Annotated in this window: 424 protein-coding genes, 3 tRNA genes, 1 other RNA gene, 7 pseudogenes and 2 riboswitches (2 of these 437 cut by a window edge); of the genes and pseudogenes, 190 read left to right on the top strand and 245 right to left on the bottom strand. The window is 67.3% G+C overall.

All coding sequences use genetic code 11. The annotated features are described in order from the left end of the window. The 3 genes from kdsB to K307_RS28655 form a co-directional block, all read left to right on the top strand. Positions 1-607: the 3' portion of a 3-deoxy-manno-octulosonate cytidylyltransferase gene (gene kdsB, locus K307_RS28665; protein ID WP_042884240.1), read on the top strand. It extends 203 nt beyond the left edge of the window; 607 of the gene's 810 nt are visible here — the last part of the coding sequence; the start codon falls outside the window, past its left edge; the stop codon is at positions 605-607. Between the two features lie 383 nt (positions 608-990). Then, on the top strand, positions 991-1,656 hold the full coding sequence (gene adk / locus K307_RS28660; RefSeq protein WP_042884239.1) for an adenylate kinase: 666 nt from the start codon (positions 991-993) through the stop codon (positions 1,654-1,656). Between the two features lie 170 nt (positions 1,657-1,826). Next, positions 1,827-2,585: a 3-hydroxyacyl-CoA dehydrogenase gene (locus K307_RS28655; RefSeq protein ID WP_042884238.1), complete on the top strand. Its 759-nt coding sequence runs from the start codon at positions 1,827-1,829 to the stop codon at positions 2,583-2,585. A gap of 18 nt (positions 2,586-2,603) precedes the next feature. Here the strand turns inward: K307_RS28655 and K307_RS28650 are convergent, their stop codons facing one another. Further along, positions 2,604-3,416 (bottom strand): helix-turn-helix domain-containing protein, encoded by an 813-nt coding sequence (locus K307_RS28650; RefSeq protein ID WP_042884237.1) that lies wholly within the window; start codon positions 3,414-3,416, stop codon positions 2,604-2,606. 153 nt (positions 3,417-3,569) lie between these two features. On the opposite strand from K307_RS28650, the gene K307_RS28645 reads away from it, so the two are divergent. Further along, positions 3,570-4,349 carry a class I SAM-dependent methyltransferase gene (locus K307_RS28645; RefSeq protein ID WP_042884236.1) on the top strand — a complete coding sequence of 260 codons (780 nt, stop codon included), beginning with the start codon at positions 3,570-3,572 and terminating at the stop codon, positions 4,347-4,349. 35 nt (positions 4,350-4,384) lie between these two features. Here the strand turns inward: K307_RS28645 and K307_RS28640 are convergent, their stop codons facing one another. Further along, positions 4,385-5,302, bottom strand: a complete 918-nt coding sequence (locus tag K307_RS28640) for a LysR family transcriptional regulator (RefSeq protein WP_042884235.1) — start codon at positions 5,300-5,302, stop codon at positions 4,385-4,387. A gap of 93 nt (positions 5,303-5,395) precedes the next feature. On the opposite strand from K307_RS28640, the gene K307_RS28635 reads away from it, so the two are divergent. Next, positions 5,396-6,421: a bile acid:sodium symporter family protein gene (locus K307_RS28635; RefSeq protein ID WP_042884234.1), complete on the top strand. Its 1,026-nt coding sequence runs from the start codon at positions 5,396-5,398 to the stop codon at positions 6,419-6,421. A gap of 72 nt (positions 6,422-6,493) precedes the next feature. Here K307_RS28635 and K307_RS28630 read toward each other — a convergent pair whose 3' ends face one another. Both K307_RS28630 and tsaE read right to left on the bottom strand, forming a co-directional pair. Next, on the bottom strand, positions 6,494-7,993 hold the full coding sequence (locus tag K307_RS28630; RefSeq protein ID WP_042884233.1) for an N-acetylmuramoyl-L-alanine amidase: 1,500 nt from the start codon (positions 7,991-7,993) through the stop codon (positions 6,494-6,496). Further along, positions 7,987-8,511 carry a tRNA (adenosine(37)-N6)-threonylcarbamoyltransferase complex ATPase subunit type 1 TsaE gene (tsaE, locus tag K307_RS28625; protein WP_042884232.1) on the bottom strand — a complete coding sequence of 175 codons (525 nt, stop codon included), beginning with the start codon at positions 8,509-8,511 and terminating at the stop codon, positions 7,987-7,989. Before tsaE ends, K307_RS28630 begins: the two co-directional genes overlap by 7 nt. 16 nt (positions 8,512-8,527) lie before the next feature. Between tsaE and queG the strand changes: the two genes are divergently transcribed. Continuing rightward, a complete protein-coding gene (queG, locus tag K307_RS28620) occupies positions 8,528-9,757 on the top strand; it encodes a tRNA epoxyqueuosine(34) reductase QueG (RefSeq protein ID WP_042884231.1) in 1,230 nt (409 codons plus the stop codon). Here the strand turns inward: queG and K307_RS28615 are convergent. After that, complete coding sequence (locus K307_RS28615) at positions 9,750-10,643, bottom strand: AEC family transporter (RefSeq protein ID WP_042884229.1); 894 nt, start codon at positions 10,641-10,643, stop codon at positions 9,750-9,752. The two genes, queG and K307_RS28615, sit on opposite strands and share 8 nt — an antisense overlap. A 218-nt stretch (positions 10,644-10,861) precedes the next feature. Here K307_RS28615 and K307_RS28610 point away from each other — a divergent pair, with 218 nt between their 5' ends. The 5 genes from K307_RS28610 to K307_RS28590 all read left to right on the top strand — a co-directional run bounded on the left by K307_RS28610 (position 10,862) and on the right by K307_RS28590 (position 14,902). Next, the gene (locus tag K307_RS28610) at positions 10,862-11,530 is read left to right on the top strand and encodes a chalcone isomerase family protein (RefSeq protein ID WP_230626151.1); all 669 of its coding nucleotides are present in this window, start codon (positions 10,862-10,864) and stop codon (positions 11,528-11,530) included. 138 nt (positions 11,531-11,668) lie between these two features. Continuing rightward, positions 11,669-12,637 carry a tripartite tricarboxylate transporter substrate binding protein BugE gene (locus K307_RS28605; protein ID WP_042884228.1) on the top strand — a complete coding sequence of 323 codons (969 nt, stop codon included), beginning with the start codon at positions 11,669-11,671 and terminating at the stop codon, positions 12,635-12,637. 341 nt (positions 12,638-12,978) lie between these two features. Next, on the top strand, positions 12,979-13,458 hold the full coding sequence (locus tag K307_RS28600) for a methylated-DNA--[protein]-cysteine S-methyltransferase (protein ID WP_042884226.1): 480 nt from the start codon (positions 12,979-12,981) through the stop codon (positions 13,456-13,458). Continuing rightward, positions 13,455-14,396, top strand: a complete 942-nt coding sequence (xerD, locus tag K307_RS28595) for a site-specific tyrosine recombinase XerD (protein ID WP_042884224.1) — start codon at positions 13,455-13,457, stop codon at positions 14,394-14,396. The genes K307_RS28600 and xerD overlap by 4 nt, the downstream gene beginning before the upstream one ends. Before the next feature lie 14 nt (positions 14,397-14,410). Then, positions 14,411-14,902: an aminoacyl-tRNA deacylase gene (locus K307_RS28590; RefSeq protein ID WP_042884222.1), complete on the top strand. Its 492-nt coding sequence runs from the start codon at positions 14,411-14,413 to the stop codon at positions 14,900-14,902. Positions 14,903-14,922: 20 nt separating this feature from the next. Here the strand turns inward: K307_RS28590 and K307_RS49895 are convergent, their stop codons facing one another. Beyond that, a complete protein-coding gene (locus K307_RS49895) occupies positions 14,923-15,126 on the bottom strand; it encodes a YadA-like family protein (RefSeq protein WP_042884221.1) in 204 nt (67 codons plus the stop codon). A gap of 99 nt (positions 15,127-15,225) precedes the next feature. On the opposite strand from K307_RS49895, the gene K307_RS49890 reads away from it, so the two are divergent. Then, positions 15,226-15,381: a hypothetical protein gene (locus K307_RS49890; RefSeq protein WP_230626150.1), complete on the top strand. Its 156-nt coding sequence runs from the start codon at positions 15,226-15,228 to the stop codon at positions 15,379-15,381. 488 nt (positions 15,382-15,869) lie between these two features. Then, on the top strand, positions 15,870-16,478 hold the full coding sequence (gene plsY, locus K307_RS28580) for a glycerol-3-phosphate 1-O-acyltransferase PlsY (protein WP_042884220.1): 609 nt from the start codon (positions 15,870-15,872) through the stop codon (positions 16,476-16,478). Between the two features lie 130 nt (positions 16,479-16,608). Here the strand turns inward: plsY and K307_RS28575 are convergent, their stop codons facing one another. Together K307_RS28575 and K307_RS28570 are read right to left on the bottom strand one after the other, a co-directional pair. Beyond that, positions 16,609-17,880 carry an ATP-binding protein gene (locus K307_RS28575; RefSeq protein WP_042884218.1) on the bottom strand — a complete coding sequence of 424 codons (1,272 nt, stop codon included), beginning with the start codon at positions 17,878-17,880 and terminating at the stop codon, positions 16,609-16,611. Between the two features lie 52 nt (positions 17,881-17,932). Next, positions 17,933-18,676, bottom strand: coding sequence for a response regulator (locus K307_RS28570; RefSeq protein ID WP_022533669.1), 744 nt, complete (start codon positions 18,674-18,676; stop codon positions 17,933-17,935). Positions 18,677-19,015: 339 nt separating this feature from the next. Between K307_RS28570 and K307_RS28565 the strand changes: the two genes are divergently transcribed. From K307_RS28565 to K307_RS28550, 4 genes are read left to right on the top strand one after another with little or no spacing between them, the layout of a single operon-like run. Beyond that, positions 19,016-20,467, top strand: a complete 1,452-nt coding sequence (locus K307_RS28565; RefSeq protein WP_042884217.1) for an MdtA/MuxA family multidrug efflux RND transporter periplasmic adaptor subunit — start codon at positions 19,016-19,018, stop codon at positions 20,465-20,467. Between the two features lie 9 nt (positions 20,468-20,476). Continuing rightward, positions 20,477-23,623 (top strand): MdtB/MuxB family multidrug efflux RND transporter permease subunit, encoded by a 3,147-nt coding sequence (locus K307_RS28560; RefSeq protein WP_042884216.1) that lies wholly within the window; start codon positions 20,477-20,479, stop codon positions 23,621-23,623. Next, positions 23,620-26,919, top strand: coding sequence for an efflux RND transporter permease subunit (locus tag K307_RS28555; RefSeq protein WP_042884214.1), 3,300 nt, complete (start codon positions 23,620-23,622; stop codon positions 26,917-26,919). The genes K307_RS28560 and K307_RS28555 overlap by 4 nt, the downstream gene beginning before the upstream one ends. A gap of 17 nt (positions 26,920-26,936) precedes the next feature. Beyond that, positions 26,937-28,439: an efflux transporter outer membrane subunit gene (locus tag K307_RS28550; RefSeq protein WP_051975209.1), complete on the top strand. Its 1,503-nt coding sequence runs from the start codon at positions 26,937-26,939 to the stop codon at positions 28,437-28,439. On the opposite strand, the gene K307_RS28545 is transcribed toward K307_RS28550, so the two are convergent. Continuing rightward, on the bottom strand, positions 28,436-29,362 hold the full coding sequence (locus tag K307_RS28545) for a LysR family transcriptional regulator (RefSeq protein ID WP_051975208.1): 927 nt from the start codon (positions 29,360-29,362) through the stop codon (positions 28,436-28,438). The genes K307_RS28550 and K307_RS28545 overlap by 4 nt on opposite strands. Before the next feature lie 114 nt (positions 29,363-29,476). Here K307_RS28545 and K307_RS28540 point away from each other — a divergent pair, with 114 nt between their 5' ends. From K307_RS28540 to K307_RS28510, 7 genes are all read left to right on the top strand, one after another. Beyond that, the gene (locus K307_RS28540) at positions 29,477-29,932 is read left to right on the top strand and encodes a PACE efflux transporter (protein WP_042884213.1); all 456 of its coding nucleotides are present in this window, start codon (positions 29,477-29,479) and stop codon (positions 29,930-29,932) included. Between the two features lie 157 nt (positions 29,933-30,089). Beyond that, positions 30,090-31,343 carry a flavin-dependent oxidoreductase gene (locus K307_RS28535; protein ID WP_042884212.1) on the top strand — a complete coding sequence of 418 codons (1,254 nt, stop codon included), beginning with the start codon at positions 30,090-30,092 and terminating at the stop codon, positions 31,341-31,343. A 228-nt stretch (positions 31,344-31,571) separates the two neighbouring features. Further along, positions 31,572-32,723 carry an ABC transporter substrate-binding protein gene (locus K307_RS28530; RefSeq protein WP_051975207.1) on the top strand — a complete coding sequence of 384 codons (1,152 nt, stop codon included), beginning with the start codon at positions 31,572-31,574 and terminating at the stop codon, positions 32,721-32,723. Then, complete coding sequence (locus K307_RS28525) at positions 32,720-33,304, top strand: MarR family winged helix-turn-helix transcriptional regulator (protein ID WP_042884211.1); 585 nt, start codon at positions 32,720-32,722, stop codon at positions 33,302-33,304. The genes K307_RS28530 and K307_RS28525 overlap by 4 nt, the downstream gene beginning before the upstream one ends. Positions 33,305-33,357: 53 nt before the next feature. Further along, on the top strand, positions 33,358-34,977 hold the full coding sequence (gene dacB, locus K307_RS28520; protein ID WP_042884210.1) for a D-alanyl-D-alanine carboxypeptidase/D-alanyl-D-alanine-endopeptidase: 1,620 nt from the start codon (positions 33,358-33,360) through the stop codon (positions 34,975-34,977). Between the two features lie 189 nt (positions 34,978-35,166). Further along, positions 35,167-35,991, top strand: coding sequence for an AzlC family ABC transporter permease (locus K307_RS28515; RefSeq protein ID WP_042884209.1), 825 nt, complete (start codon positions 35,167-35,169; stop codon positions 35,989-35,991). After that, positions 35,988-36,314, top strand: coding sequence for an AzlD domain-containing protein (locus tag K307_RS28510; protein WP_042884208.1), 327 nt, complete (start codon positions 35,988-35,990; stop codon positions 36,312-36,314). The genes K307_RS28515 and K307_RS28510 overlap by 4 nt, the downstream gene beginning before the upstream one ends. 32 nt (positions 36,315-36,346) lie before the next feature. On the opposite strand, the gene K307_RS28505 is transcribed toward K307_RS28510, so the two are convergent. The 7 genes from K307_RS28505 to K307_RS28475 form a co-directional block, all read right to left on the bottom strand. Continuing rightward, a complete protein-coding gene (locus K307_RS28505; RefSeq protein WP_042884205.1) occupies positions 36,347-37,336 on the bottom strand; it encodes an L-threonylcarbamoyladenylate synthase in 990 nt (329 codons plus the stop codon). Between the two features lie 21 nt (positions 37,337-37,357). Next, positions 37,358-38,602 (bottom strand): 5-(carboxyamino)imidazole ribonucleotide synthase, encoded by a 1,245-nt coding sequence (locus tag K307_RS28500; protein ID WP_042884203.1) that lies wholly within the window; start codon positions 38,600-38,602, stop codon positions 37,358-37,360. Positions 38,603-38,629: 27 nt separating this feature from the next. Then, on the bottom strand, positions 38,630-39,127 hold the full coding sequence (gene purE / locus K307_RS28495; RefSeq protein ID WP_042884202.1) for a 5-(carboxyamino)imidazole ribonucleotide mutase: 498 nt from the start codon (positions 39,125-39,127) through the stop codon (positions 38,630-38,632). 146 nt (positions 39,128-39,273) lie between these two features. After that, positions 39,274-40,182: a phosphoribosylaminoimidazolesuccinocarboxamide synthase gene (locus tag K307_RS28490; protein WP_042884200.1), complete on the bottom strand. Its 909-nt coding sequence runs from the start codon at positions 40,180-40,182 to the stop codon at positions 39,274-39,276. A 103-nt stretch (positions 40,183-40,285) separates the two neighbouring features. Continuing rightward, the gene (gene fba / locus K307_RS28485; RefSeq protein ID WP_042884198.1) at positions 40,286-41,350 is read right to left on the bottom strand and encodes a class II fructose-bisphosphate aldolase; all 1,065 of its coding nucleotides are present in this window, start codon (positions 41,348-41,350) and stop codon (positions 40,286-40,288) included. A 135-nt stretch (positions 41,351-41,485) separates the two neighbouring features. Next, positions 41,486-42,922 (bottom strand): pyruvate kinase, encoded by a 1,437-nt coding sequence (pyk, locus tag K307_RS28480; protein ID WP_042884196.1) that lies wholly within the window; start codon positions 42,920-42,922, stop codon positions 41,486-41,488. Positions 42,923-43,004: 82 nt separating this feature from the next. Then, positions 43,005-44,201: a phosphoglycerate kinase gene (locus K307_RS28475; protein ID WP_042884194.1), complete on the bottom strand. Its 1,197-nt coding sequence runs from the start codon at positions 44,199-44,201 to the stop codon at positions 43,005-43,007. Between the two features lie 369 nt (positions 44,202-44,570). Here K307_RS28475 and K307_RS28470 point away from each other — a divergent pair, with 369 nt between their 5' ends. Together K307_RS28470 and K307_RS28465 are read left to right on the top strand one after the other, a co-directional pair. Then, the gene (locus K307_RS28470; protein ID WP_042884191.1) at positions 44,571-45,689 is read left to right on the top strand and encodes a helix-turn-helix transcriptional regulator; all 1,119 of its coding nucleotides are present in this window, start codon (positions 44,571-44,573) and stop codon (positions 45,687-45,689) included. Positions 45,690-45,817: 128 nt separating this feature from the next. Beyond that, complete coding sequence (locus tag K307_RS28465) at positions 45,818-46,957, top strand: helix-turn-helix transcriptional regulator (RefSeq protein WP_042884189.1); 1,140 nt, start codon at positions 45,818-45,820, stop codon at positions 46,955-46,957. A gap of 110 nt (positions 46,958-47,067) precedes the next feature. Here K307_RS28465 and K307_RS28460 read toward each other — a convergent pair whose 3' ends face one another. Further along, on the bottom strand, positions 47,068-48,096 hold the full coding sequence (locus tag K307_RS28460) for a Bug family tripartite tricarboxylate transporter substrate binding protein (RefSeq protein ID WP_042884186.1): 1,029 nt from the start codon (positions 48,094-48,096) through the stop codon (positions 47,068-47,070). Between the two features lie 173 nt (positions 48,097-48,269). Next, on the bottom strand, positions 48,270-51,275 hold the full coding sequence (locus tag K307_RS28455) for a DEAD/DEAH box helicase (protein WP_042884183.1): 3,006 nt from the start codon (positions 51,273-51,275) through the stop codon (positions 48,270-48,272). 181 nt (positions 51,276-51,456) lie between these two features. On the opposite strand from K307_RS28455, the gene K307_RS28450 reads away from it, so the two are divergent. The 6 genes from K307_RS28450 (at position 51,457) to K307_RS28425 (ending at position 56,043) form a co-directional block, all read left to right on the top strand. Beyond that, complete coding sequence (locus K307_RS28450) at positions 51,457-52,377, top strand: branched-chain amino acid transaminase (protein ID WP_042884182.1); 921 nt, start codon at positions 51,457-51,459, stop codon at positions 52,375-52,377. A gap of 97 nt (positions 52,378-52,474) precedes the next feature. Continuing rightward, complete coding sequence (locus tag K307_RS28445) at positions 52,475-52,669, top strand: zinc-finger domain-containing protein (protein WP_042884180.1); 195 nt, start codon at positions 52,475-52,477, stop codon at positions 52,667-52,669. A gap of 112 nt (positions 52,670-52,781) precedes the next feature. Continuing rightward, positions 52,782-53,816 (top strand): lipopolysaccharide heptosyltransferase II, encoded by a 1,035-nt coding sequence (gene waaF, locus K307_RS28440; protein ID WP_042884177.1) that lies wholly within the window; start codon positions 52,782-52,784, stop codon positions 53,814-53,816. 20 nt (positions 53,817-53,836) lie between these two features. After that, positions 53,837-54,277, top strand: a complete 441-nt coding sequence (locus tag K307_RS28435) for a YybH family protein (RefSeq protein WP_022533642.1) — start codon at positions 53,837-53,839, stop codon at positions 54,275-54,277. Between the two features lie 43 nt (positions 54,278-54,320). Continuing rightward, positions 54,321-55,406 carry a YheT family hydrolase gene (locus tag K307_RS28430; protein WP_042884176.1) on the top strand — a complete coding sequence of 362 codons (1,086 nt, stop codon included), beginning with the start codon at positions 54,321-54,323 and terminating at the stop codon, positions 55,404-55,406. A gap of 46 nt (positions 55,407-55,452) precedes the next feature. Continuing rightward, on the top strand, positions 55,453-56,043 hold the full coding sequence (locus K307_RS28425) for a DUF2946 family protein (RefSeq protein WP_042884174.1): 591 nt from the start codon (positions 55,453-55,455) through the stop codon (positions 56,041-56,043). 28 nt (positions 56,044-56,071) lie between these two features. Here the strand turns inward: K307_RS28425 and K307_RS28420 are convergent, their stop codons facing one another. Then, positions 56,072-57,910, bottom strand: a complete 1,839-nt coding sequence (locus tag K307_RS28420; RefSeq protein ID WP_042884171.1) for a M48 family metalloprotease — start codon at positions 57,908-57,910, stop codon at positions 56,072-56,074. A 95-nt stretch (positions 57,911-58,005) separates the two neighbouring features. Here K307_RS28420 and moaC point away from each other — a divergent pair, with 95 nt between their 5' ends. The 4 genes from moaC to K307_RS28400 all read left to right on the top strand — a co-directional run bounded on the left by moaC (position 58,006) and on the right by K307_RS28400 (position 61,327). Further along, positions 58,006-58,491, top strand: a complete 486-nt coding sequence (gene moaC, locus K307_RS28415; RefSeq protein WP_042884170.1) for a cyclic pyranopterin monophosphate synthase MoaC — start codon at positions 58,006-58,008, stop codon at positions 58,489-58,491. A gap of 384 nt (positions 58,492-58,875) precedes the next feature. Then, entirely contained in the window at positions 58,876-60,087 is a 1,212-nt protein-coding gene (gene hmpA, locus K307_RS28410; protein ID WP_042884169.1) for an NO-inducible flavohemoprotein, read from the top strand. 274 nt (positions 60,088-60,361) lie between these two features. Further along, positions 60,362-60,799, top strand: a complete 438-nt coding sequence (locus K307_RS28405) for a hypothetical protein (protein ID WP_042884168.1) — start codon at positions 60,362-60,364, stop codon at positions 60,797-60,799. Positions 60,800-60,814: 15 nt separating this feature from the next. Beyond that, positions 60,815-61,327 carry a glycine zipper family protein gene (locus K307_RS28400; protein ID WP_042884167.1) on the top strand — a complete coding sequence of 171 codons (513 nt, stop codon included), beginning with the start codon at positions 60,815-60,817 and terminating at the stop codon, positions 61,325-61,327. Here K307_RS28400 and K307_RS28395 read toward each other — a convergent pair. From K307_RS28395 to recA, 8 genes are all read right to left on the bottom strand, one after another. Then, the gene (locus K307_RS28395) at positions 61,324-63,135 is read right to left on the bottom strand and encodes a PglL family O-oligosaccharyltransferase (RefSeq protein WP_042884165.1); all 1,812 of its coding nucleotides are present in this window, start codon (positions 63,133-63,135) and stop codon (positions 61,324-61,326) included. The two genes, K307_RS28400 and K307_RS28395, sit on opposite strands and share 4 nt — an antisense overlap. A gap of 94 nt (positions 63,136-63,229) precedes the next feature. Then, complete coding sequence (locus tag K307_RS28390) at positions 63,230-63,724, bottom strand: pilin (protein ID WP_042887496.1); 495 nt, start codon at positions 63,722-63,724, stop codon at positions 63,230-63,232. Positions 63,725-64,043: 319 nt separating this feature from the next. Further along, on the bottom strand, positions 64,044-64,739 hold the full coding sequence (locus tag K307_RS28385; protein WP_042884164.1) for a TerC family protein: 696 nt from the start codon (positions 64,737-64,739) through the stop codon (positions 64,044-64,046). Positions 64,740-64,987: 248 nt separating this feature from the next. Then, on the bottom strand, positions 64,988-65,869 hold the full coding sequence (sucD, locus tag K307_RS28380; protein WP_042884163.1) for a succinate--CoA ligase subunit alpha: 882 nt from the start codon (positions 65,867-65,869) through the stop codon (positions 64,988-64,990). 98 nt (positions 65,870-65,967) lie between these two features. Next, positions 65,968-67,134 (bottom strand): ADP-forming succinate--CoA ligase subunit beta, encoded by a 1,167-nt coding sequence (gene sucC, locus K307_RS28375; RefSeq protein ID WP_042884162.1) that lies wholly within the window; start codon positions 67,132-67,134, stop codon positions 65,968-65,970. A 91-nt stretch (positions 67,135-67,225) separates the two neighbouring features. After that, on the bottom strand, positions 67,226-67,930 hold the full coding sequence (locus K307_RS28370) for a DUF2889 domain-containing protein (protein ID WP_042884161.1): 705 nt from the start codon (positions 67,928-67,930) through the stop codon (positions 67,226-67,228). Between the two features lie 341 nt (positions 67,931-68,271). After that, on the bottom strand, positions 68,272-68,748 hold the full coding sequence (gene recX / locus K307_RS28365) for a recombination regulator RecX (protein ID WP_042884160.1): 477 nt from the start codon (positions 68,746-68,748) through the stop codon (positions 68,272-68,274). Between the two features lie 114 nt (positions 68,749-68,862). Beyond that, positions 68,863-69,921 carry a recombinase RecA gene (gene recA, locus K307_RS28360; RefSeq protein ID WP_042884159.1) on the bottom strand — a complete coding sequence of 353 codons (1,059 nt, stop codon included), beginning with the start codon at positions 69,919-69,921 and terminating at the stop codon, positions 68,863-68,865. 237 nt (positions 69,922-70,158) lie between these two features. Here recA and K307_RS28355 point away from each other — a divergent pair, with 237 nt between their 5' ends. The 5 genes from K307_RS28355 (at position 70,159) to K307_RS28335 (ending at position 74,977) form a co-directional block, all read left to right on the top strand. After that, positions 70,159-70,848: a response regulator transcription factor gene (locus K307_RS28355; RefSeq protein ID WP_042884157.1), complete on the top strand. Its 690-nt coding sequence runs from the start codon at positions 70,159-70,161 to the stop codon at positions 70,846-70,848. 70 nt (positions 70,849-70,918) lie between these two features. Beyond that, positions 70,919-72,478: a sensor histidine kinase gene (locus tag K307_RS28350; protein ID WP_042884155.1), complete on the top strand. Its 1,560-nt coding sequence runs from the start codon at positions 70,919-70,921 to the stop codon at positions 72,476-72,478. Further along, positions 72,475-72,810: a DUF4212 domain-containing protein gene (locus K307_RS28345; protein ID WP_042884154.1), complete on the top strand. Its 336-nt coding sequence runs from the start codon at positions 72,475-72,477 to the stop codon at positions 72,808-72,810. The genes K307_RS28350 and K307_RS28345 overlap by 4 nt, the downstream gene beginning before the upstream one ends. Positions 72,811-73,057: 247 nt before the next feature. Further along, positions 73,058-74,755, top strand: a complete 1,698-nt coding sequence (locus K307_RS28340) for an MFS transporter (protein ID WP_042884153.1) — start codon at positions 73,058-73,060, stop codon at positions 74,753-74,755. A 145-nt stretch (positions 74,756-74,900) separates the two neighbouring features. Further along, positions 74,901-74,977, top strand: a tRNA-Met gene (locus tag K307_RS28335). Positions 74,978-74,982: 5 nt separating this feature from the next. On the opposite strand, the gene K307_RS50435 is transcribed toward K307_RS28335, so the two are convergent. Then, positions 74,983-75,117: a hypothetical protein gene (locus K307_RS50435; RefSeq protein ID WP_268989228.1), complete on the bottom strand. Its 135-nt coding sequence runs from the start codon at positions 75,115-75,117 to the stop codon at positions 74,983-74,985. Positions 75,118-75,170: 53 nt separating this feature from the next. On the opposite strand from K307_RS50435, the gene K307_RS49885 reads away from it, so the two are divergent. Then, positions 75,171-76,409 (top strand): fimbrial protein, encoded by a 1,239-nt coding sequence (locus K307_RS49885; protein ID WP_230626148.1) that lies wholly within the window; start codon positions 75,171-75,173, stop codon positions 76,407-76,409. Between the two features lie 64 nt (positions 76,410-76,473). Here the strand turns inward: K307_RS49885 and K307_RS28325 are convergent, their stop codons facing one another. The 4 genes from K307_RS28325 to K307_RS28305 all read right to left on the bottom strand — a co-directional run bounded on the left by K307_RS28325 (position 76,474) and on the right by K307_RS28305 (position 80,967). Then, positions 76,474-77,061 (bottom strand): YcbK family protein, encoded by a 588-nt coding sequence (locus K307_RS28325; protein ID WP_042884151.1) that lies wholly within the window; start codon positions 77,059-77,061, stop codon positions 76,474-76,476. Positions 77,062-77,091: 30 nt separating this feature from the next. Beyond that, complete coding sequence (locus K307_RS28320) at positions 77,092-78,795, bottom strand: L,D-transpeptidase family protein (RefSeq protein ID WP_080745255.1); 1,704 nt, start codon at positions 78,793-78,795, stop codon at positions 77,092-77,094. Between the two features lie 615 nt (positions 78,796-79,410). Next, positions 79,411-79,821, bottom strand: coding sequence for a carboxymuconolactone decarboxylase family protein (locus K307_RS28310; RefSeq protein ID WP_042884149.1), 411 nt, complete (start codon positions 79,819-79,821; stop codon positions 79,411-79,413). A gap of 81 nt (positions 79,822-79,902) precedes the next feature. Then, positions 79,903-80,967, bottom strand: a complete 1,065-nt coding sequence (locus K307_RS28305) for a CaiB/BaiF CoA transferase family protein (protein WP_042884148.1) — start codon at positions 80,965-80,967, stop codon at positions 79,903-79,905. Between the two features lie 388 nt (positions 80,968-81,355). Here K307_RS28305 and K307_RS28300 point away from each other — a divergent pair, with 388 nt between their 5' ends. Then, positions 81,356-81,796 carry a universal stress protein gene (locus K307_RS28300; protein ID WP_042884147.1) on the top strand — a complete coding sequence of 147 codons (441 nt, stop codon included), beginning with the start codon at positions 81,356-81,358 and terminating at the stop codon, positions 81,794-81,796. A gap of 48 nt (positions 81,797-81,844) precedes the next feature. Here the strand turns inward: K307_RS28300 and K307_RS28295 are convergent, their stop codons facing one another. Both K307_RS28295 and K307_RS28290 read right to left on the bottom strand, forming a co-directional pair. Continuing rightward, positions 81,845-82,891: a serine/threonine protein kinase gene (locus K307_RS28295; protein ID WP_042884145.1), complete on the bottom strand. Its 1,047-nt coding sequence runs from the start codon at positions 82,889-82,891 to the stop codon at positions 81,845-81,847. 18 nt (positions 82,892-82,909) lie between these two features. Next, positions 82,910-84,516 (bottom strand): annotated as a pseudogene (locus tag K307_RS28290) (DEAD/DEAH box helicase). A 315-nt stretch (positions 84,517-84,831) separates the two neighbouring features. Here K307_RS28290 and K307_RS28285 point away from each other — a divergent pair. The 15 genes from K307_RS28285 (at position 84,832) to K307_RS28215 (ending at position 100,909) form a co-directional block, all read left to right on the top strand. After that, positions 84,832-86,517, top strand: coding sequence for a ClcB-like voltage-gated chloride channel protein (locus tag K307_RS28285; protein WP_042884144.1), 1,686 nt, complete (start codon positions 84,832-84,834; stop codon positions 86,515-86,517). 124 nt (positions 86,518-86,641) lie between these two features. Continuing rightward, positions 86,642-87,037 (top strand): hypothetical protein, encoded by a 396-nt coding sequence (locus tag K307_RS28280; protein WP_042884142.1) that lies wholly within the window; start codon positions 86,642-86,644, stop codon positions 87,035-87,037. 90 nt (positions 87,038-87,127) lie between these two features. Then, positions 87,128-88,480 carry a tRNA (N6-isopentenyl adenosine(37)-C2)-methylthiotransferase MiaB gene (gene miaB / locus K307_RS28275; protein WP_042884141.1) on the top strand — a complete coding sequence of 451 codons (1,353 nt, stop codon included), beginning with the start codon at positions 87,128-87,130 and terminating at the stop codon, positions 88,478-88,480. 34 nt (positions 88,481-88,514) lie between these two features. Beyond that, complete coding sequence (locus K307_RS28270; RefSeq protein WP_042884140.1) at positions 88,515-89,513, top strand: PhoH family protein; 999 nt, start codon at positions 88,515-88,517, stop codon at positions 89,511-89,513. After that, entirely contained in the window at positions 89,514-90,266 is a 753-nt protein-coding gene (gene ybeY / locus K307_RS28265; protein WP_042884139.1) for an rRNA maturation RNase YbeY, read from the top strand. Between the two features lie 133 nt (positions 90,267-90,399). Further along, a complete protein-coding gene (locus tag K307_RS28260) occupies positions 90,400-91,287 on the top strand; it encodes an HlyC/CorC family transporter (RefSeq protein ID WP_042884137.1) in 888 nt (295 codons plus the stop codon). Continuing rightward, positions 91,284-92,885 carry an apolipoprotein N-acyltransferase gene (gene lnt, locus K307_RS28255; protein WP_042884136.1) on the top strand — a complete coding sequence of 534 codons (1,602 nt, stop codon included), beginning with the start codon at positions 91,284-91,286 and terminating at the stop codon, positions 92,883-92,885. The genes K307_RS28260 and lnt overlap by 4 nt, the downstream gene beginning before the upstream one ends. A gap of 569 nt (positions 92,886-93,454) precedes the next feature. Further along, positions 93,455-94,417 (top strand): glycine--tRNA ligase subunit alpha, encoded by a 963-nt coding sequence (glyQ, locus tag K307_RS28250; protein ID WP_042884135.1) that lies wholly within the window; start codon positions 93,455-93,457, stop codon positions 94,415-94,417. Continuing rightward, positions 94,414-95,049 (top strand): hypothetical protein, encoded by a 636-nt coding sequence (locus tag K307_RS28245; RefSeq protein WP_042884134.1) that lies wholly within the window; start codon positions 94,414-94,416, stop codon positions 95,047-95,049. The genes glyQ and K307_RS28245 overlap by 4 nt, the downstream gene beginning before the upstream one ends. A gap of 37 nt (positions 95,050-95,086) precedes the next feature. Further along, positions 95,087-97,210, top strand: a complete 2,124-nt coding sequence (gene glyS, locus K307_RS28240; RefSeq protein WP_042884133.1) for a glycine--tRNA ligase subunit beta — start codon at positions 95,087-95,089, stop codon at positions 97,208-97,210. Between the two features lie 33 nt (positions 97,211-97,243). Then, the gene (gmhB, locus tag K307_RS28235; protein ID WP_042884132.1) at positions 97,244-97,831 is read left to right on the top strand and encodes a D-glycero-beta-D-manno-heptose 1,7-bisphosphate 7-phosphatase; all 588 of its coding nucleotides are present in this window, start codon (positions 97,244-97,246) and stop codon (positions 97,829-97,831) included. Between the two features lie 34 nt (positions 97,832-97,865). Next, on the top strand, positions 97,866-98,630 hold the full coding sequence (locus tag K307_RS28230) for a lysophospholipid acyltransferase family protein (RefSeq protein ID WP_042884131.1): 765 nt from the start codon (positions 97,866-97,868) through the stop codon (positions 98,628-98,630). Continuing rightward, positions 98,627-99,487, top strand: coding sequence for a M48 family metallopeptidase (locus tag K307_RS28225; protein ID WP_042884129.1), 861 nt, complete (start codon positions 98,627-98,629; stop codon positions 99,485-99,487). Before K307_RS28230 ends, K307_RS28225 begins: the two co-directional genes overlap by 4 nt. Before the next feature lie 96 nt (positions 99,488-99,583). Next, entirely contained in the window at positions 99,584-99,991 is a 408-nt protein-coding gene (gene gloA / locus K307_RS28220) for a lactoylglutathione lyase (RefSeq protein WP_042884128.1), read from the top strand. Between the two features lie 51 nt (positions 99,992-100,042). Beyond that, the gene (locus K307_RS28215) at positions 100,043-100,909 is read left to right on the top strand and encodes a DMT family transporter (RefSeq protein WP_051975456.1); all 867 of its coding nucleotides are present in this window, start codon (positions 100,043-100,045) and stop codon (positions 100,907-100,909) included. Positions 100,910-101,064: 155 nt separating this feature from the next. On the opposite strand, the gene trpS is transcribed toward K307_RS28215, so the two are convergent. From trpS to K307_RS28190, 5 genes are read right to left on the bottom strand one after another with little or no spacing between them, the layout of a single operon-like run. Beyond that, complete coding sequence (gene trpS, locus K307_RS28210; RefSeq protein ID WP_042884125.1) at positions 101,065-102,099, bottom strand: tryptophan--tRNA ligase; 1,035 nt, start codon at positions 102,097-102,099, stop codon at positions 101,065-101,067. A 48-nt stretch (positions 102,100-102,147) separates the two neighbouring features. Continuing rightward, complete coding sequence (rsmA, locus tag K307_RS28205) at positions 102,148-102,990, bottom strand: 16S rRNA (adenine(1518)-N(6)/adenine(1519)-N(6))-dimethyltransferase RsmA (protein ID WP_042884124.1); 843 nt, start codon at positions 102,988-102,990, stop codon at positions 102,148-102,150. 18 nt (positions 102,991-103,008) lie between these two features. Then, positions 103,009-104,115 (bottom strand): 4-hydroxythreonine-4-phosphate dehydrogenase PdxA, encoded by a 1,107-nt coding sequence (pdxA, locus tag K307_RS28200; RefSeq protein WP_042884122.1) that lies wholly within the window; start codon positions 104,113-104,115, stop codon positions 103,009-103,011. A gap of 29 nt (positions 104,116-104,144) precedes the next feature. Next, complete coding sequence (locus tag K307_RS28195; RefSeq protein ID WP_042884120.1) at positions 104,145-105,617, bottom strand: peptidylprolyl isomerase; 1,473 nt, start codon at positions 105,615-105,617, stop codon at positions 104,145-104,147. Positions 105,618-105,626: 9 nt separating this feature from the next. Then, positions 105,627-108,065, bottom strand: coding sequence for an LPS-assembly protein LptD (locus tag K307_RS28190; protein WP_042884118.1), 2,439 nt, complete (start codon positions 108,063-108,065; stop codon positions 105,627-105,629). Positions 108,066-108,266: 201 nt separating this feature from the next. Here K307_RS28190 and K307_RS28185 point away from each other — a divergent pair, with 201 nt between their 5' ends. From K307_RS28185 to K307_RS28105, 17 genes are all read left to right on the top strand, one after another. Beyond that, a complete protein-coding gene (locus K307_RS28185; protein ID WP_042884116.1) occupies positions 108,267-109,301 on the top strand; it encodes an aminoglycoside phosphotransferase family protein in 1,035 nt (344 codons plus the stop codon). Positions 109,302-109,397: 96 nt separating this feature from the next. Further along, positions 109,398-110,090 carry an AzlC family ABC transporter permease gene (locus tag K307_RS28180; RefSeq protein WP_230626371.1) on the top strand — a complete coding sequence of 231 codons (693 nt, stop codon included), beginning with the start codon at positions 109,398-109,400 and terminating at the stop codon, positions 110,088-110,090. Then, complete coding sequence (locus K307_RS28175; RefSeq protein WP_042884112.1) at positions 110,087-110,410, top strand: AzlD domain-containing protein; 324 nt, start codon at positions 110,087-110,089, stop codon at positions 110,408-110,410. Before K307_RS28180 ends, K307_RS28175 begins: the two co-directional genes overlap by 4 nt. Continuing rightward, positions 110,410-111,147: an N-acetylmuramate alpha-1-phosphate uridylyltransferase MurU gene (murU, locus tag K307_RS28170; RefSeq protein ID WP_042887492.1), complete on the top strand. Its 738-nt coding sequence runs from the start codon at positions 110,410-110,412 to the stop codon at positions 111,145-111,147. The genes K307_RS28175 and murU overlap by 1 nt, the downstream gene beginning before the upstream one ends. A 106-nt stretch (positions 111,148-111,253) precedes the next feature. Next, positions 111,254-112,666 carry an aminopeptidase P N-terminal domain-containing protein gene (locus K307_RS28165; protein WP_042884111.1) on the top strand — a complete coding sequence of 471 codons (1,413 nt, stop codon included), beginning with the start codon at positions 111,254-111,256 and terminating at the stop codon, positions 112,664-112,666. Further along, positions 112,663-113,142 carry a hypothetical protein gene (locus K307_RS28160; protein WP_042884110.1) on the top strand — a complete coding sequence of 160 codons (480 nt, stop codon included), beginning with the start codon at positions 112,663-112,665 and terminating at the stop codon, positions 113,140-113,142. The genes K307_RS28165 and K307_RS28160 overlap by 4 nt, the downstream gene beginning before the upstream one ends. Continuing rightward, a complete protein-coding gene (locus tag K307_RS28155; RefSeq protein ID WP_042884108.1) occupies positions 113,123-114,352 on the top strand; it encodes a UbiH/UbiF/VisC/COQ6 family ubiquinone biosynthesis hydroxylase in 1,230 nt (409 codons plus the stop codon). Before K307_RS28160 ends, K307_RS28155 begins: the two co-directional genes overlap by 20 nt. 370 nt (positions 114,353-114,722) lie before the next feature. Next, entirely contained in the window at positions 114,723-115,793 is a 1,071-nt protein-coding gene (gene dusB, locus K307_RS28150) for a tRNA dihydrouridine synthase DusB (protein ID WP_042884106.1), read from the top strand. Then, positions 115,790-116,023 carry a Fis family transcriptional regulator gene (locus K307_RS28145; protein ID WP_022533577.1) on the top strand — a complete coding sequence of 78 codons (234 nt, stop codon included), beginning with the start codon at positions 115,790-115,792 and terminating at the stop codon, positions 116,021-116,023. Before dusB ends, K307_RS28145 begins: the two co-directional genes overlap by 4 nt. 22 nt (positions 116,024-116,045) lie before the next feature. Continuing rightward, on the top strand, positions 116,046-117,620 hold the full coding sequence (purH, locus tag K307_RS28140; RefSeq protein WP_042884104.1) for a bifunctional phosphoribosylaminoimidazolecarboxamide formyltransferase/IMP cyclohydrolase: 1,575 nt from the start codon (positions 116,046-116,048) through the stop codon (positions 117,618-117,620). 149 nt (positions 117,621-117,769) lie between these two features. After that, on the top strand, positions 117,770-118,315 hold the full coding sequence (ruvC, locus tag K307_RS28135) for a crossover junction endodeoxyribonuclease RuvC (RefSeq protein WP_022533575.1): 546 nt from the start codon (positions 117,770-117,772) through the stop codon (positions 118,313-118,315). Positions 118,316-118,378: 63 nt separating this feature from the next. After that, complete coding sequence (locus tag K307_RS28130; protein WP_196251626.1) at positions 118,379-119,617, top strand: glycerophosphodiester phosphodiesterase; 1,239 nt, start codon at positions 118,379-118,381, stop codon at positions 119,615-119,617. 69 nt (positions 119,618-119,686) lie between these two features. Continuing rightward, positions 119,687-120,268, top strand: coding sequence for a Holliday junction branch migration protein RuvA (ruvA, locus tag K307_RS28125; RefSeq protein WP_042884102.1), 582 nt, complete (start codon positions 119,687-119,689; stop codon positions 120,266-120,268). Positions 120,269-120,314: 46 nt separating this feature from the next. Beyond that, a complete protein-coding gene (ruvB, locus tag K307_RS28120; RefSeq protein ID WP_022533572.1) occupies positions 120,315-121,373 on the top strand; it encodes a Holliday junction branch migration DNA helicase RuvB in 1,059 nt (352 codons plus the stop codon). A 234-nt stretch (positions 121,374-121,607) separates the two neighbouring features. Beyond that, entirely contained in the window at positions 121,608-122,207 is a 600-nt protein-coding gene (locus tag K307_RS28115; RefSeq protein ID WP_042884100.1) for a hypothetical protein, read from the top strand. A 43-nt stretch (positions 122,208-122,250) separates the two neighbouring features. Continuing rightward, positions 122,251-122,835 carry a YSC84-related protein gene (locus tag K307_RS28110; protein WP_042884098.1) on the top strand — a complete coding sequence of 195 codons (585 nt, stop codon included), beginning with the start codon at positions 122,251-122,253 and terminating at the stop codon, positions 122,833-122,835. A gap of 177 nt (positions 122,836-123,012) precedes the next feature. After that, entirely contained in the window at positions 123,013-123,738 is a 726-nt protein-coding gene (locus K307_RS28105) for a queuosine precursor transporter (RefSeq protein ID WP_042884096.1), read from the top strand. Positions 123,739-124,027: 289 nt separating this feature from the next. On the opposite strand, the gene K307_RS28100 is transcribed toward K307_RS28105, so the two are convergent. The 4 genes from K307_RS28100 to tyrS all read right to left on the bottom strand — a co-directional run bounded on the left by K307_RS28100 (position 124,028) and on the right by tyrS (position 127,207). Then, positions 124,028-124,702 carry a histidine phosphatase family protein gene (locus K307_RS28100; protein ID WP_042884095.1) on the bottom strand — a complete coding sequence of 225 codons (675 nt, stop codon included), beginning with the start codon at positions 124,700-124,702 and terminating at the stop codon, positions 124,028-124,030. A gap of 62 nt (positions 124,703-124,764) precedes the next feature. Then, positions 124,765-125,412 carry a YbhB/YbcL family Raf kinase inhibitor-like protein gene (locus K307_RS28095; protein WP_042884093.1) on the bottom strand — a complete coding sequence of 216 codons (648 nt, stop codon included), beginning with the start codon at positions 125,410-125,412 and terminating at the stop codon, positions 124,765-124,767. 66 nt (positions 125,413-125,478) lie between these two features. Further along, complete coding sequence (gene dtd, locus K307_RS28090) at positions 125,479-125,955, bottom strand: D-aminoacyl-tRNA deacylase (protein WP_042884091.1); 477 nt, start codon at positions 125,953-125,955, stop codon at positions 125,479-125,481. Positions 125,956-125,965: 10 nt separating this feature from the next. Continuing rightward, a complete protein-coding gene (gene tyrS, locus K307_RS28085) occupies positions 125,966-127,207 on the bottom strand; it encodes a tyrosine--tRNA ligase (protein ID WP_042884090.1) in 1,242 nt (413 codons plus the stop codon). Positions 127,208-127,448: 241 nt separating this feature from the next. Between tyrS and K307_RS28080 the strand changes: the two genes are divergently transcribed. Both K307_RS28080 and K307_RS28075 read left to right on the top strand, forming a co-directional pair. Further along, positions 127,449-128,843: a M23 family metallopeptidase gene (locus tag K307_RS28080; RefSeq protein WP_042884088.1), complete on the top strand. Its 1,395-nt coding sequence runs from the start codon at positions 127,449-127,451 to the stop codon at positions 128,841-128,843. A 2-nt stretch (positions 128,844-128,845) separates the two neighbouring features. Beyond that, the gene (locus tag K307_RS28075) at positions 128,846-129,976 is read left to right on the top strand and encodes an anhydro-N-acetylmuramic acid kinase (protein WP_419187185.1); all 1,131 of its coding nucleotides are present in this window, start codon (positions 128,846-128,848) and stop codon (positions 129,974-129,976) included. 3 nt (positions 129,977-129,979) lie between these two features. Here the strand turns inward: K307_RS28075 and K307_RS28070 are convergent, their stop codons facing one another. Next, the gene (locus K307_RS28070; protein WP_042884087.1) at positions 129,980-130,882 is read right to left on the bottom strand and encodes a LysR family transcriptional regulator; all 903 of its coding nucleotides are present in this window, start codon (positions 130,880-130,882) and stop codon (positions 129,980-129,982) included. Positions 130,883-130,972: 90 nt separating this feature from the next. On the opposite strand from K307_RS28070, the gene K307_RS28065 reads away from it, so the two are divergent. Then, a complete protein-coding gene (locus K307_RS28065; RefSeq protein WP_042884086.1) occupies positions 130,973-131,770 on the top strand; it encodes a phytanoyl-CoA dioxygenase family protein in 798 nt (265 codons plus the stop codon). A gap of 59 nt (positions 131,771-131,829) precedes the next feature. On the opposite strand, the gene erpA is transcribed toward K307_RS28065, so the two are convergent. The 4 genes from erpA to rplM form a co-directional block, all read right to left on the bottom strand. Further along, positions 131,830-132,198, bottom strand: a complete 369-nt coding sequence (gene erpA, locus K307_RS28060) for an iron-sulfur cluster insertion protein ErpA (RefSeq protein WP_010813904.1) — start codon at positions 132,196-132,198, stop codon at positions 131,830-131,832. A 101-nt stretch (positions 132,199-132,299) separates the two neighbouring features. Next, positions 132,300-132,788, bottom strand: a complete 489-nt coding sequence (locus tag K307_RS28055; protein WP_042884085.1) for a bactofilin family protein — start codon at positions 132,786-132,788, stop codon at positions 132,300-132,302. A 257-nt stretch (positions 132,789-133,045) separates the two neighbouring features. Beyond that, complete coding sequence (rpsI, locus tag K307_RS28050) at positions 133,046-133,438, bottom strand: 30S ribosomal protein S9 (RefSeq protein WP_019447061.1); 393 nt, start codon at positions 133,436-133,438, stop codon at positions 133,046-133,048. Positions 133,439-133,450: 12 nt separating this feature from the next. Beyond that, the gene (rplM, locus tag K307_RS28045) at positions 133,451-133,879 is read right to left on the bottom strand and encodes a 50S ribosomal protein L13 (protein WP_010813907.1); all 429 of its coding nucleotides are present in this window, start codon (positions 133,877-133,879) and stop codon (positions 133,451-133,453) included. Between the two features lie 727 nt (positions 133,880-134,606). Between rplM and K307_RS28040 the strand changes: the two genes are divergently transcribed. Next, the gene (locus tag K307_RS28040) at positions 134,607-135,029 is read left to right on the top strand and encodes an OsmC family protein (RefSeq protein ID WP_018008793.1); all 423 of its coding nucleotides are present in this window, start codon (positions 134,607-134,609) and stop codon (positions 135,027-135,029) included. A gap of 51 nt (positions 135,030-135,080) precedes the next feature. Here K307_RS28040 and rnpB read toward each other — a convergent pair. The 5 genes from rnpB to K307_RS28020 all read right to left on the bottom strand — a co-directional run bounded on the left by rnpB (position 135,081) and on the right by K307_RS28020 (position 139,770). Beyond that, positions 135,081-135,421, bottom strand: an RNA gene (rnpB, locus tag K307_RS44760) — RNase P RNA component class A. A 44-nt stretch (positions 135,422-135,465) separates the two neighbouring features. After that, positions 135,466-136,293 carry a DUF3025 domain-containing protein gene (locus K307_RS28035; RefSeq protein ID WP_042884084.1) on the bottom strand — a complete coding sequence of 276 codons (828 nt, stop codon included), beginning with the start codon at positions 136,291-136,293 and terminating at the stop codon, positions 135,466-135,468. A gap of 21 nt (positions 136,294-136,314) precedes the next feature. Continuing rightward, a complete protein-coding gene (gene pyrC, locus K307_RS28030; RefSeq protein WP_022533558.1) occupies positions 136,315-137,349 on the bottom strand; it encodes a dihydroorotase in 1,035 nt (344 codons plus the stop codon). Between the two features lie 46 nt (positions 137,350-137,395). Then, positions 137,396-138,700 (bottom strand): glycerate kinase type-2 family protein, encoded by a 1,305-nt coding sequence (locus K307_RS28025; protein ID WP_042884083.1) that lies wholly within the window; start codon positions 138,698-138,700, stop codon positions 137,396-137,398. Beyond that, entirely contained in the window at positions 138,697-139,770 is a 1,074-nt protein-coding gene (locus K307_RS28020) for a tartrate dehydrogenase (RefSeq protein WP_042884082.1), read from the bottom strand. Before K307_RS28020 ends, K307_RS28025 begins: the two co-directional genes overlap by 4 nt. Before the next feature lie 134 nt (positions 139,771-139,904). On the opposite strand from K307_RS28020, the gene K307_RS28015 reads away from it, so the two are divergent. Continuing rightward, the gene (locus K307_RS28015) at positions 139,905-140,735 is read left to right on the top strand and encodes a class II glutamine amidotransferase (protein ID WP_042884080.1); all 831 of its coding nucleotides are present in this window, start codon (positions 139,905-139,907) and stop codon (positions 140,733-140,735) included. Positions 140,736-140,795: 60 nt separating this feature from the next. On the opposite strand, the gene K307_RS28010 is transcribed toward K307_RS28015, so the two are convergent. The 7 genes from K307_RS28010 to K307_RS27980 all read right to left on the bottom strand — a co-directional run bounded on the left by K307_RS28010 (position 140,796) and on the right by K307_RS27980 (position 148,561). After that, positions 140,796-141,530: an amino acid ABC transporter ATP-binding protein gene (locus K307_RS28010; RefSeq protein WP_042884079.1), complete on the bottom strand. Its 735-nt coding sequence runs from the start codon at positions 141,528-141,530 to the stop codon at positions 140,796-140,798. Further along, positions 141,527-142,210, bottom strand: coding sequence for a glutamate/aspartate ABC transporter permease GltK (gene gltK / locus K307_RS28005; RefSeq protein ID WP_042884078.1), 684 nt, complete (start codon positions 142,208-142,210; stop codon positions 141,527-141,529). The genes K307_RS28010 and gltK overlap by 4 nt, the downstream gene beginning before the upstream one ends. A 9-nt stretch (positions 142,211-142,219) precedes the next feature. Continuing rightward, positions 142,220-142,948 (bottom strand): amino acid ABC transporter permease, encoded by a 729-nt coding sequence (locus K307_RS28000; protein ID WP_042884077.1) that lies wholly within the window; start codon positions 142,946-142,948, stop codon positions 142,220-142,222. A gap of 63 nt (positions 142,949-143,011) precedes the next feature. Next, positions 143,012-143,911 (bottom strand): glutamate/aspartate ABC transporter substrate-binding protein, encoded by a 900-nt coding sequence (locus K307_RS27995; RefSeq protein ID WP_042884076.1) that lies wholly within the window; start codon positions 143,909-143,911, stop codon positions 143,012-143,014. Between the two features lie 278 nt (positions 143,912-144,189). Then, a complete protein-coding gene (locus K307_RS27990; RefSeq protein ID WP_042884075.1) occupies positions 144,190-145,497 on the bottom strand; it encodes a Glu/Leu/Phe/Val family dehydrogenase in 1,308 nt (435 codons plus the stop codon). A 104-nt stretch (positions 145,498-145,601) separates the two neighbouring features. Then, positions 145,602-146,579 (bottom strand): LysR family transcriptional regulator, encoded by a 978-nt coding sequence (locus K307_RS27985; protein WP_042884074.1) that lies wholly within the window; start codon positions 146,577-146,579, stop codon positions 145,602-145,604. 83 nt (positions 146,580-146,662) lie between these two features. Then, positions 146,663-148,561, bottom strand: coding sequence for an ABCB family ABC transporter ATP-binding protein/permease (locus tag K307_RS27980; protein ID WP_042884071.1), 1,899 nt, complete (start codon positions 148,559-148,561; stop codon positions 146,663-146,665). Positions 148,562-148,675: 114 nt separating this feature from the next. Between K307_RS27980 and K307_RS27975 the strand changes: the two genes are divergently transcribed. After that, complete coding sequence (locus K307_RS27975) at positions 148,676-149,080, top strand: acyl-CoA thioesterase (RefSeq protein WP_022533547.1); 405 nt, start codon at positions 148,676-148,678, stop codon at positions 149,078-149,080. 253 nt (positions 149,081-149,333) lie between these two features. Here the strand turns inward: K307_RS27975 and K307_RS27970 are convergent, their stop codons facing one another. The 7 genes from K307_RS27970 to clsB form a co-directional block, all read right to left on the bottom strand. Further along, positions 149,334-150,110 carry an enoyl-CoA hydratase gene (locus K307_RS27970; protein ID WP_042884070.1) on the bottom strand — a complete coding sequence of 259 codons (777 nt, stop codon included), beginning with the start codon at positions 150,108-150,110 and terminating at the stop codon, positions 149,334-149,336. Positions 150,111-150,143: 33 nt separating this feature from the next. Beyond that, positions 150,144-151,100 (bottom strand): DegV family protein, encoded by a 957-nt coding sequence (locus K307_RS27965; RefSeq protein WP_042884068.1) that lies wholly within the window; start codon positions 151,098-151,100, stop codon positions 150,144-150,146. A 114-nt stretch (positions 151,101-151,214) separates the two neighbouring features. Next, positions 151,215-152,414: an acetyl-CoA C-acyltransferase gene (locus K307_RS27960; protein ID WP_042884066.1), complete on the bottom strand. Its 1,200-nt coding sequence runs from the start codon at positions 152,412-152,414 to the stop codon at positions 151,215-151,217. Positions 152,415-152,434: 20 nt separating this feature from the next. Beyond that, positions 152,435-154,858: a 3-hydroxyacyl-CoA dehydrogenase/enoyl-CoA hydratase family protein gene (locus tag K307_RS27955; protein ID WP_042884065.1), complete on the bottom strand. Its 2,424-nt coding sequence runs from the start codon at positions 154,856-154,858 to the stop codon at positions 152,435-152,437. Between the two features lie 220 nt (positions 154,859-155,078). Next, positions 155,079-156,866, bottom strand: coding sequence for an acyl-CoA dehydrogenase C-terminal domain-containing protein (locus K307_RS27950; protein WP_042884064.1), 1,788 nt, complete (start codon positions 156,864-156,866; stop codon positions 155,079-155,081). Between the two features lie 75 nt (positions 156,867-156,941). Then, positions 156,942-157,532: a TetR/AcrR family transcriptional regulator gene (locus K307_RS27945; RefSeq protein WP_041680939.1), complete on the bottom strand. Its 591-nt coding sequence runs from the start codon at positions 157,530-157,532 to the stop codon at positions 156,942-156,944. Positions 157,533-157,887: 355 nt separating this feature from the next. Then, a complete protein-coding gene (gene clsB, locus K307_RS27940; protein WP_419187184.1) occupies positions 157,888-159,246 on the bottom strand; it encodes a cardiolipin synthase ClsB in 1,359 nt (452 codons plus the stop codon). A 114-nt stretch (positions 159,247-159,360) separates the two neighbouring features. Here clsB and mobB point away from each other — a divergent pair, with 114 nt between their 5' ends. Further along, positions 159,361-159,882: a molybdopterin-guanine dinucleotide biosynthesis protein B gene (mobB, locus tag K307_RS27935; protein WP_042884062.1), complete on the top strand. Its 522-nt coding sequence runs from the start codon at positions 159,361-159,363 to the stop codon at positions 159,880-159,882. Positions 159,883-160,051: 169 nt separating this feature from the next. On the opposite strand, the gene K307_RS27930 is transcribed toward mobB, so the two are convergent. The 17 genes from K307_RS27930 to K307_RS27850 all read right to left on the bottom strand — a co-directional run bounded on the left by K307_RS27930 (position 160,052) and on the right by K307_RS27850 (position 180,042). Further along, entirely contained in the window at positions 160,052-160,819 is a 768-nt protein-coding gene (locus K307_RS27930) for an endonuclease/exonuclease/phosphatase family protein (protein WP_042884061.1), read from the bottom strand. Then, complete coding sequence (nudB, locus tag K307_RS27925; protein ID WP_042884059.1) at positions 160,816-161,307, bottom strand: dihydroneopterin triphosphate diphosphatase; 492 nt, start codon at positions 161,305-161,307, stop codon at positions 160,816-160,818. Before nudB ends, K307_RS27930 begins: the two co-directional genes overlap by 4 nt. A 93-nt stretch (positions 161,308-161,400) precedes the next feature. Next, positions 161,401-162,327: a hypothetical protein gene (locus K307_RS27920; RefSeq protein ID WP_051975454.1), complete on the bottom strand. Its 927-nt coding sequence runs from the start codon at positions 162,325-162,327 to the stop codon at positions 161,401-161,403. Positions 162,328-162,549: 222 nt separating this feature from the next. Continuing rightward, the gene (gene aspS, locus K307_RS27915; RefSeq protein ID WP_042884058.1) at positions 162,550-164,358 is read right to left on the bottom strand and encodes an aspartate--tRNA ligase; all 1,809 of its coding nucleotides are present in this window, start codon (positions 164,356-164,358) and stop codon (positions 162,550-162,552) included. A gap of 75 nt (positions 164,359-164,433) precedes the next feature. Beyond that, a complete protein-coding gene (locus tag K307_RS27910) occupies positions 164,434-165,156 on the bottom strand; it encodes a DUF502 domain-containing protein (protein ID WP_042884056.1) in 723 nt (240 codons plus the stop codon). A gap of 14 nt (positions 165,157-165,170) precedes the next feature. Next, positions 165,171-165,515, bottom strand: coding sequence for an FmdB family zinc ribbon protein (locus K307_RS27905; protein ID WP_042884055.1), 345 nt, complete (start codon positions 165,513-165,515; stop codon positions 165,171-165,173). Between the two features lie 220 nt (positions 165,516-165,735). Next, entirely contained in the window at positions 165,736-167,172 is a 1,437-nt protein-coding gene (locus K307_RS27900) for a sodium:solute symporter family protein (protein ID WP_042884051.1), read from the bottom strand. A gap of 283 nt (positions 167,173-167,455) precedes the next feature. Beyond that, complete coding sequence (locus K307_RS27895) at positions 167,456-168,079, bottom strand: methyltransferase domain-containing protein (RefSeq protein ID WP_042884050.1); 624 nt, start codon at positions 168,077-168,079, stop codon at positions 167,456-167,458. Positions 168,080-168,104: 25 nt separating this feature from the next. Continuing rightward, the gene (gene ubiB, locus K307_RS27890; RefSeq protein ID WP_042884048.1) at positions 168,105-169,682 is read right to left on the bottom strand and encodes a ubiquinone biosynthesis regulatory protein kinase UbiB; all 1,578 of its coding nucleotides are present in this window, start codon (positions 169,680-169,682) and stop codon (positions 168,105-168,107) included. A 68-nt stretch (positions 169,683-169,750) separates the two neighbouring features. Further along, positions 169,751-170,422: a ubiquinone biosynthesis accessory factor UbiJ gene (locus tag K307_RS27885; RefSeq protein WP_042884046.1), complete on the bottom strand. Its 672-nt coding sequence runs from the start codon at positions 170,420-170,422 to the stop codon at positions 169,751-169,753. 133 nt (positions 170,423-170,555) lie between these two features. Continuing rightward, positions 170,556-171,536, bottom strand: coding sequence for a Tim44 domain-containing protein (locus K307_RS27880; protein ID WP_042884045.1), 981 nt, complete (start codon positions 171,534-171,536; stop codon positions 170,556-170,558). Between the two features lie 63 nt (positions 171,537-171,599). Further along, positions 171,600-172,331 (bottom strand): bifunctional demethylmenaquinone methyltransferase/2-methoxy-6-polyprenyl-1,4-benzoquinol methylase UbiE, encoded by a 732-nt coding sequence (ubiE, locus tag K307_RS27875; RefSeq protein WP_042884044.1) that lies wholly within the window; start codon positions 172,329-172,331, stop codon positions 171,600-171,602. Positions 172,332-172,362: 31 nt separating this feature from the next. Next, on the bottom strand, positions 172,363-172,785 hold the full coding sequence (locus K307_RS27870) for a gamma-butyrobetaine hydroxylase-like domain-containing protein (protein WP_042887486.1): 423 nt from the start codon (positions 172,783-172,785) through the stop codon (positions 172,363-172,365). An 86-nt stretch (positions 172,786-172,871) separates the two neighbouring features. Further along, on the bottom strand, positions 172,872-174,737 hold the full coding sequence (locus K307_RS27865; protein ID WP_042884043.1) for an ABC transporter ATP-binding protein/permease: 1,866 nt from the start codon (positions 174,735-174,737) through the stop codon (positions 172,872-172,874). Positions 174,738-174,861: 124 nt separating this feature from the next. Next, complete coding sequence (locus tag K307_RS27860; protein WP_042884042.1) at positions 174,862-175,299, bottom strand: HIT family protein; 438 nt, start codon at positions 175,297-175,299, stop codon at positions 174,862-174,864. An 8-nt stretch (positions 175,300-175,307) separates the two neighbouring features. Then, positions 175,308-179,282: a DUF3683 domain-containing protein gene (locus K307_RS27855; RefSeq protein WP_042884040.1), complete on the bottom strand. Its 3,975-nt coding sequence runs from the start codon at positions 179,280-179,282 to the stop codon at positions 175,308-175,310. Between the two features lie 181 nt (positions 179,283-179,463). Then, positions 179,464-180,042: a YqaA family protein gene (locus K307_RS27850; RefSeq protein ID WP_042884039.1), complete on the bottom strand. Its 579-nt coding sequence runs from the start codon at positions 180,040-180,042 to the stop codon at positions 179,464-179,466. A 346-nt stretch (positions 180,043-180,388) separates the two neighbouring features. Between K307_RS27850 and K307_RS27845 the strand changes: the two genes are divergently transcribed. The 8 genes from K307_RS27845 (at position 180,389) to K307_RS27810 (ending at position 188,533) form a co-directional block, all read left to right on the top strand. Beyond that, complete coding sequence (locus K307_RS27845; RefSeq protein ID WP_042884038.1) at positions 180,389-180,877, top strand: (2Fe-2S)-binding protein; 489 nt, start codon at positions 180,389-180,391, stop codon at positions 180,875-180,877. A 12-nt stretch (positions 180,878-180,889) separates the two neighbouring features. Further along, positions 180,890-183,265 (top strand): xanthine dehydrogenase family protein molybdopterin-binding subunit, encoded by a 2,376-nt coding sequence (locus K307_RS27840; RefSeq protein ID WP_042884037.1) that lies wholly within the window; start codon positions 180,890-180,892, stop codon positions 183,263-183,265. Positions 183,266-183,300: 35 nt separating this feature from the next. Continuing rightward, positions 183,301-184,101: an FAD binding domain-containing protein gene (locus K307_RS27835; protein ID WP_042884036.1), complete on the top strand. Its 801-nt coding sequence runs from the start codon at positions 183,301-183,303 to the stop codon at positions 184,099-184,101. Between the two features lie 96 nt (positions 184,102-184,197). Then, positions 184,198-185,094, top strand: a complete 897-nt coding sequence (locus tag K307_RS27830; RefSeq protein ID WP_042884035.1) for an AAA family ATPase — start codon at positions 184,198-184,200, stop codon at positions 185,092-185,094. Positions 185,095-185,097: 3 nt separating this feature from the next. Next, a complete protein-coding gene (locus K307_RS27825) occupies positions 185,098-186,351 on the top strand; it encodes a vWA domain-containing protein (RefSeq protein WP_042884033.1) in 1,254 nt (417 codons plus the stop codon). After that, positions 186,342-186,899 carry a CoxG family protein gene (locus K307_RS27820; RefSeq protein ID WP_042884032.1) on the top strand — a complete coding sequence of 186 codons (558 nt, stop codon included), beginning with the start codon at positions 186,342-186,344 and terminating at the stop codon, positions 186,897-186,899. Before K307_RS27825 ends, K307_RS27820 begins: the two co-directional genes overlap by 10 nt. Then, on the top strand, positions 186,872-187,912 hold the full coding sequence (locus tag K307_RS27815; RefSeq protein WP_042884031.1) for an XdhC family protein: 1,041 nt from the start codon (positions 186,872-186,874) through the stop codon (positions 187,910-187,912). The genes K307_RS27820 and K307_RS27815 overlap by 28 nt, the downstream gene beginning before the upstream one ends. 15 nt (positions 187,913-187,927) lie before the next feature. Then, positions 187,928-188,533, top strand: coding sequence for a nucleotidyltransferase family protein (locus tag K307_RS27810; protein WP_042884029.1), 606 nt, complete (start codon positions 187,928-187,930; stop codon positions 188,531-188,533). A gap of 113 nt (positions 188,534-188,646) precedes the next feature. Here the strand turns inward: K307_RS27810 and K307_RS27805 are convergent, their stop codons facing one another. The 4 genes from K307_RS27805 to otsB all read right to left on the bottom strand — a co-directional run bounded on the left by K307_RS27805 (position 188,647) and on the right by otsB (position 193,131). Continuing rightward, positions 188,647-189,000 carry a 4a-hydroxytetrahydrobiopterin dehydratase gene (locus tag K307_RS27805; protein WP_042884028.1) on the bottom strand — a complete coding sequence of 118 codons (354 nt, stop codon included), beginning with the start codon at positions 188,998-189,000 and terminating at the stop codon, positions 188,647-188,649. Between the two features lie 23 nt (positions 189,001-189,023). Continuing rightward, positions 189,024-190,415 (bottom strand): alpha,alpha-trehalose-phosphate synthase (UDP-forming), encoded by a 1,392-nt coding sequence (gene otsA / locus K307_RS27800; RefSeq protein ID WP_042884026.1) that lies wholly within the window; start codon positions 190,413-190,415, stop codon positions 189,024-189,026. A gap of 51 nt (positions 190,416-190,466) precedes the next feature. Further along, positions 190,467-192,281, bottom strand: a complete 1,815-nt coding sequence (locus K307_RS27795) for a glycoside hydrolase family 15 protein (RefSeq protein WP_196251671.1) — start codon at positions 192,279-192,281, stop codon at positions 190,467-190,469. Positions 192,282-192,348: 67 nt separating this feature from the next. Further along, positions 192,349-193,131 carry a trehalose-phosphatase gene (gene otsB, locus K307_RS27790; protein WP_042884024.1) on the bottom strand — a complete coding sequence of 261 codons (783 nt, stop codon included), beginning with the start codon at positions 193,129-193,131 and terminating at the stop codon, positions 192,349-192,351. A gap of 317 nt (positions 193,132-193,448) precedes the next feature. Between otsB and ilvA the strand changes: the two genes are divergently transcribed. Next, positions 193,449-194,996 (top strand): threonine ammonia-lyase, biosynthetic, encoded by a 1,548-nt coding sequence (ilvA, locus tag K307_RS27785; protein ID WP_042884023.1) that lies wholly within the window; start codon positions 193,449-193,451, stop codon positions 194,994-194,996. A gap of 14 nt (positions 194,997-195,010) precedes the next feature. Beyond that, the gene (gene queF / locus K307_RS27780) at positions 195,011-195,844 is read left to right on the top strand and encodes an NADPH-dependent 7-cyano-7-deazaguanine reductase QueF (protein ID WP_042884021.1); all 834 of its coding nucleotides are present in this window, start codon (positions 195,011-195,013) and stop codon (positions 195,842-195,844) included. A 107-nt stretch (positions 195,845-195,951) separates the two neighbouring features. On the opposite strand, the gene K307_RS27775 is transcribed toward queF, so the two are convergent. Beyond that, positions 195,952-197,328: a carbohydrate porin gene (locus tag K307_RS27775; RefSeq protein ID WP_155301396.1), complete on the bottom strand. Its 1,377-nt coding sequence runs from the start codon at positions 197,326-197,328 to the stop codon at positions 195,952-195,954. Positions 197,329-197,515: 187 nt separating this feature from the next. On the opposite strand from K307_RS27775, the gene K307_RS27770 reads away from it, so the two are divergent. From K307_RS27770 to K307_RS27750, 5 genes are read left to right on the top strand one after another with little or no spacing between them, the layout of a single operon-like run. Next, entirely contained in the window at positions 197,516-198,220 is a 705-nt protein-coding gene (locus K307_RS27770) for a TetR/AcrR family transcriptional regulator (RefSeq protein ID WP_042884020.1), read from the top strand. Then, positions 198,217-199,188, top strand: a complete 972-nt coding sequence (locus K307_RS27765) for an HlyD family secretion protein (protein ID WP_042884019.1) — start codon at positions 198,217-198,219, stop codon at positions 199,186-199,188. The genes K307_RS27770 and K307_RS27765 overlap by 4 nt, the downstream gene beginning before the upstream one ends. After that, positions 199,185-200,165 carry an ABC transporter ATP-binding protein gene (locus K307_RS27760; RefSeq protein ID WP_042884018.1) on the top strand — a complete coding sequence of 327 codons (981 nt, stop codon included), beginning with the start codon at positions 199,185-199,187 and terminating at the stop codon, positions 200,163-200,165. Before K307_RS27765 ends, K307_RS27760 begins: the two co-directional genes overlap by 4 nt. Next, entirely contained in the window at positions 200,162-201,325 is a 1,164-nt protein-coding gene (locus K307_RS27755; protein ID WP_042884017.1) for an ABC transporter permease, read from the top strand. The genes K307_RS27760 and K307_RS27755 overlap by 4 nt, the downstream gene beginning before the upstream one ends. 11 nt (positions 201,326-201,336) lie before the next feature. After that, a complete protein-coding gene (locus K307_RS27750) occupies positions 201,337-202,824 on the top strand; it encodes an efflux transporter outer membrane subunit (protein ID WP_042884016.1) in 1,488 nt (495 codons plus the stop codon). Positions 202,825-202,831: 7 nt separating this feature from the next. On the opposite strand, the gene K307_RS27745 is transcribed toward K307_RS27750, so the two are convergent. Genes K307_RS27745 through K307_RS27720 form a run of 6 tightly spaced genes read right to left on the bottom strand, consistent with a single transcriptional unit; the run spans position 202,832 to position 209,290 of the window. Then, on the bottom strand, positions 202,832-206,074 hold the full coding sequence (locus K307_RS27745) for a pilus assembly protein (protein ID WP_042884015.1): 3,243 nt from the start codon (positions 206,072-206,074) through the stop codon (positions 202,832-202,834). A 49-nt stretch (positions 206,075-206,123) separates the two neighbouring features. Then, on the bottom strand, positions 206,124-206,690 hold the full coding sequence (locus tag K307_RS27740) for a PilX N-terminal domain-containing pilus assembly protein (RefSeq protein WP_042884014.1): 567 nt from the start codon (positions 206,688-206,690) through the stop codon (positions 206,124-206,126). Positions 206,691-206,713: 23 nt separating this feature from the next. Next, positions 206,714-207,760, bottom strand: a complete 1,047-nt coding sequence (locus K307_RS27735) for a PilW family protein (RefSeq protein ID WP_042884013.1) — start codon at positions 207,758-207,760, stop codon at positions 206,714-206,716. After that, positions 207,757-208,377 (bottom strand): type IV pilus modification protein PilV, encoded by a 621-nt coding sequence (gene pilV / locus K307_RS27730; protein WP_051975205.1) that lies wholly within the window; start codon positions 208,375-208,377, stop codon positions 207,757-207,759. The genes K307_RS27735 and pilV overlap by 4 nt, the downstream gene beginning before the upstream one ends. Beyond that, entirely contained in the window at positions 208,374-208,868 is a 495-nt protein-coding gene (locus tag K307_RS27725; protein WP_042884012.1) for a GspH/FimT family pseudopilin, read from the bottom strand. The genes pilV and K307_RS27725 overlap by 4 nt, the downstream gene beginning before the upstream one ends. A gap of 2 nt (positions 208,869-208,870) precedes the next feature. After that, positions 208,871-209,290: a type IV pilin protein gene (locus tag K307_RS27720; protein WP_042887483.1), complete on the bottom strand. Its 420-nt coding sequence runs from the start codon at positions 209,288-209,290 to the stop codon at positions 208,871-208,873. Positions 209,291-209,730: 440 nt separating this feature from the next. Between K307_RS27720 and K307_RS27715 the strand changes: the two genes are divergently transcribed. Next, on the top strand, positions 209,731-210,639 hold the full coding sequence (locus K307_RS27715; protein ID WP_042884011.1) for a MurR/RpiR family transcriptional regulator: 909 nt from the start codon (positions 209,731-209,733) through the stop codon (positions 210,637-210,639). 16 nt (positions 210,640-210,655) lie between these two features. Here the strand turns inward: K307_RS27715 and K307_RS27710 are convergent, their stop codons facing one another. The 4 genes from K307_RS27710 to K307_RS27695 all read right to left on the bottom strand — a co-directional run bounded on the left by K307_RS27710 (position 210,656) and on the right by K307_RS27695 (position 214,264). Beyond that, positions 210,656-211,612, bottom strand: a complete 957-nt coding sequence (locus K307_RS27710; RefSeq protein WP_080745252.1) for a glutamate/aspartate ABC transporter substrate-binding protein — start codon at positions 211,610-211,612, stop codon at positions 210,656-210,658. Between the two features lie 304 nt (positions 211,613-211,916). Further along, positions 211,917-212,267 (bottom strand): hypothetical protein, encoded by a 351-nt coding sequence (locus tag K307_RS27705; protein WP_042884010.1) that lies wholly within the window; start codon positions 212,265-212,267, stop codon positions 211,917-211,919. A gap of 158 nt (positions 212,268-212,425) precedes the next feature. Then, positions 212,426-212,926: a hypothetical protein gene (locus tag K307_RS27700; protein ID WP_042884009.1), complete on the bottom strand. Its 501-nt coding sequence runs from the start codon at positions 212,924-212,926 to the stop codon at positions 212,426-212,428. A gap of 261 nt (positions 212,927-213,187) precedes the next feature. Beyond that, positions 213,188-214,264, bottom strand: a complete 1,077-nt coding sequence (locus tag K307_RS27695; RefSeq protein ID WP_042884008.1) for a collagen-like protein — start codon at positions 214,262-214,264, stop codon at positions 213,188-213,190. A gap of 585 nt (positions 214,265-214,849) precedes the next feature. On the opposite strand from K307_RS27695, the gene K307_RS27690 reads away from it, so the two are divergent. Next, positions 214,850-215,098 (top strand): hypothetical protein, encoded by a 249-nt coding sequence (locus tag K307_RS27690; protein WP_042887480.1) that lies wholly within the window; start codon positions 214,850-214,852, stop codon positions 215,096-215,098. 97 nt (positions 215,099-215,195) lie between these two features. Here K307_RS27690 and K307_RS51180 read toward each other — a convergent pair whose 3' ends face one another. The 6 genes from K307_RS51180 to K307_RS27660 form a co-directional block, all read right to left on the bottom strand. Continuing rightward, entirely contained in the window at positions 215,196-215,747 is a 552-nt protein-coding gene (locus K307_RS51180; RefSeq protein WP_230626144.1) for an RcnB family protein, read from the bottom strand. 130 nt (positions 215,748-215,877) lie between these two features. Further along, positions 215,878-216,303: a hypothetical protein gene (locus tag K307_RS27680; protein ID WP_042884007.1), complete on the bottom strand. Its 426-nt coding sequence runs from the start codon at positions 216,301-216,303 to the stop codon at positions 215,878-215,880. A gap of 60 nt (positions 216,304-216,363) precedes the next feature. Further along, positions 216,364-216,606 carry a hypothetical protein gene (locus K307_RS27675; protein WP_042884006.1) on the bottom strand — a complete coding sequence of 81 codons (243 nt, stop codon included), beginning with the start codon at positions 216,604-216,606 and terminating at the stop codon, positions 216,364-216,366. Then, positions 216,599-216,943, bottom strand: a complete 345-nt coding sequence (locus K307_RS27670) for a FimD/PapC N-terminal domain-containing protein (RefSeq protein WP_042884005.1) — start codon at positions 216,941-216,943, stop codon at positions 216,599-216,601. The genes K307_RS27675 and K307_RS27670 overlap by 8 nt, the downstream gene beginning before the upstream one ends. 64 nt (positions 216,944-217,007) lie before the next feature. Then, entirely contained in the window at positions 217,008-217,742 is a 735-nt protein-coding gene (locus tag K307_RS27665; RefSeq protein WP_080745251.1) for a fimbria/pilus chaperone family protein, read from the bottom strand. Between the two features lie 72 nt (positions 217,743-217,814). Beyond that, positions 217,815-218,537: a histidine kinase dimerization/phospho-acceptor domain-containing protein gene (locus K307_RS27660; RefSeq protein WP_080745250.1), complete on the bottom strand. Its 723-nt coding sequence runs from the start codon at positions 218,535-218,537 to the stop codon at positions 217,815-217,817. Positions 218,538-219,048: 511 nt separating this feature from the next. Here K307_RS27660 and K307_RS27655 point away from each other — a divergent pair. The 3 genes from K307_RS27655 (at position 219,049) to K307_RS27645 (ending at position 223,069) form a co-directional block, all read left to right on the top strand. Continuing rightward, positions 219,049-219,627 (top strand): TetR/AcrR family transcriptional regulator, encoded by a 579-nt coding sequence (locus K307_RS27655; RefSeq protein ID WP_042884002.1) that lies wholly within the window; start codon positions 219,049-219,051, stop codon positions 219,625-219,627. A gap of 245 nt (positions 219,628-219,872) precedes the next feature. Beyond that, positions 219,873-222,032, top strand: coding sequence for a di-heme oxidoredictase family protein (locus K307_RS27650; RefSeq protein WP_196251625.1), 2,160 nt, complete (start codon positions 219,873-219,875; stop codon positions 222,030-222,032). A gap of 89 nt (positions 222,033-222,121) precedes the next feature. Next, positions 222,122-223,069, top strand: coding sequence for a glycosyl hydrolase (locus K307_RS27645; protein WP_042884001.1), 948 nt, complete (start codon positions 222,122-222,124; stop codon positions 223,067-223,069). 55 nt (positions 223,070-223,124) lie between these two features. Here K307_RS27645 and K307_RS27640 read toward each other — a convergent pair whose 3' ends face one another. From K307_RS27640 to K307_RS27590, 11 genes are all read right to left on the bottom strand, one after another. Beyond that, positions 223,125-223,463: a copper-binding protein gene (locus K307_RS27640; protein WP_042884000.1), complete on the bottom strand. Its 339-nt coding sequence runs from the start codon at positions 223,461-223,463 to the stop codon at positions 223,125-223,127. Further along, a complete protein-coding gene (locus K307_RS27635) occupies positions 223,460-226,630 on the bottom strand; it encodes an efflux RND transporter permease subunit (RefSeq protein WP_042883999.1) in 3,171 nt (1,056 codons plus the stop codon). The genes K307_RS27640 and K307_RS27635 overlap by 4 nt, the downstream gene beginning before the upstream one ends. After that, positions 226,627-228,162 carry an efflux RND transporter periplasmic adaptor subunit gene (locus tag K307_RS27630; protein ID WP_042883998.1) on the bottom strand — a complete coding sequence of 512 codons (1,536 nt, stop codon included), beginning with the start codon at positions 228,160-228,162 and terminating at the stop codon, positions 226,627-226,629. Before K307_RS27630 ends, K307_RS27635 begins: the two co-directional genes overlap by 4 nt. Then, positions 228,159-229,460, bottom strand: coding sequence for a TolC family protein (locus tag K307_RS27625; RefSeq protein ID WP_042883997.1), 1,302 nt, complete (start codon positions 229,458-229,460; stop codon positions 228,159-228,161). The genes K307_RS27630 and K307_RS27625 overlap by 4 nt, the downstream gene beginning before the upstream one ends. Positions 229,461-229,529: 69 nt before the next feature. Further along, positions 229,530-229,940, bottom strand: coding sequence for a hypothetical protein (locus tag K307_RS27620; RefSeq protein WP_042883996.1), 411 nt, complete (start codon positions 229,938-229,940; stop codon positions 229,530-229,532). A 288-nt stretch (positions 229,941-230,228) separates the two neighbouring features. Beyond that, positions 230,229-230,993, bottom strand: a complete 765-nt coding sequence (locus K307_RS27615) for a fumarylacetoacetate hydrolase family protein (RefSeq protein WP_042883995.1) — start codon at positions 230,991-230,993, stop codon at positions 230,229-230,231. Then, positions 230,990-231,703, bottom strand: coding sequence for an aspartate/glutamate racemase family protein (locus tag K307_RS27610; RefSeq protein WP_042887476.1), 714 nt, complete (start codon positions 231,701-231,703; stop codon positions 230,990-230,992). Before K307_RS27610 ends, K307_RS27615 begins: the two co-directional genes overlap by 4 nt. 13 nt (positions 231,704-231,716) lie before the next feature. After that, positions 231,717-233,165 carry an MFS transporter gene (locus K307_RS27605; RefSeq protein ID WP_042883994.1) on the bottom strand — a complete coding sequence of 483 codons (1,449 nt, stop codon included), beginning with the start codon at positions 233,163-233,165 and terminating at the stop codon, positions 231,717-231,719. Between the two features lie 105 nt (positions 233,166-233,270). Beyond that, positions 233,271-234,797, bottom strand: a complete 1,527-nt coding sequence (locus tag K307_RS27600) for an amidase family protein (RefSeq protein WP_042883993.1) — start codon at positions 234,795-234,797, stop codon at positions 233,271-233,273. Between the two features lie 82 nt (positions 234,798-234,879). After that, a complete protein-coding gene (locus K307_RS27595) occupies positions 234,880-236,184 on the bottom strand; it encodes an MFS transporter (protein ID WP_042883992.1) in 1,305 nt (434 codons plus the stop codon). A gap of 158 nt (positions 236,185-236,342) precedes the next feature. Then, a complete protein-coding gene (locus K307_RS27590) occupies positions 236,343-237,563 on the bottom strand; it encodes a pyridoxal-phosphate-dependent aminotransferase family protein (RefSeq protein ID WP_042883991.1) in 1,221 nt (406 codons plus the stop codon). 191 nt (positions 237,564-237,754) lie between these two features. On the opposite strand from K307_RS27590, the gene K307_RS27585 reads away from it, so the two are divergent. From K307_RS27585 to K307_RS49875, 4 genes are all read left to right on the top strand, one after another. Continuing rightward, positions 237,755-238,474, top strand: a complete 720-nt coding sequence (locus K307_RS27585; protein ID WP_042883990.1) for a GntR family transcriptional regulator — start codon at positions 237,755-237,757, stop codon at positions 238,472-238,474. A gap of 74 nt (positions 238,475-238,548) precedes the next feature. Beyond that, positions 238,549-238,884 (top strand): ArsR/SmtB family transcription factor, encoded by a 336-nt coding sequence (locus K307_RS27580; RefSeq protein WP_042883989.1) that lies wholly within the window; start codon positions 238,549-238,551, stop codon positions 238,882-238,884. Further along, on the top strand, positions 238,881-239,363 hold the full coding sequence (locus K307_RS27575) for an ArsI/CadI family heavy metal resistance metalloenzyme (RefSeq protein WP_042883988.1): 483 nt from the start codon (positions 238,881-238,883) through the stop codon (positions 239,361-239,363). The genes K307_RS27580 and K307_RS27575 overlap by 4 nt, the downstream gene beginning before the upstream one ends. A 22-nt stretch (positions 239,364-239,385) precedes the next feature. Continuing rightward, positions 239,386-239,859, top strand: coding sequence for a hypothetical protein (locus K307_RS49875; RefSeq protein ID WP_230626141.1), 474 nt, complete (start codon positions 239,386-239,388; stop codon positions 239,857-239,859). A gap of 172 nt (positions 239,860-240,031) precedes the next feature. Here K307_RS49875 and K307_RS27565 read toward each other — a convergent pair whose 3' ends face one another. Then, complete coding sequence (locus K307_RS27565; protein WP_042883987.1) at positions 240,032-240,592, bottom strand: single-stranded DNA-binding protein; 561 nt, start codon at positions 240,590-240,592, stop codon at positions 240,032-240,034. A gap of 277 nt (positions 240,593-240,869) precedes the next feature. Continuing rightward, positions 240,870-242,120 (bottom strand): MFS transporter, encoded by a 1,251-nt coding sequence (locus tag K307_RS27560; RefSeq protein ID WP_042883986.1) that lies wholly within the window; start codon positions 242,118-242,120, stop codon positions 240,870-240,872. 384 nt (positions 242,121-242,504) lie between these two features. Between K307_RS27560 and uvrA the strand changes: the two genes are divergently transcribed. Beyond that, positions 242,505-245,366 (top strand): excinuclease ABC subunit UvrA, encoded by a 2,862-nt coding sequence (uvrA, locus tag K307_RS27555; RefSeq protein ID WP_042883985.1) that lies wholly within the window; start codon positions 242,505-242,507, stop codon positions 245,364-245,366. A gap of 86 nt (positions 245,367-245,452) precedes the next feature. Here the strand turns inward: uvrA and K307_RS27550 are convergent. After that, positions 245,453-246,588, bottom strand: a pseudogene (locus tag K307_RS27550) (IS630 family transposase). A 48-nt stretch (positions 246,589-246,636) separates the two neighbouring features. Between K307_RS27550 and K307_RS27545 the strand changes: the two are divergent. Beyond that, the gene (locus K307_RS27545; RefSeq protein WP_022540044.1) at positions 246,637-246,951 is read left to right on the top strand and encodes a LexA family protein; all 315 of its coding nucleotides are present in this window, start codon (positions 246,637-246,639) and stop codon (positions 246,949-246,951) included. A 442-nt stretch (positions 246,952-247,393) separates the two neighbouring features. Here the strand turns inward: K307_RS27545 and K307_RS27540 are convergent, their stop codons facing one another. Together K307_RS27540 and K307_RS27535 are read right to left on the bottom strand one after the other, a co-directional pair. Beyond that, on the bottom strand, positions 247,394-248,935 hold the full coding sequence (locus tag K307_RS27540; protein ID WP_051975202.1) for an RNA-guided endonuclease InsQ/TnpB family protein: 1,542 nt from the start codon (positions 248,933-248,935) through the stop codon (positions 247,394-247,396). Further along, positions 248,916-249,557, bottom strand: coding sequence for an IS607 family transposase (locus K307_RS27535; protein WP_042883984.1), 642 nt, complete (start codon positions 249,555-249,557; stop codon positions 248,916-248,918). The genes K307_RS27540 and K307_RS27535 overlap by 20 nt, the downstream gene beginning before the upstream one ends. Positions 249,558-249,904: 347 nt before the next feature. On the opposite strand from K307_RS27535, the gene K307_RS27530 reads away from it, so the two are divergent. Further along, positions 249,905-250,390, top strand: a complete 486-nt coding sequence (locus K307_RS27530; RefSeq protein ID WP_042883983.1) for an adenosine-specific kinase — start codon at positions 249,905-249,907, stop codon at positions 250,388-250,390. Here K307_RS27530 and K307_RS27525 read toward each other — a convergent pair. The 3 genes from K307_RS27525 to K307_RS27515 form a co-directional block, all read right to left on the bottom strand. Then, positions 250,387-252,078: a Na/Pi cotransporter family protein gene (locus K307_RS27525; RefSeq protein WP_042883982.1), complete on the bottom strand. Its 1,692-nt coding sequence runs from the start codon at positions 252,076-252,078 to the stop codon at positions 250,387-250,389. The genes K307_RS27530 and K307_RS27525 overlap by 4 nt on opposite strands. Positions 252,079-252,301: 223 nt before the next feature. Further along, a complete protein-coding gene (locus K307_RS27520; protein WP_042883981.1) occupies positions 252,302-252,913 on the bottom strand; it encodes a LysE family translocator in 612 nt (203 codons plus the stop codon). A 43-nt stretch (positions 252,914-252,956) separates the two neighbouring features. After that, entirely contained in the window at positions 252,957-253,529 is a 573-nt protein-coding gene (locus K307_RS27515) for an adenine phosphoribosyltransferase (protein ID WP_042883980.1), read from the bottom strand. Between the two features lie 201 nt (positions 253,530-253,730). Between K307_RS27515 and K307_RS27510 the strand changes: the two genes are divergently transcribed. Together K307_RS27510 and K307_RS27505 are read left to right on the top strand one after the other, a co-directional pair. Beyond that, a complete protein-coding gene (locus tag K307_RS27510) occupies positions 253,731-254,309 on the top strand; it encodes a DJ-1/PfpI family protein (protein WP_042883979.1) in 579 nt (192 codons plus the stop codon). Between the two features lie 103 nt (positions 254,310-254,412). After that, positions 254,413-254,787, top strand: a complete 375-nt coding sequence (locus K307_RS27505; RefSeq protein WP_042883978.1) for a ribbon-helix-helix domain-containing protein — start codon at positions 254,413-254,415, stop codon at positions 254,785-254,787. 18 nt (positions 254,788-254,805) lie between these two features. On the opposite strand, the gene K307_RS27500 is transcribed toward K307_RS27505, so the two are convergent. Next, positions 254,806-256,785 carry a monovalent cation:proton antiporter-2 (CPA2) family protein gene (locus K307_RS27500; protein WP_042883977.1) on the bottom strand — a complete coding sequence of 660 codons (1,980 nt, stop codon included), beginning with the start codon at positions 256,783-256,785 and terminating at the stop codon, positions 254,806-254,808. 176 nt (positions 256,786-256,961) lie between these two features. Between K307_RS27500 and K307_RS27495 the strand changes: the two genes are divergently transcribed. The 11 genes from K307_RS27495 (at position 256,962) to K307_RS27445 (ending at position 266,486) form a co-directional block, all read left to right on the top strand. Further along, positions 256,962-257,945: a KpsF/GutQ family sugar-phosphate isomerase gene (locus K307_RS27495; protein WP_042887472.1), complete on the top strand. Its 984-nt coding sequence runs from the start codon at positions 256,962-256,964 to the stop codon at positions 257,943-257,945. 23 nt (positions 257,946-257,968) lie between these two features. Next, on the top strand, positions 257,969-258,586 hold the full coding sequence (gene lptC / locus K307_RS27490; RefSeq protein ID WP_042883976.1) for an LPS export ABC transporter periplasmic protein LptC: 618 nt from the start codon (positions 257,969-257,971) through the stop codon (positions 258,584-258,586). Between the two features lie 113 nt (positions 258,587-258,699). Further along, positions 258,700-259,353: a lipopolysaccharide transport periplasmic protein LptA gene (gene lptA / locus K307_RS27485; protein WP_042883975.1), complete on the top strand. Its 654-nt coding sequence runs from the start codon at positions 258,700-258,702 to the stop codon at positions 259,351-259,353. Positions 259,354-259,423: 70 nt separating this feature from the next. Then, positions 259,424-260,224: an LPS export ABC transporter ATP-binding protein gene (gene lptB, locus K307_RS27480; RefSeq protein WP_042883974.1), complete on the top strand. Its 801-nt coding sequence runs from the start codon at positions 259,424-259,426 to the stop codon at positions 260,222-260,224. 167 nt (positions 260,225-260,391) lie between these two features. After that, complete coding sequence (locus K307_RS27475; protein ID WP_042883973.1) at positions 260,392-261,870, top strand: RNA polymerase factor sigma-54; 1,479 nt, start codon at positions 260,392-260,394, stop codon at positions 261,868-261,870. Positions 261,871-261,918: 48 nt separating this feature from the next. Continuing rightward, positions 261,919-262,269, top strand: coding sequence for a ribosome hibernation-promoting factor, HPF/YfiA family (gene hpf, locus K307_RS27470; RefSeq protein WP_022533456.1), 351 nt, complete (start codon positions 261,919-261,921; stop codon positions 262,267-262,269). A gap of 425 nt (positions 262,270-262,694) precedes the next feature. Further along, complete coding sequence (gene ptsN / locus K307_RS27465; protein ID WP_022533455.1) at positions 262,695-263,150, top strand: PTS IIA-like nitrogen regulatory protein PtsN; 456 nt, start codon at positions 262,695-262,697, stop codon at positions 263,148-263,150. Between the two features lie 80 nt (positions 263,151-263,230). Beyond that, positions 263,231-264,202, top strand: a complete 972-nt coding sequence (hprK, locus tag K307_RS27460) for an HPr(Ser) kinase/phosphatase (RefSeq protein ID WP_012351664.1) — start codon at positions 263,231-263,233, stop codon at positions 264,200-264,202. A gap of 168 nt (positions 264,203-264,370) precedes the next feature. Then, the gene (locus tag K307_RS27455; RefSeq protein WP_042883972.1) at positions 264,371-264,724 is read left to right on the top strand and encodes a PsiF family protein; all 354 of its coding nucleotides are present in this window, start codon (positions 264,371-264,373) and stop codon (positions 264,722-264,724) included. A 107-nt stretch (positions 264,725-264,831) separates the two neighbouring features. Continuing rightward, entirely contained in the window at positions 264,832-265,716 is an 885-nt protein-coding gene (gene rapZ, locus K307_RS27450) for an RNase adapter RapZ (RefSeq protein ID WP_022533453.1), read from the top strand. A 101-nt stretch (positions 265,717-265,817) separates the two neighbouring features. Next, positions 265,818-266,486 (top strand): LON peptidase substrate-binding domain-containing protein, encoded by a 669-nt coding sequence (locus K307_RS27445; RefSeq protein WP_042887471.1) that lies wholly within the window; start codon positions 265,818-265,820, stop codon positions 266,484-266,486. A 49-nt stretch (positions 266,487-266,535) separates the two neighbouring features. Here K307_RS27445 and mutY read toward each other — a convergent pair whose 3' ends face one another. From mutY to mutM, 3 genes are all read right to left on the bottom strand, one after another. Further along, entirely contained in the window at positions 266,536-267,714 is a 1,179-nt protein-coding gene (gene mutY / locus K307_RS27440; RefSeq protein ID WP_042883971.1) for an A/G-specific adenine glycosylase, read from the bottom strand. 179 nt (positions 267,715-267,893) lie between these two features. Further along, on the bottom strand, positions 267,894-269,846 hold the full coding sequence (locus K307_RS27435) for a dynamin family protein (protein WP_042883970.1): 1,953 nt from the start codon (positions 269,844-269,846) through the stop codon (positions 267,894-267,896). Positions 269,847-270,117: 271 nt separating this feature from the next. Continuing rightward, a complete protein-coding gene (gene mutM / locus K307_RS27430; protein ID WP_042883969.1) occupies positions 270,118-270,984 on the bottom strand; it encodes a bifunctional DNA-formamidopyrimidine glycosylase/DNA-(apurinic or apyrimidinic site) lyase in 867 nt (288 codons plus the stop codon). Between the two features lie 141 nt (positions 270,985-271,125). Between mutM and K307_RS27425 the strand changes: the two genes are divergently transcribed. The 8 genes from K307_RS27425 to K307_RS27390 all read left to right on the top strand — a co-directional run bounded on the left by K307_RS27425 (position 271,126) and on the right by K307_RS27390 (position 279,428). Next, positions 271,126-273,105, top strand: coding sequence for a tetratricopeptide repeat protein (locus K307_RS27425; RefSeq protein ID WP_042887470.1), 1,980 nt, complete (start codon positions 271,126-271,128; stop codon positions 273,103-273,105). A gap of 93 nt (positions 273,106-273,198) precedes the next feature. Continuing rightward, positions 273,199-273,810: a lipoprotein insertase outer membrane protein LolB gene (gene lolB, locus K307_RS27420; protein ID WP_042883968.1), complete on the top strand. Its 612-nt coding sequence runs from the start codon at positions 273,199-273,201 to the stop codon at positions 273,808-273,810. Beyond that, the gene (gene ispE, locus K307_RS27415; RefSeq protein ID WP_042883967.1) at positions 273,807-274,685 is read left to right on the top strand and encodes a 4-(cytidine 5'-diphospho)-2-C-methyl-D-erythritol kinase; all 879 of its coding nucleotides are present in this window, start codon (positions 273,807-273,809) and stop codon (positions 274,683-274,685) included. Before lolB ends, ispE begins: the two co-directional genes overlap by 4 nt. Before the next feature lie 59 nt (positions 274,686-274,744). Continuing rightward, positions 274,745-274,821: transfer RNA gene (locus K307_RS27410), tRNA-Gln, on the top strand. 94 nt (positions 274,822-274,915) lie between these two features. Continuing rightward, a complete protein-coding gene (locus K307_RS27405; protein ID WP_042883966.1) occupies positions 274,916-275,869 on the top strand; it encodes a ribose-phosphate pyrophosphokinase in 954 nt (317 codons plus the stop codon). A gap of 130 nt (positions 275,870-275,999) precedes the next feature. After that, positions 276,000-276,623 carry a 50S ribosomal protein L25/general stress protein Ctc gene (locus tag K307_RS27400; RefSeq protein ID WP_042883965.1) on the top strand — a complete coding sequence of 208 codons (624 nt, stop codon included), beginning with the start codon at positions 276,000-276,002 and terminating at the stop codon, positions 276,621-276,623. A gap of 148 nt (positions 276,624-276,771) precedes the next feature. Next, complete coding sequence (gene pth / locus K307_RS27395; RefSeq protein WP_042883964.1) at positions 276,772-277,368, top strand: aminoacyl-tRNA hydrolase; 597 nt, start codon at positions 276,772-276,774, stop codon at positions 277,366-277,368. Positions 277,369-277,583: 215 nt separating this feature from the next. Further along, positions 277,584-279,428, top strand: coding sequence for a PhoX family protein (locus K307_RS27390; RefSeq protein WP_042883963.1), 1,845 nt, complete (start codon positions 277,584-277,586; stop codon positions 279,426-279,428). Between the two features lie 100 nt (positions 279,429-279,528). Here the strand turns inward: K307_RS27390 and K307_RS27385 are convergent, their stop codons facing one another. The 5 genes from K307_RS27385 to K307_RS27365 all read right to left on the bottom strand — a co-directional run bounded on the left by K307_RS27385 (position 279,529) and on the right by K307_RS27365 (position 284,294). After that, positions 279,529-279,789, bottom strand: coding sequence for a YfhL family 4Fe-4S dicluster ferredoxin (locus K307_RS27385; RefSeq protein ID WP_010814370.1), 261 nt, complete (start codon positions 279,787-279,789; stop codon positions 279,529-279,531). 68 nt (positions 279,790-279,857) lie between these two features. Then, a complete protein-coding gene (gene coaD / locus K307_RS27380; protein WP_042883962.1) occupies positions 279,858-280,343 on the bottom strand; it encodes a pantetheine-phosphate adenylyltransferase in 486 nt (161 codons plus the stop codon). Positions 280,344-280,570: 227 nt separating this feature from the next. Then, complete coding sequence (gene rsmD / locus K307_RS27375) at positions 280,571-281,257, bottom strand: 16S rRNA (guanine(966)-N(2))-methyltransferase RsmD (protein WP_196251624.1); 687 nt, start codon at positions 281,255-281,257, stop codon at positions 280,571-280,573. A gap of 88 nt (positions 281,258-281,345) precedes the next feature. Further along, complete coding sequence (locus K307_RS27370; RefSeq protein WP_042883961.1) at positions 281,346-282,737, bottom strand: M16 family metallopeptidase; 1,392 nt, start codon at positions 282,735-282,737, stop codon at positions 281,346-281,348. 9 nt (positions 282,738-282,746) lie between these two features. Further along, positions 282,747-284,294, bottom strand: a complete 1,548-nt coding sequence (locus K307_RS27365) for a M16 family metallopeptidase (RefSeq protein WP_042883960.1) — start codon at positions 284,292-284,294, stop codon at positions 282,747-282,749. Positions 284,295-284,511: 217 nt separating this feature from the next. Between K307_RS27365 and ftsY the strand changes: the two genes are divergently transcribed. Continuing rightward, positions 284,512-285,696 (top strand): signal recognition particle-docking protein FtsY, encoded by a 1,185-nt coding sequence (gene ftsY / locus K307_RS27360; RefSeq protein ID WP_042883959.1) that lies wholly within the window; start codon positions 284,512-284,514, stop codon positions 285,694-285,696. A gap of 73 nt (positions 285,697-285,769) precedes the next feature. On the opposite strand, the gene maiA is transcribed toward ftsY, so the two are convergent. Next, positions 285,770-286,417 carry a maleylacetoacetate isomerase gene (maiA, locus tag K307_RS27355; protein WP_042883958.1) on the bottom strand — a complete coding sequence of 216 codons (648 nt, stop codon included), beginning with the start codon at positions 286,415-286,417 and terminating at the stop codon, positions 285,770-285,772. Positions 286,418-286,421: 4 nt separating this feature from the next. Further along, on the bottom strand, positions 286,422-287,123 hold the full coding sequence (locus tag K307_RS27350) for a fumarylacetoacetate hydrolase family protein (RefSeq protein WP_042883957.1): 702 nt from the start codon (positions 287,121-287,123) through the stop codon (positions 286,422-286,424). A 241-nt stretch (positions 287,124-287,364) separates the two neighbouring features. On the opposite strand from K307_RS27350, the gene K307_RS27345 reads away from it, so the two are divergent. The 5 genes from K307_RS27345 to ybiB all read left to right on the top strand — a co-directional run bounded on the left by K307_RS27345 (position 287,365) and on the right by ybiB (position 292,603). After that, positions 287,365-288,012, top strand: coding sequence for an ANTAR domain-containing response regulator (locus K307_RS27345; protein ID WP_042883956.1), 648 nt, complete (start codon positions 287,365-287,367; stop codon positions 288,010-288,012). A gap of 390 nt (positions 288,013-288,402) precedes the next feature. Beyond that, positions 288,403-289,713: a CmpA/NrtA family ABC transporter substrate-binding protein gene (locus K307_RS27340; RefSeq protein WP_042883955.1), complete on the top strand. Its 1,311-nt coding sequence runs from the start codon at positions 288,403-288,405 to the stop codon at positions 289,711-289,713. Positions 289,714-289,770: 57 nt separating this feature from the next. After that, positions 289,771-290,676 carry a nitrate ABC transporter permease gene (gene ntrB, locus K307_RS27335; RefSeq protein WP_042887468.1) on the top strand — a complete coding sequence of 302 codons (906 nt, stop codon included), beginning with the start codon at positions 289,771-289,773 and terminating at the stop codon, positions 290,674-290,676. Between the two features lie 25 nt (positions 290,677-290,701). After that, on the top strand, positions 290,702-291,505 hold the full coding sequence (locus K307_RS27330; protein WP_042883954.1) for an ABC transporter ATP-binding protein: 804 nt from the start codon (positions 290,702-290,704) through the stop codon (positions 291,503-291,505). Between the two features lie 93 nt (positions 291,506-291,598). Next, positions 291,599-292,603 (top strand): DNA-binding protein YbiB, encoded by a 1,005-nt coding sequence (gene ybiB / locus K307_RS27325; RefSeq protein WP_042883953.1) that lies wholly within the window; start codon positions 291,599-291,601, stop codon positions 292,601-292,603. 170 nt (positions 292,604-292,773) lie between these two features. Here the strand turns inward: ybiB and K307_RS27320 are convergent, their stop codons facing one another. Continuing rightward, the gene (locus tag K307_RS27320) at positions 292,774-293,652 is read right to left on the bottom strand and encodes a pirin family protein (protein WP_042883952.1); all 879 of its coding nucleotides are present in this window, start codon (positions 293,650-293,652) and stop codon (positions 292,774-292,776) included. A 349-nt stretch (positions 293,653-294,001) separates the two neighbouring features. On the opposite strand from K307_RS27320, the gene rpoH reads away from it, so the two are divergent. Then, positions 294,002-294,931, top strand: a complete 930-nt coding sequence (gene rpoH, locus K307_RS27315) for an RNA polymerase sigma factor RpoH (protein ID WP_042883951.1) — start codon at positions 294,002-294,004, stop codon at positions 294,929-294,931. 100 nt (positions 294,932-295,031) lie between these two features. Here the strand turns inward: rpoH and K307_RS27310 are convergent, their stop codons facing one another. The 5 genes from K307_RS27310 to K307_RS27290 all read right to left on the bottom strand — a co-directional run bounded on the left by K307_RS27310 (position 295,032) and on the right by K307_RS27290 (position 299,346). After that, a complete protein-coding gene (locus tag K307_RS27310) occupies positions 295,032-295,652 on the bottom strand; it encodes an SCO family protein (RefSeq protein WP_042887467.1) in 621 nt (206 codons plus the stop codon). A gap of 134 nt (positions 295,653-295,786) precedes the next feature. After that, on the bottom strand, positions 295,787-296,731 hold the full coding sequence (cyoE, locus tag K307_RS27305; RefSeq protein WP_042883950.1) for a heme o synthase: 945 nt from the start codon (positions 296,729-296,731) through the stop codon (positions 295,787-295,789). Then, a complete protein-coding gene (locus K307_RS27300; RefSeq protein WP_042883949.1) occupies positions 296,728-297,831 on the bottom strand; it encodes a COX15/CtaA family protein in 1,104 nt (367 codons plus the stop codon). Before K307_RS27300 ends, cyoE begins: the two co-directional genes overlap by 4 nt. A 10-nt stretch (positions 297,832-297,841) precedes the next feature. Then, on the bottom strand, positions 297,842-298,498 hold the full coding sequence (locus tag K307_RS27295; protein ID WP_042883948.1) for an SCO family protein: 657 nt from the start codon (positions 298,496-298,498) through the stop codon (positions 297,842-297,844). 68 nt (positions 298,499-298,566) lie between these two features. Continuing rightward, positions 298,567-299,346: an SURF1 family protein gene (locus tag K307_RS27290; RefSeq protein ID WP_042883946.1), complete on the bottom strand. Its 780-nt coding sequence runs from the start codon at positions 299,344-299,346 to the stop codon at positions 298,567-298,569. Positions 299,347-299,466: 120 nt separating this feature from the next. Here K307_RS27290 and K307_RS27285 point away from each other — a divergent pair, with 120 nt between their 5' ends. Then, positions 299,467-299,679: a twin transmembrane helix small protein gene (locus K307_RS27285; RefSeq protein ID WP_042883945.1), complete on the top strand. Its 213-nt coding sequence runs from the start codon at positions 299,467-299,469 to the stop codon at positions 299,677-299,679. 116 nt (positions 299,680-299,795) lie between these two features. On the opposite strand, the gene K307_RS27280 is transcribed toward K307_RS27285, so the two are convergent. The 8 genes from K307_RS27280 to K307_RS27250 all read right to left on the bottom strand — a co-directional run bounded on the left by K307_RS27280 (position 299,796) and on the right by K307_RS27250 (position 306,617). Then, on the bottom strand, positions 299,796-300,656 hold the full coding sequence (locus tag K307_RS27280; RefSeq protein WP_042883944.1) for a cytochrome c oxidase subunit 3: 861 nt from the start codon (positions 300,654-300,656) through the stop codon (positions 299,796-299,798). A gap of 155 nt (positions 300,657-300,811) precedes the next feature. After that, the gene (locus K307_RS27275) at positions 300,812-301,036 is read right to left on the bottom strand and encodes a DUF2970 domain-containing protein (RefSeq protein ID WP_042883943.1); all 225 of its coding nucleotides are present in this window, start codon (positions 301,034-301,036) and stop codon (positions 300,812-300,814) included. Between the two features lie 41 nt (positions 301,037-301,077). Next, positions 301,078-301,686, bottom strand: coding sequence for a cytochrome c oxidase assembly protein (locus K307_RS27270; RefSeq protein WP_042883942.1), 609 nt, complete (start codon positions 301,684-301,686; stop codon positions 301,078-301,080). Positions 301,687-301,714: 28 nt separating this feature from the next. Then, on the bottom strand, positions 301,715-301,846 hold the full coding sequence (locus K307_RS49870) for a cytochrome oxidase small assembly protein (protein ID WP_230626368.1): 132 nt from the start codon (positions 301,844-301,846) through the stop codon (positions 301,715-301,717). A 70-nt stretch (positions 301,847-301,916) separates the two neighbouring features. Next, complete coding sequence (gene ctaD / locus K307_RS27265; RefSeq protein WP_042883941.1) at positions 301,917-303,524, bottom strand: cytochrome c oxidase subunit I; 1,608 nt, start codon at positions 303,522-303,524, stop codon at positions 301,917-301,919. A gap of 38 nt (positions 303,525-303,562) precedes the next feature. Continuing rightward, the gene (gene coxB / locus K307_RS27260; RefSeq protein ID WP_042883940.1) at positions 303,563-304,816 is read right to left on the bottom strand and encodes a cytochrome c oxidase subunit II; all 1,254 of its coding nucleotides are present in this window, start codon (positions 304,814-304,816) and stop codon (positions 303,563-303,565) included. A gap of 59 nt (positions 304,817-304,875) precedes the next feature. Continuing rightward, the gene (locus K307_RS27255; protein WP_042883939.1) at positions 304,876-305,385 is read right to left on the bottom strand and encodes a DUF2244 domain-containing protein; all 510 of its coding nucleotides are present in this window, start codon (positions 305,383-305,385) and stop codon (positions 304,876-304,878) included. A gap of 272 nt (positions 305,386-305,657) precedes the next feature. Beyond that, entirely contained in the window at positions 305,658-306,617 is a 960-nt protein-coding gene (locus tag K307_RS27250; protein ID WP_196251623.1) for a methyltransferase domain-containing protein, read from the bottom strand. On the opposite strand from K307_RS27250, the pseudogene K307_RS27245 reads away from it, so the two are divergent. Beyond that, positions 306,606-307,455 (top strand): annotated as a pseudogene (locus tag K307_RS27245) (ComF family protein). The gene K307_RS27250 and the pseudogene K307_RS27245 overlap by 12 nt on opposite strands. Before the next feature lie 87 nt (positions 307,456-307,542). Continuing rightward, the gene (gene trmL, locus K307_RS27240) at positions 307,543-308,013 is read left to right on the top strand and encodes a tRNA (uridine(34)/cytosine(34)/5-carboxymethylaminomethyluridine(34)-2'-O)-methyltransferase TrmL (RefSeq protein WP_042887462.1); all 471 of its coding nucleotides are present in this window, start codon (positions 307,543-307,545) and stop codon (positions 308,011-308,013) included. Between the two features lie 15 nt (positions 308,014-308,028). On the opposite strand, the gene K307_RS27235 is transcribed toward trmL, so the two are convergent. The 5 genes from K307_RS27235 to K307_RS27215 form a co-directional block, all read right to left on the bottom strand. Next, positions 308,029-309,006 (bottom strand): Bug family tripartite tricarboxylate transporter substrate binding protein, encoded by a 978-nt coding sequence (locus tag K307_RS27235; protein ID WP_042883938.1) that lies wholly within the window; start codon positions 309,004-309,006, stop codon positions 308,029-308,031. Between the two features lie 39 nt (positions 309,007-309,045). Continuing rightward, the gene (locus tag K307_RS27230; RefSeq protein WP_042883937.1) at positions 309,046-310,062 is read right to left on the bottom strand and encodes an NAD(P)H-dependent glycerol-3-phosphate dehydrogenase; all 1,017 of its coding nucleotides are present in this window, start codon (positions 310,060-310,062) and stop codon (positions 309,046-309,048) included. A 103-nt stretch (positions 310,063-310,165) separates the two neighbouring features. Further along, the gene (gene secB, locus K307_RS27225; RefSeq protein WP_022533409.1) at positions 310,166-310,684 is read right to left on the bottom strand and encodes a protein-export chaperone SecB; all 519 of its coding nucleotides are present in this window, start codon (positions 310,682-310,684) and stop codon (positions 310,166-310,168) included. A gap of 190 nt (positions 310,685-310,874) precedes the next feature. After that, positions 310,875-311,132: a glutaredoxin 3 gene (grxC, locus tag K307_RS27220; RefSeq protein ID WP_042883936.1), complete on the bottom strand. Its 258-nt coding sequence runs from the start codon at positions 311,130-311,132 to the stop codon at positions 310,875-310,877. Positions 311,133-311,225: 93 nt separating this feature from the next. Continuing rightward, positions 311,226-311,639 (bottom strand): rhodanese-like domain-containing protein, encoded by a 414-nt coding sequence (locus K307_RS27215; protein ID WP_042883935.1) that lies wholly within the window; start codon positions 311,637-311,639, stop codon positions 311,226-311,228. Between the two features lie 189 nt (positions 311,640-311,828). Here K307_RS27215 and gpmA point away from each other — a divergent pair, with 189 nt between their 5' ends. The 3 genes from gpmA to K307_RS27200 all read left to right on the top strand — a co-directional run bounded on the left by gpmA (position 311,829) and on the right by K307_RS27200 (position 315,408). Further along, the gene (gene gpmA, locus K307_RS27210) at positions 311,829-312,575 is read left to right on the top strand and encodes a 2,3-diphosphoglycerate-dependent phosphoglycerate mutase (protein ID WP_042883934.1); all 747 of its coding nucleotides are present in this window, start codon (positions 311,829-311,831) and stop codon (positions 312,573-312,575) included. Positions 312,576-312,781: 206 nt separating this feature from the next. Continuing rightward, a complete protein-coding gene (locus K307_RS27205) occupies positions 312,782-314,392 on the top strand; it encodes a S41 family peptidase (protein WP_042883933.1) in 1,611 nt (536 codons plus the stop codon). Positions 314,393-314,643: 251 nt separating this feature from the next. Beyond that, the gene (locus K307_RS27200; RefSeq protein ID WP_042883932.1) at positions 314,644-315,408 is read left to right on the top strand and encodes a HesA/MoeB/ThiF family protein; all 765 of its coding nucleotides are present in this window, start codon (positions 314,644-314,646) and stop codon (positions 315,406-315,408) included. A gap of 9 nt (positions 315,409-315,417) precedes the next feature. Here K307_RS27200 and mnmH read toward each other — a convergent pair whose 3' ends face one another. The 12 genes from mnmH to K307_RS27140 form a co-directional block, all read right to left on the bottom strand. Beyond that, on the bottom strand, positions 315,418-316,521 hold the full coding sequence (mnmH, locus tag K307_RS27195) for a tRNA 2-selenouridine(34) synthase MnmH (protein ID WP_042883931.1): 1,104 nt from the start codon (positions 316,519-316,521) through the stop codon (positions 315,418-315,420). Further along, positions 316,521-317,564 (bottom strand): selenide, water dikinase SelD, encoded by a 1,044-nt coding sequence (selD, locus tag K307_RS27190; protein WP_042883930.1) that lies wholly within the window; start codon positions 317,562-317,564, stop codon positions 316,521-316,523. Before selD ends, mnmH begins: the two co-directional genes overlap by 1 nt. Before the next feature lie 195 nt (positions 317,565-317,759). Then, the gene (gene bfr, locus K307_RS27185; RefSeq protein WP_010814835.1) at positions 317,760-318,239 is read right to left on the bottom strand and encodes a bacterioferritin; all 480 of its coding nucleotides are present in this window, start codon (positions 318,237-318,239) and stop codon (positions 317,760-317,762) included. 127 nt (positions 318,240-318,366) lie between these two features. Beyond that, positions 318,367-318,672 carry a (2Fe-2S)-binding protein gene (locus K307_RS27180; protein WP_042883929.1) on the bottom strand — a complete coding sequence of 102 codons (306 nt, stop codon included), beginning with the start codon at positions 318,670-318,672 and terminating at the stop codon, positions 318,367-318,369. Between the two features lie 214 nt (positions 318,673-318,886). Then, complete coding sequence (ptsP, locus tag K307_RS27175; RefSeq protein WP_042883928.1) at positions 318,887-320,656, bottom strand: phosphoenolpyruvate--protein phosphotransferase; 1,770 nt, start codon at positions 320,654-320,656, stop codon at positions 318,887-318,889. A gap of 49 nt (positions 320,657-320,705) precedes the next feature. Continuing rightward, positions 320,706-320,975: an HPr family phosphocarrier protein gene (locus K307_RS27170; protein WP_022533398.1), complete on the bottom strand. Its 270-nt coding sequence runs from the start codon at positions 320,973-320,975 to the stop codon at positions 320,706-320,708. Further along, positions 320,944-321,399: a PTS sugar transporter subunit IIA gene (locus K307_RS27165; protein WP_022533397.1), complete on the bottom strand. Its 456-nt coding sequence runs from the start codon at positions 321,397-321,399 to the stop codon at positions 320,944-320,946. Before K307_RS27165 ends, K307_RS27170 begins: the two co-directional genes overlap by 32 nt. A gap of 77 nt (positions 321,400-321,476) precedes the next feature. Then, positions 321,477-322,430: a glutathione synthase gene (gene gshB / locus K307_RS27160; protein WP_042883927.1), complete on the bottom strand. Its 954-nt coding sequence runs from the start codon at positions 322,428-322,430 to the stop codon at positions 321,477-321,479. A gap of 8 nt (positions 322,431-322,438) precedes the next feature. Further along, positions 322,439-323,734 carry a glutamate--cysteine ligase gene (gshA, locus tag K307_RS27155; RefSeq protein WP_042887459.1) on the bottom strand — a complete coding sequence of 432 codons (1,296 nt, stop codon included), beginning with the start codon at positions 323,732-323,734 and terminating at the stop codon, positions 322,439-322,441. 649 nt (positions 323,735-324,383) lie between these two features. Continuing rightward, the gene (gene amt / locus K307_RS27150) at positions 324,384-325,943 is read right to left on the bottom strand and encodes an ammonium transporter (protein ID WP_042883926.1); all 1,560 of its coding nucleotides are present in this window, start codon (positions 325,941-325,943) and stop codon (positions 324,384-324,386) included. Positions 325,944-325,976: 33 nt separating this feature from the next. Beyond that, positions 325,977-326,315 (bottom strand): P-II family nitrogen regulator, encoded by a 339-nt coding sequence (locus tag K307_RS27145; RefSeq protein WP_010814843.1) that lies wholly within the window; start codon positions 326,313-326,315, stop codon positions 325,977-325,979. A 52-nt stretch (positions 326,316-326,367) separates the two neighbouring features. After that, positions 326,368-327,165 (bottom strand): TorF family putative porin, encoded by a 798-nt coding sequence (locus K307_RS27140; protein WP_042883925.1) that lies wholly within the window; start codon positions 327,163-327,165, stop codon positions 326,368-326,370. 383 nt (positions 327,166-327,548) lie between these two features. Between K307_RS27140 and K307_RS27135 the strand changes: the two genes are divergently transcribed. Next, the gene (locus K307_RS27135; protein WP_042883924.1) at positions 327,549-327,827 is read left to right on the top strand and encodes an accessory factor UbiK family protein; all 279 of its coding nucleotides are present in this window, start codon (positions 327,549-327,551) and stop codon (positions 327,825-327,827) included. Between the two features lie 83 nt (positions 327,828-327,910). After that, positions 327,911-329,349 (top strand): annotated as a pseudogene (locus tag K307_RS27130) (YifB family Mg chelatase-like AAA ATPase). A 4-nt stretch (positions 329,350-329,353) separates the two neighbouring features. Here K307_RS27130 and K307_RS44590 read toward each other — a convergent pair. The 5 genes from K307_RS44590 to K307_RS27105 form a co-directional block, all read right to left on the bottom strand. After that, positions 329,354-329,905 carry a GNAT family N-acetyltransferase gene (locus K307_RS44590; RefSeq protein WP_051975201.1) on the bottom strand — a complete coding sequence of 184 codons (552 nt, stop codon included), beginning with the start codon at positions 329,903-329,905 and terminating at the stop codon, positions 329,354-329,356. A gap of 38 nt (positions 329,906-329,943) precedes the next feature. Then, positions 329,944-331,431 (bottom strand): glucose-6-phosphate dehydrogenase, encoded by a 1,488-nt coding sequence (gene zwf, locus K307_RS27120; RefSeq protein ID WP_042883923.1) that lies wholly within the window; start codon positions 331,429-331,431, stop codon positions 329,944-329,946. Between the two features lie 69 nt (positions 331,432-331,500). Further along, positions 331,501-332,532 carry an SIS domain-containing protein gene (locus K307_RS27115; protein WP_042883922.1) on the bottom strand — a complete coding sequence of 344 codons (1,032 nt, stop codon included), beginning with the start codon at positions 332,530-332,532 and terminating at the stop codon, positions 331,501-331,503. Then, complete coding sequence (gene nagA, locus K307_RS27110) at positions 332,525-333,628, bottom strand: N-acetylglucosamine-6-phosphate deacetylase (protein ID WP_042883921.1); 1,104 nt, start codon at positions 333,626-333,628, stop codon at positions 332,525-332,527. The genes K307_RS27115 and nagA overlap by 8 nt, the downstream gene beginning before the upstream one ends. A 42-nt stretch (positions 333,629-333,670) precedes the next feature. Continuing rightward, complete coding sequence (locus K307_RS27105) at positions 333,671-333,946, bottom strand: porin (protein WP_042883920.1); 276 nt, start codon at positions 333,944-333,946, stop codon at positions 333,671-333,673. A 59-nt stretch (positions 333,947-334,005) separates the two neighbouring features. Here K307_RS27105 and K307_RS27100 point away from each other — a divergent pair, with 59 nt between their 5' ends. Further along, complete coding sequence (locus tag K307_RS27100; protein WP_230626139.1) at positions 334,006-334,587, top strand: GntR family transcriptional regulator; 582 nt, start codon at positions 334,006-334,008, stop codon at positions 334,585-334,587. Here K307_RS27100 and K307_RS27095 read toward each other — a convergent pair. From K307_RS27095 to K307_RS27085, 3 genes are all read right to left on the bottom strand, one after another. Continuing rightward, the gene (locus K307_RS27095) at positions 334,569-334,748 is read right to left on the bottom strand and encodes a hypothetical protein (RefSeq protein WP_042883919.1); all 180 of its coding nucleotides are present in this window, start codon (positions 334,746-334,748) and stop codon (positions 334,569-334,571) included. The genes K307_RS27100 and K307_RS27095 overlap by 19 nt on opposite strands. Before the next feature lie 83 nt (positions 334,749-334,831). Further along, positions 334,832-335,479: a LysE family transporter gene (locus tag K307_RS27090; protein ID WP_042883918.1), complete on the bottom strand. Its 648-nt coding sequence runs from the start codon at positions 335,477-335,479 to the stop codon at positions 334,832-334,834. Between the two features lie 85 nt (positions 335,480-335,564). Next, positions 335,565-336,119: a hypothetical protein gene (locus K307_RS27085; protein ID WP_419187183.1), complete on the bottom strand. Its 555-nt coding sequence runs from the start codon at positions 336,117-336,119 to the stop codon at positions 335,565-335,567. Positions 336,120-336,325: 206 nt separating this feature from the next. On the opposite strand from K307_RS27085, the gene K307_RS27080 reads away from it, so the two are divergent. The 3 genes from K307_RS27080 (at position 336,326) to K307_RS27070 (ending at position 339,789) form a co-directional block, all read left to right on the top strand. Continuing rightward, positions 336,326-336,829, top strand: a complete 504-nt coding sequence (locus K307_RS27080) for a SoxW family protein (RefSeq protein WP_042887451.1) — start codon at positions 336,326-336,328, stop codon at positions 336,827-336,829. 101 nt (positions 336,830-336,930) lie between these two features. Beyond that, entirely contained in the window at positions 336,931-337,467 is a 537-nt protein-coding gene (locus K307_RS27075; RefSeq protein ID WP_042883917.1) for a TlpA disulfide reductase family protein, read from the top strand. Positions 337,468-337,680: 213 nt separating this feature from the next. After that, entirely contained in the window at positions 337,681-339,789 is a 2,109-nt protein-coding gene (locus K307_RS27070; protein ID WP_419187182.1) for an ATP-dependent helicase, read from the top strand. 117 nt (positions 339,790-339,906) lie between these two features. Here the strand turns inward: K307_RS27070 and K307_RS27065 are convergent, their stop codons facing one another. The 5 genes from K307_RS27065 to K307_RS27045 all read right to left on the bottom strand — a co-directional run bounded on the left by K307_RS27065 (position 339,907) and on the right by K307_RS27045 (position 344,004). Further along, positions 339,907-341,103 carry a class I SAM-dependent rRNA methyltransferase gene (locus tag K307_RS27065; RefSeq protein WP_042883915.1) on the bottom strand — a complete coding sequence of 399 codons (1,197 nt, stop codon included), beginning with the start codon at positions 341,101-341,103 and terminating at the stop codon, positions 339,907-339,909. 113 nt (positions 341,104-341,216) lie between these two features. After that, positions 341,217-341,525 carry a YbeD family protein gene (locus K307_RS27060; protein ID WP_042883914.1) on the bottom strand — a complete coding sequence of 103 codons (309 nt, stop codon included), beginning with the start codon at positions 341,523-341,525 and terminating at the stop codon, positions 341,217-341,219. A 60-nt stretch (positions 341,526-341,585) separates the two neighbouring features. Further along, positions 341,586-342,785, bottom strand: coding sequence for a D-alanyl-D-alanine carboxypeptidase family protein (locus K307_RS27055; RefSeq protein ID WP_042883913.1), 1,200 nt, complete (start codon positions 342,783-342,785; stop codon positions 341,586-341,588). Positions 342,786-342,852: 67 nt separating this feature from the next. Beyond that, entirely contained in the window at positions 342,853-343,494 is a 642-nt protein-coding gene (locus K307_RS27050; RefSeq protein ID WP_022533374.1) for an alpha/beta hydrolase, read from the bottom strand. 189 nt (positions 343,495-343,683) lie between these two features. Then, a complete protein-coding gene (locus K307_RS27045) occupies positions 343,684-344,004 on the bottom strand; it encodes a (2Fe-2S) ferredoxin domain-containing protein (RefSeq protein ID WP_022533373.1) in 321 nt (106 codons plus the stop codon). 393 nt (positions 344,005-344,397) lie between these two features. On the opposite strand from K307_RS27045, the gene K307_RS27040 reads away from it, so the two are divergent. The 8 genes from K307_RS27040 (at position 344,398) to K307_RS27005 (ending at position 354,208) form a co-directional block, all read left to right on the top strand. After that, positions 344,398-345,696, top strand: a complete 1,299-nt coding sequence (locus K307_RS27040) for a dicarboxylate/amino acid:cation symporter (protein ID WP_042883912.1) — start codon at positions 344,398-344,400, stop codon at positions 345,694-345,696. A gap of 79 nt (positions 345,697-345,775) precedes the next feature. Then, positions 345,776-347,782 carry a sensor histidine kinase gene (locus tag K307_RS27035; RefSeq protein ID WP_042883911.1) on the top strand — a complete coding sequence of 669 codons (2,007 nt, stop codon included), beginning with the start codon at positions 345,776-345,778 and terminating at the stop codon, positions 347,780-347,782. 8 nt (positions 347,783-347,790) lie between these two features. Continuing rightward, positions 347,791-349,116 (top strand): sigma-54-dependent transcriptional regulator, encoded by a 1,326-nt coding sequence (locus K307_RS27030; protein WP_042883910.1) that lies wholly within the window; start codon positions 347,791-347,793, stop codon positions 349,114-349,116. 237 nt (positions 349,117-349,353) lie between these two features. Continuing rightward, on the top strand, positions 349,354-350,487 hold the full coding sequence (locus tag K307_RS27025) for an NAD(P)/FAD-dependent oxidoreductase (RefSeq protein WP_042883909.1): 1,134 nt from the start codon (positions 349,354-349,356) through the stop codon (positions 350,485-350,487). A gap of 1 nt (position 350,488) precedes the next feature. Then, positions 350,489-351,187: a two-component system response regulator CreB gene (gene creB, locus K307_RS27020; RefSeq protein ID WP_329955930.1), complete on the top strand. Its 699-nt coding sequence runs from the start codon at positions 350,489-350,491 to the stop codon at positions 351,185-351,187. A 9-nt stretch (positions 351,188-351,196) separates the two neighbouring features. Then, positions 351,197-352,627: a two-component system sensor histidine kinase CreC gene (creC, locus tag K307_RS27015; RefSeq protein WP_042883908.1), complete on the top strand. Its 1,431-nt coding sequence runs from the start codon at positions 351,197-351,199 to the stop codon at positions 352,625-352,627. Positions 352,628-352,744: 117 nt separating this feature from the next. After that, the gene (locus K307_RS27010; RefSeq protein ID WP_042883907.1) at positions 352,745-353,722 is read left to right on the top strand and encodes an NAD(P)H-dependent flavin oxidoreductase; all 978 of its coding nucleotides are present in this window, start codon (positions 352,745-352,747) and stop codon (positions 353,720-353,722) included. A 48-nt stretch (positions 353,723-353,770) separates the two neighbouring features. Then, on the top strand, positions 353,771-354,208 hold the full coding sequence (locus K307_RS27005; RefSeq protein ID WP_230626367.1) for a YbaN family protein: 438 nt from the start codon (positions 353,771-353,773) through the stop codon (positions 354,206-354,208). 220 nt (positions 354,209-354,428) lie between these two features. Here the strand turns inward: K307_RS27005 and K307_RS27000 are convergent, their stop codons facing one another. The 7 genes from K307_RS27000 to K307_RS26970 all read right to left on the bottom strand — a co-directional run bounded on the left by K307_RS27000 (position 354,429) and on the right by K307_RS26970 (position 363,217). After that, on the bottom strand, positions 354,429-355,679 hold the full coding sequence (locus tag K307_RS27000; RefSeq protein ID WP_042883906.1) for a phenylacetate--CoA ligase family protein: 1,251 nt from the start codon (positions 355,677-355,679) through the stop codon (positions 354,429-354,431). A gap of 85 nt (positions 355,680-355,764) precedes the next feature. Continuing rightward, the gene (locus K307_RS26995; RefSeq protein ID WP_042883905.1) at positions 355,765-356,580 is read right to left on the bottom strand and encodes an ABC transporter ATP-binding protein; all 816 of its coding nucleotides are present in this window, start codon (positions 356,578-356,580) and stop codon (positions 355,765-355,767) included. A gap of 205 nt (positions 356,581-356,785) precedes the next feature. Continuing rightward, on the bottom strand, positions 356,786-358,123 hold the full coding sequence (locus K307_RS26990; RefSeq protein ID WP_042883904.1) for an ABC transporter substrate-binding protein: 1,338 nt from the start codon (positions 358,121-358,123) through the stop codon (positions 356,786-356,788). Between the two features lie 100 nt (positions 358,124-358,223). Continuing rightward, positions 358,224-359,300, bottom strand: a complete 1,077-nt coding sequence (locus K307_RS26985; protein WP_042883903.1) for a branched-chain amino acid ABC transporter permease — start codon at positions 359,298-359,300, stop codon at positions 358,224-358,226. Positions 359,301-359,324: 24 nt separating this feature from the next. Beyond that, positions 359,325-360,239 carry a branched-chain amino acid ABC transporter permease gene (locus tag K307_RS26980; RefSeq protein WP_042883902.1) on the bottom strand — a complete coding sequence of 305 codons (915 nt, stop codon included), beginning with the start codon at positions 360,237-360,239 and terminating at the stop codon, positions 359,325-359,327. Between the two features lie 32 nt (positions 360,240-360,271). After that, positions 360,272-361,234 carry an ABC transporter ATP-binding protein gene (locus K307_RS26975; RefSeq protein ID WP_042883901.1) on the bottom strand — a complete coding sequence of 321 codons (963 nt, stop codon included), beginning with the start codon at positions 361,232-361,234 and terminating at the stop codon, positions 360,272-360,274. Between the two features lie 24 nt (positions 361,235-361,258). Next, a complete protein-coding gene (locus tag K307_RS26970) occupies positions 361,259-363,217 on the bottom strand; it encodes an AMP-dependent synthetase/ligase (protein ID WP_042883900.1) in 1,959 nt (652 codons plus the stop codon). 278 nt (positions 363,218-363,495) lie between these two features. Between K307_RS26970 and K307_RS26965 the strand changes: the two genes are divergently transcribed. Both K307_RS26965 and K307_RS26960 read left to right on the top strand, forming a co-directional pair. Then, a complete protein-coding gene (locus K307_RS26965; RefSeq protein ID WP_022533357.1) occupies positions 363,496-364,164 on the top strand; it encodes a Crp/Fnr family transcriptional regulator in 669 nt (222 codons plus the stop codon). Position 364,165: 1 nt separating this feature from the next. Then, complete coding sequence (locus K307_RS26960; protein WP_042883899.1) at positions 364,166-364,588, top strand: DUF3293 domain-containing protein; 423 nt, start codon at positions 364,166-364,168, stop codon at positions 364,586-364,588. 49 nt (positions 364,589-364,637) lie between these two features. Here the strand turns inward: K307_RS26960 and K307_RS46610 are convergent, their stop codons facing one another. The 5 genes from K307_RS46610 to K307_RS26940 all read right to left on the bottom strand — a co-directional run bounded on the left by K307_RS46610 (position 364,638) and on the right by K307_RS26940 (position 370,572). Beyond that, entirely contained in the window at positions 364,638-364,970 is a 333-nt protein-coding gene (locus K307_RS46610) for a hypothetical protein (RefSeq protein ID WP_080745245.1), read from the bottom strand. A 218-nt stretch (positions 364,971-365,188) separates the two neighbouring features. Then, complete coding sequence (locus K307_RS26955; RefSeq protein ID WP_230626366.1) at positions 365,189-366,091, bottom strand: 3-hydroxybutyryl-CoA dehydrogenase; 903 nt, start codon at positions 366,089-366,091, stop codon at positions 365,189-365,191. After that, on the bottom strand, positions 366,091-366,528 hold the full coding sequence (locus K307_RS26950; RefSeq protein ID WP_042883897.1) for an HIT family protein: 438 nt from the start codon (positions 366,526-366,528) through the stop codon (positions 366,091-366,093). The genes K307_RS26955 and K307_RS26950 overlap by 1 nt, the downstream gene beginning before the upstream one ends. Positions 366,529-366,667: 139 nt before the next feature. Then, the gene (gene icmF / locus K307_RS26945) at positions 366,668-369,958 is read right to left on the bottom strand and encodes a fused isobutyryl-CoA mutase/GTPase IcmF (RefSeq protein ID WP_042883896.1); all 3,291 of its coding nucleotides are present in this window, start codon (positions 369,956-369,958) and stop codon (positions 366,668-366,670) included. A gap of 266 nt (positions 369,959-370,224) precedes the next feature. Further along, positions 370,225-370,572 (bottom strand): DUF2917 domain-containing protein, encoded by a 348-nt coding sequence (locus K307_RS26940; RefSeq protein ID WP_042883895.1) that lies wholly within the window; start codon positions 370,570-370,572, stop codon positions 370,225-370,227. A gap of 209 nt (positions 370,573-370,781) precedes the next feature. Between K307_RS26940 and K307_RS26935 the strand changes: the two genes are divergently transcribed. Further along, positions 370,782-372,185, top strand: a complete 1,404-nt coding sequence (locus K307_RS26935; protein ID WP_042883894.1) for a PLP-dependent aminotransferase family protein — start codon at positions 370,782-370,784, stop codon at positions 372,183-372,185. 6 nt (positions 372,186-372,191) lie between these two features. Here K307_RS26935 and K307_RS26930 read toward each other — a convergent pair whose 3' ends face one another. The 3 genes from K307_RS26930 to K307_RS26920 form a co-directional block, all read right to left on the bottom strand. Further along, positions 372,192-373,589, bottom strand: a complete 1,398-nt coding sequence (locus K307_RS26930; protein ID WP_042883893.1) for an amino acid permease — start codon at positions 373,587-373,589, stop codon at positions 372,192-372,194. Positions 373,590-373,759: 170 nt separating this feature from the next. Continuing rightward, positions 373,760-373,975 carry a hypothetical protein gene (locus K307_RS26925; RefSeq protein WP_042883892.1) on the bottom strand — a complete coding sequence of 72 codons (216 nt, stop codon included), beginning with the start codon at positions 373,973-373,975 and terminating at the stop codon, positions 373,760-373,762. Between the two features lie 10 nt (positions 373,976-373,985). After that, positions 373,986-375,221 (bottom strand): MFS transporter, encoded by a 1,236-nt coding sequence (locus K307_RS26920; RefSeq protein ID WP_042883891.1) that lies wholly within the window; start codon positions 375,219-375,221, stop codon positions 373,986-373,988. Positions 375,222-375,387: 166 nt separating this feature from the next. Between K307_RS26920 and K307_RS26915 the strand changes: the two genes are divergently transcribed. Continuing rightward, positions 375,388-376,365: a GlxA family transcriptional regulator gene (locus tag K307_RS26915; RefSeq protein ID WP_063771721.1), complete on the top strand. Its 978-nt coding sequence runs from the start codon at positions 375,388-375,390 to the stop codon at positions 376,363-376,365. Between the two features lie 6 nt (positions 376,366-376,371). Here the strand turns inward: K307_RS26915 and K307_RS26910 are convergent, their stop codons facing one another. The 3 genes from K307_RS26910 to K307_RS26900 all read right to left on the bottom strand — a co-directional run bounded on the left by K307_RS26910 (position 376,372) and on the right by K307_RS26900 (position 379,691). Further along, a complete protein-coding gene (locus K307_RS26910; protein WP_042883890.1) occupies positions 376,372-376,722 on the bottom strand; it encodes a glyoxalase superfamily protein in 351 nt (116 codons plus the stop codon). 13 nt (positions 376,723-376,735) lie between these two features. Further along, a complete protein-coding gene (locus K307_RS26905; protein ID WP_042883889.1) occupies positions 376,736-378,253 on the bottom strand; it encodes a CoA-acylating methylmalonate-semialdehyde dehydrogenase in 1,518 nt (505 codons plus the stop codon). Between the two features lie 106 nt (positions 378,254-378,359). Next, positions 378,360-379,691: an aspartate aminotransferase family protein gene (locus K307_RS26900; RefSeq protein ID WP_042883888.1), complete on the bottom strand. Its 1,332-nt coding sequence runs from the start codon at positions 379,689-379,691 to the stop codon at positions 378,360-378,362. A gap of 368 nt (positions 379,692-380,059) precedes the next feature. Here K307_RS26900 and K307_RS26895 point away from each other — a divergent pair, with 368 nt between their 5' ends. Then, positions 380,060-381,526, top strand: a complete 1,467-nt coding sequence (locus K307_RS26895; protein ID WP_042883887.1) for a PLP-dependent aminotransferase family protein — start codon at positions 380,060-380,062, stop codon at positions 381,524-381,526. Between the two features lie 485 nt (positions 381,527-382,011). Here K307_RS26895 and K307_RS26890 read toward each other — a convergent pair whose 3' ends face one another. Continuing rightward, complete coding sequence (locus K307_RS26890; protein WP_042883886.1) at positions 382,012-382,890, bottom strand: alpha/beta fold hydrolase; 879 nt, start codon at positions 382,888-382,890, stop codon at positions 382,012-382,014. A gap of 248 nt (positions 382,891-383,138) precedes the next feature. Here K307_RS26890 and dmeF point away from each other — a divergent pair, with 248 nt between their 5' ends. After that, positions 383,139-384,146: a CDF family Co(II)/Ni(II) efflux transporter DmeF gene (gene dmeF, locus K307_RS26885; protein WP_042883885.1), complete on the top strand. Its 1,008-nt coding sequence runs from the start codon at positions 383,139-383,141 to the stop codon at positions 384,144-384,146. 36 nt (positions 384,147-384,182) lie between these two features. Here dmeF and K307_RS26880 read toward each other — a convergent pair whose 3' ends face one another. The 4 genes from K307_RS26880 to K307_RS26865 all read right to left on the bottom strand — a co-directional run bounded on the left by K307_RS26880 (position 384,183) and on the right by K307_RS26865 (position 386,889). Next, complete coding sequence (locus K307_RS26880) at positions 384,183-384,626, bottom strand: GNAT family N-acetyltransferase (RefSeq protein ID WP_042883884.1); 444 nt, start codon at positions 384,624-384,626, stop codon at positions 384,183-384,185. 346 nt (positions 384,627-384,972) lie between these two features. Continuing rightward, positions 384,973-385,047: transfer RNA gene (locus tag K307_RS26875), tRNA-Cys, on the bottom strand. 100 nt (positions 385,048-385,147) lie between these two features. Continuing rightward, positions 385,148-385,624, bottom strand: coding sequence for a bacterioferritin (gene bfr, locus K307_RS26870; protein ID WP_042883883.1), 477 nt, complete (start codon positions 385,622-385,624; stop codon positions 385,148-385,150). A gap of 284 nt (positions 385,625-385,908) precedes the next feature. After that, on the bottom strand, positions 385,909-386,889 hold the full coding sequence (locus tag K307_RS26865; protein WP_042883882.1) for a Bug family tripartite tricarboxylate transporter substrate binding protein: 981 nt from the start codon (positions 386,887-386,889) through the stop codon (positions 385,909-385,911). 119 nt (positions 386,890-387,008) lie between these two features. On the opposite strand from K307_RS26865, the gene K307_RS26860 reads away from it, so the two are divergent. Further along, a complete protein-coding gene (locus tag K307_RS26860; protein ID WP_042887447.1) occupies positions 387,009-387,959 on the top strand; it encodes a LysR family transcriptional regulator in 951 nt (316 codons plus the stop codon). Positions 387,960-388,103: 144 nt separating this feature from the next. Then, positions 388,104-389,052 (top strand): annotated as a pseudogene (locus K307_RS26855) (SphA family protein). Between the two features lie 109 nt (positions 389,053-389,161). Here the strand turns inward: K307_RS26855 and glmS are convergent. Further along, on the bottom strand, positions 389,162-391,000 hold the full coding sequence (glmS, locus tag K307_RS26850) for a glutamine--fructose-6-phosphate transaminase (isomerizing) (RefSeq protein ID WP_042883881.1): 1,839 nt from the start codon (positions 390,998-391,000) through the stop codon (positions 389,162-389,164). A 112-nt stretch (positions 391,001-391,112) separates the two neighbouring features. Continuing rightward, complete coding sequence (gene glmU, locus K307_RS26845; protein WP_042883880.1) at positions 391,113-392,477, bottom strand: bifunctional UDP-N-acetylglucosamine diphosphorylase/glucosamine-1-phosphate N-acetyltransferase GlmU; 1,365 nt, start codon at positions 392,475-392,477, stop codon at positions 391,113-391,115. Between the two features lie 290 nt (positions 392,478-392,767). On the opposite strand from glmU, the gene K307_RS26840 reads away from it, so the two are divergent. Further along, entirely contained in the window at positions 392,768-393,595 is an 828-nt protein-coding gene (locus K307_RS26840) for a DUF6279 family lipoprotein (protein ID WP_042883879.1), read from the top strand. A 67-nt stretch (positions 393,596-393,662) separates the two neighbouring features. Here the strand turns inward: K307_RS26840 and ttcA are convergent, their stop codons facing one another. The 3 genes from ttcA to K307_RS26825 form a co-directional block, all read right to left on the bottom strand. Next, positions 393,663-394,604 (bottom strand): tRNA 2-thiocytidine(32) synthetase TtcA, encoded by a 942-nt coding sequence (ttcA, locus tag K307_RS26835; protein WP_042883878.1) that lies wholly within the window; start codon positions 394,602-394,604, stop codon positions 393,663-393,665. A 109-nt stretch (positions 394,605-394,713) separates the two neighbouring features. Next, positions 394,714-395,115: a dihydroneopterin aldolase gene (locus K307_RS26830; protein ID WP_042883877.1), complete on the bottom strand. Its 402-nt coding sequence runs from the start codon at positions 395,113-395,115 to the stop codon at positions 394,714-394,716. A gap of 103 nt (positions 395,116-395,218) precedes the next feature. Further along, entirely contained in the window at positions 395,219-396,070 is an 852-nt protein-coding gene (locus K307_RS26825) for an SDR family oxidoreductase (protein ID WP_042883876.1), read from the bottom strand. A 15-nt stretch (positions 396,071-396,085) separates the two neighbouring features. Between K307_RS26825 and K307_RS26820 the strand changes: the two genes are divergently transcribed. Together K307_RS26820 and K307_RS26815 are read left to right on the top strand one after the other, a co-directional pair. Further along, on the top strand, positions 396,086-397,273 hold the full coding sequence (locus K307_RS26820; protein WP_042883875.1) for a class I SAM-dependent methyltransferase: 1,188 nt from the start codon (positions 396,086-396,088) through the stop codon (positions 397,271-397,273). A 16-nt stretch (positions 397,274-397,289) separates the two neighbouring features. Continuing rightward, entirely contained in the window at positions 397,290-397,484 is a 195-nt protein-coding gene (locus tag K307_RS26815) for a DUF2905 domain-containing protein (protein ID WP_022533324.1), read from the top strand. Positions 397,485-397,493: 9 nt separating this feature from the next. Here the strand turns inward: K307_RS26815 and K307_RS26810 are convergent, their stop codons facing one another. Genes K307_RS26810 through K307_RS26795 form a run of 4 tightly spaced genes read right to left on the bottom strand, consistent with a single transcriptional unit; the run spans position 397,494 to position 401,739 of the window. After that, complete coding sequence (locus K307_RS26810) at positions 397,494-398,348, bottom strand: carbohydrate ABC transporter permease (protein ID WP_042883874.1); 855 nt, start codon at positions 398,346-398,348, stop codon at positions 397,494-397,496. Between the two features lies 1 nt (position 398,349). Continuing rightward, a complete protein-coding gene (locus K307_RS26805) occupies positions 398,350-399,297 on the bottom strand; it encodes a carbohydrate ABC transporter permease (protein WP_042883873.1) in 948 nt (315 codons plus the stop codon). After that, on the bottom strand, positions 399,294-400,322 hold the full coding sequence (locus tag K307_RS26800) for an ABC transporter ATP-binding protein (RefSeq protein WP_042883872.1): 1,029 nt from the start codon (positions 400,320-400,322) through the stop codon (positions 399,294-399,296). Before K307_RS26800 ends, K307_RS26805 begins: the two co-directional genes overlap by 4 nt. Positions 400,323-400,347: 25 nt before the next feature. Then, on the bottom strand, positions 400,348-401,739 hold the full coding sequence (locus K307_RS26795) for an ABC transporter substrate-binding protein (protein ID WP_051975198.1): 1,392 nt from the start codon (positions 401,737-401,739) through the stop codon (positions 400,348-400,350). Positions 401,740-401,931: 192 nt separating this feature from the next. Here K307_RS26795 and K307_RS26790 point away from each other — a divergent pair, with 192 nt between their 5' ends. The 6 genes from K307_RS26790 to K307_RS26765 are packed head-to-tail and all read left to right on the top strand — an operon-like array spanning position 401,932 to position 407,217. Then, a complete protein-coding gene (locus K307_RS26790; protein ID WP_155301287.1) occupies positions 401,932-403,215 on the top strand; it encodes an amino acid ABC transporter substrate-binding protein in 1,284 nt (427 codons plus the stop codon). A gap of 25 nt (positions 403,216-403,240) precedes the next feature. After that, entirely contained in the window at positions 403,241-404,137 is an 897-nt protein-coding gene (locus K307_RS26785) for a branched-chain amino acid ABC transporter permease (RefSeq protein ID WP_042883871.1), read from the top strand. After that, entirely contained in the window at positions 404,134-405,156 is a 1,023-nt protein-coding gene (locus K307_RS26780) for a branched-chain amino acid ABC transporter permease (protein WP_230626136.1), read from the top strand. The genes K307_RS26785 and K307_RS26780 overlap by 4 nt, the downstream gene beginning before the upstream one ends. Then, positions 405,153-405,899, top strand: a complete 747-nt coding sequence (locus tag K307_RS26775) for an ABC transporter ATP-binding protein (RefSeq protein WP_042883870.1) — start codon at positions 405,153-405,155, stop codon at positions 405,897-405,899. The genes K307_RS26780 and K307_RS26775 overlap by 4 nt, the downstream gene beginning before the upstream one ends. Then, complete coding sequence (locus tag K307_RS26770; RefSeq protein ID WP_042883869.1) at positions 405,896-406,738, top strand: ABC transporter ATP-binding protein; 843 nt, start codon at positions 405,896-405,898, stop codon at positions 406,736-406,738. Before K307_RS26775 ends, K307_RS26770 begins: the two co-directional genes overlap by 4 nt. A gap of 41 nt (positions 406,739-406,779) precedes the next feature. Next, the gene (locus K307_RS26765; RefSeq protein WP_042883868.1) at positions 406,780-407,217 is read left to right on the top strand and encodes a universal stress protein; all 438 of its coding nucleotides are present in this window, start codon (positions 406,780-406,782) and stop codon (positions 407,215-407,217) included. Here the strand turns inward: K307_RS26765 and K307_RS26760 are convergent. The 4 genes from K307_RS26760 to K307_RS26745 all read right to left on the bottom strand — a co-directional run bounded on the left by K307_RS26760 (position 407,214) and on the right by K307_RS26745 (position 412,489). Beyond that, positions 407,214-408,449, bottom strand: a complete 1,236-nt coding sequence (locus K307_RS26760; RefSeq protein WP_042883867.1) for a multifunctional CCA addition/repair protein — start codon at positions 408,447-408,449, stop codon at positions 407,214-407,216. The two genes, K307_RS26765 and K307_RS26760, sit on opposite strands and share 4 nt — an antisense overlap. 58 nt (positions 408,450-408,507) lie before the next feature. Continuing rightward, entirely contained in the window at positions 408,508-409,206 is a 699-nt protein-coding gene (locus K307_RS26755) for a glutathione S-transferase family protein (protein WP_042883866.1), read from the bottom strand. A 220-nt stretch (positions 409,207-409,426) separates the two neighbouring features. Further along, positions 409,427-410,449 carry a complex I NDUFA9 subunit family protein gene (locus tag K307_RS26750; RefSeq protein ID WP_042883865.1) on the bottom strand — a complete coding sequence of 341 codons (1,023 nt, stop codon included), beginning with the start codon at positions 410,447-410,449 and terminating at the stop codon, positions 409,427-409,429. Between the two features lie 87 nt (positions 410,450-410,536). After that, positions 410,537-412,489 carry a lytic transglycosylase domain-containing protein gene (locus K307_RS26745; protein WP_042883864.1) on the bottom strand — a complete coding sequence of 651 codons (1,953 nt, stop codon included), beginning with the start codon at positions 412,487-412,489 and terminating at the stop codon, positions 410,537-410,539. Positions 412,490-412,594: 105 nt separating this feature from the next. On the opposite strand from K307_RS26745, the gene K307_RS26740 reads away from it, so the two are divergent. Beyond that, positions 412,595-413,179, top strand: coding sequence for a 5-formyltetrahydrofolate cyclo-ligase (locus K307_RS26740; protein ID WP_042883863.1), 585 nt, complete (start codon positions 412,595-412,597; stop codon positions 413,177-413,179). 50 nt (positions 413,180-413,229) lie between these two features. On the opposite strand, the gene K307_RS26735 is transcribed toward K307_RS26740, so the two are convergent. The 5 genes from K307_RS26735 to ahcY form a co-directional block, all read right to left on the bottom strand. Then, positions 413,230-413,973 (bottom strand): Mut7-C RNAse domain-containing protein, encoded by a 744-nt coding sequence (locus tag K307_RS26735; RefSeq protein ID WP_042883862.1) that lies wholly within the window; start codon positions 413,971-413,973, stop codon positions 413,230-413,232. 41 nt (positions 413,974-414,014) lie between these two features. Then, positions 414,015-414,377: a TfoX/Sxy family protein gene (locus K307_RS26730; protein WP_042883861.1), complete on the bottom strand. Its 363-nt coding sequence runs from the start codon at positions 414,375-414,377 to the stop codon at positions 414,015-414,017. 7 nt (positions 414,378-414,384) lie between these two features. After that, on the bottom strand, positions 414,385-415,215 hold the full coding sequence (gene metF / locus K307_RS26725) for a methylenetetrahydrofolate reductase [NAD(P)H] (RefSeq protein WP_042883860.1): 831 nt from the start codon (positions 415,213-415,215) through the stop codon (positions 414,385-414,387). A gap of 52 nt (positions 415,216-415,267) precedes the next feature. Continuing rightward, entirely contained in the window at positions 415,268-415,618 is a 351-nt protein-coding gene (locus K307_RS26720) for a phage holin family protein (protein ID WP_022533305.1), read from the bottom strand. 79 nt (positions 415,619-415,697) lie between these two features. Next, on the bottom strand, positions 415,698-417,116 hold the full coding sequence (gene ahcY / locus K307_RS26715) for an adenosylhomocysteinase (protein ID WP_042883859.1): 1,419 nt from the start codon (positions 417,114-417,116) through the stop codon (positions 415,698-415,700). 121 nt (positions 417,117-417,237) lie between these two features. Continuing rightward, a riboswitch (S-adenosyl-L-homocysteine riboswitch) is annotated at positions 417,238-417,353 on the bottom strand. 82 nt (positions 417,354-417,435) lie between these two features. Between ahcY and thiD the strand changes: the two genes are divergently transcribed. Both thiD and K307_RS26705 read left to right on the top strand, forming a co-directional pair. After that, a complete protein-coding gene (gene thiD / locus K307_RS26710) occupies positions 417,436-418,272 on the top strand; it encodes a bifunctional hydroxymethylpyrimidine kinase/phosphomethylpyrimidine kinase (RefSeq protein WP_051975197.1) in 837 nt (278 codons plus the stop codon). Between the two features lie 7 nt (positions 418,273-418,279). Next, positions 418,280-418,714 (top strand): PGDYG domain-containing protein, encoded by a 435-nt coding sequence (locus K307_RS26705; protein WP_042883858.1) that lies wholly within the window; start codon positions 418,280-418,282, stop codon positions 418,712-418,714. Between the two features lie 15 nt (positions 418,715-418,729). On the opposite strand, the gene K307_RS26700 is transcribed toward K307_RS26705, so the two are convergent. The 9 genes from K307_RS26700 to thiC form a co-directional block, all read right to left on the bottom strand. Beyond that, positions 418,730-419,182, bottom strand: a complete 453-nt coding sequence (locus tag K307_RS26700; RefSeq protein ID WP_042887442.1) for a PaaI family thioesterase — start codon at positions 419,180-419,182, stop codon at positions 418,730-418,732. 105 nt (positions 419,183-419,287) lie between these two features. Next, a complete protein-coding gene (locus tag K307_RS26695; RefSeq protein WP_042883857.1) occupies positions 419,288-419,557 on the bottom strand; it encodes a type II toxin-antitoxin system RelE family toxin in 270 nt (89 codons plus the stop codon). Further along, on the bottom strand, positions 419,541-419,765 hold the full coding sequence (locus K307_RS26690; protein ID WP_042883856.1) for a TraY domain-containing protein: 225 nt from the start codon (positions 419,763-419,765) through the stop codon (positions 419,541-419,543). The genes K307_RS26695 and K307_RS26690 overlap by 17 nt, the downstream gene beginning before the upstream one ends. Before the next feature lie 73 nt (positions 419,766-419,838). Next, positions 419,839-420,027, bottom strand: coding sequence for a hypothetical protein (locus K307_RS26685; protein ID WP_042883855.1), 189 nt, complete (start codon positions 420,025-420,027; stop codon positions 419,839-419,841). 14 nt (positions 420,028-420,041) lie between these two features. Continuing rightward, entirely contained in the window at positions 420,042-421,178 is a 1,137-nt protein-coding gene (locus K307_RS26680; RefSeq protein WP_042883854.1) for a thiamine phosphate synthase, read from the bottom strand. Beyond that, complete coding sequence (locus K307_RS26675; RefSeq protein WP_042883853.1) at positions 421,175-422,011, bottom strand: thiazole synthase; 837 nt, start codon at positions 422,009-422,011, stop codon at positions 421,175-421,177. The genes K307_RS26680 and K307_RS26675 overlap by 4 nt, the downstream gene beginning before the upstream one ends. Before the next feature lie 3 nt (positions 422,012-422,014). Continuing rightward, entirely contained in the window at positions 422,015-422,212 is a 198-nt protein-coding gene (gene thiS, locus K307_RS26670) for a sulfur carrier protein ThiS (RefSeq protein ID WP_042883852.1), read from the bottom strand. Between the two features lie 12 nt (positions 422,213-422,224). Further along, a complete protein-coding gene (locus K307_RS26665) occupies positions 422,225-423,415 on the bottom strand; it encodes an FAD-dependent oxidoreductase (protein WP_042883851.1) in 1,191 nt (396 codons plus the stop codon). Between the two features lie 136 nt (positions 423,416-423,551). Next, complete coding sequence (gene thiC, locus K307_RS26660; RefSeq protein WP_042883850.1) at positions 423,552-425,432, bottom strand: phosphomethylpyrimidine synthase ThiC; 1,881 nt, start codon at positions 425,430-425,432, stop codon at positions 423,552-423,554. Positions 425,433-425,530: 98 nt separating this feature from the next. Then, positions 425,531-425,632: riboswitch (TPP riboswitch) on the bottom strand. A gap of 216 nt (positions 425,633-425,848) precedes the next feature. Here thiC and K307_RS26655 point away from each other — a divergent pair. After that, a complete protein-coding gene (locus K307_RS26655) occupies positions 425,849-427,510 on the top strand; it encodes an acyl-CoA dehydrogenase family protein (protein WP_042883849.1) in 1,662 nt (553 codons plus the stop codon). A gap of 85 nt (positions 427,511-427,595) precedes the next feature. Here the strand turns inward: K307_RS26655 and K307_RS26650 are convergent, their stop codons facing one another. Further along, entirely contained in the window at positions 427,596-429,275 is a 1,680-nt protein-coding gene (locus K307_RS26650) for a GMC family oxidoreductase (protein WP_042883848.1), read from the bottom strand. A 374-nt stretch (positions 429,276-429,649) separates the two neighbouring features. Here K307_RS26650 and K307_RS26645 point away from each other — a divergent pair, with 374 nt between their 5' ends. Continuing rightward, entirely contained in the window at positions 429,650-431,053 is a 1,404-nt protein-coding gene (locus tag K307_RS26645; RefSeq protein ID WP_042883847.1) for a coniferyl aldehyde dehydrogenase, read from the top strand. A 21-nt stretch (positions 431,054-431,074) separates the two neighbouring features. Here the strand turns inward: K307_RS26645 and K307_RS26640 are convergent, their stop codons facing one another. Both K307_RS26640 and metK read right to left on the bottom strand, forming a co-directional pair. Continuing rightward, the gene (locus tag K307_RS26640) at positions 431,075-432,019 is read right to left on the bottom strand and encodes a Kdo hydroxylase family protein (protein WP_042883846.1); all 945 of its coding nucleotides are present in this window, start codon (positions 432,017-432,019) and stop codon (positions 431,075-431,077) included. 204 nt (positions 432,020-432,223) lie between these two features. Beyond that, positions 432,224-433,387, bottom strand: a complete 1,164-nt coding sequence (metK, locus tag K307_RS26635) for a methionine adenosyltransferase (protein WP_042887441.1) — start codon at positions 433,385-433,387, stop codon at positions 432,224-432,226. A 321-nt stretch (positions 433,388-433,708) separates the two neighbouring features. Here metK and K307_RS26630 point away from each other — a divergent pair, with 321 nt between their 5' ends. The 5 genes and pseudogenes from K307_RS26630 to K307_RS26615 all read left to right on the top strand — a co-directional run bounded on the left by K307_RS26630 (position 433,709) and on the right by K307_RS26615 (position 437,805). Continuing rightward, positions 433,709-434,611, top strand: coding sequence for a lysophospholipid acyltransferase family protein (locus K307_RS26630; RefSeq protein WP_042883845.1), 903 nt, complete (start codon positions 433,709-433,711; stop codon positions 434,609-434,611). Continuing rightward, positions 434,608-435,501, top strand: coding sequence for a lipid A biosynthesis lauroyl acyltransferase (locus K307_RS26625; RefSeq protein ID WP_042883844.1), 894 nt, complete (start codon positions 434,608-434,610; stop codon positions 435,499-435,501). The genes K307_RS26630 and K307_RS26625 overlap by 4 nt, the downstream gene beginning before the upstream one ends. Positions 435,502-435,739: 238 nt before the next feature. Continuing rightward, a pseudogene (locus K307_RS48070) lies at positions 435,740-435,936 on the top strand (IS110 family transposase); the annotation flags it as partial. A gap of 82 nt (positions 435,937-436,018) precedes the next feature. Continuing rightward, the gene (gene dapF / locus K307_RS26620) at positions 436,019-436,885 is read left to right on the top strand and encodes a diaminopimelate epimerase (protein WP_042887440.1); all 867 of its coding nucleotides are present in this window, start codon (positions 436,019-436,021) and stop codon (positions 436,883-436,885) included. A gap of 110 nt (positions 436,886-436,995) precedes the next feature. Then, a complete protein-coding gene (locus K307_RS26615) occupies positions 436,996-437,805 on the top strand; it encodes a polyphosphate kinase 2 family protein (RefSeq protein ID WP_042883843.1) in 810 nt (269 codons plus the stop codon). Between the two features lie 22 nt (positions 437,806-437,827). Here K307_RS26615 and K307_RS26610 read toward each other — a convergent pair whose 3' ends face one another. Further along, positions 437,828-439,159 (bottom strand): patatin-like phospholipase family protein, encoded by a 1,332-nt coding sequence (locus tag K307_RS26610; RefSeq protein ID WP_042883842.1) that lies wholly within the window; start codon positions 439,157-439,159, stop codon positions 437,828-437,830. Between the two features lie 86 nt (positions 439,160-439,245). Then, entirely contained in the window at positions 439,246-439,941 is a 696-nt protein-coding gene (gene pyrE, locus K307_RS26605) for an orotate phosphoribosyltransferase (RefSeq protein ID WP_042883841.1), read from the bottom strand. 27 nt (positions 439,942-439,968) lie between these two features. Between pyrE and K307_RS26600 the strand changes: the two genes are divergently transcribed. Continuing rightward, on the top strand, positions 439,969-440,745 hold the full coding sequence (locus K307_RS26600) for an exodeoxyribonuclease III (protein WP_042883840.1): 777 nt from the start codon (positions 439,969-439,971) through the stop codon (positions 440,743-440,745). 9 nt (positions 440,746-440,754) lie between these two features. On the opposite strand, the gene K307_RS26595 is transcribed toward K307_RS26600, so the two are convergent. Both K307_RS26595 and K307_RS26590 read right to left on the bottom strand, forming a co-directional pair. After that, entirely contained in the window at positions 440,755-441,156 is a 402-nt protein-coding gene (locus K307_RS26595) for a type II TA system antitoxin MqsA family protein (RefSeq protein ID WP_042883839.1), read from the bottom strand. Then, complete coding sequence (locus tag K307_RS26590; protein ID WP_042883838.1) at positions 441,153-441,476, bottom strand: type II toxin-antitoxin system MqsR family toxin; 324 nt, start codon at positions 441,474-441,476, stop codon at positions 441,153-441,155. Before K307_RS26590 ends, K307_RS26595 begins: the two co-directional genes overlap by 4 nt. Positions 441,477-441,657: 181 nt before the next feature. Between K307_RS26590 and argC the strand changes: the two genes are divergently transcribed. After that, positions 441,658-442,605, top strand: coding sequence for an N-acetyl-gamma-glutamyl-phosphate reductase (gene argC, locus K307_RS26585; RefSeq protein WP_042883837.1), 948 nt, complete (start codon positions 441,658-441,660; stop codon positions 442,603-442,605). 68 nt (positions 442,606-442,673) lie between these two features. Here the strand turns inward: argC and K307_RS26580 are convergent, their stop codons facing one another. Next, a complete protein-coding gene (locus K307_RS26580; RefSeq protein ID WP_042883836.1) occupies positions 442,674-443,636 on the bottom strand; it encodes a M48 family metallopeptidase in 963 nt (320 codons plus the stop codon). 134 nt (positions 443,637-443,770) lie between these two features. Here K307_RS26580 and K307_RS26575 point away from each other — a divergent pair, with 134 nt between their 5' ends. Beyond that, positions 443,771-445,030 carry a muropeptide transporter gene (locus K307_RS26575; protein ID WP_042883835.1) on the top strand — a complete coding sequence of 420 codons (1,260 nt, stop codon included), beginning with the start codon at positions 443,771-443,773 and terminating at the stop codon, positions 445,028-445,030. Positions 445,031-445,043: 13 nt separating this feature from the next. On the opposite strand, the gene K307_RS26570 is transcribed toward K307_RS26575, so the two are convergent. Together K307_RS26570 and K307_RS26565 are read right to left on the bottom strand one after the other, a co-directional pair. Continuing rightward, the gene (locus K307_RS26570; protein ID WP_051975196.1) at positions 445,044-445,889 is read right to left on the bottom strand and encodes an acyl-CoA thioesterase; all 846 of its coding nucleotides are present in this window, start codon (positions 445,887-445,889) and stop codon (positions 445,044-445,046) included. A gap of 115 nt (positions 445,890-446,004) precedes the next feature. Next, positions 446,005-446,892 (bottom strand): DMT family transporter, encoded by an 888-nt coding sequence (locus K307_RS26565; RefSeq protein ID WP_042883834.1) that lies wholly within the window; start codon positions 446,890-446,892, stop codon positions 446,005-446,007. Between the two features lie 110 nt (positions 446,893-447,002). On the opposite strand from K307_RS26565, the gene K307_RS26560 reads away from it, so the two are divergent. Next, the gene (locus K307_RS26560) at positions 447,003-447,917 is read left to right on the top strand and encodes a LysR family transcriptional regulator (protein ID WP_042883833.1); all 915 of its coding nucleotides are present in this window, start codon (positions 447,003-447,005) and stop codon (positions 447,915-447,917) included. Here the strand turns inward: K307_RS26560 and metW are convergent, their stop codons facing one another. From metW to argB, 5 genes are all read right to left on the bottom strand, one after another. Continuing rightward, positions 447,918-448,529 carry a methionine biosynthesis protein MetW gene (gene metW / locus K307_RS26555; RefSeq protein WP_042883832.1) on the bottom strand — a complete coding sequence of 204 codons (612 nt, stop codon included), beginning with the start codon at positions 448,527-448,529 and terminating at the stop codon, positions 447,918-447,920. It abuts the gene before it with no gap. Next, positions 448,526-449,707 (bottom strand): homoserine O-succinyltransferase MetX, encoded by a 1,182-nt coding sequence (gene metX, locus K307_RS26550; RefSeq protein ID WP_042887437.1) that lies wholly within the window; start codon positions 449,705-449,707, stop codon positions 448,526-448,528. The genes metW and metX overlap by 4 nt, the downstream gene beginning before the upstream one ends. Positions 449,708-449,980: 273 nt before the next feature. Then, on the bottom strand, positions 449,981-450,658 hold the full coding sequence (slmA, locus tag K307_RS26545; RefSeq protein WP_022533270.1) for a nucleoid occlusion factor SlmA: 678 nt from the start codon (positions 450,656-450,658) through the stop codon (positions 449,981-449,983). Further along, entirely contained in the window at positions 450,655-451,593 is a 939-nt protein-coding gene (locus K307_RS26540; protein WP_042887435.1) for a pyrimidine 5'-nucleotidase, read from the bottom strand. The genes slmA and K307_RS26540 overlap by 4 nt, the downstream gene beginning before the upstream one ends. A gap of 72 nt (positions 451,594-451,665) precedes the next feature. After that, positions 451,666-452,583, bottom strand: a complete 918-nt coding sequence (gene argB, locus K307_RS26535) for an acetylglutamate kinase (protein ID WP_080745243.1) — start codon at positions 452,581-452,583, stop codon at positions 451,666-451,668. A 374-nt stretch (positions 452,584-452,957) separates the two neighbouring features. On the opposite strand from argB, the gene K307_RS26530 reads away from it, so the two are divergent. Then, positions 452,958-453,200 carry a cysteine-rich CWC family protein gene (locus tag K307_RS26530; protein WP_042883831.1) on the top strand — a complete coding sequence of 81 codons (243 nt, stop codon included), beginning with the start codon at positions 452,958-452,960 and terminating at the stop codon, positions 453,198-453,200. Here K307_RS26530 and K307_RS26525 read toward each other — a convergent pair. Next, positions 453,161-453,689 (bottom strand): annotated as a pseudogene (locus K307_RS26525) (DMT family transporter). The gene K307_RS26530 and the pseudogene K307_RS26525 overlap by 40 nt on opposite strands. A gap of 94 nt (positions 453,690-453,783) precedes the next feature. Here K307_RS26525 and K307_RS26520 point away from each other — a divergent pair. Then, positions 453,784-454,404, top strand: the 5' portion of a protein-coding gene (locus K307_RS26520) for a LysR family transcriptional regulator (RefSeq protein WP_042883830.1). 315 nt of this gene lie beyond the right edge of the window; 621 of the gene's 936 nt are visible here — the first part of the coding sequence; the start codon lies at positions 453,784-453,786; the stop codon falls past the right edge of the window.

Here is a 454,404-nt window from a genome sequence, read left to right as displayed (position 1 = left end):
CGTGCTGACGCGCGCCGACCACCCTTCCGGCACGGACCGCCTGGCCGAAGTGGCCGCGCAGCTGGGCCTGGCCGACGACGCCATCGTCGTCAACGTCCAGGGCGACGAGCCCCTGATCGAGCCGGCGCTGATCGACGAGGTGGCGCTGCACCTGGCGCACCACGCCGATTGCGCCATCGCCACCGCGGCGCACCCGCTGCATGAGATCGCCGAGGTCTTCAATCCCAACGTGGTCAAGGTGGTGTGCGACGCCGCCGGCCGCGCGCTGTATTTCTCGCGGGCGCCGATCCCGTGGGCGCGCGATGCCTGGTCGGGCGTGCCGGCCGTGCCCGCGGCGATGGCGCAGGTGCCGCTGCCGGCCATGCCGGTGCTGCGCCATATCGGGCTGTATGCCTACCGCGCGGGCTTCCTGCGCCGCTTTCCGACGCTGGCGGCGGCGCCGCTGGAGCAGGTCGAGGCGCTGGAGCAGCTGCGCGCCATGTGGCATGGCGAGCGCATTGCGGTGCTCGAGACCAATGCGGCGCCCGCGCCCGGCGTCGACACCCTGGTCGACCTGGAGCGCGTGCGCGCGTTGTGGGCGCAGTCGATGGCGCAGGAAGGCCCCTGACGGGCTGACCCGGCACCCGCGCCAAGGCGCCTGCCCGCTCCGGTTCAAACTGCTGCAACCTGAACAGGGGGGCGGATTTCGGGCCGATTTCGCGCCGCCTCATGGCATAATGCTTGCCGATACAGAGCCGCCCGGCTGGCGCGAAGCAACGCGCCGCCTGGCCAAGGCTCGGTGGGGAGATAAAGATAGAGCCCGTCCGGTGCGCCGCGCCGCCATCCCCCTGGCAGCCGCCGCCGGCCGTATGCGCGAGGCATGCATGAGCATTGCCCGCGTTGAACGCAGTCAGAACGCATCAGGACAGCAGTAAGTCTTGCGTCAAGTTACGGCGTTACCCTCCTTCTGATCTCCCGCCACACCAGATTCAAAACTCTGAGGACCCGTAAATGCGTTTGATCCTGTTGGGCGCGCCTGGCGCCGGCAAAGGCACGCAAGCCAAGTTCATCTGCGAGAAGTTCGGCATTCCGCAAATCTCCACCGGCGACATGCTGCGCGCCGCGGTGAAGGCCGGCACGCCCCTGGGCGTGGAGGCCAAGAAGGTCATGGACGCGGGCGGACTGGTGTCGGATGACATCATTATCGGCCTGGTGAAGGACCGGCTTAAGGAAGACGACTGCAAGAACGGCTACCTGTTCGACGGCTTCCCGCGCACGATTCCGCAAGCCGAGGCGATGAAGGAAGCCGGCGTGGCGATCGATTACGTGCTGGAGATCGATGTGCCGTTCGACGCCATCATCGAGCGCATGAGCGGTCGTCGCGTGCACGTGGCGTCGGGCCGTACCTACCACGTCAAGTACAACCCGCCCAAGGCGGAAGGCGTGGACGACGAGACCGGCGAGCCGCTGATCCAGCGCGACGACGACAAGGAAGAGACCGTCAAGAAGCGCCTGGACGTGTACTCGCAGCAAACCCGGCCGCTGGTGGATTACTACTCGGACTGGGCGGCCAAGGGTGACGCGTCGGCCAAGGTTGCGCCGCCGAAGTATCGGAAGATCACGGGGCTGGGCAATGTGGATGAGATTACCGCGCGGGTGTTTGAGGCGCTGAAGTAATCGCTTCGCCATCTCGCGACGTGAAAAGCGGCCTTCGGGCCGCTTTTTGTTTTTGGCCTGCTTACGCGTTCCGCTTGCACATCCGCTGTCACGCCGTAAAATACGCTCGATCAAATTGACGTTTACGTAAACGGCAACAAAGAATCCACCTGACAGCGAGGAGACAGGCAATGCAGATCCAGGGCAACGTATTCATCGTCACCGGCGGCGCCTCCGGGCTTGGCGCGGGCACCGCGCGCATGCTGGCCGAAGCCGGCGCCAAGGTCGTGATCGCCGACCTGAACGAGTCGGTCGGCCAGGCGCTGGCTACCGAACTGGGCGGCACGTTCGTGCGCTGCGATGTCACCTCCGAGGGAGATGGCCAGGCCGTGGTTGCGGCCGCACAGGCCCTGGGCCGGCTGTCGGGCATCGTCAACTGCGCCGGCATCGCCACGGCCAACAAGACCGTCGGCAAGAACGGCCCGCATCCGCTCGATGCCTTCGACAAGACCATCCGCATCAACCTGGTCGGCACCTTCAACATGATCCGGCTGGCGGCCGCGGCGATGGTGCAGAACACGCCGGACAGCGAGGGCGAGCGCGGCGTGATCATCAATACCGCGTCGGTGGCGGCCTTCGACGGCCAGATCGGCCAGGCGGCCTATGCCGCTTCCAAGGGCGGCGTGGTGGCGATGACGCTGGCGATCGCGCGCGACTTGTCGCGCGATGGCGTGCGCTGCATGACGATCGCCCCGGGCATCTTCGAGACGCCGATGCTGCTGGGCATGCCGCAGGAAGTGCAGGACGCGCTCGGCAAGATGGTGCCGTTCCCGCCGCGCCTCGGTCGCCCGGCGGAGTATGCCAAGCTGGCCCGCTCGATCATCGAGAACACCATGCTCAACGGCGAAGTGATCCGCCTGGACGGCGCGATCCGGATGCAGCCCAAGTAACTGCCAGGCGTTGCCCGCTCAGCCGGGCAGCAGCATCACCAGCATCAAACCCGGCGCCGCCGCCGGCACCAGCGTCAGCTGCTCGAACTGCAGCGCGCCCAGCACCGGATGGCGAAAGCCGCGGCGGCCGCCCTCGCGGTCTTCCACGTCCTGCGACAGCCAGGCATCGCGGAAGGCCGCGCTCTCTTCCATCAGTCCATCGATCAATGCACGCGTCGGCGCCTCGTCGGCGTGACGGATGCTGTGCGCGCGGAATTCGGCCACCAGGCGCGCGGCGCGGTGGGGCCAGTCTTCCACCAGCGCCTGCAGCGCCGGCGACAGGAACATGGCGCGCAGCAGGTTGCGCTCGCTGCCGGCGGCGTCGAGCCAGCCGGTGAACAGGCGCGCGGCGGCGTCGTTCCAGGCCAGCGCAGTCCATTGCCGGTCGAGCAGGTAGGCCGGGCCCGCCACCGCGTGCACGCTGGCCAGCACCGTGGGCGGCACGGTCTCGTCGGCGGCCTGCTGCGGGTCGCGCCGGCCGGCCAGCTCGAACAGGTAGGCGCGCTCGGCCCGCGACAGGCGCAGCGCCGCGGCGAGGCTGGCCAGCGCGCGGGCCGACAGCGAGACTGGCCGGCCCTGCTCCAGCCAAGTCACCCACGTGGTGCTCAAACCCGCCAGCTGCGCCACTTCCTCGCGGCGCAGCCCTGGCGTGCGGCGGCGGCGGCCGGGCGCGAGGCCGACGTCGGCCGGCACCAGCCGTTCGCGGTGCGCGCGCAGGAAGGCGCCGAGCACGGCTTCGCGCGACGATGGCGATGCGGGCAAGGAATCGGCGAGATCGGCAGACAGAGGCATGGCAGGCTGGTGGCGCTTATACCAGGATAAAACGCTGACTTGTACCGGGAAAACGGCCCATCTACAGTATGCCGAACCCGCCTCGCGGGCAAGTCCCCACCCCTTCAACCTCCGGACAAGCAAGCCGACTTCCGGCCCCAAGGAGCCAGCACCATGCAACAACAGCAACTCGTTGCCGCCCAGTTCGGCGCCACCGCCAGCGCCTACCTCACCAGTGCCGTCCATGCCCAGGGCGCGGACCTGCAACAGCTGAAGGACGAACTCGCCGCGCTGATCCCCGAAGCCAAACGGCCGGGCAGCCGGGTGCTCGACCTGGGCTGCGGCGCCGGCCACGCCAGCTTTGCCGCCGCGGCGGTCGTGGGCGAAGTGACGGCTTACGACCTGTCGGCCGAGATGCTGGCCGTGGTCGACGCCGCGGCGCAAGCGCGCGGACTGGCCAATGTGCGCACGCGCCAGGGCGTGGCGGAGCAGCTGCCGTTCGAGGATGCCAGCTTCTGCGCGGTGGTTTCGCGCATGAGCGCGCACCACTGGCGCGACGTGCCGGCGGCGCTGGCCGAGATCCGCCGCGTGCTGCGGCCGGGCGGCAAGGTGGTGCTGATCGATATCGCCGGTGCGCCGGACTCGTTGCGCGATACCTGGCTGCAATCGGTCGAGTTGCTGCGCGATCCCTCGCACGTGCGCGACTACACGCCGGATGGCTGGCGCGCGATGTTCGAGGCGGCGGGCTTTGCTGCCGAGGGTATCAAGGTGTCCGATACCTGGCGCATCGGCATCGAGTTCGACAGCTGGGTCAAGCGCATGCGCACCCCACAGGTGGCGATCGAGGCGATCCGCCACCTGTGGCAGGTGGCGCCGGCCGAAGTGCGCGAGCACTATCGCGTGCGGGACGATGGCAGCTTCGAGCTGGAAGCGGTGATGGTCACCGCGCGTTGAGGCGCGTTTAGGCGCGTTTAGGTTGCTGGAGCCGGTCAGGCCGCGGCGTCCATCGCGGGCGCCTCGGCGCGCACGGTCAGGCGCCGCACCAGCTCCCACACTGCCGCCGCGGCGGGCGACAGCGAACGGTCCTCGCGCCGGACCATGACGATGCTGCGCTCCTCGCGCGGCACCAGCGGGCGCCACACCAGCGGCGACGCCGCCGGCAGCGGCAGCGAGAACGACGGCAGCACCGAGGCGCCGATGCCGGCCTCGACCATGCCGAACACGCTGGCCGAGTGGCCCAGCTCCTGCACCACCTGCGGCACCACGCCGTGCCGGCCGAACACGCGGTCGATCAGCGGCCGGCTGCCAGACGCGAAGTCCAGCAGCACCAGCCGCATGCCGTCCAGCGCCGACCAGGGCACCGAGGGCGACTGCGCCAGCGGATGGTCGCGCCGGCAGACAAAGCAGAACGGGTCAGTCGCCACCGGTTCGACCACCAGCCCGTCGCGCACCAGCGGATCGATCACCACGCCGAAGTCCACCGCGCCCGCGCGCACCTGTTCCAGGCCGTCGGCCTGCACGTTGTCGCGCACGGTCAGGCGGATTTCCGGGTATTGGGCGGCGCAGGCGGCGACGTACATCGGCATCAGCCGGGCGGAGATGGTCGGTGCGCCGGCGATCACCACGCGGCCGCTATAGCGTTCACCCAGCTGCCGCGTTTCTTCGAGCGTGTCGTCCAGCTGCCCCAGCAGCCGCTCCAGCGCCGGCGCCAGCGTGTGGCCGGCTTCGGTCAACACGACCTCGCGGGTGGTGCGATCGAGCAGGCGCACGCCAAGTGCCTCTTCCAGCTCAGCCACGCCGCGACTGACGGCGGGCTGGGTCAGGCCGACTGTGTCGGCGGCCCGGCTGAACCCGCCGGTATTCGCCACTGCCAGGAAGACGCGCAGCTGGCGCAGTGTGTAATTCATGCAACGACAGGATAAATAGATTCTATAAATGAATTTGCATTCTAGACCCGGCTGGCGTCCAATACTAGGCAAAACCCTAGCCCACCAGCAGTCATGTCCCGCATTGTCCGCAATCTGAAAAAGCTCTATGACCTGATCGACGGCTTCGTCCTCATCATGCTGACCGCCATCGCCATCGCGCTGGCCGCCCCCGACCTCGGCAGCGGCAAAGGGCCGCTGCACCTGGGCGTGATCACCAGCGTGGGCGTGGCGCTGGTCTTCTTCCTGCACGGCGCGGCGCTGTCGCGCGACAAGCTGGTGGCGGGCGCCAAGCACTGGCGCCTGCATGTGTTCGTGCAGGCCTTCACCTACGTGGTGTTCCCGATCGTCGGCGCGCTGCTAATGCTGTCGCTGCGCAACCAACTGCCGGCCGACCTGCTGCTGGGCGTGTTCTTCCTGTGCGCGCTGCCGTCGACGGTGTCGTCGTCGGTGGCGATGACCTCGATGGCGCGCGGCAATGTGTCCGGCGCGATCTTCAATGCCACCATCTCGGGCCTGATCGGCATGCTGGTCACGCCGCTGCTGATGGGGCTGGTGATCAGCGCCAGCGGCGCGTCGATGCCGCTGGGCAAGGCGCTCACCGGCGTGGCGCTGCAGCTGCTGCTGCCGTTCGCGCTGGGCCAGCTGCTGCGTCCGCTGATCGGCAGCTGGCTGGCGAAGAAGAAGCACATCACCACCAAGATCGACCGCGGCGTGATCGTGCTGATCGTCTATTCCTCGTTCTGCGACGCCACCGCGGAAGGCCTGTGGCACCAGTACCAGTGGCAGACCATCGGCGCGGTGATGCTGATCGCCGCGATCCTGCTGTTCGTGGTGCTGGGCATCACCACCTTCACCGCGCGCCGGCTCGGGTTCTCGGTCGAGGACGAGATCACCGCGGTGTTCTGCGGCTCCAAGAAGAGCCTGGCCAACGGCATCCCGATGGCCAAGATCCTGTTCGCCGGCCATCCCGCGCTGGGGCTGCTGGTGCTGCCGCTGATGGTCTACCACCAGTTGCAGCTGATCGTGTGTTCGGTGATGGCGTCGCGCTATGCCAACCGCGATGCGTTGCTGGAGGATCGCGCCGCGGCGCGGGCCTGAACCGCGCGGCGATAAAAAACCCGGGGCATGCCCGAGGGGCATGCCCGGGTTTTTTTTATGCGTTGTCGGCGATCACACCGACGGATTCTTCGACAACGGCGGATTGCGGGCGAAGTAAGCGCGGATCCCCTTCAGGATCGCGTTGGCCAGCTGCTCCTGGTGCGCGTCGTCGTTGAGCTTGCGCTCTTCCTCCGGGTTGCTGATGAAGGCGGTCTCGATCAGGATCGATGGGATGTCCGGCGCCTTCAGCACGGCAAACCCCGCCTGCTCGACGCTGCCCTTGTGCAGCTTGTTGATGCCACCGATCTCGCCCAGCACGGCCTTGCCGACCTGCAGGCTGTCGTTGATCTGCGCGGTGGTGGACAGGTCCAGCAGCACGCGCGCGACCTGCGCATCCTTGTTGCCCATATTGGCGCCGCCGATCAGGTCGGAGGCGTTTTCCTTGTTGGCCAGCCAGCGCGCCGCGGTACTCGACGCGCCGCGCTCGGACAGCGCGAACACCGACGCGCCCTTCGCCTCCGGCGACAAGAAGGCATCGGCGTGGATCGACACGAACAGGTCGGCCTGCACCCGCCGCGCCTTCTGCACGCGCACGTTCAGCGGCACGAAGAAGTCGGCGTCGCGCGTCATCATCGCGCGCATATTGGGCTGGGCGTCGATCTTGGCGCGCAGCCGGTGCGCGATCTGCAGCACCACGTCCTTCTCGCGCGAGCCCGCCGCGCCGGTCGCGCCGGGGTCTTCGCCGCCGTGGCCGGGATCGATCGCCACGGTCAGCAGGCGGCGCATCTTGAACGGGCGCTCGGCGGTGGGATTGTCGCGTGCCACCGGGGGCACCGACGGGGCGTTGGGCGTCGGCACCACCGGTGCGGACGGCTTGGGCCGGGCCGCGACCACCGGCGGCGGCGGCGCTGTGGTCGGGGGCACCTCGCCCTTCTCATCGAACTTGCGCACCAGCGCGCCGATCGCGTCTTCCTCGGCACCAGCGGGCGCCCCGGCCACGCCTTCGGCGCCCGGCGCGGGATCGGTGGTGGCGAAGCGGCGCTGCTTTTCCTCGGTCTCGCGCACCAGCTTCCACAGCGGGTCGGGCGGGTTGACCGGGTACAGGTCGAACACCAGCCGGTTGCGGTAGCTGCCGATCGGCAACAGCGTGAACACCTGCGGCGCCACGCTCTCCTTCAGGTCGAACACCATGCGGACCACGCGCGGGCGGTTCTGGCCGACGCGCACGGTCTGGATATACGGGTCATTCGGGGTGATCTTGGCGACCAGCTCGCGCAGCGTGGGCGAGAGGTCCAGGCCGTCGATGTCCACCACCAGCCGGTCGGGGTCGCGAATCATCTGGTGGACCGCGGCCAGCGGCGCATCGGACTCGATGGTGACGCGGGTGTATTCCTCGGCGGGCCAGACGCGCACGGCGACGATGCCGGCGCCGAACACGATCTGCGGGCCGGCCAGCGTCAATACCGCCGTCCCGGCGCCTAGCTTCAGGGCCTGCGCCATCCATTTGCGGCGCGCCTGCAGCACTCCGTCGGGTCCATCGGGGCGGTCGGTGGCAAGTCGCTTGATCAGCATGCGTTCAGCAGGGTAAGTCCAGTGTGAGTATAGGCGCGCATCGTCGCGATCCGCCGCTCGCCGGCATCGTTTTCGATGTCATCCGTCCCGGCCATGTCCGATTGGAGCAACACATGCAGATCCGGTTCCCCGAGCAGCCTGCCGGCCTTCTCCGGCCATTCGACCAGGTTGAAGGCCGGCTCGGCAAAGCAGTCGCGAAATCCCGCGTCAATCCACTCCTCCGGGTCGGCAAAGCGGTACAGGTCGAAGTGGTAGGCGGTCAGCGGCGAGCCGTCGGCACGGGCGACCTCGTAGGGCTCGCACAGCGTATAGGTGGGGCTGCGGACCTTGCCCGCGTGGCCCAGCGCGCGCAGGATCGCGCGCGACAGCGTGGTCTTGCCGGCGCCCAGGTCGCCGGACAGCTGCACATGCACCGTGCGCGGCGGCATGGCCTGCACGGCGGCGGCCAGTGCGGCGCCCAGGCGCGCGGTGGCGGCTTCGTCGGACAGCGTCAGGGTGCGTTCTTCGAGCAAGGGCATTGCGTACAATTCAGGGATGATCGACCCAGCAGTCAAGGCGCCGGCCAGTGCGCCAGGCGAACCCACCGCCGTCCCCACCCCCAGCCACTCAAGCCTGCCGGCCGCGGGCCCGGGTGAACTGGCGGCGCTCGCGGCGTCGATCCGCGCATGGGGCGCCGGGCTGGGTTTTGCGTCGGTGCGCATTGCCGATGTCGATCTGAGCCATGCCGAGCCGGGTCTGTTGGCGTGGCTCGGGCAGGGTTACCACGGCGACATGGATTATATGGCGAACCACGGCCTGCGGCGCGCCCGTCCGGCCGAACTGGTGCCCGGTACGGTGCGCGCCATCGTGGCGCGCATGCCGTACATTCCTGCCGCCGGGGTTGCGGCGGATGCCGGCGACTGGCGCCGCCATGAGCTGGCCCGGCTGGACGATCCGGCCACCGCGGTGGTGTCGCTGTACGCGCGCGGCCGCGACTATCACAAGGTGCTGCGCAGCCGTCTCCAGCAACTGGCCAGCCGGATCGAGGCCGAAATCGGAAAGTTCGGCTACCGCGTCTTTACCGATTCCGCGCCCGTGATGGAAGTGGCGCTGGCCAGCCAGGGCGGACTCGGCTGGCGCGGCAAGCATACGCTGCTGCTGGACCGCGACGGCGGCTCGATGTTCTTCCTCGGCGAGATTCTAGTCGACATCCCACTGCCCGCCGATCCGCCCGAATCCAACCACTGCGGCAACTGCCACCGCTGCCTCGATATCTGCCCGACGCGCGCCATCGTGGCGCCCTACCGGCTGGATGCACGCCGCTGCATTTCCTACCTGACCATCGAGCACAAGGGCCCGATCCCGGTTGAGTTCCGTGCGCCGATGGGCAACCGCGTCTACGGCTGCGACGACTGCCAGTTGGCCTGCCCGTGGAACAAGTTCGCGCACGTGGCCACGGTGCCGGACTTCGACGTGCGCAACGGGCTGGATGCGCCCGACATGGTCGGCCTGTTCGAATGGACGGAGGGGGAATTCAACCAGCGGCTGGAAGGCAGCCCGATCCGGCGCATCGGCCATGAGCGCTGGCTGCGCAACCTGGCGGTCGGGCTGGGCAACAGCCTGCGCGCGGCGGTTTCCGGCACGCGCCCGGAGGATGCCGCATTGGCCGCGCGCATCCGCGCAGCGCTGCTGGCACAGCGCCAAGCCGCTACGCCGCTGGTGCGCGAGCATATCGACTGGGCGCTGGCGCAGGGCGAGCCGCCCCCGGCAGCGGCAGCTAACTGACCAGCGCCAGCCACAGCGGCGTAGTCACGATCGCCGCTACCGTCATCACCGAGATCGTCGCCGCCACCATCGGCCCGTTGCCTCCCATCCGCACCGCCAGGATATAGGCGCTGGACGCGGTGGGCAGCGAAGCGTACAGCACCACGATCTGGTACTGCAGCGCGGTCAGCGGCAGGTGGCGCCCGACCAGCCACGCCACACACGGCATCGCCAGCAGCTTGACGCCGGTCCACCAGGCCACCGGCCCGACCGTGCCCGTGGCGCCGCTCATCTGCAGCCCCGCGCCCACCGTCATCAGCCCCAGCGCGGTGGAGGCCGAGCCCAGCCGGTTCAGCGTCATCGCCAGCACCTCGGGCGCGTGCAGCCCCATCAGGTTGGTCAGCAGGCCGCCGGCGGTGGCCAGGATCAGCGGGTTACGTGCCAGTTCCTTCCACAGCGCGGTCTCGCCGTGGCGCGCCAGCGCCCACACCGCCGCCACGTTGCACAACGGCACCGTACAGCCGACGATCACCGCCATCAGCGCCAGCCCCTCGCTGCCGCCCAGGCGCGAGGCCAGGGCCAGCCCGATATACGAATTGAAGCGGAACGCGGTCTGCACGCCCGAGGCAAAGCTCAGCGCGTCGGGCCGCAACACCCATTTGACGGCGTAGCCGCCGGCCATGCCGGAGGCCATCACCAGCAGCGCCAGGCCCAGCATGGCCGAGGTCGACGAGAAATCGAACACCGCGCTATTGGTCGACTGCAGCAGCAGCGCCGGGAACAGCACGAAGTACACCAGCCGCTCCACGCCAGACCAGAAGGCGCGATCGAAAGGGGAATAGCGCACCAGCAGCCAGCCGATCAGGATCAGGCTGAAATCCGGCACCAGCAGCAGGGCAGGAGACATTGTCGTTGTTGTAATGAGGGTGGCAGCATGGCGCGACATCTGCCCACGCCGCCCTGCGGTGCCCTATGGTGCCATCCGGCCGCCGCCATCCTGTAGCGAAAGCGAGGCTGGGGGAAGATAACGGCGAAAAAAACCGAATGTGCAGGCTAGGGCAGATACGGATAGGTATTTTTCCAGATTTGCGCCAGCATGGCATGCCAAGTTGTACGTCCGCCGCCATGTTGTCCCGCACCCGTTCCGCGCCGCCGCGCCCGGACACCCACCTCCGCTCCCGCTCCCACACTGGCCGTCCCGGCCTGCGCCTGCGCGTTGCCGCCCTGCTGATCGCGCTGTGCGCCACCACCGCGGCGGGCGCCGTGCCGTCGCCGGCGCGCGCGGTGGAGGTCGAGGGCATGCGCTTCGACGACGCCGCGCGCGTGGGCGGCAAGGAACTGCAGCTCAACGGCACCGCGCTGCGCGCGGGCTTTCTCGCCAAAGGCTACGTCGCGGCGTTGTACCTGCAGGAAAAGGCCCGCAACGCGACCGTGGTATTGGGCACCTCCGGGGCCAAGCGGCTACAGTTGCGCATGCTGCGCGAGACCGAGCCGCCGGCGATCGTGCGTTCGCTGCGCCGGGGCATCAGCGACAACCACAGCGAAACGCAGGTGCAGGGGCTCGCCGCGCGGCTGGCACAGTTCGAGCGCACCCTGGCAGAGCTTGGCACCGCGCACAAGGGCGACGTGATCAACCTCGATTTCTCGCCGCAGACGGGTACCGTCATCGCCATCAACGGCACGCCGCGCGGCCGTCCGATCCCGGGCGAAGACTTCTACCAGGCCGTGCTGCGGGTGTTCCTGGGCGAGCGGCCGGTGGACCCGGACGTCAAGCGGGGGCTGCTGGGCGGCTGATAAGCGGGCGGCTGAAACAAGCGCGGCGCGCCCCGATCGATTACGCTGCCGACGCACTGCCCCACCTGTGGCACTGCGACGGTTTTCTTGCTTCCGGGCGGCACCCTGCCCGGATTTCCTGACGGGAGACATGATCTCATGCAAGCTGGCAAACTCGCACTGACCCTGGCCCTGGCGGCCGCCGCTGGCGCGGCGCAAGCGCAGAGCTACCCCACCAAGCCGATCCGCCTGATCATTCCGTTCGCACCCGGTGGCACCACCGACATCGTCGGCCGCGGCGCCGCGGACCAGATGAGCCGCATCCTGGGCCAGCCGGTGGTGGTGGAGAACCGCGCCGGCGGGGGCGGCTCGATCGGTGCCGACGCGATCGCCAAGGCCGCGCCGGACGGCTACACCATCGGCATCTCGACGGTGTCGACCATGGCCGTGAACCCGGCCTGCAACCCCAAGCTGTCGTATGACCCGATCAAGGACTTCAAGCCCATCACCAACCTGGCCAACGTGGCCAACGTGATCGCAGTGAACCCGAACTTCCCGGCCAAGGACTACAAGGAGTTCCTGGCCGTGCTGAAGGCCAACCCGGGCAAGTACTCGTACGCCTCGTCGGGCACCTGCGGCTTCGGCCATATGCTGGGCGAGCAGTTCAAGGTCTCGACCAAGACCTTCATGGTCCATATCCCCTACCGCGGCGCGGGCCCGGCGCTGAACGACGTGCTCGCCGGCCAGGTGCCGATCATGGTCGACAACCTGCCGTCGTCGATGCCCTACATCAAGGCCGGCAAGCTGCGCCCGCTGGTGGTGGCCTGGAACAAGCGCATCGACACGCTGCCCAATGTGCCGACCTTCGGCGAGATGGGCCTGAAGGAGCCGAACGACCCGGCCTGGTACGGCCTGGTGGCGCCGGCCGGCACGCCTGACGACGTCATCAAGAAACTCAACGACGCCGCCGTCAAGGCGCTGCAGGACAAGGACTTCCAGCAGCGCCTGCGCACCGCCGGCGCCGAGCCGTCGGGCAATACGCCGGCGCAGCATGCGGCGGAGATCAAGAAGGAATTTGACAAGATGAAGAATCTTGTGAAGGTGCAGAATATCAAGCTGGAGCAGTAAGAAGAGAACAGCGGCTTTGGATGGGGAGAGCGGTTTTGGGTGCTCCCAAGCCGCCCGAACTAGCCTAAGCAAGGTGTTCTCCCTCTCCCCTCAGGGCCTCAGGGGGAGAGGGTTGGGGTGAGGGGTGGTTTAGCAAGAAACCACATCAAGCGGGGCCAACGGTTTAAACCCACGGACGTCAGCCTTTGACACTCCTGCCCCCACCCCTCTCCCGCACGCGGGAGAGGGGAGCCTGCTGCAAGACACCGTAGAAGGGCCGCCACCAAGGCGGCCCTTTTTTCTCGCCGCCCAAAAAGCACTAAAATCCAGCATCCGTCCCACTCGCCTGCAGCTGGAATCCCATGCCCGCCACCTACGACGCCATCCTCCCTGCCCCGTTCGGCAAGATCGGCGTGCGCACGGACGGCGAACGCATCCATGCGATCGTGTACCTGCCTGAGCACGTCGAGGCCCGCGCGCCCGCCGACGCACTGACGCAACGGCTGGAGGCGCAACTAGAGGCCTACTACGCCGATCCCGACGCCCGCTTCGACCTGCCGCTGGCCCCGGCCGGCAGTGACTTCCAGCAGCGCGTCTGGCAAGCCATTTCCGCGGTGCCGCGCGGCGCGGTGACCACCTACGGCACCATCGCCGACGCCATCGGCGCGATGCCGCGCGCGGTGGGCCAGGCCTGCGGGCAGAACCCCTTCCCCATCGTGATCCCCTGTCATCGCGTGGTCTCCGCGCGCGGCATCGGCGGTTTCTCCCATCATGCCGAAGACGGCTTCTACCTCGACGTCAAACGCTGGCTGCTGCGCCACGAGGGCGCCATGCTGATATGAGCGGCGCCCACGCGATACAGCCAGACAGTACCGCCGCCCCCAGCGACGCCGACGTGGCGCTGGTCGGCCGCTTCTGCGACGCGCTGTGGCTGGAAGACGGCCTCTCGCGCAACACCATCGACGCGTACCGGCGCGACCTCACGCTGCTGGCGCGCTGGCTGCAGCATGATGGCCGCGGCGAGCTGCTGGGCGTGGACGACAGCGTGCTGTCGGCCTACTTCAACGCGCGCCACACGCAGACGCGCGCGTCGTCGGCCAATCGCCGCCTGGCGGTATTCCGCCGCTTCTACCAGTGGGCACTGCGCGAGCACATGATCGAAGCCGATCCCTGCCTGCTGCTGCGCCCCGCCAAGCAGCCGCCGCGCTATCCCAAGACGCTGACCGAGGCCCAGGTCGACGCGCTGCTCGAAGCGCCCGACACCGGCACGCCGCTGGGCCTGCGCGACCGCACCATGCTCGAGCTGATGTATGCCAGCGGCCTGCGCGTGTCGGAGCTGACACAGATGAAGACCATCGAGATCGGGCTGAACGAAGGCGTGGCGCGCGTGGTCGGCGGCAAGGGCGACAAGGAGCGGCTGGTGCCGTTCGGCCAGCAGGCCGGCGACTGGCTGCGCCGCTACCTGGCGAGCGCGCGCCCCGCGCTGCTGGCCGGGCGCGCCTGCGACGCGCTCTTCGTCACGCAACGCGGCGAAGGAATGACGCGGCAGGCGTTCTGGCACCTGATCAAGCGCCATGCGCGCGATGCCGGCGTGCATGCGCCACTGTCGCCGCATACGCTGCGGCACGCCTTTGCCACGCACCTGCTCAACCACGGCGCCGACCTGCGCGTGGTGCAGCTGCTGCTGGGCCACGCCGATATCTCCACCACCCAGATCTACACGCACGTCGCGCGCGAACGCCTGCGCGAGCTGCACCAGCAGCACCACCCGCGCGGCTGAGCGGCATCCATGACATGAGCAAGAACAAGCACGTCTCCGAAACCCCGGCCACGCAATACCTGCGCAAGCACGGCGTGGCCTTCGGCGAGCATCCCTACGAATACGTCGAGCACGGCGGCACCGGCGAATCGGCCCGCCAGCTCGGCGTACCCGAGCACGATGTCATCAAGACGCTGGTGATGGAAGACGAGCGCGCGCAGCCGCTGGTGGTGCTGATGCACGGCGACTGCTCGGTCTCGACCAAGAACCTGGCGCGCCAGATCGGCTGCAAGAGCGTGCAGCCGTGCAAGCCCGAGGTGGCGCAGCGCCACAGCGGCTACATGGTGGGCGGCACCTCGCCGTTCGGCACGCGCAAGCGCATGCCGGTGTATGTGGAAGCGACCGTGCTGGAGCTGGAACGCATCTACATCAACGGCGGGCGGCGCGGCTACCTGGTCAGCCTGGATCCAAAGCTGCTGCCGGGGCTGGTCGATGCCAAACCCGTGCAATGCGCGCTGCCCGACTGAGCAGCCGCCCGGTCGGCGCGCTACCAGTGAAAGCCGGCCCCCACCCCGACGCCATACCGGCCTTGCGTAGCCGCGGTGGCGTTGGCCTTGAAGACCCAGTTGCCGCTGTCTGACATGCGCGAGGCGCCGAGCGCCATCGCGGACTGTCCGCCATAGGTGCTGCCGGCCATGGTGAGCATGCCCCGGCCCGGCAGCACCGCCTGCGGCAGGCTGGCCATCGCCATGGCTGATGCGATGCCGGCGTAGCTGTCGCGGCCATGGATGCGGTGGAGTAGTAGCCCAGGGCGAGGCCGCGTTGGCCGATCGCCCAGGCGCCGGTGCCGATGGCTACGGTGGCCTCGTCGGTGGACCTGCTGTCCACGCCAATAGCGATGCTTGGCTGGCTGGTGCCGTTGGTCGAACTCGCGCCGGTGCCGATGGCGATATTGGTGTTGTTGCCGCTGACGGTGCCACCGTCCAGGGCGCCGGCCACCGCGTAGCCGGAGGTGAGCAAGGTGGTGGCGGCAGACAGGGCCAGCGTGCGCCGGCCGAACCGGGCCGTGATGGAAAGTAGCGGAAGTGGCCGCGCGGCCAGGGCGCGACATGCCAGGGACCGACTGGCAAGCCGGCGTAAGGCGTGATTCATGATGGGGATGTCTGGGAAATCAGGAAAAGGAACCGGCACCGATGCGAGACTTCGCACTGGGCACGCGGGCCATACAGCGGCGCACATGATGAAACGGCCGCCAATAGCCGGGATTCGGAAACTTCAGATGCTATGGTCTGAATGTTTGACGTATGTCAGCGATATCTCGCACGCCACCGCGCAAGCGGACGCCACGCCACTCCGGAGAACGAGCGCCCGGCGGCGTACGGCGCAGCCGCCAGACATTCGAAGGACCCCTTCGATGCCAATCCGGGAAGTCACGGACGTAGCGACCCCGCCGCCGCGCTACAATCGCGCCAGCCCGAAAACACCCCACTACACATGGCCAACCTGCTTTTCGCTCTCGCCGCCTACCTGATCGGCTCCGTTTCCTTCGCTGTCGTCGTCAGCAAGCTGATGGGCCTGCCCGACCCGCATTCCTACGGCTCGGGCAACCCTGGCGCCACCAACGTGCTGCGCACCGGCAACAAGAAGGCCGCGATTTTCACGCTGATCGGGGATGCACTGAAGGGATGGCTGGCAGTGTGGCTGGCGGCGCGCTTCGGCCCGGCCTACGGCCTGAACGAGACCGGCCTGGCCATGGTGGCGCTGGCGGTATTCCTGGGGCACCTGTTCCCGGTGTACCACCGCTTTGCCGGTGGCAAGGGCGTGGCCACCGCGGCCGGCATCCTGCTGGCGATCAACCCGATCCTGGGCCTGGGCACGCTGGCCACGTGGCTGATCATTGCGTTCTTCTTCCGCTATTCGTCGCTGGCGGCACTGGTGGCGGCGATCTTCGCGCCGTTTTTCCATGTGCTGATGAATGGCGTGGACATCATGGCCGGGGCGATCTTCCTGATCAGCGTGCTGCTGATTGCGCGGCATCGGCAGAATATCGCCAAGCTGCTGGCCGGGAAGGAAAGCCGGATCGGGGAGAAGAAGAAGGTTTGAGCGTGAATTCACACTGCTGACGGCATTTGCCTGCTGGCGGTTTGCTCCCCTCTCCTGCTTGCGGGAGAGGGGAGCCTTTGCCAAGGGTGGCAGCAAGCTCCGGCCGTGCAGCACACGCACGGTTTTCTCTTTAGGCCTCGGCTGCCCCAAACAACATCTCCACCCTGAACCCGCCCCCATCGGCATTCACCAGGTTCAGCTTTCCCCCAGCCTGCCGCACCAGGCGATCGACGATCGCCAGCCCCAACCCGGAGTGCGCGTTCCCCCCGCGCGCCGGGTCCAGCCGCACGAACGGCAGCGTGACCCGCTCCTTGTCTTCCTCGGGAATCCCGGCCCCGTGGTCCTCTACCACCAGCAGGTAGCCGTCAGGCGTGCGCGTGGTGGCGATGCATACCGGCGGCTCGCCATACGCATAGGCGTTGTCGACCAGGTTGCCGACGATGCGGTCGAGCTGCGTGGCGATCATGCGAAAGCCTTCGCCCGCGCCCAATGACAACACCACCTGCCGCTCCTGCTCCGCCAGCGACGCGGCCAGCTCGTTGACACGCTTGTCCACCGGCACCGGCCGCGCGGTCGGCTCGCTGGTCTGGGCAAAGCTCAGGAACTGCTCGACGATGGCCGCCATCGACTCCACGTCGCGTGTCACGCCCGCGGCGGCCTTGGGATCGGCCAGCATCTCCGCGCGCAGCCGCAGCCGCGCCAGCGGCGTCTTCAAATCATGCGCGATGCCGGCCAGCATGGTGTTGCGCTCCTGATCGATGCGCGCCAGGTCCGCCACCATGCGGTTGAAGCGCTCGATCAGCTGGCGCAGCTCGTGCGGCCCGCGCTCGCGCAAGGGCGGCACCGCGTGCTGGCGCGACAGCAGCTCGGCCGCATTGGCCATGTCGCGCACCGGCCGCTGGATCTGCCACGCAATCAGCACCGCGAACACGATCGCCACGCCCACCACCAGCATCACGCCCGGCACCAGCCGGTTGTCCGGCGGCGGGTTGTGGACCCACAGGATCGGCATGGCGATCCAGTTGGCGCGCTCCGGCAGCTTGATCCAGATGCGCGGCGTGGTCTCGTCCTCGAGGCGGATCTCGGTGCCTTGCGGCAGCCGCGAGATGAACTGCTCGACCAGCCGGCGCGAGCGCCCGCCCTTGGGCACGGTGGCGTGCTCCTCGGCGCTGGCGGTGCTGGCGGTCTCCACCAGGCTCGGCAGCTTCGCCGGCGGGCGCGCGTCGAGCGCGCGCTCGATGCTGTCGAGCTGGAACAGCATCTGCTCGACGGAGTAGTCGACCTGCTGCTGGCGCCGGTCCATGCGCAGGATGGCGAGCCAGGAGAAATGGCTGATCACGAGCACGGCGGCAATCAGCAGGGCAATGCGGCCGAACAGGGTGTCGATACGTCGCAACTTCATCGGGAAGCAGGGTCTGGTGGCATGCGGCGCCAGGGGGCGGGCGCCGCGGCCATTATTCGGGGAGCCCCGCGGACATCTCTTCCGCTTCGTCGGGCACGAAGGTGTAGCCGCGCCCGCGCACGGTCTGGATATAGCGCGGGCGCTGCGCGTCTTCATCGAGCAGGCGGCGCAGGCGCCAGATCTGCACGTCGATGCCGCGGTCGCTGATGCCGCTGGCGCTGCCGTACATCAGCTCGACGATGCGCTCGCGCGACAGCACTTCGAGCGGATGCATCAGCAGCAGCTTGAGCAGCGCGAACTCGGTATCGCTGATCGACAGCGGCTGGCCCGCGCGCTGCAGCGTGCGCTGACGGAAATTGACGCGGAAGGGGCCGAAGGCGACCGACTCGCGGTCCTCGGGCGCGGCCGCGGGACGCGCCAGCTTGCGGCGCAGCACGGCGTTGATGCGCGCCAGCAGCTCGCGCGGCGAGAACGGCTTGCCGAGGTAGTCGTCGGCGCCGATCTCCAGGCCGACGATGCGGTCGATCTCGTCGCTGCGCGCGGTCAGCAGGATCACCGGGATATCGTCGTTCTTGGCGCGCAGGTTGCGCAGCGCGGTCAGGCCGTCGACCTTGGGCATCATCAGGTCCAGCACGATCAGCGCCGGACGCTCGCGCTCCAGGCGCGCCTGCAGGCCGTCGCCGTCATGCATCACCGAGACGGCAAAGCCCTGCTGGGTCAGGTATTCGCGCAGCAGGTCGCGGAGTTCGGGATCGTCGTCGACGACGAGGATCTGGGTAGGCTGGTTCGTTCGCATAGGCACATGATAGTCAGCCCGGGCGGCGCACACGCCGGATTGGCCGGGCGGTTTTGTTTCCGGAGGTTACACCCGGGGCGCTGGTAATCCGCTGTAATAAAACCGCCGGGCGCCGAAATACGGGCCCCCGGGCCCGCACATTATCCTTGCCACATGACTTGCCTCCGGCGCCACGCGTATGCGCGCCGCACGGCACTTGCCGGCCCGCCGCCGGCCCCGCGTAGCACCGAGGCGCGCGCCCGGGCCGGCGCTGTTTGCGTTGCGGCATACTGCTGCATCGCCACTTGCCAGCCGAACACTGCCGGCGCGCCGCGCGCGCCGCTCCCAGGATTTGCGGACATGTCCAACCCCGAACAAGGCCAACCTACCCCCTCCCCGTCGTCTCCGTCCCCCCGCCCGCCTGAAAGCGAGCCGCCGCGGCGCGCCTCGCGCCGCCGGCTCTACGCCGCCGTGCTGGTACTGGTGCTGGCGGGCGGTGTCTGGTACTGGTACGCCCACCGCAGCCCGACACCTGCCAGCACTGCGGGCGCGCCGGGTGGCGCCAGCGGTCCCGGCGCACACGGGGGCCCGGGCGGTGCAGGCATGCCGCGCTCGCCGGTGGTGGTGGCCGAGGTCGCCAGGCGCGACATGGACGTGGTGCTCAACGGCCTCGGCAACGTCACGCCGGTCTCCAACGTGACCGTGCGCGCGCAGGTGTCCGGACCGCTGCTGAAGGTGCTGTTCAAGGAAGGCCAGATGGTCAAGGCCGGCGACGTGCTGGCCGAGATCGACCCGCGCCCGTTCCAGGCGGCGCTGGACCAGGCGGTCGGCCAGCTGGCGCGCGACCAGGCGCTGTTGCAGAACGCGAGGCTCGACCAGCAGCGCTACCGCACGCTGCTGGGCCAGGACTCGATCTCCAAGCAGCAGGTCGACACCCAGGACGCGCTGGTGCGCCAGTATGAGGGCGTGGTCAAGACCGACCAGGGCAACGTCGCCAACGCGCGCCTGCAGCTGGGCTATACGAAGATCGTGGCGCCGGTGTCGGGCCGCATCGGCCTGCGCCAGGTCGACCCGGGCAATATCGTCAACACCAGCGACACCAACGGCATCGCGCTGATCACGCAGATCCAGCCCATCGCCGTGATGTACACCATCCCCGAAGACAACCTGCCCTCGGTGCTGAAGAAGCTCAACGCCGGCGAAGAGCTGCCGGTACAGGCGTGGGACCGCCAGGTGCGCAACCAGCTCGGCGAAGGCACGCTGCTGACCACCGACAACCAGATCGACACCACCACCGGCACGGTCAAGCTCAAGGCGGTCTTCCCCAATGCCGACGGCATGCTGTTCCCCAACCAGTTCGTCAACGTGCGCACGCGCGTCGATACGCTCAAGGACGCCACCGTGATCCCGGTGGCGGCGATCCAGCGCGGCCAGCAAGGCACGTTCGTCTACACGGTCGACGACAACAGCAAGGTCAAGGTGCAGGTGGTCACGCTCGGGCCGGGCGACGGCAGCCGCAACGCGGTGCTCAAGGGCCTGGAGCCTGGCCAGCGCGTGGTGATCGACGGTGCCGACCGGCTCAAGGAAGGCATGACGGTCGAAGCCGTGGACCCGGCCGCGCGCGCCGCCGCGGTGGTGCCGGCCAGCCAGCCGCGCGCACGCGGCCGGCGCCGCGATGGTGGCGGCGGGGGCGGCGCCAGCGGTGCGCACGGCGATGCCAGCGGCGCGGCAGCGTCGGGCGCGGCGGCCGAGCACCGCCGCCACCGCCAGGCCGGCGCCAGCGCCCCGCCGGCCGGCGGCGCGCAGCAGTAAGGACAACGCATGAACCCCTCACGCCTCTTCATCGAGCGCCCGGTCGCCACGGCGTTGCTGATGCTGGCCATCCTGCTGTCCGGGCTGGTGGCCTACCGGCTGCTGCCGCTGTCGGCGCTGCCCGAAGTGGACTACCCGACCATCCAGGTCACCACGCTCTACCCCGGCGCCAGCCCGGACGTGATGACTTCGTCGGTGACCGCGCCGCTGGAGCGCCAGTTTGGCCAGATGCCGGGCCTGAAGCAGATGTCGTCGTCCTCGTCGGGCGGCGCCTCGGTGATCACGCTGCAGTTCGAGCTGACGCTGCCGCTGGACGTGGCCGAGCAGGAAGTCCAGGCCGCGATCAATGCAGGCAGCAACCTACTGCCGTCCGACCTGCCGATGCCGCCGGTCTACAGCAAGGTCAACCCGGCCGACGCGCCGATCATGACCATCGCCATGACCTCCGACACCATGCCGCTGCCCAAGCTGCAGGACATGGTCGACACGCGCGTGGCGCAGAAGATCTCGCAGATCCAGGGCGTGGGGCTGGTCACCATCAGCGGCGGCCAGCGCCCCGCGGTGCGCATCCAGGCCAACCCGACCGCGCTGGCTTCGCTGGACATGTCGATCGACGACCTGCGCACCGCGATCGGGTCGTCCAACGTCAATGGCGCCAAGGGCAGCTTCGACGGGCCCGCGCGCGCCTCCACCATCGACGCCAACGACCAGCTTCGCTCCGCCGACGAGTACCGCCAGATCATCCTGGGCTACAAGAACGGCGCGCCGATCCGCATCACCGACGTGGCCGACATCGTCGACGGCCCCGAGAACAGCCGCCTGGCCGCGTGGGCCAACGACAAGCCCGCGATCGTGCTGAATATCCAGCGCCAGCCCGGGGCGAACGTGATCGAGGTGGTGGACCGCATCAAGACCCTGCTGCCGCAACTGCAGAGTGCGCTACCGGCGTCGGTCCACGTGCAGCTGCTGACCGACCGCACCACCACCATCCGCGCCTCGGTCGAGGACGTGCAGTTCGAGCTACTGCTGGCGATCGCGCTGGTGGTGCTGGTGATCTTCCTGTTCCTGCGCAACGTGCCCGCCACCATCATCCCGGGCGTGGCGGTGCCGCTGTCGCTGGTGGGCACCTTCGGCGTGATGTACCTGGCCGGGTTCTCGATCAACAACCTGACGCTGATGGCGCTGACGATCGCCACCGGCTTCGTGGTCGATGATGCGATCGTGATGATCGAGAACATCATGCGCTACATCGAGAAAGGCGATTCGCCGATGGAGGCGGCGCTCAAGGGCTCGAAACAGATCGGCTTCACCATCATCTCGCTGACCTTCTCGCTGGTGGCGGTGCTGATCCCGCTGCTGTTCATGGGCGACGTGGTCGGCCGGCTGTTCCGCGAGTTCGCGATCACGCTGGCGGTGTCGATCCTGATCTCGGCGGTGGTGTCGCTGACGCTCACGCCGATGATGTGCGCGCGCCTGCTGCACCATGTGCCGGAAGAAAAGCTGTCGCGGTTCCACCGCACCACCGGCCGCTTCTTCGACAACGTGATCGAGCGCTACGGCCGCGCGCTGGACTGGGTGCTCGATCGCCAGAAGGCGACGCTGGTGGTGGCAGTGGCCACGCTGGTGCTGACCGTGCTGCTTTACCTGCTGGTGCCCAAGGGCTTCTTCCCGGTGCAGGACACCGGCGTGATCCAGGGCATTACCGAGGCCGCGCAGACCACCTCATTCGACGCCATGGCACGCAAGCAGCAGGCAGTGGCCAAGGTGGTGATGCAGGACCCGGCGGTGGAGAGCATGTCGTCGTTTATCGGCGTGGACGGCACCAACACCACGCTCAACGCCGGGCGCATGCTGATCAACCTCAAGCCCAAGGGCGATCGCGATCCGATCGAGGTGGTGACACAGCGCCTGCAGCAGGCGGTGCATGAACTCGGTGGCGTGTCGCTGTTCACGCAGCCGGTGCAGGACCTGACCATCGAAGACAAGGTATCGCGCACGCAGTACCAGTTCACGGTGGAAGATCCCGATCCCGAGACGCTGGCCACGTGGGTACCGAAGCTGGTGGAACGCCTGCGCCAGGAACCCGAGTTGCGCGACGTCACCAGCGACCAGCAGAACAACGGCCTGCGCGCCTATGTCGAAATCGACCGCGACGCCGCGGCGCGCTTCGGCATCACCACCGCGGTGATCGACAGCGCGCTGTACAGCGCCTTCGGCCAGCGGCTGGTGTCGACCATCTTCACGCAGTCGAGCCAGTACCGCGTGGTGCTGGAAACCATGCCCGAGTTCCGCAAGAGCCCGCAGTCGCTGGCCGACCTGCGCCTGCCCTCCTCCTCGGGCGGCCAGGTGCCGCTGGGCTCATTCGCGCGCATCACCGAGCGCACCGGCCCGCTGGTGGTCAACCACCAGGGCCAGTTCCCGGCGGCGACGATCTCGTTCAACCTGGCGCATGGCGAATCGCTGGGCGCCGCGGTCGACAAGATCACCCAGGTCGAGCACGAGCTGGGCCTGCCGATCTCGATGCAAACCAGCTTCCAGGGCGCCGCGCTGGCGTTCCGCGCCTCGCTGTCGAACACACTGTGGCTGATCCTGGCGGCGGTGGTGACGATGTATATCGTGCTGGGCGTGCTGTATGAAAGCACCATCCACCCGGTCACCATCCTGTCGACGCTGCCGTCGGCGGGCGTGGGCGCGCTGCTGGCGCTGCTGGTGGCAGGCCAGGACCTGGGCATCATTGCGATCATCGGCATCATCCTGCTGATCGGTATCGTCAAGAAGAACGCGATCATGATGATCGACTTCGCGCTCGAGGCAGAGCGCGAAGGCGGCATGCGCCCGCGCGACGCGATCTTCCAGGCCTGCCTGCTGCGCTTCCGCCCGATCCTGATGACCACCATGGCGGCCCTGCTGGCGGCACTGCCGCTGATGCTGGGTTCCGGCATCGGCAGCGAGCTGCGCCGGCCGCTGGGTGTGACCATGGTGGGCGGCCTGCTGGTCAGCCAGGTGCTGACGCTGTTCACCACGCCGGTGATCTACCTGGCGTTCGACCGCGTGGCCACGCGCGTGAAGGGCTGGCGCAAGCGGCGCTTTGGCGATCCTGAGGAAGGCGGCACGGGCGACGAACCGCCTGGCCCGCAGGAGCCGGTGCAGCGATGAACCTCTCGGCTGCCTTTATCCACCGGCCGGTCGCGACCGCGCTGCTGACGCTCGGCATCCTGCTGGCGGGGCTGGCCGCGCTGCGGCTGCTGCCGGTGTCGCCGCTGCCGCAGGTGGACTTCCCGACCATCTCGGTGTCGGCCTCGCTGCCCGGCGCCAGCCCCGAGACCATGGCCGCTACCGTGGCCACGCCGCTGGAGCGGGCGCTCGGCACGATCGCCGGCGTGACCGAGATCACGTCGAGCAGTTCGCTCGGCTCGACCCGCGTGACGCTGCAGTTCGACCTGTCGCGCAATATCGACGGCGCCGCGCGCGACGTGCAGGCCGCGATCAATGCCTCGCGCGCCACGCTGCCGACCAGCCTGCCCAACAACCCGACCTACCGCAAGGTCAACCCGGCCGACGCGCCGATCATGATCATCGCGCTCACGTCCCCGACGATGACGCGCGGCCAGCTGTACGACGCGGCCTCGACCATCCTGGCGCAGAAGCTGTCGCAGGTGGACGGCGTGGGCCAGGTCACCATCGGCGGCGCCTCGCTGCCGGCGGTGCGGGTCGAACTGAACCCCACCGCGCTGAACAACTATGGCATCTCGCTGGAGGACGTGCGCAACACCATCAGCGCGACCAACGCCAACCGGCCGCTGGGCACGCTGGAAAACGCTACCAGCAACTGGCAGGTCTACGCCAACGACCAGGCGATGAAGGCGGAAGACTACATGCCGCTGATCATCCGCTACGCCACGCCGGGGACCTTCTCGTCGACATCGGCGGGCGCGCTGATTGCCAGCACCGCCAACGCCGCCGCCAGCGGCGGCGTCAGCACCAAGGTGGTCAACGGCGTCACCGTGACCACGCTGACCACCAGCAGCGGTACCACCACCATTACCAGCGGCGCCACCGGTGGCACCAGCGCCACCAGCGGGCCAAACTCGTTCGCGGTGCCGGTGCGGCTGCGCGACGTGGCCAATGTGGTCGACTCGGTGCAGGACATCCGCAACGCCGGTTCGGCCAACGGCAAGCCGTCGGTGCTGCTGGTGCTGAACCGCTCGCCGGGCGCCAACATCATCGAGACCGTCGACCGCGTCAACGAGATGCTGCCGCAGCTGCAGAAAATGATCCCGGCGGCGATCTCGATGGACGTGATGATGGACCGCACGCCCACCATCCGCGCCTCGCTGCGCGAGGTCGAGCACACGCTGATGATCTCGGTGGCGCTGGTGATCATGGTGGTGTTCGTGTTCCTGCGCAATGTGCGCGCGACCTTTATCCCAAGCGTGGCGGTGCCGGTGTCGCTGATCGGCACCTTCTCGGTGATGTACCTGGCGGGGTTCTCGCTGAACAACCTGTCGCTGATGGCGCTGACGATTGCCACCGGTTTCGTGGTCGACGATGCCATCGTGGTGCTGGAGAACATCTCGCGCCATATCGAGGAAGGCATGAAGCCACTCGCCGCGGCGCTGCGCGGTGCGCGCGAAGTGGGCTTCACGGTGCTGTCGATGAGCCTGTCGCTGATCGCGGTATTCATTCCGCTGCTGATGATGGGCGGCATCGTCGGGCGGCTGTTCCAGGAGTTCGCGATCACGCTGTCGGTGGCGATTCTGGTGTCGCTGGTGGTGTCGCTGACTACCACGCCCATGATGTGCGCGCGCCTGCTGCGCCCTGCCGAACCGGAGAAGCAGGGACGCTTCTTCCGCGCCACCGAGCGCATGTTCCAGTGGCTGCACGACGGCTATGCGCGCTCGCTGTCCACGGCGCTGCGCCTGAGCCCGCTGGTGTGGCTGGTGCTGATCGCCACCATCGCGCTCAACGTGTACCTGTACGTGATCGTGCCCAAGGGCTTCTTCCCGCAGCAGGACACCGGCCGGCTGATCGGCTTTATCCGCGCCGACCAGGCCACCTCGTTCCAGGCCATGCAGGGCAAGCTCGACAGCTTTATCAAGATCGTGCGCTCGGATCCGGCGGTGGACAACGTGACCGGCTTTACCGGCGGCTCGCAGCGCAATACCGGGCAGATGTTCGTCACGCTCAAGCCGCTGTCCGAGCGCAAGGAATCCGCCGACGCGATCATTGCGCGGCTGCGCGGCAAGCTGGCCAAGGAGCCGGGTGCGAGCCTGTTCCTGCAGTCGGTGCAGGACATTCGCATCGGCGGGCGGCAGAGCAGCTCGCAGTACCAGTTCACGCTGCAGTCCGACGACCTTGAGGTGCTGCGAGTGTGGGAGCCCAAGGTGCGGGCGGCGCTGTCCAACCTGAAAGGGCTGGAGGATATCGATACCGATACCAACGACAAGGGCCTGCAGACCTCGGTGATCATCGACCGCGATGCGGCCTCGCGCCTGGGCGTGACCGCGCAGCAGATCGATGCGGTGCTCAACGATGCCTTCGGCCAGCGGCTGGTGTCCACAATCTACCACCCGCTCAACCAGTACCGCGTGGTGATGGAGCTGAGCCAGGAATACCTGCAGGGCCCGAACGCGCTCAAGGACATCTACGTGGTCACCGGCAACGGCAACCGCGTGCCGCTGGCGGCGTTCTCGCGCGTGGTGCCGACCAGCACGCCGCTGGGCGTGAACCACCAGGGGCAGTTCGCGGCGTCGACGATCTCGTTCAACCTGGCCGAGGGCATGTCGCTGTCGCAGGCGACCGATGCCGTCACGCGCGAGATGGCGCGCATCGGCGTGCCGGAGACCCTGCGCGCCAACTTCCAGGGCGGCGCCAAGGCGTTCCAGGACTCGCTCAAGAGCCAGCCGGTCCTGATCCTGGCGGCGCTGATCACGATCTATATCGTGCTGGGCGTGCTGTATGAAAGCTATGTGCACCCGCTGACGATCCTGTCGACGCTGCCGTCGGCGGGCGTCGGCGCGCTGCTGGCGCTGCTGGCGTCGAAGACCGACTTCAGCATCATCGCGCTGATCGGCGTGATCCTGCTGATCGGCATCGTCAAGAAGAACGCCATCATGATGATCGACTTCGCCATCGATGCCGAACGGCGCGAGGGGCTGTCGCCGCGCGACGCCATCTACCGCGCCTGCCTGCTGCGCTTCCGCCCGATCCTGATGACCACCATGGCCGCGCTGCTGGGTGCGGTGCCGCTGGCGATCGGCCGCGGCGACGGCGCCGAGCTGCGCGCGCCGCTGGGCATCTCCATTGTCGGCGGGCTGGTGGTAAGCCAGCTGCTGACGCTGTACACCACGCCGGTGGTCTACCTGACGCTGGACCGCTGGCGCCTGAAGGTCAAGGCCTGGCGCCAGCGCCGCCGTGGTACTGGCACGCCGGACCAGCCGGCTGCCGTCTAGATTTGCGAAGACTCGACATGAATGCTTTTACCCGTTTCCTGACCCATGCCCTGCCGGTGCCGCTGGCCTGCACGCTGCTGCTGGCCGGCTGTGCGGTGGGCCCCGACTACAAGCGCCCGGACGCACCCGTGTCGGAGGCGTTCAAGGAGGCCGATGGCACGGCGGGCACGGCCGATGCCACCACCTGGCGCGGCGACTGGAAGACCGCCGAGCCGCAGGACGCGACCGCACGCGCCGACTGGTGGAAGGTGTTCGGCGACAGCCAGCTCGATGCGCTGATGTCCGAGGTGCAGATCTCGAACCAGAACATCAAGGCCGCCGAGGCGCAGTACCGCCAGGCCGTGGCCGCGCTGCAGGCGGCGCGCGCCGGCTTTTTCCCGATCGTCGACGCGCAGGCCGGCGCTTCGCGCGCGCGAAGCGCCAGCGGCAATACGCTAAACGGGCAGAGTGTGACGCTGGGCGCGACGTGGGAAATCGATGTGTGGGGCCGCGTGCGACGCCAGGTGGAGAGCAGCGAAGCGAGCGCGCAAGCGAGCCAGGCCGATCTGGCATCGGCGCTGCTATCGACGCAGGCAACGCTGGCGCAGAGCTATTTCCTGCTGCGCGTGGCCGATGCGCAGAAGGCGCTGCTGGACCGCACCGTGGCGGACTACGCGAAGTCCTTGCAGCTGGTGCAGAACCAGTACGCCGCCGGCACCGCGCAGCGCTCGGACGTGCTGCAGTCAGAGACCCAGCTCAAGAGCGCGCAGGCGCAGCAGATCGACATCCAGATTACGCGCGCGCAGCTCGAGCACGCCATCGCCATCCTGGTCGGCAAGCCACCCGCGGCGCTGTCGCTGGACGCCGACGAGTTTCGTGCAGCGCCACCGCTTGTCCCCGCGGCGGTGCCGTCGGAACTGCTGGAGCGCCGCCCCGACATCGGCGCGGCCGAGCGCCGCATGGCGTCGGCCAATGCGCAGATCGGCGTGGCGCAGGCGGCTTACTACCCGACGCTGTCGCTGTCGGCCAGCGGCGGGCTGACCGCCAGCACGCTGGCGCGCTGGGTATCGCTGCCCGACCGCATCTGGTCGATCGGCGCCGGCCTGGCGGGCACGCTGTTCGACGGTGGCCTGCGCAGCGCGGCCAAGTCACAGGCGGTGGCGGTCTACGACCAGACCGTCGCCAACTACCGCCAGACCGTGCTGACGGCGTTCCAGGAAGTCGAGGACAACCTCGCCGCGCAGCGGCTGCTGGAGCAGGAAGCGGTGGTGCAGAACGACGCGCTGCGCTCGGCGCGCGAGGCGCTGGTGCTGGTCAACAATCGCTACCGCGCCGGCACCGCCGGCCTGCTCGACGTGTTGACGGCGCAGACCAGCGCCTACACTGCCGAACGCACGGCACTGACGATCACCGGGCGCCAGTACACGGCGGCGGTGGTGCTGATCAAGGCGCTGGGCGGAGGCTGGCATCCGCAGGCGCTTGGGGATGCCACCACAGGAAGCACCGGGGACGCGGCCACCGCCACGGTGGGCCAGCGCTAGGCCGAAGCGCCGCGGTTCTCTTCCCGCTCCTCGGCCGGCGCACGTGGCAGCGGCTGCCGGCAGATCCGTTCGCGCAGCCAGGTGGCGGCCTTGCCCAGCGGCCGCTGCTTGTGCCACACCAGCTCCATCGCCACCGGCCAGTCCTGCTGCTGGAACGCCAGCGGCGGCGACACTAGCCGCGCCGCGGCCGGCGAATTGGCCACCACGTGCCACGGCACGAAGGCCCAGCCCAGCCCGCGCTTGACCAGTTCCACGATCACCCACTGGCTTTCCACCCACCACACGTCGGCGGCGACACGCAGGCGCATCTTCTCTTCGCTGTCGGTGCGGGTTGCGACCATCAGCTGGCGATAGCGCTTGAGCTCTTCCCAGTCGACGCGCTGCCCCGCCAGCGGATGGTCGGGCGCGCACAGGATCTGCATCGGCACCCAGCCCAGCGCATGGAAGCCCAGCGCGGGCGGCAGCACCTCCTGCCGCCACATGATGCCGAGGTCGGCACCGCCCTCCAGCACCAGGCGGCTGACGTCTTCCATCAGTGGGAACAGCAGTTCCAGCTCAACCGCGGGGAAGCGGCTGGAAAACTCCTCCAGCAGCATGCCCAGCGTCTCTTCGGGATAGAGCTCGTCGACCGCCAGCACCAGCCGCGTCTCCACGCCCTCGCCCAGGCTCTTGGCGACACCGCGAAAGTGTTCGCATCGCTCCAGGATCACGCGTGCCTCGGCCAGCAGGCGTTCGCCGGCGGGCGTCAGCACCGGGTAGCGGCCGCTGCGGTCGAACAGCGCGTTGCCGGCGTCGATCTCCAGGTTGGACACGGCCGCGCTGACCACCGACTGGGCCTTGCCCAGCCTGCGCGCGGCGGCGGAGAAAGAGCCGGTGTCGGCGGCGGCAACGAAGGCCTGTAGTTGATCGAGAGAGAGACTCATGAGGCGCCTCATTCGGGCATCTATCGGAAATACCGATAGTATCCAACTTGGCAATCCCTGCCCAGCAGATAGACTCGGCCCGGTCTGTACTTCTGCCCCGCAAGGAGAAACCCAATGCGCAACACCCGGGACCGTATCCGCCACGCCATCGGCTTTGAGGCGATCGGCCTGCTGCTCTTCGCTCCGCTGGCGAGCTGGGCGTTCGGCTACGAACTGCACCAGATGGGCCTGATCGGCGCGGTCGCCTCGCTGATTGCCACCGGCTGGAACTACCTGTACAACCTGCTGTTCGACAAGGCGATGCTGCGCATCACCGGCCAGGTGCGCAAGTCGGTGCTGGTGCGCGTGCTGCACGCGATCCTGTTCGAACTGGGCCTGCTGGTGGTGTTCCTGCCGTCGTTGGCGTGGTACCTCGATATCAGCCTGCTCGACGCGCTGATCATGGATATCGCGGTGGCCGGCTTCTACATGGTCTATGCGCTGGTGTACAACTGGCTGTATGACATCGTCTTCCCGGTGCCGTCGCTGAAGCGCGCGGCGGCCAAACCCGACGGCGCGGCGCTGGGCTGAGCGCGGGTTTTTCCTGACCCCGGACAGGTCACTTCCGGGGCTTTCCCCGCCTTGCCGCGCGCGGTCGCATTGTTATACTCCATAACAAATATCGATTCGACCGGACGCGATACCGTTGCACCAGCGCACCGGCATCGCCTGCAAGCGGGGAGACACAATGAAGATCGCAATCGCCGGCGGCGGCATCGGCGGACTAACGCTGGCGCTGCTGTGCCACCGCCACGGCATCGACGCCGAGGTCTGGGAAGCCAGCGAATCGCTGCGCCCGCTGGGCGTGGGCATCAACCTGCTGCCGCACGCCGTGCGCACCCTGTCCGAGCTGGGGCTGCGCGACGCGCTGGCGGAACTCGCCATCGAAACCTCGTCCCTGTCCTACTACAACAAGCTCGGCCAGCGCATCTGGCATGAGCCGCGCGGCCTCGCGGCCGGCTACGACTGGCCGCAGTTCTCGATCCATCGCGGCGAGTTCCAGATGCTGCTGCATCGCACCGTTGTCGAACGGCTGGGCGCGGACGCCGTGCATACCGGGCATGCGTTCGAGACCGTGCTGGATACCGGCAAAGGCGGCCCGGTACGCTTCGGCCTGCGCCGCCGCGGCGACGGCGCCGAGATCGAGGCCAGCGCCGATGTGCTGGTCGGCGCCGACGGCATCCACTCCGCGGTGCGCCGGCACTTCTACCCCGCCGGCGACGCGCCGCGCTTCTCGCGCCGCATGCTGTGGCGCGCGGTCACCGAGGCGCCGCCCTACCTGGACGGCCGCTCGATGTTCATGGCCGGGCACCAGGACCAGAAGTTCGTTGCCTATCCGATCTCGGAACCGCTGCGCCGCCAGGGCCGCTCGCTGGTCAACTGGATCGCCGAGCTGCGCGTGCCCGACAGCGTGCCCGACACCCCGCCGCGCAGCGACTGGAACAAGCAGGTCGACAAGTCCGTGTTCCGCGCCGCCTTCGCCGATTGGCGGTGGGACTGGATCGACATCCCCGCGCTGATCGACGGCGCCGAAGCGATCTATGAATTCCCGATGGTCGACAAGGACCCGCTGCCGCGCTGGACCTTCGATCGCGTCACGCTGCTGGGCGATGCCGCGCACCCGATGTACCCGATCGGCTCGAACGGCAGCGCGCAGGCGATCCTGGACGCGCGCTACCTGGTCGACAGCCTGCTGGGCACGCCCGACACCGGCTACGCGTTGCGCGAGTACGAGGCCGAGCGGCTGCCGCGCACCGCGGGTATTGTGCTGCGCAACCGGATGAACGGGCCGGAGCAGGTGATGCAGTTGGCGGAGGAACGCGCGCCGCAGGGCTTTGCCGATATCGAGCAGGTGATTCCGCGTGCGGAGCTGGAGGCGATTTCGCTGCGGTATAAGCAGTTGGCGGGGTTCGACAGGCAGTCGATGCAGGGCAACACATAGGTCGACGCCAACGTTTTTGGGTGCACCAAAGCCGCCCGAGCTGGCCTAAGCAAGGTGTTCTCCCTCTCCCCTCAAGGAACCACATGAAGCGGGGCCAACTGTTTTAACCCACCGCCCTCAGCCTTTGACCCTCCTGCGCTCTCCCCCGCCCCTCTCCCGCAAGCGGGAGAGGGGCGCAAACAAGCGGTTGAGAAACACATACAAGACCATTCAGACAGAGGAGACAACATGGCGCCCATGACCCCAACCAAGCTGGCCCGCCTGGCGCTTGCGGCCGCCCTCGCCTTCGCCACCGGCACCGCCCTGGCCGACATCACCGTAGGCATCAGCCTGTCCACCACCGGCCCTTCCGCCTCGCTCGGCATCCCGCAGAAAAACTCCCTGCCCTACCTGCCCCAGCGCATCGGCAGTGAAGCGGTGCGCTACATCGTGCTGGACGACGCCTCCGACCCCACGCAAGGCGCCAAGGTCGCACGCCGCTTCGTCGCCGAGGACAAGGTCGACATCATCCTCGGCTCGTCAGCCGTCGCACCCTCGATCGCCATCGCCGAAGTGGCGGACGAAAGCCAGACCGTGCAGCTCGCGTTCTCGCCGATCGAACTCAAGCCCGGCCGCGGCGCCTGGACCTTCCGCCTGGCGCAGCCGGTGCGGCTGATGGCCAATGCCGTGGCCGCCACGGCCAAGACCAACGGCGTCAAGACCATCGGCTTTATCGGCTTTGCCGACGCCTATGGCGAGACCTGGCTGAAGGACTTCACCGCCGCCGCCATGGCCAACGGCATCCGCCTGGTCGCGACCGAGCGCTACGGCCGCGCCGACACCAGCGTGACCGCGCAGGCGATCAAGCTGATCGCCGCCAAGCCCGACGCCATCCTGATCGCCGGCGCGGGCACCGGCGCCGCGCTGCCGCACACTACGCTGCGCGAGCGCGGCTACGGCGGGACCATCTACCACACGCACGGCGCGGCCACCAAGGACCTGATCCGCATCGGCGGGCGCATGGTCAATGGTGCGATCCTTCCGGCCGGGCCGGTGATCGTGCCGGAGCAGCTGCCCGCTGGCGACCCGGTGCGCAAGCCGGGCCTGGACTACGTCACCCGCTACGAGAAGCAGTACGGCGCCGACACCCGCACCCAGTTCGGCGCGCATGCCTACGATGCCGGGCTGGTGCTGGAGCGGATCGTGCCGGTGGCGCTCAGGCACGCCAAGCCGGGCACGCCGGCGTTCCGCCAGGCGCTGCGCCACGCGCTGGAGACCGAGAAGGACATCGTGGTCTCGCACGGTGTGCTGAACTTCAGCGCGCAAGACCACTATGGCTTTGACCAGCGCGGCCGCGTTATGCTGACCATCGATAACGGCAACTGGAAGCTCCTGAAATGAATCCCGATGCATCCGGCGACCCACCCGCCGCCGCAGGCAAGAGCGGTGGCGCAGGCGCCGCCGGCACGCGGCGCAAGGCGCGGGACCCGCTCGCCCCCGATCCCGCGGGCACGGAGGCCGACACCGGCTTCGATCCCCATGTGCCGAACGTGGACTATGGCGTGCTCGACAGCCTGGTCGGCTACGCCATCCGCCGCGCGCAGATCCGCATCTACGAAGACTTCGTGGTGTCGCTGAGGCAGTGGCAGATCACGCCGCCGCGCTTCTCGGCGCTGGTGATCATCTCGCGCAACCCGCACCTGAAGCTGACCGAGCTGGCGCGCATCCTCGGCATTGCGCGCTCGGGCGCGGTGCTGCTGGTCGATGCGCTGGAAGAGATGAAGCTGGTGGCGCGCCGCCCGGCGCCGGGCGACCGCCGCGCCTACAGCCTGGTGCTGACCCCGGCCGGGCGCCGCACGCTGGAAGCCGCCACGCAGGCGGTGGTCAAGCACGATGCGCATGTCGGCTCGGCGCTGACCGAGTCGGAACAGGCGACGCTGAAGTCGCTGCTGGCACGGCTGGCACCGCCGCGCGCCGGCTGACGGCGTAGCGGGCAAGCCTGCTGTCATCCGGCTGGCGGTTTGCATGCGTTAACATGGCCGCCATGCCAAGAACAACCGCCACGCGAACCGCATCTCGACCTGGCGCGCTGCTGCGCCGCCTGTCGCCCCTCCTTGCCGCCGCCCTGCTGCTGGCGGCGGGCCCCGCCCTCTCGCCGGCGTTGGCCAAGCCGCCGGCCAAGGCGGCTACTGCCACCAAAGCCACCAAGGCCGCCAAGGCAGAGCGGGCGACAAAGACAGGAAAACCGGCCCGCGCCGCCGCCAACCCGGCGCTGGTGCACGCCGGCGTGCCGGCACAGGTGGCCGCCGCGCTGCGTCGCGCCGGTGTGCCGGCCTCGGCCGCCAGCTTCTACGTGATCCGGCTGGGCGCGCCCGCCGCGCGCGCCAGCTGGAATGCGCAGGAGCCGATGAACCCGGCCTCGACCATGAAACTGGTCACCACCTTCGCCGGCCTGCAACTGCTGGGCCCGGACTACCGCTGGCAGACCTCGCTCTACGCCGATGCCCAACCCACCGGCGACGGCACCGTCAACGGCAACGTCTACCTGCGCGGCCGCGGCGATCCCAAGCTGGTGCCGGAAGAGATGGCAAAGCTGGTGGCCAGCGCGCGTGCCGGCGGCACCACCACCATCAACGGCGACCTGGTGCTCGACCGCAGCTACTTTGCCGATGGCCTGGACGGCAACGGCACCATCGACGGCGAGGTCCAGCGCGCCTACAACGTCGGCCCGGATGCGCTGCTCTATGCCTTCAAGACGCTGTCGTTCACGCTGACGCCGGACCCGGCCAGCCAGACCGTGGCGGTCAACGTCACGCCCGAGCTGGCGCAACTGAAGCTCGACAACCGGCTAACGCTGACCAACGGCCGCTGCGGCGACTGGCAATCGAGCGCCAGCCCGACCGTGGCGCCCCAGCCGGACGGCACCGTGCTGGCGTCCTTTGCCGGCGACTATTCCAGCGGCTGCGGCGAGCAGGTGCTGAATATCGCCACGCTCTCCCATGCGGAATTCACCTGGGGCGGCTTCGTCGCCGAATGGCAGCGCGCCGGCGGGCGCTTTACCCACGTGCCCGCGCTGCGCAGCGGCCAGGTGCCGCGCGGCGCGGTGCTGCTGGCGCGCCACTACGGGCTGCCGCTGGCCGACATCGTGCGCGACATCAACAAGTTCTCGAACAATGTGATGGCGCGCCAGCTGTTCCTGACCATCGGCGCCGAGATCGACCGCGGCGGCCCGGCCAGTACCGAGCGCTCCGTGCGCGTGGTGCGGCGCTGGCTGGCGCGCCAGGGTCTCGATATGCCCGGCCTGGTGCTGGACAACGGCTCGGGCCTGTCGCGCGAGGAACGCATCAGCGCCTATGACATGGCGCGTATGCTGCAGCAGGCCGCGGCCAGCAACGTGGGCCCGGTGCTGATCGATTCGCTGCCGGTGCTGGGCGTCGACGGCACGCTGCGCAACCGGCTGACGCGCGCCGATGCGGCCGGCAGCGGCTACCTGAAGACCGGCACGCTGGCCGACGTGCGCGCGCTGGCCGGCTATGTCGATTCGGCCCAGGGCGGCCGCTATGTGGTGGTGAGCATGATCAACCACCCCAACGCGTCGCAGGCGCAGGAGGCGCACGACGCGCTGATGCAGTGGGTGTACCGCGGCGCACCCTGACGCCGCAGGACGACAGGCCGCGGCGGATGGCCGTGGCCTGCCGCCAACGCCGGGCGGCATTTTGTTAAGCGGCCACTTACCACGCTGCGATCGACCCCTATAATGGCATGATGCCGACCGCGTCCTGCGGCGGCAGCCTTCCGGGCCGGCCCTCGGCCCCGGGCCTGCACTGCCCCCTCTTCCTCAGACATGACTTCCCGACAACCCTCGGTGTGGTTGCGCCTCTGGCATCGCTTCGCACCCGCCGAACGCGCCGGCTTTATCGCCGGCGCACGCTACTTTGCCCCGTCCCTGCCCGCGGTGTTTTCCTGGGGCCTGGTCACCGGCGTGGCGATGAGTAAATCCGTGATGACCGTCCCCGAAGCCATCGGCATGTCGCTGCTGGTCTACGCCGGCTCGGCGCAGCTGGCGGTACTGCCGCTGTTCGCGGCCGGCCTGCCGCTGTGGACCGTCTGGCTGACCGCGACCATGGTCAACCTGCGCTTCGTGATCTTCAGCGCAGCGATGCAGCCGCACTTCAGCTATCTGACGCTGCCGCGGCGCACGGTGTTGGGCTTCTTCAACGGCGACCTGCATTTCGTCTACTTCATGCAGAAGTACAGCACGCCGGGCTATGAGCCCGGCAAGGAAGGCTACTTCTGGGGCATGGCGCTGACCAACTTCGCGATGTGGCAGGTGTCGTCGATCATCGGCATCGTGCTGGCCAGCCTCTTCCCCGATAGCTGGGGGCTGGGCGTGGCGGGCACCCTGGCGCTGATCCCGGTGATGATCGCCACCATCAGTTCGCGCTCGACGCTGATGGCGGTGGTGATTTCGGCGGTGCTGGCGCTGCTGTGCTTTGACTTGCCTTACCGGCTTGGGCTGGTGGTGGCGGTGGTGGGGGCGATTGCTGCCGGCATGGCCAGCGATGACCTGGCCGCGCGCGCGGCGCTGCGCGGGATCCGCCGCCGGCGCAAGACCAGGGCGATCGCGCGGGCAGCCTCGACGCAGACAACACCGGGAGACCGCGCATGAGCCATGGCGAGATCTGGATTGCCATTGTCGGCATGGGCGTCGTGACCGTGGTGACGCGGGCGCTGTTCCTGATGGCCGGCGAGCATGTCACCGTGCCGGATCGGCTCCAGCGCGCGTTGCGTTATGCGCCGGCGGCGGCGCTGGCGGCGATCATCCTGCCGGACCTGATGACGTGGCAGGGACACTTCACGGTGGCGTTGTCGAACTACAAGCTGATGGCGGGGGTTGCGGCGACGTTGTTCTACCTGCTGACCAGGAAGATGGTGGGGATGATTGCGGTGGGGATGGCGGTTTATACGGGGTTGCGGCTGTTTGGGGGGTGAGGTGACGGCAGCGTGCTTGGCATGTGCCCGCCCTACTCTCCAAACGCCGCCGCCGCCCGCTCCAGCCGGTCGCGCACGCCGGCCCAGTCGGGCCCTTCGGGCAGCGGCTCGAACATCAGCTGCGTGTAGCCCTGCTTGTCCAGCTTGCGCAGCAGCCGATACAACTCCCGCGCATAGGCGGCAGCATCCGCAGGCGCCTGCACCCAGGTACAGCGCTGGTCCGCCAAGGGCGCGCGCCCGACCCATGCCACACGGGCGTCCTCCGGCAGCGCTGCGAGATGCGCGGAAGCGGACTGCGCATCGGCCAGCAACAACGGCGTGTGCGGGGCGTAGTGGGCCTTCAGCGTGCCGGAAGCACGCGGCGCCGCAGCGTCGGGCGGCAACGGCGCCTCCCCCAACACCTCGGCCATCATCGCGGCAGTAATCGCACCAGGGCGCAGCAACACCGGCCCAATCCCCTGGTCCAGCCGCGACAGGTCGACGATGGTCGATTCGATCCCGACTTCGACGCCGTCGCCTTCCAGCACATACACCGCATCGCCGAACTCGTCGCGCACATGTTGCGCGGTGGTCGGGCTGACCTGCCCGAACTTGTTCGCCGAAGGCGCCGCGATGCCGCCACGGCCGCGCTTGAAGCGCGAGAGCAGTGTCTGCGCCACTGGGTGGGACGGGCAGCGCAGGCCGATGCTGTCCTGCCCCCCTGCCACCGCCGCGTGGATATGGGCGGCGCGCTTGAGGATCAGCGTCAGCGGACCGGGCCAGAAGGCGTCGATCAGTTTCTGCGCGGCCTCGGGGACCTCTTCGGTCCAGTAGCCGATGTCGGCGCCGTCGACCACGTGAACGATCAGCGGGTGGTTCGGGGGCCGGCCCTTGAGCGCGAAGATGCGGGCGACCGCCTCCGGGTTCTCCGCGTCGGCGCCGAGGCCGTAGACGGTCTCGGTGGGAAAGGCGACCAGTTGCCCGGCCTCAAGCAGGCGGACGGCTTCGTCCAGTTCGGCGGCCGAGGGCATGCGCGGCGACATCGTGTTCCTTGGAGTCTGGCTTCAGAGCGGGATATGCAGCGCCTGCGCGGCAGCGGCAAAGGCGGCGTCGGCCGCTTCGGCATGCTCGCCCACGCAGTTGATATGGCCCATCTTGCGCGACGGGCGTGCGTCGCTCTTGCCGTACAGGTGCAGCTTGGCGCCGGGCTGTGCGACCACTTCGTCCCAGGCCGGCGTGCGCTCCAGGCCGAACTCGAACCACACATCGCCCAGCAGGTTCAGCATCTTGCCGGCCGAGTGCTGGCGCGTGTTGCCCAGCGGCAGGCGCGCCATCGCGCGTACCTGCTGCTCGAACTGGCTGGTCTCGCACGCGTCCATGGTGATGTGGCCGGAGTTGTGCGGGCGCGGCGCCATCTCGTTGGCGACCAGCGAGCCGTCGGTCAGCACGAAGAACTCGATGCACAGCACGCCCACGTAGCCCATCTCGGTGGCGATCGCCGCGGCGGCGGCGCGCGCGCGGTCCGCGATCTCCGGCGAGACACTGGTCGACGGCATTTCCGTCGAGAACAGGATGCCGTCGCGGTGCACGTTCTCTGCGAGCGGCCAGGTGGCGGTGGAACCATTCGCGGCACGCGCGGCCAGCACCGACACTTCATATTCCAGCGGCAGCATCTGCTCCAGCACGCACGGCACGTGCTGCATCGCCTTCCACGCGGCGCGCACGTCGTCGCGCGTCTTCACGCGCGCCTGGCCCTTGCCGTCGTAGCCCATGCGCGCGGTCTTGAGGATGCCGGGAAGCACGTGGTCGGGCAGCTGGTCGACGTCGGCGTCGTGCTGGATCACCCAGTGCGGGGCCGGCGGCACGCCGGTGCGCTCGGCACAAGCGGCGAAGAACTTCTTCTCGCCGATGCGGTTCTGCGCGATCGACACGCAGTAGCCGCGCGGCGCGACGAAGGCGCCGAGCTGCTCGAGGCGGTCCAGCGACAGCGACGGCACGTTCTCGAACTCGGTGCTCACCGCCTGGCACAGCTTGCCCATCTCGGCCAGCGCGGCCTCGTCGGTGTACTGCGCGCAGATATGCTTGTCCGCCACCACGCCCGCCGGGCTGTCCTGGTCGGGATCGAGCACGCACACGCGATAGCCCATCGCTTGCGCCGCATGCGTGAACATGCGGCCAAGCTGGCCGCCGCCCAGCATGCCGAGCCAGGCGCCGGGCAGGATGGGCGCGTCGGGGCGGTCGACGCCGAACTCGGCGCGCGATTCCGGCGTGTGGGCTTCGGAGAGGTAGGGATGGATATCGGTGGGCATTGCTCGGTTCCGTTTGAGTCCGAAGGGTTACAGCGGCAGCGTCATCGCGCGCGCGGCTTCGGTCTGCTTCGCGCGGAAGGCTTCCAGCGCGGCGGCCAGCGCTTCATCAGTGGTGGCCAGCGTGGCGATCGCGTGCAGCGCGGCGTTGGCGGCACCGGCCTCGCCGATGGCGAAGGTGGCGACCGGCACACCCTTGGGCATCTGCACGATCGACAGCAGCGAATCCTCGCCTCGCAGGTACTTGGACGGCACCGGCACGCCGAACACCGGCACGATGGTCTTGGCGGCGATCATGCCCGGCAGATGCGCGGCACCGCCGGCACCGGCGATGATGGCCCGCAGGCCGCGGCTGCGCGCGCTTTCAGCATAGCGGAACATGTCGTCGGCCATGCGGTGCGCGGACACCACCTGGGCCTCGAACGGCACGCCGAAATCCTTCAGCATGGCCACCGCGTGCTGCATCACGTCCCAGTCGGAACTGCTGCCCATCACCACGCCGACCAGCGGCTTGTCTTGCTTGCTCACGTTTGATCCTTCCTTGTTTGCTCCCCTCTCCCGCTTGCGGGAGAGGAGCGGGGGTGAGGGCCCGGCGCTTCTCGACGCGTGGTGCCTTGCTAAACCACCCCTCACCCTGCCCTCTCCCCATGAGGGGAGAGGGAACACCATTTTGGTTACTGCAGTTCTTCGCCCGTCAGCCGCGTCAGCGCCTCGCGGTACTTGGCCGAGGTCTTCTCGACCACGTCGTCCGGCAGCTTCGGCGCCGGCGCGGTCTTGCCCCACGGCTTGCCGTCGATGCGCACGGCTTCCAGCCAGTCGCGCACGAACTGCTTGTCGAACGACGGCGGGTTGGTGCCCACCTGGTACGAATCGGCCGGCCAGAAGCGCGACGAATCGGCGGTCAGCACCTCGTCCATCAGCGTCAGCACGCCGTTGTCGTCCAGGCCGAACTCGAATTTGGTGTCGGCGATGATGATGCCGCGCGTGGCGGCGTACTCGGCCGCTTCCTTGTACAGGCGGATCGAGATCTCGCGCATCTGGCGCGCCAGCGCGATGCCGATGCGGGCCTCGACCTCGGCGAACGAGATGTTCTCGTCGTGCTCGCCCATCTCGGCCTTGGCGGCCGGGGTGAAGATCGGCTCGGGGAGCTTCTGCGCGTTCTGCAGGCCCGGCGGCAGCTGGATGCCGCACACCTTGCCGGTGGCCTGGTAGTCCTTCCAGCCGCTACCGGCGAGGTAGCCGCGCACCACCGCTTCCACCAGGATCGGCTTCAGGCGCTTGACCACCACGGCGCGGCCCTTGACCTGCTCCACTTCCTCGGGCGCGACCACGGTTTCCGGGGCGATGCCGGTCTCGTGGTTCGGCACGATATGCGCCAGCTTCTTGAACCAGAAGTTCGCCATCTGGTTCAGCACGCGGCCCTTGGCCGGAATCGGTTCGCCCAGGATGACGTCGAAGGCCGACAGCCGGTCGGTGGTTACGATCAGCAGCTTGTCGGCGCCGACGGCGTAGTTGTCGCGCACCTTGCCGTGGCCCAGCAGCGGCAGCGAGTTGATGGAGGACTGGTAGAGAGCGTTGGACATGATGGTTCCGATAAAACGGCGAAGCCGCCGGGCGCTGGATGCGTGCCGCGGCGGCCGGAACTGCAATCCGCCTTCCGCTTGCGTGGAAGGCGGACCGGGGACATTACTGCACGACCTGCGCCAGCTTGCCCGACTGGTACTGCTGTGCGATGTCGGTCAGGCCGATCGGCTTGATCTTGCTGGCCTGGCCTTCGCAGCCGAAGGCGATGTAGCGCGCCTTGCACACTTGCTTGGCGGCTTCGCGGGCCGGCTTCAGGTATTCGCGCGGGTCGAACTTGCTCGGGTTCTCAACAAAGAAGCGACGGATCGCGCCGGTCATGGCCAGGCGGATGTCGGTATCGATGTTGATCTTGCGCACGCCGTACTTGATCGCTTCCTGGATTTCCTCGACCGGCACGCCGTAGGTTTCCTTCATGTCGCCGCCGAACTTGCGGATTTCTTCCAGCAGCTCTTGCGGAACCGACGACGAGCCGTGCATCACCAGGTGGGTGTTGGGGATGCGGGCGTGGATTTCCTTGATGCGGCCGATCGCCAGGATGTCGCCGGTGGGCTTGCGGGTGAACTTGTAGGCGCCGTGCGAGGTACCGATGGCAATCGCCAGGGCGTCGAGCTGGGTGGCCTTGACGAAGTCGGCAGCCTGCTCCGGATCGGTCAGCAGCATGGAGTGGTCCAGCACGCCTGCGGCGCCGATGCCGTCTTCTTCGCCGGCTTCACCGGTTTCGAGCGAGCCCAGGCAGCCCAGTTCGCCTTCGACGGTCACGCCGACGGCGTGGGCCAGCTGCACCACCTTGCGGGTCACGTCGATGTTGTAGTCGTACTCGGCCGGGGTCTTGCCGTCTTCACGCAGCGAACCGTCCATCATCACCGACGAGAAGCCCAGGTCGATCGCGCCCTGGCAGATGGCCGGCGACTGGCCGTGGTCCTGGTGCATTACCACCGGAATATGGGGATAAGCCTCTACCGCGGCTTCGATCAGGTGGCGCAGGAAGTGCTCGCCGGCGTATTTGCGCGCGCCGGCCGAAGCTTGCATGATCACCGGAGCGTTGACCTCATCGGCAGCCTGCATGATGGCCTGCACTTGCTCGAGGTTGTTGACGTTGAAGGCCGGCAGGCCGTAGCTGTTCTCGGCCGCGTGGTCCAGCAGTTGGCGCATCGATACGAGTGGCATGTCTAACTCCTAAATAAAAATGGGGTGTCTCTGCGTATTCTTCTGTCGGCGCTTATTGCCCAAGCCTGCTGGCGGCGCCATCTTCGCGCATTTCGCGCGGACATTCAGTCCGGCATGGCACACACTGCTTCACCATCAGCTACCTACCCTGACGATCTTCAGGGTATTGGTACCGCCCGGCTGGCCCATCGGCTCGCCGATGGTCAGCACGATGAAATCACCACGCTGCACCACGCCCTGGGCCAGCAGCAGTTCTTCCGCCTGCTCCAGCGCGGTGTCGCGGTCGGCGCTGGACTGCAGCGGCAACGGCACCACGTTGCGGTACAGCTGCATCTTGCGCTGCGAGGCCAGGTTGGGCGTCATCGCATAGATCGGCACATGGATGCGGTGACGGCTCATCCACAACGCGGTGGCGCCGGAATCGGTCAGTGCGGCAATCGCCTTCACCTGCAAATGATAGGCGGTGAACAGCGCACCCATCGCCACGGACTGGTCGATGCGCGAAAAGGTCTGGTTCAGGAAATCGGTGTCGAGCTGCACCACCTCGGACTTCTCGGCCTCGACGCAGACCGCGGCCATGGCTTCGACGGTCTCCACCGGGTAGCGCCCGGCGGCGGTCTCGGCCGACAGCATCACGGCATCGGTGCCGTCCAGCACGGCGTTGGCCACGTCGGAGACCTCGGCGCGGGTCGGCACCGGGTTGACGATCATGCTCTCCATCATCTGCGTGGCGGTGATGGTGAGCTTGTTGGCCTCGCGCGCCAGCTTGATCATGCGCTTCTGCAGCGCCGGCACGGCGGCATTGCCCACTTCCACGGCCAGGTCGCCGCGCGCCACCATGATGCCGTCGGAGGCCTGCAGGATCTCTTCCAGCACGCCCGGGTGGATGGCCTCGGCGCGCTCGATCTTGGCGATCATGCGGGCCTTGTGGCCGTGCGGCTGGCCGGCCACGGCGGCGAGCTGGCGCGCCATTTCCATGTCGGTGGCGTTCTTGGGGAAGCTGACGGCAACGTAGTCCGCGCCCAGGGCCATGGCGGTCTTGATGTCGTCCATGTCCTTGGCGGTCAGCGCCGGCGCCGACAGCCCGCCGCCCTGGCGGTTGATGCCCTTGTTGTTGGACAGCTCGCCGCCCACGCGCACGGTGGTGAAGATCTCGGTGCCGAACACGCGGTCCACCACCAGCACGATCAGGCCGTCGTTGAGCAGCAGCAGGTCGCCCGGCCCGACGTCGCGCGGCAGGTCCTGGTAGTCCAGGCCGGCGCGCTCCTCGTTGCCGAGCGTGCAGTTGGAATCGAGGACGAAGGGATCGCCCGGCTTCAGCGTGATCTTGCCGTGCTCGAACTTGCCCACGCGGATCTTGGGGCCTTGCAGGTCGGCCATGATGGCGACTTCGCGCCCGCACGCCTGCGCGGCCTCGCGCACCATGCTGGCCCGGTCGATATGGTCCTGCGCGGTGCCGTGCGAGAAATTCAGCCGCACCACGTCGACCCCCGCCGCGATCATGCGCGTGAGGACTTCCAGCGAGCTGGAGGCGGGGCCGATGGTGGCGACGATCTTGGTAGAACGGGTCATGCGCGACAATTCCTTGTTCAGAGCTCGATGGCCCGGGGACCCGACAGCGTGCCGGGGCCGGCTGATGCGTCAAACTGCGGCGTCAGCCTGCGGCGCGCTGTTCCAGCACTTCGAACGCGGGCAGCTTCTTGCCTTCCAGGAATTCCAGGAACGCGCCGCCGCCGGTCGAGATATAGCCCACGCGGTCAGCGATGCCGTATTTGGCGATGGCGGCCAGCGTGTCGCCGCCGCCGGCGATCGAGAACGCCTTGGAATCGGCGATGGCCTGGGCCAGCACCTTGGTGCCGTTGCCGAACTGGTCAAACTCGAACACGCCCACCGGGCCGTTCCAGACGACGGTGCCGGCGGCCTTGAGCTGCCCGGCCAGTTGCGCGGCGGTCTTGGGGCCGATGTCCAGGATCATGTCGTCGTCGGCCACGTCCTTGACGTCCTTGACGGTGGCCGCGGCGGTGGCGCTGAATTCCTTGGCGCACACCACGTCGACCGGGATCGGCACCGAGGCGCCGCGCTTGGCCATGATGTCGATGATGGCCTTGGCGTCGCCGACAAGGTCGGCTTCGGCCAGCGACTTGCCGATCTTCAGGCCGGCGGCCAGCATGAAGGTATTGGCGATGCCGCCGCCGACGATCAGGTTGTCGACCTTGTCGGCCAGCGACTTCAGGATGGTCAGCTTGGTCGAGACCTTGGAGCCGGCCACGATCGCCACCAGCGGACGCGCCGGCTGGCCCAGCGCCTTGCCCAGCGCGTCGATCTCGGCGGCCAGCAGCGGGCCGGCGCAGGCGATCGGGGCGTATTTGGCGATGCCGTGGGTGGTGGCTTCAGCGCGGTGGGCGGTGCCGAAGGCGTCATTGACGTAGACGTCGCACAGCCTGGCCATCTTCTGCGCCAGTTCGTCGCTGTTTTTCTTCTCGCCCTTGTTCACGCGGCAGTTTTCCAGCAGCACCACCTGGCCCGGTGCCACTTCGACGCCGTCGACCCAGTCCTGCACCAGCTTGACCGGCTTGCCCAGCAGTTCGGACAGGCGCGTGGCGATCGGCGCCAGCGAATCCTCGGGCTTGAGCTCGCCCTCGATCGGGCGGCCCAGGTGAGACGTGACCATCACCGCCGCGCCGGCGTCCAGGCACGCCTGGATGGCGGGCACCGAGGCGCGGATGCGGGTGTCCTCGGTGATATTGCCGGCGTCGTCCTGTGGCACGTTCAGGTCGGCGCGGATAAACACCCGCTTGCCGGAGATTTTGCCTTGGGAAATCAGATCGGAAAGACGCAGGACAGAGGTCATGGCGGTGGTTAGCGCGAGATTTCGCTGAAAAATCGGGAAAACGGGGATTTTACCTGATCGCGGTCAACGCTTTGCCGATTCCGGGCTGAATCCGCCTCCCGTGTGCCGCCCCCAGCACAACCGTAACGACCTTCCGCACCGGCGGGTACCCCCATCCCCACCGAAGAAGGGTCTTGGCGATGTCCCCGTGTTCCCCCGAGTGCGGTAATGTATGCAACGTCTGCTAGACCAGACACGTAGTCAAGCCAGAGCCGACCCGATAGCGGCCACAAAAACAAAGAAGCGGAAATAACAATAATCATCCGGGCGTGCGCGGGGGCGCACCGCCGGGACCGCGCATATTTTGTCGCGAATGCAGGGGGTAGTCAGATGAAAGAAGCCGACATGCACGGAGCGATCCGTGGCTTGTACGAGGGCATTCTCGATCCCGGTGCCTGGCAGCAGAGCCTGCGCACCCTGACGGAACTGGCCGGCACGGCCCATGCCTCGATGATGGTCTGGGACACCGTGCGCGACCAAGTCACGGTCAACGAAATCGTCAATCCGGTAGTGGAGCTGTTTTCCGAATACGAGTCGGACTACCAGGCCATCGATCCGGCCAAGCATTTCGCACCGCGCATGCGGCCGGGCGACTGGTATATCGACGCGCGCGAACTGGGCGAAGGCGCGATGGCGCGCCACCCGTTCTACCGCGATTTCTTCCACCGCTTCGACCTGCACTCCTACGTGGCCTGCCTGGTCGCACGCCAGCCGCACTATGAGGTCTATTTCTCGATGCAGCGCGCGCGCACGCAGCCGCTGTTCTCGGCTGGCGATACCAGCTGCCTGGACTGGATCATCCCGCATATGCGCAGCGCCATGGCGATGCGCGACCGCACGCTGGGGCTGACGACGCTGGCGCGCCTGTCGACGCAGCTGGTGGAGCGCCTGAATTTTGCACTGCTGGTGTTCTCGCCACAGCGCCAGGTGCTGCTGAGCAACCGCGCCGGCGAGCGCTGGGTGCGGCGCCTGGACCCGGCCGGTAAGGTCTCCGAATGGACGCTGTCGCGCCCCTTCGCCGAGATGCTGCAGGCCGCCTGCGACCCGCAGCGCACGGTAGCCGCGCAGGCCGCGCGCGCCAGCGACCGCAACGGCACCACCGCGCAGGTGATCGTGCTGCCGTTGCCGCCATCGCATGCCTTTGCCACGCAGTGGCAGGAGCCGGCGGCGCTGGTGGTCGTGCATGAGGCGGACAGCGCGCCGCTGTTGCTGGCGCCCGTGCTGCGTGACCTCTACGGCCTGACCCCGGCGGAAACCCGGCTGGCCACGCAACTGGCCAGCGGCCAGGGCCTGCCCGAAGCGAGCCAGCAGCTGAACATCCGCCATGAAACGGCGCGCACGCAGCTCAAGGCCGTGTTCCACAAGACCGGCACCAACAGCCAGGCCCAGCTCACGCACCTGTTGGCGCGCCTGGGCGCGGCGCTGGACGGGGGGGCGCCACCTGCCTGAAGGGGCAGCCCCAGCTCACCACCTGGGGCCCGCCTAGCGTGCCAGCCGGCGCCGATCCGGCGGCCGGCCCCCGGCGCGTTACCAGGCACGAGAAGTACCAAAAGTACAAAAAAAGAAGAAGGGAAGCCATGAGCGACACACAGATGCACGAGACCATTCGCGCGCTGTACGAGGGAGTCTTTGATGCCGAGGCCTGGCAGCGCAGCCTCGGCGCACTGTGCCAGGCCAGCGGCAGCGTGCATGCCGCGCTGGTGGTGCTGGACACCGTCCACGAGCGCGTGCTGGTCAACCAGGTGGTCAACCAAGTGCCGGAAGAAGTGGCCGCCTATCACGAGTACTACGAAGCCATCGACCCGGCGCTGCCGTTTGCGCCGCGCATGGCGGTGGGCAGCTGGTATATAGACTCGCGCGAGCTGGGCGCTTATGCGATGCGGCAGTCGCCCTTCTATGGCGAGTTCTTCCGCCAGTTCGGGCTGTCGTCGCTGATGGCCTGCCTGGTCGAGCGCAAGCCGCACTACGAGGTGTTCCTGTCGCTGCAGCGCCCGCAGGGCCGCGACCACTATTCGCCCGAGGATGCGCGCGCGCTCGACTGGGTGATCCCGCACGTGCGCAACGCCATCGCGCTGCGCGACCGCACCCACCAGGTGTCGGCCCTGGCGCACGCCTCGTCGCAGCTGATGGAGCGGCTGCCGTTTGGTGTGATCGTGTTCCAGGACGATGGCAAGGCCTTGCTGACCAACAGCATCGGCGAAGCCTGGGTGCGCCGGCTGCTGCCCGCGGTGTCGATCGAGACCAGCGCTGCGGCTATGTCTGCCACGGGCCTGCGCCAGGAAGAATGGCGCCTGTCGCGTCCGTTCGCCGAGGCGCTGCGCGCCGTGTCCGACCCGGCCAACCCGCAGCCGGCGCAGGCGCTGCGCGCGGTGGACGGCGCCGGCCGCCAGGCGCAGATCATCCTGCTGCCGCTGCCGCCGGCCCATCACCTGGCCATCGACTGGCAGCGCCCGACCGTGATGGTGGCGATCCATGAGCCCGGCATCGCACCGGTGACGCTGCCGGCGGTGCTGCGCGATCTCTACGGGCTGACGCCGGCGGAAACGCGGCTGGCGATGCAGTTGTCATCGGGCATCGGGCTGCCCGAGGCGTGTGAGTTGATTGGCATCCGGCGGGAGACTGGGCGTACGCAGTTGAAGGCGATTTTTACCAAGACTGCGACGGGGACGCAGGCGCAGTTGGCGCATTTGTTGACGCGGTTGGGGGTTAGGGGGTAGGGGGTAGGGAGGGTTGGGTGCCGGGGTGAAGCTGTGCCTGCAACATGTCACCCAGCCGCGAGAGCCGTCGAGCATCTACCAACTGCAAACCGCAGGCAACCCGCCCCCCTTCAATCAACCGACGCCCCCACCGTCTTAACCACCCCCGCCCACTTCTGCCGATCCGCCTTCACCGTAGCCTTGAACTGATCCACCGTCTCAACCCGCGGCGTGTTGCCAGCATCGACCAGCTTCTGCCGGATCGCCGGCGTTTCCAGCGCCACCTTGACCGCGTCATTGATCTTGCGCGCGATCTTGGGATCCAGGCCCTTGGGGCCGAAGAAGCCGAACCAGATGGTGCTGTTGAAGCCCGGCACGCCGCTCTCGGCGATGGTCGGCACGTCGGGGATCACCTGCACGCGCTGTTTGGTGGTCACGCCCAGCAGGCGCACCTTGCCGGCGCGGTACTGCGGCAGCACGCTCTGCACCTGGTTGAAGATGCAGCAGACCTCGCCCTTCACCACCGCCTGCAGCGCATCGGGGCCGCCCTTGTACGGCACGTGGACCATGTCGAGCCCGGCGCGTGCATTGAATTCGGCAAACGCCAGGTGAGTGCCGGTGCCGTTGCCGGTGGACGCGAAGTTGTACTTGCCGGGGTTGGCCTTGACCTTCTCGATGAATTCCTTGACCGATTTCACGTCGATCACGGCCGGGTTGACGGTCAGCACGTTGGAGACCTCGACCAGCGGCGCCACCGGGGTGAAGTCGGCCTCGGCGTCGAACGGCAGGTTCTTGTACAGCGCCGGGTTAATGCCGTGGGTGGCAGCGGTGCCGAGCAGCAGCGTGTAGCCGTCCGGCTTGGCGTGCGCCACCACTTCGGAAGCGACGTTGCCGCCGGCACCGGGCCGATAGTCATAGATGATGGTGGTCTTGAGCGACTTCTGCAGCGATTCCTGCAGCGTGCGGCCAACGATGTCGACGCCCGAACCGGCGGTGAAGCCCATCAGGATCGTCACCGGCTGCGTCGGCCACTCGCCCGGGCCCTGGGCGCGGGCCGGACCGGTCACGGCGGCAGCGACGCACAGTGCGGCCAGGCCAGCGCCCAGGCGGGAAGCGGAACAGAAGGACAAGCGCGGAAGCAGGCGGGTCGAAATAGGCATGGGGGCACCGTCGGAAAGAGTCAGGACTGAACATGGGGCCGGCCGGGATCTGAGCCCCGGGCCAGCGCCACAAGATAACAAGGTTCCTGCCAAAACCAAACGACCGAGTTCGCTTGAGAGTATGCCGTGCGGGCATATGGTGCACCACACCACGCCGCCCCGCCCCGCACCGGTCAGCGCCGCAGCAGCCCCACCAGCTCGTCGATCTCCGGCAACGGCGCGCCCGTGCCCGCCACGCTGTTGTCGTCGGCTTCCAGCAGGCCGTCGGCCAGCGCGCGCTTGTCGCGGTGCAGGTCGACGATGCGCTCTTCGATGGTGCCGGCATTGATCAGCCGGTACACCGTCACCGGGCGCTGCTGGCCGATGCGGTGCGCGCGGCCCATGGCCTGGTCTTCGGCGGCGGGGTTCCACCACGGGTCGGCGATGATCACATAGTCGGCCGCGGTCAGGTTCAGGCCGAAGCCGCCGGCCTTCAGGCTGATCAGGAAGACATCGCCCTCGCCGGCCTGGAAGGCGGCCACGCGGCGCGTGCGCTCGGCCGCGGGGGTAGCGCCGTCCAGGTATTGCAGCGCTAGCCCGGCGCGCTCCAGCCCCTGGCGCAGCAACTGCAGGAAATCGACGAACTGGCTGAACACCAGCGTCTTGTGGCCGCTGGCCGCCAGCTCGCCGGCCAGCTCGACAAAGGCGCGCAGCTTGGCGCCCTCCGATAGCTGGCCGCTGAGCTCGGGCGTGACCAGGCGCGGATCGCAGGCCGCGCGGCGCAGCCGCATCAGCTGCGCCAGCACGTGGATGCGTGCCTGCGCCTGGTGCTGGGCCTGCGCCAAGGCGCGCGCCCGCGCCCCGGCCGGCGCGCCGCGGATGGCCTTGCGCGCGGCATCCACGCGCGCCAGCGCGGCCTCGGCCTCGGTCTGGGCCTGGCGGCGCAGCGCCTCGTAGTGGGCAGCCTCGACCGGCTCGGGCTCGACCCGGATCACCAGCTCCGTGCGCGGCGGCAGTTCGTCCAGCACCTGCGCCTTGGTCCGGCGCAGCACGAAGGGCGCGATCATGCGGCGCAGGCGCTGGCGCGCCTCGCGCACGCCGCCGCGCTCGATCGGGTTGGCGAAGTGTTCGTTGAAGCGGGCCAGCGAGCCCAGCAAACCCGGGTTGCAGAAGCGCATCACCGACCAGAGCTCGGCCAGCCGGTTTTCCACCGGCGTGCCGGTCAGCGCCATGCGGAAGCCCGACGGCAACTCGTACATCGCCTGCGCGCGCCGCGTGACCGCGTTCTTGAACGCCTGCGCCTCGTCGGCGACCACGGTGTGCCAGTCGCGCGCGCAGAAGTCCTTGCGCGCCTGCTGCAGCAACGTGTAGGAGACGATCACGAGGTCATGCGAGCCGGCATGGGCCAGCAGGGTTTCGCGCTCATTGTCGGCACCCTCGGCATAGACATGGACGTTGAGCGTGGGCGCGAAGCGGCGCGCCTCGGCGGCCCAGTTGCCGCACACCGAGGTCGGCGCGATCACCAGCGCGGCACCGCCGCCGGCGCGCGCCACCAGCACCGCCAGCGCCTGCAGCGTCTTGCCCAGGCCCATGTCGTCGGCCAGGCAGGCGCCGAGGCCCGAGGCGGCCAGCGTCATGGCCCAGCGGTAGCCGGCCTCCTGGTAGGGGCGCAGTTCGGCCGCCAGCGTCGGGGGCAGCGCGATCTCGGTTTCCCGTGCCGCGCGCAGGCGCGCGATGCGCTGGCGGAAGTGCGCATCGGGGTCGATGCCAACGCCGGCCAGCACATCGTCCAGCCACGGGGTGGCCATCTGCGGCACGCGGATGCCGTCGGGCACACGCTCGGCCACGCCGGCGAGGTCGCGCAGCCGGCCGCGCAGCGCGCGCGTCAGCGCCACATAGACACCCTGCCCCATCGGCACGAAGCGCCCGGCGTGGCTGCCGGTCCAGTCGATCAGCTTGCCCAGCTCCAGCACCAGCCCCTCGGCCACGCGCAGCTCGCCCGCCAGCCGGTACCACGCGCCGCGGCTTTCGATCTGCACGCCGAGTTGCGGCAGGTCGGCCGGCAGCACGCGGATCTCCTTGCCGCGCGGCCATTCCACGGCCTGCACCGCGGGCAGTCCGGGCAGTGCTTCCAGCACGGCCAGCGCGTCCTCGGGATCGTCCAGGGTCCAGGTGTACTCGCCGCCCGGCGGCGACTGGGTCACCAGCACCGGCAGCGCGGCGAAGACCTCGGCCACGCTCGCCAGCTCCGCATCGAGGTCGCGCTGCGTGGCCAGCGTCTCGCCGCGCACGGCGGCCATCAGGCGTTCGCGCCCGGCGCCGGGCGCCAGCCGGGGCCCGAGCGGGCCCAGCGGCGTCACCACCAGCCGCAGCGAGATGCCGCGCGCCACCGGCGCCACCTCGGCGCGCAGCCGCGTCTCGGCCTCCACCGCGCGCGTGCCGACGGCCTGGTCGGCATGGACCTGGAAGTGGCCGGCCAGCGCGCGCAGGGTCTGGTCGAGCTGCCCCTGGCCGTCCTCGGGGATCGCCAGGCCGTCGCCGACCAGCCGCGCGGCATCGAACTGCGCCGGGGTGTAGCGGATCACCCGCAGCCGGTGCGGGCCGTCGCGCACCACCGTGACCTGGCGCAGCGCCTCGGCCTCCTGGCGCGCGACGGCCGGCAGGTAGGCTTCCATCGCCGGCGCCTCGCGCACCGGCGGGAAGATGCGCAGCACGTAGCGGCCGGCGCTGTGGACGGCTTCCAGCGCGGGCGCGTCCTCCACCACCTCCAACGTCTGCGACGGCGCATGCGCCAGCACCACGCCCGGGTGGCCCACCAACGCCATCACCGCCGCGGCACGGTCCAGCACGTAGCGCCGGTTGTGCGACTGGTCGCGGCGGATGGCGCGCGCCACGCGGGCATCCCACGGCTCGAGCCGGTCGTCCTCGGCCACCCGGGCCAGCGGCACCGGCCTGGGCTTGCCCCAGCCGCGCGCGCCGCGCCCCTGCTCGAGCGGCTCGATCGTGCCCGGCGCGCCGTCGGCGTCCAGCGTGAGCGCCCACAGGAGGCGCCGGGCCTCGGCGCCGGCCGCGGGTTCGGCGCCGGCCAGCGCGCGCAGCGCTGCCAGCGCCTGCTGCCAGTCCGGGCCGGGCGCGGGGCTGGCGCCGTCCTCGCCGGGTTCGGGCAGGGCGTCAGGGCCGGGATGTGTGGTCAAAGGCACGACGGGTCTGGGATGGGGTTACCGGCAACAACGGTGGGAGCAGCAAGAAATGGCGTCCGAAATGCGGCAAACGCCCGGAAAAGAGGATTCTAGACCGCCACAACGCCTGCATCGCGTTGTGACCCATGCCCCCGCGGCTTACAATGTTGTTTTTGCTAATTTGACGGCAGGGAGAACAGATATGTCGATGGCGGATCGCGACGGCAAGATTTGGATGGACGGCAAGCTGATCGAATGGCGCGACGCCAAGATCCACGTGCTGACGCATACGCTGCACTACGGCATGGGCGTGTTCGAGGGCGTGCGCGCCTACAAGACCCCCGAAGGCACCGCCATCTTCCGCCTGAAGGAGCACACCCGCCGCCTATTCAACTCGGCCAAGATCTTCCAGATGGTCATGCCCTTCGACGAGGCCACCCTGGAAGCCGCGCAGCGCGAAGTGGTGCGCGCCAACAACCTGGAATCCTGCTATATCCGCCCGCTGGTGTGGATCGGCTCGGAAAAGCTGGGCGTGTCGGCCAAGGGCAACACCATCCACGTGGCGATCGCGGCCTGGCCGTGGGGCGCCTACCTGGGCGAGGAAGGCATGGAGCGCGGCATCCGCGTGAAGACCTCGTCCTTCACCCGCCACCACGTCAACGTGTCGCTGGTGCGCGCCAAGGCGAGCGGCTACTACATCAACTCGATCCTGGCCAACCAGGAAGCCACCGGCCTGGGCTACGACGAGGCGCTGCTGCTCGACACCGAGGGCTATGTCAGCGAAGGCTCGGGCGAGAACGTGTTTATCGTGCGCAACGGCGTGATCTACACTCCGGACCTGGCCTCGTGCCTGGACGGCATCACCCGCGACGCCACGCTGACCATCGCGCGCGACCTCGGCATCGAGGTGCGTGAAAAGCGCATCACCCGCGACGAGATGTACTGCGCCGACGAGGCCTTCTTCACCGGCACCGCCGCTGAAGTCACGCCGATCCGCGAACTGGACGACCGCATCATCGGCGAAGGCCGCCGCGGCCCGGTGACCAAGCAGATCCAGGACTCGTTCTTTGCCGCCGTGGGCGGCACCGAAGAAAAGTACAAGAAGTGGCTGACGCTGGTGTGAGCACCGGCCGGCAGCCTTTTCACGCCATGCGCCCGTGCTTGCGGGCGCGGCACACCCGCTGTTTCATCGAACAATAAGCTTCACTCCCTGCAACACCATGACGCAAACCGCCACCATCATCGAAATCGGCGCTGAAGACATTCCGCTGCACTGCCCCACCGCCAACACCCCGGCATGGAACTACCATCCGCGCGTGTTCCTCGACGTGGTCGACACCGGCGAGGCCAAGTGCCCCTACTGCGGTACCGTCTACAAGCTCAAGCCGGGCACCGTACTGAAGGGCCACCACTGACCCGAGCCGCCGGTTTTCGCACGACCCCGACGCTCCGGGCCGCCCACAGGCGCCCCGGAGCGTCGGCGTTGCCGGCGTCCGCGCCGGCGTGCCGGCTCCAAGCGCCCCGCCCATGAAGAAAGCCCTCGTCATCGCCCCCAACTGGATCGGCGACGCCCTGATGGCGCAGCCGCTGTTCGCGCTGCTCAAGGCGCGCCATCCGCGCCTGGTCATCGACGCCCTCGCGCCCAAGTGGGTGGCGCCCGTGCTCGCGCGCATGCCCGAGATCGGCCGCGTGTTCCCGTCAGACCTGGCGCACGGCAAGCTGCAGCTGTCGGCGCGGCTGATGTTCGCCCAGCAGCTCAAGAACGAAGGCTACGACCTCGCCTACGTGCTGCCGAACTCGCTCAAGTCGGCGCTGATCCCGTGGCTGGCCGGCATCCCGCTGCGCATCGGCTATCGCGGCGAAGCGCGCTTTGGCATGCTCAACATCCGCCACGCCAACCCGCCGCGCGACAAGCGCCCGCCGATGGTGGAGCATTACGCCCGCCTGGCGCTCAAGCCCGGCGCGCGCCTGCCTGAAAACCTGACCGAGCCGCGCCTGCGCGTCGACCCGGCGCGCGTGGCGGCCACCGCCGAGCGCTTCGGCATCGCCCCGCACGCGCGCGTGATCGCGTTCTGCCCGGGCGCCGAGTTCGGCCCCGCCAAGCGCTGGCCGGCCGACCACTTTGCCAAGCTGGCGCAGATGCTGCGGCGCTCCTACCCGTACGCGCAGATGATCACGCTGGGCTCGGCCAAGGACGCCGAGATCGCCAGCGAGATCGTCAAGGAAGCGCCGTTCGTGCGCAACCTGTGCGGCCAGACTTCGCTGGACGACGCCGTCGACCTGCTGGCGCTGTCCGAGGCCGCGGTCTGCAACGACTCCGGCCTGATGCACGTCACCGCGGCCCTGAACCGGCCCCAGGTGGCCGTTTTCGGCTCGAGCGATCCGCGCCACACGCCGCCGCTGTCACAGGCTGCGAGTATCATGTGGCTGCAGCTGGAGTGCAGTCCGTGCTTCAAGCGCGAGTGCCCGCTGGGGCACCTGCGCTGCCTGAAAGAAATCGAACCAGAAATGGTCTTCGTCGAGCTGCGCAAGCTGCTGCACCAGCCCCGGCCGCAGCCCTGAAGACCCCTGACACTGCCACCATGCCTCGTTTTGCCCGCCTGTTCGATTCCGCCGAAGACATCGTCGAAGCCTTTCGCGAAGCGCTCAAGCTGCGCGATGCCGACGGCGCGCTGCGCCTGTGGCTGGACGAGGACTCGATCACCTGCGTGCTGCCCGACGGGCAGCGCCTGATCGGCCACGAACAGCTGCGCCAGGCGTTCTCGCAGCTGCTCGAAGAGCAGCCGGTGCTGGTCGATGCCATCGAAACCAGCAGCCACGCCTCGATGGCCGTGTCGATCTTCGACGTGACCGAGGCGCTGCGCTTTGGCAGCGACCGCGTCGAGGCCGACCTGTTCGTGCACACCACCTATGTGCTGATGCAGAACCACGAAGGCTGGCGCCTGGCGCATATCCACTGCAGCCCGGCCAACGCGGTGCAGGTCGCCGCGGTGGCGGCCGCGCCGGGGCAGGCGCTGCACTGAACCCGCACGGCCGCGCCGCGGCCTGTTGCAACACCGAGCTGGCATGACGCAGCTTCCGCACCATCGCCTGCCGCCCGTCGTGCAGGCCGATCCTTCCGCCCCGCCGGCGCATGGCTACGGCGACGGCATGACGATGCCCTGGTGGCTGCGCGGCGGCCATGCCCAGACCATCATCCCCGCCCGCTTCACCCGCCGCCCGCCGCGTGTGACGTTCCGCCGCGAGCGCTGGGACACACCCGACCAGGATTTCATCGATCTGGACTGGACTACCCACGCCGTCGAGCCCAATTCGCCCCTGGTAGTGATGTTCCACGGCCTCGAGGGTGACTCGGGCAGCCACTACGCGCAGGCACTGATGCATGCGCTGTCCGTGCGCGGCTGGCAGGGCGTGATCCCGCACTTCCGCGGCTGCTCGGGCGAGCTCAACGTGGCGCCGCGCTTCTACCATTCGGGCGATTCCGCCGAGATCCGCTGGGTGCTGGAGCGCATGCGCCGGCATCACTGCGCCGAAGGGCGCAAACTGCTGGTGGTGGGCATCTCGCTGGGCGGCAACGCGCTGCTGCGCTACCTGGGCGAGGAAGGTGGCGCCGCCCGCCATGTGCATGCGGCGGCGGCCATTTCCGCGCCGCTGGACCTGGCGGCAGGCGGGGCGGCGCTGTCGGTGGGCTTCAACATGGTCTATACGCGCATGTTCCTGCAGACGCTCAAGCGCAAGTCGCTGGCCAAGCTGGAGCAGTTCCCCGGCCTGTTCGACCGCGACACGATGCTGGCCAGCCGCGACCTGTATGCCTTTGACAACGTGGTCACCGCGCCGCTGCACGGCTTTGTCGATACCGACGACTACTGGCGCCGCGCCGCCAGCAAACCCGTGCTGCGCGAGATCGCCGTGCCCACACTGGTGCTCAACGCGCGCAACGACCCGTTCCTGCCGGGCCGGCACCTGCCCGGTCCGGCGGATGTCAGCCCGCAGGTGTGGCTGGAGCAGCCCGAGCACGGCGGCCATGTCGGCTTCATGACCCCGGACGCCGGCTGGCAGCGCCACCTGCCGCTGTTGCCCGCCGGGCAGTTCGGCGGCCATATCGAATGGCTGCCGGCGCGGATCCTGCGCTTTTTCGACAGCATGATGTAAGGGCGGGCGCGGCATGCGCAGCACCCGGCCGCAGAGGAGACAGAACATGGACGAGATCGTCAGGCAAGCCATGGCGCGCTGGCCCAACGTGCCCAACGCCTACGGCTGGCTCGCGCTGGACCGGCGCGGCCAGTGGCGCCTGCGCAACGAGTACGCCCAGGAGCACGGGCTCTCGGGCGACCCGATCCGCCACGAGGCACTGGTCGGCTTTATCGAACGCAACTACCTGTGCGACGAGCGCGGCGCCTGGTTCTTCCAGAACGGGCCGCAGCGGGTATTCGTGTCGCTGGCCTATGCGCCGTGGATCGTGCGGCTGCATGAGGGCGTGTTACAGACGACCACGCAGCAGGCGTTTGCGCTGCAAGCCTGCTATGCCGACGAGCATGGCAACGTGGTGCTGGCCGGCACCGTGGAAGGCATGGCGGCAGATGCCGCGCCGGCGCTGCAGGCCGCGCTGCTGCACGACCACGACCTGGAGCTGTTCAGCGGCGCCAGCACGTGGCACGGGGAAGCGTGCGGCACTGAGCTGGGGGTGTTCCACCACGCCGGCCGCGACCTCCCGATCGAGCCGATCGCCGAAGACGAGGTGCCGAAGCGCTTCGGCTTCGTGCGCCAACCGGAGCCGCCGGCGGTGTAAAGCCAACCAGGGCGTCCGGGGCCGGCCGTCAGTTCGGCATGCCCTTGCTGTCCTGCTTGTCCTCGCGGTACTGGCGCTCCAGCTGGTGCAGCCGCGCATCGACTTCGGACAGCGTATAGAAATCGCCGTCGCTGGCCTTGCGCGCGATCTGCAGCTGTTCGATGGCAGCCTGGTAGGCACCGTCCATCGCATACTTCTCGGCCAGCGCCTGGTGCTGCTGCAGCCGCTTGCCCTGGCCCGCGTAGGCGCGCGCCAGCATCTCCCACCATTCGCTGCGAGTGGTTTCCTGGCGCGTGCGTTCGCGCAGGAAGCGTACCGCGTCCTCATAGCGGCCTGAGCCGACCAGGGTCTCGGCATAAACCACGGACACCGCGTGCGACAGCGGGAAGGCCTTCATCGACGCGCTGGCCTGGCTGAGCGCCTCGGGCACGCGGCCCTGCGCGCGCGCCAGCTCGACCGCCATCACATCCAGCATCGGGCTACCGGAGCTGGCGCCGGGGATGGTGCCGTAGAGCCGCCGGGCCTCGGCAAGCTCCTGCTCGGCGGCGGGGTAGCGGCCCAGCCGTTGCTCGGCAAAGGCGATGCCGTAGTGCAGCGCCGGCGCCCGCACCGTCGACGCGCCCGGCAACTGCGCACGCAGCGCGGAACGCAGGTTCTGCAACTCGCTCGGCGACGATTCCTGGATCACGCGCGCGCGCATCCGCGCGAACTCGTACTCGGGCGTATTGGCGACCTTGCGCTCGCTGACATGCCTGACGCGGTCCTGCATGTCGGCAATCCGCTCCGAGGTCAGCGGGTGGGTGCGCACATAGGACGGCACAGAGCTCTCGGCGGTGCCGGCCACGCGTTGCAGCCGCATGAAGAAGTCCGGCATGCCCTGCGGATCGAAGCCCGCCGCGGTCATGATCTGGAAGCCGACGCGGTCGGCCTCGCGCTCGGCGCCGCGCGAGAACGACAGCTGGTTGGCGATGGCCGCGCCCTGCCCGCCCATCGCCAGCGCCGCCGCCGCATCGGGGCTGCGCGTGGCGGCCAGTCCCGCCAACACCATCGACGCCAGCGCGATCCACATCGACTGGTCCTGCGAGGTGATGCCGCGCGCGATATGGCGCTGCATCACGTGGCCGATTTCATGGCCTAGCACCGAGGCCAGTTCCGATTCGGTGTCGGACTGCACCAACAGCCCCGTATGCACGCCGATATAGCCGCCCGGCATGGCAAAGGCGTTGATGCTGCGGTCGCGCACCGCGAACAGGTCGAAGCCGGTGGCAAAGGTGCCGGCACCGGTCGAACCGGAAATATTCTGGCGCCGCGCAGCCTGCACCAGCCGATAGCCGAGCGCGTTCAGGTAGTCGGACAGCAGCGGGTCCGACACGTACAGCGGGTCGCGGCGGATCTCGCGCATGTAGCGGTCGCCCAGCCGCTTTTCCATATCGGGCGAGAGCGAGGCGGTGGACGGGTCGCCCATGTCCGGCAGCTGCACGCCGCCGGCTTCCACCACGGCATTGTTGGTGCGCAGGCCAAACTCGGATTTCTGGCCGGCCTTGATGCTGCGGTTCAGGTTGTCGTAGACCTGGTCGCTGGCTTCCGACGAGACCGTCGGTGCCGGTGCCGGGGGGCGGGTGACGGCTGTCGTCGGGGCGGTCGTGCCGGCTGCCGTCGGCGTGCGGGTGGTTCCCTGCGGCCAGGCCGGCGCCGCGAAAGTCAGCGCCAGCAGCGCCGCCAGCGGCCGCCGCCAGGGCGCCCATGTGCCGCCAGCGCGGCAATGACCCCCGTCGCCACGATGTGACGCGCAGCCGCCAGGAACGGCGTCCGCCGCGGCGTCACGGCCGCGTGCGGCAGACCTGCGAAGCGATCGGTGTTTTGGCATGTTGCTATGATAGCGGCCTCCAGTAGCCGTTCCCATCGGATGGTTCCCCCACACACCGAAGGCCACCTGCCCCAAGTCCCGCCGGAAATTCTGCCATGTCCCAGCTCACCCACTTCGATACCGCCGGACAAGCCCATATGGTCGACGTCGGCGACAAGGCCAGCACGCACCGCGTGGCCGTGGCCACCGGCACCATCACCATGCAACCCGCCACCTTCGCGCTGGTGCGCGACGGCAGCGCCAGGAAGGGCGACGTGCTGGGCATCGCGCGCGTCGCGGCAATCATGGCCACCAAGCGCACCGCCGACCTGATCCCGCTGTGCCACCCGATCGGGCTGACCAAGGTCGCGGTCGAGTTCGCGCTGGACGAGGCCGCCGCCACCGTCGCCTGCACCGTGCGCACCGAGACCCGCGGCCAGACCGGCGTGGAAATGGAGGCGCTGACCGGCGTGCAGGTGGCGCTGCTGACGATCTACGACATGTGCAAGGCGGTGGATCGGGGCATGGTAATGGGCAATGTGAAGCTGCTGGAGAAGCACGGGGGCAAGTCGGGCGACTGGGTGGCGGGCGACACCAAGTAATTGATACGGCGAACACCAGGCACGCGGCAAAACCAGGAAGCGCAAACAAGAAACCCGCCGGAGCGGGTTGGTGGGTCGGGAGTCGGAACGAAGTAGACGTGGGGTTGCGGCCCGTATGGGTGGCCGCCTTTGACTATGTTCGTTCCGACTTGGACTCAGTCTACGGGAAGCGGCTTACGTCCCGTATCGGGGTAAATCGTAATGGCGAGACGCGGAAGTGCTTCAGCGTAGCCGGCTTCGATCTCGTCAGCGTTGCGCACAGCTTCGCGTTGCTCCGTCAGGAACCTCTCACCTAGACTACATCGATCAAACCGACGAGGCAGGCCACCGTCCAGCCCCGCGCGATTTGGCGCCCCCGCCACGCCCGCGCAAAGGAGATCGACCATGTTGACTCAGAAGACGAAGGACATCGTAAAGGCCACTGCACCGGTGCTGGCCGAACACGGCTACGACATCATCAAGTGCTTCTACAAACGCATGTTTGAAGCGCACCCCGAACTGAAGAACGTGTTCAACATGGCCCACCAGGAACAGGGCCAGCAGCAGCAGGCGCTGGCACGGGCGGTTTACGCGTATGCGGAGAATATCGAGGACCCGGGCAGCCTGATGGCCGTGTTGAAGAACATTGCCAACAAGCATGCGAGCCTCGGCGTCAAACCGGAACAGTACCCGATTGTTGGGGAACACCTGCTGGCGGCCATCAAGGAAATCCTGGGCGACGCCGCAAACGAAGAAATCATTTCGGCATGGGCACAAGCCTACGGGAACCTTGCCGATGTCCTGATGGGCATGGAGAGCGAGTTATACGACCGTTCTTCGGAACAACCGGGTGGCTGGAAGGGATGGCGCACCTTTGTGGTTCGCGAGAAGCGCCCCGAAAGCGACGTGATCACGTCATTCATCCTCGAGCCGGTCGATGGTGGTCCGGTGTTGAATTTCGAGCCCGGCCAATACACCAGCGTCGCGATCGATGTGCCCGCGCTCGGATTGCAGCAAATTCGCCAGTACAGCCTGTCGGACATGCCAAACGGGCGCAGCTATCGCATCTCCGTCAAACGTGAAGCTGGCGGAACACAGCCACCGGGCCATGTCTCGAACCTGCTGCATGATCACGTCAATGTCGGGGACGAAGTCAGGCTGGCTGCGCCGTATGGGAGCTTCCATATCGATGTCGACGCCAAGACACCGATTGTCCTGATCAGCGGCGGCGTGGGGCTGACACCGATGATCAGCATGCTCAAGCGGGCAATACAGGATCCACAGCGCCACGTGGTGTTCGTTCATGGCGCACGCAATAGTGCTGTGCACGCCATGCGCGACCGACTGCGTGAGGCGGCCAAGGCGAACGAGAATTTCGATCTCTTTGTGTTCTATGACCAGCCGCTGCCTCAGGATACGCAGGGACGGGATTATGACTACCCAGGACTGGTCGATGTGAAGCTGATTGAGAAAGCGGTTTCCCTGCCCGATGCCGACTACTACATCTGCGGTCCGATCCCGTTTATGCGAATGCAGCATGATGCCCTCAAGAACCTGGGCGTCCATGAGGCACGCATTCACTACGAGGTGTTTGGTCCAGACCTGTTTGCTGAATAGCAGGAGGGCCGTGGGAAGCATTCAGGGGCAAACCAGCCGCCAGCGATGCTTCCCATTTGCCGGAGACTCACGCGCACCGTTGCGCGGTATCACACCGTCTTACGCCACTGTCGTTCCCCGGTAATAAAGGTAACGCCGCATTTCCACGTACGCCGCGCCGGCGCCGGCGCGTGACAATTTGGTATTCAATACGATTGCGGGCCGGCGCATTTCGCGGCCGGCGGTCTCTGCCCGTGGCGCGCCGTGCGGTGCGTGCGGGGATGAGGTGAATACCATGAACGGGCGCATGCTCTGCCAGCTGGCCCTGGCACTGGCGGCGACGGCCGCGAGCGGCGCCGCCCTCGCCGGGCGGGCCGAATTCCACAATGCCGTTTGGCACGATAGCGACACACGCGGCGGCTTTGTCCAGACGCGCACGCGCGTCGGCGTGGGCCTCTATTTCGGGCCCGGCGTGTTCTACGGTGGCTCCCCCTACGCCTACCCGGCTCCGTACTACTACCCGGCCCCGATGGTCGCCGTGCCTGCGGCGCCGCAGGAGTACATCGAACAGGGCCCGAACGGCCCGGTGCCGGCCCCCAGCCCGGACAACGCCGTGCCGCAGGATCAGGGTTGGTGGTACCACTGCAACCAGCCCGAAGGCTACTACCCCTACGTGCAGTCCTGTCCCGGCGGATGGCAGCGCGTACCGGCCCAACCGCCACCCAACTCCTGACGCGGGGTGACCACCATGCATGCCCTGACCCGGGCCACGCTGGCCGTGGCCACCCTGACCCTCGGCGCCTGCGCCGTGATGCCCTCCGGCCCCAGCGTGATGGCGCTGCCGGGCACCGGCAAGAGCTTCGACCAGTTCCGCGCCGACGACTACAACTGCCGCCAGTTCGCGCTTGGCCAGGTGGGCGGCGTCTCGTCGTCGCAGGCCGCCAATAATGCGGCGGTCGGCAGCGCCGTGGTCGGCACCGCGCTGGGCGCGGCGGCCGGCGCGGCCTTCGATGGCGGATCGGGTGCGGCGGTAGGCGCGGGCCTGGGCCTGCTGACCGGCGCCGCGTTCGGGGCCGGCAATGCGCAGTACGCAGGCTACGGCACGCAACGGCAATACGATGCCGCCTACGTGCAGTGCATGTACGCCAGCGGCAACCGCGTGCCGGTCGCCGGGCGCGTGGCCGCGGCGCCGGCTCAGGCTCCGGCGCCGCGTTACTACTACGCGCCCCCGCCGCCGGCCTACTACGTCCCGTACTACTAGTCCCGGCGGCCCCACTCCGACAGCCGGCGAGAGCGGTCGCTGACCCACGCGCAGAACGCCTGCGGGCGCTGGTCCGGCTTGACTTCCCGGCACGCCTGCGCGATCGCGGCGTACTGCGCCACTTCATCGCCGAGGTAGTACCAGCGCAGCCGCTCCATCCACAGGCGGCCCTGCGCGGGATCGCCGGTCAGCGCCAGCAGCCATGCGGTGCGCGAGATCATCGTCGGCGTCGGCAGCAGGTGCACCGCAGCGATATGCGCGGGCAGCAGCTCAGCCGCGTTGTCCGGCGTGATGGCGGCCTGCCCCGCGGCGTCGGCCTGCGCATGCTGGCGGAACCAGAAGCGCGGCATCGGCAGTGTGTTGCGGGCCGCGCCGGTCGCGTATTCGCGGGCCTCTGCGCGGCGATAGTCCTGCCACATCGTCGCCAGCACCGTCACGGCAACCACGGCGAACGTGAGCGTGAGCCCCCGCGCCAACGTTGCCGGCATGCGCCAGTGCCCGAAGCCCGATGGCTCGAGCCAGCCGAGCAGGAAGCAGAACGGCAGGAAGAAATACAGGTAGTGCAGCGGGTATTCGAGCATCGAATGCGCGCACAGCATCGCCAGCCAGGCGAGCATCAGCACGGTCTGGCGGCGCTCGTCGGCATCGGCCTTCCACAGCCTCGCCCGCACCACGCGCCACAGCCACACGGCAAGAATGATCGCGACGCCGGCCGTCCCGGCGATACCGGTCTTGGCCAGCAGGTCGAGCACGGCGTTGTGGGCATGCAGGGCCATCTCGACCTTCACGCCGACCTGCGACAGCTGCAGGAACTGTGACCAGCCGAATTCGCCCCAGCCCACGCCGAACCACGGGTGCGCGCGGAACATTGCCACGGCATGCGCCCACAGTGCGCTGCGCGCGGACATCTGGTCCTCGGCTTCGAGCTGCGCGATGGTGTCGAACAGGCGCCAGTCCAGCAGCTGGCCAGCAACGCGGATCGCCGGTTGCAGGATCAGCAGCATCACGAGCATCACGACAGCGGCTACCACCAGCCCGGAAGCACGTCGCATCGGGTCCGCCTCGCGCGGTGTGCCGCGCGCCAGCCATGCGGCCACCAGCGCGTAGACCGCGGCCAGGCCGACGTGCAGCACGCCGGTGCGCGAGCCAGACAAAACGATGCCGCTCTCCAGCAGTGCGACTGCCGTGAGCCACATCGGAAAACGAAGCTTGCCGCGCGAAGCCAGCCAGACGGATGCCACCAGTGCGAGCCCGTGCACCGTGGCCTGGTGGTTGGGCTGGTTCAGGTTGCCCCACAGGCGGCGGTTGTCGTCGTAGAAGTATGTGGAGACGAGGCCGAAGGCGCGGGGTTCGAGATGGAACAGTTGCACCCACTGCGTAACGGTGCCTAGCAGGCCGGCAATGAGGAAGGCGGTGGCGAAGGCATCGCCGATATCCTGCGTGCTCGTTGCTGTCGCGCGGCGGTGCCACCATCCGGCGCATGTCACTGTGGCGCCGAGGATCAGCGTGAGGACCGTGATGGTGCGGCTGCCGGTGATGTCAGGGTGGCCGAGGCCGACGAGTACCAGGCTGATGACGGTTAGCCAGAGGAACAGCAAGGATACCCACGGTAGCGACACGGCGGCTGCCGGGGTCGATGCGGCGGGCTTGCGGATCGCCGGGATCGCGAAGACGGCGATGACACAGAGTGCTGCGATCCATTCGCCATAGAACGTCGCGAGCGGCAGCGTATGCCGGGAGACTAGCAGCGGGACGACGATTGCTGCGATGAGGGCGGCCGACGGTAGGAAGGGCCTGGACGGCTGCATCGGGGCGCCTGTTTAGGGGAAAAGGCGCATGATAGCTTGGGGGCTGGGCAAAGAAAAAGCGCCCGAAGGCGCTTTTTCTTGTGGCAGTCGGTACTTAGATACCCGTCTGCGCACGCGTGCAAGTACCGCCCGTAGTCACACCGGCCCAAGTAATCGAGTTCGCATTGCTGGTGCCGGTCAGAGTCACCACACATCCGTTCGCCAGACCCAGGTTGTTGGCCGTTGCAGTCAGCTGAATGGTAGTTGTAGTAACGGTGGGTGCCGTGGGCGCGCCTGCGCCAAACAGCAAGGTGACGCCGACGGGCGCGGGTACTGCCGGGTAACCGGTCGCAGCGGTGAGCTGGACGAGAGTTCCGCAAGCGGTCAGGTCCCCACCCGAGACTTGCGCACACTGGGCGATCGCCTGCTTCAACGGCGCAATCTCCGTCAGAGGACTCGACCACCGGCTACGCGTCACGTAATCCTGATACTGCGGAATCGCGATCGCCGCCAAAATACCAATGATCGCCACCACGATCATCAGTTCGATCAGCGTAAAGCCCTTCTGGACTCGACGGCCCAGCTTCTTCAGTTGTTGTACCCGTTGCATGATTTGACCCCTCGAAGAGATTTTGGTTAAGCGTTGCACGTCTTCGGTTTCGTGACGCGGGAACCATTGAGCAGTAAGTGTGCCAGCCGCCTCCCCCATCCGAAGGGGGTAAAAAGCGACAAATTTCGTCAGCCGGCAGGGGGTTGCCAGCGGCAAGCGCCAAAATTTGTCACCTATGCCCGCTACCACCAGGCAAAACGACAAAATGTGCGATCACTCACATGAGTTAGTTGGCCAGGCCACCGACAGCGGCGGTACCCGGACACCAACAAAAAAGGGCGGCCAGCAGGCCGCCCTTCTCGGCTAGGGAAAGACCCCGTCAGGCCGTCTGCGCCGACCGGCGGCTCAGCAGCTTGCCCAGGATCACCACCAGAATCGCGCCCGCAGCGCCAAATACCAGGTGGGCATGCGGCACGTGGACCTCGAACCAGGCTGCGTCAACCGGATCGCTTACCAGCATCTCGCCAGCCAGGTAGCCCAGCAGCGCGGCGCCCAGCACAATGATGACCGGGAAGCGTTCCATCACCTTCAGCAGCAGCGTGCTGCCGAACACGATCAGCGGAATCGACAGGCCCAGGCCGATGATCAGCAGCATCAGCTGGCTGCCCTCGGGGCCCTTCTGCGCGGCGGCGGCCACGGCGACCACGTTGTCCAGCGACATCACCAGGTCGGCGATCAGGATGGTGCGGACCGCGGCCCAGATATTGTCCTTGGCGTCGTGGCCTTCCTCGTCGTCATCGCCGGTCAGCAGCTGCACGCCGATATAGACCAGCAGCACGGCGCCGATGATCTTCAGGTACGGCAGGCTCAGCAGCTTGACCGCGGCCACGGTCAGCACCACGCGCATGATGATGGCGGCAGCGCTGCCCCAGAAGATGGCTTTCTTCTGCTGGGCGGGCGGCAGGTTGCGCGAGGCGAGCGCGATCACCACCGCGTTGTCGCCGGACAGGACGATGTTGGTCAGGATGATCGATCCCAACGCAATCCAGAATGTGGTGGAAGACAGCAGTTCCACGGGGAGGCTCCTCGAGTTCTATCTATTGGCCCGAACGCGTCATGTGACGGCGATTCGGATGTCTGAAAACACAGACATGACTATTTAACGCACGAACCTTTCGATTCCATTTCAAACCCCGGCCGGGGCGGCTTGGGACATACCCTAAGAAGCGGCGCGCCAGAACGACATTGCCCCCGCACGGGGCGGGGGCAAATGTCTCGTCATTGCCGCGCGGCGGCGACGACGTGCTCGAAAGCACTCAGCAATTACAGCATTGCCTTCAGCAGGCGGCCCATTTCGGACGGGTTCTTGGTCACCTTGATACCGCAGGCTTCCATGATCTCCAGCTTGGCCTGGGCGGTGTCGGCACCGCCCGAGATCAGCGCGCCGGCGTGGCCCATGCGCTTGCCCGGAGGCGCGGTCACGCCAGCGATGAAGCCAACCACCGGCTTCTTCATGTTGTCCTTGATCCAGTTGGCCGCGTTGGCTTCGTCCGGACCGCCGATCTCACCGATCATGACCACGGCGTCCGTTTCCGGATCGTCGTTGAACATCTTCATCACGTCGATGTGCTTCAGGCCGTTGATGGGGTCGCCACCGATGCCGACAGCCGACGACTGGCCCAGGCCCAGCGCGGTCAGCTGGCCCACGGCTTCATACGTCAGCGTGCCCGAGCGCGACACCACGCCGATGCGGCCCTTCTTGTGGATGTGACCCGGCATGATGCCGATCTTGATTTCGTCCGGCGTGATCAGGCCCGGGCAGTTCGGTCCCAGCAGCAGGGTCTTCTTCTTCTCGCGGCGCATGCGGTCCTTGACTTCCATCATGTCGCGCACGGGGATGCCTTCGGTAATGCAGACCACCAGGTCCAGGTCGGCGTCAACGGCTTCCCAGATTGCGGCAGCGGCGCCTGCGGGCGGCACGTAGATGACCGACACGGTGGCGCCGGTCTGGGCCTTGGCGTCCTTGACGCTGGCGTAGATGGGAATGCCTTCGAAGTCTTCGCCGGCCTTCTTGGGGTTCACGCCTGCTACGAAGGCGTTCTTGCCGTTGGCGTAGTCGCGGCAGCCACGGGTGTGGAACTGGCCGGTCTTGCCGGTGATGCCCTGGGTGATGACCTTGGTGTCTTTGTTGATCAGAATCGACATGCTGTAATCCTTTGCTTGGCTACGAGCGGCGCGCGCAAGGGCTCAAGGAGCGCCTGCGCACCGCTCGCGTTCGCGTATGGTTGCGTTCGTGCGACGGCTTACTTGCCAGCGGCAGCGGCCACCACCTTCTGGGCGGCTTCTTCCATCGTGTCGGCCGAGATGATGGGCAGGCCCGAGTCGGCCAGCATCTTCTTGCCGAGGTCTTCGTTGGTGCCCTTCATGCGCACGACCAGCGGCACCGTCAGGTGCACGGCCTTGGACGCGGAGATCACGCCTTCGGCGATCACGTCGCAACGCATGATGCCGCCGAAGATGTTGACCAGGATGGCCTGCACGTTCGGGTTGCTCAGCATCAGCTTGAAGGCTTCGGTCACCTTCTCGGTGGTGGCACCGCCGCCCACGTCGAGGAAGTTGGCCGGCTCGCCGCCGAACAGCTTGATGGTGTCCATGGTGGCCATGGCCAAGCCGGCGCCGTTCACCAGGCAGCCGATGTTGCCGTCCAGCGAGATGTAGGCCAGGTCGAACTTCGAGGCTTCGATTTCGTTGGCGTCTTCTTCATCCAGGTCGCGGTAGGCGACGATTTCCGGGTGACGGAACAGCGCGTTCGAGTCGAAGTTGAACTTGGCGTCCAGCGCGATGACCTTGCCGTCGCCGGTCAGGATCAGCGGGTTGATTTCAGCCAGCGAAGCGTCGGTTTCATAGAACGCCTTGTACAGGCCTTGCAGGGCCTGGCGGGCTTGCGCCACGCTCGCGTCGGGCACGCCGATCTTGCGGGCGATGTCGTCGGCTTCAGCGTCGGTCAGGCCGACCGACGGCTCGATGATCAGGGTGTGGATCTTTTCCGGGGTGTGGGCAGCGACTTCTTCGATGTCCATGCCGCCTTCGCTCGAGGCCATCAGCGCGACCTTCTGCGAAACGCGGTCCACCACCAGCGAAACGTACAGTTCCTTCTTGATGTCGGCGCCTTCTTCGATCAGCAGGCGGTTGACCTTCTTGCCTTCCGGGCCGGTCTGGTGCGTGACCAGTTGCATGCCCAGGATGTTCGAAGCATAGGTCTTGACGTCCTCGATGCTCTTGGCAACCTTGACGCCGCCGCCCTTGCCGCGGCCACCCGCATGAATCTGCGCCTTGACAACCCACACCGGGCCGCCGAGTTGTTCTGCGGCCTTCAGGGCCTCGTCAACCGAGAACGCGGGGATGCCGCGCGGAACCGGCACATTGTATTTGCGCAGGATTTCCTTGCCTTGATACTCATGGATATTCATGCGTGTTTCCTTTCGGGTAGGCGTAAAAGGTAGAAGGGAAGAATCTGAAAAAGGAGACGAACTCTCTCGTCTGGCTGGCCGATCCTGAGAATCAGCCGGAGGTGCCGGTTGGCCGGTCGGCCGGGACAGCGTCGTTGCCGTCGTTTGGGTGACCACCGCGGTCGCCATTGGCCGCGGGCGGCGCCTGAGGCGCAGTCGCGACGGCAGGCGCTGCCTCGGCCCGTGCCTTGGGCGTCGGCTGGTGACCATACCAGCGCGGGTAAAACTCTCGGACCACCTCGCCATCGAAACGCAGGGCGTGGCAGCCGTTCAACTGATAGGGCGGCTCCGGATTCGGATCGTCCTCGCCGTTGTCGCGGATATTGATGACCTCGCCGGCAAAGGCCTGGATCGCCGTACTGGGCAGCACGCCGGCGGCCTCGGTCAGGTGCGAGCAGCCCTTCATGCCGCCCAGGCGTTCGCGCACCGCCTTGCGGAAGCCCTTGAGCAGGTTCAGCCCGATCAGCTCGCGGTAGGCCGGGCCGATGGTGTCGCAATGCGACGGGTACGGCACCCAGTCCGAGCAAGCCTCGGCGTCCAGTACCGTCATGTCCTCGTCGATCGTGATGCGCAGCCACAGGTCGTGCAGGGGCTGGCCCACCGGGCGGATGCGGTCGCCGGCAAGTTCGATGTCGCGGGGCTTGGTGTCGGTCAGGCGCACCTCGATATCCCACAGGCCGTCCTCCCTCTGGTACGCATCGGCCGTGATGGTACGGCGGTGGCGCGGGGAGCGGTTGACGGGCTGGGACAGAGGCATGGCCAGGCTGGAATAACGGAACGCTGGGGGGCTCGGGAACGGCGGTGCCGGAGCACCGAATAACCCGGGGAGTTTAACATGCCGCGCCGCGTTGCCCGGGAACATCCTTGCGCCGCGACTGTCGCCGCGCATTGTCGGGCGACCATGGGCGCAGTAGAAGTCGTGATGGTATTGCCGCAACGCACCAGCGGCAGCGGCCATAAACGCCTTGATCAGGGCGCTGCCGCGCAGCGCCGAGCCAACGGCCGATGGCGCAATGCAGCGCGCGGTGCAGCCAATACACCCTTACGGCAGTGCAGGTAATCGAGCGGAAAATGGCGCGTACGCCACCCCACGGCGGGTCAGCCGGCGTCGCCTTCGTCGCCGTAGTCGTCGTCCGCGCCCTGGATGATCTTGCCGACCACGGAACGCGAGAACCCCCGCGCCACCATGAAGCGGACCTGTTTGGCCCGCTCCTCGGGCGTCGCCGGCGGCGACCCGAAACGCTTGCGCCAGACCTCGCGCGCGCGCTCGGTCTCGGTGGCGCGCAGCCGGTCCTGCAGTTCGCCGAGCTGTTCGCTGCCCAGCTTGTGGGTCTTGGCTTCCTGCATGACCCGGGCGGTGCCATAGCGGGCGCCGCGGCGATGCACCAGGCTGTCGGCAAAGCGCTGGTTGGACAGCCAGTTCTCGCGCTCGAGCGCGTCCAGCAGCTGCTCGAGCTGCTCGGGCGACTCGGCATGCGGCGCGAGCTTGCGCGCCAGCTCGGCACGGCTGTGCTCGCGGCGCGACAGGTAGCCGACGGCGCGGGCCTTCAGGGAAAGCGGGGGACGGGTTGCCATCGAAGGGTCAGGGCATTGGCATGGGCTGGCGCTGCGTCATGCAGCCAAAGCAAAAAGGCCGGCGCATCGGCGATGCTCCGGCCTTTCCGGCTGCTGCAGCGGCCGCTGGCGGGATCAGTTTTCCACCGCTTCCGCTGCTGCCACGGGGTTCATCGCCACCACGCCCAGCGCCGCGCGCACCTTGTTTTCGATCTCGTCGGCAATGTCCGGGTTCTCGCGCAGGTACTCGCGCGCGTTGTCCTTGCCCTGGCCGATCTTGTCGCCGTTGTAGCTGTACCAGGCGCCCGACTTCTCGACGATCTTGGCGTCCACGCCCAGGTCGATGATCTCGCCCTGGCGCGAAATGCCCTGTCCGTAGAGGATGTCGAAGAAGGCTTCGCGGAACGGCGGCGACACCTTGTTCTTGACCACCTTGACCTTGGTCTCGTTGCCGATCACGTCGTCGCCCTTCTTGATCGAGCCGATGCGGCGGATATCCAGGCGCACCGAGGCGTAGAACTTGAGCGCGTTGCCGCCGGTGGTGGTTTCCGGCGAACCGAACATCACGCCGATCTTCATGCGGATCTGGTTGATGAAGATCACCAGGCAGTTGGTGCGCTTGATGGTGCCGGTCAGCTTGCGCAGCGCCTGGCTCATCAGGCGGGCCTGCAGGCCGGGCAGGGAATCGCCCATTTCGCCTTCGATTTCGGCCTTGGGCACCAGTGCGGCCACCGAGTCGATCACGATCAGGTCGATCGAGCCCGAGCGCACCAGCGCGTCGGTGATTTCCAGCGCCTGCTCGCCGGTGTCCGGCTGCGAGATCAGCAGGTCGCCGACGTTGACGCCCAGCTTGTTGGCGTAGCTGACGTCCAGCGCGTGCTCGGCGTCGATAAAGGCGCAGGTGCCGCCCAGCTTCTGCATCTCGGCCACGACCTGCAGCGTCAGCGTGGTCTTGCCCGACGATTCCGGACCATAGATCTCGACCACGCGGCCGCGCGGCAGGCCGCCGACGCCCAGCGCGATGTCCAGGCCGAGCGAGCCGGTGGATACCACCTGGATGTCCTTCTCGACCTCGCCGTCGCCCAGGCGCATGATCGAGCCCTTGCCGAACTGCTTCTCGATCTGGGAGAGCGCGGCGGCAAGCGCCTTCTGCTTCTCGGCGCTCACGCCGGCACCTGCCTTCTTGTCGTCCATGGTCGTCCTTGAATCAATGGTGTATAAATAGGCCGCATGTGGCGCGGCCCCGGCTTTTCCGGAGTCAGCGCCGCGGGCCCGACTATCTGCGCGGCCACGCTGCGGACATGCAAATTATGACGCGCCCGGCAGCCCGTGTGGAATTGCGGGTACTGTATAAAAAAACAGTATGCTTGGCAAGCCCCATCGCGCCCATTCCGGTGGCGCCGGCTATGCCGGCCACGGGTGGAGACAACCATGCGCATTTTGATTGCCGAAGATGACGACGTGCTGGCCGACGGCCTGACGCGCTCGTTACGCCACTCGGGTTATGCCGTCGACCACGTCGCCAGCGGCCTCGAAGCCGATTCGGCGCTGTCGACCCAGACCTTCGACCTGCTGATCCTGGACCTGGGCCTGCCGCGCATGTCCGGGCTGGAGGTGCTCAAGCGCCTGCGCGCGCGCGGCGCGATGCTGCCGGTGCTGATCCTGACCGCCGCCGACAGCGTCGACGAGCGCGTCAAGGGCCTGGACCTGGGCGCCGACGACTACATGGCCAAGCCCTTCGCGCTGTCCGAGCTGGAGGCGCGCGTGCGCGCGCTGGTGCGGCGCGGTGCCGGCGGCGGCGCCACGCTGATGCGCCACGGGCCGCTGTCCTACGACCAGGTCGGGCGCATCGCCTACCTGAACGACCAGATGCTGGACCTGTCCGCGCGCGAGACCGGCCTGCTGGAAATCCTGCTGACCCGCAGCGGCCGGCTGGTATCCAAGGAGCAGCTGGTGGACCACCTGTGCGAGTGGGGCGAGGAAGTCAGCAACAACGCGATCGAGGTCTACGTGCACCGGCTGCGCAAGAAGATCGAGGTGGGCGGCATCCGCATCGCCACGGTGCGCGGGCTGGGCTACTGCCTGGAGAAATTCCAGCCAGCCGTCGCTGCCCAACCCTGACAAACTCCGTCCGCCGATTTCATTTCTCCGCAGGCGAACCCGCGACCGGACCTGAGCCCACACCGTCGAGATGAGCCTGCTGCGACTGCCCTGGCGGCGCCCGCACCGCGCGGTGCCGCCCCCCTCCCCCACCGCGGCGCCCGACGCCGATGCCGCCGACCAGGAACTGGCCGACGCGCTGCCGCACCTGGAAGAAAGCACCGCGCATCCGGCGCCGCGCTCGCTGTTCGGCGAGATCCTCGACTGGATGCTGGCGCCGCTGTTGCTGCTCTGGCCAATGAGCATCGCGGTGACCTACCTGGTGGCCAAGTCGATCGCCAACGGCCCCTTCGACCGCGCGCTGGAGGCCAGCGCCATCGTGCTGTCCCAGCAGGTGCGCGAGGTCAACGGCCGCGTCACGCTGCAGCTGCCGCTGTCGGCGCGCGAGATCCTGCGCGCCGACGAGACCGACAACATCTACTACCAGGTGGTGGGCAAGCGCGGCGAGTACATCGCCGGCGACCACGACCTGCCACTGCCGTCCGAGGAGGACCAGGGCCATGCGGGCCTGGTGTCCCTGCGGGATGACCGCGTGGCGGGCAACGACGTGCGCGTCGCCTATACCTATATCGACCTCAAGCAAGTCAGCGGTACGCAGCCGGTGCTGGTACAGGTGGCAGAGACCCTGGACAAACGCGCGCGGCTGGCCAACGAGATCATCAAGGGCGTGATCCTGCCGCAGTTCGTAATCCTGCCGCTGGCGGTGGTGCTGGTGTGGTTCGGGCTGTCGCGCGGCCTCGCGCCGCTCACTGCGATCCAGCAGCGCATCCGCACGCGCAACCCGGGCGACACCAGCCCCATCGACGAACGCGCCGCGCCGCAGGAAATCACGCCGCTGGTGGGCTCGTTCAACGAATTGCTGGCGCGACTGGACCAGTCGGTGCAGACGCAGAAGCGCTTTATCGCCGATGCCGCGCACCAGATGAAGACGCCGCTGGCGGGGCTGCGCATGCAGGCCGAGCTGGCGCAGCGCGAGCAGTCGCCGGAAGAGCTGCGGCGCTCGCTGGCGCAGATCGCCGGCAGCTCGGAGCGCACCGCGCACCTGGTCACGCAGCTGCTGTCGCTGGCGCGCATGGAGAACCTGGCCGGCACCGGCGGCATGGCGGCGCTGGACCTGTCGGCGCTGGCGCGCGAGGTGGTCAAGGACTGGCTGCCGCAGGCCTGGGCGCGCGAGATCGACCTGGGGCTGGATGCGGACGACCATCCGGTGATGGTGCAGGGCAACCGGCTGATGCTGACCGAGATGCTGAACAACCTGCTCGACAACGCCATCCGCTACACGCCGCGCGGCGGCCATGCCACCGTGCGTGTCAGCGCCGATGCATTCGAGCCCTTCGCCTACCTGGACGTGGAAGACACCGGGCCGGGCATCCCGCCGGCCGAGCGCGAACGCGTGATGGAGCGGTTCTACCGCGTGCTCGGCACCAATACCGAAGGCAGCGGCCTGGGCCTGGCCATCGTGCGCGAGATCGTGCATCAGCACGGCGGCGATGTGCAGATTTCCGACCACGTCTACCAGCAATCGCCGCGGCTCGCGGGCGCGCATTTCCGCGTGACGCTGCGCCGCCCCACCGAGCCGCCAGCAGAATGAGCCAGCCCCCCTATCGTCCCGATGCCCGCCAGCGCCAGGCCTGGCATCGCAACCTGCGCTGGATCGCCGGCCTGCTGTGCGTCTGGTTCGTGGTCACCTTCGTGGTGGCCTGGTTCGCGCGCGAGCTGCGCTTCGATTTCTTCGGCTGGCCGTTCTCGTTCTGGGTCGGGGCCCAGGGCGCGCTGGTGGTGTACGTGCTGATGGCCGCGCTCTACGCCTGGCGCATGAACCGCGCCGACGACGAAGCTGACAGGGCGACCGACAGCGCGGACGCGCCCGCTCCCCTGCCTTCGCAGGGTGCTTCGCGCGGTGCAGGCATCGATGCTGCATAGCCGCACGCCGGCAAAGCGCTTGGCGAAGCCATCCCGCGGCGGAAAGCGCGTGCGTCGCAGCATGCCAGGCACCCCGCACCGCTAGCGTATACCCCGACAATTTCGGCCTTTTTGCGCACGAATCTGTCAGAACTCAGTAAGTTTCGCCTCCCACAATCCACTGCAACTCAGGCTCCCGGCCAGCGGCACGGGCCTTTCCCGCGTTGCCGCGCCTTGCCCGAGATCCATTCCAGACGGAGGAGACAAAATGGCAAACGTGCAGAACGTCGCGGTGCCCGGAGGGGGCGCGCAGAACGCACCGATGACCCACGAAGAACGCAAGGTGATCCTTGCCTCGTCGCTGGGCACGGTGTTCGAGTGGTACGACTTTTACCTCTACGGCTCGCTGGCGGCGATCGTCGCCAAGCAGTTCTTCGCGGGCCTGGATCCGACCTCGGCCTTCATCTTCGCGCTGCTCGCGTTTGCCGCCGGCTTTATCGTGCGGCCGTTCGGCGCACTGGTGTTCGGCCGCCTGGGCGACATGATCGGGCGCAAGTACACCTTCCTGGTGACGATCCTGATCATGGGCATGTCGACCTTTATCGTCGGCCTGCTGCCCGGCTACGCCACCATCGGCTGGGCCGCGCCGATCATCCTGATCGCACTGCGCATGCTGCAGGGCCTGGCGCTCGGCGGCGAGTACGGCGGTGCCGCCACCTACGTGGCCGAGCACGCGCCGCACGGAAAGCGCGGCGCCTACACGGCCTGGATCCAGACCACCGCCACGCTGGGCCTGTTCCTGTCGTTGATCATAATCCTGCTGTGCCGCGAATTCACCGGCCCCAACTTCGAGGTCTGGGGCTGGCGCATCCCGTTCCTGCTGTCGATCCTGCTGCTGGGCATGTCGGTGTATATCCGCCTGTCGATGAACGAGTCGCCGGCGTTCCAGCGCATGAAGGCCGAAGGCAAGACCTCCAAGGCCCCGCTGACCGAGTCCTTCGCCCAGTGGCGCAACCTGAAGATCGTGATCCTGGCCCTGCTCGGCCTGACCGCCGGCCAGGCCGTGGTCTGGTACACCGGCCAGTTCTACTCGCTGTTCTTTCTTACGCAGGTGCTCAAAGTCGATGCCAAGACGGCCAACCTGCTGATCGCCGGCGCACTGGTGATCGGCACGCCGTTCTTTATCTTCTTCGGCTCGCTGTCGGACAAGATCGGCCGCAAGTGGATCATCATGCTGGGCTGCGCGCTGGCGGTGCTGACCTACTTCCCGCTGTTCAAGGCGCTGACCCACTACGCCAACCCGGCGCTGGAGCGTGCCCAGCACACCGCGCAGATCGTGGTGACCGCCGACCCGAAGCAGTGCTCGTTCCAGGGCAGCCCGATCGCCCGCGAGATCGACTTCCGCAGCTCGTGCGACATCGCCAAGCGCACGCTGGCGCAGGCATCGGCCAGCTATGACGTGGTCGAGGCGCCGGCTGGCACCATGGCCTCGGTCAAGATCGGCGACAAGGAGATCAAGGCCCTCGATGCCCAGGTGACGAACGGCCACAGCTTCGACGACGCCAGCAAGAAGCAAATCGCGGCGTTCAAGAAGGAAGTGGGCGACTCGATGGCCGCGGCGGGCTACCCGACCAAGGCCGACCCGGCGCAGATGAACACGATCATGGTGCTGGTGATCCTGGTCATCCTGGTGATCTACGTCACCATGGTGTACGGGCCGATCGCCGCCATGCTGGTGGAGATGTTCCCGACCCGCATCCGCTACACCTCGATGTCGCTGCCGTATCACGTCGGCAACGGCTGGTTCGGCGGCCTGCTGCCCACCATCTCGTTCGCGCTGGTGGCCCAGAACGGCAACATCTACTACGGCCTCTGGTACCCGATCATCATCGCGGCGTTCACCTTCGTGATCGGTGCGCTGTTCGTGCGGGAAACCAAGGACGTGGACATCTACGCCCACGACTGACGCCGGTCCGGCGGGCAACGACGACGGCAGGCCATCCGGCCTGCCGTTTTTTTTGGCACTGGCCTGGCGGCCGCACGCTCTCGAAAAATCCTTGCACGAAGGTGTTGACAGCCTCGAAAGCCCAGGTATAATCTCAGTCTTCGTTGGCGAATTAGCTCAGTCGGTTAGAGCGACGGAATCATAATCCGCAGGTCCGGGGTTCGAGTCCCTGATTCGCCACCATCTATTTAAAAAGCCGCGATCCCCCACGGGATCGCGGCTTTTTGCTTTGGCGATTCGCTGAAGATGCCACGCACGGGCACGGCAAACCCGCCGGCCTGCCACGTGACGATGATGGGCTGAGATGCGATGCGGCATTTCATCACGTCATCGTGACCAACGGATTGGGTAGACCAAGCCTGATCAGCGGGATCTAGTGGCAGTGCGCTTCCGCTTGCTGTTTCGTGCCTTCCTTGGCTTTCAGAAGATTTTCATCCTGAGCCAGTTCTACACTCGCTGCTTCCAAAAACTGGCAAGCCGGCGCAGGGCCGCCGGCCATCGGAGGGCTTCGATGCAGCATCCACACCGACTTCCTGTCATGCAAATAGCTGCTGGCACCCGGGATCGCCACGCATTGCCGCGCCGGCGTCCACACCGATGCCTTCCGCCGGCATGCCTGGCCGCACTCGCATGGCTGGCCATGACGGGCAGCGCGCATGCTGCAGGATGTACCACGTCTGCCAATCCCCTGAGCTTCAGCCTGCCCGCCGGCAACTTTGCCGTGCCCCGCGACGCGCCCGTCGGCACCCGCCTGACACCCTTCCCCATCGCCCCCACTGGCTCGCCATACCGCAATACCTGGTTGTGCGATCTGCCCGCCAACAACTGGGCCGGTCCCGAGGTGCGCACTGTGCTGGCACCGGCGGGCATGGACTTTACCGAGGACGGTGTGCGGCACGCCGTTTTCCAGACCGACCTGCCGGGCGTCGGCATCATCATTGGCAAGAAGGTGGCCACTCCTTCGGGATGGACCACGGAAACGACCATCATGACCTCCTGGAATGAGGTCATCAGTTGGGTCAACAGCGGAGCCCGTCGAAGGCGGCGCAGTTCGGCGTCACCACACGGGCCGCCTTCGTCAAGACCGGTCCGATCGCCGGTGGGGCCGTCAATCTACGAAACGTCGGCCAGGCGCAGATGGATAGGGCCGCGGGTGGGCTTGCTGGATCTGGTCTTCACCGGTGGCCCGACATTCACCGCCGCGGCATGCACCACCTCGAACGTGCTCGTCGACCTGCGCTCGCACAAGAACATGGGGTTCAGCGGCACCGGCACGACGACCGCACCCACCGGTTTCCAGATCGGACTGAACCACTGCCCCGCCGGGCTGAACCGCATCCAGTACCGCGCGGATGCCGTCACCGCCGTTGCCGATGCGAACCGCTCTGTGGTTTCGCTGGACGCGGCCTCGGGTGCACGCGGTGTCGGGGTGCAGTTGCTGGATGGACAAGGCAACGTGCTGCCCCTGGGCAGCAACCTGACGCTTGCCGGCTACAACCCGGCAGTGGGCGGCAACCACGCCATTCCGCTGCAGGCGCGCTACTACCAGACCGCGGCGCCGGTGACGGCGGGCTCGGCCAACACATCGGTGACGTTCACGCTGACGTATCAGTGAGCCGGAGAACCGGTCCGTTCCAGTGAGGACGGTCCGTCGCCGGCCCAGCGGAGGCGAGGCGAACTTACCAGTAGCGCACGCGGCCGGTATCGAGGTGGACGAATTGCTCGCCCTGGTAGAAACCCACGCCGCCGGCCTGCAATGACTTGGCCGCGTCGCGGACATCGGACAGAGAGACGCCCGGCACGCGAATATCGATGGCCTTGCCGTCCATATGCAGGCTGTGCTTGGCCACGCCGCCGCCGCGCGTGTTGCGCAGCTTCGAGTTGGTGGCCGCGCTGCGGTAGCCGGAAATGACCTGGAACGGCTTGTCGGTGGCGAGTTCGCGGCGCACCCGGAACAACACTTCGAACAACTGCGGGTCGATCACGCCGACATCGCCCGAATAGTGGTCGCGCAGGAAGCCGTTAAGCGAGGTCAGCGCATCCGGCAGGAAGCGGTCGCCCACGGCGTACACCAGCGAAATATGCTCGCCGGTATGGGTATGGTCGAAAGTGAGCTTGCGGGCGTCTGGCAGGCTTGCCAGCGAGTGTCCATCCGGCAGGCTTGCCAGCGCCTTGCGCGGCGCCAGCGGCATCAGTCCGGCGGCCAGCGCCAATGTCCCGGTGGTATGAAGAAAGCGGCGGCGTGCCTTGCGCGTCGCATCAGTCATGGTACTTCCTCTAGATGTGCGAGCCGCGCCTTATGGCGTGGAGCCCCTGGCGCGTGCGAGTGCTGGCAGCGTGGCGCGCCCGGTGCGTTGCCGCAGCGCGTTGTCCAGCAATTTATCGTGACCGTAGATGTCTGGGAGAAAGGATACACGACCATCGGCCCGCGCGATGACCGTGCCGTAGGCCAGCACCACGGGCAAGGGCTGCTGCAGGCGCACGGTTTTCGACTTGCCGCGCGTCATCGCTTCGTGGATGCGCGCTTCGGTCCACTCCGGCATGTCCTGCATCACGAACTGCGCCAGCGCCACCGGCGTCTCGACGCGGATGCAGCCGTGGCTGAAGTCGCGCCGGTCGCGCTTGAACAGCTGCGGCGTGGGCGTGTGGTGCAGGTAGATGTTCTCGTTGTTGGGGAACGCGAACTTGATGTCGCCCAGCGCATTCGTCGGGCCCGGGCGCTGGCGGATGCGCATGCGGCCATTGAGCACCGCGTCCAGGTTCTCCTCTGACAGCGTGGTCACCGCCTTGCCGTCGCCGGTCACGAATTCCAGCCCTTGCCGGTTGAAGTAGCCAGGATCCTGGCGCAGGCGCGGGATGGTCTCGCGTTTGGCGATCGACGGCGGCACGTTCCAGTACGGGCTGAACTCGATATAGCGCATGTCCTCACTGAACAGCGGCGTGCGCGTATCGAGCGCCTTGCCGACGATCACCTTCATTTCCAGCTTGATGTCGAGCTTGCCGTCGCGCACTTCATACGCGCGCAGCATGAACTCGGGGACGTTGACAACGACCATGCGCGGACCGTCCAGCGGCGTCCAGCGCATGCGCTCCATGGTCAGTTCAATCTGCCGCACACGGCTGGCGATGGGTGCGTTGAGCTGCGCCAGCGTGGCCTGCCCGATCACGCCGTCGGGCTGCAGGCCGTGCCGCGACTGGAACGCCTTGACCCCTTCGACCAGCGCGCCTTCATAGCGCGGCGGCACCGGCGTCCCCGCCGGCAGGTCGCCCAGTCCGGCCAGGCGGCCGGCCAGCGCCGCGATGCCCGCCCACCGCTGGCCCGGCGTGAGCTTGCTGTCGGGCAGCGCTGGCAGTGGCTGCAACCAGACCGGCTGCCTGGCGATCTCGCGATACCGGGCCAGCGCCTGGCGCAGCGTGCCATACAGCGGGAATGACGGCGCGGCCTGCTGGACGGCGTCGGGCAGCCGGTGCTGTGCCACGGCATCACGCAGCACCGTGGCGACATCGAAGGGGCGGTCGGCTTGCGGGCTGAAGTTGGCGTGGACGGCGCGCGGGTTGACGCGGCCGGCGTGCAGGTCGGCCACCATCCGCTCCATTGCGGCAGTCAGCGCCGCATCGAGGCGCGCCGCGGCGTCGGGTGGCAGCACGGGGCCGGTTGCCGCCTGGGTCACCGCCTGGCGCAGCGCGTCGGCATCGTAGTCGCGGGGATCCAGGCCATCGGCGGCGACACCGCCGAGCGCGTCGACCGCCTGGCGGGCTTCCGGCACCGGGCGTCCCTGGGCGAACCACAGTGGCCCTTGCGCCGGCGCCGGCGCTTGCGCGAATGCGGCCGGCAGCGCCGCCGCGCAGGCCAGCACTGCGGCGCCAAGACTGCGCGCGAGCCACGCGCCGCGACCATGTATGGCGGCCTCGCGCACGGCCAGAACGGAAGGTTTTCGGGCAGGCGTGGCCGCTGGGGTCGCGCCGGTCCGGTGTGCTGCAGCAGTCAGGATCAGAGGCATCGAGCGGATGGGTCACATTCGTCGTACACGACCACAGTCTACCCGCGTTGGCGCGATGGCGCGGCCCACCGCAGCATCACCGGGCAGTCGTGCACGATCAACGGCAATGACACCGGCGCCAAGCCTTCACGGTGGCGCTGCCGGCAGTGCGAAACAAGCTCGTCATCAACGCGCCACCGCATCACAGTTCGCAGGAGTGTGGCCACTGCGGTCACACTCACCCGGACAACCGGCCGCCGCAGGCCGTATTTGTTTAACCAACGCTGCGACTTCCGTGCCAACGCGGACCACAACGCAAGCCTGGTGATTCGCGACCGCGGCGTGGCTATGGTCCTGTCGGGTGAGTTCTCGACCAAGACCCGGAAGAAGACGATGCGCCTGAGAACCAAGGTAGGGGCGGGATGCTCCGAACCGGGGGCCGAAGGGCTCCCTACGTCAGGGAAGACCCAGTCAGTCGACGCGCGGGTCACCGCACGGCGCATGAGTCACTGAATCTGGAAACCCCCGCTACAAGCCGAAGGCTTTAGCGGCGGGAGTATTCATGCGCCGAATCCTCGCTACGCGGCTGCAGCAATCTCTGCGCCGCCCTCGGATGGTTCCGTAGCGGACGATGCGCTAGCCATTGGTGGCGTCGAGCACTTCAGTGAGCTTGCGGCTGGCGTCCAGCGCCGCAGGGAAGCCGCAGTAGACCGCGCTGTGCACCATCAGCTCACGCAGTTCCTGCGGCGTGACGCCGTTGGCAAGCGCGCCGCGCAGGTGCCCGGCCAGTTCCTGCGGCCGGTTCAGCGCGATCAGCATCGACACCGTGGCCAGGCTGCGCTGCTTGCGGTCCAGCCCTTCGCGGGTCCAGACCGTGCCCCAGGCGAATTCCGTGACGAGCTGCTGCAGGCTGGTGTCGCCCTGCTGCGCGGCGGCGTCCAGCGCGCGCTGTACATGGGTGGGCCCGAGCACCTCGGTGCGCACGTCAAGGCCGGCCTCGAAGGCGGGCGTCGGGCTATAGGCGGGAGGTTGGGTGGGTTCGGCCATGGTATGTGTCTCCGGTGCAAGGGGATGACGCATGGTAGCCGAACCGGTGCGGATGCCCGCGGCGCGCGGCCGCGGGGCCGGTCACTCCGTGCCGGCGGGCAGGAAGCGCGGCGCCGGCGCCGAGCGCGGCACCTCGCGCTCGCCCTGCTGGTACAGGCGATAGGTGCCACGCGCCTGGTTGTGCGGATGGCGTGCGGCCTCGTCAAGCGTCAGCACGCGCGCGAAGCATACGTCGGTGCCGCCCAGCACCGCTTCCCAGTGCGTGCTCGGCTGCGCCGCGACGCAGGCGGCAATGTGCGCCTTCACCGCGGGCCACTGGGCGCGGTCGTATTGCGCGGCAGGATCGATGTCGGTCAGTTCGAGCCGCTCGAGCAGCTCACGGTAGAACTGCGGCTCGAGCGCGCCCAGCGTGATGGCGCGGCCGTCGGCGCAACGGTAGACGTCATAGAACGGCGAATCGTGGAAGGGGCTGGGCTGTGGACCACCCAGCGTGCCCGCGGCGCGCGAGACCTGCACCAGAGAGCCCAGCATGGCGACGATATCGGTGATCGCGGCATCGACCACGCAGCCCTCGCCGCTCGCGCGAGCGCTCAGGATCGCGCTGGTGAGGCCGAAGGCGAGGCCGAGCGCGCCGGTGGCATCGCCCATCACCGTCGGCGGCACCATCGGCAGCGCGTCGTCGCGCGCGGCCATCGACAGCAGCCCGGTCAGCGCGATGTAGTTCAGGTCATGGCCGGCGCTCTGCGACAGCGGGCCGGTCTGGCCCCAGCCGGTCATGCGGCCGTAGACCAGGCGCGGGTTGCGCGCGTGGCAGGCCTTGGGGCCCAGGCCGAGCCGCTCCATCGCACCGGGGCGCAGCCCTTCGATCAGCGCATCGGCGCCGGCCACCAGGTCCAGCGCGGCGGCCACGCCTTCGGGCGACTTCAGGTTCAGCTGCACCACACTCTTGCCATGCTCGAGTTCCATCTCGGGCGGCACGGGCTGGCCGCGCAGGATGCGGCGCGCGTCCGGCGCGACCGGGCGCGTCACCAGCGTGACGTCGGCGCCCAGGCCGGCCAGCATCGCACCGCACAAGGGGCCGGGGCCGATGCCTTCGAACTCCACCACCTTGATGCCGCGCAGGGGCAGCATGCCTTGCTCACTCATGATCGTCGTCTCCGGGGTCGCCGTCCGCCCGTGCCGTGGGCGCGGTGGCGGCTTGTATTCGCTATGTTGGCTGATCGGGCGTGCCGCGGCAAAGGCGCGCGCGGGCTCGGGAGCATGCTACGCGCCACGGCGCCGGCGCGGCAATGGCCAAATGTTTCAGGCAGGTTGACGCATTTATCCTGCCGAAGGCGGCGGCCGGCAATCGCACTGCCGCATCGCCGATTTCCGAACCAACTTGATCCAAGTCGTGTCCGAGCAGGAAACAACCTGCCATGATGGTTCCAGATGGCGGCGGCGCACCGCGCCGCCCGATTTCACCGATCCCCGCCATGCGGCGGTGTTCCTCAACCTGGCTCGTCCGACAGCCCCCATCCAGGAGATTTCCGTCATGACCAATATCGTGCTCGCCACCGACGGCTCGGCCTTCAGCGACGCCGCGGCGCGCTTTATCGCCGAAGGCAAGCTGCTGCAGAGCGGTTTTACCGTGCATGTCGTGCATGTGGCGCCGGAAGTGAGCGGCCAGGTGCGCGCCTTCGTCAGCAAGGAAACCATCGACGACTGGCACAGGGAAGCCAGCGACAAGGCGATGGCTGGCGTGTGCGACATCCTGGCGGCGGCCAATGTGTCATTCGAGCGGCACGCACTGCACGGCTTTGCGCCGGAGAAGATCGTCGCCTATGCGCGCTCGGTCGGTGCACAGGCCATCGTGATGGGCACGCATGGGCGCGGCTCGTTCTTCGATGCGGTGATTGGTTCGGTGGCGGGGCGCGTGCTGGCGCAGGCGGAATGCCCGGTGCTGCTGGTGAAGGCGCCGGAGAAAAAGGGGTGATCTGAGCGGGAGAAAACCGGCGCCCTCAGGGGCGCCAGTGACTCAACCTCAAGCGCCCCACAGGGGCGCTTCGTCCATCAGCGCCACCTGTTCGCGCAACTCCAGGATCCGGTCCTGCCAGTAGCGCGCCGTGCCGAACCACGGGAAGGCGGCGGGAAACGCCGGGTCGGCCCAGCGGCTGGCAAGCCAGGCGCTGTAGTGCAGCAGCCGCAGTGTGCGCAGCGCCTCCACCAGCCATAGCTCGCGCTCGCGGAACTCGGCAAAGTCCTCATAGCCGGCAACGATATCGGCCAGCTGGTCCTGCATGGCCGCGCGGTCGCCTTCGAGCAGCATCCAGATGTCCTGGATGGCGGGCGCCATGCGGCTGTCGTCGAAATCCACGAAATGCGGGCCCGGCGCGCCGTGGGTACCGCCGCGCGCGTCGTCCTCGTCGATCCACAGCACGTTGCCGCGGTGGCAGTCGCCATGCACGCGCAGCAGGCGCACCTCGCCGGCGCGCTCGTAGCAGCGGCGCACGCCGTCCAGCGCCAGGTCCGCCACCGACTGCCATGCGGGCAGCAGGTCGGCGGGGATGCAGCCGCTGGCCAGCAGCCAGTCACGCGGGGCGATGCCGAAGGTGTCGAGGTCGAGTGCGGGGCGCGCCTCGTAAGGCTGCGCAGCGCCGAGCGCGTGGATGCGGCCGATGAAGCGGCCGAGCCAGGTCAGCGTGTCGGAGCGGTCCAGCGCGGGATCACGGCCGCCGCAGCGGGGAAATACCGCGAAGCGGAAGCCGGCGTGGTGCAGCAGCGTACCGGCCTCGCCCGGCGCCAGCGCCATGGCGGGCACGGCCGGGATCTCGGCATCGGCCAGTTGCTGCACGAAGGCGTGTTCTTCGAGGATGGCCGCGTCGGTCCAGCGGCCGGGGCGGTAGAACTTGGCGACGACCGGCGCGGCATCCTCGATGCCCACCTGCCAGACGCGGTTCTCGTAGCTGTTGAGCGCCAGCAGGCGCCCATCGGGGCGCAGGCCGGCGCCTTCGAGCGCGTCCAGCATCAGCTCCGGCGTCAGGCCGGCGTAGGGTACGCCGGGGTCGGCCGGGGCGTCGGACGCGTGCATGGTGTCAGCCTAGTCAGCTCAGCGCGCCGGCTTGCGGTTGCCGCCGAGCAGCGCGGCCTGCGGCGCGGGGCGGCGGTTGCGTGCGGGGCCGGCGCGGCGTCGTGCGCCGGGCGCGCGGGCTGGGCCGCGGCGCGCTGCTGGCCGCGCGCCGGGTCCTGGCCGTCGCGGCGCGGTGCGGGGTTGCGCGCGCCGGCGGGCTGGCCGCTGCGGCTGCCGTTGCCCGAACTGTTGCCGGAACCGTTGCCGCGCGAGCCGCCTTCGGCGGCGCGGGTGCGCGGCTGGCCTTGCGGCTGGCCGCCCTGACCCTGGCGCGGCTCGCGCGCGGGACGCTGGCGTTGGACGCCCTCGCCTTCGGCGCCATTGCCGGCCGGACGTGCCTGGCCGCGTCCGCGCCCCTGGCTTGGGGCCTGGCCGCCACCGCCGCGCTGCTGGCGGCCCTTCTGGATCGGCTCGGGCGCGATGCTCGGATCGACCTCGAAGCCAGGCAGCACGGTCTGCTCGAGCTTGCGCTTGATCAGCCGTTCAATATCGCGCAGCAGCGCATGCTCGTCCACGCAGACCAGCGAGATCGCCTCGCCCTCGGCGCCGGCGCGGCCGGTGCGGCCGATGCGGTGCACGTAGTCTTCCGGCACGTTGGGCAGGTCGAAGTTGACCACGTGCGGCAGCTGGTCGATATCGATGCCGCGCGCGGCGATATCGGTCGCCACCAGCAGGCGCAGCGTGCCGGCCTTGAACTCGGACAGCGCGCGCGTGCGCGCCGACTGGCTCTTGTTGCCGTGGATCGCCAGCGCCGACAGGCCGTCCTTGGTCAGCTGCTCGGCCAGGCGATTGGCGCCGTGCTTGGTGCGCGTGAACACCAGCACCTGGTGCCAGTCATGCTGGCGCACCAGGTGGGCCAGCAGTTCGCGCTTGCGCTCGCGGTCCACCGGGTAGACGCGCTGGTCCACGGTTTCGGCGGTGGTGTTGCGGCGTGCCACCTCGATCGAGGCCGGGTTGTTCAGCAGCCGGTCGGCCAGTGCGCGGATATCGTCCGAGAACGTTGCCGAGAACAGCAGGTTCTGGCGCTTGGCCGGCAGCACGTTGAGGATCTTGCGGATGTCATGGATGAAGCCCATGTCGAGCATGCGGTCGGCTTCATCGAGCACCAGCAGTTCCACCTGCGACAGGTCGATGGTGCGCTGGGACACGTGGTCCAGCAGGCGGCCGGGCGTGGCCACCACGATCTCGACGCCGCGCTTGAGCTGCTCGATCTGCGGGTTGATGCCGACGCCGCCGAACATCACCATGGAGCGCAGGCGCAGGTACTTGCCGTAGTTGCGCACGCTCTCCTCAACCTGGGCGGCCAGTTCGCGCGTGGGGGTCAGCACCAGCGCGCGTACCGGCAGCCGGGCCGGGCGCTGCGCGCCGTTGGCGGCACGGGCGGCGGCGGTGTCGGACAGCAGCTGCAGCATCGGCAGCGTAAAGCCGGCGGTCTTGCCAGTGCCGGTCTGGGCGCCGGCGAGCAGGTCGCCGCCCTTGAGGATGGCGGGGATCGCCTGGGCCTGGATGGGGGTCGGCGTGGTGTAGCCCTGTTCGGCCACGGCACGCACAATCTTGTCGGACAAACCGAGTTCAGAGAAAGACATGAATTGCTGCTTCGGCCATCGCTGCGCACGTGGTGCGCCTAACGCCGGATGGCTCGTGTAATCGATAGCGCTATCGGATCAGAAAAGGGCGAAAGTGGCCGGGGGCCAGCCTGGGGGGACCACCGGGGCCCGGCCGCGCAAGAAAGGTCGCTAGTGTACCAGTCCGGGGCGAGCCGGTTCTGCACATGGCCCGGGCCCGCATGCACGGTGGCGCACACTGGTCCGGGGCGGGTGGCGCTGCGCTATCATGGCTGCCTCCCCCGGCCACCATCCCGGCCCCCTGCCCGGCCCTGCCCGGCGCCCCGGAAAGCCGCCATGCGCTTGCGATTCCTCGAAGACCAGGAAGTCACCCTGTTCGCGGCCATCCCGGTCGGGATCGTCGCGGCCATCGCCACCACTTTATTCAAGGAGGCGCTGGAAGGCGCCGGCGTGGTGCTGTTTTCCAGCCACGCCGACGTGGTTGCCGTCTTCGCCACGCTGGCGCTGGTGTGGCGCGTGGTGGTGCCGGCGCTCGGCGGAGCGCTGGCCGGCGCGCTGCTGGTGCTGGCCAACCGGCTCGCCAGCAGCCATGGCGGCGCCACCGACTATATGGAAGCGGTAGCCAACGGCAGCGGCCGCCTGCCGGTGCGCATCACGCTGCTGCGCGCGCTGTCGTCGTTCTTCTCGATCGTCAGCGGCAGCTCGGTCGGCAAGGAAGGCGCCATGATCCAGCTGGCGGCGCTGTGCGGCTCGCTGTTCCCGTCGACGCGGCTGGAGCGCGGCGGCGGCTCCAATATGCGGCGCATGCTGACCGCGTGCGGTGCTGCGGCGGGCCTCGCCACCGTCTATCACACCCCTTTTTCCGCCGCCGTCTTCGTTGCCGAAGTGGTGTTCGGGGCACTGGCGGTGCAGCGACTGATGCCGCTGTTCCTCGCATCGGTGGCCGGAGCGATGGTCAGCCAGTGGCACGGCGGCCTGCAGCCGCTCTATCCCGGTCTGGACATTGCGCCCGACCTGCGCCCCCACATCTTGCTGGCCGCGGCCGCACTGGGCGTGGCCGCCGGCATCGCGGGGGCGCTCTTCATGCGCGCGGCCGGCTTTGCGCGCAGCCGCTTCGCCGGCGTGCCGGGCGGGCCGGTAGCGCGGCTGGCGCTGGGCGGGGCGCTGGTCGGCGTGCTGGCGATGGCGGTGCCAGAGGTAGTGGGCAACGGCTACTCCACCATCCAGACCATCCTGCAGGAGCAGCCGCTGAGCGTGCCGGTGGCCGGCGTGCTGCTGGCCAAGCTGGTGGCGACCGTGATCAGCATGGGCTCGGGCGCGGTCGGCGGAGTGTTCACGCCATCGCTGTTCGTCGGCGCGGCGCTCGGGCAGTTGCTGGCGATCGGGATGCAGGGGTCGGCGGCCGGCGCCGCGCCACTGCTGCCGCTGGTCGGCATGAGCGCCTTCCTGGCCGCCACCAGCCAGGCGCCGCTGATGTCGGTGCTGATGGTGTTCGAGATGACGCTGGCGCCGGCGCTGCTGCTGCCGTCGATGATCGGCGCGGTGGCGGCCTACTACACGGCGTCGCGCTGCCAGACGCTGTCGCTGTACAGCGTGATCGCCGAGCGCGCGCAGGCCTCGGCCGCGGCCGAGCATGCGCGCACGCTGACGCTGGCGGGCCTGTGCGACCCGACCGACACGGTGCTCGATCCCAACGCCACGCTGGCCGCGGCGGCGGACAAGTTCGCCGAGGCCGGCACGCGCTATCTCTACCTGGTGGAACCGGACGGCCGCCTGCTGGGCGCGTTGTCGATCCATGCCTTGCAGCGCGCCCAGCGCGAGGGCGCGCCGGATGACGTGCTGGCGCTGGCCGAGCGCGATTTTCCGGCGCTCACGCCCGATTCGCGGCTGCGCGACGCGCTGGCGGTGTTTGCCGAGCACGCCATCAACCGCATCCCGCTTGTGCGCGACACCACCAGCCGCGAACTGATGGGCACGGTGTCCAAGCAGCGTGTGCTGCAAGAGGCATCCTGCCTATTCTGAGCACAAACCCGCCCCGCGCGCCGCGAGGCTGGCGAGCGGGTAAAATGGCGGGTTGCGCCCGCCTTCGGGCCGTCCCCCGCTTCGTCCTACTTAACGCTTCGTCCTTTTTGCCGGAGTTCTCCCCATGCCAGCAGGTCGTGATGCGCGCCGCCAGGCGCCGGAGTCTGTCAAACCCTTGCGCGGGCGCTTGCGTGCGCTGGCCTGTGCCGGCGCCCTGCTGCTCGGCGCAGCCAGCGCGGCGGCCCAGCCGGTGCGGGTGATCCCGGACGATGCGCAGGCGGCAAAGCTGGTCATCGCCACGCCATCGGCCGGCGCGCCGCAGACGGCCACGCTGGACGGCAAGACCGTGGGCGTGGCGCCGGGTCTGCGCCTGTTCGGCACCGAAAACCAGTTGCTGGCCACTGCCGCGGTGGCGGGCCAGAAGCTGCCGGTGCGGTACAAGCTGGACCTGTACGGCCAGCTGCTGACGGCCTGGGTGCTGAGCGAGCCCGAACAGAAGGCGCTGAAAGCAAAATCGTAGTCCCCCCAGAAGTGCGACCGGCGTGCCCCACGCGCCGGCCGCGTTGTTGCAACCCCCTGATGCCCCCAGGTCAACCACTGAGATCGGCATATGAAAAAAGTTTTCGTCAAGACGTACGGCTGCCAGATGAACGAGTACGACTCGGACAAGATGGTCGACGTCCTCAACGCCAGCCAGGGGCTGGAGCCCACCGACAACGTCGAAGATGCCGACGTGATCCTGTTCAACACCTGCTCGGTGCGCGAAAAAGCGCAGGAGAAGGTGTTCTCCGAACTCGGCCGGATGAAGGCGCTCAAGGCCATCAAGCCTGACCTGGTGATCGGCGTGGGCGGCTGCGTGGCCAGCCAGGAAGGCGCCAGCATCGTCTCGCGCGCGCCCTATGTCGACGTGGTGTTCGGCCCGCAGACGCTGCACCGCCTGCCCGACCTGATCGCGCGCCGCCAGCGCACCGGCCAGTCGCAGGTGGATATCTCCTTCCCCGAGATCGAGAAGTTCGACCACCTGCCGCCGGCACGCGTCGAAGGCCCGAGCGCCTTTGTCTCGATCATGGAAGGCTGCTCCAAGTACTGCAGCTACTGCGTGGTGCCCTACACCCGCGGCGAAGAGGTGTCGCGCCCGTTCGAGGACGTGCTGGCCGAAGTCGCCGGCCTGGCCGAACAGGGCGTGCGCGAGGTCACGCTCCTGGGCCAGAACGTCAACGCCTACCGCGGCAAGATGGGCGACACCAGCGAGATCGCCGACTTTGCGCTGCTGATCGAATACGTGGCCGAGATCCCGGGTATCGAGCGCATCCGCTACACCACCAGCCACCCGAAGGAATTCACCTCGCGCCTGGTCGAGCTGTACGGCCGCTGCGGAAAGTTGGTCAACCATTTGCACCTGCCGGTGCAGCATGCGTCCGACCGTATCCTGATGGCGATGAAGCGCGGCTACAGCGTGCTGGAGTACAAGAGCATCATCCGCAAGCTTCGCGTGCTGCGCCCGGACATGTCGATGTCGTCGGACTTCATCGTCGGCTTCCCGGGCGAGACCGATGCCGACTTTGAGAAGCTGATGGCGATGATCGAGGAGATCGGCTACGACACCTCGTTCTCGTTCATCTTCAGCCCGCGCCCCGGCACGCCGGCGGCCAACCTGCACGACGACACCCCGCACGAAGTCAAGCTGCGCCGGCTGCAACGGCTGCAGGCCACCATCGAGGAAAACGTGCAGCGCATCAGCCAGAACATGGTCGGCACGGTGCAGCGCATCCTGGTGGAAGGCCCCGCGCGCAAGGATCCGACCGAGCTGCACGGGCGCACCGAGAACAACCGCGTGGTCAACTTCGCGCTGCCGGGCGTGCCCCAGGCGGGCCGCGACCGGCTCATCGGCCAGCTGGTCGATGTCAGCATCACGCAGGCGTTCCCGCACTCGCTGCGCGGCGAGATCGTGGTGCGCCAGTAATCCAGCCAGCATTCAGCGAGGCCAGCGCCAACAGATGAAGATTCCATCGGCAGAATTCGTCGCACCCAAGGACGACAACACCCGGCTGCAGAACCTGTGCGGGCCGCTCGACGAAAACCTGCGCCAGATCGAGCAGGCGCTTGACGTGAACATCCAGCGGCGCGGCCACCGCATGACGGTGCGCGGCAACAACGCGCAGGACGCGGCGACGGCGCTGGAGCGCTTCTACAACCAGGCGCGCACGCCGCTGTCGATCGACGACGTGCAGCTGGGCCTGGTGGAAACGCGCCAGCTCTCCGCGCATGGCAGCTACCTGCCCGGCAACGGCGACGATGTCGAGGAGCGCGAGATCGGCGACGAATCGCCGGTGCTGCACACGCGCCGCCCCGGCCTGCAGGGCCGCACCGTGGCGCAGCGCGACTACCTGCGCAATATCCTGCAGCACGACCTGACGATGGGTGTCGGCCCGGCCGGCACCGGCAAGACCTACCTGGCGGTGGCGTGCGCGGTCGATGCGCTGGAGCGCGACTCGGTCAAGCGCATCGTGCTGACGCGCCCGGCGGTGGAAGCCGGCGAGCGCCTGGGCTTCCTGCCCGGTGACCTGGCGCAGAAGGTCGATCCCTATCTGCGCCCGCTGTATGACGCGCTCTATGACCTGCTCGGCTTCGACCGCACGCAGAAGATGTTCGAGCGCCAGATGATCGAGATCGCGCCGCTGGCCTATATGCGCGGGCGCACGCTGAACCATGCCTTCATCATCCTGGATGAGGCGCAGAACACCACGCCCGAGCAGATGAAGATGTTCCTCACCCGGATCGGCTTCGGCTCCAAGGCGGTGATCACCGGCGACATCACCCAGATCGACCTGCCCAAGGGGCAGAAGAGCGGTCTGGTGGAAGCGCAGCACGTGCTGCGCGACGTACGCGGCATCGCCTGCACCCGCTTTACCAGCATCGACGTGGTGCGCCATCCGCTGGTGGCGCGCATCGTCGATGCCTATGACGAATACCACGCCCAGCACAAGGACGCGTAATTGAAATCCCAGAAATCCAAGTCTTCCGGCGTCAGCCTGACCCTGTTCGACAATGAAGGCCGCGCACGCAAGAGCGCCGCGCACGCGCTGCGCGTGCAACTGCCCGACGGCCGCAGCATCACGCTGGACCTGTCGCAGGCGGCCGACGGCGTGCTCGCGCTGCTGGCCGAGCATACCGATCCCAACCAGCAGGCCGGCCTGCTGGTGCGCCCGGACAACCATGACGCGCTGTCGGTCGCGGTGACCGCCACGCCGGTGGTCACCACCACGGGCACCCCGGCCACCCCGCCCGCGCTGGAACTCGAGATCCAGAACGGCGACGGCGTCGCCAAGCGCGCCGGCCTGCCGCCGCGCCGCAAGATCGAAACCTGGGTCAAGTCGGCGCTGTACGCCGACGCCGCGCTGACCATCCGCTTTGTCGGCGAGGAAGAAGGCCGCACGCTGAACCGCACCTATCGCGGCAAGGACTACGCCACCAACGTGCTGACCTTTGCCTATGCGGAGAAAGAGGAAGACCCGGTCACGGGCGATATCGTGCTGTGCTGCCCGGTGGTGGAAGCCGAGGCGCGCGAGCAGCGCAAGCCGCTCGAAGCGCACTATGCGCACATGATCGTGCACGGCGTGCTGCATGCGCAGGGCTATGAACACGAGGATGACGCCGAGGCCGAGGAAATGGAGGCGATCGAGACCGAGACGCTGCAGGCGCTGGGTTATGCCGATCCTTATCTTGTGGAGCGCACCGCCACGGCGTGATTCGGCCCGCACGGCGGCGTCCTGACGGGCGCCGCATGCATCACATGCTGCGCCGACGCCCCGCCCGCCGTCACGGGACGGTCAGGCTTTTAGTGTATCCTTCAGACGATCTCCACCACGCGCTCGCCGCGAAATGAACGACCCCTATCCCAGTTCGAAGCCCGCCTATCTGAGGCAGACTGATCGTCCCAGATCGCTTCTCGAACGCCTGTCAGACCTGATTTCCCCCGAGCCGGACACCCGCGCGGAATTGCTCGAAGTGCTTCAGGAAGCGCATGAGCGCAACCTGATCGATGCCGATTCGCTGTCGATGATCGAGGGCGTGTTCCAGGTCTCCGAACTGACCGCGGGCGACATCATGGTGCCGCGCGCGCAGATGGATATGGTCAATATCGCCGACGCGCCGGAGACCTTCATCCCCTTCATGCAGCAGACCGCGCACTCGCGCTTTCCGGTCTACGAAGGCAGCCGTGACAACATCATCGGCATCCTGCTGGCCAAGGACCTGCTGCGCTACTACACCGACCCCGCCTTCGACCTGCGCGAAACGCTGCGCCCGGCGGTGTTCATCCCCGAATCCAAGCGCCTGAACATCCTGCTGCGCGACTTCCGCATCAACCGCAACCATATCGCCATCGTCGTCGACGAATACGGCGGCGTGGCCGGGCTGGTGACGATCGAAGACGTGCTGGAGCAGATCGTGGGCGACATCGAGGACGAGTTCGACCTCGACGAGGACCAGGACAATATCCTGCCGATGCCTGACGGCAGCTGGCGCGTGCACGGCCTGACCGAGATCGCCCAGTTCAACGAGGCCTTCGGCACCGCCTTCTCCGACCACGACGTCGATACCGTGGGCGGGCTACTGTCCAACCACGTGGGCCACGTGCCCCACCGCGGCGAAGTCATCACCCTGCCGCCGATCCGCTTCGAAGTACTGCGCGCCGACGCGCGGCAGGTACACCTGCTGCAGGTGCACCGCGAACCCCAATCCGACAGCTTGAGCGTGGCCGGCGCATGAAGCGTCCCGCCCCGATCCTCAACGGCGCCGCCGCTGCCGACGCCGACACGGCCGGCGTGCCTGGCACGCAAGCGCGGTCGCGCACTGCCGCCATGGTGCGGCTGCTGCTGGCCGGCGTGCTCGGCATCGCCCATACGCAGGCTTTTGCCCCGCATGACTGGTGGTGGCTGCAGATCCTGTCGCTGGCCGGCCTGGCCGCGCTGATGGCCGACGCGCCGCGCGCGCGCATGGCCGCGGCCACCGGTTTTGCCTTCGGGCTGGGCTGGTTCCTGTCCGGCATCTGGTGGCTCTATATCAGCATGCACGTCTACGGCGAGATGCCGGCGTGGATGGCGGCGCTGGCGGTTGTGCTGTTCTCGGGCTACCTGTCGCTGTGGCCCGCGCTGGCCGGCGCGCTGTGGCACCGGCTGGCGGCGCGCCTGCCCCAGGCCGGACTGCTGGCGGCGCTGGCCTTTGGCGCCGCCTGGGGCCTGACGGAATGGCTGCGCGGCGTGGTGTTCACCGGATTCCCGTGGCTGTCGGGCGGCTATGCCCATACCGACGGCCCGCTGGCGGGCTTTGCGCCGCTGGCCGGCGTCTACGGCATCGGCGCGCTGGCGGCCGCGGTCGCGGCGCTGCTGGCAGCCGCCGTGCGCGGCCTGGGCCAGGGTGCGCGCGGCCGCGCGCTGGCGGCGCTGGCGCTCGCGCTGATCCTGCCCGCGGCGGGCGCGGCACTGGCACCGCTGGCGTGGACCACGCCCGCCGGCAAGCCGCTGTCGGTGCGGCTGCTGCAGGGCAATGTGGCGCAGGACATCAAGTTCGAGGCCGCGGGCATCCAGCGTTCGCTCGAGCTGTACCGCGACATGATCACCGCGCAGCCGGCCGACCTGGTGGTCACGCCCGAGACCGCCTTCCCGGTGATCCTGCAGGAGCTGCCGGTCGAGGTGGCGGTGGCGGTGCGCGACTTCGCGCTGGGCAGCGGCACCTCGGTGCTGTTCGGCGCGGCGGGCGCGGATTCGCCGGTGGACTTCACCAACAGCGTGTTCGGCATCGGGCCGCAGACCGAGCGGCTGTACCGCTACAACAAGCACCACCTGGTGCCGTTCGGCGAGTTCATCCCGCTGGGCTTCCGCTGGTTCGTCGACATGATGAAGATGCCGCTGGGCGACTTCCGCCGCGGCGGGCTCGACCAGGAGCCGCTGCCGGTGCGCGGCGTGCGCGTGGCGCCCAATATCTGCTATGAGGATTTGTTCGGCGAGGAGATTGCGCAAACACTGCGCCAACAGGTGGTGCCGGCCAATATCCTGGCCAACCTGACCAACCTGGCCTGGTTCGGCGACACCATCGCGCTGGACCAGCACCTGCAGATCTCGCGCATGCGCGCACTGGAGACGCGCCGGCCGATGCTGCGTTCGACCAATACCGGCATGACCGCGGTGGTGCGCCCGGACGGCACGGTGCAGGCGCGGCTGCCGACCTTCACGGTCGGCACGCTCACTGCCGAGGTGCAGGGCATGCAGGGGCTGACGCCCTATATCCGCTGGGGGAATGCGCCGGTGCTGGCGCTGTTTGCGCTGGTGCTTGGAGTGGCTGCCTGGCGGGTGCGCCGGGCAAGCTGAGAGAGCCGGAGGCGGCGGGATCGCCGCCGCGCTTCCGGGTCCGCTATGCGCGCAAGACGCGCAATATGTGCTGCACGCGTAGGCCGCTTCAGCCCATCAGGCCGGTGACCACCGACAAGGCGGCCGCGGCGATCATGACCGCGATTGCGACCAGGTAAGGTTTGCGAGAAAGGAGTGTCATGATCAGTCCCCATCAATAATCAGTCACCGACAAACGGCCGCTGCCCGAAACAGTCAGCCGGCCGTGCCCGCCATGCCGGCACGGACTGTCAATCGCAACGCTCGAACGGGTTGCTTACTCATACTGTATACAAAAACGTTATCGGTAAGCGCCCGCATAACTTGAAAAACGGGTCGGTATTTTCCCGAGGCGTTGCGTAAGACCGACATCGGCCGGCATCGCGCAGGATCGATCCGCCCCCTGCCCGTCCTCGCCAGCGGGGCGCCCGCCCAAAAAGCCGATAGAATTCAGGGTTTGGCGAAATCCGTATGCGGCGGCCCCGGCACGCGCTGCGCGGCCACCATGCCGGGCGGCGCCATCGCGCCGGGCGCCTCTACCTAGTCTTCATATGCTGACCTTCCAACAAATGATTCTGACCCTGCACGCCTACTGGGACCGGCAGGGCTGCGCGCTGTTGCAACCCATTGATCTGGAGGTCGGCGCCGGGACTTCGCACGTGCACACCTTCCTGCGCGCGATCGGCCCCGAGCCGTGGCGCGCCGCCTACGTGCAGCCGTCGCGCCGCCCGAAGGACGGGCGCTATGGCGAGAACCCCAACCGCCTGCAGCACTACTACCAGTACCAGGTGGTGCTCAAGCCCGCGCCGGAGAACATCCTGGAGCTGTACCTGGGCTCGCTCGAGGCGCTGGGCCTGGACCTGAAGCAGAACGACATCCGCTTCGTCGAGGACGACTGGGAGAACCCCACGCTGGGCGCCTGGGGCCTGGGCTGGGAAGTCTGGCTCAACGGCATGGAAGTGACCCAGTTCACCTACTTCCAGCAAGTCGGCGGCATCGACTGCAAGCCCATCACCGGCGAGATCACCTACGGCATCGAGCGCCTGGCGATGTACCTGCAGAAGGTCGAGAACGTCTACGACCTGGTCTGGACCGAATGGGTCGAGAACGGCGAGACGCGCCGCCTGACGTACGGCGACGTGTACCACCAGAACGAGGTCGAGCAGTCGACCTACAACTTCGAGCACAGCAATACCGAAATCCTGTTCCGCCATTTCGCCGAGCACGAAGGCGAGGCCAAGCGCCTGATGGGCAATGGCGAAGGCGGCGAGGAAGGCCAGGCCGCGTCCGGCACGCGCCTGGCGCTGCCCGCCTACGAGCAGGTGCTCAAGGCCGCGCACACCTTCAACCTGCTGGATGCGCGCGGCGCGATCTCGGTGACCGAGCGCGCGGCGTATATCGGCCGCATCCGCAACCTGTCGCGCGCGGTGGCGCAGGCCTACTACGACTCGCGCGAAGCCCTCGGCTTCCCGATGTGTGGCGGGAACAGCGCCAACGGCGGAGCCAAGGCATGAAGCAACTGGCGCGCAGCGCGCTGTGCTGCGCCATGGCGCTTGCGGCGCTGGCCGCCGCGGGCAATGCCGCCGGCGCGCGTGCCACCGCGCAGCCCGCACCCGCCCCGCAGGCGCTGCTGCTGCCGGCGGAACTGAGCAATGTGTGCGAGGCCGACCCGCAGGCGCTGCAGCTGGCCATGGCGCGCCACTGGCGCCCGTCGCTGAATTCGCTCGACCAGTGGACGCAGCTGGTGCGCTCGTTCTCGTGCGACCTGTCCGGCCAGCGCGACCTGGGCTGGCACCGCGTGCCGCTGCGCGCCTATGAGAGCGCGATCCGCTACCCGCTGACCTGGGTCGAGGTGGAAACACGCGACGGCCGCGCCCGCCGCAAGGTCAAGACGTATTACTCGGCCGCGCAGCTACCGCCGAAGATCGATTTCTGGGTGGGCGGGCGCATCGACGAGATCCGCTACGACAAGCGCCTGCGCCGCATCGATGCGCGCTTCCCGGCCGCGGGCAGCCGCGGCGGCAGCAACGGCGCGGCCAGCGCCGCGGCGGCCGCGCAATGCGCCTACACCACGCTGCAATTCCGGCAACAGAACGGCCTGTGGCTGCTGTCCGGAGTGGAACCTAATCTTTCGCCGCGCTGCTGACTGAGCGGCGCGCGCTACAACCTGTTGGATACGATTCATGTCGCAACCCATGACCGACTCGCTGCTGATCGAACTGTTCACCGAAGAGCTGCCCCCCAAGGCGCTGGCGCGCCTGGGCGACGCCTTCGCGCAGGGCCTGTTCGCCGGCCTGGGCGAGCGCGACCTGCTTGAGCCGGGCGCCACCGTGACGCCGTTCGCCACGCCGCGCCGCCTGGCCGCGCTGGTTTCCGGCGTGCGCCGCAGCGCGCCGGACCGCGAGCAGCGCGAGAAGGTCCTGCCGCTGTCGGTGGCGCTTGGCGCCAACGGCGAGCCCACCCCGCCGCTGGCCAAGAAGCTGGCCGCGCTGGCCAAGTCCGTCGGCGTGGCCGAGATCGACTGGCAGTCGCTGGAACGCGCCTCCGACGGCAAGGCCGAGGCCCTCTTCTACCGCTACACGGCGCGCGGCGCCGAGCTCGCCGCCGGGCTGCAGGCGGCGCTGGAAGACACCATCGCCAAACTGCCGATCCCCAAGGTGATGAGCTACCAGCGCCCGGACGGCACCACGGTGAATTTCGTGCGCCCGGCGCACAGCCTGATCGCACTGTTCGGCAGCGAGATCCTGCCGGTGTCGGTGCTGGGCCTGCAAGCGAGCAACCTGACCCAGGGCCACCGCTTCCTGTCGCACGGCGCGATCGAGATCGCGCATGCCAATGACTATGCGAAGCAACTGGAATCCGCCGGCCGCGTGGTGGCCAGCTATGCCGAGCGCCGCGAACGCATGCGCACCGCGCTGCTGGCCGAAGCCGGCGCCGACCAGGTGATCATGCCCGAGTCGCTGCTGGACGAGGTCAATTCGCTGGTGGAATGGCCGGTGGTCTACGCCTGCCACTTCGAGGAAGCCTTCCTGGCGGTGCCGCAGGAATGCCTGATCCTGACCATGCAGACCAACCAGAAGTACTTTGCGCTGACCGATGCCGACGGGCACCTGCGCAACCGCTTCCTGATCGTGTCCAACCTGGCTACCGAGACGCCGCAATCGATCATCACCGGCAACGAGCGCGTGGTGCGCCCGCGCCTGGCCGACGCCAAGTTCTTCTTCGACCAGGACCGCAAGAAGACGCTCGCCTCGCGCGTGCCGCAGCTGGCCAGCGTGGTCTACCACAACAAGATCGGCACGCAGCTGGATCGCGTGCAGCGCCTGCAGCAGATCGCCGGCCATATCGCCGACGCGCTCAACGCCGCCGGCGTGCCCGCCGACAAGGCTGCCGCGATGCGCGGCGCCGAACTGGCCAAGGCCGACCTGCTGACCGACATGGTCGGCGAGTTCCCCGAGCTGCAGGGCACCATGGGCACCTACTACGCCCGCCACGACGACGAAGCCGACGACGTGGCGCTGGCCTGCTCCGAACACTACCGCCCGCGCTTTGCCGGCGACGCGCTGCCCGAGGGCGCGGTCAGCACCGCCGTGGCGCTGGCCGACAAGCTCGAAACCCTGGTCGGGATCTGGGGCATCGGCCTGCAGCCCACCGGCGAGAAGGACCCGTTCGCGCTGCGCCGCCACGCGCTGGGCATCCTGCGCATGCTGATCGAGAAGCCGCTGGCGCTGTCGATTGCCTCGCTGCTGGCGCTGACGCAGCAGTCCTTTGCCGGCGTCGCCGCGGTCAAGCTGGCGCCCGAGGCCATTACCGACTTCCTGTACGACCGCGTGCGCGGCTACCTGAAGGACAAGGGCTACACCACCAACGAGGTCGAGGCCGTGGTCAGCCTGCGCCCGGACCAGCTGCATGACATCCTGGGCCGCATGGAAGCGGTGCGCACCTTTGCCGCGCTGCCCGAGGCCGAGGCCCTGGCCGCCGCCAACAAGCGCATCACCAATATCCTGCGCAAGGACACCGAGCCGGTCGGTGCGGTCAACCCGGCGCTGTTCCTGGAAGAGGCTGAAGGCGTGCTGCATGCCGCCATCGAGCGCGTGCGCCCGGCGGTGGAAGCGGCCTTTGCCAGCGGCGACTTCACCGCCGCGCTGCGCGACCTGGCCCAGCTGCGCGAAGCGGTCGACCGCTTCTTCGACGACGTGATGGTGATGGCCGAGGACGCGCAGTTGCGCGCCAACCGCCTGGCGCTGCTGGCCTCGCTGCATGCGCTGGCCAACCGCGTGGCCGACATCTCCATGCTGGCCGCCTGAGCGGCGCCAGCCTCAGCCACACCGGAGCCGCACATGCCGCAGACGCCGCCCAAGTTCGTCATCCTGGACCGCGACGGGGTCATCAACCTCGACAGCGACCAGTTCATCAAGTCGCCCGATGAATGGGTGCCCATCGACGGCAGCCTGGAAGCCATCGCCGCGCTGAACCAGGCCGGCTTTCGCGTGGTGATCGCCAGCAACCAGTCCGGCATCGGCCGCGGGCTGTTCGAGATGAGCGCGCTCAACGCCATGCACGAGAAGATGCACACCTCGCTCGCGCGCGTGGGCGGGCGTGTCGACGCGGTGTTTTTCTGCCCGCATACGGCGGCCGACGGCTGCGACTGCCGCAAGCCCAAGCCGGGCATGCTCGAGGAAATCAGCGAGCGCTTCGGCATCGAACTCCGGGGCGTGCCGATCGTGGGCGATTCGCTGCGCGACCTGGAGGCCGGCGTTGCGATCGGCTGCGCGCCGCACCTGGTGCTCAGCGGCAAGGGCAGCAAGACCCTCGACAAGGGCGGCCTGCCGCCCGGCACGCGGGTGCACGACGACCTGCGCGCGTTCGCGCGCTGGCTGACCGGCAACGACGGCGCCGAGCGCCCGCCTGCACAGAACGCCGGCTGACCGCCCGCACCTATTTTCTATTCGCGCCCCCCGCATGACGTTTCTCCGTTCCCTGTTGTTTGCGCTGTACCTGCTGGTGCTGACGCCGCCCTACGCGTGCGCCTGCTTCCTGGTGTTCCCCTTCATGAACGCCGACCAGCGCTTCCGCTTCGTGCGCGGCTGGCCGCGGATGGTGATCCGGGCCGCGCGCGGCATCTGCGGCATCGACTACCGCATCGAAGGGCATGAGCATATGGACCGCATGCTCGACAAGCCGGTGGTGCTGCTGTCCAAGCACCAGTCGGCCTGGGAGACGGTGGCCTACGTGGCGCTGATGCCCAGGCCGCTGTGCTTCGTGTTCAAGCGCGAGCTGCTGCTGGTGCCGTTCTTCGGCTGGGCGCTGGGCATGCTGAAGATGGTCCATATCAACCGCAAGGAAGGCACGCGCGCCTTTGCCTCGGCCGTGCGCCAGGGCCGCGAGCGGCTCGCCGAAGGCGCCTGGATCATCATGTTCCCGGAGGGCACGCGCACGCCGTCGGGCGAGGAAAAGCCGCGCTACAAGAGCGGCGGCGCGCGCCTGGCGGTGGAAACCGGTGCCTGGGTGCTGCCGATGGCCGTCAACTCGGGCCGCGTGTGGCCGCGCAATTCGTTCATGAAGTACCCGGGCACGGTGACGATCTCGGTCGGCCCGCCGATCGCCTCGGCCAACAAGACCGCCGACCAGCTCAACCAGGAAGTCGCGGCTTGGATCGAGCGCGACATGCGCCGCATCGACGCCGAGAGCTACCGTAGCGAACTCCGGAGCGAGCCGGCCGCATGAAGCTGCTGCGCCCCGCCACCGACGCCGACGGCGCGCAGCTGGAACTGCCGCTGGCGGAATCCGGCCATGCGCCGCAGCCTGCTGCCCCGCTCGCCCAGGAACCGCCGGAACGGCCGGCCTGGCCGGTGCCGCAACCCAACGCACGCCTGCTGCATATCGGCGAGCGCCCGCTGCACTACACGCTCAAGCGCTCGTCGCGCCGCACCATCGGCTTCACCATCGACGACCGCGGGCTGTCGATCACCGCTCCGCGCTGGGTCACGCTGGCCGATATCGAAGCGGCCATCCTGGAAAAGCAGCGCTGGATCTTCAACAAGATGGGTGAATGGCACCACCGCGAGTCGCGCCGCATCCTGCCCACGGTACAGTGGCGCGACGGCGCCAGCCTGCCCTTCCTCGGGCAGCCGCTGACGCTGGCGCTGGAATCGCCGATCGGCGCGCTGCTGTTCGACGCCGACCGCCGCGTGCTGCACCTGGCGCTGCCCGGGCATGCCGACGAGCAGCAGATCAAGGACCGCGTGCAGGGCTGGCTGCAGCAGCAGGCGCGCCGGCTGCTGCCCGAGCGGCTGGAGGTCTATGCCAACAAGCTCGGCGTGCGCCATACCGGCTTTGCACTGACCTCGGCCGCGACGCGCTGGGGCAGCTGCACCGCCGATGGCAAGATCCGGCTGAACTGGCGGCTGATGCATTTCCCGCTGTCGATGATCGACTATGTCGCGGCGCATGAGCTGGCCCACCTGAAGGAGATGAACCACGGCCCGCGTTTCTGGGAGACCGTGGAATCGATCTTCCCGGAGTTCCGCGATGCGCGGGCGCAGCTGCGTGCGCATCCGCCGGAGCTGTTGCCGTCGTTCTGAGCGGGCCGGGCGCGTGGCGCCCCGCTCGCCGGTGCGTTTCACGCAAACGCACTAAAATGGCGCCTTCCAATACCTACAACAGTTGAAGGCCCTCAAATGCGACTCCTCCATACCATGCTGCGCGTCGGCGACCTGCAGCGCTCGATCGATTTCTACACCCGCATTCTCGGCATGCAGCTGCTGCGCGAGAGCGACAACCCCGAATACAAGTACCGCCTCGCCTTCGTCGGCTACGGCCCGGAGAGCGAGACCGCGGTGCTGGAGCTGACCTACAACTACGGCGTCGACAGGTACGACCTGGGCACCGCCTATGGCCATATCGCGCTGGAAACCGACAACGCCGCGGCAGCCTGCGAGCGCATCCGCGCCGCTGGCGGCAAGGTCACGCGTGAAGCCGGCCCGGTCAAGGGCGGCACCACCGTGATCGCCTTTGTCGAAGACCCGGACGGCTACAAAATCGAGCTGATCGAGCGCCACTCCACCCGCGACGCCAGCCGTCCCTGAGCGGTCCCGGCGGTGGACGCCCAGACCCTGATCCGCCGGCCGCTCGACGGCATGGCGGTGAGCCTGATGGTGGTGCTGTGCGCCGCCTGGGGCCTGCAACAGGTGGTGATCAAGGTGACCGCGCCGCTGATGGGCGCGGTGCTGCAGGCCGGCGTGCGCTCGGCGGTGGCGGCGCTGCTGGTGTTCGGCTTTGCCGCCTGGCGCGGCACGCCGATCTGGCGGCGCGACGGCACGCTCAACGCCGGGCTGCTTGCCGGGTTGCTGTTCGGCGCCGAGTTCTTCTGCATCTTCGTCGGGCTGGGGCATACCACGGCCTCGCGCATGGCGGTGTTCCTGTACACCGCGCCGATCTTTACCGCGCTGGGGCTGCATTTCGTGGTGCCGGGCGAGCGGCTGCAGACCGGGCAATGGCTGGGCGTGGCGCTGGCTTTCGTGGGCATGGCGCTGGCCTTTGCCGATGGCATCGCCTCACCTTCGGCCCATGGCAGTACGCTACTGGGCGATGGGCTGGGCATCCTGGCGGGCGCGCTGTGGGCGGCCACCACCGTGGTGGTGCGCGCCAGCCCGCTGGCAAGCGCGCCGGCGAGCAAGACGCTGCTCTATCAACTTGCGGTATCCGCGGTGATGTTGCTGGCGATGGCGGTGGCCGCGGGCCAGACCGCGACCGTGCAGATCGACGGCGTGGTGCTGGCGAGCCTGTTCTACCAGTCGGTGCTGATCGCCTTTGCCAGCTACCTGACCTGGTTCTGGCTGCTGCGGCGCTACCTGGCGTCGCGGCTGTCGGTGTTTTCCTTCCTGACACCGCTGTTTGGCGTGGCCTTCGGCGTGGTGCTGATGCACGACGCGGTGGGGCCGCGCTTTGCGGTGGCGGCGTTGCTGGTGCTGGCGGGGATCGTGCTGGTCAATCGGCGGGACTGAGAGCCGCGTCGGCCTTTGGCGCGCTATGACGCAAGCCGACGTCCCCGGTGAACGCTCCCCTCCCCCTGAGGGGAGCGGGAGATCACCTTGCTTAGGCTAGCTCAAGCGGCTTGGGAGCACCCAGCACTGCCCTCCTCTTCCGCGCAGCGGGCGCTTTATCGGCGCCCCTCGAACGAGAACATCCCCAGCGCATCCCGCACCTCCTCCAGCGTCTGCTGGGTCAGCGCCCGCGCCTTTGCGGTGCCCTTGCGCAGGATGTCAAACACATAATCCGGATCCTTGGCCAGCTCCTCGCGGCGCGCACGGATCGGGGCCAGCATGTCCTGCAGGATGCCTTCGATGCGGCGCTTGAGCACCATGTCGCCCAGGCCGCCTTTCTGGTAGTGCTCCTTCAGCGCCTTGACTTCCTCGGTGTTGGGATCGAACGCATCCAGGTACGTGAACACCACGTTGCCCTCGATCTGGCCCGGATCCGACACGCGCAGGTGATTGGGGTCGGTGTACATGCTGTGCACCGCGGCCTTGATCTGCTCGGGCGAGGCGCCCAGCGCGATCGCGTTGCCCATCGACTTGCTCATCTTCGCCTTGCCGTCCACGCCGGGCAGGCGGCCGAACTCGGGGATGAGCGCCTTGCACTCGGGCAGCACTTCGCGGCCGACCTGGTGGTTGATGCGGCGCACGATCTCGTTGGTCTGCTCGATCAGCGGCGCCTGGTCTTCGCCCACCGGCACCACGTGGGCCTTGAAGGCGGTGATGTCCGCGGCCTGCGAGGCCGGGTAGCACAGGAAGCCGGCCGGGATATCGCGGCCGAAGCCGCGCGCCTGGATCTCTTCCTTGATGGTCGGGTTGCGCTCGAGCCGCGCCACCGTGACGAAGTTCAGGTACATGAGCGTCAGCTCGGCCAGCGCGGGCAGGTGCGACTGCACGGTGATGGTGGTCTTTTCCGGGTCGATGCCGACGGCCAGGTAGTCCAGCGCCACTTCCAGCACGTTGCGGCGCACCTTGTCCGGATCGTGCGCGTTGTCGGTCATGGCCTGGGTGTCGGCTAGCAGCAAGTACTGCTCATGCGAGTCCTGCAGCGCCAAACGGCTCTTCAGCGAGCCGACATAGTGGCCGAGGTGCAGCGGGCCGGTGGGACGGTCGCCGGTCAGGATCACGGGACGCCGGTTGGTTTGGGTCTGGGCTGTCATGGGACGGTCTTGCACGAAAGGTCGCGGGAAATTCAGAATTCGGGTGTGTCAGGCGGCCTGCCCGGCCTGTCCTGGCGCTGCGCCACCAAGGCGCCGGGCCAGTTCGACATACTCGCCGACGGGCACTTCCTCGGCACGGCGGCCCAGGTCGAAGCCCATCGCGGCGAAGTCGACCTGGTCGCGCAGGAACGACAGCGTATTGCGCAGCACCTTGCGCCGCTGCGAGAACGCCGCGGTAACCACGTCGCCCAGTACGGTGATGTCGCAATCGGCATGTGGCGAGCGCAGGCGGCCGTCAATGTGGCGCGGCCAGGGGATCATGCGCACCACGGCGGAATCGACCTTGGGCGGCGGGTTGAAGCTGCCGGGCGGCACGTCCAGCACATGCTCCATGTAATAACGGACCTGCAGCATGATCGACAGCCGCCCGAAGGCCTTGCTGCCGGGCTCGGCCACCATGCGCTCGACCACTTCCTTCTGCAGCATGAAGTGCTGGTCGCGCACCTGGTCGGCGAACTCCATCAAGTGGAACAAGAGCGGGCTGGAAATGTTGTACGGCAGGTTGCCGACGATGCGCAGTGGCCGCCCCGGCACCTCCAGCTTGCCGAAGTCGAAGTCCAGCGCGTCGCCGGCGTGGACCTGCAGGCGCTCGCCGTAGCGGCGGCGCAGGCGCTCGACCAGGTCGCGGTCGAGCTCCACCACCTGCATCTGCGGGATCCGTTCGAGCAGCGGGGTGGTCAGCGCGCCCAGGCCGGGCCCGATCTCGACCAGCACGTCGTCGGCCTGCGGGCTGATGGCATTGACGATGCCGTGGATGATGGTGTCGTCGACCAGGAAGTTCTGCCCGAATCGTTTGCGGGCCACATGGCCCTGGTGCACGTTTGAACGCATGGGTTTATTTGTCCGGCGTCAGCATGGCGGCTGCGTGCCGGAAATGGTGTGGCCGGAATGGCCCGTGGCGCCGTTGCTGCCCGGGTGCCGGCCGTTGGCGTGGCCGGCCATGGTGACCGCGCTGCGGATGGCCTCGATCATGCTGCCGTGCTCGGCTTGCCCGGTGCCGGCCAGGTCCAGCGCGGTGCCGTGGTCCACCGAGGTGCGGATAAAGGGCAACCCCAGCGTGATGTTCACGCCGTGGCCGAAGGTGCCGTATTTCAGCGGCGCCAGCCCCTGGTCATGGTACATCGCCAGCACGCAGTCGGCATCGCGCAGGTGGCGCGGCTGGAACAGCGTGTCGGCCGGATACGGGCCGCGCGCGTCGATGCCGACGTCGCGCGCCTGCGCCAGCGCCGGCTCGATGATGTCGATCTCTTCGCGGCCCATATGGCCGCTTTCGCCGGCGTGCGGGTTCAGCCCCGTCACCAGGATGCGCGGACGCCCGATGCCGAAGTAGCGGCGCAGGTCGGCATCGACGATCGCCAGCGTCTGCAGCAGCAGCGGGATGGAAAGCGCGTCGGGCACCGCGCGCAGCGGCAGGTGGGTGGTGGCCAGCGCCACGCGCAGCATGGCGCCGTCGTGCGCGGGCTGCGGGCCGGCCAGCATCATCACCACGCGCGGCACGCGGGCGCTCTCGGCCAAGTATTCGGTATGGCCGGTGAAGGGCACGCCGGCGTCGTTGATGGTGCTCTTCTGCACCGGTGCCGTGACCATCGCGGCATATCGGGGCGCGCGCTTGCCATGCGCGCGGCAGCCGGCGATGGCGGCATCCAGCAGCGCCAGCACATAGCGGCCGTTGCGCGCATCGAGCCGTCCGGGATCGCACGCGACCGCCAGCGGGATGTGCTCGATCACCACATCGCCGTCGGCGATGCGCCGCTCCCAGGCGTGTGTGGCGCCCAGCGCCGCGGCGCGATCGGCCAGCAGGCGGGCATCTCCCAGCACATGGAAGCGGTAGTGCCCGCTGCCGCCATTGCCGCCGTTGTTGGCGCCGGTGAGCTGCAGCAACGCCCCGATGGTGATATCGGGGCCGATGCCGGCGGGTTCACCGGTCGAGATGGCCAGGGCTAGGGGGTCGGGCATGGCAAGTTGGGGCAGATCCGGCACGCGCTTCAGCGCTGCCGGTTGACGCGGTACTCCACGTACGCCTGCGAGCGCAGCTGGCGTACCCAGTCATCATACGCGGCGCGCAGCTTCTGTTCGCGGACTTCTGCGCGGGCAAAGTCGCGCTGCTTCTCGGGCGAGAGCTCGGTCTCGCGGCGGTTCAGCACCTGGATCAGGTGCACGCCGAACTGCGTGACCACCGGCTCCGAGATCTCGTTCGGGCGCAGCCGGCTCATGGCCTGCTCGAACTCGGGCACCAGCTCGCCCGGCGAGACCCAGCCGAGGTCGCCGCCGTTCTGCGCCGAGCCGTCCTGCGAGAAACGCTTGGCCGCGTCGGCAAAGTCGCCGCCGTGGGTGATGCGGTCGCGCAGCGTGCTGAGCTGGCGGCGCGCCTCGGCCTCAGGCATGTTGGGGCCGGTGCGGATGAGGATATGGCGCACCTGGGTCTGGGTGATCTTCCCTGCCGCGGCCGGACCGGACGCCGGTGCCGCGCGCTTGGCCACCAGCTTGACCACGTGGAAGCCGGCGGCGCTCTCCACCACTTGCGGCGCCACGGCGCCGGCCTGCAGGTCGACCACCGCATTGGCGAACTGCGTCGGCAGGCGGCCGATCTCGCGGAAGCCCATCGAGCCGCCCTGGGCAGCCTCGGCGCCTTCGGAATTGGCCTGCGCCAGCTGCGCGAAGTCGGCGCCGCCCTGGGCCTGCTTGAGCAGCCCTTCGGCCTTGGCGCGCAGTGCCTGCTTCTGCGCGTCCGAGGCGTTCTCGGGCACGCGCACGAGGATCTGCGCCACGTTGTATTCGGTCGGGCCGCTGGCCGTGCCCTGGCCGCCGCGGGCTGCCAGGTAGTTGTCAATCTCGCCGTCGTAGACCTGCACCTTGGAATCGACCTCGCGCTCGCGCAGGCGGATCACCTGCACCTGCTTGCGCAGCTCGTCGCGGTACTTGGTCCAGGTCATGCCGCTGGCTTCCACGCGGCGTCGCAGCTCGGTGGCGTTCATGCGGTTCTGTTGCGCCACCGATTCGATGGCGCGGTCGACTTCCTGGTCGGTCACGCGGATGCCGGCGTCCTGCGCGGCCTGGACCTGCACGCGCTCCATCACCAGGCGCTCCAGCACCTCGCCCAGCAGGTCGGCGCGCGCCGGCACCGGGCGGCCGGCGCCGCGCAGCTGGCCTTCGATCTCGTCGGCGCGGTCGAGCAGCTCGCGCCGCGTGATCACGCTGTTGTTGACCACCGCGACCACTTCGTCGACCAGTTGCGAACGCTTCTCGCCGCCGGCCTGCGGCACGCCCAGCTTGGGCTGGCTCGCCGGCGCGGTGACGTCGGATGACTGCGGCACGAAGATGCCGGTGGCGCGCGACGCCCCGGGCGCCTTGAGCTGGGCGGCGGCGGGCACGGCCAGCGCCGCCAGCACGGCCGGCAGCAGCAGGCGGTGCCACGACGTCAGGAGAAAGGAAAACACAGCGAATTCTTGACGTTTCATCTTAATCCGTCATTCATAGTGATCGAACTGGGTCGTCGGCACCGGCTTGGCGGTCACGGGCTCGTAGCCCGGCACGTTCAGGCGCAGGATATTCAACGGGTTGGAACCGATCTTGGAAAGGCCACGGAACTCCACCTGCAGGAAGACCCGCCCGGTGTAGCCCTGCGTGGTGTTGCGGAAACGCTGGTACACGACGCGGCCGACCCAGCAGTCCGCCGCGTATTCGATGCCGGCCAGCGTGTCGACCATCTGGCTGGCGGCCAGGTCGAAGGCAAAGCGCGCGATACCATAGGCCCGGCGCGTGATCGGCCACTGACCCGACACCTCGAACTGGTCGATCGCGGTATTGTCCGTCACCATGGTCGGGCGGCGATAGCGGTAACCGACGTTGATCAGCTTGCGCGGCTCCGGGCGGTAGGCAAACGCGACGTTGCCATAGTTGATCCGGTCCGTATCCAGGTTGTACTGCACACCCATGTCCAGATAGTAACCACGGAACATCTGGATAGTGGTGGCCGCCAGCAGGTCGGAGGCACCCGGCTTGGGATCGGCCACGGTGCCGTTGATCTGCACGCGCTGGCCGGTGAAGTCATAGCGCTGCGCGATGGTGCCGCGGAAGCGCTCGATGCCGGTATCGGACTCGATCAGGCGCGTGGTCAGGCCGCCGGTCAGCTTGTTGTTGTCGGCGATGCGGTCATAGCCGGTGAACGGGTTCTCGCTGAAGATCTGGCCATAGCCGAAGTCCGACTGCACCGTATCGAACAGCGGGAACTGGCTCTGGTCGCGGAACGGCGTGTACACGTAGAACAGGCGCGGTTCCAGCGTCTGCACGTAGTTCACGCCGAACAGCCGGCTCATGGTCGGCGCATCGCGCTCGAAGGTCATGCCGGAGTCCACGCTGACGGTCGGCAGCACGCGCGAGAAGTTGTCCTGCGCGGTCGGCGTGTTGGTGGCCGACTCCATCTGGTACTGCGTCGCGTTGAAGGTGACCTTTGGCGTCACGTACCAGCCAGCACGCACAATCGGGTAGCTGATGCTCGGCTGGATGAACATGCGCTCGCCCTGCGGCTGCTGGAGGCCGGCGGACGTCAGCGGGATGCGGAAACGCGTGTAGTCCGCTTCGACCTGCACATCAAAGCCGCCCAGGTCATAGCGCAGGTACTTGCCGTTGAGCTGCGGCACACGCTCGTAGGACGGCTCGCTCGGGCGCAGGGTCTGGAACTTCTGCACCCGCGCCATCAGGAAGAAATCCTGCCAGTTGTAGGTGACGCCGCCTTCCTGCAGGTACTGGCGTTGCGCGGACTGCGCCACGCTGCGGTTGAAATCGTCCGGGTACTGGTCGTCGGAGACCCGGTTGATATTCAGGTAGGCGTTGAGTCCCTTGGCCAGGTTCTGGTTGTGCTGGATCGAGTAGGCCCAGCGGTTCGAGTTGGTCTTCTGGTCATCGGGCAGGAACTCGGCGCGCACGCGCCCGGAGTAGCCCTGGCCCAGGTAGCGGTACTCGCCGCCGAGCTGCAGGCCGCGCTCGGTCATCAGGCGCGGGTAGATCGTCAGGTCGCGGTTGGGCGCGATATTGACGTAGTACGGCGTCGTCAGGTCGAAGCCCGATTTCGAGCCGTAGCCCATCAGCGGCGGCAGGAAACCGCTGCGGCGCTCGTCGTTGAGCGGGAAGCTGAACACCGGCGCCGCCGCGACTGGCACGCCGAAGAAATTCAGCACGCCGCCGTAGGCCACGCCCACCTGGCGGTCGCTGTCCAGGTCGATCTGGTTCGCACTGAAGTACCAGTCGGCATTGTCCGGCGAGCAGGTGGTGTACGACGCGCGCTTGATTGTGCTGCGGTCCTTGTCCAGGAAGTCGATGCGCTCGGCCTTGCCCGTGCCACCGGTCGGCTGGAAATAATAGTCCGGCGACAGCATGTAGCCTTCGTTGGCCTCGACTTTCACCCGGGCCTCGGGGCCGACCGCCAGCGTGCCGTTGCGCGACATGCGCACGTTGCCCTGGGCGAAGGCCTCGTCGGTGTCCTGGTCGTAGCTGAGCTTGTCGCCCTTGACCACGCCGCCGTCGCGGCGCAGCTCGGCATGGCCTTCGAGCTCGACCCCGCGTTCGCTGTAGCCGGTCATGCGGTCGCCCTCGATAAAGACGGGGGCGTTGGAATCGGGCTCGCTCTTCTTGGGGGGCTCGGCAAGCCGCGGCACGATTTCGCCGGAGACCGCGGGCAGTTGGGGCACGGCCGGCGCGGCTTCGAACACCGGCTCGGCCTGGTCCAGGTCGGGGATCGCCGAGCTGGACATCTGCGCCTGGGCCCCGGCCGACAAGCCGGCCATGGCCAGCACCAGCGGCCGCAGCGCGCCCGCGTGCAGGCCGGCGGCGCGCCTGGCCCGGGGGGCGGCGCCGATGGCAGGCGAAGGCAAGGCCCTGTTATTCGGTGTTCGTCGTTGTTCGGTCATTCGCACGGGTTGTCAGTCTCGGCGTCGGCTGCGGCCCGCCTGCAAGCCGCCAGCCCCCGCCGGGAGCAGGCTGCGGGGCACCGAAAGGCCCCTCCCGGGGGCCGCCCGGCGCCCGGGTCTGGTCGGGTATTATACGGGGCAACCAAAGCTCCTCTTCCGGCTTACGTTCGGTTTCATTTCTTATTTCCGCGCCCCTCCTGTATGGCAGCTCTCCCCCACGACCCGCGCATGGACCAGCTCAAGGCCTGGGTGTCCGGACTCGGCCCGGCATGGTCCGCCGATCCTGACTCCTGCGCCCCCGCCTCGGCCGACGCCAGCTTCCGGCGCTATTTCCGCGTCAGCACCGGCCATCCGGCGCACCCCACCGCCATCGTGATGGACGCGCCGCCGGCGCACGAGGACTGCCGTCCGTTCATCCATGTGTGCAAGCTGTTCGGCGATGCCGGCGTGAGCGTGCCGACCGTGCTGGCGCAGGACCTGGAGCAGGGTTTCCTGCTGCTGGCCGACCTGGGCAGCCAGACTTACCTGTCGCGGCTGGACGATTCCACCGCCCACGGCATGTATGCCGACGCCGCCGCCGCGCTGGTGCGCATCCAGGCCGCCACGCGCCCCGGCGAGCTGCCGCCCTACGACCGCGCCCTGCTGCAGCGCGAGCTCGACCTGTTCCCGCGGTGGTATGTAGCCAGACATTTAGGTGCCACGCTGAGCGACGCCCAGCAGGCCGACCTGCGCGAAGTGATGGACGCGCTGCTTGCCAACAACCTGGCGCAGCCGCAGGTCTACGTGCACCGGGATTACCACTCGCGAAACCTGATGGTGCTCGACGACGGTGCGAACCCGGGCGTGCTGGACTTCCAGGACGCGGTGATCGGCCCGATTACCTATGACGCGGTCTCGCTGTGGCGCGACGCCTATATCGAATGGGACGAGGAGCAGCAGCTGGACTGGCTGATCCGCTACTGGGAGCGCGCGCGCAAGGCCGGCCTGCCGGTCAATGCCGACTTCGGCGAGTTCTACCGCGACTTCGAATGGATGGGCCTGCAGCGCCATCTGAAAGTGCTTGGCATCTTCGCGCGCCTGTACCATCGCGACGGCAAGGACGGCTACCTGGCCAACCTGCCGCTGGTGCTCAAGTACACGCGCCTGGTGGCCGGCCGCTATACCGAGCTGCGCAAGCTGATCCGGCTGCTGGACGCGCTCGAAGGCGTGGCCAGCCCGGCCGGCTACACCTTCTGACGCGCCGTGCCTGAAGCCAACCACCCGAACCCCGATGGCGCGCCCGCCATCACCGCCGCCGGCGAATGGCTGGCCGGCGCGCGCGCCCTCGCCCCGATGCTGCTGGGCGTGGTGCCGTTCGGGCTGATCTATGGCGTGCTGGCGGTGGGCGCCGGCATGCCCGCCTGGCTGGCCTGCGCCATGAGCGCGATCGTGTTCGGCGGCGCCTCGCAGATGATCCTGACCCAGCTGTGGACCGCCGGCACGCCGGCGGTGGTGATTACGCTGACGGTGGCGATGGTCAACCTGCGCCACGCGCTGTATTCCGCCACCATCGCGCCCACGCTGGCACACCTGCCGCGGCGCTGGAAGGCGCTGATCGCCTACCTGCTGACCGACGAGGCCTTCGCTGCAATGACGCACCGGCTGGGCGATACCGGCCCGCGCGCGCAATATCGCCACTGGTATTACTTTGGCGGCGGCTTTGCGCTGTGGGCCAGCTGGCAGCTGTCGACGCTGGTCGGCGTATTGGTCGGCGCGCAGGTGCCGCGCGACTGGCCGCTGGACTTCTTCCTGCCGCTGACCTTCATCGGCATCATCGTGCCGGGCCTGAAGCATCGCTCGCACGTGGCCGCGGCGCTGGCTGCGACCGTGCTGGCGGTGGCCTGCTACAGCCTGCCGCACAAGCTCGGCCTGATGGTGGCGGCGCTGGGCGGCATTGCCGTGGGCATGCTGGTGCTGGGCCGCGGCAACCGCCCGGGTCCGCGTGCAGCCAGTCATGCCGGTTCGGTCGGCAAGGAGGCCGCATGAATTCGATGACCCTGCTGTGGGTCTTCCTCGCCGCCGGCCTGGCCACCTTCCTGATCCGCCTGTCGTTTATCGCCGTGGAAGGCCGCGTGCGGCTGCCGTCGTGGTTCCGCACCGCGCTGCAGTTCGTGCCGGCGGCCATGCTGTCGGCGCTGATCGCGCCCGACCTGCTGATGCAGCAGGGCGAGCTCGCCCTGACCCCGACCAACGCACGGCTGGTGGCCGGCGTGGTCGCCATCCTGATTGCCGCACGTACCCGCAGCGTCGGCTGGACCATTGCCGGCGGCATGGCCACGCTGCTCGCCCTGGAGGCTTTGTTTTGATAAAGACCATGATCTTCGCCGCCGGCCGCGGCGACCGCATGCGGCCGTTGACCGACAGCCGTCCCAAGCCGCTGCTGACGGTGGGCGGCAAGCCGCTGATCGTCTGGAAGATCGAGGCGCTGGCGCGTGCCGGCCTGCGTGACATCGTCATCAACCACGCCTGGCTGGGCGAGCAGATCGAGGCGACGCTGGGCGACGGCGGCCGGTTAGGCGTGCGTATTGCGTACTCGGCCGAAGGCGAGGCGCTGGAAACCGCAGGCGGCATCGCCAAGGCCCTGCCGCTGCTGTCGCACGCTCCGGAGCGCGGCGAGATCTTCCTGGCCGTGTCCGGCGATATCTTCTGCGACTACGACTTCCGCGCGCTGCTGCCGCGCGCCGCGGCATTGGCCGGCGCGGCCGAGCCGCGCATGCATCTGGTGATGGTGCCGAACCCGGCGTTCCATCCACGCGGGGATTTCGCGATGGATGCACAGGGCCGGCTGTCGCTGGACGAGCATCCGGCAAATGGCGAACGGCTCACCTTCGGCAATATCGGCCTGTATGACACGCGATTCTTCACCGCCATCGCGCCCGGCACCCGGGTGGCGATGACGCCGATCTATCACGCCGCCATCGCCGCCGGCACCGCAAGCGCTGAGCGCTTTGACGGACGCTGGGAGAATGTGGGGACGCCGGGGCAGCTGGCTGAGCTGGATGCCTCGCTGGTGCCCGCCCGCGCTGCCGCGCAAGGGCGCTAGCGCGCACGCCAGGACCCCGCCGCGCCACGCGGCTTTCGGTCCACCGGCGCAGCGGGACGCCCAGCGGCGTTAGAATCGGCCTGATCCTCCTCATCCAGGCCCTGACATGTCCGCACCCGACAATGCCCTCCTCGCCGCCTGCCGCGACCGTCGCGCCCGTGTGCTGCAGCACCTGCGCGCCGGTGGCGGTGGCGTGGCGATCCTGCCCACGGCGCCGGAAGCCATGCGCAACCGCGACAGCGACTACCCGTACCGGCACGACAGCTATTTCTACTACCTGACCGGCTTTACCGAGCCCGAGGCCGTGCTGGTGCTGGTCGCCGGCGCGCCCGGCGACGCCGCCGACGCCGCCGACGCCGACCGCAGCATCCTGTTCTGCCGCCCCAAGCACGAAGAGCGCGAGATCTGGGACGGTTTCCGCTTCGGCCCGGAAGGCGCGCGCGCCGCGTTCGGCTTCGATGAAGCGCATTCGGTCGAAGAGATCGACGCCACGCTGCCGTCGCTGCTGGCCAACCGCGCCCAGCTGGCCTATCCGCTCGCCGACTCGACCCGCACCGACGTGCAGATGCGCCGCTGGATGGACGCCGTGCGCATGCAGGGGCGCGCCGGCGTGGCCGCGCCCTCGGTCGCGCTCGATATCCGCAATCTGCTCGACGAAATGCGCCTGTTCAAGGACGCGGGCGAGCTGGCCACGATGCGTCGCGCCGCCGAGATCTCGGCCCGTGCCCATGTGCGCGCGATGCAGGCCACCCGCGCCGGGCTGCGCGAGTACCACCTGGAAGCCGAGCTGCTCTATGAATTCCGCCGCCACGGCGCGCAGAGCGTGGCCTACAACTCCATCGTCGCGGCCGGCCCCAACGCGTGCGTGCTGCACTACCGCGCCGGCCCGGCCGAACTGAAGGACGGCGACCTGTGCCTGATCGACGCCGGCTGCGAGCTGGACGGCTACGCCTCGGATATCACCCGCACCTTCCCGGTTTCAGGCCGCTTCTCGCCGGCGCAGCGCGAGCTGTACGACCTGGTGGTGGCCGCGCAGGAAGCCGCCATCGCCGAAACCCGCGCGGGCGTGCCCTACAACGTGCCGCACGACGCTGCGGTGCGCGTGCTGGCGCAGGGCATGCTCGATACCGGCCTGCTCGACCGCAACAAGGAGGGCACGCTCGACGACGTGCTCGCCAGCGGCAACTACCGCCGCTTCTACATGCACCGCACCGGCCACTGGCTCGGCATGGATGTGCACGACGTGGGCGAATACCGCGTGGCCAGCCACACCGGTGAAGGCGAGCGCCCGTGGCGCCCGCTGCAGCCCGGCATGGTGCTGACCATCGAGCCCGGCATCTACGTGCGCCCGGCCGAGGACGTGCCCGAGCGCTACTGGCACATCGGCATCCGCATCGAGGACGATGCCATCGTCACCGACGGCGATTGCGAGCTGATCACGCGCGGCGTGCCGGTGCGCGCCGACGAAATCGAGGCGCTGATGCGCGAGCAACAACCTGCTTCCGGAGACCCGCGATGATCGGCTGGCTGCGCAGGATCTTTCCCGGACAGGACACCGCCGGCAGCAATGCCGGGACCCGGCACGATCCGTCCGACCCCTTCATCATCAACCTGTATGACGACCGCGTGGTGGTGCACCGCCCCGACGGCCAGCGCGAGGAAGTCGCGTGGGACATCCTCGAGCGCGTGGTGGTGCGCGTGTCGAACCGTGCGCCATGGGCCGGCAACGCCTGGCTGATCCTGATCGGCGCGGAGGATAGCGGCCAGGGCTGCGTGGTGCCGCTCGATGCCGCCAACCATGCTGAGCTGGTCGAGCGGCTGCGCGCGCTGCCGGGCTTCAACCAGCAGAAGCTCGACAATGCGCTGCGCGATGCCGCGGCCGGCAAGTCGCGCTCGGACGCGATCTGCTGGAAGCGCGGCGCCGGGGCCGGCACTGAAGGCGCAAATGCGGGAGGCGATGTAGGAGGCAGCAACAATGCCGGCAGCGCAAGCTGATATCCGCGATATCGCCATCGTCGGCGGCGGCCCGGTCGGGCTGGCGCTGGCCTGCCAGCTGCTGCACACCACCGACTGGCGCATCGCGCTGATCGATGCCGCCACGCCGGCACGCGCCGCGCGCGACCCGCGCGCGATCGCGCTGTCGCACGGCAGCCGCCAGCTGCTGGAGCAGATCGGCGCCTGGCCCGTGGCCGGCAGCCCGATCGAACATATCCATGTGTCGCAGCGCGGCCGCTTCGGCCACGTACGGCTGCACCATGACGACTACGGCGTGCCGGCGCTCGGCTACGTGGTGCGCTATGGCGAGCTGTGCGACGTGCTGGAACGCGCCCTCGGCCGCGCCGCGCAGGCCGCCGGGGAGGACCGTCTGCTGCGCGTGTTCGAGACCCGCATCGACCAGATCGAGCAGGATCCGCTGCCACGCGACGCGGATGACGCCGATACCGGCCACGCGCACCTGACCGGCACCGCCCACGACGGCCAGCTGGCGCGCTTGGCCGCGCGCCTGGTGGTCCAGGCCGAGGGCGGGCTGTTCCATGAGCAGGCCGCGCACCAGGGCCGCGGCGCGCGCGCGCGCGACTATCGCCAGACCGCGGTGATCGCCCATGTCGCCTGCTCGCGCCCGCAGCCGGGCTGGGCCTGGGAGCGCTTTACCGAGGAAGGCCCGCTGGCGCTGCTGCCGCACGACGAGCATGGCGTGCAAGGCTACGCGCTGGTGTGGTGCTGCCCGCCGGAACAGGCGGCGCGCCGCATTGCGCTGCCCGAAGCCGAGTTCGCCGAGGAGTTGAGCAAGGCGTTCGGCGACCGCATGGGACATTTCACGCTGGCGGGCAAGCGCCATGCCTTCCCGCTGGGGCTGAACGCCGCGCCGGTCACCGTCAATGGCCGCGTGGCCGCGGTCGGCAATGCCGCGCAGACGCTGCACCCGGTGGCAGGCCAGGGGCTTAACCTGGGTCTGCGCGATGCATTCGCGCTGGCCGACTCGCTGCGCACCGCCTGTACGCCGCAGGCGCTGCAGGCCTTTGCCAGCCGGCACCGGCTGGACCGCGCGATCACGATCGGCGTCACCGACCTGCTGCCGCGCCTGTTCAGCGTCTCCTACCCGCTGGCCGCCCATGCCCGGGGCGCGTCGCTGGCGGCGCTGGCCTGCCTGCCGCCGCTGCGGCATGCGCTGGCGCGCCACATGATGTTCGGCATGCGGCGCTGAGCCAAGCCAGTGGCGCGGGCGCCACGCGCGGGGTGGCTCCGGCAGGGGCAGGCGAATTGCCCCGCCCCGCGCAACGGTCCGCCCGCCCGCCCCGCCATCATTGCCTCGCCGCCGCCCATGCGGCGGCATTTGCGCCACGTTCTGTCTGCAAAACGGTCATGGATGCTCAAATATTGGGCAGTCGCGGCCGTTTGGCGGTAGAATCCTGCCCTCGCACATGCCCCGATCCACCGCCGGCCGCAGTTTCGGCAGGGGCATGTTTTACCGTTTCGTCTCCCGTTTCAAAGCAGGCTGTCCGGTTCCTCCTGGCGCAAAACGCGCGGCAAGGACGGCATGGCCCGCAGGACCGCCACACCACCACCGCCCAATCGTGCAGATCGGATCGCATCAACTCCGCAACAACCTGTTCGTCGCCCCGATGGCGGGCGTGACGGACCGGCCGTTCCGCCAGCTGTGCAAGCAGCTCGGCGCGGGCTATGCGGTCTCGGAGATGGTGGCGTCCAACGCACAGCTGTGGAAGAGCGAGAAGACCATGCGCCGCGCCAACCATGCCGGCGAGGTCGAGCCCATCGCCGTGCAGATCGCCGGTGCCGAACCGTCGATGATGGCCGAGGCCGCACGCTACAACGTGGACCGCGGCGCGCAGATCATCGACATCAACATGGGCTGCCCGGCCAAGAAGGTGTGCAACGTGGCCGCCGGCTCGGCGCTGCTGCAGAACGAGCCGCTGGTGGTGCGCATCGTCGAGGCGGTGGTCGCCGCCGTCGGCGAGCGCGTGCCGGTCACGCTCAAGATCCGCACCGGCTGGAACCGCGAGAACCGCAACGCGCTGCGCATCGCGCGCATGGTGCAGGACGCGGGCATCAGCATGCTCACCATCCACGGGCGCACCCGCGCCGACCTGTACCACGGCGAAGCCGAGTACGAGACCATTGCCGCGGTCAAGGCAGCGCTCTCGATCCCGGTGGTCGCCAACGGCGACATCACCACGCCGCACAAGGCCAAAGAGGTGCTGGCGCTGACGGGCGCCGACGCGATCATGATCGGCCGCGCGGCGCAGGGCCGGCCGTGGCTGTTCCGTGAGATCGAACACTTCCTGAAGACCGGCGAGTTGCTGCCGTCGCCGGAAGTGGCCGAGATCCGCGCGATCATGAACGCGCACCTGGAAGACCACTACGCCTTCTACGGCGAGTTCACCGGCGTGCGCACCGCGCGCAAGCATATCGCCTGGTACACGCGCGGCCTGCGCGGCGCGAACCTGTTCCGCCATCGCATGAACACGCTGGAATCCACCACCGAGCAGCTGGCGGCGGTCAACGCGTTCTTCGACGAGCAGGCGCAGTTCTCGGACCGGCTGGTGTACGTGGACGACGCCGCACCGCAGACAAACGAAGCAGACGAAGCGAACAACAACAAAAACGGGGAGTTGCTTGCCGCATGAGCCGCAACGCTATCGACCAGTGCATCCGGGAAAGCCTGGACACGTACTTTCGCGACCTGGACGGCGAAGAGCCGTCCAATATGTACAACATGGTGCTCGAGGCCGTGGAAAGGCCACTGCTCGAGGCCGTGATGCTGCGCGCCGAGCGCAACCAGTCGCTGGCTGCCGCCTACCTGGGCATCAATCGCAATACGCTGCGCAAGAAGCTGCAGCAGCACGGTTTACTTTGAATTTGAAGCATCTCCCACAGCCATGATCAAGCAAGCCCTACTCTCCGTTTCCGACAAGACCGGCATCGTCGACTTCGCGCGCGAACTGAACGCGCTCGGCGTCACGCTGCTTTCCACCGGCGGCACCGCCAAGCTGCTGGCCGACAGCGGCCTGCCCGTGACGGAGGTGGCCGACTACACCGGCTTCCCGGAAATGCTCGACGGCCGCGTGAAGACGCTGCACCCCAAGGTCCACGGCGGCATCCTGGCGCGCCGCGACCTGCCCGAGCACATGGCTGCGCTGGCCGAGCACAACATCCCGACGATCGACCTGCTGGTGGTGAACCTGTACCCGTTCCAGCAGACCGTGGCCAAGGATGACTGCACGCTGCCCGACGCGATCGAGAACATCGACATCGGCGGCCCGACCATGCTGCGCTCGGCGGCCAAGAACCACCGCGACGTGACCGTGCTCGTCGACCCGGCCGACTACGCCGTGGTGCTCGACGAAATGCGCGCCAACGGCAACAGCGTCGGCTACGACACCAACTTCCGCCTGGCCACCAAGGTGTTCGCGCACACCGCGCAGTACGACGGCGCCATCACCAACTACCTGACCAGCCTGGGTGCCGACAAGTCGCACCAGGGCCGCAGCGCCTACCCGCAGACGCTGAACCTGGCCTTCGACAAGGTGCAGGAAATGCGCTACGGCGAGAACCCGCACCAGTCGGCCGCGTTCTACCGCGACCTGAAGGCCGTGGACGGCGCGCTGGCCAACTACGTGCAACTGCAGGGCAAGGAGCTGTCGTACAACAACATCGCCGACGCCGACGCGGCCTGGGAATGCGTCAAGTCGTTCGATACCGCAACCGGGGCTGCCTGCGTCATCATCAAGCACGCCAACCCGTGCGGCGTGGCGCTGGGCGCGAACGCGCTCGAAGCGTATGACAAGGCCTTCAAGACCGATTCGACCTCGGCCTTCGGCGGCATCATCGCCTTCAATGTCGAGCTGGACGAAGCCGCCGCTCAGGCCGTGGCCAAGCAGTTCGTCGAAGTGCTGATCGCCCCATCGTTCAGCGCCGGCGCGCGTGCCGTGTTCGCGGCCAAGCAGAACGTGCGCCTGCTCGAGATCCCGCTGGGCAAGGGCGTCAACCAGTTTGACTTCAAGCGTGTCGGCGGTGGCCTGCTGGTGCAGAGCCCGGACGCCAAGAACGTGCAGCCGTCCGAGCTGCGCGTGGTGACGCGCCGCCACCCGACCCCTAAGGAAATGGACGACCTGATGTTCGCCTGGCGCGTGGCCAAGTTCGTCAAGTCCAACGCCATCGTGTTCTGCGGCGGCGGCATGACGCTGGGCGTGGGCGCCGGCCAGATGAGCCGCGTGGATTCGGCCCGCATCGCCAGCATCAAGGCGCAGAACGCCGGCCTGACGCTGGCCGGCTCGGCGGTGGCCTCGGACGCGTTCTTCCCGTTCCGTGACGGCCTGGACGTGGTGGTCGACGCGGGCGCGACCTGCGTGATCCAGCCGGGTGGTTCGGTGCGCGACGACGAAGTGATCGCCGCCGCCGACGAGCGCAGCATCGCCATGGTGGTGACCGGCACGCGCCACTTCCGCCACTAAGCACTGGCAGGCTTGCGGTCTTGCCTGGCAAGACCGCCGGCTCCCGAAGCGGTTTCGTTCTCCTGCAAGGGAAAAGCGAAACCGCTTTTTGCATTAGGTGCCGGCGCAAAAAGCAATACACTAGCGACGGCATCCACCCTACCCAGCCCATGCGAATCCTAGGCATCGACCCCGGCCTGCGCACCACCGGCTTCGGCGTGATCGAGAAGCACGGCAACAAGCTTGCCTATGTGGCCTCGGGCACGATCAGGAGCGACGGCAATTCGCCGCTGCCGGAACGACTGAAGACGCTGTACGACGGCATCAGCGAAGTGTCCCGGACCTACGCGCCCGACTGCGCCGCGATCGAGAAGGTGTTCGTCAACGTCAACCCGCAATCGACGCTGCTGCTCGGCCAGGCCCGCGGCGCGGCGATCTGCGGGCTGGTCAGTTACGGGCTGCCGGTGTTCGAATACACCGCGCTGCAGCTCAAGGTGGCGGTGGTCGGCTATGGCCGCGCCAACAAGGCCCAGGTGCAGGAGATGGTGACGCGGCTGCTGATGCTGCCCGGCCAGCCCGGCAGCGATGCGGCCGATGCGCTCGGCGTGGCGATCTGCCATGCCAATGGCGGCGATACCCTGGGCACGCTGGCGGGCCTGGCGCCCGACCTGGTGCGCAAGGGCATGCGCGTGCGGCGCGGCCGGCTGATCGGCTGAGCGCGGGGTCGCCCGGCCCGCGTCTTTTACAATCGGGCATTCGTCTTTCCACAGGAACGCTGCATGCAAAGCCAGTCCCGACTGAGCGCGCCGCGCTCGCGCGCCGCCGGCCTCTTCTTCCCTGCTTCCCGACGATGGCTGTTCCCGGCCGCGGCCGCCGCGGCCTGCGCCGTGCTGCTCGCCGGCTGCGCCACCGCGCCGCGCCACAAGCCCGCGCCGCCGCCGACACCGGCGCCTGCCCCGGGAGCCTCGGTTGCCCCGCCGCCTGCTGCGGAGAAGCCCAAGGCGCTGGTGATCGCGCACCGCGGCGCCAGCGCGCTGCGCCCCGAACACACGCTCGCCGCCTACACCAAGGCGATCGAGGACGGCGCCGACGTGATCGAGCCCGACCTGGTGATGACCCGCGACGGCGTGCTGGTGGCGCGCCACGAGAACGACATCACCGGCACCACCAACGTCGCCGAGCTGACGCAGTTTGCCGAGCGCAAGCGCACCAAAGTCATCGACGGCGAGCGCCTGACCGGCTGGTTCACCGAAGACTTCACGCTGGCCGAGCTCAAGACGCTGCGCGCGCGCGAGCGCATCCCGCGCGTGCGGCCGGCCAATGCTCGGCTGAACGACCAGTTCGAGGTGCCGACCTTCGACGAAATCGTGCGGCTGGCCGAGCAGGCCTCGCTGCGCACCGGCAAACCCATCGGCATATATCCCGAACTGAAGCATCCGAGCTATTTCCGCGGCATCGGCCTGCCACTTGAAGACAAGCTGGCAGCGGCCTTGCGCGCGCAGCCCTACCTGCGCCAGGCGCCGGTGTTTATCCAGTGCTTCGAGAGCGGCAGCCTGCGCGCGATGCGGCGCACGCTGGGCCGCGGGCTGCCCAACGTGAAGCTGGTCCAGCTGGTCGGCAACCCGCGCAAGGGCCCCGCCGACTGGAAGCTGGCCGGCGACCCGCGCACCTTCGATGACATGCTGAGCACGACCGGCCTGCGCGAAGTGGCGGCCTACGCCGACGGCATCGGCCCGGAGAAGAGCAGCGTGGTACCACGCGACGCGCAGGGCGCGCTGGCTGCGCCGACCGCGGTGGTGCGCAACGCGCATGCGGCCGGCCTGTTCGTCCACCCCTACACCTTCCGCCCGGAAAACAGCTTCCTACCCAAGGCGCTGCAGACCGACGGGGACGACGCCACGCGCAACCCCGCCGGCATGGTGCGCGAGGTGCAGGCCTTCCTCGCCGCCGGCGTCGACGGCTTCTTCACCGACGACCCGGCGCTGGGCCGGCGCGCGGTCGATACGCCGGTGCGCTGAGGCCGGCAGGCGCCCGCGCGGGGTACACTTGCGCCGCCTCATCCCCTACCTGACACACCACACCGCACCATGATCGGACGCATCGCCGGCACCCTAATCGAGAAGAATCCCCCGCACCTGCTGGTCGACTGCCACGGCGTCGGCTACGAGGTCGACGTGCCGATGAGCACCTTCTACAACCTGCCCGCGGTAGGCCAGCCGGTGACGCTGCTGACGCAGCTGATCGTGCGCGAGGACGCGCACCTGCTGTACGGCTTCGGCACCGCATCGGAACGCAACACCTTCCGCGAGCTGATCAAGATCACCGGCATCGGCGCGCGCATGGCGCTGGCGGTGCTGTCGGGCATGTCGGTACCGGAGCTGGCGCAGACGATCACGCTGCAGGAGGCGGGCCGGCTCACGCGCGTGCCCGGCATCGGCAAGAAGACAGCCGAGCGGCTGCTGCTGGAGCTCAAGGGCAAGCTGGGCGCTGAGCTGGGTCATGCGCCGGGGGTACAGGTGGTGCCCGACAGCGCCGTCGACGTGCTCAATGCGCTGCTGGCGCTGGGCTATTCGGAGAAGGAAGCGGCCCTGGCGATCAAGCAGGTGCCGGCCGGCACCGGCGTGTCCGAGGGCATCAAGCTGGCGCTCAAGGCGCTCTCCAAGGGCTGAGGCGTAGAATGACGGGGTATTGCCGCTGTTTGGCTCCCTGACCGCCATGATCGAAACCGACAAGCTTTCCGCCCCCGCCCGCGTGATCTCCGCCACCCCCGCCTCGTCGCAGGAGGAGGCGTACGAGCGCGCGCTGCGGCCCAAGCTGCTGGACGAGTATGTCGGCCAGGAAAAGGTGCGCGGGCAGCTCGATATCTTCATGCACGCGGCGCGCAACCGGCGCGAGGCGCTGGACCATGTGCTCCTGTTCGGCCCGCCCGGGCTGGGCAAGACCACGCTGGCCCACATCATCGCGCGCGAAATGGGCGTGAGCCTGCGCCAGACCTCAGGCCCGGTGCTGGAGCGCCCGGGCGACCTGGCCGCGCTGCTGACCAACCTGGAAGCCAACGACGTGCTGTTCATCGACGAGATCCACCGGCTCTCGCCGGTCGTCGAGGAAATCCTGTACCCGGCACTGGAGGACTACCAGATCGACATCATGATCGGCGAAGGCCCGGCGGCCCGTTCGGTCAAGCTGGACCTGCAGCCGTTCACGCTGGTGGGCGCGACCACCCGCGCCGGCATGCTGACCAATCCGCTGCGCGACCGCTTCGGCATCGTGGCGCGGCTGGAGTTCTATACCGCCGAGGAGCTGGCGCGCATCGTCACGCGCTCGGCGCAACTGCTGCACGCCCGCATCGACCCGCACGGCGCGCTGGAAATCGCCCGCCGCGCGCGCGGCACGCCCCGTATCGCCAACCGGCTGCTGCGCCGCGTGCGCGACTACGCCGAGGTCAAGGGCGACGGCACCATCACGCGCGAGATGGCCGACGCCGCGCTGGCGATGCTGGACGTGGACCGTGTTGGCTTCGACCTGATGGACCGCAAGCTGCTGGAAGCCGTGCTGCACAAGTTTGGCGGCGGCCCGGTGGGCGTGGACAACCTGGCCGCGGCCATCGGCGAGGAGCGCGACACCATCGAAGATGTGCTCGAGCCTTACCTGATCCAGCAGGGCTACCTGCAGCGCACGCCGCGCGGGCGCGTGGCCACGGCCGCGGCCTACCGGCATTTCGGCCTGGCGTCCCCGCAGGCCGGCGGCGCCGGCGAGCTGTTCGACGGCCAGTAAGCCAGCCGCGCGCTTGCTGCGGCGCAGCGAGATCGTCCCTCGCCGCCGTTCCCCAGGCCCCGCGCGGGCCAATTAAACGTTTTAATCTCGCCCCTCAAATTTTTTCGAAGTGGATTGCTGGCCCATGGCCGATTGTCCACAATGGCTTCATCGGCACCTGACGGTGCCCAGCGATGACCGCGCCGGCTGGTAAGCGGTGCCGTTGTGACCTGGTTCCCTACCCTGAGGAGAGTCATGAGCCGCATCCGCCGTTGTTCCGCCCTGCTTGCCACCGCCGTCGCGAGCGCTGTCCTGGCCATGGGCAGCGCCTATGCCCAGCGCGCGCCCGCCCCCGTCATGGTGGCGGAAGAGGCCGTGATCAGCGGCAAGATCATCGATATCGATCCCGACTCCAAGGCCGTGCTGGTGCAGGGCCCGCGCGGCAACGTGGTGGAACTGATCGCCGGCGACGAAGCCCGCAACTTCGGCCAGGTCCGCAAGGGCGACATCGTCACCGTGGCGCGCAGCGCCGCCGTGGTGGCGTCGCTGGAGCCGATCGACAGCAAGGCCACGGCGCTGGCGGAGCAAGTCGACCGCACCTCGCGCGCGGCCGAAGGCGGCAAGCCCGGCATCATGCGCGAGGTCACCACCACCGTGACCGCGGAAATCACCAAGATAGATCCTGCAAACAAGCTCATCACCTTCCGCGGGCCGCGCGAGACGTTGCGCACCGTCAAGGTCGAGGACCCGGCGATCGACCTCAACAAGATCAAGCGCGGCCAGATGGCCAAGGTCGTCTACCGCGAAGTCGTGGCCATTACGGTCAGGGCGCCGACGGCGGCCACAGCCAACTGAGCCGCCGCGCCGGGCGCGGTACTTTTCCACCAGGAGGTTACCTATGAATCGTCGCCATTTTGTTACCCGGGTTGCCGGATCGGGCCTGCTTGTCGCCACCGTGATGGCTGCGGGCTGCACCACCACCGGCACCAGCGCCTCGAGCGACCCGGCCGCCAAGAAGAAAGAGATCGACTCGGGCGTCGATGGCGCGCTGAACCGGCTCTATTCCTCCGTCAACGGCTCGCGCGAGCTGGCCCAGCGCGCGCAGGGCGTCCTGGTATTCCCGCGCGTGATCTCGGCCGGCCTTGTCGTCGGCGGCGAGTATGGCGAGGGCGCGCTGCGCTCCCACGGCTCGACGGTGGGTTACTACAGCACCGCCCACGCTTCGTTCGGCCTGACCGCCGGTGGCCAGTCCAAGGCCGTCTTCATCATGTTCATGACGCCGGAGGCGTACAACAAATTCCTCGAAAGCAAGGGCTGGACTGCGGGCGCCGATGCCAACGTGGCGCTGGCCAAGGTCGGCGCAAACGGCCAGCTCGACACGCTGACCTCGCAGCAGCCGGTGGTCGGCTTCGTGCAGACCAACGCGGGGCTGATGTTCGATGTGTCGCTGAACGGTGCGAAGATCACCAAGCTGAATATCTGATGTGGGCAGCGGGCGCCCGCGGGGTGCCCGGTCTTACCTGATTTCTCCAAGGACGAGATTCCCGGCCACGGCCGGGATTTTTTTGTCCTGCGCCCTCCCGCCGGCAGTCGCTGGCCCGCGCTGGCATAATCGCGCCCAAAGCACCGTGCGCGCCAGTGCACCTGACCGGGAGCCCCCATGTCCGCCATACCCGCCAGCACGGCCCAGCCCGGGCGCGTCTACCGCTACTACGACTTTGTCATGGTGGCGTTCGTCACCGTGCTGCTGTGCTCCAACCTGATCGGCGCGGCCAAGGCGGCGCAGGTAACGCTGCCCCTGATCGGCACGGTGACCTTCGGCGCCGGGGTGCTGTTCTTCCCGATCTCATACATCTTTGGCGACGTGCTGACCGAGGTCTACGGCTATGGCCGCGACCGGCGCGTGGTCTGGGCCGGCTTTGCCGCGCTGGCCTTCGCCAGCTTCATGAGCCTGGTGGTACTGAACATGCCGGTGGCGCCGTTCATGGCGGACTACCAGAAGAGCCTGCAGGACGTGTTCGGCAACACCTGGCGCATCGCGCTGGGCTCGCTGATCGCGTTCTGTTGCGGCAGCTTTACCAACAGCTACGTGCTGGCGAAGATGAAGCTGTGGACTGGCGGGCGCTGGCTGTGGACGCGCACGATCGGCTCCACGCTGGCCGGGGAGCTGGTGGATTCGTCGCTGTTCTATGTGATCGCCTTCTATGGGGTCTGGCCGCTGGAGAAGGTGATCCAGGTGGCCGTGGCGCAGTATGTGCTGAAGACCGGCTGGGAGGTGGTGATGACGCCGGTGACGTACAAGGTGGTGGGGTTTCTGAAGCGGACGGAGAACGAGGACTATTACGATCGCAATACCGACTTCACGCCGTTCAGGCTGAAGGTGTGAAGCCCCAAACGCCAGAGAGGAGTGCGGTTTTGTGTGCTCCCAAGCCCTTCGAGCTTGCCTAGGCAAGGTGTTCTCCCTCTCCCTCATGGGGAGAGGGACCGGGGTGGGGGGTGGTTTAGCTAGGAACCACATCAAGCGGGGCCAATGGCTTTTTTCCAGCATGGCGACCTTGGCAGGGCCAACGGTTCTATCCAGCATGGCGGCTCCGACCAGCGCCTGCCCTCACCCCCCACTCCCGCAGGCGGGAGAGGGGGGCCTGCTGCTGGCGTTATCGCGCAAATTTGGCGCCCTACGGCACCCGCCGATCCACCTCATCCAGCGCCAGATTCTCCAGGTGGCTGACATCCCCCCACTGCGCCAGCGTCAGATGCGAACTGTCGCTGCGCAGCCGGTTGACACTGGCGTTAAGCAGCTCATGCTGGCGCGGCGCCTCCAGCGTCATGCCCGTGGCCTCGCGGTACAGGCAATCCAGCACCCCGCCATGCGCCACCAGCGCGATGCGCTCGCCCGGATGCCGGCGCGACAGCGCCAGCGCGGCTTCGACCGCGCGCTCGTGGAAACCCAGTAGCGACTCGCCTTGAGGCGGCGCGTAGTCCGGCACCCTCGCCTGCCAGCGGGCGAAATCCTCGGGCAGGTGCTCGGCCACCTCGGCGTAGGTCTTGCCCTGCAGCGTGCCGTAGCTGCGCTCGCGCAGGCGCGGATCGGGCCTCACCTGCAGGCCGAGCGCCTCGGCCAGCGGGGAGGCGGTTTCCATCGCGCGCGACAGGTCGCTCGAATACACCGCATCGATCGGCTCGCCCGCCAGCGCGGCGGCCAGCGCGCGCGCCTGGGCGCGGCCGGTGTCGTTCAGCGGAATGTCTAGCTGGCCCTGCAGCCGGCGCTCCCGGTTCCAGGCCGTCTCGCCATGGCGGATCACGATCAGGTGGGTAAAGGCCAGTGAATGCAGCCCGGGGCTTTGCGACATGCCGTTTCCTTCGGTTTCCTTGAGGCCAGAGCCGCACGGCTCGCGCCGGCGGCGGCCCGGCGTTATTTCGCCAGCTTCGGGTTCAGCGTATAGGTGCCGGTCAGGCTGGCCTGCGCCAGCACGTGGCCCTGGATCGCCTCGCGCACCTGGGCGCCGGTGAAGGTGCCTTCCAGCGGCAGGCGGTCGATGTCCAGCGCGTACAGCGTGAACACGTAGTGGTGCAGCAGCGTGTCGTTCCACGGCGGGCAGGGGCCGTCGTAGCCGTAGTAGTCGCCCTTCATGTCGGCGTCGCTGGCGAACCAGCCGGTGTAGTCGTTGATGCCGTGGCGCAGGCCGCCCGCTACGGCGGTGCCGCCGGTGGCTTCAGGGCCAGGCTTGCCGCGCGCGATCACGCCATTGCTGTGCGAGCCTGCGGCGATCGAAGTCAGGCCGGGCGGAATATCGACCAGCACCCAGTGGAAAAAGTCCACGCGCGGCAACGAGGCCGGTACTTCGCGGCCTTCCTGGTTGACGTCGTCGCCCTTGCTGGGCACGTCGCGGTCGTGGCAGATCACCACGAACGAGCGTGTCTCGGCGGGCGCGTCTTCCCAGTGCAGGTCGGGGTTGCGGTTGGTCGACAGGGCCACATGGGCGGCGGCGTCGGGCACGCAGAAGGCGAATTCGCCGGGAATCGGCGCGTTGTCGTTGAAGGACTTGCTCCAGAGTTTCATTTGTCTCTCCTGTCTTGATGCCGCGCCGGGGCGCGGCAACTTGGAATCCGTGCGGCGCGCGCGCCGCTACGCCTGGCCCGCCCCGGCCGGCGCGACGCGCAGCCAGAACGTGACCGGGCCGTCGTTGACCAGGCTGACCTGCATCATCGCGCCGAACTCGCCGGTCTGCACGTGCGGGTGCGCGGCGCGCGCCTGCGCCACAAAATGCTCGTACAGGCGCTTGCCGTCTTCCGGCGACGCCGCCGGCGTGAAGCTCGGGCGCGTGCCGCTGTTGGTATCGGCCGCCAGCGTGAACTGCGACACCACCAGCAACCCGCCGGGGTTGCCGTTGCCGTCCATGTTCTGCACCGGCAGGTTCATCTTGCCGGCCGCGTCCGAGAACACCCGGTACGACAGCATCTTGGCCAGCAGCCGCTCGGCCTGCGCCTCGGTGTCGCCGCGCTCGGCGCAGACCAGCGCCAGCAGGCCGGCGCCGATCTCGCCGGTGGTGCGGCCCTCGACCGTCACGCGGGCCTGCGCGACCCGCTGGATCAGTGCGATCATCCCCGCCGCCTCAGGCCACCGTGACGCGCGCGAAGCGGCGCTTGCCGACCTGCACCACGTAGGTGCCGGCGGCAACCTTGGTCGCCTTGTCGCTGACCGTGGCGCCGTCGATCTTGACGCCGCCCTGGTCGATATTGCGGTTGGCTTCCGAGGTTGACGGCACCAGGTTGGCCTGCTTTAGCAGCTGGGCGATACCCAGCGGCGCGCCCGTGAGGCTCACTGCCGGGATATCGTCCGGCACGCCGCCACGGGCGCGGTGGTTGAAGTCTTCCAGCGCCTTTTCTGCATCGGCCTGGCTGTGGAAGCGCGCCACGATCTCCTGCGCCAGCATCACCTTGCAGTCGCGCGGGTTGCGGCCCTGCGCGATTTCCTGCTTCATCAGCTCGATCTCGTTTATCGGCCGGAACGACAGCAGCGTGAAGTACTGCCACATCAGGTCGTCCGAGATGCTCATCAGCTTGCCGAACATCTCGTTGGGCGCCTCGGTCACGCCGACGTAGTTGCCCTTGGACTTGGACATCTTCTCGACGCCGTCCAGGCCCACCAGCAGCGGCATGGTCAGGATGCACTGCGGCTCCTGGCCGTATTCCTTCTGCAGCTCGCGCCCGACCAGCAGGTTGAACTTCTGGTCAGTACCGCCCAGCTCCAGGTCGGACTTCAGCGCGACCGAGTCGTAGCCCTGCATCAGCGGGTAGAGGAACTCATGCACCGAGATCGGAATCCCGGAGCGGAAGCGCTTGGTGAAGTCATCGCGCTCCATCATCCGCGCCACGGTGTACTTGGCGGCGAGCTGGATCATGCCGCGCGCGCCCAGCGGATCGCACCATTCGCTGTTGTAGCGGATCTCGGTCCTGGCGGGGTCGAGCACCAGGCTGGCCTGGCGGTAGTAGGTCTGCGCGTTGGCCTCGATCTGCTCGCGCGTGAGCGGCGGGCGCGTGCTGTTGCGGCCCGACGGATCGCCGATGGTCGAGGTGAAGTCGCCGATCAGGAAGATGACCTGGTGGCCGAGGTCCTGCAGCTGGCGCAGCTTGTTCAGCACCACGGTATGGCCAATGTGGATGTCCGGCGCGGTGGGGTCCAGCCCCAGCTTGATGCGCAGCGGCACGCCGGTGGCTTCGCTGCGCGCCAGCTTCTGCGCCCATTCGGATTCGATCAGCAGTTCGTCGCAGCCACGCCTGGAGACTTCCAGGGCGTGCATCACCGACGGCGTCAGGGGGTATTTGGCCTCGGGGCCCGGGGAAACTTCAGTCATGACGTAAGTCTTTGAAAAACATGAAATTTTAGGAAAGATTCCGACAGTCGCCAAGACAGGATTTTGGTATAATCCGCGTTTCCAGGCGCCAGCGGAAGCCTTTCCAGTGCGCCACCCGCCACTTGATGCAGTCATGCAGGTGGCCAATGAATGACAAGCACGCGCCGCACCTCGGGGGAGGAAGGCAGACGAGACACATCGTTCCGGCAGCGGTGCCCAGACCAAGGTTGAATTTTACGTGATGTGGTCCAGACTCCGCGAAGTTTTCGCGCGCGAGCTGGTGGTTCTCGTCGACCCGACCAACCCCCAGCATGCGCGCCGGCGCAAGCAACTGACGGCCTCGGTGGGCGCGATCTTCACGCTCGGCATGGCCGCGGCGATGGGCGTTGCACCGCGCAGCGCCTTTGACGATCCGCTCGCCCCGCGCACGCAGCAGACGCTGCGCATGCCCGATGTGCGCGAGCAACTCGAACAGCTTACCGATTCCGAGGCCGTCTACGTGCGCGAAGAGCGCATGCAACGCGGCGACACCATTGGCAGCCTGCTGCGCCGCCTCGGCGTGGACGATCCCGATGCGCAGGCCTTTATCGTCAAGAACCCCACCGCGCGCGGCCTGTTCAACCTGAACCCGGGCCAGGCGGTGCAGGCTGAGATCGACGAGAGCAATATGCTGGTGTCGCTGCAGGCCAACCTCGGCGGTGACGCCGCGGCTTCGCGCGAACTGGTGATCGAACGCGTGCGCCCGGCCGGCGAGAACACCAACGCCACATACAAGGCCAAGGTCCTGCGCGTGGACAACGACGTGCAATACGAGATGGCCTCCGGCGCGATCTCCGGCGGCGGCTTCTTCAAGGCCATGGACGCGGCCAACGTGCCCGACGAGGTCGTGCAGCAGATGCTGTCGATCTTCTCCGGCGTGATCGACTTTCACCACGATATCGCCAGCGGCGACCGCTTCCGCATCATCTACGAGGCGGGCTTTCGCGACGGCACCTTCGTGCGCAACGGCCGCGTGATCGCGATCGAGCTGATCAACCGCAACCAGCTGCACCAGGCGCTGTGGTTCTCGCCCGAGGACAGCAAGGACGGCACCGGCGCCTACTACACCTTCGACGGACGCAGCATGAAGCGGCCGTTCCTGCGTTCGCCGGTGGAGTTCTCGCGGGTCTCGTCGGGCTTCGGCGGCCGCGAGCATCCGCTGCATCACGACTGGGCCCAGCACAAGGGCGTGGACTTCGCTGCGCCGACCGGCACCAAGGTGCTCGCCACCGGCGACGGCGTGGTCGAGTTCGTCGGCCAGCAGAACGGCTACGGCAATATCGTCATCCTGAACCACGCCAACGGCTACTCGACCTACTACGCGCATTTGTCCGGCTTTGCCGGCATGCGCCAGGGCCAGCCGGTACGGCAGGGCCAGCTGATTGGCTATGTCGGCTCGACAGGCTGGGCCACCGGCCCGCACCTGCACTATGAATTCCGCTTCAATGACGTGCCGCAGAACCCGCTGACCATCACGCTGATGGAATCGCCGGCGCTGAGCGGCAAGTCGCGCCAGGAGTTCCAGACCTACACCAGCGGGCTGCTCAGCCGCATCAATGCGCTGCGCACCTACAACGTGCTGACCGCCTCCAACTGACCGTGACCCTGGCCGCGACTGGCAGCGAACGTTATATCGGCATCATGTCCGGCACCAGCATGGACGGTGCCGATGCCGTGCTGGTGGATTTCAGCGGCGCGCGGCCCGCGGTGCTGGCGGCCGCCAGCCAGCCGTTCCCGGAAACCCTGCGCGCGGCATTCTCCGCCCTGCAGCAGCCGGGCGAGGACGAGATCCATCGCGAGGCGCTGGCGGCCAATGCGCTGGCACAAGTCTATGCGGACTGCGTGGCCATGCTGCTGCGCGAGGCGCAACTCGGCGCCGGCTCGATTGGCGCCATCGGCGCGCACGGGCAGACCATCCGCCACCGCCCGGGCCTGTACGACGGCATCGGCTACACGCGCCAGAGCCAGCATCCGGCGCGACTCGCCGAGCTGACGGGCATCGACGTGGCCGCGGACTTCCGCAGCCGTGACGTGGCTGCCGGCGGCCAGGGCGCGCCGCTGGTGCCGGCGCTGCATCATGCGCTGTTCGGCAGCGATGCCGAGACCCGCGTCGCGTGCAATATCGGCGGCATTTCCAATATCAGCATCCTGCCCGGCGCGGGCGGCACCGTCAGCGGCTTCGACTGCGGCCCGGGCAATGCGCTGCTCGATTACTGGATTCACCGCCACCAGGGGTTGCCGTTCGACAGCAACGGCGACTGGGCAGCCAGTGGCCGCGTCGACGCTGCGCTGCTGGCACAGTGCCTGGCGGAGCCCTATTTCAGCGCGCCGCCGCCCAAGAGCACCGGGCGCGACCTGTTCCATCCGGGCTGGCTCGAAGCCCGTCTCGCATCGTTCCAACATCTCGCACCCGCCGACGTGCAGACCACGCTGGCGGCACTGACCGCCGAGGCCATCGCACGCGACGTGCGCACGCACGCGCCCGAGGCGCGCCGCCTGGTCGTCTGCGGCGGCGGCGCCCGCAACGCCTTCGTGATGGCGCGGCTGGCTCAGGCGCTGCCGGGCGTGGCCATCGAAACGTCCGAAGACTACGGCGTGCCCGTCTCGCAGGTCGAGGCCATCGCCTTTGCCTGGCTGGCGCGCCAGTGCGTGCTGCGCCTGCCGGGCAACGTGCCCACCGTGACCGGCGCCGCCGGGCCGCGCGTGCTGGGCGCCATCTATCCGCGCTGAGCGCTACGCCCGCAGCACTGCGCCGCCCTCCTCCACCCAATCCATGAACGCCTGCGCCAGCGGCGAGGCGCGCATTGCCGGTGAGCGCGCCAGCACCACGCGCTGCGGCGTCACCGGCTCGCGCAGCGGCAGGCAGGCGATCGGCATGCCGTCGTAGCTGTGGTCGCCGGCGGGGCGCGTGCACGACAGCGCCACGCCATAGCCGTGCGCCACTAGCCCGCGCTGCATCTCGAAGGTCTGCGTGTACTGGTGCAGGGTCGGATGCAGGTCGTGCGCCCAGAACAGCGACAGGAAGTACTCGCGCGTCTGCGGGATGTCCTCGAGGATCAGCTGCTCGCCGGCGAGGTCGGCCAGGCTCACGTCCGCGCCACGCGCCAGCCGATGGCTGGCGGGCAGGAGCGCGTAGGGCGGCAGCTGCGCCAGCGTGCGGCGCTCGGTGCGCGTGTCGAGGCCGAGGTCATAGGTCAGCGCCAGCTCGGCCTTACCAGCCTGCAGCGAACGGTGCACGGTGGCGAGGTCGGCTTCGAACAGCGTGACCGACACGCCTGGATGGCGCTGCCGGAATCCCGCCAGCAGGCGCGGCACGAAATACGGCCCCAGGTCCTGGAAGCAGGTCAGCGACAGCTGGCCGCTGAGGCCCGGGCCGGCATCGTCGGCGGTGAGGCCGGCCGCCAGCGCCAGGATGTCGCGCGCACGACCCAGCAGGCGCTGCCCGGCCGGCGTCAGGACCAGCCCGCGGCTGACCTGGCGCTTGAACAGCGGCTCGCCCAGCGTGTCCTCAAGCTGTGCGATCGCGGTGGACACGGACGGCTGCGACACATGGCGCGCACGGGCCGCGGCGCTGATGCTGCCGTGCTCGGCGGCGGCAACGAAGTATTCGAGCTGGCGGAAGGAGAAGGCAATCATGATTTCCTATATCGCAACATAGGGAATATATGCTTTTCCTATCCCTCCCGGGTGTCGATACTGACCGCATTCCCCAAACGGAGCCCCGGCATGGACAACACAAAGGAACAGATCGAGACCTACCAGCGCGATGGCGTACTGGTGCTGCGGGGCGTGTTCACGGAGTGGGTCGAGCGCCTGCGCGATGGCTTTGCGCAGAACCTGGCCGAGCCCGGTCCCTTTGCCATCGAGAACGTGCGGCCCGGCGAGAGCGGCCGCTTCTTCGAGGACTATTGCAACTGGCAGCGCATCGCGCCATTCGATGCCTTTATCCGTCAGTCAGCGGCGGCGGAGATCGCCGGCCGCATCATGCGCTCACAGACGGTGCAGGTGTTCCACGAACACATCCTGGTCAAGGAGCCCGGCACGGCCAAGCCCACGCCGTGGCATCAGGACCTGCCCTATTACTGCGTCGATGGCACCCAGACCGCGAGCTACTGGATCCCGCTGGACCCGGTGACGCAGGCCAATACGCTGCGCGTCGTGGCCGGCTCGCACCGCTGGCCGCGGTTGGTGCGGCCCAAGCGCTGGGCCAGCAATGAGAACTTCTACGGCGGCGACGATACCTTCATGGAAATGCCCGACGTGGAGGACGGCAGCCATACGCTGCTCGCGCCGGAACTGGAGCCAGGCGATGCGGTGGTGTTCGACTTCCGCACCGTGCACGGCGCCGCGGGCAACACCGGCACCGGCAGGCGGCGCGCGTTCTCGGCGCGCTTCCTGGGCGACGACGTGCGTTTCATGCAGCGTCCCGGGCGCACCTCCCCGCCCTTCCCCGGCATCGGCCAGCAGACCGGCGAACGCATGCGCGAGGACTGGTTCCCGGTGGTCTGGCGCGCCGCGCGGTAATCCGCCGCCACAAAAGAAAAACGCAGCCTAAGCTGCGTTTTTCCTGGGGACCGGGCGGGTCAGACCGAGAACGACGAACCGCAACCGCAGGTGGTCGAGGCATTCGGGTTCTTGATCACGAACTGGGCGCCGTTGATGTCTTCCTTGTAATCGATCTCGGCGCCGACCAGGTACTGGTAGCTCATCGAGTCGATCAGCAGGGTGACGCCGTTCTTGACCATGGTGGTGTCGTCTTCGTTGACTTCCTCGTCGAAGGTGAAGCCATACTGGAAGCCGGAGCAGCCGCCGCCCTGCACGAACACGCGCAGTTTCAGTTCGGCATTGCCCTCTTCCTCGATCAACTGCTTGACCTTGTCGGCGGCGCTGTCGGTAAAGACGAACGGTGCCGGCACGTCCTCGGTAACGGGTGCCTCTGCGACTGCGTTCATGGGGTGTTCTCCTGTTTAGATACGCCTGTATTCTAAGCGCTACTGGAAGATCGTGCCGAAACCCTGTGTTTTCAAGGGATTCCCGGCGTGTCTGAGGCCACTCAGGCGGCCTTTTCAGTGGGACTGGACTGGTCCGCGGGAGTTTCGTCGTCCTTGCCCGCCGCACCATCCGCCGCTTGCGTCACTTCGGTCACCGGTCCCGCCTCGACGACGTTCGGCAGCGCCTTGATCTCGCCTTGCGCCAGCGGCATCAGGCGGCCCTCCACCAGCGCGCCCTGGTGCATTTCCAGCGCCGCATAACGCACGTCACCCAGCACGCGGGCGTTCGGCTGCAGTTCCAGCAGGTCGGTGGCCTGCACGGGACCCTTGACGGTGCCGTTCAGCACCAGGTGACCCACACTGATCTCGCCTTCGACCATGCCCTTTTCGCTGACCACCAGCATGCTCGGTTTGCCGGGCGCCGCGATGATATTGCCGCGCACGCGCCCGTCCAGGCGCAGGCCGCCGGCAAACACCAGGTCGCCGTCGATGGCGGTGTCTTCGCCGAGCAGCGTATCGATCGAAAGGCCTTTCTTCTTCGAAAACAACATCGCTCTCACTCCTCTCTTGTTCGTACCGGGCCCTGCGGGCCGGGGCGCAATCGCCGGCGGCAGACGCCTTGCCGTTGGCGACAGGGCGTGATTGTATCCGCGTGCAGCCGATACCCCACAAAAGTATGGCGGCCAATCCGCTATTTCGGCAGGCTGTTGCGATTTCGTACCCCGACGGGCGAAAAAAAACCGCACGACCAGCGTGCGGTTTTTTCCGGCTTCGCAAGATCCGGCAGTACCGGATCCGCGAAAACGCATCAGCGCTTCGAGAACTGCTTGCGACGACGCGCCTTGTGCAGACCGACCTTCTTACGTTCCACTTCACGTGCATCGCGCGTGACGTAGCCAGCCTTCGACAGGGCCGACTTCAGGGTCGCATCGTAGTCGATCAGGGCACGGGTGATGCCGTGGCGCACTGCGCCGGCCTGGCCGGTTTCGCCACCGCCGGTCACGTTGACCTTGATGTCGAACGTTTCGCCGTGGGCGGTCAGTTCCAGGGGCTGGCGCACGATCATCAGCGAGGTTTCGCGAGCGAAATACTCTTTGATGGGCTTGCCGTTGACGACGATGTCGCCCTTGCCCGACTTGATGAAGACACGAGCCACAGCGCTCTTGCGGCGGCCAGTACCGTAATTCCAGTTACCGATCATGGATTGGCCTCCTTAGATTTCCAGCGCCTTGGGCTGCTGCGCTTCGTGCGGATGCTCGGCTTCGGCGTAAACCTTCAGCTTCTTGATCATCGCGTAGCCCAGCGGACCCTTCGGCAGCATGCCCTTCACAGCCTTTTCCAGGGCACGGCCCGGGAAACGCTGCTGCATCTTGCCGAACGTCGTTTCGTAGATACCGCCCGGGTAACCCGAATGGCGATAGTACTTCTTGTCCGTTTCCTTGGTACCCGTGACACGCAGCTTGGCTGCATTGACGATGATGATGTAATCACCCGTGTCGACGTGCGGAGTGAATTCCGGCTTGTGCTTGCCGCGCAGACGGCGTGCCACTTCGCTGGCGACACGGCCGAGGACTTTGTCCGTCGCGTCAATCACGTACCAGTCGCGCTTTACCTCATGAGGCTTGGCGGAAAAGGTCTTCATGATTTTTCCTGACTATTGGTTCGTACCCGTAATCCGACTCGCGAAGGCTTGTACTCGCCCCTGCAAGTCTTGTGGCCGGTCCCTGAGACTGGCCTGGTCCTGCTTTCTTCTTCCGCGGGCATGACGGAAAAGCCGTCGATTATACTGGCGCCTGCCGCAGTGGCACAAGCAAAGACTGATCTTTTCGTCAAGATCGTTGCGACTCGGCGCCGAGCCGGGGCAGTCTCGAGCACTTTCCAGCGGCCGTATAGCCAGACCGTAGGGGCGAAAAAAAACCCAAGCTGTTGAGCTTGGGTTTGAATCCACCAAAGGAGGAGGGTGGAGGAGACACTTGGAGATCGACGGGGGACTTGCGGGGCGGTGCGCAGGGCTTGGCCGGGAGGCTTCGCTTTCGCACTCTGGCGCGCTGTGAGCGCCGTCGTTCAATGATTGGAATTATACATGGGGTTTTCCCGGATGCAAGTGAAATTTGTAGTGCGAAATGCAATTCCATATTGCGGAAAGCGGCACAACCTTCGCCCGCGACTAAAATCACGTTTAAAATCAACAACATAGCCGCATCGTGACGGCGTCACCAAGCAGTCACATTAGAGGAAACCCTCAGATTTCCTAAGGATATCGGCATCCCGGGCCCAAACTTGACGATGCCATATACTAAGAATTGCAAGATGCGAGATCACTCGCTTGTGACCGGAAACTCACAACACAAAGCACAGGAACGAACAAAATGGAATGCAAAGTAACATGGATGGGCGCGGACGGCATGAGCTTCGTCGCCCAGACCGGCAGCGGCCACATCGTTGCGATGGACGGCGCGCCCGAGGGCGGCGGCCATAACCTGGCGCCGCGGCCGATGGAGATGGTGCTGCTCGGCACCGGCGGCTGCACCGCCTATGACGTGGTGCTGATCCTCAAGCGCGGCCGCCAGGACGTGACCGGCTGCAGCGTGCAGCTGCAGGCCGAGCGCGCCGGCGAGGACCCCAAGGTCTTCACCCGCATCAACTTCCATTTTGTGGTGACCGGCAAGAATCTCAACCCCGCCACGGTCGAGCGCGCGATCAAGCTGTCGCACGAGAAGTACTGCTCGGCGTCGATCATGCTGGCCAAGACGGCCGAGATCACGCACACGCTGGAAATCGTCGAAGGCTGAGGGAAGTTGCAGACCCGGTCAGCCGTGGCGGCGCCGGGTCATGCCGAAGAAGAGCAAAGCAGGCCGATAAGCCGGATTCTGTGCGCGCTGCCCGCCTTGCGGCTTGCGGCGCGTGACAACCATTCCTCTAGGCCGGCTGTTACCAGCCGGCTCCAGCTCCCTACCCGCAGGCTCAGCGGGCCGCTTCATCGCCTGCCTATTTGGGATTGCTCCAGGTGGAGGTTACCGCGTTTCACCCTTCCCGCCGGGCGAACCCGGCGGCAAGACTCGTCTCTGTGGCCCTATTCCGCACGTTGCCGTGGATGGCTGTTAGCCAACACCCTGCCCTGTGGAGTCCGGACTTTCCTCCCCCTGCACCTTGCGGTGCAGGCAGCGGTTGCCTGGCCTGCTTTGCGGCCCGCAGTCTAACACCGAATCACGGCGAAGGTCGCTGCCGTCAGCCCGCGGCCAGGTCGCGGCGCCGTCCCGGGCGGAATACCGTGGTGTCGGCATAGAAATCCGGCGCTGCATTCGCGTCGCACCAGCCAGGGACGCCCATGACCGGCAGCGGCGCGAAGCTGCGCCCGCCGCGCAGCGCACCGGCATGGACTGCTGTCTTCAGTGATTCAGCCAGCACACCGTCCAGCGTCGCGTCTGCCAGCGCGCCCCGAGCAAGCGGCAGTACCCACGCATGTGCCGTCACCGCCTTGTACGGCTGCACCAGCTTTTCGAGCAGCGCATGCCCGAACGGCACTAGCGCGCAGGACTCACCCCACGCGGGCCGGTTCTCGACAAAGAGCCGCTGCCATGCAAACCCCTTGAGCGCATCGGCCAGTCCCGCGTCGGCACTGACAAACAGCGCCGCGTTCTCATCGAACAATGTGGCCGCATCGCGCACGCCGCCGCGCGTCGTCTGCACACCCTCGCGCGCGATGACCTCGGCCTGGACCTCGTTGAGCAAACGCTTAGTGCGCGGGAAATGCAGCCAGATCAGCGCGTTGAAGAAATCGTGGAGATTGTCCCGGGTCGGGACTTCGCCGGTGGCGTGGATATGCGCCTCGTAGGCGCTGCCTTCAGGCAAGGCCTGCTGGGCGATAAAGCGCAGCGGCTGCCCGCGCGCGTTGCGCAGGCACAGCGCTTCGGCCTGCGCGTCGAGCAGCGCACGCAGGTCGGCGCCGCCCTGCATCGCCGCGGCCAGCGCGGCGCCTTGCACGGCGAAAGGCCGGAACCACGGCCGGGACCAGTCGATCCCGGCCAGCGCGGCGGCGAAGGGTTCGTCCGCCACGCAAGCCTGCCTACGCAAGGCTCAGCGGGCCTTCCAGCGCAGCGTCTCGCCGCCGCGCAGCGGCACCAGCGTGGTGTCGCCGTAGGGCAGCTCGGCCGGCAGTTCCCAGTCCTCGCGCTCCAGCGTCAGCGTGCCAGTATTGCGCGGCAGGCCGTAGAAGGCGGGACCGTTGAAGCTGGCGAAAGCCTCCAGCTTGTCGAGCGCGCCGGCGGCGTCGAAGGCCTCGGCGTACAGCTCCATCGCATGCAGCGCGGTATAGCAGCCGGCGCAGCCGCAGGCGTGTTCCTTGAGCCCGCGCGCGTGCGGCGCGCTGTCGGTGCCCAGGAAGAAGCGCGGGCTGCCCGAGACGGCGGCCGCCACCAGCGCCTCGCGGTGAGTTTCGCGCTTGAGGACCGGCAGGCAGTAGTAGTGCGGGCGGATGCCACCGGTGAAGATGGCGTTGCGGTTGTACAGCAGGTGGTGGGCGGTGATGGTCGCGCCGACCGGGCCGCTGGCCTCCAGCACGTATTGGGCGGCGTCCTTGGTGGTGATGTGCTCGAACACCACCTTCAGCTCAGGCATGTCGCGGCGCAGCGGCGTCATCACGCGCTCGATAAAGACGGCCTCGCGGTCGAAGATATCGATGCTCGGATCGGTCACCTCGCCGTGCACCTGCAGCGGCAGGCCCTCGCGCTGCATCGCTTCCAGCGCGGCGTAGCAGCGGCGGATATCGGTCACACCGGCGTCGCTGTTGGTGGTGGCGCCAGCCGGGTACAGCTTGACGCCGTGCACGAAGCCGCTCGCCTTGGCGGCGACGATCTCTTCGGCCGTGGTGTTGTCGGTCAGGTACAGCGTCATCAGCGGCTCGAACTGCATGCCGGCCGGCAGCGCGGCCAGGATGCGGGCGCGGTAGGCCTGGGCCTGCGCCACCGTGGTCACCGGCGGCTTCAGGTTGGGCATGATGATGGCGCGCGCGAACTGGCGTGCGGTGTCGGGCAGCACGGCGGCAAGCGCCGCGCCGTCGCGCAGGTGCAGGTGCCAGTCGTCCGGGCGGGTGATGGTGAGCTTCTGGGTCATGGCTTGCTTGGGCCGGCCGCCGGGCGGCGGCAGGCGTTCGTCGTAATCAGAGAATCAGGATGGCGCGGTAGTCGTTCACATTGGTGCGGGTCGGGCCGGTGACCACCAGGTCGCCGATGGCGTCGAACAGGCCCCAGGCGTCGTGCGCGTCGAGCTGGCGCTGCCCCGGCAGGCCGGCGGCTTCGGCGCGCGCCAGCGTGGTCGGGTCGGCGAGCGCACCGGCGTTGTCTTCCGAGCCGTCGATGCCGTCGGTGTCGGCCGCGATCGCGTGCACGCCGGGCATGCCGCCTAGTTCAACCGCCAGCGACAGCAGGAACTCCGAGCAGCGGCCACCGCGCGCCTTCGCGCCGCCGCCGGCCGGCAAAGTGACCGTGCACTCACCCCCGGAAATCAGCACCACGGGCGCTGCAAACGGGGCATTGTACGCGCGAATCTCGCGCACCAGCGCGGCGTAGACCCGCGCCACTTCGCGCGCTTCGCCGGTCACGGTATCGCCAAGCACCACCGGGGTGATGCCGCGTTCGCGGAACAGCGCCGCGGCCGCCTCCAGGCTGCCGTGGGCGGTGGCGATCATGCGGTTGTCGACCCGCCCGAACAGCGCATCGCCCGGCTTGGGCGTCTCCGGCACCTCGCCGCGCGCGCCGCGCTCCAGGTGCGACTGCACGCTGGCCGGCACCTGCGCGCCGTAGCGGCGCAGGATTTCCAGCGCCTCGGTAAAGGTGCTGGGGTCGGCCACGGTCGGACCCGAGGCGATCGCGCTGGGATCGTCGCCGGCCACGTCCGAGACGATCAGCGTGGTTACCGGCGCCCGGCTCGCCTGCGCCAGCCGCCCGCCCTGGATGCGCGAGATGTGCTTGCGCACGATATTCATCTCGGTGATCGGCGCGCCACACCGTAGCAGTTCCTTGGTGGTGGCCTTCAGGTCGGCCATCGGGATGCCTTCGGCCGGCAGCGACAGCAGGCTGGAGCCGCCGCCCGAGACCAGTACCAGCAGCCGGTCCTGCTCGGTCAGCGCCTGCACGCTGGCCAGGATCTCGGCCGCGGCCTGCTCGCCGGACTCGTCGGGCACCGGGTGGCCGGCCTCGATCACGCGCACGTGGTCGGTCGGCATGCCGTGCGCGTAGCGCGTGACCACCAGCCCTTCCAGCGTGGCCTTGCCGTCATAGGCACGCTCCACCGCCGCGGCCATCGACGCGGCGGCCTTGCCCGCGCCGACCACCAGCGTGCGGCCGCCCGCGTGCGGCGGCGGCAGGTGCTGCGCCACGATCTGCAGCGGATCGGCCGCCGCCACGGCGGCGTGGAAGCTTTCCAGCAGCAAGGCGCGGGGATCGCCCGCGAAGCCCGCGCTCACAGCGCCTCCGCGATGGCGCGGCCCAGGTCGGCGGTACCGGCCTTGCCGCCGATATCGCGCGTCAGCGGCGCGTGCTCCGGCCCGGCGGCCAGCACCTTCTCGATCGCACCCAGCACGGCGGCGCCGGCGTCATCGTGGCCCAGGTGCTCCAGCATCATGGCGCCGCACCAGATCTGGCCGATCGGGTTGGCCACGCCGCGCCCGGCAATGTCCGGGGCCGAGCCGTGCACCGGCTCGAACAGGCTGGGGAAGGTACGGTCCGGGTTGATATTGCCCGACGGCGCGATGCCGATGGTGCCGGTACAGGCCGGGCCCAGGTCGGACAGGATGTCGCCGAACAGGTTGCTGGCCACCACCACGTCGAACCAGTCAGGGTGCTGGACGAAGTGGGCGGTCAGGATATCGATGTGGTACTTGTCGACCTTGATGCCGGGATAGTTGGCCGCCATCGCCTCGACCCGCTCGTCCCAGTACGGCATCGTGATCGAGATGCCGTTGGACTTGGTGGCCGAGGTCAGGTGCTTCTTGGGGCGCTTCTGCGCCAGCTCGAAGGCGAACTTCAGGATGCGATCGACGCCGGTACGGCTCATCACGGTTTCCTGCACCACGATCTCGCGCTCGGTGCCCGGGAACATGCGCCCGCCGATGCTGGAGTACTCGCCCTCGGTGTTCTCGCGCACCACGTAGAAGTCGATGTCGCCCGGCTGGCGGCCGGCGAGCGGGCTTTTAATGCCCGGCATCAGCCGCACCGGGCGCAGGTTCACATACTGGTCGAACGAGCGCCGGAACTGCAGCAGCGACCCCCACAGCGAAACGTGGTCAGGCACGGTATCGGGCCAGCCCACCGCGCCGAAATAGATGGCGTCGTACTTCACCAGCGTGTCGAACCAGTCGTCAGGCAGCATCTTGCCGTGGCGCGCGTAGTAGTCGCAGCTGGAAAAGTCGAAGTGGTCCCACTGGAAGTCGATGCCGAAGCGGCGCGCCGCGGCATCCATCACGCGAATGCCCTCGGGCATGACTTCCGTGCCGATTCCGTCTCCGGGAATCACGGCGATCTTGTATTGGCGCATAGTTCTTTGGGGAGTACGAGCAGATGGCCGGGGCCGCGCGCGGCCCGGAGCGCGCTTGGCAGCGGCGCGAACGCGCGGGATAATGTCTGCATTCTATTGCAAAGCGGCAGCCTGCTGCCGACCGGTGCCCCGCCATGTGCCAGTTGCTAGGCATGAACTGCGCCACGCCAACCGACGTGACGTTCTCCTTCACCGGCTTCGCCGCCCGCGGTGGCCTGACCGACCACCACGCCGACGGCTTCGGCGTGGCCTTCTTCGAAGACAAGGCCTGCCGCCTGTTTATCGACAACCAGTCCGCCGGCACCTCGCCGGTGGCCGACCTGATCAAGCGCTACCCGATCAAGTCCAAGAACGTCATCTCGCATATCCGCAAGGCGACCCAGGGCACCGTGCTGCTGGAGAACTGCCACCCTTTCATGCGCGAGCTGTGGGGCCGGCACTGGATCTTTGCCCACAACGGCGACCTGAAGGGCTTCTCGCCGTTCCTGTCCGGCGTCTACCAGCCGGTGGGCGATACCGACAGCGAACTGGCCTTCTGCACGCTGATGCAGGGCCTGCGCAAGCGCTTCCCGGGCTCGCAGCCGCCGCTGAACGAGCTCGGCCATGCGCTGGCGGACATTACCCGCGAGATCACGCTGCACGGCGTCTTCAACTTCCTGCTGTGCAACGGCCAGGCGCTGTTCGCCCATTGCTCCACGCACCTGTACTACCTGGTGCGGCAGTGGCCGTTCTCGACCGCGCACCTGATCGACGCCGACCTGTCGATCGATTTCGCCCAGGTAACCACGCCGGACGACCGCGTGGCGGTGATCGCCACCCAGCCGCTGACCGACAACGAGACCTGGACGCGGTTTGCGCCGGGCGAGCTGATCATGTTCGAGGACGGCCGGCCGACGATGACGCTGACGGTGCCGATTCCGCCTGAGGTGCAGGCGAAGAATGCGGCCAACACCGCCTGCACCTGAGCCGTTGATCGATAAAAAAGGGACGCCGAGGCGTCCCTTTTGCTTGCAAGGCCAGGCCGGTCAGTGATGCAGGATCTTCGACAGGAACTGCCGCGCCCGATCCGAGCGCGCGTCGATATTGCCGAAGAACTCTTCCTTGTCGGCGTCCTCGACGATCTTGCCCTGGTCCATGAAGATCACGCGGTTGGCCACCTTGCGCGCGAAACCCATTTCGTGGGTCACGCACATCATGGTCATGCCTTCGTGCGCCAGTTGCACCATCACGTCCAGCACTTCGTTGACCATCTCGGGATCTAGCGCCGAGGTCGGCTCGTCGAACAGCATGCAGATCGGGTCCATCGACAGCGCGCGCGCGATCGCCACGCGCTGCTGCTGGCCGCCCGACAGCTGGCCGGGATACTTCGCCGCCTGGTCCTTCAGGCCCACGCGCTCCAGGTACTTCAGGCCCTTGGCGGTGGCCTCTTCCTTGGAGCGGCCGAGCACCTTCATCTGCGCGATGGTCAGGTTCTCGGTGATCGACAGGTGCGGGAACAGCTCGAAGTTCTGGAACACCATGCCCACGCGCGAGCGCAGCTTGGGCAGGTTGGTCTTGGGATTGCCCACCGAGGTGCCGTCGACCAGGATGTCGCCCTTCTGGAACGGCTCGAGCGCATTGACGGTCTTGATCAGCGTGGACTTGCCCGAACCGGAGGGGCCGCACACCACCACCACTTCGCCCTTGGCGACCTTGGTGGTGCAGTCGGTCAGCACCTGGAAGGCGCCATACCACTTGGAGACATTGTTGATTTCGATCATACAGCCACCTTTTTCTGGTAACGCTTGACCAGCAGCGAAGCGGAGAAGCAGATAAGGAAGTACACCAGGCCGGCGAACAGCAGCAACTCGACGATACGGCCATCACGTTCGCCGATGCCATAGGCCTGGCCAAAGAAGTCGGCCAGCGCGCTGACGTAGACCAGCGACGTATCCTGGAACAGGATGATGCCCTGGGTCAGCAGCAGCGGCACCATGTTGCGGAACGCCTGCGGCAGGATCACCAGCCGCATCGACTGGCCATAGGTCATGCCCAGCGCCTGCGCGGCGAACATCTGCCCGCGCGACACGCTCTGGATACCCGCCCGGATGATCTCGGAGTAATACGCGGCCTCGAACAGCGCAAACGCCACCAGCGCCGAGGTCATGCGCAGGTCGGTCGCCGGCGACAGGTTGAAGAGGTTCTGCAGCACCTGCGGGATGATCAGGAAGAACCATAGCAGCACCATCACCAGCGGGATGGAGCGGAAGATGGTCACGTAGCCCTGCGCGAACCAGTTCAGCAGCCGGAACGACGACAGCCGCATCATCGCCAGGATGGTGCCCCAGACGATGCCCACCACGACCGCGGTGACGGTGATCTTGAGCGACACCATCATGCCCTCGCCCAGCACCTCGAGCGTATTGGGGTTGATGGAGGTGAAATCGAATGAATAAGCCATGGCGCCCCCTTACTTGCCGCCGATAAAGCCGGGCACGCGGGTACGGGCCTCGACCCAGCGCATGATCAGCATCACCGTCACGTTGATCAGCGCGTACATCAGCGTCACCGCGATGAACGATTCATACGGGCGCGCAGTGTAGTCCACCAGTTGCCGACCCTGTGCCGCCAGTTCCAGAAGACCGATGGTCGACGCCACCGCCGAGTTCTTGAAGATATTCAGGAATTCGGAAGTCAGCGGCGGCACGATCACGCGGAACGCCATCGGCAGCAGCACGTGCCGGTATGTCTGCTGCAGCGTGAAGCCCATCGCCAGGCCGGCATTCTTCTGCCCGCGCGCCAGCGAGTTGATGCCCGAACGCACCTGCTCGCAGACCCGCGCCGCGGTAAAGGTGCCCAGGCACAGCATCGCGGCCAGGAATTGCTGCGCAAACGGGTTCATCTGCTTGATCGCCTCGCCGCCGGGCAGCAACTCGGGCATGACGAAATACCAGATAAACAGCTGCACCAGCAGCGGGATGTTGCGGAAAACTTCCACATAGGTGGCGGCGATGCCCGCCAGCCACTTGTTGGGCACGGTGCGCAGCACGCCAAGCACCGAACCGATGACCAGGGCAATGACCCAGGACGAAAGCCCCAGCGCGAGCGTCACCTTCAGGCCGGAAATCATCCAGTCCAGGTAGGTCTCGTTCTGGGCGGCCTGTTCGAGGAAGACTCCCCAATGCCAGTTGTAGTTCATGTTGCGTCCTCAAAAAGAAACGGAAGGACATGCCTTCCGTTTCGCACTGCTGTCACCGTCAGGTCAGTCCAGCGCCTTGTCGTTCGGGGTCTTGAACAGCGCCTTCATGTCGTCGGACAGCGGGAAGTCCAGGTTGAGGCCCTTCGGCGGCACCGGTTGCATGAACCACTTGGTGTACAGCGTGTTGATCGAGCCGTCCTTCATCATGCCGGAGATGACGGTGTCCGACAGCTTCTTGAACTGCGGGTCATCCTTGCGGATCATGCAGCCATAGGACTCGCGCGACTGGGGCTTGCCCACCACGATCCAGTCGGCCGGGTTCTTGGCCTTGGCGCGCTCGCCGTACAGCAGCGCGTCGTCCATCATGAACGCGACCGCGCGGCCCGATTCCAGCGTCAGGAACGACTGGCCGTGGTCCTTGGTGCTGATGATGTTCATGCCCAGCTTCTGGTCGTCGTTCATCTTGCGCAGCAGGCGCTCCGACGTGGTGCCGGCGGTGGTGACGACGTTCTTGCCCTTCAGGTCGGCCCAGTCCTTGATGCCGCCGTCCTTCTTCACCATGATGCGCGTGCCGATGATGAAGATGGAGTTGGTAAAGGCGACCTGCTTCTGGCGTTCGAGGTTATTCGTGGTCGAACCGCACTCCATGTCGATGGTGCCGTTCTGCAGCAGCGTGATGCGGTTCTGCGAGGTGATCGGGATTTCCTTCACCTGCAGGTTCGGCACCTTGAGCTGTTCCTTGACGGCTTCCACGATCTTCGTGTTGATATCGTAGGAATAGCCGACCTGGCGCACGCCGCCCAGGTTGTAGTTGAACGGAATCGACGACTCGCGCACGCCCAGCGTGATCACGCCGGTGTCCTTGATTTTCTTGAGCGTGCCCGTCAGTTGTTCAGCTGCCTGTGCCGTCCCGCACATCACACCCCCGGCAATCATCAGGGCAGCCAACTTGGCAAAATTCATAACATCTCCTTGACCATGAAGAGAAAGCGGGATTCTAGAGACAAAACCCACACTGGTGAAACAGTATTGCGCAGCATCCGCCGCAATACAACTGGGTTTTCTCCTAGAACCCCGATTCAGGGCAATAGCTGTGCACGGCTTCCGGATACGACAACGCGGCCTCCGGCGTTTGCCGGAGGCCGCGTCTGGCGGTCATGAACTGCGTGAACCGGGACGCTTGCTGCAATGCACCATGCCAGTGCTCCGCGCTTCGTCCCGGTTCGACCGGTGCCCTGCGATCAGGGATACAGGCCGCGCATCTCGCGCGCCTGCAGGATCCGCGTACAGGCCACGATAAACGCCGCCGTGCGCAACGTTACCTTGTTGTCCTGTGCCACTTGCCAGATTGCCCGGAAGGCCTCTTGCATGATCCGTACCAGGCGCTGGTTGATTTCTTCCTCAGTCCAGAAGAAGGAGGAGAAATCCTGCACCCATTCGAAGTAGGACACGGTCACGCCGCCGGCATTGGCGATGACGTCCGGCGCGACCAGGATATTGCGCTCGCGCAGGATGTCGTCGGCTTCCGGCGTGGTCGGGCCGTTGGCGCCCTCGATCACCAGGCGGGCCTTGATCAGCGGCGCGTTCTTGGCCGTGATCTGGCCTTCCAGCGCGGCCGGGATCAGGATGTCGCAGTCGACTTCCCAGAACTGCTCGGTGCGCAGGACTTCGCCGCGGAAGCCTTCGATGGTGCCGCTGTGCGAGGTGTATTCCATCAGCGCCGGCACGTCCAGGCCGGCCGGGTCGAACAGCGTGGTGCGGTGGTCCTGCACCGCCACCACCTTGGCGCCGGCCTCATGGAACAGCTTGGCGGCCACGGCACCCACATTGCCAAAGCCCTGCACCGCCACGCTTGCGCCCTTGATCTCCAGGCCCAGGTTACGGGCGGCTTCCGAACCGACGACGAATACGCCGCGGCCCGTGGCTTCGTGACGGCCCAGCGAACCGCCCAGCGAGATCGGCTTGCCGGTCACCACGCCGGTGGCCGTGCTGCCGGAGTTCATCGAGTACGTGTCCATCATCCAGGCCATGACCTGGGCGTTGGTGTTCACGTCCGGCGCCGGGATGTCCTTGCTGGGCCCGATGATGATGTTGATTTCGCTGGTGTAGCGGCGGGTCAGGCGCTCCAGTTCGGCGTGCGACAGCGTGCGCGGGTCGACGCGGATGCCGCCCTTGGCACCGCCGTAGGGCACGTTGACCGCGGCGTTCTTCACCGACATCCAGGCCGACAGCGCCATCACCTCGGACAGGGTCACGTCCTGGTGGAAGCGCACGCCGCCCTTGCCCGGGCCGCGCGACAGGTTGTGCTGCACGCGGTAGCCCTCGTAGTGGGCGATGGTGCCGTTATCCAGCTCGATGGGTACGTCGACGACCATCGCCCGCTTGGGGCGCTTCAGGGTTTCAACCCAGCGTGCCAGCGAGCCCAGGTAAGGCGTGACACGGTCGACCTGTTGCAGGTAGATGCCCCAGGGGCCGAGATTGTCGGCATTGAGGTAAGACGGGAGTACGTGCTTGGCGATAGTGGGATTGGTCGGTGCAGCGGAAGACATCGGTTGGGTTCCGGTGTGGAGAATGCCCGCAAGCTTAGGCTTGGCGTCGGGCCCGAATCCAATGCCGTTTGCTCATCCGGTCATGCAAAATCCGCATAACCTTGTCATCCCTGGGAAATGTCCCCCGGGGTGATCTGGCCCGCCGACAGGGTCGACCATACCTGGTCGACCAGCTGGCGCTTGCGCCGTACCCCGGCGCCGCGCCGCTCGCCGCCGTTCTCGCCCGGCTGCTCCCGGTACAGCCGGATCTCCATATCGATCGACAGCGGCAGCCCGCGTGCCGACTCGGCCCGCACCAGCCGGCCGGCGGCGACGTCCTCGCGCACCGCGCTTTCCGGCAGGAAGGCCATGCCGTGGCCGGCCAGCGCCATCACCTTGAGCGCCTCGGCCATATCGGTCTCGTAGCATTTGTCGAGCTTGAGCGCTTCCGAGGTGTCCGCCAGCAGCAGCTCGACCATGCGTCCGAGGAAGGCGTTGGGGGTGTAGCTGAGGAACGGCACCGGCTTCTTGTCGGTGCCCGGCAGCCGGAACAGCGGCTTGCCGGCGGCGTCCGGCACGCTGTACGGCGACAGCCGCTCGGTACCGAGCACCAGCATGTCATAGCGGGCCGGGTCGAGCTGGATCGCCTGGCGCGCGTGGTGGTAAACCATCACCAGGTCGCAACCGCCCTCCACCAGCATCAGCACGGCGTCATGGACGTTGAGCGCGCGCAGCCGGCACGGCAGCGTGCCGATCTTGCGCTCGAGCGTCTTGAGCCACTCCGGGAAGAACGTCAGCGACAGCGTATGCGGCACCGCGAATTCCAGCACCTGGGCGTTGGCCGAACGCTGGCCGCGCATCAGCGCGCGGGTCTCGCTGACCTGCGCCAGCATCGCCAGCGCCTGCTCATAGAACACCTTGCCGGCCGCCGTCAGGCTGGTGGGATAGCTCGAGCGGTCGATCAGCTCGGTGCCGACCCACGCCTCCAGCGACTGGATCCGGCGCGAGAACGCCGGCTGCGTGACGTGGCGCAGTTCGGCCGAGCGCGAGAAGCTGTGCGTCTCGGCCAGGCTGACGAAGTCTTCAAGCCATTTGATTTCCATGACGCGGATTATCCACCGGCGCAGGGGGCGAGTCACCTGCCCGGCCGCGATCGTTGTCGCGGCCGGCCCGGCTGGTCATGCGCTCAGGCGTCCTGCGTCGCGTCGCCCACGTCGACCGCGAGCGCATCCGCGCCGACGGCCTCGCCGCCCTGCGCCGCGGCGCGCGCCTGGATGTCCCACATCTCGGCGTAGCGGCCGCGCGCGCGCATCAGCTCGGCATGCGTGCCGCGCTCGACGATGCGGCCGCGGTCCATCACCAGGATCTGGTCGGCGTGGACCACGGTGGAAAGCCGGTGCGCGATCAGCAGCGTGGTGCGGTTCTGCGCCAGCCGCATCAGCTCGGCCTGGATCGCCTGTTCGGTGCGCGAGTCCAGCGCCGAGGTGGCCTCGTCGAACACCAGCACCGGCGGGTTCTTCAGCAGCGTGCGCGCGATTGCCACGCGCTGCTTCTCGCCGCCGGACAGCTTCAGGCCGCGCTCGCCCACCGGCGTGTCGTAGCCCTGCGGCAGCTCTCGGATAAAGGTGTCGATCTGCGCGGCACTGGCCGCGGCGATAACCTCGTCGCGGCTGGCCTCGGGCCGGCCGTAGGCGATGTTGTAGAAGATGCTGTCGTTGAACAGCACCGTGTCCTGCGGCACGATGCCGATCGCGCGGCGCAGGCTGTCCTGCGTGATCGCGCGGATATCCTGGCCATCGATCTCGATGGCGCCGTCATTGACGTCGTAGAAGCGGAACAGCAGCCGCGCCAGCGTCGACTTGCCCGAACCGCTGTGCCCCACCACCGCGGTGGTGGTGCCGGCCGCGATGGTGAAATCCACGCCGTTCAGGATCACGCGATCCGGCTCGTAGCTGAAGCGCACGTCGCGGAAGCGCACCTGCGCACCGTCGACCTGCAGCGGCCGTGCGCCGGGCGTGTCGGCCACCTCCTGGTTCGTCCCCAGCAGCACGAACATGCGGTCCATGTCGGTGGTGGCCTGCTTGATCTCGCGGTAGATCACGCCGAGGAAGTTAAGCGGGATATAGAGCTGGATCATCAGCGTGTTGACCAGCACCAGGTCGCCCAGCGTCAGCTTGCCGTCGACCACGCCCACGGTGGCGCGCCAAAGGATCAGGATCAGCCCGGCCGCGATGATGGTCTGCTGGCCGAAGTTGAGGAACGACAGCGAGTTCTGCGAGCGGATCGCGGCGGTGCGGTACTTGCGCAGGTTCTCGTCGTAGCGCTGCGCCTCGTACTCTTCATTGCCGAAGTACTTGACGGTCTCGAAGTTCAGCAGCGAATCGATCGCCTTCTGGTTGGCGCGCGAATCCAGCTCGTTCATCTTGCGGCGGAAATGCGTACGCCATTCCGTCACGACGATGGTGAAGACGATATAGCCCACCAGCGCGCAGCCCGTGATCGCCGCGAACCAGATGTCGTAATGCAGGATGAAGAAGCCGATCACCAGCCCCATCTCCACCAGCGTGGGCAGGATGCTGTACAGCGAATACGAGATCAGCGACTGGATCCCGCGCGTGCCGCGCTCGATGTCGCGGCTCATGCCGCCGGTCTGCCGGTCCAGGTGGAAGCGCAATGACAGCGCGTGCAGGTGGCGGAACACCTGCAGCGCGATCTCGCGCACGGCGCTCTGCGTGACCTTAGAAAAGAGCATTTCCCGCAACTCGGTGAACAGCGTCGCCGACAGCCGCAGCATCCCGTAGGCCACGATCAGCCCTACCGGCACCACCAGCAGCGCGCGCGGATCGCCCGCCTGCAGGTTCATGCTGTCGATCAGGCGCTTCATCAGCACCGGCACGCCCAGGTTGGCCACCTTGGCCGCCACCAGGCAGGTCAGCGCCAGCATCACGCGCCACTTGTAGTGCCAGACGTAGGGCAGCAGGTTGCGCACCGTCTGCCAGTCGCTGCGCGGCGCGCGCTGACCGGGAAACAGCTTGACGGAAGCGGGGTCGGGGGCCTGCTCGGCGGTCGTGGAATAGCGGCGCATACGTTAGAATTCGGGCCAATGCGCGATTGTCGCAGAGATCGCGTTGCGCGGCAGGCGAAGGGTTTTTCGCCCCGGCCCGCGCCCCCTCCGTCCGCTGTTCACCCGCACACCGCCATGAATGCTCCCCATACCGTCCCTGCCCTGCCTGCCGGCAAGAACCCCGCGCTGCGCGTCGTGCCGATGCCTGCCGATGCCAATGTGCATGGCGATGTGTTTGGCGGGTGGATCATGGCGCAGGTAGATATCGCCGGGTCGATTCCGGCGGTGGAGCGCGCCCAGGGCCGTGTGGCGACCGTGGCGGTAAACTCCTTCCTGTTCAAGCACCCGGTATTCGTGGGTGACCTGGTCAGCTTCTATGCCGATATCGTCAAGACCGGACGTACCTCGATCACGGTTGCAGTGGAGGTGTATGCGCAGCGGATGCGGCATAGCAACGAGATCGTCAAGGTGACGGAGGCTACGTTGACGTACGTGGCGACGGATGAGTCGCGGCAGCCGCGGGTGTTGCCGTCGGCTTGAGGCACCAGGAACTTTTGATCGTCGATTGTGTGCTCCCTCTCCCGCTTGCGGGAGAGGGTTGGGGTGAGGGCCGGGCGCTGGCCGAAGCCACATTGCCGGAAAAAACCGAAGGCCCCGCTTGATGTGGTTCCTAGCTACCCCCCCTCACCCCGGTCCCTCTCCCCCTGAGGGGAGAGGGAGAACACCTTGTTTAGGCTAGTTCGGGCGGCTTGGGAGCACCCAGCACCGCTCGCCTCTTCCACGCCGTAGGGACTTACTCAAACTTCGTAAAATCCGGCCTCCGCTTCTCAAAGAACGCCGCAAACGCCTCCTTCGCTTCCGGCGCCACCAGCATGCGCCGGAACACCGCGCCCTCGTCGTCCATCTGTTTTTCCACCTCGGCCTCTTCCCCCGCCTTCATCAGCCGCTTGGTCTCGCGCAGCGAAGACGCCGGCAGCGCTGCCAGCTTGCGCGCCTGCTGCAGCGCAAAGTCGTGCAGCTCGGCTAGCGGCAGCACGCGCGTGACCAGCCCGATCTCCAGCGCTTCCTGCGCGCTGAACGCTTCGCCCAGCAGCAGCTTCTCGGCAGCACGCTGGTAGCCGACCAGGCGCGGCAGCAGCAGGCTCGACGCGGCCTCGGGGCACAACCCGAGCTGTACGAACGGCAGCGACAGCTTTGCGGTGTCGGACGCATAGACCAGGTCGCAATGCAGCAGCATGGTGGTGCCCACGCCAACCGCTGCACCGCTGACCGCCGCGACGATAGGTTTGGTGGCGTGGCTGATCTGGTACAGGAACTGGAATACCGGCGCGGACTCCGCGCCAGCCCCGGTGCCCGGCGGGCGCTGCATGAAGTCTTCCAGGTCATTGCCGGCAGTAAAGATTTCCGGCTTGCCGCGCAGCAGGATGGCGCGCACGTTGCGGTCGGTCTCGGCCGCGCGCAGCGCGTCGGCCATGGCCTGGTACATGGCCGCGGTAATGGCGTTCTTCTTGTCAATGCGGTCGAATTCGATCGTCAGGATGCCCTGCTCGATGCTGGTAAGGATGCTCATGGTTACCTCGTCTGTGGATGCATTGCTGGAGGGTTATTCGAAAGGCGGCGGCGACTCGGAAAGATAGCTCAGCGCGAATGCGCGCGCTCCGACGTTCAGCGCCACCGTCAGGCTCATCGGCGCCAGCATCAGTTCCACGCCCTGGCTGCGCGCGGTGCGTGCCAGCGCCTCGTAGGCCGGCATCGCGCGCACCGCGTCGAGCGGGCCGGCGTAGCAGACCGAGATCGCCGGCACCAGCAGGTCGCCGCCGCGCAGGCATTGCTCGGCATGCTGCAGCACGCGGCGCGCGCCCTCCTCCGAGCCGCGGGCCTTGGCGATGGCCTCGGTGTGGCCGCGGTGCATGCGCACCACCGGCCGGATATTGAAGGCGCTGCCCATCACGTAGCGGCCCCAGGTAATGCTGCCTTCGCCCTTCTGGCGCGCGCGCGTGTACAGGTAGAGCAGCTCGTCGGGCACCAGGAACATATGCGCGGCGTCGCGCAGGCGTGTCTCGACGGCTTCCTGCACCGCCTGCGGACCGGCGCCGGCGGCGGCCATGCGCGCGGCTTCGCGCACGATCAATGCCTGGCCCGGCCCGATCGCGCCGGTATCGATGACGGTCAGGTCGAACAGGCCCGAACGGCCCGCTTCCTTGCGCAGGCGCACGCTGCGCGCGACGGTGCCGATCACCGCGCCGGTCGCATGCGCATACAGCTTGCTGCGCGCGCTGGCGATGGTGAACAGGATGGCGCGGTCGCAGTGGGCCACCACGTTACGCAGCAGGTGTTCCTCCAGCTCGCGTTCGAGCAGCGGGATCGATTCGGCGTAGTGGTCCTGGCGGCCGACCAGGTATTGCTCGTAGAGCGTTGGCAGCGCCGCCTCATCGCGCGTGTCGGCGACGAAATGCTCGCCGGCGCGGATGCGGAACGGAATGGTGTGGACCTTCAGCTCGGCCATGACGCCGCGCGGCAGATCGCACGCGGCATCGGCCAGGATGGCTGTCTCCTGCATATTATTGTCTCCTCCCTACCTGGTGACCCGCGTGGCGGGCGGCAGCCCCCGGTACCGCTTTCTTCACCTGACAGAAGGGCGGGACAGTCCGTACGGACCGTCCCGCAGGCGCGTTTAAACGCGCTCGAAGATCCCTGCGGCGCCCATGCCCGTGCCGACGCACATGGTCACCATGCCGTACTTCAGGTTGTGGCGGCGCAGCGCATGCACCACCGTGGCCGAACGGATCGCACCGGTCGCACCCAGCGGATGGCCCAGCGCAATCGCGCCGCCCATGCGGTTGACCTTCGACGGATCCAGCTCCAGGTCGCGCATCACCGCCAGCGACTGCGCGGCAAAGGCCTCGTTCAGTTCGATCCAGTCGATCTGGTCCTGGGTCAGGCCTGCTGCCTTCAGCGCCGCGGGAATCGCTTCCTTGGGGCCAATGCCCATGATCTCGGGCGGCACGCCGCGCACCGCGAACGAGACAAAGCGCGCCAGCGGCACCAGGTTGAACTGCTTGAGGATCTTTTCCGAGACCAGGATCAGCGCGCCGGCGCCGTCGGAGGTCTGCGAGCTATTGCCGGCGGTCACGCTGCCCTTGTTGGCGAACACCGGGCGCAGCTTGCCCAGGCCTTCGAGCGAGGTATCCAGACGCGGACCTTCGTCCAGCGCAATCGTGCGCGTCTTCACGCTCACCTGGCCGCTGGCGAGATCGGGGAACTTCTCCACGATCTCGATCGGCGTGATCTCGTCCTTGAACTCGCCCGCCTGCTGCGCGGCGATGGCCTTCTGGTGCGAGGCCAGCGAGAACGCGTCCTGGTCTTCGCGGCTGACCTGCCATTGCTGCGCTACCTTCTCGGCGGTCAGGCCCATGCCGTAGGCAATGCCGACGTTCTCGTCGCGGGTGAAGATCTCCGGCGACATCGACGGCGAGTTGCCCATCATCGGCACCATGCTCATCGATTCCACGCCGGCGGCGATCATCACGTCGGACTCGCCTACGCGGATGCGGTCGGCCGCCATCGCCACCGCGCTGACGCCCGAGGCGCAGAAGCGGTTGACGGTGATGCCGCCCACAGTATTCGGCAGGCCGGACAGCAGCGCGCCGATACGGGCCACGTTCAGGCCCTGCTGCGCTTCAGGAATCGCGCAGCCGACGATCGCGTCTTCGATCAGCTTCGGATCCAGGTTTGGCACCTGCGCCACGGCGGCTTTCAGGATGGTGGCCAGCAGGTCGTCCGGGCGCGTGTTCTTGAACGCGCCCTTGGGCGCCTTGCCGATCGGCGAGCGGGTGGCCGCAACGATGTATGCGTCTTGCAGTTGTTTCATGATGTCGGTTCCTCGCTTGCCTGTTAGTTACGCACCGGCTTGCCGGTCTGCAGCATGCCCATGATGCGCTCCTGCGTCTTGGCGGTGCCGAGCAGGTCGATGAAGGCCTTGCGCTCCAGCGCCAGCAGCCATTCCTCGCTGACCAGCGAGCCGGCCTCGACGTCGCCGCCGCACACCGCTTCAGCGATGCGGGTGGCGATCAGGAAGTCGTGCGCGGAGATAAAGCCGCCGTCGCGCATATTGACCAGCGACGCCTTGATGGTGGCGACGCCCGAGCGGCCGGCCACAGGGATCAGCGTCGGCAGCGGCGCCCGGTAGCCGGCGTTGGCCAGCGCGCGCACTTCGTTCTGCGCCACGTAGAGCAGTTCGTGCACGTTGAACACGATCTTGTCGGACGGCAGCAGGTAGCCCATCTGGCGCGCTTCCAGTGCCGAGGCCGAGACCTTGGCCATGGCGGCGCTCTGGAAGCGGCTGGTCAGGAACTGCAGGTAGTTGGTGCTGCCCGCTGCCTGTGCTGCGCGTGCCGCGGCCAGCGCGGCTTCCTTCAGGCCGCCGCCAGCCGGGACCAGGCCCACGCCCACTTCGACCAGGCCGATGTACGTTTCCAGCGCCGCCACGCGTGCAGTCGAATGCAGCATCAACTCGCAACCGCCACCCAGCGCAATGCCGGACGCCGCGGACACCACCGGCACCGAGGCGTACTTCACGCGCATCATGCCGTCCTGGAACTTCTTCACGAAAGGCTCGATGCCCTTGGCGCCGCCCATCATGAAGGCGGGCATGGCCGCTTCCAGGTTGGCACCGGCGGAGAACGGGCCGCCCGGCGCGCCGAGCTGCAGCGAGGTCGGCTGCCACACCACCAGGCCCTTGTACCCGGCTTCAGCCAGGTCGATGGCGCGCGTCAGGCCGTCGATCACATCCGGCCCGATGGTGTTCATCTTGCTCTTGAACGAGACCACCAGCACGTCATCCTGGCCTTCGCTGACCCAGATGCGCACGGCGTCGTTCTCTTCGACGGTGCGGCCCGCCTTGCGCGGATCGACCTCGGCGGTGCCCTTCAGCGAAGCGCGGAACGCCTGGCGCTGGTACACCGGCAGCGTGCTGCGCGCGACGAACGATTGCGTCGCCGGCGACCACGAGCCGGCGGCGGCATGCACGCCCTGGTTCTCGGCCACGGGACCTTCGAATACCCATGCGGGCAGCGGCGCGGCCGACAGCGCCTTGCCCGCTTCCACGTCTTCCTTGACCCACTCGGCCACCTGCTTCCAGCCAGCCGCTTGCCAATCCTCGAACGGGCCCGAGTTCCAGCCGAAGCCCCAGCGGATCGCCAGGTCGATATCGGCGGCGGAGCCGGCGATCTGCTCCAGGTACACGGCGATGTAGTGGAACACGTCGCGGAATACCGACCACAGGAACTGCGCCTGCGGGTTGGTCGATTCACGCAGCAGCTGGATGCGCTCGGCCGGTTCCTTCTTCAGCATGCGCACGACGATCTCGTCGGCCTTCTTTCCCGACTCGACATACTGGCCGGTCTTGGCGTCCAGCACCTTGATCGCCTTGCCTTCCTTTTTGTAGAAGCCGGCGCCGGTCTTCTGGCCCAGCGCGCCCGCATCGACCAGGCCCTTGAGCACGGCCGGGGTCTTGTACACCGGCGCGAACGGGTCGTCGTGCAGGTTGTCCTGCATGGTCTTGATCACGTGCGCCATGGTGTCCAGTCCGACCACGTCCGCGGTGCGGAAGGTGGCGGACTTGGCGCGGCCCAGCTTGGAGCCGGTCAGGTCGTCGACCACGTCGAACGGAATACCGAACTTCTCGGCTTCGGCAAACACGGCCAGGATCGAGAAGATGCCGACGCGGTTGGCGATGAAGTTAGGCGTGTCCTTGGCACGCACCACGCCCTTGCCGAGCGTGGTGGTCAGGAAGGCTTCGAGCTGGTCGAGGATCTCCGGCTGCGTGGTCGCGGTCGGGATCAGCTCGACCAGGTGCATGTAGCGCGGCGGGTTGAAGAAGTGCACGCCGCAGAAGCGCGACTTCAGGTCGGCATCAAACCCGTCGGACAGTTCGGTGATCGACAGGCCCGAGGTATTGGTGGCGAAGATCGCGTGCGACGCCAGGTGGGGCGCGACCTTCTTGTACAGGTCGTGCTTCCAGTCCATGCGCTCGGCGATCGCTTCGATCACCAGGTCGCATTCCTTGAGCAGGGCGATATCGTCTTCGTAGTTGGCCGCATCGATCAGGCCGGCCTCGTCCTTGATGCCCAGCGGCGCGGGCGAGAGCCTCTTCAGGTTCTCGATGGCGCGCAGCGCGATGCCGTTCTTCGGGCCTTCTTTTGCGGGAAGGTCGAACAGCACCACGGGCACGCGCGCGTTGATCAGGTGAGCGGCGATCTGCGCCCCCATGACGCCGGCACCCAGCACGGCGACTTTCTTGACGATGAAATTGGACATGCTCGCTCCTGGATTAGTGAGCGTTGAGGTGAAAGTGTGGGGCCCTTCCATTGCTGACGGTGTGCTCCGCTCTCCCACTTATGGGAGAGGGGCGGAGGTGAGAGTGGGCATTTGCAGAAGCGATATCGCATATCGACCGCCTGCCCTCACCCCCGGCCCCTCTCCCGCTCGCGGGAGAGGGGAGCAAACCAGCAGCGGGAGGAAGCGCTGCCCCGGAAAATCAGAACAGATCCGCGTCCAGCGCCATCAGCGAGGCCGCGCCAGCGCGCGCCTTGCGGATCTCCGCAGCCGTTTCCGGCAGCAGCTTGGCAAAGTAAAAGCGTGCCGTGGCCAGCTTGGCGGTGTAGAACTTGTCGCCGCTGCCTTCCTTCTCCAGCGCGATCTTGGCCATGCGGGCCCAGAAGTACGAGAACACCAGGTGGCCCACCACGCGCAGGTACGGCACCGCGGCAGCGCCCACTTCGTCGGCATTGCCCATCGCCTTCATGCCGATTTCCATGGTGAGCTTCTGCACCTTGTCGCCGATGTCGGCCAGCGGGTTGACGAACTCCTGCATGGCTTCGTTGGTGCCTTCGGCCTCGACGAACTCCTGCACGATCTTGCCGAAGGCCTTCATCCTGGCGCCCATGTCGCCCAGGATCTTGCGGCCCAGCAGGTCCAGCGACTGGATCGTGTTGGTGCCTTCGTAAATCATGTTGATGCGGGCGTCGCGCACGTACTGCTCCATGCCCCATTCGGAGATGTAGCCGTGGCCGCCGAACACCTGCATGCCCTCGTTGGTCGAGGCGAAGGCGTTGTCGGTCAGGAAGGCCTTGATCACCGGCGTCAGCAGCGCGACCAGGTCGCCGGCCTGCTTGCGCACGGCTTCGTCCGGGTGCGACAGCTCGCGGTCGATCTGCAGCGCGGTCCAGTAGCTGAAGGCGCGGCCGCCTTCGGCGAAAGCCCGCTGCGTCAGCAGCATGCGGCGCACGTCGGGGTGCACGATGATCGGGTCGGCGGCCTTCTCCGGCGCCTTCGGGCCGGTCAGCGAGCGCATCTGCAGGCGGTCCTTGGCGTAGGCAACCGAGTTCTGGTACGCCACTTCGGTCAGGCCCAGGCCCTGCGCGCCCACGCCCAGGCGGGCGGCGTTCATCATCACGAACATGGCGTTCAGGCCCTTGTTGGGCTCGCCCACCAGCCAGCCGCGCGCGCCGTCCAGGTTCATCACGCAGGTGGCATTGCCGTGGATGCCCATCTTGTGCTCGATCGAGCCGCACTTGATGCCGTTGCGCTCGCCCGGGTTGCCGCTGGCATCGGGGATGAACTTGGGCACGACGAACAGCGAGATGCCCTTGGTGCCGCCCGGCGCGTCCGGCAGGCGGGCCAGCACCAGGTGAATGATGTTCTCGGCCAGGTCGTGCTCGCCTGCGGAGATGAAGATCTTGGTGCCGGTCAGCAGGTAGGAACCGTCGTCTTGGGGTTCGGCCTTGGTACGCAGGATGCCCAGATCGGTGCCGCAGTGCGGCTCGGTCAGGCACATGGTGCCGGTCCAGACTCCGGAGACCAGCTTGGGCAGGTAGGCCTGCTGCAGTTCCGGCGTGCCGTGCGCATGCAGCGCCTCATAGGCGCCGTGCGACAGGCCCGGGTACATGGTCCACGCCTGGTTGGCCGAGTTGAGCATCTCGTAGACCACGTTGTTGACCACGATCGGCAGGCCCTGGCCGCCGAACGCCGGATCGCACGCCAGCGCCGGCCAGCCGGCCTCGACGTATTGCTGGTAGGCTTCCCTGAAGCCGGTGGGGGCCTTGACCACGCCGTCGCCGGCGTAGGTGCAGCCCTCGCGGTCGCCCACCTGGTTGAGCGGGAACACCACGTCCGAGCAGAACTTGCCGGCTTCCTCGATGACCTGGTTGATGGTGTCCGCGTCGATGTCCGCGTGCGGCGGCATCGCCTTGAGTTCGGCTTCGGCGCCGAGCAGTTCATGGAGCACGAACTGCATGTCGCGCAACGGTGCGGTGTACTGGCCCATCAGAGACTCCTTGGAGTTATACGATGCCGCCACGCCGCCCGCCTCGCTTGCGCGATTCGGCCCGACCCGACGGCCTCAGGTACGGTAAGACTGAATCAGTTTGTTGAGCGCGACCATGGCAAGCTCGGCACTGTCAGGCAGGCGCAGGAAACGGGCGTCATGATGCAAGCCTAGTTCAAGGCTGTACATCTCGAACAGCATCAGGCGCGGATCGCAGTCCGCGCGCAGGTGCCCCTCTTCCTTGGCCTGGTTGATGGCGCGTGTGATCGCCGCCCGCCAGATGGTGACGCTCTTGACCAGTTCGTCACGCACCAAGCTGCCGGCGCGGTCGTCGTACTCCACGGCGCCGCTGATGTAAATGCATCCCGTCGTCACTTCCTGGATGCGCTTTTCCATCCAGCGCCGCACCATCGACCACAGCCGGGGCAGTCCGCGCGGTTCCTGCAGGGAGGGGTAGAAGACCTCCTGCTCGAACCGGCGGTGATACTCCCGCACCACCTCTACCTGCAGGTCTTCGCGCGAACCGAAGTGCGCGAAGACACCGCTCTTGCTCATCTGCATGCGTTCCGCGAGCAGGCCGATGGTCAGACCCTCGAGCCCGTCGCGGGACGACAGTTCCAGTGCGGCATCCAAAATCGCCACGCGTGTCATCTCACCCTTGCGCATGGGCGCGGGGGAAGCGGCGGCGGATTCGAGACGGGCTGACTGGTGTCGCATGTTTTTTCTCCGTTCTGCAGTGCCCTGCTGCGGCACCGCGTATGACCCTGACGTTGCATTTCTGCTTGCGGCCGAACCGGCGGATTTGCCGGTGCATACCGCGAATGCACGCAGTCTAAGCCAAAAAAGAACGGTCGTTCAGATTATTCTGGCGCAGCAGTCGACCATCAAGCTTTTAATTAGACCGGTGTTTCTAAACGGACTGCAATGCAGCATCTCCGTCACCGCTTGCGCAGCACCCGGTTTCAGCTGCGTCGCAGCGAAGCCGTTGTCGCATGGCAGCAAACGCACACTGCGGCGTCGTTCAGTAGCGGCCGGTCACGCCCGCAATGATGACACCCAGGCGCAACAACATGTAGGCCGACCAGTTGCCGAACCGGTGCAGCGGCGAGCGGCGCGCATGCACCTCGGGCATCACGCGCACGCTGCGGTGCGCAATGGCACGCTCCAGTGCCGTGCGCAGCTCGGCGGTGAAGGCCGCATCATAAACGGCGACGTTGGCTTCGCGCGCGAGCAGCAGGCTGAACGGGTCCATATTGCTCGATCCCACCGTGGCCCAGGCTTCGTCGACCACGCCGACCTTGGCGTGCAGGAAGCTCTCGGCGTACTCGTAGATCTCGACGCCGGCCTCGAGCAGCGACGCGTACAGCGCGTGCGTGGCGTAGTGCTGCAGCCGGTATTCGACCATGCCCTGCAGCAGCAGCCGCACACGCACGCCGCGCCGGCGGCAGGCCAGCAGCGCGCGGCGCATCTTGTTGCCGGGCAGGAAGTAGGCGTTGGCGAGGATCACGTCGTAGCGTGCGGCGCCGAGCGCGCGCAGGTATTCGCGCTCGATGGTGCGGCGGTTGCGCAGGTTGTCGCGCAATAGCAGCGCGGCGCGCGCGCCGCCTTGCGGCTCCGGGCGCGGCGGCAGGTCGGTGACGAGCGGGTAATCGGCCACCGCGGCGGCGCGGTCGCTGCCATGCGCGTCGCGCAGCGACAGCCGCCACCAGAGGCGTTCGGCGGTCAGCGCGACCTGATCCACCAGCGGCCCGCGGACCTGCACCGCGAAGTCATAGCGCGGCCCCAGGTTGGCGCCCTCGAACGGGCCGTGGTTATAGTCGTCGATGATATTGATGCCGCCGACAAAGGCCTCGCGCCCGTCGATCACGGCGAGCTTGCGGTGCAAACGGCGCAGGTGGCGCCGCGCCAGGCGGAAGCCGCGCAGCGCCCGGTAGACGCGCAGCTGCACGCCGCCGGCCCGCAGCCGCTCGGCCATCGCGCCGGGCATGTCGCCGGCGCCGAAGCCGTCCACCGTCACGCGCACCGTCACGCCACGCGCGGCGGCGCGGATCAGCGCGTCGCTGAGCGCGCGCCCGACGTCGTCATTGGCATAGATGTAGGTTTCCAGCGTCACCTGGAACACGGCCTGGTCGATCGCGGCAATCAGCGCGGGGAAGAAGTCCTGGCCGCCGTGCAGCAGCCGCACCGCGTTGCCGGAGGTGGGCCTGCCGCGGCGCCAGTTCCAGCGAAGCATACGGTGGCGCTTGCGGTCGCCGGGGTGACCATTGGCTGCCGGGTCGTGCGTGGCGGCCTCGGCCGACTCGTGCGCGGGCTGGCCGGCCGCACGGTCCGCCGGAGCCCCTGGACGCGCGGAGGGAGCGGAGGGGGATATCCGTGACATGGCGTGATTATCGGACAGATTCCCGGACAGAAGGCGCCGCGTGCACATGGCCGCGCGCATCTCTGCTATCGTCGATGGCGATGCATTCCATAGACGCCCCCCACGGAACCGATTGTGAAAGTGTTCGGCATTACCGGCTCGTCCGGCAGCGGCAAGACCACCCTGCTCGATCAGCTCATCCCCCGCTTCGTCGCCGCCGGCCTGCGCGTGGCCGGCGTCAAGCACACCCACCATGGCTTCGATCCCGACACGCCCGGCAAAGACTCCTGGCGCATGCGCGAGGCCGGCTGCGCCAATGTCGTGCTGGTCGGCGCGCGCCACCTGACGATGATGCGCCACTACCCGGAAGCCGTGCCCTCGCCCGAATTGGACGATGCGCTGGCGGTGCTGCCACGCGACACCGACCTGGTGCTGGTGGAGGGCTACAAGCGCAGTGACTTCCCGAAGCTGGAGGTCTATCGCCCGGCACTGGGGCGTGCACCGCTGTGGGACGAAGTGCCGGGCGTGGTGGCCGTGGCCAGCGACGAGCCGGCAGCCGTGTCGGCAATGACCTCGCTACCGGTGCTGGACCTGAACGACGTGCAGGCGGTGTTCGCCTTTATCCGCGACTATGAGGGACGGAGTGTCAAAGGCTGACGCCCGTGGGTTAAAACCGTTGGCCCCGCTTGATGTGGCTCCGAGCTAAACCACCCCCCACCCCGGTCCCTCTCCCCCTGAGGGGGTGAGGGGGAGAGGGAGAACACCTTGCTTAGGCTAGTTCGGGCGGCTTTGGAGCACCCAAAACCGTTGGCTTCGCCTGGTGTGCTCAGGCGGCTCGGGTTTCCTCTTCCTCGCCCTGCGGATGCCCAAGCTCCGCCACCAGCGGCACGTGGTCAGAGCGCTGCGCCCAGTCGCGGCCGGTCAGCGCGTGTGCGCGCTCGATCTCGTAGCCCCGCACATAGATGCGGTCGAGCTGCCACCACGGCATATGACTGGGAAAAGTGTGCAGCCGCCCGCCGCGCGCGTGCGAGGCCTCCACCGCGCCCAGCGTATTGCAGATCTGCGCATCGAGCCGGTGGTTCCAGTCGTTGAAATCGCCGGCGATCACCAGCGGCACGCCGTTCGGCACCACGGTGCGCACGCGCTCCACCAGCGCCTCGGCCTGGCGCACGCGACTGCGGGCGAACAGCCCGAAGTGCACGCAGATCAGGTGGGTTTCGATGCCATGGACATCGGCCACCGCATGCAGCAGCCCGCGCTGCTCGAAACGGTGATCGGAAATATCGAGGTTTTCGGACATCAGGATCGGATGGCGCGACAGGATCGCGTTGCCGTGATGCCCGTGCTCATAGACCGCGTTGCGCCCGTAGACGGAATGCGGGTAGGCGTCGGTGGCCAGGTAGTTGAGCTGGGTGTGCTCGGGGTCGAACAGCGCCGCCGCCACCAGCCGGTCGTTGCGGTCCTGCACTTCCTGCAGGAATACGATGTCCGCATCCATCGCATGCAGGCCCGCGCGCACGTTCTGGATGCGCGGGCGCCGCGAGATGCCGGTCACCCCCTTGTGGATGTTGTAGGTGACCACGCGCAGCTTCATGGCTGCGCTCCGCACGCCGCCTGCCGCCCGCCGGACCCTTCAGCCCCCTCAGTGCGCCAGGCCAGCTGGCGGATCGCTTCCGCATTGCTGCTGGAAAAGCACTGCTGCGCGGCCTGCTCCCACGGCAGCCATTTGTATTGCAGGTGCTCCAGCGGCGCCAGCGTCACCGGCAGCGCCGCATGCACGCGCAGGCCGAACCAGTGCTCGGTATTGCGCGTGATGCCTTCGGCGTAGCGGTGGCGCCACTGCGGGTAGATGTCGTACTGGATCGAGTGACCCCAGTCGGTGAGCTGGTGCTCGCCGGCGACGATGCCGGTTTCCTCGGCCACTTCGCGCGCCGCGGTCAGCGCCAGCGGTTCATCCAGGGTATCGAGGCTGCCGGTCACGGATTGCCAGAAGCCGGGGCGGTCGGCGCGTTCCAGCAGCAGGACTTGAAGATCTGGCGTGTAAATCACCACCAGCACGGATTCCGGGATCTTGTAGGGCATGGGACTGGGCGATAGGACAAACCCAAGGATAGCGCAGCCGCGCCCGCTTGCCACGCGAAAGCACGGCGCCCTCTGCTGTTCTTAACGCTGGCCTTACGCGGCGTCGCGCGCGGTATGCGGCGCGGGGTGTGCCGCGCCATGGGGAGAGATATAGAAAGGATCGGTGCCGCGCTCCCAGGTGTCGAACACCTGTGGCGATTCGCCGTGGCCCCAGGCAGCGCGCAGCTGGTCCATCAGCGGCGCCAGCGCGCGGCGGTAGCGTTGCGATGCGGCATGGGCCTGATCGGCCAGCGCATCGGCACGGTGCCGGGCTTCGGCCTGCAGCCGGCCCCGCTCCTGCGCGATTTCCTTCTCGCGCTGGCCCAGCGTGTTGTACTTCTGGATCAGGAAACGCTGGTAGTCGCCGCCGTCCACGCCCTGCGCGGCCTGCGCATTGACCTGCTCGAAGCGCAGCACGATGCTGCCGGTTTCACGCTCGATATGCGCGGCTTCGGCGTCCAGCGCCTGCAACGATTCCTGCAGCCTCTGAGCGTCGCGGCGCAGCCCCTGCACCTGCGCTGCCTCATCCTCGAACACGCGCTGCGCGCCCAGGTAGGCCTGCACCACCGGCTGCGGCGCCACCACCAGCAGCGGATCGGCGCCGCCGGCACGCTGGCCGGGCAGCAGCGCGTCATCGGCCAGCCGCAGGTTGCCCAGTTCGTCGAGCCAGCGGCCGCGCGTCATCACCGCGCCGACGGTATCCAGCGCCAGCCGGCGCAGCGCCTCGGCGCGCTGCTGTTCTACCGGCTCGGCCGCCGCCGCCGCGGGCGCAGCGGACTGCACCGCGTGGGCGATGTCGGGCACGCAGGCCGCCACCGTCGTGGCCACCGACTCGGACATCGCCTGCGCCGAGCGGCGCACGGCGCGGCGCAGCTCGAAGCGCGCCAGCAGCATCATCAGCAATCCGGCCACCAGCCAGGTGATGATGGTTTGGTCATGGGCCAGCAGGAACTGGCGGATCAGGTCGACATCCAGGTTCACGAATTTCTCCCGAGTGCCGGGAGCCTTCATCGCGCGGCCCCTCGGCAAATTACGTGTCAAAGAAAGCAGACCCGGCGGCGGCGCCCTTCGTTCCGACCGGTAACAAATCGAAACCAATGCGCCGCAGGCACCACCGCGTGGCAGGTCGGCGTTGCGCATAAAGCAAAAAAGCCGCGCAAATGCGCGGCTTCCTTGCAACAGTCGTCAAGTATATCAGTCGCCTCAGACCGTCGGCTTCGGCTCCGCGGCGCGCAGGCGGATGTGCAGCTCGCGCAGCTGCTTCTCGTCGACCGAGCTCGGGGCCTGGGTCAGCAGGTCCTGGGCGCGCTGGGTCTTGGGGAAGGCGATCACGTCGCGGATCGAGTCGGCGCCGGCCATCATCGTGACGATGCGGTCCAGGCCGAAGGCCAGGCCGCCGTGCGGGGGCGCGCCGTACTGCAGCGCGTCCAGCAGGTAGCCGAACTTGGCACGGGCTTCGTCGTCGTTGATGTTGAGCGCGCGGAACACCTTGCTCTGCACGTCGGCACGGAAGATCCGCACCGAGCCGCCGCCCATTTCCCAGCCGTTCAGCACCATGTCGTAGGCCTTGGCCAGGCACTTGCCCGGGTCGGTCTCCAGGTATTCCAGGTGCTCGTCCTTGGGGCTGGTGAACGGGTGGTGCATCGCCACCCAGCGGGCGTCTCCCTCGTCGTACTCGAACATCGGGAAGTCGACCACCCACAGCGGCTTCCAGGCGTCCTCGAACAGGCCGTTGGCCTTGCCGAAGTCGGAGTGGCCGATCTTCAGGCGCAGCGCGCCGATCGAGTCGTTGACGACCTTGGCCTTGTCGGCGCCGAAGAAGATGATGTCGCCGTCCTGGGCGCCGGTGCGCTTCAGGATTTCATCGATGGCGGCATCGTGCAGGTTCTTCACGATCGGCGACTGCAGGCCGTCGCGGCCCTTGGCCACTTCGTTGACCTTGATCCAGGCCAGACCCTTGGCGCCGTAGATGCCGACGAACTGGGTGTAGGCGTCGATCTCGCCGCGCGAGATCTGGCCCCCGCCCGGCACGCGCAGGCCGACCACGCGGCCATTGTCGCTGTTGGCCGGGCCCGAGAACACCTTGAAGTCGACGTCCTTCATCACCTCGGTCAGCTCGGTGAATTCCAGCTTGACGCGCAGGTCAGGCTTGTCCGAGCCGAAGCGGGCCATGGCCTCGCGGAACTCCATCACCGGGAACTTGACGCCCAGGTCGACGTCGATCGCGTTCTTGAACACCGTGCGCATCATGTCCTCGAACAGGTCGCGAATCTCCTGCTCGCTCAGGAACGACGTTTCGCAGTCGATCTGCGTGAACTCGGGCTGGCGGTCGGCGCGCAGGTCTTCGTCGCGGAAGCACTTGGTGATCTGGTAGTAGCGGTCGAAGCCCGAGACCATCAGCATCTGCTTGAAGATCTGCGGCGACTGCGGCAGCGCGAAGAAGTGGCCCGGGTTCACCCGCGACGGCACCAGGTAGTCGCGCGCGCCTTCCGGCGTGCTCTTGCCCAGCATCGGGGTCTCGATGTCGATAAAGCCCTGTGCGTCCAGGAACTTGCGCACTTCCATCGCCACCTTGTAGCGCAGGCGCAGGTTGTACTGCATCTGCGGGCGGCGCAGGTCCAGCACGCGGTGCGTCAGGCGCGTGGTTTCCGACAGGTTGTCGTCGTCGAGCTGGAACGGGGGCGTGACCGACGGGTTCAGCACGGTCAACTCGTGGCACAGCACTTCGATCTTGCCCGAGGTCAGGTTGGCGTTCTCGGTGCCGGCCGGACGCGGACGGACCTTGCCGGTGACGCGGATGCAGAACTCATTGCGGATCTCTTCGGCGGCCTTGAACATCTCCGGGCGGTCCGGGTCGCACACCACCTGCACCAGGCCTTCGCGGTCGCGCAGGTCAATGAAGATCACGCCGCCATGGTCGCGGCGGCGCTGGACCCAGCCGGTCAGGGCCACTTCCTGGCCCGAGAATTGTTCGGTCACCAGACCGCAGTAGTGAGTACGCATGGAGGACATAAGGAGATTCCCGGTAAAACGCGGCCGCCCGAAGCGCTTGGTGTAACCCGGACGGCCCGTGATCAGTTTGAATGCTTAAGGATCGGTGGTCTCGACCGCTTCCTCGCTGCTGGCCTTGCCCGCCGGGCTGGCAGGGGCTGCCGGATGGTCCGGGCGGCCCGCGCCGCCGTTCTTGCGGGGCAGTTCGGCCGGTGCCACCACGCCCATCGAGACGATGTACTTGAGCGCGGCGTCGACGGTCATGTCGAGTTCGATAGTGTCGGCCTTGGGCATCATCAGGAAGAAGCCCGAGGTCGGATTCGGCGTGGTCGGCACGTAGACGCTGACGTACTCGCCCTGCAGGTGGTTCTGCACGTCGCCGCCGGGGCGCCCCGTCAGGAAGGCGATCGTCCACGAACCCTCGCGCGGGTACTGCACCAGCAGCGCCTTGCGAAAGGCATTGCCGGAAGACGACAGTAGCGTGTCGGAGACCTGCTTGACGCTGGTGTAGATCGGGCCCACCACCGGGATATGGCCCAGCAGCGCTTCCCACCAGCGCACCAGGCGCTGGCCGATGAAGTTGTGCGCCAGCAGCCCGACCAGCAGGATGCACAGCAGCGTCAGGATCGCGCCCAGGCCGGTGACGCGCTTGCCGAACAGCAGCTGGTCCGGACGCCAGGCCTCGGGCAGCAGCGCCAGGCTCTGGTCCATCGTGCCGATGATCAGGCTGAGCACCCACAGCGTGATGCCCAGCGGCACCAGCACCAGCAGCCCGGTCAAGAACCAGGTCTTGAGCGCGGAAGTCTTCTTTGCGACCACGGGGCGGGTCCGGGTCAGTGGCAAGCGCAGGCGCTGCCGCAGCCGCCGGCGGCCGGCGTGGCCGAGGCGGTGCTGGCCGTCGACTCAGCCGCGGCCGGGGCGCTGGCCGCAGCCGCGCCACCAGCGGCACCAGCGGCACCAGCGGCCGTAGCGGGCGCACTGCCACCGCCGCTGCCGCCGCGGAAGTCGGTCACGTACCAGCCGGAGCCCTTAAGCTGGAAACCGGCTGCGGTCAGCTGCTTCTTGAACGCGCCAGCGGCGCCGCACGACGGGCAGTCCGTCAGCGGGGCATCGCTCATTTTCTGCAGCACATCGCGCCCGTGGCCGCAGGCGTCGCAACGGTAGGCATAGATCGGCATGGTGTTTATTTCGCGAGAAAAACGTCGGGATCGGTACAAAGGCGGGCATCGCCGCCGGAGCCGGAAACGGCGTGGGACCGCGGAAAACCCGCGCCCGCCGACCCACATGGCGATGCAAAGCCTTGAATTATAAACCGTTCCGGGGCTGGCTGATGGCCGGAAATGAGGGGGTTCCGGGCGCCCGGCACGGCGGCGGAGCCGGGTTGCCAGTCAGGCGCGGTCAGGCAATATGCACTTCCTTGACCGGCGCGTGATCCGCAATCCACTGCGGCAACAGCGAACCGACCACCATGCCGCTGATGGAGAACAGCAGGCCCACCATCTGCGGCGGCATCACCGCGTCGGCGAAAGCGACCTCGCAGGCCAGCCACGACGACAGGCCCAGAAGGATCGCCGCCAGCCCGCCCTGGCGGGTGGCGTGCTTCCAGAACATGCCAAAGGCCAGCGGCACGAACGACGACACCAGTGTGACCTTGTAGGCATTTTCGACCATATGGAAGATCGACAGGTGCGAGTTCAGCGCGAACAGCGTCACCATCGCGGTGAACACCAGCACCACGGTCTGCATTACGCGCAGGAACTGCTTGTCATCCAGGTGCCGGAAGTACGGGCGCAGGATGTTCTCGGCAAAGGTCACCGACGGCGCCAGCAGCGTGGCCGAGGCGCAGCTCTTGATCGCCGACAGCAGCGCGCCGAAGAACATCACCTGCGCGAACATCGGTGCGTGCTGCAGGATCAGCTGCGGCAGGATCAGCTGCGAATCGGCGTTGATGTATTTGGCGACCATGTCCGGATCGATCAGCGTGGCCGAATACGCCAGGAACATCGGGATAAAGGCGAAGCAGAAGTAAAGCACGCCGCCCAGCACCGAGGCGCGTCCGGCGATCTGCTCGGTGCGCGATGAGGTCACCCGCTGGAACACGTCCTGCTGCGGGATCGAGCCCAGCATCATGGTAAACAGCGCCGCCGCGAAACCGATGATCTGGATGATGTCCAGCGACGGCAGGAACTCGAACTTGCCGGCCGCGGCCGCATGCGACACCACCGCGACGACGCCGCCGGCCTGGCCGCTGACCTCGTAGCCGATATAGAGCATACCGATGACGATGATGATCATCTGGATGAAGTCGGTGATCGCCACCGACCACATGCCGCCGAACAGCGTATAGACCAGCACGCTGGCCGCGCCGATCATCATGCCGGCCTCCTGCGACACCGCGCCGTCCGACACGGTAAGGAACACCAGCCCCAGCGCCTTGATCTGCGCCGCAACCCAGCCCAGGTAGGACACCACGATGCAGAGCGTGGTCAGCACCTCGGCGAGCCGGCCGTAGCGGTTGTGGTAGTAATCGCCGATGGTCAGCAGGTTCATCCGGTACAGCGGCCGGGCGAAGAACAGGCCCACCAGGATCAGGCAGAGCGACGAGCCGAAGGGATCGGAAACGACACCCGACAGGCCTTCCTTCAGGAATACGGCGGGGATGCCCAGCACCGTCTCGGAGCCGAACCAGGTGGCAAAGACGGTGGCGGTGACGATGTAGAACGGCAGGCTGCGCCCGGCGACGGCGAAATCGGTGGTGTTGCGTACGCGCAGCGCCGCCCACAGGCCAATGCCAACCGAGATTACCCAGTAGATGATGACGAACCAGATCAGCATGCCGCTGCCCTATGCAGAAAGTGCCCTTGTGGCGAAAAACCGAATGCCGGGCGGCCTGCGTGGTGCCCGGAGTCCAATTCATCGGTCGGGGCCGCATGAGGAGCTTCTTGGCGTGCTTCCCGGCCGATGAAGGCGGGAAAGACGCGGCCGGGCCTGCGGTCGTAGCCGAATCAAAACGCGGATTATAGCGACGCAGACCGGCGCGGGCGAAAAAAATTCCCCGGTGGCGCAAATGCGCCACGCGATGCATCGCTGCCGCCACAAGGGCTGGCCGTCGGACCGCTCAGCCGGCCAGCCGGCGCCAGACCTGCCAGCGCTCCTGGCCCTGGAACACCGGCAGCGGCGCGGCCGAGGGCCGGTCCTCGAGGCGCTCGAAGGCCGGCGCCAGCAGCGCGTCCAGCTCGGCGGCCGGCATCGCGAAGGGCGGCCCGCCCTGGGTCTCGCCCAGATAAAAATAGCCAGCCAGCAGGCCGCCCGGCGGCAGCAATTCGGCCACCCGAGCGGCATAGGCGGCACGCATCGCCGGCGGCAGCGCGCACAGGAAGGCGCGCTCGTAGACCAGCTGGCATGGCGGCTGCGGCGTGAAGGTGAAGAAATCCCCCTGCTGCACCACCGCGCCGGCGGCGGCGCCCAGCGCGCGCCGGGCCGAGGCCACCGCCTGCGGCGAGAAGTCGATCGCCGTCACCGGCCAGCCGCGCTCGAACAGCCAGGCGGCCTCCCAGCCATTGCCGCAGCCGGGCACCAGCGTTGGGCAAGGCGCACGGCCATCGATGAACTGGCGGAATTCCTCGGGCACGCCGCCCAGGTCCCAGGGCGTGAAGCCCTGTTCGAAGCGCTCGTCCCAGAAGGCGGGGTCGGCGGCGTTGCGGGTGGCGAACTGGGGTGCCGGCTTGGCGGGATCGGTCATGGTCTGTTCGGTCGGTAATGCGGGTCTACCAGTACCCGGCCCAGGCCAGCACATGCGTCAGCACGATGCCGGCGACAAAGCCGCCCACCAGCAGTAGCGTGGTACCGAGCAACCGGTTGGTGCGGCGCTGCTCCAGGACCAGCATCGCCAGCAGCTTGTCCTGCTCGCCGTTGCCGGCCAGCACGCGCCGCTCCAGGAACTGGTGTGCCAGGCGCGGGAAGTCCGGCAGCATTTTGGCCCACTGCGGCGCTTCCACCTTGACCCGTTCCCACACGCCCTGCCAGCCCACCTGCTGGTACATCCAGCGCTCCAGGAACGGCTTGGCGGTCTTCCACAGGTCGAGGTCGGGATTGAGCTGACGGCCCAGCCCTTCGATATTGAGCAGCGTCTTCTGCAGCAGCACCAGTTGCGGCTGGATCTCGACGTTGAAGCGGCGCGAGGTCTGGAACAGGCGCATCAGCACCATGCCCAGCGAAATCTCCTTGAGCGGCTTGTCGAAGTACGGCTCGCAGCAGGCGCGCACCGCGCTTTCCAGTTCCTCCACCCGGGTCTCGGGCGGCACCCAGCCGGACTCGACGTGCAGCAGCGCGACGCGATGGTAGTCGCGCCGGAAGAAGGCGATGAAGTTCTGCGCCAGGTAGTTCTTGTCGAACTCGGACAGCGCGCCGACGATGCCGAAGTCGAGCGCGATATAGCGGCCGAAGGTCTCGGGCTGCACCGACACCAGGATGTTGCCCGGGTGCATGTCGGCATGGAAAAAGCCGTCGCGGAACACCTGCGTGAAGAAGATCTCGACGCCCTCCTCCGCCAGCAGCTGCATGTCGACGCCGGCGGCCTTCAGCGATTCGGTGCGCGAGATCGGGATCCCGTGCATGCGCTCCATCACGAACACCGTGCTGCTGCACCAGTCCCAGAACACCTCGGGCACCAGCAGCAGGCTGGTGTCGGCAAAGTTGCGGCGCAGCTGGCTGGCGTTGGCGGCCTCGATCATCAGGTCGAGTTCGTCGTGCAGGTACTTGTCGAACTCGGCCACCACCTCGCGCGGCTTCAAGCGCTTGCCGTCGGCCCAGAAGCGTTCCAGCCAGGTCGCCATGTCGCGCATCAGCGCCAGGTCGCTGTCGATCACCGGCAGCATGCCGGGGCGCAGCACCTTCACCGCGACCTCGCGGCCGTGGTTGGGGCCGCCCTTGAGCGTGGCGAAGTGGACCTGCGCGATCGAGGCGCTCGCCACCGGCTGGTGCTCGAAGGTTTCGAACAATTCGTTAAGCGGGCGGCCCAGCGCGCGTTCGATGATCTTCACCGCGACCACCGAATCGAACGGCGGCACCTGGTCCTGCAGCTTGGCCAGTTCGTCGGCGATATCCGGTGGCATCAGGTCGCGCCGGGTCGACAGCACCTGGCCGAACTTGACGAAGATCGGGCCCAGCCGCGTCAGCGCCAGCCGCAGCCGCACGCCGCGCGGCACGTCGAGCTTGCGGCCGATGGTGATGACACTCACCAGGAAGCGGATCCGGCGGCTGCGGAAGCCGGAGAGCACCAGCTCGTCCAGGCCGTAGTAGAGGATGACGAAGAGAATCTTGCCAAGGCGCAGGAGGCGGGTCATTCGGGAGTCTTCACGAGGCCGGGCGGGCAGTCACGTTGTGGGTTGGGGGATGCGGGCGCGCAGCTCGGTCAGCGGTGCGGGGACGGCAGGCTGGTGGCCTGGCTGGCCGGGCCGCCGCGCTCCAGGCGCTCCAGCCGTTTCTCCAGCCGGGCCAGGCTGTCGCGAACCCGGCCCACCTCGGTGCCGAATTCCTCCAGCGCGGCATGCCGCACCAGCGTCGGATGCTCGTCCAGCAGGTAGTCGGTGACGTTGTCCACCAGCGCGCGGCCCACGCGCGTGGCCTGCTCATGCACCTGGCGCGCGCCGTCGACCACGCGTTGCGCCACGCTGTCGCTGACGGGCCCGCCCAGGATGCCGCGCAGCGCGCGCGACAGGTCCTCGGCGGCGTCCCAGCGCAGGTTGCGCGCCAGCGTCGACACGGTGTTGGCCAGTTCGGCATCGCCCTCGATGCGCACGTGGCGCATGGCGGCGGCCTGCCCGCCTTCGGCCACGTCGGCGGCCACCAGCGGCCACTGCTGCAATGGCACGCGCAGCGTCACCGCGGGCGCTTCGGCCTCGGGTGCCATTTCCGTGCAGCCGTGCTCGGTCACCTTCAGCGACAGCACGAAGGCGGCGGCATCGAAACGGATCACGCGTCCGGCAAACGGCGCAAGCTGGCTGCGGGCCCACGGCTCCTGCTCGAGCAGGTGGTTCAGCGCCGATACGGCGGGCGTGGCCAGGGCGGAAGGCAATGTGTTCATGGCGGCGTGGGTTGGCTGGCAGGCGGGCAGCGGCGCTGCGCGTCGGGCATCCCAAACAAAAAAGGCCCACGCTTTCACGTGGGCCTCCATTCTAAGCTACTCCCCCCGGCGCATCACCGCCGCGGGTGCGCTATCAGGACTCCTGCTGGATACCGGCCAGCAGCCAGCCGCCGGTACCGCTGGCGGGCTTGGCCAGGTTCCACACCTCGCCGAACGGCTGGGCCGCCTCGCCGGACTTCTCGCGGATCATGCCCGAGAAGCGCACGCTGGCGATATGCTGGGCCGGCGTCGACTCGATGCCGAGCAGCTGGGCTTCCAGCGTGACCACGTCGGTCTTGTTGACCTCGGCGCCGCGCTCGGCCAGGTCCATCTTGATCTCGGCGAACATTTCCGGCGTGGTGAACTCGCGGATGTCGTCTAGGTTGCCGGCGTCCCACGCGGCCTGCAGGCGCACGAAGTGGACCTTGGCGTTGCGCAGGAAGGCTTCGGTGTCGAAGTCGGCCGGCACGCCCCACGGCTGCTGGGCCACGGCATCGGTCGCGACCGGCGCGGCTGCCGCGGCGGGCAGTACCGTGTTGGTGGGCGGGCTGGCGGAGGGGACAGGCGTCGGCTCACGGAGCATGGGCTCGGCGTTGCGGCCCAGGTTCGGGGCGTTACCGGCACCAGCGTAGGCCGGCTGCTGGGTGCGCTTGCTGCCGCCGCGGAACTTGCGAATCAGCCAGATTGCGGCAAACGCGACCAGCGCAATCAGGATCAGGTTGGACAGGAAGCTCAGCGCCGCGCCGCCCAGGCCGAAGTGCGACAGCAGCCAGCCGATACCCAGGCCGGCGGCGATGCCGCCCAGGATGCCGCCCCAGTTGCGCTTGGGCGCCGCGGCCGCGGCCGCGCCGGCTGCGCCGGCGGTTGCCGGAGCTGCCTGTTGTGCGGGCTGCTGCGCCTGCTGCGTTGGCGAAGTCGGTTGCGGCGCCTGCTGGCGCTGCTGCGTGACCGTCGACGACTGCTTGCCGATGCTGCGCGAACCGCCCATGCGCTTGGCATTGGCGTCGAACACCATCCCGAAAGCAATCGCCGTGATCAGCGACCCTACCAGGAATTTCCCACGAAATGACGACATATTCTGCTATCCCCTGTCAGATTCACCCTATCTTGGGGTGAGGCATGGCGATTTCAAGTCCTTCTAATACTTCCGCCCGACGTGGAGCGCCACCACTCCGGCCGTCAGATTGAAGTATTCGACATTCTCCAGGCCGGCATGTTCCATTAAGCGGACAAGTGAGACCTGGTCTGGATGCATTCTGATCGATTCCGCGAGATAGCGATAGCTGGGGGCATCCCCTGCCACGCGCTCGCCCAACCAGGGGAGCACCTTGAAAGAATAGACGTCGTAGGCCTTCTCCAGGGGTTTCCACACCTTGGAGAACTCCAGCACCATGACCTTGCCGCCCGGCTTGACCACCCGGCGCATCTCGGCCAGCGCGGCATCCTTGTGCGTCATGTTGCGCAGGCCGAAGGCCACCGTCACCAGGTCGAAGTAATTGTCCGGGAACGGGATGCGCTCGGCGTCGCACAGGCATACCGGGGTCACAATGCCCTTGTTCAGCAGCCGGTCGCGGCCCACGCGCAGCATCGACTCGTTGATATCGGTCAGCCAGACCTGCCCGGTCGGGCCGGCCTGCTTCGCGAACGCCTTGGCCAGGTCGCCGGTGCCGCCGGCGATGTCCAGCACCTTGTGGCCGGGGCGCACGCCGGCCTGGGCGATGGTGAACATCTTCCAGAGCCGGTGCATGCCGCCCGACATCAGGTCGTTCATCACGTCATACTTGCTCGCCACCGAATGGAACACGCCGGCGACCTTGCCGGCCTTTTCCTCTTCGCCGACCTTTTCGAACCCGAAGTGGGTTTCACTCATCTCTCAAGACTCCAGGATTGTCGGGGGCAGCTCAATGATGGCCGCAGCCGTGGCCACCGGCAGCACCGGCGGCAGGCATCGGGGTGTCGCGGTCCGCGCCGGCGGCTTCCAGGCGCTGCAGGTAGTCCTGCCAGAGCGCATCCTGATTGTCGCCCAGGCGGTACAGCAGGTCCCACGAATAGATGCCGGTGTCGTGGCCATCGGTAAAACGGATCAGGATCGCGTAGTTGCCGACCGGCTCGACCGCGGCGACGCCGACCTCGCGCTTGCCGGTCTGCAGCACTTCCTGCCCCGGGCCGTGGCCCTGGACTTCAGCGGACGGCGAATACACGCGCAGCAGCTCGAACGGCAGCCGGAAGCTGCGGCCGTTGTCGAAGCCGATCTCCAGCACGCGGGATTGCGTGTGGACCGTCAGCGCGGTGGGATGGGGGGTGTCTTTCTCCAGGCCTGCCATGATGATCGCGGCCCGTGTTACGGGCGTCCTCGAATAGGTGATTTCAGCGTGACGGGACCGTGCGGCAGTGCAGATGCCGCGCCGCATCACGCTTCGCATACAACCCGATAGCTTACCCCAGGCTCGCCGGCTTGCGCAGCCCGGGCGGCGTCCCCATCCTGCGGCACGTAGCGCAGGCGCCGGCCGTGGAAGGCCGCCACGGTGCTGCGGTGGGCGATGCTGACGATGGCCGCACCGGGCAGCGAGTCCACCATGAGCTTGTACATGACGCCCTCGGTTTCCTCGTCCAGCGCGCTGGTGGCCTCGTCCAGGAACAGGTAGTCGGGCTTCTGCAAGAGTGCGCGCGCAAACGCCAGCCGCTGCTGTTCGCCCGGCGACAGCCTCAGCGACCAGTTGTCGAACACGTCGAGCTGGTCCATCAGTGCGGCCAGCCGCGCCTGGCGCAGCGCCGCCTGCAGCGCTTCCGCGCTGTGCACGGTGCCGGCGTCGGGGTAAGCCAGCGCATCAGCCAGCGTGCCGATCGGCAGGTAGCTGCGCTGCGGCAGGAACAGCATGCGCGCGCCGTCGGGCATGGTCACGGTGCCGCTGCCGTACGGCCAGATCCCCGCCAGCGCGCGGAACAGCACGCTCTTGCCGCAACCGGACGGGCCGCTGACCAGCCAGCGCTCGCCCGGCGCGACCGACAGCGAGAACGGCGCCACCAGCGGCCGCTGGCCCACGGCCGCGCTGCGCGCGGCGCGTACCGGCAGTGCCAGCGCCAGGCCGTCGATGGTGATGCCATTCTGCGGCTTGCCAGTATGTTCCACCTCGATATCGCGCACGCCGCCCGGCGCCATGTCCTGGCGCTCGGCCACGCGGATCGCTTCCTGGAAATCGATCAGGCGGTTGGCGGCGGCCTTCCAGCCCACCAGCGTGGCGTAGCTGTCGACAAACCACGACAGCGCGCCCTGCACCTGGCCGAAGGCGGAGCTGGTCTGCATCAGCCCGCCCAGCGTCATCTTGCCTGCGAAGTAGCGCGGCGCCGCCACCAGGATCGGGAAGATGATGGCGAACTGCGCGTAGCCGGAGCTGACGAAGGTCAGCCGCCGCGTATAGCGCATCAGCTGGTTCCAGTTGGCGCGGATGCGGTCGAAGCGCGCGCGCAGGCCGGCCTGCTCGGTCGGCTCGCCGCGGTACAGCGCCACCGGCTCGCTGTTCTCGCGCAGGCGCACCAGCGTGAAACGGAAATCCGCCTCGTACTGTTCCTGCTGGAAGTTCAGGCCGATCAGCGGGCGGCCAACCACGTGCGCCACCAGCGAGCCGATCACCGCATAGCCCGCCGCGAACCACACCATATAACCGGGGATGGTCCATTCTGTGCCGCCCAGCGCAAAGCTGATCGGCCCCGATACCGTCCACAGGATGCCGACGAAGGACAGCAGCGTCACCACCGAGTTGAGCAGCCCGAGCGACAACGACAGCGCGCCGTCCGTGAACTGGCGCAGATCGTCGGCGATACGCTGGTCAGGGTTATCGGTGGTGTGGGTCTGCTCGATGCGGTAATAGGCCTGGTGCCCGAGCCAGTGGCCCATGAAGCGGCCGGTCATCCAGGTACGCCAGCGCATCTGCAGCATCATGGTGTAGTACTGGCGCGAGATCGCCGCCACGATAAAGAACGCCGCGATCCACGAGAAGCGCAGCAGCAGCACCTTGAACGAGGCGTAGTCGCGCTGCTCCAGCGCGTTGTAGAACACGCGGTTCCACTCGTTGAGCAGCACGTTGATATAGACGATGCCGAGGTTGAGCACGACCACCAGGGCCAGCAGGCCAAGCCCGGCGATGCGGTCGTCGGATTTCCAGTAAGGCTTGATCAGTGCCCAGGTGGCGGCCATGCGCAGCCGGCTCTGGATCTTGAGGGCCCTGGCAGGGACGGCCGGGCCCGGTACGGTAACGGAGGTCGGGGTCGAGGACATAGCGGCAGCTCTTGGCCCGCCAGCGGATGCGGGCCGGGCTTGTTGTTCTGGATGCCGCGGCGGGTGGCCGCGGCTGCAACAGCAGTCAGACGGTTGCGGGCAGGCGCGGGTTCCGCGTCAAGCCTCAGGCATCATCCGATTCAAGCAGCGAAAGTGCCGTACGCAGCGCCGGCAGCCGGCTGGCCAGCTCCTGCACGCGAACGGCATCCGCCGCGCGCTGCGGCGCGGCCCAGATCGCCTCGGGGAAATGGGTGTCCCAGCGGTAGCGCGGGATGATATGCCAGTGCAGGTGCGGCACTATATTGCCGAATGCCGCCAGGTTGACCTTGTCCGGCGTCATCACCTCGCGCACCACCCGCTCCACACGCGCCACCAGCCGCATCAGCCAGGCCTGGTCGGCATCGTCCAGGTCGCTGAACTCGGCCACATGGTCGTTCCAGACGATGCGGCAGAAGCCCGGGAAGCGGTCATGCTCGACCAGGATCAGCCGGGCCCGGTCGCCCATCCAGACCAGTTCGCCGCCGTCGGTCTGGCAGAGCGGGCAGTTGGCAGAACGCGCCATGTCGCGATTTACACCAGCACCCGCTCGATGCCGCCGGCGTTGGCCTTGGCCACGTACTCAGGCATCCAGTTCTCCCCGAGCAGGTGCTTGGCCATCTCGATCACGATGTAATCCGCCTGCACCGAAGCATCTTCCTTGTAGCGCGACAGCCCCTGCAGGCACGACGGGCAGCTGGTCAGGATCTTGACGTCGCCGGTGAAGCCGTCGGCGCGCAGCTTGTCGGCGCCCTTGGTCATTTCCTCTTCCTTGCGGAAGCGGACCTGCGTCGAGATATCCGGACGCGTCACCGCCAGCGTGCCCGACTCGCCGCAGCAGCGCTCGTTCTTCTCGATCTTGCCCAGTCCGGTGTTCCCGCCCATCAGGTCGTTGACCAGCTTGGTCGGGTCCATGGTCTTGATCGGGGTGTGGCAGGGATCGTGGTACATATAGCGCGTACCGGTCACGCCTTCCAGCTTCACGCCCTTCTCGAGCAGGTATTCGTGGATGTCGATGATGCGGCAGCCCGGGAAGATCTTGTCGAATTCATACCCGGCAAGCTGGTCGTAGCAGGTCCCGCAGCTGACCACAACGGTCTTGATGTCGAGGTAGTTCAGCGTGTTGGCCACGCGGTGGAACAGCACGCGGTTGTCGGTGACGATCTTCTCGGCCTTGTCGTACTGGCCGTTGCCGCGCTGCGGATAGCCGCAGCACAGGTAGCCCGGCGGCAGCACGGTCTGCACGCCGACGTGCCACAGCATCGCCTGCGTGGCCAGCCCGACCTGCGAGAACAGCCGCTCCGAGCCGCAGCCCGGGAAGTAGAACACCGCTTCCGATTCCGGCGTGGTCGCCTTCGGGTCGCGGATGATCGGCACGATCTCGTTGTCCTCGATGTCGAGCAGCGCGCGTGCGGTCTTCTTGGGCAGGTTGCCCGGCATCTTCTTGTTGATGAAGTGGATCACCTGCTCGCGCACCGGCGGCTTGCCCACCGTGGCGGGCGGATGCGCGGTCTGCTTCTTCGCGAACTTCTTCAGCACCTCGTTGCCCAGGCGCTGCGCCTTGTAGCCCCAGTCGATCATGACCTTGCGGGTCAGGTTGATGGTCTCGGGGTTGGTGGCGTTGAGGAAGAACATCGACGCCGCGGTGCCGGGGTTGAACTTCTTCTGCCCCATCTTGCGCAGCAGGTTGCGCATGTTCATCGACACGTCGCCGAAGTCGATCTTGACCGGGCACGGCGTCACGCACTTGTGGCACACGGTGCAGTGGTCGGCCACGTCGGAGAACTCGTCCCAGTGCTTGACCGAGATGCCGCGGCGGGTCTGCTCTTCGTACAGGAAGGCCTCGATCAGCAGCGAGGTCGCCAGGATCTTGTTGCGCGGGCTGTACAGCAGGTTGGCGCGCGGCACGTGCGTGGCGCACACCGGCTTGCACTTGCCGCAGCGCAGGCAGTCCTTGACGCTCTCGGCAATGGCGCCGATATCGCTTTGCTGCATGATGATCGACTCATGCCCCATCAGGCCGAACGACGGCGTGTAGGCATTGCGCAGGTCGGCGCCGGGCAGCAGCTTGCCCTTGTTGAAGCGGCCCTGCGGATCGACCTTCTGCTTGTAGGTGCGGAAGTCGCCGATCTCTTCCTCGGTGAGGAATTCCAGCTTGGTGATACCGATGCCGTGCTCGCCCGAAATCACGCCGTCGAGCGAACGCGCCAGCGCCATGATGCGGGCCACCGCGCGGTGCGCGTCCTGCAGCATGTCGTAGTCGTCGGAATTCACCGGGATATTGGTGTGCACGTTGCCGTCGCCGGCGTGCATGTGCAGCGCCACGAAGACGCGGCCGCGCAGCACCTGCTTGTGGATCTTCTGGGCCTCGTCCAGGATCGGCTTGAACTCGCCGCCGTTGAAGATCTTGCGCAGCTCGGCGCGGATCTCGGCCTTCCAGGACACGCGGATGGTGCGGTCCTGCAGCAGGTGGAACACGGTGGCGTCAGGCTGCTGCTGCAGGCGCGCGTCGAACTCCTGCCCCAGCAGTCCCAGCCCATGCCCGATCAGCGAGGCCTTGGCCTGCGCCAGCGGCACATCCATGTGGTCCTGCAGGTAGCGCCAGCGCGCACGGATCTCGCGCAGCAGCGTCAGCGCGTGCTGCACGCGGTCTTCCAGCAGCTCGGCGCTGGGGATCTCGTTGGCGTCGTCGCTGCGGCCCAGCGGCAGGTTGCCGCGCGCGAAGAACGCTTCCAGCGTGTCGACCAGCTTGAGCTTGCTCTTGATCGACAGCTCGATATTGATGCGCTCGATGCCGTCGGTGTACTCGCCCATGCGATTGAGCGGGATCACCACGTCTTCATTGATCTTGAAGGCGTTGGTGTGCTTGGCGATGGCGGCGGTACGCGAACGGTCGAGCCAGAATTTCTTGCGCGCCTCGGGGCTGACGGCGATAAAGCCTTCGCCGCTCTTGCCGTTGGCCATGCGGATCACTTCCGAGGTGGCGCGCGCCACGGCGTCTTCATCGTCGCCGACGATATCGCCGATCAGCACCATCTTCGGGAAGGCGTTGCGCTTGCTCTTGGTGGCATAGCCCACCGCGCGCAGGTAGCGCTCGTCCAGGTGCTCCAGGCCGGCCAGGATGGCGCCGCCGGGCTTCTTGGTCTCGGCGTCGAGGAAGTCCTTGATCTCGACGATGCTGGGGATCGCGTCGCGCGCCTGGCCGAAGAACTCCAGGCAGACCGTGCGGATGAATTTCGGCATGCGATGCAGGATCCAGCGCGCGCTGGTGATGATGCCGTCGCAGCCTTCCTTCTGCACGCCCGGCAGGCCCGCCAGGAACTTGTCGGTGACGTCCTTGCCCAGGCCTTCCTTGCGGAACTTGCGGCCCTCGATCGCCAGCGTCTCGGTGCGCAGCACCTTCTCGCCCGGGGCACGGTTGCCGTCCGACCACTTCAGCTCGAAGGTGGCCACCGGCACATCGTGGATCTTGCCCAGGTTATGGTCCAGCCGGGTGATCTCGAGCCAGTTGCCCTCCGGGTCCACCATGCGCCACCAGGCCAGGTTGTCCAGCGCGGTGCCCCACAGCACGGCCTTCTTGCCGCCGGCGTTCATGGCCACGTTGCCGCCGATGCACGAGGCATCGATCGAGGTCGGGTCGACCGCGAACACCAGGCCGGCCTTGTCGGCCGCATCGGCCACGCGGCGCGTCACCACGCCGGCGCCCGAGAAGATGGTCGCGACCTTATGCGACACGCCGGGCAGGTCGGTCTGCTCGACCGGGCCGAGCTGTTCCAGCTTCTCGGTATTGATCACCGCGCTCATCGGCGTCAGCGGCACGGCGCCGCCGGTATAGCCGGTACCGCCCCCGCGCGGGATGATGGTCAGCCCAAGCTCGAAGCAGCCCTTGACCAGGCCGGCGATCTCTTCCTCGGTGTCGGGCGTCAGCACGACGAACGGGTATTCCACGCGCCAGTCGGTGGCGTCGGTCACGTGCGAGACGCGCGACAGGCCGTCGAACTTGATGTTGTCCTTCTGCGTGACCTTGCCCAGCACGCGCTGGGCGCGCTTGCGCAGGTCATAGGCCGCGGCGAATTCGTTCTTGAAGTCCTCGATCGCCTGCTTGGCGAAGGCGACCAGCTGCTCCACGCGGTGCGAGCGGTCCTCAGCGGCGGGCTCGGCGTGCTCGGCACGGTCGGCGGCGCGGCGCTTCTCGATCTCGTTCAGGCGGTGGTGCAGCGCGCTGACCAGCATCTGGCGGCGCTTGGGATTTTCCAGCAGGTCGTCCTGCAGGTAGGGGTTGCGGCGAACCACCCAGATATCGCCCAGCACCTCGTACAGCATACGGGCGGAGCGGCCGGTGCGGCGCTCGCTGCGCAGCTCATCCAGGATGCGCCAGGCTTCCTCGCCCAGCAGGCGGATGACAATCTCGCGGTCCGAGAAGGACGTGTAGTTATAGGGAATCTCACGCAGGCGCGGCGGGGCGTCCTGCGCGGCGAGCTTGGCGTCGAGCACGAGTGGGGCGTTCATTGGGGGACCGCTTCCTGCTGCGCACGGGGACAGTGCGCGAATCGTTCATTAAAGGGCGATTGTACTGCAAGGCCCGGTTTCGCCGCACCGCAGCATCAAGGAATCCTTGTTGGAACAAGGGATTAGGCGACATTTGCGCGGTGGCAATGGCGCCCGGCGGTGGTGCCGGCGGCGCACCGGATCAGAACCAGGCCTTCCACGTTTGCGCAATGCTGTGCCAAAAGCTGTCCGGGATCCACAGCAGGCTGGCCGTCATGAACAGGTAGCGGATGAACTTGCCGACCGCCATCCAGGCCAGGCTGGGCCAGAACGAGAGGCGCAGCCAGCCGGCCAAAGTGCACAATGGATCACCAATTCCGGGCAGCCACGAGAACAGCAGCGTGGGCGGCCCGAGCCGGCGCATCCAGCGGAAATAGCGCGCGTCGAGCTTGGGCTTGGGCGGCTTGCGCATATGTTCGCGGTGCTCCAGGTGCTCAAGGTCGTGCTCGCGCGCCCGGCGCCGCTTGTGGTAGCGCACCAGCGCCAGCTTGGCGGCGTACCCCAGCCACCAGTCGATGGCGCCGCCGACCGTGTTGCCGAGCGTGGCCACCAGGATCGCTGGCCAGAACATATGCGGGTTGAGCTTGACGTAGCCGAACACCGCCGGCTCCGAGCCCAGCGGCAGCAGCGTGGCCGAGACCAGGCTGATGACGAAGATCGCGGGCAGGCCCACCTTGGGCAGGGCGACGGTTTCAAACAGCCAGTCGAAGAAGGCTTCCATGTCAGGGTGAGCAAGGGGGCCGGGCCATTCTAGCAGCGGCCCTGCCAGGGCCCCGCCCCCCGAACGGGGAGCGGGCAAACCACATGGCACCTGTGCTGGATTTGTGATTAACTGTTAGAGCCTGTTGCGGCCGATCGTTCGCCGGCCGCGGCATTTGCGCCAGCCTCTACGCCGCACCCCGCGTGCGCTGGCGCACCTTCAGCAGTTGAAGCGGCAGCACCAATATCACGAATTAGCCGTCCTATAGCCGTCTTAAGCGGCAGTACCGCGTCGTGGCCAGTCCCGCGCAGTTCTTTCGGGATTTCGGGCAATTGGTCATGCGCGTCCACCCCACATGGAGACAAGCATGGCGATTCCGATCCGCCTGACGGTCAACGGCAAGTCCGTTGACGCCCAGGTAGAACCCAACACCCTCCTCGTCCAGTTCCTGCGCGAACAGCTGCGCCTGACCGGCACCCACGTCGGCTGCGACACCGCGCAGTGCGGCGCCTGCACGGTCCACCTGGACGGCCGGGCGGTCAAGTCGTGCAACCTGCTGGCGGTGCAGGCCGACGGCGCCAAGGTCACCACTATCGAGGGCCTGGCCGCGCCCGGCACGCTGCACCCGATGCAGGAAGCCTTCCGTGAATGCCACGGCCTGCAATGCGGCTTCTGCACGCCGGGCATGGTGATGAGCGCCACCGCGCTGGTGCAGGAGCACCCCGGCGCCGACGCCGCCACCATCCGCGCCCACCTGGAAGGCAACCTGTGCCGCTGCACGGGCTACCACAACATCGTCCGGGCAGTGCAGCAGGGCCAGGCGGCCATGCAGGGCGCCGCCGCCAGCGCGGAATAAGGGGGACAGGCCATGAACGCACCCGAGAATCAGCGCCTGGTAGGCGCGCCGGTCAAGCGCAAGGAAGACTTCCGCTTCCTGACCGGCAGCGGCCAGTACACCGACGACATCGTGCTGCCGCAGCAAAGCTATGCATTCTTCCTGCGCTCGCCGCACGCGCACGCGCGCATCCGTTCGATCGACAAGAGCGAGGCGCTCGCCGCGCCCGGCGTGATCGCCGTGCTGACCGGCGACGAACTGGCCGCCGATAAGGTGGGCGGCCTGCCCTGCGGCTGGCTGATCCACAGCATCGACGGCTCGCCGATGAAGGAGCCGCCGCACCCGGTGATCGCGCACGACAAGGTGCGCCACGTCGGCGACCAGGTGGCGCTGGTCATCGCCGAGACGCTGCAGCAGGCGCGCGACGCCGCTGAGAAGATCGACGTCGACTATGAAGAGTTGCCCGCCGTGGTCAACGCCGCCGACGCTGCCTCCGCGAGCACGCTGGTTCACGACGACGTGCCGGCCAACACCTGCTACACCTGGGGCCATGGCGACAAGGCCGCCACCGACGCCGCCTTTGCCAAGGCCGCGCATGTGACCACGCTGCAGATCGTCAACAACCGGCTGATCCCCAACGCGATCGAGCCGCGCGCGGTCAACGCCAGCTACACGCGCCACGACGACAGCTTCACCGTCTACGTGGCCAGCCAGAACCCGCACGTCGAACGGCTGCTGATGGGCGCGTTCGTGCTGGGCCTGCCCGAATCGCGGCTGCGCATCATCGCGCCCGACGTGGGCGGCGGCTTCGGCTCCAAGATCTTCCTGTACCCGGAAGATGTGGCGCTGACCTGGGCTTCCAGGAAGATCGGGCGGCCGGTCAAGTGGACCGCGGATCGTTCCGAGTCCTTCCTGACCGACGCGCACGGACGCGACCATGTCACCAAGGCCGAGCTGGCGCTCGATGCCGACGGCAAGTTCCTGGCGCTGCGCGTGCATACGGTCGCCAACATGGGCGCCTACCTGTCGACCTTCGCCAGCTGCGTGCCGACCATCCTCTATGCCACGCTGCTGGCAGGCCAGTACGCGACGCCCGCGATCTACGCCGAGGTGCGGGCGGTGTTTACCAACACCGCGCCGGTGGATGCCTACCGCGGCGCCGGCCGGCCAGAGGCCACCTATGTGGTCGAGCGCCTGGTCGAGACCGCCGCGCATGAGCTGAACACCGACCCGGCAGAACTGCGCCGCAAGAACTTTATCCGCCAGTTCCCGCACGCCACGCCGGTAGGCCTGACCTACGACACCGGCGACTACGAGCCGTGCCTGGCGCGCGCGCAGGAGCTGGCCGACGTCAAGGGCTTCCCGGCCCGGCGTGATGAAGCGAAGCAGCGCGGCAAGCTGCGCGGCCTGGGCTACTCCTGCTACATCGAGGCCTGCGGGCTGGCGCCGTCCAACATCGCCGGCGCGCTGGGCGCGCGTGCGGGGCTGTTCGAAGCGGGCGAGATCCGCGTGCACCCGACCGGCACCGTGACCGTGTTCACCGGCTCGCACAGCCATGGCCAGGGGCATGAGACCACCTTCGCGCAGGTGGTGGCGGACCGGCTCGGGCTGCAGATGGACCAGGTCGAGATCGTGCACGGCGACACCGGACGCGTGCCGTTCGGCATGGGCACCTACGGCTCGCGCTCGCTGGCGGTTGGTGGCTCGGCCATCATGAAGGCGCTCGACAAGATCGAGGCCAAGGCCAAGAAGATCGCCGCGCACCTGCTGGAGGCGTCGGACGCCGACATCGAGTTCAGCAACGGCGTGTTCCGCGTGGCCGGCACCGACCGCACCAAGACCTTCGGCGAAGTCGCGCTGACCGCCTACGTGCCGCACAACTACCCGCTCGACAAGCTGGAGCCGGGCCTGAACGAAAACGCGTTCTACGACCCGACCAACTTCACCTATCCGTCCGGCGCCTATGTGTGCGAAGTGGAGGTGGATCCGGATACCGGCGAATCGCAGGTGGTGAAGTTCACCGCGGTGGACGACTTCGGCAACATCATCAACCCGATGATCGTCGAGGGCCAGGTGCATGGCGGCATCGGCCAGGGGCTGGGCCAGGCGATGCTGGAGCAGTGCATCTACGACCCCGACAGCGGCCAGCTGCTGACCGGCTCGTACATGGACTACGCCATGCCGCGCGCCGGAGACCTGCCCGACTTCACCGTCGAGACCGCCACTGGCACGCCCTGCACGCACAACCCGCTGGGCGTGAAGGGCTGCGGCGAGGCTGGCGCGATCGGCTCGCCGCCGGCGTTTATCAATGCGCTGGTGGACGCGCTGTCGCCGCTGGGCGTCAAGGATGTCCAGATGCCCGCGACCCCGCATCGCGTTTGGCAAGCCATCCAGGCCGCTCGCCCCTGAGCACCACGGACCGACGAACCGGAAAGGAAACCGACATGTACACATTCCAGTTTGAACGTGCCGCGGATGCCAAGGCGGCGGTGGCCAGGCTCAAGGCCGACCCTGACGCCAAGTTCCTCGGCGGCGGCCAGAGCCTGCTGGCCGCGATGAAGCTGCGGCTGGCCTCGCCCTCGGTGCTGGTGGACGTGGTGCGCATTCCCGGCATGGCCGAGATCCGCGTCGAGAACAACGAGATCGTGGTCGGCGCGGCGGCGCGCCATGCCGATGTGGAAGCCAATGCCGAGGTGCGCCAGCGCATACCGGCGCTGGCGGCACTGGCGGGCGGCATCGGTGATCGCCAGGTGCGCGCGATGGGCACGCTGGGTGGCGCGCTGGCCAACGACGATCCTGCGGCCTGCTATCCCGCGGGTGTGCTGGGTCTGGGCGCGACCGTGGTCACCGACCGCCGCACCATCGCGGCTGATGACTTCTTCAAGGGCCTATATGAAACCGCGCTGGAACCGGATGAGCTGATCACCGCGGTGCGCTTCCCGATCCCCGATCAGGCTGCGTACGTCAAGTTCCGCAATCCGGCTTCGCGCTTTGCGCTGGTGGGGGTGATGGTGGCGCGTACCGGGAATGCGGTGCGCGTGGCGGTCACTGGGGCGGGTGACAGCGTGTTCCGCTGCCAGCCGCTGGAGCAGGCGCTTGCCGGTGATTTCAGCGCTCAGGCGGCGCGCGGCGTGAAGATCGATGCGTCGTCGCTGAATACGGACCTGCATGCGTCGGCGCAGTACCGGGCGCATTTGATTCCGGTACTGGCGGCAAGGGCGGTGGAGGAGGCGGTGAAGGGCTAGTGGACTTTATCTCTCCCGACTGTGGTCTCCCCTTTCCCGCACCGCGGGAGAGGGGAGCAAACCGCCAGGCGTAGTGAGCGCCCAGGCATAGTAATCATGCTCCCCACCTCCATCGACGACACCCTCGCCCAGCTCGAACGCCAGCAGTACTACGCCGACCGCGAAACCGCCACGGTGCTCTACCTCGCGCTGCGCATGCAGCGCCCGCTGTTCCTCGAAGGCGAGCCCGGCGTCGGCAAGACCGCGCTGGCGCAGGCGATGGCGGGCGTGCTCGGCACCCGGCTGCTGCGGCTGCAATGCTATGAAGGGCTCGATGCCGCCAGCGCGCTGTATGAGTGGGACTACCCGCGCCAGATCATGGCGCTGCGCCTGGCCGAGGCGCGCGGCGAACGTCCCGAGGCGCAGTCGCTGTACCACGATGACTACCTGCTCAAGCGCCCGCTGCTGGAATCGCTGCTGCCCGACCCTGTCGCACCGGAAGTCCCGCGCGTGCTGCTGATCGACGAGATCGACCGCGCCGACGAACCGTTCGAAGCCTTCCTGCTCGAAGTGCTGTCCGAATTCCAGGTCTCGATCCCGGAGATCGGCGTGATCCGCGCCGAGCGCCCGCCGCTGATCGTGATCACTTCCAACCGCACGCGCGAAGTGCACGACGCGCTCAAGCGCCGCTGCCTGTACCAGTGGATGGGCTACCCCGAGCGCGACCGCGAACTGCAGATCGTCGCCGCGCGCGCGCCCGAGGCCGCCGCCGCGCTGCAGGCGCAGGCGATCGACTTCGTGCACCGGCTGCGTGGCATCGACCTGTTCAAGGCGCCCGGCATCGCCGAGGCCATCGACTGGTGCCGCGCGCTGGCCGCGCTGGGCGTGACCGAGCTCGACCCGCAGTCGGTGCGCGACACGCTGGGCGTGCTGCTCAAGTACCAGGACGACCTGGCGCGCGCCGACGGCCCCACCGTGGCCGACTTGCTGGTGGGCGCCACGCCGGGAGGCTGAACCGTGGCCACGCTGCACGCTGCCACGGGGCCCGGCGGCCCGCCGCCGGGCCTGCCCGTGCTGGCGCGCAACGTCACCCACTTCATGCGGCTGTTGCGCGACGGTGGCTTTGCGCTGTCGCCGGCACACGCCGTGGAGGCGCTGAGCGCGCTGCGCCATGTCGATATCGGCCGCCGCGACGAGGTGCGCGCCGCGCTGGCCGCGCTGGTGCTGTCGGGCCCCGACCAGCGCCCGCTGTTCGACGCCGCCTTCGACCTCTTCTGGCGTGATCCCGACTGGGAAGGAAAGCTGCGCGCGCTGCTGCTGCCGCGCGTCGATGCCGGCGCGCCGCCGCCGAAGCGCAGCAACCGGCTGGCCGACGCGCTCGCCGCGCGCCAGCCCGAGGCGCCGTCGCGCCCTGCGCAGACCGCGGCCGAGCGTATCCACGTGCCGCTGACCTTCTCCGACCAGGAGCGGCTGGCCCAGCGCGACTTCGAGACCCTGACCGCGCAGGAATGGCGCGCGCTGCAGCACCTGGTGCGCACGCGCCGCGCCCATCTTGCACTGCAGCGCACACGCCGGCTGCGCGCCGCCACCTGCGGCACCCATGCCGACCTGCGCGCCAGCGCGCGCCTGGCGGTGCGCCAGCATGGCGAGTGGCTGCGCTGGAAATTCCGCAAGCACGCCGAGCGCAAGCCGCCGGTGGTGCTGCTGCTCGACATTTCCGGCTCGATGAGCCAGTACTCGCGCGCGGTGCTGTACTTCTGCCATGCGCTGATGCAGTCGCGCGAGCGGCTGTCGGTGTTCCTGTTCGGCACGCGGCTGACCAATATCACGCGCTCGCTGCGCGAACGCGACCCGGACGAAGCGGTGGCGGTCATCACCGCCCAGGTGCGCGACTGGGCCGGCGGCACCCGCATCGGCGCCGCGCTGGCGAGCTTCAACCGCCACTGGGCACGCCGCACGCTGTCCGGGCGCGCCACCGTGCTGCTGGTCACCGACGGCCTCGATCACGAGCAGATTGACATGCTGGGCGACGAGATGGCGCGGCTGCGCCGCTTTGCGCACCGCATCGTCTGGCTCAACCCGCTGCTGCGCTACCCCGGCTTCACCCCGCAGGCGCGCGGCGTGCAGGCGATCCTGCCGCATGTCGATGCGCTGCGCCCCGCGCATAACCTGGACAGCCTGCTCGCGCTGGAGACCCTGCTGTCCGATCATGGCGGCCCGCCCAGGGCCGCCCCCGCCAAGCCAGACAAGGAAGCCCCGCCATGGAAATGAACCAGAGCCAGCGCCTGCCGGTGCCGCAGCAAGTGGCATGGGAAGCGCTCAACGACACCGAGCTGCTCAAGCAATGCATCCCGGGATGTGAGAGTATCGAGCCCGACGGCGACAACGCCTACGCGCTGGCCATGACGGCCGCGGTGGGGCCGGTCAAGGCGCGCTTCAAGGGCCGCATGGCGCTGGAGGATATCCAGGCCCCGGACAGCTACACCATCCGCTTCGACGGCCAGGGTGGCGCGGCCGGGTTCGGCAAGGGCACCGCCCGCGTCCGGCTGGAGCCCGACGGTGACGAGACCGTGCTGAGCTACACCGTCGACGCCCACGTGGGCGGCAAGCTGGCGCAGATCGGTTCGCGGCTGGTGGATGCCGCGGCGCGCAAGATGGCCGATACCTTCTTTACGCGCTTTACCGAGGCGGTGACGCCGGACCATACAGAAGACACGCCAGCGGCCGAGGGCGCCCCCGCCGCAGCCGCCGGCGAGAATGAGCAGACAGAGGAACCGAAGCGGAAGCGATCATGGAGAGCGTGGATCTCGAAGTCCTGAAGAACAGTGTGCAGTGGCAGCAACAGGGACACCGGGTGCTGCTGGTCACGGTAGTACGCACCTGGGGCTCGTCGCCCCGCCCTGAAGGCGCGATGCTGGCGGTGCGCGACGACGGCCTGGTGGTGGGCTCGGTCTCGGGCGGCTGCATCGAGGACGACATCATCGACCGCGTGCGCCGCCAGGGCATCACCTCCGACCACCCCGAGGCGATCAAGTACGGCATCAGCGCCGAGGAAGCGCACCGTTTCGGCCTGCCTTGCGGCGGCACCATCGAACTTGTGACCGAGCCGCTGACACCGGCCAGCGGCATCGCCGAACTGCTCGACGCGGTCGAGAACGGCCGCCTGGTAGCGCGCACGCTCGACATGGCGACGGGCGCCGCCACGCTGGGCCCGGCCAACGCCACCGACGGGCTGGTGTTCGACGGCAAGACGCTGCTGACCATCCACGGCCCGCGCTACCGCATGCTGGTGATCGGCGCGGGTCAGCTTTCCAAGTACCTGTGCCAGATCGCCGTGGGCCTTGGCTTCCAGGTCACCGTGTGCGACCCGCGCGAGGAATACACCGAGACCTGGGACATCCCCGGCATCACCATGGTGCGCACCATGCCGGACGACACGGTCATGGACATGAAGCTGGATGAGCGTTGCGCGGTGATCGCGTTGACGCACGACCCCAAGCTGGACGACCTCGCGTTGATGGAGGCGCTGCGCACGAAGGCTTTCTATGTCGGCGCGCTCGGCTCGCGCCGCAACAACCAGGCCCGGCGCGAACGGCTCAAGGAATTCGACCTGACCGAGTTGCAGCTCGCACGGCTGCACGGCCCGGTAGGCATCTACATCGGCAGCCGCACGCCGCCGGAGATCGCGATCTCGATCCTGGCCGAAGTGATCGCGGCCAAGAACCATGTGTCGCTGCCCGACATCCTGCAGGTCGAAGGCGCCAAGGCCGCACGCGAGATGGCAGCCAGCACCGGCAGCAGCTGCGAAGTCGCGCCCGGCCCGGCCACCTGAGGACAGCATGACGCCATGACCGCAACCCCCAACGCTCCGCTGCTCCGCACCGACCTGCCCACCGGCATCCTGCTGGCCGCGGGATTCGGCCGCCGTTTCGATGCGGCGGGCAAGCGCAACAAGCTGCTGGAAACGCTGCCCGGCGGACGCACGGTAGCGTGGCGCAGTGCGCGCACGCTGGCGGCGGCATTGCCGGAATCGATTGCGGTCATTCGCCCGGGCAATCCGGCGCTGGCCGAGGAACTGCGCCGCGGCGGCTGCCGCGTGCTGGAATCCGCCGACGCCGACGCGGGCATGGGTGCGGCGCTGCGGGCTGCGGTGGCGGCAACGCCCGAAGCGCGCGGCTGGGTGGTGGCGCTGGCCGATATGCCCTGGCTGCCGATGGAACTCATCCGGGCAGTGGCGCTGACGATCACCACGCCGGAGACCATCGCTGCGCCTTGGCGCAACGGGCAGCGCGGGCATCCGGTCGGTTTTGGCGCTGCGTGGCGCGAGGAACTGCTGAAGCTGGACGGTGATGAGGGGGCGCGGGCGTTGCTGAAGGACAAGCCCGTTACGCGGATCCTGACTGACGATGATGGGGCGTTTCGGGATATCGATACGCCGGGGGATTTGCGCTAGCCCAATGCGTCCCGCTCGGTGTGCTCCCCTCTCCCGCAAGCGACGCAAGCGGGAGAGGGGACCGGCCTGCGGTGGTTCAGGCCGAATCGGCGCAAGCAATGCCGCAAAGCGCCTTACGTCGCCCCGCCCTGCCCCGCCGCTATCTCACTGGTCTTCACCGCCATGATGAAATCATTCCGGTGCAGCCCCTTGATCTTCTTGGTCCGCCAGGACACCGTGGCATGCCCCCAGCCAAAGCTGATCTCCGGGTGATGCCCTTGCGCCTCGGCCAGTTGCCCGACGCCGTTCACAAACGCCAACGCCTGCGCAAAATTACCGAAGGTAAAGCGCCGCTCCAGCCGGGTCGCCCCATCCGCCAGGTCCCACCCAGGCGCCTGCTGCAGTAACCCCTCGGCTTCATCCGGCGTCAGCGGCGGCACCCCGCCGCGGCAAGGCGTGCACGATTGCGCTGCCAGGTCTTCACTCATGGTCTTGCTCCCCGACCGGAGGATCAGGCGCCTTCGGTCTCCGTCAGTGCGCGCAGGAATTCACGGCTCCACCAGTGCACATCCTGCGCGCGGATGCGCTCCAGCAGTTTCTGGTGGCGCTGCTGGCGCTCGGCCAGCGGCATATGCAACGCCTGCTGGATCGCCTGCGCGGTGGCGCGCGTGTCGTAGGGGTTGACCAGCAGCGCCTCGCGCAACTGCTCGGCGGCGCCGGCAAAGCGCGACAGCACCAGCACGCCCGGGTCTTCCGGGTCCTGCGCTGCGATGAATTCCTTGGCCACCAGGTTCATGCCGTCGCGCAGGGGCGTCACCAGTGCCACCCGGCTGGCGCGGCACAGGCCCGGCAAGCGCTTGCGCGCGGTGGTGCGATGGATATAGCGCACCGGCATCCAGTCGAGCTCACCGAACTCTCCGTTGATGGCGCCGCTCAGGCGCTCCATCTCGCTGCGCAGGTCGACATAGGCGTCGACCGATTCGCGCGAGGGCGCGGCGATCTGCACCAGCGTCGCGCTCATGCGGTTCTCGGGGTATTCCGCCAGCAGCCGGTAGAACGCCTTGAGCCGGTGCGGCAGCCCCTTGGAGTAGTCGAGCCGGTCGATGCCCAGCAGCAACCGGCGGCGCGCATATTGCGCGCACATCATCTCGAAGGTTTCCCTCGCCTCGTCGCCGCGGCCCAGCTCCATGAACTCGTCGACGTCGATGCCGATCGGAAAGGCCTGCGCACGCACCGTGCGGTGGAAAGCGCGATAGCGATGCTCGCCCATGGGCTCGGCCTGGGCCTCGGCCTGGACGTAGCGCGAGAAGTGCTCCACGTCGGCATGGCTCTGGAAGCCGAGCAGGTCGTAGGCGAACAGCGCGCGCATCAGCCATTCATGCTGCGGGATGGCCGCCAGGATCAGCGGCGGCGGCAGCGGTACGTGCAGGAAGAAGCCGATCTTCTGGCCACAGCCGATCGCGCGCAGCTCGGAGGCCAGCGGGATCAGGTGGTAGTCATGGATCCAGATGACGTCGTCGGGCTCGAGCAGCGGCGCCAGCTTGCGCGCGAACAGCTGGTTCACGCGCCGGTAGCCGTTTAGGAAGTTGGAGTCGAAATCCGCCAGGTCGAGCCGGTAGTGGAACACCGGCCACAATACGCCGTTGCTGTAACCCAGGTAGTAGGCGTCATGGTCTTCGCGGCTCAGGTCGACGGTGGCCAGCGTGACATTGCCGGCTTGCTGCAGGTGCAGGTCGCCTTCGCCGGGGGTGCCACCCTGGGCGGTTTCCAGCGCCTTGCCGCTCCAGCCGAACCACATGCCGCCGGTCTGGCGCAAGGCCTCGGAGAGCGCGACGGCAAGGCCGCCCGCTGCCACGTTGCGGGGATCGGCGACCCGGTTGGATACCGCTACAAGTCTTGGCATATGTTGCTTTCTGGAGTCCTCTGTTCTTGTTGCCGTGCCAGGTTGCGTGAATCAGATCACCGAATCCCACGGCGCCGACAGCCGCATGGCGCCGTTGATCAGGCCGACCATCGAATACGTCTGCGGGAAGTTGCCCCACATCTCGCCGGTCACGGGGTGCGTGTCCTCGGACAGCAAGCCCAGCGGGTTGCGCGCGGCGAGCATCGACTCGAAGATCTCGCGCGCTTCCTCGCGCCGCCCGATGCGCGCCAGCGCGTCGATGCGCCAGAAGGTGCAGATGTTGAAGGCGGTCTCGGGCTTGCCGAAGTCGTCCGGCGCCTCGTAGCGGCGCATGTACGGGCCGTCGCACAGCGACGTCTCCAGCGCCTTGACAGTGGCGATAAATCGTTCGTCGCGCGGGTCGATGAAATTGACCTCGGCCATCAACAGCACGCTGGCGTCCAGTTCGCGCCCGCCGAAGCTCTCGGCAAAGGACTGGCGCGATTCGCTCCACGATTCGGCCAGGATGCGTTCCTTCATCCGGTTGGCGTGATCGTGCCAGTAGGCGGCACGCGCCGCGATCTGCAGCTTCTCGGCGATCTTGGCCAGGCGGTCGCAAGCGGCCCAGCTCATCAGCGCCGATGAGGTATGCACGCGCGCCCGGGTGCGCAGTTCCCACATGCCGGCGTCAGGCGTGCCGAACACCTTGACCGCCTGCTCGCCGACCGCTTCCAGCCGGTGGAATTCGGCCGCCCCGCCGCGGTGCAGCAGCCGGTGGTCATGGAAGGCCTGCGCCGCGCCCAGCACCACGTTGCCGTAGACATCGTGCTGGAAGTGCTCCTGCGCCTGGTTGCCCACGCGCACCGGGCCCATGCCGCGGTAGCCGGCCAGGTGGTCGAGCATGCTTTCGGGCAGCTCGCGCTCCAGGCCGATGCCGTACAGCGGCTGGATATGGCCGTCCTGCGACTGCATCACCACGTTTGCCAGCCAGCGCAGGTAATCCTCCATCGTGCCGACTTCAGACAGGCTGTTGAGCGCTCGCACGACAAAGAAGGCGTCACGCAGCCAGCAGAAGCGGTAGTCCCAGTTGCGCCCGCTGCCCGGGGCTTCGGGGATGCTGGTGGTCATGGCGGCGACAATGGCGCCGGTCTCTTCGTACAGCGACATCTTCAGCGTGATGGCGGCGCGGATCACCGCGTCCTGCCATTCGCGCGGCACCGCGAGCCGGCGGCTCCACAGGCGCCAGTACGCGGTGGTCTCCTGCTCGAAATCGCGTGCGGTTTCTTCCACGCCGTGCGCCAGCGTCTCGTCCGGGCCGAGGATGAAGTTGTACCCGCGCGTCACCAGGAACGGCGTCTGCGACAGCACGTAGGCCAGCGGCGCGTCGGTGGTCATGCGCAGCGTCATGGACTCGCCGATGTAGCGCACATGGCTACTGCCGCGCGTGATCTCGGGCGCCTTGCGGCCCCATTCGAAGCGCGGCGCCACCGCCACGCGCACGCGCGGCGCGCCGCGCACCGGGCGGATGCGCCGGATCAGCGTAGTCGGGCGGAAAAAGCGCCCGAGCCGGAAGAGGCGCGGCGCGAAGTCGGTGATCTCCAGGCAGTTGCCGTGGATGTCCGTCAGCCGTGTGCGCAGCACCGCGGTATTGGGCTCATACCACTGGCTGGCGCTGTGGAAGTCCTCGATCTCGATCGAGAAATGGCCGGCGTTCTCGCTCGGGTCCAGCAGCGCGTTGAACACCGGATCGCCGTCGAAGCGTGGCAGGCACGCCCACACGATGCGCCCGCGGCAGTCCACCAGCGCGGAGATCGAACAGTTGCCGATCATGCCAAGCGACAGCGACGGATTGGCAAATCGGCCGCCGCCATCCACGGTCTTGTGCACGCCTTCGCGCGGCTGCCTGCCCAGTTCCCCCGGGCTGCTTGTATTGTTGGTCACAGCGATAACTCCCTCAGGATGTCGTTGTGTGAGGCACCGCGCCCGGCTTGCCGGCGGCGCGTGCGGCGTCGTCAAGTGCCCTGGCCGAGCGATGCAGCCAGCTGCGCAGCGCGGCTGGCCCGGCCACGCTGGTGCCGGCCAGCGTCTGGCGCTGGCCCACCAGCACGCCCAGGCCACCGAGCTTGCGCACGGCGGCAAAGCCGGGCTCGTCGGTCAGGTCGTCGCCGGCAAAGAGCGGCACGCGCTCGGCAAACGGCGGCGCCTTCATGAATGCGGCGATGGCGTCGCCCTTGTCGACGCCGGCGGGCTTGATCTCGACCACCATCTTGCCCGGCAGCGCCTCCAGTCCGACGGCATGGCGCAATACGTCGGTGACCGCGGCATCGACCACGCCGGCCAGTTCGGGCGCCTGGCGGTAGTGGATGGCGACGGCGACCGACTTGCGCTCCAGCATCAGTGCGGGATAGGCGCGCACCAGCGCTTCCAGGTGGGGGATCAGCGGTTCCAGCCCGGGCGCGGGCGTCTTGGACACCATGCCGCCGTCGGTGCGGAATTCGGCGCCGTGCACGCCGGCGGCCGGCAGCCGCAGCGGTTGCAGAAAGTGATCCAGTTCGACCACGGGCCGTCCGGAGATGACGGCCAGCGCGCCGTCCAGTCGCTGGTACAGCGTGCGTAGCGTGCCGACCAGTTCGGGTTCGACCTGCACCAGTTCCGGACGCGGGGCCAGGTCGGCCAGCGTGCCGTCGAAGTCGAGAAACAGGGCGGTATTGGGTTCGATAAGCGGGAGGTGAGGCATCGCGTTAAACCGTAACACGTCGTTTTGGCATGCGTCCACCGGGCGCCGTCCTACATGGCGCGAGCGCAACTCGGCGCGGATGCAAGTCGCAGGCAAGCCGGCCGCGGCCCGCCACCCCGCATCCACACGAGTGCGCCGTCACGCACACAAAGAGCGCCCTGGACCCGACCCGGACGACGCACCGCAGGCGGCGCGCGCGTTGCCCGGGTCGGGTGGAAGACGCCGCCATCCTTTATCATTGATGGTTTCCGCCAGAATTTCCGCCTTTTTTTTGCGCCGCTTTCTTTTCGCCGCCCCAAGGCCTCTGCCCTGACACCATGACCCGCAAGTCCGCCGCCTCCGCCGCCCAACCCGATTATTTGAAGAAGATCCTGACCGCCAAGGTCTATGACGTGGCGCAGGAGACTGAGCTGACCTATGCGCACCAGCTCTCGGCGCGCACCGGCAATTCGGTCTGGTTCAAGCGCGAGGACACCCAGCCGGTGTTCTCCTTCAAGCTGCGTGGCGCGTACAACAAGATGGCATCGCTCACGCCGGAGGAGCTCAAGCGCGGCGTGATCGCCGCCTCGGCGGGCAATCATGCGCAGGGCGTGGCACTGGCCGCGGCGCGGCTGCAATGCAAGGCGATCATCGCCATGCCGGTGACGACACCGCAGGTGAAGATCGACGCCGTCCGCGAACGCGGCGGCCAGTGGGTCGAGATCGTGCTGCACGGCGAGTCGTACAGCGACGCCTATACCCACGCCGCGGAGCTGGAGAAGAAGCACAAGCTGACCTTCATCCACCCGTTCGACGATCCCGAAGTGATCGCGGGCCAGGGCACCATCGCCATGGAAATCCTGCGCCAGCACCCGGGCCCGATCCATGCGGTCTTTGTCGCCATCGGCGGCGGCGGGCTGATCTCGGGCATCGCGGCCTACATCAAGGCGGTGCGTCCGGAGATCAAGGTGATCGGCGTGCAGACGGTGGATTCGGACGCAATGAAGCGCTCGATCGACGCGGGCAAGCGCATCGAGCTGAAGGAAGTGGGGCTGTTCTCGGACGGCACCGCGGTCAAGCTGGTCGGCAAGGAAACCTTCCGCATCACGCGCGAGCTGGTCGACGAGATCATCCTGGTCGATACCGACGCCATCTGCGCGGGCGTGAAGGACGTGTTCCAGGACACGCGCAGCATCCTGGAGCCGGCCGGTGCGCTCGCCGTGGCCGGCCTGAAGGCCTATGCCGAGCGCGAGAAGCTCAAGGGCAAGCACCTGGTGGCGATCGCCTGCGGCGCCAACATGAACTTCGATCGCCTGCGCTTCGTCGCCGAGCGCGCCGAAGTGGGCGAGGCGCGCGAAGGCGTATTCGCCGTGACCATCCCCGAGGAGCGCGGCAGCTTCAAGCGCTTCTGCGAGCTGGTGGGCACGCGCAGCGTCACCGAGTTCAACTACCGCATCGCCGATACCAACGTGGCGCATATCTTCGTCGGCGTGCAGATCGCCAGCCGCGCGGAGAACGACAAGATCGCCGCCAGCTTCCGCAAGCACGGCTTCGACACGCTCGACCTGTCCAACGACGAGCTGGCCAAGCAGCATATTCGCTACATGGTGGGCGGGCGCTCGCCGCTGGCGCATGACGAACTGCTGTTCCGCTTCGAGTTCCCGGAGCGGCCGGGCGCGCTGATGAAGTTCCTGTCGAGCATGAGCCCGAACTGGAACATCAGCCTGTTCCACTACCGCAACCAGGGCGCGGACACCTCCAACATCCTGGTCGGCATCCAGGTGCCCAAGAACGAGATGCGCGCCTTCCGCGCCTTCCTTTCGACGCTGGGTTACGTACACTGGGACGAAACGGACAACCCGGTGTACAAGCTGTTCCTGTCCTGACCGATGAGCGCCCCATGAGCCTCCCTGAACATTCGCCGCTGGGCAAGCCCTCGGCCTACAAGACCGAATACGACGCCTCGCTGCTGTTCCCGATCCCGCGCCAGCCCAAGCGCACCGAGATCGGCCTGCCTGAAGGCAAACCGGTGCCGTTCTTCGGCGTCGATATCTGGAATGCGTACGAGCTGTCGTGGCTGAACCTGAAGGGCAAGCCGCAGGTGGCGCTGGCCACCTTCATCATCCCGTCGGACACGCCCAATATCATCGAGTCCAAGTCGTTCAAGCTTTACCTGAACTCGTTCAACCAGTCGAAGATCGCGTCGTCCGAGGCGTTGCAGCAGCTGCTGCACCATGACCTGTCCGAGGCCACTGGCGGTACCGTGCAGGTGCGGCTGGTGACCGAGGCCGACCTGGGCAAGCAGCAGATGGGTGAACTCGACGGGCTGCTGCTGGACCGGCTCGATATCGAGGTGGACCGCTACGAGCCGGCGCCCGAGCTGCTGCGCGCCGACCAGGAAGAAACGCCGGTGGAGGAAACGCTGGTGTCGCACTTGCTGAAGTCCAATTGCCTGGTGACCGGGCAGCCGGACTGGGGCAGCGTGCAGATCCGCTATGTGGGGGCACCGATCAACCAGGAAGGGTTGCTGAAGTACCTGATCTCGTTCCGCAACCACAACGAGTTCCACGAGCAGTGCGTGGAGCGGATCTTCATGGACGTGATACGCCAGTGCAAGCCGGTGAAGCTGGCGGTGTATGCGCGTTATACGCGGCGGGGCGGGCTGGATATCAATCCGTTCCGGACCAACTTCAATACGGCGTGGCCGGATAACAAGCGGAATGCGCGGCAGTAACGGCTGACGTTGACCGCCTGCCGGTTTGCTCCCCTCTCCCGCAAGCGGGAGAGGGAACCGGTCAGCAGGAGTTGGGAAGATATCGCTGAATGCCAGCGCCCTACCCCTCAAAACTCCCCGTGAAAGCGCACCCCAAAAAACTTCACCGGCCCCCGATCGCGGTTGTACCCCGGATTGCGCACGAACTGAAAATCCGGACTGATGCTCAGGTACTTCACCGGCTGGAAGCTGTAGTAGATCTCCAGGATCTGCTCCGGCCCATAGCGCAGCGCACCGTCCCCGAGGAATGCCCCCTGCCCGCCCGCGGCCAGGTAGTTGCGATGGTGGGGCCCCAGCATATTGATCGCCACCGCCACGCCCAGCGCATCGCGCGCCCGTGCCCACGCATCGCCCTTCAGCACGCCACCCACCGACACCTGCCGGCCGATCTCGGTAAAGGCATAAGTCTCGGTCTTGTCGTCCGACAAGCTGGCGCGCGCAAACATCCCCAGTGAATCGGTGACCTGCTGCAACAGCGTCACGCCCACGCCGCTCTTGGCGTGCTCGCGCCGCACGTCGGCGACGTCGGGCGTGGTGTTGGTGGCGATGCCGAACTGGATCGCATCGTTGAACGCGCCCATGCGCGCCTTGTTGCGGAACCAGAGCAGGCGTGCGGTGCCGGGGCGGCCCGCCAGCGCATAGCGCTTTTCCAGTTCGATGATGTCGCCGTAGTGCTGGAACATGCGCGTGTCCAGCTCCAGCCCGTTGGACTCCAGCGGCTGCAAATAGCGCCCGATGCGCGCCGACCAGCCGTCGCCGATGTACTCCAGCGCCAGGCCCCAGCTATAGCCGCGCGCATCGGCCGGATAGTCGAACGCACCGTGCGTCATGAACGCCCAGTTCATGAACTGCGTGCGCGGGTCCGAACCGAACTCGTTCTGGTCGAACACATCGAGCACGCCGAAATTGCCCGCCGTCAGCACCACCCGCTGCCGGTCGACGGTGCGCGCGAACTGGTTGAAGTCCGCTTCCAGCGTTTCGCTGCCGCCGCCCATGCCCCATGTCTGCTGGACAAACGCGCGCGCCCGGTAGAACACCGGGCTGGTGCTGGCTGCCTTGCCGAGCTCGCCGTTGGACAAGCCGCCCAGGCCGTGCAATCCGGAGAACGGTACCCCTTGCGTCACCTCCGGGTTGAAGTGGAATTCCGCACCGCGCCACAGCTTCAGTCCCAAGTCCAGCGTCGCGCTGAAGGAATAGCTTTTGGCCCGTTCGGTGCCAAGGCTGTTCGGGCCGGAATAGGCCGCATCGAAGGCCGGCTTGCGCTGCCAGATATAGGTGGACTGTCCGTGGAAGGCAAAGGGGCTTTCCGCATCGGCCGGATCCGGGGCGGGCTCCGCTTGCTGTGCCGTCGCCGGCACGCAGGCGCACCAGGCCAGCGCGGCCAGCCAGCGACGGAAACGGAGCAGTCGGCGCGAGGAGGCGGTGGCAAGTGGCGGGAACGGCATCGACAAGGGAAAGGGCTGAAAAGATGTGCCGGAGGCGGCGCGCTCCGGCGCTCGCAGCATAGCCAAGCGTCCATGACATGTCTACCGGCCGCGGGTGTGCTCAAAGGCCGACGTTGTAACCGCCCTTGAATTAATTAACTCAACAATTAATATTCCGTCGACACCGCCCACGCACTCATTTGCCCCCATGCCGCGCCAACCCGCCAAACCGAAACCTTCCGCCCGCCGCAGCCCCGGCCGCCCGGCCGCGGGCCAGCCCGGCCAGCGCGAACGCATCCTCGATGCGGCCACCGAGCTGTTCTCGCGCCAGGGCGTGGCCGGCACGCCGGTCAAGGCGATCGCCGCGCAGGCCGGCGTGACGCCGGCGCTGGTCCACTACTACTTCAGCGACCGGGAGTTGCTGCTCGACGCCGTGACCGAGGAAAAGCTGCAGCCGCTGATCGCCGGCGTCTTCGCCACCGCAGGCGGCGACGCAGAGCCGCTGGCGATGCTGATCGGCCTAGCCAGCGCGCTGATCCGCGCCGCGGCCGCCACGCCGTGGTTTCCCGGCCTGTGGATCCGCGAAGTCGCCAGCGCCGACGGCGCCCTGCGCGAGCGCGTGCTGGACCGCTTTGCGCTGCAGCGCGTCGGCGCACTGAGCGCTCCGCTGGCGGCGGCGATCGCGCGCGGGCAACTCAACAGTGGACTGGAGCCGGTGCTGCTGATGCCGTCGCTGGTCGGCCTGACGCTGCTGCCGCTGGCCACCGCGCATATCTGGCGGCGGCTGCCCGGCGCCGAGGCGATCGATACCGACGCGCTGGTGCGCCATGTATCCGCGCTGCTGACGCACGGCCTGGCACCCGTGCCCGCCGCAAGCGCCCGCAAGCCCAGGCATTCCCCGGAGTCACCATGAAGTACGCACACAACAAACGCCCCCTGCCGGGGCTGGCGGCAGCGTTTGCCGCGCTGCTCGTTGCCGGTTGCGGCAATGGCCGCACCGATGCCTGGCAAGGCTATGTCGAAGGCGAGTTCGTCAGCGTGGCATCGCCCTTTGCCGGGCGCCTCGACACGCTGTCGGTCCAGCGCGGCCAGCAGGTCAGCCAGGGCGCCGCGCTGTTCGTGCTCGAATCCGACGACGAGCGCGCCGCGCGGCAGCAGGCCGAAGACCAGCTGCGCGCGGCCGAAGCCCAGCTGCAAGACATGAAGACCGGCAAGCGCCCGGTGGAAGTCGACGTCAGCCGCGCCCAGCTGGCGCAGGCGCAGGCCCAGGCGCAGCGCAGTGCCGTGGCCTTGCGGCGCGACGAGCGCCAGTACGAGATCGGAGGCATCGCGCAGGCGCAACTCGACGAATCGCGCGCACAGGCCCGCAGCGACGCCGCGCGCGTGCGCGAGCTGCAGCGCGATATCGACGTGGCACGCCTGCCCGGGCGCGACGCACAACAGGCCGCGCAGGCCGCGCAGGTGGCGGCCGCGCGCGCGGCACTGGCGCAGGCGGACTGGAAGCTGTCGCGCAAGACGGTCGCCGCCACGCAGGCGGGCCTGGTCTATGACACGCCCTACCGGCTGGGCGAGTGGGTGCCGGCCGGCAGCCCGGTGGTGCGCATGCTGCCGCCGGGCAACGTCAAGGTGCGCTTCTACGTGCCCGAAACCGTGGTTGGCGCGCTGCGCAATGGCCAGGCGGTGCAGGTGCGCTGCGACGGCTGCGCCGCGCCCGTGGCCGCCAGCATCACCTATGTGGCCAACGAGGCCGAATACACGCCGCCGGTGATCTACAGCAACGAGACCCGCAACAAGCTGGTGTTCCTGGTCGAAGCGCGCCCGTCGGCGGCCGACGCGGCCAAGCTGCGGCCGGGCCAGCCCGTGGAAGTGGTGCGGCAATGAACACCTCAGCCAACCCAACCGCCAACGGCCGGCCAGCCGAACTCGCCATCGACGTGCGTGGCCTGAACAAGCACTTCGGCGACAAGCACGTGGTCAACGACCTCAGCCTGCAGGTCGCGCGCGGCGAGATCTTCGGCTTCCTCGGCCCCAACGGCAGCGGCAAGACCACCTCGATCCGCATGATGTGCGGGCTGCTGACGCCCGACTCCGGCGCGGGCACCTGCCTGGGCTACGACATTCTGCGCGAGGCTGACGAGATCAAGCGCCGCGTCGGCTATATGACGCAGAAGTTCTCGTACTGGGACGACCTGTCGATCCGCGAGAACCTGGACTTCGTCGCCCGCGTCTACGGCATGCCAAACCGGCGCGAGGCGGTCGACCGCGCGCTCGAGGACCTGGGCCTGGCCACGCGTTCGGCGCAGTTGGCCGGTGCGCTGTCGGGGGGCTGGAAGCAGCGGCTGGCGCTGGCGGCCTGCCTGCTGCACGAGCCCGAACTGCTGCTGCTTGACGAACCGACCGCCGGCGTCGACCCCAAGGCGCGGCGCGACTTCTGGGAGCAGCTGCACCAGCTCGCCGCGCGCGGCATCTCGGTGCTGGTCAGCACGCACTACATGGACGAGGCCGAGCGCTGCCACAAGCTTGCCTATATCGCCTACGGCAAGCTGCTGGCGCAGGGCACCGCCGATCACGTGGTGGCCAGCCAGCAACTGTCGACCTGGAGCGTGGAAGGCGACGACCTCGCCACGCTGTCGGAGCAACTGCAGGGCGCGCCGGGCGTGGAGCAAACCGTGGTCTTCGGCACCGCGCTGCATGTGACCGGGCGCGATGCGCAGGCGCTGGGCGATACGCTGTCGCGCCTCGCCGGCCCCGGGCGGCGCATAGCGCAGACCCAGACCAGCCTGGAAGACGTTTTCATCCACATGATGAGTCGTGCTGAGGACAACATGGGCACTCGCAAGCCGAAGGAGGCGAAATGAACCCCGCCGCCCGCAAACCCGCGACCAACCGCCGCTTCTCCTTCGAGCGCTGGTGGAGCATCGTGCTAAAGGAATTCCTGCAGTTGCGCCGCGACCGCGTCACCTTCGGCATGATTATCGGACTGCCGATCATGCAGCTGCTGCTGTTCGGCTTTGCCATCAACACCGACCCGCGCCACCTGCCGACCGCCGTGATCGCCGCGGACCAGAGCGAATTCACGCGCTCGTTCATTGCCAGCATGGAGAACTCGACCTACTTCAGGCTGGTCGGCACGCTGCCCGACGAACACGCCGGGCGCGAGGCGCTGATGAAGGGCGACGTGCAATTCGTCGTCAGCATCCCGCCCGATTTCACGCGCCGGCTGCTGCGCGGCGAGCGCCCCGCGCTGCTGGTCGAGGCCGATGCCACCGACCCCTCCGCCACCGGCCAGGCCATCGCCGCGCTGTCGCAGCTGCCCTACCGCGTGGCCAGCCAGGACCTGAAGGGAGCGCTGGCGCCGCTGGCGGGCGGCAAGCCGCCGTTCGACGTGCAGGTGCAGCGGCTGTACAACCCGGAAGGCCTCACGCAATACAACATCATCCCCGGCCTGATGGGCGTGATCCTGACGATGACGATGGTGATGATGACCGGGCTGGCCATGACGCGAGAACGCGAGCGCGGCACCATGGAGAACCTGCTCGCCACGCCGGTACGGCCGCTCGAAGTGATGACCGGCAAGATCGTGCCGTATATCTTCATCGGGCTGATCCAGTCGACCATCGTGCTGCTGGCCGCGCGCTGGGTCTTCGGCGTGCCGTTCGTGGGCTCTGTGCTGGCGGTGTACCTGGCGTCGCTGCTGTTTATCGCGGCCAACCTCACGGTGGGCATCACGCTGTCGTCGCTGGCACAGAACCAACTGCAGGCGATGCAGCTCACCTTCTTCTACTTCCTGCCCAACATCCTGCTGTCGGGCTTTATGTTCCCGTTCGCCGGCATGCCCGGCTGGGCGCAGGGCATCGGCAACATCCTGCCGATGACGTATTTCCACCGCATGGTGCGCGGCATCCTGCTCAAGGGCAACGGCTGGGTCGAGCTGTGGCCCAACGTGTGGCCGATGGCGCTGTTCATCGTGGTGGTGATGGCGATCGCGGTGCGTTTCTACCGCCGCACGCTGGATTGAAGGAGCTCGCCATGTCTCGACTGACACCTGTGTTCGCCGCCGCCGCGCTATTGTGCGGCTGCGCTGTGGGACCGGATTTCCACGCCCCCGCGCCACCGGATGACTCCGGCTATGTGCCGGGCCCGCAACCGGTGGCAACGGTTGCGGCCGACACCGCGGACGCGCCCGGCCAGGCCCACGCGCAGACGCTGGCCGCCGGCGCCGACGTGCCGGCGCAGTGGTGGTCGCTGTTCCGCAGCCCGGCGCTGGACGCCACCATCCGCACCGCGCTCGACGCCAGTCCCACGCTCGCCCAGGCCCGCGCCAGGTTGCGCGAAGCGCAGGAGAACCTGGCCGCGCGAACCGGGGCCACACGCTGGCCAGCTGTCGACGCAAAGCTCAATACCACGCGCCAGCAGGTGGATTTCCAGTCGCTGGGCATCACCGCGATTCCCAGCCCCGGCCCGTTCACGCTGTATGGCGCCACGGTGCAGGTGTCCTACGTGCTCGACCTGTTCGGCGGCCAGCGGCGCGAACTGGAGGGATTGCAGGCGGCGGTGGACTACCAGCGCTACGAACTCGAAGCAGCGCGCCTGGCACTGGCCGCCAACGTCGCCACCGCGGCGATCCGCGAAGCGGGCTTGCGCGCGCAGCTGGCCGATACCGTTGCGGTCGCGCAAGCCCAGCAGCGCCAGCTCGGCATCACCGAAGAACGCCTGCGCACTGGCGGCGTGGCGCGTGTGGACGTGCAGCGCCAGCGCGCGGAACTGGCGCAGACGCAGGCGCTGGTGCCGTCATTGCAGCGACAACTGGAGACCACGCGCCACCAGCTCGCCGTCTACACCGATCAGACCCCGGCCGCTGCCACCTTGCCGGAATTCCGCCTCGACGACCTGCACCTGCCTGACACGCTGCCGGTCAGCTTGCCCGCCACGCTGGCGCGCCGCCGCCCGGATATCCGCGCGGCGGAAGCGCTGCTGCACCAGGCCTCGGCCAATATCGGCGTGGCCACCGCCAACCTCTATCCCCAGATCACACTGAGCGCCAGCGGCGGCACCCAGGCCACCGCCGCGCGTGACCTGTTCAGCAGCCTCAATGTATGGAGCCTCGCCGCGGGCCTGGTGCAGCCGGTGTTCCGCGGCGGTGAATTGCAGGCACGCAGGCGCGCGGCGGAGGCGGCTTATGAGCAGTCGCTGGCCGCGTACCGGCAAGCCGTGTTGCAGGGATTGCAGAACGTGGCCGACTCACTCCGCGCACTCGAAGCCGACGCCGCCGCGCTGCGCGAACGCGCCGACAGCGCACGCCAGGCGCGCGACACGCTGACGGTGGTGTCGGAGCAGTACCAGCTGGGCGGCGTCAGCCAACTGACGGTGCTGGATGCGGAACGGCAATCGCGCCAGGCTTCGCTGGAACTGGCGCAGGCGCGCGCCGACCGGCTGGCGGATTCGGCGGCGTTGCTGCAGGCGTTGGGGGGTGGGTGGTGGCAGGAAGAAAACGGCGCCGTGGCAGCGGCGCCGTGACTGCGCCCTACTGCTTGTCCACCTGCGTGTACCAGTAAGTCCGCTTGCGCTTGCCGATCCCCGGCGGCGAGATCTTCTGCGCACCGAGCGACGAGGTATTGTCGCCACCGCCCGGCCCGTTCTGGTTGCCGCCGCCGATCAGCACCGGCACGTTGCTGGTGTTGCCCTGGGCATCGCTCACCGCCACCACGCCGAACACCGGCGACGGCGGCAGGCCGCCATTGTTGAACTGGACATAGCGGTTGTCGTTGAGTCCCTTGCCCGTCAGGAACGACACCGCGTAGCCCCTCGCGATACCCAGGTCCGGATAGCAGGCCCCGGGCTTGGGCACGCTGGGGGTATTGGTGCCGAAGTAGGTGTAGCCTGCCACCGTCAGCGGCGCGTTGACCACCTTCTCGCCGGTACCCAGCGTCAGGTAGAAGCCCTTGCCGGTACCCGAGTCGGCATACACCGTGGCAGTGGCGTTGAACAGGCTGCTCTCGGTCAGCGGCGTCCACGTCGCCGGCAGCCCGCCGGTGAGCGCGGTGTCCTTCAGCATGTAGAAGCGGTTGATGACGTTATAGGCCAGGCCCGCCGTATTGCTGGTGGTGTACAACGGATGCTCACGGTCGCCGCTGCCGATCATCACCGCGTCGTAGGCGCCGGTGGTGATGACGTCGGGCGGGTACATGAACTTGCGCGCATCGTTGCTGGTCTGCGCGCCGCCCAGCGAGGCGAACTTGCCCAGCGTCCAGGCCGCCGGGCTCATGCCGGTGGCGGTCTCGAAATCCAGGCGCCAGACATTGCCGCCCATGTCGCCGACATAGCCCTTGTCGATCAGGCCGTCGCCATTGCGGTCCACCACCGCGACGTCTGACGGGATGGCGCGGTTCAGGCCGGTGGGCACGGTGCAGACGGTGGCGGTGAGGCCGGTGCAATCGGCCAGCCAGGCACGTACCACGGTGCCCGTCAGCGCATCGAACACGATCACACCGCGCCCCTGCCCCGTCGCGCCGCCGCCCTGCGACGGCTCGGCGTCTTCGGCGGTGTCGTAGCCGGCGCCCATCACCACCAGCGGATTGGTGTAACCCTTGACGCGGATCACGCGCGGCTGCGACCAGGTCTGGCCCAGTTCGGCGATCTGGTTGCTGTCGGACTTCCACAGGAACTCGGGCGCCACCGGGTTGGTCACGTCCAGCGCATAGACCAGCCGCCCGCCGCGCCGCGCGGTCAGGTAGATCACCACGCGCGGATTGGCCGGATCGCGCAGGTCCTGGAACACCGTGGTGGTGCCGTCGAAGAAATAGTCGCGCGGCTTGGCGCCTGAGCCGGTCGGCGAGCCGCTTAACTGCACCTCGGGCGTATTGGTGTAGAGACGCCCGAGCTTGCCGTAGAACTCCGGCGGCACGAAGCCCCACAGCTCGCCGCCGGGGCGCACGCCGTTGATGCCGGTGGTCTGGTTGCCGTTGACCGCATGGAAGACGCCGTCATTGGCGCCGTAGAAGACCACCACGCCGGTGGTGCCGCCATAGTTGATCACCACCGGGCGCGAGTGCAGCACATCGCCGTGCACCGAGCCGCGCACCGTGACGCCGCCGCCGGGGCCTTTCTGCTGCTCGTTGCCGGCCACGGTGCTCTCACCCAGCGCCTGCACGTCGCGGCCGCGCACCCAGTTGATCAGGTTCTTCACGTCGGCAGCGCTGCTGTTCAGCGCCGTCTGCCCGGTAGTATTGGTCAGCCAGGTGTTGGCGGTATCGAACGACGCCAGGGCCTTGGTGGCGCACGCGCCCGACGGGCAGGTGTAGAGCTTGCGCGCGGCCTGGTCGGTGACGATCTGCGCGCGCAGCATTTCGCCGGCGCCGCCCTTCTCCACGATCTCGCCGTCACCGCCGGTGACGCCGGCGGCGCCGTCCGCGGAGTCCAGCGCCCCGGCCGCGCCCGAGGGGCTATTGACCCAGAAGCCCTTGGCGGGCCAGCCGGTGACGGCACTGCCGGAATAGCTGCTGCCGCTGAACGCCAGCGGCGGCTCCGCGGTCCAGAAGCTCTTGGCATTGGGCGAGATAAAGCCCGTGCCGGCATTGCTGATCGCGCTCTGCTGGTTGGGCCCGCTCGGATTCGCGTCCAGTACCACGATCTGCTTGCTGCTGTCGTAGCCGAGCTTGTATTGCTTCAGGTTGCCCATCCAGCGCGGCGCCGCGGTCGCGTCGGGACGGAACATGCCGATGTAGATCTGGTTCAGGTACGAGCCCTGCCCGTTCACGCTGACCGGCAGGCTCACCGAGGAGAACACGTTGTTGACGGCCTGCATCTCGTTGAAGATCTGCAGCAGCGCATCGACCAGCGCCTGCACGTCGCCCAGCTTCACCACGTAGCGCTTGCCGCCGCCGTTGTCGCCCATGCTGCGGGTCGACTCGACATAGTCCGGGTTCTTGTCGTCGGTGACGGCGATGGTGTAGGTGATGATGTTCTGGTTGTTCTCGACGTTGCCGTTCACGTCCGTCTGGTACATGAACCGCGCCCACTCGTCGCCCCAGTTGCTCTCGTACTTGTTGGCGGCCGAATCCAGCTTGAGCGTGGTCAGCTGCGTCGCGTTGGCCCCGGCCGCCACCAGCGCGTCCTTGGCCACGGTGCCGGTGTCTTGCGGCTTGCCGTTGTTGACGGCGTTGGCAATGTAGATGACGAAGTTCTTCTGGCAGGGGTTGGTGATCGGCGACGTGTACTGCGTGCCCGACAACCCCTTCTTGCCGGCGAAGAAGGCCCACGCCTCCTGCATGCCGGAACCGACCTGCGAGTTGTTCGAGTTGTCGGCCTGGCGGTCGATGCTCTTGATGTAATCGAGGAACTTGGTGCCGTTAGTCGCATCCATCACCGGCAACGTGTAGGGCGCCGCCGCCGGATAGCGGAACTGGCCGCCGACGTTGTTGCCGGTGCCGAACATCATCAAGCCCATGTTGATGTTGCCGGCCAGTTGCGGGTTGGTCACCAGCGTGCTGACCGCGCGGTACAGCGCGCACTGGATCGCGCCGACGTCGGTGCCGGCATTGTTGGTGCTGACCACATTCGGAATATCGCAGCCCTTGATCGTGGTGCTGGCATTCCACGTGGACGCATTGTCCAGCAGCAGCAGCACGTTGGGCTTGGTGCCGGCGTTGGTCTGCAGGCCGGTGAACAGGTCGATGTCCTCGGCGCGCGCGCCGTTCACGCCCGCAAGGGTGAGCAAGGCGATTGCGAAAGCCGCAAGGCGGCGCTGCCGGCAGGCGTTGGTCGTCATGCTGGTTCCCGTCCGATCGATAGTGAAAAGGTCGTAGTGTCCTGCGCGGTCACGGACAGGCCGAACCGGTAGGCATGCGCACCGCCACCCCCTGGTGCACGGTGGCAACGGTGCCGGTATTGGCGGCATCGTTGACCGTGGCCGCCACATCCCATTGCGTCGCATTACACAGCGAATTGCCGCCGTTATTGCCTGCAGTCACGATCCCGGTGTTCTGCACGCCGCTGCCGATCAGGCAGGACACGTCGTCGGCATCGCTCAGGTCAAGCTCGACATTCTTCATCGGCTTGCTTGTCACGCACTCCGGCTGCGCCACCTGTGCCACGTAGTCCGCCTTGCCGTCGCCGCTGACGTCCACCGGCACCGCCACCGCCGCCGGCGCCTTGGTGAAATCGTTGCTGATCACCTGCTCGATCGCCTGCTGCGCCACGTCGCGCGCTTCGGCGGTGTGCTGCTGGTTGGCGGCCACCTTCACGTTGACCAGCCCGGAATTGACCATGGCCACGGCGATCAGCAGGAACAGGACCATGAACACCAGCGTCACCACCAGCGTGACCCCGTCCTGCCTGCGGCGCAGTGGCCGGCCCTGCGGTTGGCGACCCGATAGCTTGATCATTGCTTGCTCTTTGCGGGATGAGGTCATTGCTCGCGCAGCCCGGCCACGTTGACCAGCCGCGCCACCTGGGCGTACACATGACGCTTGAAACCGTCATTGAACGGGCCGCTGGCGGCGGCGCGGCCCAGGTCGTAGGTGCGGTTGTCGGACTGGCCGCCCGACGGCTTCAGCGTGCGCGCCAGCAGGTTCACGCGTACGGTGGTGACGTTGCGCCAGTTGGCGAGCGCGTTGGTCCAGTCGTAGCCCGGCACGGTGGCGCAGGCGGCGGCGTTGTTGGCGCCGGGGTCGGCCACGTAGCAGTCAGCCGAGCCGTTGCTGTCCAGGTCAACGCCGTACTGCAGGTGCATGTCCTGCACGCCCTGCGCGACCGAGCGCGACTGGAACGCGCCGGCCACCAACTCGGCCATCTTCAGCGTGGGGATGCCATCGCCGCCGTTGCTGCAGCGGTCGCAGGCCGCCAGGTAGAAAACGCGCACCACGGCCTGGCGCAGCGCGGCCGGCTGGGCGGGATCGCAGGCCTTGGTGCGCAGGCCGAAGGCCGCCGCGGCGCTGGCGGCGAAGGCAAAGGAATCGGTGTCCTGCGGGCAGGCCGAGACCTGCAGGTAAGGCACGCCCGGCGTGGGCGCGGCCACCGGCGTGGTCGATACGCGCCGCACCACCAGCACCTCGGAGGTAGCCGCCAGGTCAGGCAGACATGGCGCCGCCACGCCGGGACCGTAGCCCGCCAGTGCCAGCGGCACGGTCGAGCCCGCCGCGGAGAAACCCAGCGCCGCCGGGTCTGCCGCGCACAGCGCGGGCCCGGCCACGGTGGCGCCGCGCGCGATGCTGCCGGCGCCGAAGAAACCCGCCAGCTCCACCTCGCGCCGGATCTGGTCCAACGCGTAGCGGCCGTTCTCCACCTGCTCGGCCGACTTGACGAACTCGGTGCGCGACAGGCTGTTGGCATAGTACAGGCTGGCCAGCGCGGTCAGCAGCATCAGGCCGATGGTGATGCCGATCATCAGCTCGACCAGCGAGACGCCGCGCTGGCGCCGCCGCAGGCGGCCGTTGGCGATGCGCAGGGTGCTCATGACACGGTCCCCAGTGTACCGATGCGGATCTGCGTGCTGACCGCGCGGCGATAGGCATCGTTGCCGTACTGGTCCTTGCCGCAGCCGAGCGCGGGCGCGCCGGTGGTGGCCAGGCCCTGCCAGGCGACGGTGACGCGATAGACCTGGTTGACGGCGTCGACGGTCTCGATGCAGCCGCGCGCACCGATCATCGCACCCACCGGCTGTGCGGCGCCGCCGCTGGCGTCCGTACGCAGCTCGGCGCTGCCCAGCAGCGCAGTGTTCCAGGCCAACAGGTCGGCATTGGCGGTGGCCTGCTGCGCCGCCGTGCCTTGCACGCAGGCCGCGGGCGGCGCCGCGGTGGTGCCCAGCAGCACGCCGTTGGCACCGTTGGCGTAGCAGGTGGCGACCTGGCGGTTGGCGTTGATGCGCGCCGCCATGTCCTGCAGCAGCGCCAGTGCCTGCACGCGCTGGTAGGACTCCATCTCGGTCTGGCCAGAGCGCGTCACCAGCCCGGCCGTGCCGAGCAGCGCGACCAGCAGGATCACCACCGCCACCAGCACCTCGATCAGCAGGAAGCCGCCCTGCTCCCGGCGGACAGGCAGACTCGGCCGCAGCCGCGAGGTTCTGTGCGTCATGTGCAGGCTCCCGTGGCCGAGGCGACGCGGCCGGTCTCGCTGACCTGCACGCAGACGCGCGAGTTGGCGGAGGTATCGCCGCTGGGCGCGACCTCGAAGGTCATCGCCGCGCCGGTAAGCCGGCCGTCGTTGCCGATGGCGAGCGCCCCGGCGGCGCTGGGGGTGATGGTCAGGCCGCTGTAGGGCCCGAAGGTGCGCACCGTGTCGGCGCCGGCGATGACCGCCCAGCCGGCGGTCCACGCGGCGCCGGTGGCGGCCAGGCTGACGGTGGCGTTGCGCTTGACCGCTTCGCTGCGCGCCAGCACCAGCGCGGACGCCAGGTCCAGCGAGGCGCCGCGCACGCGCTGGCCCGCCACCAGCGACGCGAACGACGGCGCCGCCGCGACCGCGAGGATCGCCAGCACGCTCAGCGCGCACAGCAGTTCGATCAGGGTGAAGCCGCGCGTGTCCGTGCGCTGCGGCGGCCGCATCAGTGAAGTGGCGCGCCGCATGGTCAGTTCCAGCAGTTGGTGGCGGCGCCCGACGCGGTCTTGGCGCCGGCACTGGTCAGCGTCAGCGTGCCGCAGTCGGTGTCGCCGCTGAGCTGGCTGCCCAGCGGCGTGGCCACGATGGTGTAGCCGGGCGGCGGCGCCACGGTGGGCGCTACGGTGACCTGGTAGCGTCCCGCCAGCCCGGCCGGCACGGCCATTCCGAGCGCGCCGAGGTTGGCGGCATAGGCGCGGTTGTCGACCAGGAAACGCTCCTGCGCGCCCGAGACTTCGAGCATGAAGGACTCGATCGCGGCGCGGTTCGAGCGCACGACGTAACGGCTGTAGTTGGGAATGGCGACGGCGGCGAGGATGGCGATGACCGCCACGGTGATCATCAACTCGATCAGCGTGAAGCCGCGCGCGGGCCTGCCGCGGCATGGCATGCCGCCGGCCCCCTGTGCCATCTCGATGGCACCCCTGGTGCGGAACCTGACCCGGCTCCCGCCCCCGGACGTGATTTGACCCTTGACCCGAAACGGCAGGTTGACCATCCCGCCGTGTCGCACTGCAGGGCTTCTATGTCCCATGCTCGCGCTCCGATACTCATTATGTCCCGGACGACCCATTTCCGGAGGTTATGGCGGGCAGTGTAAGTCACGACTTTTGAAGGGTGAAGAAATTTCTGATTGCGGCGCAGCAGCGTTGCGGCAATCCCACAAAAAGGGGGGGTGCGCGCATGGCAGGGCATACAGCTTTGGGCGGCGGCAGACGTTAACCGGACGCCAGTTGGACATCAAGCGGAAATCAACCGGCAGCGGGCCGGCAAGCGCGCCTTGGGGCGCACCTGTGCAACAATCGTTACAACACCGAATCCGGAGTACCCATGCCGTCCGACCACCCCACTCAGCCGCCACAAGCGCCGCCGCAGGACCTGGAGGCGCTGCTCGCACTGTTGCGCAGCAGCTTCCCCGCGCTCAGCACGCAGTTCCAGAGCGGCGCGCGCTACTTGCTCGACCATCCGCAGGAGGTGCCGGTGCTGTCGATGCGCAAGATCGCGGCCAGCGCGGGGGTACAGCCAGCCACGCTGGTGCGGCTGTCGCAGCATCTGGGCTTCGAGGGCTGGCAGGGGCTGCGCGAGCTGTTCGTCGATGCGCTGCGCGGCGGCAGCCAGCTGTACGCGCGCCGCGCGCGCAAGGTGGTGCGCGAAAGCAGCGCCAGCCGCATGCTGGGCGAAGTGCTGGACGCGCAGCACCACAACCTGGACATGATCGCCGCCAACAACGACCAGACGCTGCAGCATGCGGCGGAACTGCTGTCGCAGGCGCCGTGCGTGCATGTGGCGGGCTTTCGCGCGTGCTTCCCGATCGCGTTCACCTTCCACTACGTCTACCGGCTGTTCCGCAGCACGGTGCACCTGATCCGCGCCGAGGCCGGCACGCTGGAGATGGAGCTGCGCGGCCTCGCGCCCAAGGATGCGGTGCTGGTGGTCAGCTTCGCCCCCTACTCGCAGGAAAGCATCCGCGTGGCCGCGGCCGCGCGCGAGTGCGGCTGCAAGGTGATCGCGCTCACCGACAGCACGGTGGCGCCGATCGCGCTGGCGGCGGACTGCACGCTGCTGTTCTCGGTCGAGAGCCCGTCATTCTTCCCGTCGATCACGGCCGGCGTCGCCGTGGTCGAGGCCCTGGTCGAACAGCTGCTGGCCCGCAAGGGCAAGGGCGCGATCCGCGCGCTGGAGCAGGCCGAGGGCGAGCTGCACCGCACCGGCGCCTACGTGCCGGCCGGGCGCGGCTGAGTTCGGCTGAGCGCGATTATTCGAAGGCTTCGTCGTTGGGACTGGCGTAGGCCTTCTTCAGCGGCTCGGTCATCGGCAGCTCGAAGTTGACCTGCTTGGGCGGCACCGGCGCGGCGAACCACTTGCTGTAGAGCTTGTTGATCTCGCCGCTCCTGATCAGCCCGGTGATGGCGCCATCGACCACCTGCTTGAAGCCCGGATCGTCCTTGCGCATCATGAACGCGTAGGCCTCGAACGACTGCGGCGTGCCCACCACCGTCCATTCCGCCGGGTTCGGCGCCAGCGTGCGCGCGCCCGACAGCAGCACGTCGTCCATCATGAACGCCGCCACCCGCCCCGACTGAAGGATCAGGAACGACTCGCCATAGTCCTTGGCGCTCTGGATGGTGATATTGGCGCGCTTCTCGTCATTGAGCCGGCGCAGGATGCGCTCGGAGGTAGTGCCGGCATTGGTCACCACCGCCTTGCCCGACAGGTCGCCGAAGTCATGCACCGGGCTGCCCTTCTTCACCAGCAGCCGCGTGCCGGCGACAAAGAAGGTGGTCGAGAATGCCACCTGCTGCTGGCGCGACTTCAGGTTGGTGGTGACGCCGCATTCCAGGTCCACGGTGCCGTTCTGCACCAGCGAGATCCGGTTCTGCGAGGTCACCGGCACCATGCGCACCTGCAGGTTCGGCACGCCAGTTTCCCGCTTCACCGCATCGATCACGCGGTCGCAGATGTCCTGCGAGAAGCCGATCACCTTCTGGTTGGCGTCGTAGTAAGAGAACGGGATCGACGAGGTGCGGTGGCCGATGGCGATCGTGCCCGAGGATTTGACCTTGGCGAGCGTGGGGCTGGCGGCGACGTCGGCAGCGCGCGCAATGCTTGCGGCGCCCGCGCCAAGCGCCACCGCGGCGGCGGCGAACGGTACCAGCAACGCCCGCCGGCTCCGGGAACCACTACGCGGGCAAGTGACTTCTGCTGCTTTCATTACAGGCTCTCCTTGAGTAGCGTTCACGCGATGTGCCATTGCGAGGGGAATGCTAGCCAATGAGCAACAAGTGTTCCATCATGGATAACCATGAAACATATGTATTTCTCCCCGGCGCGGTGAAGATGCGACTCGCACCCGCGCGGGCGCGCGGCCATGGGGCAACCATGCGCCGGGAGTGTGCAAGGCACGGCACGCGGGAATGGCGGGGGACGGGAGGAAAAGCTTTGCCGGAGCGGCTTGTGGCGGGATGGCGCGGGCCAGGCGGCGACGGCGGTGAGCCGCCGCCCGCCGGAGTGGCTTACTACAGGCACTTCTCCTGGTAAGCCTGCTGCAGCGTCTTGCGCGGCCGCTCGCGTTCCAGTTCGGGCACCGTGCGCCCCTGCGCGGTCTCGATGCCCTGCCCGGAGGTCCGGTATTCGCGCTTGGGCGCCGTGGCGATCTGGGCGGCCAGTTCGCGGCATTCGGCGGACTGGAGGCTGCCCGGCGTCGCGGCAGGATCGGGGCGGTACGGCGTGGTGCCTTCCTGCACCGCCTCGTTGATCGCGGCGGCGGCGGCACCCTGGCCGTCCGGCTTCTGCGCGTAGGCGCCGCCGGCCACGGCCAGTGCGGCGATGGCGGCAAGGCGGATCAGGGTTCGCTGGCGGCTCGGCATGATGGCTCCTCTGGTCTGTGGCCCGATGGCCGGGGCAAGGCTGCCAGCTTAATCGTTCCCGGCCGGTCTGGCACTAGCGGTATTGCTGGTGGTACCGGTAGTACCGGCATTTCGGGCACTTGCGCCGCCGCCGCGCCCGCACCGCTGCGTGGCCCCTGCTAGTACCCGCCGCGGTGCTCGCCCTCCTCGTCGAGCTGCCAGTCGCGGCGCATCATCACGTAGGTGAACGAGGCCGACCAGCCGATCAGGATCAGGCCCACCAGCGGCTCGATGCTGGCAATCAGCCGGGTCGCGCCAACCGGGTAGAGATCGCCCAGGCTCTGCGTGGTGAAGGTCTCCAGCGCAAAGTAGGCATAGACCAGCAGCGACGGCTCGCCGTGCCGGGTGGGCATGCCCGGCGCGGTCGACCCGGCCAGCCACCCGAGCCCCAGCACGTTGTCGGCGAACCAGAATCCCAGCGCGAACACCATCGCCTCCAGGCAGTGGACCACGATGATGCAGACGATCAGCACGCCGATGTTCACGCGCCCGCTCCAGCGCCGCGGATGCAGCCCCGACAGCAGCCGCAGCGCCTCGTAGTGGATGCCGACCACCGCCACGGTCAGCACGGCGGCGCATAGCAGGGCCAGGGAATAGTGTGCTGCGGCGGAGGTTTCCATGCGCAAAGGGTTGGGCGGATCGGGGGGCGGGCGGGGGCGACCGGTAATTGGCGCAGGACAAAAAACGACGCCCTCCAAAATAGCACTGGAAGGCGTGTGGGAAAACCAGGGCGGGCGAATGGCTTGTTACGGCGCGTTGCGGCTCGTTGCGGCGCTCGTGGACTCGTGACAGTTCGTGGTTGCACCGCCTGCCCTGGCAGAGGGAATGTGTCGGGGTGGTCGGCTGGCGGGACGGCGGCCGAAGCCGCTGTCCCCGTGCCCTCAGTTGCTCTTGCAGGCCAGGTTGACGTACAGCCCGCCGTCCCAGTTGAATGGGCGGTTGCCGCTGACCTGGACCTGGATGATGTCATTGGCCGCCACCGCGGTCGTGGCCGCCGTCGCGCAGGTCCGGCTGGTGCCGCTGAGCTTGCATGCATACCCGTCGGTGATGGCCAGCGGGCTCAGGGTTTCCAGCGCTGTGCCGCTGGCAAAGCGGTACGCCACCACCGCATACAGCGCGCTGTCCGGCACCGTCCCGGCCAGGCTGGCGGTCATGGTCAGGCCGCCGGTGCAGCCCACCGGCATCACCGCGCCGAAATAGGGATCGGCGCTCTGCAGGTCCAGCCCGCTGCCGTTCATCACATAGGTGCCGTTGCCGCCCGCGGCCTTCGATACCGCGAAGTTGGCGGTGTAGATCATCGCGCCGGCGCCGGGTTCGCCCTGCTCGCCTTGCGGTCCCTGCGCCCCCGTTTCGCCTTGTTCGCCCTCTTCGCCCTTCTCACCCTGAGGGCCCTGGGCGCCGCTGTCGCCCTGGTCCCCCTTCTCGCCTTTCTCTCCCTGCGGGCCCTGCGCACCCGTTGCGCCATCGGCACCGGCGGGGCCGGCCGGGCCCACCGGGCCGGTCAGGCCGACCACGGAAATCCCGGTCGGCCAGCTATCCCCGGTCTTCGGCCCGAACAGCGTGTTGGTGGTCGTATTCAGGTAGAAGCTGCCTTCCGAGCCGTCAGCCGCGGTCGGGTCCGCCGGACCGTGCAGCAGCGTCGCCCCGGGCGCGCCGGCCATGCCCTGCGGCCCAATCAGCGCCACGCCTGCGGGCCAGGCGCCGTTGGCTTTGGGACCGTACAGTGTCGAGGTCGATACATTGAGGTAGAAGTCGCCGTCCGTGCCGATATCGGCGCTCGGCGCATTGGCGCCGGACAGGATGGTCTTGCCGTTGACGCCAGCCGGGCCGGGCACGCTTTCGGACGGGACGACGTTGCTGGCCGGCGCGGAATCGCCGCCGCCCCCGCCGCAGCCGGCGAGCAGGATGGCGAGGCAGGCGACCGGGATCGCCGCAAGTTTCAGGCCGATGCGTTGCATGATGGAGCCCCCGTTATTTTTTTAATGACTGGGCCGGATACGTGCCGGGCGAGCTCAATTTATCTTCTGCCGTGCGCCCTTTAAATCGGGCATTCGCACGGGCTGTTTCAGGAATGAAGCGCAGCCGCGCGCGCGGGGAAAATCCATCGGACGCTGTATCCGGAAATGACCAAGGCCAACGGATGCTTGCAATCCGGAGTGCGACGCAATGAATGGTGCAAACCCCGGAAAACCGGCGCAGCGCAATGGCTGCGCATGTCGGAACGGCCAGGAACGGGCGCATGAGGCCGCATGGCGGCTTGCGCAAGCCACGTCCCGCGGCACGGCAAGCGCGCCCGTGCGTAGTTGCGCGCCACCAATGCCAGGCCTCGCCCGAATGGCTGAATTACGGATGGGATGAGCGCTTGCCGGCGGTTTGCGGCCGTTTCAGTCGCGCATCAAATAATCGCCATATACCCCTTCGAGAGGGTATTTGAAGTGAGCCCGGAAAACCGGCTGGTGATTATCCCCGGGACTCGGGAGCGCTTGTAGCACGCGCGCGATGCACTATGCTGGAAACTTCAACTGCTCCCGGTGGAGGCCAACGTGCGCAAATCCATTTCGATCCTCGCGGCACTGCTGCTGTGCGGCGCCTCCGGCCTGGCGCTCGCCCACAATTGCCCCAACGAGATGAAGGCCATCGATGCCAGGCTGTCGACCAAGCCGGCGCTGTCGCCGGACGACGCAGCCAAGGTCGCCAAGCTGCGCGCCGACGGCGAGGCGTATCACAAGGCCGGCAAGCATGATGAAGCGATGAAATCGCTGCTCGAGGCCAAGAAAATCCTGGGTATCTGATACCTGCGGCAAGAAAAAGAGCCGCCGCGCAGCCATGCGCGGCGGCTTTGCCTTGTCTGCCCGTATTGCCGGCCGGGCGGACGGTGGCCGGAGCCGCTCAGGAACCCGAGCCGACCTGCTGGATCACGCCATTGGGCGCCACCAGGTAATACTCCGCGCCAACGCCAACCCAGCGCGTGCCCTTGCGCGGCGCCGGCAGGTTGTATTGCTTGTAGTCGTCGATCACATACTGGCGGTCCCTGAACTCGGTCGGCAGGCGGTCACCTTTCTTCCATTGTTGCACCTGCATATACGGCGAGCTTTGCGCGGCAGGCCCCGCGGCCGTGGAATCCGCCATCGGCTTGCTGGTACCTTTGGTGCTCCGGGTACCCTTGGTGCCGGTTGTTCCGGTAGCGCCCGGGGGTCTGGTAGTGCCGGTGGCGTCAGGCATGCCTGTCGTGCCAGGGCTGCCTGTCATGCCTGGGGTGGTTGTCGGGCCTGGGGCGCCTGTCATGCCAGGCGTGGTGGTCGTGTCTGGGGTGCCGCCGGCGCCGGTGGTGCCAGCAGCGCCGGAGGCTGCGGCGCCGCCCTGCATCTGCGCCAGGGCCAGCGGCGCGGCCAGCACGCTGGCAGCCAGCCATAGCGCGGGTATCGCTTTCTTGGTATTCATCGTGATCTCCTTGCGTACGGGAAAACCGAACTGCCGGAGGATCCGGACAGCATCTCAAGGTTAGAACACAAAAGTGCGCACCGGCCAACGCATATGCCGGGGTGCGGCACCGCACCAGCCCTAATCCGCGCTACAGGTAGATCACCTCGATGGTAGCCATGCCGTCAAGCTGGATCGCGCTGGCGCCCGGCAGCTCGCCCAGCCTGGCCAGGCCGGCCGAGACTTCGCCGCCCATGGTAAAGGTGCGGCCGCGCGCGAGTTGCCCGTCTGACACCCACGTGACCGCCTTGCCGTCGTTGCGCAAGACCCGGTCGCGGTCGCCCGACTGCAGCACGCCGCCGGCGACGATGCCGATTTCCGCGGGTGCGCCATCGACCATGGCGCCGGACAGCGCCACCGACCAGACCCCGATCGGATTGCCTGCGGCGGTCTGTCCCAGGCTAAAGCGCCGGTCCGCCTGAGCGGGCCCGGCACTGGCGCCACCCGCAAGTGCCAGCGTGCCATAGCCGAGCACGCCGCTGCGGTTGCTGCAGGGCGGTACCGAGTTCGGCTTCAAACGCCGGCGACTGGGTGGTGCGCTCGCGCCAGACCGCTTCTGCGCCACGAAGGACTTCTGCTAGGTGTACAGGTGGTCCAGCGTGCTGGCGCCGTTGCTGTCCGCGCTGAAGGGGTGCCGGCGGCGCTGCCGGGCGAGAGCTGCCTTGGCAGCTTGCAGCAGGCCTATGCGCAGGCGATCGTGCGCCTGCTGCCGGGGCGCGAGCGCATCGAGCTGATCGTGCCGCCCGAGGCGCTGGCGGTGCCCGGCGCCGACGCGGCCGCCGGCTACAGCCGTTGCGGCTGGGGCGGCGTGTTCAACCACGACGTGCTGGCGCTACAGAACAGTGGCCCGGCCGGCAGCGGCACGGTGCCTTCAGCCCAGCACGCGCGAAGAAGGCCTGGTCGTAGCAGGGCTGGCCCTCGCTGTCGAACACGACTTCCGCGGCGCCGGCCTGCACGCCATTGACGACCAGCGTCACGGTGCCCCGGCCCGGCGCAAAGCGCTTCTCGCTCTTGAAGTATTCGGCAACCTGGCCCGACAGGCCGCGGGCTTCCATGGTCTTCACGTCGAAATCGACGTCTTCAGCGAGCGCCGCCTGCGGCATCTGCGAAATGGCTGCGGAAACCGCCAGCGTCAGCAAACGGGGCTTGATATGCATGATGATTCAACCACCGGGAGGGGCGCCGCCCTGGACATCCCCCCGGCGGCATGGACTGATTGGGTTAGCTGGCCTGGCTGTTGCTGGTTGCAGGCGCAGCGCCGAGCGGCGCGTCGAAGGGCTTGGAGAAGTAGCCGAACATCGACGCCGGCATCGACCTGACCGTGGTGGCGGCCGCCGCCTTGTCATCGCCCGCCTTGGCCACGACCTTTTCGCCAGGCAGGATGTAGGTGCGCGGCAGGTCGGCGCGGCCGTTGCCAGGCATCAGTTCCAGATTCGGCGACATCCGCACCACGTAGGCGCCGGTGTTCTGTACCTGCACGTCGCCATTGGCCAGGCGGCTGTACCTGAGGTCCTTCCACAGTTCGTTGTTCAACAGCGACGACGGATGGATGATCAGCGGCACGTTCTGCCGCACTGTCAGCCGCACCATGTTCTTCTCCGCCGGCGGGATGCCTTCGAAGACCGCGCGCGCCAGCTTTTCGGTGGACAGGTTCTCCTTCTTCTTCTTCAGGAGAAACCGCACCATCTGCGTATCGCCCGGCTCCATGCGCGCCACCGGCGGGGTGGCCATCACGCGATCGGCGTCGTCCTCGGGCACGGACTCGACCGACGAGTACAGCAGCATCGGGCGTGCGTCGGTGTTCTTCAGCGTCATCACGCCCTCCCCGTCATCGGTATTCGCGATGACGACGGGCGTCTCGAGTTGCAGGCCGGTATTGCCCTGCGCATGGGCATGTGCGCCCAGCGCGCTCGCCGCCAGCACGGCGCTCATCAACATGGTCCTGGAGAATTTCATGGATAGCCTCACTGTGTTTCATGCATCGTCATTCGATGCATTCATTGTGGAAGCGCGGCGGGGCTATCCGAATCAGGCAAGCCTTAAACGATGGGGCAAATCGATACGGCCGCTGCACGCAAAAAAGCCAGACACACGGTCTGGCTTTTTTTGCGTGCAGCGGAGAAGGATTACAGGTAGTTCACCTGCACCGTCATCGATCCGTCCAGCAGGATCTCCTTGCTCATGTCGAGCGTGTCGGTCGGCGCGATGCTGGTCGCCACCGACATCGCCCTGCACGAACGGTTCGAACAGGCATGGCTGGACCTCGGGCGGAATGCCGATGCCGGTATCGGCCACCTCCAGCATCAGGCAGACCCTATCCGCCGCGGCCGATGCGCACCCCATGCGGATGGTGACGCGCCCTTGCACGGTGAACTTCAGCGCATTGCCCAGCAGGTTGGCCAGCACCTGCCGCACGCGCACCGGATCGCCGACCACCCACGGCAGGCCGGGCTGCAGGTAGCAGGCCAGTGCCAGCCCCTTGCGCAAGGCCAGCGGCGATTGCGCGCGCGCGACCCACTCGACCAGTTCCACCGGGTCGAACGGCACCGCATCGAGGTCGATCTGGCCCGCCTGGATGCGGGAAAAAGCGAGCAAGTCATCGAGCAGTTGCAGCAGCACGGCGGACGACGACTGCATGGTGGCAATCTGCTGCCGCTGCAGGTCCGTCAGTGCGGACAGCGACAGCAGTTCGAGCGTGCCCAGCATGCCGTACAGCGGCGTGCGGATTTCATGGCTCATTGCCGCAAGCAGGCGCGGACTGACTGCGTTGGCCGGGTCGGCCCCCTCGCTCGCTGCGTGACGCGGTACGCTTCGCTGATATCGGTCGGTTTCATCGGATCATCCCGGCGGAAGGCATGCCGTGGTGAGGCGGAGTCGCCGGCTCGCGCGCAGGCTCGCGCAGCACCGCATGCAAAGAGCATAGCCGCGGCAAGCGCAGAAAGCCCGCGCTTCGGTTTGCGCGATTTCTGGAGCGACGGAACCTCAAGAAATGACTGGATTGCTGAGAAGCAAGGCTACAGCGACACCGCCCGGCTATGCGGTGGCGGACATGGCCGTGGGCCACCCCGGCCGGGGCGTTGCATCTCACCTACATGCGCGATCCGGATGGCAACAAGCTGTGCGCGTTGCATCGCATGCCGGCCTGACACCGTGCGAGCTGCGTCCATTCCTCGCGAACTGGCAGAAATTCAGGGGTACACGGGTGCTATCATCAGCCGGCACCGGCCACATCGGCCGCGAACCATCAAATGACGCAAGAGGAATGGGGCATTCGCAATCGCAGAAGCAGCAGACGCATGAGCGCATCGTGGAAGTTGCCGCGCAGCGCTTGTGCGAGCTTGGCCTGGAAGGGCTGAGCATCGCCAACCTGATGAAGGAGGTTGGCCTGACGCACGGGGGCTTCTACAAGCATTTCGAATCCCGCGACGAGCTGGTCACCGAAGCCCTTGTCTATGCTTTCGCAAGCACCCAAGCACGCTCGGCCGCTCGAGCCACCTTCCAGGCGATGGTGTCGGCGTACCTGAGCAAGAGACACCGCGACTCTCCGGGCAACGGCTGCGCCGTTGCGGCGGTGGTCAACGACATGGGCCGCGCCCACGAGGACGCGCGCGCGCTATATACCGAGCAGGTGCGCAAGAGCCTGGGAACTATCGGCGGGCTGCTGGGCGCGGCTGACGATGCTGGCCACGATGCCGGAGCGATCGTCGCCCTGAGCACCATGGTCGGCGCGCTTGGCCTGGCGCGGGCGGTGGATGACCCGGCGCTGTCGGGAAAGATACTGGCCTCGGTACAGGATTTCCTGCTCGCGCAGTTCGATTCGGCGTCCGCCAGGAACGACTGAGCAAGTCCCCTAAGGGCCGCGGTTGTCGTCAGCATTCCGTCGGCCCCTCCCACGAAGATCCCCGGCGCGCTTCATGCGCATACCTCATTGACCCGCACGATTGATTCGCGCGAGTGGATGATGATTGACATCCATTTAGATGTCAATCATCATCCTCGTCGCTCGTTGCGCACAGACGCACGCGAGCCCGCATAAGAGTCGTACATCGATCATGCGTTTCACAAAAGAAAAAGAGGGGTCAAGTCATGAAGTTCCTTGCTCAATGCCGCGCGCCTGGCAGCGCGGCATCCCGCGCCGTGCGCGCGTCAGTCTCGATGCTGGCGGCAATCCTGCTGGCAACCGCCTGCGGCGGCGGTGGCGGCGACAGTGCTTCGGCGCCGCCACCCCCTGCCGTGCAGGAGCCGCTGGGCTATACGCCGTTGTTCGCGGCCGATACGCCGCTGATGGAGCAGATCCAGTACCGCGAACCTGACGGCACGCTGGTCACCCTGATGGGCTCGCGCCCGACCGAGCGCCACGCCCGCGAGCGCGGCGAGCCGTGGGACGCCCCCGATGCGGGTCCGGGCCGCTACCTGACCTTCCCTACCTTCTACTTCCAGAACCGCACCTTCGGCCTCGAGATCCGCGACCATGTGCCGGCCGGGCGCCAGCGCATCGAGATTTACCTGCGGGTGAACCAGGGCATCTTCGACGGCACCACCTTCAGCCTGTTCCGCAATGTCCTCGATCCCAACGTGCGCGACTACGGCTGGGCGCTGAACTTCGGCTTCAACAATCCGAAGGAAGGCGGCCTGCCGATCTGCCGCGAGGGGCAGCCGCGCGAGGATTGCATGATGGTGGTCGATTCCAACTGGCGTACCGACCCGCACAGTCCGCTGAAGATCGGTGACCGGATCGAACTGGCACCGGCACCCAGGCTCAAGCGCGATCCGGTGGTCGATGGCGGCGGCAGCCGCTACTACTCGTTCGAGCAGCTCTACGTCGTGGGCGTGGGCATGCGGCCGTGGTACGGCATCGTCCCGAACCTGGACTCAGAGGTCCTGCCTGACGAAACGCTGCTGGGCGGCCAGGCGAGCATCTCGTACAACTATTCGGAAGAACCGATGCGGGTGTTCCAGCAGATGGCGAACAACATCGGCATCGCCAACACCCAGCGCTTTGTCGAGGGCCGGCGCCTGTTCCACACCTCGTTCCTGGACGGCACGCACTCGGAACACGATGTCGACAACCCGAAATTCACCGCGCACATCGGCCAGCTCGGCCCGCGCTACAACCAGCCGCGCTGTATCGAGTGCCATACCAACAACGGTCGCAGCAAGGCCGTGGGAATCGGCGCCAAGCTCGACACGCTCTCGTTCCTGACCGCCACGACCGACGGCAAGGTCGATCCCGTCTACGGCCACAACGTGCAGCAGCACGCGCAGGACCCCGCCGCACCTGCCTATGACGTGACCGTGCAGTCGTACGAGACCACGGTGCGCACCTTGCCCGATGGCGAGAAGGTCGAACTGGTCAAGCCGGTCTATGCGTTCAAGGGACCGGTTCCGGCGCGCTTCTCGACGCGCCAGGCGCCGCAGGTGATCGGCATGGGCCTGCTCGAGGCCGTTGCCGAGCCCACCATCCTGGCGCTGGCCGACCCGAACGATACCAATGGCGACGGCATCAAGGGCATCCCGAACTGGATCGTCGATCCGGAGACGGGCAAGACCCACCTCGGCCGCTTCGGCTGGAAGGCGTCGAAGGGAAGCATCCGGCAACAGGTCGCTGACGCGCTGATGAAAGACATGGGCGTGACCTCTCCGGTCTTCCCGGACCGGGGTTGCCAGCGTGGCGCACCGGATTGCCGCGGCTCGACCGCGCCCACCGCGGTCAATGAAACCGAGCTGCAGCGCCTGTCGCACTACCTGTCGCTGATCGGCGTGCCGGCCCAGCGCAGCCTGCGCAGCGGCTTCCCGGATGGAATCCGGGTGTCGCCGGAGCATGACGTGAATCCCGGGCAGATCGCGCGCGGCAGCGAGCTGTTCGCGCAAGTCAGGTGCGTGGCCTGCCACACCCCGACCATGAAGACCGGCAACACGCACCCGTTTGCCGAACTGCGCGAACAGACCATCCATCCGTACAGCGACCTGCTGCTGCACGACATGGGCCCGGGCCTGGCCGACTCCCTCAGCGAGGGGCGCGCCTATCCGAGCCAATGGCGTACCGCTCCGCTGTGGGGCATCGGCTCGCTGCGCTTCGTCCAGGGCGGCGACCAGAACGTGCGCCTGCTTCACGACGGCCGCGCGCGCAACCTGCTGGAAGCGATCCTGTGGCACGGTGGCGAGGCAACTGACAGCCGGACGCGCTTTGAAGCGCTGCCCAAGGCCGACCGCGACGCCATCGCGACGTTCCTGCAGTCGCTGTAATCCCGGGTGCCTGCCCGCTCTCCGGAGCGGGCAGGCTTGCACAAGCGTGAGAGCTGGTCTTGCAGACCGATCCGATTCCTGAATTCCAAATGAGCGTGCGCAAACGTATTGGCCACTGCCTGCTGGCAGTGATGATGGCATTCGCACTCGCCGCGTGCGGGGGTGGCGGGGAAGACAACACCACGAAGAATGGCAACGACGGCAATGGAGGCACGCCGCCGGCCATGGCGCCCGCCACGCCCCCTGCGTCGATACCGGTGACCGGCAAGAGCACCAAGCGAGGCATCGCCTACGATCTCGCCAGCGCGGCCGACTTTGCCGCCTTGGCGCCCGGCGTCTCGTGGTGGTACAACTGGGCGGCGCAACCGAACGCCGCGGCGCCTGCCGACGCCAAGTCCGCCTATGGCATGGACCATATCCCCATGCTCTGGAACGACAACTTCGACGCAGTCGCCGTCGAGGCTTACCTGCTTGCCCGTCCGGGCATCCGGTACCTGCTGCTGATGAATGAGCCGAACCTGGTCGACCAGGCCAACCTCTCGCCGGCCGCCGCCGCTGCCGCATGGCCCCGCTACGAGAGCATCGCCGCCCGCACCGGCGTGAAACTGGTCGGCCCCGCGATCACATGGGGAACGATGCCTGGCTATGAAGACCCGGTGACGTGGCTCGACGCGTTCTACGCTGCGTATCGGACCGCCAATGGCGGGCGCGACCCACGCATCGACTACCTCGCGTTCCACTGGTACGACTATGGCCTCGGCGGCCAGCTCGATCGCCTGGCGAAGTACGGCAAGCCGTTCTGGGTAACGGAGTTTGCCAACTGGCACGCAGGCAACGACGGCGCGCAGATCGACACGCTGGACAAGCAGAAGCGGCAGATGCAGGAGATGGTGGCAACGTGTGAGCAGCGCGCTGACGTGTTCCGGTACGCGTGGTTCACGGGCAGGTGGGGCCATGACGTCCATTTCACCAGCCTGCTGGCCGCCGATGGGGCACTGACGGAGCTTGGGCGGTATTACCTCAGCCTGCCGTACTGAGCAGGGGAGCGGTGCACAACCGCTCTCCGCCGCGGTTGCGCGTCACCGTCGCGATTTACTTGTGCCGCATCTCTACGACAGTCGGTTTTCCGTCGACGTTGTCGAAGGTGGCCGATACCCCATCGCCCTCCTTGAAGTTCTTCAGCGAAGCCCGGTCCTTGACCGGAAATGCCATGGTCATCGGGCCCATTCCGAGGTTGGCGATAGGACCATGCTTCAGCGTGACCTTGCCGGCCTGCACATCGATCTTCCTGATCTCGGCCACCACGGGTTGCGGCGCCGGTTGCGAGGCGGCGGACGGCTTCATGTCCATGCCGCCCATTGAGCCCGCCGCGAATGCGGCCGGCATGGTGGCGAAAGCCAGTACGAATGCGAGAGTCTTGGCGGATTTCATTGCGGTTTCCGTTGAAGTGAAGGGTGGGTGGAACCAGAAGGCGTTGTGATGTGGCGCCGACGTAGCAGCAGGTACACCGCCGGCACCACGAACAACGAAAGCAAAGGCGCCGTAAGCATGCCGCCGACCATTGGCGCTGCAATACGCTGCATGACCTCCGAGCCGGTGCCATGCGACCACATGATCGGCACCAGACCGGCAAGGATGACGGCAACGGTCATGGCCTTGGGGCGCACGCGTAGCACTGCGCCTTCCTGGATGGCGTCAAGCAGCGCGGGCAGGCTGGCGTCGCCCTGAGCCTCGCGCGCGGTCCATGCCTGCTTCAGATAGAGGAGCATGATGACGCCGAATTCCGCCGCCACGCCTGCCAGCGCGATAAAGCCGACCACGCCGGCAACCGACAGGTTGTAGCCCAGCAGGTAAAGCAGCCAGAAGCCGCCGATCAGCGCCAGCGGCAGCGTGCCCATGATCAGCAGCGCTTCATCGAGACGGCCGAACACCAGGTAAAGCAGCACGAAGATGATCAGCAGCGTGAACGGCACCACCACCTTCAGCCTGGCGGCGGCCCGCTCCAGGTATTCGAACTGCCCCGACCAGCTCACCGAGTAGCCGGCCGGCATCGGGACCGCCCGCGCGACGGCGGCCTGCATATCGTGGACGGCCGAGCGCAGGTCGCGCCCGCGGAGGTCGACATACACCCAGCCGGACAGGCGGGCGTTCTCGCTGCGCAGCATCGGCGGCCCCTGCACCACCTGGATGCGCGCCACGTCGGACAGCACGATCTGCTGGCCCCTGTCGGTGACGATGGGCAGGCTGCGCAATTGCTCCACCGAATCGCGGTAATCGCGCGGATAGCGAACGTTGATGGGGAAGCGCGCCAGACCATCGACCACCTCGCCAACATTGTCGCCGCCGATGGCCGACGAGACCACGCTCTGCACGTCCGCGATATTGAGGCCGTACCTGCCGGCCGCCAGGCGGTCGATATCGATATCGACGTAGCGCCCGCCCGCCAGGCGCTCGGCCAGCGCCGACGTGACGCCCGGCACGGTCTTGACAGCCTCCTCGATGCGCGTTGCCAGGCGGTCGATCTCCTTCAGGTCGGCGCCCGCCACCTTGATGCCGACCGGGCTCTTGATGCCGGTGGCCAGCATGTCAATCCGGTTGCGGATCGGCGGCACCCAGATATTGGACAAACCCGGCACCTTCACCACGCGGTCGAGTTCCTCCACCAGCGTGTCGGTGGTCATGCCGGCACGCCACTGGTCGCGTGGCTTGAACTGGATGGTGGTCTCGAACATCTCCAGCGGTGCCGGATCGGTCGCGGTATCGGCGCGGCCTGCCTTGCCAAACACAGTCGCTACCTCTGGCACGGTCCTGATCAGGCGATCGGTCTGTTGCAGCAACTGCGCCGCCTTGCCGGCGGATAGCCCCGGCAACGCCGACGGCATATAGAGCAAGTCGCCCTCGTCGAGCGGCGGCATGAATTCGCCGCCGATCCGCATGACCGGCCACGCCGTCGCGGCCAGCAGCACTGCGGCGATCGCCAGGGTGGTCTTCGGCCAGGCCAGCACCCGCGCCAGCACTGGGCGATAGGCGCGGATCAGCCATCGGCTCAACGGGTTGGACTGCTCCGACGGAATCCGGCCGCGGATCAGGTAGCCCATCAGCACCGGGACCAGCGTTACCGACAGGCCTGCCGCCGCCGCCATTGAATAGGTCTTGGTAAAGGCCAGCGGCGAGAACAGCCGGCCCTCCTGCGCCTCCAGCGTAAATACCGGGATAAACGACAGCGTGATGATCAGCAGCGAGAAGAACAGCGCCGGCCCCACCTCGGCCGCCGCCTGCCCGATCACGCTCCAGCGCTCGCTGCCCGTCAGCTTGCGCCCCGGATGGTCCGCATGCCAGTGCTCCAGGTGCTTGTGCGCGTTCTCGATCATCACGACCGCGGCATCGACCATGGCGCCGATGGCGATGGCAATGCCGCCCAGCGACATGATGTTGGCGTTGATGCCCTGGTAGCGCATCACCAGGAAGGCCGCCAGCACGCCCAGCGGCAGCGAGACTATGGCCACCAGCGCGGAACGCAGGTGGAACAGGAACAGCAGGCAGACCAGCGCGACAACGACGAACTCTTCGACCAGCTTGTGGGTCAGGTTTTCCACCGCGCGGTGGATCAGCGCGGAGCGGTCGTAGGTGCTGACGATCTGCACGCCGGCCGGCAGGCTCTTCTGCAGCGTTGCGAGCCTGGCCTTGACGGCCTCGATGGTTTCCAGCGCGTTCTTGCCCGAGCGCATCACGATGACGCCGCCGGCAACCTCGCCCTCGCCGTCGAGTTCGGCGATGCCGCGCCGCGTCTCCGGACCAAGCTGCACGGTAGCGACATCGCCCAGCCGCACCGGAATCCCGGCGTCGCTGGTCACCAGCGGGATCTGCCGGAAATCGTCGAGCGTCTTCAGGTAGCCGCTGGCGCGGACCATGTACTCGGCCTCGCCCATTTCCAGCACCGAGCCGCCGGCTTCCTGGTTGGCGCCTTTGAGCGCGGCCAGTACCTTGCCTTGCGAGAGGTTGTAGGCGCGCATCCGGTCCGGCATCAGCACGACCTGGAACTGCTTCACCATGCCGCCCAGCGACGCGACCTCGGCGACGTTTGGCAGCGATTTGAGCTCGAAGCGCAGGAACCAGTCCTGCAGTGCGCGCAACTGGCCGAGATCGTGCTTGCCGGTCTTGTCCACCAGCGCGTACTCGTAGATCCAGCCGACGCCGGTCGCGTCGGGCCCCAGCGCCGGCCTGGCGGCGGCGGGCAGGCGCGATTGCACCTGGTTCAGATATTCCAGCACGCGCGAGCGCGCCCAGTACAGGTCGGTGCCATCCTCGAACAGCACGTAGACAAAGGAGTCGCCGAAGAACGAATAGCCCCGCACCGTCCTGGCGCCGGGTACCGACATCATCGTGGTGGTCAGTGGATACGTGACCTGGTTCTCGACGATCTGCGGCGCCTGGCCGGGAAACGGCGTGCGGATGATGACCTGCACATCGGACAGGTCAGGCAGGGCGTCGAGCGGCGTGCTGCGCACGGCCCACAGGCCCCATGCGGTAAGCAGGACCGTGGCCAGCAGCACGAGGAAGCGGTGGCGGATCGAAGCCAGGATCAGGCGCGCGATCATTGCCGGCTCCCCTGGGCGCTGGCTGCCGGCTCGACCGACGACAGCCTGGCCACGCCATCGCTGTCGAGATGAAAGCGGAAGCGGATGTTGTCGCCTGCCTTCAGGCCCTTGGGCAGGCCCGTTGGTGGCGCGGCGAAGTCCATGGTCATCGCGCCCCACTGTGCCGACGGAATCGGACCGTGCGAGATGGTGACGCTCTCGGCGCCGTTCACGGCTTCGATGCGGCCGGTGCCTTCATGCTCGCCGGCCGGCACGGCCGGCGCCGCAGGCGCGGTCGACATGCGTGCGGCGGTGCCGCGCAGGCTGGCTTCAGAGTCGAGCAGGAACTGGCCCGACGTGACCACTTTCTGCCCTGGCTTCAGTCCGTCCAGCACCTCGACCATGCCCTCGGCCTCGCGGCCGGTCTTGATTTCGGTCGCGACAAAGCCCGCCTTGCCGGCATCCACCATGACGATGTTGCGCTGGCCTGTGCGAATGACCGACTCCGCCGGGATCAGCAGCGCGTCCTTCCCGGCGCCACTGTCAAAGCTGACCGTCACGAACATCCCCGGCAACAACTGCCTGCCCTTGTTGGGCAGGACGATGCGGGCCTTGACCGTTCGCGTCGCCGGATTGACGTCGGGAAGGATGACTTCGACCTTGCCGGCGATGGCATCGGCCGCGCCGCCCGGCTGTACCCTGGCCCCAACGCCAGGCCGGATCGCACCGGCCTGCCCCGCCGGGATCTCGGCAATCACCCACACCTGGCTGAGGTCGGCCAGGCGGAACAGGGTCATGCCAGGCGAGACGGTCATGCCCTCGCGCACGCCCACCTCGGTCACGAGCCCATCGACCGGGCTCACGATGGCAAGATTGGGCTGCAACTTGCCCGAGGACTCCACCGCGCGGACCTGGTCCGGCGTCATGCCCGCCTGCAGCATGCGCGCCCTTGCGGCACCGCGCAGGTCGCCAAGATGCTCGCCCGCCGCCATGCGGGAGACGGCAAGAAACTCCTCCTGGGCCGCGACCCAATCGGGCGAGTACAAGGTCGCCAGCGGCTGGCCGCGCCGGACCGGGTCGAGGGTCGCCCTGAGCGCGACCTGCTGGACGAAGGCGTTGGTGCGCGCCTGGATCACGCGCACGCTGCGCTCGTCGATGGCGACATTGCCGGGCGCCTGGAGCACGGCGCCCAGCCGCCCAGACTTGACCTCGGCCGTGCGAATACCCAGGTTCTGGGCGACATGGCTGTCCACGGTGACACCGCTCCCGCCGCCAGCACCGTCCGCGTAGACCGGCACGAGCTGCATGTCCATGAACGGGGACTTGCCCGGTTTGTCGAAGCGCTGGCCGGGCACCATGGGATCGTGCCAGTACAGGATCTTCTTGCCGGTGCGCGGGTCGGTGTCGCCGGCCTTGAGGGCAGCTTCCGCACCGGGCGCGGCCGACGTCTGCGCGGACTGCGTTCCCCGCGTCACCCCGAACCGGTAGGCGCCGTAGAGAGCGGCGCAGACGACAACCAGCCCGGCCATCGCTTCAATGGCGTGCTTTTTCATTTGGCTTCCTTCATGGCGGGCTCGGTCTGCGCGGTGGGCAGCGGCACCAGGTAGTTCAGGTCGGCCCACAGCTTCGCGGTCTTTGCCTCGAGCAGCAGGCGATCCATGGCGGTATCGATGGCGCGATGGTTCGCTTCGGCGACGGCCAGCAGCGGGCCCGTGTTGGCCCGGTACGCCGTCAGCGCCGCCTCCGCCTGCACGCGGGCGAGCGGCAAGGTCTTGTCGTCGTAGCGTCGCAGGCGCTCAAGGTTGCGCTGCAACTCGGCAAGCCGGGCGCCGACCATGGCCTGGGTATTGCGCCGGATCACTTCCAGCCTGGCCCGCGCTTCGCCTGCCTGCGCCAGCCGCGCCGATATATCCCGGTCCTGGCGATTGCCCTGGTCCCACGGCACCGGGAAGCTGACATTGAGCGATCCCATATTGGAGTAGGCCGAGCCGCGCTGGCTGTACATCAACTCGACCGTCACATCGGGCCTGGCGGCTTGCCTGGCCAGCTGGATCTCCGATTCCGCCAGGGCCACGTCGCGCTGCGCAGCCGAGAGTTCGGGCACGGCCTCGAATTCCCCCTGCGCCAGTTGCAAGGCGCCCTGCGGCACGTCGAGCGGCGGCCGGTCCGATAGCGGCCGCCGGGCCGCGGCGCCGATCCAGCGTTCCAGGTTGAGCGTGGCAGTAGCCAGGGCGGCCCGGTTCTCGTCCTCGCGGTCATGCAGTTTCTGGATTTCCAGCTCCATCGCCAGTACCTCCGCGCGCGAGCCGCGCCCGCCCCGGTAGGCAGCAGTGGCCGCCTGCACCGCCAGTTCAAGCGGCTGGCTGTGATGGCCGAGCAGGACGCCGGCCTGTTCGGCATACCAGCGGTCGAGCCAGGCACTGACGGCATTGCGCTGCACGTTGGCCAGTCCGACGGCGCGCTGCGCCTCGGCGGCGGCAGCTTCCGCTTCGAAACGCGCCGCTTTGGCGCGACGCTTGTCCGCGCGCGTGAATTCCTGCGTCACGCTGACGGAGCGCATGGTCATGGAGTCACGGCTCAGCGAGAACTGGTCAGAGCCGTTGACGGGAACATTGTTGATCCCGAGCTTGAGCACGGGGTCCGGCAGCTGGCCGGCGGCGACCGCCATTTGCACGGCGGCCTCGACGGCGCCGCGCGAGGATTCGGCGTCGCCGGCATGGGCGCTCGCGATCGCAACGGCTTCCGCGAGGGACAACGAAGGGGCGGATTGCGCGGGGGCGCCCTGCGGCGCAGCCAGGCCGACAGCAGGCGCGCTAAGCAGCGCCACGGTCAGGTGACGTAGAAAATGCATAAAGCCTCCGGGAGCGACGACTGCTGCCCGCACGGAAGCGGGCAGCACCAGGTGACGTCGAACCGGAGGCTAAGTCTGGAAACTGCAGTGAAGGATGTTGAGCGGTGGCGGACCACGCGCGTCCGCCTTGGCGTGCAGCGCGACGCGTACCTCCGCGAGCACCACGGGCGTCGGCGCAATGACGCGCATCAGCACCGGCATGAAGGCCGGGAGCTGCGGCGATACATGATCGGCGCTCTTGGAATCGGCCTGGCAATGCGCCAGGCAAAGACCACTCTGGTCGATGCCCTTGTTGTCCTCGTTGTCCTCGCTCGCGGCCATGTCGGGACACGACTCGGTCATTGCCGCCATCGCGCCGCGGCTATCTATCTGGTAGCGGCTCCCGGCACAGGCGTACGCCGCCGCTGCCAGTTGGACTGCCAGGAAGACAACGAGGAGGAAGCCAGCGAACCATGGCCGCCGGCAGGCGGAATAACGCAAGCTTTGCAGTGCCGTGAGCGAGATAGTCGCAAGGATACTGTCTTTTGCGGGTATTGCAACCCGGCCGCGTGACCGGCCGGGACGCCCCCTGCTGCAAGGCTTCTTCGCAATGGGGCTGCCCGTTGTATCACTGTCCCTGCGCCCCGCGATACCGCGCCAGAGCGCTGCCTCCCTGTTATCACGATGTATTGGTCGCCATGGACATCGCCGCGTCAATGTGTCGCAGGCGCCGTCGGCGAAGTGACGATCGAGGCTGGCAAGCCACGGCGAAATCGATCCGCACCATCCTCATAACTGGATCGAGGCCCGGCCAATGCCTTCGAATTCCGCTGTCACAAGGTCGCCGGCCGACGCAGTCAGAATTCCGACCCAAGTGCCGGTGGTGACAACCGTGCCGGCTTTCACGCTTTGGCCCGACCGTGTGGCGTGGCGGAGCCAAGCCACCAGTCCATAGGCCGGATCGCCCAGGGCATGGGTGCCACGGCGCTCGATCGACTCCGCTCCGATCTGCACCCGGCAACGCTGTACTGCCCAGTCTCGCGCTTCATAGTCACGCCATTCGCCAAGCACAAGCGCCCCGTGGGCCTGCAGGTCGGCCAGCTTCAAAAGCGCGGGTGCGGCGACGTACTGCTGCCAGCGCGAGTCGACGACCTCGATCGAGACCGCCATCGCATCGATCAGCGCAGCTGCACCCGTACCATCGAGGGCGGCGGCCCGCGCGGCGTCCACCTCCTGTCCTAGCCGGAGCGCGATCTCGGCCTCGATGCCGCGCCACGTGAAGGGCCAGTCGCCAGCATGCGCCGGGCTGGCCCACACCCCGGCGGACGGGAGTTCGGCGTGCGTCAGTTGCGCCTCGCGTGAAGGTCCTCCGGATTTCCAGTACCCGGCGCCTGTCGCTTGCCAGCCAAGCGAGCGAGCGACAAGCGCCTGCACGGCGTAAGCCTGCTCCGGACCGTCAAGCGCCGTGGCGAAGCTTTCCGCGTCTGCGCAACGGTGCTCGCGCCGTGCGTCGAGCAAGGCCTGCGCGACCCTATCGATATTGGTGGATGTCATGTTTCGGGAAATTCCTTGAATGCAGGATCAAAGTTGCTCGGTGCCACGCTCCCGGCAAGCGCATGCAGCAGGCTGCGGCACGCTGCCGGCACCGGACCGATAACGGGAATGGCAAAGCGCATGCTCAAGGCCTGAGCGGCCTGGCCCAGCGGGCCACCGCCTATCACCACGGCTTGCGCTCCGTCGGCTTCCACACAGGCCTGGACCGCTTCCGCCAGCGCGGCTTCCAGTGCCGCCGGGTCAAGGCCAAGCACGCGCGGGTCGCCCCGGGTGAAACGCACGCCGGTGAAGCTGGCCTCGAGTCCGTGGCGCCGCGCATTGGCTTCTATCGACGACGCCAGCGACGGCGTCGTCGTGGCGATACCGAAGCGACGCCCGTGCTGAGCCGCTTCCCGCATCGCGGCTTCGCCGATCCCCACCACCGGCACGGCCAGCCTGCGCCGGAGCGTGTCGGCACCGGGATCGCCGAAAGCGGCAACGATGACACCGCGAAGCCCGGAGCGCTCCGGGCCGGCGCCGGGCAGCTCGATCGCGCCGACCGCCTCGGCGGCGGCGCTCAGATTGGCCGCGTCGACAATCATCGGCACCCCGCGCGCCATGGTCAGGCCGCGAACGTCCAGGTCGCCGGGAAGCGCGGCACGCGCGATGTCAACCATCATCTGCGTGGTCGCCGACGAGGTATTCGGATTGATCAGCAAGATATGGTTCATCGCCATGCACAGGTTAGGAGCCGCTTGCGGGGGCCGTACTGCCAGCGACTGCCGGATCGGCAAAGTCGTCGTCGGCGGTTTCGCCCATCGGGCGGCCAAAGGTTTCGGGCGCGAACTGAACGCTCAGTGCGAACACAGCGTACATCGCCGCCAGCATGCTGAACATGCCGCCGACGCCGTAGACTTCAAACACGCGGCCGCTGATCAGCGGCGTCAGTGCCCCGGCCAGCGTGCCGAGTGCCAGGATCAGGGAAGTGCCGAACGCACGAACGTGGGTGGGATACTGCTCCGGCGCGAAGATCCAGATCGAGGTATTCAGCAACACGACGCAAAACGTAAAGGCCGCTCCGAACAGCATGACCAGCGCAACGTTGTACGTCAGGAACCCGAAGCAGAGTCCTGCCACGCAGGCCAGGCCGGCACCGATCGTCAGCACGCGCTTGCGCGGAAAGTGATAGCCGCAGTATGAAGCCGCGAGCGCGCCGAACAGGCTGCCGCTTTGCATCACCATGGTGAAGAGAAAGCTCTTGGTAATGGTGTAGCCCTGTGACATCAGGATGGTGGGCATCAGCGTCAGTACCGAGATCTGCGCCCCGTAGGTCATGGAAACCGCAACGCCAAGTGCGATCGTGCGTCGTCCCAGGCGGCCCTTGAATATGTCGCTCAGCCGCACCTTGGTACGCGGTGCCTCCTCCTGCATCGATGCCTGGATGTACGGCGTGGGCTCCCCTGCGAGCTTGCCCAAACGGCCTGACGCCAGGACCGACAGCACCCGGTTGGCCTCGTCTACCCGTCCCTTGGACAGCAGGAAGCGCGGCGTCTCCGGAATAAAACGCCGGTAGAACACGACGAAGAACGCCGGGAGCACCAGGCAGGCGAACAACCAGCGCCAGCTATCCGGGCCCGGGAACATGGCAAACACGGCAAGACCGAAGGCAGGCGCCAGCATATTGCCGAGACCGCCGCTGCCCACGCTGACCATGCCTACCGCCGTGCCGCGGAAGCGGGTCGAGCACAACTCGGCAAGCATCGTCACGGCAATGGAGATCTCCCCGCCCAGGCCAATGCCAACGACAAAGCGGCCCGCCGCCAGCACCCCATAGTTCGGCGCCAGCGCGCAGATGATGGCGCCCAGCGTGAACAGCAGCAGGTTGGCGCTCAGCATCGTGCGCCTGCCATAGCGGTCCGCGATATACCCTGAGCCGATGCGTCCCAACGCGGCGGCACTAAAGGTCAGCGTGTTGAGAAAGCCGATCTGCGCTACCGAAATGCCCCATTGCTCCCGCAGCAGAGGGCCAACCAGGCCGACCGCATTCTGCTCGAACACATCGAACATCACACCCAGCATGATCATGAAGATGATCTTCTTGTGCGACGCCGTCACGCCGATGCCATCCATGGCCCGGTCGAGCTCGTGTTGCTGTGGGGAACTCGGCGATTGAACTACTGTTTCTGCGCCCATCTTTGTCTCCTCCTCGTTCGAGGTCGTCACGGTGTATCCGCAAACTTGTCGCCGCCGTGGTCGGCTGGCGTTGTAGAGCAGCAATAAAAGTCGTTCCGCTCTCCCTTACTCCAGCGCAGGCGTCGAGTACGGTGGCCGGCGGGCGCGCAAGGCCTGTTCAGCGGCATACGCCAGCCGTATCAGCACGGTCTCCGAGAAGGGACGGCCGAAGAATTCCAGACCGACCGGCACACCTTGGGGTGCGTTGCGGTCCGGCGCGGAAAAGCCCGCGGGGATCACGATGGCCGGAAAGCCGGTGGCGGATGCAAGCACGCCATTGCGTTCGGCCTGCGTCTCGCCGACCGGTACCACCAGGCGCCGCTGGTGGGGAAATGCCAGTGCGTCGAGCCGGTGCCGCGCCATCAGGTCCTGCAGCCGCATGCGCAATGCCTGCTGGCGCTGCAGGCGCTCGCGGTATTCCTCTTCCCGCCCGCTCAGCGCCACGGCGGTGGTCAGCGTTCCCGCCACGCTTGGATGCATCGCTCCCGCGGCGATGATGTCCTTGGTCGACCGCACCGGCACGTCGGATGCGAGCCGGGCCAGGTAGGCGTCGAGATCGCGCTCCATCTCGTAGTGGTGCACGAGCGTGGACGCCAGGAGTTCCTCCGGGTTGATGGCGTCGTCAATGGCGATCAGCTCGGCGCCTTGTGCTGCGATGATGGCCAGCGCCGCTTGCATGACGGCATTGACGGGACGGTGCGCGTCCCCGTCGCCGAAGAAATGGCGCAAGACGCCAATGCGCGCACCCTTGAGCCCGTCGGGGTCGAGACAGTCGGTATAGCTCGCCGGAATGTGGGGCTCGCCCTGGCTGGTGACCGGATCGGCCGGGTCGTATCCGGCCATGACGTCGAGCAGTACCGCCGTATCCGCAACGGTCCGGGTGATGGGGCCGATGGTGTCCTGTGTCAGCCCGCATGGAATCAGGCCGGCCCGGCTGACGAGGCCCATGGTGGGGCGCAGGCCGACGAGGTTGTTTGCGGAGGCCGGTGAGCGGATCGAATTGACACCGTCGGTGCCGATCCCCAGCAGGCCGAAACTGGCTGCGATGGCGGCTCCAGTCCCCCCGCTGGAGCCGCCGGGCGTGCGCGTCAGATCATAGGGGTTCAGTGTCTGACCGGACAATGTACTGACCGTCTCACCACCGGAGGCAAGCTCGTGCAGGTTGGTCTTGGCCAGGACGATGGCGCCGGCCTCGCGCAGCCGACGGACGATGAAGGCGTCGTCCGCGGACATATTGCCGCTCAGGCATGACGCGCCGGCGGTGGTCTCGATGCCGCCGCACTCGATGTTGTCCTTGATCAGCACAGGAATGCCATGCAGGGGCCTTAGCGCCTGCGCTGGATCGCGCCCGGCCATGTCATCGATGCGGCCGGCCTCGGCCAGCGCCTGCGGGTTGAGCCGAAGGACGCTGCGCAGCGCGGGGCCGCTTTGATCATAGGCCGAGATGCGGTCCAGGTAGCCGCGGGCCAGTTGCCGCGCAGTCAGCCTGCCGTCGCGCATCGCGGCATGCGCGCTGGCAACGGTGGCCTCCACCACGCTGAACGGGGCGTGATTGCCGGGTCCGTCCGGATTCGGTTGCAATGTGTTCTTCATGGGAGTCGTTGATACGCCGGCAAGCGGCGCGCGAAGTGTTTGGCCAGCGGGGGCAGCGGCGCGCTGCCCCCGCTGGCGCTTGCTACCGGTTGACCAGCTTGGCCGGCAGGGTCCAGATGGCGAAAGCACCAAGCACCAGCATCCCGGCAATCATGTAGTAGGCGCTGTTGCCGCTCTGGGTCACGTCACGGAGGTAGCCGATCATGTAGCCGCTGGTAAAGCCGGCCAGGTTCCCGATCGAGTTGCTCATGGCGATGGCCGTGGCCGCCGCCGCGCCGCTCAGGAAGGCCGTCGGCAGCGACCAGAACAACGGGGTGCAGGTCAGGATGCCCGCCGCTGCGATCGACAGGAACACCAGTGACAGCGCGGTGTTGTGCATGACCCACGGCAATGCCAGGAAGCCGATCGCGCCCATCATGCACGGGATGATCAGGTGCCAGCGCCGCTCGCGATGCTTGTCGGCGCTGCGCCCGAAGAAGTACATCGCGACAATCGCTGCCATATAGGGAATCGCGCTCAGCAAGCCGATGTTGACGGGGTCGCTGACACCCGTCGACTTGATAAACGTGGGCAACCAGAGCGTGATGCCGTACTGGCCCGTGACATAGCAGAAGCAGATCAGGCTGATCAGCCAGACGCGCGGGTCGGTGAATACCTTGCCGACACGCGCCTGTGGGTCCGCCGCCTTGACATCGTCCGCCTTGGCCTGCTCAAGGACGCGCTTCTCCTCGCTGCTGAGCCACTTGGCCTTGGCAATGGAGTTGTCCAGGTAGTAGAAGCAGAAGCAACCCAGCAGCACCGCCGGAACCGCCTCGATGATGAACATCCATTGCCAGCCACCCCAGCCGGCCACGCCGGCCATGCTGCCCATCAGGTATCCCGACAGCGGGTTGCCGATGATGCCGGACAGCGGCGAACCCATGCAATAGATGGCCATGATCTTGGCGCGCCGGTGCGACGGATACCAGCAGGACAGGTAGTACACGATGCCAGGCGTAAAGCCCGCCTCCGCCAGGCCGAGCAGGAAACGCAGCGTATAGAACGCGGTTGGCGTCTCCACGAACGCGAAGCACGCGGAGAGGATCCCCCACGTGATCATGATCCGGCCGATCCACACCTTGGCGCCAAACCGATGAAGCGCCAGGTTGCTCGGCACTTCGAACAGGAAGTAGCCGATAAAGAATATGCCGGCGCCAAGCCCGTAGACAGTTTCGCTGAAGCCCAGTTGCTGGGACATCTGGAGCTTCGCAAAACCAACGTTGACACGATCTAGATAAGCGATCAGGAAACAGACCATCAGGAATGGAACGAGCCGCCAGCTAACCTTGCGATATGTCGCGTCCTCGAACGTCCTGATCTTTGCTCCCGCCTGCAGGGTTGTATCCACAGCGTCTCCTCTGTTTTTGTCAGGTACGGCAGTGCTGCGCTGATCCTGTTGCGATCAGTCCGGCGGGGATTTGCTGGCGCCTGGCCGCGGCTCGGCCTGGCACGCGGCTCGCGGCGCGTGCCTGGCGCCCTCTCCCGCCCCGGATGGAAATGGCTGCGTCAGGCTGCAGCCTTGAGTGACAGCGGCGTGGCGTGTGCGGCGAGATAGTCCATGGCGGCAACGGTCCCGCTTGCCGCGACCGGTACGCCCGAGATCTTCAGCCCCATTTCGCAGCCGGCGATCGTTGCCATCAGCGTCAGGTCGTTGCAGTCGCCCAGATGGCCGATGCGGAACATGCGGCCCTTCACCTTGCCCAGTCCCGCGCCGAGCGACATGTTGAAGCGGTCATAGATGTTCCTGCGCACCACGTCCGCGTCGATCCCCTCGGGCATCATCACGCCGGTTAGCACCGGGCTGTAGACGGCAGGGTCCGCGCACTGGATTTCCAGGCCCCAGGCATTGACCGCGCGGCGGCATGCCTCGGCCAGCCGCTGGTGGCGCGCGAAGACGTTGTCCAGTCCTTCTTCAAGAATCATGTCGAGGGCTTCGGACAGGCCGTAGAGCAGATTCGTGTTGGGCGTATAGGGCCAGTAGCCGGTCCGGTTCATTTCGATGATTTCGTCCCAGCCCCAGAAGCTGCGCGGCAGCCGGGCGCTGCGGGAAGCTTCGATAGCCTTGGGCGATACCGCGTTGAAGCTGATGCCGGGCGGCAGCATGAGCCCCTTCTGCGAGCCGGAAACGGTCACGTCCACGCCCCATTCGTCATGCCGGTAATCGGCGGACGCCAGCCCGGAGATGGTGTCGACCAGCAGCAACGCCGGGTGCCCCGCCGCATCGATGGCCTTGCGCACGGCGGCGATATCCGAGGTCACACCGGTCGAGGTTTCGTTGTGCACCACGCATACCGCCTTGATGGCATGGCCGGCATCGGCGCGCAGGCGGGCTTCGATCATGTCGGCCTGCACCCCGCGGCGCCAGCCCTCGATTCCCGGCAAGCCGAGAAACTCGGGCCGGATGCCAAGGCTCTCTGCCATCTTCTTCCAGAGCGTGGCGAAGTGACCGGTCTCGAACATCAGGACGGTGTCGCCAGGGCTAAGCGTGTTCGTCAGCGCGGCTTCCCACGCGCCCGTGCCGGAAGCGGGATAGATCACGACCGGCTGCTCTGTCTTGAAAATCTTCTTGATGCCGGCCAGCACCTTCAGGCCCAGCGCCCCGAATTCAGGGCCGCGATGGTCGATGGTCGGATAGCTGATGGCTCGCAGGATGCGATCGGGAACGGGGCTCGGCCCGGGGATCTGAAGGAAGTGGCGGCCAGCGGGGTGGAAGTTGACTTTCAGCATTGACTCCTCCTGTTGAGTTTTGAATGCAAAATACTTTATCAGAAGCGCGGCAGGAAAACAGGGTGAATGGCGCTCAAATTTCGTAGCGTTTACCCGGTAAAAACAAGAGCAAAAACAAGGATTCCTGGAGTTTTTGAAGTGCAGTTAAGTGTCTGCTAAAATTGAACACAATCACGTAATTTGGACTTTGAATGCAAAATTCAGCCTATCCAGGCATGGATTCGCCCGTATCCGTGCTACCTAAGGTGGAACGGCAACGCCTGCATGACACGGTGGTGGGTCACCTGCGGACTTTCATCGTCGAGGGTGTCCTGGAGGCGGGTATGAAGCTCAACGAACGCGAGCTGTGCGAAAAACTGGGCATCTCCCGCACGCCGCTGCGCGAAGCCATGAAGGTGCTTGCGGCGGAGGGGCTGATCGAGATCTCGCCCAATCGGGGCGCGACGGTAGCGCGCCTGTCGCCGACGGAGATTCAAGACACGTTCGAGTTGATGAGCGGCCTGGAAGCCCTATCCGGGGAACTCGCCTGCGAGCGCATCACGGCCGTCGAGCTGGCGCAGATCAAGGCGCTGCACTACGCGATGCTGGCATGCCGGGCTAACGATGACTTGCCTGGCTATTACAGTTTCAATCACCAGATTCATGACCGCATAAACGAAGCGGCCCGCAACGCCGCGCTGCGTCAGACCTATTTGTCGGTGAACCGGAGGCTGCAAGCGTTGCGCTTCCGGTCGAACTATCAGAAGCCGAAATGGGACAGCGCAGTCCATGACCACGAGGAGATGCTTGCGGCGCTCGAAGCGCGCGATGGCAAGCGGCTTGCCGCCATCCTGCGCCAGCATCTTCTGGACAAGCGCGACGCCGTTCTGCTTCTCCAGTCGACCGAGGCCGGCGACGCGGCTGAAACATAGCGCGGCGGATTCAGGTAGCTTTCCGCCTTCAAGGAGTTGCCTCTTCCATATCCTCCACTATCGAAATATGAAATATGGAAACAAGCCAAACGATCACCGCGCTGGCCGCTCTTGCGCACGAGTCCAGGCTCGCCGTCTTTCGCGCGCTGGTTCAGGTTGGCCTGCAGGGGATGCCGGCGGGCCAAATTGCCACGCTACTGGGTGTGCCGCCGTCGTCGCTGTCGTTCCACCTAAAGGAACTGGCACACGCAGAGCTCGTAACGAGCCGCCAGGAAGGCCGGTTCGTGTTGTATTGCGCGAACTTCGCAACCATGAATGGCCTGCTCGCCTACCTTACCGCGAACTGCTGCGGCGGGAATCCCTGCTCGCCGGCGTCTGTGTGCTCACCCGCGAAGGAGAAGCAAAGATGAAGCGCTTTCACGTTCACGTCGCCGTCGCCGATCTCACGAACAGCATCCGCTTCTACGCAGCGCTGTTCGGGGCAGAGCCGACCGTGGTCAAGAGCGACTACGCCAAGTGGATGCTGGAGGATCCGCGCGTCAACTTCGCGATCTCCCAACGCGGTGCAACAATCGGCCTGGATCATCTAGGTGTGCAGGTCGAGAGCGACCAGGAGCTTGCTGAGATGCACGATCGCCTTCAGCGCGCAGCCCTGCCCGTCGATGCGCAGATCGGCACGGCTTGCTGTTACGCGAGATCCGATAAGTATTGGACTATTGACCCACAGGGCATCGCCTGGGAGTCCTACCGGACGCTGTCCGATATCCCCGTGTTCAGTGAATCCCGCGCCACGGACGCCAAGCCCGCCGCTGAGGCGTCTGCCTGCTGCACCCCGGTTTCCGGTAAGCCTAACGGCGTCGCAGTGAAGAGCACTTCGTCATGCTGTTGAAGGCCTCACCATCAAGGAACGCATGACGACCAATGTATTGATCCTTTGCACGGACAATTCCGCACGTAGCGTGCTTGCCGAAGCGATGCTGAACCACTGGGCCGCAAAGCTCGACAAGGATGTTCGCGCATTCAGTGCCGGCAGTGCGCCGAGCGGCCGCCTGAACCCGTTTGCCTTGGAGGCACTGGCCAACGCGGGCGTGGACGTGAGCAATTGTCGAAGCAAGAGCTGGGACGAGTTCTCCGGGACAGAACATTGGCGCGGCCTACTGGTTCACGGCTTCGACCTCGTTCGCGAACCCTGCCGCAGTATTCGGCCGCATGTTCACGAGACCTTTGCCGGCATCGCGCCGGCCAGTACGGCCGGCTTCGCGGCAGCGGACCTGGTCGGCGCGGCAGTCGGCCTGGCGCTTCATACGGCACTTGAGCCACGCACACAGAGTCAGGGCCTTTCCGACGGGATCGAGTCCGCCGGCAAGCGCGGAGAGACTCACTGACGCGAACAACCAGGTGCCTCATAGCGTCTGATCTGCGCACGCAGGCTTTCCATTGTCTGGTCCAGGCAGGCCAGCTCATCACCACCGCCACATAAAGTACTGACACAAAAGAAAAAGCCCGCCATCCTTGGGACAGCGGGCCTCTACCCACAAAAAAAGATATTTTTCCGAATTAGAACGGAATATCGTCGTCCATATCCTCGAAGCCATTCGACGGCGCCTGCTGCGGACGGCGCGCACCGCCACTCTGGCCACCGCCCTGGCCGCCACCTTGGCCGCCACCCTGGGCACCACGGCCGCCGCCATAGCCGCCACCGCCGCCGCTCGACGCTTCACGGCTGTAGCCACCGCCACCGCCGCCGCCATAGCCGTCTTCGTCACCACCGCCGCCGCCACCCTGGCGCGAACCCAGCATCTGCATCTGGTCGGCGACGATTTCCGTCGAGTACTTGTCCTGGCCGGACTGGTCCTGCCATTTGCGGGTGCGGATGCGGCCTTCGATATAGACCGACGAGCCCTTGCGCAGGTACTGGCCGGCAATCTCCGCGAGCTTGCCGAAGAAGGCGATGCGGTGCCACTCGGTGGCTTCCTTCATCTCGCCGGACCCCTTGTCCTTGTAGCGGTCGGTGGTCGCCAGGCGGATATTGGTGACGGCGTCGCCGCTGGGCATGTAGCGCGTTTCGGGATCTGCCCCGAGATTGCCGACGAGAATGACTTTGTTGACCGATGCCATTTAAATGTTCTCCAAAAGCCACGCGCTGTGTTGAAAAGCGTGGCAATACGATAAGGGTGAAGCTGACCGAAGTGCCAACTGATAGTGTGACCCGATACTGCACCGGCGGCTACCGCATCCGGCTGCCTTGCCCGTCACCACGGCGCCGCCAGGCGCAGCAACGTAAACGAACATCGCGCCCCCGGCCGGACGTCGGGTGGCGCGATCATGCTAGGCCATTTTCAGGCCGGAATTCTTTACGGTTCGATGCGGCTTGGGCACAGCTTCGAGTGCAGATTCAGGCCGCCGCTGCGGGCGCGCCTTCCTGTCCGCGGGCCGGAGGCGCCTTCATGCTCCACGCGATTATAAGCCAGAGCAGCAGCACCGCCGCGCAGCCGACGAACACCGCGCTGCGGCCTTCATGCTTGAGCAGCCAGCCGCCCGCCGCGCCGCCCAGGAACAGGCCCAGCGCCTGCGTGGTGTTGTACACCCCCAGCGCCGCCCCCCGCGCAGCCGCGGCGTAGCGCGATACCAGCGACGGCTGCATCGCTTCCAGCACGTTGAACGCGACAAAGAAGAGCAGCAGCACGCCGACGATGGCCCACAGGCCGTGCACGGCGGCGAACAGCAACTGCACCGCCGTCATCAGCGCGACCGCGCCGAGCAGCACCGGGCGCACGCGCCCATAGCGCTCGGCCGCCATCATCGGGCCCAGCATCAGCACGAACGACACGAGCACCACCGGCAGGTAGACTTTCCAGTGCTGGTCCAGCGGCATGCCGGCATCGCTCAGCATGGTCGGCACCACCATGAACATTGCGACCTGCGAGGCATGCAGCGCGAGCACGCCGACGTTCAGCCGCGCCAGGTCGGCATTGAGCAGCACGTTGCGGAACGGCAGCCGTACCGGGTGCGGCGGCGGCGGGCTCGGCACCAGGAACAGCGTCACGGCGATGGCGACCACGCCCAGCACCGACATCAGGCCGAAGATGCCCGACATGCCAATGCCGTGCAGCAGTGGCGAGGCGATTACCAGCGACAGCGCAAAGGTCAGGCCGATGCTGCCGCCGACCATCGCCATGGCCTTGGTGCGATGGCGCTCGCGCGTCAGGTCGGCGATGCAGGCGGTGATGGCCGCGGAAATCGCGCCCATGCCCTGCAGCGCACGGCCCGCGATGATGCCGGTGAGCGTGTCCGAGAATGCGGCTACCAGCCCGCCCGCGATGAACAGCAGCAAGCCGGCCACCATCACCGGCTTGCGCCCGACGCGGTCGGACAGCCAGCCCAGCGGAATGTGCAGGAAGGCCTGCATTAGGCCGTAGATGCCCATGGCCAGGCCCACGCGCTGGGCGTCCTGCCCGTCGGGCAGGGTGCGCGCGTATTCGGCAAAGACGGGCAGGATCAGGAACAGGCCCAGCATGCGCAGCGCGAAGATGCTGGCCAGCGACACGCTGGCGCGCAGCTCGGTGCGCGTCATGCGTTCGCGGGCGGGAGCCTGGGATGCGCCGGCAGGGCACGCATCCGGGGAAGAAGACTGGATCGGCGGCATTGCGATCGTGGTGATCTTGGAAAGTGTCAGCTGAGGATCGGGCTGGCGGCGCGCGGCTGGCTGTTTGGGCGGCTCGCGGAGGTCGCGGCTCCCGCTTCCGGGGCCGGGCCGGCGGCGGCTGTGCCGGGTTTTCCGGTGCAAGCCCTGTCTGGGCAATCAACCCCGGAAACCGAAGTTGGGTATATTAACAGGTTTGCTCCTTCGCGCTTCCCGGGTCACCTGGCCATGCCAGCTGGCCCCCGGGCGTGTGCCCGGGCGCGCATTCCGGCCGTCGCCAGCGGTCGGAAGTGCCAATTAAGGTACTTGTTTCTGGGTTTTGCGATTCCTTCAGACAGCCCTGCCAACTCCGGCGGGGCGGCCTGTCTGGCGACGACTTTTCGGCATATGGAAGAAATCAAGATCCGTGGGGCGCGTACCCACAACCTGAAGAACATCAATCTCGACCTGCCGCGCAACCGGCTGATCGTGATCACTGGCCTGTCGGGCTCGGGCAAGTCCTCGCTCGCCTTCGACACGCTCTATGCCGAGGGCCAGCGCCGCTACGTGGAGTCGCTGTCCGCCTATGCCCGCCAGTTCCTGCAGCTGATGGAAAAGCCGGACGTGGACCTGATCGAAGGCCTGTCGCCGGCGATTTCGATCGAGCAGAAGGCCACCAGCCACAACCCGCGCTCGACGGTTGGCACCGTCACCGAGATCCACGACTACCTGCGCCTGCTGTATGCTCGCGCCGGCACCCCCTACTGCCCCGACCACAACCTGCCGCTGCAGGCGCAGAGCGTGTCGCAGATGGTGGATGCGGCACTGGCGCTGCCGGAGGACACCAAGCTGATGATCCTCGCGCCGGTGGTGGCCGACCGCAAGGGCGAGCATTTGGACCTGTTCGACAGCATGCAGGCGCAGGGCTTCGTGCGCTTTCGCATCCGCTCGGGCGGCGGCGCCGCGCACGAGGCCGAGGCCAAGGTCTATGAGGTCGATGCGCTGCCCAAGCTGAAGAAGACCGAGAAGCACAGCATCGACGTGGTGGTGGACCGCGTGAAGGTCCGCGCCGACATCAAGCAGCGCCTGGCCGAATCGTTCGAGACCGCGCTGCGCCTGGCCGACGGCCGCGCGCTGGCGCTGGAGATGGATTCCGGCAAGGAGCACACCTTCAGCTCGCGCTTTGCCTGCCCGATCTGCTCGTACTCCTTGCAGGAGCTGGAGCCGCGGCTGTTCTCGTTCAACAACCCGATGGGCGCCTGCCCGAGCTGCGACGGGCTGGGCCAGATCACGTTCTTCGATCCCAAGCGCGTGGTGGCGTTCCCCAACCTGTCGCTGGCCTCGGGCGCGATCAAGGGCTGGGACCGCCGCAACCAGTTCTACTTCCAGATGCTGCAAAGCCTGGCGGCGTACTACGACTTCGATACCGAAACGGCGTTCGAGGAGCTGCCGGAGAACGTGCAGCAGGTGGTGCTGCACGGCTCGGGCGAGCAGGAAATCCCGTTCACCTATATCAACGAGCGCGGCCGCACCACGGTGCGCGCGCATGTGTTCGAAGGGATCATCCCCAACCTGGAGCGGCGCTACCGCGAAACCGATTCCGTCGCCGTGCGCGAGGAACTGGCCAAGTACCAGAACAACCAGCCCTGCCCCGCCTGCCACGGCACGCGCCTGCGCACCGAGGCGCGCCACGTCAAGCTGGGCGAGGGCGAGCAGGCGCGCGCGATCTTCGAAATCAACGGCTGGCCGCTGCGCGACACGCTGACGTACTTCCTGACGCTGGACATGCACGGCGCCAAGCGCGAGATCGCCGACAAGATCGTCAAGGAGATCACCGCACGGCTGAACTTCCTCAACAACGTCGGCCTGGACTACCTGTCGCTGGAGCGCAGCGCCGATACGCTGTCGGGCGGCGAGGCGCAGCGCATCCGGCTGGCGTCGCAGATCGGCTCGGGCCTGACCGGCGTAATGTACGTGCTGGACGAGCCTTCGATCGGCCTGCACCAGCGCGACAACGACCGCCTGATCGGCACGCTCAAGCACCTGCGCGACATCGGCAATTCCGTGCTGGTGGTCGAGCATGACGAGGACATGATCCGCGCCTGCGACTACGTGGTCGATATCGGCCCGGGTGCCGGCGTGCACGGCGGCATGATCGTGGCCGAGGGCACGCCGCGGCAGATCGAGGAATCGCCGGCATCGCTGACCGGCCAATACCTGTCCGGCCAGCGCCGCATCGAGGTGCCGAAGAAACGCTCCGCGCCCGACGACGAACGGCTGCTGCGCATCGTCAACGCCAGCGGCAACAACCTGCGCAACGTCACCGCCGAAGTGCCGGTGGGCCTGCTGACCTGCATCACCGGCGTGTCCGGCTCGGGCAAGTCGACGCTGATCAACGACACGCTCTACCACGCAGTGGCGCGCCACCTGTACGGCTCCACGCCGGAACCGGCCGCGCACGACCGCATCGAGGGGCTGGAGCATTTCGACAAGGTCATCAACGTCGACCAGAGCCCGATCGGCCGCACGCCGCGCTCCAACCCGGCCACCTACACCGGCCTGTTCACGCCGATCCGCGAGCTGTTCGCCGGCGTGCCGTCGGCCAAGGAACGTGGCTACGATCCGGGCCGCTTCTCGTTCAACGTCAAGGGCGGTCGCTGCGAATCGTGCCAAGGCGACGGCGTTCTCAAGGTCGAGATGCACTTCCTGCCCGACGTCTACGTGCCCTGCGACGTCTGCCACGGCAAGCGCTACAACCGCGAGACGCTGGAGGTGCTGTACAAGGGCAAGAACATCTCCGAGGTGCTGGACCTGACCGTCGAACAGGCGCACGAGTTCTTCAGCGCGGTGCCGGTGGTGCGGCGCAAGTTGCAGACGCTGCTGGACGTGGGCCTGGGCTATATCCGGCTGGGGCAATCGGCGACCACGCTGTCGGGCGGCGAGGCGCAGCGCGTCAAGCTGTCGCTGGAGCTGTCCAAGCGCGATACCGGGCGCACGCTCTATATCCTGGACGAACCCACCACCGGGCTGCACTTCCACGATATCGAGCTGCTGCTCAAGGTCATCCACAAGCTGCGCGACCAGGGCAATACCGTGGTCATCATCGAGCACAACCTCGATGTCATCAAGACCGCGGACTGGCTGATCGACATGGGCCCGGAAGGCGGTGCAGGCGGCGGGCAGGTGATCGCGCGCGGCACGCCGGAAGATGTCGCCAGGAGCAAGGCCAGCTTCACGGGCAAGTATCTGAAGCCGTTGCTGGAGCGGTAGGCCTTAGGAATTTTCAGTTACAGGCTCGGCAAGAATCGTCACGACTCGCTTACGTAAGCGATTGCACTAGTACCACTGCACAGAGGTTATGACGGTTTGTCAGAGGTCGGTACTGGGTAGGCTTTGGCCAATTTCTCCCGTGCCGTTTCGGTAGAGAATATCCAGTTGATGCGAGCGCCGCTGGCGTTTCGCAGTTGCTCCCAAGCCGCGACCTCGGTGATCAGCCGATCGCGGCAGTCGATGCGGCGATCCAGGCACTGGCTTCGCAGCACGCCGATTTCGATCTCGACCATGTTGAGCCAACTGGCGTGCTTGGGGGTGTAGTGGAATTCGGGAATTCGATCCGCTGCAGGATGCGGCGTGCCTCTGCTGGTGGCAGGGCTTGGTAGAGGGCAGCCGGCGTGTGGGTCGACAGATTGTCCAGCACGACCCGGATGCGCGGTGCCTGGGGGTAGTGGATATCGACCAGGTCGCGCATGCACTGGGCGAAGTCATCTGCCGTTCTCCGTTCGGTGACTTTCACCTTGCGCCAGCTACGGTGCGCATCGAGGAAGACGAACAGATTAGCGGTGCCGTTGCGCTTGTATTCGCAGTCGTAGCGCAAAGGCTTACCCGGCTCGGCCGGAATCGGTTGGCGTACCTCGCCGATGAGCTGGGTCGGGCTTTCATCGAAGCACACCACCGGGTGTTGCGGGTCCGGGGTTTCGGCATACAGGTCGAGCACGTCTTCCATGCGTGCAACGTACTCCGCGTCGATCTTGGGAATGCACCACATGTTCTTGCGCCAGGGCTTCAGATCGTTCTCGGCCAGGCGCCGGCGTACCGTCTCGCGCGATAGCTCTTCGTGCTCGGTCAGTTTGACGAGCGTGTCGGCGAGCAATTCCAGCGTCCAGCGCGCACGTCCCGGTGGCGGGTTGGTGCAGGCGGTGGCAATCAGCAGGGCCTCTTCCTTGCCGCTGAGCTTGCGCTGCGCCCCGGGTCGAGCCTGTTCGTTCAGCGCCGCTTCCAGACCCGTCTCCACGAAGCGGCGCTTGGTGCGGTACACCGTGGATTCGCCAACTGCCACGGTGGCTGCGATGCTCGCGTCATCCTGGCCAGCGTGCGCTGCAAGCAGGATTTGCGCTCGCTTGAGCTTGCGTGCCGCATGCTTGCCGCCGCTTAGCATGGCAGCGAGCGCCTCACGCTCGGATTGGTCGAGCTCGACTCGATAGCGTAGATTCATTCGGATGGCCTCCTTCTGGGGGGCCTCCTTCGACTGCGGGGGTTCCGAATGAATCAGAAATCGCTTCCATTGTCTGGCGAGCGCTCAGCCTGCCCGAGCTTCACCGACAAGCAAGGTCAGTATCTCGCCTTCATATGGGCCTACAGCTTGATAAACGGCCGCTCTCCGGCCGAGCGCGACATGCAGCGCTTCTTCGCCGTCACGGCTCCTTCCGTCCATCAGATGGTGCTCAACCTCGAACGCAATGGGTTGATCCGCCGCCAAGCAGGCATCGCTCGCACCATCGAACTGCTCGTTGACCACAACTGCTTGCCTGTCCTACAACCCAGCCAAACTGTCATAACCTCTGTGCAGCGGTACTAGTTGAGGTGTATCAAGATGAGGTGACATTGTTGTCTTCGTGGCCGTCAAACTGCATCGACCGGCCATTCGACGTCCTAAGGTGAAAGGACGGACGTGACGAATTACGTCTTCCCTTTCCACATCGACGAGGAGACACCGATGCGGTTTCGAATGCGGGATGTAGTCAGAGTCGCTGCCCTTGGGGCTGCTGTAAGCACGAGCACCACCAATGCACAGAATGCGCCTGACAATGCGATACGCAATGCAGATGGCTCACGGACCATTTTGCGGTCGCAACAACTGCCTGAGGCCAATGAGCGGGCCGAAAGACGTTAGAGACGCGGTCATCTGTCAGCGACTGGATCCTTCGGCGCCGGGATTCTCCGGCGCATATGGTCCAAAGAACCCCAACCAGAACGCCATCTCTCCCGACACTCAGATGGAGAAGGCCGCTCTTCCAAATCTAAGCAAGCCTACGCATCGCTGATGGCGACGTCTTTGCAGATTTGGACGCGCGGTCACCAACCCGAGCGCGCGGTAACGCGCGCATTCGCTGCCGGTACTCCGGCAGGCGCATTGAATTCACATTGGCGCCCCCTCTCGGGACTCCCGTCCATCCTTGCGGATGGAATCGCCAATCACACCGCCCGATAATCTGAACGGGGCCCGAGCAGGGCAGATGGGAGCAGTCCACAGCGTCGCCGACTTGCGTCAGCAGCCGCCGCAGACCGTTTTGACAGGCATTCTCGTCGCGCAGGTGGCAGGTGCCGCAGCCCGGGCAATCCCACTCCCGAATTGCGGGCGCTATCCCGCCCTCGACAACGTGACCACACGCATGGCACGTTCGCGTGGTGCCGGTTTCATCCAGCACCAGCGCATGCTTTCTGGAGCGCGTCGCGACCCACGAGACAATGTCCTTGAATGCACCGTGCATCGTTCTGTTTCTTACCGCGCGGTTGTATTTGCGGCCCTTGCCGTGGTTGGTGTTCTCCGGCACGTAGTTGCCGATCCCAATCACGTCGTAGTGCCTGCAGAGCTGGTTCGCCAGCGAATACATGAAGTGCTTTTTCTGTTCTCGCACTTTGGTTTGCATTCGCTCCACAGCGTCGTCCAAACCCTTCCAGCGGCGACTGGGACGCCAATGCGTCGACACCGTGCCATCGCCGTGGACGGTATCTACCCACAGCGACTTTGCTATGCACCGGTCACGCAGACTCGTTAGCCGATCGAGAATGCGCTCCGACTCCTTCAACTTCTCAAGATTGGACAATTCGAAGGCGCGCCCCTCAGTATCCAGAGCGTAGCCAAAGTTCTTCAGGTTCGGATCGATGTAGACCACGCGCGTGCCGCGTTGCCTGGCCTTCTTCTGCCCCTTGAACGTGAACACAGCGAAATAGCGGTCGCGGCCCTCGCGGACGATCCGGCAAGTGCGAGCGCTCGCGAGCTCCTTGGGTGTCTTCTCCATCTTCAGGCGCAGCGACAGCCGCTGTCCTTGCGCGTTCGCGCCGAACGATAGGTTGAGCCAACCGAACTGGGAAACATTCCAGCCTTTGCCTGGCTCGTCGTATTCCAGGCTCATCCAGTACTTGGCCCATGCCTTGTACTTGACCCAGCCCACGTCTGGGCCGCAGCGCTGTCCATTCTTCGACTTTCGATGCGAGGCAATGGCCTTGGCCATGCGCAGCGCGACATTCTTCAGCGGTGAAGAAAACACGCAGCGCAAGAACGGATGACGCTCCTTGAGCGGCGGCACGAGGTTGCGAAGCCCGATCTCGGAATAGACCTCCGACAGGAGCTTCTTGGTTCGCGCCTCATCAAGATAGCCATAGCCGCCGACGATGGACAACTCCGCCATGCGCGTCTCGACTTCGTCCTTGAGTCGATTCCATAGCCAGTTGCAGATTTTGGATTGCCCGTCGAGCTTGCCCGCAGCATCAGCGTCCACCACCAGACGGACCTTCCTCGCGAACTGGATAGTGGTGGGATCAGCCCTCTTGAATGGCATCTGCAGCCTCTTTCAGGGCTTTCATGGCGTGACGATTCTTGTGGGAACGGCTGCCATAGAGGCGCGCCGAAAAGACGCTAATGATCTCAAGCACGTCGCAGGCAAGATCCTCCTCATACGTCGAATCGCCTTTGGCATTGATGATGACGACTTCCGTTCCGAATTGCTCGCACAGAGCAAAAACGAACTCTGCACCAAATCGCAAGAGCCGGTCCTTGTGTGTGATGACAAGCCGATCAACGCCTCCGGCACAGATACGTTTGAGCAGTTGCTTGAGGCCCTTCTTCTCATAGCTCATGCCGGAGCCGAGATCCCGGATGAGTTCGAAGGGCCATCCCTTCGCAGCGCAGAACGACTCCAGCACCTGGCACTGACGCTCCAGATCGGCCTTCTGGTCGTGGCTGGAAACGCGCGCATAGGCGAGCGTAGTACGCCCGCGCTCTGCTTCCTCGACCTTCTTGCCGGCCAACTCCATTAGAGCGGTCAAATTATAGCGACGATGACCACCCGGAGTCCGATCGGCGGAGATCTTCCCGTCGAACTCCCATCGGCGAAGCGTGCCAGGGTGGATGCCCAGCATCGCGCACGCCTCCTTCATCGTAACTTTAGCAAGTATGCTCATTGGTGATAATAATTGCACACCTATAAGCAGTTTACAAGGGGCTGCTCACTTGCCCCGGCGTGCTCGCATGGCGCAGCACGACCACGAGGTTGGGGCGGGCCAGTTCACTGACGGCAATTTCGCCCTGTGATGCCGGAACGACCTGGGCGGCGGCAACGGACGGCCATGGCAAGCCATGCAAGGAAGAGGCGAAGAAGCGGCATCGGCATCTCCGGTGACGGGCCAGTCCATCCGGTATAGCAGGTACGCGCGCCATGCAAAGAGCGCCCTGCCCGCTTGCATTCACCACCCCGCGCCCTACCATGAACCGGATGGCGGCAAGCCGCGCCGCGATTCGGGAGCCAGTCATGGAACTGACGGTCGTACCGGTGACCAAGCCGGAAGCCACCAACTTCATCTTCGGCCAGTCGCACTTCATCAAGACCGTGGAAGACCTGCATGAGGCGCTGGTCAGCACCGTGCCCGGCATCCGCTTCGGGTTGGCGTTCTGCGAGGCCTCGGGCAAGCGGCTGGTGCGGTGGTCGGGAACGGACGAAAGCCTGATCGACCTGGCCTGTGAGAATGCGCGCGCCATCGGCGCGGGGCATAGCTTCCTGATCTTCCTCGGGGACGGGTTCTTCCCGATGAACGTGCTGGCTGCGGTGCGGGCGGTGCCGGAGGTGTGCAGGATTTTCTGCGCGACGGCCAATCCGGCGCAGGTGATCATTGCCGAGACCGATGCCGGGCGCGGCGTGGTTGGCGTCATCGATGGCGCCTCGCCGCTGGGGATCGAAACCGAGGCGGATGTGGCCGAGCGGAAGGCGTTGTTGCGGAAGTTCGGCTACAAGCTCTAGCGCAGCGCTTCGTGCTGCGCTGCCTGCACCCTCGGCACCGCCGGCACCTCGTCTTCCTTCATCCGGCTCCGATTCAACACCCCAGCCTGCTCCAGCACCGGATAAGCCGTCGCACAGAACAGCGAATTCAGCCGCTTCAGCTCGCTGATCACGTCCAGGTGCAGCGAGCTGGTTTCAATGCTCTCCGCGGTCTGCACCGCGACGCGCTGCAGATGGGTGCGCGCGTACTTGCGCTCCAGTTCGCGGAAGTTGGCCTTCTCCGCCATCAGCGCCTGGGCGCTCTTGAGGTCGCCGTTGAGGAACACCGACAAACCCAGCCGCAGGTTGGCGACCAGCCGCGCATGCATCTCGGCGATCTCCTGCATGCCCGCCTCGGAGAACATCAGGTTGTGGGCGATCTTCTTGTCCTTGGTATCGAGCAGGATGCGCTCGATGATGTCGCCGGCGTGTTCCAGGTTGATGGTCAGCGAGATGATTTCGGTCCAGCGCTGGCCGTCGCGCTCGTCCAGCGCTTCCAGGCTGATGCGGGTCAGGTAGAGCTTGATCGCGGTGTAGAGGTCGTCCACCTCGTTGTCGATGCGGCAGGTGGCGGTGGCGAGCCTGGCGTCGTTGGTGCGCAGCACGCGCAGCATGTTGTCCAGCATCTGCTCGACGCGGTCGCCGATGCGCAGCACTTCGCGCGAGGCGTTGGAGAGCGCCAGCGTGGGCGTGGACAGCGCGGCGGGATCGAGGTGGCGCGGCGTGACCTGGCTGTCGCCGGTATTGCGTCCGGGCAGCACCTTCTCGCACAGGCGCGCCAGCGGCCCGGTCGCGCCCAACAGCAGCACCGCCAGACTGACGTTGAAGAGCAGGTGGAAGTTGACGATCAGCCGTTGCGGGTCATGGTCGACCAACGCCAGCAGTTCCTCGGCCTGGCCCAGCAGCGGCAGCGCGACCAGGCAGCCCAGCAGGCGCGACAGCAGGTTGCCCAGCGTCACGCGCTTGCCCGGCTGGTTGTTGCCCGAGGTGGTCAGCAGCGCCGATATGCCCGAGCCCAGGTTGGCCCCCAGCACCAGCGCCAGCGCCACGTGGATCGACACCACGCCGGCAGAGGCCAGCGCGCCGCAGAACAGCACCACGGCCAGGCTCGAATAGCACAGGATGGTCAGGAAGGCGCCGATCAGCATGTCCAGCGCGGTGTCGCCGGTCAGCGTGCTGAACAGCACCTTGACGCCCGCGGCCTGCACCACGGGGCGCGTGGCAATGGAGATCAGCTCGAGCGCCAGCGTGATCAGGCCCAGACCGATCAGCACGCGGCCTACGTGGCCGGGCTTGCTGCCTTTCCAGCTGAGATGGCAGATCACGCCAACGAAGATCAGCAGCGGCGACAGCCACGACAGGTCCAGCGAGAACACCTGCACCATCAGCGCGGTGCCGACGTTCGCGCCGAGCATGATGGCCAGCGCCGGCGCCACGGCGATCAGGCCCTGGCCGACGAAGGAACTGACGATGACCGCGGTGGCGTTGCTGCTCTGGACCAGCCCGGTGACGCCGAGGCCGGCGGCAAAGGCGGTGAAGCGGTTGGAGACGCTGGTCGACAAGACGTGGCGCAGGTTGGCGCCGTAGACACGCAGGATGCCGACCTTGACGATGTTCGTGCCCCAGACAAGGAGGGCCACGCCTGATAACAGGTGAAGGAGTACGCCCATTGTGCGCCTTTGTGTGACCGGTACCGAAATACTACCTGGAGGCTCCGCCCGGTCATCGTGTCGTTGTCAAGGGCTCATTATGCGCCCGTCACCCGACAGCGGCAACGGCGAGGCCAGGCGCTGCGGGCCGCAGGCAACACACAGGCAACACACAGGCAAACACAAGGCGGGAAGGCCGCAGCAAAGCTGCCCGCCGCGGCATCAGGACGGGGTCAGGACAACCTCAGGGCAGCGCGACCTTGATCCCCAGCCCGACGAAGATGGCCCCCGCGGCGCGGTCCAGCCAGCGGCCGGTGGCCGGGCGGCGACGCAGCCAGGCGCCGAGCCAGCCCGCGCACAGGCCGAACAGCGAGAACACCACCGCGGTCTGCAGCATGAAGACCACGCCCAGCAGCAGGAACTGCAGTCCCGGATGCGCGGCATCGGCGCGCACGAACTGCGGCAGGAACACCAGGAAGAACAGCGTGACCTTGGGGTTCATCATGTTGCCGAGCACGCTCTGGCGGAACACGCGCCCCAGCGGCACCGCATCGACATCGCCGCCCTGCGCCAGCCCACCCTTCGCGCGCAGCGCCTGGATGCCGATCCAGATCAGGTAGGCAGCGCCCGCGTACTTGATCAGCTGGAATGCCAGCGGCGACGAGCGCAATACCGCCGCCAGCCCGACCGCCGCGATCACGGTATGGAACAGGCAGCCGACCGAGAACCCCAGCGCCGCCACCAGTCCCGCGCGCCGTCCCTGCGCCATGCCGCGCGCCAGCACCTGCAGGTTGTCGGGGCCGGGCGCCACCGTGACGGCGATCGAGGTCAGCAGAAACAGCAACAGGTCTGGCATGGGGTCTCCTTCAGCGCAAAGTCCGGTCTCTCAGTGTCAGAATTCAATGCCCCTCAAAGCGGCACACCGTGAACAGCGGCAGCCCGCCGTCCTGCAGCAGCTTCGAGCCGCCCAGCTCGGGCAGGTCGACGATGGCGGCGCCCTCCACCACGGTCGCGCCCAGGCGCTCCAGCAGCTTGCGCCCGGCCATCATGGTGCCGCCGGTGGCGATCAGGTCGTCGATCAGCAGCACGCGGTCGCCGGCCTTGCAGGCATCGGCATGGATCTCGACAGTGGCGCTGCCGTATTCCAGCTCGTACTCCTCGGCCACGGTCTGGAACGGCAGCTTGCCCTTCTTGCGGATCGGCACGAAGCCCAGGTTCAGCTCATACGCGACGATCGCGCCCAGGATAAAGCCGCGCGCGTCGATACCGGCGACCAGGTCGAGCTGCGCATCCATGTAGCGGTGCACAAAGACGTCGATCAGTACGCGCAGGGTCTTGGGGTTCTGCAGCAGCGGGGTGATGTCGCGGAACATCACGCCCGGCGCGGGCCAGTCCGGTACGGTCCGGATGCGGTCGCGCAGGTAGCCGGTGACGTCGCCGAGTTCAGGGGACTGGATAATGGAATCTGCCATGGGTCACGCAAACGAGGGGTGTGCAAACAAAAGCGCGCCAGGCGCGCCGAAGGAAAGACTGTCGCAGCGGCCTGGCCGGCCTGCGGTAACCGGTTACCACCCACGCCGCCGGGCCGGCCAGCACAATGGCCCTGCCGGCCGCCGCGCCGGGCTGCCGTGTCCGGCACCCGCTGGACACCCGTAACCATACAGGAGACCGCGATGGCAAAGAAGATTCTGATGCTGGTCGGCGACTACGCCGAAGACTACGAAACCATGGTGCCGTTCCAGGCGCTGCAGATGGTCGGCCATACCGTCGATGCCGTGTGCCCGGACAAGAAGGCGGGCGACGCCTGCGCCACCGCCATCCACGATTTCGAGGGCGACCAGACCTACACCGAGAAGCGCGGCCACAACTTCACGCTGAACGCAACCTTTGCCGAGATCGACCCCGCCGTGTATGACGCACTGGTCATCCCCGGCGGCCGCGCGCCCGAATACCTGCGGCTGAACGAACGCGTGCTGGAGATCGTGCGTCACTTCGCCCAGGCCGACAAGCCGATCGCCGCGGTCTGCCACGGCGCCCAACTGCTGGCCGCCGCCGGCGTGCTGGAAGGCAAGACCTGCTCCGCCTACCCCGCCTGCGCGCCGGAAGTAAAGCTGGCCGGCGGCACCTACGCCGAGATCCCGGTCGACCAGGCCCATACCGACGGCAACCTGGTCACCGCCCCGGCCTGGCCGGCGCATCCGGCGTGGCTCGCGCAGTTCCTTGCGGTGCTGGGCACGCGGATCGTACATTAGAGTCTTCCGAACGCGGCGCCAGCGCCGGCGTCACGGCAGTGCGCGGCCCATGCGACGGGCGGCGCACCCGCGCGCCGGCAGCGCCGCCTGCACGGGAGCTTTCATGTGTGAGATCTTTATCCGCGCCAACCCGGCGTCTTACCAGAGCCAGGCGCGCTCGCTGCGCCTGCGCGGTGTGGCCACCAGCATCCGGCTGGAAAGCCTGTTCTGGGAAGTGCTCGAGGAACTGGCGCGGCGCGACGGCATGACCGTCAACCAGCTGATCGCGCGCCTGCATGACGAGCTGAGCGCCCACCGCGGCAGTGAGGCCGTGGCTGGCAATTTCTCGTCCTTCCTGCGGGTGTGCTGCCTGCGCTACCTGATGTTGCAGGGCGAAGGGCGCATCCCGGCCGATCCCGCCGTGCCGATCCGCTCGCTGGATGCGCGCGCGGTGCTCGACAATCTGCCGGAGTCCTGGGCGGAAACGCGCCCGCACTGATACCGCGGGCGGGCTGTCTCAGCCGTTCAGGATGCGCGTCTCGGCCGCTTCCAGCGCTTCTGGCGGGCCGCGCAGCACGACGATATCGCCCGGCTCCAGCACGGTCTCGGGCTCGGGGTCGAAGGCACGGATGCCGCGGCGGCGCACCGCGGTCACCTCTACGCCGATGCGGTCCAGGCCGAGCACGCCCAGGCGCCGACCGACCGCGGTGGACTGCGGCCCGAGCGATACCGAATGCAGCCGCACCGAATCGCGCTCGACCATGTCCTCGTCATCGTCGCGGCCGTGGAAGTAGCCGCGCAGCAGGCTGTAGCGCGCGTCGCGCGCCTCCTGCACGCCGCGCACCACGCGGCGCATCGGCACGCCCAGCAGCACCAGCGCGTGCGAGGCCAGCATCAGGCTGCCTTCGATGATCTCGGGCACCACTTCGGTGGCGCCGGCCTTCTGCAGCGTGTCCAGTTCGGAATCGTCGACCGTGCGCACGATCACCGGCAGCGCCGGCGCCAACTCCTGCACGTGGTGCAGCACCTTGAGTGCCGACGGCGTGTTGGCGTAGGTGACGATCAGCGCGGCGGCGCGGTGGATGCCGGCGGCGATCAGCGCCTCGCGCCGGCCGGCATCGCCGTAGACCACGGTATCGCCGGCGGCGGCGGCCTCGCGCACGCGGTCGGGGTCGAGGTCGAGCGCGACGTAGGTGATGCCCTCGCGCTCGAGCATATGCGCCAGGTTCTGCCCGCTGCGGCCGAAGCCGCAGATGATGGCGTGCTTCTCGGTCTGCAGGCTCTGCGCGGCGATGCGCGTCATGTTCAGCGACTGCATCAGCCATTCGTTGGCGGCAAAGCGCAGCACCACGGCGTCGCTGTACTGGATCAGGAAGGGGGCCGCCAGCATCGACAGCAGCATCGACGCCAGGATCACCTGGATCAGCACCGGGTCTACCAAGTTGAGCCCGTCGATCTGGTTCAGCAGCACGAAGCCGAACTCGCCCGCCTGGGCCAGCCCCAGCCCGGTGCGGATGGCCACGCCCTGGCGCGAGCCGAACAGCCGCGCCAGCACCGTGATCAGCACCAGCTTGAACACCACCGGTATCACCAGCAGCGCCAGCACCAGCCACAGGTGGTCGAGCACCACGCGGATATTGAGCAGCATGCCGATGGTGACGAAGAACAGCCCCAGCAGCACGTCGCGGAACGGCTTGATGTCTTCTTCCACCTGGTGGCGGTACGGCGTCTCGGAGATCAGCATGCCGGCCATGAACGCGCCCAGCGCCATCGACAGCCCGAGCCGCTCGGTCAGCGCCGCCATGCCAAGCGTGACCAGCAGCAGGTTCAGCATGAACAGTTCCTGCGAGCGGCGCGCCGCCACCACATGGAACCACCGGCTCATCAGGCGCTGGCCGAGGAAGAAGATGGCGCCCAGCGCGACCACGATCTTGACCGTGGCCAGGGCCAGCGCCTTCACCAGGTCGCCCGGGTCCTGCGACAGCGCCGGGATCACGATCAGCAGCGGCACCACGGCCAGGTCCTGGAACAGCAGGATGCTGATAATGTTGCGGCCGTGCTCGCTTTCCAGCTCCATGCGCTCGGACAGCATCTTGGACACGATCGCCGTGGAGGACATCGCCAGCGCCCCGCCCAGCGCCACCGAGGCCTGCCACGAAAGCGGGAACACCCAGCTGAAGGCCCAGCTGGCCGGCACCACCGCCAGCATCGACAGCACCACCTGCGAGCCCCCCAGCCCGAACACCAGCCGCTTCATCGAGCGCAGCTTGCTCAGGTTGAATTCCAGCCCGATCGAGAACATCAGGAAGACCACGCCGAACTCGGCCAGGTACTTGGTCTGCGCGGTGTCGCTGGCCAGCCCGAGCGCATGCGGGCCGATCAGGATACCCACGGCCAGGTAGCCGAGCATCGGCGGCAGCTGCAGCATGCGGAAGGCGACCACGCCGAAGACGGCAGCGGCCAGCAGCACCAGGGTCAGTTCCAGCGGAGAATGCATCAGGCGTGTTTCAGGCGGTCGGGCAGTCAGGCGTCAGGAAGCCAGGCGAGCGGGAGTGACCGGCCAGGCACGCGTCCGACCCGGCACGGGCACCCTGCCGGGGCAACACGGCAAGCGCGGCGGGCGCCCGGGGGGCGGCCAAGGCGCCGTCGCATTCGTTGGTATACTTCGTCGCCATGATAGCCAATTTCGATGCGGATCGAGCACTCCGGCTCGCGCGCAATACCCTCCAGACCGAAGCCGATGCGGTTTCCGCACTTTCGGGCCGCCTGACCCTTGACTTTGCCCACGCGGTGCAGCTGATCCTGCAATGCAGCGGGCGCGTAGTGGTCTCCGGCATCGGCAAGTCCGGTCATATCGGGCGCAAGGTGGCGGCCACGCTGGCGTCCACCGGCACCCCCTCGTTCTTCGTGCACCCGGCCGAGGCCAGCCATGGCGACCTGGGCATGGTCACGCGCGACGACGTGCTGATCGCCTTCTCCAATTCCGGCGAGACCGGCGAGCTGCTGTCGATCATCCCGATTGTCAAGCGCATCGGCGCCCGGCTGATCTCGGTCACCGGCAACCCCGAGTCCAACCTGGCCAAGCTGGCCGATGTGCACCTGGACGCCGCCGTGGAAAAGGAAGCCTGCCCGCTGAACCTGGCGCCAACGGCAAGCACCACCGCGGCGCTGGCGCTCGGCGACGCGCTGGCGGTGGCGGTGCTTGACGCGCGCGGCTTCGGCGAGGAAGACTTCGCCCGCTCGCACCCGGGCGGCGCGCTGGGGCGCAAGCTGCTGACGCACGTGCGCGACGTGATGCGCACCGGCAACGCCGTGCCTGAGGTGCGCGAGAACACCCCGCTGGCGCAGGCACTGATGGAAATCACCCGCAAGGGCATGGCCATGACCGCAGTGGTGGACCCCGACGGCCACGCCATCGGCGTCTTCACTGACGGCGACCTGCGCCGCCTGCTGGAAACCCCGCGTGACTGGAAGACCGTGCCCATCGGCGAGGTCATGCACCGCAACCCGCACGTGGTCAACGAGAACCAGCTCGCGGTGGAAGCGGTACAGGTGATGGAAGCCAACCGCATCAACCAGCTGCTGGTGGTGGACAACGACGGCCGCCTCACCGGCGCGCTGCATATCCACGACCTGACCCGCGCCAAGGTCATCTGACCGGCGCGCAAGAGAAGGACACCATGCAGGCACTACTCGCCTCCCTCAGCGGCATCGTGATGCGGCTGCTGCCGCTGCTGCTGATGGCCTTCGTGGCGGGCAGCACGTTCTGGCTGGTCCAGATCAACTCGCCCAAGGAAGACCAAGCCGCGCAGACCACCAAGAAGCACGAGCCGGACTACTACATCGACCGCTTCTCGGCGACCGAGCTGGCGCAGGACGGCAGCACCAAGGTCCGCTTCACCGGCGATCGCATGGTCCACTTCGAGGACGACCAGACCTACGAGGTCACCCGTCCCGCAATGCGCGCGTACCAGCCAGAGCGCCCGCCGGTCACCGCACGCGCCGATATCGGCCGCATGAATGCCGAAGGCTCGGTGATCGACCTGTACGGCAACGGCTTCATCGTGCGCCAGCAGGGCGTCGATGCGTCCAAGGACCCGCAGATGACCGCGGCGTCGAGCTACTTCCAGCTGCTGGTCAACGACGACATCGTCAAGACCGACAAGGCGGTCAAGCTCACGCGCGGCCCCTCGGTGATGACCGCCAACGGCCTGATCTTCAATAACGTCACCCGCGAAGTACAATTGCTCGGCAATGTACGCGGCACCATCATCACCGGGCCGTCGCCGGGCCGGTAATGATGCCGGCACGGGGCCCCGTCGGCAGCACGGCTGCGACGAACCGCGCCCGCCCCAGGCACCACCAACTCGTACCAGAACGTACCAAAACGCCCTCCAGCGACCCCGCCAACATGACTGTTTCCCTGACGACATCGTCCCGTCGACGCGCCGCCCCTGCCCTGCTGGCTTTGGCAATGGCCTTCGGCCTGCTGCTGGCCCAGCCCGCCCTTGCCGAGCGCGCGGACCGCGACAAGCCGATGGTGCTGGAGGCCGACAACGCCAGCTACGACGACGTCAAGCAGATCTATACGCTCACCGGCAACGTGGTGCTGACCAAGGGCACCATGATCCTGAAGTCCGACGCCGCCGAGCTGCGCACCGACCCGGAGGGCTACCAGTTCGCCGTGGCCACCGCCAAGCCGGGCAAGCAGGCGTATATCCGGCAGAAGCGCGAGGGTGTCGATGAATACGTCGACGGCTGGGGCGACCGCATCGAATACGATGGCAAGCAGGAACTGTCCAAGCTGATCGGCAATGCCCGCATGGCCCGCCTGCAGGGTGCCAAGATGGTCGACGAGATCCGCGGCGCGGTGCTGACCTACGACAGCCGCAAGGAGTTCTATACGGCTGCCGGTAGCGGCGGCGAGGGCTCGCCCGCCAATTCTTCCGGCCGCGTGCGCGCGGTGCTGTCGCCGCGCCAGGACCAGGGCGCCCAGGCCGCGCCCGGTGCCGGCGGCTCGCCGCTGATCCTGAAGCCCGCGCCCACGCCGGCCAACAAACCCTGACGCCGGGCGCTGGCCGCCGCCCCCGCGCGGTCAGCCGGCGCCTGAAACGCCTGAACGCCAGACTGTGCCAATGACCGATACCGCAACGATTGCCGAAAAGCCTACCGTCGAAGCCTCCACCGTCCTCGCCGGCGGCAGCACGTTGGTCGTGCGCCACCTGAGGAAGCGCTATGGCACGCGCACGGTGGTCAAGGACGTCTCGCTGGACGTGAAGAGCGGCGAGGTGGTCGGGCTGCTCGGCCCCAACGGCGCGGGCAAGACCACCTCCTTCTACATGATCGTGGGCCTGGTGGCGCTGGACGAGGGCGATATCGTGCTCGACGGCGATCATATCAGCGGCCTGCCGATCCACGAGCGCGCGCGCATGGGGCTGTCCTACCTGCCGCAGGAGGCCTCGGTCTTCCGCAAGCTCAACGTCGAGGAGAACATCCGCGCCGTGCTGGAGCTGCAGGTGGAAAACGGCAAGCCGCTGGGCAAGGCCGAGATCGACCGCCGCCTGGATTCGCTGCTCGACGACCTGCAGATCGCGCACCTGCGCAACAACCCGGCGCTGTCGCTGTCGGGTGGCGAGCGCCGCCGCGTGGAAATCGCGCGCGCACTGGCCTCGTCGCCGCGCTTCATCCTGCTGGACGAGCCCTTCGCCGGCGTGGATCCGATCGCGGTGGGCGAGATCCAGCGCATCGTCAGCTTCCTGAAGGCGCGCAATATCGGCGTGCTGATCACCGACCACAACGTGCGCGAAACGCTCGGCATCTGCGACCACGCCTACATCATCAGCGAAGGCACGGTGCTGGCCGCGGGCGTGCCCGAAGAGATCATCGCCAACGAATCGGTGCGGCGCGTCTACCTGGGCGAGAACTTCCGCATGTGATGTACCGGCCTGCTGCAAGTGGCAAAAGCGTTGGGTTGAGCGCTACCACACGCGGCAGGTTCTGTTCAGGGAGCGTGTGGGATACCCCACAGCGAGCGGCGATCAGAGCGCATCAGCGATAGCAATTTCCGTTCCAACAACGGAAAGATGCGCATAAAATAGGTCGCATGAAACCGTCGCTACAGCTCCGCCTCTCCCAGCATCTGGCACTCACGCCGCAACTGCAGCAATCGATCCGGCTGCTGCAGCTTTCGACGCTGGAACTGCAGCAGGAAGTCGAACAGGCGCTAACGGAAAACCCCCTGCTCGAACGCGAGAACGACTGGATCGAAAGCCCGCTGCGCGTTGCCGCCGACGGCTCGGTCAACCTGCAGAGCGCGCCCGCACCCGCGCCGGCCGACCCGCAAGGCAACGGCGACGCGCGTAGCGACGCCGCGGGCGACGACGACAGCTACGGCGACAACAGCAGCGGCGACGACTATGGCAGCGACTGGAGCCTTGACGACTTCGCGCGCCGCCCGCAAGGCGATGAAGACGAAAAGACGCCAATGCAGCTGCGCGACGCCGAGCCCACGCTGCGCGAATACCTGATGGAGCAGCTCGCGCCGCTGAAAATCTCGACGCGCGACAAGGGCCTGGCGATCTTCCTGATTGAATCGCTGGACGACGACGGCTACCTGAGCGCCTCGCTCGAGGAAATCTGCACCGAGCTGCCGGAAGAACTCGAATTCGAGATCGAGGAAGTCCACGCGATCCTGACGCTGCTGCAGAGCTTCGATCCGCCCGGCGTGGGCGCGCGCAATGCCGCCGAGTGCCTCGCGCTGCAATTGCGGCGCCTGACGCACCCGCAGCGCGACCTGGCGCTGGTCATCGTCACCAACCACCTGGAACTGCTGGCGGTGCGCGACTACACGCGGCTGAAGAAGGCGCTGCAGGTGGACGAAGTGGCGCTGAAGGCGGCGCATGAACTGATCCGCTCGCTCGCGCCCTATCCCGGCCATGCCTACAGCCGCCCGGAAGCCGACTTTGTGGTCCCCGATGTGTTCGTGCGCAAGAGCGGCAGCGGCTGGACCGCGCAGCTCAACCCGGATGTGATGCCGCGGCTGCGCATCAACGATATGTACGCCCAGATCCTGCGCGGCGCCAAGGGCGAGTCGGGCACGGCGGGCCTGCAGCAGAAGCTGCAGGAAGCGCGCTGGCTGATCAAGAACATCCAGCAACGCTTCGACACCATCCTGCGTGTCTCACAAGCCATTGTCGAGCGTCAGAAGAACTTTTTCACCCACGGCGAAATCGCCATGCGCCCCTTGGTTTTGAGGGAGATTGCCGATACACTGGGTTTACACGAGTCAACCATCTCCCGGGTGACGACCAATAAATACATGGCAACGCCGATGGGTACTTTCGAACTGAAGTACTTCTTCGGTAGCCACGTGTCCACCGAAACCGGTGGCGCGGCTTCATCAACGGCCATCCGCGCCTTGATCAAGCAACTCATAGGAGCCGAAGACCCGAGGAATCCCCTTTCCGACAGTCGCATTGCCGAACTGCTGGGCGAACAAGGCTTCGTTGTCGCACGCCGCACCGTTGCCAAGTATCGCGAAGCCCTGAAGATCCCCGCAGTCAATCTCCGCAAGTCTTTGTAGCCGAGCCCACCGCCTGCCTGGTGAGGCTCTTTCAGAAGGAGAAGCGCTATGAACTTCAAGATCAGTGGACACCACCTTGACATCACGCCGGCGTTGCGTGAGTACGTGGAAACGAAGCTGGAGAGAATCGTCAGGCATTTCGATCAAGTCATTGGCGTTAGCGTGCTGCTCTCTGTCGATAATCACAAGGAAAAGGACCGGCGCCAGTACGCGGAAATCAATCTACATCTCAGGGGCAAGGACATCTTTGTTGAAGCGCATCACGAAGACCTGTATGCGGCCATCGACGCACTCGTCGACAAGCTCGACCGTCAGGTGATCCGCTACAAGGACCGCGTGCAAAGCCACGACCGCGAGGCGGTCAAGTATCAGATGGCCGCAGCACAAATGCAGCAATGACCGTGCCCGGCGGCTCCTCAGCGAGCCGTCGAATCCGAGACTGAAAAGGCAAGCCGCGCTCAAACGCGGCTTTTTTGCGCCCTGGCGCGGGAAATGGGCGCAAAGCGGCCCTGGTTGTGGCGGCGGCGCAAACCCGTACCACCCGTTTGGGCGAAGGTGTTCGCAACGGGGACGGCAGGGTGTATGCTGCGCCATACATGGCAGACGGGCATTTTTGCATCCAACCCGGTGCGTGACCTTGTGTGGTTTTGCACCCGATTGCGGCGCTGCGCTGCACAATGGGGAGGAAGCCACTGCTCTATAATGGCCGGACGCCCGCGGGCGGCTGACGGCCGGCGTCGAATGACTTTGCAGCCGCCCGCAGCAGCCCCCTGCCCGGCGGAACGGCTGATCCGCCCCGCTAACTGAAATCCTGCGCATCGCCCATGAATCGTTTGGCCAAATTGCTGCCACCCGGCAACATCAACCTCGACGTCAGCGTCACAAGCAAGAAGCGTGTGTTCGAGCAGGCCGGGCTCCTCTTCGAGAACAACCATGGCGTGGCGCGCGCCACCGTGACGGACAACCTGTTCGCGCGCGAATCGCTGGGCTCCACCGGCCTGGGCGCCGGCGTGGCGATCCCGCATGGCCGCATCAAGGGCCTGAAGCAGCCGCTGGCCGCCTTCATGCGACTGGCCGAGCCGATCCCGTTCGAATCGCCCGACGGCAAGCCGGTGTCGCTGCTGATCTTCCTGCTGGTGCCCGAGCAGGCCACGCAGCAGCACCTGGAAATCCTTTCTGAAATCGCGCAACTGCTGTCGGACCGGGACATGCGCGAAGGGCTGGCAACCCTGCCCACGCCCGATGCCGTGCACCAGTTGCTGATTGCATGGCACCCCTGATCCACTGATCCCCCGAGCGGGCCGGCACCAGACCGGGCAGGCGCAAGACGCTTCGCACACCGCCACACAAGTCATACCGCATGGAACTCACCGGCGTCACCTCGCAGTCAATCTTCGACGACAACGCAGCCGACCTCAAACTCTCGTGGGTGGCCGGCCTGGAAGGGGCGGATCGCGCCTTCGACGTGGAATTCGCCCGCGAGGCCACCTCCGCCGCGGACCTGGTGGGCCACCTGAACCTGATCCACCCCAACCGCATCCAGGTGCTCGGCAAGCCCGAGATCACCTACTATCAGCGCCTGGACGACGAGACCCGCAAGCGCCAGATGGGCGAGCTGATCCTGCTCGAGCCGCCCTTCCTGGTGATCGCCGACGGCATGGAGCCGCCGCCCGACCTGGAACTGCGCTGCACGCGTTCGTCCACGCCGCTGTTCACCACGCCGGTGTCGTCGGCCGCGGTGATCGACCACCTGCGCCTGTACCTGTCGCGCATTTCCGCGCCGCGCGTGACCATGCACGGGGTGTTCCTCGACATCCTCGGCATGGGCGTGCTGATCATGGGTGAATCGGGCCTGGGCAAGAGCGAGCTCGGGCTGGAACTGATCTCGCGCGGCCACGGGCTGGTGGCCGACGATGCGGTCGACTTCGTGCGCCTGGGGCCGGACTTCATCGAGGGGCGCTGCCCGCCGCTGCTGCAGAACCTGCTGGAAGTGCGGGGCCTGGGCCTGCTCGATATCAAGACCATCTTCGGCGAGACCGCGGTGCGGCGGAAGATGAAGATCAAGCTGGTGGTGCAGCTGGTGCGGCGCAACGACGGCGAATTCGAGCGTCTGCCGCTCGATTCGCAATATCTCGACGTGCTCGGCCTGCCGATCCATATGGTCAAGATCCAAGTGGCGGCCGGCCGCAACCTTGCCGTGCTGGTCGAGGCCGCGGTGCGCAACACCATCCTGCGCCTGCGCGGCATCGACACGCTGCGCGACTTCATGGACCGCCAGCGCGCGGCAATGCAGGCCGACGCGGTTTCGCGCGGCCAGGGCCGGCTGCTCTGACCCTTTCGCACTGCGCTTTCAATTGCTTACAACGGCGGCAGGCGCCGCGTCAACGTGCTTGGGACGTCCTACGTTTTGTGCTGTAATGGGCATCGAGCCCATACACAGGCCGCCACGAGCCCCCATACCCGCGCGGCCATGATGTTTTCCACAGCCAGGAGAGCAAGCATGAAAAAACTGATCGCGATGTGCGCGCTGGTGACCCCGCTGATGGCGTCCATGGCCTTTGCCCAGACGGCGTCCGCACCGGCCGCTCCCGCCAAGGAAGCCAAGGAAGCCAAGGAAGCCAAGGAAGCCAAGGCCCCGACCGCGCAGCAGGAAAAGATGAAGGCCTGCAACACCCAGGCCGCCGACAAGAAGGGCGACGAGCGCAAGGCGTTCATGAAGGAATGCCTGTCGGCCAAGTCGGCCGTGCCCAAGACCCAGCAGGAAAAGATGGCGGCCTGCAGCAAGGAGGGCAAGGGCAAGAAGGGCGACGAATACAAGGCGTACATGAAGGAATGCCTGTCCAAGTCGGCCTGACCAATGTCCAACTGACGCACAATGAATGGCGAACCGCGAGGCTCGCCATTTTTGCTTGCGGCGACTGTCATGACGCGGCCATCACCTGATGCTATGCTTCACTTGCTATGCGCATCATTCTCATCACCGGCATTTCCGGTTCCGGCAAGTCCGTCGCCCTGAACGTCCTCGAAGATGCAGGCTATTACTGCGTCGACAACCTGCCGGCGCAGTTCATCCCGGAACTGACCCGCTACCTCGCCAGCCAGGGCTATACGCACCTGGGCGTGGCCACCGACATCCGCAGCCGCGAATCGCTCGACGAGCTGCCCGACACCGTGCGCGCGCTCGCGCCCGAGCACCAGGTCGAGGTGGTGTTCCTGACGGCGAGCACCGACGCGCTGGTGCAACGCTACTCCGAGACGCGCCGCCGCCATCCGCTGTCGATCCGCACCGAAGGCACGCCCGGCCCGGGCGGCGAGCCCGCCCTCAACGATACCGCGCTGATGGAAGCGATCGAAATGGAGCGCGAGTTGCTGAGCCCGCTGGCCGAGGCCGCGCACCGGATCGACACCAGCAATGTGCGCACCAATACGCTGCGCAGCTGGATCAAGGAACTGATCCGCGACGACAGCGAGCGGCTGACGCTGCTGTTCGAGTCCTTCGGCTTCAAGCACGGCGTGCCCAGCGATGCGGACATGGTGTTCGACGTGCGCTCGCTGCCCAACCCCTACTACGACCTGGCGTTGCGCCCGCTGACCGGGCGCGACAAGCCGGTGATCGACTTCCTGCAGGGGCAGCCGATGGTGCTGGCGATGGCCGAGGATATCCGCGCCTATGTGGAAAAGTGGCTGCCGAGTTTCATTGCCGACAACCGCAGCTACCTGACCGTGGCGATCGGCTGCACCGGCGGCCAGCATCGCTCGGTCTATATTGCGGAAAGGCTCGCCAACTATTTCCGGGCACATGGTAATGTGCTGGTGAGACACCGAGAGCTCGCGCCGGCGGGCTGACGCAAACCGTGCCTGCCTGCCTGCGGGCGTTGGCGCGCAGCGTCTGCCTGGCGGCGCGCCACTGCTGCCTGAACAGCTTCCCCAACGCAAGCTGGCACCGCATGTCTTCGACCGATCTCTACCGTCATACCGCGCCCGCAGGGTCCGACGACCCACCGCAGACGCTCGACAACCTGCCGCTGTTCCCGTTGCACACCGTGCTGTTTCCCGGTGGGCGGCTGCCGCTGCGCGTGTTCGAGGCGCGCTATGTCGACATGGTGCGCAACTGCCTGCGCGACAGCACGCCCTTTGGCGTATGCCTGATCGAAAGCGGCGAAGAGGTGGCGCGCCCCGACCAGCCCACCGTGCCGGAGCCGATCGGCTGCCTCGCCGAGATCGTCGACTGCAACATGGAGCAACTGGGCGTGCTGCTGATCCGCGCGCGCGGGCGCGAACGCTTCCGCATCATCCGCCACGAGACGCGCGACGACGGCCTGTTGGTGGCGCGCGCCGCAGTGCTGCCCGCCGACATCATCGACTGCAAGCTGGAACTCCTGGGCGAATGCCTGGATGCGCTGCGGCGCATCGTGACCCGGCTGCATGCCGAGCAGCCCGACCGCCTGCCCTTTGACGAGCCCTACCTGTGGGACGACCCGAGCTGGGTCGCCAACCGGCTGTGCGAACTGCTGCCGGTGCCGCTCAAGGCCAAGCAGATGCTGATGGCATTGCCCGATGCGGGCATGCGCATCCAGATCGTGCACCGGTATATGCGCCAGAACCACATGGTTTAGGCGCGGTTCCTCGCCGCACCTGGTTCCTCGCCGCACCTCCCAGCAACGTTCAGAACAGCCCGCCGCGCGCCTGGCCTTCCAGCAGCCTGCGCACCGGCGCGGGCGTACCCAGCGCATCGAGATCGTCGAGCGAGATCCAGCGTTGCGCGGCTTCCGCGGCGCTGTCCTGCACCATCAGGTTGCCGGGGTCGGTGCTGACATCGATCCGGATCGCACGGATCAGCAGGCGGAAATGCGTGAACACGTGGGTCAGCTCGCCGGTCAGCGTGGCACGCGCCGGCTTGCCGAAGGCGCGCGCATAGTCGAGCGCCGCCTCTTCCGCGGCTTCGGCATCGAACGGCAGGGTGTCGACCGGCATCTCCGGCAGGCTCCACAGGCCGCCCCACACGCCACTGTCCGGGCGCAGGCGCAGCAGCACTTCACGCTCGCGCCGCACCAGCAGCATCACGGTGCTGCGCTCGGGGATGGCCGCGCGCGGCTTGGGCGTGGGCAGCACGGCGGTAAGGCCGTCGCGGCGCGCCACGCAATCGGTGGACAGCGGGCACGCGCCGGCATCGGCCAGGCATGCGGGCTTGCCACGCGAGCATACGGTTGCACCCAGGTCCATCAGGCCCTGCGTGTAGGCGATCATGTCCTCGGCCTGGCGCGGACCCGGCGCCGGCAGCGCGGCCTCGGCCAGCTGCCACATGCGCGTTTCCACCGCGCGCTCTCCCGGATGGCCGTGGATGCCGAAGAAGCGCGCGAACACACGCTTGACGTTGCCGTCCAGGATCGGCGAGCGCACGCCGGCGCTGAACGCGGCGATCGCCGCTGCGGTGGAGCGGCCGATGCCGGGCAGCGTCGCCAGCACCGCCGGGTCGGTCGGGAACTCGCCACCATGATCGTTGGCCACCTGCATCGCGCACCGGTGCAGGTTGCGCGCACGCGAGTAGTAGCCCAGCCCCGCCCACAGCGCCATCACCTGGTCGGCCGGCGCCGCGGCCAGCGCCTGTACCGTTGGCAGTTGCGAGATAAAGCGCTGGAAGTAGTCGATCACCGCGCTGACCTGCGTCTGCTGCAGCATGATCTCCGACAGCCAGATGCGGTATGGGTCGCGCGTGTTCTGCCACGGCAGGTCGTGCCGGCCATGCATGCGCTGCCAGGCGACTACGCGCGCGCCGAAATCGGGGGGGACGTGGATGTCGTCAGGGATGGCCGGGGCGATGCGGGGGACGGGCTTGCGGGGCATTGGGTAAAGCTGGTGTAGAACTGGGACGGGCCACCGGTTTTTGCGTCACCACTTGGGTGCTCCCTCTCCCGCAAGCGGGAGAGGGAGCAAACCGGCGCGTCGTACGGAAGTCTTCAGCAATCTGAGGCACCGCCAAGTGCGGCACCACATGATATACCGCCCGGCGACTGCGCCCCGCGTTATGCCACCGCCCGTTCCGCGCCGGCGGGATTGGCCGTCGGCCGCAGCAGCCGCTGCGCGAAGTTCTCGATATGCCCGCTGCGCTCGTCCAGGCCGTTGAGCACTTCTTCGAGCTGGGCGATGCGGCTTTCCAGCGTGTCGGTGGCTTCGTGGATGCGCTCGATCGAATCGACACGGCGGCGCAGCTGCTTCTGGTGCTCGCGCACCTGCGCTTCCAGCGGCGTCATCACCGACTTGAGCCACACCTCGATATCGCGATTGAGGTCGCGGAAGTTCTCCAGCACGCGGCTGGCCATGGTGCTGAACGCGTTCTGCACCAGCTGCGGCCGCGAGCGCGTCAGCATGCTGACCGTGCCGAAATGCGCATGCACCAGCCGCAGCGTTTCCTGCAGCTCGGCCACGTAGCGCTCGGCGGTGAACTGCATCGGCGCCGGCAGCGTGAACCCGTGCTCGGCATTGAAGCGCCGGTACATGCTTTCGATCAGCTGGTGCAGCTGCCCGATCTTGTTGTCGGCATCGGTCACCAGCGCGGTCAGTTGCGCGAACAGCGCGTCCATGTCCTCGCGCAGGCCGCGCGAGAAGAAACGCTCTTTCATCTGCTCGCGCGCGGTGCGCATGGTGTGGCGCACGTCGCGCAACTGCAGGCTCTTGATGATGTCGGCGCTGTGGCGCCCGAACACCAGCCGCAGCGCCTGGAACTTGCTGATGCTCTGCTCGAACTCTTCCTTCTCGCCCTGCACGCGCATCAGCATGTGCTTGACCATTGCGTGGTTCTTGCCGCGCAGGCCACGCAGCTCGAACAACTGCTCGACGATATCGCGGCGGCGGCTCTGCAAGAGCTGCTGCGCGGCGCGCGCCATGTCCTGTACCAGCCTGTGCGCCTGGTCCGAGACGATCTCGCGCCGGCGCGGGATCAGCTGGTCGGACAGCACGTGCTCGAACTCGGGCAGGCCGCTGCGCGCGAGCAGTGCGTCGTCATGCGTAACCTTGGCCACCAGGCCCTTCTGCGCCGAGACCGGATAAACGCGTGACTGCTCGATGCCCAGCACCTGCCCGGTGGTGGAGACCTGGCGCGCGATTTCCTGCGCGATCTCGGCGGGCTGGCGCAGCGGGTCCCACAGCCCGTCGATCTTGTTGAGCACCGCCAGGCAGCCGCGCCGGTGGCCGGCACCGACATGGCTGCGCCATAGCTCCAGGTCGCTCTTGGTGACGCCGGCGTCCGCGGCCAGCACGAACACCACCACGTGCGCGTCCGGAATCAGCCGCAGCGTCAGCTCGGGCTCGGTGCCGATCGCATTCAGGCCCGGCGTGTCGAGGATCACCAGGCCCTGGCGCAGCAGCGGGTGCGGGAAATTGATGACGGCGTGGCGCCAGCGCGAGATCTCGACCATGCCTTCGGCATCGACCGCATAGGCGGCGTCGGGATCGTTCTCGTGGTACAGGCCGAGCGCCTCGGCCTGCTGCGGTGGCACGCGCACGGTCTGCACCACATGCTGGAAGGCCGCCAGCATGCCTTCGGGCGAGGACGGGTCGAGCGGCACCGAATGCCAGTGCGCGGCCGAGGTGCCGGCCTCGAGGAAGTCCGCGGTCGAGGCTTCCTGCAGGCGCGTCTCGATCGGCAGCAGCCGGATGCACGGCGGCTCGGCCTCGTCGTAGCGCAACTCAGTCGGGCACATGGTGGTGCGCCCCGCCGACGACGGCAGGATGCGGCGCCCGTAGTCGGCAAAGAAGATGGCGTTGATCAGCTCGCTCTTGCCGCGCGAGAACTCGGCAATAAAGGCGACCTTGAGGCGATCGCTGCGCAGCACGTTCTGGATGCGCTGCACGCGGTCATCGGCCTGTGCGTCGTACAGGTCGTGCTGCTGCAGCCAGGACTGGAATTCGGCCAGTGACTGGAGGACCCCCGTTCTCCAGGCGCCGTATTGTTCGAATTGGTGGGCGAGCGTTGTCATGGAGCTGTTTGGCTGACTCGGTATCTACCTCGGGGCAGGCCACCGGGTGGCGCGCCCGTGTTCACGCAATGCCGGCCGCCGCCGTGAATCTTTCAGACGGTTGGGCCATTTTTGTAACTTTTTATGACTGCGCACACGATACAGGTTTCCACGGCGGTTTTGTGGAATTCACGCCCCTTGTGCGTTCCGCGGACGAGGAGTGTTGCGCCGAGCCATCGACAATCCGCGGCGGCGCGCATTGTGCGCCACACAGCGCATGTCGCGCGGTAGCTCAGTGCTGGCAGTTCGGGCAGTAGAAAGTCGAGCGCTGGCCCTGCACGATCTGGCGCACCGGCGTGTTGCAGACCCGGCACGGCTGGCCGGCGCGGTCGTAGACAAAACAATCGAGCTGGAAGTAGCCGCTGGCGCCGTCGCTGCCGACAAAGTCGCGCAGCGTGCTGCCGCCGCGCTCGATCGCCTGCGCCAGCGTTTCGCGCACGGCCTGCGCGAGGCGGTCGCAACGCGCGCGGCTCAGGCGCCCGGCCGGCGTGGTCGGGCGGATGCCGGCGTGGAACAGGCTTTCCGATGCATAGATGTTGCCCACGCCCACCACGATGCCGCCCGCCAGCAGCACGGTCTTGATCGCGGCGCTGCGCCCGCGCGTATGGCGGTGCAGCCAGGCACCGTCGAAGGCGGCATCGAAGGGCTCGATGCCGAGCGTGCGCAGCAGCGGGTGTTGCTGTAGTTGGGCCTCGGGCAGCGTGGTCCACAGGATCGCGCCGAAGCGGCGCGGATCGCGAAAGCGCAGCACCACCGGGCCGGGCCCGGCGCCAGGCTCGGCCGCGAGCAGCAGGTCCAGGTGATCGTGCGTGCCGGGCGGCGGCGCATCGGGCAGCACCCGCAGCGTGCCGGTCATGCCCAGATGCACCAGCAGCCAGCCGGCGGCTGCTTCCCCATCGGCGCTGACGCATTCGAGCAGCAGGTACTTGCCGCGGCGCTCGATCCGGCGCACCACGCGCTGCGCCAGCCGGCTTTCCAGTTCCGGATCGACCGGCCAGCGCAGGCCGCGGTGGCGTACCGTCACCGCGGCAATGCGCCGGCCCACCACATGCGGCAGCAGGCCGCGCCGGGTCACCTCGACCTCGGGCAATTCAGGCATCGAACCTCTCCGTTGGTTACCGCTCCAAACTCCTGCCGGCCCCGCGTGCGCAAGCCCGCGGGCGCCGAGCAGCGCATTGTAGCGGCAGGCTACAATGCCCTTATCCAATCCTTCGCCAGCGTGCGCCGGAGCACTCAATACATGTCGGACCTTATTCCGGACCAGATGCCGGACACCACGTCGCATCCCCTCACTGAGCACGTCGGGCACGCCAGGCACGCCGCGGGTAATCCACTGGCCGCAGCCATAGGCGCCGTTTCCCGCACAGCGCGGGCCGCTAGCGCACTCGCCGCGTTCCGGCAAAGTCACTGCCGCCATGTGCGTGCGCTAGCCGCCTCGGCACTGCTCGCCGTGGCCGCGGGCGCGGCCCATGCCGCACCGCCTGCCGGTGCCCCGCTGCCCAGGCTGCAACTGGCCGCCGCCGAGGGCGACCGCGCCGCTGCCGCCAAGGCGGCGCGCAGTGCGCTGCCGTCTGTCGAGCTGACCGACGACATCGTCTATATGGTGCTCGCCGCCGAGATTTCCATCCAACGCGGCCTGGTCGGCCCGGCCTACCGCACCTACCTGGAACTGGCGCGGCAGACACGCGACCCGCGCTTCGCGCAGCGCGCCACCGAGATCGCCTTCAACGCGCGCGTCCCGCAGCAGGCGCTGGACGCTGCGCGGCTGTGGCGCGAAATCTCGCCGAACTCGCCCGCCGCCACCCAGGTCCTGTCGACACTGCTGGTGCTCAACGGACGCTGGGACGATGCCCGGCCGCTGCTGCAGCAGCAACTGGCTTCGGCGCCGGCCACCCATCGCGGCGAGGCCATCCTGCAACTGCAGCAGCAGCTGTCGCGCACCAGCGATCCCGCCGGCGCCGCCACGCTGCTGCAGGAGCTGACCAGGAACGATACGCGCCTGCCCGAGGCCCAACTCGCGCTGGCGCGCGCCAAGGAAGTCGCCGGCGACGTGCCGGGCTCGCTTGCCGCGCTGGACCAGGCGCTGAAGCTGCGGCCCGGCTATGAAGCCGCCGCACTGATGGCCGCGGAGCTGCGCGCCGAGAAGGAGCCCGACGAAGCCGTCGCCGTCCTCAAGCGCTTCCTCGACAAGTCGCCCGACTCGGTCAACGGCCATATCACGCTGGCGCGGCTGTACCTGCTGCGCAATGACATGCAGGCGGCCCGGCAGGAGTTCGAGACGCTGCGCAAGGTGGCACCGGCAGACCCGCGCGTGCCGCTGGCGCTGGGCCTGACCAGCCTGCAGGCCAGGAACTACAGCGAGGCCGAGCAGTACCTGAAGGAATACCTGCAACTGGTCGAGAAGCAGCCCACCGCCAACCCGGACATCGCCTATCAGTACCTGGCGCAGATCGCCGAGGAACGGAAGGACTATGCCGGCGCGATCCAGTGGCTGGACCGCATCGAGGACATCCGGCTGGCGCCCGCGGCGACCGCCAAGCGTGCGCAGCTGCTCGCACGCATGGGCAAGCTCGACGACGCGCAGGCGCTCTTCGGCGAAATGCTTTCCGACGCCGAAGACATCCCCGATCCCGGCCAGCGTTCGCAGCGCATGATCGCCATCCGCCAGGCCGAGGTCGCCACGCTGATCGAGACCAAGGCCTACGACCGCGCCCGCAGGGTGCTGGACGAACGCGTCGCGGCCGAGCCCGAGAACGCCGACTGGATCTACGAGCTGGCCATGCTCGACGAGCGCCAGAAGCGCTACGACAGCATGGAAAAAGGCCTGCGCAAAGTCATCGCGCTGCTGCCCGAGCAGAAGCAAGGCTACAACGCGCTGGGCTACTCGCTGGCCGACCGCAACGAGCGGCTGCCCGAGGCGCTCAAGCTGCTGGAGCGCGCCTCCGAACTGGGCCCGGACGATCCGTACATCATGGACAGCTTGGCCTGGGTCAAATTCCGCATGGGCGACCTGCGCCCCGCGGCGGACCTGCTGCGCAACGCCTACGCCAAGGCGCCCGAAGCCGAAATCGGCGCGCACCTGGGCGAGGTGCTGTGGCAGCTCGGCGAGCACGACGAAGCGCGCAAGACCTGGACCGAGGCCGTGCGCATCGATCCGGAGAACGAGACCCTGATCGATACGCTGCGCCGCTACAAGTTCAACGTGCAGACGTCCAAGTAACCCCGTGCGCCGCGGCCTCCGCCGAGGTCCGCGGCGCCGGACTCCTGTCCGCCGGCGGCAGCCGCAGCGCGCCGCCGCTTCCCGACCTTGCCCATGAACCGAACCCGACGCCTGGCACTGCTTTGCCTTGGCGCCCCCCTGCTGCTGCAGGCTTGCGCCAGCGTGGCGCCGTCGCGCAGCTTCGATGCCGATGGAACCGCCGCGAGCCAGCAATACACCGGCCGCTTCTCCGCCAACTACGTGCGCTACGGGCGCGACGAAGGCGTGCAGGGCAGCTTCCGCTGGGAGGAGCAGGGCCGCAACGTGCGCCTGGACCTGGTCTCCCCGCTCGGCCAGACGCTGGCCGTGGTCACCGCCACGCCGTCCGGCGCCACGCTCGACCTGCCCAACCAGCCGCCACGCAATGCGCCCGAGGTCGACACGCTGATGGAAGAGGCGCTTGGCTTCGCACTGCCGGTGGCAGGCATGCGCGACTGGCTGCATGGCCGCGCCGCCCAGGGCTCGCCCGCGCGCACCACGCGCGACGAGCAGGGACGTCTCGCGACGCTCGCGCAGAACGGCTGGACCGTGCGCTATGTCGCGTGGCAGGACACCCCCGCGCCCGACGCGGCGACCCGCCCGGTGCCGCGCCGCATCGACCTGGCGCGCGATTCCGCCGCCAATCCGCTGTCGGTACGCCTGGTGATCGATCCGCAAACGCCATGACCCGAACCGCTGCCCTGCCCCCGCCGGAGCTGCGCGACTGCCCGGCGCCGGCCAAGCTCAACCTGTTCCTGCATGTGACCGGCCGCCGCCCTGACGGCTATCACACGCTGCAGACCGTGTTCCAGCTGGTCGACTGGTGCGACACGCTGCATTTCCGCCGGCGCGACGACGGCGTCATCGCGCGTGTCACCGACGTGCCCGGCGTGCCGGCCGACACCGACCTGGTGGTGCGCGCCGCGCGCGCCTTGCAGGCGGCCAGCGGCACCGCCTTCGGCGCCGATATCGCCATCGACAAGGTGCTGCCCATGGGCGGCGGCATCGGCGGCGGATCGTCCGATGCGGCCACCACGCTGCTGGCGCTGAACCACCTGTGGGGGCTCGGCCTTTCGCGTGCCGAATTGATGCGCATCGGCCTGACGCTGGGGGCCGATGTGCCTGTGTTCGTGCTCGGGCAGAACGCGTTTGCCGAAGGCGTTGGCGAGCAACTGACGCCGGTCGATTTGCCCGACAGCTGGTTCGTCGTCATCCACCCGAAACAACACGTGCCGACCTCTGAAATTTTTTCGGACAGGTGCTTGACAAGGGATACGCCCCTCTCCATAATTGCGGTCTTCGCTGCTCGCACAAACAAATTCGATTTCGGTCGCAACGACCTGGAACCGATAGCAACAGCGAAGTTCGGCGAAGTCGCCCGAGCCCTTGCATGGCTGAAGCAACACAATCAGCATGCCAGGATGACCGGTTCCGGAGCCTGCGTGTTTGCGCGTTTTCCCGACGCAACAACAGCGCAACAGGTTCTGGAAAGGTTGCCTCCCGAGTGGGATGGCAGGTGTGTGCGCAGTCTGGCACGTCACCCGCTCGCAGCGCTCGCATAGCAAGTTATCGTTCGGCGCGGTACGGTAGTCTGGTACCACGAAGAACGGCCCGGTTGTGTAGGGGAGTCGCCAAGTTGGTCAAGGCACCGGATTTTGATTCCGGCATTCGAAGGTTCGAATCCTTCTTCCCCTGCCATTACATTCCTATAGTGTCCTTACGGACCCTCTGTATCAGTCACCGGTTTTGCCGGTGACGCCAAGCTCCCCCAGCAGCAAGACAGGTGCCCCGAATGAGCAGCGAAGGCTTGATGGTATTTACCGGCAACGCCAACCCCAAACTCGCGGAGGCTGTCGTACAGCACCTCGGCATTCCGCTGGGCAAGGCGCTCGTTGGCCGTTTCTCCGACGGCGAAGTCCAGGTCGACATCCAGGAAAATGTTCGCGGCAAGCACGTCATCGTGCTGCAGTCCACCTGCGCGCCGACCAACGACAACCTGATGGAACTGATGGTGATGGTCGACGCGCTCAAGCGCGCCTCGGCACGCAGCATCACCGCCGCCATGCCCTACTTTGGCTATGCCCGCCAGGACCGCCGCCCGCGTTCGGCGCGCGTGGCGATCTCGGCCAAGGTCGTGGCCAACATGCTGGAAGTCGCCGGCGTCGAGCGCGTGCTGACGATGGACCTGCACGCCGACCAGATCCAGGGCTTCTTCGATATCCCCGTCGACAACATCTACGCTTCGCCGGTACTGCTGGGCGACCTGCGCGAGAAGAACTACGGTGACCTGCTGGTGGTGTCGCCGGACGTCGGCGGCGTGGTCCGTGCCCGCGCGCTGGCCAAGGAACTGAACTGCGACCTGGCGATCATCGACAAGCGTCGTCCCAAGGCCAACGTGGCCGAGGTGATGAACATCATCGGTGAAGTCGAGGGCCGCAACTGCGTGATCATGGACGACATGATCGACACCGGCGGCACGCTGTGCAAGGCCGCTCAGGTGCTGAAGGAGCGTGGTGCGCTGAAGGTGTTCGCCTACTGCACGCACCCCGTGCTGTCCGGCGGCGCGGCAGCCCGTATCGCCGAGTCGGCGCTGGACGAAGTGGTGGTGTGCGACACCATCCCGCTGTCCGAGGAAGCCGCCAAGTGCACCAAGATCCGCCAGCTCTCGACCGCCCCGCTGCTGGCCGAGACCTTTACCCGTATCGTCAAGGGCGACTCGATCATGTCGCTGTTCGCGGGTTCCTGATAAAGTTTCTGGCTTTACTGCGTTGATCGCCAAGTCTTTGGCGGTCAACGTGGCTTGATCGGCGCATCTCTGTCTTTGCGCCGCAACGAGGCTGTCTGGTCGCGGACGGCCTTCTTACTTTGGAGTCATCATGAAAGTAGTCGCTTTCGAGCGTAGCGTACAGGGAACGGGTGCGAGCCGCCGCCTGCGCAATTCGGGCAAGACCCCCGGCATCATCTACGGCGGCGCCGCCGAACCGAAGATGATCGAACTGGATCACAACGCGCTGTGGCACGCCCTGAAGAAGGAAGCGTTCCACTCGTCGATCCTGGAACTGGAAGTCGCTGGCAAGTCGGAACAGGCCCTGCTGCGCGCATTCCAGATGCACCCGTTCAAGCCGCTGGTGCTGCACGTCGATTTCCAGCGCGTGTCGGCCAACGACAAGATCCACGTCAAGGTGCCCCTGCACTTCATGAACCAGGAAACCGCTCCTGGCGTGAAGCTGGGCCACGGCCTGGTCAACCACATCGTGAACGACCTGGAAGTGTCGTGCCTGCCGGCCGACCTGCCTGAGTTCATCGAAGTGGACGTCGGCACCATGGAGCTGGGCCAGACCCTGCACCTGAGCGACGTGAAGCTGCCGAAGGGCCTGACCGTCATCACCCACGGTGACGACAACCCCGCCATCGCCAGCATCTCGCTGCCGGCTGGCGCCGCTTCGGCCGCCGAAGGCGCTGCCGAAGGCGAAGGCGAAGGCGAAACGCCGGCTGCCTAAGCTGTCGTTGCGCCGTGGCGGCCCTGGCCGCACGCAGCCAAAAGCCGCCGGCCCTGCCGGCGGTTTTTTTTGGCGTATGCTTGGCGCCTGCACGCGGCACGGCATTGTTGCACGCAGTAGCCGCCGCCACCCAACCCGTTCAACACGCATGATCAAGCTCATCGTCGGCCTCGGCAATCCCGGTGCGGAGTACGAGGCCACCCGACACAACGCCGGCTTCTGGCTGGTGGACCAGCTCGCCCGCATGGGCGGCGCCACGCTGCGCGTGGAAGGCCGCTTCCACGGCCTGGCCGCGCGCGCGCGGCTGTGGGACCAGGACATCTGGCTGCTCAAGCCGTCGACCTTCATGAACCGCTCCGGGCTGGCCGTGGTGTCGCTGGCGCGCTTCTACAAGATCCTGCCTGACGAGATCGTGGTGGCGCACGACGAGCTGGACCTGCCCGCCGGCACCGTGAAACTCAAGCGCGGCGGCGGCGCGGGCGGCCACAACGGGCTCAAGGACATCTCGGCCCACCTGACCACTCAGGACTACTGGCGCCTGCGCCTGGGCGTGGGCCATCCGCGCAACGCGCCCGGCAGTGCCGGCGCCGGCCGCGAGGACGTGGTCAACTTCGTGCTCAAGCCGCCACGGCGTGAGGAGCAGGAAGCGATCGAGGCGGCCATCGACCGCAGCATCGACCCGCTCGGGTTGCTGGCGCGCGGCGATGCCGAGCGCGCGATGGCGCAGCTGCATAGCGCGCGCTAGCGCGAGTCGCGCGCAGGCACACTCCTGCGACAACAGCATGAAAACAGGCCGCAAAAGCGGCCTTTTTCCATTGTTGTCGCATTCCGACCAAAACTCTGCTAGTGCAGACATCCAGTCATCAAAGTTACACAGGCGGCACCTACATTGCGGGCTTCCCACCGCGCAGGCATCCCATGATGACTTGCGCGCATGACAAACCCACAGGAGGAAAGCCCATGTCGTACCTGACCGACGAAGCGCGTGCCGCCAGCCGCGCCGCCAAGCCCGACGTTGACGTGCCCGGCCGGATGCTCGAAGACATCGTCGCCGCCAACCCGGCGCGCCGCCGGGTGCTCCGCGGCGGCCTTGGCCTGTCGCTGGTCTCGGCCTTCGGCAGCGGCCTGCTGGCTGCCTGCGGCGGCAGTGACGATCCCGCCTCGGCTCCTGCCCCCGCCCCCGGGCCGGCGCCCACCGGCCCGGTCACCCCGAGCTACGAAGTCACCTTCGAGCCGGTCGCCAAGTCCACCGCCGATGCCGTGGTGGTGCCCAACGGCTACAGCGTCGACGTGCTGTTCTCCGCCGGCGATCCGGTGGAAGCCGGCGCCACCGGCTATGCCGGCGCCTTCCAGTCGTCCGCCGAGACCGAGCGCCAGGCCGGCGGCAACCACGACGGCATGCACTTCTTCGCGCTGCCGGGCGTCGATCCGCAGAAGGGCGGCCTGCTCGCCATCAACCACGAGCTGCCGGACTACAACATCCTGTTCCCGACCGCCTACGACGCCGCCACTGCCAGCCCGGAGCACAAGCGCATCGCGCTGTCGGCCGTCGGCATCTCGGTGATCGAGGTCGAACTGGCCGCCAGCGGCAAGTGGCAGGTCAAGCGCGACTCGATCTACAACAAGCGCTACACCGGCAACACGCTGTACCGCGTGGGTGGCCCGGCTGCGTCGGTGGTGGGTTCGACCGTGGTCGGCATGCTCAACAACTGCTCGAGCGGCTACACGCCGTGGGGTACCTACCTGACCTGCGAAGAAAGCACGGACAACTACATCGACCCGACCCAGGCCGACAACGGCTACGGCTGGGTGGTGGAAGTCGATCCGTACGGCACGCTTGGCGCGCCGGCCAAGCGCACCGCGATGGGCCGCTTCGACCATGAGAACGTCGCCTTCCTGAACGACACCAGCAACAACGTCGCGTTCTACATGGGCGACGACGGCACGCCGGGCTGCATCTACAAGTTCGTGCCGAGCAAGGCCTTCGATCCGAACAGCCGCGCCGCCAATGCCAACCTGCTCGACAGCGGCACGCTCTACGTTGCCAAATTCAACGCCGACGGCAGCGGCCAGTGGATCGAGCTGACGCAGGGCAAGAACGGCCTGACCGTCGGCGCTTCGGATCCGGGCAACTGGACCCAGTCGGCGGTTTCGCCGGCGCCGACCACGGTCGACTTCACCAGCCAGGCCGACGTGCTGGTCAACACCAAGGCCGCAGCGCGCGTGGCCGGCGGCACGCTGATGGACCGTCCCGAGTGGATCACGGCCGCACCGGACAAGACGCTCTACTGCACGCTGACCAACAACAGCGGCCGCCAGCAGACCGACGCCGCCAACCCGCGCAAGAACAACCTGCACGGGCATATCGTCAAGTGGAACGAAGCCGGCAATTCGCCGCTGGCCACCACCTTCACGTGGGGCATCCTGCTGCAGGCCGGCGACCCGTCGCTGGCCACCGACAACCTGAAGGGCAATATCAACGGCGACACCTTCTCCAGCCCGGACGGCCTGCGCGTCGACCCGAAGGGCCGCCTGTGGGTGCAGACCGACTCCAGCACCAGCAGCAGCTACACCGCCACGTTCGGCAACAACAGCATGTACTACATCTCGCCGACGGGTCAGTCCAAGCGTTTCCTCGTCGGCCCGACCGGCTGCGAAATCACCGGCATCGCCTACACGCCGGACCTGACCACCTGCTTCATCAATATCCAGCACCCCACCGGCAAGTGGCCGGACGCGGCCAAGCCGCCGCGCTCGTCCACCATCGTGGTGCGCCGTACCGACGGCAAGCCGATGGGTGCCTGACCGCGCAGTGTCGTAAGTAGCAAGTAGTAAAGGGGAAAAGTTAAACCCCCGTCACCTTGCGGTGGCGGGGGTTTTTTTTTGCCTTTGCCGAGGGAAACGTTCAGGCCGCGTGTTTGGCAGCCGTCAGCAGCCGGTAACGCTGCATCAGCACCTCATGCGTCTCGACCCTGTTCGGATCCTTGGGGATGCAGGCCACCGGGCAGACCTGCTGGCATTGCGGCTCGTCGAAGTGCCCGACGCACTCGGTGCACTTGTTGGGGTCGATTTCATAGATCTCGGGCCCCATCGAAATGGCTTCGTTCGGGCACTCGGGTTCACAAACGTCGCAGTTGATGCAGTCGTCGGTGATCATCAGCGCCATGGTGTTTCCTTCCTGCGGACACGCCCGCGCCCGACTGGCCGCGAATCGACGTATCTGAAACTGTTATTTTATGCCGGTTTGCCGATTTTCTCTTGCAGCCAGCGTTCCACCGACGGGAACACGAACTTGCTGACGTCGCCACCCAGCACCGCGATCTCGCGCACGAAGGTGCCGGAGATGAACTGGTACTGGTCGGACGGGGTCAGGAACATGGTTTCCACGTCGGGCAGCAGGTAGCGGTTCATGCCCGCCATCTGGAACTCGTACTCGAAGTCGGACACCGCGCGCAGGCCGCGCACGATCACGCGCGCATTGTTCTTGCGCACAAAGTCCTTGAGCAGGCCGGAAAAACCCTCGACGCGCACATTGGGATAGTGCCCGAGCACTTCACGGGCGATGGCGATGCGCTCTTCGAGCGCAAAGAACGGGCGCTTGTTGGGGCTCTGCGCCACGCCGACCACCAGTTCGTCGAAGATATTCGACGCACGGCGGACCAGATCCTCGTGTCCCCGGGTCATTGGATCGAACGTGCCGGGATAGACCGCGATGACCATACTTCCTCCTTGATCTGCCCGCTGCCGGCCGTATGTGGGCCGCCTCGTTCGCCGGCCGGACCGGCGTGGGTACTGCGTCGCGAGCGTTGTGACAGCGGCGTAGTGTAACCCTAAATGCGCCACTTGGAAGGCCCCTGGCGCTCCCCTTTGCTGCAGCGCACCGTAACCGGGCGCCCTGCTTCAGGGCATGGGGGGCCTTAGTGGAGCCTTAGTGGACTCTTGGAGCCTCATGCGGCGCCGTTGCCAGGACTGCGGTGCTGGAGCAGGTGAAAATGCACCGCACCGGCGCGCGCGTGCCGCACGATCTCAAGCGACGCAGGCACCGGCGCATCGGCGCCGGTCAGCGCATGGTCGGTTTCGACATAGACCGCACCACCCGGGCGCGACAGCCGCGCCGCATGTTCCAGCGCCGGGCCGATCCAGTCCTCGGCAAAGGGAGGGTCCAGGAAGATCACGTCGAAGCTGGCATCGGGCATCTGCGCCGCCACGGCAAAGGCATCGCCCTGCACCACGCGCACCGCGCAGGCGTCGAGCCGGTACTGGTTGTCGCGCAGTTGCTTGGCCACGCGCGCGTTGGACTCCACCAGCGTGACCGCGGCCGCGCCACGCGACGCAGCCTCAAAGCCGAGTGCGCCCGAGCCTGCGAACAGGTCCAGGCATTCCATACCGGTGAGGTCCTGGCCAAGCCAGTTGAAGAGCGTCTCGCGCACGCGGTCGGGCGTCGGGCGCAGGCCCTGGGCGTCGGGCACGGGCAGCAAGGTGCGCTTCCAGCGCCCGCCGATGATGCGAACCTGAGATGGCGCCTGGCGGGGTGCCGGGCGCGGGGCCGGGGATGCAGTGGGCCGCCCGCCGGTGGCGGGGGTAGCGGTTCGCCCGCCAGGGGCGGGCGATGGCAATCGGGAGCGCGAATTCATCCCGTGATTGTAGAGCCTGCGGACCGTTCTGCCGCACGCTCGGGCGTGCGGCGGCGCATCGACAAGCCGGCCCGATGCGGCGTGGCCGTCACTGCTTGGCTGTGGTGGCCGGCGCGGTCACCGGGCCGCCGACGATCACCGTGGCCATGCCGTCCGGGCGCACATGGCGCTGGAAGGCCGCCCTGACCTGCTCGCGCGTGACCTTGCCCACTTGCGCGGTCCACGTGTCCAGGTAGTCCAGCGGAAGCCCGTACCAGCCGATATTGGCCACGTTGGTCAGCAGCTTGCGGTTGTTGTCGATGCGCAGCGGGAAGCCGTTGACCAGGTTGTCCTTGGCCGCGCGCAGCTCCTTCTCGGTCGGGCCCTCCGCCACGAAGCGCGCCAGCACCTGGCGCACCAGCGCCAGCGCCTCGTCGGTCTGTGCCTTCTTGGTCTGCAGGCTGATGCCGAACGGGCCGGGCTGCTTGGACGGCGCGAAATAGCTGTCGACGCCGTAGGTCAGGCCGCGCTTCTCGCGCACCTCGTCGGTCAGGCGCGAGCTGAAGCCGCCGCCGCCGAGCACGTAGTTGCCCACCAGCAGCGCGAAATAGTCGGGATCGCCGCGTGCGATCGAGGGCTGTCCGATGACCACGCTCGACTGCTGCGCCGGGTGCGGCAAGCGCTGCTCGGTGGCGGGGATGTTCAGCTTGACTTGCGGCATCGCCGGCGCGGCAGTGCCCTGCGGCAGCCCGCGCGTAAGCAGCTCGGCGATGGCCTCGGCCTGCTTGCGATCGACCGCGCCGATCAGCGTGACCACCGCGCGCTGCGCGTTGTAGTTGTCGCGCCAGAACTTGACGATGTCGTCGCGCTTGATCGACGCCACGCTGTCCGGCGTCGCGGCCACGCCATAGGGATGGTCGGGATACATGGCCTTGGCCAGCGCCTTGTCGGCAATCACGCCCGGCTTGGTGTCGGCTTCGCGGATGGCGGTGATCAGGCGCTGCTTCTCGCGGCCGACCACAGCGTCCGGGTAGGTCGGCGCCTTGATCAGCTGCGCGGCCAGCGCCACAGACTGGTCCAGCTCCGGCTGCGCGGTCAGCGTGCGCAGGCCGATGCCGCCGCGGTCGCCGCCGGCCGCACCGCCAAATGCGGCCCCCGTATCGGCAAAACCGTCGGCGACCTGCGCTTCGTCGCGTGCCGGCTGGCCGTCCTGCGCGGCCGCGCCCTTGTCGAGCAGCGCGGCGCTCAGCGTGGCCAGCCCGGCCTTGCCCGGCGGGTCATAGCGGCTGCCGGCGTCGAAGTCGATATTGATGTCGAGCATCGGAATCGACGGGCTGTGCACGAAGAACACCTTCGCGCCAGTGGATGCGGTCCAGTGCTCGATCGGGATGGCGGCCTGCGCCAGTTGCGCGGCCAGCAGCACGGCGGCGCCGAGCGCGGCGCCGGCCAGTTTGCGCAGCGCGCGCTGCGGGGTAGCAAATGCGGTGACGAATTGAGACATCGCCTTTCCTCAGTGGCGCAGGCCCGACGGGGCCTGGGTCTTGGGCTTGTTCGGGTCGATCGGCTGCGGCACCAGCGTGGCCACGGTCAGGTTGTCGTCGTTGAAGTACTTGGCGGCGACGGCCTGCACCTGGGCCGGCGTGACGGCCTTGACCTTGTCGAGCATGCGGTCGATCTGGCGCCAGGAGATATCGGAGATCTCGGAAACGCCGATCTCCATGCCCTGCCCAAACACCGAATCCCGCTTGTAGATCTGGCCGGCCACCACCTGCGCCTTGACGCGCTTGAGCTCTTCAGGCGAGACACCTTCCTTGGCGATTCGCTGGATCTCGGCGCGCAGCGCACGCTCGATCTCGTCGGTGTTGTGGCCCGCGGCCGGTGTGCCGTCGAGCACGAACAGCGACTCGCCGCGGTTGATGCTGTCGTAGCCGACATTGACGTCGTCGGCCAGGCGCTGCTCGCGCACCAGCTCGCGCGTCAGGCGCGCGTTGTCATAGCCGTTGAGCACGGCCGACAGCACCTCCAGCGCGTAGGGATCGACGTCCTTCTCGACATCGCGCAGGCGCGGCACCTTGTAGGCCATCACCATGTACTGGTTCTCGGCCGGCGCCTTGACCCAGATGCGCTTGATGCCCTTCTGCTCCGGCTCTTCCTGGTCCTTGCGCAGCGGCAGCGTGCGCGGCTTGAGCTTGCCGTAGTAGCGCTCGGCCAGCGCGCGCACTTCCTCGGCCTTGACGTCGCCGGTGACGATCACCAGCGCGTTATTAGGCACGTACCAGTGGCGGTACCAGTCCTTGACGTCGTCCACGCGCATATTGACCAGGTCGTCCATCCAGCCGATCACGGGGTGGCGGTAGCCGGCGGCGGTATAGACGGTGGCCAACAGTTGCTCATAGACGTTGCCGCGCGCGGAGTCGTCGGTGCGCAGGCGGCGTTCTTCCATCACCACCTTCATCTCGCGCTCGAACTCGTCCTTCCTGATAATGAGGTTGGCCATGCGGTCGGCCTCCAGCTCCATCATCCTGGGCAGGTACTGCTTGCCGATCTGCTGGTAATACATGGTGAAGTCGCGGTTGGTCATGGCGTTCTCGCGCCCGCCCAGTGCGGCGACCTGCTTGGAGAACTCGCCTACGCCGACCTTGGGCGTGCCCTTGAACATCATGTGCTCGAGCATGTGCGCCACACCCGTGGTGCCGCTCACCTCATCGACGCCGCCCACGCGGTACCAGATCTGGTGCGCCACCGTGGGCGCGCGGTGATCTTCCTTGACGATCAGCCGCAGGCCGTTGGAGAGCCGGTACTCGGTGGTGCCCTGCGCGGTTGCACCGACCGGCGCCGTCTGTGCCCCCGGCATCGGCGAGCCGACCACGTCCTGTGCCCCGGCCGGCATCGACCAGGGCAGCAAGGCCAGCAGCAACGTGGGAATGACACGCCGCGCAAGACGCGCGGCGCTGGCGGGAAGTGATTGGCGTGGGGCGGAGGGTGGTTGTGAGAGGCGTTGGATGCGCGTTTGGGCGCCTTCGGTGCCCGCGGCGGTCAGGACAGCGCAATGGTTCATGCGACCCCGTCTGCTAGAATTTTGCCGATCGATCCATGTGTGCATGCGTGCGCCCACGGATCTGCCATGTAGCGAACTATACGCAATCGCCGGCCGGGACCACAACGGTTTCTCCCCAGCCATCGCGAGGCTTGCGTAAGCCCTTGATTATTAACCGGTCGCCAGCTGGCATTGGCTGCTGCCAGCGGTATCGGCCCCGGTATTGACCCCATTCCCAATGTTTAGTTTCTGGAAGAAGCGCAAGGCCGAGCCCGCGCCCGTCGAGGCGCCCGCGCCGGCCCCTGCTGCGGCGCCTGCACCCGTCCCCACTCCGACACCGGCCCCCGCACCCACGCCGGTTCCGGTGCCGACCCCGGTTCCCGCTCAGGTGCCACCGCCTGCCCCGGCGCCTGTGGCTGCGCCGGTTCCCGCTCCTGTTCCCGCGCCGGCAGGCTTTACGTCGCCGCAGGCACCGGCCGCGGAAGCGCTCGAACTGGTCCCGCCGCCCGCTCCTACCGCGGAGGCCAGGCAAGGCTGGATGCACCGCCTGCGCACCGGCCTGTCCAAGACCAGCCGCAACATCGGCACCCTGTTCGTCGGCGTCAAGGTCGACGAGGCGTTGTTCGAGGAGCTGGAAACCGCGCTGCTGATGGCGGATGCCGGCGTCGAAGCCACCGAATACCTGCTGGGCGAACTGCGCAAGCGCGTCAAGGCCGAGCGCATCGAGTCGGCCGAAGGCGTCAAGGCCGCGCTGCGCGACCTGCTGACGCAGCTGCTGCGCCCGCTGGAAAAGACCATGGCGCTGGGCCGCGAGCAACCGCTGGTGATGATGATCGCGGGTGTCAACGGCGCCGGCAAGACCACCAGCATCGGCAAGCTGTGCAAGCACTTCCAGCGCTATGACCAGAAGGTGTTGCTGGCCGCGGGCGACACCTTCCGCGCCGCCGCGCGCGAGCAGCTGACGATCTGGGGCGAGCGCAACAACGTCACCGTGGTGGCGCAGGAAAGCGGCGACCCGGCCGCGGTGATCTTTGACGCCGTCAACGCCGCCAAGGCGCGCGGCATCGACATCGTGATGGCCGATACCGCCGGCCGCCTGCCGACGCAGCTGCACCTGATGGAAGAGCTGAAGAAGGTCAAGCGCGTGATCAGCAAGTCCATGCCGAGCGCGCCGCATGAGGTGCTGCTGGTGATCGACGCCAATACCGGCCAGAACGCCCTGCAGCAAACCCGCGCCTTTGACGATGCGCTGGGCCTGACCGGGCTGATCGTGACCAAGCTCGACGGCACCGCCAAGGGCGGCATCCTGGCGGCAATCGCGCGCCAGCGCCCGGTGCCGGTCTACTTCATCGGCGTGGGCGAGAAGGTGGAAGACCTGCAGCCGTTCAAGGCGGATGAGTTTGCCGAGGCGCTGTTGGGATAATCCTCGCGCACTCGCAGAAAGCAAAACGCCCCGGCCAGTGCCGGGGCGTTTTGCATTGCAGTCCTGCGAATGCCTATTCCGCGTCGGGCTGCGACTTCGGCTCCGCCTTCTGGAACGCTGGCAGTTCCATGCAGGCCTCGTAGATCTTCGCGATCGCCGGGTAGCGGCTCACGTCGATATTGAAGCGCTGCGCGTTGAACACCTGTGGCGCCAGGCAGATGTCGGCCAGCGTGGGCGTGTCGCCAAAGCAGAAGCGTCCCGCCTTGCCGCCGCGCTCCAGGTTGGCCTGCAGCGACGCAAAGCCCAGCTCGATCCAGTGGCGATACCACGCGTCCTTGATCTCGTCGCTCGCACCCACGGTGTGCTTCAGGTACTTCAGCACGCGCAGGTTGTTCAGCGGGTGGATCTCGCACGCGATCTCGTGCGCCAAGCCGCGCACGTAGGCGCGGTCCAGCGCCGTGCCAGGCAGCAGCTTGGGCTCGGGATGGACTTCGTCCAGGTACTCGACGATCGCCAGCGATTGCTGCAGCACGTGGTCCCCGTCGACCAGCGCCGGCACCAGGCCGTCCGGATTGACCGCGCGGAACTCCGGCTTGAGCTGCTGGCCGCCCGCCTTGAGCAGGTGCACCGGCACGTACTCATACGGCAGGCCCTTCAGCTCCAGCGCGATGCGCACGCGGAACGAGGCCGAGCTGCGGAAGTAGCTGTAAAGCTTGAGCATCGGATCAGACTACCTTGATGGTGAGATCGCCCACGCCGCCGACGTGGCATTGCATGACATCGCCCTTGACCACCGGGCCGACGCCTTCGGGCGTGCCGCTGTAGATCAGGTCGCCCGGCTGCAGCTCGAACAGCTTGGACAGGTACGACACCATCTCCGGCACCGACCAGATCAGGTCGGACAGGTCGCCGCGCTGCTTCTCGACGCCATTGACCGACAGCGTGACCTCGCCCTTCTCCGGATGGCCGATGGCCGAGACGGGCACGATCGGGCCGATCGGCGCGGACTGGTCGAAGGCCTTGCCGGTCTCCCAGGGGCGGCCGGTCTTCTTCGATTCGTTCTGCAGGTCGCGGCGGGTCATGTCCAGGCCCACGGCGTAGCCAAAGACGTACTCGGCAGCCTTCTCCACCGGGATGTCGCGGCCGCCCTTGCCAATGGCGACCACCATTTCCACTTCGTAGTGGCAGTTGCCAGTGCCCGGCGGATATGGGAAGGTGCCTTCGGTGCCATCGGCGACGTAGCTGACCGCGTCGGACGGCTTGCAGAAGAAGAACGGCGGTTCGCGGTCGGGGTCGGAGCCCATTTCGCGGGCATGGGCGGCATAGTTGCGGCCGACGCAGTACACGCGCCGGACCGGGAAGCTAGCGTTGCTGCCACGCACCGGCACGCCAACGGGAGCCGGCGGGGCGAACACGAATTCGGTCATGCATCTCTCCAGATTTTTTCTGATCAGTACTGCGTCGCGGGTTGCAGGGTGCAGCATTGCGGCGTCGCCAGCAGACGCGCCCGGCGCAGCAGGGCAACAGGATACACCGCGCGAGTTGGCTGCGTACGAAGGCATACAATGAATCCAGGCATCCTCGCAGCTGAGCCGCACCGGCTTGGCGCATCGTGACCACCCTGACCCGGCGCGAATCTTGCATGGCGCACTGCAACAGAGCCTAGCCATGACCCGACGCCATCCGCCCCCCTCGCCCACGTCGAATGCCGCACCAGCCACCTCCACCGGCGGCCGGGTGCTGCGCATCCTTCTCGTGCGCGATCCGCTCGACGCCAATCCGCTGAATGTGGAGACCATCCGCGGCGGCCTCGTCAGCGCGGGCTTTGCCGAGATCCAGATCGTCGACGCCGACCTGCGCCTGCCTGACGTCATCACGGCGACTCAGCCGGATATGCTGATCATCGCCTCGGAATCTGCCGCGCGCGACACCATCGAGCACGTCTGCGTGTCGACCCAGCACGCCCCACGGCCGATCGTACTGTTCACCGATAACGACGACAGCCAGCGCATCAAGGCCGCGCTGACGGCCGGCATCACCGCCTATATCGTCGACGGCCTGCGCGCCGAGCGCGTCAAGACGGTGCTCGACGTGGCCTATGCCCGCTTCGAACTCGATCAGCAACTGCGGGCGGAGCTCGACGCCACAAAGCTCAAGCTGGCCGAGCGCAAGGTGGTCGAGCGCGCCAAGGGCCTGCTGATGCAGGCGCGCGGCATCACCGAGGACGAAGCCTACAAGCGCCTGCGCAGCATGGCGATGGAGCGCGGGCTGAAGCTGGTGGATGCGGCGCAGCGCGTGATCGATGTGATGGGCTGACCGCCAAGCCGCAGTGCGTGGTCCGCACGCGGCTGGTGCATTGCACGATCCTGGCGCCGCTGAAGCGGTGCCTTCCCTTCCTGCTGCCTCCCTCTCACTCCCCCTAATGCGGCGGAGTCGATCCCGCACGCACCGCGTTCGGACATTCCTCACCAAATCGCGTGCTGGGGCAACGTCGCCGCCACAATCACGCCCGTAAATGTTGCACTGCACAGGCTGGCACACGCCTTGCGTTATGCAGGTATCGGCCAACGGCGGCCGATCGACAATTTCGGCGGACACGGCCAACGCGGGCTGCGTCACGCCACGGACAACGGCGTCCCTGCGCCGCGCCGGTCTTCTGACGAAGCCGGCTGCGGAATGGGGACGCTTTTTTTTTGGAGCCATGCAATGCCCTCTCGCCTCAGGATTGCCAAGCCGCTGCACGCAGCCGTCCACGTTTCCGACGCTGCCGCCGATGCAGTGCCGGCCAGCAGCGGCCGCCGCCGCGTGCTCGCCACCATTGCAGGCGCCAGCGTGATGACGCTGGTCGACCCGCTGGTGCGCGCCGGGGCGTGGGCAGCAGGCTCGGACGCACCGGAGAAGACCGACGTGCGCATCGGCTTTATCCCGCTGACCGACTGCGCCTCCGTGGTGATGGCATCCACGCTCGGCATCGACAAGAAGTACGGCATCAAGATCACGCCGACCAAGGAAGCCTCGTGGGCCGGCGTGCGCGACAAGCTGGTCAACGGCGAGCTCGACGCCGCGCACGTGCTGTACGGCCTGATTTATGGCGTGCAGCTCGGCATCGGCGGCCCCAAGAAAGACATGGCGGTGCTGATGAGCCTGAACAACAACGGCCAGGCCATCACGCTGTCGTCCAAGCTGGCGGAGAAAGGCGTCAAGGACGGCGCCAGCCTGAAGGCGCTGATGATGAAGGAGAAGCGCGACTACACCTTCGCCCAGACCTTCCCCACCGGCACGCACGCGATGTGGCTGTACTACTGGCTGGCGGCCAACGGCATCAACCCGATGCAGGACGCCAAGGCCATCACCGTGCCGCCGCCGCAGATGGTGGCCAATATGCGCGTGGGCAATATGGACGGCTTCTGCGTGGGCGAGCCCTGGGGCGCGCGCGCCATCGCCGACAAGATCGGCTTCACTGCCGAGACCACGCAGGCGATCTGGAAGAACCACCCTGAGAAGACGCTCGGCACCACCGCCGACTTCGTGCAGAAGTATCCCAACACCGCGCGCGCCATGGTGGCAGCGGTGCTGGAGGCCTCCAAGTACATCGACGCGTCGGCTTCCAACCGCCGCAAGACCGCAGAGACCATCGCCGCCAAGTCCTACGTCAACACCGACATGGACATCATCCTGGACCGCATGCTCGGCCGCTACAACAACGGCCTGGGCAAGACCTGGGACGACCCTGACGCAATGAAGTTCTACCAGGACGGCAACGCCAACTACCCATACCTGTCCGACGGCATGTGGTTCCTGACGCAGCACAAGCGCTGGGGCCTGCTGAAGGAGCATCCGGACTACCTCGCGGTGGCGAAACAGGTGAACCGCATCGACGTCTACAAGCAGGCCGCCAGCGCGGCGCAGGTGCCGCTGCCCAAGAGCGATTTCCGCAGCGCCAAGCTGATCGACGGCGTGGTCTGGGATGCCAAGGACCCGAAGGCCTACGCCGATGGCTTCAAGATCAAGGCCTGACGAAATTCGGGCCGCCACTTCTCTCACTGATCCGCAGTGCCCCAAATGGAGCCAGACGTGAATGCCATCGCCCATACCGCGCCCGAAGGCGCAACCGTGGCCCCTGCGGCCGACCCCGACACCAAAGAACGGGCCCGCCGGCGCGAGCAGGAACTCGCCGCGCAGGAACGGCGCGCGCAGCGCCGCGAGGCAGTCGGCGCGCTGGTGCTCAAAATCGTGCCGCCGGTACTGGGCTTTGCCCTGTTCGTGCTGGCCTGGCACGGCATCGCCACGCTGATCCCGGCCATCCCCACGCCGGGTGCGACGTGGAACGCCGCGGTGCCGCTGTTTGCCGACCCGTTCTACCGCAACGGGCCCAATGACCAGGGCATCGGCTGGAACGTGCTGGCGTCGCTGGCGCGCGTGGCCGCGGGCTTCGGCCTGGCCGCGGTGATCGGCATCCCGGCCGGCTTCCTGATCGGGCGCTTTGCCTTCCTGAACGCGATGACCGCGCCGGTGATCAGCCTGCTGCGCCCGGTCTCGCCGCTGGCATGGCTGCCGATCGGGCTGCTGCTGTTCAAGGCCGCCAACCCGGCCGCGATCTGGGCCATCTTTATCTGCTCGATCTGGCCGATGGTGATCAACACCGCGGTCGGCGTCACGCGCGTGCCGCAGGACTACCTGAACGTGGCGCGCGTGCTGGATCTGTCCGAGTGGAAGGTGTTCACCCGCGTGCTGTTCCCGGCCGTGCTGCCCTACATGCTGACCGGCGTGCGGCTGTCGATCGGCACCGCGTGGCTGGTGATCGTCGCGGCCGAGATGCTGACCGGCGGCACCGGCATCGGCTTCTGGCTGTGGGACGAGTGGAACAACCTGAAGGTCGAGCACATCGTGATCGCGATCTTCGTGATCGGCATCATCGGGCTGCTGCTCGAGCATGCGCTGCTGGCGCTGGCCCGGCGCTTCAGCTACGGCGCCAATTGACACGCGGGACAGAGGGAGAGAGGCCATGCAAAAGTTCGTCAGCATCGAGAACGTCGGACAGACCTTCAAGACGCGCAAGGGGCCGTTCGTCGCCCTGCGCGATATCAACCTGCAGATTGCCGAAGGCGAGTTCATCACGCTGATCGGCCATTCCGGCTGCGGCAAATCCACGCTGCTGAACCTTATCGCCGGCCTGGCCACGCCGACCACCGGCGCGCTGATCTGCGCCGGGCGCGAGATCGCCGGCCCGGGGCCGGAGCGTGCGGTGGTGTTCCAGAACCATTCGCTGCTGCCGTGGCTGACGTGCTTCGAGAACGTCTACCTCGGCGTGGAGCGCGTGTTCGCCGCCAGCGAAAGCAAGGCGCAGCTCAAGGCGCGCACGCACGACACACTGGCGCTGGTGGGCCTGACGCATGCCGAGAACAAGTACCCGCACGAAATCTCCGGGGGCATGAAGCAGCGCGTGGGCATCGCGCGCGCACTGGCGATGGCGCCCAAGGTGCTGCTGATGGACGAACCCTTCGGCGCGCTCGATGCGCTCACGCGCGCGCACCTGCAAGACGAGCTGATCAAGATCGTCGCGCGCACCCGCAGCACGGTGGTGATGGTGACCCACGATGTCGACGAGGCCGTGCTGCTGGCCGACCGCATCGTGATGATGACAAACGGCCCGGCGGCCACCATCGGCGAGATCCTGAAGGTGGACCTGCCGCGCCCGCGCGACCGCGTCGCGCTGGCCGACGACAAGAGCTACCACGCCTGCCGCACCGCGGTGCTGGACTTCCTCTACCGCAAGCAGCGCAACCCGGCGCTGCAGGAGGCGGCCTAGCCTCGCCCGACCGCCGCGCCCCATCGGCGGCGATGGGCGCGGCGGCCTTGCTCCGCTATCATGAACCCAGAACAGACTTCCACCCACGCCGCCATGACCACGCCCGCCGCCACGCTTGCCGCACCCTTCCCTGCCGCCCGCTATATCAAGGAGATCGGCCGCGGCGTCAACGGCGCCCGCGCGCTGCCGCGCGAGGATGCCCAGGCCTTGTTCGACGCCATGCTGGCCGGGCGCGTCTCCGACGTCGAACTCGGCGCCGTCCTGATGGCCTACCGCATCAAGGGCGAGGCGCCGCACGAACTGGCCGGCATGCTCGAGGCCGCCCATGCGCACTGCGAGCCGCTGCCCGGGCCGCCGGACCGGCAAGTGGTGGTGATTCCCAGCTACAACGGCGCGCGCAAGCAGCCCAACCTGGTGCCGCTGCTGGCGCTGCTGCTGGCGCGTGAAGGCATCCCCGTGCTGGTGCATGGCTCGCGCGAGTTCAACGGCCGCGTCACCAGCATGACGCTGTTCGCGGCGCTGGGCATTCCCCTGTGCGGCACCACAGCCGAAGCTTCGGCGCGGCTGCGCGATGGCACCGACCACGGGCCGCTGGCGGTGCTGCCGGTCGATGTGCTGTCGCCCGGCCTGTCGCAGCTGCTGGACCGGCGCACCGTGATCGGGCTACGCAATTCTTCGCACACGGTCGCCAAGATGCTGCAGCCGGTGGGCGAGCACTCCCCCGCCGAAGGGCTGCGGCTGTACAGCTACACGCACCCGGAATACCGCGAGACGCTGACCGACTACTTCTCGCACGAACCCGCCAACGTGCTGCTGGCACGCGGCACCGAAGGCGAAGTGGTGGCCGATGCGCGCCGCAACAGCCGCATCGACTGGCTGCATGAAGGGCACCAGCAGACGCTGGTCGATCCTGTCGGGGGCTCGCTGGCTGAAGTGCCGGAGCTGCCGCCCGGCAGCGATGTCGACCAGACCGCGGCCTGGATCCGGCGCGTGCTGGATGGCGCCGTGCCGGTGCCGGCGCCGATCGCCACGCAGATCGAGGCAATCCGGGAATGTTTGCGGCAGGGAACGCGGGTGACCTGGGCGAGTCCGGTTTGAGCCAGTGGGTTAGCACCGTTGGCCCCGCTTGATGTGGTTCCTAGCTAAACCACCCCTCACCCCGGTCCCTCTCCCCCTGAGGGGAGAGGGAAAACACCTCGCTTAGGCTAGCTCGGGCGGCTTGGGCGCACCCAACACCGGTCTCCTCTTCTGCGTGGATGAAACGCGTTTCAGGGCTTGCGCGGCGGCAGCGGGATGCGCTCGCTCTCATCGCCCGGCACCCGCGGGAACTGGTCATCCTCCCAGCGCCTGGCGGCGGCCTCGATCGCTTCCTTGCTGCTCGCGACGAAATTCCAGTAGATAAAGCGCCGGCCGTCGGTCGGATCGCCACCCAGCAGCATCACGCGCGACGGCGCCGTCGCCAGCAGCGTGGCGCTCTGGCCGGGCGTCAGCACCACCATATGCTCCGCCGGCAGCGGCTCGCCGTCCAGCGTGACAGCGCCGTCCACCGGGTAGATGCCGCGCTGGGCATGCTCGGCCGGAATTTCCACGCTGGCGCCCGCGTCCAGCTCGATCGCCACGTACAGCGTGCGGCTGAACACCTTGACGGGCGAGGTCTTGCCGAAGGCATCGCCGGCGATCACGGTCATGCGCACCCCGGGCCGCTCGATACGCGGCAGGGTCTCGGCCGGATGGTGGAAGAACGACGGCTCGTCGGACTCGTGCGATTGCGGCAGCGCCACCCAGGTCTGGATGCCGTGCAGCCGCGCGCCCGCCGCGCGCACATGGTCGGGCGAACGCTCGGAGTGCACGATCCCGTGGCCGGCGGTCATCCAGTTGACGTCGCCCGGACGGATCGCCTGCTCGCTGCCCAGGCTGTCACGGTGGATGATCTCGCCCTCGAACATGTAGGTAACGGTGGCCAGGCCGATATGCGGATGCGGGCGCACATCGGCTCCCTCCCCGGGCGGCAGTTGCACCGGCCCCATATGGTCGAAGAAAATAAACGGCCCGACCGTTTGGGTGGCCGCCGCAGGCAGCAGCCGCCGTACGGTGAAATCGCCCAGGTCGCGCACATGCGGCTTGAGCAAGTGTTCGATAGCAGACATAACTTCTCCGGTGGAATAAGAGAGGCTCGCAAGCATGCCAGCGTGGCGTCGCTTGCGTCGAGTGTAGCCGCTGGTGCAACAAATCATTCCACCAGCAGGCAGAACCGGCGGGGTACGCTTTGCTCTAACACTGAGTGTGCCCTGCCGCGAGTATCCCGGACGACGCCTGATTGCAAAATAGCTATCCAATTCATGTTTGCAATCGCCGGGAACTATCGCGACCATCAGGACTCCAATTAGCACTCACCCGGCCTGAGTGCTAAGATGCGTTGCAGTGCCGCCGCCCATCCCAAGAGAAGGTGCGCGGCGCACCGGCAACCGAACCGCCGGATGCGAAAGGAGCCATTGAGTGAACGCAGTCTTGTCTGCTGACCAAAACCTGACCCCCAGCCGTCTGCCGACGGCCCCGAAGCATGGGGGTAGCCTGGCGCTGACCTTCCCGGCCACGCTGGGCAATCTCGACAGCTATATCCAGGCTGTCCACCGAATTCCGCTATTGACCGCGGAGGAAGAGCAGCGCCTGGCGCGCGAGCTCCGCGAACATGATTCCGTTGACGCCGCCCGCCGCCTGGTGATGTCCCACCTGCGCCTGGTCGTGTCGATCGCCCGCCAGTACCTGGGCTACGGCCTGCCGCACGCCGACCTGATCCAGGAAGGCAATATCGGCCTGATGAAGGCGGTCAAGCGCTTCGACCCCGACCAGGGCGTGCGCCTGGTGTCGTACGCGATGCACTGGATCAAGGCCGAAATCCACGAGTACGTGCTGAAGAACTGGCGTATGGTCAAGGTGGCGACCACCAAGGCCCAGCGCAAGCTGTTCTTCAACCTGCGCAGCCACAAGCAGGGCTCGCACACGTTCACGCCGGAGCAGGTCGAGGCGGTGGCGCGCGAGCTGAACGTCAAGCCCGAAGAAGTGATGGAGATGGAAACCCGCCTGTCGGGCGGCGACCTGGCGCTGGAAGGCCAGATCGACGACGGCGAGGAGGAATTCGCCCCCATCGCCTACCTGGCGGACAACCACAACGAGCCCACGCGCGTGATGGAAGCCAAGCGCCACGACCGCATGCAGGTCGAAGGCCTGGAAGAAGCGCTGGCCAAGCTGGACGAGCGCAGCCGCCGCATCATCGAGGCGCGCTGGCTGAACGTCGAGGACGACGGCTCGGGCGGCGCCACGCTGCATGAGCTGGCCGACGAGTTCGGCGTCTCGGCCGAGCGCATCCGCCAGATCGAGGCCGCGGCGATGAAGAAGATGAAGGGCGCGCTGCAGGCCTTTGCCTGATTCCGCCGCCCTGCCAGAAGCAAAAAGGCCGGTCCACTTGGACCGGCCTTTTTGCTTGCCTGTTCGGCACACCTGCGGCGTTATGCCGCACCCTCGGGCATCACGACAGCAGCTGTTTCAGGTCGTGCGCGATCGGTTCCGGGCCCTGGCCGTGGCGGATAAACAGGCGCAGGCGGCCATCCGGGTCGAATACATAGCTGCCGGCGGAGTGATCCACCGTGTAGTTGTTCGGCGACGAGCCCGGCACCTTGGCGTAGAACACCTTGAAGTCCTTGGTCACCTTCTGCAGCGCGGCTTCGTCGGCCGGGCGCAGGCCCAGGAAGCGCGGGTCGAAGGCAGGCACGTACTGGGCCAGCAGCGCCTGCGTGTCGCGCTCCGGGTCAAGCGTCACGAACAGCACCTGCACGCGGTCGGCGTCGGGGCCCATCTGCTCCATCACTGCCTTGAGCTCGGCCATCGTGGTCGGGCACACGTCCGGGCAGTGGGTGTAGCCGAAGAACATCACCACCGCCTTGCCCTTGAAGTCGGCGATAGTGCGCACCTTGCCGGTATGGTCGGTCAGCGAGAAGTCCTTGCCGAAGTCGGCGGCACCGCTGATGTCGACATTGCGGAACGATGCCTTCTGCTGCCCGCAGGCAGCCACGGCCAGCGCAAGCACGGCCAGCAGGGAGAAGCGGCGGAAGGCGGAAAACAGGCCGGAGGCAGGACTGGGGCGGGGCATGCGGCGGGAACCGGTCAGGGGGTGGGAGGGAACCAGCGGCGCCGCAGGCGCGCGGCGACAGCTTGCAGTATCGCCGATCGCGCCGCCGCGCTGCGCCGGCCGCGACAAGATGCCGCAGCCGAGGCGCCCCAGGGTCAGACCTGCGGCACGAACTTGAAGTAGTGATCGACCAGCAACGCCGCGAACAGCAGCGACAGGTACAGGATCGAGAAGCGGAAGGTGCGCTGCGCCAGCTCGTCCGAGTAGTTGCGGTACATCTTCCAGGCGTAGGCCAGGAAGCCCGCGCCCAGCGCCAGCGCGGCCGCCAGGTAGATGTAGCCGCTCATGCCGTAGACGAACGGCAGCAGCGTCGCGGCGATCATGACCAGCGTGTACAGCAGGATATGCAGCAGCGTGTAGCGCTCGCCGTGCGTGATCGGCAGCATCGGCAGGCCGGACTTGGCATAGTCGGCACGGCGGTACAGCGCCAGCGCCCAGAAGTGCGGCGGCGTCCAGGTGAAGATGATCAGCACCAGGAACCACGCTTCGGCCGGCACCTCGCCAGCCACCGCGGCCCAGCCCAGCGCCGGCGGCATCGCCCCGGACAGCCCGCCGATCACGATGTTCTGCGGCGTGGCCGGCTTGAGCAGGATGGTGTAGACCACCGCATAGCCCAGGAAGGTGGCGAAGGTCAGCCACATGGTCAGGTCGTTGGCGAACTCGTGCAGCAGCCACATGCCCGCGCCGCCGAGGATGGCGGAGAACACCAGCGTCTGCCGCGTTGTGATCTCGCCAGTGGCGGATGGGCGCCAGGCCGTGCGGCGCATCAGCGCATCGATCTTCTGCTCGACCAGGCAATTGATGGCGAACGCAGCCCCGGCCAGCAGCCAGATGCCGGCGGCGCCGCCAATCAGCACGCGCCACGGCACCATGCCGGGCGTGGCCAGGAACATGCCGATGATGGCGCAGAACACCGCCAGCTGCGTCACGCGCGGCTTGGTCAGGGCGGCATATTGTCGGGCAAGGTGCCGGATCCGGCTCAGCTTGCCAAGCGAATGGGGGTGTGTAGCGGTAACCACGGAAGGGGTCTTGTCTTTCATGTGGCGCGGGCGGCGTTCGGCACGGGGGCAGGAGCGCGGGCGGCCCGGGTCGCGAGCCCTATATTGTAGTGGAGGCGGACCAGCAGCAGCAGGAGCACCGCCGCGCCGCCGTTGTGCGCGACCGCCGCCACCAGGGGCCAGTCGAACACGATATTGGACATGCCGGTGGCCAGCTGCAGCACCAGCGTGCCCAGCAGCCAGCCGGCCGCGCGGTCCAGCCCTTCGAGCCGGCGCGCGCGCAGCCCGAACCACGCCAGGTAGCCGAGCACGATAAAGGCGAAGCCACGGTGCACCCAGTGGATCGCCACCAGCGCCGCGTGCGGGATGTAGTCGCCGTCGGCGGTCATGCCCAGCTGGCGCCACAGCGTGAAGCCGTGCGCGAAGTCCATATCCGGCACCAGCTGGCCGTTGCACAGCGGGAAGTCGGTACAGGCCAGCACCGCGTAATTGGTGCTGACCCAGCCGCCCAGGAAGATCTGGATCACCAGCAGCAGCAGGCCGATGCGCACCGGCCAGCGCAGGCGCGCCGCCTGCGGTGCGACCAGGTGCGGCGGATCGTTACGCGAGCCCAGCCAGATCAACGCCGCCAGCAGGCTCATGCCCAGCATCAGGTGCGTGACCACGATGATCGGCTGCAGCTTCATGGTGACGGTAAAGGCGCCGAACGCGCCCTGTATGCACACCAGTGCCAGCACGCCGGTGGCGAACCACGGCGACTGCTTCAGCTCGCGCCGCTTGACCCACGCCAGCACCATCAGCGCGATGATCAGCACGCCCACCGCCATGGCGAAATAGCGGTGAATCATCTCGATCCACGCCTTCACCAGCGTCACCGGCCCGCTGGGCAGCGCGGTCTCGGCCGCGCGGATCGGCTCCATCGCGGCGTGCGGGTTGGAGTGGCCGTAGCAGCCGGGCCAGTCCGGGCAGCCCAGGCCGGAATCCGTCAGCCGCGTGAAGCTGCCGAACATGATCAGGTCCAGCGTCAGGAATGCGGTGATCCAGACGAGCTTGCGGTATTTGTTGCGATCGCCCTTGACCAGCACGTAGCACAGGGGCAGCAGCGCGATCAGGATGCCGATGATGGCCAGTTGCAGCAGCATGCCGTCCCCCTCAGCCGATCCGCGAAACCTTGAGCAGCTTCTTCAGGTCGCCACTCATCTTCTTGGGGTCCGGGTCCTGCGGGAAGCGCATCATCAGGTTGCCGAGCGGGTCGACCAGGAAGATCGTATCCTCGGCGCGCTTGCCGGTCTCGGCCGGCAGCCACTGCTGCGCGGCCTGGCGGTCGATGCGCAGGAAGCGCACGCCGGCGTAGGGCTCGTTGTAGGCGGCGCTGAGGCGTTCGTCGACCTTGCCCTCGTCGGTGATCAGCCACACCGGCACGATGCGCTCGCGGTCCTGCCCCTGGCCGGCGCGGATCTGCCGGATGGTGAAGAGTTTTTTCGCACAGGCCTCGTCGCAGGCCGACGGATCGGACGTCACCAGCAGCCATTTGCCGCGGAACTGCTCCAGCGGCACGGCTTGGCCGCGCTCGTCGGTGACGCGCACCGGCGGCATCGGCCGCTGCGGGTCGACCAGCGCGCCGTAGTTGCTGGCGCCGCCGCGCGGCTTGATGACGTAGTAGGTGAAATACGAGGCAATCACCGGCGAGGCGCACACCAGTAACAGCATCAGCATCTGGAAGCGGCCGCGGCGCGTGCGCGCGTCGATGCGGGGATCCGGCGGCGTAGCCGTGACGGCCGGAGCCGGAGCGGAGTCTTGCTGTGCCATGGGTACGTCTGTCCTTTGTTTCGGCAAGCGCACGCCCCGGAGAGGGCGCGTGCGTCAGTTCATTCGGTTCAGGGTGCGGTCGAGCCCGCCGCCAGCCGGCGCGCGCGGCGCCAGCCCAATACGACCACCAGCACCACCGTCAGCACGGCCAGCCCGAACCACTGGAAGGCGTAGCCATAGTGCCGGTCCGCGCCCAGGTCGGCCGGGGCCCAGTCGCGCGCCAGGCCGTCGCCGGTATCGCTGCGCTGCTCGACCACCAGCGGATGCAGCGCCAGCCCGGTTTCGGTGGCATACGCCGCAATCTCCACGTTCTGGCGGATCTTGCTGCCGGCCTCGGCGCTGGCCGGCTGGCCCAGGCTATAGACCCGCGGCACGGCCGCCAGTGCCGTGCCCTCGATGGTCACCTCACTCTCCGGCGTCGGGAACGGTGCGATCCGGGTGCGGTCCTGCGCGTCGCGCGGCAGCCAGCCGCGCAGTACCAGCACGGCCTGCATGGCGCCGACATCACTCGCGGGCGCGCGCTCAGGTGCAGTGATCCGCAGCGGCGTCAGCACGAGGAAACCGGCGCGGCTGTCGTTGCCATTGCCGTGGGGGCGATTATCCAGCAATACGGTGCGGGCCGTGTCGAAACGCCCCGTCACACGCACGGTGCGGTCCGTCACAAGTTGCGGCAGCGGCGCCCTGCCTAGCACCACCGGCGGCTGCGCTGCCAGCGCCTGCAGCCGCGCGGCGCGGCCTTCTTTCTCATGCGCGCGATTGAGCTGCCAGTTGCCGAGCGCGCAGGTGATGGCGACCACCACCAGCGCGGCGGCCAGCGGCAGCGGGCTGAAGATGCGGCGTGCCGTCATCGCGCGATCATGCCCGTCAGCGCCGCGCGCGTGAGGCCGGTGCGATAATGGGCGAATCCGATGCCCATCGCGGCTACCCCAACGAGACCGCGGCCCGATCCGCAGCCAACCTGCCCCGCCATGCGCTTTGTCATCATCGTCGCCTTTATCCTGATCATTGCCAGCCTGGCCTCCGCCCTGTTCTTCATGATGCGCGACCGCGGCAAGACGCCCAACATGATGCGCTCGCTGATGCTGCGCGTGGGCTTTTCGGTGGCGCTGTTCCTGTTCATCCTGTTCTCGAACTGGATGGGCTGGATCCACAGCACGGGCATCCGCATGACGACGCCCTGAAACACCAGGCCCCGCAAAAGACAAACGCCGCAGGCTGGCAGGCCTCCTGCGGCGTTTGTCTTTTGCGTCGGCGCCGGCGGCCCCGGTCGGGGCCCTGCCGGCGGGTACAGCGTGACTTACAGCCAGTACACCACGACGTAGAGCAACAGCCACACCACGTCAACGAAGTGCCAGTACCAGGCGGCGCCTTCGAACGCAAAGTGGTTCTCGGGCGTGAAGTGGCCCTTGAGCACACGGCCCAGCACGACCGCCAGCATGATCGCGCCCATGGTCACGTGGAAGCCGTGGAAGCCGGTCAGCAGGAAGAAGGTCGAACCGTAGATGCCCGAGGTCAGCTTCAGGTTCAGTTCCGAGTAGGCGTGCATGTACTCGTACACCTGCAGGCACATGAAGATCGCGCCCAGCAGGATGGTCAGCACCATGCCCTGGATCAGCTGGCTGCGCTTGCCGGCCAGCAGCGCGTGGTGCGCCCAGGTCAGCGTCAGGCCGGACATCAGCAGCAGCGCGGTGTTGATGGTCGGGATCGGCCACGGGCCCATGGTCTGGAACGACTCCACCACGCCGGCCGGTCCGAGGTTGGGCCACACGGCGGCAAAGTCGGGCCACAGGATCTTGTTGTTCAGGTCACCCAGCCACGGCATGGCAATGGCGCGGGCGTAGAACAGCGCGCCGAAGAAGGCGGCGAAGAACATCACTTCGGAGAAGATGAACCAGCCCATCGACCAGCGGAACGACACGTCGATGTTCCTGCCGTACATGCCGCCTTCGGATTCGCTGATGGCATCGCCAAACCAGCTCTTGAGCACGAACAGGAACCACAGCAGGCCGAAGCCGCACAGGTACGGCGCCCAAGGCTGCCCGTTCACCCAACCGGCGGCACCCGCGCCGCTCATCAGCAGGCCGAAGGCTGCCGTGATCGGGTGGCGCGACGGGCCCGGCACGAAGTAGTACGGAGCGTTTGCGCGATTCGCACTCATTCTTTTTTCTCCAGCTCAGAGTCTTTGATTCGGTATTCGTTATCCGCGCTTTGGCGCTCCGGGCCGCCCGCCTCCTCTGGGCCGGCCGCGCCGCTGCGGCTGTTTTGTTCTGCGACTGCCTGCGACTGCTTTTCTTGTCTACCCTTCCTGCCCTGCTACCCCGCCGCCTGGCTCACCACCAAGCGCACGATGACGACCAGCACCGCAATGAAGATGGCCGCCGCGATCACTCCGGCGATCACCACGTGCACCGGGTTCAGCCTGGCCATGTCGCGCTCGTGCTCCGCGCCCTTGCGCAGGCCGATGAACGACCACAGCACCGCGCGCATGGTCTGCGCGAACGACATCTTGCGCTTGACCGCGTCCTTCATCTCATCCATCGCCCGTCCTCCGCAACGCCGGCATGCCGCGCCGGCCGGCTTCAGATGCCCTTGCCTGCCGGCGCCGGCTGCGGCGCCAGCTGGCCTTCGGGCGCCTGCGCCACCGGCGTGCCCACCTCGAAGAAGGTGTACGACAGCGTAATGTTCTTCACATCCTTGGGCAGCGCGGGATCGATGACGAACACCACCGGCATCTCGCGCGCCTCTTTCGCCTTGAGCGTCTGCTGCTTGAAGCAGAAGCACTCCAGCTTCATGAAATACTGGGTCGCCTGCTTGGGCGCGTAGCTCGGGATCGCCTGCGCCGAGATATCGCGCGGCTGCCCGTTGGCCACCTCGTAGACGATCGTCGCCATCTCGCCGGGATGCACTTCCATGCTGTTCTTCACCGGCCGGAAGGCGAAGGGCCCGCGCGCGTTGGAGTCGAACTCCACCGTGATGGTGCGGCTCTTGTCGACCTGCGTGTTCTTCACCGCGCCGTGCAGCTCGCGCGTGGTGATCACGTTGATGCCGGTGATCTCGCAGATCTTCTTGTACAGCGGCACCAGCGCATAGCCGAAGCCGAACATCACGGCCACGATCACGACCAGCCGCAGCATCATGCCGCGGTTGAACCGCTTCTCTGCTTCCCTGCCCTGCTGGTCGATGCTCATCTCGCTACCCTGCAGCTACCCGGCCACTTCAGCCAAGGAACACCATCTTGGCAAAGAACCCCAAAAAGAAAACCACCACGATCGACAGCAGGATCAGGCCCAGGCGCCGGTTGGCGGCTTTCTGGTCCGGGTGTGATGGATTTTTGTCTGGAGCCTGCATCATTTGCTTACCTGCCGGCGCGGGAGGCGGACGCTGCCGCCTCCCGCTGCCTGATTACGCTGGTGCCGCCTTAGCGGACCTGCGGGGGCACTTCAAAGGTGTGGAACGGCGCCGGCGACGGCACGGTCCATTCCAGGCCCTCGGCACCTTCCCACGGCTTGTCCGCGGCCTTCTCGCCGCCACGGTACGACGGCAGCACCACGAAGAAGAAGAAATACACCTGCATCAGGCCGAAGCCCAGGGCACCGATCGACGCGATCGCGTTGAAGTCCGCGAACTGGGTCGGGTAGTCGGCATAGCGACGCGGCATGCCGGCCAGGCCCAGGAAGTGCATCGGGAAGAAGGTCACGTTGAAGAAGATCAGCGAACCCCAGAAGTGGATCTGGCCGCGGGTCTCGTTGTACATGAACCCGCTCCACTTCGGCCCCCAGTAATAGAAGCCCGCGAACAGCGCGAACAGCGAGCCGGCCACCAGCACATAGTGGAAGTGCGCCACGATGAAGTAGGTGTCCTGCAGCTGGATGTCGATCGGGGCCACCGCCGGCATCAGGCCGGTGAAGCCGCCGATGGTGAACACAAAGATAAAGCCGATCGCGAACAGCATCGGGGTCTCGTAGGTCATCGAGCCGCGCCACATGGTGGCGATCCAGTTGAAGATCTTCACGGCCGTCGGCACCGCGATCAGCATGGTCGCGTACATGAAGAACAGCTGGCCGGTCACCGGCATGCCGGTCGTGAACATGTGGTGGGCCCACACGATAAACGACAGGATGGCGATCGAGGCGGTGGCGTACACCATCGAGCTGTAGCCGAACAGGCGCTTGCGCGAGAACGCCGGCACCACCTGCGAGACGATCCCGAACGCCGGCAGGATCATGATGTAGACCTCGGGGTGGCCGAAGAACCAGAAGATATGCTGGTACATCACCGGGTCACCGCCGCCGGCGGCCGAGAAGAAGCTCGTGCCGAAGTGGCGGTCGGTCAGCACCATCGTGATGGCGCCGGCCAGCACGGGCATCACGGCGATCAGCAGGTAGGCGGTGATCAGCCAGGTCCAGCAGAACATCGGCATCTTCATCAGCGTCATGCCGGGGGCGCGCATGTTGAGGATGGTCACGATGATGTTGATCGAGCCCATGATCGACGATGCGCCCATGATGTGCATCGCGAAGATGGCCATGTCCATGCCCGGGCCCATCTGCACCGACAGCGGCGCGTAAAGGGTCCAGCCAGCGGCGGTGGCGCCACCGGGAGCGAAGAACGAACCGGCCAGCAGCAGCGCAGCGGGCGGCAGCAGCCAGAAGCTGAAGTTGTTCATGCGCGCGAACGCCATGTCGGACGCGCCGATCTGCAGCGGGATCATCCAGTTGGCGAAGCCGACGAAGGCCGGCATGATCGCGCCGAACACCATCACCAGGCCGTGCATGGTGGTGAACTGGTTGAACAGCTCGGGGCGGAAGAACTGCAGGCCGGGCTCGAACAGCTCCAGGCGGATCAGCAGCGCCAGCACGCCACCGGATAGCAGCATGATGAACGAGAACAGCAGGTACAGCGTGCCGATGTCCTTGTGGTTGGTGGCGAACAGCCAGCGGCGCCAGCCATGCGGGTGATCGTGCGCGTGGTCGTCATGCGCATGATCGTGCGGATGGGCGAGCGCGTCCGGGGTAGCAGTACTCATCGCAAATGCTCCTCTAATCCTGTTCTGTCTTCAGCGGGTCAGCCCGCGACGCGGTCGCCCGCGAGGCTGGCCTGCTTGTCTGCAGGCTTGGCTTCGGCCTTGGGAGCCTCGCCGCCTGCCGCGCCGCCGCCTTCGGGGAATTTGCCCGCGCGGCCATTCACGAAGTCGCTCGGCTGGATCACTTCACCCGTCTTGTTGCTCCAGGCGTTGCGCGTATAGGTCATCACCGTGGCCAGCTCGGTATCCGAGAGTTGCTTCCACGACGGCATGCCGCCCTTGCCTTCCAGCAGGATGTGCATCTGGCCGGCCTTGGGGCCGTTCACGACCTTGGAGCCGTCCAGCGCCGGGAAGGCGCCGCCGCCCTTGCCGTTGGGCTGGTGGCAGACCGCGCAGTTGGCGGCGTAGATCTTCTCGCCGCGCACCTTCGACTCGTCCAGTGTCCAGGTCTTGTTGGGATCGTCGGCCTTGGCCGCCAGCTCCTTCTTCTTGCCATCGACCCACTTGGTGTAGTCGGCATCGGAGACCACGCGCACCACGATCGGCATGAAGGCGTGTTCCTTGCCGCACAGCTCGGCGCACTGCCCGCGGTACACGCCGATCTTCTCAGCCTTGAACCAGGTGTCGCGCACGAAGCCCGGGATCGCATCCTGCTTGACGCCGAAGGCCGGAACCATCCAGGCGTGGATCACGTCGTTGGCGGTGGTGACGATGCGGATCTTCTTGTTGACCGGCACGACCAGCTCGTTGTCCACCTCCATCAGGTAGGTGTTGGACTTGGGCTGCTCGTTGTTGATCTGCTCGCGCGGGGTGGTCAGGGTCGACACGAAGGAGATGCCCTCGCCCTGGCCCTTCAGGTAGTCATAGCCCCACTTCCACTGGTAGCCGGTGGCCTTGATGGTGATGTCGGAGTTGGTGGTGTCCTTCATCGCCACCACGGTCTTGGTGGCCGGCAGGGCCATTGCGATCACGATCAGGAACGGGACGATGGTCCAGATCACTTCGACCGTGATGCTTTCGTGGAAGGAAGCTGGCTTGGAGCCCTTGGCCTTGCGGTGCGTGAAGATGGAATAGAACATCACGGCGAACACCGCGACGAAGATCACCGTGCAGATGATCAGCATCATCCAGTTCAGCCAGTGAATCTGTTCGGCGATCTTGGTAACCGGCTCGGTCAGGTTGAGCTGGCGCACGGCGGGGCCGCCTGGCATGTCGCTCACCGCGGACGCCGCCTGGCTGGCAAGCAGGGACGCACCTGCCAGACAAACTGCGGATGCCTTCTTCCACATTTTCATTTGTTATCTACCCAATTTACAGATTCAGATCTGTCCCCGCCTCCGCCCCCGCCGCCTCCTCAGAGGCGACGCAGGACCGCTGCGAGCTCCTGCGCGAACTTGCGTCGCCGGTACGGGTCCACGTAACACCCCACCTGTACCTCACGCCCGCCCGAGCGCAGCGTCACCAGCGCGCGGAACGATTCACCCAGTTCGACCCGCACCCAGCGCGGGTTGAATTCCTGGCGCGTCACCTTTGTGCCGCTGGCTGTCTCCACGACCAGCATGCCGTCGGTAATGCTGACGCGCTCATAGTCTGTCGCATGGCGCGCATACACCAGCAGCGCGATCCCCAGCCCGATCAGCTCGATGCTGGCAAACGGCAGCACGAGCCAGGACCCTTGCCACGCGAAAAACAACGCGATGGCAAGCGAAACAGTGAGGATCGAGAGGTAAAACCAGCCGACCTGGCGTGGAGACAGCGAGCAATTTCGCTTCATCAGCCAGTCGTGGGGCGTGGGGAGAGGTCCGTCGAGATTTCCGCCGGAGTCACCACCTGCCGTCTGGAGTGCGATACCCAAGTCTTGCATCGCCAACCACTCTGCATCGGATGCACACCCGGGACGATGGCGCCCGGGTTGCACAGTGCGGGTGCAAAACCAGGACGTTCTTGTGCCAGGGGACCACTGCGACAAACTGGCGCATTATAGGGCGCTTCCCCTACACGGACAAGGGCGCACCTTGACCGGAAGGCTTGCGCGCCGCTTGGTTCTGTGCATGCGCAAACGCCCCGCAATCTCCCTGCACGCCGCGCCAGCGCTCGGTCTGCGGCAATCTGTCGCACGTGCAAGTTAACTCTGTTTTAACCTGCCTTGCGCGGCCTTGCACGGCCGATCTGGTCCAGCGGCACCACGGCGCGGCCTTGGTCGTCCAGCGCCTGGCCGCCGCGCGGCGCCAGCTTCCACGCATGGCCGTAGACGATCTCGAAAGTCAGCGGGATCACGCCGTCGGCGTTGCGCCGGCGCTCCAGCGCCTGGGTCAGCGCCTGGTACCAGCCGCGGCCGCGCAAGCCCTGCGGCAACGCGCCCTCCGGGCCGCGCAGGCCGCCGAAGGCCTGCACCTCGCGCAGCAGCGTGGCGGGCGACTCGTAGGTCACGGTCAGCGATTCCATATCCATCACGGGCGTGGACCAGCCGCTGTGCACCAGCATGTCGCCGATATCGTGCATGTCGACAAAGCGCAACGTATGGGGCGCGTCGTCGACTTCGGCAAAGGCGGCGCGCAACTCCTTGAGCGTATCCGGGCCGAACAGCGAGAACAGCACCAGCCCCTCGTCGTGCGTGACGCGGTGCCACTCCGGGAACACGCGGTGCGGCTCCGGATGCCAGTGCAGCGCCAGGTTGGACCACAGCAGGTCGAAGCTCGCGGGCGCAAAAGGCAGTGTGGCAAGATCGCCCTGGACCAGGTCGAACAGGGGCCGCTTGCCCAGCATGCGCCCAAGCCAGCCCGGACGGCGCTGCGGGTCGCGCTGGCCGGCTTCGGCCAGCATCGCGCCGGAAATATCGAGCCCGGCGATGTGCGCATCGGGAAAGCGCGCGCGCAGCCCCGCCAGGCCCTGGCCGTGGCCGCAGCCGATATCCAGCGCACGCTGCGGCGCCAGGCGGATCACCTCCATGCGCTCCTGCATGCGGCGGCCGATCTCGCCCAGCAGGAAGTCCAGTTGGCCGAAGCCTCGGCTGCGCCGGTCGAAGGCGAGCCGGGTCAGGCGCGCGGGCGGCAGGAAAGCGTTGGGGTCGGGGGATTCAGCGGCATGCAGGGACACGGACAGACAGGGCAGCAAGAAGACCAGGAAGCGGCACAGGTGCAGGCACGGGCGCCGGGCGAACGCGGCCGCCTTGCCCGATGGGCCACGGCCGGACGGCAAGTATACGCGCGCGCCGCGCTGGCCGCCCGGAGCGCGCTGGCCGGCGCCGGGCCGGCGCTGCTGCCGAGCGCTTGCGCGCTGTGCGGCGCGGTGCAGCGCGACGTGGTGTGCGCGCCCTGCGCCGGCGACCTGCTGCGGCCGGTGCGGCGCTGCATCGCTTGCGCGCTGCCACTGGGGCGTCATTTCAGCTGCCCGGCGTGCGCCGCGATGCCGCCGGCGTTCGACCACGCCTGGACGTTGGGCGACTATGCCTCGCCGCAGGACCACCTGGTACTGGCGCTCAAGTTCGGCTAGGCGCTGCCGCTGGCGGGCTGGCTGGTGGCCCGGCTGGCGGCCCGGCTGGCGGCCGGACTGCCGGCGGCGTGGGCCAGCGCCCGGCTTGGACCGCCCGACCTGGTAGCACCGATTCCGCTGTCGCCACAACGCCTCGCCGCGCGCGGCTTTAACCAGGCCTGGGAGATCGCGCGGCCGCTGGCGCGCGGTCTTGGCCTGCGCGCCGATCCGGTGCTGCTGCAGCGCCAACGCGATACCGGCAGCCTCGCTGGACCTGGTGGCACGGCAGGTGAACCTGCGCAATGCGTTCCGGCTGGGGCGTCCCATGCGGCTGGATGGCCAGCATGTGGCGCTGGTAGACGATGTCATGACTTCCGGCACCACCCTGCACGAAGCGGCCCGCGTGCTCAAAGCGCATGGTGCTGCCCGCGTCAGTGTGATCGTGGCGCTGCGCACGCCCTAGGCCCGGATGACAGTGAACGGTGCGCGCGGTAAGCTGCGCACCGTTCTGACGAAGGGCGGCACCCGGCGCCCGAGATACTCCCGCATCATGTTCAACGTCGTCCTGGTCGAACCGGAAATCCCACCCAACACTGGCAATGTGATCCGCCTGTGCGCCAACACCGGCGCGCAGCTGCATCTGGTCAAACCGCTGGGATTCCCGCTGGAAGATGCGCGCATGCGCCGCGCCGGGCTGGATTACCACGAGTACGCCACCATGCGCGTGCACGAGAGCTGGGACGCGCTGATGGCCAGCGAACAGCCCGATCCCACGCGCATGTTCGCGTTGACCACGCGCGGCTCGACGCCGTTTGGCCAGGTGGAATTCCGCCCGGGCGACTGGTTCGTGTTTGGTTCCGAGACGCGTGGCCTGTCGCCCGAGCGACGCGAGTGGTTCCCGCCGGCGCAGCGAATCCGGCTGCCGATGCGGCCTGACAATCGCAGCCTGAACCTGTCGAATACGGTCGCGGTAGTGGTGTTCGAAGCGTGGCGGCAGAACGGGTTCGCGGGCGGCAGCTGAGCGCCGCCGTACCGTTTATTCCGGCTGCACCCCGGCCGCGCGGATCACCTTGTCCCAGCGCGCCTTCTCGCTTGCCATGGTCTGGCGCAGCGACGCCGGCGCGGTGCCGGCCGGCACGAAATACTGCGCACGCATCTTGTCGCGCACATCGGCGCTGCCGATGATCGCCACCAGTTCGCGGTAGAGCCGGTCGATCACCGGCTGCGGCGTGCCCGCTGGCGCCAGCACTGCCTGCCACGAAATCGCTTCGAAACCTGGATAGCCGGATTCCGCCACCGTCGGCACCGACGGCAGCACCGCGGTGCGGCCCGTGGTGGTCACGGCCAGCACGCGCAGCTTGCCGGCATTGACCTGCGGCATCGCGATCGCCGGCACCATGAAGCCCGCCTGCACCTGCCCCCCTACCATCGCAGTGGTGACCTGCGGGAAGCCGGGATACGGCACGTGCTGCAGGTCGATGCCCGCCATTGCCTTGAGCTGCTCCATCGCCAGGTGCGAGGCGCTGCCGTTGCCGGGCGAGCCGTAGTTCAGTTCGCCCGGTTTCGACCGGGCCAGCGCGACGAATTCGCGCAGGGTGTGGACCGGCAGGCGTGCATCGACCACCAGCACGTTGGGCGAGGTCGCCACCAGCGTCACCGGCGCGAGCTGGCGGAACGGATCGTAGTTCAGGTTGCGCGACAGGGTCGGCGCGGTGACAAGCGGGCCGTTGATGGTGAACACCAGCGTATAGCCATCGGGCGCGGCGCGCGCCACCATGCCGGTGCCGACATTGCCGCCGGCGCCGGGGCGGTTTTCCACCACCACCGGCTGGCCCAGCGCAGTCGCAAGCTTCTCGGTCACGATCCGCGCGATCAGGTCGGGCGACGAGCCCGGCGGGAACGGCACCACCATGCGGATGGGCCGGGCGGGCCAGGGTTGGGCGAGCACGCTGGCGGAAGCGCCGGCAGCGCAGGCAGCGGCAAGCGCGATCAGCGCGTGTCGGCGGGTAGGCATGCGGGAAGTATCGTCAGGAAGGTTGGGTCACGCGCGCTGTCACTCGTCGCGCGCGTCGCGCTGGAGCAGCTGCGCTACCGCATCGGCGGCGCTCAGCCCGTCGAACAGCACCGCGCACACGGCGCGGGCGATCGGCATCTCGACGCCGTTCGCGGCGGCAAGCTCGGCCACCGCCTGCGCGCAACGCACGCCCTCGGCCACATGGCCCAGTTCGGCCAGGATCTGGTCCAGGCTCTGCCCCGCCGCCAGTTGCTGCCCCACCTTGCGGTTGCGCGACAGGTCGCCGGTTGCGGTCAGGATCAGGTCGCCCACGCCTGCCAGGCCCATGAAAGTCTCGACGCGCCCGCCCAGCGCCAGGCCCAGCCGCGTCATCTCGGCCAGCCCGCGCGTCACCAGCGCGGCGCGCGCGTTCAGGCCCAGGCCCAGCCCGTCGCTGGCGCCGGTGGCGATCGCCAGCACGTTCTTGACCGCGCCGCCCACTTCCACGCCGGTCAGGTCGTCGCTGCCGTAGATGCGCATGGCGTGGTGGTGGAAGGCCGCCTGCGCGCGCTCGGCCAGCGACGGCACGCTGCCCGCCACCGTCAGCGCGCACGGCATGCCCTGCGCCACTTCGCGGGCGAAGCTCGGGCCAGTCAGCACGCCGTAGTCGAAGCCCTCGGCGCGCCCGGCGGCGTCGAGCTCGGCGCGCACCATCTGGTGCGGCAGCAGGTGCGTGCCGGACTCGAAGCCCTTGCACAGCCACAGCATCGTCACCGGCCGCGCGCTACGCGTGGCGAGCCGGCGCGTCATCTCGCGCAGGCCCGACACCGGCGTAGCGACCACCACGATGCCGTCCGGGTCGTCCGCGGCATGCGCCACCGCAAGCTCGAAATCCGCCTGCACCGCGAGCCGCTCGGACAGCGTCACGCCCGGCAGGTAGGCAGCGTTCTCGCGCGTGGCGGCGATGGCGGCGAGCTGGGCGGGGTCACGCCCCCACAGCACCACGTCATTGGTGGCCGCGGCATGGCTGGCGAGGGCGGTGCCCCAGGCACCGGCACCAAGGAAGGTCAGTTTCATGGGAGCTCGCACGGAGGATGGGCGCAGTCGATAGTAGCCCCGGAGCCAAAAAGGCGAAACGGGGCCGCAGCCCCGTTCCGATGCATGACTCCGGACGCCGGAATCAGTGGCGAGCCTGGCTGCCGTCGGGCATCACGATGCCGCTGCTGCCGCCTTCGGCACCCTGGGCTTCTTCCATGGCCGCCTGCAGGCGTTGCTCGTACAGCGCCTGGAAGTTGATTTCCGACAGGTGGATGGCCTGGAAGCCGGCGCGGGTGATCACGTCTGCGATATTGCTGCGCAGGTACGGGTACAGGATGGTCGGGCAAGCGATGCCCAGCAGCGGGTCGAGCTGCTCCACCGGCACGTTGCGGATATCGAAGATGCCGGCCTGGTGCGCTTCCACCAGGAAGGCGACCTTGTCCTGCACCTTGGTCGTCACGGTGCCGGTCACCACCACCTCGAAGATGCCTTCCTGCAGCTGCGACGCGCCGACGTTGACCTGCACTTCCACCGACGGGGCTTCCGATTCCAGGAAGATGCCCGGCGAGTTGGGCTGCTCCAGCGACATGTCCTTCAGGTAGACGCGCTGGATATTGAAGAAGGGTTGATCGTCCTGCTGGGTGTTTTGCTGGTCGCTCATGAAAGGCTTCCGGGAAGATGGGCGTTGGGCGTGGTGGCGGCAGCCCCTGATGGGTGCAGGGCTGGCCGGTGCCCGGTTGGAAAAGTGAGAAAGCGCATATGGTACATGACGCGGATGGCGATTTCACCCGCGCCGGGGCAAAGCCGGCCCGGAATCAGACGGTTCCGAGCGAGCAGCAGTCGCGGGGCGCTCAGGCAGCCAGCAGCGGCACCAGGCCACCCTGGCGGTCCAGCGCCGACAGGTCGTCGAAGCCGCCCACGTGGGTATCGTCGATGTAGATCTGCGGTACGGTGCGGCGGCCGGTGCGAGACATCATCTCTTCGCGCTTGCCGGGTTCGCGGTCGATCAGGATCTTCTCGACCGTTTCCACGCCACGAGACTTCAGCAGGCGTTCAGCCATAACGCAAAACGGACACACCACGGTGCTGTACATGACGACGCGGGCCATGCGGGTTCTCCTTTTGAATGCAATGCGGCGCACGCACCGGCTGTGGGCCGGGCGGCGCGCTGTGTAGCGGAATACGGGCCGGAATTGCCTGGATTACTTCACCAGCGGCAGACCTGCCTGCTGCCAGGAGGCGATGCCCCCCTCGAGCGTGTAGATCTCACTGTAACCGGCTTCCTTCAGCGCTGCCTGGGCCTTGCCCGAGCGCTGGCCGGTCTGGCATATCACGATGATGGGGGCCGCCTTGTCCTTTGCAAGGCCGGCCGCGCGCGCGGGCAGGTCAGCCAGCGGGGCGCTCTTGGCCTGCGGCAGGTGCCCCTTGGCATACTCGGCGGGCTCGCGGATGTCGACCACCACCGCCCCGCGCTTGTTGATCAGCTGGGTGGCGACGGCCGTATTGACGGTCTTGCCGCCGGTGCTGCGCGAGATCGCGGGCCAGGCCAGCAGGCCGCCCGAGACCACGGCGAGGGCGATCAGAGCGAGGTTGTTGTAGTCGGCAAAGAAATTCACGTTGGCATTCCGGTAGGTTGGGTCGGCGGCATTATAAAATACGCGGTTTGGCGTCCGGGGCCTGCCGCTGCATGGCCAGCCGCCATTGTCGCCTGCCTGAGACATGGAGTTCACATTAGAAAGCCATGAAGCACTCGGAGTGACGGCGCGGACGCACGCACAGGTTACCTACTCTCTGGAAGCAGCAGCATGTACAAGCTCGTCCTTATCCGCCACGGCGAATCCACCTGGAACCTTGAAAACCGCTTCACCGGCTGGGTCGACGTCGACCTGACCGAAACCGGCGCGGCCCAGGCCAACCTGGCCGGCAAGCTGCTCAAGGATGCCGGCTTCAGCTTCGATCTCGCCTACACCTCGGTGCTCAAGCGCGCCATCCGCACGCTGTGGCACGTGCAGGACGAAATGGACCTGATGTGGATCCCGGTGCGCAACGAATGGCGCCTGAACGAGCGCCACTACGGCGCGCTGGCCGGCCTGAACAAGGCCGAAACCGCCGCCAAGTTCGGCGACGAGCAGGTGCTGGTGTGGCGCCGCAGCTATGACACCCCGCCGCCCGCGCTGGAGCCGACTGATCCGCGCGCCTCGTTCAACGATCCGCGCTACGCCAATGTGCCGCGCGAGCAGGTCCCGCTGACCGAATGCCTGAAGGATACGGTCGCGCGCGTGCTGCCGCTGTGGAACGAATCGATCGCCCTCGACATCCAATCCGGCAAGCGTGTGGTCATTGCCGCGCACGGCAACAGTATCCGCGCGCTGGTAAAGTACCTTGACCAGATTTCGGATGACGATATCGTCGGACTCAATATTCCCAACGGCACCCCCCTCGTTTATGAGCTGGACGCCGACCTGCGCCCCCTGCGCCACTATTACCTGGGCGACCAGGAAGCCATCGCCGCCTCGCTGGCGGCCGTGGCCAACCAGGGCAAGGCACGCTGAAGCCGGTCCGGAAGCCGGTCCGGGTGGCTCCCACAGGCGCATGTGTACGCGCGTGTGCGGCCGCCCACCCTGAACCGGGGCGTGGCAGGCCCCGTTCTACGCACGGACTTATACTGTCGGACAAACCGCCCAGCGCCGGGCGGCCGCAGCCGGCATAATCCCCACACGTACACTCCGTACACCAAGTACACGTTCAGGCAGCCCTCATGCGCAAGACGCTCAAGAACATCAGCCTAGTCTCTGTCGGCCTCGTCGCCGGCGTGCTCGCCACGCTGCAGATCTCGGCGACCGCCCAGAATTCATCGGGGCCCTTGCCGCTGGACCAGCTGCGGCTGATGGCCGATATCTTCGGGCAGATCAAGCGCGAGTACGTAGAGCCGGTCGATGACAAGAAGCTGCTGACCGAAGCCATCAAGGGCATGGTCGCCAGTCTCGACCCGCACTCGTCCTATCTCGACGAGAAAGACTTCAAGGAACTGCAGGAAGGCACGCGCGGCCGCTTCGCCGGCCTCGGCATCGAGATCTCGCAGGAAGAAGGCCTGGTCAAGGTGATCAACCCGATCGAGGATACGCCCGCGTTCCGTGCCGGCATCCAGCCGGGCGACCTGATCACCCGTATCGACGACAAACCCGTGCGCGGCCTGCCGCTGGAGCAGGCAGTCAAGCGCATGCGCGGCGAGCCTGGCACCAAGGTCACGCTGACGATCTACCGCAAGAGCGAGGAACGCACCTTCCCGGTCTCGATCACGCGCGCCGAGATCCGCGTGCAGTCGGTCAAGGCCAAGATGCTCGACAACAATATCGGCTGGATTCGCCTGACCAGCTTCCAGGAACGCACCGTTTCCGACCTGGCCCGTAAGCTGGCCGAGATGGCGCAGAAGAACCCGAACATGAAGGGGCTGATCCTGGACCTGCGCAACAACGGCGGCGGCGTGCTGCAGGGTGCGGTCGGCGTGGCCGCGGCCTTCCTGCCGGACGACGCCACGGTGGTGTCGACCAACGGCCAGGTGCCCGATGCCAAGCGCGTCTACAAGGCGTCGTACAGCAACTACCGCCTGTCCTCGCTGGAAGACGATCCGCTCAAGGGCCTGCCCGCGATCTACAAGAAGATCCCGATGGTGGTGCTGACCAATGCCTACTCGGCCTCGGCTTCCGAGATCGTGGCGGGCGCGCTGCAAGACCACCACCGCGCGCAGATCATGGGCAAGACCACCTTCGGCAAGGGCTCGGTGCAGACCGTGCGTCCGCTCACCAATGAAACCGGCATCAAGCTGACCATCGCGTACTACTACACGCCGAGCGGCAAGTCGATCCAGGCCAAGGGCATCCGCCCTGACATACCGGTCGATCAGAACCCCGAAGGCGATCCGGACGACGCGCTGATCACACGCGAGATCGATACCGAGCGCCACCTGCACAACAAGCAGGAATCGGAAGAGCCGGAAATGACCGAACGCGAGCAGCGCCGCGTGGAAGAACTGCGCCGCCTGGAAGAAGAAAACGCGAAGAAGTCGCCGGAAGAACGCGAGAAGGAACGCCGCAAGAAGCCGGTGGAATTCGGCTCGGCCGACGACTTCATGCTGCAGCAGGCCGTGGCCCAGCTCAATGGCCAGCCGGTCAAGCGCTCCAAGTCGCGGCTTGAGACCAACCCGCCGGCCGACAACGGCAAGGCAGCAGCCAAGCCCTCGGGCAAGAGCGGCGCCAAGGGTGCCAGCGCTCCGGCCGCCAAGCCGGTCGCTCCGGCCCCCGGCAAGCAGCCGCCGGCCAGCGCGCCGATGGGCGAGCCGTTGGGTACGCCGACGGGCAAGGCGCCCTGAGGCGCTGCTTTACACCGCCGGTTTGCCCCCCTCTCCCGCTTGCGGGAGAGGGGGGAGAGGGCAGGAGTGTCAAAGGCTGAGGGCGGTGGGTTCAAACCGTTGGCTTCGCTTGATGTGGCTGCTTGCTAGCCCACCCCTCTCCCCAACCCTCTCCCCCTGAGGGGAGAGGGAGAACACCTTGCTTGGGCCAGCTCGGGCGGCTTTGGCGCACCCAAAACCGCTCTCCTCTTTGGCACTCGGGGATTAACTTCATGAGCGACGACGGCCTCAACGACGAACAGCTACTGCGCTACTCCCGCCACATCCTGCTGGACGAGCTCGGCATCGAAGGCCAGCGCCGGCTACTTGCCGGTCACGCGCTGGTAATCGGCGCGGGCGGCCTGGGCGCGGCCGCGCTGCCCTTCCTCGCTTCGGCCGGCGTGGGCCGCATCACTGTGGTCGACAACGACGAGGTCGACCTGACCAACCTGCAGCGCCAGATCATCCACACCACCGCCAATGTGGGCCGGCCGAAGGTCGATTCCGCGCGCGAAGGCATGCTGCGTATCAACCCGGGCCTGGAGATCGTGACGGTGCCGGCGCGCGTGGGCGATGCCGAGCTCGACCAACTGGTGGCCACGGCCGACGTGGTTCTGGATTGCTGCGACAACTTCGCCACGCGCCAGGCGGTCAACCGCGCCTGCGTGCGCCACAAGGTGCCGCTGGTGTCGGGCGCGGCGCTGCGCTTCGACGGCCAGATCAGCGTGTTCGACCGCCGCCAGCCGGATGCGCCCTGCTACGCCTGCCTGTTCCCGCCGGCCGAGCCCGCGCCGGAGGTGGCCTGCGCCACCATGGGCGTGTTCGCGCCGCTGGTCGGCATGGTCGGCACGGTGCAGGCGGCCGAGGCGCTCAAGCTGCTCGCCGGCGTCGGCGACAGCCTGGCGGGGCGGCTGCTGATGGTCAATGCGCTGTCGATGGAATGGACCACGATGCGGCTGGCGCGCACGCCGGATTGCCCGGTCTGCGCCGGGCACTGAGCCAAGCGCCTAGTCCTGCGGCGCCGCATGCGCCCGTAGCCAGTCGGTAACGGCGGCGCGGTCGCCGCGGAAGACGATGCGCGCGGTGCGCTGCTCGCGCTGGTAGTCGTACATCGGATCGTAGTAATCGCGCAGCAGCACTTCGATCCAGCCACAGTGCAACGCCACTTCGCCGGAATCCGCCTGCCGTGCCAGCGCCTGCTCCAGCAGGCTCGATAACTTGCCGTAGCGCGCCCCGCCCAGCCTTGGAGCGATAGCGGCCATCGCTTCGCGCAGGCGCGCGGCGTAGGCCTCGAAGCCCTTCGCCGTTCCCTTCTCGGCGATAAACTCCGCCGCCAGTCCCTGCACGTAGTCGCGCAGCACGCGCTCCACGCGTTGCTCGAACGACGCCTCCAGCCATACCAGCGGGCTCGCCTGCATGCGCTGCGTCAGCGCCTGCGGCACGTCACGGCTGCCGATATAGCGGCCTTCGTCTTCCACCACCAGCGCGTGGAAGCCTGTGTCGATATGGCGCAGCAGGTCGATCGCCAGCGCGTTCTCGAAATCGACCTGCTGCGGCTGCGCCAGCGCGCGGCGCCCGAATGCCGAGCCACGGTGGCGCGCATGGCCCTCCAGGTCGATCGCGGCGGGCACGTCGGCCAGCACGTCGGTCTTGCCGCTGCCGGTCAGCCCGCCGAGCACGACCCACCGCTGCTCGGTGGCGGCCGTATCGATGGCCGAGATCAGGAAGCCTCGCATCGCCTTGTAGCCGCCGGTGACGCGCGGGTAGTTGACACCCGCTTCACGCAGCCATTGCTGCACCAGCTGCGAGCGCAGCCCGCCGCGGAAGCAATACAGGTAGCCATCCGGATGCGCGCGCGCAAACTCCGCCCACGCCGCGATCCGCGCCGCCTTGCGTTCGCCCGACACTAGCTGGTGGCCCAGCACGATCGCCGCCTGCTGGCCCTTCTGCGCGTAGCACAGGCCAACCTCGTGCCGCTCGGCATCGTCCATCAACGGCAGATTCACTGCGCCCGGGAAGGCCCCGCGCGCGAATTCCAGCGGTGCGCGCACATCCATCATCGCCACACCGCTGAGGAACAGCGAACGGAAGTCGGCGGTGTCTTCGCGCATCACTGGATCTCGACTGCAAGCGCGGCGCGCGCCACCATCTCGCCGACCGGCGCCAGCGACAGCCCGAGGCGCGCGCACTCAGCTACGAATTCGGCTTCGCCGGCAGGCTCCACCGCCACCAGCAGGCCGCCACTGGTCTGCGGATCGCACAGCACCGCGCGCTGCACGTCGGTCAGCGGCGTGATGCGGTGGCCGTAGCTGTCGAAGTTGCGCTGCGTGCCGCCCGGCACGCTGCCCTGGCCGATGTAGTCGACCACGTCATCCAGCACCGGCACCGCGGCATAGTCCAGCCGCGCGGTCAGGCCGCTGCCGTCGGCCATCTCCACCAGGTGGCCGAGCAGGCCGAAGCCGGTGACGTCAGTCATCGCGCACACGCCCGCCAGGCGTCCGAACGCGCTGCCGGGCCGGTTCAGCACACACATCCAGTCGCGCGCCAGGTGACGGTTGTCGGCGCGCAGCAAACCCTTCTTTTCGGCGGTGGTCAGCACGCCGATGCCCAGCGGCTTGGTCAGGTACAGCCGGGAACCGGGCGTGGCAGTGTCGTTGCGCTTCAGGTGCGCGCGTTCGACGATGCCGGTCACCGCCAGCCCGAAGATCGGCTCCGGCGCATCGATCGAATGCCCGCCCGCCAGCGGAATGCCGGCGTCGTCGCAGGCGCGGCGCCCGCCCGCCACCACTTCGCGCGCCACCTCGGGCGGCAGCACGTTGACGGGCCAGCCGAGGATGGCGATGGCCATCAGCGGATCGCCGCCCATCGCGTAGATATCGCTGATGGCATTGGTGGCGGCGATACGCCCGAAGTCGAACGGATCGTCGACGATGGGCATGAAGAAGTCGGTAGTAGACACCACGCCCCGCTCACCGTCGGCGCCATCCAGCGCATACACCGCCGCATCGTCGCGCGAGGCATTGCCGACCCACAGCCGCGGGTCCAGGTGCTGCGCACCACTGCCCGCGAGGATCACGTCGAGCACTTTCGGGGAAATCTTGCAGCCGCAGCCGGCGCCGTGGCTGTACTGCGTCAGGCGGATAGGATTGGTCATGGCTGGCTCCGTCGCGGCGCCCTGCCCGGGCAGGAGCCACTACCCGGTCAGGCACGCCTGGATGAAGAGAGGAATTGGAATGAGAAGGGTTACTGCAAACAAGCAAGCAAGGTGGCAGCGCCGGATGGCGCCGCGCGCTGGGGCCGGCCACCTGCGCAGGGACACTGCAGCGGCGGCCGCGCCGGAGACGGCGGCTTACTGCTCCCCCGGCTCCATCTGCGACTGCAGGTAGTTCTGCAGCCCGACCTTGTCGATCAGGTCCAGCTGCGTTTCCAGGTATTCGATATGTTCCTCCGTATCGGTGAGGATATCGACCAGGATTTCGCGGCTGACGTAATCGCCGACGGATTCGCAGTAGGCAATGCCTTCCTTGACGGTGGCGTGCGCGGTCTGCTCCAGCTTCAGGTCGCACTTGAGCATCTCGGGCGTGTCTTCGCCCAGCAGCAGCTTGTGCAGGTCCTGCAGGTTGGGCAGGCCGTCCAGCATCAGGATGCGCTCGATCAGGCGGTCGGCGTGCTTCATTTCGCCGATCGATTCCTTGTACTCGACGTCGCCGAGCTTTTTCAGGCCCCAGTGGCGATACATGCGGGCGTGCAGGAAATACTGGTTGATCGCGGTCAGCTCGTTCTTGAGCTGGGCGTTCAGATGCTGGATGACCTTCTTGTCACCTTTCATTGGCGGCTCCTGTTACATCGGGCCCGCGCAAAAACACGAAGCGGCGCCAATGGCGCCGCGTGCAGTCGGTGAAAAAGGAAATGCGCAAAACGCGCCGTGAACTGACTTTCAGTTCATATGGGCGCGTTCAGGCAACCAACGCCTTGCGCTGGTCGTTCGCGACTGCCGGGTCCCGAGTGTCCATTATGGTACATGGGCCCGATGCGGAACAGGAAGAAATCTCCACAACCTGAATGTTGGCGAGGGTCGCCACGGTGACATTCCGCACCGCTGCCACGCCTTCCTGCAACACCTGCTGCGCGCAGTCGCGGCAGCGACCGCAGCACGTGCCGACGCCAAGCGTTTCGGCCAGTTCGTCGAGGGTTTCGACGCCAAGGTGTGCGGCACCGTGGATCTCACGATCGGTGATCTGGTTGCAGATGCAGACGTACACAACTCCCTCCTGTGGGGCGCGTGGCACCGGCATGCCACCGCGAATGAACGTCAGAATATCAGAGATGCAAAATGATAACAATTCCCATTAAGCCACATGCGAGGAGGTCGGGAGAACGGCACAAGGCGCGAAAAGAAGGCGGCGACAGCGGCACTTTCGAAGCATTGAATGTGCCGCGGCTGCCGCATTCCACCATCAGAAAACCCTGATGGCGTCAGGGTCTCGCGAGCAACCGCAGGGCTGCGGCCTGCTCCTCCGGGTCGTAGGTATTGAGCACCTGGTCGACCAGCGGCTCGAGCAACTGGCAGTTGGCGTGCAGGATCTCCTGCTTGACCCGCAGCAGCTGCGCCGGGTGCATCGAGAACTCGCGCAGGCCCATGCCCAGCAGCAGCCGCGTCATCGACGGGTCGCCCGCCATCTCGCCGCACACCGCCACCGGCACGCCGGCACGATTGGCTTCGCGGATGGTGCGCGCCACCAATTGCAGCACCGCCGGGTGCAGCGGGTCGAACAGGTGCGCCACCGCGTTGTCGGCGCGGTCGATTGCCAGCGTGTACTGGATCAGGTCGTTGGTGCCGATGGACAGGAAGTCCATCTTGCGCAGGAACAGCGGCAGCAGCAGCACCGCGGCCGGGATCTCGATCATGGCGCCGACCTTCATGCCCGGGTCGTAGGGCTCGCCGCGCTCATCCAGCTGGCGCTTGGCCTTGGCGATCAGCGCCAGGGTCTGGTCGATCTCCCTGGCATGCGCCAGCATCGGCACCAGCAGCCGCACCGGGCCAAAGGCCGAGGCGCGCAATAGCGCGCGCAACTGGGTCAGGAACATGCCTGGCTCTGACAGCGACCAGCGGATCGCGCGCAGGCCCAGCGCGGGATTCAGCGCAGTCTCGAACTCGTCGCCACGGCCATCACGGCCATCCAGCGGCTTGTCGGCGCCGACATCGATGGTGCGGATGGTCACCGGCAGGCCGTGCATGGCGTCGACCGCACCGCGGTAGGCCTGGAACTGCTCGTCCTCGTCCGGCAACTCGTCGCGCCGGTTCATGAACAGGAATTCGGAACGGAACAGGCCCACGCCGACCGCGCCGGCCACCAGCGCCGCGCCGGCGTCCTCGGCCATCTCGATATTGGCCAGCAGCTCGATCTCGAGCCCGTCCAGTGTTACCGCCGGCGTGTGCCGCAAGCGTTGCAGGCGCTTCTTCTCCAGCGCGCGCTCGCTCTGCCGGTGGCGGTATTCCTCGAGGATGATGGCGGTCGGGTCGACGATCACCAGCCCGGCATCGCCGTCGACGATGATCCAGTCGTCCTGGCGAATCAGCTCGCTCGCGCTCTGCACGCCGACCGCGGCCGGGATATCCAGGCTGCGCGCGACGATGGCCGTATGCGAGGTGCGCCCGCCCATGTCGGTCACAAACCCGTGGAAGATGGTGTGGCGGAACTGCAGCATGTCGGCCGGGGCGATGTCGTGGGCGACCACGATCACGCCAGGGGCGGCTTCGCCGTCGGCGGCCAGCGCCGGCACCGGCGCGGGCACCAGCACGGGGGCGCCGGCCAACGCCTTCAGGATGCGCTCCACCACCTGCCGGATATCGGTCTTGCGCTCGCGCAGGTACTCGTCCTCGATTTCGTCGAACTGGCGCATCAGCTCTTCGAGGCGCGTGGTGAGTGCCCACTCGGCGTTGTAGCGGCGGCCCCGGATCAGCGCCTCGGGCTCGCGCGCCAGCGCCTCGTCGTCGAGGATCATCGCGTGCACGTCGAGGAAGGCACCCAGCTCCTCGGGCGCGTCGCGCGGCAGGTCGCGCTTGAGCGCCGCCAGTTCCGCCCGTACCGCGGCGCGCGCGGCGCGCAGCCGTTCGACCTCGGCGTCGAGCCGGTCTTCATCGACCAGGTAATGCGACACATCCAGCGCCGCGGGCGCGAGCAGGTGTGCGCGCCCGATGGCGACGCCACGCGAGACCGGGATGCCGTGCAAGGCGAAAGGCATGTACCGCTCCGTCAGGAACGTTTAAGAATTTATGTCGAGGCCGCCGGCCTCACTCTCCCTCACCAAAACGATTGGCGATCAGCGCCAGCAGCGCGTCCATCGCCTCCTGCTCGTCGGGCCCGTCGGTCTCGAGGGTGATGGTCGAACCGATCCCGGCCGCCAGCATCATCACGCCCATGATGCTCTTGGCATCGACCTGGCGTCCGTTGCGGGACATCTTGACCTGGCTGACAAAGCTGCCTGCGAGCTGGGTCAGCTTTGCGGACGCGCGAGCATGCAGTCCGAGCTTATTGATGATGGTGGTGTCCCTCTGCAGCATATTTGTCGGGATGATTGGCGGTTTGGTTCTGTACGGTGGTGGTGCCGACCTGCAGCACGCCCTGCGAGCCGCCGGCCAGCGCCTTGGTGGCAAGCTGGTCGAGCTTTTCGCCGCGGTAGCAGATCGCGCGCACGAGCATGGGAAGGTTGACACCGGCCAGCACGCGCACGCGACCCGGCTCGGCCAGACGCGCGGCGATATTGGCGGGGGTGGCGCCGAAGATGTCGGTAAGTACCAGCGCGCCGTTGTCTTCACAGATCGCGGCCAGCCGGCGCCGGGCTTCAGCCAGCACGGCGGCGGGATCCGCGTCGGGAAGGACGTCGATGGCTTCCAGCCGCTGCGGCTGGCCGCAGTAGACGTGGGCGGCGCAATCGCGCAGCGCCGAAGCCAGCGGGGTGTGCGCGATGATGAGGATGCCTGCCATGATGGTGAATCCGTTGGATTGCCCAGATTGTAGCAGGCGCCCCCCGCACTCCCGCTCACGTCCGGGGCGGTCAGGTTTCAGCTGCCGGCGGCGCCCACGGCATGCTCCAGCGCGTCGATGAACATCGCCGCGACGTGGAAGCCGGTCTGCTGGGTGATTTCCTGGAAACAGGTCGGGCTCGTCACATTGACCTCGGTCAGGAAGTCGCCGATCACATCCAGCCCCACCAGCAGCAAGCCCTGCTCCCACAGCCCCGGCGCCAGCGCCTCGGCGATCTCGCGGTCGCGCTTGCTCAGCTCCTGCGCGCGTCCGGTGCCGCCGGCGGCCAGGTTGCCGCGCACTTCGCCAGCCATCGGCACCCGCGCCAGCGAATACGGCACCGGCACGCCGCCGATGAGCAGGATGCGCTTGTCGCCGTCCTTGATCGCCGGAATATAGCGCTGCACCATCAGAGTGCGCGCGCCGTCATGGCCCAGCGTCTCGACGATCGCGGCCAGGTTCATGCCGTCCGCACCGACGCGGAACACGCCCATGCCGCCCATGCCATCGAGCGGCTTGACGATGATGTCGCGGTGCTCGGCGTGGAAGTCGCGGATGCGCGCCAGGTCACGCGTGACCAGCGTCGGCGTGATGAATTCCGGGTACTGGGCGATCGCCAGCTTCTCGGAATGGTCGCGGATCGCGCGCGGCTTGTTGAACACGCGCGCGCCCTGCGACTCGGCCAGCTCCAGCAGCCAGGTGCTGGTGACGTACTCCATGTCGAACGGCGGATCCTTGCGCATCAGCACCGCGTCGAAGGCGGACAGCGGCTCCAGCGCGCTGTTGCCTTCGCGGTACCAGGCATGGTCGTCGTCGGTCAGGTGCAGCCGTGTGGCCATGGTCTCGACCACGCGGCCGGACAGCGTCAGTTGCGGCTGCAGGCACCAGTACAATTCGTGGCCGCGCGCGGCGGCCTCGGTCATCATGGCGTAGGTGGAGTCCTTGTAGGTCTTGAAGGTCTCCAGCGGGTCAGTGATGAAGAGGATGCGCATGGGGCTCGTCACAGGATCGGGTTCGGGTCGGTTTTCTCGAGTTCCAGCGACGCCGCCAGCAGCGCCAGCCGCGCCACCACGCCGTACATGTAGAACCGGTTAGGCACCGCCGCGCCGGGCTTGGCGTGGGAGTCGGGGATGCCGTTGGGGGCAAACGCCAGCGGCACGAAGTGCATGCCCGGGGCGTTCAGGTTCTCGTCATTGCCGCGGCCGGTGTGCACGCGGTAGAAGCCGCCGACCACGTAGCGATCGATCATGTAGACCACCGGCTCGGCCACCGCCTCGTTGACCTTCTCGAAGGTGTGCACGCCTTCCTGGATAATCACGTCGCTGACCTCAAGGCCTTCCTTGACGACGCTCATCTTGTTGCGCTCCTTCCGGTTCAGGCCCTTGATCTCGGACGGGTCACGCACGGTCATGATGCCCATGCCGTAAGTGCCGGCATCGGCCTTGACCACCACGTACGGCGTTTCCTTGATGCCGTACTCGCGGTACTTCTTGGCGATTTTCTTGAGCACGCCTTCCACCGCGTCGGCCAGTTCTTCCTCGCCCACGCGCTCGTGGAAATTCACTCCGGTGGTGCGCGCAAAGTACGGGTTGACCATCCACTGGTCGATGTCGATCAGCTTGGCGAACTTCTTCGCCACCTCGTCATAGGCGGCAAAGTGGCTGCTCTTGCGGCGGGTGGACCAGCCGGCATGCAGCGGCGGCAACAGGTACTGCTCGTTGATGTTTTCCAGGATCGGTGGGATCCCGGCCGACAAGTCGTTGTTCAGCAGGATCGAACACGGGTCGAAATCCTTCAGCCCCAGCCGGCGGCCCCTGGTACCCAGGCGCGCCAGCGGCTCGACCACCAGGGTCTGGCCGTCGGGCAGCTCGATCGGGGTCGGTTCGGTGATTTCCTCGGAGAGCGAGCCCAGGCGCACGTTCAGGCCCGCCTGGCGCATGATCAGCGACAGCCGCGCCACGTTCTGCAGGTAGAACATGTTGCGGGTGTGACGCTCGGGGATCAGCAGCAGGTTCTTGGCGTCCGGGCAGATCTTCTCGATCGCCGCCATCGCCGCCTGCACCGCCAGCGGCAGCATTTCGGGCGCCAGGTTGTTGAAGCCGCCCGGGAACAGGTTGGTATCGACCGGCGCCAGCTTGAAGCCGGCATTGCGCAGGTCCACCGAGCAATAGAACGGAGGGGTATGCTCCTGCCATTCCAGTCTGAACCAGCGCTCGATGGACGGCGTGGCGTCCAGGATCTTCTTTTCCAGTTCGAGCAGCGGACCGTTCAGCGCGGTGATGAGATGCGGGACCATATCCATCCTATAGATCGTCTTTATCGTTCGCCCCGATTGTAGAGGAACGGCCAAACAGGCGCTGGCACACCCTTTATAAGGATATGCAGGCCATGGCTTAAGGGATAACGATATGGGGATGGGCGCGCGGAAATAAAGGCCCGGCCAACGCGGCGGCCGGTGCCCGCGGTTGCCGGCCGGCGCTTGAGGCGGGCGACCGGCCCGGACGCCATTCGTACAGGCAAAAAAAAGCGCGGCGATGCCGCGCTTTCAAATGGCCTGACAGATACGGGGAGCGTTCTGCAGGTGGAGGAAACTGCCTCACTGGCAATGTATGTGCCCCGCACATTAAAGACAATTGAAGCTTTTTAAGATCGGAGTTAAGCACTCTGCGAAAAGCCCGTGTGCAGTGCGGGGAGATAGCCGCCAGGCCGCGCCGGCGCTGGGCTGGCGGACTTTGCCGCCGCTTCCGGATACCACCGTGGAGCCCGGCAAGAACCGGCCGGATGCGGCTTTGGAAGCCTTTTGCACATAATCACGACTTCAGGCACTGACGAGCATAATCCGAGCCCGCGCCGCGCCGGCTGAAAATAAAAAAGCCCGGCACACGGCCGGGCGAAACTCCTGAGAGTCGATTCCCAATCAGCTCTCCAGCACAACACCTTTGTGATCAGACTTCATATGCGGTCTCGCCGTGCGAGGTGATATCCAGGCCCTCGCGCTCTTCGTCTTCCGGCACCCGCAGTCCGATCAGCATGTCCACCAGCTTGTAGGCCACGAAGGCCACCACGCCCGACCACACCACCGTGGTCAGCACGCCCTCGAACTGGATCCACAGCTGGCCGGCGATCGAATAGTCATCCGCCACCTTGTTGGCCACGTAGTCGTAGATGCCCGTGCCGCCCAGGCTGGGAGAGGCGAACACGCCGGTCAGCAGCGCACCCACGATGCCGCCCACGCCGTGCACACCGAACACGTCCAGCGAGTCGTCCATGCCCAGCATGCGCTTCAGGCCAGTCACGCCCCACAGGCACAGCAGGCCGGCGATCAGGCCGATCACGATCGAGCCTATCGGGCCGACGAAGCCGGCCGCCGGGGTGATCGCCACCAGGCCGGCCACTGCGCCCGAGGCGCCGCCCAGCATCGAGGGCTTGCCCTTGCCGATCCACTCGCCGAAGGTCCACGCCAGCACCGCGGTGCAGGTGGCCAGCAGCGTGTTGACGAAGGCCAGGGCGGCCGAACCGTTGGCTTCCAGGGCCGAGCCGGCGTTGAAGCCGAACCAGCCGAACCACAGCAGCGAGGCACCCACCATGGTGAAGGTCAGGCTGTGCGGACGGATCGCCTCGCGGCCAAAGCCGATACGCTTGCCGAACATATAGGCACCCACCAGGCCGGCCACGGCGGCGTTGATATGCACCACGGTGCCGCCGGCGAAGTCGAGCGCGCCCTTCTGGAACAGCCAGCCGGACTTGGCCGTCGCCGCGGCGCCCGCGGCGGCGTCGGTGTAGGCGTCCGGACCCGGCCAGAACCAGACCATGTGGGCCATCGGGATGTACGAGAACGTGAACCACAGCACCACGAACACCAGCACGGCCGAGAACTTGGCGCGTTCGGCGAAGGCGCCGATGATCAGGCCGCAGGTAATGCAGGCGAAGGCGCACTGGAAGGCGAAGTAGCCCAGTTCCGGCACCACCACGCCCTTGCTGAAGGTGGCGGCCACGGCCTCGACCGTCAGCCCCTTCATGAAGAGCCGGTCGGTGCCGCCGAAGAAGGCGTTACCCTCGGTAAAGGCAAAGCTGTAGCCGTAGATCGCCCACAGCAGCGCCACCAGCGAGAAGATCACCAGGCACTGCATCAGCACCGACAGCATGTTCTTGGAGCGCACCAGGCCGCCGTAGAACAGTGCCAGGCCGGGCAGCGTCATCAGGATCACGAAAGCGGTGGAGACCAGCAGCCAGGCGGTATCGCCCTTGTTGGGCACGGGCGCGGCAGGTGCGGCGGCGGCAGCTTCCGCGGGGGCGGCGGCAGCCGGCGCAGCGGCGGCAGGTGCGGCAGCAGCCGATGCCGGCGCTGCTGCGGCGGCGGCGGGGGCGGCGGAGGCGGCCGGGGCTGATGCCTCCGCTGCCGGCTTGTCCTGTGCGGCGGCCGGCGCGGACATGCCCACGCCCGCCGTGCCGATGGCCAGCGCCATTGCGCCGGCCGTCAGGAATCGCTTGAACCAGGTTTTCATTTGATTAACCTCTTGTGTTGTGCTGTCTCGGGGTCACAGGGCATCGCCGCCGGTCTCGCCGGTGCGGATGCGGATGACCTGCTCGATCGGTGCCACGAAGATCTTGCCGTCGCCGATCTTGCCGGTGCGGGCCGATTTCTCGACCGCCTCGATGGCGCGCTCGACTACGTCGTCGGGTACCGCCACTTCGATCTTCACCTTGGGCAGGAAGTCGACGATGTATTCCGCGCCGCGGTACAGCTCGGTGTGGCCCTTCTGGCGGCCGAAGCCTTTCACTTCGGTCACGGTGATGCCGGACACGCCCACGTCCGACAGCGCTTCGCGCACCTCGTCGAGCTTGAACGGCTTGATCACTGCAATGATGAGTTTCATCGGGATTCTCCTGGGGGCAGGCCGGCATCAGCCCGCCCGGGCTGCGTCAGAGTTAGAAAGTCTTGGTGATCGAGGCCCACGCCGCCGCCTTGCCCAGGTAGCGGCCACGGTTGGCGCTGGTGTAGGCCACTTCCTTGGCATTGGTGTCGACATAGGCGACCGCCAGCGCAAAGCCCTTACCCAGGTCCTTGGTCAGGCCGATCTTCCAGTCGGTGTACGAGGCATCGCTGTTGTGCTTCACGCCTTGGTAGCCGACGTGCGCGTTCAGCGTCAGGTCCCAGAAGTTCAGCGGGACGTTGGCGCTCAGGTCGACGTAGTAGCTGTTCTTGCTGTCGGCCCAGCCAAACAGGTTGGTAACCGAGTGCGAGTACTTGAGCATGACCGGGCCCCAGCCGATGCCGGCGTACAGTTCCGTGGTGTACGGGCGCGGGTTGTTGTAGCCGCCCGGATAGTAGTACTGGAGCACGCCCAGGTCATAGTTGAATTCGGTGCCTGAAACCTTGAAGGTGTTCTTGAAGCCGCCATAGAAATCCATCTCGACTGGGGCCGAGACCGCCGGATTGGCATCCTCGAGCCAGCTGATGCTGGAGTTCCAGTTGCCCACGTAGAAGCCGCTCTCGTGCGCATAGTCAAAGCCGCCCTGGATCGCGGGCCGCAGGTTGGTCTGACTGATGCCGCGGTAACGGTAGTCCGAGACTAGCGACACGTTGGCCGTGAACGTATGCGGCGATGCCGGCTCGGCAGCGGCGGCGGGCGCCGGGGCAGCCGCCGCGTCCGTGCTCTGCGCGTACGCGGTGGCGGCGGCGCCGGACAGTACGACCGCGCTGACTGCAAGGGCCAACTTCTTCATGGATTTCTTCTCCTTTTTCCTGAGGGCTCGGATTTCGTTTATTGGGATTTCTGTGAGGCAGTCGGGATCACTACTGCAACAGCCGTGCCAGCCCCGTCGGAAGACGGCGATGGCACGCGGCGGCCAGCGCCTCGCAGTGAACCAAAGCGCGCTTGAATCTGCCTTGCGGCAAAGCCAGATCGGGTTAAAAGGTGTGAACGCCGGCACGCCGGAGCTTTCGCCGGCGTGGCGCAAGGGCGATAATCAAGCCCTGACGGTGGCAGGAAGCAGCAAACGCGCGGGCGATCCGCCCGGATTGAGGGCGCCCAAAACCTGTGCGAAAGCGCGCTATACGCCAGATGCCCACCCGGATTGGCACCAGTCAGGTGCACAAAGGAGAAACCATGAAACCGACCGATCTCTTCAACGACCTGCAGAACAAGGTCAGCGAGGCGCTGCGCAATTCGCCGGCAAGGGATATCGAAAAGAACGTGCGCAGCATGATGACGCAGGGCTTCGCCCGCCTCGACCTGGTCACGCGCGAGGAATTCGACGTCCAGTCGCAGGTGCTGGCCCGCACCCGCGCCCGCCTGGAGGAACTGGAAAGCCGCGTGGCCGAGCTGGAGCGCCGCGCCGGCATCCCGCCCGGCGCCGGCGCGGTGGACTCGACCGGGGGCGCATGACCGCGCCGCGCCGGCCGGACCAAGCCCGCCTGCCCGAAGGCCGCCAATCCTGGCGGCCTTTTTTTTGTTAACAGTTCGATGACATGAACCTTGCCGTCCTGCGCAGCCGGGCGCTGACCGGCATCGCGGCCCCGCCGGTGCGGGTGGCGACGCACCTGGCCAACGGCCTGCCGGCCTTCACCATCGTTGGCCTGGCCGACACCGGCGTGCGCGAAAGCCGCGAGCGCCTGCGCGCCGCCATCCTCAACAGCGGCTACGAGTTTCCCAACCGCCGACTACCGTCAACCTGGCGCCGGCCGACCTGCCCAAGGAGTCGGGCCGCTTCGACCTGGCGATCGCACTGGGCATCCTGGCCGCCAGCGGCCAGATTCCGTCCGAGGCACTCGACGACCATGAATATGCCGCCGAGCTGTCGCTGTCCGGCGAACTGCGCCCGGTACGTGGCGCGCTCGCCATGGCGATGGGCCTGGCACGCGACAACGCCGCGAGCGCGGCCGCCGGCGAAGCGCCGCGCGCCTTCATGGTGGCGGCGGGCAACGGTGCCGAGGCCGCGCTGATCGAAGACCTCGCGGTGCACGCCGTCGCCACGCTGCGCCAGGCGTGCAACCACGTCGGCCCCCTGCCCGACGCCCGCCTGCCAAGTGCAGGCGCGCCGGGCAATCGAAGTCGCCGCGGCCTGCCAGCACTCCGCGCTGCTGGTCGGCCCGCCCGGCACCGGCAAGTCGATGCTGGCGCAGTGGCTGCCGGGACTGCTGCCGCCGATGTCGCTGCAGGAAGCGCTGGAGTCGGCCACGGTCATGAGCCTGACGCCAGGCGGCTTCCGCGCCGAACTGTGGGCGCAGCGCCCGTGCCGCGCGCCGCACCACACCGCGTCAGGACCGGCGATGGTCGGCGGCGGCGGCAACCCGCGCCCGGGCGAGATCTCGCTGGCCCACCACGGCGTGCTGTTTCTCGACGAGTTCACGGAATTCGACCGCCGGGTGCTTGAAGTGCTGCGCGAGCCGCTGGAATCCGGCCGCATCACCATCGCCCGCGCCGCCGGGCACGCCGACTTCCCGGCCTGTTTCCAGTTCATCGCGGCGATGAACCCCTGCCCGTGCGGCTACCTCGGCCATCCCGACCGCCCCTGCCGCTGTACGCCCGAGCAGATACGGCGCTACCAGTCCAAGTGGAAGTGCCCGCGCAGGACCAGGGCGAAATGCTCGACGGCCCGCCGGGCGAGCCCAGCGCCACGGTGCGCGCCCGCGTGCTGGCCGCGCGTGAGCGACAGCTTGCGCGGCAAGGCAAGCCCAACAGCGAACTGGGCGGCAAGGAGATCGAGATGCACCGCACGATGGAGTCGCAGGCGCGGGCGCTACTGCGTGGCGCGATGACACGGATGGCGTGGTCGGCACGGTCGTACTACCGCGTGCTGAAGGTGGCGCGGACCATTGCGGACCTGGAAGGCGCCGACGTGCTGACCGTCGCGCATGTGGGCGAGGCGATCCAGTACCGGCGGGCGTTTCGGATGGCGGGCGGGTGACGGTCTATCGATTGGCGCCTTCGCCGCGACCGAGCCGCGCCATCGCCGCGCTGGCCCACCCATAGATGGCTTCCTCCAGATACGTCTCGCCTCGCCGCGAAATCGTCGTGGACTCGTACCGGCCGCCGGTCATTTCGTAGAAGCGTCGCGCCTTTCGGTTGTCGACCAGCACACTCAGCTTCATTGAGGTGAAGCCTCGGCCCAGAAACTCCCGGATACAAGCTGCAAAAAGTCCGAAGCCGATGCCCTGGCCGTGGTGATCTGCCAGGACATATAGTGCATAGATCTCCCCCGACACGCATCGCGCGGCGTTGCGCAGCGGACCGCAGTCGGCAAATCCGATAACGTCGCCGACAGCGGTGCGACAGGCGACGAATGACTTGATAGTGGGGTCCGACAGCACGCGTACCCGGGCTGCGTGCCGGCCTTCGACGGTCACCGCCTGCAGCAGGTCAGCCGGGAGCAACTGGGCATAGGTTTCCTGCCAGCAGCGCGCATGGGCTGCGGCAACGGCCCATGCATCATCCACCACCGCCTTTCGTACCGTGACCGGCATTGCCCTTGATCCTCGGCCTTGCGTGCCAACGCAAGCCGTCATGCCTCCTCCGACCACTGCATGCCCTCGCGCGCCATGAACGCCGACGATGCCGCCGGGCCCCACGTCCCCGCCGTATAGGGCCGTGGCCCTTCATCCTGCTGGCGCCACGCTTCCAGGATCGGATCGACCCAGGTCCAGGCCGCCTGCAGTTCATCGCGCCGCACGAACAACGCCAGCCGCCCGCGAATCACGTCAAGCAGCAGGCGCTCGTAAGCCTCGGCGCGCCGCGTGGTGAAGGCCGAGTCGAGGTTTAGCGCCAGGCTCAGCGGCTTCAGCTTCATGCCCTCACCCGGCTGCTTGACCATCAGCGTGAGCCGCACCGACTCTTCCGGTTGCAGCCGGATTACCATGCGGTTGGGCTGCAGCGTGCTGCCCGGATCGAAGATCGAATGCGGCACCTGGGCGAAGTTGATCACCACCTCGGTCACGCGCTCCTGCATGCGCTTGCCGGTGCGCAGGTAGAACGGCACCTTGTTCCAGCGCCACGTGCCCAGCTCGGCGCGCATCGCGACAAAGGTCTCGGTGCGGCTGTCGGGCGGGATGCCGTCTTCCTGCAGGTAGCCGCGCACCAGTTCGCCGGCGATGGCACCGGCGGTGTACTGGCCGCGCACGGTATTGCGGCGCACGTCCTCGGGCGACATCGGCCGCAGCGAGCGCAGCACCTTGAGTTTCTCGTCGCGCACGGCGTCGGAGTTGAGTGCCGCGGGCGGTTCCATCGCCAGGATGCTGACCAGTTGCAGCAGGTGGTTCTGGATCATGTCGCGCATCGCGCCGGCCTCATCGTAGAAGCCGCCGCGGCTGCCCACGCCGACGGTCTCGGCCACGGTGATCTGCACGCTGCAGACGAACGGCGTGCGCCACAGCGGCTCGAAGATCGAGTTGCCGAAGCGCAGCGCCATCAGGTTCTGCACGGTCTCCTTGCCGAGGTAGTGGTCGATGCGGTAAGTGCGATCTTCGGTGAAATAGCGGTTCACCACTTCGCTGATGGCGATGGCCGAAGCCAGGTCCACGCCCAGCGGCTTTTCCAGCACCAGGCGCGTGTCGTCGGCGATCAGGCCGTGGCCGGCGAGGTTGTCGCAGGTGGCGGCGAACAGTCCCGGCGGCATCGCCATGTAGTAGATGCGCAGCGCCTCGTCGCGCAGCTTCTCCGCCAGCGCCTCATAGTCGGCCGGCTGCGACGCATCCAGGCGCACGAAGTCGAGCCGCTCCAGGAAGGTCTGCCACTTGGCCGCGTCGAGATAGCGCGCGTCCACGAACGGCTTTGCCTTCTCGTCGGCAAAACCCACAAAGGCCTCGCGGTCCCACGCGTGGCGGCCCACGCCGATGATGCGGGTGCCGCCGGGCAGGTTGCCGTCGCGGTGGCACATGTAGAGCGAGGGCAGCAGCTTGCGCGCCGACAGGTCGCCGGCGCCGCCAAAGATGACGAGGTCCAGCGGCCGCGCGTCGGCGGTGCCGAAGGAAGAGGCGGATCGGGTGGTTGGCATGGCGGACTCCTTGCTTGCCGGGGTGCCGGCGTGGGGGCGTATCGGTTGCAATTGACGCGCGCAGCGGGATCAGCGCGTCTCGGTCACCTTGCGCAGGTATTGCGGCTGGTCGGGGTTGCGGCCGCGCGCCAGGGCCAGCGCCTGCGCGGCGACGTAGAAGCTCTGGATTGCGGCGATCGGGTCGAGCAGCGGATGGCCGGCCGTCACCAGCGGCAATTCCACAGGCAGATTCGCGTCATCCGTGTCAGGCGGCGCAGCCAGCAGCACGCGCGCGCCGCGGGCGCGCATCTCCGCCGCCAGCGCCAGCAGCCCGGCCTGCTCCGGCCCGCGCGGCGCGAATACCAGCAGCGGATAGCCGTCGCCGATGATCTCCATCGGGCCGTGTCGCACCTCCGCACCAGAAAACGCCTCGGCCTGGATGCCGGAGGTCTCCTTGAGCTTGAGCGCCGCTTCCTGCGCGATCGCCAGTCCCGCGCCGCGGCCCAGTACGATCATGCGCTGCGCGCCGCGCAACGCGGGCACCAGCGGCATCCAGTCCTGCGCGGCGGCCTCGCGCAGCACCGCGGGCAGCCCCTCGCAGGCGGCAACCAGTTCGCGCTCGCCGGTGCGCGCCGCTTCGAGATCGCCGACCAGCAAGGCCGACATCGACAGCATGGCGATATAGCTCTTGGTCGCCGCCACGCTCTGCTCGGGCCCGGCACACAGCGGCAACTCGTGCGCGCACGCCTGCGCCAGCGGCGAGTCCGGGGCGTTGACCAGCGCCAGCGTGGCGGCGCCGCCGTCGCGCAGCGCCTGCATGGTCTCGACCAGGTCCGGGCTGCGTCCCGACTGCGAGAACGCCACCGCCAGTTGCCCGGCGACGCGCAGCGAGCTGCCATGCAGCGTGACCGTCGACATCGGCAGCGAGGCCACCGGCACGCCCAGGCGGCGGGTCACCAGCGCGGCGAAGTAGCTGGCGGCATGGTCCGAGCTGCCGCGCGCCACGGTCAGTACCGCGGGCCACGGCTGCGCGGCCAGTTCCGCCGCCAGCGCGGCCACGCGCGGCGCATCGGCCAGCTGCGCGGCCACCACGCCCGGCGCGCTCAGCGCCTCTTCAAGCATTCTCGACACAACACTCTCCTTCGACGTAGACGGTACGTACCGACAGCGAGCGGTCCAGCACGACCACATCGGCGCAGCAGCCGGCGGCCAGCATGCCGCGGTCGGTCAGGCCCAGGTATTGGGACGGATACAGCGACACGCGCCGCGAAGCCTCGGCCAGCTCCAGCCCGATCGCGACAAAGTTGCGCAGCGCCTGGTCCATGGTCAGCACGCTGCCGGCCAGCGTGCCGTCGGCCAGCCGCACGCTGCCGTCCGACTTGTAGACGGTCTGGCTGCCCAGGTGGTACACCCCGTCGGGCATGCCGGCGGCGGCGGTGGCATCGGTCACCGCGTACAGGCGCGGTATTGCGCGCAGCGCCGCGCGGATGGCGCCGGGATGCACGTGCAGCAGGTCCGGGATCAGTTCGGCGAACTCGGCGTGCGCCAATGCCGCGGCCACCATGCCGGGGGCGCGGTGCTGCAGCGGCGTCATCGCGTTGAACAGGTGGGTGAAGCCGCTGGCGCCGGCCTCCAGCGCCGCCACCGCGTCCTCATAGGTGCCCAGCGTATGGCCGAGCTGCACACGCACGCCGCGCGCGGCCAGCGCGCGGATGATGTCGAGATGGCCCGGCAGTTCCGGCGCCAGCGTCACCACCTTCAGCGGCGCCGCGCCCAGGTACTGTTCCAGTTCTTCCTGCGTGGCGATGGCTGACGTGTCGGGCTGCGCGCCAAGCTTGCCGGGGTTGATATATGGCCCTTCCAGGTGGATGCCGAGCATGCGCGCAGCACCGCGCGGGCGTTGCGCGCAGGCGCGGCCCAGCGCTTGCAGTGCCGCCAGCAGCACCTCGTGCGGCGCCGTCATGGTGCTGCCCAGCAGGCTGGTGGTGCCGAAGCGCACATGCGCGCGCAGGATCACCGGCACCGCCGCCTCGCCGTCCATGAAGTCCTTGCCGCCGCCGCCGTGGTTGAGCAGGTCGACAAACCCCGGCAGCACGTACGGGGCATCGTTGCCATCGGGCGTGGCGGGCATGCCCTCGATGCGCGCGATGCGTCCGTCAGGGCCGGCGTGGATCTCGCCCAAGACCCAGCCGGCGGGCGTGAGGATGTTTCCTTTCATGGCATGACTCTCCACTTCCACAACATCACCGGCACGCCCCCCTCAGAACAGGTGGATGATGCCGGCGTACGCGCCCTGCTGGTTCGCCCCCGCGCGCGGCATGGTGTCCGGCGAGGCCTCGACCGAGAAGGTGGCATTGCGCGAGTTGAACACCGAGGCGACCGTGCCGTAGAGCGAGGTGCGCTTCGACAAGTCATACTTTGCGCCCAGTGTGACAAGCGTGCCATGCCCGCCGCTTTTGTTCAGGGTAGCGTAGTAGACGCCCGTCAGCAGCGTCAGCGCGGGCAGCACGCGGTAGTTGGCGCCGATCCACGCCATCTGAGATCCAGGCCGGCCAGTGGCGCGTCGGCGACGCGCTGCCGTCCGAACGCACGCTGGTGGAATCGCTGGGGATCTCGCGCGTCACCGCGCGGCGCGCACTGCAGGCGCTGGCCGAAGACGGCGCGATCACGCGCAGCCGCGGCGCGGGCACCTTTATCGCGCCGCGTCCCGAGCCCAAGCCGGCGCGGCTCGACAACTTCAGCGAGCTGGCGCGCCGACGCGGCATGACGCCGGCCAGCGAACTGGTGGCGTTCGAGCGCAGCCGCGCCACGCCGCAGGAAGCCGCGGCGCTGGCGTTGCAGGAAGGGGAAGAGATCGTCAGGCTGACCCGGCTGCGCAAGGCTGACGGCCAGACCTACTGGATGGATGTGACCACGCTGGCGCTGGCGGTTTTGCCGGACGCCAGCGCCATCGGCGAGTCGCTCTACGCCTATCTGGAACGGATCGGCAAGCCGGTGCTGCGCGTCACCGAGAAGCTACGCGCCATCATCGCCGGCGACGAACTGGCGGCGCGCCTGAACATCGCCCCGGGCGAGCCGCTGCTGCATATCCTGCGCACCGGCTACACCCACAGCGACAAGCCGGTCGAGCTGACCGACGGCTATTGCCTGAACGATTTCTACGAACTGCGGCAGTAACGCCCGGCCACCGGCGGCTCCACCGGGGGAGGGGTCGGGTCTTCTTCCGGCGGCAGCGGCAGGTCGGGGGGAACGCCCGGCGGCGAGGGTTCTTCCGACGGGGGCACGGTATGGCGCGGCAGCGCGTGTGCGCCGGCATGGGGGTTCAGCGAGGCTGGCATGCGGGGTCTCCGTGGCCGGGGTTCCCCCTCATTGAAGCAAACGCGGCGGGTGCGCGCCAGTGCCGGCACGCACCGCCTGGTCTTCAGGCGTGGTGCCGGCGCACAAAGAACAGCGCCGCGCCCACCGCCATCAGCACGCTGCCGAAGAAGCGGTTCTGCCAGCGCACCGCGCGCGCATTGCGGAACAGCCCCTGCATGCGCGAGGCCAGCAGCGCATAGCCGTGCATCACGACCAGGTCCACGCCGCACATGGTGGCGGCCAGGATCGCCAGCTGCGGCGCCAGCCCATGGTTGGGATCGATAAACTGCGGCAGCACCGCGACCATGAAGATGATGCCCTTGGGATTGGTCACATTGGTCAGCAGACCGGTGGCAAAGCGCCGGCGCGGGCTCATCACGGCCACGCGTGCGGGTCCGGCATCCTCTGCCGAGCCCTCGCTCCTCTCCACTTTCGCGCGCCACTGCTGCACGCCCAGATAGATCAGGTAGAGGGCACCGACGGTCTTGACCACCATGAAGGCCTGCTCCGAAGCCAGCAGCAGCGCGCCCAGCCCGCCGCCGGCCACCAGCAGCACGATTACCAGCCCGGTCTGCAGGCCAAAGATGGTGGTGCTGGTCTTGCGCAGGCCGTACGACAGCCCGTGGCTCATCGACAGCACCGCCCCCGATCCCGGCGACACGGCGATCACCCAGCACGCCGCGAAATAAGCCAGCCAGACTTCCCAACGCATTACGACTCTCCTTTGACGACAACCCTGCCGCTGCCCCGTGTTGCCGGCAACGGCTGAAAAAAATCCTTCGGCGCGGCTCTGCCTGTCAGAGCGGATGGAAGCCGGTGAGGAATTGCTCCACCTGCTCGGCCTGGCGCAGATCGCGCGCCGCATCGCCCGACTCCAGCACCACGGCCTGGTACGCACGGACACCCACGGCCACCAGCCGCGCGGTCAGCCGCCGCGGCGACTGGTCCTGCGGCGACACACCGCTGGCCTGCACTTCCACGCCCTCCAGCGGCCGGCCCGGGCGGTCCGCGGTCATGATCGTGACCGCACGGGTGCGCGCGGGCTCGCCCGACGGCGTGCCGAGGTTGGCCAGCAAGCCGGCCTGCATCGCGGCCAGCGCCTCGCGCCGCAGCGCGGGATCGTCGGCGGGCAGCGTGACCACGCCGACGGCGAACAGCGTGTCGTCGACCCGCGCGGCTTCCATGGTCATCGGCAGCTTGCGGCCGGCGATGGTCACGTCGCGCGCGGCGCTGGTGGGCTTGCCGGGATAGAGCGCGGCGTAGCCGCCTTCGCCGGACTGGATGGTGCGCCAGTCATAGCGCGGCGAGCAGGCGCACAGGACCAGCGCCAGCAGCGCGGCGGCGCATAACAACAAGGGCTTGCGGGCGGCGGCGGGAAGGCTCGGCGGGGCGGCACAGGACGCATGGGGAGCGAATGGCGGACAGCGCGCACAGGCCGGGGCGGCTCTCGGGGGCTGCCGTCGCCTGCGGGCGGAAACCGGTATTATCCCGGAAGCGGCCCGGCAGTGCTTGCCGCGCCGCTCCATTGCCCCCGACGCCTTCGCCCGACTCCTTTGCCATGCCCGCCAACATCGCCGTCCGCGCATCCGCCAGGCTTTGCCGCTCCTGGCTGGCCGCGTGTGCGTTGCTGGCCGCAACCGGCGCGCAGGCCGCGGCAGGGTCGGCGCACCTGCCCCCGGCCACCGACCTGGCCGCCCACGGCGCCGAAGCCGCGCGCCGCGGCGAGCCGGTGGTGGTGCTGGTGTCGATGCCGGGCTGCAGCTATTGCGAGACTGTGCGCCGCAACTACCTCGGCCCACAGGCCGCCGCCGGCGAGATCGCCGTGGTGCGCGAACTCGACCTGACCGCCGACACGCCGCTGCGCGATGCGGACGGCAACCTGACCACCGCGCGCGCCTGGGCGCGGGCGCACCAGGTGCGCGTGGCGCCCACGGTGCTGTTCCTCGACCGGCAGGGCCGCGCCGCCGCCCCGTCGCTGCGCGGCATGCAGCCGGACTTCTATGGCGCCTACCTGGAACAGGCGCTGGACCAGGCACGCGCCGCCGTCGCCACCCGGCGCTGATGCGGTTGCGGCGGATTGCCGCAGCCAGGCCGCGCGCAGCGCCCGGGCGCCAGCGGCATTAGAATGTCACTTTGCCGATCGAATCCGCCTGACCGCATCCCATGACGACTTCCCCTTCCGCCGCCAAACCCGCCCGCAAGCCCTGGCCCGTCGTCGCGGCCGTTGTCGTGCTCGCGCTGCTGGGCTGGTTCGGCTACCGCGCGCTGTCGCCGGCCAATGCCGCGCCGGCCGCCACCTTCACGCTGCTGTCTGGCGAAAAGGTCAGCACCGGCGATCTGAAGGGCAAGGTCTACATAGTCAACTTCTGGGCCACCAGTTGCGCCACCTGCGTCAAGGAAATGCCAGACATGGTCAAGACCTACGAGCAGTTCAAGGGCAAGGGCCTGGAATTCGTCGCGGTGGCGATGAACTACGATCCGCCGATGTACGTGATGAATTACGCCAAGACGCGCGGCCTGCCGTTCAAGGTGGCGATGGATTCGGACGGCACCGCGGCCAAGGCCTTTGGCAATGTGCAGCTGACGCCCACCACCTTCGTGATCGACAAGGACGGCCGCATCCTGAAGCGCTATGTGGGCGAGCCTGAGTGGGATGCGCTGCACAAGCTGCTGGACGGGGCATTGGCAAAGTCTGCATAACGTTACCGCCTGGTTACCGCCTGCAACAGCCGCGAAAAGGTGCTCATCGAGCACCTTTTTTCTTTTTCGATTCACACTCGGGCACTCCCAAGCTTGCGCAGCCGGCCTGTATGGATATACAGTTAGCGCCAGCTTTTTTCCCAGCCTTTCCATCCTGGTGGCGACCCGTGCGCATGCGCGGGCCACGCCCTGCCCGACCCTCGAGCCCTGCCTGTGTCACTGGATCTTGCCCCTGCTTCGAACCTTGCGGACCTCGCGGTCCCAGAAGCCGATGCGGCCCCCGCCTACCTGTCCCGGCTCAACCCGGAGCAGCGCGCCGCGGTCGAGCACGGCAGCGACGCGCCGCTGCTGATCATCGCCGGCGCCGGCTCGGGCAAGACCAATACGCTGGCGCACCGCGTGGCCCACCTGGTGCTGGGCGGCGCCGACCCGCGCCGCATCCTGCTGCTGACCTTCTCGCGCCGCGCCGCCGCCGAGATGGGCCGCCGCGTCGAACGCATCGTCGACCAGGCGCTCGGCACCCAGACCGGCGCCGGGCGTGCCGCGCTGCAGTGGTCCGGCACCTTCCACGCCATCGGCGCGCGCCTGCTGCGCGAATACGCCGAGACGCTGGGCCTGTCGCCCGCCTTCACCATCAGCGACCGCGGCGATTCGGCCGACCTGATGCACGTGGTGCGCCACGACCTGGGCCTGTCCGAGACCGCCAGCCGCTTCCCCAGGAAGGAAACCTGCCTGGCGATCTACTCGCGCGTGGTCAACACGCAGGCCCCGCTGGAAGACGTGCTCAAGCAGCAGTTCCCGCGCTACGCGATGTGGGCCGATGCGCTGCGCACGCTCTTTGCCGGCTATGTCGAGGCCAAGCAGAAGCAGCACGTGCTCGACTACGACGACCTGCTGCTGTACTGGGCGCAGGCGATGGCCGAGCCCAGCATCGCGCAGGACATGGGCGCGCGCTTCGACCATATCCTGGTCGATGAATACCAGGACACCAACGCGCTGCAGGCATCGATCCTGCTGGCCATGCGCCCCGATGGCCGCGGCCTGACCGTGGTGGGCGACGACGCGCAGTCGATCTATGCCTTCCGCGGCGCCACCGTGCGCAATATCCTCGATTTCCCGCAGCAGTTCACGCCGGCGGCGCAGCAGGTCACGCTGTCGCAGAACTACCGCTCGACGCAGCCGATCCTGCAGGCCGCCAACGCGGTGATCGGGCTGGCGGCGGAGCGCTATACCAAGGATCTGTGGTCCGATCGCGCCTCGGCGGAAAAGCCCGGCGTGATCGTCGTCAACGATGAGGCCGACCAGGCCCGCTACGTGGTCGAGCAGGTGCTGGCGCGGCGCGAGGCCGGGCTGGCGCTGATGGCGCAGGCGGTGTTGTTCCGCGCCGCCGACCACAGCGCGCAGGTCGAGATCGAGCTGGCGCGGCGCAATATCCCGTTCGTGAAATTCGGCGGACTGAAATTCCTGGAATCGACGCACGTGAAGGATGTGCTGGCCGTGGTGCGCTGGCTGGAAAACCCGCGCGACCGCATGGCGGGCTTCCGCACGCTGCAGCTCTTGCCCGGCATCGGCCCCAAGACCGCGGCGCGCGTGCTCGATGCGCTGGCGCTGGCCACCGAGCCGCTGTTCTCGCTGGAAGAATTCGAACCCCCGCCTGCCGCCGCGCCCGCGTGGGCCGACCTGCTGGCGCTGGCGCGCGCGCTGATGGCGCCGACCTCGCCATGGCCGTCGGAATTCGAGCAGGTGCTGGCCTGGTACGCGCCGCACCTGGAACGCCTGCATGACGATGCCGCCGCGCGCCAGGCCGACCTGCAGCAGCTCGAGCGCATCGCGGCTACCTATGGCGCGCGCGAGCGTTTCCTGACCGAGCTGACGCTGGATCCGCCTAGCGCGTCGAGCGATGAATCCGGCGTGCCCTCGCGCGACGAGGACTACCTGATCCTGTCGACCATCCACTCGGCCAAGGGGCAGGAGTGGAAGGCGGTGTATGTGCTCAACGCGGTGGATGGCTGCATGCCGTCCGACCTGGCAACGGGAACTACCGAAGAGATCGAGGAAGAACGGCGGCTGATGTATGTGGCGATGACGCGGGCCAAGGACCATCTCGACATCGTCGTGCCGCAGCGCTTCTATGTGCACCAGCAGGTGGGCTTTGGCGACCGGCATGTGTATGCGTCGCGCACGCGCTTTTTGCCGAATCGCGTGATGCCCAACTTCCACAGCCGTGCGTGGCCGCCGCCGCCGATGCCGGGCGAAGGGCAGGTCAAGCCAGCGCTGGCGCCGGTGGATCTGGCTAGTCGGATGCGGAATATGTGGCGGTGAGACAGGAGCTTGCGAAAGCGCCCACTATGCCGCCGGTGTGCCCCCTCTCCCGCTTGCGGGAGAGGGGAGAAAACAAGCGGTTTGGCTAAGGGCCGTCGCCGCTAACAAGCTGCCGCGTTACGCCACCTTCTCCAGCAGCAACCCCTTCAGGTACTCTCCTTCCGGGAACGCCGCCAGCATCGGGTGATCCGTGCCGGCGGACAAACGCCGCAGGATGCGCGCATCGGCACGCGCATCGGTAACCGCGCCCGCCACGATCTTCTGGAACAACTCCATGCTGATCGCACCCGAGCAGGAGTACGTGAACAGCAGCCCGCCCGGCCGCAGCAGCTGCGTGCCGACCAGGTTGATCTCCTTGTAGGCACGCGCGGCGCGGTCGATATGCTGCGCCGACGGCGCGAACTTGGGCGGGTCCAGCACGATCAGGTCGAACTGGCGGCCCTCGGCGCGGAATTCGCGCAGGGTCTTGAACACGTCGGCATCGAGCCAGGTAGCGCGCTCGGGATCGAAGCCGTTGAGCGTGACATTGCCCGCGGCAATCTTCAGCGCCTCGCCCGAGGAATCGATCGAGGTCACCGCCTTGGCCCCGCCACGCAGCGCGGCCAGCGAGAAACCGCCCGTATAGCAGAAGCAGTTCAGCACCTCGCGGCCTTCGGCCAGGTCGCCGACCAGCTTGCGGTTGTCGCGCTGGTCCACGTAGAAGCCGGTCTTGTGGCCGCTGCGCACGTCGACGTAGTAGCGCACGCCATGCTCGGTCACCGACAGCGCGGGATCGGGCTCGGCGCCGGCCAGCACGCCCGTCACCAGCTCCAGCCCTTCGCGCTGGCGCACGGCGGCATCGGATCGCTCGTAGACGTTGGGGCAGCCGGTTTCCTTGACCAGCGCCTGCACGATCGCGGCCTTCCAGTGCTCAACGCCCGCGGAATTGAACTGGCACACCAGCTGGCCCTGCGCGCCGTTGCCGTAGTAGTCGACGATCAGGCCAGGCAGCCGGTCCGATTCGCCGAAGATCAGGCGCACCGCATCGCTGTCCTTCACCCATTGCCGCCGGTACGCGATCGCCGCGGCCACGCGGCGCTTGAACAGGGCGTGGTCGACCGGCTCGTTCTCGTCGAAGGTCCACGCGCGCGCGCGGATCTGCGATTCGGGGCTGTAGGCGGCCTTGGCCAGGAAGCGGCCGTCCGCGGCACGCACGGTCACGGTGGCGCCCGGCTCGCAGCGGCCTTCGGTGGTGGCGATGCCGGTGGCATAGATCCACGGGTGGCGGCGCAGCAGGGATTTTTCCTTGCCGGGTTTCAGGGTGATGGTGTTCATGTTGGTATGGCGAAACAGCGGACCCGCGGCAGCAGAGGCTGGTGAGAATGCGTCAAGGCGGCACCCCTCTCCCGCGCGCGGGAGAGGGGAGAAAACTAAGCGGGAGCGAAGCGTTAGAGCACCACCTTCACCATCGGATGCGCAGTCAGCGCCCGATACAAATCATCAAGCTGCTCACGGCTGGTCACCCAGACCGTCACGGTCAGGCCCAGGTAATTGCCATTGCGCGACGGGCGCATCTCCATCTTGCCCGCATGGAAGTCCGGATCGAACTCCTGCACCAGCGTGACGATGGCCTCGGCAAAGCCGTCCTGCATCGAGCCCATCACCTTGATCGGGAAGTGGCTCGGGTATTCGATCAGCGACTGCTCCGGCGGGATATCGCCTGGCTTGCTGCCGCTGCTCTGGTTGTCGGCTGTCATGTCGGATTCTCCGGCGCGGTCCGGCACGCTGCATGGCGCGCCGGGCCTCGCGCATTCAGGTCACTTGCGCTTGAACCACAGGCGGATGGTGTCCCACAGGCGGCCGAAGAAGCCAGCCTCGGGCACGTCTTCCAGCGCCACCACCGGGAACTCCGCCACCTTGTTGGCACCGTCCATCAGCTTGACCATGCCCACCTGCTGGCCCGCCGCGATCGGCGCGATCAGCAGTTCCTGGCGCTCCAGCACCGGCTTCAGGCGGCCACCGGTGCCCTTGGGCACGGTGACGAAGGTCTCTTCCTGCACGCCGATCTTGACCGCGCCGTTCTTGCCCTTGTAGATCTCCGGCGTGGCCAGCACCTGGCCCTTGTCGTACAGGCGCAGCGTGTCATAGAACTGGAAGCCGTAGTTGAGGATCTTCAGGCTTTCCTGCGTGCGCACCTGTTCGGTGGTGGTGCCGATCACGATGGAGATCAGGCGGCGCGAGCCGTTGGGCACGTTGGCCAGCGGCCGCTTGGCCGACGAGATCAGGCAGTAGCCGGCGGACTTGGTGTGGCCGGTCTTGACCCCGTCCACGGTCGGGTCGATGTACAAAAGGCGGTTGCGGTTGGGCTGCCTGATCTTGTTATAGGTGAACTCCTTCTGCGAGTACATGCTGTAGTACTCGGGGAAGTCCTTGATCAGGCGCGTGGTCAGCGTGGCCAGGTCGACCGCGGTGGTGTAGTGGTTCGGGTCGGGGATGCCGTCGGTGTTGGTGAAGTGGGTGTTCTTCATGCCCATGCGCTGGGCCTCGCGGTTCATCATCGCGACGAAGCCCTCTTCCGAGCCGCCCACGGCCTCGGCCAGTGCCAGCGCGGCGTCGTTGCCCGACTGCACGATCAGGCCCAGCAGCAGGTCCTGCACGCTGACCGGCTTGTTGGGCTCGATGAACATGCGCGACTCGTCGCTTTTGACCTTGAGCACCAGGCTGGTCGGCACCACGGTCTGTTCCAGCGTCAGGCGCTTTTCCTTGAGTGCCTCGAACGCCAGGTAGGCGGTCATCAGCTTGGTCAGCGAGGCCGGCTCGATGCGCGCGTCGGCGTTCTGCGACGCCAGGGCCTGGCCGCTGGTCACGTCATACAGCATCCACGACTTGGCTGCGACCTGCGGCATCGGCACGCCCTGCGCAAGGACGGCGGCAGGCGCGGCGGCCAGCGCAACGGCCGCGACGATGGCGGCGGGTGCAAAAGCGGACGAAAGACGTGTCGTGGCTCTATTCAGCATTGTTTCAGTTTCCGACAAGAAAGGGATCGTGCGGGACATGCGGTGAAGCGGCGCGAAACGGCCTGCGTTACCGGTCCCACGCGTTGACGACGAGCTGCTTGATCAGGTGCAGCTTGCGGTGAAAGAAATGGTCGGCGCCGGGGATCACGATCACCGGCAGCTCCTGCGGGCGGGCCCAGTCGAACACGCTCGCGAGCGGCACGGTGTCATCCTGCTCGCCGTGGATGACAATAGTGTCGGCCGGGACCTCGGCCACTTGCCAGCGGCTGGCGGCGGTGCCCACCAGCACCAGGCGCTGCGCGGGCGTACCGGCTTCGGCGAGGCGGCGCGCCACGTGCGTGGTGACGAAGCTGCCGAAGGAGAAGCCGCCCAACGCCAGCGGCAGCGTGGCGGCCTGCGCCGACCACGCGGTCTGTTCGCGCATCCAGGCAATCACTGCGAGCTGGTCGTCCTGCTCGCCGATGCCGTTGTCATGCTCGCCGGCGGTACCGCCCACGCCGCGGAAGTTCGGGCGCACCGTGGCATAGCCCAGTTGCACGAAGGCGCGCGCCAGCGTTTGCGCGACCTTGTTGTCCTTGGTGCCGCCAAAGAGTGGATGCGGGTGCGCCACCAGCGCCAGGCCGCGCGGTTCTCCCTGCGGCAGGTCCACCGAAAGATCGATCGCACCGGCGGGACCGGCAATGGAAAGTACCTGGGTATGCGCGTTCATGATGGGCGGTCAGGATGGCGAGGAACTGGCTGGCTCGGGCCCGGATCTTTCCGGGCAAAAAATGAAAAAACCGTCCGGCTGGCGGGCGGCGGGGTCAGGCTTCAAACGCGGACGCGAAGTCCGTAAAACAACAATGCGGCGGCCGGCGCAGCGTTTGCCGCGCCGGCCGCCGCCGGCATGCGTGTCCGTTCAGCGATCCACCATCAGCCGCTCCACCGGCTTGCCGTTGAGCAGGTGGCTGTCGATGATTTCATCGATGTCGTGCTCGTCGACAAAGGTGTACCAGATGGCCTCGGGGTAGACCACCAGCACCGGGCCGAGTTCACAGCGGTTCAGGCAGCCCGCCTTGTTGATGCGCACGCGGCCTTCGCCACCGGCGATGCCCAGTTCCTTGCAACGCTTCTTGGCGTATTCCTGCATCGCCTTGGCGTTGTGGTTGGCGCAGCAGTCCTCGCCGGCGTCGCGCTGGTTCAGGCAGAAGAAGACGTGATGCTGGTAGTAGCTGCTCATGCGTGCGGTGAGAAAAGCGGGCCCCGGACAGCGGTCGGCCGGATGGCAATGGACGGAAGCTCGGAATTATACGGCGTCGCGGGGGCGTAGCCGCGCCTCTGGCAGGCCCGCACTGCAGTCACCTTCGACAATCCGCGGCAGCTGGGTGGCGCCTCGCGCACCTGCCGCGCCTCCGGCATTCCGAATCCCCGGAGACTCGCTGTCCGGATTTCCGGAATCCCGGAGGCCAGGCGTGCCCGCGAGGCCCGCGTTTCCTTGTGAATCAGGCAGTTAGCCATGCCGGTTGGACTGGCATGTCGATTGCGAATTCCCGTCCCGAACGCGCCGCAACCGTGACGGCGCGCCACCCCGGCCACCACCGCGCCGGGTACGGTCAAAACCGAGGACGACATCATGAAGAAACCCTTCTACAAGATCCTGTACGTGCAGGTGCTGTTCGCCATCCTGGTCGGCATCCTGCTCGGCCATTTCGTGCCCGACACAGGCGTCGCCATGAAGCCGCTGGGCGATGGCTTTATCAAGCTGATCAAGATGATCATCGGCCCGATCATCTTCTGTACCGTGGTGACCGGCATGGCCGGCATGAGCGACATGAAGAAGGTCGGCCGCGTCGGCGGCAAGGCGCTGCTGTACTTCGAGGTGGTGTCGACCTTTGCGTTGCTGATCGGCCTGGGCGCCGCTCACCTGCTCAAGCCGGGCGTGGGCTTCAACATCGACCCGTCGACGCTGGACACCAAGGCGATCGCGCAATACGTGTCCAAGGCGCACGGCCAGAGCACGGTCGAGTTCTTCATGCACATCATCCCGGACACGGTCTTCAGCGCCTTCGCCAACGGTGACATCCTGCAGATCCTGCTGGTGTCGCTGTTCTTCGGCACCGCGCTGGCGGTGATCGGCGAGCGCGCGCGCATCGTGGTGGATCTGATCGAGCAGCTCTCCAAGGTGTTCTTCCATATCGTCCACGTGATCACCAAGGTGGCGCCGATCGGCGCCTTCGGCGCGATGGCGTTCACCATCGGCAAGTACGGCCTGGGCTCGCTGGTGCCGCTGCTCAAGCTGATCGGCACCTTCTACTTCACGGCCATCATCTTCGTGCTGGTGGTGCTGGGCACGATCGCGCGCATGACCGGCTTCAGCATCGTGCGCTTTATCTCGTACATCAAGGAAGAGCTGCTGATCGTGCTGGGCACCAGCTCGTCGGAAGCCGCGCTGCCGCACATGATGGAGAAGCTGGAGAAGCTGGGCTGCTCCAAGTCGGTGGTGGGCCTGGTCGTGCCGACCGGCTATTCGTTCAACCTGGACGGCACCAACATCTACATGACGATGGCGGTGATCTTTATCGCGCAGGCCACCGGCATCGAACTGACGCTGTTGCAGCAGCTCACCATCCTGGCGGTGGCGATGATCACCTCCAAGGGCGCCAGCGGCGTGACCGGCTCGGGCTTTATCACGCTGGCGGCGACGCTGGCGGTGGTGCCGACCATCCCGGTCGCGGGCATGGTGCTGATCCTCGGCATCGACCGCTTCATGAGCGAGTGCCGCGCGCTGACCAACATCATCGGCAACGGCGTGGCCACGGTGGTGGTGTCGGCCTGGGAACGCGAGCTGGACCGCAAGCGCATGGCCCGCGTGCTGCAAGGCGGCGCCGACGATGTGGCGGATCTTGCCGACGTCGGCCAGGGCGCCCGCTAAGCGCGCCACCGTTGTGCGGGCGGCTGCCCCGGCCGCCCGCCAGCGAGTATCATCGGCGCGACAGCCCTCGCGCGCGCCGATGCCCCACTCCGACGACTTTCTCGCCGTGCATGACCCCGCCGCCACCCGTCCGGCCCACGCGCCGGACGCCGGCAGCGGCCGGTGGTGGGGTTTTGCCGTGGTACTGACCGCCGGCCTGCTGCTGCTGTGCGGGCTGACCTGGCTGGTCTCGGTCCAGCGCGGCCTGGCGAGCCTGCAGCAGAGCACTGCCACGCGTGCGGACCGCTACGCCGCCACGCTCGAAAGCACCCTCGACCGCTACGAATTCCTGCCCGCACTGGTGTCGCTGCACCCCTTCGTGCGCGGGCTGCTCGAATCCCCCAACGACCCGGACCGGGTCGCCGCCGCCAACCACTACCTGGCGGAGGTCAACCGCCGCGCGCACGCGTCCGCCACCTATGTGATCGCCGCCAACGGCATTGCGCTGGCGGCCAGCAACCACGGCCAGCCCGGCAGCTTCGTCGGCACCGACTACCGCTTCCGGCCCTATTTCCAGATCGCCTCCGGCGGCACGCTGGGGCGCTTCTATGCCATCGGCATCACCAGCGACGAGCCCGGCTACTACATCGCACAGCCGGTCGAGTCCGGCGGCAAGGTGATCGGCGTAACCGTGGTCAAGCTCAACCTGGAGTGGTTCCAGCGCGCCGGCAACGGCGCCGAGCCGCTGATGGTCAGCGACGACAACGGCGTGATCTTCCTGTCGTCGGTCTCGGCATGGCAGTACCGCACGCTGCGCCCGCTGCCGCCGGCGCTGCAGGCCGAGCTGGAGAAGACGCGCCAGTACCACGACCGCGCGGTGACGCCGCTGCCGCTGGAGCCGCTCACCTCCCCGGTCACGCGCTGGCTGGCCGACACCACCCTGGACGCCGGCGCGCGGCTGGTGCGCGTGCGCGACGACGCACCCACGACCAAAACGACATTCGCCCCCGACGGCGCCGAGCGCGCCGACCGCTACCTCGAACTCGGCCGCACCGTGGGCCCCGCCGGCTGGACCATGCAGGTGATGGCGCCGCTGGAACCGGTGCTGGCCAATGCGCGCAACGCCACCGTCGCGGCGGCGCTCGCCTACGCCTGCATCTGCCTGCTGCTGGTCAACTGGCGCCAGCGCCGCCAGCGCGCGCGCGACATGCTGTACAGTCGCCGCCTGCTGGAGGCCGCCTACGACGAGCTGGAACGCCGCGTGGAAGCGCGCACCGCCGACCTGATGGCCATCAACGAGAAGCTGGAGGAACAGGTGGCCGAACGCACCCGCGCCGAAAGCGAGCTGCGCGCGGCGCAGGACGAACTGGTGCAGGCCAGCAAGCTGGCCGCGCTGGGGCAGATGGCAGCGGGCATCACGCATGAGCTGAACCAGCCGCTGGCGGCGCTGCGCACCTTCTCCGACAACACGCGCGTGCTGCTGGAGCGCGGGCAGCTTGCCGCCGCCGAAGGCAACCTCACTGCGATCGCCGACCTGACCGAGCGCATGGGCAAGATCACCAGCCAGCTCAAGCTGTTTGCCGGCAAGGCGCGGCCGGTGCGGCGTCCGGTGGTGGTGCGCGCGTCAGTCGATCACGTGCTGGCACTGCTGGCGCCGCGGCTGGCTGCGGTGACGATCAGCGTCACCGGGCTGGATGACCTGCCGGGGCTGGCCGTGCGTGCCGACGAACTGAAGCTCGAGCAGGTACTGCTGAACCTGCTCGGCAACGCCCTCGACGCCATCGCCACAGCGGCGCCGCAGCATGGCCGCATCGACCTCGACGTGCAGGCCGACGGCCATGCCATCACCATCGTCGTGCGCGACAATGGCACCGGCATCGCGCCGGAAGCACTGCCGCGCCTGTTCGAACCCTTCTTCACCACCAAGGAAACCGGGCAAGGCCTGGGCCTGGGGCTGGCGATCTCGTCGTCGATCGTGCGCGAGTTCGGCGGCCAACTCAGCGTGGCCAACGTCCCCGGCGGCGGCGCGCAGTTCACGCTGGTGCTGGCGCGCGCGCCGGCCACCGATGCCGCCGATCCCGCGCGTACGGTTTCCGCACCCCAATGAGTATTGCCATGCAAGACGGTCTGCGTGTCCTGTTTGTCGAAGACGAGCCGCTGGTACGCCAGGCCACCGCCCAGAGCCTGGAGCTGGCCGGCTTTACCGTGCTGGCGCTGCCCTCGGCCGAAGCCGCCCTGCCCCACCTGCACGGCGCCTTTCCCGGCGTGGTGGTGACCGACGTGCGCCTGCCCGGCGCCAGCGGCCTGGACCTGCTCCAGCACTGCCGCAACGCCGCGCCGGGCGTGCCGGTGGTGCTGGTGACCGGCCACGGCGACATCACCATGGCCGTGCAGGCCATGCGCGAGGGCGCCTACGACTTTATCGAGAAACCCTTCGGCGCCGACCGCCTGACCGACACCGTGCGCCGCGCGCTGGAACGCCGCGCGCTGGAACTGGAAAACCAGGCGCTGCGCCGCGAACTGGCCGGCCCCGCCGCGGGCACGCGCATCATCGGCCGCTCGCCCGCGATCGAACAGGTGCGCGCGCTGGTGGCCAACGTCGCGCCCACCGACGTGCCGGTGATGATCAACGGCGAGACCGGCACCGGCAAGGAACTGGTTGCGCGCAGCCTGCATGCGCTGTCCGGCCGCGCCGAAGGGCCATTTATCGCGCTGAACTGCGGCGCGGTGCCCGAGGCCATCTTCGAGAGCGAGATGTTCGGCCACGAGGCCGGCGCCTTCACCGGCGCGGGCAAGCGCCGCGTCGGCAAGCTCGAACACGCCTCGGGCGGCACGCTCTTCCTCGACGAGATCGAGAGCATGCCGCTGGCGCTGCAGGTCAAGCTGCTGCGCGTGCTGCAGGAAGGCACGCTGGAGCGGCTGGGGTCCAATGCCTCGATCAAGATCGACGTGCGCATCGTGGCCGCGGCCAAGGGCGACATGGACGCGCTGGTGGCGCAGGGCACTTTCCGCGAAGACCTCTACTACCGCCTGAACGTGGTCACCATCGCGCTGCCGCCCCTGCGCGAGCGGCGCGAGGACATCGTGGCGCTGTTCGAGCATTTCATGCTGGTGGCGGCGGTGCGTTACCAGCGCCCGGCGCCGATCCTGTCCGAGGCGCAACGCCAGGCGCTGGCGCAGCGGCCGTGGCCGGGCAATGTGCGCGAGCTGCGCAATGCCGCCGACCGGCTGGTGCTGGGCGTGCCCGAGGGCGGCCAGGCGGGCGCGCAGGCCGCCGCGCCGGACGAGACCGCCCCGCTGCGCGAACGGATGGAGCACTACGAGCGCGCCGTGATCGCCGATGCGCTGGCGCGTACCGGCGGCGCGGTCAGCCAGGCGGCGGATTTGCTGCAGGTCGGCAAGGCCACGCTGTACGACAAGATCAAGCGCTACGGGCTCTGACCGCTGTCACGCCGCGTTCACCCCGCTGCCATGCAGGCGTCACATTGGCCGCCTATGCTTCGCATGCGGCTGCGGCATTGGCAGGTGCCCGCCGTCTGTATCAATCTTCGTGGTAATTGATGGCCCCGCGGTGTCGCGGGGCATTTTTTTGGCTGTGGGGCACGCCGCTTCACACCCACCACACATTGCCCTCACCCCGGCTGGCCAGACTGGAGACTCCAATCTCCGGGACCTGCCATGCCTCTCTTCGACTATGACGTCGTCGTCGCCGGCGCCAGCTTCGCCGGCGCCGCCTGCGCCCTTGCCGCCGCGCGCGCCGGCCTGCGCGTGCTGGTGCTCGACCGCAAGGACGATCCGGGCGACAAGCTGCACACCACCGGCATCCTGGTCAAGGAAGCCATCGAACAGACCTGGCTGGGACGCGCGCCCGCCGACTGCGTGCATCGCGTGGAACGCGTGCGGCTGTACTCGCCCCGGCTGCGCAGCATCGACCTGAGCGCACCGGGCTACTACTTCCACACCACCGATACCCCCAGGCTGATGCGCTGGCTCGCGGCCGAGCTGGTGCGGCATGGCGTGGAGTTGCGGCTCGGGCAGGCGTTCGTGGGCGCAGTGTCGCGCAACGGCGGCTGGCATGTGTCCGGCGTGGGCAATACGCGCTACCTCATCGGCGCGGATGGCGCGAAGTCGCGCGTGGCGCAGTGCGCCGGGCTGGGACGGGTGGAGAGCTTCCTGTATGGCGTGGAATACGAGTTCCCGGGCCTGTCCCTGCCCGAACCCGGCGCGCTGCACTGCTTTCTCACCCGCCGCTTCGCGCCCGGCTATATCGGCTGGATCGCACAGAACCCCACCGGCGTGCAGGCCGGCCTGGCGCTGCGCCATCTGCCGCTGCGCGGCCGTGCGCCGGATCTCGACGGGCTGCTGGCGCATGTGCGCGAACGCGCCGGGTTGCCGGTGCTGGCGCGGCCGGCAGCGACGCGCGCGGGCCTGATCCCGTGCGGCGGCGGCCCGGCCTTTCCGCTCGCACGCGATGGCGTGATCCTGACCGGCGACGCCGCCGGCATCGTCTCGCCCGTCACCGCGGGCGGCATCCATTACGCCTTTGCCCATGGCGAGTCGGTCGGCCGTGCCGTGGCCGGGCACCTGCTGCACGGCGGCCCGGCGCCGGAAGCCGTCGCCAGTGCCAGCGCCCCGCGCTTTCGCGGCAAGCGGGCGCTGCGCTGGATGTTCGATCGCTTCCAGTGCGACTGGCCCTTCGACCTGCTGCTGAATTCGTCCCCGCTGCGCTGGGCCGCGGAGCAGATCTACTTCCACAGGCGTCGCGGCGACGAGCCCGCGCCGCCGCCGCGCACGGCGGTCACCCTGGACTAGAATGCCGGGCATGGAACAACCACGGATCCTGGTGGTGGAAGACGAGCAGGCCATCGCCGACACCATCCTCTATGCGCTGCGCACCGATGGCATGCAGGCGGAGCACTGCACGCTCGGCAATGCTGCGCTTGAACAGATGCGCGCCGGGCCGGCCGACCTGGTGATCCTCGACGTGGGATTGCCCGACATCAACGGTTTCGAGGTCTGCCGCACGCTGCGCACCTTCTGCGATGCGCCGGTGATCTTCCTGACCGCACGCCATGAAGAGATCGACCGCATCGTCGGCCTGGAGATCGGCGCCGACGACTACGTGGTCAAGCCGTTTTCGCCACGCGAGCTGGCCGCGCGCGTGCGCGCCATCCTGCGCCGGGCGCGCGGCGGCAGTCCGGCCGTTGCGAAGACCGAAGACAGCGCCGGCTTCAGCCACGACAAGGACGGCGCGCGCCTCGCCTACCGCGGCCGCTGGCTGGACCTGACCCGCTACGAATACTTGCTGCTGGCATTGCTGGTGACCCACCCGGGCCGCATCTACTCGCGCACGCAGCTGATGGAGATCGTCTGGCAAGACGCGCTCGACACCAGCGACCGCACCGTCGACACCCATATCAAGACCCTGCGCGCCAAGCTGCGTGACGCCACCCCGGACGGCGCCGAGCGCATCCGCACCCATCGCGGCATGGGCTATTCGCTGGAACCCTGAGCGCGTGCCATGCATATCGGCCTGCGCATCTTCTTCGGCTTCTTCCTGATCGTCGGCCTGGCGACGGTGCTGACGCTGCGCGTGTTCGTGCAGGAGGTCAAGCCCGGCGTGCGCCAGGCCATGGAAGACACGCTGATCGATACCGCGCACGTGCTGGCGGCACTCGCCGCCGACGACATGAAGGCCGGCCGCATCGGCGACGGCGACTTCGCGCGGCGCATGGCGGCGCTGCGCACCGCGCCGGTCGATGCCGAGGTGTGGGGCCTGCACAAGGACAACATCGGCTACCGCGTCTATGTCACCGATGCCAACGGCATCGTCCGCTTCGACTCGACCGGCACCGACGTGGGCCACGACTATTCACGCTGGAACGATGTCTACCTGACGCTGCGCGGCCGCTACGGCGCGCGCAGCACGCGCACCGACCCCGACGACGAGGCCACGACCGTGATGCACGTGGCCGCACCGGTGCGCGACGGCGAGCGCATCATCGGCGTGCTAACCGTGGCCAAGCCCAATGCGGCGATGGCGCCCTTTATCGAGCGCAGCCAGCACAAGATCCTGCTCTATGGCGGGCTGCTGATCGGCGCCGCCTGCGTGATCGGCATCGCCTGCACGCTGTGGCTGGTGCATGGACTGCAGCGGCTGCGCAGCTATGCGCGCGCGGTGGCCGCCGGCGAGCGCGCCGAGATGCCCCTGCGCGGCGCCAGCGAGCTGGCCGAGCTGGGCCGTGCGGTACAGGGCATGCGCGAGCGGCTGGAGGACAAGCAGTATGTCGAGCACTACATCCATACGCTGACGCACGAGATGAAGAGCCCGCTGGCCGCGATCGGCGGCGCCGCCGAGCTGCTGCAGGAAGAGATGCCGGCGCCGGACCGCCAGCGCTTCGTCGCCAATATCCGCGCCCAGTCCGGGCGGCTCGAGACCATGATCCGCAAGCTGCTGGCGCTGGCCGACGTGGAGCAGCGCCAGCGCCTGGAAGTGCGCGAGCCGGTGCGGCTGGCGCCGATGCTGGCAGAACTGTGCGACGAACTGGAACCGCGTGCGCGCCAGCGCGGCGTCACGCTGCGGCTGGCCGTGGACGGCGGGCGCGACCTGGTGGCCGGCGATCCGTTCCTGCTGCGCCAGGCAATCGCCAACCTGCTGGAAAACGCCATCGACTTCGCGCCGGCGGGCAGCGAGGTCACCGTGCGGCTGGAACGGCGCAGCAACGCGGTCGCCGTCGCCGTGGCCGACCAGGGCCCCGGCATCCCGGACTACGCGCTGCCGCGCGTGTTCGAACGCTTCTACTCGCTGCCGCGACCGCACGGCGCGGACAAGAGCACCGGCCTGGGCCTGTGCTTTGCGCGCGAGGTGGCGACGCTGCATCATGGCGATGTGACGCTGGCCAACCGCCCCGGCGGCGGCGCACTGGCGGAACTGACGCTGCCGGCCGCCTGACACCGCGGGATCGGCATAGACTATGGCTTCTAGCGATGCGCCGCTGAAACTCCCTATAATCGAACGACCGTTCATTTAGGGCACACCAACGTGCCCGCCAGTGGTTCAGGAGACACCATGCCCGCCGCCAAGCAACTGCCCCAGGTCCTGCAGAACCTGGCCCTGCCCATCATCGCCTCACCCATGTTTATCGTCAGCTATCCGGAGCTGGTGCTGGCGCAATGCAAGGCCGGCATCGTCGGATCGTTCCCGGCGCTCAATGCGCGCCCGGCAGAGCTGCTCGACGAGTGGCTCACCCAGATCCAGGATGAACTGAACGCCTTCAAGGCGGCCAACCCCGGCGCGCCGGTGGGCCCGGTCGCGGTCAATCAGATCGTGCACGTCTCCAACGCCCGGCTCGAGCAGGACATCAGGGTGTGCGTCGAGCACAAGGTGCCGATCTTTATCACCTCGCTGCGCGCGCCGGTCAAGGAGATGATCGACGCGGTGCACAGCTACGGCGGCATCGTGCTGCACGACGTGATCAGCATGCGCCATGCCGAGAAGGCGATCGAAGCCGGCGTCGACGGCCTGATCCTGGTGGCGGCCGGCGCCGGCGGCCATGCCGGCATGCTGTCTCCGTTCGCACTGGTGGGTGAAGTGCGCAAGATCTTCGATGGCCCGATCGCACTGTCGGGCTCGATCGCCACCGGCGAGGCGGTGCTGGCGGCGCAGGCCATGGGCGCGGACTTTGCCTACGTGGGCACGCGCTTTATCGCCTCGCAGGAGGCGCACGCGGCCGAAACGTACAAGCAGTCGATCACAAGCTCGGCCGCCGCCGATATCGTCTACACCAACCTGTTCACCGGCGTGCACGGCAACTACATCCGCGAGAGCATCAGCAACGCGGGACTGGACCCGGACAACCTGCCGGTGGCCGACAAGAGCAAGATGGACTTCTCCAGCGGCAGCTCCAAGGCCAAGGCGTGGAAGGATATCTGGGGCGCCGGCCAGGGCGTGGGGCAGATCCATGACATTCCCACTGCCGGGGAAATCGTTGCGCGCATGAAAGCGGAGTACGATGAGGCCAAGGCGCGGCTGGGTATCGCGCGCTGACCGATCCATTACCGGGCCGCTTTGCGGCCCTTTGTTCGCCCATTGTCCCTGTCCCGTCCCGCTACCTCGCCCGATCCTGAAGCGACGCTGAGCCGCCGCCAGCGGGCGCTGCGCGCCATCTGGGTGGCGCTGGGCGGCATCTGCCTGTTGCTTGGGGTGATTGGTATCTTCCTGCCGGTGTTGCCGACCACGCCGTTCGTGCTGCTGGCCGCAGCGTGCTTTGCGCGCGGTTCGCGGCGCTTTCATGAATGGCTGCTGGGGCATCCGCGCTTCGGGCCGCTGGTCAGTGACTGGCAGCGGCATCGCAGCATCCCCTTTCGGGCGAAGTGCCTGGCCTTGTCGATGATGTGGGTGTCGATGGGGACTACTGCCTGGCTGATGCGGGGGCGGCCGCTGACGTCGGCGGCGTTGCTGGCGTGTGCGGTGGGCGTGAGTGTGTGGATGATCCGGTTGCCGACGCGGCCGCCGGAGGGGCGGAAGTCCTGAGTTTTGAGGCGCGTGATGGCGTAGCGTCGCGTGTTACTTCGTTGATGCGCCAGCCCTCACCCCCGCCCCTCTCCCGCAAGCGGGAGAGGGGAGCAAACCCGCAGCGTTCGTGCCGAAGTGCGCTTGATATAGGCCGCGGCGCCATGCATACGCTCCCCTCTCCCGCGCGCGGGAGAGGGATGGGGGGGAGGGCGGGCGTGTCCACGAAGTCCGTCACGTATCAATCGTACCGCCGCGCGTCCTCAATCACCTTCCCATCCTGCGGCAACGACCCCGCAGCCACGAACGCCACCTCGCCGCGCAGCCGCATCACCTCGCGCAGCGACTCCGCGACCGCGCGCTGCAGCGCCTCGTCCTCGCGCGTGGCATCGCAGTGCAGCGTCATTACGTCGGCGCCGAGCTCACCGGTCACCACCAGTCGCGCGGCGCGGATCTCAGGATGGCGCCGCAGGACATCCGCCACCTGCCCCGGATGCACGAACATACCCTTCACCTTGGTCGCCTGGTCAGCGCGACCGAGCCACCCCTTGAGGCGAATATTGGTGCGCCCGCACGGGCTCGGCCGCTGCGACGACTCCGCCACGATCGCCGACAAGTCGCCGGTGCCAAAGCGGATCAACGGATAGTCGCCATTGCCCAGCACCGTCACCACCACCTCGCCGGTCTCGCCTTCAGCCATCGGCTTTGAGCCGCCAGGCTCAACGATCTCCACCAGCACGCCCTCGTCCACGACCCAGCCGTCGCCGCCTTCGGTTTCATAAGCGATCAAGCCGACATCCGCGGTGCCATACATCTGCTGCACACGCACGCCCCGCTCCTTGAACCAGGCACGCAGCGACGGCGGCAGCGCCTCGCCCGAGACCAGCGCCTTGGACAGGCTGGTGCAGGGCGTGCCCAACTCGTCGCCGCGCTCCAGCAGCAGCTTCAGGAACGACGGCGTGCCCGCATAGGCAGCCGGCTGCAGGCTGGCCAGCGCCTGCACCTGCGATTCGGTCTGGCCGACACCGGCGGGGAACACGCAGCAGCCGAGCCGGTGCGCGCCGGTTTCCATCATCATGCCGGCCGGCGTGAAGTGGTAGGAGAAGGTGTTGTAGACCAGATCGCCGGCGCGGAAGCCCGCGGCGAACATCGCGCGCGCCACGCGCCACCAGTCCGCATCCTTGCCGTCGGGTTCGTGGATCGGGCCGGGCGACTGGAATACGTGGCGCAGGCCGCCAAGCGGCGTCGCGTTGAGCCCGCCCAGCGGCGGCAACGCGCGCTGGCGTGCCGAGAGATCTGACTTGCGCGTGACCGGCAGCGCCGCCAGGGCAGCGCGCGAGGTCAGCAAGCGCGGCTCGACGCCACTCAGCATCTCGGCAAAGTAAGGCGCGTTGTCGCGCGCATGGGCTACCTGGCGTGCCAGGGCGGCAAGGAGCGCCTGCTCGCGGACTTCCGGCGCGCGGGTTTCGAGCGAATCGAAGTGTTCTGGCATGGTGCTGTGCGTCAGGGGAATGGATGCGGCTCGCCGCCGCGCCGCCGCCGGCGCGTGGTGGCAATGCCGGGTAATTTGGGTCGACTCAGGCGAGCCAGCGCTTCCTGCGCCGGTAGCTCTTCACATCGCGGAACGACTTGCGCCCGGCACCGTCCGCATCGTTGGCCGCCACACCCAGGTAGAACTCCTTCACGTCCTCGTTGGTGCGCAGCGACTCGGCGTCGCCGTCCATCACCACGCGGCCGTTTTCCAGGATGTAGCCGTAGTCGGCATAGCGCAGCGCCACCATGGTGTTCTGCTCGGCCAGCAGGAAGCTGACCTTCTCGCGCGAGTTCAGGTCGCGCACGATCTCGAAGATCTCCTCGACGATCTGCGGCGCCAGGCCCATCGACGGTTCGTCCAGCAGGATCATCGCGGGCTTGGCCATCATGGCCCGGCCGATTGCGCACATCTGCTGCTCGCCGCCCGAGGTGTAGCCCGCCTGCGACTTGCGGCGCGTCTTCAGCCGCGGGAAGTAGGCGTAGATCTTCTCCAGCTCGTCGCGCGTCTGCGCGCGCGACAGGCCGCGCGTATAGGCGCCGGTGAGCAGGTTTTCCTCGATGGTCAGGTGCGCGAAGCAGTGGCGGCCTTCCATCACCTGGATCACGCCGCGGCGCACCAGGTCGTTGGGCGTGAGCTGGTCGACACGGTCGCCGCGGTACTCGATCGAGCCCTTGGTGACGTCGCCGCGCTCGGCCTGCAACAGGTTGGAAATGGCCTTCAGCGTGGTGGTCTTGCCCGCGCCGTTGGCCCCGAGCAGTGCCACGATGCGGCCCTCGGGCACTTCGAGCGAAACGCCCTTGAGCACCAGGATCACGTGATCGTAGATGACTTCGATATTGTTGACGGACAGAAGGCTCATGGTGCGGATCGGTTGGTGTTGCTATGTAGCGTTGTGCTTTCAGGGTCTCGACTGGGTTCCCTTTCTCCCTCTGGGAGAAGGTTGGGGTGAGGGCGGGCGCTTCCACGAAGTGACAAGCATCCGCCTGGCGGCCAGCGCCTGCCCTCACCCCCGGCCCCTCTCCCGCAAGCGGGAGAGGGGAGAACCCAATCGGGATTCAGCGGCATCAAGACTTCGTACAAGCCGGCGTAATCCCCTTCTCCTTCGCGTACTGCGCCGCCGTGGCCTTGAACAGCGGGTGGATCAGGCTCTTGTTGCCCTCGATCCAGTCCGACACCACCACCCACTTGCTGCCGTCCCACTGCTGGATCTTCACCTTGCCCGAGCCCTCGTGGTTGTCGCAGCTGGTCTTGATCTCAGGCAGCAGGCCGGTGGCACCCAGTTGCTGCAGCCGAGCGTTGGTCAGGTCCAGGTTCTCGAAGGCCCAGCGCATCTGCTCGCCGGTCATGGGCTTGCCCTTGCCGAACTTTGCCTGCGCCACGCGGACTGCCTCCACCGTCACCACCGCCGCCGAGACGCCGCGGTTGTACAGCACCGAACCCACCTTATTCTTGTCCTGCATATTGCCCTTGCCGGCGCCGTAGACCACCTTCTCGATATCGGCAATCAGCGGCACGCTCTTGCCCGCGACGTTCCAGGTCGCGCTCATGTAGCCCTTGGAGGCATCACCGGCCGGCACCGTGTCTTCCTCCGAGCCTGCCCACCACGAGCCGATCATCTTGTCACGCGAGAAGCCGACCTTCTGCGCGGCCTTCAGCGCGGTCTGGTTCATCACGCCCCAGCCCCAGAAGATCACGTAGTCAGGGTTCTCCTGGCGGATCTTCAGCCACTGCGCGCCCTGCTCGTTGCCGGGGTGCGCCACCGGGATCTCGACCAGGTTGAACTTGCCCAGCTTCGCCTCGGCCTGCAGCGCCACGATCGGCTCCTTGCCATAGGCCGAGTCGTGGTACAGGTAGACGATCTTCTTGCCCGCGAGCGAGCCGCCGCTCTTCGAGGCCAGGTACTTGACGATGGCCGAGACCTGCATCTGGTACGTCGTCACCAGCGGGAACGCATACGGGAACACCGAGCCGTCCACCGCGTCGGTGCGGCCGTAGCCCATCATCACCAGCGGCACCTTGTCGGCGGCGGTCTTGTCGACCAGCGCGTACGAGATGCCGGTCGACATCGCGTGGTAGGCCGTGCCCTTGGTGGTGGCGTTCTTGGACTTCAGGCGCTCGTAGCACTCCACGCCCTTGGCGTTGTTGTACTCGGTCTCGCACTCTTCCCACGACAGCTTGACGCCGTTGACGCCGCCGTCCTTCAGGTTGACGTAGTTGAGGTAGTCGATGAAGCCGCCATACCAGGACTGCCCGTTGGCGCCATACGGCCCCACGCGATAGCTCGGCAGAGCCACGAACTGCTCGTTGCTCTGCGCCATGGCCGGCGCCGCCGGCGCCAGCAGTGCAGCCGCGGCGCTGACCACCAGGGCGGCGCGTTGCACGTTGCGAATCAGGTTGGTCATGACAGTCTCCTTCGCCCTCGGTGGAGCGTTTCGTTATGCTGAAGCGTCAAAGCTTCGGATGACATGCAGGTACTGCGGTAATCCCTTGCTTCCCTCCCCGTCAGTGAGGGAACGGCCACAGCCTCAGCTTCTCCTTGGCGATCTGCCACAGCCGGGCCAGCCCGTGCGGCTCCACGATCAGGAAGAAGATAATCAGCCCGCCGAACACCATCAGCTGGATGTGCGATACGGTGGCATTGGTGAACGGCAGGTGCAGCAGCGCGGCCAGCGGCGGCAGCACGTTGTCCAGGAAGATCGGCAACAGCAGGATGAACGCCGCGCCCAGGAACGAGCCCAGGATGCTGCCCACGCCGCCGATGATGATCATGAACAGCACGCGGAACGACAGGTCCAGCGAGAAGCCATCCGGCTCGACCGAGCCCAGGTAGCAGAACGCATACAGCGCGCCGGCCACGCCGCAGTAGAACGAGCTGACCGCGAACGCCAGCAGCTTGGTGCGCATCAGCGGGATGCCGATCACCTCGGCCGCCACGTCCATGTCGCGCACCGACATCCAGGCGCGGCCGGTGGCCGAGCGCACCAGGTTCTTGGCCACCAGCGCCAGCACCGTGACGACGCCCAGCACGAACAGGTATTTCTTCACCGGGGTGTCGATGGCGTAGCCAAACAGGTCCAGCCGCTGCGCGGTGATCACGCCCGACGAGCTGTTGTTCGAGAACCAGGGGAACTTGGTCAGCGCCCACACCACGAAGAACTGCGCCGCGAGCGTCGCCACCGCCAGGTAGAAGCCCTTGATGCGCAGCGACGGCAGGCCAAAGGCCACCCCCACAAGCGCGGCCGAAAGACCCGCCATCACGAACGTCAGCAGCACCGGCATGCCTTCCACGCGCAGCTGGAAGTTGTAGGCGGCGTAGGCACCAACCGCCATGAAGGCCGCGGTGCCCAATGACAACTGCCCGGCATAGCCGGTCAGGATATTCAGCCCCAGCGCCGCCAGCGAAAAGATCAGGAACGGGATCAGGATGGCCGAGAACCAGTATTCCGATCCCGTCAGCGGGATCAACACGAACGCCACGGCCATCAGCAGCGCAAAGCCGATGCGGTCCTGGCGGATCGGGAAGATCTGGCTGTCGGCAACGTAGCTGGTCTTGAACTGGCCGGCTTCACGATAAAACATGGCAAGTCTCCTGTGCGAAGTCGGTCAGACGCGGTCGATGTGCTTCTCGCCGAACAGCCCTTCAGGCCGCACCAGCAGGAAAAGCAAGGCAAACACATATGGGAACCACCCTTCGATGCCGCCGAAGTTGCCGCCGAACATCGACTGGAACACCGGCGGGATATAGATCTCCGCCAGCTTCTCCGACGCGCCGATGATCAGCCCGCCGACGATGGCGCCGGGCACCGAGGTGAAGCCGCCCAGAATCAGCACCGGCAGCGCCTTGAGCGCGGTCAGCGTCAGCGCGAACTGCACGCCATTGCGCGAGCCCCACAGCATGCCGGCCACCAGCGCAACGAAACCCGCCACGCCCCACACGATCGCCCAGATGTTCTGCAGCGGGATGCCCAACGACAGCGCCGCCTGGTGGTCGTCAGCCACCGCGCGCAGCGCGCGGCCGACCTTGGTGTACTGGAAGAACAGCGCCAGCGATCCGACCAGCACGCCGGCGATGGCCGCCGCGGCAAGATCGAACTTGGAGAGCACGATGTTGAAGTTGGTCATGATCGACTCGATCGGCTCGTCGACGATGCCCAGGTTGATCGGACGCACTTCGTTGCCGAACAACAGCGGTCCCAGGCCCTCGAGGAAGAACGACAGCCCGATGGTCGCCATGAACAGCGTGATCGGCGGCTGGTTGACCAGCTTGCGCAGCACGAAGCGCTCGGTGCTCATGCCGACCAGGATCATCACCACGAAGGCGCCGATCACGGCCGCCCACATCGGCATGCCCTTGTCCATCAACCCCACCACCGCCAGCGCGGCAAAGTAGACCATCGCGCCCTGGGCAAAGTTGAACACGCCCGAAGCCTTGTAGATCAGCACGAAGCCCAGCGCCACCAGCGAGTACATCAGGCCCGACAGCAGGCCGCCGATCAGGATTTCAAAGAAGAACGTCATGGTTTGCCTTTGCTTGCTTGCGTGCCAGCCAGTCAGTGCGAAGTGCCGAGGTAGGCCTTGATCACATCCGGATTGCCCTTGACCTCGTCCGGCGTGCCGTCACCGATCTTCTTACCGTAGTCGAGCACCACCACGCGGTCGGAGATATCCATCACCACGCCCATGTCGTGCTCGATCAGCACGATGGTGGTGCCGAACTGCCGGTTCACGTCGAGGATGAAGCGGCACATGTCCTGCTTCTCCTCCACGTTCATTCCGGCCATCGGTTCATCCAGCAGCAGCATCGAGGGCTCGGCCGCCAGCGCGCGCGCCAGTTCCACGCGCTTCTGCAGGCCGTACGGCAGGCGCCCGACTGGCGTCTTGCGGATCGACTGGATCTCCAGGAAGTCGATCACTTCCTCGACCTTCTGGCGATGGCGCATCTCTTCGTTGCGCGCCGGGCCCCACCACAGCGCATGCGCGAACAAGCCCGTGCGGAACTGGGTGTTGCGCCCGGTCATGATGTTGTCCAGCACCGTCATGCCTTTGAACAGCGCGATATTCTGGAACGTGCGCGCGATACCCTGGCGCGCAGCGGCGGTGGGGTGCATCTGCTTGCGCTCCTCGCCGCGGAACACGATGCGCCCTTGCTGCGGGTGGTACACGCCGTTGATCACGTTCAGCATCGAACTCTTGCCCGCGCCGTTGGGACCGATGATGGCGCGCACCTCGTGCTCGCACACGTCGAACGAGATGTCGGTCAGCGCCTTCACGCCGCCGAACGACAGCGAGATATGCTGCAGGTCCAGGATCACCTCGCCGCCGGTGCGCGCCTGCGCGCCGGTGCGCTGCGAATGGCGCGTACCGGGTTGCGCGCCGCTGTCGTCAGCCAGTCCTGCCGGAGACAGCGGACCCGCGGGCGCGATCGCACCGCTGCTCCCTGCGCCGCTGGCATCCGTGCGTGCCGTCCCCGTCCATTTGCGCTGTCCCGCGCCTTGCCAGGCCACTTGCGTCATCTTGCTGCCTCCGCCTTATGCCTCTTATGCCGCGCGCGCCGCCACCGGCAGGCGCTTCGCATCTACCAGCTTCAGCGTGGCCGACACGCTGCCCTCGCGCCCGTCTTCAAACTTGACGCGCGTCTCGATGAACTGCTCGGACTTGCCCGCATAGAGCGCCTCCACCAGCACGCCGTATTTCTCGGCGATAAAGCCGCGGCGCACCTTGCGCGTGCGCGTCAGCTCGTCGTCGTCCGGGTCCAGTTCCTTGTGCAGGATCAGGAAGCGCGCGACCTGCGAACCGGCCAGCATCGGATCGTTGGCGAGGTCCGCGTTCACCTGGTTCACGCATTCGCCGATCATCTCGATCACGTCCGGCTGCGCGGCCAGGTCGACATAGCCCGCATACGGCAGGTGGCGCCGCTCGGCCCAGTTGCCGACCGCCTCGAAGTCGATGTTGATAAAGGCGCAGACCATGTCGCGGTCGTTGCCGAAGGCCACCGCTTCCTTGATGTACGGGAAGAACTTGAGCTTGTTCTCGATGTACTTGGGCGCGAACATCGAGCCATCGGCCAGCTTGCCCACGTCCTTGGCGCGGTCGATGATCTTCAGGTGCCCGTCGGTGTCGATCACGCCGGCGTCGCCGGTCATGAAGTAGCCCTCGTCGTTGATGGCCTCGCGCGTGGCGTCGTCGCGCTTGTAGTAGGACTTGAGCAGGCCCACGCCGCGCACCAGCACCTCGCCGTTCTCTGCGATGCGGATTTCCATGCCGGGCGCGGCCGGTCCGACGGAGTCGAACTTGACCTGGCCGTCGGGCTGCAGGCACACATAGGCGCAGGTCTCGGTCTGGCCGTAGAACTGCTTCAGGTTCACGCCGATCGAGCGGTAGAAGCGGAACAGGTCCGGCCCGATCGCCTCGCCCGCGGTGTAGCCCACGCGGATGCGGCTCATGCCGAGCACGTTGCGCAGGGGGCCGTAGACCAGCGCTTCGCCCAGCGCATAGCGCATGCGGTCGGCGAAGGACACCGGGCGGCCGTCGAGGATGTCGGCGCCGCAGCGGCGCGCCACGTCCATGGCCCAGTGGAACAGCTTGCGCTTGATCCAGCCCGCATCCTCCATGCGGATCATCACCTGCGTCAGCAGGCCTTCATAGATGCGCGGGGGCGCAAAGTAATAGGTGGGGCCGATCTCGCGCAGGTCGGTCATCACCGTTTCGCGCGACTCCGGGCAGTTCACCGTGAAGCCCGCCACCATCGCCTGTGCGTACGAGAACAGGTTGTCGCCCACCCAAGCCATTGGCAAGTAGGACAGCACATCGTCGTCGGCGTTGAGCTTGTCGAAAGCGCAACCATTGCGCGCCGCGCCCATCAGGCCGGCATGCGAATGGCACACGCCCTTGGGCTTGCCGGTGGTGCCGGAGGTGTAGAGGATGATCGCGGTGTCGTCGGGCTGGCCCGCGGCGATCGCTTCCTCATAGAAGCCCGGATGCGCCTGGTCGAACTCGCGGCCAAGTTCCTGCAACCGCTCGTACGAGATCAGCGACGGATGGTCGTAGTCGAGCAGGCCGCGCGGGTCTTCATAGATGACGTGGCGCACGGCGCGGCCGGAAGTGGCCAGCTGCGCTTCGACCTCAAGCAGCTTGTCGACCTGCTCCTGGTCCTCGACGATGGCGAACTCGATCTCCGCATCGTTGAGCACGTAGATCATCTCGTTGGCGATGGCGTCCTGGTACAGCGGTACCGGCACGCCGCCGAGGGCCTGCGCCGCGGTCATGGCCCAGTACAGGCGCGGGCGGTTGTCGCCCACCACTGCCAGGTTCATGCCGCGCCTGAAACCGAGTGCCGCCAGCCCACAAGCCAGCGCCCTCACCTGCTGCGCCGCCTGGGCCCAGCTGTATGTCTGCCAGATGCCTAGATCCTTCTCGCGATAAGCCGGATGATCCGGCCGCTGCTGGGCGTGCGCCAGCAGCCATCGCGGGAAGGTCGTCGCCGACGATTCCTGCATCGCTGTCTCCTGTCCCTCCGGCGTGGGGGTCCACGCTGGTGTCAAGCGCCGGTCCGGTCGTTATACTTGGCTTGCTTTGCCCGGCGGCATCTGCCGCATTGCATCAAGCCCGTCTGTGCCTGTTCTGAGGGGGGCCGGGAAAGCCTTTTCGTCTTTCCCGGCGTGCCCCGTGTGGCACCCGCGGTTCCGTTGTGATCGTACGATAGCCCATGCCAACCACCCGGGTTGTCACGCCGGTGACAATTCCGGGTTAATCCCTACCGGAGCCATTCCAGGCCATGCTGAACGATTTTGTCGACCGCTGCGTGTGGGCAGCAGACCTGAGCCCCGAGCAGCGCGAGCGCGTGCGCCGCGCCATGTTCGTGCACGAGTACAGCCAGGGCGACTACGTCTGCCACAAGGGCGACATCGCCGAGCACTGGATGGGCGTGCTCGAAGGCATCGTCAAGATCACCACGGTGTCGCCATCGGGCAAGTCGGTCACCTTCACCGGCGTGCCCACCGGCGGCTGGTTCGGCGAAGGCGCGGTACTCAAGTCGGAGATCCGCAAGTACGATGTGATGGCGCTGCGCCGCTCGACCATCGCCTTCCTGCCGCGCGACACTTTTCAGTGGTTGCTGGATACCAGCCTGCCGTTCACGCGCTTTTTGCTGACGCAGTTCAACGAGCGCCTGGGGCAGTTCATTGCGGCGGTGGAATACGAGCGGCTGCTCGACATCGATTCGCGCGTGGCGCGCGCGGTGTCATCACTCTTTAACGAGCACCTGTATCCGGGGATCGGGAAGACGCTGGAGATCTCGCAGGAAGAGATCGGCCTGCTCGCCGGCATTTCGCGCCAGCGCGCCAACCAGGCGCTGAAGGTATTGGAGCAGCAGGGGCTGGTGCGTGTGGACTACGGCGTGATCGAGGTGCTGGACCTGGAGGGGTTGCGGCAGTACGGGGAATAGCGTGTCCACCGCCATCGATGACGCTACGCTGCGGGCCTATCGCGAGACGCACTATCGCGTGCGGGGCGATATGCCGATGACCTTGCGCATCGACCAGGCCAGCGTCCCGCTGGCGGCGCTGCACCGCGCCCATGGGGTGGCATCGAGCGCCTTCATTACCGCCGCCAACCCGTTCAGCCAGCGCTGCGACGATGCCGCCAACCTGCGCCGCCAGCAGGCACTGGCGCAGGACGTGGCGCAGATGGGATTGCGAGCGATCGACGCCGCCGGCGAGCACCCGTCCAACGGCTGGCCGGCCGAGCCGAGCTTGCTGGTGCCCGGGTTGTCGCTGGAGGAGGCGCGCCGGCTGGGCGAGAAATACGAACAGAACGCGGTGGTGTGGAGCGGCGCGGACGCGGTGCCGCGGCTGGTGCTGCTGCGCTGAGCGCCACGCCGTCCGAAGGCCTTTGCCGGCGCGTCAACCGGCGGGAAGTTCAGTGGCCGTGGCCGCGGTGACCGTGATGCCCGCCGTGACCATGGTGGCCGTGCCCGTGATGGCGATAGTGGTCCCGATGATGGTGATCGCCACCGCGCCACTCATGGCGGCCATACCAGCGCCGTCCGTCCCAGTAGCGGTCGCCGTGCCAGCCATGGTAGCGCGGCGCATAGACCACGGGCGGCGGTGGCGCCACATAGACGGGCGCCGGTGCCACGTAGACCGGCGCGCCGACATGCACGCCCACATCGACGTGGGCCATCGCGGAGCGGGCAGCCAGCAGGGAGATCGCACCGGCCAGCAGGGCGGCAACAAGAACCGGAGGGAGCATTGTAATTCTCTTGGCGTAAACGGAAGGGTGCACTCTACCGCGCATTCCTGTTACTGGATGCGGCGGAGTGTTTCGGCATATAACGCCGTGTAAGCGGGATTTGGCAGCCCGGCGGCGGGCAGCCCGGAATGGCCGGCGGCCGCGCGAAGCGGCCGCCGGTACACAAGGCCCGCCGCTGTGGGGCGGCGGCCTGTCACATGCGGCAGGTGCCGCGTGGATTACTTTTTGTAGACGTACACGCCGCGGCCGGTCTTGCGGCCCAGGTAGCCCGCAGCGACCATTTCGCGCATCAGCATGGCCGGGCGGTACTTGGGATCGGCAAACTCGGTGTACAGCACCTCCATCACGGCCAGCATGGTATCCAGGCCGATCATGTCGGCCAGCGCCAGTGGCCCGATCGGGTGGTTGCAGCCCAGCTTCATGCCTTCATCGATTTCCTCCGGCGAGGCCAAGCCTTCGCCCAGCACGCAGAAGGCTTCATTGATCATCGGGCACAGGATGCGGTTGACCACGAAGCCCGGGCTGTTCTTGACCGTGATCGGGTACTTGCCCAGTTCCCTGGCCAGCGCTTCCACGGCGGCGTGGGTGGCGTCGCTGGTCTGCAGGCCGCGGATCAGTTCCACCAGCGCCATCACCGGCACCGGGTTGAAGAAGTGCATGCCGATAAAGCGGTCGGCGCGCGAGGTCACCGCGGCCAGCTTGGTGATCGAGATCGACGAGGTGTTGGACGCGATGATCACGTTCTCGCCGACGATGCCGTCGATCTGCTTGAGGATCTTGACCTTCAGGTCATAGTTCTCGGTGGCGGCCTCGATCACGATATCGGTGGCCTTCAGATCGTCATACGACGTGCTGCCCTTGATGCGCGCCAGCGCCGCGGCCTTGTCGGCCTCGGTCAGCTTCTCTTTCTTGATCAGCCGGTCCAGGCTGCCCGCCACGGTGGCCACGCCCTTCTGCACGGCGGCGTCGCTGATGTCCACCATCACCACGTTGAGACCCACTACCGCGCAGGCCTGGGCGATGCCATTGCCCATGGTGCCGGCACCGACGATGCCCACTGTCCTGATTGCCATCTTGTCTTCCTCTGTCTGCTGGTTGGATTGTGTTCGATTGTTCCGGATCAGGCCGCCTGCTCGCGCAGCGCGGCGATGATGCGCTCGGCGTGCCCCTTGAGCAGGTCCGGATCCTGCATCTCGCGCGCGTGACCGCGCAGCGCGTGGTCGTTATAGCGCGGCACGATATGGAAATGCACGTGCGGCACGGTCTGGCCCGCGGCCGCGCCGTTGAACTGGCCGATCGAGATGCCGTCCGGCGAGAACGCGGCACGCACCGCGCGCGCCACACGCTGCGTGGCCCGGATGGCGGCCTCGGCGCCCTGCTCGGACAGGTCGAACAGGTTGACCGCGGCTTCCTTGGGCACCACCAGCGTATGGCCGTCGGCCTGCGGCATGATGTCCATGAAGGCGATGGTGTCGTCGTCCTCGTACACCTTGATGCACGGCATCTCGCCGCGCAGGATCTTCGCGAAGATGTTGTTCGGGTTGTACTGGCTGTCCATGGTCTTGTATTGCGGTTGTCTCGGATTTTGCAGCCGGTGCGATGCTGGATTCGCCGCGGCGCAGCATTCGAGTGTAACGCAGGGCGGCCGTTCACTGCGGCCGCTCTGCGCGATAAACGAGCACTGCGTGAGCCCGGGTCTACATATTGCGCCGGTACTGCCCGCCGACCTCGAACAGCGCATGTGTGATCTGCCCAAGCGAGCAAACCCGCACCGCGTCCATCAGCACCGCGAACACATTCTGGTTGTCGATCACCGCCTGGCGCAGCCGCTGCAGCATCGCCGGCGCCTCGTCCGCATGCGCCTGCTGGAAGGCCTGCAGCCGGTCGAGCTGGCTCTGCTTCTCGGCCTCGCTCGAGCGCGCCAGTTCCAGCTTCTGCGGGATCGGATCGCCCTCGGGGTTGCGGAAGGTGTTCACGCCGATGATGGGCAGCGTTCCGTCGTGCTTGAGCTGCTCGTAGTAGAGCGACTCTTCCTGGATCTTGCCGCGCTGGTAGCCGGTCTCCATCGCGCCCAGCACCCCGCCGCGCTCGGCGATGCGCTCGAATTCCTGCAGCACTGCCTCTTCCACCAGGTCGGTCAGTTCCTCGATCAGGAAGCTTCCCTGGTTGGGGTTCTCGCACTTGGCCACGCCCCACTCGCGGTTGATGATGAGCTGGATCGCCAGCGCGCGGCGCACCGATTCGCCGGTGGGCGTGGTGATCGCTTCGTCGTAGGCGTTGGTGTGCAGCGAATTGCAGTTGTCGTAGATCGCGATCAGTGCCTGCAGCGTGGTGCGGATATCGTTGAAGTCGATCTCCTGCGCGTGCAGCGAGCGGCCCGAGGTCTGGATGTGGTACTTGAGCTTCTGGCTGCGCTCGTTGGCGCCGTACTTGTCGCGCATCGTCACCGCCCAGATGCGGCGCGCCACGCGGCCCAGCACGCTGTACTCGGGGTCCATGCCGTTGGAGAAGAAGAACGACAGGTTGGGCGCGAAGTCATCGATATGCATGCCGCGCGCCAGGTAGGCCTCCACGTAGGTGAAGCCGTTGGCGAGCGTGAAGGCGAGCTGCGAGATCGGGTTCGCGCCGGCCTCGGCGATGTGGTAGCCCGAGATCGACACCGAGTAGAAGTTGCGCACCTGATGGTGGACGAAGTACTCCTGGATATCGCCCATCACCTTGAGCGAGAACTCGGTGGAGAAGATGCAGGTGTTCTGGCCCTGGTCTTCCTTGAGGATGTCGGCCTGCACCGTACCGCGCACGTTCTGCAGCACCCAGCCGCGGATCTTGCCTTCTTCGTCGGCGGTGGGCTCGCGCTGGTTGTCGGCGCGGAACTTGTCGAGCTGCTGGTCGATGGCGGTGTTCATGAACATCGCCAGGATGGTCGGCGCCGGGCCGTTGATGGTCATCGACACCGAGGTCGACGGGCTGGTCAGGTCGAAGCCGTCGTACAGTACCTTCAAGTCGTCGAGCGTAGCGATCGACACGCCGGAGTTGCCGACCTTGCCGTAGATATCGGGGCGCACGTGCGGGTCTTCACCATACAGCGTGACCGAGTCGAATGCGGTCGACAGACGCTTGGCGTCCATGCCTTCGGACACCAGCTTGAAGCGCCGGTTGGTGCGGAACGCGTCGCCCTCGCCGGCGAACATGCGCGTGGGGTCCTCGTTCTCGCGCTTGAACGCGAACACGCCGGCGGTGTACGGAAAGCTGCCGGGCACGTTCTCGCGCATCAGCCACTTCAGCACCTCGCCGTCGTCCTCGAAGCGCGGCAGCACCACCTTGCGCACCTTGGTGCCGGACAGCGTGGTGGTGACCAGCCCGGTGCGGATCTCCTTGTCACGGATCTTCACTACGTACTCGTCGCCGCTGTAGGCTTCGCGCATCTGCGGCCACATCGCCAGCAGCTTGCGCTCCACCTGGCCGAGGGCGTTGTCGCGCTCTGCCGCCAGCGCATCCAGCGCCGCGCCATCTCCCTGCGCGGCCTGCAGCATGCGGCTCGATTCACGCAGCTGCTGGCGCTCGCGCGCGATGCGGCTCTGCTCCATCACGCGGCGGTGGTAGCCGCGCACGGCGTCGGCCAGTTCCGCCAGGTAGCGGCTGCGCGCGGGGGGCACGATCACGTTCTGGCCGGTGGAGATGCGCCCCCACAGCGCGGGCAGCGTGCCCGGCTGCAGCTTCAGGCCGCGTTCGGCCAGCGCCTCGCGCAGGCCCTGGTACAGCATGGTCACGCCGTCGTCATTGAAGCGCGAGGCCTGCGTGCCGTACACCGGCATATCTTCGGCCTTGCCATGCCATTGCTCGCGGTTGCGCTGCACTTGCTTGGCGACATCGCGCCAGGCGTCCTGCGCCCCCTTGCGGTCGAACTTGTTAATGGCAACGAAGTCGGCGAAGTCCAGCATGTCGATCTTCTCGAGCTGGCTGGCCGCGCCGAACTCCGGTGTCATCACATACAGCGACAGGGCCACGTGCGGCACGATGGCCGCGTCGCCCTGGCCGATGCCCGAGGTCTCGACGATCACCAGGTCGAAGCCCGCCACCTTGCACGTGGCGATCACGTCCGGCAGCGCCTGTGAGATCTCCGAGCCCGCCTCGCGCGTCGCCATCGAGCGCATGAAGATGTTCGGATGGTTGATCGCGTTCATGCGGATGCGGTCGCCCAGCAGCGCGCCGCCCGACTTGCGGCGCGAGGGGTCGATCGAGATCACGGCGATGGACAGCGCATCCTGCTGGTCGAGGCGGAAGCGGCGGATCAGCTCGTCGGTCAGCGACGATTTGCCCGCGCCACCGGTGCCGGTGATGCCGAGCACCGGGATCGATGCCGCTGCCGCTTGCGTATGCATCGTTTGCACCAGCGCCGGATCGGCCTTGCCGTTCTCCAGCGCGGTGATCAGCTGCGCCAGCGCGCGGCGGTCGCCGCCGGCGACGGATTCGAGCGTGGTGGGCGCATAGCGCGACAGGTCGATATCGCAGCGCTGCACCATGTCGGCAATCATGCCGGCCAGGCCCATGCGCTGCCCGTCCTCCGGGCTGTAGATGCGCGCCACGCCGTAGGCTTGCAACTCGCGGATCTCGTCCGGGACTATCACGCCGCCGCCGCCGCCGAACACCTGCACGTGCTCGCCGCCCTTCTCGCGCAGCAGATCGACCATGTACTTAAAGAACTCGACATGGCCGCCCTGGTAGCTGGAGATCGCGATGCCCTGCGCGTCTTCCTGCAGCGCCGCGGTCACGATCTCCTCGACGGAGCGGTTGTGGCCAAGGTGGACCACCTCGCAGCCGTGCGACTGCAGGATGCGGCGCATGATGTTGATCGAGGCGTCATGGCCGTCGAACAGCGACGCCGCCGTGACAAAGCGCACCTTGTTGACCGGACCGCGGCCCTGCGCGGTGGGCTTGGGCTGCGGCGCGCCGCGGCGCACATCTTGCACATCGGAAAGGTCGGTCATTGTCTCCACCGTTTCTGGTGTTGGCTGCTACCGCGCGGCGTCCGCCCGGGATGCCGTTCTGTGCCGGCTTGGCTGGAAACGCGCGGGCTGCGCCCCGGTTGGGGCCGATCGATTATATGACGTTGACGTAAACGTAAATCAATGGGGCGGAACCCCGAGGCTGGCGTTCGGTGTCCTTATAGAGTAGGTGTCGGGGGTGGGTGTCGGGCAAGCAAAAGGCCACCTGACGGTGGCCTTGCGTGGAGATCCGAATCCCTTCGCGAGACTCATCGGCATAACGCCCAGATCCTCGGGCATTCCCCGAACGCATCCGTGCTGTGCTCTTCCACACGATGGCGCATCACGCGCAGCCACGCGGCCACGCGTCGCAGCGACCACGGGGCCGGCGTTTGCGCCAGCGTGAAGCGCGCACCCGGACCGTCGCCCGACAGCCATACCCGGTAGCCCTCCGGCAGCGCCAGTTCGGCGCCCGGCTCCAGCCAGATATCGTTGGGATCACCCTCGACCGTCACCCACAGCTTGCCCGCCGCCGCGCAGACGGTCTGCCCGTAACCGGCGCGCCAGCTCACTGGCTGGCCGGGCTCGTCCAGTTCGAAAGTCCGTAGTTCGCGCATGATCGCACTCCTCTTCAGCTCGGCGGTCACGTCCGGTGCCGGCCCCTGGATGCCAAATAACCTCGGTAGCCGGCGCCTTTCTCCGCCATGCTTCCATTATTCGCATCCTTCACTACAATCCCATGTACAGTTGTGAACAGTTTTCGATGAACTGTTCAGTAGTTTTCCCTGACAGTTGCTTCCTCCGGTTCCCCCCGGCTGCCCTGCCTATGAAACTAATTTTAGATGCTTCTACCGGAATTCCACTGACCGATCAGATCGTCAACGGCGTGAAGTCGTGGATCGGCAACCGCGAGGCTCGGCCTGGCGCAAAGCTGCCGTCGATCCGGCTGCTGGCGGCCGAGAACGGCATCAGCCGCTTCCCGGTGATCGAGGCCTATGACCGGCTGGTTTCGCAGGGACTGCTGGATTCGCGCCAGGGTTCGGGCTTCTATGTGGCGGACAGTCCGCTGGCGGGGCGTTCGGCGTGCGGCTGGTCGGATCCGAGCCTGGCCGAAGACCTGTCGGACCACATCATCGAGCAGTTCAACCACCCCAGCGGCACGCTCAAGCTGGCTGGCGGCTTCGTGCCCGAGACCTGGCGCGACGTGGAAGGACTGCAGCAGGCGATCCGCGCGATCTCGCGCACCGAAATCGACAGCGTGATCCACTACGCCACGCCGATGGGCCATCCGGAACTGCGCCGCCAGGTGCTGCTGCGCGTGCGCCAGCTGGGCATCGCCGCCGAGCTGCCACAGGTACTGATCACCAGCGGCGCCAGCCAGGCGCTGGACCTGGTGGTGCGCCACCTGCTCAAGCCCGGCGACACGGTCTTCGTCGAAGACCCCGGCTACTACAACCTGTTCGGCCTGCTGAGGCTGCACGGCGTGCAACTGGTGGGCGTGCCGCACACGCCCCACGGCCCCGACCCGGATGCCACCGAGGCGCTGCTGCGCCAGCACAAGCCCAAGCTGTTCTTCACCAACAGCGTGCTGCAGAATCCGACTGGCTCGACGCTGGCGCCGCCGGCAGCGTTCCGCCTGCTGGAGCTGGCGCGCCGGCATGGCTTCCGCTTTGTCGAGGACGATATCTTTTCGGACTTCCAGACGCACTTCACCGACCGGCTCGCGACGCTGGACCAGCTCGAGCAGGTGATCTACATCGGCGGCTTTTCCAAGACGGTGTCGGCCTCGCTGCGGATCGGCTACCTGGTGGCGGACAAGGCGCTGATCAAGGACCTGGTCGACGTGAAGGTGCTGACCAGCGTGGCCGGCTCGCACTTCGCGGAAGCGGTCACGGCCGCGCTGCTGGAGCGCGGCGGCTATCGCAAGTACGTGGAGCGGCTGCGCCTGCGCGTGCGCGAGGCCTCGGCCAATGCGGTGCGACAGCTCACCGGCTGCGGCTGGGAGGTGTTCTGCGAGCCGTCGGGCGGCAACTTCTTGTGGGCGCGCCCGCCCGGCATCGAGGATTCGCGCGAGCTGGTGACGCTGGGCGAGGAATACGGCGTGACGCTGGCACCGGGCAATTACTTCCGCCCGGGCGGCGAGACCTCGGCCTGGATCCGGATCAATGCCGCCTATGCCAACGAGCCGCGCGCGGTGGCCTTCATGAAGGCGGCAGCCGAACGCGGTTGATAGGTGTCAGCCCCCGTGGTTATGCAGCACGGCATTGCGCCGCGCGTAGCCAAAGTAGATCACCAGCCCCACCACCAGCCACACCAGGAAGGCGATCCACGTCAGCGCCTGCAGGTGCGCCATCAGGAACAGGCAGAAGCCGACCGACAGCAGCGGCACCACCGGCACGCCCGGGCAGCGGAACGCGCGCGGCAATTCCGGGCGCGTCTTGCGCAGCACCAGCACCGCCACCGAGATCAGCGTAAAGGCCGCCAGCGTGCCGATATTGATCAGTTCGGCCAGCACGTTCAGCGGCACGAAGGCGGCAATCGCGGCGAACACGATGCCCACGGTCCAGGTGGCGAAATACGGCGTCGCATGCACCGGGTGCACCGACGACAGCCGCTCCGGCAGCAGCCCGTCGCGCGACATCGCGAAGATCACGCGGGTCTGGCCGTAGGTCATCACCAGGATCACCGTGGTCATGCCCAGGATCGCGCCCAGGTCGACAAAGCCCGCCACCCAGTTCTCGCCGGCGAATTGCAGTGCCAGCGACACCGGATGGTCGACGCCGGCAAACTTGGCGAACGGCACGATGCCGGTCATGATCGCCGCCACCGTGACATACAGCACCGTGCACACCGCCAGCGAACCGATGATGCCGACCGGCAGGTCGCGGCGCGGGTTGCGCACTTCTTCCGCGGCCGAAGTCACTGCATCGAAGCCGATAAAGGCAAAGAACACCAGCGCCGCGGCATTGAAGATGCCGCTGAAGCCGAACGGCGCGAACGGCCGCCAGTTGGCCGGCTGCACATGCCACACGCCGACCGCGATAAACAGCAGCACCACGCCGATCTTGACCGCGACCATCAGGTTGTTGATGCGCGTCGATTCGCGCACGCCGTACGACACCACCCAGGTGATCGCCAGCATGATCAGGCACGCCGGCAGGTTCAGCAGCGTCTGCACGCCCGGCACCGAACCCGGCGCCGCGGTCAGCGCCGCCGGCAGCTTCAGCCCGAAGCCCGCCATCAGCGACTGGAAATAGCCCGACCAGCCTACCGACACCGCCGAGGTGGCCAGCCCGTACTCCAGCAGCAGGTCCCAGCCGATCATCCACGCGACGATCTCGCCCAGCGTGGCGTAGCTGTAGGTGTAGATCGATCCCGACACCGGGATCGCGGAGGCGAACTCGGCGTAGCACAACGCGGCAAAGCCGCACGCCAGCGCGGCGATCACGAACGACACCGTCAGCGCCGGCCCCGCGGTCAGCGCGCCGGTGCCGGTCAGCACGAAAATGCCGGTGCCGATGATGGCGCCGATACCCATCATCACCAGGTCGATCGGACCCAGCACCTTTCTCAGGCCGTCATCGCACGCGACGGCCAGCATCGCGTCGATGTCCTTGGTGCGGAACAAGCTCATTCAGACTCCTGCTGCGGTGGCCGGGCGCGCGGCGGCATGGCGCCCGAAAAAGGGCGATAGTTTACGCCTGCGGCACGGCGCAGGCGTCACTTTTGGAATGCAGGCGCCGGGGTGCGCGTCCGCGAAATGACAGGGAATGCGGGGATGCGCGGCGCGGACCGCCGACAAGATCAGCCGCCGCAGCCCGGCGCCGAGAGGATGCCGTCCACACGCGCGAATGCGGTGGCCAGCGGATCGAGCGCCAGCACGGCGGCGGCACAGAACGCAAGCAAGGCCAGGGCTGCGATTCTTGCGCGCAGCGGCCACGGCAGCGCCCACGCTGCCAGCGCCAGGGGCAGCAGCGTGGAACCGGCAAGGAGGAGCCGCAGCAGGGTCTGCGCAATCATGGCTGGTACATCAACGGCTGGCGGCTTCCGGCATGGCCGGGAGATCGGCCAGCGCGGGCAGCGGACCCGCGCGGCGCAGGCCGAACCACGCCCAGCCGGCCGAGCACAGCGTCACCGCGACCAGCGCCGCGATCGTGTGCTGGTAACTGCGGGTCGCGTCGAACGACCACGCCCCGAGTTGCACCGTCAGGAAAGCGCCCAGCTGATGCCCCAGGAACAGCAGGCCGAACACCTTGCCCTTGATCCGGCTGCCGTAGCGCTCGAAGCAGAACATCGACGTCAGGACCACCGTGCCAAGGTAGCTGGCGCCGAAGCCGATCGCAAACGGCAGCACGCCCAGCCCCGGCACCAGCAGCAACAGCATCGACGCGGAGCGCAGCGCGTAGAACCCGGCCAGCAGCCGGTGCTTGTCAAAGCGCAGCGCCAGCGCGCCGGAGACGATGCCGCTGGCCAGCTCCAGCACGCCCAGCGTGCTCATGCCATAGCCCATCGCCAGGCGCGGCTCGCCCTGCCCTTGCCAGTGCGCGATCACGTGGACGTCGATAAAGGCCATGGTCGCGCCGCAGCCGAAGAAGCTGGCCGCCAGCGCGTAGAAGACCGGATCGCGCCGCACCACCGTCCATGCCGACGTTTGCACGGCAGCCGTGCGCTGCCCCGACGCCGGCTCCCAGCGCGATGCCAGCCACAAGGCCCCGGCAACCGGCACGGCAAACACCGCGCCGGCGACGCCGAAGGCCGCGCTCCAGCTTGCCTGCGGCTGCAGCCAGATCCACAGCGGCGACAGCACGATAAAACCGATCGCGGTGCCGTTGGTGACGACCGCATAGGCCAGCCCCTTCTTGCGCTCCTCGAACAGGCGGTCGACCAGGATGCCCATCGGCACGAAAGTCATCGCCGCCAGTCCGAAGGCGCCGGCGACGCCGAACATCAGCACGAAGAACGCCAGCGACTGCTGCCATAGCGCCACCCCGGCGAGCGCCAGCCCCGCCGCCAACGCACCTGCCGCCGAGGTGCGCAGCGGACCGAGCCGGTCGCTGAGCGCGCCGACCACCGGCGACATCAGCCCGGTGGCCAGCATGAATACGCTGCCGGACCAGGCGAACTGCGCCCGGCCCTGGCCGAAGTGCGCCGCGAGGTCGACGAAATACACCTGGTAGAGGCCCTTGACCGCGGTCGAGACGAACATCGCCGCAAAGCCGATGGCGACCAGGGCAAGGGTGATGGCGGGGATGCGGGTGCGGGGCATGTCGATCTCTCAGTCGTGCGAGGCCTGGTGACATGCTAGGCAAGCCCGCCCCCTGGCCACGGCAACCGCCTGGACCAGAAAAGCAAATTTTCGGCCATCACCGTTGCGTTGCGCTGGAATCGCGCGAGAATGACGGCATCGTACCGCTCGCTCTTCCCTTGCCGCGATGACTACCGCCTATCTCCTGGTGCTGCCCAACGTCCACATGCTCGACCTTGGGGGCCCGCTGCAGATCCTGTCGAGCGTATCGGAGCTGGGCATTGCACCACTCAAGGTGCGCTGCGTCGGGCCGCATTCGAGCGTCACTTCGTTCCAGGGGCCGGCACTGGGCCAGGTCGAACGCCTGCCTGCACGACTCTGCCCCGGGGACGTGGTGCTGGCCATCGGCAGCAAACTTCTGGACACGTTGACCACCTCGCCGGCATGGCACGATACCGCGAGTTGGCTGAAGGCGTCTTTCGCCGACGGCAGGAACGCCGACGTACAGGTCGCCGCCGTCTGCACCGGCGCCTTCCTGCTGGGCGCCGCCGGCCTGCTCGACGGCCGCCTGTGCACCACCCACCACGCCCACACCCGCCGCCTGCGCACGCGGCATCCCGCCGCCTCGGTCATCGACAACCGGGTCTTCGTTCGCGATGGCAATGTGTGGACGTCTGCCGGCGTGGCTTCGGGCATCGACCTGGCGCTGCGTCTGGTGGCCGACGCCTATGGCGACGAAGCCGCCATCGCCGTGGCGCGCGACAACGTGGTGCCCTTCCGCCGATTCAGCGGCGATCCGCAGGTCGCTCCGCAGTTCCGCGCGCGCTCGCACGGCAATGCGCTGGTGCACGCGGTTCAGGACGCGATCTCGCTCGAGCTCGACACCAATGTTGCCGACACGCGCTTCGCCGAGCGCTTCGCCATCAGCGTGCGGCACCTGTCCCGCGTGTTCCATGAAGAAACCGGCCTCACGCCCAAGCAGTTCCAGCTCACGCTACGCATGGCGCGCGCGCGCAAGCTGCTGGCGTCGTCGTCATTGCCGGTAGAAGAGATCGCGCTGAAAAGCGGCTTTGCCAGCGTGCAGGCCTTCCGCGCCTGCTGGAACAAGGCCGAGCCGGCCACGCCGAAGGCGTACCGGCAAGCCCGCGCCGGCAGCGCGGAATGACTGCGCTCAGGTGTGCATCACGATATTGACCAGCCGGCCGAACGGATCGCGTACGTAGAAGCGGCGTACACCCCACGGCTCGTCGGCAGGACCATACTCGATGGCGAAGCCGCCGGCCAGCATGCGGCGATGCGCCTCGTCGACGTCATCGACCTCGATCGACAGGTCCGGCACCGGCGTACCGTTGCCGCCCTCTGTGGCGAAGCTGACCTGGACCGACATCGTGGCATTGCTGCCATAGGTCTGGATCCAGCCGTGGTCCATCAGCACGTCCAGGCCCAGGATGTCCTGGTAGAAAGCGCGGGCACCGGCCGGGTCGGCGACGGCGATGTTGGCAACGATCCGGTTGACCCTCATGCCCGCGCCCCCGCTACTTGGCCACCGGCATCGTGAACTCAGCCCCCTTGGCAATCGAATCCGGCCAACGCTGCATCACGCTCTTGTAGCGCGTGTAGAAGCGCACGCCCTCTTCGCCATAGGCGTGATGGTCGCCGAACAGCGAACGCTTCCAGCCGCCGAACGAGTGCCAGGCCATCGGCACCGGGATCGGCACGTTGATGCCGACCATGCCCACCTGGATCTGCCGCGCAAAGGCGCGCGCGATGCCGCCATCGCTGGTGTAGCACGAGACGCCGTTGCCAAACTCATGCGCATTGATCAGCGCCACCGCTTCGGCAAAGTCATGCACGCGCACCACCGACAGCACCGGGCCGAAGATCTCTTCCTTGTAGATCGTCATGTCCGGCTTGACGTTATCGAACAGCGTGCCGCCGACATAGAAGCCGTTATCGTGGCCTGCGACCTTGTGGCCGCGGCCATCGGTCACCAGCGTCGCGCCCTCTTCCACACCCTTGGCAATATAGCCCTCCACCTTCGCCTTGTGCGCAGCAGTCACCAGCGGACCCATTTCGGCGTCCGACTCCATGCCGTTGCGGATCTTCAGCGAGCTGGCGCGTTCGGCGAGTCGCGGCACCAGCTTGTCGGCGACATCGCCGACTGCCACCGCCACCGAGATCGCCATGCAGCGCTCGCCGGCGGAACCGTACGCAGCACCGATCAGCGCATCGACTGCCTGGTCGAGATCGGCATCGGGCATCACCACCAGGTGGTTCTTGGCTCCGCCCAGCGCCTGCACGCGCTTGCCGTGCTTCGTGCCTTCCGTGTAGATGTACTCGGCGATGGGCGTCGAACCCACGAACGACAGCGCCTGCACATCCGGATGCGCCAGCAGCGCATCGACTGCTTCCTTGTCGCCCTGCACGACATTGAACACGCCATCGGGCAGCCCGGCCTGGCGCAGCAGGTCGGCAATCAGCAGGCTCGGCGACGGATCGCGTTCCGACGGCTTCAGCACGAAGGTATTGCCGCAGGCGATTGCCACCGGGAACATCCACATCGGCACCATCACCGGGAAGTTGAACGGCGTGATGCCGGCCACCACGCCCAGCGGCTGGCGCAGGTTCCAGTTGTCGATGCCGCCGCCGATGTTGTCGGTGAAGTCGGTCTTGAGCAGATTGGGGATGCCGCAGGCGAACTCCACCACCTCGATGCCGCGCGTGACTTCGCCCTTGGCATCCGAGAATACCTTGCCGTGTTCGCGCGTGATCAGCGCGGCCAGGTCGTCGTGGTGCTGGTCGAGCAGTTCCTTGAACTTGAACAGGATGCGCGCGCGGCGCAGCGGCGGGGTTTCGGACCATGCCGGAAAGGCGGCCTTGGCGGCAGCCACGGCGTCGCCCACGTCCTGCGTGGTGCCGAGCGCGACGCGGGCGCTGACCTCGCCGGTGGCGGGATTGAAGACGTCGGCCAGGCGCTGCCCGCTGGCGCGGCGCACGGCGCCGCCGATGTAATGGTGGATCTCGGCCAGTTGCCGGTTTTCTGCGATGTTCACCGGGTTTTTCCTCGATGGCCGCAGGCGTGCGACGCCCACGGACCCATGAAAAAGAGAGACTGCCGGGCCCTCAGGCCCGGCAAGGATGCATGGCGGCCGGGGCCGCTTACTTGACGTCCTGCAGCGCCAGCTTGACGGTATCGAACATCTCGGCGATCTGCGCTTCCGAGATGATCAGTGGCGGCGAGAACGCCAGGATGTCGCCGGTGTAGCGCACCAGCACGCCGCGCTCCAGGCACTTCAGGAACACCTCGTAGGCGCGCAGGCCGGGCTGGCCGGGGCGCGATTCCAGTTCGATGCCCGCAACCAGCCCGAAGTTGCGGATGTCCTTCACGTGCGGCGCGCCGCGTACGCCGTGCACCGCGGCTTCGAACACCGGCGCCAGTTCGGCGGCGCGGCCGAACAGGTTTTCGCGCTGGTACAGGTCGAGCGTCGCGATCGTGGCCGCGGCCGCCAGCGGGTGGCCGGAGTAGGTGTAGCCGTGCAGCAGCTCGATCGTGCCCGGCGCGGCAGCATTGACCACGGTGTCGTGGACTTCGCGGCGCACGGCCACGGCGCCCATCGGCACGGCGGCGTTGTTGATCGCCTTGGCCATGGTGATCAGGTCCGGCGTCACGTTGAAGCGCTCGGCCGCGGTGGCGGCGCCCAGGCGGCCGAAGGCGGTGATCACCTCGTCGAAGATCAGCAGGATGCCGTGCTTGCTGGTGATCTCGCGCAGCTTCTCCAGGTAGCCGACCGGCGGCACCAGCACGCCGGCGGAGCCGGCCAGCGGCTCGACGATCACGGCGGCGACGTTGGCCGGGTCATGCAGCGCCAGGATGCGTTCCAGCTCGTCGGCCAGGTGCGCGCCCCATTGCGGCTGGCCCTTTGAGAAGGCTGCCTCGGCGATGTTCAGCGTGGCCGGCAGGTGGTCGGTGCCCGGCATCAGGTTGGCCGAGTAGGCCTTGCGGTTGGGACCGATGCCGCCCACCGCCATGCCGCCGAAGCCCACGCCGTGATAGCCGCGCTCGCGGCCGATGAAGCGCGTGCGCTGGCCTTCGCCGCGCGCGCGGTGGTAGGCCAGCGCGATCTTCAGCGCAGTGTCGACCGCCTCGGAGCCCGAGTTGGTGAAGAAGATGCGATCCAGCCCCTGCGGCATGATCGCGGCGACCTTGGTGGCAGCCTCGAACGACAGCGGGTGGCCCATCTGGAACGGCGGTGCGTAGTCCAGCGTGGCGGCCTGGCGCGCCACGGCCTGCGCGATCTCCTTGCGGCAGTGGCCGGCGGCGACGCACCACAGGCCCGCGCAACCGTCCAGGATCTGGCGGCCGTCGTGGGTGGTGTAGTACATGCCGCTGGCCGACGCCAGCAGGCGCGGCGCCGCCTTGTACTGGCGGTTGGCGGTAAAGGGCATCCACAGGGCATCGAGATCGGGAATCACGGTCTTGGCGGCGTCCATACGTCCTCCTCAGGGAAATCTGGTTGGCGCGCTGGCTGGTTGCGCAGCGGCGATCTGGTGCCGCCTTGCTCGTAAAAAGGTGCAGGCAAGGAAACGGCGGCAATGACGGCCACTCTACCGGCGGCCTCTGGCCGACAAAATATACAGTCCTGACAGCACTGCCTTACCGTACAGTTTGCTCACGCACAACCGTACAGGCAAGCGCTGCCGGGGTGTGGCCGGCTCACCATCGTGCCACATGCCGCACCGGACCGCCGTACCGCATCCCACGCTGCACTGCGGCAAATTTTGCGTGGCGGAATGCGGCCCCGAGCGAGCTCCTGCGCGGGCCGCTAAACTGTACAGGTTCGTGCCTGCCAGAGTGCCTGATGCTGACCCTGAACCTGACCCGCAGCCGCCGCGGCGGCGAAACCCTGACCGAGCAGATCGTGGCCGGCATCGCCGAGCTGGTGGAGCAGCGCGCGCTGCGCGCCGGCACCGCGCTGCCCTCGGTGCGCCGCTTCGCGCAGCACCATCACGTCAGCACCTTCACCGTGGCCGAGGCCTATGGCCGGCTGACCGCGCTGGGCTACCTGGCTGCGCGTGCCGGCTCGGGCTATACCGTGGCGCACCGCCATGCGCCCACCGGCCACGCTCGCGCGCCGCAATGGGAAGCACCGGGGCTGAACGCGGCGTGGCTGCTGTCCGATGTGTTTGCCGACCATTCCGTGCCGATCAAGGCGGGTGCGGGCTGGCTGCCCGGCGACTGGCTCAACGAGGAAGGCCTGCACCAGGCCATGCGCGCCTCGGCGCGGGTGCCGGCGGCGCAGCTGTCGGGCTATGGCCACCCGTACGGTTTCGCGCCGCTGCGCGAGCATATCGCCACCGGCCTGGGCCAGTACGGCATCCCGCTGCAGGCGCAGCAGGTGGTGCTGACGCAGGGCGCCACGCAGGCGATGGACCTGGTGGTACGCACGCTGCTGCGCGCCGGCGACACGGTGCTGGTGGAATCGCCCTGCTACTGCAACCTCCTGCAGATCCTGCGGCTGGCGGGCTTGCGCGTGGTCGGCGTGCCGCGCTCGGCGGCGGGGCTCGATACCGATGCGCTGGACGATGCCATCCGCGCGCACGCGCCGCGCGCGCTGTTCGTCAACACCGTGCTGCAGAACCCGACCGGCGCCAGCCTGAGCAGCATGAACGCCTTCCGCGTGCTGCAACTGGCCGAGCAGCACCGGCTGCTGGTGGTGGAAGACGACATCTACCGCGAACTGGCGCCGGCGGGCTCGCCGATGCTGGCGGCCATGGACGGGCTGTCGCAGGTGGTCTACGTCAACGGGTTCTCCAAGACCATCACGCCGTCGCTGCGCGTCGGCTATCTCGCCGCCAGCCCGGACCTGGCCAAGGCCTTTGCGCGCACCAAAATGGCGGTCGGCCTGACCTCGTCGGAGGTGACGGAGCGGCTGGTCTATTCGGTGCTGACCAGCGGCCACTACGGCCGCCACGTGGCGGCGCTGGCCGAGCGGCTGCGCGCGCAGCAGGACCGCGTGACCGAGAAGATGGAAGCCCACGGGCTGGAAGTGCTGCTGCGCCCGGAAGGCGGGATGTTCGCGTGGGCGCGGCTGAGTGAGGCGATACAGGCGCGGCTGCAGGCCAGCCGGCGCGGCGAGCCGCTGCACGGCAACCGGCTGGCGACGCTGGCGCTGGAACACGGCATCTGGCTGGCCCCGGGCTCGTACTTCGAGCCGGACGAGACCGATTCCCCGTGGATCCGCTTCAACGTGGCCACCGGCGATGCGCCGCAGCTATGGCAGTTCTTCGACAGCCTGGCGCAGGCGCCGCGCGCGGCGGCGGCCTGACCGGAAGAATCCGACCAAGAATCAGACCGCAGCCACGGCAATGGCAGCCGTCCTGGCCTGCCGGTCGGGCAAGGCGGTGAGGGTACGCATGCGAGCCTTCTTCTTCTGATTCGGGTACTGCTTTTTTTATTCTGGCGGGAGCGTGAGCGGCGCCGCTCCCCGGCGCGGCCTCAGCTCCAGAGGCGCTCGACGACCCAGCCCGCGGTGGCGCAGACACCCACCCAGGTGGTAAGGCAAATGGCAATGAATCGGTAGCTCATCTCGGAAACGACAACAAAGATGTTGCGGCTATGTGAATTCTTCGCCGAATCATACATCCATCCATGAATGTATGTAAGGACGTCGGAAATGCCCGAGCGTTTTGCTAGGACATTTCGCAAGGTGAAAAGCACACCGCTTCCAGAAACCGGGAGCCTGGAGAAGTGCCGGGTCTACCCGGCATGAGGAAACCGGCTGCGCCGCAAGGCAGCAGCCCGGCGGCTGCGTCAGCCGCGCAGGAAAGGCAGCACTTCCTCGAGCAGGCGCTCGGGGATCTCTTCGGCGAGGTAATGCCCGCTCGGCAGCGCATGGCCGCGCACCCGGCGCGCCACCTTGCTCCACTCGTCCAGGGGCCGGAAGCACTGGCCCACCGCGCCATGCTCGCCCCACAGCGCCAGCATCTCGCACTCGACCATGCGGCCCGCGGCGAGGTCCGAGCGGTCATGCTCCAGGTCGATCGAGGCGCTGGCGCGGTAGTCCTCGCAAAGGCCATGGGCGGCGCCGGGCAGGCTCAGGCAGCGCAGGTACTCGGCCATGGCGGCGTCGGTGAACGGCGCCAGGCCGGCGCTGCGGCTGCCCATGGTCTGGCGCAGGTAGAGCGCGGGATCGGCCTCGATCAGGGTCTCCGGGAACGGCGCCGGGCGGATCAGGAAGAACCAGTGCCAGTAGGCGCGCGCAAAGGCCTCGTTGGTCTGCTCGTACATGGCCAGCGTGGGCGCGATGTCGAGCGTCACCAGCTTTTGCACCGCCTCGGGATGGTCGACCGCCAGCCGGTGCGCCACGCGCGCGCCGCGATCATGCGCCAGCACGCTGAACTGGTCGAAACCCAGCGCGCGCATCACCGCGAGCTGGTCGGCGGCCATGGTGCGCTTGCTGTAGTTGGCATGGTCGGGCAGGCCGGCGGGCTTGTCGCTGTCGCCATAGCCGCGCAGGTCGGCCGCCACTACGGTGAAGTGCTGCGCCAGCACCGGCACCACCTTGTGCCAGATCACATGCGTTTGCGGGTGGCCATGTAGCAGCAGCAAACCCGGGCCCTGCCCGCCCGCCACCGCGTGGATGGCCACGTCGCCGCAATCGATCCGGTGCGGCGTGAATCCTTCGAACATCGTCTGTCTCCTGTGCTGGCCGCTGCCATTGGCGTCCGAAGGCTAGTGTAATCACGAAATCCATGGACAGGATTTCCTCTGGCGACACTCATTCGTTCCACTCATTCATCAATCCGGGCCGGCTACCCGCCCCTGCGCCCGTCAGGGACGCAGCCGTTGGCGCACCGGTGCTCTGCTACCCTTGTGCCTGAATGGCCGCGCCGCGTGGCCGCAACTGACCGACTTCAAGCTCTGAGCAGGATCTGACGATGCACACCCACGACCTGTCCGCGTGGACCCACAGCCACACCTTCGACGCCGGCAACCGCGCCGCCGAGCGCGGCACGCGCCTGGTGATGGCGATCACCGCCGCCACCATGGTGGTGGAAATCGCCGCCGGCCTCTGGTTCAACTCGATGGCGCTGCTGGCCGATGGCTGGCACATGAGTTCGCACGCCCTTGCCATCGGCCTGTCGGCCTTTGCCTATGCGGCCGCGCGGCGCTATGCCGGCGACTGGCGCTTTGCCTTCGGCACCTGGAAGATTGAGGTGCTCGCCGGCTTTGCCAGCGCGGTGTTCCTGCTGGGCATCGCGGCGCTGATGGCGGCGGGCTCGGTCGAGCGGCTGTTCAGCCCGCAGACGATCCACTACCGCGAGGCCATGGCCGTGACCGCGCTGGGACTGCTGGTCAACCTGGGCTGCGCGCTGATCCTCGGCGGGCATTCACACGGGCACGGTCATGGCCACGAGCATGGCCTCGATCACGGGCATGGCCACCATCACCACGGTCACGACCATCACCACGACGGCCACCACCACGACATCAACCTGCGCGCCGCCTATGTGCACGTGCTGGCCGATGCCGCGACCTCGGTGCTCGCGATCGTCGCGCTGGCCGGCGGCTGGTGGCTGGGCTGGGCCTGGCTGGACCCGGTGATGGGGCTGGTGGGCGCGGCGCTGGTGGGCAAGTGGGCGATCGGCCTGCTGCGCCAGAGCGGCACGGTGCTGCTGGACCGCGAGATGGACCACCCGGTGGTGGAGGAAGTGCGCGAGGTGCTGGCGAGCCTCGACCATGGTCACAACCACGGTGAGGAACCTACCAGCGTGACCGACTTGCATGTGTGGCGCGTGGGCCGGCAGAAGTTCGCCTGCATCGTCTGCCTGGTGACGCATGACCAGGCGCTGACGCCGCAACGGGTGCGCCAGGCGCTGTCCGTGCACGAGGAACTGGTGCACGTGACGGTGGAGATCAGCCGCTGCGAGGTTGGCGCGCACTGAAGCACGCGTCTCCCGCTCACTCCGCCTGGTGCGAGCTCAGCTCAACTCGCACCACATGCACAGCGGCGGCGTATCGGTATGCCGATGGAATTCGCTGGAGGACATCACCTCCTGCGGCAGCTTGGCGGCGGGCACCAGCGTAAAGCCGTAGCGGGCGAAATAGCTGGGGCAGCTCGAGGCCAGCAGCACCGCGCGCCGCGCGCCGTTGGCGCGCGCGCGCATCAGCGCGGCGTGCACCACGTGCGTGGCCACGCCCTGGTCGCGGTGCTCTGGCAGCACGGCAACCGAGCGGATCACCACGGTCTGGCCGAACAACTCGCCGGCGGCGCAGCCGATGATTTGCGATTCAAGAATCGCAACGTGGAATTGCTCCAGCAGCCGGAGCACGTCGTCTGTCGGCAGGCCGCAACGCTCGAGCACGGCGCCCACGGCTGGCGCGTCCGAGGGCATGGCCGCCCGGATACGCAGGTCTTTGATCATCTGGAGCCTCTCTTCTTCACATCACTTAGCAACGGGAACACCATGGAAGCCCGGTCATGGTTGCGCTGCCGGCAGGCGGCACGCTGTGCACGCAGGCCGTTTTGGCCTGACGCGCAACACTACCCGATCCGCCCGCTTTGATCTATCAGGGATGAAACGGAATAAAGGGGGGTGTACGGAAATACGCAGGTTATTTTGGCGCACGCGCACGCATGGCTGCGCGTGCACGCGGCTGGAATGGAATGCGGGAGAACGCTGAGCGATGAGAGCGTTGCGGAAGCGTCGCGCAGCGCAAGGGAACGGGACGCCGTTCACGCCCGGCGGCAATGCGCCGGCAAGAGAGTACTGGAGGCGGGGATACGGAATCGAACCGTCGTATACGGCTTTGCAGGCCGTTGCATCACCACTCTGCCACCCCGCCCGTGGACGACGCGTCATACAGGCGCGTCGGGTTGCGGGCCGCAGTGTAGCGGGAAATGGAAAAGTCTGCAGGGCACCGCGCGGGCACTGCCCCGGAGCGGCTAGCCGATGTCGCCCATGGCGGACTGGATATAGTTCTGCAGGCCGACCTTGACGACCAGTTCGAGCTGCGCTTCCAGCCAATCGATATGCTCTTCGGTGTCTTCCAGGATATGGACCACGACCTCGCGCGACACATAGTCGCTGACTGATTCGAAATACTTGATCGCTTCCTTGCAGCTGGCCTGCGATACCTGCTCAAGCTTCAGGTCGCAGCGCAACATTTCCTCGGTGTTTTCGCCGATCAGCAGCTTGTCCAGGTCCTGCAGGTTGGGCAGGCCGTCGAGCAGCAGGATGCGCTCAATCAGCTTGTCGGCATGCTTCATTTCCTCGATCGACTCGTCGTATTCGTGCTTGCCCAGGGCGTTGAGCCCCCAATGCCGATACATGCGGGCATGCAGGAAATACTGGTTGATCGCGGTGAGCTCATGCCTGAGCTGGCCATTGAGCAACTGGATCACCTTTTTGTCGGTTTTCATGGCAACCCCTGACGACCCCTCGATACGGTGAATCAATTCTTATTTTCATGCACGTTGAATATCCGCAGCGAATATCCTGCCGTGGCTTTCATGGTAGGTCGGCCAAGGCGGACATCAAGCGAATTCGGCCGGGATTTCCCGGTTTTACCGGCTAATTGAGGATGCGAATGGCAATGGTTTCCATTCGCCCTCTATTCGTCCGATTCGCACACGATAACCAAATAAAAAACGGGCGAACACGGTATCCGCCGCGCCGCCCGTCCTCGGGATTCAGGCAGGAATAATCAGTCCAGCTTCGCGCCCGAATCCGCCACCAGCGTTTTCAGCACCGGCCAGTCGCGCGCATAAAGCGCCTGCGCCTCGGCCGGCGAACTGCCCACGGTGCGCAGTCCCAGCGCCACCAGCCGCGCCTGCATGTCCGGCGTCTGCAGGATCGCGCGCACCTCGCCTTCCAGCTTTGCGACCACCGGCGCGGGCACTCCCACCGGCGCCAGCAGGCCGATCCACCCCAGCGTCTTGAAGGCGCTGTCCTGCATGCCGGATTCGGCAAAGGTCGGCATCTCCGGCAGCGCGCTGCTGCGCTGCGTACCGGTCACGGCCAGCGCCTTGAGCTTGCCGCTCTGGATATACGGCTTGGCCGTCAGGATGCTGGCAAAGCCGAACTGCACCTGCCCGCCGAGCAGGTCCTGCATCATCGGCGCCTCGCCCTTGTATGGCACGTGCGTGGCTTCGCCACGCGTGAGCTTGCTGAAGTAGGCGCCGCTCAGGTGCGACAGCGAGCCCACGCCCCACGAGGCATAGGTGACCTTGCCTGGCCGCGCGTGCACGTAGTCGCCCAGCTCGCGCACCGTGCGCGCCGGCACCGACGGATGCGCCACCAGCACCAGCTGCGCATCGGCCAGCACGCTGATCATGGTCAGGTCCCTGCGCGGGTCGTAGGGCAGCTTCTCATACAGGAACTGGTTGGTCAGCACTGACTGCGTGATCGTCAGCAGCAGCGTGTAGCCGTCGGGCGCGGCCTTGGCCACGGCGTCTGTGCCGATGATGCCGGAGGCGCCGGCCTTGTTGTCTACCACCACGGGCTGGCCCAGCCGCTTGCTGAGCTTCTCGCCCATGGCGCGGGCGATGGTGTCGGTGCCGCCGCCGGCCACGTAGGGCACCACGATGCGGATGGGCTTGACGGGATAGGTCTGCGCGGCGGCCGGCAGGGCCAGGCTGAGCGTCAGCCCGCCGAGTGCGAGCGCGAGCATTGCGCGTCGGTTCATGTCGTCGTCTCCAGGTCGTCTTTATGGTTTTGGAGGACAACGGTAGCGGGCTTGAGAAACTACGTCCAATGCAATATTTTTCAGGTTTCCATGCATAAATGGTTAAGTTCATGAGCTTCCTGGGAATAAGGCAGCTGCATCACTTCGTATCCCTGGTCGAACAGGGCAGCTTTGCCCGCGCCGCCACCGCGCTGCACCTGTCGCAGCCGGCGCTGACGCGCAGCATCCAGGCGCTGGAAGCCGACCTGGGCCAGCTGATCGACCGCAGCTACGGCAAGGTGCGCCCGACCGCGGCCGGCGCGCTGGTGCTGGAACGCGCCCGGCGCATGTTGCGCGAGGGCCGCGAGCTGCGGCGCGACCTGCAGCTGCTGGAGGACGTGGAGATCGGCGAGATCCGCGCCGGCTTCGGGCCGTTCGCCGCGTCGTTCCTGCTCGACCCGGTGCTGGAGGCGCTGGTGCGGCGCTACCCGCGCCTGCGCATCGACGTCGAGACCGCCGACACCCCGACCATGCTGCGCGCACTGGAAGCCGAGCGGCTCGACGTCTTCATCGGCGAAAGCCGCAGCCTGGCGGCGCTCGGCCACCTGCAGATCGAGCGGCTGCCGGCGCTGGAGACCGGGTTCTTCGTGCGCCGCGCGCATCCGCTGGCGCAGTTGCGCGCAGTCAGCCTGCCCGCGCTGACGGCCTACCCGGTGGCGGGGCCGCGGCTGCCGCCGCATATCCGCGATTTCTTCCGGCAAGCGCTGCACGATGCCGGCAAGAATGCCGGAGAGAGTGCCGACCCGGCCGGCGAAGACGCCGCCGCCCTGCTGACCGTCACCTGCAACGACATGCACGCGCTGCGCACGCTGATGCTGGGCACCGACGCCGTGGCGCTGGTACCGGCGGCGATGATGGCCGACGCTTGCGCACAAGGCGCGGCGGTGGCCCTGCCGATGCGCCCGCCCAGCGAACTCAGGGCGCAGTACGGCATCGTGTCGCTGGCCGGGCACTCGCCCTCGCCGGCCGCACGCGCGTTTGCGGCGCTGGTGCATGAAGTGCTGGCGCAAAGCCGCGGCACGCAGCCTTAGCAGAACGTCGAAAAACAGGAATCTGCCCGTCCAAATCTTTTCAGATCGCAGCGAATTATGGCGTGCTATGTTGGTCGCCAGGCGATCCGGCGGCTCGCGCGTGCCCGCCAGGCGGTTTTCGCCGGTGCTCCGGAGGTTCCTGACATGCCAACCAAGCTTGCACGCCGGCTGCTGTCGGCCCTGCCCCTGCTGTGCGCGGCCACCGGCGCTGATGCCACCGAAGGCGCGCTGGGCCGGCCCGTCACCGGCACCAGCTCACGCCCAACGCCGGCATTGTGTCCCCCGAGCCGATCCTGGCCGTCAATATTGGCGAGCTCTACCTCGACGGCTCGATCAGCGGCAGCCGCACCGATCGCAGGCAAGGCCTCGCTGGGGATCGACGCGCAGGTCGCGTTCACGCTGGCCACCGTGATGAAGGTCTGGGACACCGGGCCCGGCGCATGGAACTTCGCCTCCAGCTTCACGCTGTCGTACGTATGGACGAAGGTGACGGCCAATCTCAGCGCCGGGCGCGCGGGCGCCAGCACGCAGGACACCGCGTCGAACCTGTTCGATATCTACTTCACGCCGATCATCGCGGTGTACCACTCCAAGACCGAGCATGTTGCGCTGAGCCTGAACATCTGGGCACCCACGGGCAAGTACGATCCGAACGCGCTGGCCAATCCGAGCCTGAACAACTGGACCTTTGTGCCGCAGGTCGCCTATACCAAGCTGTTCCCCGAGCATGGGCTGGAGTTCGATGCCGTGGCCGGGCTGCAGTTCTACACACGCAACAGCGCCACCGGTTACCAGAACGCGCCGCTGTTCACGCTGGACACGATGCTGCTCAAGCGCTTTTCCAACGGCGCGGGTGTGGGCCTGATCGCCGGCACCACGCAACAGCTCGGCGACGACAGCGGCCCGCTGGCCGACAGCCTGAACGGCTTCCGCGGCCATGACTGGGCCATGGGCCCGATCGTCACCTACGACACCAAGATCGGCGCCAGGAGCCTGCTGTCCGCTGAGTTTGCGCTGGGTGCCGACAGTGGCAAGCAAGAACCGGCTGAGGAGCACTAGCACGTTCATGGGGACGGCGGCGATCGTATTCTGAGATCGGTGTATCCGCTGACAGCGCGGGCGTTCCTGTTGTACGTGGCGTGAGGACGCGCACCAAAGCAAAGAGGCCCCGAAGGGCCTCTTTTGCATGATGACGCGCCGACTTACTCCACCGTCACCGACTTCGCCAGGTTGCGCGGCTTGTCCACATCCGTCCCCCGCGCGCACGCCGTGTGATACGCCAGCAGCTGCAGCGGCACCACATGCAGGATCGGCGACAGGTCACCGTAGTGCTCAGGCATCCGGATCACCTGGATCCCATCCGACGACTGGATCTGCGTATCGCTGTCGGCAAACACATAGAGCCGGCCACCGCGCGCACGCACTTCCTGGATATTGGACTTGAGCTTTTCCAGCAGCGCGTCGTTGGGCGCGACCGTGACCACCGGCATCGCCTCGGTCACCAGCGCCAGCGGCCCGTGCTTCAGTTCGCCCGCCGGATAAGCTTCAGCATGGATATACGAGATTTCCTTGAGCTTGAGGGCGCCTTCCATCGCGATCGGGTAGTGCAGGCCACGGCCCAGGAACAGCGCGTTCTCGCGACGCGCGAAGTCTTCCGACCAGGCGATGATCTGCGGCTCCAGCGCCAGCACGCCGTGCAGCGCGGCGGGCAGGTGGCGCAGGTTGGCCAGGTCGCGGGCCTCGGCCTCTTCGGTCAGCAGCCCGCGCGTCTTGGCCAGCGCCAGCGTCAGCATGTACAGCGCGGCCAGCTGCGTGGTGAAGGCTTTGGTCGAGGCCACGCCGATCTCGGTGCCGGCGCGGGTCAGGAAGCGCAGTTCGGTTTCGCGCACCATCGCGCTGGTGGCGACGTTGCACACCGCCAGCGTATGGACATGGCCGAGCGCGCGTGCGTGGCGCAGCGCGGCCATGGTGTCGGCGGTTTCCCCGGACTGCGAGATCACCACCACCAGCGCGCGCGGGTTGGGCACGGTGTCGCGGTAGCGGTATTCGCTGGCGACCTCGACCTGCGTCGGGATCTTGGCGATGCTTTCCAGCCAGTACTTGGCCGTGCAGCCGGAGTAGTAGCTGGTGCCGCAGGCCAGGATCAGGATGCTGTCGATGCCGGCAAAGACCTCGGCGGCGCCCTTGCCGAACAGTTCCGGCGAGATGGTCTCGATGCCTTCCAGCGTGTCGCCCAGCGCGCGCGGCTGCTCGAAGATTTCCTTCTGCATGAAGTGGCGGTACGGGCCCAGCTCGACCGACGCGGCGTGGGCTTCGACCAGGCGCGCCTCGCGCTCGACCGCATGGTCTTGCGCGTCGTGGATGGCCACGCCGTCCAGCGAGATCTCGACCACATCACCCTCTTCCAGGTAGATGATGCGGTTGGCGGTGCCGGCCACGGCAAGTGCGTCGGAGGCGAGGAAGGCCTCGTTCTCGCCCAGCGCCACCACCAGCGGCGAACCGGCGCGGGCGCCGACCACGACGCCGGGCAGGTCCTTGGCGAACACGGCGATGGCGTAGGCGCCGTGCAGGCGCTTGGTCACCGCGCGCACCGAGGCGAACAGGTCGCCGCGCGTGGCGCCACTCGGGTAGGTGTAGGCCTGGTGGATCAGGTGGGCGACCACCTCCGAGTCGGTCTGCGACTCGAAGCCGTAGCCGACCGCGCGCAGTTCCTCGCGCAGCGGCTCGTAGTTCTCGATGATGCCGTTGTGCACCAGCGCGATGGTCTCGCCCGACAGGTGCGGGTGCGCGTTGACGGTATCGGGCTTGCCGTGGGTGGCCCAGCGGGTATGCGCGACGCCGGTAAAGCCGGACAGGCCCGAGGCCTGGGTCTGCGCGTCGAGGTCAGCCACGCGCGACACGGTGCGCGCGCGCTCGACCGCGTCGCCGCGCACGACGGCGACGCCGCACGAGTCATAGCCGCGATACTCCAGGCGGCGCAGCCCTTCGATCAGGACCGGAACGATATTGCGCGTGGAAACCGCGCCGACGATGCCACACATGGTGAACCCCCGTTTCAGGCGCCGGTTGCCCGGCGCCGGTATCAAACCACTGACGCCGCCTCGCCGAGGCGGAGGCCGCGTTTCCCTGGCCGCTCAAGCGGCGGCCTGACGATTACTTCTTCGGCTGCTTGACTGGACGCTGCCAGGCGTCGACGGTTAGCTGCCTGGCCCGCGACAGCGTCAGCTTGTCGGCGGGCGCCTCCTTGGTCAGCGTGGTGCCGGCACCCAGCGTGGCGCCGCGGCGCACCGTCACCGGCGCCACCAACTGCGTGTCGGAGCCGATAAAGACATCGTCCTCGATCACCGTGCGGTGCTTGTTCACACCGTCATAGTTGCAGGTGATGGTACCCGCGCCAATGTTGACGCGCGACCCCACTGTGGCATCGCCCACATAGGCCAGGTGATTGGCCTTGCTGTGCGCGGCCACTTGGGCGTTCTTGACCTCGACGAAATTGCCGATATGCACGTCTTCGCCCAGCTCGGTGCCGGGGCGCAGCCGCGCGTACGGGCCGATGCGGCCGGCCGGGCCGATCTTTGCCTCGTCGATATGGCAGAACGGATGCACCTGCGCGCCGGCACCCACGGTACTGTTGCGGATCACGCAACTGGCGCCGATGCGCGCACCGTCTTCCAGGTGGACACGGCCTTCGAACACGCAGCCCACGTCGATGGTGACGTCGCGGCCACAGGTCAGCTCGCCGCGAACGTCGATACGGGCCGGGTCCAGCAGCGTCACGCCGGCTTCCAGCAGGCGCCGGGCCTGGTTGCCCTGGTGGATGCGCTCCACCTCAGCAAGCTGCAGCTTGCTGTTGACGCCAAGCGTCTCCCAGATCGCCGCGGGCTGCGCCGAGACGATCTCCACGCCTTCAGTGGCGGCGCGCTCGACGGTATCGGTCAGGTAGTACTCGCCCTGGGCGTTGTCGTTGCGCAGCGTGGAAAGCCACTTGCGCAGGTGGCCGGTCGGGCACACGATAATGCCGGTGTTGATCTCGCGGATCGCCTTGACCGCCTCAGTGGCGTCCTTTTGCTCGACAATGCGCACGATGCTGCCTGCGGCGTCCCGCACGATGCGGCCATAGCCGGTCGGGTCTGGCATTTCCACCGTCAGCACGCCGAAGCGCTGCGTGCCGGCTTCGGCCACCAGCGCCTTGAGCGTGGCAGCGGTTGTGAGCGGCACATCACCGTACAGAACCAATGTGGGATGGCTGTCGTCCAACAATGGAAGTGCCTGCATCACCGCATGGCCCGTGCCAAGCTGCTGGGCCTGTTCGGCGAAGGCGACATCGTCTGCGGCAACGGCCTCGCGCACGCGCTCGGCACCGTGACCGACGACGACGACCAGCCGCGACGGCGACAGCGCACGAGCCGTATCCAGGACGTGGGCCAGCATGGGCCGCCCCGCTACCGGGTGCAGCACCTTGGGCAAATCGGAATACATCCGCTTGCCCACGCCTGCGGCGAGAATGACGATATTCACAAGGAGACCCCTAAGTGAGTGTGTCCGAAAATATTCTGGAAAACGCCGGCCGGGTGTTTCGCGGACTGTGCCGCCAGGGTTGGCGGAACAGCGCCGACGGGCCCGCGAAAAACCCCGCAAACCCTTGCCAGTACTGGGCTGGCGGCCACCAAAACAAGCCCGGGGCGATGCGCGCCGATTTTAACATGGCGCATTCTGCGCAACGCGTCACTGTTTCTGAAATTCACAATCGCTGGGCACGCCGGATTTTCGTGTTTCTGGGTGCTGCCGCACTGTGCGCATGCAATGCGATGAAGCTGGGATACCAGCAGGGCGACCACCTGGCGTACTGGTGGATCGACAACTATGTCGACGTCAGTTCCGAGCAGGAACCGCACACGCGCGAGGCCATCGCGCGCTTCTTCGCCTGGCACCGCAAGGCGCAGCTGCCAGAGATCGCCGGCCTGCTGCAGCAGGCCAAGACCGAGGTGCGGCAGCCGGTCAGCCCGGCCATGGTCGAGCAATTCCAGGAGGCCTCGCAGCGGCTCGCGCGCCAGTCATTTGACTATGCAATGCCCGATATGGCCGACCTGCTGCTGACGCTGACGCCTGAGCAGATCAGCCGGATGGAGAAGAAATTCGCCGAGGGCAATGCCAAGTACCGCAAGACATTCCTGAATCCCAAGCCGGCCGAGCGCGAAGAGGCACGCTTTGACAAGGTGATGGACTACGCCAAGCTGGTCTACGGCAGCTTCTCCCACGAACAGGAACAGGCGATCCGCGCCGCGCTCGCTCCCGTGGTGCAGAACGCCGAAGCGCGCTATGCCGAGCGCGTGGCCCGGCAGCAGGAATGGATCAAGCTGGTGCGCTACGTGCAGACCACGCAACCGCCCAAGGCGCAGGTGATGGACCTGCTGCGGCGCTTCCGCGACTACTGGCAGAACCCGCCAGGCAGGCGCGCGGCCAGCCACGAAGCCAGCACCAACGCCGGCATTGCGCTGACCGTGGCCATCGCCAACATGACCACGCCCAAGCAGAAGGCACACGCCGAAGACCGCTTCCAGAAGTGGATCGAGGATACGCATGCGCTGATGCGCGAGAAGGGGGGCGGGCCGGTGCGGGCGGCGGCGGCCAACTGAAGCCACGGACTCGCCCAATGCAACACGCCCGCGCAAGCGGGCGTGTTGCTGTATGGCTGTCGCGGCGTTACTGCGTGCCGGCCTGCTCCGCCGTGGGGGTTGCTGCCGCGGCCGGGCGCTCGAAGCGCACGAACTCCATCCGGTTCTCTTCCACGCTACCGGCGAACACCAGCGGCTGCTGCTGGAAGGTGGTCTCGCCGAACAGGGAGGCCTCGTCCACCTTGGCCAGCCCGGTGGCCAGGCCCATGAACGGGAACAGCTCGGTATCGGCCAGGTGCGACGGCACCACGTTGCGCAGGGCCGAGAAGATATTGTCGATGCGCCCCGGGTTCTCGCGCTCCCACTGCTGCAGCATCTCGCTGACCTTCTTGCGCTGCAGGTTCTCCTGCGAGCCGCACAGGTTGCACGGGATGATCGGGAATTCCATCGCGCGCGCATACGCGGCGATGTCCTTCTCCGAGCAGTAGGCCAGCGGGCGGATCACGATGTGCTGGCCATCGTCGGTCGACAGCTTGGGCGGCATCGCCTTCATCTTGCCGCCGAAGAACATGTTCAGGAAGAAGGTCTGGACGATATCGTCGCGGTGGTGGCCCAGCGCGATCTTGTTGGCGCCCAGCTCCTTGGCGGTGCGGTAGATCACGCCGCGGCGCAGGCGCGAGCACAGCGAGCAGGTGGTCTTGCCCTCGGGCACCTTCTCCTTGACGATCGAGTAGGTGTCCGCCTCGACGATCAGGTATTCCACGCCCACCGACTTCAGGTACTCCGGCAGCACGTGCTCCGGGAAGCCGGGCTGCTTCTGGTCCAGGTTCATCGCGATCAGCTTGAACTTGATCGGCGCGCGCTTCTGCAGCGCCATCAGGACCGACAGCATGGTGTACGAGTCCTTGCCGCCACTCATGCAGACCAGCACGGTGTCGCCGTCCTCGATCATGCCAAAGTCGCCGATGGCCTTGCCGGTTTGCGATTGCAGCCTCGTCTCGAGGCGGTAGAAGTTGTTCGAGTGGCTCATGGAGCATCCTGTTGCGTGGCACCCGCCGGATGGAATGGCCGGCGCGGCGCGAAGGGGCAACATTTTACTTTAGGCGCCCGCACGATGCCGGCGCCAGTGGAACCGCGGCTCAGGCCTGCTTGATATGAAAGACCTCGACGCCGACCGAATCGCAGTCCGGGTACACGTCAGGCTTTTCGGTCGAGACACGCACCGCGCGCACCTTGGGATGCCTGAGCATGGCGCGCGCGACGTCGTCGCACAAGGTTTCCTGCAGGTGCACGTGGCCTTGCGCCATGCGCTCGGCCACGGTGTTGCGCATGAAGTCGTAGTCGACCACTTCTTCGAGCTTGTCCGCCTGGGGCGTGCTCTGCGCCAGCGGCACGAACAGGTCGATATTGATCAGCACCCGCTGTTCGCCCTTCTTCTCGAACTCGTGCACGCCGATATTGATCTGCACTTCGTAGTTGCGCAGGAACATGCGTCGGCAGTCTTGCAGGCTGGGGTGGGAAAGGGCGGCGAGCATGGTCATGGCGGGCAGCGGAGGGAGGAAAAAGGAAACCGCGCCCGGCGGGCGCGGCACATCGATCGGTACTTCGGTAATCCCGAGTTTCGGTAGAAGGCCGGCTTCCAGCTTACTCGGTCAAGAACATCACGTCGCGCGCGAGCGGCATCAGGTGCTGGCCGCCGTCCACGTACAGCGTGGTGCCGGTCACGGCGCGCGCCTGCGCCAGGTAGGCCACCGCCTGGGCGATATCCTCGGGCGTGGACGACTGGCCAAGCGGCGTCACCCGGTGCGCGCGGCGGAAGCTCTGCTCGGACTGCTCGCCCGACACCAGCGTGATGCCCGGGGCCACGCCGACCACGCGCAGGCGCGGCGCCAGCGCCTGCGCCAGCTGCACCGTGGCGGTCTGCAGCGCGGCCTTGGACAGCGTGTACGACAGGAAATCCGGGTTCAGGTTATCCAGCTTCTGGTCGAGCAGGTTGATCACCACACCGCGCGGCTCGGCGGCCTTGTCGGAGCCAGCGGCGGCGGCAAGGGCCTTGTGCAGTTCGCGCGCCAGCAGCAGCGGCGCCGCCACATTGGTGCGCATATGCGTATCGAGCGACGCATACGAGAAGCTGGTCGCCACGTCGTACTGGAACAGCGAGGCGTTGTTGACCAGGCAGGTGGGCACGCCCAGCGCGGCGGTGCAGTCGGCCACCAGGCGGCCGGTGGCGGCTTCGTCGGCCAGGTCGGCGCGCAGCACCGCGGCGCGGCGGCCGAGGGCGCGGATCTGCGTGGCCAGGGCCTCGGCCTCGTCCACCGAGCGATGGCAGTGCACGGCCACGTCCCAGCCCTGCGCGGCCAGTTCGAGCGCGATGGCACGGCCCAGGCGGCGCGCGCCGCCGGTCACGAGCGCCACGCCGCGCGTGGTGGCGGACGCAGCGGCGGGCTGGGCGGGCTGGGCCGAGGGTTGGCTGGCCGGAGTATTGGATGCGGGCATTGCTACAATCGCGGGATGCAGAAAGCCGCTAGTTTACCCCTTCCCCCCGCCGACGCGCAGGCCGCCTCCGATACCCTTACCGCCCGTATTGGCGAATCCATCGATGCGGCCGGCGGCTGGACCGGTTTTGACCGCTACATGGCGCAGGCGCTGTACGCGCCCGGGCTGGGCTATTACAGCGGCGGCTCGGCCAAGTTCGGGCGCGATGCCCGCGACGGCAGCGACTTCATCACCGCCCCCGAACTGAGCCCCTTCTTCGCGCGCACGCTGGCGCGCCAGTTCGCGCCGCTGCTGGCGCAGGGCCTGCCGGGCGTGATGGAATTCGGCGCCGGCACCGGGCGGCTGGCGGCGGATTTGCTGCTGGGGCTGGAGCAGGAAGGCCGGTTGCCGGAGACGTATGCGATCGTCGAGCTGTCGGGCGAACTGCGCGCGCGCCAGCAAGCCACGCTGGCGCAACGCGCACCACACCTGGCGGACCGGGTCACCTGGCTCGACACGCTGCCGGACACCTTCGCAGGCGTGATCGTCGGCAATGAAGTGCTGGATGCGATGCCGGTGCGGCTCTACGCGCGCAACGGCGGCCGCTGGCATGAGCGCGGCGTGGTGCGCAGCGACGATGGCGAACGCGCCTTCCGCTTCGAGGACCGCCCGCTGGCCGACGCCGACGTGTCGGAGGCCCTGCGCGCCATCCCAGGCGACCATGACCTCGTCACCGAGACCCATGCCGAAGCCGAAGGCTTCATCCGTGCGGTCGGTGCGATGCTGGCACGCGGCGCGGCCTTCTTCATCGACTATGGCTTCCCCGCGGGCGAGTACTACCATCCGCAGCGCGCCGGCGGCACGCTGATGTGCCACTACCGCCATCATGCGCACCCGGACCCGTTCCTCTACCCGGGTCTGCAGGACATCACCGCGCACGTGAACTTCAGCGGCATCGCCCATGCGGCCGTGGACGCCGGACTGACGGTATCGGGCTTTGCCTCGCAGGCGCGCTTCCTGATGAATGCCGGCATCACCGAGCTGCTGATGGCACTGGATCCGTCCGACGCGCGCGCCTTCCTGCCGCAGGCCAACGCTGTGCAGAAGCTGCTGTCCGAAGCGGAAATGGGCGAGCTGTTCAAGGTGATCGCGCTCACGCGCGGCCTGGACGACAGCGAGCCGATGGACGGCTTTGCGCGCGGCGACCGCTGCCACACCCTGTAACGGCACCGGAGCCGACATGCTGCGCTGGACCCTCACCATCTTCCTGAGCGTGATCGTGTTGTCCGCGGCGCTGCCGTGGCTGCAGAAGATCGGGCTGGGAAAACTGCCCGGCGACGTGCGTTTTCGCGTGTTCGGACGCGAATTCGTGCTGCCGTTTGCGTCGACGATCCTGATCTCGCTGATCGCGCTGGTGATCGGCAAGCTGCTTTAGGTCAGCGAATCACTTGATCGCCCCGACAGTGAACCCCGCGACGAAGCGGTCAAGGAAACTGTTATAGAGCGCAGCGACCGGCACGCTGACGATCAGGCAGGCACCCATCAGGGAACCCCAGAAATAGACATCGCCCCGCACCAGGAAGGTCGGCACGCCGACGCTCACCGTGTACTGCGACGAACTGGTGATGAAGGTTAGCGCATAGACGAATTCCTGCATCGCCAGCGTAGCGCTGAAGATGACCACGGTCAGTATCCCGCTTGACGACAGCGGCACCACCACCTTCAGGAACGCGCCGAAGCGGCTCAGGCCGTCCATCATCGCGGCTTCCTCGATGTCGCGCGGCACCGCCTTGAAGAACCCCATCATCAGCCAGCTGCAGAACGGCACCGTGAAGCTGGGGTACACCAACACCAGCGACCACAGCGAATCCTGCAGTCCGAGCGCGCCGATGATGCGCGAGAACGGGATAAACAGGATGGTGGGCGGAATCAGGTAGGTCAAGAAGATGCCGATGGCCCACTGCCGGCCCCATCGCCCCGACAGCCGGGCCAGGCTGTAGCCGGCGGGCACGGCCAGCAGCAGCGTGATCAGCACTACGCCCACGGCCACGACCAGCGTATTGAGCACCCAGCGCAGATAGCGGGTCTCGCCGAACAGGATCCGCAGGTTCTCCATCGTCGGCGGCAGGTTGAACAGGAACGGGTTGTTGGCGGTGTTGATCAGGTCGTGCACATCCTTGAAGGTCGTGATCAGCATCCAGTAGAAGGGAAACGCGCAGAACGCCGCAAACGCGGCGACGACGCCGAAATGGGCGCTGCGCGCACCCCAGCGTCGCCAGGTGATGGCAGCGGGGCGCATTTCAGGTCACCTCGGTGCGGCGCGCCACGGTCAGCAGCACGATCACGACCGCCACCAGCACCGGGAACAGGAACAGCGAGATGGCGGCCCCTTCCGCCAGGTCGCCGCCCTGGATGCCGGTGAAGAAGGCCAGGCTGGCCAGCACCTGGGTGGTGTCGTACGGGCCGCCGCGGGTCAGCACGTAGATGATGATCATGTCGGTGAAGGTGAAGACGATGCCAAAGAGCAGCGCCACCAGCATGATGGGCATCACCAGCGGAATGTTGATGAGGAACAGGTGCCGCCAGAAGCCAGCGCCATCCATGGCGGCGGCGTCGTGGATATCCTGCGGGATGCCGCTCAGGCCGGCGAGGATGATCACCGTGGCCAGCGGCAACAGGCGCCAGACATCCACCACGATGACCGAGGCCATCGCCAGGTCCGGCTGGCCGAGCCACACCGGCCAGTTGCGCGGCCCCAGCACGCCGACCGCGGCCAGGGTCCAGTTGATGATGCTGTAGACCGGATCGAAGATCCACAGCCAGCCGATGGTGCCGAGCGAGATCGGCGCCACCCACGGCAGCAGGATCAGCAGGCGCACCAGCCATTTGCCGCGGAAGTCCCGGTACAGGGCCAGCGCCAGCATCTTGGCCAGCACCACCACCAGCACCTGCGACACCAGCGTAAAGACCAGCGCGTTGCGCAGCGAACGCCAGAACGTACTGCTTTCCAGCACGCGCCGGAAGTTCTCCAGGCCGACGAAGTGCAGCACCTGGCTGCCCACCGTGGCATCGGAGAGGCTGTAGTAGATCGACAGCATGAACGGAAAGCCGACCAGCAGCGCAATGTAGATCACCGCCGGGGCGAGCATGGCGCGGCCGAGCCAGCGGTCGTCGTCGGCCAGGCGCTGCGCGGGCTGTCGTGCCTGGTCCTGCGCGGGCTGCCCGGTGGCGATGTGCAGCGGCTTCACGGCGCGGCTCCCAGGCTGGCCCCGGATTTTGCATCGAAGCGGCGCAGGTCGCGCTCGCGCACCACGAAGCGGTGGCCGGCGCCGGGCTCGATCGGGACCGTCACCGTGCAGGGAATGCGCGAGACCACGCTGGCCGGCGGCAGTGGCGCTTCGAGCTTGCCATACACGAGGCGGTCCGAGCCCAGGTTCTCGATGCGCGTCACGTCCACGGCAAAGGCGCGCAGCGCATCCGCCGCGGGATAGGCTTCGCGCGGCAGGAAATGCTCGGGCCGGAATCCGGTCACGACCCCGTCGGCTTCGATCAGGTTCATCGGCGGCGAGCCGATAAAGGTGGCGACGAAGAGATCGGCGGGATGCTCATAGACCTCCTGCGGCGTGCCGATCTGGTGAATCCTGCCGTGGTCGAGGATGGCGATGCGGTCGCCCAGGCCCAGCGCCTCGATCTGGTCATGCGTGACGTAGATGGTGGTGATGGCGAGCCGGCGCTGGAAACGCTGCAACTCGTCGCGCGCCGAGGTCCGCAGCTTGGCGTCGAGATTGGACAAGGGCTCGTCGAGCAGGAACGCCACCGGCTCGCGCACCACCGCGCGCGCCAGCGCCACCCGCTGGCGCTCGCCGCCGGACAGCTGGCGCGGCTTGCGCTCCAGCAGATGCCCAATGCCGAACAATTGCGCGGCCCAGTCCACCTTGCTGCCGGTCTCCTCGCGCGACATGTGCCTGGCCCGCAGCGGGAAGGCGATGTTGTCGAACACATTCAGGTGCGGGTACAACGCGTAGCTCTGGAACACCATCGCCATGTTGCGCATCCTGGGCGGCAGCGCCGTGACGACGCGGCCGTCCACCAGGATATCGCCGCGGCTGGGCGCCTCGAGCCCGGCAATCAGGCGCAGCAGCGTGGTCTTGCCGGAGCCGGACGGCCCCAGCAGCACCAGGAACTCGGCATCGCGGGCGCCAAGGTCGACGTTATCGACCGCGTTGGCGCCATCGAAATGCTTGGTGAGCGAGCGAACTTCTACGGAAGCCATATCCAGCTACATACCCAGTCGCGCGCTACACCATGCCCTTGTCGCGCCACTTGGAGAAAATGCGCTTGCACGCGGCATCGGCGATCCGGACCGCGTTCTCCGGCGTCTCGTCGCCCGTGGCTGCCTTGGCGAACATGGTATTGAGGACCCAGGTATTGAAGATCTCGTCGACGGCCGCGTTGGCGTAGCCGGGGTAGCCGACATTGGTCGCCTGGTTCATCAGCGCGCCGAGCACCTTGTACTTGTCGCGCGGCGTGGCCTTCTGGTCGTCGGCGATCAGCTTCTGCAGGTCAGGCACGGTGCTGAGGAAGCAGGGGAAGTTGTAGAACTCGCTGCCCAGGAAACCCTGCCGGAAGTTGTCGATATAGTCGACCAGGAACTTCTTCGCGCCGGCGATGTTCTCGGCGAATTTCCAGATCACGTAGCAGTCCATCACGTGCTCCAGCGCGATGCGCCGCACCGGCCCCTGCAGGGCCTGCGTCAGCCAGATGTCGCGCGCGATCGGCAGGTTCTTGTTCTCGGCCTCGCGTGTGATGGAGATGGCGTTCAGGCAGAGCGAGATCTTGCCGGCCAGCATGGCGCGGTTGTTGGACGACGGGTCCCATGCCAGCACTTCCGGCGTCATGGTCTCCTGGAACAGCGCCTTGACGAACTTCACCGCTTCGACGGTGTTCTTGGAGTTCAGCACGACGGTGTGCCGGTCGTCCTGGACCGAACCGCCGAAGGCATACAGGATGGCGCGCATCGCCATCGCGGTGTCGAGTTCCGCGGACAGCCCGACGCCGACCGGAATGCCGCGCTTGGCCTTGATCTTGCGGCCGGCGGCGAGGACGTCCAGCCAGGTGTCCGGCGGCTTCATGCCGACGTCGTCCCAGAGGTCCTTGCGGTAGTTGATCGGGTCCGGCACGAAGCTGTCAGAGAAGCCGAAGTACTTCTTCGTCTTCGGGTTGTATGTGCTCTTGATGGCCAGCTCCATCGGCTTGCCATGCTTGCGCTGGCATTCCTCGTAGAGCTCGCGATGGTCGATCACCTGTTCCTCGTAGACCGGCGGCGGCGACAGGAACATGAACAGGTCGTGCCCCTTCTGCGCGGACACTTCGGCGGCGGCACGCGTGGCCAGCGCCGGGATGCCGACGTGGTCGACCACCACCTCGGTGTCGTTCTTCTGGCCCCACTCCTTCACATAGGTGTCGTCGAACCACTTGTCGTAGCCCGGCACGAAGTGGTTCCACTGCAGGATCTTGAGCGTGTGCTTTGCCGCGCGGGCATGCTTGGGGATCAGGAAGGGTCCGAGGCCGGCCGCAAGCCCGACGGCGCCCGTGGTCCGGATGAATCTGCGCCTGCCGGTATTGGTATTCGTATTGGGGCTGGTGGCGACTGCCACGTGGGTACCACCTGGATGCGCTGTCTTGGCCATGGCTATCTCCTCATGCGAGAAAGCGGTCGGCTCCCATCCCGGTCGAGCAACGATCTACCTGATCAACTCAAGCGTAGGCCTCATTTCATGAATAGGGAATCCCGGGAACACCTCACGGAGTGATGGACCCGTGACATACGGCACTTCCGCTTTCAGAAATGAGTCCTACGTTGGAGAGAGTGAGGAGGTGCCATGAAAAACGCATCTACACGAAGCTCGCCAGGCGATCCCAGGCCCGCTATCCATTTACGCCATGCCACCGTCTGCGCCCTGGCCGGTCTTGGCCTGACCGTGTCGGTCCCCGCCGCCGCCAAGGTGGAGGGCAACACCATCATCCTCGGTGCCGCGGTCTCCCTGACCGGCAAGTACTCCACCAATGGCAAGAACACCCAGGACGGCTACAACCTTGCCGTGAAGCGCGTCAATGAGATGGGCGGCGTCAAGGTTGGCGGCAAGGCCTATCAGTTGAAGGTCCTCTACTACGACGACGAATCGACCTCGGCCCGCGGCGCACAGCTGGCCGAGCGGCTGATCAACCAGGATGGCGTCAAGTTCGTGCTGGGGCCCTACAGTTCCGGGCTCACTAAGGCGATCGCCCCGGTCACGGAGAAGTACAAGATTCCGATGGTCGAGGGCAACGGCGCGGACCGCAACCTGTTCACGCAGGGCTACCGCTACATGTTCGCGGTGCTCAATACCTCCGACTACTACCTGCGCGCCGCCATCAGCCTCGCCGCCGAGGAGGCGCAGCGGGCAGGCAAGTCGCCGAAGAACCTCAAGGTGGCCATCGCCATCGAGAACGACAACTTCTCGCAGGACGTGCGCGACGGCGTGGAAGAGGATGCGAGACGCCTTGGCATGCAGGTGGTGATCGACGACAAGCTGCCGCCCGAGCTGAACGACATGTCGGCCACGCTGGCCAAGGTGAAGGCGCTCAAGCCAGACATCCTGGTGGTCTCCGGCCATGAAAAGGGCGCGGCGCTGGCGGTGCGGCAGTTAGCGGAGATGCGTATCGACGTGCCGATGCTGGCGCTGACCCACTGCGACTCCGCGCAGATCATCGAGAAATTCGGCAAGAGCGCCGAATTCGCGGTGTGCGGCTCGCAATGGGACCGCACGCTCAGCTACAAGGACCGCTGGTTCGGCACGGCCGACCAGTACGCGCAGCGCTTCGAAAAGGAGTACCACTACGAGGCGCCATACCAGGCGGCCGAGTCCACCGCCGCGGTGCTGGCCTTCGTCGACGCATTCGAGCGTGCCGCCTCGTTCGATACGGAGAAGGTCCGCGATGCCTTGGCAAAAACCGACCTGATGACGTTCTACGGCCCGCTCAGGTTCGACCAGAGCGGCAAGAACATCGCCAAGTCGATGGTGCTGTACCAGGTGCAGGACGGCAAGTTCAAGGTGGTCGCGCCGGGCAAGTGGGCGTCGTCGAAGGTCACTTATCCGGCACCTGCCTGGGCGCGGCGCAAATAGAGGGCTGCTGCGCGGCCTGACGCAGATGACCAATCTCGCGGTCCTCATCCAGAGTCCCGAGCTGAACCTGCAGCTCGTGGTGGATGGCCTGCTGGCCGGCGCGATCTTTGCGCTGGCCGCCTACGGCATGGCGCTGGTATGGGGCGTGATGAACCTCATCAACGTGGCCCAGGGCGAGCTGGTAATGCTGGGCGGCTATATCGTGATCTGGCTGGTTGGCAAGGGCGTGCCCCCGATGCTGGCCGTGCCGGTTGCCGCGGCGGTGATGTACTGCGTGGGCTGGGGACTCTATCGCATCGTCATCTTCCGGCTGGTCGAGCGCGATCTCTTTGTCTCGGTGCTGGCCACCTTCGGCCTGAGCATCGTGCTGCAGCAGCTCGCCAACCTGGCCTTCGGCGCCAATGTGCGCACGGTCGATGCGGGGCTGGGCAGCCTGTTGCTGCCGGGCGGACTGGTGGTGCCGAAGATCAAGCTGGCGGCGTTCGCCGCAGCGCTGGCGCTGGGCGCCAGCCTGATGCTGTTCCTCAGGCATTCGCGCCGCGGCCAGGCGATCCGGGCTACCGCCCAGAACGCGCGCGCTGCCCGTGTGCTGGGGGTGGACGCCGATCGCATCTACGCCTCGACCTTCGCCCTCAATGCCGCCATCTGCGGCGCGGCTGGCGGACTGGTGGCAATGACCTGGATCATCCACCCCTACCTTGGCCTGCCCTATACCGTGCGCGCCTTCATGATCGTGGTGGTGGCCGGGCTCGGCAGCATGCTTCCGGTGCTCGGCGCCGGGGGCGGGCTGGGCATTGCCGAGAACTATGCCGGCTTCCTGCTCGGTACCGAGTACCAGACCGCCTTCCTCTACGCCCTGCTGGTGGCGATCCTGGTGAGCCGCAACCTGATGCTGCGCCGGCGGCGCGGCTACCTGCGATGAACCCGCACCTGCGCGGCGCGCGCCGGCCCGAATCGGATGTCCCGGTCACCTCGGCCGCCCCGGCTGCCTGGCTGGCACTGCTTGCGGGCAGCCTGGGCGCGCTGATCGCGCCGTGGCTGTTCGCCGGCATCACCACGCAACTGACCTTTCTCTGGCTGATGGTGCTGTTCGCGCTGACGTGGGACGTCATGGGCGGGCAGATGGGATACAACTCCTTCGGCAACATCGTGTTCTTTGGCGTGGGCGCCTATGTCTGCGCGGTGGTGCAGCGCGACTTCGGGCTGGGCTACTTCGCCGGCCTGGCGGCGGGTACCGGCCTGGCGGCGCTGGCGGCCGTGGCTGCGGCGCTTGCGCTGGGCCCGGCCATGCTGGGCTTGCGCGGCCACTACTTCGCCATCGGAACGCTGGGCTTAGGCATCGCCTGCGCCGATGGTGCCGCCGGCTGGGATTTCATCGGCTCGGGATCGGGCATGACGCTGCCGCTGTTCCCGGGTGCTGCCGGCAGCCGCGAGCCGTTCTTCTACTACGCGATGCTGGTGCTGGCCGTGGTGACCCTGCTGTCGCTGCGGTGGCTCTATGCGCGCCCGTTCGGGCTCGCGCTCAATGCCATCCGCGACGACGAGGACAAGGCCGAGGCGCTCGGCCTGCACACCACGCGCTACAAGATCCTGGCCTGGTGCGTGTGCGCCGTCTTCCTCGGCATGGCAGGAGCCCTGACGGGCAACCTGGTGGGCTTCATCGATCCGCGCGAGCTGGCCTTTGCCGGCGCCACTTTCGGCGTGTGGATGGTGGTGATGGCAATCCTGGGCGGCAAGGGCACGCTGTGGGGCCCGGTGATCGGCGCCGCGCTGTTCCACCTCACCCAGGAGCTGTTCTGGACTTACCTGCTGAACTGGCAGCGCGTTGCGCTGGGCGTGCTGATCGTGCTGATCGTGGTGCTGTTCCCGACCGGCATCATGGGCTGGCTGCGCGACTACAGTGCAAACCGCCGCCGCATGACAGGGAGTGCCGCGCCATGACCGACCTGCTTGCGGTGCGCGGCGTCACCAAGCGCTTCGGCGGTGTCGTCGCCAACCATGACATCTCCCTGCAGGTGCCGCACGGCAGCATCGTCGGCCTGATCGGGCCGAACGGTTCGGGCAAGACGACCCTGTTCAACTCCATCGTCGGCTACCACCCGATCGACGGCGGATCGATCGCGTTCGACGGGCGCGAGATCTCGCGGCTGCGCGTACCCGAGATCGCGCGCCTGGGCCTGGTGCGCACCTTCCAGCAGACGCGGGTGTTCGGCAAGATGGGCTGCCTGCAGAACCTGCTGGTCAGCGTGCCCCATGTGCATGAAGGGCTCGCCGCCATGTGCACGCGGCAGGCACCGGCGGTGGCAGCACAGGCCCGCCAGATCCTGCGCATGGCCGGGCTGCAGGACCACGCGGACCAGCGCGGCGCCGACCTGTCGTTCGGGCAGCAGAAGCTGCTCGAGATCTGCATGGCCCTGATGAACGAGCCCAGGCTGCTGCTGCTCGATGAGCCCACCGCCGGCGTGAACCCGGTGATGATCGACAGCCTGATCGCCCTGCTCAGGGACATCAACGCGCGGCTCGGCATCACCCTGCTGGTGATCGAACACAATATGCGGGTGATGATGCAGCTGGCCGGCCACATCTATTGCCTGGCGCATGGCGAGGTGCTGGCGCAGGGATCGCCGGCGCAGATCACGGCCAACCGCGCGGTGATCGAGGCCTACCTGGGAGGCCAGCCATGATCACCGCGCACACCACGCATACCGCGGCCCAGACGGTTGCCCACGCGCCTGCCGCCACGCTCGCCGCCGCGCTCTCGCGCCCCCGGCCAAGCGTCGTGCAACTCGAGCAACTTGCCGGCGGCACGCCGATGGTCGCCGTCGACGACCTGGTCGCCGGCTATGGCGGCATGGAGATCCTGCACGGCTTCAGCCTGCGCGTGGCGCGCGGCGGCTCGCTGTGCCTGATCGGCCCGAACGGCGCGGGCAAGTCCACGGTGCTGCGTGCCATCTGCGGCCTGGCCCGGGTCATGTCGGGGACCATCACCGTGGCCGGCGCGCCGGTCACCCACCTGCGTGCCGAGCAGATGCTGCGGCAGGCAGGCGTGGCCTATGTACTGCAGGAGGGTTCGATCTTCCCCGACATGACGGTCGAAGAAAACCTGCTGATGGGCGGGTACCTGATGCCGCACCCGCGAGATGCCAAGGCTGCGGCCGAGCGCATCTTCCAGCGCCATGGCGCGCTCGCGCAACGGCGCGGCCAGCGCGCCAGCGTGCTCTCCGGCGGGGAGCGCAGGCTGCTCGAAATCTCGCGCGCGCTGATGATGGACCCCGCCGTGCTGCTGGTGGACGAGCCTTCGATCGGGCTGGAGCCGCGCTATGTCGATCTGGTGTTCGAACGCCTGCGCCAGCTGCAGCAAGACGAGGGCAAGACCATCATCCTGGTCGAGCAGAACGCCCGCAAAGGGCTCGCATTCGCCGACCTAGGCTATGTCCTGGTGGCCGGGCAGCTGGCCATGGCCGGCACCGGTGACGAACTGAGCCGGGACCCGGAGGTCGGCCGGCTGTTTCTCGGTGCCTGACCCGAACGGGATGGCAGGCGCCGGTTTGCAAGGAGACCCAAATGTTCAAGCATATGCTGCTGGCGGTCGACGGCTCGGAACTGTCCGAGGCGACTTACCGCAAAGCCATCGCGCTGGCCCAGGGAATCCACGCCAGCATCACGGCGCTCCAGGTCGTGAGCCACTACGACACGTTCCGCCTGCAAACCGCTACGCGGCGGGAAATCGCGGAGCGCTATATGAAGGAGGTGTACGGCCAGGCCGAGGCATACCTGGCGAAGATTGCACAGGAATCAGCCGCGGCCGGCGTGAATTGTGAAACCACCTGCGTCACCCGCGACCACGTCTACGAGGCCATCATCGATACAGCCGGGGCCAGGGGCTGCGACCTGATCGTGATGGCATCGCACGGGCGGCGCGGGGTGCAGGCACTGGTTCTCGGCAGCGAAACGCACAAGGTGCTGACGCATACCAAGATTCCAGTGCTGGTCTATCGCTAGCTCCCGAGCCGCTGCGCCACGGCCGCCACGCGCGCGGCATGAACGCGGTCGCGGATCTGGCTGACATCGTCGGCGCATGCGCGCGCAATCGCGCCGGCGTCGACGGCCGCCGCTGCGTCCAGCGCGGCCAGCAAGCGCGCCGCCTGGGGGTACTCGCTCGATTCAAAGCCCTTGCGTCCGCGCATGTCTGCCTCGCAGGCCTGCAGCGCTTCGGCAAAGCGGGCTGGCTTGCGCAATGCATCGCAGCGTTCGAGCAGGCGCATCACGGCCGCCGCGCCGATCTCCAGCGAGCGGTGGATATTGCCGTGCTCGCGCGCCACCACCAGTGCCAGGTCGCGGCACTCATTGGGCACGCGCAGGCGCGCGCAAACGCCCTCCAGCAATTTCACGCTGCGCATCTCGTGGCCGGTATGGCGCGGCAGCACGTCCTCGGGCGTGGTGCCCTTGCCCAGGTCGTGCACCAGCGCGGCAAAGCGCACCGGCAGCGGCGTGCCCATCGCGGCGGCGCGGTCGATCACCATCATCACGTGCACGCCGGTATCGACCTCGGGATGGTAGTCGGCGCGCTGCGGCACGCCCCACAGGCGATCCAGCTCGGGCAGCAGCCGCGCCAGCGCGCCGCATTCGCGCAGCACCTCGAACATGCGCGACGGGCGCGCCTCCATCAGTCCGCGCGCCAGTTCCTGCCACACGCGTTCGGGCACCAGCGCGTCGACCTCGCCGGCGGCAACCATCTCGCGCATCAGGCGCAGGGTCTCGGCGGCGACGGTGAAATCGTGGAAGCGTGCGGCGAAGCGTGCCAGCCGCAGGATGCGCACCGGGTCCTCGGCAAACGCGTCGGAGACATGGCGGAACAGCCGGGCCTGCAAGTCGCGCTGGCCGCCGTGCGGATCGATCACCGGCCCGACCAGGTTGCCGTCGGCATCGACCGCGCGCGCCATCGCGTTGATGGTCAGGTCGCGCCGGACCAGGTCGTCCTCGAGCGTGACGTCGGGCTCGCAGCAGAAGGCAAAGCCCCTGTAGCCCATTGCGGTCTTGCGCTCGGTGCGCGCGAGCGCGTATTCCTCATGGGTCTCGGGATGCAGGAAGACCGGGAAATCCTTGCCGACCGGGCGATAGCCCGCGGCTTCCATCTCGTGCGGGGTCGCGCCGACGATTACGTAGTCGCGGTCCTGGCTGGGCTTGCCCAGCAATTCGTCGCGGATCGCGCCGCCGACGGCATACACCTGCATCGTTCTGGCCTCGTCATGTGCCGGCGCGCGGGGGACAGCCCTGGCGCCGGCGGTGTTGCTAGTGGTTGACGATTATCGCATCGGGGCGATCGGGGGCCAGGCGGTAGGGCTCGTCGTCGGCGAGGAAGTCGCGTTCCTCGCGCGCGGCGACGATCCATTCCTGCATGGTCGGCAGCGCCAGCATGAAGTCGGCATAGGCCTTGGCCTCCTCCGCCTCATCGGGAAGACGGATGCCGTAGGTGGCAAAACGGCTCACTACCGGTGCGAAGAACGCATCCGCCACCGTGAACTCGCCGAACAGGAATGGGCCGCCGGCGCCATGCTGCGCGCGCAGCCCGTCCCAGATCGCGGCGATGCGGTCGACGTCGCGCTGCACGGCGACGTTCCAGCCGCACCCGGGCAGCACCGCGGTCACGTTCATCGGCAACTGGTTGCGCAGGTTGCCGAAGCCCGAATGCATCTCGGCGCAGACCGCGCGCGCCACCGCGCGCGCGGCGCGGTCGGCCGGCCACAGGTTTTTCTCCGGGAAGCGCTCCGCCAGGTATTCGGCGATCGCCAGCGAGTCCCACACGGTGACCTCGCCATCGATCAGCACCGGCACCTTGCCGGCGGGCGAATAGCGCGCGATCTCGGCGGCGAAGTTCCCGGTGAACAGGCGCACCTGCACTTCTTCGAATTCGATGCCGGCCTGGCGCAGCAGCAGCCACGGGCGCAGCGACCAGGAGGAATAGTTCTTGTTGCCGATGACGAGCTTCATCGTGGGATCCTTGGGGGAGGAAACGGAGGGAGACGGCGCAGGCGCGGCGCCAGCGGCCTGCGCATGGGGCGGTACCCCTGCGCACGGTCGGCGTGGCAGCCGCGCGCCGGACGGGTCATTTTGCCAGCGCCGCCGCGCCCGTCAAAGTGAATTGCACTCGCAACCGATATGAATTCCGGTCACATAGCGGACAGGGCCGGACAGGCCGATCCCCGCGGCGTCAGCGATGCACGCTGGCGCGCATATGCGTCAGCGCCTTGTCGCGGTTGCGCCCGGCCAGCGCGTCGGTCATCACCGACTCCAGGCTGGCGGGATGCAGGTTCAGTTCGGGCGCGAGCGGGCGTTCCAGCACGTTGTCGAGCTGCATCGAGTCCAGGTTGTCGCGCGACAGCAGCGGATCGCCCGGCATGTGCTCCATGATGGTGGCCTGCACGCGCGCCAGCGCATCGGGCAACGCGATCACCGGGCGCGGATGGCCGGAGGCACGGCCGGCAAAGCGCACCAGCTCTTCCAGCGTGTAGACCTGCGGTCCGCCCAGCTCATAGCCATGGCCGATCGTAGCGGGGTTCACCATTGCATTGAGGTAGGCCTGCACCACGTCCTGCACGAATATCGGCTGGAAGCGCGCATGCGCGCATGCCAGCGGCACCACAGGTGCCATCTGCTGCATATGTGCGAACAGGTTCAGGAAGTGGTCGTCGGGGCCGAACACCACCGAGGGCCGGAATATGGTCCAGTCCAGGCCGCTGGCGCGCACGATGCGCTCGCCGTCGCCCTTGCTGCGCAGATACATCGACGGGCCCTGGCTGTCCGCCCCCAGCGCGCTCATATGCAGCAGCCGGCGCACGCCGGTGGACAGGCACGAGGCCACGATCTGCCGCACCATTTCCACATGGGCGCTGGCGAAGGCTTCGCCGTAGGGTGCGGCGCGCTCGCCGTACAAGACCCCCACCAGGTTGACGACGATGCCGTCCACGCCCAGCGAGCCGATCGCGTCATCGAGCGCGGCATTGTCGGCCAGGCCCAGTTCGACCACCTCCACGCGCGGCAGCAGCAGCAGGTGCTGCGCGTGCTCGACATTGCGCGTGCCGGCCACGATGCGCTCCGGGGCGATCGGGGAATCCGGGTTGCTGCCTGGCTCCAGTGGCGCGCCCGAGGCCGAGGCAGCCCCGGCCAGGCGCGAGACAAGGTGGCTGCCGATAAAGCCGGCGCCACCGATGACAAGGACGTTGCTGGTCTGCATGAATGCCTCCGTGCCAAGAGAACTGCACGCCGCGGCACCGGCGCCAGCAAGGCCCTGCGCCGGGAACGCATCCCGGCGCCGGCCCCGTCAGGGCAGGCTGGTGGTGGTCACCGGCGACGGCGCAACCGTGCCCAGGCGCGATTTCAGCGACTGCGGCCGGCCACTCATCAATGCAGCATAGTACGTAGCGTTGGAAAGCACATTCTTCACATAGCCTCGCGTTTCATTGAACGGGATGGTCTCTGCAAAGATCGCGCCTTCCACCGGGTTCGCCAGCGTGCTGCGCCAGGCCTTGGGCCGGCCCGGACCGGCGTTGTATGCGGCCGAAGCCAGCGTCCAGGAGCTGTCCAGGTCGGTCAGCACCATGCTCAGGTAGTTGGTGCCGAGCAGGATGTTGATATTGGGATCGGCCATCATCGTTGGCGAGAAGTCGTTCATGCCGATCTTGCGCGCCACGTACTTGGCCGTTGCCGGCATCACCTGCATCAGGCCGTGCGCACCGGCGGAGGAGCGCGCGCTCATCAGGAAGCGCGATTCCTGGCGGATCAGGCCGTAGACCCACGCCATGTCCAGGCCGACGTCGTCGGTGGCGCGCTGCATGATGTCGCGATACGGCATCAGGAAGCGCAGCGTGAAGTCATGCTCGTTGCGGGTGCGGTCGGCGGTATTGACGGTGCGATCCAGCAGTTCGATGCGGCGCGCGTACTCGGCCGCGGCCAGCAGCTCGCGGTCGGTCATGCCGCGCAGCTCCCAGTTCCATTCCCGGTTGCCCTCGAAGCGCAGGTTCATCGCATAGAACTTCTGCGCGCGCTGGAAGCCCGGGCGCGTGCGCATGGCCATGGCCTCGGCGTCGCTGACGCTGGTACGCGCGGGCAGCGTGATGCGGTTGCCCAGTTCCTCGCTGGCGAGCTGGCCGTAGAAATTGAACTGGCCGGCGATCTGCTGGAAGTTCTGCTGCGCCTCGGTATCGCGGCCATCGACCTTGAGCGCGCGGCCATACCAGTAGAGCCAGGCCGGGTCCTTGGCGCGCAGCTCCGCGCGCATCAGCTCGACCGCCTGGCGCACCTGCTTCCAGTCGCCCTGGCGGAGCGCGGCGCGCACGCGCCATTCCTGCGAGTCATCGGACAACCACTGGTTGCCGCCCTGCTCCATCTGGCGGCGGTAGTAGCCGGCCGCCTCTGGCAGCAGCTTCTTGGCCGCGAACTGGCCGATCACGCCCCAGGCCGCGCCCTGCTCGTCGCGCGAGAGCGTTCCCTGCGCGGTGCTGAGGTAGGCCGCCGCCTGCGACGGGTCGTTGCGCGCCATCTTGACGATGGTGGCGAGCGTGTCGCCGTCGACGCGTGCCTCGGGCACCAGCGCGGCAATCTTGCCGGCCAGCGTGATGAAGTTCTGCTCCAGCGCCAGACGCGCCTGGAAGCCGACGTCACTGGGCTGGATCTGCCGGCTCTGCACCAGGTAGCCAATCAGGTCGACGCAGCCTTCACCGTAGTACTTGGGGTCGCTCAGCACGCTGCGCGCCTCGGCGGCCACGTTCTGGCCCTTGAGCGCGCGCGACAGCAGCGCATAGCACTCGACCTGGGTATCGTCCTTCAGCGCAAACTGCGGGTACTCGACATCGAAGTTGGCCCAGTCGCGCTTCTTGCCCAGTACCAGCAGCCAGTCGTTGCGCATGCGGTCGGCAATGGCCTCGCCCTTGTAGCGCTGCAGGAACGCGCGCACCTGGTCGTCGGGCGCGTCGATGCGCGCCAGGCCGCTGGCGTCGAACAGCTGCGGCTTGATGCGGAAGTACTCGACATAGGACGGGATCGGGTAGTCGACCAGCGTGGCCGAGATCGCATAGGCGCGCTCCACGTCGTTCTTGCGCGCGGCTTCGCGCAACTGCGCGAAGGCATCGTCGGGATCGCTCGGGATCGCCGCGGGCTGCTGGCGTGCCACTGGCTGCGGGCGCTTCTGCGCGTGGACCGGCGTGACAAGCAGTGCACATGCAAGGGCGATCCAGGCGGCCCGCCCTGCACGCTGCAGATATACTCCCTTCAGCATTCTTAGCTTCCTTGTCGATGACGGCGGCGCCGGCGCCCACAACCTCGTGCCAGGCTGCCGCATCCGCCGTCCGTGTTGGTTCGGACGCAGGCATTATCCCACGCCATGTCTTCCACTCCTGCCATCCCTTCCCCGGACGCCGCCGACGGCGACCGCCGCGTGCTGCGCTCCCGGCTGCTGACCCTGCGTGCCGGCCTGGCGTCGCGCGCCGAGGCCGATGCCCGCATCGGCGCCGCGCTGGCCGAACTGCTGGCCGGGCTCGCCGTGCGCTGCCTGGGCTTCTACTGGCCGATCCAGCAGGAATTCGACGCCCGTGACGCCGTCGCCCGTTGGCTCGCCGCCGTGCCGGGCCGCCAGGCCGCCCTGCCCGCGGTCAGCCGCCCGGGCGCGCCGCTCGACTTCCACCTGTGGACGCCCGATACGCCGATGGCCACCGGCCACTACGGCATCCCGGTGCCCGACGGCACCGAGGCCGTGACGCCCGATGCGCTGGTCATTCCCTGTGTCGGTTTCAGCCCGGACAAGTTCCGCCTGGGCTACGGCGGCGGCTTCTACGACCGCACGCTGGCGGCCATGCCGCAGCGGCCGGTGGCGATCGGCATCGGCTACGAGTCCTGCTGCATCCCGCTGCAGGCGCAGCCGCATGACATCGCGATGGACTGGATCGTGACGGAAACGGGGACGTTCTAGCCTGTCAGGCTGACGGCGCGCCAGCCGCAAAGCTTGAGCCCGGACGGCGCTCAGCCCCCCTGCACCAGCTCGTCCACCAGCGCGCGCATGCAGCGCCAGTGCGAGCCCTCCCAGAACACGCGCCGGCAGTGGTCGCAGGTGGAAAAGCTGCGATGGCGCTCGAGCACGCCTTCCGGCACGCGTCCCGCGGCGGCGGTGGCATCGAGCGTGTGCAGCGGCACGTTGCAATCCAGGCACAGCGAGAACGGCCGCGCGCTGCGCGCCAGGTCCAGCCGCGCAAAGATCTCGCGCACCTGCTGCCTGGATTTGATCGCACGCACATAGCAGCCGTGCGTGATGCCGCGGCGCTTGAGCAGCTCGCGGTCGCGCGTCAGCACGACGCGGCCTTCGTCGACGGCGATGCGCTCGATCTCGCTGTCTTCAAAGTGGTTGTCGTAGAGGGTGTCGAAACCGGTCATGCGCAGCAGGTGCGCCAGGCCGCCCAGGTGGGCATCGGCGACAAAGCGCATCACGCGCAGCGGCTGCTCGCGGACCCGCAGCAGCGGCGAGACGTCCAGGCGTTCGAACTTGGGATAGACGGAGACGCGGTCGCCGTCTTGCAGCAATCGCTCGAAGCCGGAGGATTCGCCGTTGACCAGGATCAACTCGACCTCGGTGTGCGGCACGCCCAGCGCTTCGATCATGTGCTTGACGGTGGCGGCGCGCGCGCAGGCGCAGGGGAGGTCACGCCGGCGCTGGTCCGGCGCGAGGAAGTCGTTCAGTTCCTCGTAGAAGCGGAAGGTGGCGGTGACCATGTGGGCGAGTATGGCACCGTTTTCGCGCTGCGTGCGCGGGCTCAGCCGGCCTGGTTCCCCAGCCGCAGCGCCGCCTCCACCGCCAGCTTCGCCCACGGCGTCATCGCCGCCGGCGATTCCAGCGCCGCGGGCGGCAGGCTCAGGTAGTGCCGCATGGTGACCTCGCGCTTGGCCGACTGGTAGCGGAACGGCTCGCTGCCCTCGGCCTCGAACTTCGCCCGCGTCGCGTCATCGGCTTTCAGGTAGCAAGTGCCATCCGACACCAGCGCAAACATCAGCCCGTCATAGAACAGCCCGTGCCCGCCGAACATCCGCTTGGCGGAGACCGGGCCGATGCGCGCCGCCAGCGGCGCCATCAGCTCCAGCAAATGCTCGATGAACGGGTCCGGGCGGCGCGTGGCCATGCTGGCCTCAGAGCTTCAGCCGCTGCCAGATCGCCTTGGTCGCGCCGGCCGCGTTGAGCGTGTAGAAATGCAGCCCCGGCACGCCCGCGGCCAACAGCCGCTCGCACAGGGCAGTGACCACGTCCAGGCCAAAGGCGCGGATCGATTCGCGGTCGTCGCCAAAGCTCTCCAGCCGCTTGGCCACCCAGCGCGGCACTTCGGCCCCGCACGTCTCGGAGAAGCGCATCAGCTGCGTGTAGTTGGTGATCGGCATGATGCCCGGCACGATCGGCACCTCGAGGCCCGTCGCGCGCACGTCATCGACAAAGCGGAAGTAGGCGTCAGCGTTGTAGAAATACTGCGTGATCGCCGAGTTGGCGCCGGCCTTGACCTTGCGCACGAAGTTCTCGAGATCGTGGCGCGGGGACTTGGCCTGCGGGTGGTACTCCGGATAGGCCGCGACTTCGATATTGAACCAGTCGCCGGTCTCGGCACGGATAAACTCCACCAACTCGTTGGCATAGCGGAATTCGCCGATCTCGCCCATGCCCGAGGGCATGTCGCCACGCAGCGCGACGATATGGCGGATGCCGCCCTCGCGGTATTTTTTCAGGATCTCGCGGATGCTCTCGCGCGACGAGCCCACGCACGACAGGTGCGGCGCGGCCTCGATGCCGTCGCGCTGGATTTCCAGCACCGCGTCGAGCGTGCCTTGCTGCGTGGTGCCGCCGGCGCCGAACGTCACCGAGATGTACTTGGGCTTGAGCGGGGCCAGCTGCGCACGCGTGTTGCGCAGTTTTTCCGTGCCCTCCGCCGTCTTGGGCGGGAAGAATTCAAAGCTGAAGTAGCGGTCTTGCATGATGGTGGCGCGCCGCGTTGGCGCAGCGCGCGGTATGGATTCGTGGTCCGCTTCAGTCGTTGCGGTCGCCCAGCAGCAGGCTGGACAGCAGCCACGAGATCACGCTGTACAGGATGGAGCCCAGCAGGGCCGCCCAGAAGCCGCCGACGGTAAAGCCCGAGAGCAGGTTGCCGACGAACAGGAACAGCAGCGCGTTGATGACGAAGATAAACAGCCCCAGCGTCAGCAGCGTCACCGGCAGCGTCAGGATCACCAGGATCGGACGGATCAACGTGTTGACCAGGCCCAGCACCAACGCCGCCAGCATCGCCGAGCCGAAGCTCTTGATGTGGATCGACGAGATGATGTACGGCAACACGAACAGCGCAACAGCGTTGATGACCCAGACGACCAATAGTCTCATGACGGCTCCTTGAAGGTGGTTCCTCCCCTCTCCCATTTATGGGAGAGGGGAGTCCGGCAAGCGCGAACGGTGAACCGTATCAGTAGCGGTAGTGATCCGCCTTGTACGGGCCTTCCTTCTTCACGCCAATATAGGCGGCCTGCTGGTCAGTCAGCTCGGTCAGCTGCGCGTTCAGCTTGCGCAGCTGCAGGCGCGCCACCTTCTCGTCCAGGTGCTTGGGCAGCGTGTAGACGCCGACCGGGTACTTGCCGCTGTCGCGTTCCTGCCAGAGTTCGATCTGGGCGATGGTCTGGTTGGCGAACGAGCTGCTCATCACGTACGACGGGTGGCCGGTGGCGCAGCCCAGGTTCACCAGGCGGCCCTTGGCCAGGATGATCAGCTTCTTGCCGTCGGGGAACTGCACGTGGTCGACCTGCGGCTTGATCTCGTCCCACTCGTACTTCTCGATCGAGGCGATGTCGATCTCGTTGTCGAAGTGGCCGATATTGCAGACGATGGCCTGGTCCTTCATCTTCGCCATGTGGTCATGGGTGATGACGTGGTAGTTGCCGGTGCAGGTGACGAAGATATCGCCGTGCTCGGCGGCGTAGTCCATGGTCACCACGCGGTAGCCTTCCATCGCCGCCTGCAGTGCGCAGATCGGGTCGATCTCGGTCACCCACACCTGGGCCGACAGCGCGCGCAGCGCCTGTGCGCTGCCCTTGCCCACGTCGCCGTAGCCGGCCACCACGGCGACCTTGCCGGCGATCATCACGTCGGTGGCGCGCTTGATGCCGTCCACCAGCGATTCGCGGCAGCCGTACAGGTTGTCGAACTTGCTCTTGGTCACCGAGTCGTTGACGTTGATCGCCGGGAAGCGCAGTTCGCCCTTCTGGGCCATCTGGTACAGGCGGTGCACACCGGTGGTGGTTTCCTCGGTCACGCCGCGGATCGCTGCCAGGTTGCGGCTGTACCAGCTCGGGTCCTTGACCAGCTTTTCCTTGATCGCGGCGAACAGGTAGGTTTCTTCCTCGCTGGTCGCCTTGGCGATGACGGACTCGTCCTTCTCGGCACGCGCGCCCAGGTGCAGCAGCAGCGTGGCGTCGCCGCCGTCGTCCAGGATCATGTTGGGCGTGCCACCGTCAGACCAGTCGAAGATGCGGTGGGTGAAGTCCCAGTATTCCTTCAGCGATTCGCCCTTGAAGGCGAACACGGGCGTGCCGCCGGCGGCGATGGCGGCAGCGGCGTGGTCCTGCGTCGAGAAGATATTGCACGAGGCCCAGCGCACGTCGGCGCCCAGTGCCTTGAGCGTCTCGATCAGCACGGCGGTCTGGATCGTCATGTGCAGCGAGCCGGCGATGCGTGCGCCCTTGAGCGGCTGCGCGGCGGCGAATTCATCGCGAATCGCCATGAGGCCGGGCATTTCGGTCTCGGCGATGGCGATTTCCTTGCGGCCCCAGGCGGCGAGGCCGATATCGGCGACGATGTAGTCTTGCTTCAGGTCGGTCACAGCGTTCATGTTTCACTCCGGTGAAGAGTGGCACGCAGGTGACGAGTACGGGAGGTGGGCCGCGCCAATTGCATGACAAAAAGCATGCATGGCGGGCGGATAGGTCGACTCGCCTCCGTGCGAAACCACGGATCAGCGAGCGCCGTTGAAGACAGTCCGAGCCTGGCGGATGGCTTGGGCGGCTGTGCCGCCGGCCCGGCAATGTGCTCTGCCTGGCCCCCATCCGTTGCAACGCTCCTCGGAGTGGCGGTATTGTAGCGTGCCCGGCTGCCTTGCGCACCGGCGATTTGCCTGCGCGCCTGCGCCGGCTCCCCGAATTCCTTCCCAGATGATTCCAACGCCACCCCGCACCCTGACCATCGCCGGTTCCGACTCCGGCGGTGGCGCCGGCATCCAGGCCGACCTGAAGACCTTTTCCGCGCTGGGCTGCTTCGGCATGAGCGCCATCACCGCGATCACCGCGCAGAACACGCTGGGCGTGACCGGCGTGCACGCCATCCCGGCCGACATGGTGGCCGCGCAGATCGACGCGGTCGCCAGCGATATCGGCGTCGACGCGGCCAAGACCGGCATGCTGGGCACCGCCGCCATCGTCGAGGCCGTGGCCGCGGCAGCGGACCGGCACGGCATCCGCAAGCTGGTGGTAGATCCGGTGATGATCTCGACCTCCGGCGCGACGCTGTCGGACGACGCCACCACGCAGGCGATGGTGCGGCTGCTGTTCCCGCGCGCGCTGCTGGTCACGCCCAACCTGCCCGAGGCCTCTTACCTGCTGGGCCGCAAGATCACGCGCCGCGCCGAGATGGAACAGGCCGCCGCCGACCTGATCGCAATGGGCTGCCCGGCCGTGCTGCTCAAGGGCGGACACCTGGATGACGACGGCCCGGCCGGCGGTGCCGGCGGGCTGGATGACCTGTTGATGCTGAAGGACGGCACCGTGCGCGTGTTCACGCACCCGCGCGTCGCTACCCGCAACCTGCACGGCACCGGCTGCACGCTGGCCGCGGCGATCGCGTCGCAGCTGGCGCGCGGGGATGCGCTGGAGGTGGCGGTCGGCAAGGCGCTGGACTACGTGGCGCAAGCCATCGCGGCCGGCGCCGCGCTGCGGCTGGGCAGCGGGAACGGTCCGCTGAACCACGCTTTCGCGCCACGCGCGCTGGGCTAAGAATCACATGCCGATGCTGACCGATATCGACCTGCGCTGCGATCCCGAAGCCGCGTTCTACCTCAAGCATGAAGTCGTCGACGTGGTGTTCGCCACCGAGCCCGGCGAACTGATCAGCCGCGAAGGCCCCAACCGCTACCTGCCGGGCGATGCGCTGATCACCAGCCGCAGCGGCGACCGCTGGTGCGTGTCGCGCGACCGCTTCGATCCCAAGTACGAAGCCGTGCCGCCGCTCGCGCATGGCCAGGACGGCGCCTACCGCAACAAGCCGATCGCGGTGCTGGCGCGCGAGATGCACGAGGCCTTCAGCATCGAACGCAGCGCCGGCGGCGACGTACTGCACGGCAAGCCGGGCGACTGGCTGATGCAATACGCGCCCGGTGACTATGGCATCACCGAGCGCGCAAGGTTTGAACAGGTGTACCGGCCGCTGGAGGACTGAGCGGCCATCAGCAAATCAGTTGCCGCCGCTCGACATCGGCACCAGCTTGAACGCGGCCCGCGCCACGCACACCACGGTGCCGGCCGCATCCTTCACTTCCCCCTCGCAGAACGCGATGCGCGCGCCGCGGCGCAGGCAGCGTGCTTCCAGCGTCAGCTCGCCGCGCGCGGCGGCGAGGAAATGGGTCGACATGTCGATGGTGATCACGCCGGTTTCCAGCGGCGCGTGCGAGCGGGCGGCGCCGCTCAGCGTGAAGTCCAGCGTCGCCATCAGCGTGCCGCCGTGCACATCGCCACGGCTGTTCACCAGCGACGGGTGCGCCGGCAGCCGCGTGCGACACAGGCCCTCCTCGATATGCACCGGCTGCAGGCCGAAATAGCGCATCAGCGGGACGTCGATGCCAAAGTAGGGCTTGTCGGGCGTGCCGGGGGCGACGGGGATGATTTCGGGGGCGGGCTGGGAGGACATGATCGGGATGGCGGCGGATGGTTGGCGAGGAATGCTGGCTGCCATCATAGCGGCGGGCTGCCGCTCGATTCTGGCGGGTGGGCGAATGTCGCACAAATCTTGGCGCTAGCGATACACGTCCCTGCAGTTCCCAAGACGCAGCACCACAACAGTGATGTGCGCGTCCTCGATCTGGCAAATCAAGCGCCAGTCGCCGACCCGGTATTTCCAGTATTCGCCAAGCTCACTGCCCTTCAGGGCTTCGCCAAGCGAGCGGGGGTCGACGGATGCCGCAACCCGCTCGCGCAAGAACGTGACAATACGCCTGGCGACCGGCCGGTCCAGCTTGGCAAGTTGTTTCTCTGCCGTTTGCGTGACTTCAATCCGCCAGGCCAAGCCGCGCCTCCAGCTCATCCAGCGTTACCGTGGATTCCTCGCCGGCGCGAACACGTGCGGCAACCTTGTCTGCCAGATACAGGTCTTCAAGATCATCCAAGTGCTGCATGATGGCCTCACGCGCATAAAACGTCTTGGTGCGGCCGGTGCGTTTGGCAAGGGCTTCCAGGCGGGCTTCGATATCCTCTGGCAGTCGGATGGCAAGCATGACAGCCTCCAAAGTGATTGCTATACAGGTATAGCAACGATGAAATCCTGCCGTCAGAATACCTGCCGCATCGCTACGCGTTGTCGCAACCCCGCCGCCCGTTGCGCCGCCAGCGCATCTCAGGCGTACTGACCAGGCGCAGTAGCGCGGGCAGGTCGGCGTCAGGAAACAGCGCCGCCGCGGCCAGCTCGATCTCGGGCAGGCGCACCAGGTCGTCCGCCACCGCCAGGCGGACGCGGTGCGCGGCGGCGATCGGCGCCATGGCAAGAGCCGCGCTCAGGCGGCCGGGAACAGGCTGACCAGGTGGGCCACCGCGGCCCGCACGTCGTCGGCTTCGGTCACGGCACGCACCACCGCCGCGCTGCCGACGCCCACCGCCAGCACTTCGCGCATATTGCTCGCGTTGACCCCGCCGATGCCCACCAGCGACGGGATCACCGGCTGCATCAGCTTCACATAGGCGCGGAAGCGGCCCATGCCTTGCGGCTGGGTCGGCATCACCTTGGTGGTTGTCGGGAAGATCGCGCCCAGCGCCAGGTAGCTCGGGCGGATCGCGGCCACTCGCAGCATCTCGGCGTAACCGTGGGTGGAGACGCCCAGCCGCAGGCCCGAAGCACGGATCGCGTCGAGGTCGGCGTCGTCCAGGTCTTCCTGGCCGAGGTGGATGCCGTAGATGCCGCTCTGGTCGCCGCCGTTGTCCGCGCGGTAGTCGATCGCGGCCTGCCAGTGGTCGTTGATGAACAGGCGCGAAGTCGAGCCCCGCATGGCCTTGGCCGCGCGCGCGATCTCGGTGCGCACTGGCGCGGGGTCATCCGACTTGAAGCGAAGCTGCACCGTCGGCACGTTCAGCGGTGCAAGCCGCTCGATCCAATCCGCAGTCGGCACCACCACGTACAGACCCAGCGCGGGGCACGGCGCAAACGGGGCTGCCGTTTGCTCCGGCGCCACCAGCGCGGCATGCCGCACGTGCGGGAAGCGGGCGAAGTCCGACGGCCAATCGGCCGAGCCGGGCTCCCAGGCGCGCGCCAGGCACAGCGCGTCATGCGCGGGGAAATGCAGCGACAGGCAAGCCAGCAGCACCGCGACAAAGGCGGGCGAATGCGGCTGGTCGGTATCAGCCTTGACGCTGAACACCCACGTGCCCATCGGCGAGCGCACCGTGTCGACCCACTGGCCGCCCTCGCGGTCGGTCTCGATCAGCGTGGCGCCGGTGGCGGCGACGCGCCCGATCACTGCCTCGGTGGCTTCGCCATCGGACAGCAGCACGTCGTGCGCGCCGGGTTGCGCCGGCGCGTCTTCCAGGCGCCAGGCCTGCCACGGCTTGTCATCGATGCCGAAGGTCTCGCCATAGTGTTCGAGCACCGCCTGGCGCAGCGGGCCGTCGGCGGGGGCATGCACGGGGCGGCGGGTCATGCGCGCTGCTCCGTGCTGTCCGCATGCCAGAACGGCATGCCGACCACCGGCGTGCTGGCCTGCGCGACTTCGCGCTCGGGCATCGGCCCGGCCAGGTAGGCGGTGCGGCCGGCTTCCACGGCCTGCGCGAAGGCGCGCGCCATGTTGACCGGATAGGCGGCCTGCGCCACCGCGGTATTGAGCAGCACGCCGTCGTAGCCCCACTCCATCACCTGCGCTGCGTGCGACGGCAGGCCCAGGCCAGCGTCGACGATCAGCGGCGTGTCCGGCAAGCGTTCGCGCAGCACCCGCATCGCATGCGGGTTGACCGCGCCGCGGCCGGTGCCGATCGGTGCGGCCCAGGGCATCAGCGCCTGGCAGCCGACGTCAAGCAGGCGGCGGCACAGCACCAGGTCTTCGGTGCAGTACGGCAGCACCTTGAAGCCTTCCTTGATCAGGGTCTCGGCCACGGCGGGCAGGTTCAGCGTGTCGGGCTGCAGCGTGTAGTCGTCTCCGATCAGTTCGAGCTTGATCCACGGCGTTTCGAAGACCTCGCGCGCCATCATCGCGGTGGTGATCACCTCCTGGGCGGTGAAGCAGCCGGCGGTGTTGGGCAGCACCGGCACGTTGAGCGCCTTGAGCATCTGCCAGAAGGCCTGGCCGCCTTCGCCGTTGCCGACCGCGCCCTGGCGGCGCAGCGCGACGGTGATCATGGCGGGCGTCGAAGCCTGCACGGCCGCTTCAAGCGTGGCCGGCGACGGATAGCGCGCGGTGCCGAGCAGCAGGCGCGAGCCGAACGACTCGCCATACAGCACGAAGGGATCGCGCAGGGTTTCGGAAGGTTCGAATGTCATGGGTCAGCCTCCCGTCACGGGTTGCACGAGGTCGATGCGGTCGCCGGCCGCAAGGGGGGTGTTGGCGTGCGCGGCGCGCGGCACGAACTGGCCGTTGACCGCCGCGGCAAAGGGGGGCGCGACCTGCGCCGCGGTCACCGCGTCCGCCAGCGTGGCGGATTCGGTAAGCGCGAGCGGTCGGCCGTTGAGCAAGATTTCCATGTCTGTCATGCGTTAATGCAGCAGCCCGGCGGGCGCGACCATGTTAGCTGCCGGTGCTTCGGTCACCGCCTCGATCATGCCGGGCCAGCGCAGCGCCGCCGGCACCGCATGCGCGGCGGGATCGCCCTTGAGCAGCGCACCGACCACCGCGCACGCGGCCTCGGTCACCGCCGGCGCGATCAGGAAGCCGTGGCGGTACAGGCCGTTGACGCGCACCACGCGGGTACGCTGGTCGACGCGGATCGCCGGCAGGTGGTCGGGCCGCGTCGGGCGCCGCTGCACGTTCAGTTCCAGCACGCGCGCCTCGCCGAAGGCGGGGTGCAGCGAATGCGCCGCCGACAGCAGTTCCAGCGCGGAGCGCACGCTCATCGGCGACTCGTCCTCGCTTTCCAGCTCGGTGGCGCCGATCACGTAAAGGTCGTTGGGCTTGGGCGCGATATAGATCGGGTAGCGCGGATGCAGCAGCCGCACCGGCCGGTGCAGCTTGACGTCGGGCGCATGCACGCGCACCACTTCGCCACGCAGGCCGCGCAGGCCCGGCTTGTCGCCGCCCGGCCGCGCTGGCCAGGCCGAGCGCGCGCCCAGGCCGCGGCAATCCAGCACCACGTCGGCACGGATGCCGAGCGTGGGCAGCGTCGCGGCATCGACTTCGCCGGCTTCCCAGACACAGTGGACGCCTTCGCTGACCGAACACGACAGCAGCGCGCGCAGCACGCCACGGTTGTCGAGCTGGCCTTCGCCCGCGAGCAGCAAGCCCTGCGGGAAACGGCCCGCCAGCGCGGGCTCGACTTCGCCCACGCCCTTGCCATCCAGCGCGCGCAGCCGCTGCGCTACCAGCTCAGGCGGCGCCACCGCGCGCACGCGGCTGGTGAACAGCGACATCTCGCCGCGGTCGCGCGCATGCCAGACCACCAGCGTGCCGTCCTCCTGGAAGAAGACCGGCTCCGGCAGCTCGGCCAGCCACGCGCGCCACAGGTCGACGCTGGCGATACCCAGGTCGACGATGCGGCGCTCGGCAATGGCCGACTCCGCCAGCGGCGCCAGCATGGCCGCGGCCACATAGGCGGCCGAGCCCGCGCCGTCCGGCCCGGCCCGCTCCACCAGCGCCACGCGGGCGCCGCTGCGTACCAGTTGCCAGGCGGCCAGGCGGCCGGCAAGACCGGCCCCGAGGATGGCGACGTCAAACGACTGCACTGCTGTCATGAGGGGTGTTGTGCCGGACGGGGCGTGCGGCCGCGCCGGCCTCCTTGTTGTCGGTGCCGCCGCGCGGGGCACTGCGCGGCGGCGGAACACGAGCGGGCATGGGTGCGAAACCATGCCCGTACTGCCTGCTACTGCATCACGAGTAGATCTTGCTGCCCTTCTTCAGGAACTCGATCGACTTCTCTTCCATGCCCTGCTGCGCTTCCTTGGGCAACGACGCCGCGTAGTCGCGCACTTCCTGCGTGATCTTCATCGAGCAGAACTTCGGCCCGCACATCGAGCAGAAGTGGGCGATCTTGGCACCCTCGGCCGGCAGCGTGGCGTCGTGGTACGAGCGCGCGCGTTCGGGGTCGAGGCCCAGGTTGAACTGGTCTTCCCAGCGGAACTCGAAGCGTGCCTTGGACAGTGCGTTGTCGCGCAGCTGCGCGCCAGGCCAGCCCTTGGCAAGGTCGGCAGCGTGGGCCGCGATCTTGTAGGTGATGATGCCTTCGCGCACGTCTTCCTTGTCCGGCAGGCCCAGGTGCTCCTTGGGCGTGACGTAGCACAGCATGGCGGTGCCCATCCAGCCGATATTGGCCGCGCCGATGCCGCTGGTGATGTGATCGTAGCCGGGGGCGATGTCGGTCACCAGCGGTCCCAGCGTATAGAACGGCGCCTCGTAGCAATGCTTGAGTTCTTCGTCCATATTGGCCTGGATGCGCTGCAGCGGCACGTGGCCCGGGCCTTCGATCATCACCTGCACGTCGTGCTTCCACGCCTTGGCGGTGAGCTCACCCAGCGTGCGCAGCTCGCCGAACTGGGCGTCGTCGTTCGAGTCCGCGATGCAACCCGGACGCAGGCCGTCGCCGAGGCTGAACGACACGTCGTACGCCTTCATGATCTCGCAGATCTCGTCGAAGTGCGTGTACAGGAAGTTTTCCTTGTGATGTGCCAGGCACCACTTGGCCATGATCGAACCACCGCGCGAGACGATGCCGGTGACGCGCTCGGCGGTCAGCGGCACGTAGCGCAGCAGCACGCCGGCGTGGATGGTGAAGTAGTCCACGCCCTGCTCGGCCTGCTCGATCAGCGTGTCGCGGAACATCTCCCAGGTCAGGTCCTCGGCGATGCCGCCGGTCTTGTCCAGCGCCTGGTAGATCGGCACCGTGCCGATCGGCACCGGCGAGTTGCGCAGGATCCATTCGCGGGTTTCATGAATGTGCTTGCCGGTGGACAGGTCCATGATGGTGTCGGCGCCCCAGCGGATCGACCACACCATCTTTTCCACTTCCTCGGCCAGCGACGAGGTCACCGCCGAGTTGCCCAGGTTGCCGTTGATCTTCACGCGGAAATTGCGCCCGATCGCCATCGGCTCCAGCTCGGTGTGGTTGATGTTGGCGGGAATGATGGCGCGGCCCGAGGCGATCTCCTGGCGCACGAATTCCGGCGTGATGTCTTCCGGACGCAGCGGCAGGCCGGCGCCCAGCGCGTTGCCGGGATGCTGGCGCAGCAGCGCCTTGTATTCGGCCTTGTCGTACAGCGCCTGCAGGTTCAGCGACTCGCGCAGCGCCACGTACTCCATTTCCGGCGTGATGATGCCCTTGCGCGCATAGTGCATCTGCGACACATTGGCGCCGGCCTTGGCGCGGCGCGGATTGGTCAGCTGGGCAAAGCGCAGGTGCGCGGTGGCGGGGTCGTTGGCACGGTCGCGGCCGTATTCCGACGACAGGCCCGGCAGCACTTCGGTGTCGCCGCGCTCTTCGATCCACTTGGCGCGCACGGCGGGCAGGCCGGCCTTCAGGTCGATATGCACGTCCGGATCGCTGTACGGACCCGAGGTGTCGTACACCGGGATCGGCGGATTCTGCATCTCGCCCTTGTCGGTGCGCGTGGAAGTCTGCAGGATCGTGCGCAGCGGCACGCGGATATCGGGGCGGCTGCCCGTCAGGTAGGTCTTGCTGGAAGCCGGGTAGGCAAATTTCTGGTCGAGGTCGCTTTCGAGCGATTCGAAGGAAGCTGCGGGGGCAGTACGGGCCATGGGTGTCGTCCTCTCTCTTGCGGGGTGGACGAAACCAGGAGCCCTGTGAGCGCTGCCTCGGCCTGGGGCCGGTGTAGCGAGTCCCGGAGGGACAAGAGACTTGGTCTTGTGAAACTTCCCACGCCGGTACTAACCGGATCGGGTTCGAAGGGACTCTCTCAGCCGCACGGCCCATCCGTACGGCACCCCTGTTTCATCCAACGGGGTGAATTTAAGCACAAGCCCCCGGCAGGCGCCACCCCTAATTCGGTCGCAACTGCCGTGCGCCAACGTATCCAATGCGGCATGCTGCAACGCGTCATGAAGCCTGCGCCGCAGCTAAGGGCATCCCCCGGCACTCAAACGCGTGTTACGTGCTCTACCATGCAATAAGACGAGCTTGCCGCCAACGCCAGACAGCCTTGCAGGAATTCCCCATGACCGAAGCTGCCACCCACCGCGTGTTCAACCAGGTGCCCGACCTCGTGCACTACAACCTCTTCGCCACCGACCCGGCGCTGCGTGGCGCACTGGAACGGCTCGGCGGCGGCTGGCACGCCGAGACGCTCGGCCAGTTCGGCGCGCGCCTGGGCGAGCCGGAGGTCCAGCAATGGGCGGCCGACGCCAACCGCTACACGCCCGAGCTCCATACGCACAGCCGCACCGGCGAGCGCATCGACGTGGTGAGCTTCCACCCGAGCTGGCATGCGCTGCTGTCGCTGCTGCGCAGCCAGCAGTTGCAGTCGCTGCCCTTCGCGCAGCCGCGCGCGGGCGCGTGGGCCGCGCGCACGGCGGGCTACTTCCTGCAGGCGCAGGTGGAATCGGGCTCGCTGTGCCCGCCCACCATGACCCTGGCGAGCATCCCCGTGCTGCGCAAGGAGACCGCGCTGTTTGCCGAGCTGGAGCCCCGGCTTTATGCCGCCGAGCACGATGCGCGCGACCTGCCCTGGCGCGACAAGACGGCCATCATGATCGGCATGGGCATGACCGAGAAACAGGGCGGCTCCGATGTGCGCGCTAACACCACCGTGGCGCGCGCCGTGCGCGGCGAGGGCCGCGGCGCGGAGTATGCGCTGACCGGGCACAAATGGTTCTTCTCCGCGCCGATGTGCGATGCGCACCTGGTAGTCGCGCGCATGGGCGCCGAAGACGGGCCGCTGTCGTGCTTCTTCGTGCCGCGCTTTCGCGATGACGGCAGCAAGAACCCGATCCTGATCCAGCGGCTGAAGGACAAGCTCGGCAATCGCTCCAACGCGAGCAGCGAGGTCGAGTTCCGCGACGCCACCGGCATCCTGATCGGCGAGGAAGGCCGCGGCATCCCGACCATCATCGAGATGGCCACTAGCACGCGGCTCGATTGCGTGATCGGCAGCGCCGCGATCCTGCGCGCGGCCTTCGTGCAGGCGCTGCACCACACGCGCCACCGCAGCGCCTTCGGCCGCCTGCTGGCCGACCAGCCGCTGATGCGCAACGTGCTGGCCGACCTGGCGCTGGAATCGGAAGCGGCGACGCTGCTGATGATGGAACTGGGCCACGCCTTCGAGCACGCCGACGATGATCCGCTCGCCGCCGCATGGAAGCGCGTGGTCACGCCCGCGGCCAAGTACTGGGTGTGCAAGCGCACGCTCGAAGCCACCGGCGAGGCGATGGAGGTATGGGGCGGCAACGGTTATGTCGAGGAAGGCCCGATGGCGCGGCTGTATCGCGAAGCGCCGGTCAACTCGATCTGGGAAGGCTCGGGCAACATCATGTGCCTGGACGTGCTGCGCGCGATCCAGCGCAATCCCGACGATGCCGCGCGTTTGCTGCAGGACCTGCAGCGCCGCGCCGGCGGGCATCCGGCGGTGCGTGCGGAACTGGCCTCGCTGCAGGCGATGCTGCACGAGGCGCCGGAGCATCTCGAAACGCATGCGCGCCGCTTCGCGCAGGACCTGGTGCTGACCGCGCAGGCGGCGCTGATGCTGGCGCATGCCGATGTGGAGAACGCCGAGCTGTTTGTCGCCAGCCGGCTGGGGCGGCAGCATGGACGGGTGTTCGGCACGCTGGATGCGGATGCCGAGACGCTGAAGCGGGTGTTTTCGCGCGGCTTCGAAGGCTAGCCCACCGCACCCTGCTCCGCCCTTACCGCCCTTACCGCCCTTACCGCCCTTACCGCCCTTACCGCCCTTACCGCCCTTACCGCCCTTAAGCCTCCATCGACTCCAGCACGCGCAGCATCACCCGCGGCGCAAAGCGGATCAAATCGTGCGCGCGCTCGCCGATCATGATCGCCGGCGCATTGGTATTGCCACCAATCAGCGTCGGCATGATCGAGGCATCGACCACGCGCAAGCCCTCCACGCCGCGCACGCGCAGCTGCGGGTCGACCACCGCCATCGCGTCCATGCCCATGCGGCAGGTACCCACCGGGTGGTAGATGGTATCGGCATGTTCGCGGACCATCTCGCGCACGTCGGCGTCGTCGCTGCCGTCGGCACGCAGGTGGGCGGAATACAGTTCGCGTCCGCCGAAGCACGCCAGCTGCGGCTGCGCGAAGATCCTGCGCACGATGCGCACGCCGGCCACCATGTCGTCGAGGTCGCGCACATCGCTCAGGTAGCGCGGGTCGATCAATGGCGCGCGCCGGATATCGCCCGATGCCAAGCGCACCTCGCCGCGGCTGCGGGGGCGCAGCACGCAGACGTGGCAGGAGTAGCCGTGGCCGCGATTGAGCTTGCGCATGTGGTCGTCGGCCATGCCGACCACGAAATGCAGCTGCAGATCGGGCTCGGGCAGGTCTGGGCGGCTGCGCAGGAAGCCGCCCGCCTCGGCGAAATTGCTCGACAGCATGCCGGTGCGCTCGCGCCGGTAGCGCAGCATTTCCGAGAACAGCCGCGCCAGCCCGCCGAAGGACACGCCGAACAGTTCGGGCGCGGCCACGCGCTTGTGTAGGATGACGTCGAGATGGTCCTGCAGGTTGGCGCCCACGCCGGGCAGGTCGTGCACGACGCCGATGCCGAGTTCGCGCAGCTGCGCCGCGGGGCCGACGCCCGACGCCATCAGCAATTGCGGCGAGCCGAACGTGCCGGCGCAGACGATCACGTCGCGGCGTGCGCGCAGCAAGTGCTGGCGACCGTCGCGCGCGACCAGCACGCCGGCCGCATGGCGGCCTTCGAACACGATGCGCAATGCCTGCGTGCCGGTCAGCACATGCAGCCGCGCGCGGCCGCCGTTGCAGGCCTTGTCGCGCACGTTGCCGCCGTGCAGGTAGGCGCGCGCCGCGTTCCAGCGCTCGCCCGCGTGCTGGGTGACCTGGTACCAGCCCACGCCCTCCTGCTCTTCGCCGTTGAAGTCGTCGTTGCGCGGGAAGCCGGCCTGCTGCGCGGCTTCGATAAAGCGTTCGCCGAAGGGATTGGGGCTGCGCAGGTCGGATACGTGCAGCGGGCCGTTGCCGCCATGCAGCGGGTCGTCGTCGCTGCCGGCCAGGCGCTCGTTGCATTCGGCCCGGCGGAAATACGGCAGCACGTCGTCCCATGACCAACCGTCGCAGCCGGCGTCGGCCCACGCGTCATAGTCGGCGGGCCGGCCGCGCGTGTAGATCATGGCGTTGATCGACGACGTGCCACCCAGCCCGCGCCCACGCGGCTGGTAGCCGCGGCGGCCGTTCAGGCCGGGCTGCGGCACGGTCTGGTAGGCATAGTTGCGCGCGCCGGCGCGCGGCAGCATCGCGGCAGCCGCGGCGGGTGTTCGTACCAGCACATGGTGATCGTGGTGCCCGGCCTCGAGGAGGGCAATGGTGTCGTCGCCGCTGTCGGCGAGCCGTCCGGCCAGCGCGCAGCCCGCCGAGCCCGCGCCGACGATGACGAAGTCATAGGTGGTTTCCATCTGTCTCCCCGCGAGTCCGCAGGCGGCGCGCATGCGTGAGCTGGGCGGGGCCGGACTGACCGGCCGCGCGCGCCCTGTCCGTCCAGCGGATGGCAAGCCGTGAGATTCAGTGTAGACGCTGGCCGCAGGGGTGGAGAAGGACAGTAGGGATGACCCGCGGCGCGATGCAGACGGCCGTTTGAATCGCCCGTCCGGTGGCAAACTTCCATTGCCACGGCTGGCGCGCTACCTTATCTTGCGCGGGCGCATGCGGATCGGATCCCGGATCGCATCAATTGCGCAGCCAAAGGCGCGAGCGCCTGCCTGGCCGGCTGCCGCGATCCGCTTCCGATCCGTTTCCATTCCCCGAACACCGATTTCCCAGGAGCGCAGCGATGCGAGAAGTTCCCGACCTGTCGTCCGTCTTTGGCGCGATGCACGCCGCGTCGCGGCGTGACCAGCTGCCGGCCTGGACCGTGCGCGCCGACCGCCTGCGGCGGCTGCGGCGCCTGGTGACCGAAAACCACGCCGCCATTGCCGCCGCGATCCATGAAGACTTTACCAACCGGCCGCGGCAGGAAACCGCGCTGCTGGAAGTGTTCCCGAGCGTGGGCGCCATCGATGATGCACTGCGCCACGGCAAGCGCTGGATGCGCGTGCGCCGCGCCGCCACCGGCTTCTGGTTCCGTCCGGGCCGCTCGCGCCTGGTGCCGCAGCCGCTGGGAGTGGTGGGCATCGTGGTGCCCTGGAACTATCCGCTGTACCTGACGGTGGGGCCGCTGGCGGGCGCGCTGGCCGCGGGCAACCGCGCGATGGTAAAGCTGTCGGAATACACACCGCGCTTCGCGGCGCTGTTTGCGCAACTGGTGCAGCAGGAATTCGCGCCGGACGAGATCGTGGTGGTCAATGGCGATGCCGAGGTCGCCAGCGCCTTTACCGCGCTGCCCTTCGACCACCTGCTGTTCACCGGCTCGACCGCGGTCGGCCATCATGTGATGCGCGCGGCGGCCGCCAACCTGACGCCGGTGACGCTGGAGCTGGGCGGCAAGTCGCCGGCCATCGTCGGCGCCGGCGCGGACCTGGCGCGTGCGGTCGAGCGCATCCTGGTGGGCAAGCTGATGAACGCGGGCCAGACCTGCATCGCGCCGGACTATGTGCTGGTGCCGGAAGACCTGCGCGATGGCCTGGTGCAAGCCGCGCGCCAGTGCGTGAACCGGCTCTATCCCGACCTGGCACGCAACCCGGATTACACCAGCATCATCAGCCCGCGCCACTTTGCGCGGCTCGCGGGGCTCATCGACGAAGCGGCGGCGCAGGGCGCAACCGTGGTGCCGCTCTCGGACGCGCAACCCGACGCGCAGGCACGCCGCCTGCCGCCGGTGCTGCTGCTGGATGCGCCCGAGGGCGTGACGGCGATGCGCGAGGAGATCTTCGGGCCGGTGCTGCCGGTGGTGACGTACCGCACGCTGGATGAAGCGGTCGACTACATCAATGCGCGCCCGCGCCCGCTGGCACTTTATCTGTTCGAGCGCGACCGCGGCGCGATCGGCCATGTGATGCGCCAGACCGTTGCCGGCGGCATCACCGTCAACGACACGCTGTTCCACGTCGCCCAGGACGGGCTGCCGTTCGGCGGCGTCGGTGCCAGCGGCATGGGGGCCTATCACGGTCAGGCGGGCTTCGACACCTTTTCCAAGGTGAAGCCGGTGTTCCACCAGGCGGCGCTGAATGGCGCCGGCCTCCTCAAGCCGCCCTACGGCAAGACCTTCGAGACGATGCTGAAGCTGCTTATGCGTTGATCAGGCGTTGATCACGCCCGATCAGGACACCAGCATCGGCCGTCCGAGCATGCGCGACAGCACCGCCTCGGGCGAATGGGTGTGATCGGAGATCGCCTGCGGTTCGAGGTAGATTGTCTGCTCCATCATCGCGCGCCCGCGCATGGCGGCGTGCAGCAGCTGGTCGCTGAACACAATCCAGGTCGAGCCCGGCGGGAAGTGGAATTCCTGCTGCGGCACATTAGCCTGGTAGTCCAGGTCAGCCTTGGCCAGATCATGCAGCTGCAGCATGCGGTGGTCGTATTCCGAGCGCTTGCGCTTGGTGATATGCAGCAGCTTCATCAGCGCTGCCTGCCCCGGCCACATGCCGTGCGTCTTGGGCACGAACTTCCGCGCAAAGTCGGCAAACGGCTCGCCCACGCGCCACACCCGCGGCGCGGCCGGGTCGATGTTGTGGAACACGCGCAGCAGGCGCTTGCCCAGCATCGGGTTGGACGGGAAGGAATCGACGTGCAGGCGGGTGTCGTCCTTGCGCCAGCTGACCGGGCGACCAGCGATCTCGCTCGGGCGCAGCGAGGTGCCGGCGCGCGTCATGTGCGGCACGTACTCGGGGAAGAGCGTACTCACCAGCGCCTCGCTGCTGTCGGCGTAGCGGCGGATCAGCTTGTACAGGTCCGACAGGTCCTGCGGGCTGCCCTGGGCGCCGCGCACCGCGGTATCGTCGGCGCGCAGGTTGATGTTCTTGGACTTGCCGTCGGAATAACGGCTGTCGAGAAAGCGCTCTTCGCCCGGCTCGAAGCGGAAATCGAGGTCGGGGAAATACAGCACGGCGCCCTGCTCCAGCTCGCGGCGCAGCGTGGCACGCTCCTCGGCCGTGACCTGCGGCGCCCAGTCGGTGTAAGGCTGCGGGCGGATCAGGTTAAGCGTGCCGGCGGCAGCGGGGCGGCTCCGCGATGTGGCAGTGGCAAGGACAGGCGCTTCAGACATGGCATCCTCTGGGAACGGTCACCAGCAAGGGGATTGGCCGCCTGCGGCGGCGGGTCGGGAATGGCTGGATTTTACTCCCTGCGACCAGCAGTGGCGGCGGCGCCACACAGGGAACCGACCGGGATCAAACCCACATGAAAAAACCCCGCGGGCCCTGGCGGGCCGGCGGGGTTTGCCGGTGTCGGACGCGACGGGGCGCGACGCTTACAGACCGGCCGCGGCGCGCAGGGCAGCCGCCTTGTCGGTGGCTTCCCACGAGAATTCCGGCTCTTCGCGGCCGAAGTGGCCGTAGGCAGCGGTCTTCTCGTAGATCGGGCGCAGCAGGTCCAGCATCTGCACGATGCCCTTCGGGCGCAAGTCGAAGTGCTCCTGCACCAGTTCGGCGATCTTGGCGTCAGGGATCTTGCCGGTGCCTTCGGTGTAGACCGTCACATTGATCGGGCGGGCCACGCCGATGGCGTAGCTGACCTGCACCTGGCACTGGCGCGCCAGGCCCGAGGCCACCACGTTCTTGGCCACGTAGCGCGCGGCGTAGGCAGCCGAGCGGTCGACCTTGGACGGGTCCTTGCCCGAGAACGCGCCACCGCCGTGCGGCGAAGCGCCGCCGTAGGTATCGACGATGATCTTGCGCCCGGTCAGGCCGCAGTCGCCCTGCGGGCCGCCGATGACGAAGCGCCCGGTCGGGTTCACCAGGTACTTGGTTTCCTTCAGCATCTCGGCCGGCAGCGCCGCCTTGATGATCTCCTCGATCACCGCTTCACGGATCTGGGCCTGGGTGATGTCCGGCGAATGCTGGGTCGACAGCACCACGGTATCCACGCTGTGCGGCTTGCCGTCGACATAGCGCACCGTGACCTGCGACTTGGCGTCCGGACGCAGCCAGGGCAGGCGGCCGTCGCGGCGCAGCAGCGACTGGCGCTCGACCAGGCGGTGGGCGTAGTAGATCGGGAACGGCATCAGTTCCGGGGTCTCGTCGCAGGCGTAGCCGAACATCAGGCCCTGGTCGCCGGCACCCTGGTTCAGGTAGTCGTCGGAGGCGCGATCCACGCCCTGGGCGATGTCGGGCGATTGCTTGTCATAGGCGACCAGCACCGCGCAGCCCTTGTAATCAATCCCGTACTCGGTATTGTCGTAGCCGATGCGCTTGATCGTGTCGCGCGCGATCTGGATGTAGTCGACGTTGGCGGTCGTGGTGATTTCCCCCGCCAGCACCACCAGACCGGTGTTGCAAAGCGTCTCGGCCGCCACACGCGCATACTTGTCCTGCGCCAGGATGGCGTCGAGGACGGCGTCGGAAATCTGGTCGGCGACCTTATCAGGATGGCCTTCGGAGACGGATTCCGAAGTAAAAAGGAAGTCGTTTGCCACGAACTTATTCTCCAGGTTGGCTATTGCGTGCCAGCCCGTTCGGTCCATGGCGGCGACGCTTTAGCGGTATTTCAAGCAGCCCGGTTAGAGCCGCATCGCCCCGCAAGTTGTCAGTTAACTCGGCGATACACGCTATTATACGCGCCTGCCGGGTTCTTGCAGCGCACCAACGGGACCAAAGCAACACTTTGCCGCTGGCCCCGTGCTTGTCCCCCGATGACGGCACGCTGCGCGCGGAACTGAATACCGCATTCGAAGAAACGCCTGTTTTCCCGTCTGTTCCCCGGCGCAGACCCGGCACAGGCTTCCTTTTCGCGCCTGATGACCTTTCTTTTCTGGCTGATCTCCCGCCTTCCCCTGCGCCTGCTGCAAGCCGTGGGCGGCGCACTCGGTCTTCTGGCGGGGCGCCTGCCCGGCCGCTACCGCCAGCGCCTCAGGGAAAACTTCCGCCTGGCGTTTCCCGACGCCACCGACGCGATGATCGACGAAGCCGCCCGCTCGGCGGGGCGCATGATCGTCGAGATGCCCTACTTCTGGAGCCGCCGCAAGATCGGCGCGAAGCTGTACGGCTTTGACGACGACATGTGGCCGGCCCTGGAGGCGCTGCAAGCGCGCGGCAAAGGCATCATCATCCTGACCCCGCACCTGGGCTGCTTTGAAGTGCTGCCGCAGTCCCACGCATTGCTGCGCCCGGTCACCGCATTGTTCAAGCCGCCGCACCAGCCCTGGCTGCGCGACTGGATCGAAAAGATGCGCACCCGCCCCAACATGCATATGGCGCCGGCCACGCCGCGCGGGGTGCGCATGCTGGTCAAGGCCCTCAAGCGCGGCCAGGCGGTGGGCATCCTGCCCGACCAGGTGCCGACCGGCGGCGAGGGCAACTGGGCGCCATTTTTCGGCAAGCCGGCCTACACCATGGCGCTGGTGCACCGGCTGCAACAGCTGACCCAGGCGCCGGTGGTGGCGGTGTTCGCCGAGCGGCTGCCGCGCGGCGCCGGCTACCGCGGCCATTTCCGCGTGCTCAACGACGGCGGCCTGCTGCCCGCGGATCCGACTGAGGCCGCCGCCGTGATCAACCGCAATATCGAGCAACTGGTGGCCATGGCGCCCACGCAGTACCTGTGGGGCTACAACCGCTACAAGCATCCGGCCGGGGCCGAACTGCCGCCTGACTACACAACCAGCACCGCGACCAAGACGACCACTGATCCATCCCTTTCATGAGCCGCGTGTTCACCTGGCTCGGCATCGGCCTGTTGACGGTGCTGGGCAAACTGCCATATCCGTTCGTTGCCCGCTTCGGCGAAGCACTGGGCAGGCTGCTGTACCTATTCCCGAGCAGCCGCCGGCGCGTGGTGCAGGCCAACCTGCGCCTGTGCTTCCCGGACAAGACCGAGGCCGAAATCGACGCGCTGTCGCGCGAAAGCTTTCGCATCCTGTTCCGCAGCTTTGCCGAGCGCGGCATCTTCTGGACCGGTAACGAGGTGCAGATGCGCCGCTGGGTGCAGATCGACGACCAGGCCGACCTCGTGGCCCTGGACGGCACCCCCCATATCCTGGTGACGCTGCACCTCTCGGGCGTGGAAGCCGGCGCGATCCGGCTGACCATCCACCTGCGCGAGCACGTGGGGCGCTCCGGCGCATCGCTCTATACCAAGCAGAAGAACTCCCTGTTCGACGGCTTCCTGAAGCACGCGCGCGGGCGCTTCGGCGCCAACATGATTGCGCGCAATGACAGCGCGCGCGACATCCTGCGCTGCCTGAAGAAGGGCGAGGCGCTGCAACTGATCGCCGACATGGACTTCGGCGAGCGCGATTCGGAGTTCGTGCCGTTCTTCGGCGTGCAGGCGCTGACGCTGACCTCGGTGTCGCGGCTGGCGCGGCTGACCGGGGCCAAGGTGGTGCCGATCTATACCGCGATGCTGCCCGACTACCAGGGCTACGTGCTGCGCATCCTGCCCGCGTGGGAGGCATACCCCGGCGAAAGCGTCACTGACGACACGCGCCGCATGAACGCCTTCTTCGAGGACTGCATCCGCCCGCGCGTGCCCGAGTACTACTGGGTGCACAAGCGCTTCAAGCACCGCCTGCCAGGCGAGCCCGAGATCTACTGAGCTTCCCAAGCCCATGCCTGTGCCCGGCGTTCGCGAAGAAACGGTTCTGCCCTATAAAAGGAACGGCAGCGCCGAGATGACCGACAGCCCATTGGTGCGAGCCCGTGGCGCTATCGGACGTCACGGTGTGAGCCCGCTACTGAGCCTGGTCCTGGAATCGTCGGCGACAGTGGTGAGCGGCGCGAGCCGCATCCCGTTTGAGAGATCGAGTCGAATTCGACGCTTCCTATGGCGCTGCCTGGACAAGCCCCGCGCCAACACGGCGGTCGCCCACAAGCTGGCGCGAATGGTGTACTTCATGCTCACGCGCGGCGAGACCTTCGTCGACCAGGGGCAGCAGCGCTACGAAGAACGCGCCAGCGCAGCATCGCCGCGCTCAAACGCCACGCCGCCGCGCTGGGCTTCCAGCTCAATCCGGTGGAGGTGGCCGCCTGAACCCGGCCGCCTTCAGTTTGGTTTCTCAGGAGCGCGCCAGCACACCCGGCACATCCTGCGCCCCACGGCTACAATCCCCACCATGAAACTCCAGTTCACCAAGATGCATGGCGCCGGCAACGACTTTGTCGTGCTCGACGGCATCGGCCAGCAGATCGACCTGACCCCCGCGCAGTGGCGCGCGCTCGCCAGCCGGCACTTCGGCGTGGGCGCCGACCAGATGCTGGTGGTCGAGAAGCCCTCGCGCGCGGATGTCGACTTCCGCTACCGTATCTTCAATGCCGACGGCAGCGAGGTCGAGCACTGCGGCAACGGCGCGCGCTGCTTCGTGCGCTTTGTCACCGACAAGGGCATGACCGACAAGCGCTCGGTGCGCGTGGAGGTGATGAACGGCGTGATTACGCTGACGCTGCAGGACGACGGCCAGGTCACGGTCGACATGGGCGCGCCCGAGCTGGAACCGGCGCGCGTGCCGTTCCGCGCCGAAGGGCTGCCGACCCACATGGAAGGCGCCGACACGCTCTACGGACTGGAAGTCAACGGCCGCACCGAATGGATCTCGGCCGTGTCGATGGGCAACCCGCACGCAGTGCAGGTGGTGGACGATGTGGAAAACTTCCCGGTGCTGCAGGACGGCCCGGTGATCGAACACCATCCTGCCTTCCCCAATCGTGTCAATGCCGGCTTCATGCAGGTGGAAGACCGCCACACCATCCGCCTGCGCGTCTACGAGCGCGGCGCCGGCGAGACGCTGGCCTGCGGCACCGGCGCCTGCGCGGCGGTGGTGGCCGGCATCCGGCGCGGACTGCTGGACTCGCCGGTGCGGGTGCACACCCACGGCGGCGAACTGACCATCGCCTGGGATGGCGGCACGGAGCCGGTGCGCATGACCGGGCCGGCGACCACTGTGTTCGAAGGCAGCATTGACCTGGCGGCCCTGCCGGCCTGACCATAGGGGCTGCGCGCCCCTTTCCGTCCTCTTTTTCGCCTTACCGCCGATGGCAGCCGGCGGCGCGCCCAGTCCTTTTGATCGTGCAGGTCAGACCGATGGAGCGCCCCATGCCGCTGGACGATTTCCGCATCACCACGGGCAAGCGATTCCGCCTTGCCGACTTCGACCCGGGCAGCAGGCCGCTCTCGTGCGGCAAGAAAGAGGAAGATCTCGCCCGCGTCATCGAACTGAGCAACGCGCTCGACGCGCAGCAGGACATCTTCTATGCCGAGCACCGCCGCAAGCTGCTGGTGGTGCTGCAGGGCATGGACACCAGCGGCAAGGACGGCACCGTGCGCGGCGTATTCCGCAGCTTCGATCCGCTGGGCATCCGCGTGGTGGGCTTCAAGGCCCCGTCGCCGGAAGAGCTGGCGCGCGACTACCTGTGGCGCATCCACCAGCAGGTGCCCAAGACGGGCGAGATCGTGGTGTTCAACCGCAGCCATTACGAAGACGTGCTGATCACGCGCGTGCACGGCTGGATCGACAATGCCGAATGCGAGCGGCGCTTGCGCCAGATCCGCGCGTTCGAGACCATGCTGATCGAGACCGGTACCACCATCGTCAAGTGTTTCCTGCATATTTCGCGCGACGAGCAGAAGGCGCGGCTGGAGGCACGCCTGGCGGATCCGGAGAAGCACTGGAAGTTCGATACCGCCGACCTGGCCGAGCGCAAGCGCTGGAAGGCCTACATGGACGCCTACGAGGCGGCGATCATGGCGACCAGCACGCCCGAATGCCCGTGGTACGTGGTGCCGGCCGACTCCAAGACCCACCGCAACCTGATGGTGGCGGAGATCCTGACACAGGTATTCGCAGAGCTGAAACCCGCCTACCCGCCGCCGCGGCCCGAACTGGCGCAGGTGAAGGTCGAATAGTGCGGCCGGCGGCTGGGCGGGCTCAGCCGCCGTTGCCGCGATGCACGTCGTGCGTGACGAAGGGATGCTCGCGGCTGGGCATGGCCAGCCAGTGCGGGTGGCGCAGCGTCTGGCGGATATCGTCCAGCCCGCTGGTCCAGTGCTCATGCATGGTCAGCGAGCCGAACTGGTAATCCTTGGCCATGTTCTCGAACGACTTGTCGCGGTAGATCAGCTGGATCACGTTGCGGCGTGCGTCGCAGGCCTGCTCGGCGGCGCGCCGGTACCACTCGTTGTCGCGCTTTGACTGCGGCACCAACGCCATCACTTCATTGAGCATGCGGCGCATGTTCTGCTGCTCGCGCATGTAGTCGGTGATGGCGCGCGTGCGGCTGGAATAGCGGATGTCCTTCTCGCGCTCGGCCACGTCGATCAGGTCGTGCGGCAGCTTGCCGCGCGCGCTCCACAGGTCGACCTGGAAGATCAGCGCATCGCGCCGCGGCTGCGCGGTCAGCACCTCGGCCAGCGGCGTGTTGGAGACCAGGCCGCCGTCCCAGTAGTACTCGCCATCGATCTCCACCGCCGGAAAGCCCGGGGGCAGCGCGCCGGAGGCCATGAAATGCTCGGGGCGGAGCTTGTCGCGGGTGTTGTCGAAATAGGCGAAGTTGCCGGTGCGCACATTGACCGCGCCCACCGACACACGCATCAGGTCGGGGCGGTGGTTGATCAGGTCGAAGTCGGCAAAGCGCTCCAGCGTCGCCTTCAGCGGCGTGGTGTCATAGAAGCTGGCGCGGGTGGGTTCGGCATAGCGCGACAACAGCTCCGGCCAGGTGCGCGGCTGGAAGAAGCCGCGCTGGCCTTCGAACATCGCGCGCGCGGCCTGCAGGCCGTCGAACCAGACGCGCAGCGGCTCCGGCCAGGTTTCTGCATGATCGATGAGCCAGGTATGCGACAGGCTCGGCAGCCACGGCTGCGCGCAGATGTGCTCCCAGAAGGCGCACAGCTGCTCGACCCGGCGCTCGGGCGGATTGCCGGCGATCACCGCGGCATTGAGCGCGCCGATGGAGATGCCGGCGACCCAGTTCGGGTAGATGCCGCCCTCGGCCAGCCCTTGGTACACGCCGGCCTGGTAGGCGCCCAGCGCCCCGCCACCCTGCAGCACCAGCGCGCGCACGGCATAGGCTTCATGCGCCGGCCGGTCCGGGGCCTTGGCGGCCTGGCGCAACGGCTTGCGCGGGCGCACCTGGGCGCCGCGCTCGGCGAGGGAATCGGCGTTGTTGCCGTTGTCAGCCTGGGCGGATGGCGTTGCCGCCTGCCCTGCCTTTTCCTGTTGCTCTTGCTGCTCTTGCCATTCCTGCCGCTCTTTTGCCGCCACGCCGCGCTCCCCGCCAGTTAGAAAGTCCGCCTGCCCCGCTATCCGATGATGGGCGCTGCCGTCAGCGCCCATCGTCATCAACGGCTTCAGACGCCGTAGCGCTGACGGTAGGCCGCCACTGCCTCGCGCGAGGCGGACAGCGCCGGATCCTGCGACGCGTCCAGGTAGGCCAGCAGGTCCTTCAGGCTGGCGATCGCGATCACCGGGATGCCGAATTCACGCTGCACGTCCTGCACGGCGGAGTGCGTGCCGACCTGCTCGGCGGTGCCGCTCTTCTCCATGCGATCCAGCGCGATCAGCACCGCGGCGGGCTCGGCACCGGCGGCGCGGATCATGTTGACGGACTCGCGCACCGAGGTGCCGGCCGAAATCACGTCGTCGACGATGACGACCTTGCCCTGCAGTTTCGCGCCCACCAGCGTGCCGCCTTCGCCATGGTCCTTGGCTTCCTTGCGGTTGTAGGCGAAGCCGACGTCACGTCCCATGCCCGCCAGCGCCACCGCGGTAGCCGACGCCAGCGTGATGCCCTTGTAGGCCGGCCCGAACAGCACGTCGAACTGCACGCCCGAGCCCAGCAGGGTTTTCGCATAGAATTGCGCCACCTGGCCGAGCATCGCGCCCTGGTTGAACAGGCCGGCGTTGAAGAAGTACGGCGACTTGCGACCGGCCTTGGTGACGAACTCGCCAAACGACAGCACGCCGGCATCGAGCGCAAAGCGGATAAAAGTCTGGCTGAGGTCGGCGCCTTGTTGCGTACCAGCTGGCGTGTTCTGCGTCATCATTTCCCTCTGAATTCAAAATTTCCCCGAATGTTACGGATTATCAGCGCCAACCTCAACGGCATCCGCTCCGCGTCGAAGAAGGGCTTTTTCGACTGGATGGGCAAGCAGGACGCGGACATGGTCTGCGTGCAGGAACTGAAGGCGCAGGCCGCCGACATGACGGAAGCGTTCCTTGCGCCACATGGTTACCACGGCTATTTCCACTACGCCGAGAAGAAGGGCTACAGCGGCGTGGGCCTCTACACGCGCCACAAGCCTGAGCGTGTGGTCACCGGCTTCGGCAATACGGAATTCGACAGCGAAGGCCGCTATGTCGAAGTGCAGTATCCGCACCTGGCCGTGATCTCGGTGTACGTGCCGTCCGGCTCCAGCGGCGAGGAGCGCCAGCAGGCCAAGTTCCGCTTCATGGAATCGTTCCTGCCACACCTGCTGCAACTGAAGGCGACCGGGCGCGAGATCGTGCTGTGCGGCGACGTCAACATCGCGCACAAGGAAATCGATATCAAGAACTGGAAGGGCAACCTGAAGAACTCAGGCTTCCTGCCGGAAGAGCGCGCGTGGATCGGCGAGTTGTTCGACACCCACGGCTATGTCGACGTGTTCCGCAAGCTGGACCCGCGTCCGGACCAGTACACGTGGTGGAGCAACCGCGGGCAGGCCTATGCCAAGAACGTGGGGTGGCGCATCGACTACCACCTGGCCACGCCGAAGATCGCCGCGACCGCGCATGTGTGCTCGATCTACAAGGACGAGAAGTTCAGCGACCACGCGCCGCTGTCGATCGATTACGACTATCCGCTCTGAGGGTAGCCATCAGGCCGCCCGGACTTCTTCGAGCAACTCCGGGTGGCGCTCGAGCAGCTTCAGCAGCTTGACCAGCGCCAGCGGCGGCTTGGTCTTGCCGGTCTCATAGCGCGAGAACGCATTGACGCCGCCGCCAAAGATCTCGGCGGCTTCGCGCTGGTCGAGGCGGAGCTTCTTGCGCACGCCGGCGATGTAGGCCGGATCGACGAACGCGGCATTCACCTGGCGGCTGAACGCGTTCATCAGCTTCATCACCCGGTCGCTTTCCTGCCAGTCGGTTACGGACTCACCACAGGCCGGGCAGAACTGTCCGCGCACTTTTTCTAGCACGGTGGTTTCGCCGCGATAGGTGTAAGGGATGTCGCGGACATCGGCCACCAGTTCGGCCGCGCCGCATTCAGGGCATTTCATTGCACAGCTCCTTTCATCGCGCCTTGAACCTCCTTGAACGACACGACCAGCAGGCCGTCGGTCACCGTCAGCTTCAGCTGCACCCCGCCATACCGCGTGACCGGACGGTAGACCTCCTGCCACGCGGTGTGGTCGGCGTAAGTGGTCATGCTCTTGTAGAAGTCGGCCGGACGCAGTGCAGCGATCACCTCAGCCAGGCCTGCCATGTCCAGTCCCAGCGCCACGGCCCCATCGCGGGCGGTTCGCGTGACTGTGACCCGGCGTGCTGCCAGAAGCTCCCGCACCCGCCACAACGGGTAATGCGCCGTCCCCTTCCCCATGAGAATTAACCTACTTGGTTATATTCTGCAAACGTCGAACTGTGCCAGATCGCAATAATCCAACTGGTGCAAACCCTGCGACCCGCCCCCATCCCCGCTACAATGCAGGTTCCCCACCGGGTCCGGCAGGGGACGTTTCGCATTTCAAGCATTCCCCCGCACTTCATTGAGTGAGTCCGCCATGGTTTTCAAAGTGTTCGTCGATGGTCAGGAAGGCACCACCGGTCTCCGGCTGCTTGACTATCTCTCCGGTCGTTCCGACGTGGAACTGCTGCGCATTGCCGATGACAAGCGCAAGGACCCGGCCGAGCGAGCACGCTTCCTGAACGCCGCCGACGTCGCCTTCCTGTGCCTGCCCGACGTGGCCTCGCGCGAGGCGGTGTCGCTGGTGACCAACCCGAATACCTGCGTGATCGACGCCAGTACGGCGTTCCGCACCTCCGACAACTGGGCCTACGGTCTGCCCGAACTGGTGCGCGGCCAGCGCGAGAGGATCCGCGCCAGCAAGCGCATCGCGGTCCCGGGTTGCCACGCCAGCGCCTTCGTGATGGCGGTGCGCCCGCTGGTGGACGCCGGCGTGTTGCCGCCGGACTACCCGGTGTCGGCGTTCTCCCTGACCGGCTACAGCGGCGGCGGCAAGAAGATGATTGCCGACTTCGAAGCCGGCGGTAACCCGAAGCTGCACAGCCCGCGCCCCTACGCGCTCGGGCTGCAGCACAAGCACCTGCCCGAAATGCGCGTGCAGGGCGGCCTGTCGCAGGACCCGATCTTCAACCCGATCGTCGGCAACTTCCTCAAGGGCTTGGCGGTGACGGTGCCGGTCTTCGGCGAGCGCCTGGCGCGCAAGGTGAGCCCGGAGCAGATCGTCGAGATCTACCGCAAGCACTATGAGGGCGAGCAGTTCGTGCGCGTGCTGCCGTACAACAGCGAAGAGAACCTCGACAACGGCTTCTTCGACGTGCAGGCCAACAATGACACCAACCGTGTCGACCTGTTCGTGTTCGGCACGCCCGAGCGCCTGAACCTGGTCGCCCGCCTGGACAACCTGGGCAAGGGCGCGGCCGGTGCCGCGGTGCAGTGCATGAACGTGCATGTGGGCGCCGACGAGGCCACGGGGCTGCGCGCCTGAAGCGGCGACACGCCTGAACGGGAAAAGCCGGCAATGCCGGCTTTTTTCTTTTGCATGCGGAATGCGCCTCAGCGTTTCAGCGGCTTCTGGCGGTCGTCGTCGCCGCTGTCCACCGGCGCATCGCCCAGGCCCGCCATATTGGCGCGGTACGGCGGCAGCCGGTCCACCGGTGTGTTGATCGCGCGCGCGTAGAGCGGCAGCACCTCGGGCATATGCTTTTCCAGGTCGGCGATGCGGCTGCGCCCGGACGGGTGCGTGGACAGGAACTCGGCGCCGGACTGCGACACCTTGCCCATCTTCTGCCACAGCGTGATCGCGGCGCGCGGGTCATAGCCGGCGCGCGCAGCGACATCCATGCCGATCAGGTCCGCTTCGGATTCATCCGCGCGCGAGAAGCGCAGCGTCAGCAGGTGCGCGCCGGTGCCCAACGCCATATTGCCCAGGTTGCCGAAGCCGAACAGCTGGGAAATCACGTTGGCGCCCAGGTTGGTGATCTCGGACTTGGCGGCGCGCTCGCGCGCGTGCTCCTGCAGCGCGTGGGCGATCTCGTGGCCCATCACCATCGCAATCTCGTCGTCGGTGAGCTTGAGCTGGTCGAGCAGTCCGGTATAGATGGCGATCTTGCCGCCGGGCATGCAGAAGGCATTGACCTGCTTCGAGCCGATCAGGTTGACCTCCCACTGCCACTGGCGCGCGCGCTCGTTCCAGCGCACGGTATGCGGCAGCAGCCGCTTGCCAATGGCGCGCAGGCGGATCAGCTGCGGGTTGTTGTCGCCGGCCAGCGCATGCTTGGCGATGGCCTCCTGCTTGAGCTGCTCGTACTCTTGCGTGGCCTGCTGCTCGATGGCCTCGGCCGGCACGATGTTGCGCACCGCCGAGCCGCCGGGGTTGAGCCGGATGCCGCCGGCATCGCCTTCCTGCGCCGGCGCGGGCTGGCTCCAGGCCATGGGCAACGCCACCGCGGCCAGCGCCAGCGCGCGGGCCAGCCGGGTACGGGTGGGACGCTGATCACCTTGCAGGCGGCGGAGCATGTGCGGTTCCTCGGGCGCAGTCAAGACGTGGGAAAGCCCGCCGCGTTGTGCCGCATGTGGCGGCGAGGCAGGCGGGTGATGCAATAATACACGGCGCCCACGCAGCCGCGCGGCGCCACACGCCTGCCCCGTTCATGACTTTCCAATCCTATCTCGACATCTTCCGCAACCGCCGCATCGGCGCCATGCTGGCGCTGGGCTTCGCTTCCGGGCTGCCGCTGGCGCTGACTTCCGGCACCTTGCAGGCGTGGATGACGGTCGAGGGGCTGGATATCAAGACCATCGGCTTCTTCTCGCTGGTCGGGCAGGCCTATATCTTCAAGTTCCTGTGGGCGCCACTGATGGACCGCTACACGCCGCCGCTGCTGGGCCGCCGGCGCGGCTGGCTGCTGGTGACGCAGGTGGGGCTGGTGCTGGGCATCGCCGCCATGGCCTTCTGCCCGCCGCGCGAGGCGCTGTGGACACTGGCGGCGCTGGCCACGCTGGTGGCCTTCCTGTCGGCCTCGCAGGACATCGTCTTCGACGCCTACAGCACCGACGTGCTGCGTCCCGCCGAGCGTGGCGCCGGTGCGGCGGTCAAGGTGCTTGGCTACCGGCTGGCAATGCTGGTCTCGGGCGGCCTGGCGCTGTGGCTGGCCGACCGCGTGCTCGGCTGGCAGCAGACCTACCTGCTGATGGCGGCGCTGATGGGCGTGGGCATCGTCACCCTGCTGTGGGCGCCGGAACCGGACGTGCCGGCGCGCGCGCCGCGCTCGCTGGAAGAGGCCATACTCGGTCCGCTGCGCGACTTCTTCGCGCGCCCGGGCGCATGGTGGCTGCTGCTGCTGATCGTGCTGTACAAGCTCGGCGACGCCTTTGCCGGCAGCCTGTCGACCACTTTCCTGATCCGCGGCGTGGGCTTCTCGGCGGGCGAGGTCGGCATCGTCAACAAGACGCTGGGGCTGGCCGCCACCATCATCGGCGCGCTGTTTGGCGGCACGCTGATGGTGCGGCTGGGGCTGTACCGCTCGCTGATGCTGTTCGGCGTGCTGCAGGCGGTGTCGAACCTGGGCTACTGGATCCTGGCGGTGACGCCGGCGCACCTGTGGACCATGGGCACGGCCATCGCCGTGGAGAACCTGTGCGGCGGCATGGGCACGGCGGCCTTCGTGGCGCTGCTGATGACGCTGTGCAACCGCTCGTTCTCGGCCACGCAGTACGCGCTGCTGTCGGCGTTGGCCTCGGTGGGCCGGGTCTATGTGGGCCCCACCTCCGGCTATATGGTCGAGGCCTGGGGCTGGGCGCCGTTCTACCTCAGCACGGTGGCGGTGGCGCTGCCAGGCGTGATGCTGCTCTGGGTCATGCGCAACACCGTGCACCGCTACGAGGCCCAGGCGCGCGAAGCGATCGCCTGAGCCAGTCCCTTCCTTATTCCTTGTAGTAGACGATCTGGTGCGAGCTGGCGATCAGCTCGCCGCCCGCGCTCCACAGCTGCGCGCGCTGGTCGAAGAAGCCCTGGCGGAACACCTGAGCGTGCGCGCTGGCCAGCACGTGGCTGTCGCCCAGCGCCGCCAGCGTCTGCGCATCGGCATGGAAATAGGTGGTCATCGACACCGTGCCGGCCGGCACGAAGCCCGCGCGCTTGAGGAAGATGCGCGGGTAGAAGCTGTCCGCCCACGCCGCCACCGCGGCGAAGTCCGGCGTGCGTGCCGGTGCGTCGCGCAGCCAGAACTGCGTCAGGCTGTCCGGGTGCTCGGTGCCGGGCTCGGCGGTCGGCTTGGCGCCGCGCACCGGGCGCATATCGTAGGACTTGAGCCAGCGCACCGGCGCAAACCCGCCCATCGCCGGCAGCGCGTCGGCAGCCGGCACCTCCGGCATCACCGCCTCGCCGCAGGCCCAGGTCTCACGGCGCACGGCAAACATGGCGGTGGCGGTGGTGGCCACGGCATCGCCCTGGCGCAGTTCCAGGGTCCAGTGCTGGGTCGAGCGGTTGGTGCGCACCGGGCGCGCCTCGATCTCGAACGGGCCTTCGGCGATCGGTCCGGCAAAATTGACGGTCAGCGAAACCGGGTCGCCCAGCCGCTGCGGATGGTCCAGCGCCGCCTGCAGCAGCGTGGCGGCGGTGATGCCGCCGAAGGGCCCGATCATGTTCCAGTACGCCGGCGTGGTACGGCCGAGGAAACGGTGCTCGCCGGCGGCCTCCAGCGCAATCGCATCGTCAAAGGAATGGAGCGCGGCAGGAGCGGCGGCAGTCTGGGGGGCGATAGCTGACATGGCGATAGGGGCGAATAGCACGATCGTTCGATGAGCTGCCTACACTAGCCGTAGTCAGGCAGTTGGTCAACACGATCGTGCATCCGGCGCCCATCCAGCGTTCTCGGGTGCCGCATCAGCCCTCCACCCGCCGCCGCGGCGGCAGGCTCCAGCCGAGCTGGTTGGCGATCACGCCCAGCAGCACCAGCGCCATGCCTGCGATCTGCAGCGGGCCCAGCACCACGCCAAACACCAGCACGTCGATCACGATCGCCACCAGCGGGTAGATGAAGGCCAGCGTCGCGATCGACACCACGTTGAGCCGCTGGAAAGCGCCATACAGCAGCGTGTACATCACGCCGGTATGGACCAGCCCCAGCGCCAGCAGCGCGGCCCAGGTGCCTGTACCGTAGCTGCCTGCCGCGGGATGGGCCAGCGGCGCCAGCATCAGCACGCCCAGCACCATCTGCAGCCCGGCGATCTGGCCGGGCGGGATGGCCTGCAGCCGGCGCGTGGCCAGGGTCGTCACCGCGTACAGCAGCGCGGCCAGCAGGCCCAGGCCGATGCCGGCCAGCATCGCCGCGCCGGTGGCGCCGTGCTCGAGCCCGGTGATCAGCATCACACCGGCAAAGGCCAGCACCAGCCACGGCAGCCGTGCGAACGGGAACGGCTCACGCTGGACCACCGAAGTCAGCAACAGCAGGAAGAACGGCTGGGTGTGATAGACCACGGTGGCAATGGCGATGCCGCTGTACGCGTACGCCGAGAACAGCGCCAGCCAGTTGAGCACCAGCGTGACACCGCCCAGCACCAGCCAGCCGAGCTGCGCGCGGGTCATCCGCACCCAGCCGCGCTGCAGCGTCAGCACGCCCAGCAGCGCCGCGCCGCCGAACAGGCAGCGGAAGAACACTACATCGAGCGGCGCTTGGCCGCTGGTGACCACGAACCAGCCGATGGTGCCGGACAGCAGCATGGCCGCGACCATGCGCCGGGCGCCGCCTGGCAAGGGTTGTTGGGAGGGCATGAGGGACTCCGGTCAGACGATTGCCGCATTGTTCCATCATGCGATCCGCTCAACAATCCTGCCTCAACTCAATTAATATTTGACCTGAAGTCAAAGAATGGGGACGTGCGATGCCGGATGCACCACTTAATGCGATGGCCGTCTTTGCGCGCGTGGTCGAGTGCGGCAGCTTCTCGGCCGCCGCGCAGGATCTCGGCATGACGCCGTCGGCGGTCAGCCGCCACGTGTCGCGGCTGGAAGCGACGCTGGGCGCGAGCCTGCTGCAGCGGACCACGCGCGCCTTTGCGCTGACCGAGCTGGGCCAGTCGGTCTACGCCGCCTGTGCGCGCATGACCGCCGCCGCGCGCGAGGTCACCGCGCTGGCCGGCGACCACGGCGGAACGCCGCACGGCGTGCTGCGCGTCAGCGCCCCGGTTTCGTTCGGGCAGGCCTGGCTGGCGCCGCGGTTGCCGGCGCTGCTGGCCAGATACCCGGGGCTGGACCTGCAGCTGACGCTGGCCGACCGCATGGTCGACCTGGTCGAGGAAGGCCTGGACGTGGCCGTGCGCATCGCCCGCGAACTGGCGCCCGGGCTGGCCGCGCGGCCGCTGCGCGAGGTGCGCTACCGGCTGGTGGCCTCGCCCGGCTACCTGGACCGCCACGGCACCCCGGCCACGCCTGCGGACCTGACGGCCGCGCGCTGCCTGTATCTCGGCTACGGCAACTTCGGCGAGCGCTGGACCCTGCGCCACCAGGCCGGCGGCGAGGCCGTGGTGGTCCGCATTCCGCCGCGCCTCACGCTGAACAACAGCCTGGCGATCATGACCATGGTGGAGCGCGATGCCGGCATCGGGCTGGTGCCGGATTTCTCGCTGGGCAGCGCGCTCGAGGAGGGCCGCGTGGTGACGGTGCTGCCGGACTGGGACATCCTCGAGCCCTACATCGGCACCGCCTATGCCGTCTACACGCCGACGCGGCACGTGCCGCCCAAGGTGCGGGCTTTTGTCGACCACTTGGCCGCGACGGCTGGCGACGCCCCGGCCTGATCAGGCCGCGCAGACCCGGTACACCGCCAGGCTGCCGCGCCAGTTGACGCCCCAGTTCACGGTGATGCCTTCATGCATCACCACGCGGTCGATCACGCGCAGGCCGACCTTGGGCGCGAGCGCCTCGAAGTCGCTGATGGTCAGCACGCGCACGTTGGGCGTGTTGTACCACTGGTAGGGCAGCGATTCCGACACCGGCATGCGCCCGCGGAACACCGACAGCCGGTGCGGCCAGTAGCCGAAGTTCGGGAACGACACGATGCATTCGCGCCCCACCCGCAGCGTGTCGCGCAGTACCTGCGCGGTGTTGTGGATGGTCTGCAGCGTCTGCGACAGGATCACGGTGTCGAAGCTCTTGTCCTCGAACAGGGCCAGCCCGCCTTCCAGGTTCTGCTGGATGACATGCACGCCCTTCTGCGCGCACGCCAGCACGCCTTCGTCGCGGATCTCGATGCCGTAGGCCTGCACGTCGAGCTCGTCCTGCAGCACGCGCAGCAGGCTGCCGTCGCCGCAGCCCAGGTCGAGCACGGTGGAATTGGGTTCGATCCAGCGCGCGATCGCGCGGAAGTCGGGGCGCAGCGCCAGGATATTGGGATTGGCCAGGGCGTTCATGCGCCGATCTCCTCTGCGATACGGTCGTAGTAGGCGCGCATCAGGTTGTGGTAGCGCGGGTCGTCGAGCAGGAAGGCATCGTGGCCGTGCGGCGCGTCGATCTCGGCGTACGAGACCGGGCGCTTGTTGTCCAGCAGCGCCTTGACCAGCTCGCGGCTGCGGCTGGGCGCGAAGCGCCAGTCGGTGCCGAAGCTCGCCACCAGGAAGCTGGCCTGGGTCTGCGCCATCGCGCGCGTCAGGTCGCCGCCGTAGGCCAGCGCCGGGTCGAAATAGTCGAGCGCGCGCGTGATCAGCAGGTAGGTGTTGGCATCGAAGTATTCGGCGAACTTGTCGCCCTGGTAGCGCAGGTAGCTCTCCACCTGGAATTCGACATCGAACGAGAAGCGGATGTCGTCGGTCTTGAGTTCGCGGCCGAATTTCTCGGCCATGTCCTCGTCCGACAGGTAGGTGATATGGCCGATCATGCGCGCCACGCGCAGGCCGCGCTTGGGCTTGACGCCATGCGCGTAGTAGTTGCCGCCGTGAAAGTCGGGATCGGACAGGATGGCGCTGCGCGCGACCTCGTTGAAGGCGATGTTCTGCGCCGACAGCTTGGGCGTGGACGCGACCACGATGCAGTGGCGCAACCGGTCCGGGTACATCAGGCTCCAGGCCACCGCCTGCATGCCGCCGAGGCTGCCGCCCATCACCGCGGCGAACTGCGTGATGCCGAACGCGTCGGCCACGCGCGCCTGCGCATTGACCCAGTCTTCCACCGTCACCACCGGGAAGCTCGCGCCATAGGGCTGGCCGGTGGCGGGGTTCAGGCTCATCGGCCCGGTCGAGCCGAAGCACGAGCCCAGGTTGTTCACGCCGATGACGAAGAAGCGGTCGGTATCGAGCGGCTTGCCGGGACCGACCATGTTGTCCCACCAGCCCACGTCGCGCGGGTCGTCGGCATAGACACCGGCCACATGGTGCGAGGCATTGAGCGCGTGGCAGACCAGCACCGCGTTGGAGCGGGCCGCGTTGAGCGTGCCGTAGGTCTCGACCATCAGGTCGTAGCCGGCGATGGACGTGCCGTTGCGCAGCTTCAGCGGCTCGGCGAAATGCATGCGCTGCGGCGTGACCACGCCGATCGAATCGGGCGGCAGGTCGAGCGCGGCGGGCGCGGCAGACGGCAGGGCGACATCAGTCATGGAATCCGGGCCCGTGGCGAACGGGCAAAAAAAACCGACTGGCATTTGCGTATGCAGCATCGCAGCCAAGTCGGGATTCACTGGATTCCTTGCGGGATTCCGCGTGCCGGCGCCATCCATTGCAGTGGTGACATGGGGCGCCGACCCAACCTCTTTAGCCGCATTTATAGTGGCAACCCGGACCTTGGTCCCTTGGCTGCCGCGCGCCCGCAAGCCAGTCATCAAATCGGCGCGACCGGGCAATTATAGAGCAATCGGCCCGGCATGTTGTTTTCAGCCCAGCAAGACCCTCAGGTGCGCCTCGACATGGTCCGACGGCGACTTGCGGAAGCCGCTCTTGGCATAGCGGTGCCACTGCCCCTGCACCGCCGCCATGATCAGCGCAGCGCGTGCCGGGATATCGGCATCCGCGGGGAACGCGGCCTGCGTCACCGCCACCTTCAGGCACTGGCGCAGCGAGGCCTCGATGCGGTCCACCACCTGGTTGATGCGTTCCTGCAGGCGCTCGTGCTCACCCACCAGCGCCTCGCCGGTCAGCACGCGCGTCATGCCCGGGTTCTTCTCGGCGAACGACAGCAGCATGCGCACGATCGCATGGACCTGGCGCAGGCCGTGCTCTTCCTTGTCGGCGATCTGGTTGATCAGGCCGAACACGGTCTGCTCGATAAAGCCGATCAGGCCCTCGTACATCTGCGCCTTGCTGGCGAAGTGGCGGTACAGCGCCGCCTCGGACACGTTCAGGCGCGCGGCCAGCGCGGCGGTGGTGATCTTTTCCCCGCGCGGGTGTTCCAGCATGGTGGCCAGCGTCTGCAGGATCTGCACGCGGCGCTCGCCCGGGCGCGGGCGCTTGCGCACGGGCGCGGCCGGCGCCTGTTCGCCCGCCGGCATGTCGATGTCCTCGGCCCTGCCTGAAATGACAGCCTCCGGCTGGTCCCCGTTGCTCTGCGTCATGACCCGGTTCTCCGCATTCGTCGTTGGAGTTGATGCATGGATTGTACTTTTATGTCCACATAGGCTGGCCGGTTCGGCACGCGCGCGCGCTCGCGCGGCACGTTGTCGGGCTGTGCCTGCGGCGCCTGGGTCTCCGCGGCCACCAGCGTCACCGACTGCTCCTGCGCGGCGTGGCCGACATGGCGGTCTTCTTCGGCCTCCAGCGTCGAGCGTACCGCGGCATCGCGTCGGCTGCCGTCGTCGCGCGCGGCGGGCACATCATGTGGGCGCGATGGCGCGATCATGCGCAGGTAGCCGGTCACCCACGCGGTGCGGATGCCGGTGCCGGCATAGCGCTTCAGGTGCGACACCGTGTCCTCCACCAGCACCGCGCGATGCGGCGCGATGCGGGTCTGCGCCAGCAGCCGGCGCAGCATGCGGCGGTCCGGCTTGGGCCGCAGGTGGCCGTGCACCCACATCTGCTCGATCGCCACCACGCGCTCGAAGCAATGGCGGATGCCGGCAATCTCCATCACCGCCCGCGCATAGTCCTGCGGCGCATTGGTGACCAGGATCTTGCGCCCGGGCAGGCGCCGCAGGTGCGCGGCCAGCCCGCGGCGCACGCGCACCATCTCGGCCAGCGCCGGGAACTCATGCGCGGCACGCAGGAAGTCCGCGGGATCGACGCCATGGTGGCGGATCATGCCGAGCAGCGTGGCACCGTAGCGCTGCCAGTAGTCCACGCGCACGCGGCTCGCGGTGGCATCGTCGCAACCGAGCACGCGCGCCACGTAGGCGGTCATCAGCCGGTTGATGGCCGGGAAGATCGCGTGCGAGGCGTCGTGCAGCGTGTTGTCGAGGTCGAACAGCCAGACCGTGCGGCCTGAGTTGTCGCCCGCCGGGCGGCGGCGCAGGCGAGCGCGGACACGGCGCGGAGGAGGAAGACTGGAAGGCACGCCGGGCAACTCGGAGGATATGGGGTGTTCCGGGGCGGCTGGCTGTTGCCAGGGCCGCCCCGGCGGCTCCGCTCAGTGCGAGCGGATCATGGTGCCGAACGCCTGCTCGGTCAGGATTTCCAGCAGCAGCGAATGCTCGATGCGGCCGTCGACGATGTGGACCGAATGCACGCCGCTCTTGGCCGCGTCCAGCGCCGACGAGATCTTTGGCAGCATGCCGCCCGAGATGGTGCCGTCGGCGAACAGCTCTTCGATCTCGCGCGCGGTCAGGTCGGTCAGCAGGTTGCCCTTCTTGTCCATCACGCCGGGGATGTTGGTCATCATCACCAGCTTCTCGGCCTTGAGGATCTCGGCCATCTTGCCGGCGACCACGTCGGCGTTGATGTTGTAGGCCTGGCCATCGTCGGAGAAGCCGATCGGCGAGATCACCGGGATAAAGGCATCGTCCTGCAGCGCCTTGACCACCGCCGGGTTGATCGCCTCGATATCGCCGACGTAGCCGATATCGATGAAGGCGCCCGGGTTCTCGCGATCCGGCATCTGCAGGCGCTTGGCGCGGATCAGGCCGCCGTCCTTGCCGGTCAGGCCCACGGCCTGGCCGCCGTACTGGTTGATCAGCATCACGATGTCCTGCTGGACTTCGCCGCCCAGCACCCACTCGACCACTTCCATGGTCTCTTCGTCGGTGACGCGCATGCCCTGCACAAAGGTGCCGACCTTGCCGACCTTCTTCAGCGCCTCATCGATCTGCGGGCCGCCGCCGTGCACCACCACCGGATTCATGCCGACCAGCTTCAGCAGGATCACGTCGCGCGCGAAGCCGTGCTTGAGCTTCTCTTCGGTCATGGCATTGCCGCCGTACTTGACCACGATGGTCTTGCCGTGGAACTTGCGGATATACGGCAGCGCCTCGGCGAGGATCTCGGCTTTCAGCGCGGGGGCAATGGCGGCCACCGTCGTTGCGGCAGGCCCGGGGTTGTCGGCGTTCATGGGGGACATCCGTGAGATTCAACAGGTATGATGGCTAATCGATCGCGTACCCGGGGGAAAACCAACGGGGATCGCCCGAAAGTGCGCCATCCGGCCACGGCAGGCGCCGATTTTACAAGAAACCGCGCGGGGCGCGAGCCTACCGGCCACAGCGGCCCCCGGCAGCCGCCATCAAGCGGCCCACGGGGCACCAGGACGGCACGCCGGCGTTCCGTCCGCGCAACAGCCGCGCCGGCCTCGGTCACCTGAGCCGATCACTGTGCCCGATCACTGTGCCCATTTGGCAAGCCACGCCGCGCACCAGTTCCCACCATGCCAGAAACCAACCGCGCATTGCCCCCTCCGATCCCGGCCCCTGCGCCGGCGTGCCGCCGATGAGCGACGCCCGCACGGTCCTCACCGGCCAGCTGCGCCCGGTCGAGCATTGCAGCCGCTGCGGCGCCGGTTTCGTCTGTGGCTACGTGGCCGGGCTGCCCGAGTGCTGGTGCGCCAGCCAGCCGCTGCTGCCGGCGCGGCAGATCGTGCCCGGCCAGCACTGCCTGTGCCCCGCCTGCCTGGCGGCGCGCCGGAGCGAGGATCAGGCGCCGGACCCGCCCGCGGGCACGCCGGCAGGCTGAGCCGGCGCACTGCCCCACTGCATCACCAGCATCCCGGCCACGATCAACATCGCGCCCGCCAGCCGCGCCGGCGTCAGCGCACGCACGGCAAACCCGGCCAGCCCGAACTGGTCCACCAGCAGCGCCGCCAGTACCTGCCCCGCCACCACCGCGGCGATAAAGCCGGCGGCGCCCAGTTTCGGCGCCATCATCAGCGCTGCGGAGATATAAAACACCCCCAGCACTCCCCCGATCCAGATCCAGCCCGGCGCGCGCGCCAGCTGCGACGGCGCCGGCAGCGGCACCCCGCAGCAGCCACAGCACCGGCAGGATGGCTGCCAGGCTGACCAGCAACGACACCAGCGTGGCCGACAGCGGATGGCCCAGCGTGCGCCCCAGCGTGGCGTTGGCGCCCGCCTGGAACGGGATCACGGCGCCCGCCAAGACGGCGGTGGAGAGCGGCAGCAATAGTGAAACGGGGATCGAAAACGGGACCTGAGTGACTGACATGGCGCGCTCCGTAAGGCAATATGCGATGCCTGCCAGTGTGAAATATCGCAAAGCGAATTCCCAATTCTGCTTTCGTACGTTTAATATTCGCCGAATGAATAGCCTACGCGGAATCGACCTCAACCTGCTGGTGGTGCTGGAAGCACTGCTGGCCGAGCGCCATATCTCCCGCGCCGCGCTGCGGCTGCACCTGAGCCAGCCGGCGGTGAGCCACGCGCTGGGCCGCCTGCGGCAACTGCTCGACGACCCCATCCTGGTGCGCGGCAAGGGCGGCCTGGTGCTGAGCGCGCGCGCCCATGAACTGGCGGGCCCGCTGGCCGAAGCGCTGGCGCAGGTGCGCATCCTGCTGGGGCCGAGCGGCTTCCAGCCCGCCACCACGCGCCGTACCTTCCGCCTGGCGATGTCGGACTATGGCGCGCTGGTGGTGCTGCCGCGGCTGCTGCGCGCGGTGCGCAGGGCCGCGCCCAATATCGACCTGGTGGTATCGCAGGCCAGCCGCGAGGGCATGACCGCGCAGGTAGCCGACGGCGAGATCGACATGGCGCTGGGCGTGTTCACCTACCAGCCCGAAGGCGTCAAATCCGCCGAGCTGTTCCGGGAGAGCTACGCCTGCGCGGTGGATGCGGCGACCGTGCGCGATTCCGGCCGGCTCGACCAGGTGGCTTACCTGGCGCGCTCGCACGTGCTGGTGGCCACGCACAGCGAACGCATGGAT

Source organism: Cupriavidus necator A5-1 (genome assembly GCF_000744095.1).
Lineage (GTDB): Bacteria > Pseudomonadota > Gammaproteobacteria > Burkholderiales > Burkholderiaceae > Cupriavidus > Cupriavidus necator_A.
Note: the sequence above shows the minus strand (reverse complement) of the source record. Positions and strands in the feature narration are given on the sequence as shown.

Bases quoted from the DNA above. Each gene is read 5' to 3' on its own strand.
- K307_RS27000 (WP_042883906.1), bottom strand. From the start codon at position 355,679: ATGCCAGAACACTTCGATTCGCTCGAAACCCGCGCGCCGGAAGTCCGC.
- K307_RS27810 (WP_042884029.1), top strand. From the start codon at position 187,928: ATGACCGCAACCCCCAACGCTCCGCTGCTCCGCACCGACCTGCCCACC.
- K307_RS28605 (WP_042884228.1), top strand. From the start codon at position 11,669: ATGCAAGCTGGCAAACTCGCACTGACCCTGGCCCTGGCGGCCGCCGCT.
- K307_RS27235 (WP_042883938.1), bottom strand. From the start codon at position 309,006: ATGCCTACCCGCCGACACGCGCTGATCGCGCTTGCCGCTGCCTGCGCT.
- K307_RS27135 (WP_042883924.1), top strand. From the start codon at position 327,549: ATGAAACCGACCGATCTCTTCAACGACCTGCAGAACAAGGTCAGCGAG.
- thiS (WP_042883852.1), bottom strand. From the start codon at position 422,212: ATGGAAATCTTGCTCAACGGCCGACCGCTCGCGCTTACCGAATCCGCC.
- recA (WP_042884159.1), bottom strand. From the start codon at position 69,921: ATGGACGACAAGAAGGCAGGTGCCGGCGTGAGCGCCGAGAAGCAGAAG.
- tyrS (WP_042884090.1), bottom strand. From the start codon at position 127,207: ATGACTGAAGTTTCCCCGGGCCCCGAGGCCAAATACCCCCTGACGCCG.
- K307_RS28175 (WP_042884112.1), top strand. From the start codon at position 110,087: ATGAATTCGATGACCCTGCTGTGGGTCTTCCTCGCCGCCGGCCTGGCC.
- K307_RS28155 (WP_042884108.1), top strand. From the start codon at position 113,123: ATGCCGGCAGCGCAAGCTGATATCCGCGATATCGCCATCGTCGGCGGC.
- K307_RS28110 (WP_042884098.1), top strand. From the start codon at position 122,251: ATGAATCGTCGCCATTTTGTTACCCGGGTTGCCGGATCGGGCCTGCTT.
- K307_RS28160 (WP_042884110.1), top strand. From the start codon at position 112,663: ATGATCGGCTGGCTGCGCAGGATCTTTCCCGGACAGGACACCGCCGGC.
- plsY (WP_042884220.1), top strand. From the start codon at position 15,870: ATGGCCAACCTGCTTTTCGCTCTCGCCGCCTACCTGATCGGCTCCGTT.
- K307_RS27585 (WP_042883990.1), top strand. From the start codon at position 237,755: ATGCAAAATTCAGCCTATCCAGGCATGGATTCGCCCGTATCCGTGCTA.
- K307_RS27035 (WP_042883911.1), top strand. From the start codon at position 345,776: ATGCCCCACTCCGACGACTTTCTCGCCGTGCATGACCCCGCCGCCACC.
- K307_RS49875 (WP_230626141.1), top strand. From the start codon at position 239,386: ATGACGACCAATGTATTGATCCTTTGCACGGACAATTCCGCACGTAGC.
- K307_RS27425 (WP_042887470.1), top strand. From the start codon at position 271,126: ATGTCGGACCTTATTCCGGACCAGATGCCGGACACCACGTCGCATCCC.
- K307_RS27880 (WP_042884045.1), bottom strand. From the start codon at position 171,536: ATGTCGTCATTTCGTGGGAAATTCCTGGTAGGGTCGCTGATCACGGCG.
- thiC (WP_042883850.1), bottom strand. From the start codon at position 425,432: ATGGCCCGTACTGCCCCCGCAGCTTCCTTCGAATCGCTCGAAAGCGAC.
- K307_RS27040 (WP_042883912.1), top strand. From the start codon at position 344,398: ATGAAGAAACCCTTCTACAAGATCCTGTACGTGCAGGTGCTGTTCGCC.
- selD (WP_042883930.1), bottom strand. From the start codon at position 317,564: ATGACCAATCCTATCCGCCTGACGCAGTACAGCCACGGCGCCGGCTGC.
- K307_RS28185 (WP_042884116.1), top strand. From the start codon at position 108,267: ATGGCAGCTCTCCCCCACGACCCGCGCATGGACCAGCTCAAGGCCTGG.
- K307_RS27995 (WP_042884076.1), bottom strand. From the start codon at position 143,911: ATGAATTTTGCCAAGTTGGCTGCCCTGATGATTGCCGGGGGTGTGATG.
- K307_RS28040 (WP_018008793.1), top strand. From the start codon at position 134,607: ATGGAATGCAAAGTAACATGGATGGGCGCGGACGGCATGAGCTTCGTC.
- queG (WP_042884231.1), top strand. From the start codon at position 8,528: ATGATCGACCCAGCAGTCAAGGCGCCGGCCAGTGCGCCAGGCGAACCC.
- K307_RS27975 (WP_022533547.1), top strand. From the start codon at position 148,676: ATGAATGCTCCCCATACCGTCCCTGCCCTGCCTGCCGGCAAGAACCCC.
- K307_RS28465 (WP_042884189.1), top strand. From the start codon at position 45,818: ATGAGCGACACACAGATGCACGAGACCATTCGCGCGCTGTACGAGGGA.
- K307_RS28450 (WP_042884182.1), top strand. From the start codon at position 51,457: ATGTCGATGGCGGATCGCGACGGCAAGATTTGGATGGACGGCAAGCTG.
- K307_RS27845 (WP_042884038.1), top strand. From the start codon at position 180,389: ATGGCGATTCCGATCCGCCTGACGGTCAACGGCAAGTCCGTTGACGCC.
- K307_RS27955 (WP_042884065.1), bottom strand. From the start codon at position 154,858: ATGTCCAATTTCATCGTCAAGAAAGTCGCCGTGCTGGGTGCCGGCGTC.
- K307_RS26700 (WP_042887442.1), bottom strand. From the start codon at position 419,182: ATGTCCTCCCAGCCCGCCCCCGAAATCATCCCCGTCGCCCCCGGCACG.
- K307_RS27715 (WP_042884011.1), top strand. From the start codon at position 209,731: ATGCCGTCCGACCACCCCACTCAGCCGCCACAAGCGCCGCCGCAGGAC.
- rapZ (WP_022533453.1), top strand. From the start codon at position 264,832: ATGCGCATCATTCTCATCACCGGCATTTCCGGTTCCGGCAAGTCCGTC.
- K307_RS27340 (WP_042883955.1), top strand. From the start codon at position 288,403: ATGCCCTCTCGCCTCAGGATTGCCAAGCCGCTGCACGCAGCCGTCCAC.
- K307_RS26795 (WP_051975198.1), bottom strand. From the start codon at position 401,739: ATGGCCAAGACAGCGCATCCAGGTGGTACCCACGTGGCAGTCGCCACC.
- K307_RS27930 (WP_042884061.1), bottom strand. From the start codon at position 160,819: ATGAAGCTGCGCGTGGTCACCTACAACATCCACAAGGGGGTGACCGGC.
- K307_RS27505 (WP_042883978.1), top strand. From the start codon at position 254,413: ATGTGTGAGATCTTTATCCGCGCCAACCCGGCGTCTTACCAGAGCCAG.
- K307_RS27905 (WP_042884055.1), bottom strand. From the start codon at position 165,515: ATGCCGATCTATGCCTACCGTTGCGACGCCTGCGGCCACGGGCGCGAT.
- K307_RS27520 (WP_042883981.1), bottom strand. From the start codon at position 252,913: ATGCCAGACCTGTTGCTGTTTCTGCTGACCTCGATCGCCGTCACGGTG.
- K307_RS27775 (WP_155301396.1), bottom strand. From the start codon at position 197,328: ATGCCGTTCCCGCCACTTGCCACCGCCTCCTCGCGCCGACTGCTCCGT.
- K307_RS28635 (WP_042884234.1), top strand. From the start codon at position 5,396: ATGTCCCGCATTGTCCGCAATCTGAAAAAGCTCTATGACCTGATCGAC.
- K307_RS28535 (WP_042884212.1), top strand. From the start codon at position 30,090: ATGAAGATCGCAATCGCCGGCGGCGGCATCGGCGGACTAACGCTGGCG.
- miaB (WP_042884141.1), top strand. From the start codon at position 87,128: ATGAAAAAAGTTTTCGTCAAGACGTACGGCTGCCAGATGAACGAGTAC.
- K307_RS28225 (WP_042884129.1), top strand. From the start codon at position 98,627: ATGAAGCTGCTGCGCCCCGCCACCGACGCCGACGGCGCGCAGCTGGAA.
- K307_RS28055 (WP_042884085.1), bottom strand. From the start codon at position 132,788: ATGTTGTTTTCGAAGAAGAAAGGCCTTTCGATCGATACGCTGCTCGGC.
- K307_RS28010 (WP_042884079.1), bottom strand. From the start codon at position 141,530: ATGATCGAAATCAACAATGTCTCCAAGTGGTATGGCGCCTTCCAGGTG.
- K307_RS28280 (WP_042884142.1), top strand. From the start codon at position 86,642: ATGCCAGCAGGTCGTGATGCGCGCCGCCAGGCGCCGGAGTCTGTCAAA.
- K307_RS27805 (WP_042884028.1), bottom strand. From the start codon at position 189,000: ATGAGTGAAGACCTGGCAGCGCAATCGTGCACGCCTTGCCGCGGCGGG.
- K307_RS28500 (WP_042884203.1), bottom strand. From the start codon at position 38,602: ATGCCCACCGATATCCATCCCTACCTCTCCGAAGCCCACACGCCGGAA.
- pdxA (WP_042884122.1), bottom strand. From the start codon at position 104,115: ATGCCCGACCCCCTAGCCCTGGCCATCTCGACCGGTGAACCCGCCGGC.
- K307_RS27950 (WP_042884064.1), bottom strand. From the start codon at position 156,866: ATGGGCCAGTACACCGCACCGTTGCGCGACATGCAGTTCGTGCTCCAT.
- K307_RS28320 (WP_080745255.1), bottom strand. From the start codon at position 78,795: ATGCCTCTGATCCTGACTGCTGCAGCACACCGGACCGGCGCGACCCCA.
- K307_RS27495 (WP_042887472.1), top strand. From the start codon at position 256,962: ATGATAGCCAATTTCGATGCGGATCGAGCACTCCGGCTCGCGCGCAAT.
- K307_RS27350 (WP_042883957.1), bottom strand. From the start codon at position 287,123: ATGACCGAATTCGTGTTCGCCCCGCCGGCTCCCGTTGGCGTGCCGGTG.
- K307_RS28215 (WP_051975456.1), top strand. From the start codon at position 100,043: ATGGCGGTGAGCCTGATGGTGGTGCTGTGCGCCGCCTGGGGCCTGCAA.
- K307_RS26560 (WP_042883833.1), top strand. From the start codon at position 447,003: ATGCCGGATGCACCACTTAATGCGATGGCCGTCTTTGCGCGCGTGGTC.
- pyrE (WP_042883841.1), bottom strand. From the start codon at position 439,941: ATGATGACGCAGAACACGCCAGCTGGTACGCAACAAGGCGCCGACCTC.
- K307_RS26735 (WP_042883862.1), bottom strand. From the start codon at position 413,973: ATGGTCACCGCCACCTTCCGCTTCTACGAGGAACTGAACGACTTCCTC.
- K307_RS27055 (WP_042883913.1), bottom strand. From the start codon at position 342,785: ATGCTGAATAGAGCCACGACACGTCTTTCGTCCGCTTTTGCACCCGCC.
- K307_RS28370 (WP_042884161.1), bottom strand. From the start codon at position 67,930: ATGCCTCTGTCCCAGCCCGTCAACCGCTCCCCGCGCCACCGCCGTACC.
- K307_RS26575 (WP_042883835.1), top strand. From the start codon at position 443,771: ATGACTTTCCAATCCTATCTCGACATCTTCCGCAACCGCCGCATCGGC.
- trpS (WP_042884125.1), bottom strand. From the start codon at position 102,099: ATGACAGCCCAGACCCAAACCAACCGGCGTCCCGTGATCCTGACCGGC.
- pyk (WP_042884196.1), bottom strand. From the start codon at position 42,922: ATGACCCGTTCTACCAAGATCGTCGCCACCATCGGCCCCGCCTCCAGC.
- K307_RS26750 (WP_042883865.1), bottom strand. From the start codon at position 410,449: ATGCAGACCAGCAACGTCCTTGTCATCGGTGGCGCCGGCTTTATCGGC.
- K307_RS27815 (WP_042884031.1), top strand. From the start codon at position 186,872: ATGGAGAGCGTGGATCTCGAAGTCCTGAAGAACAGTGTGCAGTGGCAG.
- K307_RS26630 (WP_042883845.1), top strand. From the start codon at position 433,709: ATGACCTTTCTTTTCTGGCTGATCTCCCGCCTTCCCCTGCGCCTGCTG.
- K307_RS46610 (WP_080745245.1), bottom strand. From the start codon at position 364,970: ATGCTCCCTCCGGTTCTTGTTGCCGCCCTGCTGGCCGGTGCGATCTCC.
- K307_RS26935 (WP_042883894.1), top strand. From the start codon at position 370,782: ATGAAACTAATTTTAGATGCTTCTACCGGAATTCCACTGACCGATCAG.
- K307_RS28260 (WP_042884137.1), top strand. From the start codon at position 90,400: ATGAACGACCCCTATCCCAGTTCGAAGCCCGCCTATCTGAGGCAGACT.
- K307_RS27270 (WP_042883942.1), bottom strand. From the start codon at position 301,686: ATGAGCATCGACCAGCAGGGCAGGGAAGCAGAGAAGCGGTTCAACCGC.
- K307_RS27545 (WP_022540044.1), top strand. From the start codon at position 246,637: ATGAATCAGAAATCGCTTCCATTGTCTGGCGAGCGCTCAGCCTGCCCG.
- K307_RS28000 (WP_042884077.1), bottom strand. From the start codon at position 142,948: ATGAACTACAACTGGCATTGGGGAGTCTTCCTCGAACAGGCCGCCCAG.
- secB (WP_022533409.1), bottom strand. From the start codon at position 310,684: ATGAGCGACCAGCAAAACACCCAGCAGGACGATCAACCCTTCTTCAAT.
- K307_RS26565 (WP_042883834.1), bottom strand. From the start codon at position 446,892: ATGCCCTCCCAACAACCCTTGCCAGGCGGCGCCCGGCGCATGGTCGCG.
- K307_RS28525 (WP_042884211.1), top strand. From the start codon at position 32,720: ATGAATCCCGATGCATCCGGCGACCCACCCGCCGCCGCAGGCAAGAGC.
- K307_RS28555 (WP_042884214.1), top strand. From the start codon at position 23,620: ATGAACCTCTCGGCTGCCTTTATCCACCGGCCGGTCGCGACCGCGCTG.
- K307_RS27060 (WP_042883914.1), bottom strand. From the start codon at position 341,525: ATGACAGCCGACAACCAGAGCAGCGGCAGCAAGCCAGGCGATATCCCG.
- K307_RS26720 (WP_022533305.1), bottom strand. From the start codon at position 415,618: ATGAGACTATTGGTCGTCTGGGTCATCAACGCTGTTGCGCTGTTCGTG.
- K307_RS28080 (WP_042884088.1), top strand. From the start codon at position 127,449: ATGTGGTCCAGACTCCGCGAAGTTTTCGCGCGCGAGCTGGTGGTTCTC.
- ruvC (WP_022533575.1), top strand. From the start codon at position 117,770: ATGCGAATCCTAGGCATCGACCCCGGCCTGCGCACCACCGGCTTCGGC.
- otsB (WP_042884024.1), bottom strand. From the start codon at position 193,131: ATGCCTCACCTCCCGCTTATCGAACCCAATACCGCCCTGTTTCTCGAC.
- K307_RS27900 (WP_042884051.1), bottom strand. From the start codon at position 167,172: ATGCTGATCTGGTTCGTCATCATCTACTGGGTAATCTCGGTTGGCATT.
- K307_RS28460 (WP_042884186.1), bottom strand. From the start codon at position 48,096: ATGCCTATTTCGACCCGCCTGCTTCCGCGCTTGTCCTTCTGTTCCGCT.
- ybiB (WP_042883953.1), top strand. From the start codon at position 291,599: ATGACCACGCCCGCCGCCACGCTTGCCGCACCCTTCCCTGCCGCCCGC.
- K307_RS27290 (WP_042883946.1), bottom strand. From the start codon at position 299,346: ATGACGGCACGCCGCATCTTCAGCCCGCTGCCGCTGGCCGCCGCGCTG.
- K307_RS28510 (WP_042884208.1), top strand. From the start codon at position 35,988: ATGAGCCATGGCGAGATCTGGATTGCCATTGTCGGCATGGGCGTCGTG.
- uvrA (WP_042883985.1), top strand. From the start codon at position 242,505: ATGGAAGAAATCAAGATCCGTGGGGCGCGTACCCACAACCTGAAGAAC.
- ahcY (WP_042883859.1), bottom strand. From the start codon at position 417,116: ATGAACGCTGTGACCGACCTGAAGCAAGACTACATCGTCGCCGATATC.
- K307_RS27610 (WP_042887476.1), bottom strand. From the start codon at position 231,703: ATGAACCATATCTTGCTGATCAATCCGAATACCTCGTCGGCGACCACG.
- K307_RS27655 (WP_042884002.1), top strand. From the start codon at position 219,049: ATGGGGCATTCGCAATCGCAGAAGCAGCAGACGCATGAGCGCATCGTG.
- ptsN (WP_022533455.1), top strand. From the start codon at position 262,695: ATGAATCGTTTGGCCAAATTGCTGCCACCCGGCAACATCAACCTCGAC.
- K307_RS26740 (WP_042883863.1), top strand. From the start codon at position 412,595: ATGTCTTCCACTCCTGCCATCCCTTCCCCGGACGCCGCCGACGGCGAC.
- dapF (WP_042887440.1), top strand. From the start codon at position 436,019: ATGAAACTCCAGTTCACCAAGATGCATGGCGCCGGCAACGACTTTGTC.
- K307_RS28430 (WP_042884176.1), top strand. From the start codon at position 54,321: ATGACGCAGCTTCCGCACCATCGCCTGCCGCCCGTCGTGCAGGCCGAT.
- queF (WP_042884021.1), top strand. From the start codon at position 195,011: ATGAGCCTCCCTGAACATTCGCCGCTGGGCAAGCCCTCGGCCTACAAG.
- K307_RS26530 (WP_042883831.1), top strand. From the start codon at position 452,958: ATGAGCGACGCCCGCACGGTCCTCACCGGCCAGCTGCGCCCGGTCGAG.
- K307_RS26650 (WP_042883848.1), bottom strand. From the start codon at position 429,275: ATGGAAACCACCTATGACTTCGTCATCGTCGGCGCGGGCTCGGCGGGC.
- K307_RS28300 (WP_042884147.1), top strand. From the start codon at position 81,356: ATGACCAATATCGTGCTCGCCACCGACGGCTCGGCCTTCAGCGACGCC.
- K307_RS28600 (WP_042884226.1), top strand. From the start codon at position 12,979: ATGCCCGCCACCTACGACGCCATCCTCCCTGCCCCGTTCGGCAAGATC.
- K307_RS27075 (WP_042883917.1), top strand. From the start codon at position 336,931: ATGACGACTTCCCCTTCCGCCGCCAAACCCGCCCGCAAGCCCTGGCCC.
- K307_RS26770 (WP_042883869.1), top strand. From the start codon at position 405,896: ATGATCACCGCGCACACCACGCATACCGCGGCCCAGACGGTTGCCCAC.
- icmF (WP_042883896.1), bottom strand. From the start codon at position 369,958: ATGACCGACCTTTCCGATGTGCAAGATGTGCGCCGCGGCGCGCCGCAG.
- amt (WP_042883926.1), bottom strand. From the start codon at position 325,943: ATGAAAACCTGGTTCAAGCGATTCCTGACGGCCGGCGCAATGGCGCTG.
- nudB (WP_042884059.1), bottom strand. From the start codon at position 161,307: ATGCCCTACAAGATCCCGGAATCCGTGCTGGTGGTGATTTACACGCCA.
- gpmA (WP_042883934.1), top strand. From the start codon at position 311,829: ATGTACAAGCTCGTCCTTATCCGCCACGGCGAATCCACCTGGAACCTT.
- K307_RS28180 (WP_230626371.1), top strand. From the start codon at position 109,398: ATGCTGCTGGGCGTGGTGCCGTTCGGGCTGATCTATGGCGTGCTGGCG.
- rpsI (WP_019447061.1), bottom strand. From the start codon at position 133,438: ATGATCGGTAACTGGAATTACGGTACTGGCCGCCGCAAGAGCGCTGTG.
- K307_RS27830 (WP_042884035.1), top strand. From the start codon at position 184,198: ATGCTCCCCACCTCCATCGACGACACCCTCGCCCAGCTCGAACGCCAG.
- K307_RS28190 (WP_042884118.1), bottom strand. From the start codon at position 108,065: ATGACCGAACAACGACGAACACCGAATAACAGGGCCTTGCCTTCGCCT.
- K307_RS27165 (WP_022533397.1), bottom strand. From the start codon at position 321,399: ATGGCAGGCATCCTCATCATCGCGCACACCCCGCTGGCTTCGGCGCTG.
- K307_RS27140 (WP_042883925.1), bottom strand. From the start codon at position 327,165: ATGAAGAAGTTGGCCCTTGCAGTCAGCGCGGTCGTACTGTCCGGCGCC.
- coaD (WP_042883962.1), bottom strand. From the start codon at position 280,343: ATGGTCATCGCGGTCTATCCCGGCACGTTCGATCCAATGACCCGGGGA.
- K307_RS26800 (WP_042883872.1), bottom strand. From the start codon at position 400,322: ATGGCTTCCGTAGAAGTTCGCTCGCTCACCAAGCATTTCGATGGCGCC.
- gmhB (WP_042884132.1), top strand. From the start codon at position 97,244: ATGCCGCAGACGCCGCCCAAGTTCGTCATCCTGGACCGCGACGGGGTC.
- K307_RS26865 (WP_042883882.1), bottom strand. From the start codon at position 386,889: ATGAACCGACGCGCAATGCTCGCGCTCGCACTCGGCGGGCTGACGCTC.
- K307_RS28295 (WP_042884145.1), bottom strand. From the start codon at position 82,891: ATGCACGCGTCCGACGCCCCGGCCGACCCCGGCGTACCCTACGCCGGC.
- xerD (WP_042884224.1), top strand. From the start codon at position 13,455: ATGAGCGGCGCCCACGCGATACAGCCAGACAGTACCGCCGCCCCCAGC.
- K307_RS26985 (WP_042883903.1), bottom strand. From the start codon at position 359,300: ATGTTTTATCGTGAAGCCGGCCAGTTCAAGACCAGCTACGTTGCCGAC.
- K307_RS27760 (WP_042884018.1), top strand. From the start codon at position 199,185: ATGAACACCTCAGCCAACCCAACCGCCAACGGCCGGCCAGCCGAACTC.
- K307_RS28425 (WP_042884174.1), top strand. From the start codon at position 55,453: ATGGACGAGATCGTCAGGCAAGCCATGGCGCGCTGGCCCAACGTGCCC.
- K307_RS26675 (WP_042883853.1), bottom strand. From the start codon at position 422,011: ATGACATTCGAACCTTCCGAAACCCTGCGCGATCCCTTCGTGCTGTAT.
- K307_RS27385 (WP_010814370.1), bottom strand. From the start codon at position 279,789: ATGGCGCTGATGATCACCGACGACTGCATCAACTGCGACGTTTGTGAA.
- K307_RS27745 (WP_042884015.1), bottom strand. From the start codon at position 206,074: ATGACGACCAACGCCTGCCGGCAGCGCCGCCTTGCGGCTTTCGCAATC.
- maiA (WP_042883958.1), bottom strand. From the start codon at position 286,417: ATGCTCAAGCTTTACAGCTACTTCCGCAGCTCGGCCTCGTTCCGCGTG.
- K307_RS28560 (WP_042884216.1), top strand. From the start codon at position 20,477: ATGAACCCCTCACGCCTCTTCATCGAGCGCCCGGTCGCCACGGCGTTG.
- K307_RS26655 (WP_042883849.1), top strand. From the start codon at position 425,849: ATGACCGAAGCTGCCACCCACCGCGTGTTCAACCAGGTGCCCGACCTC.
- K307_RS27600 (WP_042883993.1), bottom strand. From the start codon at position 234,797: ATGAAGAACACATTGCAACCGAATCCGGACGGACCCGGCAATCACGCC.
- K307_RS27625 (WP_042883997.1), bottom strand. From the start codon at position 229,460: ATGCATTTTCTACGTCACCTGACCGTGGCGCTGCTTAGCGCGCCTGCT.
- K307_RS44590 (WP_051975201.1), bottom strand. From the start codon at position 329,905: ATGCCGGTCACGGTACGAAAGGCGGTGGTGGATGATGCATGGGCCGTT.
- K307_RS27370 (WP_042883961.1), bottom strand. From the start codon at position 282,737: ATGTCTCAATTCGTCACCGCATTTGCTACCCCGCAGCGCGCGCTGCGC.
- K307_RS27740 (WP_042884014.1), bottom strand. From the start codon at position 206,690: ATGATCAAGCTATCGGGTCGCCAACCGCAGGGCCGGCCACTGCGCCGC.
- K307_RS28490 (WP_042884200.1), bottom strand. From the start codon at position 40,182: ATGTCCAACGCTCTCTACCAGTCCTCCATCAACTCGCTGCCGCTGCTG.
- K307_RS28655 (WP_042884238.1), top strand. From the start codon at position 1,827: ATGCAGATCCAGGGCAACGTATTCATCGTCACCGGCGGCGCCTCCGGG.
- K307_RS28115 (WP_042884100.1), top strand. From the start codon at position 121,608: ATGAGCCGCATCCGCCGTTGTTCCGCCCTGCTTGCCACCGCCGTCGCG.
- K307_RS26820 (WP_042883875.1), top strand. From the start codon at position 396,086: ATGCAGAAAGCCGCTAGTTTACCCCTTCCCCCCGCCGACGCGCAGGCC.
- K307_RS27510 (WP_042883979.1), top strand. From the start codon at position 253,731: ATGGCAAAGAAGATTCTGATGCTGGTCGGCGACTACGCCGAAGACTAC.
- K307_RS27765 (WP_042884019.1), top strand. From the start codon at position 198,217: ATGAAGTACGCACACAACAAACGCCCCCTGCCGGGGCTGGCGGCAGCG.
- K307_RS27365 (WP_042883960.1), bottom strand. From the start codon at position 284,294: ATGAACCATTGCGCTGTCCTGACCGCCGCGGGCACCGAAGGCGCCCAA.
- K307_RS28545 (WP_051975208.1), bottom strand. From the start codon at position 29,362: ATGAGTCTCTCTCTCGATCAACTACAGGCCTTCGTTGCCGCCGCCGAC.
- K307_RS26755 (WP_042883866.1), bottom strand. From the start codon at position 409,206: ATGAAGCTCGTCATCGGCAACAAGAACTATTCCTCCTGGTCGCTGCGC.
- K307_RS27300 (WP_042883949.1), bottom strand. From the start codon at position 297,831: ATGCTGCTGCAACTGGCCATCATCGGCATCCTGATCGCGCTGCTGCCC.
- K307_RS26625 (WP_042883844.1), top strand. From the start codon at position 434,608: ATGAGCCGCGTGTTCACCTGGCTCGGCATCGGCCTGTTGACGGTGCTG.
- K307_RS27090 (WP_042883918.1), bottom strand. From the start codon at position 335,479: ATGCGTTGGGAAGTCTGGCTGGCTTATTTCGCGGCGTGCTGGGTGATC.
- ptsP (WP_042883928.1), bottom strand. From the start codon at position 320,656: ATGCCTTTCGCCTTGCACGGCATCCCGGTCTCGCGTGGCGTCGCCATC.
- waaF (WP_042884177.1), top strand. From the start codon at position 52,782: ATGAAGAAAGCCCTCGTCATCGCCCCCAACTGGATCGGCGACGCCCTG.
- K307_RS26980 (WP_042883902.1), bottom strand. From the start codon at position 360,239: ATGACGTTCTTCTTTGAAATCCTGATCGGCGGCCTGCTGTCGGGCCTG.
- tsaE (WP_042884232.1), bottom strand. From the start codon at position 8,511: ATGCCCTTGCTCGAAGAACGCACCCTGACGCTGTCCGACGAAGCCGCC.
- hmpA (WP_042884169.1), top strand. From the start codon at position 58,876: ATGTTGACTCAGAAGACGAAGGACATCGTAAAGGCCACTGCACCGGTG.
- K307_RS51180 (WP_230626144.1), bottom strand. From the start codon at position 215,747: ATGAATACCAAGAAAGCGATACCCGCGCTATGGCTGGCTGCCAGCGTG.
- mutY (WP_042883971.1), bottom strand. From the start codon at position 267,714: ATGCCCCGCAAGCCCGTCCCCCGCATCGCCCCGGCCATCCCTGACGAC.
- K307_RS27115 (WP_042883922.1), bottom strand. From the start codon at position 332,532: ATGCTTGAAGAGGCGCTGAGCGCGCCGGGCGTGGTGGCCGCGCAGCTG.
- K307_RS27640 (WP_042884000.1), bottom strand. From the start codon at position 223,463: ATGAAATCCGCCAAGACTCTCGCATTCGTACTGGCTTTCGCCACCATG.
- K307_RS28650 (WP_042884237.1), bottom strand. From the start codon at position 3,416: ATGCCTCTGTCTGCCGATCTCGCCGATTCCTTGCCCGCATCGCCATCG.
- K307_RS28070 (WP_042884087.1), bottom strand. From the start codon at position 130,882: ATGATTGCCTTCTCCTTCCGCCAGCTCGAATACTTCGTTGCCGCCGCC.
- pyrC (WP_022533558.1), bottom strand. From the start codon at position 137,349: ATGACCCAGAAGCTCACCATCACCCGCCCGGACGACTGGCACCTGCAC.
- trmL (WP_042887462.1), top strand. From the start codon at position 307,543: ATGTTCAACGTCGTCCTGGTCGAACCGGAAATCCCACCCAACACTGGC.
- K307_RS26785 (WP_042883871.1), top strand. From the start codon at position 403,241: ATGACCAATCTCGCGGTCCTCATCCAGAGTCCCGAGCTGAACCTGCAG.
- zwf (WP_042883923.1), bottom strand. From the start codon at position 331,431: ATGCCAACCACCCGATCCGCCTCTTCCTTCGGCACCGCCGACGCGCGG.
- grxC (WP_042883936.1), bottom strand. From the start codon at position 311,132: ATGGCCCGCGTCGTCATGTACAGCACCGTGGTGTGTCCGTTTTGCGTT.
- glyS (WP_042884133.1), top strand. From the start codon at position 95,087: ATGTCGCAACCCATGACCGACTCGCTGCTGATCGAACTGTTCACCGAA.
- K307_RS49870 (WP_230626368.1), bottom strand. From the start codon at position 301,846: ATGCAGGCTCCAGACAAAAATCCATCACACCCGGACCAGAAAGCCGCC.
- ctaD (WP_042883941.1), bottom strand. From the start codon at position 303,524: ATGAGTACTGCTACCCCGGACGCGCTCGCCCATCCGCACGATCATGCG.
- mnmH (WP_042883931.1), bottom strand. From the start codon at position 316,521: ATGCGCGAAGACACCGCCGACTTCCGTTCGCTGTTCCTCAGCGGTGTG.
- K307_RS27405 (WP_042883966.1), top strand. From the start codon at position 274,916: ATGAGCAGCGAAGGCTTGATGGTATTTACCGGCAACGCCAACCCCAAA.
- mutM (WP_042883969.1), bottom strand. From the start codon at position 270,984: ATGCCTGAATTGCCCGAGGTCGAGGTGACCCGGCGCGGCCTGCTGCCG.
- K307_RS27985 (WP_042884074.1), bottom strand. From the start codon at position 146,579: ATGGAAATCAAATGGCTTGAAGACTTCGTCAGCCTGGCCGAGACGCAC.
- K307_RS26810 (WP_042883874.1), bottom strand. From the start codon at position 398,348: ATGCGCCCCGCTGCCATCACCTGGCGACGCTGGGGTGCGCGCAGCGCC.
- K307_RS27515 (WP_042883980.1), bottom strand. From the start codon at position 253,529: ATGGCAGATTCCATTATCCAGTCCCCTGAACTCGGCGACGTCACCGGC.
- rsmD (WP_196251624.1), bottom strand. From the start codon at position 281,257: ATGAATTCGCGCTCCCGATTGCCATCGCCCGCCCCTGGCGGGCGAACC.
- K307_RS27455 (WP_042883972.1), top strand. From the start codon at position 264,371: ATGAAAAAACTGATCGCGATGTGCGCGCTGGTGACCCCGCTGATGGCG.
- K307_RS27200 (WP_042883932.1), top strand. From the start codon at position 314,644: ATGAGCGACGACGGCCTCAACGACGAACAGCTACTGCGCTACTCCCGC.
- metW (WP_042883832.1), bottom strand. From the start codon at position 448,529: ATGAACGCCCTGGCCAATCCCAATATCCTGGCGCTGCGCCCCGACTTC.
- K307_RS26600 (WP_042883840.1), top strand. From the start codon at position 439,969: ATGTTACGGATTATCAGCGCCAACCTCAACGGCATCCGCTCCGCGTCG.
- K307_RS27530 (WP_042883983.1), top strand. From the start codon at position 249,905: ATGGAACTGACGGTCGTACCGGTGACCAAGCCGGAAGCCACCAACTTC.
- sucC (WP_042884162.1), bottom strand. From the start codon at position 67,134: ATGAATATCCATGAGTATCAAGGCAAGGAAATCCTGCGCAAATACAAT.
- K307_RS50435 (WP_268989228.1), bottom strand. From the start codon at position 75,117: ATGAAATGCCGCATCGCATCTCAGCCCATCATCGTCACGTGGCAGGCC.
- K307_RS27540 (WP_051975202.1), bottom strand. From the start codon at position 248,935: ATGCCATTCAAGAGGGCTGATCCCACCACTATCCAGTTCGCGAGGAAG.
- K307_RS27855 (WP_042884040.1), bottom strand. From the start codon at position 179,282: ATGAACGCCCCACTCGTGCTCGACGCCAAGCTCGCCGCGCAGGACGCC.
- K307_RS27630 (WP_042883998.1), bottom strand. From the start codon at position 228,162: ATGAAAAAGCACGCCATTGAAGCGATGGCCGGGCTGGTTGTCGTCTGC.
- K307_RS27870 (WP_042887486.1), bottom strand. From the start codon at position 172,785: ATGGCAGGCCTGGAGAAAGACACCCCCCATCCCACCGCGCTGACGGTC.
- K307_RS27145 (WP_010814843.1), bottom strand. From the start codon at position 326,315: ATGAAACTCATCATTGCAGTGATCAAGCCGTTCAAGCTCGACGAGGTG.
- bfr (WP_010814835.1), bottom strand. From the start codon at position 318,239: ATGAAAGGTGACAAGAAGGTCATCCAGCATCTGAACGCCCAGCTCAAG.
- K307_RS27970 (WP_042884070.1), bottom strand. From the start codon at position 150,110: ATGAGCATCCTTACCAGCATCGAGCAGGGCATCCTGACGATCGAATTC.
- K307_RS28445 (WP_042884180.1), top strand. From the start codon at position 52,475: ATGACGCAAACCGCCACCATCATCGAAATCGGCGCTGAAGACATTCCG.
- K307_RS27705 (WP_042884010.1), bottom strand. From the start codon at position 212,267: ATGCCGAGCCGCCAGCGAACCCTGATCCGCCTTGCCGCCATCGCCGCA.
- K307_RS27105 (WP_042883920.1), bottom strand. From the start codon at position 333,946: ATGGCGTGGATCGGCGCCAACTACCGCGTGCTGCCCGCGCTGACGCTG.
- K307_RS27435 (WP_042883970.1), bottom strand. From the start codon at position 269,846: ATGACAACGCTCGCCCACCAATTCGAACAATACGGCGCCTGGAGAACG.
- K307_RS27735 (WP_042884013.1), bottom strand. From the start codon at position 207,760: ATGAGCACCCTGCGCATCGCCAACGGCCGCCTGCGGCGGCGCCAGCGC.
- K307_RS28345 (WP_042884154.1), top strand. From the start codon at position 72,475: ATGAGCCAGCCCCCCTATCGTCCCGATGCCCGCCAGCGCCAGGCCTGG.
- K307_RS27850 (WP_042884039.1), bottom strand. From the start codon at position 180,042: ATGGAAGCCTTCTTCGACTGGCTGTTTGAAACCGTCGCCCTGCCCAAG.
- K307_RS27500 (WP_042883977.1), bottom strand. From the start codon at position 256,785: ATGCATTCTCCGCTGGAACTGACCCTGGTGCTGCTGGCCGCTGCCGTC.
- K307_RS26930 (WP_042883893.1), bottom strand. From the start codon at position 373,589: ATGAGCTTGTTCCGCACCAAGGACATCGACGCGATGCTGGCCGTCGCG.
- K307_RS28550 (WP_051975209.1), top strand. From the start codon at position 26,937: ATGAATGCTTTTACCCGTTTCCTGACCCATGCCCTGCCGGTGCCGCTG.
- K307_RS26680 (WP_042883854.1), bottom strand. From the start codon at position 421,178: ATGACCCGCCGCCCCGTGCATGCCCCCGCCGACGGCCCGCTGCGCCAG.
- ilvA (WP_042884023.1), top strand. From the start codon at position 193,449: ATGACCCGCAAGTCCGCCGCCTCCGCCGCCCAACCCGATTATTTGAAG.
- K307_RS26745 (WP_042883864.1), bottom strand. From the start codon at position 412,489: ATGCTGAAGGGAGTATATCTGCAGCGTGCAGGGCGGGCCGCCTGGATC.
- K307_RS28405 (WP_042884168.1), top strand. From the start codon at position 60,362: ATGAACGGGCGCATGCTCTGCCAGCTGGCCCTGGCACTGGCGGCGACG.
- K307_RS26640 (WP_042883846.1), bottom strand. From the start codon at position 432,019: ATGTCTGAAGCGCCTGTCCTTGCCACTGCCACATCGCGGAGCCGCCCC.
- K307_RS28515 (WP_042884209.1), top strand. From the start codon at position 35,167: ATGACTTCCCGACAACCCTCGGTGTGGTTGCGCCTCTGGCATCGCTTC.
- K307_RS26690 (WP_042883856.1), bottom strand. From the start codon at position 419,765: ATGCTTGCCATCCGACTGCCAGAGGATATCGAAGCCCGCCTGGAAGCC.
- recX (WP_042884160.1), bottom strand. From the start codon at position 68,748: ATGGCAACCCGTCCCCCGCTTTCCCTGAAGGCCCGCGCCGTCGGCTAC.
- K307_RS28310 (WP_042884149.1), bottom strand. From the start codon at position 79,821: ATGGCCGAACCCACCCAACCTCCCGCCTATAGCCCGACGCCCGCCTTC.
- K307_RS28570 (WP_022533669.1), bottom strand. From the start codon at position 18,676: ATGCGAACGAACCAGCCTACCCAGATCCTCGTCGTCGACGACGATCCC.
- K307_RS26975 (WP_042883901.1), bottom strand. From the start codon at position 361,234: ATGACGCAAGTGGCCTGGCAAGGCGCGGGACAGCGCAAATGGACGGGG.
- glmS (WP_042883881.1), bottom strand. From the start codon at position 391,000: ATGTGTGGCATCGTCGGCGCGGTTTCCACGCGCAATATCGTTCCGGTC.
- K307_RS26950 (WP_042883897.1), bottom strand. From the start codon at position 366,528: ATGGACAGCCAGTACAACCCGAACAACATCTTCGCGAAGATCCTGCGC.
- K307_RS26915 (WP_063771721.1), top strand. From the start codon at position 375,388: ATGACTACCGCCTATCTCCTGGTGCTGCCCAACGTCCACATGCTCGAC.
- creC (WP_042883908.1), top strand. From the start codon at position 351,197: ATGCATATCGGCCTGCGCATCTTCTTCGGCTTCTTCCTGATCGTCGGC.
- K307_RS27065 (WP_042883915.1), bottom strand. From the start codon at position 341,103: ATGAACACCATCACCCTGAAACCCGGCAAGGAAAAATCCCTGCTGCGC.
- K307_RS27750 (WP_042884016.1), top strand. From the start codon at position 201,337: ATGTCTCGACTGACACCTGTGTTCGCCGCCGCCGCGCTATTGTGCGGC.
- dacB (WP_042884210.1), top strand. From the start codon at position 33,358: ATGGCCGCCATGCCAAGAACAACCGCCACGCGAACCGCATCTCGACCT.
- K307_RS27275 (WP_042883943.1), bottom strand. From the start codon at position 301,036: ATGGATGAGATGAAGGACGCGGTCAAGCGCAAGATGTCGTTCGCGCAG.
- ftsY (WP_042883959.1), top strand. From the start codon at position 284,512: ATGTTTAGTTTCTGGAAGAAGCGCAAGGCCGAGCCCGCGCCCGTCGAG.
- K307_RS27860 (WP_042884042.1), bottom strand. From the start codon at position 175,299: ATGGCGCGTTCTGCCAACTGCCCGCTCTGCCAGACCGACGGCGGCGAA.
- K307_RS27095 (WP_042883919.1), bottom strand. From the start codon at position 334,748: ATGCCAGCCTCGCTGAACCCCCATGCCGGCGCACACGCGCTGCCGCGC.
- K307_RS26880 (WP_042883884.1), bottom strand. From the start codon at position 384,626: ATGATCAAAGACCTGCGTATCCGGGCGGCCATGCCCTCGGACGCGCCA.
- nagA (WP_042883921.1), bottom strand. From the start codon at position 333,628: ATGAAAGGAAACATCCTCACGCCCGCCGGCTGGGTCTTGGGCGAGATC.
- K307_RS26665 (WP_042883851.1), bottom strand. From the start codon at position 423,415: ATGACAGCAGTGCAGTCGTTTGACGTCGCCATCCTCGGGGCCGGTCTT.
- K307_RS28390 (WP_042887496.1), bottom strand. From the start codon at position 63,724: ATGCAACGGGTACAACAACTGAAGAAGCTGGGCCGTCGAGTCCAGAAG.
- K307_RS28610 (WP_230626151.1), top strand. From the start codon at position 10,862: ATGTTGTCCCGCACCCGTTCCGCGCCGCCGCGCCCGGACACCCACCTC.
- K307_RS27030 (WP_042883910.1), top strand. From the start codon at position 347,791: ATGCAAGACGGTCTGCGTGTCCTGTTTGTCGAAGACGAGCCGCTGGTA.
- metX (WP_042887437.1), bottom strand. From the start codon at position 449,707: ATGACTGATGTCGCCCTGCCGTCTGCCGCGCCCGCCGCGCTCGACCTG.
- K307_RS27475 (WP_042883973.1), top strand. From the start codon at position 260,392: ATGAAACCGTCGCTACAGCTCCGCCTCTCCCAGCATCTGGCACTCACG.
- K307_RS28530 (WP_051975207.1), top strand. From the start codon at position 31,572: ATGGCGCCCATGACCCCAACCAAGCTGGCCCGCCTGGCGCTTGCGGCC.
- K307_RS27605 (WP_042883994.1), bottom strand. From the start codon at position 233,165: ATGGGCGCAGAAACAGTAGTTCAATCGCCGAGTTCCCCACAGCAACAC.
- bfr (WP_042883883.1), bottom strand. From the start codon at position 385,624: ATGAAAACCGACAAAAAGGTGATCCAGTTGCTCAATGGCCAGCTCAGG.
- K307_RS27895 (WP_042884050.1), bottom strand. From the start codon at position 168,079: ATGACCGATCCCGCCAAGCCGGCACCCCAGTTCGCCACCCGCAACGCC.
- dmeF (WP_042883885.1), top strand. From the start codon at position 383,139: ATGCACACCCACGACCTGTCCGCGTGGACCCACAGCCACACCTTCGAC.
- K307_RS26790 (WP_155301287.1), top strand. From the start codon at position 401,932: ATGAAAAACGCATCTACACGAAGCTCGCCAGGCGATCCCAGGCCCGCT.
- K307_RS27170 (WP_022533398.1), bottom strand. From the start codon at position 320,975: ATGCTGCAGAGGGACACCACCATCATCAATAAGCTCGGACTGCATGCT.
- erpA (WP_010813904.1), bottom strand. From the start codon at position 132,198: ATGAACGCAGTCGCAGAGGCACCCGTTACCGAGGACGTGCCGGCACCG.
- K307_RS27080 (WP_042887451.1), top strand. From the start codon at position 336,326: ATGCCCGCCAACATCGCCGTCCGCGCATCCGCCAGGCTTTGCCGCTCC.
- K307_RS28100 (WP_042884095.1), bottom strand. From the start codon at position 124,702: ATGTCGCAAAGCCCCGGGCTGCATTCACTGGCCTTTACCCACCTGATC.
- aspS (WP_042884058.1), bottom strand. From the start codon at position 164,358: ATGTCCTCCATGCGTACTCACTACTGCGGTCTGGTGACCGAACAATTC.
- K307_RS28270 (WP_042884140.1), top strand. From the start codon at position 88,515: ATGAAGATTCCATCGGCAGAATTCGTCGCACCCAAGGACGACAACACC.
- K307_RS26840 (WP_042883879.1), top strand. From the start codon at position 392,768: ATGAAGCTGGGATACCAGCAGGGCGACCACCTGGCGTACTGGTGGATC.
- K307_RS27635 (WP_042883999.1), bottom strand. From the start codon at position 226,630: ATGATCGCGCGCCTGATCCTGGCTTCGATCCGCCACCGCTTCCTCGTG.
- K307_RS28470 (WP_042884191.1), top strand. From the start codon at position 44,571: ATGAAAGAAGCCGACATGCACGGAGCGATCCGTGGCTTGTACGAGGGC.
- K307_RS28065 (WP_042884086.1), top strand. From the start codon at position 130,973: ATGGACAACACAAAGGAACAGATCGAGACCTACCAGCGCGATGGCGTA.
- K307_RS28630 (WP_042884233.1), bottom strand. From the start codon at position 7,993: ATGCTGATCAAGCGACTTGCCACCGACCGCCCCGATGGACCCGACGGA.
- lptC (WP_042883976.1), top strand. From the start codon at position 257,969: ATGCAGGCACTACTCGCCTCCCTCAGCGGCATCGTGATGCGGCTGCTG.
- K307_RS28015 (WP_042884080.1), top strand. From the start codon at position 139,905: ATGTGCCAGTTGCTAGGCATGAACTGCGCCACGCCAACCGACGTGACG.
- K307_RS26570 (WP_051975196.1), bottom strand. From the start codon at position 445,889: ATGTCAGCTATCGCCCCCCAGACTGCCGCCGCTCCTGCCGCGCTCCAT.
- K307_RS26920 (WP_042883891.1), bottom strand. From the start codon at position 375,221: ATGCCCCGCACCCGCATCCCCGCCATCACCCTTGCCCTGGTCGCCATC.
- K307_RS26580 (WP_042883836.1), bottom strand. From the start codon at position 443,636: ATGCTCCGCCGCCTGCAAGGTGATCAGCGTCCCACCCGTACCCGGCTG.
- K307_RS28475 (WP_042884194.1), bottom strand. From the start codon at position 44,201: ATGACCTCTGTCCTGCGTCTTTCCGATCTGATTTCCCAAGGCAAAATC.
- K307_RS27295 (WP_042883948.1), bottom strand. From the start codon at position 298,498: ATGGCACAGCAAGACTCCGCTCCGGCTCCGGCCGTCACGGCTACGCCG.
- K307_RS27445 (WP_042887471.1), top strand. From the start codon at position 265,818: ATGTCTTCGACCGATCTCTACCGTCATACCGCGCCCGCAGGGTCCGAC.
- K307_RS28640 (WP_042884235.1), bottom strand. From the start codon at position 5,302: ATGAATTACACACTGCGCCAGCTGCGCGTCTTCCTGGCAGTGGCGAAT.
- K307_RS27755 (WP_042884017.1), top strand. From the start codon at position 200,162: ATGAACCCCGCCGCCCGCAAACCCGCGACCAACCGCCGCTTCTCCTTC.
- K307_RS27885 (WP_042884046.1), bottom strand. From the start codon at position 170,422: ATGAACACATTGCCTTCCGCCCTGGCCACGCCCGCCGTATCGGCGCTG.
- slmA (WP_022533270.1), bottom strand. From the start codon at position 450,658: ATGACGCAGAGCAACGGGGACCAGCCGGAGGCTGTCATTTCAGGCAGG.
- K307_RS27665 (WP_080745251.1), bottom strand. From the start codon at position 217,742: ATGAAATTCTCCAGGACCATGTTGATGAGCGCCGTGCTGGCGGCGAGC.
- K307_RS28350 (WP_042884155.1), top strand. From the start codon at position 70,919: ATGAGCCTGCTGCGACTGCCCTGGCGGCGCCCGCACCGCGCGGTGCCG.
- metF (WP_042883860.1), bottom strand. From the start codon at position 415,215: ATGCAAGACCGCTACTTCAGCTTTGAATTCTTCCCGCCCAAGACGGCG.
- lolB (WP_042883968.1), top strand. From the start codon at position 273,199: ATGAACCGAACCCGACGCCTGGCACTGCTTTGCCTTGGCGCCCCCCTG.
- K307_RS26615 (WP_042883843.1), top strand. From the start codon at position 436,996: ATGCCGCTGGACGATTTCCGCATCACCACGGGCAAGCGATTCCGCCTT.
- K307_RS27945 (WP_041680939.1), bottom strand. From the start codon at position 157,532: ATGCGCAAGGGTGAGATGACACGCGTGGCGATTTTGGATGCCGCACTG.
- K307_RS27525 (WP_042883982.1), bottom strand. From the start codon at position 252,078: ATGGGCGTACTCCTTCACCTGTTATCAGGCGTGGCCCTCCTTGTCTGG.
- K307_RS27310 (WP_042887467.1), bottom strand. From the start codon at position 295,652: ATGCCCCGCCCCAGTCCTGCCTCCGGCCTGTTTTCCGCCTTCCGCCGC.
- glyQ (WP_042884135.1), top strand. From the start codon at position 93,455: ATGCTGACCTTCCAACAAATGATTCTGACCCTGCACGCCTACTGGGAC.
- K307_RS27700 (WP_042884009.1), bottom strand. From the start codon at position 212,926: ATGGAAACCTCCGCCGCAGCACACTATTCCCTGGCCCTGCTATGCGCC.
- K307_RS28565 (WP_042884217.1), top strand. From the start codon at position 19,016: ATGTCCAACCCCGAACAAGGCCAACCTACCCCCTCCCCGTCGTCTCCG.
- K307_RS28285 (WP_042884144.1), top strand. From the start codon at position 84,832: ATGCGCTTGCGATTCCTCGAAGACCAGGAAGTCACCCTGTTCGCGGCC.
- K307_RS26730 (WP_042883861.1), bottom strand. From the start codon at position 414,377: ATGGCCACGCGCCGCCCGGACCCGTTCATCGAGCATTTGCTGGAGCTG.
- gshB (WP_042883927.1), bottom strand. From the start codon at position 322,430: ATGCGCATCCTCTTCATCACTGACCCGCTGGAGACCTTCAAGACCTAC.
- sucD (WP_042884163.1), bottom strand. From the start codon at position 65,869: ATGTCGATTCTGATCAACAAAGACACCAAGGTCATCACCCAGGGCATC.
- K307_RS26900 (WP_042883888.1), bottom strand. From the start codon at position 379,691: ATGGACGCCGCCAAGACCGTGATTCCCGATCTCGATGCCCTGTGGATG.
- K307_RS28230 (WP_042884131.1), top strand. From the start codon at position 97,866: ATGACGTTTCTCCGTTCCCTGTTGTTTGCGCTGTACCTGCTGGTGCTG.
- K307_RS28145 (WP_022533577.1), top strand. From the start codon at position 115,790: ATGAGCCGCAACGCTATCGACCAGTGCATCCGGGAAAGCCTGGACACG.
- K307_RS27320 (WP_042883952.1), bottom strand. From the start codon at position 293,652: ATGTCTGCTATCGAACACTTGCTCAAGCCGCATGTGCGCGACCTGGGC.
- K307_RS27720 (WP_042887483.1), bottom strand. From the start codon at position 209,290: ATGCCATGCCGCGGCAGGCCCGCGCGCGGCTTCACGCTGATCGAGTTG.
- argC (WP_042883837.1), top strand. From the start codon at position 441,658: ATGGTTTTCAAAGTGTTCGTCGATGGTCAGGAAGGCACCACCGGTCTC.
- K307_RS28245 (WP_042884134.1), top strand. From the start codon at position 94,414: ATGAAGCAACTGGCGCGCAGCGCGCTGTGCTGCGCCATGGCGCTTGCG.
- K307_RS26815 (WP_022533324.1), top strand. From the start codon at position 397,290: ATGCTGCGCTGGACCCTCACCATCTTCCTGAGCGTGATCGTGTTGTCC.
- K307_RS26825 (WP_042883876.1), bottom strand. From the start codon at position 396,070: ATGCCCGCATCCAATACTCCGGCCAGCCAACCCTCGGCCCAGCCCGCC.
- rsmA (WP_042884124.1), bottom strand. From the start codon at position 102,990: ATGCGTTCAAACGTGCACCAGGGCCATGTGGCCCGCAAACGATTCGGG.
- K307_RS27560 (WP_042883986.1), bottom strand. From the start codon at position 242,120: ATGCCGCCGATCCAGTCTTCTTCCCCGGATGCGTGCCCTGCCGGCGCA.
- K307_RS26990 (WP_042883904.1), bottom strand. From the start codon at position 358,123: ATGACCAACCTGATTCGCAACGTGCAACGCGCCGCCCTGGTGGTCAGC.
- K307_RS27345 (WP_042883956.1), top strand. From the start codon at position 287,365: ATGACCCGACGCCATCCGCCCCCCTCGCCCACGTCGAATGCCGCACCA.
- K307_RS27710 (WP_080745252.1), bottom strand. From the start codon at position 211,612: ATGAAAGCAGCAGAAGTCACTTGCCCGCGTAGTGGTTCCCGGAGCCGG.
- lnt (WP_042884136.1), top strand. From the start codon at position 91,284: ATGAAGCGTCCCGCCCCGATCCTCAACGGCGCCGCCGCTGCCGACGCC.
- K307_RS26830 (WP_042883877.1), bottom strand. From the start codon at position 395,115: ATGACCATGCTCGCCGCCCTTTCCCACCCCAGCCTGCAAGACTGCCGA.
- hprK (WP_012351664.1), top strand. From the start codon at position 263,231: ATGGAACTCACCGGCGTCACCTCGCAGTCAATCTTCGACGACAACGCA.
- K307_RS27025 (WP_042883909.1), top strand. From the start codon at position 349,354: ATGCCTCTCTTCGACTATGACGTCGTCGTCGCCGGCGCCAGCTTCGCC.
- K307_RS26780 (WP_230626136.1), top strand. From the start codon at position 404,134: ATGAACCCGCACCTGCGCGGCGCGCGCCGGCCCGAATCGGATGTCCCG.
- K307_RS26940 (WP_042883895.1), bottom strand. From the start codon at position 370,572: ATGCGCGAACTACGGACTTTCGAACTGGACGAGCCCGGCCAGCCAGTG.
- K307_RS28590 (WP_042884222.1), top strand. From the start codon at position 14,411: ATGAGCAAGAACAAGCACGTCTCCGAAACCCCGGCCACGCAATACCTG.
- K307_RS27695 (WP_042884008.1), bottom strand. From the start codon at position 214,264: ATGCAACGCATCGGCCTGAAACTTGCGGCGATCCCGGTCGCCTGCCTC.
- K307_RS26775 (WP_042883870.1), top strand. From the start codon at position 405,153: ATGACCGACCTGCTTGCGGTGCGCGGCGTCACCAAGCGCTTCGGCGGT.
- ttcA (WP_042883878.1), bottom strand. From the start codon at position 394,604: ATGAGCCACTCGAACAACTTCTACCGCCTCGAGACGAGGCTGCAATCG.
- K307_RS27770 (WP_042884020.1), top strand. From the start codon at position 197,516: ATGCCGCGCCAACCCGCCAAACCGAAACCTTCCGCCCGCCGCAGCCCC.
- K307_RS27285 (WP_042883945.1), top strand. From the start codon at position 299,467: ATGCGCTTTGTCATCATCGTCGCCTTTATCCTGATCATTGCCAGCCTG.
- K307_RS27650 (WP_196251625.1), top strand. From the start codon at position 219,873: ATGAAGTTCCTTGCTCAATGCCGCGCGCCTGGCAGCGCGGCATCCCGC.
- K307_RS28105 (WP_042884096.1), top strand. From the start codon at position 123,013: ATGTCCGCCATACCCGCCAGCACGGCCCAGCCCGGGCGCGTCTACCGC.
- creB (WP_329955930.1), top strand. From the start codon at position 350,489: ATGCCGGGCATGGAACAACCACGGATCCTGGTGGTGGAAGACGAGCAG.
- K307_RS26970 (WP_042883900.1), bottom strand. From the start codon at position 363,217: ATGCAGGAATCGTCGGCGACGACCTTCCCGCGATGGCTGCTGGCGCAC.
- K307_RS26705 (WP_042883858.1), top strand. From the start codon at position 418,280: ATGCCGATGCTGACCGATATCGACCTGCGCTGCGATCCCGAAGCCGCG.
- K307_RS27390 (WP_042883963.1), top strand. From the start codon at position 277,584: ATGTCGTACCTGACCGACGAAGCGCGTGCCGCCAGCCGCGCCGCCAAG.
- K307_RS27050 (WP_022533374.1), bottom strand. From the start codon at position 343,494: ATGAACGCGCATACCCAGGTACTTTCCATTGCCGGTCCCGCCGGTGCG.
- lptA (WP_042883975.1), top strand. From the start codon at position 258,700: ATGACTGTTTCCCTGACGACATCGTCCCGTCGACGCGCCGCCCCTGCC.
- K307_RS28540 (WP_042884213.1), top strand. From the start codon at position 29,477: ATGCGCAACACCCGGGACCGTATCCGCCACGCCATCGGCTTTGAGGCG.
- K307_RS27670 (WP_042884005.1), bottom strand. From the start codon at position 216,943: ATGCATATCAAGCCCCGTTTGCTGACGCTGGCGGTTTCCGCAGCCATT.
- K307_RS28165 (WP_042884111.1), top strand. From the start codon at position 111,254: ATGTCCGCACCCGACAATGCCCTCCTCGCCGCCTGCCGCGACCGTCGC.
- K307_RS26910 (WP_042883890.1), bottom strand. From the start codon at position 376,722: ATGAGGGTCAACCGGATCGTTGCCAACATCGCCGTCGCCGACCCGGCC.
- K307_RS26895 (WP_042883887.1), top strand. From the start codon at position 380,060: ATGCTGACCCTGAACCTGACCCGCAGCCGCCGCGGCGGCGAAACCCTG.
- K307_RS49895 (WP_042884221.1), bottom strand. From the start codon at position 15,126: ATGGCGATGGCCAGCCTGCCGCAGGCGGTGCTGCCGGGCCGGGGCATG.
- K307_RS27205 (WP_042883933.1), top strand. From the start codon at position 312,782: ATGCGCAAGACGCTCAAGAACATCAGCCTAGTCTCTGTCGGCCTCGTC.
- ubiB (WP_042884048.1), bottom strand. From the start codon at position 169,682: ATGACCCGCCTCCTGCGCCTTGGCAAGATTCTCTTCGTCATCCTCTAC.
- K307_RS26760 (WP_042883867.1), bottom strand. From the start codon at position 408,449: ATGCAGGTGTATGCCGTCGGCGGCGCGATCCGCGACGAATTGCTGGGC.
- K307_RS27980 (WP_042884071.1), bottom strand. From the start codon at position 148,561: ATGCGCCGCTATTCCACGACCGCCGAGCAGGCCCCCGACCCCGCTTCC.
- K307_RS28645 (WP_042884236.1), top strand. From the start codon at position 3,570: ATGCAACAACAGCAACTCGTTGCCGCCCAGTTCGGCGCCACCGCCAGC.
- K307_RS27820 (WP_042884032.1), top strand. From the start codon at position 186,342: ATGGAAATGAACCAGAGCCAGCGCCTGCCGGTGCCGCAGCAAGTGGCA.
- K307_RS27645 (WP_042884001.1), top strand. From the start codon at position 222,122: ATGAGCGTGCGCAAACGTATTGGCCACTGCCTGCTGGCAGTGATGATG.
- argB (WP_080745243.1), bottom strand. From the start codon at position 452,583: ATGAACGCCGACAACCCCGGGCCTGCCGCAACGACGGTGGCCGCCATT.
- K307_RS27575 (WP_042883988.1), top strand. From the start codon at position 238,881: ATGAAGCGCTTTCACGTTCACGTCGCCGTCGCCGATCTCACGAACAGC.
- K307_RS27230 (WP_042883937.1), bottom strand. From the start codon at position 310,062: ATGAAACTGACCTTCCTTGGTGCCGGTGCCTGGGGCACCGCCCTCGCC.
- gloA (WP_042884128.1), top strand. From the start codon at position 99,584: ATGCGACTCCTCCATACCATGCTGCGCGTCGGCGACCTGCAGCGCTCG.
- K307_RS27965 (WP_042884068.1), bottom strand. From the start codon at position 151,100: ATGCAGGAGACAGCCATCCTGGCCGATGCCGCGTGCGATCTGCCGCGC.
- K307_RS26890 (WP_042883886.1), bottom strand. From the start codon at position 382,890: ATGTTCGAAGGATTCACGCCGCACCGGATCGATTGCGGCGACGTGGCC.
- K307_RS28355 (WP_042884157.1), top strand. From the start codon at position 70,159: ATGCGCATTTTGATTGCCGAAGATGACGACGTGCTGGCCGACGGCCTG.
- K307_RS28400 (WP_042884167.1), top strand. From the start codon at position 60,815: ATGCATGCCCTGACCCGGGCCACGCTGGCCGTGGCCACCCTGACCCTC.
- K307_RS28325 (WP_042884151.1), bottom strand. From the start codon at position 77,061: ATGACTGATGCGACGCGCAAGGCACGCCGCCGCTTTCTTCATACCACC.
- K307_RS26645 (WP_042883847.1), top strand. From the start codon at position 429,650: ATGCGAGAAGTTCCCGACCTGTCGTCCGTCTTTGGCGCGATGCACGCC.
- pth (WP_042883964.1), top strand. From the start codon at position 276,772: ATGATCAAGCTCATCGTCGGCCTCGGCAATCCCGGTGCGGAGTACGAG.
- K307_RS27400 (WP_042883965.1), top strand. From the start codon at position 276,000: ATGAAAGTAGTCGCTTTCGAGCGTAGCGTACAGGGAACGGGTGCGAGC.
- K307_RS28575 (WP_042884218.1), bottom strand. From the start codon at position 17,880: ATGAAGTTGCGACGTATCGACACCCTGTTCGGCCGCATTGCCCTGCTG.
- ruvA (WP_042884102.1), top strand. From the start codon at position 119,687: ATGATCGGACGCATCGCCGGCACCCTAATCGAGAAGAATCCCCCGCAC.
- otsA (WP_042884026.1), bottom strand. From the start codon at position 190,415: ATGCCAAGACTTGTAGCGGTATCCAACCGGGTCGCCGATCCCCGCAAC.
- K307_RS27535 (WP_042883984.1), bottom strand. From the start codon at position 249,557: ATGAGCATACTTGCTAAAGTTACGATGAAGGAGGCGTGCGCGATGCTG.
- coxB (WP_042883940.1), bottom strand. From the start codon at position 304,816: ATGAAAATGTGGAAGAAGGCATCCGCAGTTTGTCTGGCAGGTGCGTCC.
- K307_RS28435 (WP_022533642.1), top strand. From the start codon at position 53,837: ATGCCTCGTTTTGCCCGCCTGTTCGATTCCGCCGAAGACATCGTCGAA.
- K307_RS27615 (WP_042883995.1), bottom strand. From the start codon at position 230,993: ATGACATCCACCAATATCGATAGGGTCGCGCAGGCCTTGCTCGACGCA.
- ubiE (WP_042884044.1), bottom strand. From the start codon at position 172,331: ATGAGTGAAACCCACTTCGGGTTCGAAAAGGTCGGCGAAGAGGAAAAG.
- lptB (WP_042883974.1), top strand. From the start codon at position 259,424: ATGACCGATACCGCAACGATTGCCGAAAAGCCTACCGTCGAAGCCTCC.
- K307_RS27565 (WP_042883987.1), bottom strand. From the start codon at position 240,592: ATGGCATCGGTCAACAAAGTCATTCTCGTCGGCAATCTCGGGGCAGAT.
- ispE (WP_042883967.1), top strand. From the start codon at position 273,807: ATGACCCGAACCGCTGCCCTGCCCCCGCCGGAGCTGCGCGACTGCCCG.
- rplM (WP_010813907.1), bottom strand. From the start codon at position 133,879: ATGAAGACCTTTTCCGCCAAGCCTCATGAGGTAAAGCGCGACTGGTAC.
- K307_RS27865 (WP_042884043.1), bottom strand. From the start codon at position 174,737: ATGTCCTCGACCCCGACCTCCGTTACCGTACCGGGCCCGGCCGTCCCT.
- K307_RS27580 (WP_042883989.1), top strand. From the start codon at position 238,549: ATGGAAACAAGCCAAACGATCACCGCGCTGGCCGCTCTTGCGCACGAG.
- K307_RS26995 (WP_042883905.1), bottom strand. From the start codon at position 356,580: ATGAGCCTTCTGTCCGTCAACAATATCGAAGTCATCTACGATCACGTG.
- K307_RS28420 (WP_042884171.1), bottom strand. From the start codon at position 57,910: ATGCCAAAACACCGATCGCTTCGCAGGTCTGCCGCACGCGGCCGTGAC.
- K307_RS49890 (WP_230626150.1), top strand. From the start codon at position 15,226: ATGGCTACGGTGGCCTCGTCGGTGGACCTGCTGTCCACGCCAATAGCG.
- K307_RS27280 (WP_042883944.1), bottom strand. From the start codon at position 300,656: ATGAGTGCGAATCGCGCAAACGCTCCGTACTACTTCGTGCCGGGCCCG.
- fba (WP_042884198.1), bottom strand. From the start codon at position 41,350: ATGCCACTCGTATCGATGCGCCAACTGCTGGACCACGCGGCCGAGAAC.
- K307_RS26925 (WP_042883892.1), bottom strand. From the start codon at position 373,975: ATGATTGCGCAGACCCTGCTGCGGCTCCTCCTTGCCGGTTCCACGCTG.
- K307_RS26590 (WP_042883838.1), bottom strand. From the start codon at position 441,476: ATGGGGAAGGGGACGGCGCATTACCCGTTGTGGCGGGTGCGGGAGCTT.
- purH (WP_042884104.1), top strand. From the start codon at position 116,046: ATGATCAAGCAAGCCCTACTCTCCGTTTCCGACAAGACCGGCATCGTC.
- K307_RS27010 (WP_042883907.1), top strand. From the start codon at position 352,745: ATGCCCGCCGCCAAGCAACTGCCCCAGGTCCTGCAGAACCTGGCCCTG.
- dtd (WP_042884091.1), bottom strand. From the start codon at position 125,955: ATGATCGCACTGATCCAGCGGGTCGCGCAGGCCCGCGTGACGGTCGAG.
- K307_RS27725 (WP_042884012.1), bottom strand. From the start codon at position 208,868: ATGCGGCGCGCCACTTCACTGATGCGGCCGCCGCAGCGCACGGACACG.
- gshA (WP_042887459.1), bottom strand. From the start codon at position 323,734: ATGGTCCCGCATCTCATCACCGCGCTGAACGGTCCGCTGCTCGAACTG.
- K307_RS28505 (WP_042884205.1), bottom strand. From the start codon at position 37,336: ATGTCGCCGCGCATGCCCTCGGCCGCCGAACTGGACGAAGCCGTCCGC.
- gltK (WP_042884078.1), bottom strand. From the start codon at position 142,210: ATGGCTTATTCATTCGATTTCACCTCCATCAACCCCAATACGCTCGAG.
- K307_RS27835 (WP_042884036.1), top strand. From the start codon at position 183,301: ATGTACACATTCCAGTTTGAACGTGCCGCGGATGCCAAGGCGGCGGTG.
- K307_RS28195 (WP_042884120.1), bottom strand. From the start codon at position 105,617: ATGAAACGTCAAGAATTCGCTGTGTTTTCCTTTCTCCTGACGTCGTGG.
- clsB (WP_419187184.1), bottom strand. From the start codon at position 159,246: ATGTCACGGATATCCCCCTCCGCTCCCTCCGCGCGTCCAGGGGCTCCG.
- hpf (WP_022533456.1), top strand. From the start codon at position 261,919: ATGAACTTCAAGATCAGTGGACACCACCTTGACATCACGCCGGCGTTG.
- K307_RS28395 (WP_042884165.1), bottom strand. From the start codon at position 63,135: ATGCAGCCGTCCAGGCCCTTCCTACCGTCGGCCGCCCTCATCGCAGCA.
- K307_RS28130 (WP_196251626.1), top strand. From the start codon at position 118,379: ATGCAAAGCCAGTCCCGACTGAGCGCGCCGCGCTCGCGCGCCGCCGGC.
- moaC (WP_042884170.1), top strand. From the start codon at position 58,006: ATGTCCCAGCTCACCCACTTCGATACCGCCGGACAAGCCCATATGGTC.
- K307_RS28615 (WP_042884229.1), bottom strand. From the start codon at position 10,643: ATGTCTCCTGCCCTGCTGCTGGTGCCGGATTTCAGCCTGATCCTGATC.
- K307_RS27590 (WP_042883991.1), bottom strand. From the start codon at position 237,563: ATGCTGAAAGTCAACTTCCACCCCGCTGGCCGCCACTTCCTTCAGATC.
- adk (WP_042884239.1), top strand. From the start codon at position 991: ATGCGTTTGATCCTGTTGGGCGCGCCTGGCGCCGGCAAAGGCACGCAA.
- K307_RS27990 (WP_042884075.1), bottom strand. From the start codon at position 145,497: ATGTCTTCCGCTGCACCGACCAATCCCACTATCGCCAAGCACGTACTC.
- pilV (WP_051975205.1), bottom strand. From the start codon at position 208,377: ATGACGCACAGAACCTCGCGGCTGCGGCCGAGTCTGCCTGTCCGCCGG.
- K307_RS27255 (WP_042883939.1), bottom strand. From the start codon at position 305,385: ATGCAAGACTTGGGTATCGCACTCCAGACGGCAGGTGGTGACTCCGGC.
- K307_RS26685 (WP_042883855.1), bottom strand. From the start codon at position 420,027: ATGGCGCCGATCGCCGCCGCGCACCGCGTCCGCCTGGCGGTGGCGGAC.
- ruvB (WP_022533572.1), top strand. From the start codon at position 120,315: ATGATCGAAACCGACAAGCTTTCCGCCCCCGCCCGCGTGATCTCCGCC.
- K307_RS27045 (WP_022533373.1), bottom strand. From the start codon at position 344,004: ATGAGCAGCTACTACCAGCATCACGTCTTCTTCTGCCTGAACCAGCGC.
- K307_RS27330 (WP_042883954.1), top strand. From the start codon at position 290,702: ATGCAAAAGTTCGTCAGCATCGAGAACGTCGGACAGACCTTCAAGACG.
- K307_RS26965 (WP_022533357.1), top strand. From the start codon at position 363,496: ATGCTGAACGATTTTGTCGACCGCTGCGTGTGGGCAGCAGACCTGAGC.
- K307_RS28095 (WP_042884093.1), bottom strand. From the start codon at position 125,412: ATGAAACTCTGGAGCAAGTCCTTCAACGACAACGCGCCGATTCCCGGC.
- thiD (WP_051975197.1), top strand. From the start codon at position 417,436: ATGATTCCAACGCCACCCCGCACCCTGACCATCGCCGGTTCCGACTCC.
- K307_RS28340 (WP_042884153.1), top strand. From the start codon at position 73,058: ATGGCAAACGTGCAGAACGTCGCGGTGCCCGGAGGGGGCGCGCAGAAC.
- K307_RS27840 (WP_042884037.1), top strand. From the start codon at position 180,890: ATGAACGCACCCGAGAATCAGCGCCTGGTAGGCGCGCCGGTCAAGCGC.
- K307_RS28020 (WP_042884082.1), bottom strand. From the start codon at position 139,770: ATGCGCCAATACAAGATCGCCGTGATTCCCGGAGACGGAATCGGCACG.
- K307_RS26595 (WP_042883839.1), bottom strand. From the start codon at position 441,156: ATGAAATGCCCTGAATGCGGCGCGGCCGAACTGGTGGCCGATGTCCGC.
- K307_RS26765 (WP_042883868.1), top strand. From the start codon at position 406,780: ATGTTCAAGCATATGCTGCTGGCGGTCGACGGCTCGGAACTGTCCGAG.
- cyoE (WP_042883950.1), bottom strand. From the start codon at position 296,731: ATGAAAGACAAGACCCCTTCCGTGGTTACCGCTACACACCCCCATTCG.
- K307_RS28305 (WP_042884148.1), bottom strand. From the start codon at position 80,967: ATGAGTGAGCAAGGCATGCTGCCCCTGCGCGGCATCAAGGTGGTGGAG.